Here is a 461,373-nt window from a genome sequence, read left to right as displayed (position 1 = left end):
AATCGTTGGTGGTGCAGAAATAGCATTGAGCTATGCATTGCTTGGCGGATTTGCAGCTTTAATCGCCTATAGCGGCATCACGGAAGTGCTGGTGGGTTTCATCATCAGAATCCTGAAAAAAGAACAATCCAAAAAAGCACGGATTGTCGCCAAAGTATCGATTATTTTTGCCTTATTGGCAATCTCCATAATGAGTCAGAACTTGATTCCGGTACATATTGCCTTTATCCCCATATTAATCCCGCCTTTGCTGAGCCTGATGAATGAACTTGGATTTGACCGTCGTCTCATCGCAGTCGTTTTGACTTTCGGATTGACCTTCCCCTATGTTGTGCTGCCGATCGGATTTGGACAGATATTCCAAAATACCATCGTGACCGGGTTCCAATCAGCAGGGGTTGAAATTGCTTTTAGCGAAGTCGCTCCTGCGCTTATCATACCCGCGGCTGGCTTCGTGGCAGGACTGGCTGTTGCACTGTTCTTCTATAGGAAACGCCGTTATTATAAAACGCTTGAAATTGGTGGCGACACGCCTAAACAAATCAACGGCAAGACCATAGCCATTGCGATAATCGCAATCATTATAACGTTCAGCGTTCAAATAATGACCGATTCCATGATATTTGGGGCGTTGGCTGGAATAATGGTCTTCTTCTTATCTTTCCAGTTCAAATGGCAACAGCTTGATGATGAATTGGTATCCGGCATCAAAATGATGGCATATATCGGCATTGTAATGCTTGCAGCAAACGGATTTGCGTCTGTCATATCAGAAACCGGACATGTCAATTCGTTGGTTGATGGCATCGCAGGTGCACTGGAAGACCAAAAGGTTCTGATAGTCATTTCAATGCTTCTCGTGGGACTGGTCGTCACTATGGGGATAGGATCGTCATTTGCTACAATACCGATCATCTCAAGTATTTTTATTCCGATGGGGATGGAACTTGGACTATCGATCACGGCCATTATTGCAATCATTGGCACGGCTGGTGCTCTCGGAGATGCAGGCTCACCCGCTTCCGATTCGACACTTGGTCCGACAGCAGGTTTAAGTGCAGATGGCCAGCACAATCATATATGGGATACTTGTGTACCTACCTTCGTTTTCCTTAATATCCCAGTCCTCATTGCCGGATTTGTTGCAGGAATGGTGCTATAGGTTGGAGAGTGTCTGCTTTTCTAATAGTGGATTAATGGAGAGTTGAGGAGTGACATTATGTATCATACAGAATCTAAAAGAGAGATGTGGCGGCAATTCATCACGATATTATGGCCGATACTGATGACGCAGGTGCTACTATATTCCATGAACTTGGTCGACACGATGATGTCGGGAAGGGCAGGAGTGGCTGACTTGGCAGGGGTGGCAATTGGTTCCAGCTTCTGGGCCCCTGTTTCCACCGGGATCAATGGCGTTCTTTTAGCCGTTACAGCAATTGTTGCACAACTGTTAGGTGCTGGTTTGAAAGATGAAGTGAATCACACAGTGAACCAAGCGATGTATATAGCCGGTGCTTTGACTGTTTCCGTGGCTGTATTAGGTTTCTTTTTCCTGGATGACTTGTTGGTTCTGATGTCATTGGATGCTTCAGTCCATGATATTGCGTACAAATACCTTGCGGCCCTTTCTACTGGTGTACTACCGTTATTTCTATTCAGTGTACTGCGCAATTTCATTGATGCACAGGGTTTAACGCGCATATCGCTATACGTTATAGCGACATCATTGCCGTTAAACGTATTCTTCAACTATGCATTCATATTCGGTAAATTTGGACTACCGGCACTTGGTGGTGTAGGGGCAGGTGTTGCCACAGCGATTACTTATTGGTTGATACTATTCATCGCAGCTGGCATGGTCTTGAAAGTCGAGAAGCTGAAGGATTTTCAAGTTTTAAAGCGGTTCACTCTGCCTGACTTTAGCGTTATAGGTCATCATCTTGCAGTCGGTATACCGATTGGCATACTTATATTTGTAGAAACGAGCATTTTTTCAATGATGACGTTACTGATTGGCATCATGTTCACGACGGAAATCATTGCTGCAAACCAGATTGTCTTGAATTTTACAACGATGCTCTTCATGCTGCCCCTCAGCATCTCGATGAGCATGACTATTGTTGTTGGTTTCAGTGCAGGTGGAGGACGGTTTGAAGAAGCAAAACTTTATAGGACGATGGGGGTTGCTTCGAGTCTTGGATTGGTAGGTGTGGCTTCCATCGTACTGTACTTGTTCAGGGAGCCCATTTCATACCTGTACACCAGAGATCCGGATGTGGTTATGATAACGATGCCGTTATTCCTCTTTGCCATCGTCTATCAATTCTCTGATGCTCTGCAGGCAGCTTTTCAAGGTATATTGAGGGGTTATAAAGATGTAGTGTGGCCCTCGATCATTGCAATCGTATCCTATTGGTTGATAGGAATGACTACAGGATATGTTCTTGCCGCATATTCAGCGTTTGGGTTCTATGGGCTCTGGATTGGAATCATAGCAGGGCTGACTTGTGCAGCTATTGGATTTTATATACGTCTCAGGCTTATTGAGAAGAAGAAATTACAAGAACATCTACAAGAGGGATTATAGGTATTCAATTGAAATAGAGGATAAGAAAATAAAGGAGGATGCCTAGGCATCCTCCTTTATTTCCATATATACTTAATGAATTTTGAGAACAATTTTGAACTTGGGTACCTGAATGGGAAGTCGAAACAGGTAGTCTGATCAAGCACACTCTTTTTATGTGTAAAAGTGTCGAATGAGTATTTGCCATGATAATTTCCCATACCGCTATTACCGCGTCCTCCAAACGGGAGGTGTGGATTGGCCAGATGGAAGACGGTATCGTTTATTGCACCGGCGCCGAAAGGAACAGCACGTACTACATGCTTGGCTTCAGTTTTTTTATCAGTGAATATATAGAATGCCAACGGATCGGGGAGGTCCCTTACATCCAATACCGCTTTATCCAAGGAGTTGAATTCAAGGACAGGGAGTATTGGGCCGAATATCTCCTCCTGCATCGCCGGGTGATCAAAATCGGCATTATCTATGATGGTAGGCTCGATGGCAAGGGTGTTGCTTAAGGAGCGTCCGCCGTATACGATATCACCCTGCATAAGCTCTTTTATCCTATCGAAATGATTTCTGTTTACAATGCTCATGTAACGTCCTTCATTGAAGTCTTTTTCATAGAACTTCCTTGTGTAATACTTCATGTGGGTGACTAGTCGTTCTTTTACTTTCGAATCGACATAGACAAAATCTGGTGCGACACAAGTTTGGCCAGCATTTAGGAATTTGCCCCAGACAATTCGCTTAGCGGCTAATTTGATGTCTGCATGCCGAGTTACTATAGCAGGAGATTTCCCTCCCAATTCTAAAGTGACGGGTGTCAAATGCTGCGACGCTTTCTCCATTACAATTTTTCCGACATGTGAGCTACCGGTATAGAAGATATAATTGAAAGGAAGATCAAGGAGTTCCTGATTGGTCTCCACTCCGCCTTCAACTGAAGCAACGTGCTTTTCTGGAAAAGCCAATGCCATTATATGACTGATGACCCGGCTGACATGAGGTGTATGTTCTGACGGTTTCAGAATTGCTGTATTACCGGCTCCAAGAGCGCCAATAAGTGGTGATACGGTGAGATTGAATGGATAATTCCACGGGGCAATAATCAGCGTTACGCCGAAAGGTTCTTTGTGTATTCTGGAGGTTGAGCCGATATGAGTCGGTGGTGTCTTAACTCTCTCCGTTTCTGCCCATTCTTTAAGATTTTTAATGGTGAAGTTGATATCGTTGTAGACATAGCCGATTTCAGTCAGATATGCTTCAGGTTCGCCCTTGTTGAAATCAGCTTTCATAGCTTCAAGGAGCATTTCCTCATGGTATTTGATGCTGCGTTTTAATTGTTTGAGCGCTTCTATTCTGAAAGGTATCGGTAGTGTTTTTCCGCTTTGAAAAAATTGTCTTTGCTTTGCGAACAATGATTCAATCATTCGATCACTCCTTCTTTATATTTAAACCCTACCCGTTTGGACCTTCAGTCAGTCATATTCCATTAAGACAACCACTCTGTATATATGGAACACGTACACCCTGTTCGAACTCCACTGCACTTATATGATTTATCACATTAAGGTGTTGTTTTCCGGGAACATGTACACCATATGGAGGCATGTGACTTTATCTTGTGGTTTCCTAATAGATGTACCCCCTTTAAATTACCCTATATAGATGGACTTGTGGTATAATAAATTATAATCATACGAAATTGATTGGGGAAGGTGAATATATGGACATTGGTTTAAACTTCGACCTGATGACCGAAAAATTGACGGCATATCAAATCGGTAGGGCGGTCGACATTTCTGTTGATCAGGCTCAATCAATAATAGATGGTGATGTAAAAGTTGATGAATTGGATGAAGAGACAGTAGCAAAACTAAAAAATTTAAACGATAAATTGATGAACTGAGGTCGGTCGCTGCCAATCTCAGTTTATTTAATACAACCTTCGGCGGGTATAATTTAACTGCCTATGATGCTATCATGATGTATAAATGCAAAATAATGGGCAAAGGAGTCTTTCGAGATGAATTTATTGATTCTTTCAGGGAGTGCTTTCCCTGGTTCTCATACACGTTCAGTTGCAGAAACTATTGAAAGTCTCGTAGGACAACCAGAACATGAAGTGGCACATATAGATTTGCGGGAGCTGAATATGCCGATCTTCGGGCAAGGTAAGACGGATGATACAGAGTATTTGAAGCGGCTTGTAGAAGATGCGGATGCGGTCATTATCGGTACGCCAAACTACCACACTTCATTTTCAGGGATATTGAAGAACGCATTGGACCATTTATCGATTGATGAGTTCGAGATGAAATTGGTGGCACTATATTGCAACAGCGGTGGCATGCGCAATTCCGATCCCCTTACGCAACTCAGAATGGTCATGAGAGGGGTCCATGCGATGGTGATTCCGACTCAAGTCTGTACATGCAACGAAGATTTTGAAAAGACTGAAACAGGGTATACACTTAAGAATGAAGCACTCAGGGAGCGCTTGAGCGTGATGGTTGATGGATTGATTAAACAATCTAATTCAGAGAGAGTGAGCATCTGATCTTCAGATGCTTTTTTAGATGGCTAAACTGGATGTATGGAGAAAAATAAATGAGCAAAAAACAAAGAGAGAATATACCTATTTTGATACTGATGGGTATCATAGCGATATTTTTCTTGTCTTTTGTAGATTCGGAGATGACCCTTATCAAAAAAAATAAAGATTCAAATTCATTCGAAGACGCGTTGGATAAACAACTTTCAAGCGATGCACTACATTTGAAATTGCAGGAGGGAACCACTCGAAAAGCAACGTCGGAAGAAATCGAAGCAGCGATGGGATTGCCTGGAGATGGCACTCATTACCAGTTTTTGGTGCTGACAGAGCCTGTGGAGACATCAGCAGAGGAACTGGATGAAATTTTAGAAGGTAAAGGGATATTGGAAGGACAAGGCGAAGCTTTCATGGAAGCCCAGTCGAAGTATGGCGTGAACGCATTATATCTCATCAGCCATGCACAATTGGAGACAGGAAATGGACGTTCACAGCTTTCCCAAGGCCAGGAACTGGAAGGGGAGCGCTATTATAATTTCTTCGGTATTGGGGCATTTGATTTTGAAGCTGTAGAAGCAGGAACGAGCTATGCAGTACGCGCAGGATGGAATGAACCGGAAAAAGCAATTCTAGGTGGGGCTGATTTCATTAAAAACAACTATTTGGATAAGGGTCAAAATACCCTCTATGCAATGCGGTGGAACCCTGAGTCCCCAGGTGATCATCTCTATGCTTCCGATATTGAGTGGGCGAGTAAGATTGGGGATATCATGAAGGGTCATTATAGACGGTTGGATCTGGAAGGGCACAACTTCATCCAAGATTATTATGCTGAATAAGAAAAGAGTCCAGCCTAGTAGCTGAACTCTTTTTCTATTCGCCAAGGATGGCTGTAAATATTGAAAGAATCTCCTCTGATAAATCCAACTGCAGTAATATTCAAATCTTCAGCCATCTTTATGGCTAGATTCGTAGGAGCGGACTTGCTTAAAACGATACCGACACCGATTTTAGCAGCTTTTGTCAACACTTCCGATGAGATGCGGCCGCTGAATATGAGGACTTTATCTTTTACGGAAATTCGGTTCCTGAGGCAATGACCATATAGTTTATCCAGTGCATTATGTCTACCGATATCCCCCCGATGGAGAAAGGCGCCATCTTTGGTGCCGAGGCTTGCGTTATGGATGCCACCGGTCTTCTTGAAGACCATACTGCTAGATTGCATTTCCTGCATTAAACTGATGCAGGCAGAAGGGGTGAGTGTGGTCCGGGACATTGAGGTTTTAGTCGTTTCAGCATCATTCTGGAAATAGAATTGACGGCTTTTGCCGCAGCATGAGCCGAGCACCCTCTTTGAATATGTGAAGTGATCGGTCACGACTTCACGAAACAGGTGAATATGGCAGAAGCCGCCTCTGTCATCCAGGTTTATTGATTCGATTTCATTGAAATGCCGGATCACACCTTCGGAGGCAAGGAATCCAACCACCAGTTCTTCAAGATACTCGGGAGAGCACACCAATGTGGCAAATTCGACATCATTTATATATATTGTAAGAGGGAATTCTTCAACGAGTGTATCCTCGATGCTTGTCATCCCTGCACTGTCATAGCGGGTAATGGCTCGCCTGGTCGTAATTTTCAAGGCAGCACCCTCCTCATCTTCATGTTAAAAACGAAATCATTGCTGCATCAACAACTTTGCCATTTCATATTTTCCACGTTATTACCTGTTATCGAACACTGCTCTTTTGGTGTGAAAGCTAGTATACCTATAACTAGTTTAAAGCACAAATGGATTTATTAGTAACTGAACTGCGCTTTTATCTTCATGCAAAACATGATCGATCTGTCACCATTGCTTCACTTCTTTTAGAATAGCCATAACTTATTATCATCATAAATGAAATTCAATCATACGCATACATAAAATCATTTGCTAGTGGAGAGAGTCCCCTACTCCTGATAAATTTATAAACCATATTCTAGGGAATGGGTGGATAATGTTCAATATGATGATCAAAAAAAGATGCGGGCAATAGAATATTCATTGGATTCTAACAGTCAATTTATGATGCAGAGTATTCAAACATATGGAATATGTGCTAATATATTAGGAACTGTATGTGTAAAATCATATTAAATATACCTATAAAGTGAGGTTAGTGTATGAATAGTTCCAGATGGGGATCCAAATTAGGCTTTGTGCTCGCTGCAGCAGGTTCAGCAATTGGCTTGGGCGCGCTTTGGCGGTTTCCGTACATGACAGCTGAGCACGGGGGCGGCGCTTTCCTTCTTGTCTTTCTTCTAATGACACTTTTTATCGGCATGCCGCTTCTCCTATCAGAATTCATTATAGGCAGAGCCAGTCAACGTAATCCCATTGAAGGATTCGAATACCTCGGAGGCAAAAAATCTTACCGTATATTCGGTTGGCTTGGTAATATTGGTGTCTTCCTGCTTTTATCTTTCTATAGTGTCATTGGAGGTTGGATTCTGATATATCTGGTCATAGCACTCGGAGAGAGCATCAATTTGATTCAGATTGACAATTATGGAGCAGCTTTCGAAGGCATAATATCCAACCCGCTCTATGCTGTAATCGGGCAAGGTGTTTTTATCTTCCTGACAGCCTTTATAGTAGCAAAGGGTGTACAAGAAGGTCTCGAGCGCGCATCTAAAGTGATGATGCCCTTATTGTTCATTCTGTTTTTGATTGTAATCATCCGTTCTGTAACGTTACCGGGAGCTATGGAAGGAATATCATTTTTTCTGACGCCAGATTTGGGTGGAATTGATTCGACCGCAATATTATATGCATTGGGGCAATCATTCTTTGCTTTGAGTATAGGTGCAACGACTATGATTACCTATTCCTCCTACCTAGGGGAAGAACATAACTTGACCCAGTCTGCGCTTTCCATTGTCCTTATGAATATCACAATTTCAATAATGGCGGGACTGGCAATATTTCCAGCCATTGCATCCCTTGGCATGGAAGCAGCAGAAGGGCCAGGGCTTGTATTTATAGTGCTGCCTCAAGTATTTGGCGAGATTCCTCTTGGATTTCTATTCTATATTCTTTTCCTTGGGGCATTTCTGTTTGCGACTTTGACTTCTTCAATTTCCATGATTGAGATAAATGTGGCAAATGCGATAAAGGGCAACGAGAGGAAGCGCCGCAGTATGGCTTATATATTCGGTTTCTTTGTATTTCTAGCCGGTATACCTTCTGCCCTCTCCTACGGAGTTTTGAGTGATGTATTGATATTCGGCAAGTCGATATTCGACAGCGTGGATTTCCTGGTTTCAAATATCATGTTGCCGATCGGAGCGCTTGTCTCCACTCTATTCGTCGGATTTGTAATTGACCGCCGCGTCATCATGCACCAGCTCAATGTCGATAAAACTAGTAGCATGTATGGTTTCTATAAATTGTGGATGGTTATGCTCAGATTTGTACTGCCTATCATAATATTGATAGTCTTTGCAGTCAGCCTAGTAGGGTAAATAATATAAAGACCGTTGATTGGATGAACTAAAACCCGAATAATGGACAGTTAATAAAAAACGTCCATTATTCGGGTTTTTCTGTGCCCACTCAATGATCTTGTTTATAATGAAACAAAGTATTGGAACGGAGGCATCTTATGGCACGGCATTTTTCAGCATTTGAAATAAAGCAGTTGGAAACGAATCCAAACATTCTCAGAGTCTCAGAGCGTTCGATCACCTATCATCCGGAATTCAAGAAGGTGGCTGTCCAAACCTATCTTTCAGGGGGGACACCGACCCGGATATTCATTGACCATGGATTTGACCTGGCTATTATTGGAAAAGAACAACCGGGCCGGTCCCTCAGACGGTGGCGAAAAACATATGAAAAGTATGGTGAAGTCGGGCTGGAAAATGATTTCCGGGGCAGAGGGGCTACAGGACGGCCATCCGACACGGCGCGCTCAGCAGCAGAAAAATTAAAGCGGGCAGAAGCACGGATTAAATATTTAGAGGCAGAAAATGAATTCCTAAAAAAGCTCGAAACACGCGAAAGGCAGGCGAAGCATCAGAGACGAGACTAAAACCGTCTGAAGTATATGAACTGATTGAACAGCTCCATCGCAAGCATCCACTTAAAAATATGGTGTCCCACCTATGCAAGCTCTCGGGCGTCAGCCGAAGTGGCTATTACGCGTGGTTAAAAGGAGAGGCAGGCAGGCAAATGAGAATGGAAAATGACGATAAGGATGCGGCATTGATTGAAAAGATCTTTGATGCGGAAAAAGGAAAGGTCGGTGCACTACAAATCAAACTGTTTTTGGAGAATGATTACGGCATCATCATGAACCACAAAAAGATCCGGCGATTGATGAAAAAATATCATTTAACCGCAACAATCAGACAGGCCAAACCGTACAGGCATATGTTGAAAGCGACAAAGGCACACAGCACATGCAAGAACTTGTTGGGCCGGGCATTCAATCAAAATGAACCGGGCAAAGTGTATCTGACCGACATCACTTATATTTACTATGGAAACGGCCAAAAAGCATATCTCTCCTGCGTCAAAGACAGTACAACGAAAGAAATCATTACCCATGTCGTCTCACGATCTCTAAAGATGGATATCGTCTATAGAACCCTCAAACAGCTGAATGAAACCGTAGAGTTGTTTCATCCGGAAGCAATGATACATTCCGATCAGGGCGTCCATTATACCCACCTCGAGTTCCAGAACAGAGTCAAACAGCTGGGTCTCCGTCAATCCATGTCCCGCCGGGGAAACTGCTGGGATAATGCACCCATGGAATCCTTCTTTGGTCACTTTAAAGACATGGTGGACCATAAAGCCTGCCCGTCCTTTGAAGCATTGAAGCATGCGGTTGGAAATTATATCAATAAGTATAATAATGAAAGATACCAATGGGGGTTAAAAAGAATGACCCCGGTACAATACCGAGGTCATCTACTCGCAGCATAACGCTTTTTTTAAACTGTCTAAATTATGGGTTACAGTTCAGGAGAACAACCAACGGTCTTTATCTTTTAATGACATCAGTTTTAGATTGAATTTATGTTAGATTTCTGAAAAATCATGTGCTAGTATATTAATATGATTTGGGAATCGGACATTTTTGGCAGAACATCAACTGCTGTAATGACGTATATGCTCAAATTTCAATGCAGATAAAGTCTTAAAATTTATGGGAGAGTGAATAATGAGTAAAAGAAAAAAGCAGGACATCATCGACATGGCGCAAGAAGAAAACGTCAGGTATATCCGTCTACAGTTTACAGATATTCTCGGAACCGTCAAGAACGTTGAAGTGCCGACAAGCCAACTGGGTAAAGCGCTCGATGGAGAGATGATGTTTGATGGCTCTTCAATAGAAGGCTTCGTTCGAATTGAAGAGTCTGACATGTACCTTGTTCCAGATTTGAATACTTGGAGTGTTTTCCCATGGACCGCTGGAAAAGGTAAGGTCGCACGACTCATTTGTGATATTTATACGATAGAAGGCCGACCCTTTGAAGGAGACCCGAGATCTAATTTAAAACGTGTGTTGAAAGAAATGGAAGAGATGGGCTATAGTGCGTTCAACTTGGGACCGGAGCCTGAATTCTTTTTGTTCAAACTAGATGATAAGGGTCAACCGACCACTGAACTGAATGACCAAGGAGGCTATTTTGACTTAGCGCCGACGGACTTGGGAGAGAATTGTAGAAGGGATATCGTGCTTGAATTGGAAGACATGGGCTTTGAAATAGAAGCTTCACACCACGAGGGTGCTCCAGGACAACATGAAATCGACTTTAAGTATGCGGATGCCATTACTGCATGCGACAACATACAGACTTTCAAGCTCATAGTCAAAACTGTTGCGAGGAAGCATAACCTTCATGCAACGTTTATGCCGAAACCGATATTTGGCGTAAATGGTAATGGGATGCATTTTAATGTATCGCTCTTTAAAGGCAAGGAGAATGCTTTCTATGATGAGAGTAAGGCTTCGGGCCTTAGTCAGGATATGTCCTACTTCATGGCAGGGATTTTAGAGCATGCACGCGGATTCACAGCCATCTGCAATCCTATTGTAAACTCCTATAAAAGATTGGTGCCAGGTTATGAAGCACCAAGCTACGTAGCTTGGAGCGGTAAAAACAGATCTCCATTATTGAGGATCCCCTCTTCCCGAGGGCTCTCAACACGTGCAGAAATCAGATCTGTAGATCCAGCAGCCAACCCATATTTGGCATTGGCGGTTATCCTAAAAGCTGGGTTGGAAGGAATCAAAAATAAAGTGGAACTTCCAGAGCCGGTCAATTTAAATCTCTATGAGATGTCGCGTGCTGAGAGGGAAGCTGTAGGAGTCCAAGACTTGCCTTCCACCCTTTATACAGCTTTGAAGGCATTGAATGAAGACGAGACTATGAAAGAGGCACTTGGAAACCATATTCATAAGCATTTTGATAAAAACAAAAGTTTGGAATGGGAAATGTACCGTTCACAAGTAACAACATGGGAATTGAAGCATTATTTAAACCAATACTAGAAATACGGGGCTCCTGCCCCGTATTTTTTCATTTAATAACGTCATCCGTTATAATGGCAGGCATAATAACAGGCATAAATATCTATTGGTTTTCCTAATAATATGGGGTTTTACACGGTAACGTGATGCGATATAGGAAATTTATAATATTACATCGTTATAGACAAATTAATGGAAGAAAAGTGCTTGAATATGTTCTGACAGGGAATGGTTAAGAAAAAAGGGAGATTTATATGAAGCGTCAATACAAAGTGGTGATTTTGGGAGGCGGTACAGGCGGCATAGCTTCAGCCAACCGGCTTCTAAAAAAAGATAAAAGCTTGAAGAATGATATTCTTATAATAGAACGGGAATCCCATCATTATTTTCAACCTAAATGGCCGCTTGTAGGAAGCGGGGAAATGGAACTTAAAGAAACGTGGAAAGCAATGGAGGATGTCATTCCAAAAGGCATGGACTGGATTCAGGAGAATGTAGAGCAAGTAGATCCAATCAAGCGCGAGGTGGGAACAGATGAAAGGACGGTTCAATATGATTTTCTGATAATCGCCTTGGGCCTGGAATTGGATTATAACGCCATCAAAGGCGCACCTGAGTCGCTTGGAAAAAATGGGGTGTGCACCAATTATCTATATGATTACGTAGAATATACTTTCGAATGCCTTCAGAAAGTCGAAGAAGGGAAGATTGTCATTTCAAAACCAGTTTCTGAGATCAAGGGAGGGGTATCTGCGGAAAATTCATTATTTACAATGAATGACTATATCCGACGGCGTAATCGAAATGTCGAACTGGTATTTCGTAGCGGAAGAAAGGAACTGTTTCCTGTAGCTAAATACAATGATAATCTGATTGGTCAATTCAATGAAAAAAATATAGATTATAAGTTGAATAGTGAACTCATTTCAGTGGATGGGGAAGGGAAACAGGCAATTTTCAGAGATCGATTGACTGGAGAGCATCATGAAGTGCCATTTGAAATGCTGATCATCACCCCACCCATGCACGGACCTTCGATCCTTCAAGATACAGAACTGTTGAACCCGGAAGGATGGGTCGATGTTGACCCCTACACTTTAATGCATAATAAATATACAACAGTATTCTCTTTGGGAGATGCTTCCAGCCTGCCGACGGTCAAAATGGGGGCAGCCGTCAAAGAACAGGTGCCGATACTGGTGGATAATCTGCTCCAAAGGATGCAGGATGAGGCCCCGTCGCATTATTATGATGGTAAGACAGCATGCCCAATCGCAACAGGCTACGGAGAGCTTATTATGGCAGAATTCGGTTATGATCTCCTCCCGAAAGAAACAACATTTTTAGATCAGTCGGTGGATTTTATAATGAACTTAGCCACCTTTGATACAAAAAACGTCATGTGAATTTCATGTTATATTGAAAGTTAACCACAACACTCAATAAAGGAATGAAATCACATGACGCAACTTCATGATAACACTGAATCCATCAAAGACAAACACCTCACCAAAGAGGAACGGGCTCAAATTGAGGTTTTAAAGAAAGAGAAATACTCCAATCGTGCGATTGCCCGCCGTTTAAGACGCGCGCCGCAAACGATCAATAACGAAATCCATCGCGGCACTGTCCAGCAGATGCGGCGTCAGAAACAGAATGGAAAAACATATGATTACGCGTATTATGTCTATGATCCAGACCATGCCCAAACACGCTATGAAATGCAACGACTTCACTGTGGCAGACGTCCAAAATGGAGCTTGTCCGATGCATTTGTCGACTGGGCAGATGCACAGATGCTGGATCACCACTGGTCACCGGATGCGGTCGTCCTGCGAAACAGGCGGATATGTTCCCTGCTGAGCTGATGCCGTGTACGACAACACTGTACCACTGGATTGACCGGCATATCATGCGCACGAAGAACATTAACCTATCGGAGAAGATGCGCCGCAATACAAAATCAAAAACGCGCAAGAATCGTGAACATAACCGCGATCTGGGGCCGTCCATCGCAGACCGGCCGGAAGCTGTCGAATCCCGAGAGACATTCGGTCACTGGGAAATCGACACCGTCATCGGTGCAAAACACAAGGATGATGCGGTGCTGTTGACACTCGCGGAACGACAGACCCGATTTGAAGTACTATTAAAAGTAGATGGCAAGGCGGCGCACCCCGTCACTGAGGCGATTGAATCGCTCGTTGACCGTGCCGGCGACTACATGCCGTCGTTATTCAAGACGATCACATCGGATAATGGCTCTGAATTCAGTGCACTTCATGACACCTTGAAACATGTGACAGACGTCTACTTTGCCCGGCCGTTTGCGTCATATGAACGGGGCACCAGCGAGAATCAGCATAAATTCATTCGCCGGTTTATCCCGAAAGGCCAGCCGATCTCTGCCGTCAGTGATCGACAGATCCAGCGCATCCAACGATGGATGAATGATTATCCACGTAAAATCCTGGGTTACCAGACACCGCATGAGCATTTCGCCAAGGCACTCAATCAAACACACATGGCACAAAGTGCCTAGTGTAAATTTCTTCACCTCCCCCTCGGGGGAGGTGAAGCCCAGCCACCAGCGTGGTTTCACAAACTCTGGATTGGGATGATCCCCGGGTGGCTAAGTTAAACTTGAAATTCGCGTTTTTAGATCAGTCTGATAATAAAAGGGTTTTCTATAAATTCAAAAAGGATATGCTGCCATTCATGTATTGGCATGCGCTGCTAAAAGGGAGAATATAAAATAAAAACGCACACCGACTTTTGCTGGTGTGCGTTTATTCTATTCAAAGATTGTAAAATCTTCCGCCAAATCTTCAACGTCATCATTAAGATTTGTTTCAGAAATATTGCGTGCATTATACCCTATACGTTCTAAAGTACTGATCAGGTCTACATATAATAGGCCACCATCAGTTGAACATAGCCCTTTGTTCAGACGCTTGACGTGCTGCTTTCTAAGTTTGTTCTCGATCTTATAGGATTTCTGGCTGAGTCTGATGACTTCCTCGAGATCTTGTGGGCTGTATATATCGAGCGATTGGACAGCCTTGCTGTAAGATTTATAGACATGTTTGAATAGATCTTCCAAGCCCTCTTGTGCCGGCTCGGTCAGAATGATCTTTTCACGGAACTTTTTGTTGTAAAGGTCTGTATAGTCATTGATCTGATCTGTCGCCTTGTAGAAGATGCGGGTTACTTCAAGCAGCGTTGATTGCCGCTCTGCATCTTCAGGGGAAATGTCGTACTTGGATGCATCTATCAGATATTTTCTGAGTGCATCTTGAAGTGTATCAACTACGTTTACTTTTTCTTTGATCTGCTTATACATCTTTGGATCATTATTTTCACTGAATTTTTTCGCGTCATCCAGTATGCTTATTGTGAGGTTTCCAAGGTTCTGAACTTCCTTTTGGGCACCTTGCAAAGCGAGACCTGGAGACCGCTTCAACAATAGTGGGTCAAGATGGTTCGGTTTGTAATCCTCGGAAAAGTCCCGGCCCGGTACGATGCGGGTTACAATCCAGGCAAGGATGGCAATGAATGGCAGCTGGATAAGCGTGTTGGAGACGTTGAAGAAGCCGTGGGCAAATGCAATCGTCATTTCCGGATTCAGTTGGAGCAATGACTGCAAGTAAGATACCAAGCCGATAAAGAGCGGCATGATGATCAGAAATATTGCTGCCCCAATCAAGTTGAATATAACATGCACAGCGGCAGCTCTTTTTGCTGCAATAGAACCGACGAGTGCGGCAAGTACAGCTGTAATAGTTGTCCCTAAGTTATCCCCGAGCAGTACCGGCAATGCTGCACTTAGATCAATCAGATCATTGCTGAATAAACTTTGTAAAATACCGATAGTGGCACTCGAACTCTGTACGATGACCGTCAATACTGTTCCTACTGTTATACCGAGGAGCGAATTGGATGACATGTCGATCATGAGGTCTGTAAACCATGGGTATTCCGCCAATGGTTTCATTCCCTGCCCCATCAGGTCAAGCCCATAGAATAAAGCACCAAATCCGAAAAGTATCCGTCCGATATTATGTGCTTTAGGGTTGTTTTTCAGAAAGAAGATAAGGAAAGCGCCCACTGCAAGAATAGGCAAGGCGTAATCACCGATCTTCAATCCGATGATAAATGCTGTAACTGTCGTCCCTATGTTAGCTCCCATTATGACACCGATGGATTGACGCAATGTCATGAAACCTGCTGATACCAGGCCGATGGTCAAAACTGTGGTCCCCGTACTGGTTTGAATCAAGATTGTAACGATTATACCAGCGAGGATACCTTTTATAGGATTTGAAGTCATGCGGTTGAGTATCTCCCGTAGCCTGTCTCCGGCTGAAGCTTGTAAGCCGTCACCCATCTGTTTGATGCCGTAAAGAAAAATACCAAGTCCGCCTGCGAATAGGAAGATGACTTCCACCGGACTGAGTTCCATAATTATTCCTCCAACCAGGTACATAGTACCTTACAAAGTTTTTTCTTTTAAGAGTGCTGACCCATTTGTGGTTACGCCTTACATTATAAAATGAAAGATATTAAAATGCATTAGGATAAAAAAATTAACCTGAGTTAAAATCTTGCATTTGAAGGGAAGCGCGAATTCATCCTATTAAAAGTCAATATAGCCAATATTCAAACTAGGAAAAATACTCACGTGTATATGGTATCTTAAATTATACTTTTACTAAAGGTAAAGCTATAATGATGGAGACTATTCAGATCATCTGAAGTATCGTCGACAACTACTTGATGATATGAGAAACTTAATCTTATATCATCTGAATAGAGACGGGGAGGATAAATTGTGACTGTTGTATTGTTTGATGTAGATGGGGTGTTTTTAAGTGAGGAAAGGTGCTTTGATGTATCAGCACTTGCGATCCATGAAATGCTTTATAGCCCAAGGTACCTTAACCTTGACCAACAAGAATTCAAGACGGATTATGATGATCATCAGATTAAACAGATACGTAATGAAATATTCATCGACGATGCAGTTTTGAGCCGCTTTAAACAGATGGGATTGAATTCCAACTGGGATATGCTGTTCATCACTTTCTCTATTGTATATATAGATCTGATTGAAAAAGCCGGCATCAATCTATCAAACATAGACCTTTCAGACCTCCAAGGGATGGGTGAGATGCTAGGGTCCGGGCGTCCTGATTATTCCAAGGTACTGGCCTTCCTACAAAAGGAAGGGTTCAAAAAAGATACCACCTTTGATGCTTTGCAGGAATATGCAAAAGAACATCTGGGTGTTGAAGACGTATCAGCATTCGGTATATCCGGGTCCATTTGGAGGACAGGCCAGTATAAATATCAAGAGTGGTATTTGGGGAGCAGGGACGTCAAAACTTCAACTGGAATTGAAGCGGAGGAAATGGATAAAACCGGATTCATTCACGATGAAGAATGGATTGTACCGCCAGAAGAGATCCGGGGCATGCTGAACAGACTTCTAGACGCAGGTGTTGAGATTGGAGTGGCTACAGGAAGACCACGTCAGGAGACGTTAATCCCTTTCAATCAGGAGCGTTTGATGGATATTTTCAGAAGCAACAAAATTTCTACAGCATCTGAAGTGCTGGCTGCAGAAGCAGTTGAAGGTGTAGGGATATCTCTGGCAAAACCGCATCCATACAGTTACTTATGGACACTTTATGGCCATGACGAAAATCATTTTTTCGATGCGGTAAACAAGAAGAATAATGTCGATGATACTGTGATCATTGTGGGAGATTCTGTTGCGGATTATTATTGTGCCGAAGCGATTGGCGCCGGATTCGTTGCGACTTTAACAGGTCTGACGGGACGTGAAGTGATTCCCACTTTTAAGGCCCTTGGGGTAGATGAGTCCCAAATGACCGGGACAGTGCTTGATGTTGAAGAAATCATTTTAAAAAGCCATCACGCTTAAGTGATGGCTTTTCTCTTGCTATGACAAATCTACTTGTTTCAAGTTATGGAACCCTTCGATCTGCCCGAGTTCATCCATAGCCTCTTGATTGACACTCTGGTCAAGTGAGAGGGAGAGGAGTGCAGACCCTCCGGCATCAGTCCGGCCAAGTTGCATTGAGGCGATATTCACGTTGTATCTGCCTAAAGTGATTCCCATTTCACCGATGATCCCCGGACGGTCCAGATGGTTTATGAATAGGAGATGATTAGTGGGTTTTATATCGACTTGGAAATCGTTTATTTTGACGATGCGCTCACCATAACCATTGAGTACGCTGGCCCCAAGGGTGAGCGACTCTTCTCCATTAAGGAGTTCTACTTCAAGGTAATTACTGTATCCATGTGCCTTGCCCCTCTTCTCGACCTTGTAGGTGACGTCTTGCTCTTGAAGGAGGTAGAGTGCATTGATGATGTTGACGGTCTCCCCCAAATGGGGTTTTAACATGTTCGCGACAAATGAGCGCGTTAAGAGGCTGGTATCGTCCAAAGCCAATTCCCCATGGTACTTCAGCTTCACTTCTGATGGAGGGCGGTTCATCAGTTGAATGGCAACACCACCCATATGGGTGGCAATATTGATGTAAGGTTTAAGCTCATCATTGATGGTGTCCCCCATCCTCGGTGCGTTCACGGCATGGATGACTGTATCGTTCTCCAAAATATCAATGATTTCCCGGGAAACGCTTGTTGCGACTTTTTCCTGGGCTTCTACAGTCGAAGCACCCAGATGTGGGGTGACTACGATGCGTGGATGTCCAAGAAGCTTTTTATTAGAGGGGGGTTCCTCTTCGAAGACATCGAGGGCTGCGCCTTCGATTTTACCTTCGTCCAAGGCACTCAGCAATGCAGTTTCATCGATGATGCCTCCACGCGCGACATTTACGATTTTAAGCCCGGGTTTTGCACGGGCAAAAAAGGATTCTCCAACTATACCTGTTGTTTGAGGAGTAAGAGGAGTATGTACAGTCAAAAAATCGGCGTTTGAAGCAATTTCTTCAACTTCCATTTTTTCTATCTCCGCTTCTTGTGCTTTCTCATCAGAAAGGTAAGGGTCGAATGCAATAACCCGCATACCAAAGCTCTGCGCCCTTTTAGCGACGCCAAAGCCAATTTTGCCTACGCCGATTATTCCAAGCACTTTTCCGTACATTTCTGTACCCTTGTACTTCTTACGGTCCCACTTGCCTTCAGAAAGCGCTTTGTGTGCAGCTGGAATCTGGCGTGTCAACGCGAGCATCATGGCCATTGTGTGCTCTGTCGCGGATATTGTATTGCCATCAGGGGCGTTGATGACGATGACCCCATATTTTGTGGCGGCATCGACATCAATGTTATCAACGCCAGCCCCGGCACGGGCAATCACCTTCAGGTTGCGTGCATATTGAATGATTGTTTCAGTAATCTGCGTCTGGCTGCGGACGATAAGGGCTTGGTAACCATGTACGATATTCAAAATTTCTTCTTCAGCAAGACCAATATGGACATCGACTCCATAGTTGGGATGATCGACGAGTTCTTTTAAACCTTCTTCATTTACCGGGTCTAGTACAAGCACTTTAAATTGATTCATGGTAGGCCTCCTGTGCGGCAGTCAATGCTGTGCCGTAGTAGTTCTTATTGCGGTATCGGGTCAATATAGATTCAAGGGCTGCAAGGACGGTGAGCATATCTTTAGGGAACATATAACCCATATGGCCGATCCTAAGGATTTTCCCTTTTAATTGCTTCTGGCCACCAGCTATGGAGATGCCATATTCTTTTTGAAGGGTGTCTTTTATATGGGATAATTCTGCTTCTTCTCCTTTAAATGCTGTAACAGTTGGAGAGGCATATGCTTCTTCGACCAGAAGTTCGAGGTCAAGGGCTGTGAGTCCGGCTCGGATCATGTCCTTCATTTTCATATGGCGGGCAAAGATCTTATCCATCCCCTCTTCTTTATAGATGGACAGCACCTTGTCCAGCCCCTGCATAAGAGATACAGCCGGCGTGAAGGGGGTGGAGTGCTTTTCCAAGGCAGAGAAGTATTGGTTGATATCCAGATAAAATCTTGGCAGTCTGTTTTGTGAGGCCCGTACTCTCGCTGCTTCATTCATGGTGACAAAGGCGATGCCCGGCGGAAGCATCAAAGCTTTCTGACTGCCGGTCACCAGGCAGTCTATGGATTGCGCCTCGAGATTGAAAGGGGTGCCACCTACAGCGCTCACGCCATCCACTATAAAGAGGGTGGATGGATCATAGTTTTTAACTATCCTGCCAATTTTCCCGATTGGATGCAGAACTGCAGTTGAAGTTTCACATGCCTGGCTGAAGACGGCTTTGATATCAGACTTACTGTTTAGGAAAGCTTCAAATTCCTGAATGTCGACCCCCTCCCCCCAGGGCACTTCATATACATGTACGTGGAATGGGTGGGCTTTGGCGATACTTTTGAAGCGATCACCGAATGCACCGCTGGCTATAATAATGATCGATTCATCTTTTCCGACAAGGTTGATCATGGCAGTTTCAAGTGCGCTGGTTCCGCTGGAAGTAAGCACTGCGACTGGATATTTGGAACCGAAGACCTCCCCAATATTGGATTGTACATGCTGCATCAGCTCTGTAAAATCCGAAGAGCGGTGTCCGATCATTCCTTGCGACATGGCTTGTGACACTTCAGGTGGAATAGGTGTAGGTCCAGGTGTAAGAAGCAGTTTAGGCTCCATGCATTATCAGCCTCCATGGCATATAGTAAATCTATAGTATCAAATTTTTCAGTATTTTACATAAATTATGAAGATATTCGTTATTTCAAATGCCCTTCATCACTAAAAAATAATGTCGTTTCAATTATCTTTACCATCCTGTAGTAGCCCGTCGACGAGGGAATGTGCTTTTTGGTATCTATCGCGGTAGGAATCTCCATCCAAAACATGGGTGATTGAAGAGAGCTCGTTTTTGTTGATTTCATCCCACAGCATTGAGTGTATGCGATGCTTAGTCGCATCATGAGGGTCTTCTGGCGGGAGCAGCAAGATCAGCGACCAGTGCTGGAGATGGATATAATAGTCGAACACCGACTTCAGACGATTGAATTCCTCGCCGTCGGCACGTATCTTCATGTTCACTTTAGTGTACATTACATCGGTGTCAGCAAAAAATACTTTTCTTGTCCCTGTCGAATGGATACGCTGTTTGTTGTTTTCAAATTGACCAATGCCGATTGAATGAAAATCTTTAACATCGAGTTCATCCTTATGAAGGCGCTGTTCCATCAGGTAACTTTTAGCATATTCCGTCGAATGACTGGTGGAGTATCTGCGCGCCAGATCTTGGACGAGCGAGGTTTTGCCCGTCCCCGGTGCACCAAGTATCAACACATTCTGAACAAAGAACTTTCTGAAAGGCCGTGTTACATAATCCCAATTCAAAATAGGCTCTTCGCGTATACTGGTACCGCTGATGCCTAATATTTTACGGTCTACCATGGTGATATGGATGGCTGAGTTTGGGCGTTCAGCTTCAAAAAATGACTTCAACGGTTCGAGATACTCCTGTTCACCCGCATAAAAGGTTAAGCTATCGACTTTAAATGGAAGGGTGGCTTCTTCCTGACTGATGATATCGGATAACCGATCCAACCAAGAGCGCCATCCATGGGGGTATCTTGGTATATCTGTTTCATCAAGTTTAAGGATGGTTACATTGTCATCCGGGGTAAGCAGTTGCCGCATTGCCTTAACACGATTGTCGAGCGTCATTTCGTGTTCTTGACCCCGGTCCCCTTCATATCCACTGACGATTACGAATGCATGCCGGTTTTCACGTTTTGCACGTATGACCTGTTCGAAGTGACCAACGTGACAAGGGGCGAAAGTGCCAAAATAGATGCCTAAATCTCTCATTGAACTAGCTCCTAACTGTTTCAGTGTTAAAATAGTTATATCAGTATAAAATTTGTTTATCAAATCATCAGGCGGCCGTAATCCCATTTATGCTACAATCAGTATGTCAAAATGAAAAGTAGAGGGATAATGAAATGATAAGATGGATAAATATATTTAAAGGGTTTCTGATGGGTACATGTGAACTCATACCCGGTGTCAGCAGCGGCACCATGGCCTTGCTCCTCGGCATATATGACCAGTTTTTAGGAGCCATCTCAAGGATAGTATCAAAGGACTATAAAAAAGCAATCTTGTTTCTGGTTCCGCTTGTGGTCGGCATGGGTATAGCCATTGTAACGCTGTCTTCATTGATTGATTATTTGTTGAAGGCGCATACCGTACCTACCCACTGGTTTTTCATCGGTTTAGTATTGGGTGTGGTGCCGATGCTGCTGAGGATTTCAAACTATAAGGTTGAATTCCGTACGGCTCATTACCTCATCTTCCTAGCTGCGGTCGCGGTGTTGTTCATAACGGGTATGGCCAGGGGAGAAGGCGCACCTGTTACGGAAATTGTCATCACTGGTCCCTTGCTGTTGAAGATGTTCGCAAGTGGTCTGCTCGCGTCCACCACCATGTTGTTGCCGGGGATATCGGGATCATTGGTACTATTGATACTCGGCTCTTATTCGGTCGTCATATTCTCAATCAGTGAACTTCTGGATCTGAACTTCAGCATACTGCCGGTCGTCATCGCTGTGGGCATCGGCATCGTATTGGGGCTGCTTGCAGCAAGCAGAATCATACAATATATGCTCAGACATTATACCTACTTGACTTATGCAATGATTTTGGGGCTTGTGACGGGCTCTGTATTCGCAATATATCCAGGGCTGCCTGACACTATTGGCGCATGGATTGTAACGGTCATAACAGCATTTATCGGATTCATCATCAGCCTATACATGGGATCAAGAAATGAAGATGGCGTTTAGGAGGTGAATAGGCATGGAGAAAGAACATCCTTTGCTGGAGTCCTATCATGAATATATCAAAAGCACTTTAGATTATCGTATTGCGATAATTGGCCAGGTTGATGCCGGAAAAAGCGCACTCGTCAATCGTCTGACAGGAATGGATTCAGCCGTCTCGACACAGACTGATGCCACACGTGAGGTAAGTGCCTATCCCTTTGGGGATAAAGGTGAGATATTGGACTTCCCGGGCGTCGGTACTACAGAGTATTCCCCAAAACAGTACAAAAAACTGATTTCAAAAACAGGGATAAAACATGTACTGTATGTCTTTTCCTCCAAGATAAGAGAAGCGGATGAAGCGGTGATCCGGTACTTGGCGAAAAAAGGAGTACGCATCACCTTCGTCTACAATAAAAGCGACACCTTGATTGATGTAAGCGGCGAGCGACTGCAAAAAACACTGATGAACGACAAGGATACTGAGCTGCATGTCACCTTCAAGAAGCATCTCGACCAGCCGCTTCATTACCAATTTGTCAGTGTTAAGGACGATGTCGGCATCCATGAACTGGAACAGACGATATCATCCGTATTCGAGGAGAAGGATGCACTTTTTGATAAGAGGGCTAAAAGTGCAGGGTATCTGGAGAAGTTCCTGACCCGCAAGATGAATACATTGGCGAAGAAGCTCCTTTCGCCAAGCTTCAAAGACATCATATTGAACCGGTCATATAAGTCGATTGAAGAGATGACCGAAGACCATTATCAAGTCAGTAAGGCTGATGCCGATGTCATTGGCCGCGAAATACCAAGAGCAGTCGATCACATCAACCGCGCAAAAGCGGAAGACACTGATAAGAAGAGTCCAGCAGACTACATCACTCACCTTACGTCATTATTCAGCGCGGTATTCAAAATGCGTAAATTAAACGTGGTGACGTTCATTGTATCTTCACTGGGTGAAATGGGAATCAAAAACATCTATCCGGTCCTAAAAGGGACTTTCGGATACGCGGGGGACATGAATGATTTTGCGCGCGAAGTCATAAAATACCACCGCTAAATACACCGGCATTTGCTGGTGTATTTTTTTGCGACAATCGTTTGCATAGAAATTTCTTCGCACCTCCATAAAAACTTTCTATGAGCGTATCAATTTAATGCAATCGTTTGCAAAATGAGCATTGACAATTATTATCAGAAAAATTAATATTGATATAAGAGCGTTTGTTAACGCTTACATATGAAGGGGGAAGCTGAATGAGGAAATTCAAATGGGGCTACATATTTCTGGTGGCTACGGTTCTGGTCTTAGGTGCCTGTGGAAATAGTGGCGATGCCGGTGGGACGGCAAGTAGCGGCAACGAGCAGGACAGTGAGGAAGGCGGCGAAGTCACAATCGACCTCTATCAGTTCAAAGTAGAATTCAAGGAACAATTTGAAGAAATGGTGGCACAGTACGTAGAAGAAAATCCAAATGTCAAGATCAATGTCGAGACCGTCGGTGGTGGAAATGACTACGGCGCAACATTGAAGTCTAAAATCGCCTCTGGGAATGAGCCGGATATATTCAATATAGGCGGTCCTCAGGACTATGAAGACCATAAAGATCGCATTGCACCAATAGAAGATTCAAAAGCGGCCGATACTGCACTCGAAGGCACACTCGATGCTGTGACGGTAGATGATCAAGTATATGGTCTCCCGTATAATCTGGAAGGTTACGGATTGATCTACAACAAAGCAATCCTTGAAGAAGCGGGCATCAATCCAGATGAATTGAAGACTATGGAAGATCTTCAGGGCGCAGTGGAGGAGCTTGATGGCATGAAGGAAGAATTGGGACTGGAAGCAGTCTTTGCGTTCCCTGGTAAAGAAAGATGGGTCTACGGGAACCATTCCAGCAGTTCTTTCCTGGCACCTGAGTTCAATGACAGTGTCACTGAAGCTTTCGAAGCAGATACAGTGGAATTCGAACTATCAGAAGAATTGAAGAATTATATTGATATGCAGGTCAATTATTCAGAACAACCGGTTTTGAGCCTGGATTATTCACAACAAGTAGAAGCACTCTATTCAATGGAAAAAGTGGCGATGATCCAGCAAGGCAACTGGGCCTATCCATCTATCGAGCAGATTGCACCTGAAGTTGCTGAGAATTCTGGAATTATTCCTATTCCTGTAGACGGAGAATCCAAAATGCCAGTAGGCGTTCCCCAGTACTGGGTAGTAAATTCAGGAGCTGAAGATGAAGTCCAAAAAGCCGCTGTTGAATTTCTAGACTGGATGTATACTTCAGAAGCTGGTATGGATATAGTGTTGAATGAGTTTAATTTCATCCCGGCGTATGAAGGCTATGACACAAGTCAGATCTCTGACCCTCTCTCGGAGGAGATCTATCGATACTCTGAAGAGGGCAACACCAGTGGTTGGGTATTCCTCGGATATCCGACAGGATTTTCAGAAGATGTCTACGGTAATAATGTACAGCAGTATATATCAGATGAAATTACTTGGGAAGAAGCCATGGAGAATTCTCAGAAGTATTGGGAAGAGAATAGATAGTATTTAAATGATGGAGCGATCATATTGCTCCATCATTTCTTAAAAGAGGTGTATATATGAAGACTAGAAATATCATGTACTGGGTGTTTATCGCGCCGGTTTTAGCAGCCCTCCTCATTGTTGTCGTCATACCATTCGTCTGGGGCATCTACTACTCCCTCACAGAATGGTCCGGGGATATGGCACAGATACCGATCTTCACAGGATTTGAGAACTATAAAAGTCTACTCTCGGACCCCACATTCTTGAGCGCTCTATGGTTCACCTTTAAATACGCCATCGTTACGGTAATCATTATAAATATCGTTGGCTTCTCATTGGCACTTATAGTAACAAGCTACATAAAGTCCAAAAACTTCCTCAGAACCATCTTTTTCATGCCAAATCTTATTGGAGGATTGATTCTGGGCTTCATATGGCAGTTCATATTTACGAATATATTTAATGCTCTGGGTGACGCGATGGGGGTTGAAATGCTGCAGGGTTGGCTTGCAACCCCTGCTACCGGCTTTTGGGGCCTGGTGATCCTTCATGTATGGCAGATGGCGGGCTACATCATGATTATCTATATCGCATATCTGCAGAGCCTCCCCGATGAACTGCTTGAAGCAGCGGATATGGATGGGGCAAGTTATTTCCAGAAGCTTAAGAATGTCGTAATGCCCCTTGTAGCGCCAGCGTTTACAGTGAGCATGTTTTTGACACTCTCAGGAGCGTTCAAAATATATGATCAGAACTTGTCCCTCACAGGAGGAGGGCCGGGTGGTTCCACGAAAATGATAGCCATGGATATTGTAGACACTGCATTCGCGATGAATACGATGGGCCTCGCCCAGGCAAAAGCAGTCATATTCTTTATAATTGTAGCCATTCTGAGTCTGACACAAGTTTATTACAATAAGAAGAAAGAGGTGGAGATGTAATGAAGAAGAATAAGTCTAAAGGTCGTATCACTCTTGAAATCATAGGCATTCTACTCGCGCTTCTTTGGCTCTCCCCTTTCTATATCATGTTGGTGAATGCGTTCAAAACTAAAAGGGAGATGTTCGGAAATGTATTGGCGCCCCCAAAAGAACCGGTATTCTCAAATTTTGTGGAAGCGTTCCAGGAGCTTGATTTCTTAAGGACTTTCTTCAATTCCTTTCTCATTACGTCACTGAGCATTGTCTGCATTGTTTTCTTCTCTGCGATGGCCGCATATGCATTATCAAGAAATAAAAGTAAAGTGAGCGGCATCATCTTCTTCCTGTTTGTCGCCTCTATGCTCATCCCATTTCAATCCGTGATGATTCCACTTGTTAAGGTCTTCAGTGATCTCCAGAGTTTAAATAAATGGGGATTGATCATCATGTATATCGGCTTTGGTTCAGGGCTCTCGCTATTCCTTTATCACGGAGCGCTCAAAAACATTCCTTTATCATTGGACGAAGCCGCAAAGATTGATGGGGCCACTAAATGGCAAACATTTTGGCATGTCATTTTTCCGTTGCTACGTCCAATTGGCGTGACGGTAGCTATACTGAATGTAATTTGGATCTGGAATGATTTCCTCCTTCCGAGTCTTGTATTAGGAAAAGGTGATGAGACCATACCGCTTAAATTATTTTTATTCTTTGGTCAATATACTAAACAGTGGACGCTAGCATTGGCTGGTCTGACGATTTCAATCATCCCAGTAATCATCGGATACTTTATTGCCCAAAAGCATATCATCAAAGGCGTTTCAGATGGGGCAGTGAAATAGAGCAGGAGGACAGCACTAAATGGCTACAATAAAAGATGTGGCAAAGATCGCCGGAGTATCACCGTCTACGGTATCGAGAGTGATCAAAGACCATAAAGGTATAAGTCGGGAAACGAAGAAAAGGGTTAGAAAGATAATGGAGGAGATTGGCTATACTCCAAATATCGCGGCGCGTAATCTGGTGACCAATCAATCGAATACAATCGGTCTTATACTAAAGAGTGGAGTCTACGAAGTGAATTTGAACCCATTCTATTCGGAAGTGAGCCTAGGTGTGTCTGATACATGCCGAGACAAGGGGTTTTCCACACTTACGACGGTTGAAGACAACGATATGAGACTGCTTGAGGAAGTGAGGGAACTGGTGAACTCCAGGCAGGTAGATGGCTTCATCCTACTGTACTCGAAAGAGCGGGACGCCATCATGGATTATTTGATGACTATCAACTTCCCGTTCGTAGTCATCGGAAAAGATGTAATGAACAGCGGTGATGCCATCCATGTCGATAATGATAATGTACAGGCTGCAAAAGAGATGACGGAGTTGTTGATTGATGAAGGTTATGAAGATATCGTCATGGTGGTCGATAATGAGGTTTTCGCTGTTTCCCAAGATAGGATAGCCGGTTTTGAACAGGCGATGGCAGCTAACGGGCTAAGCAGTAAATGCAAAGTCGTGCAATGCGACAAGGATGAGTCTTCTATTGAAAGGATGCTGGTTGATCTCTTTGACCACACACCACCGCAAGCACTTCTTACACTCGATGGGGTATTGAATGCACGGATCATCTCCCGGCTGTATCAAATGCAGATTCGGATACCAGAGGATGTGGCGACAGCCACTTTCAGTGAATCACCTCTAACCAAGTTTGCAGCACCTCCCCAGACAGTCGTGGACATATATCCCAAGGAATTGGGGAAAGAGGCAAGTAACGAAGTAATCATGCTGATAAAGGATGACAACAGACTAAAACGCAATATTACTGTACCGACACGTATCATAGAACGCCAATCGACGAAAAAGGAGGAGGATAAAGGATGAAGGTAACAGTTTGGAATGAATACCGTCATGAAAGAGAGTCGGAAGTTGTAGAGCGTGTCTACCCGGAAGGCATCCATAATCAGATAGCCAGTTTTCTGGGAGACCACGAAGTGAAGACGGCTACACTGGACGAGCCTGAAAACGGATTGACTGATGAAGTGCTGGACAACACTGATGTCCTTATATGGTGGGGGCACAAAGCCCATGACGAAGTGTCCGATGAAGTGGCTGATAAAGTACGCCAGCGCGTCTGGGACGGCATGGGTCTGGTGGTGCTGCACTCTGCTCATTTCTCAAAACCATTCAAGCTTTTGATGGGGACCTCGTGCGATTTGAAGTGGCGTGAAGCTGGGGAAAAGGAGCGTCTTTGGGTGGTAGATCCAACCCATCCGATTGTGGAAGGTCTGGGAGAGTATTTCGAACTGCCAGCAGAAGAGATGTACGGTGAGCACTTCGATATTCCAACCCCCGAGGAGTTGATAATGCTCAGTTGGTTCGAAGGCGGAGAAGTCTTCAGAAGCGCATGCACGTTCAAAAGAGGGAACGGCAAAATATTCTATTTCCGCCCAGGTCATGAAACACATCCGACGTACTATAACGAAAACGTTCAGACAGTCATCAAAAATGGTGTCGTTTGGGCAGGAAGCGGACATGGCAGGAAACATCATTACGGAAATTCCGAACCACTGGAAGAGATAAAGGAGAATGAACATGATTAATGTTGGCATTATCGGTTGCGGCAGTATCGGTGTAAAGCGGCATATCGCTGAATATGAAGAGAACGATAATGTAAAGCTGACAGCCTTTTGCGACCGTGTAGTCTCGCGTGCGGAGGCACAACAGAAGATATATGGAGGAAAATCCTACGAAAAGTATCAGGACCTTTTAGAAGATGATTCCGTCGATGCTGTAAGTGTCACGGTGCCTAATCACCTACATGCCGAAATTTCCATTGCTGCCCTGAAAGCGGGTAAGCACGTTCTATGCGAAAAACCTATGGGGCTATCTACTGAAGAGATGGACCGTATGATTGCAGCAGAAAAAGAGTCAGGCAGACAATTGATGATCGGCCATAATCAGCGGTTGATAAAAGAGCATCAGGTGGCACGTGATTATGTAGCCACAGGAAAACTCGGAAAGGTCTATGCCTTTCGTACGACGTTCGGTCATCCGGGACCCGAAGAGTGGAGCGTAGATGGAAAGGAAAGTTGGTTCTTCAAGGAGGACGAAGCGGGTATGGGCGCAATGGGGGACCTTGGGGTGCACAAGGCAGATCTGATCCGCTACATTTTAGACGAAGAAATCGTTGAGGTAGGTGGATTGATCTCCAAGGAAGCGAAAAGTTTCTCGGATGTCGATGATAATGCAGTATGTATCCTGCGGACAGCGTCCAATGCCGTCGGCACACTTCAGGCAAGCTGGTCCTTTTATGGATTGGAGGATAACTCCACGACGATATATGGTGAAAAAGGAGTGCTGCATCTCCTTGGCGACGAGAAACATTCTTTTGTATTCACAGGACGAGACGGCACAGTTGTACAGGAAAACTACGGAGGCATCCAGACGAATGATGAGGAAGGGCAAGCAAAGAAATCATTTGTGATGGATGCATTCATCGAAGCACTTGTAATGGATGAGCGGGTGCCAGTGACTGCTGATGATGCAAAGAAATCCGTAGAAATCATTTTGGCGGCTTTTGAATCGGACCGGACCAAAAAGATTATGATGGAGGAATAGGTGCTGAACATGACTAAAATCAGATTGGGTTTCATCGGGGTAGGTGGGATAGCTACAGGGCGCCATATACCAACCTTCAGAACATTTGATGAAGTGGAGATTGCCGCTGTTCATGATGTGGATATAAAACGGGCAGAGAAGGTAGCAGAAGAACTGGGGATCCCCGGTGTCTTCGCCGAAATTGAAGATATGTATCCACACGTTGATGCCATAGTCATTTGCACCCCGAATAAATTCCATGCCGAGCTTAGTATAGACGCGATGGATAACGGAAAACATGTACTGTGCGAAAAACCGATGGCCATGACGACCGAGGAATGCAATGCCATGATTGAAGCGGAAAAACGCAATGGTGTAAGGCTTCACATTGCTTACCATTACCGCTATATGAAAGAAGCCATTGCATCCAAGAAAGTAATTGAACGTGGAATGATCGGGGATCCATTGGTGGTACGTGTGCGCGGATTAAGACGGCGGAAAGTCCCGGGATGGGGTGTGTTCACCAATTATGATCTGCAGGGTGGAGGTGCTCTGATCGACTATGGATGCCATCTGCTTGATATGGCCATGTATCTTATGGGGGATGTCAAGCCAGTGGAAGTGTCGAGTACCACCTATAACCATCTGAGTCGTACAAACACTGTCAATGAATGGGGGCACTTCAATCGGGATACTTTCGAAGTGGAGGACCACGTCAGTGCATTCATCCGCTTCAACAACGGTGCCACTATGCTCTTTGAAACAAGTTGGGCAGCGAATATTCCTGAAGATGAGAATCATATAAGCATCTCTGGCACAAAAGCGGGGCTTGATGTATTCAACATGCAAGTCAACCAGGCTGATGAAGACCTTATGACGACTATGAGGATTGATTATATCAAAGTCGACGAAACATTCAGCCGGCTTCAAGCTGAAGATTTCATTTCGGCTGTCAAATACGGGACCCCCTTGACAGTGGCTTCAGAAGAGGCGAAAGAAGTATCGAAAATCATCGAAGCAATATACTTGAGCTCGAAAGAACAGCGCAGTATCAGACTTTAGGAGGCTAACGGATGAAACTAGGAGTATTCAATCCTCTGTTCCAGAACATGGAGCTTGAGGAAATGTTGGAGTACATCGAAGCATCAGGACTTGAAGCGGTTGAAATAGGAACAGGCGGCTATCCGGGAAATGCACATTGCGATGTTGATGCATTGCTCGAATCTGAAGAGTTGCGAGCCGAGTATATGGAGAAGTTCGCTTCGCGCAATATCATCATCAGCGCATTCAGTTGCCATGGCAATCCAATATCGCCGGATGAAGCATTCCGTAAGCAATCTGATGAGAATCTGAGAAAGAGCATACAACTTGCAGAACTCATGGATGTGCCTGTCGTGAACACTTTCAGCGGAACGCCTGCAGGCAATGAAACAGATACGACAGTCAATTGGCCGGTGACGCCGTGGCCGGAGGAATACTCTGCAATAAAGAAGTGGCAATGGGAAAACAGATTGATTCCTTATTGGCAGGATATCGCGGAGTTGGCAAAGTCAAAGGGTGTCAAAATCGGGCTTGAGCTTCACGGTGGTTTCCTGGTGCACTCCCCCCACACCATGCTTGAACTGAGGCGCGCGACGAATGAATATATCGGAGCGAACCTTGACCCGAGTCATATGTGGTGGCAAGGCATCGACCCAGTAGCCGCCATTAAAATTCTGGGTCGTAGGAGTGCCATTCATCATTTCCATGCGAAAGATACCTATATCGATCAGGACAACCTTAATATGTACGGCTACCTGGACATGAACCCATACAGTAGCATCAAAGATAGGAGTTGGACATTCAGGAGTGTCGGACTCGGCCACAGTATGGATGAATGGGCTGATATGATGAGTGCCCTCAGAATGTATGACTATGACTACGTCGTCTCCATTGAGCACGAAGATGGGTTGATGTCTATAGAAGAAGGGTTCCGTACTGCTGTCAGGAACCTGCAGAATGTCATTATAAAAGAGAAGCCGACTGACATGTGGTGGGCTTAAAGGAGTGGGAATATGGCAGAACTAAAACTCAGCAATATACAAAAGACATATGACAAAGGCCCGACAGTCGTCCATGACTTCAACCTGGATATACACGATGAGGAATTTATCGTTCTGGTCGGCCCTTCAGGATGCGGCAAGTCGACGACGTTGCGCATGATTGCAGGGTTGGAGGAGATTTCAGGAGGAGATTTGTACATCGACGATAAACGAATGAATGATGTCGAGCCAAAGAACAGGGATATTGCGATGGTCTTCCAGAACTATGCCTTATATCCCCACATGAGCGTCTACGACAATATGGCGTTCGGCCTCAAATTGCGCAAGACCCCGAAGGCGGAAATTAAAAAGCGTGTGGAAGAAGCAGCGGCAATTCTGGGATTGACAGATTATCTTGACCGTAAGCCAAAAGCACTGTCGGGTGGCCAACGTCAACGTGTGGCGCTTGGCCGTGCGATTGTCAGGGAAGCCAGTGTGTTTCTGATGGATGAGCCTTTATCCAACCTTGATGCAAAACTGAGGGTGCAGATGCGCGCTGAAATCATCAAGCTACATAAACGACTCAAAACTACGACCGTCTATGTGACGCATGATCAGACCGAAGCGCTTACTATGGCCTCTAGAATCGTCATCCTCAATGAAGGGGACATCATGCAGGTGGGCTCCCCGAAAGAAGTATATGATTACCCTGAGAACGTCTTCGTGGCACAATTCATCGGCTCTCCGGCAATGAATGTATTTGATGCGGAGATGAGGGATGGCGTGCTTATGATCGGAGATACCACAATAGAAATCCCTGAAGCGAAACGCCGCATGCTCATTAACGGTGGATACGACAATCAACCGATTAAATTCGGCATCCGTCCCGAAGATGTAAGGGAAGAGACCGTGTTTGTGGAATCCGGTCTATCGACTGCTTTCGAGGCGGAGGTGAAGGTGAGTGAACTGCTCGGATCAGAAATCATGCTCTACTCAGAGTTAGAAGGCCAGGAATTCATTTCTCGTGTAGATGCGCGGAACAATCTGGCACCGGGTGATGTCGTCAAATTTGCTTTTGATATGAACAAGGGTCATTTCTTTGATTGGGAAACTAAGCAGCGCATCGTCACAAAAGACGATCGGGCGAAAGAAAAAAAGACTTTGGCATCCAAAAATCAGACTTCGAATGTAATAGAGGCATAAGGTCAAAAAACAGTCCACCCATATTCAGTGGACTGTTTTTTTGCTCATTCGATCTGATGCCATGGTATTATGATATAGTTGAAGTGAGGTGAAGAAGATGATTAAATTTGATCATATCATACACTATGTAGATGATTTGGATGCTGTAAAATCCGAAGGAGTACTGCCCATCCATTCAGGTGGGGAGCACCCTGCCTTCGGTACTGAAAATGCACTGTCTTACTTTGATTTGAGATATATAGAGTATTTGACGATAAGCGATGAAAAGCAGTTCAATACCCATCTTGAGGACGGAACAGAGTCCTTTGCCAGGACCATTGTGGACAAAGGCTACAAGGAAGGGTTTATCAGGTATGCGATAAACACCGACAAAATTGAACAGCTTGCAGAACGATACCGTGCCAAAGGATTCAACGTATCAGGTCCGGTTGATATGGAACGGGAGACCGCAGGTGAAACCATCCGTTGGAAATTACTTTATATAAAGGATGATGTTGAAACATTTCCATTCTTTATAGAATGGGAAGAGAGTGACGACATACGGCTATCACGTATAGAGGCGATGGGAAAAGAAATCATCTCCCCGGAAATCGTCATCCATAACAATGTAGTGGATTTGAAGAGATGGGAAGCGTTCTATGATGTGGTTGGCGTGTGGGAGGGCCAGTTGGATTCTCGGACTACAGTCTCCCTCAAGGAGACCGGGGCACCTTCAATTACTCTACAGATAGAAATGGAGGGCACCTCAGCCCACTACAGGGGAGCGGACTATAGATTTATATAAAGAATCATGAGCAGATGGCCCAAGGCTAAAAGCGCCGTGACCACACTCAGGATGACAAGGGACTTCGAACCGCGTACAAGGATATAGGCAATGCTCAGCATAACAGTGACAACGCCAAGTATTATCCTCATGCTCATTAGCGCGATGAGGTCACCATGTCCATATTGATTCAATTGGAACATGCTGATTGCGTTGAGAACGATAAGTAGGATTAAAATGACTTGTCTCATTTATAAAGGACCACCTTTCTTGCAATTATTATATCAGATTTTAATCGAATGGAGATTATTATGCTTAAACTAATCAATCTGACCGAAGAAGAACACAATCAATTTATAGAACACCACCCGAATGGCGATTTACTTCAACTGACTGACTGGGCACAGTCAAAGCGGCTGACAGGATGGTACTCCAGAAGGTTTGCGGTCAGCGATGGTGATCAGACCGTAGGCGCTGCGGTACTGATGTTCAAAAGGCTGCCAAAACTGAAGCAGACGTTGTGCTATGCCTCAAGAGGGTTCGTCTGTGATTATGATGATGAGGGACTCGTGGAATTCATGCTTGAAGAAGCATTGAAAATCGCCAAAGAAGAGAAGGCCTATGTACTGAAAATCGATCCCGATATACCACTTGAGACACATGGAGGGACCATAGAATTCCTCAAGCAGATTGGATTCAGGCATCGTGGGTTAAAGGACGGCATGAGTAAAGATAACATCCAGCCGAGGCAGACAATGGTGACACGAATCGATAAGTCGGATGAAGATCTGCTTGGAAGTTTCGAAAGGAATAACCGGACGAGAGTGCGCAACGCAATAAGAAAAGGGACGAAGGTATATAAAGCTACGAGAGAGGATCTGCCGATTTTTGTGGAACTGATGAAAGTCACAGGGAAAAGAGATGGCTTCTTGACCCGGGATATCACTTATTTCGAGTCCTTATATGATAACTTGCATGAGAACGGCCATATGGAATTGTTCCTTGTTAAACTTGTGCCAAAAGACGTATCCGCGTCGCTTGACTCTGATATCAGCAAGGTAGCCAAAGAACTGGAGAAAGCCCAGAAGAGGAAAGACAGCAACAAAAAGGAAAATCAACTTAAAGACCTTGCCAACAGAGCGGAGAAACTGGAGAAGCAGAAACAGGAAATTGAAGAAATGGCCCATGATCATCCAGAAGGCATTATTTTATCCGGTGCGCTTTTAGCACATTCGGGACATAAAGCGTACTACCTCTACGGGGCCTCCTCTGACTTGTACAGGGAATATCTGCCAAATCATCATATGCAGTATGAGATGATGAAGTACGCGCGTGATGTAGGAGCGCTGACCTATGATTTTGGTGGCGTCAGTGTCGATCCGCCTCAAGACTCAGGGCATTTCGGCTTATGGCAGTTCAAGAAAGTATGGGGTACGGAGGTAAGTGAGAAAGTCGGCGAATTCGACTATGTGATCAATAGACCACTCTATACATTGGCTGAAGTGGGCGTTCCACTGTTTCAAAAAGGAAAGGTTAAATTGAACCAGCAGATTAAAGCATTCAAAGAAAGAAAATAAGCTGCCCTTGAAAGGGCAGCTTTTATATTCTATAGGAAATACGGCCTCGTCGCTGCAATAAGCGCAACGAATATCAGTGACATCAAGGACATTATGAGAAGTGTGAGAGACAACGAAAGATGTATGCTTCTGTTCTCATATAGGTTTGGTTCGGCAACGACAGCGCGCCAGGATGAAATGAATGAGATTATACTAAGCAGTGCCCAGATATAGATGCTGAAGAAGATGACACCGTTGTTGACGATATAATTTATGAAGAACATCGCTTGCATGAGAATGAGAAGAATGAGGATGACACGTCTCATCAAAACACCTCTTTCCTGTTACGCTGTCAGCAACATGAGTATAAGTACTGCAGAAATCATGAGTGTGAACGCGTGAATGAGAAATAACCGGTTACGATCGCCCTTGTATTCCTTGTAGCTAGTTATCTCCACAGAGATGAAGAGGCTGAGCGCAAGCGCAAAAATCAAGTAACCATCTGGGTTGGGTATTGCTAGGGCGAGAGTGGTGATCATTAGGAGGAACGCCACTCCTGCAATGATGCGGAAAACATCGAATAGCATACTTCTTTGATATAGGATGGTCATGGCACCGACTACAAGGTACATGAGGAGCATGAGGACTGCTAGAATCATACAACTTTCCTCCTCTTTCTAAAGTATTGGAATATAAAGTATGTCGATAATACAGTAGTTATGGCGCCGAACCAGAAGGGCAGCCCAGGAGTCATAAGGAATAGTATATTAAAGGCCAGGGGACCAAAAATCCTCCCAAGACTATCTAACGAATATGTGGTCGCTGTAATGCGTCCCATCTCCGCTCGACGTGCCTCCTTGGTGATCTGTGAAGTCAGGAGCGTCTTTACTAAGGCATTTCCTGTCATGAGGAGCACAATGCAGAATCCAGCAAACAGCAGGCTCGACATGAACGGCAGCAAAACGAAAGCGATGATGGTCATAACTTGGCCAAGCAGCATCATCGGATACTCCTGGCCATCTTTCAATCGGCTGATGACACCACCTTGAATGCCTGCATTGAATATTCCACCGATGACAAAAAGAAGTCCCATCTCAGCGGGGGTGATATTTATCCGGTCTATACCCAATAGCTGGAAAGTGCTCTCCATCCCGCTCATGGTGAACATGATGAAGAATGTGGAGATCAGAAGAATGCCGACAGGTTTCAGGAAGTACTCGCTGGCAACAGTAATTTCCTCTCTTGAAGATGCACCCGGCTGATAGGTCTCTTCAATTTTAAACATGCTGAAGAGTAGTGCCCCTATGATTACAGCAGCAGTCATATAATAGGCAAGACTCAGGCTGATTTCCGCCAAGAGGCCACCTACACCTGGACCGAAGATGAATCCGAGCCCGATTGACATTCCTATCAAGCCCATGAAGCGGGTGCGTTCCTCCCTGGTCGTCAAGTCTGCAACCATACTGGTCGTTGCAGTGTAGAGTGCCCCAGAAGCGGCTCCCCCTATTACCCGGCTTATGTATAGAATCCATAATACATCGATGAACATGCCGAAAAGAAGGAAGCTGAAACTGAAGGCCAGAAGGCCATACAGCAAGATGGCACGACGGCCATGCCTATCGCTGAGCCTTCCAAAAAACGGGGCGGATATAAAACTGGCTATTGAATACACAGCAAGCAGTCCGCCCATATGGAGAGTAGAGACTTCAAGCGTGTCCACCAACTCAGGTATGACGGGTATGACCATACTAAAACCAAAGTAGATCAAGAATTGTATGATCATAATGAATAGAATCATTTTTTTCATAGTCTGCACTTCCTATTTATTACTTTGTTCTCTGACCTCTTTTTTCGTCTCAGCAATTTCTGTTTCTATCTGAGCAAGCCTTTCGTCCATTTTGGATGTACTGTTTCCAGTAGATTCGAGTTTTTCCAAATCACCTTGGATACGCACATATTCATTTTTCAATTCTCTCAATTTATACTCTAGATCCATTGTGCTCACCCCCCTTGAAATTATAGTTGTATCTTATCATAACATATTGCATATTAGGGGAAACACTGATGACATCTGAAGGATGATTGAAGTAAAATGGGAGGGAATGGAGGGACATTGATGCATACATTTGAAATATACGAAGAATATTATGATTGGGAACAGCTGAAAGGCGATTCTGATGCAGAAGTGCACTTGCTGAGTTATGGAGGAGAGGACCCGCCCAATATGTATCAGCCCCAAGAGCCGTTGATTGCGAAATCATATTTAAATGATATCAGGAAAACAAGGCGTGAATACAAAAGACTCCTTTGGATGGACATCAATAATGTGAATGGCGTGCCAAAGCCGGTCACCTTATATGAGGAAGCAGGGGCTTATATGTTCTATCTCGCCCTACCGGGCGTAGATGCCCAGGCATTCCTGAAGCATCAGGACGAGAAGACGACAGCTGAGACCCTTAAGCAGATTGGAAGATATTTGAGTTTTTTCCATAAGCAAAAGGTTGAAGAGTGCCCATTTGACCATAGGAATGGACTATTGGATGAGGACCCGGTTTTCAGCCATGGTGATTTTAGATTATCCAATGTGATCGTCAATGAGAACTATATTACCGGAAGCGTTGATATGGTCGGGATTGGTATACGTGACCGTTACTATGACATTGTGTCGATGGCTTTGGATATAGAAGAAAAGTTGGGTGAGGGTTATGTAGAGAGTTTCTACGAGGGGTACCGCATAAAGGATCAGGTTGAAAAGGGAAAGTTCGAGCAGTTTGAAAAACTTATAGTCAACAAATAAAGATGCCCGGTGCAACCCGGGCATCTTTATTTGATTAATCATCGGTTTTCAGGACTTCTCCATTTTCTGCATTGATTTTAACATCATGACTGTTGCTGTCTTTCTTCAGTTCTACCTCGTATTCCAGCTGACCATCATCCTTATCTAGACTCCATCCTTCCAGCTTGCCATCTTTCTCGTCCATTGCGGTCTGGATGGCGTCTTCTGCTGGGATGGCATCTTGGTAATTGAAATGTTCATCCGTATCGAAGTCGCTGTCTTTTTCGTTTTCTTCATTAATTACGGAAAGGTCATCAGCTGAGATGTGCGCTTCGTATTCTTCGCTTTCATTCTCAAATTCTACTTTGTAGACCCACGCATCATTTTCTTTTTCGAACTCTAGACTTTTCAACTCCCCTTCGAAATTATCAGATGCCGTCTGTACCGCTTCATCCGCACTATGTTTTATTTCCTCAGGAGATATGGTATTGCTGGTGGTGCCGGAGGATTCGTCCGTAGTTCCGCTCGCCGAGCTACTTTCAGTAGTAGCCTTATTACTGCTGGAACTTTCATCTGTTCTCTCTTCTGTCGTAGTTTCTTCTGTCGTTTCGTTTGCTGTACTTTCTTCTGTTGTGGTTTCCGCATTCTCACTTTCGGAGTCATCACTGCATGCCCCGACTATAAGTGACGTCGCGAGGAGTAAACTTGCTAACTTGTATCGTCTGTTCATAAGATTGCTTCGCCTCCCATAAAACATTTAGTATCATATTCCCGTACCAGCCAATGTTAAAACTATTAATAGGGTCTGTAAAGCATATTGCAATTTTTTGTGGCCGGGCGTACACTAGTTTAGATAATAATAGGTATGGAGGTGCCCTGTGAAAACCAATATAATGAAACGCTGGATATTTTATATGATGGGTCTTGTCATTTTGGCCTTAGGTGTTACGCTGACAATCAAGGGTCATCTCTTGGGGCTTGGGTCATGGGATGTTTTCCATTATGGATTGTGGCAGACATTCGGCCTCACAATCGGAAGCTGGTCCATTATAGTCGGTGCAGTAATTGTCATATTCACTGCGGTGATGACGCGTGAATGGCCTCGTCTCGGAGTCTACGTCAATATGCTCTCCATCGGCATTTTCATCGACCTCTTCAATTGGCTGCTGCCGAATTTTGAAGGTTGGACGCAACATACAATCGTCTTTTCCATCGGTCTTTTAGTAATGTCATTTGGTGTGGCATTCTACATCACCCCAAATCTCGGTGCCGGGCCGCGTGATTCACTGATGCTTCTAATGGTCGAAAAATTTGGCTTAAAAATTTCCGTTGCCCGAAATATCATGGAATTCAGTGCAGCGGTAGGGGGCTATCTATTGGGTGGCCCGGTATTCATAGGCACCCTTGTGATTGTATTTGGGCTTGGTAAATTAATAGAAGCGTGGCTACCTTTAACGCGTCGTCTACTGGTACTGTTTTTGGGCGCTGAAGATAAGAACATCATTAAAGTGATCTAGTTTTTATAATATGACAAATGAATGGAGTAGATTATGAAAAAGTTTTTTGACTTTGAAGGGCATGGCACGACTTACCGCAGCGAAATCATCGGAGGATTGACCACATTCCTTTCGATGGCATACATACTAGCCGTCAACCCATCTGTATTGTCACTTCAGGGGATAGAGGGGATACCTGATTCCATGGGCATGGATATGAACGCAGTATTTGTGGCCACTGCACTCGCAGCTTTCATCGGCTGTCTCATCATGGGATTATATGCAAGGTATCCGATTGCATTAGCACCTGGCATGGGGCTTAACGCATTCTTCGCATTTACGGTGGTTCTGACGATGGGTATACCATGGCAGACCGCGCTGACAGGTGTCCTCTTCTCAGGTGTGATTTTTGCCTTGCTGACGATTAGTGGGTTGAGGGAATATGTCATTAACTCAATCCCTATGGAGATGAAGATGGCAGTCAGTGCAGGTATAGGCTTCTTCATTACCTTTGTGGGACTTCAAGGCGCCGGTATTATAGTGATGAATGAAGCGACACTTGTGGGATTGGGTACACTGCATGACCCTAAAGTACTTTTGGCGGTAGGCGGTCTCTTCCTTACAGCAGTGCTCATGGCAAAACGCGTCCCGGGTGCGATATTCTTCGGTATGATACTGACGGCCGTGGCAGGACTCGTCCTTGGGCTTGTACCGAGACCTGAAAGTGTCTTTGGACCTGTGCCAAGCATGGCGCCGACTTTTGGTGCAGCATTCGAAGCATTTTCGAATCCGGCGGATATTTTTAATGTACAGTTTCTGATTGTGGTCCTGACATTCCTATTTGTAGACTTTTTTGATACGGCGGGCACATTGGTAGGTGTAGCAAGTCAGGCGAATATGATCAAGGACAACAAACTGCCGCGTGGAGGACGTGCACTGCTTTCCGATTCGATTGCTACAATAGCAGGTGCAATCTTCGGTACTTCTACTACGACTTCATATATCGAGTCGACAGCTGGGGTGGCAGCAGGTGCAAGAACTGGTTTTGCGAGTGTCGTGACTGGTTTTCTTTTCTTATCTGCAATTTTCCTATCGCCTCTTATAGTGACATTCACTTCAGAAGTGACGGCCCCAGCCCTGATCATCGTAGGAGCGCTCATGGTCTCCAATCTGTCTAAGGTGAGGTGGGATCAGTTTGAAGTCGCGGTACCTGCTTTCCTGACTATGTTCATGATGCCATTGACCTATAGTATTGCAACGGGTATTGCGATCGGTTTCGTATTCTACCCGATTACAATGATTATGGCAGGGCGGAGAAAGGAGATCCATCCTATAATGTATGGGTTGTTTGTGGTGTTCATTCTATACTTCATATTCATGACGGAATAACCATTGAAAACCACGGAAAAATGATGTAATATTATACATCTTGATCATGATCAAGTGAAAATAGTGAAAGAATCTCGAGGTAACCCTTGATTTTTTCGCTTTTTTCGTGTAATATATCTAGCGTTGGACTGAAATGGGTGGCAACCACCCATGCTGAAAGACAAACGCCACAACTACAGTGGGCGCGTGTTTTTCGAATCGATGAAGCGAGAGGTTACTGACACGCCAGGCCGCATTGCCATGGCTGCGTGTAAGAGAATTTTCGTGGAGAAGTCTATCACACAATGATGACGACCAAAAGGAGGTTAAATAATGGCAAAGCAAAAAATTCGTATTCGTTTGAAAGCTTACGATCACAGAGTGTTGGATCAGTCGGCAGAGAAGATTGTAGAAACAGCAAAACGTTCTGGTGCGGATGTATCGGGTCCTATCCCACTCCCTACAGAAAAGGCTGTTTACACGGTTATCCGCGCGGTGCACAAGTACAAGGATTCCCGTGAGCAATTCGAGCAGCGCACACACAAGCGCCTTATAGACATCGTCAACCCTACACCGAAAACAGTAGATGCCCTCATGGGACTCAATCTGCCATCAGGTGTAGACATCGAAATTAAATTATAAATTATAGTAGGAGGTGCGACTTTCGATGACCAAAGGAATCTTAGGTAAAAAAGTAGGAATGACTCAAGTTTTCGGAGAAAACGGAGAGTTGATTCCTGTAACAGTAGTTGAAGCAGCAGGAAACATAGTACTGCAGAAGAAAACGGAAGAAACTGATGGGTACAACGCTGTACAAATCGGTTTTGACGACAAGCGTGAATATTTTGAAGGTGCAAGAACCAAAAAATATGCAAACAAAGCAGAAACCGGCCATGCCAAAGCATCCGGCAAAGCTCCTAAGCGCTTCGTACGCGAATTCAAAAATCTCGCAGCAGATGAATTCGAGGTAGGTCAAGAAGTCACTGTAGATACATTTGAAGCAGGAGACGCAGTGGACGTGACGGCAACATCCAAAGGTAAAGGTTTCCAAGGCTCAATCAAACGCCATAACCAAAGCCGCGGACCAATGTCACACGGTTCCCGTTTCCACAGAAGCTCTGGTTCAATGGGACAAGCCTCTGACCCATCCCGCGTATTTAAAGGCAAAGAATTGCCTGGACGCATGGGCGGCGAAACTGTCACCCTACAGAATCTTGAAATCGTAAAAGTGGACGCAGAACGTAATGTTCTATTGATAAAAGGTAATGTACCTGGTCCACGTAAAGGCTATGTAAAAGTCGTAACAGCAATCAAAAAAGGTGTTAAATAAATAGTAATTCAGGAAGGGAGGATTTAACACATGGCAAACATAGATGTATTGACTAAAGAAGGAACGAAAGTTAACTCTATAGAACTCAATCAGGACATCTTCGGCATCGAACCGAACCAGCATGTGCTGTTTGAAGCTGTAAACCTGCAACGTGCATCACTGAGACGCGGCACGCATTCCGTCAAGAATCGCGCAGCAGTACGTGGTGGCGGTAAGAAACCATTCAGGCAAAAAGGTACCGGTAACGCCAGACAAGGTACGATTCGTGCGCCGCACTATCGTGGAGGCGGAGTCGTTTTCGGACCGACTCCAAGAAGTTATTCCTACAAAATGCCTAAGAAGATGCGTCGTCTTGCATTGCGCTCTGCACTTTCCGCAAAAGCGAATGAAGAGGCAGTCACAGTAGTCGATAACTTGACTATTGATGCACCTAAAACAAAAGATTTCCTTGCGATTCTCAACAACCTCAAAGCGGATAGGAAAGCACTTCTTGTTCTTGAAGCAGAAGATGTCAATATCGAACTTTCAACCCGCAATCTGCAAGGTGTCACACTGTTGACGCCAGAAGAGCTCAATGTGCTTGACATTCTTTCTGCAGATCGTGTCATCTTCACAGAAGGTGCTATCAAAAAAGCAGAGGAGGTGCTTCTGTAATGGATGCACGCGATATCATTAAACGCCCAGTCATCACTGAGCGTTCTGCTGACTTGATGTCATTTGACAAATACACTTTTGATGTAGATGTGAAAGCTAACAAGACACAAGTCAAACATGCAGTAGAAAACATTTTTGATGTAAAAGTCAGCAAAGTCAACATAATGAATTATAAGCCGAAGAAAAAACGTATGGGACGTTACAGCGGCTATACTAAGAAAAGAAGAAAAGCGATCGTAACACTAAAAGAAGGCTCTATTGATATATTCTAAGAGCTGTTACCAATAAGGAGGTAAAACGAGATGGCGATTAAAAAATATAAGCCGACCACCAATGCTCGTCGTAATATGACTGGTTCCGACTTCGCAGAAATCACATCAACGACACCGGAACGGTCATTGTTACAGCCGCTTCCGAAAAAAGCGGGACGTAATAACCAAGGTAAGATTACAGTGCGTCATAGAGGTGGCGGACACAAGCGTCAATATAGAACAATCGACTTCAAACGCATCAAAGATGGCGTGCCTGCGCGCATCACTCAAATAGAGTATGACCCGAACCGTTCAGCCAACATAGCACTTGTCATCTATGCTGATGGCGAGAAAAGCTACATCCTGGCTCCTAAGGGTGTGCAGGTTGGCCAAGAAGTGATGAGTGGACCTGAAGCCGACATCAAAGTAGGTAACGCAATGGCGCTTACAGACATCCCTGTCGGTACTACAATCCATAATATTGAACTTAAGCCAGGCAGAGGCGGCCAGTTGGTCAGATCTGCAGGCGCAAGAGCTCAAGTACTTGGTAAAGAAGGTAAGTATGTACTGGTTAAACTGCGTTCTGGTGAAGTGCGTATGATTCTTTCAACATGCCGTGCAACAATCGGTGCTGTCGGCAACGAGCAGCACGAATTGATCAATATCGGTAAAGCAGGTCGTTCCAGATGGAAGAAGAAACGCCCTACAGTTCGTGGTTCTGTTATGAACCCTAACGATCACCCGCACGGTGGTGGTGAAGGACGTGCCCCAATCGGTATGCCGTCACCTATGTCTCCTTGGGGTAAACCTACCCTTGGCAAGAAGACGCGTAGAGGCAAAAACCGTTCTGACAAGCTGATCGTAAGAGGACGCAAGAAGAAATAAATGAAACCATAGTGTGCGGATAAAATATCCGCACGCATTATTGGAAGGAGGCGCCAAAATGGCACGCAGTCTTAAAAAAGGACCTTTTGTTGATGATCACCTCATGAAAAAGGTGGAAGCACTCAACGAAGGCAACAAAAAAAGTGTAATTAAAACTTGGTCACGCCGTTCCACGGTATTCCCTAACTTCATCGGACATACTATTGCTGTATACGACGGCCGTAAGCATGTACCGGTTTATGTCACAGAGGATATGGTCGGTCATAAGCTTGGAGAATTCGCTCCGACAAGAACTTTCAAAGGCCATGGAACTGACGATAAGAAAACAAGAAGATAAAAGTGATAAGACGGAATAAAGGAGGAACGAAAGATGCAAGCGAAAGCAGTTGCTAAAACTATAAGAATTGCTCCTCGTAAAGCGAGAATGGTCCTGGACCTGATTCGCGGCAAGGAAGTTGGAGAAGCCATCGCAATTCTTAAACTCACAAACAAAAGAACATCGCCGGTAGTTGAAAAACTGGTTCATTCAGCTGTAGCCAATGCTGAGCACAACTACGACATGGACGTCGAAAACCTGTTCATCTCAGAAGCTTATGCTGATGAAGGGCCGACATTGAAACGATTCCGCCCGCGTGCACAAGGCCGTGCGACTAAAATCAACAAGCACACGAGCCACATCACTATAGTTGTTTCAGAAGTTGCAGAAGAAGCAGTACAGGAAACGACTGAAGAAGCTGAAACAGAAGAAAACGCATAAAACCACAAGGAGGGAATTAATTTGGGTCAGAAGATAAATCCTATTGGACTTCGTACAGGAGTCATCCGTGATTGGGAAGCGAAGTGGTACGCAGAGAAAGATTTCGCAGACCTTTTGCATGAAGATCTTAAAATTCGTGAATATATCGAAAAAAACCTTAAAGACGCAGCCATTTCCAAAGTGGAAATCGAACGAGCGGCTAATCGTGTGAACATCGCACTTCATACCGGCAAGCCAGGTATGGTCATCGGTAAAGGCGGTAGTGAAATAGATAAGCTCCGCACAGCGTTGACGAACCTCACAGGCAAGAAAATCCACATCAACGTTGTAGAAATCAAGAAAATTGATATGGATGCAAAGCTTGTTGCAGAAAACATCGCACGTCAGCTTGAAAACCGTGTATCTTTCCGTAGGGCACAAAAACAAGTGCTGCAAAGAGCGATAAGAGCTGGAGCTAAAGGCATTAAAACGCAAGTTTCAGGGCGTCTCGGCGGCGCTGACATTGCACGTTCAGAAGGCTACAGCGAAGGAACAGTTCCACTTCACACTCTCCGTGCAGATATAGATTATGCACATGAAGAGGCTGATACAACATACGGTAAACTCGGTGTTAAAGTATGGATCTACCGTGGAGAAGTTCTTCCTGTCAAGAATGACAAAAAGTAAGGGAGGAAAATAACAATGCTATTACCTAAAAAAGTGAAATACCGTCGTCAACATCGTCCGGACACAAAAGGACGTGCTAAAGGCGGAACAGAAGTAAGTTTTGGTGAATATGGCCTACAGGCAACAACAACAGCATGGGTAACTTCCAGACAGATTGAAGCTTCCCGTATCGCCATGACACGCTATATGAAACGTGGCGGTAAAGTATGGATCAATATTTTCCCGCATACACCATATACAAAGAAGCCATTGGAAGTACGTATGGGTTCAGGTAAAGGTGCTGTCGAAGGATGGATGGCAGTCGTTAAACCTGGCCGCGTAATGTTTGAAGTTTCAGGTGTGCCAGAAGAAGTAGCGAGAGAAGCACTTCGCCTTGCAAGCCACAAACTTCCTGTAAAGACTAAAATCGTTAAACGTGAAGAATTAGGTGGTGATACGAATGAAAGCTAATGAAATCCGCGAACTGACAACTTCAGAAATTGAAAATAACGTCAAAGACCTTAAGGAAGAACTCTTCAACCTACGCTTTCAACTAGCTACTGGTCAGCTAGAGAACACTGCTCGTATCAAAGAGGTTAGAAAAGCTATCGCAAGAATGAAAACAACTATCCGCGAGAGAGAGCTCAGCGAAGCTAAAGCGAACCAATAATAATAGAGGGAGGCTCACATAGTGGAAAGTAAAACAGAACGTAAAGTTTACCAGGGCCGCGTCGTATCCGACAAAATGGATAAGACCATCACTGTAGTCGTAGAAACTCAGAAAAGACACCCGATCATTGGTAAACGTGTCAAATATTCCAAAAAATATAAAGCTCATGATGAAAATAACACTGCTAAGACTGGCGATATCGTAAGAATCGAAGAAACTCGCCCATTGTCTGCAACTAAGCGTTTCCGTCTAGTGGAAATCGTGGAAGAAGCAGTTATCGTCTAAACAATCGAAGATAAAGGAGGTCTATTCGCATGATCCAACAGGAATCCCGCTTGAAAGTGGCAGATAACTCAGGCGCACGTGAAGTGCTGACTATCAAAGTCTTAGGTGGAACAGGCCGTAAGACAGCAAACATTGGCGATGTCATCGTTGCAACTGTAAAAAATGCAACACCTGGTGGCGTTGTTAAAAAAGGTGAAGTAGTAAGGGCTGTAATCGTTAGAACCAAATCCGGTGTACGTCGTGAAGATGGTTCCTATATCAAATTTGATGAGAACGCATGCGTAATCATCCGTGATGATAAAGGTCCAAGAGGTACGCGTATCTTCGGTCCCGTTGCTCGTGAACTGCGTGAAGGCAACTTCATGAAGATAATCTCACTGGCACCAGAAGTACTTTAATCTACATTTAAATTAAGGAGGTGCGATTCCCATGCACGTAAGATCTGGAGATAAAGTCGTTGTAATCAGCGGTAAAGATAAAGGTAAAGAAGGCACGGTCCTAAAAGCGATCCCTGCAAAAAACCGTGTAATCGTCGAAGGCGTCAATATGATGAAGAAACATCAGAAGCCTTCCCAGATGAACCCTGAAGGCGGCATCCTTGAAACTGAGGCGGCCATCCATGTTTCCAACGTCATGCACGTTGACCCTGAATCAGGCGAACGCACTCGTGTCCGTCAAGAAGTAAAAGAGGACGGTTCTAAAGTCAGAGTAGCAGTAAAATCAGGTAAAGAAATCCCTAAAGCAGCATACGAAAAAAATAACTAAGCAGTGGAAGGAGGTCCATATTAATGATACGCCTTAAAGAAAGATACAATGATCAAATCAAAAACGAACTAGTGAATAAATTTAACTACACATCTGTTATGCAAGCTCCGAGAATCGAAAAGATCGTAGTCAACATGGGAGTTGGTGATGCTGTTCAAAACGCTAAAGTACTCGATACGGCAGTAGAAGAATTGACGGCGATCACAGGACAGAAGCCAGTAATTACAAAAGCTAAAAAATCCATCGCAACGTTCAGGCTTCGTGAAGGTATGCCTATCGGTGCCAAAGTCACTCTCCGTGGCGATAGGATGTATGATTTCCTGGATAAGCTGATTTCAGTATCTCTACCACGTGTCAGGGACTTCAGAGGTATTTCCAAGAAAGCATTCGATGGCCGCGGCAACTATACACTCGGCATAAAAGAGCAGTTGATCTTCCCTGAAATCGACTATGACAAAGTCTCCAAAGTAAGAGGTATGGATATTGTTGTTGTTACGACAGCGAACACAGACGAAGAAGCCCGTGAGCTGCTCACTCAGTTCGGAATGCCATTTCAAAAGTAAGCTATAAGGAGGCAAAATTGTGGCTAAAAAATCAATGATAGCTAAACAGAAAAAAGAACAAAAGTTTAAAGTACGCGAATATACACGCTGCGAGCGTTGCGGGCGTCCACACTCAGTCTACCGCAAGTTCAAGCTCTGCCGTATATGTTTCCGTGAACTTGCTTACAAAGGTCAGATCCCTGGCGTTAAAAAAGCAAGTTGGTAAGCGCCATAAATTGAAAGGAGGCAACTAGTAATGACACTCTCAGATCCAATTGCAGATATGCTAACTCGCATCAGAAATGCGAACATGGTGAGACACGATTCACTAGAAATCCCTGCATCCAACATCAAAAAGGAAATTGCAGAGATTCTGAAAACAGAAGGTTTTGTTAAAAATGTTGAATACATTGAAGATGACAAACAAGGCGTCATCCGTGTATTCCTCAAGTACGGCAGCAAAAATGAAAAAGTCATCACTGGTTTGAAACGTATTTCCAAACCAGGACTTAGAGTATATGCAAGAAGAGAAGAGCTTCCTAAAGTTCTTAACGGACTTGGAATCGCACTCATCTCTACTTCAGAAGGCGTACTTACTGATAAAGAAGCACGCAAAAGAAATATCGGCGGGGAAGTACTCGCATACGTTTGGTAATGAATTAACAGGAGGTGCAAAGAAATGAGCCGTGTAGGTAAACGTATTATTGAAATTCCTAGCGACGTAACAGTCGAAATCAATGACAATACAGTCAGCGTAAAGGGCCCTAAAGGGGAACTTGTCAATACTTTCAATGAAAAAATGACTTATGAGCTTGAAGATAATACACTTCAGGTCGTCAGGCCAAATGATTCTAAAGAAAACCGTACGAATCATGGTACAACGCGTGCGCTTATCAACAATATGATCGTTGGCGTATCGCAAGGATTTACTAAGGAACTCGAACTTGTAGGTGTTGGTTACCGTGCGCAGATGCAAGGTAACAAACTCGTACTGAGTGTTGGGCTTTCTCACCCGGTTGAATTCGAACCTTCTGAGGACCTTACCATTACAGTGGAAGGCAACACGAATGTTAAAGTTGAAGGCATCAACAAAGAATCTGTTGGAGCACTTGCTTCTAAGATCCGTGCTGTACGTCCACCAGAGCCATATAAGGGCAAAGGTATCCGTTATAAAGGCGAACTGGTTCGTCAAAAAGAAGGAAAAACTGGTAAATAACTAAGTGGGGAGTGAACATTAATGATCGCAAGGATCGATAAAAATAAAGTCCGTCAAAAAAGACACGAACGCGTGCGCAGCAGACTTTCCGGTACTGCAGAAAGACCGCGTCTGAACGTCTATCGCTCGAACAAGCATATCTATGCTCAGTTGATTGACGACAATCAGCAGACTACTCTTGCAAGTGCTTCCACACAAGATCCAGATTTCAAAGGTGAAGTTGGATCCAACAAGGAAGCTGCAGCAGAAGTGGGAGCTTTGATTGCGAACCGTGCTAAAGACAAAGATATTAAAAGCGTAGTATTTGACCGTGGAGGCTATCTGTATCACGGACGTGTGCAAGCACTAGCAGAAGCAGCCCGCGAAAATGGTCTACAATTCTAATCGAAGGAGGGAATCACACTTATGGCTCGTAGAGAAGAAAAAGTACAAGAGTTCGAAGAACGTGTTGTTACAATCAACCGTATCGCTAAAGTCGTAAAAGGTGGACGTCGTTTCCGTTTCTCTGCACTTGTTGTTGTAGGGGACAAAAAGGGACGTGTTGGCTTTGGTACAGGCAAAGCACAAGAGGTGCCTGAAGCTATCAAAAAAGCGATCGAAGCAGCGAAGAAAGACCTCATCGAAGTACCGCTCGTAGACGGTACGCTGCCTCATGAAGTGATCGGCAGGTTCAGCTCAGGTAATGTATTGATGAAGCCAGCTGCGCCAGGTACAGGAGTTATCGCCGGTGGTCCGGTTCGTGCGGTATTGGAACTTGCGGGTGTAACTGATATACTAAGCAAGTCGCTTGGTGCGAATACTCCAATTAACGTTGTCCGCGCGACTATGACTGGACTCTCTGAACTTAAAAGTGCAGAAGAAGTTGCTAAATTGCGTGGTAAATCTGTAGAAGAGTTACAAAATTAAGGAGGGATTTACAGACATGGCAAAAATTAAAATCACCCTCAAAAAAAGCTTGATCGGAAAGACTGAAACACAAAGGCAGACAGTTGCTTCACTAGGACTGAAAAAGCTGCATCATTCCGTCGAGTTGGAAGATACACCTCAACTCAGAGGCCAAGTCGCAAAGGTTAATCACCTGGTCTCAGTTGAAGAGAAATAATTATATTATATAGGAGGTGCGGAGATGAAACTACATGAAATGAAGCCGGTTGAAGGCGCACGTAAAAGTCGTCATCGCGTCGGACGCGGTATGTCTTCAGGTAATGGACAAACAGCTGGACGTGGTCATGATGGTCAGAACTCCCGTTCAGGCGGTGGAGTGAATCCGACGTTTGAAGGTGGACAGCTACCACTTTTCCGTCGTATACCTAAACGTGGATTTACGAACATCAACCGTAAAGAATATGCAGTGCTTAATTTGAGCGATTTGAATCGCTTCGATGATGGTACTGAAGTAACACCTGAAATGCTGAAAGAAAATGGTATTGTTAAGGATGCTAAATCTGGTATCAAAGTGCTTGGCAATGGCACTCTTGAGAAAAAGTTAACAATTAAAGCTCATAAGTTTTCTGGTTCAGCTGCTAAAGCAATAGAGGAACAGGGCGGAAGCTACGAGGTGATCTAATGATCAGCACGATCTCCAATTTCTTTAGGATTAAAGAAATCCGAAGTAAGATCCTCTTTACTTTGGCAATGCTCGTGATCTTCAAAATCGGCACTTATATACCGGTTCCAGGTGTGGACCCGAGTGTATTTGATGCCGGAGCAGGACAACAGGGCGTGCTTGATCTAATGAACACCTTCGGTGGTGGCGCACTGATGAACTTCTCGATCTTGGCAATGGGGATCATGCCTTATATTACGGCATCGATCGTCGTCCAGCTTCTACAGATGGATGTAGTGCCAAAATTTGCCGAGTGGGCCAGTCAAGGTGAAGTAGGAAGGCGTAAACTGAGTCAGTTTACTCGTTATTTCACAATAATACTTGCGTTCATTCAATCATTGGGAATGTCCTTTGCTTTTAATCAGATGTTTGAAGGTATGCTTCTTGATAACAACAACATTGCATCGTATCTTCTGATTGCGCTCGTCCTTACTACAGGAACAGCGTTCCTCATGTGGTTAGGGGAGCAGATTACGACCCATGGGGTCGGCAATGGCATCTCAATCATCATATTTGCAGGTATTCTCGGAATACTGCCAAGTTCAATCATACAGCTGTACCAACAGAAGTTTTTAGGTGCAGATGACACAACAGTGGCTGTACTACAGATGGTCGGTTTGTTCATATTGCTGGTTCTTATTACAGCATTCGCAGTCTTTATACTGCAGGCTGTGCGTAAAATCCCAGTACAATATGCCAAGCGCCAGAGGACTTCGACCCAACTTGGGCCGCAGTCAACGTTCCTGCCGCTTAAAGTCAACCCTGCAGGGGTTATACCAGTTATCTTTGCTATGGCATTCTTCATGATGCCACAGACTTTGACACTGTTCTTCCCTGATGCAGGTTGGGCACAGACTGTGGCGAGACTCGCCGACCCCACCGATTGGATAGGCATGATATTCTATGTCGCACTGATTATCGCGTTCACTTACTTCTATTCATTCGTTCAGGTCAACCCTGAAAAAATGGCTGATAATCTCAAGAAGCAAGGGAGTTATGTCCCAGGTATACGCCCAGGTAGAAACACTCAGGAGTACATCACTTCGGTGCTTTACAGGCTCGTATTCGTAGGTTCTCTCTTCCTTGCAGGAATTTCGATCCTTCCACTGCTCATCACCAAATTCATGGATCTGCCTCAGGCAATCCAGATTGGCGGAACAAGCTTGCTGATCGTGATTGGTGTGGCACTTGAGACTATGAAGCAACTGGAAGCACAGGCGAACCAAAGAGAATATCGTGGCTTCAGAAAGCGCAGGTAGGAGGAAATCGTATGAATATCATTTTGATGGGATTACCTGGTGCCGGAAAAGGCACCCAGGCTTCCAAAATTATTAAAAAATACCCGATCCCTCACATCTCGACTGGGGATATGTTCCGTCTTGCTATCAAAAACGGAACAGAACTCGGTAAAAAAGCAAAGTCATTTATGGATGCGGGTGAACTGGTGCCTGATGAAGTTACAATAGGCATTGTAAAAGAACGTCTAGCCCAAAGCGATGCGAAGGAAGGTTTCCTGCTGGATGGCTTCCCCCGTACCGTGGAGCAGGCTGAAGCGTTGAACATCATCATGGAGGAGCTTGGGACAAAGATCGATAGGACGATTTTTGTGGAAGTGACCGAAGAAGAACTGATGAATCGTTTGACTGGGCGCCGCATCTGCGAAATTTGCGGCACGACTTATCACCTGGTGTTCAACCCACCTAAGCAAGAAGGCGTATGCGACCTTGATGGTGGTAAGTTGTATCAGAGAGAAGACGATAATCCTGAAACAGTTGCGAATCGTCTAGAAGTGAACATCAATCAGACAACACCGATGCTTGATTTCTATGAAAATCAAGGTGTTCTTGTTAAAGTGGATGGATCACAAGATATCGATGAAGTATTTGATGATGTCGATGAGATTCTGCAGAGTATATAGGGATATTCACCTCTACAGACGCTTTGGGTGAATATTACTTGTATGATAACGGAAAATATCCTAGTTCATATTTTGGCGTTAAGTGTAGATCAATCTTCACCTGAAGTGAATTTCTAAAAGAGTTTAGAAGCTGTAAAGGGGGAATTTGCAATGAGTAAACAAGATGTTATCGAACTGGAAGGCACAGTGCTGGATACACTGCCGAACGCCATGTTCAAAGTGGAACTGGAAAATGGGCATGAGATTCTCGCACATGTTTCCGGCAAAATCCGCATGAACTATATACGTATCCTTCCTGGAGATAAAGTAACAGTAGAAATGTCACCGTACGACTTGACACGTGGCAGGATCACTTATCGTTTTAAATAATGGACTCCACATTCTAAGGAGGTAAAACACATGAAAGTAAGACCATCAGTCAAACCTATCTGTGAGAAATGCAAAGTCATTCGCAGAAATGGCAAAGTTATGGTAATCTGTGAGAACCCTAAGCATAAACAGAAGCAAGGCTAATATATAATAACGGAGGTGTAACATATGGCTCGTATTGCAGGAGTAGACGTACCGCGTGAAAAACGCATCGTAATCTCACTCACTTATATTTACGGTATCGGTAAATCAACAGCACAGGAAATCCTTGGTAAAGCAGGTGTGTCTGAAGACACGCGTGTAAGAGATTTGACTGATGACGAACTGAATAAAGTCCGTGAAGTCATCGACACGTACAAAATTGAAGGTGACCTTCGCCGTGAGCAAAGCCTCAACATAAAGCGTTTGATGGAAATTGCCTCATACAGGGGAATCAGGCACCGTCGCGGACTGCCAGTGCGTGGACAGCATACAAAAAACAATGCCCGCACACGTAAAGGTCCAGTTAAAACAGTTGCTAACAAGAAGAAATAATTAGGGAAAAGGAGGAGAAAAAATGGCTCGTAGACAACAAACACGTAAACGTAGAGTGAAAAAGAATATTGAATCAGGCGTAGCGCATATCCGTTCAACATTCAACAATACGATTGTGACGATTACTGATGATTTCGGTAACGCACTGTCATGGTCTTCAGCTGGTGCACTTGGCTTCAAAGGATCCAAGAAATCTACACCATTTGCTGCACAGATGGCTTCTGAAACAGCTTCAAAAGCTGCTATGGAGCATGGCCTCAAAACTGTTGAAGTTACAGTAAAAGGTCCTGGTGCAGGCCGTGAATCTGCAATCCGTGCACTGCAATCAGCAGGGCTTGAAATCACAGCAATCAGAGATGTCACTCCTGTACCACACAATGGCTGCCGTCCACCTAAACGTCGCCGTGTATAATTACTGGTCACAGGAAAAATCCGAGTGTAATGTAATATACGTGGCTGCATAATATTTTCGACGTTTAAAGGGAGGATAAGTAGACAAATGATAGAAATCGAAAAACCTAGAATTGAAACAGTTGAAATGTCGGATGATTCTAAGTTTGGTAAGTTTGTTGTCGAACCTCTAGAAAGAGGCTATGGGACAACACTTGGAAACTCCTTACGTCGCATTCTGTTATCTTCATTACCTGGTGCGGCAGTCAAAACGATAGAAATCGAAAATGTGCTGCATGAATTCTCGACTGTAGATAACGTCGTAGAAGATGTTACAACCATCGTCACAAACATCAAGAAGCTTGCACTTAAAATCTATTCTGATGAAGAAAAAACACTTGAGATTGATTTTAGTGGTGAAGGCATTGTTACAGCAGGTGACATCACCCATGATAGTGACGTTGAGATTTTGAACCGCGACATGAAAATCGCGACAGTCTCAAACGGAGGCCAGTTGAAGATCCGCATGATAGCGAACCGTGGAAGAGGCTATACTCTTGCTGAAGTCAATAACAAGAGCGAAATGTCCATCGGCGTCATCCCTATCGACTCGATCTATACACCTGTCGAACGTGTCAACTACACTGTTGAAAATACACGTGTAGGTCAAATGACGAACTTCGATAAACTGACTCTCGACATCTGGACTGATGGATCAATAACACCTCAGGAGGCTGTGTCCCTTGCAGCTAAAATCATGACGGAACATCTGAATATCTTCGTCGGACTTACTGATGAAGCTCAGAATGCAGAAATCATGATTGAAAAAGAAGAAGATCAGAAAGAAAAAGTTCTGGAGATGTCAATTGAAGAACTGGATCTGTCAGTACGTTCCTACAACTGTCTGAAACGTGCAGGCATCAACTCTGTCCAAGAACTGACCGACAAGAGTGAAGCTGATATGATGAAAGTAAGAAACTTGGGACGAAAGTCTCTTGAAGAAGTCAAATTCAAACTCGAGGACCTCGGTTTGGGGCTCCGCAACGAAGACTGATAGAAGACTGATAAAGGAGGTAAATTTCAATGGGCTACAGAAAACTAGGACGTACGTCCGACCAGAGAAAAGCAATGCTTCGTGACTTGGCGACATCCCTTATCGTCAACGAACGCATCACTACTACTGAGCAGAGAGCCAAAGAACTCCGCAGAATCGTGGACAAACTTGTTACTCTCGGCAAACGTGGAGACTTGGCGGCAAAACGCCGTGCAGGCCAAACGGTACGTAATGTAGAGATTGCAAAAGAAGATGGGACAAGCCAGCATGCGCTTCAAAAACTCTTTGAAGACATTGCACCACGTTTTGAAGACCGTCAAGGCGGATACACAAGCATCAAGAAACTTGGTGAACGTCGTGGCGACGGTGCAGAACTGGTAGTTATCGAGTTCGTACAAGGCGCGGTTGAAGCTGAAGAAGCATAAATTATAAAAGCAGAATGAGTGTTACGATAATGTGATTTGCATCATATTGTCTAGCTCAACGTACCCTGCAGGCAATACACAAGATATGCGCGACTCCTATGCAGGGTACGCGCTTTTTTATTACATAAATATGGCGGTGGAGATATGATCAGGCTGGAAAATGTAGCTTACGGCTACAAGACAAGTGAACATAAGGCATTGGATTATGTCTCCCTATCCTTTCGTCAAGGAGATTGGATATCCGTCATAGGGCACAACGGTTCAGGGAAGAGCACACTCGTTAAAATCCTCATGGGTATTATCAATGAGTATGAGGGGACCATTACAGTTGACGGCACAGTGCTTGACGATACGAATGCATCGGCACTTCGTAAGCGTTTTGCCATAGTCTTTCAAAACCCAGACAACCAATTTGTGGGGGCGACCGTCGAGGACGATGTGGCCTTTGGTCTTGAGAATGATGGGGTGCCGCGTGAGGAAATGATCATCCGGACTGAGGCAGCTTTGAAAGCAGTCAATATGCTCGATTTCAGGAACCATGAACCCAGTCGTCTATCAGGAGGGCAAAAACAGCGGGTCGCCATAGCCAGCGCGCTTGCCATGGCGCCGGATGTCCTCATCTTGGATGAAGCAACCTCGATGATCGACCCTGAAGGGCGCCGGGAAGTGATGAAAATCTTGAGGACTATTCATAAGGAGCGCCAGACGACCCTTATATTCATCACTCATGATCTGGCAGAAATCGAGCACAGTGATCATGCCATAGTTATGGGTGACGGCAAAGTAGTCAGTGAGGGGACCGTAGAGGAAATATATCGAGACATTGATACATTAGTGGCGAGTCGTCTTGAACTCCCTTTTAATATGAAGTTATCCCACGGTCTGTTGGATGGCTCATTCATGTCATATGAAGAGCTGGTGGCGCGCCTATGAAGCTCCATATAGAGAACCTGACAGTTGTCTACCACCAAAGTACTCCGTTTGAACACTTGGCGTTGAACAATATTACGACGACATTTGAAGAGGGCGTATATTATGGGATCGTCGGACACACCGGGAGCGGCAAATCGACGCTTATCCAAACTTTAAACGGTCTATTATTGCCAAGTAGCGGCACGGTATACGCCGGTGACCTTGCGTTAAGGAAAAAGACGAAATACAAATATGTGCACGAAGTCAAAAAACACGTAGGGATGGTCTTCCAGTTTCCCGAGCATCAGTTGTTTGAGGAGACTGTTCTGAAGGATGTGATGTTCGGTCCGAAGAATATGGGTCTAGGCGAAAAGGAGGCTAAATCAAAGGCGGAATATTATTTGGAATTGATGAATGTAGACAATTCCCTATTTAAGGAGTCGCCGTTTGAACTCTCCGGTGGTCAGATGAGGAAGGTGGCGATAGCCGGTATACTGGCAATGGAGCCTGAAGTCCTTATCCTGGATGAGCCGACAGCAGGGCTCGATCCAAAAAGTCATAGTGAGACCATGCGCCTTTTTCAGCAGATTCATAAGGATATGGGGATTACCATCATTCTCGTCACACATGATATGAATGACGTCTTCGAATATACCGACCAAGTTAAATTGTTAAGCGGCGGGAATCTTGTCCGTGAGGGACGCACAGAAGATCTTTTGATGGACTCTGGCATCCTTGAGAATAATGCACTTGAACCACCGGATATTGTCAGGCTCATGAAAGATCTGAAAAAGAAAGGCCGGAGTTTCGAAAGCGTGCCACGCAACATAGAAGATTTTATTGCCCTCTATGAAGAACGGAGGAGTGCGGATGCTGAGTAAAATGTTATTGGGCAGGTACATCCCCGGCTCGAGTGTCATACACAAGATGGACCCCCGAGCAAAAATTTTGGCGGTAGTATTGTTCATGATTATTGTATTCTTCGCCAACCATTGGACAGGTTATGCGCTGCTGGTCACTTTTGTAGCATTCACAACCAAACTCGCTGCGCTCTCCTTCCGTTTCCTCTTCAACGGATTGAAACTTATATTCCTGATACTTCTGTTTACCTTCTCGATGCACCTTTTTCTGACTAAAGGAGGAGTAGTCCTGATCGACGGTGGCTTCTTCACAATAGAGTCAGAAGGTATCATCAGAGGGGTATATATCACCATCCGTCTGGCGCTTCTTGTACTGATCACGACGATACTGACTCTCACCACACGTCCTCTGGAGCTTACAGATGCTATAGAGCGATTGTGCAAACCCTTAAAAAAGCTTAGGGTGCCTGTACATGAAATTGCATTGATGATGTCAATCAGCCTCCGTTTCATTCCGACACTGATGGATGAAACGGAAAAAATAATCAAAGCTCAGAGCGCCCGGGGGTCTACATTTATGACAGGCGGGCTGAAGTCAAGGCTCGAAGCTCTGCTTCCGATCTTCATACCCCTGTTCATCTCTGCCTTCAAACGTGCAGAAGAAATGGCGGTAGCAATGGAAGTAAGGGGGTATCAGGGCGAAGAAGGACGCACCCACTACCGTATCCTCGATTGGCAGTTCAAAGACACAGCAGCACTCATATGCATCGTTCTGTTCGGCATCGTACTATGGCTAGTCAGACAGTAAGGAGTAAAGAATGCGATACTTGGTAAAAATCAGCTATAATGGTTCCCGGTTCAATGGTTTCCAATACCAGTTGGAAGGACGTACGGTACAGGGAGAAGTGGAGAAGGTTCTTGGACGTATGCATAAAAAACCTGTCAGGATTCATGCAGCCGGCCGTACAGACAGCGGTGTACATGCACGAGAACAGTTCTTTCACTTCGACTCAGACCTGAAAATCCCTGAAACAAAGTGGCAACATGCACTGAACAGTGCTATGCCTGATGATATCGCCATCCATCGCGTACAAGCGATCGATTCCGATTACCATGTGAGATACCACTCACACGGCAAAATCTATCGTTACCGCATCTATCAGGGAGCAGTACGCGACCCTTTTGAGAAAGGCTTGAAGACATATTATCCTTATGCACTCTCGGAAAGTAAGATGAGACAGGCGATGTCGTATTTTATCGGTACACATGATTTTACAAGCTTCTCAAGCGCCAAATCACCCATAGAAAACAAAGTCAGGCACATCTACGCTTTTGAATTGATAAAGACCGATAATGGCTATGATTTCCTGATAATCGGCTCCGGTTTCCTCTATAATATGGTTCGTATCCTCGTCGCCTATGTGCTTGAAGTCGGCCAAGGCAGATGGGAAGCTGAGAAAACTCCAAGCATAATTGCGGCAAAAGACCGCACGCTGGTGCCGAAGACCGCCCCCGCGGAAGGGTTGTATTTGGAGAGGGTATTTTTAGATGAAAAAGCACGCAATGACGCATTGGAAAATTTAAAAATCCCCCGGTGACACATTGACAAAATGAGCGATTAGGGTTATCATAGACAACGGTATAATTTTATATCACCCACGATAAGCCCCGGAAACTTATTGTGCATACAGATATAAAGCAAACGAAGCTTTTTAAAAATTTTAAGAGCAATTAACGCGCACTACTGATATATTTAGGAGGACTGGAAATGCGTCAAACATTCATGGCTAATGAAGCTAACATTGAACGTAAATGGTATGTTGTCGATGCAGAAGGACAGACGCTCGGCCGTCTCTCTTCTGAAGTCGCTGCGATACTACGTGGCAAGAACAAAGCCACATACACACCACACGTTGATACAGGTGACAACGTCATCATCATCAATGCAGGAAAAATTGAAATGACGGGTAATAAAGCCCAGGATAAAATGTACTACAGACACACAGGTCACCCAGGTGGAATCAGATCCATCTCTGCAGGCGACCTTAGGGAAAAGAACCCGGTACGTCTTTTGGAAAATTCCATCAAAGGCATGCTGCCTAAGAACAGACTTGGACGTGCACAGGGCAAGAAACTTCATGTATATGCTGGAAGCGAGCACAAGCATGAAGCACAAAAACCAGAAAAATACGAACTTCGCGGTTAAGGATAGGAGGTTAATTCATTGGCTAAAGTAGAATATACAGGAACAGGTCGTCGTAAAAATGCAGTAGCGCGTGTACGTCTCGTACCAGGTGAAGGCAATGTCACAGTTAACGGTCGTGACATGAGGGATTATCTCCCATTCGAAAGTCTTATACTGGACTTGAACCAGCCATTCGCGGTTACTGAAACACAAGGTAACTACGATGTATTGGTAAACGTTAAAGGTGGCGGCTTCACAGGACAAGCACAGGCAATCCGTCACGGTATCGCCAGAGCACTTCTGGAAGCAGACCCGGAAAACCGCGGTCCCCTTAAGAGAGCAGGCCTCCTTACACGTGACCCACGTATGAAAGAGCGTTACAAATACGGCTTCAAGAAAGCCCGTCGCTCACCACAGTTCTCAAAACGTTAATATATTTATATATATTGGAAAGCACTCCCCAAAGATTGGGGAGTGCTTTTTTGTTTTGGGAGTGAGGTTGTATATAGTTCTTAAGGCGTGATAAATTATGTATAATATTTAATAAGCCATTTTAGTAAAATTGAGCTATAGCCATTTAAAATAGGAATAAATTTCCATATTTTTGTTATATGGTAAAATAGATAGAAAGACGACATTTTATAAATAGAGGTACCCAAGAAAGAGGGAATGTTAAAAGTGGAAGAAATAGAGGTAGGGATTAAATGTAAGCTTCGTGTACAGAAGCATGGAGAAGTGTTCACACCGAAGAGGATAGTAAATCAAATGTTGGATACACCAGGAGTAAAAGAAGCATGTGAAAACTTACTGTCTACATTTCTAGAACCTTCTGCTGGGGAAGGTGTTTTCCTAGTTTCTATTCTTAATAGGAAACTCAATATGGTTGCCAAACAATACAATAGTGATTTAAGGCAATTCGAGAACTACTCCCTGTTAGCTTTATCAAGTCTTTATGGTATTGAGTTGCTAGAAGATAATGCACAGACATGCGCTTTAAATATGTTTCAAGAATATTATGAAGTATATCAAAAACAAGCTAACCATCATAATGGAAAGGTAAGAAAAAATGTATTAGATAGTGCAAAAGAAATCATTTCATCTAACATTTGCCAAGGGAACTTTTTAACTAGAGAAGCGGTAGATGGGAAGCCGTTGGTATTCAGTGAATGGGTTCCAATCAACCTGAAGAAAACAACCAAAATAATAAAAGTACAGAGAACAGAATACACCTTGGATGAGGTATATGAAAATATAGAGAAGGAATCAGGGAAGGTTCTTGATAAATTAACAAATAAATCTATACATCAACCTGAGCAAATGGACATGTTTGATTTATTAGAAGAAGATATTGATGATGAAATTTCAAAAGAAATGCGTTATATACCTGTTAATATTGTAGATGTATATAAAGCAGAAATGGAGGAAAATGATGGATAAGACAATAATTAAACCTTTTAGTGAAATTGAATATAAAGTGTATGGTTATACCTTACCTGAAGTTCCAACTCATGAGGGCTACGTAAAAATAGGAGACACGACACGTGAAGCAGTTACAAGGATTTTTGAGCAAGTAGGCACCGCTGGATTAAACCCTGAAGTTTTATTTGAGAAAAAAGCACAGAAATCAGATGGGGAATGGTTTCGTGATAAAGATTTACATAGATTTCTAATTCAAAATGGCATCCCAAAGAAAAACTTTAATGATCGTGCTAGTGAGTGGTTCTATTTTAATGGAAGATTGGAGAAAGCTGAAGAGTTAACGAATAAGTTTATTAACCGTGATTACGATGAGGTACAAATTGATGATAAGCATTCGGATTATATACTAAGAAATGAACAGCAGCAAGCTGTTGAAAAAACATATGAATATTATCAAAGTAAGCAGGGACCCAGAGAGTTTTTATGGAATGCAAAACCACGTTTTGGGAAAACACTAACAACATATGATTTTATTAGAAACCTTAAGGCAACGAATGTCTTAATTGTAACGAATAGACCAGCAATCGCTAACTCGTGGTATGATGATTTCCAAAAATTTATCGCTTGGCAAGAACCACAGATGAAGTTCGTGTCAGAAACAGATGCATTGAATGGAAAAGGGATGACGAGAGATCAGTATCTTGAATATATAAATACAACTAATCATGATAATCCTACACAAATTGCCTTTATTTCATTGCAGGATTTAAAAGGTGCAGAGTTTGCAGGAGGCGTATATAAAAAATTAGAGTGGCTAGCTGGCCTGAACTGGGATCTGCTCGTAATTGATGAGGCTCACGAAGGAATAGATACTAGAAAAACTGACATAGCTTTTAGTCAATTAAAAAGAGACTTTACCCTGCATTTATCAGGTACTCCGTTTAAAGCTTTAGCCAAAGGTGATTTTTCTCAAGAACAAATATTCAATTGGTCCTATGTAGATGAACAAGAGGCTAATGAAAATTGGGATGCAACAATTGGCGGCAACCCTTATGAAAGCTTGCCTACGTTAAATTTGTTTACGTACCAAATGAGTAAAATGGTTGAAGATGAAGTGTCTGCAGGACTAACAATAGAAGAAGAGAAAAATGTCGATTATGCATTTGATTTAAACGAATTTTTTAGAGTGAAAGAAAATGGCCGATTTGAGTATGAAAAAAGCGTGATTCGCTTTTTAGACAATCTGTCTTCTGGCAAATTTCCGTTTTCCGAAAATCAATATCGTAATGAATTAAATCATACATTTTGGCTTTTACCTCGTGTTAATGCAGCCAAAGCACTTGAACAGCTGTTAAATGCTCATCCTACTTTTAAAGATTATAATATCGTCCTTGCAGCAGGAGATGGTGTGAGCCTAAATGATGGAGTAGAAGCAGAGGCGCTTGATTTAAAAGAAAATACAAAAAGCTTTGATAAAGTGAGAAATGCAATTGAACAAAATGATAAGACAATAACACTTTCTGTAGGACAACTGACAACTGGTGTAACGATACCAGAATGGACAGCTGTATTCATGTTAAACAATATTGAATCTCCTAGTTTGTATTTTCAAGCTGCGTTCAGGTCACAGAACCCTTTTGAATACGACAAAGAGGGAGCACGCTTTCGTAAAGAGAATGCTTATATATTTGACTTTTCACCAGATCGAACATTAAGACTCTATGATGATTTTGCTAACAACTTATCTAGTGGAGGTTCTAAGACAAGTGAGGAAAGAAAGAGTAAAATTAAGAAGCTATTAAATTTCTTTCCAGTCATTGCTGAAGATGAAAATGGTTCAATGCATGAAATAAACGCTTCTGAAGTTTTAACGATTCCAACTCGTATCACCTCAAGGGAAGTAGTAAAAAGAGGATTCATGAGCAATTTACTATTTGCTAATATATCAGGCATTTTTTCAGGAGATTCACCATTTAAAGAAATTCTAGATAAAATACCGCCTGAAAAAAATAAAAGATTGGATAAGCCGCGTGATGTCTCCATCACTGATCCTCATTTAAATGAAGAGGGAGAAGTAGAGATACCAAAAGAAGTTGTATTGGGTAAATCAAATGAACTGTTTGGAGATAAAATATATTCATCAATTGAAGTGGTGGATGAAGTGGTATCATCCTTGGAAGAGGTTGAGGAAAAACAAAAAGAATCCATTAAAAAGCTTGCAGAAGATATAACCACATCATTTTCTGATGGTTTCAGTAACTTAAAGAACTCTTTCAAGCTGAACAAAGTACAAGCTGATCGATTACAAAATTCAGTAAATAATTCTATTGAGGACGTTATAACTGAGAAAAGTCTGTCTTTGGGCAACCAGGTTAATGAAATAAAAGCAAAATACGAAAAACGGAAGCAAGAAGCAGAAGAGAGAGAAGATGAAGAAGAGTTAAAAGTAGTAATTGAACAATATGAAGAAGAAAAGCAAAAGATTGAAGAAACTTTCTCTAAGGAAATTAACAAAGAAGTAGAAAATACAATCAATACTGTTGTAGAAGAGCAAATAGAAAAAGTAGAAGAAAAGAAAAAGAAAACAACAGAAGATGATGTACGGGATCATCTACGAGGTTTTGCCCGTACAATACCTGCGTTCTTAATGGCGTATGGTGATGAAAATACGGAATTAGCAAACTTTGAAAAGCATATCGATGAAGCTACCTTTGAAGACCTTACAAGTATCACAATTGAAGAATTCAAGAAGCTCCGTGATGGCTTTGAATACGAGGATGATGAAGGAGAAATAAAAGTCGTTCATGGTTTATTCAACGAAGTAGTTTTCAATGCAAGTATACAAGAGTTCTTAGATACTAAGAAACGTTTGGCAAATTACTTTGATGATAGTTTGGAAGAAGATATTTTTGATTATATTCCACCACAGAAAACGAATCAAATATTCACTCCAAAAAGAGTAGTTAAAAAAATGGTCAATAAATTAGAGGAAGAGAATCCGGGTATATTCTCTATCAAAACAATGAAATTTGCTGATTTATATGCTAAAAGTGGATTGTACATTACAGAGATAGTGAAGAAGCTAAACATTGGATTGAAAGAACAGATCCCTAACCAGCAAGAACGTATTAGATGGATTATGGAAAATCAAATATACGTGTGTGCACCTAACAATATAATTTACAATATAGTTAAGAATTTCATATTTAATGGGGTAGATTATGTATCAAATCAAAACTTGATTTTAGAAAATACAATGGAATTAGCAAGACAAGAAACATTAGCATCAAGTGTTGATAAAATATTTGGAGATGGTGATTTGAAGTTCGATGTTATAATAGGAAATCCTCCTTACCAGAATGAAGGCGTTGGAGAGGTAGCAAGAGATGAACCAATTTATAATAAATTTATGGAAGAATCCTATAAAATAGCAAGCAAAGTCTGTTTTGTAACCCCTGCTAGATTTTTATTTAATGCAGGCCAAACTCCAAAAAAATGGAATGAAAAAATGTTAAATGATAAACATTTGAAAGTTTTGTACTACGAACAGAATTCAGCTAATGTTTTTTCCAATACTGATATAAAAGGTGGAATTGCAGTAACTTACCGTGATACAAATAAGGATTTCGGTGCTATAGGCACTTTTACTCATATAGAAGAATTAAATTCAATATTAGATAAAGTATTAAACGAGAATTTTTATTCATTTAATAACCTTCTTTACGGAAAAAGTAGTTATAAATTCACATCTAAAATTTATGAAGATAACCCTTCTTTAAAAGGTAGAGTGTCAAAAAATGAGGAAAAAGCTATTGGTTCTAATGTTTTTGAAAAGATTCCTGAGATTTTCTTTGATACGAAGCAAAGTAATGGTCAAATTCAAATTTTAGGTCGTAAAAATGGATTGCGCATATTTAATTGGATTAATAAAGATTATATTGAGAGTCATCCTAATTTAGAAAAATATAAAGTTATTCTTCCTGCAACAAATGGTACAGGGGCATTTGGCGAAACCTTATCTACTCCTATTATAGGCGAACCATTTATTGGCTATACACAAACATTTATTTCTTTCGGATCTTTCGATGAAAGGTCGACAGCAGAAAATGTATTAAAGTATATTAAGACAAAATTTGTGCGAGCGTTGCTTGGTTCTATGAAAATAACTCAACACAATCAAACAAAAGAAGTCTGGAAAAACATTCCAATTGAGGACTTTACGTCTACATCGAAAATTGATTGGTCAAAATCTATTTCTGAAATTGATCAACAACTCTATGAAAAGTATTCTTTAATCAAAGAAGAAATAAGATTTATTGAAGACAATGTAAAACCAATGGATTAGCCAATAATATATTTAAGTAATACCAAGAATTTTAAATAACATAGTAATATATTACAAAAATACCAGCATAGTGCAATCATAGTGACTTCCAAAATTTTTTGCTCGCTCTAGTTGATTCTACTATTCTCGATTCTACCCAGGACCCAGCCGGTCCTGGTTTTCTTTAATAAGAACAATAGAATGTATAGAAGTAATAGATAATCCTTAAACTGAATTTTTCTAATTAATAGTATAGTAAGGCTATGTTATACTTATCTTATTGAATTGTAAAAAAATAAGGGGGGTTAATAATGGTTATACCTATATCAACACTAGAATCTTGGTCAAACCAAGGAGCCACGCAAACACCGAAATCTTTAAGAGAAAAAATAGAAAAAAAACTTACTGAATCTGATTCGAGAATTACAAGAAAGAATCAGCTTGATATTTATCTTCAAGGCTCATATAGAAATAATACAAATATATATGGGAATAGTGATGTTGATGTCGTTGTTCAACATAATGCTACTTTTTTTAGCGATATTTCCGATTTAGATGCATATGAGACGACTATTTATAAACGTACATTCAGTAATGCTACTTACACTTGGCAGGATTTTAAAAACGAATTGATAGAGACACTTGAAAATGCTTTTGGTTCGTATAATGTAGAAGTTGGTAACAAATCTATAAAAATAGACAACGGAAGTTATGAAGCTGATGTAGTTCCTTGTTTTGAGTATCGTAAATATACTTCATTTGGTGAAAATGAAGAAGATAGAGAATATATTCCTGGAATAAAATTCTATACCACTAATGAAAATCGTGACGTAGTTAATTATCCAAAAGAACACTATTCAAAAGGTGCTGCTAAAAATCAACGAGTTAATAAGAAGTATAAACCTGTGGTAAGAATATTTAAAAACATTAAAAGAAAGTTGATCGAAAAAGATATGATCAACAAAGAGCAAGCCCCTTCGTATTTTATAGAGAATTTACTTTATAATGTACCAGATAAATGTTTTGATAACATTAACGTTTCCACAAGAGTTTACGATGTTACTAAATGGTTACAAGATAACAATGGTTCATTTTCACAATTTATATGTCAAAATGAACAAATTAAGTTGTTTGGGGAGAGTCAAGAACAATGGAATGAAGAGGACGCATATACATTTCTCACACAAACTATTAATCTTTGGAACGAGTGGTAAGTATGCATGAATACAGTATTGATGTAGAACATAACAAAATTCTTTTTTACTTGTCAGCATTATCAATTTTATTTTCAGGTATAATCGCTACCCTCTTAAATGTATTAATAGAAAAAATTCCTTTCATAGAGTTTACTGTGTCGATTACTGCAATAGGTATTTTTGGTATTTTACATTCTTTATTCAATAAATTTATTTGGAAATGGAAGTTTCTTAAAACAATCGGAATAGTAAAAGTTCCCGATTTGAATGGTAAATGGAAAGGAGAATTTCGATCTTCTTTTCATAATTTTGACGAGAGTTTTCCGGTTATTCTGATTATCGAACAAACATGGTCAAAGATTTGTATTAGAGGAAAATTTAATCATTCTAAGTCATCGAGTAATACAGCATCATTAAAAATTAATGAAGGTGGAGGAATTAAGTTACTTTATTCTTATTATAATGATAAAGACCCTCAATATTATGAAATAGGTACTAGCAACCACCGAGGTTATGCGAGTTTAGAAATAAATGAAGATTCAATGGAAGGGCATTATTTTAATGATCCAACCAATAACAAAAATCATGGAAAACTCACACTATCAAAAAGATCCTGATTATTAAATAGATAAAACTTAATGTAAAAAAACAGGATGGCTTTGCTATATACTATTGTGTCTAGGGGTCTAAAATTATGAATTTTTAATAATTAATATATGATTTATTTAAATCCACAAACTTTTATATAACAGTAGATTATATATTAACAAAATGTATTCAACTAACATCTATCATGTTGGTTCAAATTGGTTCAAGTGATATCATTTTTAATCCATTTTCATACATTTTTATCCATATAACAATTTCCAAAACATTGATATAAATGGATTGCGATGCATTCAACACCCTTAGAATTTATCTGTATATTTCTCAAAACGTTAATATTATTTTACAACCCCTTCAACCATTTAAGGTTGAAGGGGTTTTTCTGTTTACTTTGTTACGAGAATTTAAAATAACTCCCAATTTCTTGTTTATATGTTTAAGGCTGAACGGGAAAGGCTATTGCTATATATGATAACAGTATACATTATATAAACAAAGGTAAGGAAGGGATACAATGAAGGCGGTAACATTCCAAGGTAAGAAATCAATGGTTACAAAAGACGTGGCGACACCGGATATACAAGACAACAAAGATATGATCGTCCGTATCACTGCAAGTGGAATATGCGGATCAGATCTTCATCTATACCATGGTGGAATAGTCCCAGAAGAAGATTATGTCATTGGACATGAACCGATGGGTATCGTGGAAGAAGTGGGTTCTGAAGTCAAGCATCTGAAAAAAGGCGACCGTGTGGTCATTCCATTCAATATCGGTTGCGGAGAGTGCTTCTTCTGCAAGAACCAGATGGAAAGTCAATGTGATGAATCCAATCCTCATGGAGAAGTAGGCGGGTTGTTTGGGTTCGCGGAGCCCAATGGTAATCATCCAGGCGGCCAAGCGGAATACCTACGCGTGCCATACGCCGACTTTACTTCATTCAAAGTGCCTGAATCCAGTGAGTTGAAAGATGAGCAGGTCATGCTGCTCTCTGACGTGCTGCCGACAGCCTATTGGAGCGTGGAACATAGCGGCATGAAGAAAGGCGACACTGTCATTATATTGGGCTCAGGTCCAATTGGACTTATGGCGCAGAAGTTCGCATGGATGAAAGGCGCTGAACGTGTCATAGCTGTAGACCAGGTGGACTACAGGCTCAAGCATGCGAAGAAAACAAACAATGTTGAAACATTCAACTTCAAGGATAATGAACAGATCGGCAAACTTCTTCATGAAGAGACGAAAGGTGGCGCGGATGTAGTCATCGACTGCGTCGGCATGGACGGCACGGTACCGCCGAATACAGAATTCGGCTCAGAGATGGATAACCAGTTCGGTACCATCAGCCCGATAGTAACTGCTTCGCAGTCTGTCAGGAAGTTCGGTACAGTACAGCTTACTGGTGTCTATGCATCAGAAGCCAATGCTTTCCCGCTTGGTGATTTCTTCACACGCAACGTATCGCTCACGATGGGTCAGGCTCCTGTCATCCACCTTATGCCTGAAATTTATGAGAAGATCGAAAACAATGAATTTGACCCGACTGATATCATCACCCACAAGATGGATCTCGATGATGCAGGAAAAGCGTATGATATCTTCGACAGGAAAGACGACGACAGCATCAAGATCATATTCAAGCCATAATCTTATGAATGTGATGAAGGAAAAGGCAGTTTGACAATGTGACCTTAAACAATTTCATATTCTATCATGTAGATTAAAGGCATCTGAAGCAATTGGAGGATTAAATTTTATCTTCAATTACTAGGATGTCTTTTGATTTATAGCCAGAAAATGTCTGAACCTTTACCTATGGGGAAAAGATATAGTAATAATAGAAGGGAGGAAGGCGTATGGCGTTTGATTATGACATGGATTTTGACTCGATCGATTTCAGGGAACAGCCTGAATTATATAGGGTCGGCAGGGGAGAGCAGGGCGTACTGATGGTCGAGCCCTATAAGAGTGAGATATTGCCTCATTGGCGCTTTAAAACGCCTGATATCGCAAAAGATTCTTCTGAAAAAATATATGCCATGTATCTGGATTATAAAAAGTCAGGGGATTTCGTCGGAATGGATATGTCACGAAAATTTCTGCAGATGGGATATACTCGCGCGCGTCGTTATGCAAACTATAAAGGGGGACGCAAGTACGATGAAGAGGGCCATGTAAAAGAGAGGGAGATTGATTCACAAAAGGCAGAAGCGGCTGAAATTTTTGAGAAGAAATGGATAAAGGTCAGGGAAGATGAAGAATATCTTGCACTTAAGAAAGAACATCAAAAGAAGTATGGATGATGATTACGATGAAGAAGACGGCGCAGGAAGACATGTTGGGCATACGCGCTCTGATATAATGGAGCCAAGGAGAGTGACGCCATGAAAGTACTCGTTGATGCGGACGCATGTCCCGTAAAAGACATCGTGATTGATGTGACCGCCCGCAAATCTTTACCGGTCGTACTGGTATCCAGCTTATCCCATTATTCATCAAAAGATCTTCCTGCCCATGTTGAGAGCATCTATGTCGAAGCGGGACCAGATGCAGCGGATTTCCGCATTGTAAAATTGGCTGAGAGTGAAGATATAGTTGTTACCCAGGATTATGGCTTAGCCTCATTATTGCTGCCTAAAGGCTGTACAGTTCTTCATCACAAAGGGTTTACGTACACCAGTGATAATATCGGTTATCTTCTTGAGACCCGTTATATGGGTGCTATGATACGAAAAGGAGGTGGCCGAACGAAAGGTCCTAAACCTTTATCCAAAGAGGACCGTAAGGCATTTTCGGAGCTTTTTCTTCAAAAGATTGAACAGCTGGCCATGGAGTAGATGACTATACTAACTTAAAAGATTTATAGTAATAGCAAAACTGATAGAATAAGGAGGGATGTATATAAATGGATGTTAAATTTCCAATCGGTGAATTGAGTGTACCAGATAAGGTTGGCAAAGCGGATGTTGAAGAGTGGGTTGCCCAAATTGAAACGTACACCAAACGTCTGAGGGAACAAGTGGATGGGCTGACGGAGGAGCAACTTGGAAAGACGTATAGAGAAGGTGCATGGAATGTGCGCCAATTGGTCCACCATATAGCAGATTCCCAGTTGAATATGTACCAGCGTCTGAAACTCGCCTTAACGGATGACGCGCCTAAAGTACCAGAATTTCTTCAAGAGGAATGGATAGCCCTGCCTGATATGGATCTTCCAGTGGAAAGTTCAATCAAAATGCTGGAAGGTATGAATGCGCGTATTGCTTCGATTGGACATAGTCTCACTGAAGCTCAATTGGACCGTTATTTTGTGCATGATACGAATGGTGAAATAACGGTTGCCACAAAGATGGCAAAACTTGCCTGGCATGAAGAACACCATCTTGCCCACATCAAAATCGCACTGTCCAATTGATCAGCCGGAATAGCTGGTGGTAAAGTAAGGGGGTTCGGGATGGATATTGATTTCGAATATATACACACAAATGGTGTTGACCTGCATGTCGCTGTTGCGGGTCCCGAAGAAGGTAGACTGGTAATATTACTCCATGGCTTCCCTGAGTTCTGGTACAGCTGGAGGAGACAGATACGTGTATTGGCCGAGGCAGGGTATCGGGTGGTCGCTCCTGACCAGCGCGGATATAACAAAAGTGATAAGCCTGCAGGCGTGGAATCATACGCCATAGAGATACTCAAAGAAGATGTAATCGGGCTCATCGATTATTTCAATCGAGATAAAGCGGCGATTGTTGGCCATGACTGGGGTGGTGCAGTGGGGTGGCACCTCGCGAGTGTCAATCCCGAAAGAGTAAGGTGTTTTACTGCGATCAATATGCCCCATCCAGGTGTATTTCCAGAAGTCATAATGACTAAGCCCACCCAAATCCTGAAGAGCGCCTATATGCTTTTTTTCCAGGTTCCACGTCTTCCCGAAGCCATCATGAGTTTTAAAGACTACAGTAGCATGGAACAAGCATTGAAGGTCACGAGTAGAAAAGGTACATTTTCCGATAAGGAGCTCGGTGCGTATAATATTGCCTGGTCTAAGGATAATGCGTTGAAAAGTATGTTGAACTGGTATCGGGCGATCTCCCATAGTATAAAAAGCATCGACAAGAAATCCAAAGTGGAGGTGCCTGTAAAAATCATCTGGGGCAGTTCAGATCAATTTCTTTCGCAACGGCTAGCAGAGGAGAGCCTTAAGTATACCCGGACTCAAAGAGTGGTATGGGTGAATGGTGCTACGCATTGGGTCCATCAAGAGTACCCTGATTTCGTCAATGACCAGATACTGAAATTTTTAGATGAACATAAGTAAGGAAAGCAAACCTTTGTAAGGAAAGCAAACCTTTGTCATAACCGTCTGACTTCATGTCAGGAATATATAAAAACGCCAGGCCCATGCTTAAATTTAAGCATGGGCCTGGCGTTACTGATTTTCACTATTCATTCGGAAAGGAAACGAACAGCCTTCAAAATCTCTGTTGTAACTAAAGCTGTTTCTTCAGCTCCAGTTATCGAACTCTTTTTTTGAGCAGAACACATAATGTCCGTTGCCGAAGTCCCTGAGTGTCACTTCTTCATCCTCACTATAATCATGCTGACTGGCATCATAGTCGATCCTCTTACGCTTCTTCTCGGTACGCGGATCGGGTTGTGGGACTGCCGAAAGCAATGATTTTGTATAAGGGTGAATCGGATTGTTATAAAGGTCCGACGCTTTCCCGACTTCAAGGAGCTGGCCCATATACATTACAGCGATACGGTCTGATATATACTTGACCATTGATAGATCATGGGCGATGAACAGATAAGCAAGCCCCCGTTCTTCCTGGATCTCCCTCATCATATTGACGACTTGGGCTTGGATGGACACATCTAGTGCGGAAATTGGTTCATCAGCTATTATCAATTTCGGATCGAAGCTGAGTGCACGTGCAATTCCGATTCTCTGACGTTGACCACCTGAGAACTCGTGTGGATACCTATTGGCATGCTCGCGGTTCAATCCTACAGATTCGAGCAGTTCATATATCTTTATACGACGCTCTTTTTTGTCTTTGTACATGCCGTGTATATCGTACCCTTCAGCAAGAATCTCAAAGACAGTCATTCTCGGATTGAGGGATGCATATGGATCCTGGAATATCATCTGGAGTTCCTGGTTGAATTTCTTTTGTTCTTTAGTGGACAACTGATCTGTATGCTTGCCATTGAATATGACTTCGCCACCGGTCTTCTCATAGAGTTTGATGATTGTTCTGCCTGTAGTTGATTTACCACAGCCAGATTCCCCAACGAGGCCAAGAGTCTCACCCGGCATCACATGGAAAGTGATATCATTTACAGCTTTGAGCGGATTATTTTTTGCGCCAAAGTATTTCTTTAAGTTCTTTACTTCAAGTATAGGTGCCGCCATCAGTTGTCACCCCCTGTATACTGAAGGTATCTGTTTTTAATGATGTCTGGTATCTCTGTTTTTGGTGCATCAGGATGCAGCCGCCACGTTTTAGCGAAATGCTGATCGTTTACTTTGAACATAGGCGGATTTTGTTCATAGTCAATTTTCATGGCGTACGGGTTCCTCGGTGCGAAGGCATCTCCCTTTGGAGGGTCGGTCAAATCTGGCGGTGAACCTTCTATTGTGCGTAATCTTTGATCCCTATCTTCGTTCAAGTCCGGCATGGACCCTAACAGGCCCCATGTATAAGGGTGCTGAGGATTATAGAAGATATCTTCGACCGTACCGACCTCAACGATTTCGCCAGCATACATTACAGCTACCCGGTCAGCAACATTGGCCACAACTCCAAGGTCGTGGGTGATGAAAATGATTGAGGTCTGTGAAGATTTTTGTATTTCTTTCATCACATCGAGTATTTGAGCCTGGATGGTTACGTCAAGGGCAGTTGTAGGCTCATCGGCGATCAATAGCTTTGGGTCGGCTGCAAGTGCAATCGCAATGACGACACGCTGCCTCATCCCACCCGAGAATTCATGTGGATACTGATTGAGGCGTCTCTCCGGCATTGGAATGCCTACCATCTTCATCAATTCAAGTGCACGTTTTTTAGCGTCGTTCTTAGAAATTTTCTGGTGTTTCAGCATCACTTCTGTAATCTGTTTACCTATCTTCATAGTCGGGTTCAAAGAAGTCATGGGATCCTGGAAAATCATGCTTATGTCTTTCCCTCTTACTTTTTCCATCTGTTTCTCAGAAAGGTCCAGCAGATTCTTACCATCAAAAAGTATTTCACCGCTGGAGTAGATGGCCGGGGGTTGTGGGAGCAGCTTCATTATAGCTTGGTTTGTGACACTTTTACCCGATCCGGACTCACCGACAATCGCTAGCGTCTCCCCTTTATATACATCGAAGCTTACGCCTCTTACTGCATTTACAGTACCTGCATAAGTTGAAAAATCTACATGCAGGTCTTTCATTTGGAGAACTGGTTCATTCATCAATATCACTTCCTTAACTTAGGATCCAAAGCGTCTCTCAGTCCGTCACCAATCGAATTAAATGCAAAGATTGTCAAACTGATGAATAACGCTGGGAAAAATAGTCTCCAAGGTGCGTTAGCCAATGCCGGATAGCCATCGTTGGCCATGGTACCCCAACTGGCAAGCGGTGCAGGTACACCAAGCCCCAAATAACTGAGGAATGCTTCAGTGAAAATCGCATTCGGTATTGTAAGTGTCATTGTGACGAGTATGGCGCCAAGTGCGTTAGGGAGCAGGTGCTTTCTGATAAGATGAAGATTTTTTGCCCCAAGTGTCCTGGCTGCAAGCACATACTCCTGATTCTTGAGTTTAAGTATTTCCGAGCGTGTAATACGAGCCATATTCACCCAACCTGTCAGTGATAAGGCAATGATCATAGGAAATAGTCCGGGTTGCATGACCACAAGGAGTATGATGACCACGAGAAGATACGGAATTGCTGTCAATATATCAGCAATACGCATCATTATTTCATCAGTCCGTCCGCCTTTTAATCCGGCGATTGCGCCCCAGGCCACACCGATTATAAGGTCGATGATAGCGGCTGCGAAACCGATGAATATTGAGATTCGTGCCCCTATCCACACCCGGGTGAATATATCTCGACCAAGATCGTCAGTTCCAAACCAATATGTCCCATTTGGAGAGACGTTGTAATCTCCATTCTGTTGTCTATAGGAGAACTCTGAAATCATGGGTGCAAATATGGCACCAAGAATGATGAGGAAAAGTGTGACAAATCCTACTAGCGCCAGTTTATTTCTGAGGAATCTTCTGGATACTTCCCCCCAGAAGGAAATGGACTTCTTGGCAAGTATTTCTGTTTCGTCGGAACGCGTACCGACGACTTCAAAATCTGAATCGTTGAGTTTCGGAATATCTTTATTTGCCACCTGATTTTCCTCCTCTCAGTTTGATGCGCGGGTCGATAAAGCTGTAAAGGATATCGACTAGTAATACAGCAAGAAGTAGGATGATGGAGTAGAAGACTGTGGTACCCATTATTACTGTATAATCACGGTTTGTGATACTTGTGACAAAATATTTACCCATACCAGGGATTGCGAAAATTTCTTCAATGACGAAACTGCCGGTAATGATTCCTGCTGTGAGAGGAGCCAAATATGTAACGACAGGCAATAATGCATTTCTTAGGGCGTGTTTGAAAACGACCACCCATTTTGATATGCCTTTTGCTTTGGCCATTTTGACATATTCACTATTCGTTTCTTCCAGCATACTGGAACGCGTCAGTTTGGCTATAAATGCCATAGGCGTGGAAGCTAAAGCCACGGCCGGCAATATACTGTAGATGAACCCTTCCCAACCTGCGATTGGGAACCATCCGGCTTTTAGGGCAAGGTAATACTGAAGTATCGAGGCCATAACAAAGGATGGTACCGATATACCGATGACGGCGATGACACTCATCAAATAGTCGGGCCACTTATTGTGGAATAATGCAGCAATCGTACCAATCAGTACTCCCATGCCTACTGCAATGAACATGGCTTCAAGACCAAGTGTCATTGAAATTGGGAATCCTTCTGCTATCATATCGTTCGTTTCGCGATATCGATATTTCATTGAGGTACCAAAATCGCCTTGAACTGTATTCACTAAATATTCTCCGTACTGAACATACCATGGATCATCGAGCCCATATTTTTCATTTAGACTTTCCTGGATGGCTGGGGGCACTGTCCTTTCTGAAGCAAAGGGGTTTCCTGGAGCCAAGCGCATCAAGAAGAATGTTGCTGTGATAATGATAAATAAAGCAATGATGATGTATATAAGGCGCTGACCAATATATTTGACCATCTTTAGCGCTCCTTCCTCAAAAATGACAGGTGAGTATAAATATACTCACCTGACAGTGTAATTCTTATCTTATGAAGTCTATTCTTCGATGTCTACGTATTTCAATTGTACGTTACCAAGTGGATCTGGTGTCATGTTCTTAACTTTGTCCTCATGCACTGAGAGGTTCGTGTAGAAATATATTGGTGCAATCGGGAAGTCTTCCATGAAGACACTTTCGGCTTCCTGTAGCATTTCTGTACGGGCTGCTTCGTCCGTTTCTTGTGATGCCTGGTCTAGGAGGCTGATGTATTCTTCATCGGTCCAGCCTGTATTGTTATTGCCTTCTTCTGTTTTGAAGATTTCAAGGAAGTTGACAGGGTCGTTGAAGTCAGCGAGCCAGCCGTAACGGCCAACTTGGTGTTCGCCGGCGTCAAGTGCTTCAAGGTAGACTTGCCATTCTGAGTTATCGAGTGTAACGTCGATGCCCAAATTCTCCTTCCAACCTTGTTGGACGAACTGTGCAATCGCAGCGTGTGCTTCACTTGTGTTGTATGAGAGTGCAATGCTGAGTTCGGAAGGATCTTCCATACCGAGTTCTTCGAGTCCAGCATCAAGGGCTGCTTTCGCATCGTCCATGTTGCCTGGTTCGAAGTATTCTTCAGGTTCTTCAAAGCCTTCCATCGTCAGAGGTACGAGACCTGTTGCTGGTTCCTGCTCACCTTTAGTGACGTTGTTGATGAGTCCTTCGCGATCGATTGCGATTGTGAGCGCCTCACGGATATTTTTGTTCTGCATGATTTCGTCTTGTGTATTGAATACATACATATAAGTACCGGCTTGGTCGCTGACGTTCAACGTACCATTGTCCTTGAACTTATCTAGAGCGTTCAAATCAATCGAGTTGAATGGTGAACCAAGATAGTCAAGGTCTCCGCCTTCATACATTTTAAGGGCAGTGGATTCGCTTTCCACCATGTCGATATTGACTGTCTGCAGTGCTACATTTTCAGAATCCCAGTAATCTTCGTTCTTTTGAAGGACGATTTCATCTGAACTTGTGAAGCTCTCCAAGTTGAATGGTCCGTTTCCAATATAGTTCTCACCATTTGGATCTGTGTGCCAATCTGGATTTTCTTCTGCTACTTTAGAGTTGATAGGGTAGTAGGTGTAGAAAGCCGTCAATTCGTCAAAGTAAGGTGTTGGATTGACAAGTTTCACTTCAAGCGTCTTTTCATCAACTGCTTTAACTGCTACATCATCTGCTGAGCCTTCGCCTGAGTTATACGCTTCAGCACCTTCTATGTAGTACAGTTGGTATGCATAGTCTGAAGCATTTTCAGGGTCAAGCGCCCATTTCCAGGCATATTCAAAGTCCTCTGCCGTGACAGGGTCGCCATTGGACCATTGGGCATCCCTTAAAGTATAAGTGTACGTTTTTTCGTCTTCACTGACATCGATGTTCTCAGCCATTGCGGGCTCAGGGTTACCTTCAGGATCAAGGCGTGTCAAGCCTTCGAAAACACTTGCCATGATGGCACCGGAAGTCGTGTCAGTCGCGAGTGCTGGGTGGAAAGAAGGTGGGTCAGAAGCGATTGAAAGATTGATGGTTTTACCATCTGATCCTTCACTGCTGGAACTGCCATCTTCGCCGCCGCCATTTCCGCTGTCGTCTCCACCAAAGTTACATGCGGCAAGGACGAGTGTCAAAGTCAGGAAAAGCAATAAAGCCTTAAAACTTTTCATACAATTCACTCCTTTTTTATTATTCTAATTATAAAGCTAATTAACGAAGTATTTCAACACTTCAATTGTGTAATATGACAAACTTCTCAAATGCACCCACCATTTGAAAACGCTTGCCTTTAATATTATCTATAAATTCTATAAAATTGTCAAATTTAGAATAGACAAACTTTTGAATATTGTCATATAACCTACGTACTTTTTAAAAGACTATATTCCGAAAAAAAGGGTATGGGTAAAAATACAGAAAATAATTGCGGAAGAGGTGTTTTAATGAAGATATTATTGACCGGTGCTTCAGGATATATAGGGGGCAACCTTTTAGAAAGTCTTAAAGAGGATAACGAAATAGTCGCAGTGTCGAGAAACATATCGAATAAACAGAATGAAGAAAACGTAACCTGGAAGGAAGCAGATCTTTATTCACAGATTGATATTGAAAAAGTGATGGAAGATATAGACATTGCGATATACCTCGTCCATTCCATGCAACCTTCCTCCAAATTGTCTCAAGGGAAGTTTAAGGACATGGATGCAATTCTAGCTGATAATTTTGCATGGGCTGCCAAACAGAAGAGCGTCAAGAGAATCATTTATCTGAGCGGGATCATTCCAGATGATGCTCATTTATCTGATCACCTCTCTAGCCGTTTAGAGTGTGAAGAGATTCTGGGAGCTTATGGAATACCTGTAACAACGTTAAGAGCAGGACTTATCGTAGGCCCAAAAGGATCATCATTCCCAATTCTGCATAATCTTGTGAAACGACTGCCAGGGTTGGTGTTGCCTTCTTGGGCCTACAATCGTACGCACCCTGTTGCATTGCAGGATGTCATTAAAGGGTTGGGTAAAATCGTTAAGCGGGAACCGGAAAATAATGAATCCATCGATATAGGCGGACCTGAAGAGAAGACCTATAAACAGCTATTTGAAGAAACGGCTGAAGTCATGGGGAAAAAACTGCCGATGGTTGATGTGCCGATCGTTCCCATAACATTGTCAAAACTCTGGGTGAGGCTGATTGCCCAGAAACCTAAAGAAATGGTCTATCCTCTACTGGAGAGTCTAACGCACAGCATGGTGATGCACGATGCCAATCGCGTAGAAGGCATCTCAGATGCACCAACGACATTTAAGGAAAGTGTACGTATTGCGCTTGATAGCGAAATGGACACAGCGGGGATGTCAAAACCTGAGGTGATAAAAAAGCAGGATCTGGAAAAAAATGATGTGAAATCCGTACAGCGTATTCGAATTCCTGCCAAATGGTCGGTTGATGATGCCGCTGACTATTACATCAATTGGTTGTCAAGAATCGGTGGTAAATTCATCACGACCCGTGTGAGAGATGCTGAAACATCGATTACCTTGCCGTTATTCAAATCACCAATTCTTATTCTTGAACGTTCCAAAGAACGTTCCTATGAAGACCGTATCCTTTATTATATTAAAGGCGGCAAGTTTTCACAGGAGCGCCAGGATGGTCGAGCCCGTCTTGAATTCAGGCGAATCCTGGATTCCAATGAAGTGCTTATCGCCATCCACGAATACGAACCCACACTACCGTGGTATGTCTATACACTGACGCAGGCTAAAATCCACCTCCTGGTCATGAAGGCATTCGGGCTAGAGACGAGAGTGCTTGCGAACATGCTGGATTCCAGATATGCCAAGTATGCTTCAAGTCCAACATCGAGTTAATATCAAATGGGAAGCACGTAATCAGAAGCATAGATTACGTGCTTTATATTGCAGATCAACCGTAGCGCGGAACACTGAGCAATCAATCTTAACAACGGATGTGAATATGCTATTCTAGATGAGAAAGGATGATAGTATGCCACAACAAGTAATTTTGAATGAGACACAAATACCGATAGAAGAGTACATCTTGAAAAATGAAGGCGGCCCGCGACAGTTGACCATCGTCTTCAATGTCCACAGTGAAGAATATCATGATATTGCAGTGCTGTTATACGAGCGGACTTTCGATATCAAATTGCCTTCTGAATCTTTGGGTTTCAAGGGGACGATCGTAAATTATTCGACTTCGCTAGATAACTTATATGAGCCAGGACAAACGGCAGAATATCGTGTCACGCTGCAAGAGGTTGTATAGGGGGAGAAGAGCATGAAATTGAGTATTTTGGATCAGGCCCCAATTTCCGAAGGCCAATCTGCAAAAGAGGCCTTGGAAGCATCGTGCCAACTGGCCCAAGTCGGAGATGAATATGGGTTCAATCGATTTTGGGTGGCTGAACACCACGCTCTACCCAGCTTAGCCTCCAGTACGCCGGAAGTGTTTTTGGGATATGTAGGGGCGCAGACGAAACGAATAAGAATTGGATCGGGAGCCACACTGCTTCCATATTATAAACCATACAAAGTAGCAGAAAATTTCAATATGCTGGCCACGCTATTTGAAGGACGAGTAGATCTCGGTATCGGGCGGGCACCGGGTGGGCCGTCCGAAGCATCCGAAGCTTTGACGGATGCCTTTTTACCTCAAGTGTTCAAGATGCCGGAGTTGGTGGATGAATTGATTCAATACAATGAGAACATCACCGGTTTACCACCTGCCAATCCGCTCCCGGGTACCCCACCAGCTCTATGGATGCTTGGCACCAGTCCCAAAAGTGCAGGTTTTGCAGCAGAAAACGGGCTGTCCTATTGTTTTGGCCAATTCATGAGTGATGAAGACGGAGCAGAAGTGGTGAAACAGTATAGGAAGAAGTTCCAACCGCGCGGTGGACAGGATCGGCCTCACGCAATGCTGGGCATATCCGTCGTGTGTGCGGATACTTCGGAAGAAGCACATGATATCGCCGACAGTTGGGCTGTATGGCAATTGATGCAGTCGGAGGGTACAACAGCAAAAGTGCCGTCTTCTGAAACGGCCCACATCTATATGGAAACGGCGGAGGTCCCAAAGAAGGTTGAAGCGGCTAAGCAGAAGATGATTATCGGCGACCCGGCTGACGTTGTGGATGAGCTAGAAAGGCTTCAGAACACCACCGGGGTTGATGAATTCATGATTATCACGATTACGCATTCGCCTGAAGATAAATGGAAATCCTATCAACTTATTTCAGAGCAAGCCGCAAACAGATAGTTGTCTGCGGCTGTACATTTGCTTTGAGTTCAAATGTTATCCAGCTGCTTGAGCAACGCAGCACCGGCATTTCCGCCAGAAATGACGAAGCATACATCATCATCAGCATCCACTGCGAGTTGTTTCGACAGTATTGCGGCAATCCCGACGCAGCCTGAAGGTTCTGCAAAGATCTTACCTTCCATAAGCATTAATTTGGTAGCCGATAGAAACATGTCTTCCTGGACAGTGAGTATACCATCGGCATGTTTCTGGATGACCGGAAAATTTTCCATGCCTGGCTGATTGGTGACGAGTGCATCTGCGATAGTATACCGATCTTCAACCTTTTTTCTCTCCCCTGCCTCCAGACTTGCGGTGTAGCGTGGTATGGAAGCGGGCTCCGTTCCATACACCTTGATTCCTTCCTTGACAGGCTTTACCGCTGAGAGAATGCCTCCGAGGAGGCCGCCTCCGCTCGTCGGCACTATTATCTTGTCGATATTCGGCGATTCATCTATGATTTCAGATCCGACAGTCCCCTGACCTGCGATAATATCGGCGTCATCATAAGGGTGGAGCAGTGTGTAACCATGTTTTTCAGCTAATTTTTCACTGAGGGAGAAGCGTTCTGAGACATTGCATTTTATGATGGCCGCACCATATTGTTCGATGGAGTGAATCTTGAATGGGGATGCGGTATCCGGAACTACAACTGTCGCTTTTATCCCTAGTGATTTCGCAGCATATGCAACCGCCTTCCCATGATTGCCCGATGAAGCGGTAATGATGCCCATTTCCTTATCACGTGGAGACAACTTCAATATTTTGTTCATGGCTCCGCGGAATTTGAAGGATCCTGTAACCTGCATGTTTTCTAGCTTCAAATGGACGCGGCACCCTAAAAATTCGTCAAGTGCCAGAGCGCGGATGAGAGGCGTTTCAGTTATATATCCATGTATCCTTTCTGCTGCATCATCAATCATTTGGGGTGTGACCATGATTTCAACTCCTCTTTTTAACTCCATTATACGCGGGAGGTCAGGTCAAGGAAATTGAAATGTGAAACTGCATGGGTTTCTACATTGCATGCAGCATTGGGCAAGGCGGGATATGTAAATCTTTTCATATAAGTCATGCGCCGTATATCAAGCTTTTATAGTCCTTGATGGAAAGGACGACGAAACTGGGGAACGTCACCCGGTCTAATTAGTGTTCAAATATTTCTAACCAGAAAGGATGAGTGGATGTATAAGGAAGTGTTATTGGCGATAGATGGTTCCGAGAATAGTCGCAGAGCAGCAGAAGAGACGCTTCATCTTGCAGATGGTGAAACCCAGATCACCCTCCTCCATGTGATGGATCCCGATGACAACCAGGGGGACGTAGTAAGGTCGACGAATGAGCGTGCTTGGAATAAGCAAAAGAAGGATGAAGTGTCTTCCATCATTGCATTCTTCGACAGGGAGAATGTAGGCCATAAATATTTGACGCGCCGTGGTCTGCCCGCCAAGGAAATCATTAAAGAAGCTGAACTGGAAGATTATGAGCTTGTAGTCATAGGCAGCAGGGGACTGAGCAGGTTTCAGGAGATGGTGCTTGGCAGTGTCAGCCACAAAGTAGCTAAACGTGCAGAAATCCCAGTGATGATCGTCAAATGAGTGCTTGCGATTTGAAGTGCCATATGGATGATACCTTGATGTAGCATCTTCAATAAGAGCCTTTCTTTGACATGAAAGGCTTTTCATAAGGTATGATGGTTATGCTTTTGAATGTAAATAATAGATGAGGTGCAAGGGAATGAAGGATAAAAGCATTGTTTTCTTTGATATTGACGGGACCTTGTTGGATCATGACAAAAATCTGCCGTCTTCAGCCAGGCAGGCAATTGCAGAATTGAAGGAAGCGGGTCATATCGTCGCAATCGCAACAGGGCGTGCACCGTTCATGTTCAAGGAATTGAGGAAGTCGCTCGGCATTGATACATATGTCAGCTTTAACGGTCAATACGTCGTATTGGAGGGACGCGCGATATATAAAAATCCTCTTGACTCAAAAGCTTTAGAAGTTCTGACGGAAGATGCACTCAGCAATAAGCATCCGGTCGTCTATCTGGATGAAGAAGATATGATGTCGAACGTGCCTGAACATGAATATATCACAGAAGGGATATCGACCCTGAAGCTCGGCATGATGCCTGGTCACGATCCCACATATCATGAGACACGGGCACTTTATCAAACGCTGCTCTTCTGCCCGGAGGGTGAGGGCGCCCAGTATGAAGAAAAGCATGGCGCATTTGACTTCATCAGATGGCATCCAGTCAGCATTGATGTCTTACCGAAGGGCGGGTCAAAAGCGCTCGGCATCGAAAAGATAACTACTCAATTGGGTATTCCCGAAGAGAATCAGTATGCATTCGGAGATGGCCCGAATGATCTGGAAATGTTGAGCGCCGTCCATCACAGTGTAGCGATGGGCAATGCGGCCGACGAAGTTAAATCGTATGCCAAGTATGTCACTGAAGATGTGGATGAGGACGGCCTCCTCCATGGGCTGAAAATGGTTTGCCTTATAGAATAGAAGAACTGCAAGCAGAAGCTTGCAGTTCTTTTTTTGTCTCGAATATTGACGGTCATCAATTTTTAATCATCCGGCAGAGTCTATAATAAGAATTAAACAAGGCACCGGCATTCAAAATTAAAACAGACGAGGTGGCAATTATGATGAGATGGCTAAATAAGCATTTGAATCACATGATGTATGCTTCTGGGGCATTGATTATAGTGGGGATAATATTCAGAGTGGCGGGGTATGCCGAAATAATGAACATGACATTCATTGCTGCAACGATTGCAGCAATCGGTCCAATCGTCAACAAAGCATGGATGGCCCTCAGGATGAAAAGTTTCAGCATAGAACTCCTCATCACCATTGCAGTAATTGGGGCGATGTTGATACAGGAATACACTGAAGCGGCAATTGTAACATTCTTATTCTTGTTTGGCGCATATTTGGAAAAAAGGACTCTGAACAAAACAAGGGATTCAATTCAGGCACTTGTAGATATGGCGCCTGCAACGGCAACTGTGTCAAGGGACGGACAGGAGCACGAAGTTGATGTCGATGAGGTGGAGGAGGGGGAGAGAGTAATCGTCAGACCCGGGGGTAAAATACCAGTTGACGGCATCATATCAAGTGGCCAGGCACACATCAATGAGTCTGCCATAACCGGAGAATCGAATCTGAGGTTCAAAAATGAAGCGGCTGAAGTGTTTAGTGGGAGTGTGCTAGACGAAGGTTATATTGAACTGACGGCAACTAAAGTCGGAGAAGATACAACATTCTCTAAAATCATTGAGCTGGTAGAGGAAGCGCAGGAAAGCAAGAGTGGCACGGAAAGGTTCCTGAATAAGTTTGCCCAGTACTATACGCCAACAATCGTAGTGCTCGCGGTGTTGGTTTTCATGCTTACAGGAAACCTGCATCTCGCCATCACCTTTTTGGTCATCGCCTGTCCAGGTGCATTGATTATCGGAGCCCCTGTAGCCTACGTTGCAGGTATAGGCAATGGTGCTAAAAATGGTGCACTCATCAAGGGTGGCGAAATTATAGATAATTTTGCAAGAATCGACACAGTAATCTTTGATAAGACAGGCACTTTGACGGAAGGACGGCCTTCGGTATCAGATATCATGGTATTTGATGATACAAATCGAGACAAACTGCTTGAACAGGTTGCGAACATTGAAATGGTCAGTGAGCATCATCTGGGGCAGACAATCGTTAAAGAAGCTAAAAAGCGATCTTTGAGAGTGGATATGGAAGGTGTGACTGATGCAGAAGCATGGAAGGGTAGAGGAGTCACCGGAAAATATCAGGGAAATGATTTTGTCATCGGCAACCTCAAACTGATGGAGGATTATGAGGTGAATGTAGGGGTGAGAGCTAAAGAAGATTACATCAAACAACAAAAGTTGGGTAATACAGCGATATTTGCAGCAAGGAATGGCGAAGTCGTCGGTATCATATCCATCATGGACCAAATCAGGAGAGATGCTTTTGAAGCAATCACAACTTTGCGTGATAAAGGGATTGGGAAGTTGGTCATGTTGACGGGTGACAACGCATATTCTGCTGAAAAGGTAAGCGGTATACTCGGTTTGGATGAATATCATGCAGAATTGATGCCCGATGATAAAATGAGGTATATAGAGAATGAAAAAGAAGCGGGTAGGCGGGTGATGATGGTTGGTGATGGCATCAATGATGCCCCAGCGTTGGCATTTGCAGATGTTGGAATCGCCATGGGCCACGGCGGTACGGATATCGCAATGGAGACAGCAGATGTAGTGTTGATGGGGTCAAGGATGGAACAGCTGGCTCATGGATTTACGATTTCGAAAGCAACTTATAGAGTCATGCTTCAAAACACAGCGATTGCGTTGTTGACGGTGGCATTGCTGCTTGGCGGAGTGCTTTATGGATATATCCATCTCGCTTCTGGTATGCTCATACATGAAGTCAGCATACTGCTTGTCATACTGAATGCGATGCGTCTGAGAAAATTGAGGGAGCGTAGCCTGAAGGTCGTACAAATGAAAGAGAGCATGGTTTAGGAGGCATTATGTAATGGAACAACACGCCAATCATAAGATGTGTGTCAGGAAAGTCCCGATTTTTAACCATCTTAACGATAAGGAAATGGATGAAGTATTCAACCAAGTTAATTCAAAAACCTACAAAAGGCAAGAGCATCTTTATATGGCAGGAGACCCTGAAAACGCTCTGTTTGTCCTTCATCGCGGAAAGATTCGTATATATCGTCTGAACGAAGAAGGCAAAGAACAGTTGATCCGCGTCCTTCTGCCGGGAGACTTTACCGGTGAGTTGGCTCTTTTTGGAGGGGAGGCAATGCATGACTCCTATGCTGAAGCAGCAGAAGAGTCTAAAGTATGTGAGATTCAAAAGAAAGAATTGTACACGCTTCTTAAGGAGTATCCAGAGATCGGAATCAAAATAATAGAACGATTTTCTGAACGTTTGAGTGAAGTCGAACAGCAGACCACCAATATTTCATTGCTTAGCAGTGAAGAGCGGTTGATTGAATTTATACGCACGGATGTGGATGAGAACGATCGTTTGAAGCTGTCGATGACGAAAAAGGATCTGGCGTCCTACTTGAGTATGCAGCCTGAGACACTGACCCGGCTATTCAAAAAATTGGAACAAGACGAGATATTAGAAAGGGTCGACCATAAAACCTACATTCTGTTGGACTACAGCATACTGTAAGAAGTTTATAGACGGGGGACTAGGGTATATTTAATAATGATATCAATCAGGAAAGGTGATTATTAATGGCTAATTCAGATTGTAAACAAGAAGTAAGAGAGGCACTTAACCTACAAGTCGCCAATTTTACAGTATTATGGACAAAACTTCATAACTACCACTGGTATGTTAAGGGAAACAACTTCTTCTCATTACACGACAAATTTGAAGAGCTGTATGACACTGCAGCAGAATATGTGGATGAGCTTGCAGAACGTCTGCTTGCCATTGGAGGAGAGCCTATAGGCAAACAGTCTGAAGCAATTGAGAGGGCAACTGTAAAGGAAGCGGAATATGATATAGAGGCCAATGCGATGGTCAGACAGCTTGTCCAGGATTATGATAATATCATCCAGGAGCTTGATGAAGGCAGAAAGGTAGCTGAGGAAGCGGGAGATGACCGTACAGCGGATACATTCATCAGTATGACTACGGATATAGAAAAAAATAATTGGATGCTTAAATCATTCTTGGGCAAAGAGGTTAAGCAATAGCCATAAATTGGATAATCAACATGAAGAAGCACCCTATTGGTATTGTGCAAACAATCCATAGGGTGCTTCTGTCTTACTAAATGGCGAAATAGAGGGCGCGGAATCATTAAATTACAGCATGGCCGGCGCTACTGGTATGAATCAGTTGAGGCATTCTTCTGTTTCTTCGCAGCTTCTTTTGTATTGTATTTCCAAGCCTCGTCCTTGTCGATCATCTTTATTACAGCGTAGACCGTCAGGAACTGCAGGAAAATGATCGGTAATCCCATCAAACCGGAAACAATCTCAAGTGGGCCGAGGCCTCCGATCTGCATGAGCACAAGGGCCAACCCTGTGATGACGAGAGCAACAAATATCCTCAAGAATTTCGACGGATCCTGTTTACTCATGTCATTCTTGCTTGTATAGGCAGCAATTGTAAATGTTGTAGAATCGAGTGTCGTAGTAAGGAAAATCATCGCTATGATGATATAGACGACCATCACTATGCTTGAGAGCGGCAATGTCTGAAGAATATTTGGTATTATCTGCACCGCTTCCTGTTCACTTGCCAATGCCAACACATCGAGTTCTCCATTCAGTTGGCTGTAGACTCCGATGCCTCCCAACACACCTGTAGCAATCCAAGACAGCAATGTCGGTGCAAGAAGATAAGTCAGAATCATTTCCTTTATCGTTCTTCCTTTGGATATTTTGGCGGCAAAGATACTGTGGAGCATCGCCCAAGTAGAACTGTATGCAATCCAGAATATCATGTGGTCACGCATATGTGCAGATTGTTCTACAGCCAATGAATCCGTAAATAGGGAATAGGCGAAATAGTTGTTCAGCAGGTGACCGACCGTGTCGGTAAAATAATCAAAAATGAAGACACCCGGTCCGACGATCAATATGAAAATTGCAAGCAAGCCTGCAAGATACATGTTCGCCAGGCTCAACCGTTTGATGCCTTTCTCGATGCCGAGGTATGCACTGAGCGAGAACAAAGAGACCCAGATGAGAGTGACAATCATGGTCATGGTGAATGTCACTTCCGTATCAAGAAGGGCAGCCAGGTTGGAGGTGATGATCGGTGTGCCTAACCCCAACGTGACGGCAGCACCTGAAAGGATGCTGACAAGGAAGAGTATATCAATAAGTATACCGCCGATGCCATCAGTGAATTTATCTCCAAAAATGACGCGTGTCGCTTCTGAGATGCGCATCATCGGACGTTTCTTTACGTGGATGACATAAGCGACTGCAGGAGCAGTCATGACAAATATGGAGAAGATCTGGAAGCTCCACATGTACATCGCATAGGCGTTACCCCATAACAGGGCTTCGTTGGAGCCAGCTTCTATACCGAAAGGGGGATTGTTTGCAACTTCGGCCCACTGTATCATACCAGTTCTCATTATGGTGGAACCGAGTCCCATTGCAATCAATATCGAAGCGTAGGATAATAATGAAAACCGTGGTTTCTCATCAGGATCCCCCAGCACGACCTGCCCGTATTTTGAAAAAGAGAGGTAAAGGCCAAGTCCGAGTAGAATGGTGGCATACCAGATGTACCCCCATCCGAACGAAGCTATGATCTGATCGAAAATCCCATTAAGTATTTTTAGAGACTGTGACTCATAGAATGAGAAGGGTATACTTATTGCAATGATCAGTAAAACGGAAGGTAGAAATATTTTCCAATCAATCGCCCTCCATCCAGTGAGTTTTGGTTTGTTCGACATTTTATTTTCCTCCTTGTCATCAAATTGTTACACTATATGCATGCGTAATGCATATAGTGTAACATATTTTCACTCCCTAAAATGTTTTGTAGTACAATACACGTTATGAAGATAATATAAACTCGAATGGAGAAATGAACCATGGACGAATCCAATGACCAAGCACTATCTTTGAAATTATATGTTATACTTCACCACGCTTTCCATGCCTTGCAGACTGAAGCTTTCAGGGATATGCGGAAGCATGGTTTGAAACCGACGGCTTTTGCGGTGCTTGAATTGTTGTATAGTAAAGGTCCCCAACAAATTCAGCATATTGGGGAAAAGGTATTGATTTCTTCAAGTTCAATTACGTATGTCGTGAACAATCTTGTACGAGAAGGATACGTCAGGAAAGAGCAATACAGTGGCGATCGGCGCATCACTTATGCCAGCCTGACGGAAAATGGTCAGGAATTGATGAAACACACTTTTCCGGAGCATGCGGAGCGTCTTGAGCAGGTGTCCGGAGGACTGGATGCAGAAGAGAAGGCTCAGTTGATTGATTTACTGAAGAAGTTGGGTAAGAATGCCAGCGGCTGATATGAACTCCATGGTAAGGGGGCGACATGAATGTGTCGTCCTTTTTTGTGCTCAATCCACCGAGGTTCAGGATGCATCATACTGTTTCACACGAAACATCCCCTTTAGTAATTCAGTATTCCTGTAAGTTCATCCAACCGGCTAACTATATAATCAGGAGCATAAGAATGAGGATTCGTATGGTTGTCAGGATTGAACCAGCATGTGTCTATTCCACTATTGATGCCTCCTTTGATATCTGATGTCAACGAATCACCGACGATGAGTGCTTCATCATGCCTAAATCCTGGAATATTCATAGCCACATGATCAAAAAAAGCCTTCATAGGTTTCTGATACCCCGTATCCTCACTGATGAAAACATTTAAAAAATAAGGGCGCAAACCTGATTTCAAAAGCCGGGCTTCTTGAGTCTCCTTAACGCCATTGGTGATGATATACAGATTATGGTGATCTGACAAACTATGAAGGAGATCCAGGACTCCGTCGAACAGCCGAGTACCATACTCAGTGATATTGCGGCGATACAGATTATCGACTTCATGACCATCGACTTCAAAGCCAATTGTGGAAAAGAAACGTTCATGACGCAATTTCAAGACATCTTCCTTTGAGATGAGATCTTGTTCAAGCAACTCCCAATGTTTTCTGTTTATTTTCTTGTACATGTTGAAGTGCTGTGGGATACTCTTGATTCCGTAATATTCAAGCACCTTCTTCAGAGCAGTATGTTCAGCATGACCAAAGTCCAATAGTGTATCGTCCAAATCGAATAGTAGTGTCTTATAGTCCTTCAAGTTTTAGCCTCCCTACAATGTGTGGTAACATCAACAATTATAAAGTTATTTTAGTGTAAATGCATATGGTATATTTAAGTGGAATTGCAAACGTTTGCACACAAAAGGAGGATGCATATGGAAGAGCGGTCCAGTGGAATATTGCTTCATATATCTTCATTACCCGGGAAATACGGAATTGGGGATTTTGGTGAAAATGCATACCATTTTGTAGATTTTCTCAGCGCTTCGAGAACCCGATACTGGCAGATATTGCCGCTTGGCATTACGAGTTACGGGGACTCGCCCTATCAAAGTTTTTCCGCCTTTGCCGGCAATCCTTATTTTATCGATCTGGACAGGGTCATTGAATCCGGTTGGCTGAGGAAGTCTGAAATCACGAGGACGGATCTGGGTGAAGATGATGATACAGTCGATTATGCAAAATTATATGAGGGTAAAATGGCGTTGCTGGATACAGCATTTCAACGTGCGTATCCGGATGTGAAAAATGAATTGGAATCTATGATGGAGCGTCATTCAGATTGGCTGCCTGATTTCGCCCTGTTTATGGCGATTAAACGGGCCCATGATAATGCGGCCTGGACGGAATGGCCTGAACGCTACCGCTTACGGGATGCTAAGACGCTGCAACGCTTCTATGAGAAGCATGAAGCGGAGATTATGTTTTGGGTATTCACCCAATACCTCTTTTTTGAACATTGGCACGATCTTAAGGAGTATGCCAATGGCAAAGGTATAAAGATCATTGGCGACATACCTATTTATGTGGCTGCAGACAGTGTCGATGTATGGTCGCGACCAGATCTCTATAAACTGGATGAAAACCTGCATCCGAGTGTGGTGGCAGGAGTCCCACCCGATATGATGAGCGATACCGGACAGCTATGGGGGAACCCCATCTATGATTGGGAGAAGATGAAGGAAGAGGATTACCATTGGTGGATCAGACGTGTCGAAGAAAGCTTCGAATTATATGATGCTGTGCGGATTGACCATTTCAGAGGATTTGAAGCATATTGGGAAGTGCCAGCCCAAGACGAAACGGCTGAAGATGGCAGATGGGTGAAAGGCCCTGGACTGCCTCTCTTTGAAGCCATACGTGAAAAACTAGGGGAGAAGGATATACTGGCTGAGGATCTTGGATTCCTTACCGAGGAAGTGTATGAACTTATTGCATCGACCGGCTATCCAGGAATGAAAGTGCTGCAATTTGGTTTCGGGGGCAAAGAATCGGAATATCTTCCTCATAACTATACAAGACATACAATTGCCTATACAGGCAACCACGATACACAGACCACAAAGGGATGGCTTGACAGTGCAGATGGTGATACTTTCAACAAAGTCCAAGCATATTTGAACTTGACTGAGGCAGAGGGGCACGTCAACGGCTGCATCAGAGGCGTTTTCGCATCCAGTTCGAAACTTGCAATAATACCTGTGCAGGATCTTCTGGGCCTGGACGATGCTGCGCGGTTTAACGTTCCATCCACAATTGGCGGCAATTGGGAATGGCGTCTGACACCGGGGTCGCTCACCAAGGCGCATAAAGATTATCTGAAAAATATGAACGAACGATACGGGAGGTCGCTATGACATCATTAAAACTTAAAGAAAGAATCGAAGGCCAGGCGTATGAGAGCCATGGGCAATCCTTCTATGAATTGAATGAAAAAGAACAGTTCATCGTGGTTGGCAATGCAGTCATGGAACAGCTTGTGCCAAAATGGATAGAATCAAAGAATAAATTCAAAAAGAAGAAACAGGCCTATTACCTGTCTGCAGAGTTCCTGATGGGGCGCGCACTCAGCAATAACCTTGTCAATATGGGTATGGAAGATGAAGTCAAACGCACACTTGAAGAGATGGGGGTCGACTATAATGCCCTCGAGGAAGCCGAGGATGATGCTGGCCTCGGAAATGGAGGATTGGGCCGTCTGGCTGCTTGTTTCCTCGACTCAGGGGCAACCCTTGATTATCCTTTGTCGGGCTATGGCATCCTTTACCAATACGGCATATTCAAGCAAAATTTTGTTAATGGTTTTCAGGTGGAGGAAGCGGATCCGTGGCTTGAGCATGACAATCCGTGGCTTATAAAGAACAGCAATGATACGAGGGTTGTTGAATTCAGCGAAGCGGACAAAGTAGAAGCGGTCCCTTACGATATGCCGATTGTAGGGTATGGAGGGGAGACAATCAATACGCTGCGTCTATGGAAAGCGGAAGCCATCAATAAATTCGATTTCAATGCATTCGATGAAGGAAAGTACATCGAGTCTGTCCGCGCCCAGAACGAAGCAGAAACGATTTCGCGCATCCTCTACCCCAATGACTCGACATATGAAGGCAAACGCCTCAGATTGAGGCAGCAGTATTTTTTCACATCGGCCTCTTTGCAGGATCTTATGGAAAAGTATAAGGCGGAAGGTCATAAGAATTATGATGACTTCTCCAAGATGCATTCCATACAGTTGAACGACACCCATCCGGCCATGGCGATACCTGAATTAATCCGACTGCTTGAAAATGAAGGTGTGGAGTTCGAAAAAGCTTTCGATATCACCCGAAAATCGATGGCGTATACGAACCACACACTACTGGCAGAGGCACTGGAAGTTTGGGAAAAGGATTTGTTCATCTCGGCAGTGCCGAATCTCTACCCTTACATTGAACAAATCAATGCACGTCTGATCGGCGAACTGAAAGAGTGGAAGATAGATGAGTCAGATTGGCATAAATACCTGATCATCCAAAACAACTCGATTCATATGGCTTTTATGTCCATCTATGCAACTAGGGCTGTCAACGGTGTAGCTGCCATCCACACCGAACTGCTGAGAACGGATGTCATCAAAGCGTGGCATGATATTTTTCCTGACCGCATACTCAACAAGACTAACGGCATTACTCAAAGGAGATGGCTATTGCAATCGAATCCTCAACTAAGTGAAATGATCACCGATTTGATTGGTTCAAAAGATTGGATCACTGATTTGATGAAGTTGAAAGGTATTGAGGAAAGATTTGAAGAAGAGGAGGTGCTGGAGCGTTTCATAGATGTCAAAAAAGAAAAAAAAGTGGAGCTTGCCGATTATATACGCTTCCACGAGGAGGTCGACATCGACCCCGACTCCATCTTCGACATCCAGATAAAACGACTGCACGAATATAAGCGTCAGCTTATGATGGCATTCTATATAGCAGACTTATATAACCGCATCAAAGCAGAACCTGATGCCGATTGGACCAAGCGGAGCTTCATCTTCGGAGCAAAAGCGGCTCCCGGCTATTATGCTGCAAAATCCATCATCAAATTCATCAATGAGCTTGCAAATAGGGTGAATAAAGATCCCGAGGTCAACACTATCATCAAGGTCGTGTTCGTGGAAAACTACGGTGTCTCCTATGCAGAGAAGCTGTTCCCGGCAGCCGACGTCTCAGAACAGATTTCCCTGGCAGGGAAGGAAGCTTCTGGGACAGGTAATATGAAATTCATGCTGAATGGAGCCGTGACAGTCGGCACGATGGATGGTGCGAACGTGGAAATCGTAGAAGAAGCGGGTCGGGAGAACAATTACATCTTTGGAATGGAAGTTGAAGAAGTTGTAGAAAAACGTGGTAAATATGACCCCAAAAAGGCTCTTAAGAAGACAGAAGGGTTGAAGGACGTAGTCGAGTCGCTTGTTGACGGGACTTTCAACGACAATAACACCGGTATGTTCCAAGACTTATATGACAGCCTCATCCATGACGACCAGTACTTCGTGCTGGAAGATTTTGCAAGCTACCGTGAGGCGCAGGATCAGATAGCAAGTGATTTTAAAGATCCGAAGATGTTTTACAGGAAAGGATTCATCAATATGGCGAACGCCGGTAAATTTTCATCCGACCGGACGCTTGAAGAGTATGCAAAAGAAATATGGCTTGTCAATAAAGGATGAATGCATAAAAAGTGCCCAGCCGGGTTACGGCTGGGCACTTTTTATTATTATTCGGACAACAGGAAAGCTTCTTCATCGCGGGAATGGATTTCATCTACAATGACGATTGAAACAGAGTAATCCACAAGCTTTTGGAAATCGACTTCATCTTTGGCAAGCTCTTCCTTCATCTTATCGATCATGATTCGCATCAGATCGTGGTCTCGGGTCAGATGTTGAATCTTGTCATGCATATCGGGATTGTTGCGTACAGTTTCTTCATACAGTCCTGACTCTTCCTCTTCACTGTCGGCATGCGTCAATATACGCTGTTCAACATACTCTATGAACGATTGCATTTCTTCAGCAAGTTCCTTATGTTCCATTTTATTCAGCATGATTTTCATATCGGCTACGTGATCCTCTGCACCTCCTAGACTTGCATCGTGGATGGCTCTATGTGCATGCAATTGTTTCAGGGCAGGTCCTGCCATGTCACCACTCCTTAACGTTTATTATTTGTGGATGGGATTGGTTGCCCACATTTGACTTGTTTTGATGAAAGTGCGCGGATTCAGCTTGAGTTGACTGACAATGATGTCCGCAATATCTTCCGGATGGGTCATTGATTCTTCTTTCAGGCTGGATTCTCCAATGAGGTCAGTCAGCACGGCTGACGGTGTCAAATAGGAAACGCGGATATTATGTTTGCGCATTTCCTGCATCACGCCTTCTGTCATGCCTATGACAGCATATTTAGTGGCAGAATAGAGTGCGCTGTGTGAAGAAGCCTTCAAGCCGGACATGGAAGAGATGTTGATGACATCACCAAGACCTTGCTCCTGCATCATCGGGAGGACACCATGCATCATATTGTAGATGCCGAACAGGTTGACATTCATCATCTCACTTAAGTCATCTTCGGAACTTTCAAGGAAAGGCATATGTTTCATGATGCCGGCATTATTGATGAGTATATCGATGCGAGGAAATGCATCCTTCACTTCGTTCAACATGCGTGTTACATCCTCATTACGCGAAACATCTCCGTTTAAAGCGACAATCTGTACATCATGTTTTCTGAGTGAATCGGCAGCATCGGCCAAAGTGTCGGCATTTCTTCCAATTATTGCTACGTTTACATCTTCTTCGGCCAAAGCATGGGCCGTCGCCAATCCAATGCCTCGTGTGCCGCCGGTAATGACTGCATATTTACCTGTGATATCCTGCATATACAATTCTCCTTCTTGTTCATTACTATAACGTCATTATAACAAAGAGAGAAGGAACAGACATGGAAGAGACTTTAATTGTGGGGATTTCACTGTATAATGGAGAAAAGGCTTACATATATAAAGAGGAGGCATATTATGGAAGAATGGTTGAAGACAGCACGCGACAAAGATTCAAATGATTCATTGGCGAAATTCAGATCACAGTTCTACATCGGTTCAGGCAATTATTATATGGACGGCAATTCCCTAGGACTGATGAGCAAGGCAGCTGAGGAAAGCCTCCTGTCGGTCATGGAAGATTGGAAACGCCATGCCATCGATGGATGGACCGAAGGGGAACGGCCGTGGTTCTATATGAGCGAACGCATTGGGGAAATGATGGCTGATCTCATTGGAGCCGGGCACCACGAAGTGCTCGCGACGAATTCAACTACAATGAATATCCATCAGACGGTAAGGACGCTCTATAAACCGACAGAGAAGCGGTATAAGATCTTGGTTGATGAATTGAACTTCCCCTCTGATATCTATGCTGTGCAAGCAACCCTCGATGATTTCGGCTACTCGGACGGTATGGTCAAAGTGCCATCCCCGAACGGGCATACGTTGTCTACGGAGACCATTATAAATATGATGGATGACAGTATCGCATTGGTTCTTTTGCCTTCCGTCCTATACAGGAGCGGGCAGATTTTGGACATGGAACAGATAACGGAGCATGCAAAAAAGCATGACATCATTATCGGTTTCGACCTGTGTCATTCAATCGGTGCCATCCCTCATGATTTAAAGGAGTGGGGGGTCGATTTTGCAATCTGGTGTACTTACAAACATCTAAACGGTGGTCCGGGTTCTGTTGCCGGATTGTATGTGAATGAAAAACACCATTCTCGGGAAGTTTCTCTGAGGGGATGGTTCGGCAACAATAAAGAAACCCAGTTTGATATGTCGCATACGTTTGATCCTGCTTCCGACATCAGCCAGTACCAAGTCGGGACCCCACATATCTTTTCGATGGCACCGCTTCTTGGTTCACTCGAGATATTTGAGGAGGCAGGCATTGCAGCCATCCGCGAAAAATCCCTCGAATTGACGGATTTCATGATTACAATGATTGAAGATATGTTCGAAGAGGGTGAAATTGAAATCGTCACCCCGAAAGATCATGAGGCAAGAGGGGGGCATATCCTCATTGGCCATTCCAATGCGGCAGGTATCAATGCAGCATTGAAATCCAAGGGCGTCATTCCCGATTTCAGAGCGCCAAGCTACGTCCGGATTGCACCCGTTGCCCTATACAACTCATTTGAAGATGTTTATCATACGATAATGATATTAAAAGAAATTATGGATGGACGGCTGTACGAAAAGTTTGAGAATAAGCGGGGAGTGATTGCCTGATGTGGATGGATATTACCCAGATGCTTGAAGAGGATATCGCACATTGGCCCGAAGACACGCCTTTTAGCTATGAACGTACTGTCACCAAGGCAGAGAGTGGTTCTGTGAATATCGGCAAAATCACAACAAGCACCCATATCGGTACCCATATTGATGCGCCTTTTCATTTTGAGGAAGACGGTGACACCGTCGATCAGCTGGATATCAACCGGTATATTGGAGAGGCGACGGTAATAGCAATAGAAAACTCGGAAGAACTGGGATTTGAGGCAATCAAGCAGTTTGATATCAGAGGGAATATACTGCTTATAAAAACTAAAAGAAAATCCGACACTACAGTTTTTCCGGAAAGTATACCCGTGCTTGAAAAAAGGGCAGTGGAATATATGGCTGCCCAAGGAATCAAATTGTTCGGGACAGATGTCACTTCAGTAGATCCGATTGACTCCAAAACCCTTGATATTCATCATCTACTCCATGAGAGGGACATCATGATTCTTGAAAATGCAGTGCTGGACGATGTCGCTCCAGGCTACTATGAATTCGTTGCATTGCCATTGAAGATTAAAGGGGCAGATGGTTCGCCGGTGCGTGCTGCGCTGCAGTATAAGGCGGATTTAAATGACTGATTATCAGGATCATACACTGGACGGAGAAGAAGTGAAGACTGATTTTTCTAAAGATATGACTTACAGCGAATATCTCAATCTGGAGCAGATACTGTTTGCTCAGGATACTATGAGTGAAGAGCACGATGAGACACTGTTCATCATCATCCACCAAGTGACCGAATTGTGGATGAAACTCATCATCCATGAAATAAATTCAGCCATTAAAGATATAAGGGAGGATAATTTCAGGGAATCGTTCAAAAAACTTGCGCGGGTCACCAATATACAAAGGCAGATCATTGCTGCATGGGATGTACTTTCAACAATGACTCCAAGCGACTATCTAAAATTCAGGGATGCACTAGGCAATGCCTCCGGATTTCAATCCTATCAAAACCGTATGATGGAATTCAGTCTCGGCTACAAGACGACACATGCATTAAAAATTTATGGAAAAGATCCTATCATCCATGCGAAGTTGAAAAAGCAGATCATGACACCGAGCATCTATGATGAAGTTATACGCGCAGTGGATAGGGCGGGATTCAATATAGACAAGGAAGTCCTCGAGCGTGATGTAATGGAGAGATATGTACCTGACCCATCCGTCAAAGAGGCCTTCAAGCAGATATACCTCAATACTGAAGATTATTTTGAACTGTACGAGATGCTCGAAAAACTGGTTGATGTGGAAGACCTGTACAGTCAATGGCGATTTAGGCATATGAAGACTGTCGAGAGGATCATCGGTTTCAAGAAAGGCACCGGGGGGAGCTCTGGTGTGAACTATCTGAAACGCGTCATAGATGATTATTTCTTCGAAGAACTTTGGGAATTGCGTACTGAATTGTAGGAAGGGTGTCTTTTGATGCGGGACTTTGGGCAGACCAATATATTTGATGATGTGATAAGAGAAGATGAGACGTTTGTGATTGTTGTGCAGGAAGTGGCCGGGTCGGGTGCACGATTGCAGAAGCGTGTCCTACGGGAGTACCCGGGCCTTAAAATGGAAGGAATGAAGAATTTATACGAACACTTAAAAGACGTCTATCTGGAAGAGGCGTTCTCGGAAGATGGAAAATACTTTGATATTACGGTCTATACCAATGAAGATTATGCAGGTGAAAATGTCTATGCACATACCAAACGGCATAAAAACAGCAAAGTATGGACGACGACTCCGAAATAAAAGGCTCCTGAGGGGTCTTTTTTTTATGCAAATAAAATAGAATATTCTAAAATATCAAGCCAATGTAAGCGCTATTATGTTACAATATATAGTAAGTAAGATAAAAAATACAAAGGGGACTGGGATTATGAAGAAATTTTCATGGTTGCTTGTATTGATGATGTCTCTATCTTTTGCTTTAGCTGCCTGTGGCGGTGAAGGAGAGGAGGCGTCCAGTTCAGGTGAAGGGGACTCTTCTGGAGAAGGATGGGTTGAAAATGTCACTGTGTTGACCGGGGGCGAAGCAGGGGTATACTTCCCGATTGGTGTTGCGATGGCGGATATCATTGATTCCCAATTGGAAAATGTGTCGGCTACTGGTGTTTCATCAGGTGCCTCCGTTTCCAACACGGAGCAGTTGAATAATGGTGAAGCGCAGCTCGCTCTTGTCCAGAATGATATTGCGTACTACGGAGTAGAGGGGACGAACATGTTTGAAGAACCCCTTGAAAATTACAGCGGTGTACTCACACTCTATCCTGAGACTATCCAGCTGGTCACACTTGCAGACTCTGGAATTGAATCCGTAGCGGATTTGGAAGGCAAGCGTGTAGCGATTGGAGATGTTGGTTCGGGTACAGAAGCAAACGCCAAACAGATTCTCGAAGCCCATGACTTGAGCGAATCCGACTTGGATGCACAGTATCTTGATTTCGCGGATGCTTCGACGAACCTCCAAGATGGTAACGTCGACGCGGCATTCGTTACAGCCGGCACACCAACCGGTGCGATTCAGGAATTGAGCGCCAGTGCAGATGTGAAGTTGGTCAGCTTCGATCAGGATGCAATTGATTCATTGACAGAAGAATATTCCTATTATACGCAACAGGATATTCCTGAAGATGCTTATGAAAACTTTGACAGTACAGCGACTACGGTAGCTGTACAAGCTATGGTGATTGCCTCCAATGATATTCCTGAAGATCAGATGTATGAAATGACGAAGGCGCTGTTTGAAAATCTTGATGATTTGAGCAATGCTCATGTCCGTGGTGAAGAAGTGACGCTCGACACTGCACAGGATGGTATGCCGATTGATCTTCATCCGGGTGCCAAAAAATATTATGATGAGCAGTAATTGAATGGATACTAGTAATAAGAAAAAGACATTGCGTCGCCGCAATGTCTTTTTCTCCCTTATTGGAATTTCAGTGGTAGCGTTACTCGTCATTCTTTATATAACAGCGCCTTTGGGTATTTCGATCTCTGACATGGAAACAGGTGAGGTTTTATACAGGACCCGGATTGATGACGGGGGACGTTTCTCTGTTGAATACATACATTCAGTCGAACGCTCGCCTGTGAAGGAAATTTTTGAAGTGCGTGGTACAGATATATATACGATGGAGAGCCATACGGAATCATTTGGGGCGGGCATGCCTTATGAAGGGGAAGTGATGGAACTCGAGGATGGCAAGTTCATCATCAGTGAAATCAACAGACCTGTCCGTGGAGGGGCCTTGAGGATACGCCCATCCTCTGTATTTCCTCATCATATCATGATAGGAGACGATGACATACTTATTTCCGAACCGCCGTTCAAAGGCAGAAATCTGGAGGTCAATGTCACCCGGACCTTATTTGAGAGAGGTGAAATCAATGGAAGATAAAGAACAAAAAAAATTGCTCCAGGAACTGGAAGGAAGTGACAGGGAACTCGGGAAGAAGATGGGCCGATTGGTCAGTATTGTGGCTCTATCTCTGGCATTCTTCCACCTCTATGTGGCTGGGTTTGGCCTGCCTGGCATCGGATCCAGGACTTTCCTGGTCATCCACCTTATATTGGGGGTCGTCCTTGCATTCCTGATTTTTCCGATAAAAAAAGGTTTGAATCAGAAGACCATACCTTGGTATGATTTGTGCCTTGCGGTTTTGACTTTGGGTATAGGGATATATCTCATCAACAGGCAGACGGCTGAAGCTATAATGTCGGCCCGCCCTACCGAAGTGGATTTGTTGGTAGGCGCGCTTTTTGTACTCATAGTCATTGAAGCCACGCGACGTGTGGTCGGCCTGCCTCTAGTTATAATAGCAGCCATTTTTATGGGTTATTTCTTTTTGGGTCAATTCATGCCGGGGGATTTCTACCATAATCGAGGGGACTTTTCCCGATTTGTCTATGAAATTGTCTATCGTAGCAATGGCATATTCGGCACGCCGATCTACGCCTCAGCGCAATTTGTTTTCATCTTTATCTTGTTCGGCGCCATACTTGAATCGACTGGGGCAGGTAAGATGTTCATCGATCTCGCCATCAGAGGGTTCGGTAAATACAAGGGAGGTCCCGCCAAAGCCAGCGTAGTGGCAAGCGGGATGATGGGGAGTATCTCCGGGAGTTCTACAGCAAACGCAGTTACTACAGGTACATTCACAATACCTTTGATGAAGAAGGTAGGATTCCCCTCTCATGTGGCAGGTGGCGTCGAAGTAGCAGCTTCTTCAAGCGGGCAATTCCTGCCGCCTGTCATGGGGGCTGCCGCCTTCATCATGGTGGAATTCACAGGAATCCCTTATTATGAAATCATTAAGAGTGCATTCATTCCTGCGATATTGGCTTACGTCGGCATTTTGTTCATGGTTCATTTTGAAGCGGGTAAACATAATATCTCCGGGATGGAACGTTCTGAAATGTCCTCGGCACGGAAATTGCTTATAAGGCAGGGGTATATGCTGGTGCCGATATTGATTCTGCTGTACTATCTCGTTATTGAACGCGCATCAGTCAATGCTTCGGCATTCTACACAATCATAGCGATGATCGTCATAGCACTCTTCACCTACCGCTTCAAGGAACGTCTGGGACGAACAATACTTTATGCGGCGATATTGCTTGCACTCACGTTTGCGATGCAGTATCTGGTTGGATACCTCAACCAGGGGCTGGTTGCGTTGAATGATGTTTTTGGAATAAGAGTCTTCAACAACCAGACGATACGATGGAGGGACTCGATATTCACCATGGTATTGGGTGGAATCCTTGTGGCATTTCTATTTGGCATTTTCCAAAGGATGATGAAACATGACAAGGTGAAGTCGGAATACGGAACCAAAGAGTTGTTGGAAGGCTTCGACACCGCTTCGAGGAATGCGCTGAGCATCATAGTAGCGTGTGCGACTGCGGGGATTCTGATCGGGGTCATCACGACAAGCGGTTTGTCTACGAAATTCACACGTATCGTCATAGAGTTTTCAGACACCATTGAATCTTCATTGCCAGCCTTCATGATTACCGATAACACCCAAATTTATATTGCGTTGGTATTAACTGTGTTTGCATGTCTGCTGTTAGGACTTGGTTTGCCGACTACAGCGACTTATGTGGTACTTGCTGCAGTGATTGCGCCAGTGCTCACCAATTTAGGCTTGCCAATCATTGTGGCCCACCTCTTTGTCCTGTATTATGGCGTGCTTGCAGATGACACACCACCGATAAACCTGCCCGCCTATGCAACGGCCGGTATTGCGAATGCCGGTCCGATCCGTACAGGCGTGCAGGGCTTCAAATACGATTCTGCGGCGCTTCTTCTGCCGTTTATGTTTGCGATAAATCCTACTATATTGCTGATTACAGATGCCACGGTACTTGAAATGGCATGGGCCGTCCTCACTGCCGCGATAGGAATGGCGACATTTGCGTCATTCATCCAAAATTATATGCTCACCCGCTACAATATCGTAGAGAGGGGGGTAGCGGTCGCTGCTGCATTGTTGTTCATACAGAGCAGTCTGATGACGGACATAGTGGCAATCGGGCTGTTCATCCTACTCGTGGCCTTCCAATATTATAAGAAGAAAAAGCAGCAACGAGCACCTGAAGCGGTTTGACCAGGAACTGGATCCATCAGGATCTGGTTTCTTTTTAGCATTTCATCAAATAGTCATTAAAAGTTTGTCCGAAGCCATAAACATCTTTATAATGGTATTGTATACTAGTGGTATACTGTGAGTATTGTAAATAACACTTGAAGCGAGGGATTTTTAAATGAGAATTATTGTAGCAGGAGGAGACGGTTTCTGCGGATGGCCTACTGCATTGTACCTTTCTGAGAAGGGCCATGATGTGACGATTGTAGACAATCTGGTGAGACGCAAAATCGATAATGAACTGCATTCCAACTCTGTAACACCAATTGCTTCGCTCCAGGAGCGCGTGGATAAATGGAAAGAACTCACCGGCAAAGAGATCAAAGTGTACGAAGGGGACCTTAACCATTATGATTTCTTGACTCTGGTCTTCAAAAATGAACGTCCGGAAGCCTTTGTCCATTTTGCCGAGCAACGGTCAGCGCCGTATTCCATGATTGATCGTGAGCATGCGGTCTATACTCAGCAAAACAACGTTTTGGGAAATCTTAACGTGCTTTATGCAATAAAAGAATTTGAACCTGATTGCCATCTCATAAAGCTCGGAACGATGGGTGAATATGGACAGCCGAACATAGACATCGAGGAAGGGTACATAGAAATCGAACACAAAGGCAGAAAAGATACTCTACCGTTCCCTAAACAACCGGGTTCTTTCTATCACCTGACAAAAGTGCATGATACTCATAACATCATGTTCGCCTGTAAGATTTGGGGTATTCGTGCAACTGATCTCAACCAGGGTATTGTCTATGGTTTGAACACTGAAGAGACAAAGAAAGATCCAGTGTTGGCTAACCGTCTTGACTACGATGCTGTTTTCGGTACTGCTCTCAACCGGTTCCTGGTACAGGCTGCGATCGGGCATGATATCACTGTTTATGGCTCAGGTGGCCAAACTCGGGCCTTCCTGAATATCCAGGACACTGTCCGCTGTGTTGAAATTGCTGCGGAAAATCCGGCTGAACAAGGTGAGTTCCGTGTCTTCAACCAATTCACAGAGTCATTCTCCGTTCAAGAACTTGCTGAGAAGACTAAAAAGGCAGCAGAAGAACTGAATGTTGAAGCGACAGTTAAATCAATAGAAAATCCGCGTGTTGAAAATGAAGACCACTACTACAATGCAGTGAATACAAACCTGATCGACCTTGGTCTTGAACCACACCTGTTGACGCAGGATGTCCTTAAAGAAATCCTCCAGGAAGCAATGGAACATAAGGATCGTATCATTGTAGATAATGTTCTTCCTCAAGTGACTTGGAAATAGAAAGAGGTAAGACCGTATGAAGATAGCAATTGTCACAGAAACATTTCTACCATCGACTGATGGGATAGTGACGAGATTGACGAAAGCCATAGATTACTTTATACGGGAAGGACACGAAGTTCTGGTCATTGCTCCAGACCTTGGTGTATACGATTATAAAGGTGCAAAAGTGATCGGTATCAAACCGATCACTTTCCCTTTTTATAGATACCGTAAATGGGGGGTTCCTTCTCGTAAAGTGTACCATGAATTGAAGAAATTCCAGCCTGACGTAGTACACGCAGTCAATCCGATCCTGCTTGCAACGAGTGCAGTGAAGGCTGCACAGAAACTTGATATTCCGCTTGTTTCCTCTTACCACACTCATCTGCCAAAGTACTTGGATTTCTATAAAGCGTATAAGCCGGCGAAACCGCTGCTATGGTGGTATATCAAACGCAACCATAAAAATGCGGATTTGAACCTTGTCACTTCACAAGCCATCCGTGAGGAACTTGATGCCCAGGGCATCGAGCGTCTGGATGTCATTCCGCGCGGGGTGGATGTAGACCATCGGCATCCACGGTTTCGTGATGATAAGATGAGGGAATGGCTGACCGGAGGGAAGCCGTCCAATAAGTTGCTGGTGTTCATCGGCAGGATAGCAATAGAAAAGGAACTGCATAAATTGGTGCCACTACTTGAAAAGCGCCCCGATATAAGCTTAGCCATGGTCGGCGACGGTCCAGCACGGGCGGAGATCGAAAAGCGTTTTAAGGGCACTAATACGGTATTTACCGGCTTCATCCATGGAGAAGAATTGTCCAAGGCATTTGCTTCTGGAGATGCATTCATCTTCCCATCAGTTTCTGAAACCCTTGGGCTTGTCATTTTGGAATCGATGGCTTCAGGCCTACCTGTCATTGCCGCGAAAAGTGGACCGACTAATGAACAAGTTGAACATGGCGTCAATGGAATGCTGTTTGAAAATGAAAATATTGAAAGTATGCTCGAGGCGGTATCTGTCCTTGAAGATCCAGAACATCTTGACTTGCTGCGCAGAAATGCCAGAAAAGAAGCGCTGGACTTTGCATGGGATAAGACATCCCAAAGATTGATAGATTTTTATATGGAGGCGCGTAACCGACACTCTGTTGGAAGTAAAACTATATAGTGTGGAAGGAAGATATGTATGAGAATGGTCGATATAATCGCTAAAAAGCGTGATAATGGAGAACTTACTAAAGAGGAAATCCAGTATTTTATAGACGGCTATACAAAAGGGGACATCCCTGACTATCAGGCTTCAGCCCTATTGATGGCCGTATTCTTCAATGACATGACTCAAGCAGAACGGGCAGATCTTACAATGGCAATGGTCAAATCCGGAGATGAAATCGATCTTTCAGCAATCAATGGCGTTAAAGTGGATAAGCACTCGACAGGTGGAGTAGGCGATACCACGACACTCGTCCTGGCACCGTTAGTGGCGGCCCTGGATGTGCCTGTAGCCAAAATGAGCGGGCGGGGGCTCGGTCATACAGGTGGAACAATCGACAAACTTGAAGCGGTAGAAGGGTTCCATGTCGAGATTACAGATAAGGAATTCACAGACATCGTCAATCGTGACAAAGTGGCGGTCATAGGCCAATCCGGCAACTTGACCCCGGCAGATAAAAAGATCTATGCGTTGCGTGATGTCACCGCGACAGTCAATTCGATTCCCCTGATTGCAAGTTCAATCATGAGTAAGAAAATTGCTTCAGGCGCTGACGCAATCGTCCTTGACGTTAAAACAGGGGATGGCGCCTTCATGAAGCATGAAGAAGACGCCGTGGCACTTGCGGAAGCAATGGTATCAATCGGCAACAATGTAGGACGCAATACAATGGCGATCATATCCAGCATGTCAGAGCCGCTCGGCTATGCCATCGGTAACGCCCTGGAAGTCAAAGAAGCCATTGAAACCCTTAAAGGCGAAGGGCCTGAAGATTTGACCAGACTATGCTTGGAACTCGGGGCACAGATGGCGGTTCTTGGGGGTGCTGCAGAAAGCTTGGATGAAGCGAAAGAAAAGCTCCAGGCGGTCATTGATGATGGACAGGCTCTTGAGAAATTCAAAACTTTCCTGAAGAATCAAGGCGGAGATCCGACTGTAGTCGACGATGTATCGCGCCTGCCTCAAGCAGATTATCAATATGAGGTTAAATCGAAAGAGAGTGGGTTCGTCGAAGAAATCAAAGCTGAAGAAATCGGTATTGCCTCAGCAATGCTTGGAGCCGGGCGTCAGACCAAGGAAGACGTCATTGATCTGGCTGTAGGCCTAGTGCTGAAGAAAAAGGTTGGAGATCCCGTGGAAGTTGGCGAAACACTTGCTGTCATCCACAGCAATACAGAAGATGTGGCAGAGGTTGAAGCCAAGATTCTCAAGGATTATAAAATTGGCGACAACAAGGTGAATATTGAACTTGTAAGACAAGTCATCACCGGATAAAACTCCCTATCAGGGAGTTTTTTTGTTTGCTCTCATTAAACAGACCAATGATGTCTATCAGTCAAAGAAGGTCGCAGCAAACTTGATTACGTCCCCTCGCTTTAGCCTTATAGAGATGCTCATCAACTTGTGGGTACAACTGCTCCTATACTTCATTTGCCCAGAGCATACCCTCATCATTATCTTTTATATTTTTACAGTTCCATAGATATACATTATAATTAAGAAAATGATTTGTGGAGGATAATGATGATGAAGGCAATGATACCCCAATACGACAAACTGGAAAGAAATGAACAGGAAGAAGTGGAACATCAATTCCAATCACTTGATACGGATGAAATCAAGGAAGTGTTTAAGGAGGTCTACCAAAATCCGACACCAGTGGATATGGGAAACATCACTGAAATCCCTTATACCACACCGGAAGAACTGGATGAACATATGTTGCATGAGATGACGCTTGATGCAATGGCCGATGGCCAGGTAGGGGTCCTGCTGATGGCAGGCGGTCAAGGGACCCGTCTTGAGCACACAGGACCGAAAGGCACTTTCTCGTTTGATGGCCATTCCTTATTCGAATTGCAGGCAAAACAACTCAAAGCATTCCAGGAAGAAGTGAATGTGTCTGTACCATGGTTCATCATGACGAGCGACATCAACCACGAGGAAACCAAGCAGTTCTTCTCCACGCATAATCATTTCGATTTGGAGGCAGACAATATCCATTTCTTTAAACAGGAACATTTCCCGGCGTTATCAAAAGATGGGGAACTGCTGCTTGATGCTGACAGGAATATACTGGTGACCCCAAATGGCAATGGAGGAATATTCAGTGCGCTGAAGCATTCAGGTATGCTGGAGCATATGAAAGAGTTGGGTATCAGGCATGTATTTATGAACAACGTCGATAATGTGGTGGTCAAGGTGGCGGACCCGCTGCTTGTCGGACTTCATATTCAAAATGACAATGAAGTGACATCCAAGTCAATAGAACCGAGGCCAGGGGAAAGTGTCGGACGTCTGTGCCTAGTGGAAGATCAGAAGAGCGTAGTTGAATATACTGAATTGCCTGAAGGTCAAGAGGAAAAATTCAAGAATGGGAACATCGGTATACATGTTTTCAATATCGAGTTTCTTGAAAAGGTAGCTGACGTAAAAATGCCTTATCATCTTGCATTGAAAAAATTGGAGCATCTCGATGATGACTTGAAGATCATTAAGGCGGAGGCCCTTAAATTCGAAAAATTTTATTTTGATGCGTTCCAGATTGCAAACACTCATATGACACTACAAGTCGACCGGACGGGGGAATTTTCGCCGCTTAAAAACAAGATAGGGAAAGACAGTGTCGAAACAGCTAGACGGGACTTGATGGATGAAGGCTTGATATAATGTTTTTGAAGCATACAGGTACACGCGGCCCTTTATACAGAAAACAGCACGATATGGGGGATAGAGTCGTGGATTCATTGAAACATATGATTCCGCTGTCTTTCGGGGAGGAAGTCGGCAATAGCGTCAGCCATGGCGTAGCAGCCATCATATTTATATTGCTGTTGCCCTTTACGGCAGTCTATATGTATGAGAGTGGTGGCGTGATGCATGCTGTGGGCGGCTCCATCTATGTCATCAGCATATTTTCCATGTTCCTGACTTCTACTCTTTATCATGCCATGGCTCATAACACAAAACATAAATATATCCTGCGCCTCCTTGATCATAGCTTTATATTTGTTGCGATTGCAGGCACCTATACACCTATTGCCTTGTCAGTGATCGGCGGCACTTGGGGCATAGCCACCTTGATTATCCAATGGACGGTGGCAGTGCTGGGTATTTTATATAAAGTGCTGAGTCCAAAAGTGAGCAATAGGGTGAGTCTGACAGTCTATCTCATCATGGGATGGATGGCCGTCATCTTCTTCCCGAGAATATTAGCGAATACAGATTGGATGTTTTTACTTATGATTACATTGGGAGGCGTGAGCTACACGGTGGGAGCTTGGTTTTACGCACAGAAGACACGCCGGTATTTCCATATGATATGGCATTTCTTCATCATAATAGCGAGTTTCCTCCACTATATTGGCATTGTTTTCTATATCCAACCTTGATTAGAGCGCCATTTTAAATATTCTTTTCAGTTTGTTATGATTGTTACTGTCCGTAAAATCAAAAATGGAGCTGATCTTATGAAAATCGTATTTTATGGCGCAGGTAATATGGCGAGTGCCATCTTTATAGGGATGATTGAAAATAAAGTGGTAAAACCAGAAGAGATATATTTGACGAGCAAAAGCCAGAAAGAGAAAATAAAATTCTTTCAGGATAAATTGGGAGTCAATATCTCTTATGATGATTCAGAACTGTTGAAGGATGCAGATTATGTCATTTTAGCGAGCAAACCGCAAAGTTTTCCTGATGTGGCCAAGAGGTTGCGGCCTTACCTTGAGGAAGCGACGAAGATTATTTCCGTTATGGCAGGCACGCAGATTAAAACAATCAGAAGAGAACTTAAAAGTGACAATCCAATAGCTCGGTTGATGCCGAACACTAATGCGATGGTCCAACATTCGGTCAGCGGTATCAGCTACTCTGAAAACTTTCCAGATAAGGACGAGCTTGTGGAATTGATGGAGAGTTTTGGCACGACCGTGGTAGTGGAAGAAGATGCAATGCATAATATTACTGCTGCAACAGGTTCAGGATCGGCCTTCCTATACTATATTTATGAGAAGTATGCGGAGAGTCTCATGGAGCTAGGATTCGATGAAAACGAAGCCATGTTCCTGACGACAAACCTTGTTATCGGCGCTGGTAAAATGGTGGAGGATTCCGATCTGTCGTTCAGTCAACTAAGGAAGAATATCACTTCAAAGCGGGGAACGACTGAAGCAGGATTGGACGCTTTAGATGGCGAAGGGATTAAGAGCATCTTGATGACAACATTAAATGCGGCAGCTAACCGCAGTGAAGAACTGAGCCAGGATGACTGATTCAACCATTTTGTAAGATAATGATGAATGCTTCATATATAATGTATATATGAAGCATTTTTTCTGGAGGTAATGAATGAAGATATTATATTATAACGGGAATATATATACGATGAAGCGTCCGGAAGATAAGGTACAGGCGGTTCTTGTAGAGAATGGAATTATTCTTGGCGCGGGTATTTTCTCGGATTTTAGGCATGAAGCGGATAAACTGGTAGATCTGGAAGGTGCTACAATGTTGCCGGGATTGACTGATACACACATGCATCTGGTTATGTTGGGGAAGAAATTAAAATCACTCGCACTCAATGACGTCAACGATATCAATATGATGAAAGAAGTGATCTCAGAATTTGATTCGAAGGATAAATGGAATGTCATCTTGGGTTATGATGAGAATAATTTTCCTGGTCAGTATAAAATGAAGCGCGAAGAGGTGGATATGCTGACCCATAAGCCGACACTGATCACTCGTGTATGCCATCACGCCGGATTGATCAACACGGCAGCGATGTCGCTTCTCGGTCTTGATCGTACGACAGAGGATCCGGAAGGTGGATATTTCGAAAGGGATGCGGACGGGGAATTGACAGGCTGGGTCTATGATAAGGCTTTTGAAATGGTTAGGGGGAAAACTGTGGAAGATGATATCGATTCAATAAGCGATGACATATCAACAGCAGTAGATCACCTCCATTCGTATGGCATCACCAATGTTCATACAGAGGATATGTCTTATCATGGTCCTTATCAAGTGCCCCTCGGGGCATATCTCAAAACGGTGGGGCCTGAGGGTAAAAAGATCCGGGTCAATCTGCTTCGGCACGAACAAGTTTACGATGAGATGGTTGCAGATGCGCCGGATTACCGAAAAGACTGGATTGAACCTGATGCCATGAAACTTTTCATGGATGGCGCTTTCGGTGGGAAGACCGCTCTGGTTAAAGACCCTTATGAAGGCACGGCTGGGCATGGACTGCAGATCCACTCCCGGGAAGATCTGGAATCGCTCATTGTGAAGGCCCGTTGCAATAAGGATGCAGTAGCAGTACATGTCATAGGAGATAGGGCGTGTGAGATTGTGGTGGACACCATTGAAAAACATCCAGCTCCTGAAGGTAAACACGACAGATTGATCCACACAAGTTTGTTGAACCAACCACTGCTTGAGAGAATGGCTAAAATGAGTATCATATGCGATGTACAGCCAACATTCCTTACATCTGATATGCCCTGGGTAGAGGAATATCTCGGAGAAACACGTACAGCATACCTTTATCCATTCAAGACAATGCTTGATTATGGCTTGATGCTTGGCGGATCGTCGGATGCCCCTATCGAAACAGCCAATCCGATGCAGGGAATCTATACACTTGTCACGCGTCGTGGGGAGAGCGGGATTTATAATGAAAGTGAATGCATCAGCCGGTATGAAGCATTTAAAATGTATACACATGATGCTGCCGCTATTATCTATAAAGGTGACAGGGCGGGGTTGATTGACGTAGGTTATTACGCTGACTTCGCGATATTTGAGCGTGACGTCATGCAGATATCGTCTGAGGAATTATTAACCGCAAAAGTAATAAAAACAATCGTCGACGGCGAAGTCGTCTATGATGGACAACTATAGAAGGAGGGGTTTGATGGGTTTAAAAATAGGAATTTTTGGTGCCGGCAATGGTGGGATCACCGCGGCTGCTGATATGACTGAGAAGGGGCACCAGGTGACACTTTTTCAGTCGCCGCAATCGAAGAAGGATTTGAGCCAAATTGAGGAGAGTGGGACAATTTCATTCAATGGAAAACCAATCTCACTCCATAAATTTACACGCGAAGCGGAAGAGGCCGTCAAGGGGCAGGATGTAATAATGCTTACAATACCTTCTGTTGCAATTGAACCGGTTGGCGAAACGATTGCACCTTATATTGAGGATGGACAGTATATACTGATCAACGGAGCGAGTGCAATGTCCAGCCTTCGTTTTAGGCGTGTACTGCATAATATGAAGGCTGACGTCGATGTAAAAGTAGGCGAGACGATGTCACTGACCTACGCCTCACGCTATTCATCTGAAAATAATGAGGCACAGCTCATCGCCTATAATAAATATAATCTTTTTGCCGCATATCCGGCGAGACATACCGAGGAGATGCTCGAGGTATTCCATCGCATGTACGACTACCTCGAACCCGCCGAAAATATACTGGAAACAACCTTAAACAATGGTAATCCTGAGAGTCATCCAGGCCCTTCCATACTAAATGCGGGGAGAATCGATTACGCTGGGGATGATTTCTATCTCTACAAAGAAGGAATCACCAAGCACACTGTGAACGTGGTGCACAAAATTGATGAAGAACGTCAGGAGATCTGCAGAGCGCTTGGTTTTGATGCACTTTCGAAATCAGAAAGAAGCCTCAGGAGTGGGTATTTTGAAGATGGGCTTACCTTAGATGAGCAGTACAACAATTCGAAGGTTTTGAAGGATATAAAGGGACCGATAGAACTTGACAATCGTTATGTCACAGAAGATGTATCCAACGGGCTAGTATTGTGGGCAAGCATTGGAAAGATGGTTGGGGTCCAAACACCGGTAATGGACTCGGTCATTACATTAGCGGGAGTCCTTTTGGAACGTGACTATTTCCAGGAAGGTGTGACTTTGGCTAAGCTAGGTATAGAGGATAGCAGTCCGGCACAACTGAATGAAGACATGAAATACAACCATACTAGAGATTAATTCGTGACTCATCAGATGCACGTGATATTTTGAAGATTAAAAATAGGCAACCCCACTTAGCAATAGTTTAATATCGCTAAGTGGGGTTTTTACAATATTTACAGAAACGAAATCTCTTTAATCACGCATGTTCATCTTTTATATCTTTCTGGTAATACTTCGGATCACTGAAAAATTCCTTCTTCAATTCGATGACCTTTGGAGAAAGCAATATTATGGCGATGATATTCGGTAACACTACAAAGAATAAGGTGAGATCAAGGAAGGCCCATAAGGCAGTCGCTCCTCCTATCGACCCGACAACGATCGAAATGACGTAGATACTCTTCATGACTGTGCCGGCCCATAGGCCGAAGAGGTACTCTGCTTGCCGTGCGCCATAAAAAACGACTACCGTTATGGTCGAGAAGACAAATATAACCAAGGCTATCGATACTACATAACTTCCGATCGGTCCAAAAGATTCTTCGAAGGCCCGGGCCGTCAAAGCTTCCCTGACACTTTCCTTATGTGCATCACTCTGTTGCCATACACCCGTCGTTAGGACGACCAACGCTGTAACTGTACAAATAATCAGGGTATCAACCAGAATTTGGATCACGGCCCAAAAAGCTTGACGAATCGGATGATCTGTCTGGGCAGCGGCATGTGCAATTGGAGAAGTACCTAACCCCGCTTCATTGCTGTAGATGCCGCGTGCGAAGCCCCACCGTATTGTTTCAGCGAGTACCGCACCAGCTCCGCCGCCAAGAGCCGCTGTCGGATTGAAGGCTTCGGTGAAAATCAATCTAAAGGCTGCAGGAACGGCCGAGGCATTCAAAATAAGAATGATGACCCCTGCCAGAATATAAAACAAGGCCATGAAAGGGACGAGGTAAGAAGACACTTTGCCGATGCGTTTCACACCACCAAAGACAACGACGCCGACGGCAATGGCTATAATGACGCCGGTTGCCAGTGGGTTGAATGAGAAGGACTCAGCTATCGTACTGGCGACGGAATTACTCTGCACCATGATGCTTGGTATCAACTCAATTAATAGGAAGGTGGCATACCATGCTGCCAGAAACTTACCGATCATGGGCCATTTTATGCCATTTTTCATATAATAAGTGGGGCCCCCAACATATTCGCCTGCTTTATTTTTCTCCCTATAGTGTACACCGAGTGCAGTTTCTCCAAATTTTAATGCCATGCCGAACACGGCGATGACCCACATCCAGAAAACGGCACCCGGGCCGCCAAGCATTATTGCCACCGGCACACCTACGATATTCGCAGCGCCGATTGTTGAAGATAGGGCTGTGGTAAGTGTCTGGAAAGGTGTGACAGTCCCTCTTCCCCGCGGTTTTTTGCCGATGCTTCCAAAAGTCTGCCTGAAAATATAGAAAGGGTAGACAAACTGAAAGAACTTCAACCTGAAAGTTAAGTAGACGCTAGTGAAAAACAACATTATGATAATCGGGTATCCCCAAAGGAACGATGAAATGGCTGTCACTGATTCTATTAATTTCTCCATGGCTTACCCCCTTTGATTAATTATATATTATGCGTCTGGAAGAGCGTATACACTGACGCTCTGACTATCGACGAAGAATTCCCCATTGCCTTCTTCATCGATGGTGACGACATCCTCCCTGTTTTCTGTAACGTCAACCCATTCCTCACCGCTATGCTCGTCGCCCACATACATTTTTTTGACCCCTTCTTCCACACCATTTGAAATGAGGACGGCGCATCCGGAATTTTCGACTTCATCTTCTCCAAAACGCACCCAGCCTATTGTATTGGGGTGGTCGAAGTAATCTTGTTGTTCTCCAAGCGCCTTGTTATGTCTGGCGTATAGAAGAGGATCGATCAATTCTCCCACCCCCTCTTCACCATCCATTCCATAGTAATCTCCGTAGAATACGCAAGGAAATCCATCCTCCCTCAGAAGAATGAGTGCATAGGCGGACTGTTTAAACCAGTCATCAATAAATGACTCAAGAGATTCTCCAGGCTGCGTATCATGATTGTCTACGAAGGTGACGGTGTTCCAAGGATCTTCTTGCACAAGTGTGCCGTCGAATATCTGGGTGAGATCATAGCCTTCATATTCATTTGCAGCTTCAAAAAGATTATAGTGCAATTTGACATCGAAAAGATCTATATCGAATTCCACATCCTTCAAAAATCCTTCTTTTGCTTCTACATCTGGATTCCAGAACTCTCCGAAGAAATATAAGTCGCGATCAGCATGTGCTTCCAGCGCTTCTATAAACTCTGCGATAAATGTACTGTCGATATGCTTGACGGCATCCAACCTGAATCCATCGACGTTCAAAGTATCAGTGAGCCATCTGCCCCAACCGATCATCTCTTCTTTGACATCAGGATGATCGTAATCGATGTCTGAGAACATGAGGTAGTCGAAATTACCATATTCGTCATCAACATTACTGTTCCAATCCTTGTAGTCACCCAAGATACGGAAAATCCCTGTCCGGTCTTCTCGTGCATCATAGTCGACTCCACTGAAATGGTTGAAATTCCAAACGAAGTCACTGTATTTTCCATCTCTTCCGGGAAAGAAGAACCGTGTATACCCTTCTATATCAAAAGGCTCAGAAATATCCTTTTCCCGATCTTCCTGATCCACTTCGATGACTTTGAATGTTTCAGCTTCATCTCCGGCAGCCTTATGGTTCATCACAAGATCGATATAGACCAGTAGATCGGCCTCCTTACATGCTGCTATCGCCGCTTCGAGTTGTTCACGCGTACCATATTTGGTGCGGACGTCTCCTTTCTGATCAAATTCACCAAGGTCGTACACATCATAGACTGCATACCCTGGATCTGTCGTACTATCCGCTTTAGTGGGTGGTGGCAGCCATACGGCATCAAAGCCTTTACCCTTTATTCTTTGGGCGTCATCCTTGAGACGGTTCCAATGTTCGCCGTCATCGGGGAGATGCCATTCGAAATACTGCATGATTGTTAAGTTCATTTATCATCCCGTTCCTCTCTATTGTAATACTCTCTTTATAGCCAATATGAGGATAGTTAACCCCAAATATAATATTTTAGTTTTGAAATGAAATGGAAAAATGTGTTTGGGTGCCATAAAACGAGATAGTAGCTAACCATAATACATTTTAAGGAGGTAATTTTTTGGGTAACGTAGGAGATCAGCTAATGTCGGTATTAGACAAGATCATCGCTTTTATACCTAATTTAATCAGTGCACTTTTACTTTTACTTTTAGCGTGGATTATCGCAGTAGTACTGAAAAATATTATTGTAAAAGGTTTGAAGGCAGTCGGCTTTGATAAATGGCTGCAGAAAAAAGAGTTGAGCAGTCCGGACGAAGCTAAAAAGGAATCCGAAGGGATCATTACTACACTTGGAAAGCTGGCATACTTTCTAGTATTTATCTTGTTCCTGCCGCCAGTTTTCGACGCGTTGAATATGCAGTCGGTATCAGTTCCGATTAAGGAAATGATGACTGCAGTGCTTAATTTCATCCCGAAACTGCTTGTTGCTGCGGTCCTGATAGTATTGGGACTGTACCTGGCTAAGATTCTAGGTAGATTGGTTACAAATCTACTCCAGGGCTTAAATATGAGCAGATTCAATTCATACGTAAACTTTGGCGATAAGACAAAAGAAGGGATCGACATTCCACAAGCTTCCGGTGTAGTCATATCGGTACTAGTAGGTCTGTTCTTCGTCGTACAGGCGTTGACAGTATTGAACCTGGAAGTCTTCAATACGATTGGAACAGCGATTATCGCCTATATCCCGCTTGTTATATCAGCCCTCATTATATTGACTCTAGGATTTGTCGGAGGCAATTTGCTTTCTACTGTAATAACTAAGAGTACAGGAAATGCCTTTATCGGTGAGATTGCGAAGTATCTGATTATAATCGTTGCGGTATTTATGACGCTCGATCAATTGAATTTCGCCCAGAGCATCGTAAATCTAGCATTCCTGATCATCCTAGGCGCTGTAGCTGTTGCTTTCGCAATAAGCTTTGGCATGGGTGGTAAACCGTTCGCTCAAAAACAGCTAGAGAAATTCGAAAATAAAGTAAATGAGAAAGAGTAATATCCATTGACCTACAACTTAATATGAGTAAAGTAACCAAACACTTCAGCCATAAAGTGTTTGGTTTTTTTCATTATAAATAGAATATGTTGTGTTATCATGGATGTATTAACCATAAGGCGTAAAGGAGAATTTTTAAATGCTTACTAGAGAGCAAGTGGAAGAAATCGTCGGTAACATAAATGATCCAATTCTGAATGTACCTATATCTGAAACAGAGGGCATCCAGGAAATAAGCATCAAAGAGGAAAAGAACCATGTAAGTGTAAAAGTGGCAATTGGCCGGCTCGGCGGACAGGAGCAGCTTGATCTGCAGATGAAAATCGTAAATGCAGTCAAAGAAGCAGGCGCAGATACAGTCGGTCTCAGGTTCGATGAACTCGACGAAGAGACAATCGAACGCCATAGAGGTAGAGGCACTTCAGGCAGTGAAGTGGAGAATCGCTTCAAAGATAATGATACAGCGTTCATTTCTATCGCTTCCGGCAAAGGTGGGGTCGGCAAATCGACTGTAGCAGTCAATTTAGCGGTCTCATTGGCGGAGAAAGGCAAAAAAGTCGGACTCATAGATGCGGATATATATGGGTTCAGTGTGCCCGACATGATGGGTATCACCGAAAAACCTGGAATTAAGGATAAAACAATCATTCCTGTTGAAAGATACGGGGTAAAAGTTATTTCCATGGCATTTTTTGTCGAAGAGAACACACCGGTGATCTGGAGAGGCCCTATGCTCGGCAAGATGATCAGCAGCTTCTTTAATGAAGTCGATTGGGGCGACCTTGACTATCTTCTTTTGGACCTTCCTCCTGGTACCGGAGATGTGGCACTTGATGTCCATCAGCTGTTGCCGCACAGTAAGGAAATAATAGTAACCACACCACACCCGACAGCCGCATTCGTGGCTGCCCGGGCAGGTGCCATGGCACAGCATACTGATCACGACATCATTGGTGTCATAGAAAACATGAGTTATTTTGAGAGTGAACTTACAGAAGAGAAGGAGTATGTCTTTGGACAGGGTGGCGGACAGAAGCTTGCTGATGAACTAAGTGTGCCGCTACTTGGCCAGTTGCCTCTCGGCCAGCCTAAGTGGGACAAAGAGGATTTTGCGCCTTCAGTCTACGGGGCGGACCATCGGATAGGAAAGATCTATCGTGAGATTGCAGACAATGTAATCGATGAAAGTAAATAGCCGGGGGATTATAGTATGACATCTAAGTATCTTGTGAGGTTCTATTTCAGGACACTGCTTCTCGGCATGATCATCACAGCTCTGGTGAGTATGGTTACAGAGTATGAGAATGTAACGCGATACCTTTTTGCAGGCCAGTTTGGTGAATTTCTTGCTGGCCTAATCTGGTTTCTTGGATATGGATTGTTGATTGCCACAGTAAGTCAAGTGGCATTCTTCATCTATCTGTTCATCCATCCATTAGGGATGGGGCTTTTCAGGAAGCTATGGCCTTATATACAATTGTTGTTGGTAATCTATGCTGTATTCGACCTTTTCTATGTCAGATTTTACCGCTTTGGCAAAGAAGCGGGTGAGGTAATTGATTATATATGGATTCCAATCATTGTAGTCATTGCCGGCTTTATAGTCGCATGGTGGAAAGACCGCGAAGCGCGCGGTACCCAAGTCTTCATCCCATCACTCTTCTATATGGTATTCATGACTTCGATCGCCCTGATTCCTTTCCTAAACGTAGAGGATACATCTTGGATCTATCGTTCAATCTTTACATTGGTGGCAGTGAATGCTTTCCAACTTATAATGTTACCAAAGTATATTGAAGCGTCAGAGCAGGAAAAACGAGAACGCGGTAGGGTGACAAAGGCAGAACGCAACGAAGAAAAGAGAAAAGCAATGGCACAGAGAGATGAACGCCAAAAACAAAAAGAAGCTGGTCAGGTTAAAGTGAACAACAAGATGAAGTATAAGAATAAGACGAGACAGAATACATCTAATAAGAAATGACAAAGGCGGTGCATAGCACTGCCTTTTCAATTGGTGTAACAATGCACGATAAAAAAGCTGCATACCGTTGACACCCTAAAGGGGACTTGCTATGATATAAAAGTCGCTGAAAACAGATGGCAACTTACCAACAGCAAGCAACTTAAAATAAAAATAAAAAAAGGTTGCAAGCGAAATTGTAAGATGGTATAGTAGAGAAGTCGCTGAAAACAGCAGGCGAACATTTAAAAACTACAAAAGTAATCTTGAAAAAGAGATATTAACGATTGCAAATATGTAGGGCGAATGCTATAATAGTAAAGCAGTCAACGAGAGAACATTGAAAACTGAATGACAATATGTCAACGTTAATTCCAATAAACCGGATGGTTAATCCATCCAACTTGGGCGACAAGTAAAACCGCAACGAGTCAGAGCACTCCAATTATGGAGAGTTTGATCCTGGCTCAGGATGAACGCTGGCGGCGTGCCTAATACATGCAAGTCGAACGCGCAGCCCCGGAGCTTGCTCTGGGGTCTGCGAGTGGCGGACGGGTGAGTAACACGTAGGCAACCTACCCATCAGACTGGGATAACCGCGGGAAACCGTGGCTAATACCGGATGACCCTGATCCCCGCAGGGGGATGAGTTGAAAGGCGGTCTTTGACTGCCACTGATGGATGGGCCTGCGGCGCATTAGCTAGTTGGTGGGGTAAGGGCCCACCAAGGCGACGATGCGTAGCCGACCTGAGAGGGTGATCGGCCACACTGGGACTGAGACACGGCCCAGACTCCTACGGGAGGCAGCAGTAGGGAATCTTCCGCAATGGACGCAAGTCTGACGGAGCAACGCCGCGTGAGTGAAGAAGGGTTTCGGCTCGTAAAACTCTGTTGTCAGGGAAGAACGCCGGTGGGAGTAACTGTCCATCGGGTGACGGTACCTGACCAGAAAGCCACGGCTAACTACGTGCCAGCAGCCGCGGTAATACGTAGGTGGCAAGCGTTATCCGGAATTATTGGGCGTAAAGCGCGCGTAGGCGGTTCGTTAAGTCTGATGTGAAAGCCCCCGGCTCAACCGGGGAGGGTCATTGGAAACTGGCGAACTTGAGTGCAGAAGAGGAGAGTGGAATTCCATGTGTAGCGGTGAAATGCGCAGAGATATGGAGGAACACCAGTGGCGAAGGCGGCTCTCTGGTCTGCAACTGACGCTGATGTGCGAAAGCGTGGGGATCAAACAGGATTAGATACCCTGGTAGTCCACGCCGTAAACGATGAGTGCTAAGTGTTAGGGGGTTTCCGCCCCTTAGTGCTGCAGCAAACGCATTAAGCACTCCGCCTGGGGAGTACGGCCGCAAGGCTGAAACTCAAAGGAATTGACGGGGACCCGCACAAGCGGTGGAGCATGTGGTTTAATTCGAAGCAACGCGAAGAACCTTACCAAATCTTGACATCCTCTGACCGCCATGGAGACATGGCTTCCCTTTTGGGCAGAGTGACAGGTGGTGCATGGTTGTCGTCAGCTCGTGTCGTGAGATGTTGGGTTAAGTCCCGCAACGAGCGCAACCCTTATCATTAGTTGCCAGCATTCAGTTGGGCACTCTAATGAGACTGCCGGTGACAAACCGGAGGAAGGTGGGGATGACGTCAAATCATCATGCCCCTTATGATTTGGGCTACACACGTGCTACAATGGACAGGTTACAAAGGGCAGCTACGCCGCGAGGCCAAGCGAATCCCATAAAACTGTTCTCAGTTCGGATTGGAGTCTGCAACTCGACTCCATGAAGCTGGAATCGCTAGTAATCGTGGATCAGAATGCCACGGTGAATACGTTCCCGGGTCTTGTACACACCGCCCGTCACACCACGGAAGTCGGTAACACCTGAAGCCGGTGGGCCAACCTTTATGGAGGCAGCCGTCGAAGGTGGGACCGATGACTGGGGTGAAGTCGTAACAAGGTAGCCGTATCGGAAGGTGCGGCTGGATCACCTCCTTTCTAAGGAATATAACGGAACGCCCCGTTTTGGGGCGGCGGAATTGACGATTGACATATTGTATTCAGTTTTGAATGGTCTTCATTGACGATTCAACCCCTTGCACATTGAAAACCGTATAGAAGCAATGCGAAAAATGATTTTAACCGAAATCAAGCGTAGAAACCGAGAACTGAAGAGTTCATAAAAACACGCGTTGTGTCGCAAGAAAGCGAAAGTGGACATCCACTGCAGCTGGACTGGGACACACTCACAAATTCATTGCGATTAAGTAATGAAGGGCGCACGGTGGATGCCTTGGCACCAAGAGCCGATGAAGGACGGAACCAACACCGATATGCTTTGGGGAGCTGTAAGTAAGCGTTGAACCAAAGATTTCCGAATGGGGGAACCCCGCACATTAGTGCGACTCTCAGGTGAATACATAGCCTGAGAGAGGTAGACCCGGGGAACTGAAACATCTTAGTACCCGGAGGAAGAGAAAGAAAGATCGATTCCCTGAGTAGCGGCGAGCGAAACGGGAAGAGCCCAAACCAGTCATTGACTGGGGTTGTAGGACACCGAAAAAGCGGCTTCGAGCGAGCAGAAGCGACTGGAAAGTCGCACCATAGGGGGTAACAGTCCCGTATGCGAAGCGAGGAGGCGTGGCGGTGTATCCTGAGTACGGCGGAACACGAGAAATTCCGTCGGAATCCGGGAGGACCATCTCCCAAGGCTAAATACTTCTTGGTGACCGATAGTGAACCAGTACCGTGAGGGAAAGGTGAAAAGCACCCCGGAAGGGGAGTGAAATAGAACCTGAAACCGTGTGCTTACAAGTAGTCAGAGCCCGTTAATGGGTGATGGCGTGCCTTTTGTAGAATGAACCGGCGAGTTGCGATTGCATGCGAGGTTAAGCAGCGAATGTGGAGCCGTAGCGAAAGCGAGTCTGAATAGGGCGTCTAGTATGGGGTTGCAGACCCGAAACCAGGTGATCTACCCATGTCCAGGCTGAAGTCCAGGTAACACTGGATGGAGGGCCGAACCGACTTACGTTGAAAAGTGACCGGATGAGGTGTGGGTAGCGGAGAAATTCCAATCGAACCTGGAGATAGCTGGTTCTCTCCGAAATATATTTAGGTATAGCCTCGTGTTAGCATCGTGGAGGTAGAGCACTGTTTGGACGAGGGGCCCATCCCGGGTTACCGAATTCAGACAAACTCCGAATGCCACCTATGTGATGCACGGGAGTCAGACAGCGGGTGATAAGGTCCGTTGTCGAGAGGGAAACAGCCCAGACCACCAGTTAAGGTCCCAAAATATATGTTGAGTGGAAAAGGATGTGGCGTTGCACAGACAACTAGCATGTTGGCTTAGAAGCAGCCATCATTTAAAGAGTGCGTAATAGCTCACTAGTCAAGTGACGCTGCGCCGAAAATGTACCGGGGCTAAACATATTACCGAAACTGTGGATCAATGATATTGATGGTAGGAGAGCGTTCCGATGGCAGTGAAGCATGATCGTGAGGACATGTGGAGCGATCGGAAGTGAGAATGCCGGTGTGAGTAGCGAAAGACGGGTGAGAATCCCGTCCACCGAACGACTAAGGTTTCCAGAGGAAGGCTCGTCCGCTCTGGGTTAGTCGGGACCTAAGCCGAGGCGAAACTGCGTAGGCGATGGATAACAGGTAGAAATTCCTGTACCGGTGATGTGTGTTTGAGCGATGTGGTGACGCAGGAGGAGAAGCAGAGCGTGCGGAAGGAAGAGCACGTCCAAGCATCGAGTCGTCAGGGTAGGCAAATCCGCCCTGTGTAACGACGAGGTGTGATGGGGAGCCGAAAATAGTAGGCGAAGCTGTGGGTTCACACTGCCAAGAAAACCCGCTAGTGAATACATTACCGCCCGTACCGCAAACCGACACAGGTAGTTGGGAAGAGAATTCTAAGGTGAGCGAGCGAACTCTCGTTAAGGAACTCGGCAAAATGACCCCGTAACTTCGGGAGAAGGGGTGCTCATGAAAATGAGCCGCAGTGAATAGGCCCAAGCGACTGTTTATCAAAAACACAGGTCTCTGCCAAACCGAAAGGTGACGTATAGGGGCTGACGCCTGCCCGGTGCTGGAAGGTTAAGAGGAGCGCTCAGCGTAAGCGAAGGTGCGAATCGAAGCCCCAGTAAACGGCGGCCGTAACTATAACGGTCCTAAGGTAGCGAAATTCCTTGTCAGGTAAGTTCTGACCCGCACGAAAGGCGTAACGATTTGGGCACTGTCTCAACGAGAGGCTCGGTGAAATCATAGTACCTGTGAAGATGCAGGTTACCCGCGACAGGACGGAAAGACCCCGTGGAGCTTTACTGTAGCCTGATATTGAACCTCGACCTCACTTGTACAGGATAGGTGGGAGCTGAAGATACGTGGACGCCAGTCTACGTGGAGGCACTGGTGGGATACCACCCTGGTGATGTTGAGATTCTAACCCGCACCCGTAATCCGGGTGGGAGACAGTGTCAGGTGGACAGTTTGACTGGGGCGGTCGCCTCCTAAAGAGTAACGGAGGCGCTCAAAGGTTCCCTCAGAATGGTTGGAAATCATTCATAGAGTGTAAAGGTATAAGGGAGCTTGACTGCGAGACAGACACGTCGAGCAGGGTCGAAAGACGGACTTAGTGATCCGGTGGTTCCGCATGGAAGGGCCATCGCTCAACGGATAAAAGCTACCCCGGGGATAACAGGCTTATCTCCCCCAAGAGTTCACATCGACGGGGAGGTTTGGCACCTCGATGTCGGCTCATCGCATCCTGGGGCTGTAGTCGGTCCCAAGGGTTGGGCTGTTCGCCCATTAAAGCGGTACGCGAGCTGGGTTCAGAACGTCGTGAGACAGTTCGGTCCCTATCCGTCGTGGGCGTCGGAAATTTGAGAGGCGCTGTCCTTAGTACGAGAGGACCGGGATGGACATACCACTGGTGTACCAGTTGTCGTGCCAACGGCATCGCTGGGTAGCTATGTATGGTCGGGATAAGTGCTGAAAGCATCTAAGCATGAAGCCCCCCTCAAGATGAGATTTCCCCATTAGATCCCTCAGAGATGATGAGGTGGATAGGTTCGGCGTGTAAGTGTGGCGACACATTGAGCGGACGAATACTAATCGATCGATGACTTATTCAAATGAAGAAAACCGTGTATGGTCTTCTACGCAACGCATTGCTTCTATCCGGTTTTGAATGTCCAAGGGGCATTCAAGCATGCCATATTGTCCGGTGGCAATCGCGGAGAGGTTCCACCTGTTCCCATGCCGAACACAGCAGTTAAGCTCTCCAGCGCCGATGGTAGTTGGACTGACGTCCCGTGAGAGTAGGACGCCGCCGGGCAATTTATAGATTGATCCACAGTAGCTCAGTGGTAGAGCTATCGGCTGTTAACCGATCGGTCGTAGGTTCGAATCCTACCTGTGGAGCCATTTTTTTGTTTTAAATAAAAAATTATCCTGGCCCGTTGGTCAAGCGGTTAAGACACCGCCCTTTCACGGCGGTAACACGGGTTCGAGTCCCGTACGGGTCATTTATCTTTAGGAGAATTAGCTCAGCTGGGAGAGCATCTGCCTTACAAGCAGAGGGTCGGCGGTTCGAACCCGTCATTCTCCATTACGGAGGAGTAGCGAAGTGGCTAAACGCGGCGGACTGTAAATCCGCTCCTTCGGGTTCGGCAGTTCGAATCTGCCCTCCTCCATTCTATTATTGGGCTGTCGCCAAGCGGTAAGGCAACGGTTTTTGGTACCGTCATGCACAGGTTCGAATCCTGTCAGCCCAGCCATGAGCCATTAGCTCAGTTGGTAGAGCATCTGACTTTTAATCAGAGGGTCAGAGGTTCGAATCCTCTATGGCTCATCATCAAGACACTTTCTAACGGGAAGTGTCTTTTTTTTATACTTTATGCGAAATATTATTTATATTTGCATAAAAATCCAATGTTGTATATTATATATGTTGTGAGAATTGACTGAAAAGGGGATTGTTATGAGTCAGAATATACATATTATCGGTGCTGCGACAACATTTGGACAACCCAGGTTAGGAGTAGATCTTGGACCAGACGCAATACGATATGCAGGTCTTGATAAAGCGCTTTCTTCGTTAGGTTATACAGTTACTGACGCGGGGGATATACGAAGTAAGTACCGGGTTAATGCTTCCAATCATTCCATTAAGAATGAAACGAATCTATTAAATTATAGGGAAGTGATGGATTTCAGCCTCGAGCTTGCGGCTGAAGTGGACAACACAGTCTCTTCAGGACAGTTCCCTTTGATACTTGGAGGAGATCATTCTTTATCGATTGGTTCTTTAGCGGGCATAAGCAAGCACTATGAAGATTTGGGAGTCATTTGGTACGATGCGCACGGTGACCTCAATGATAGCCGCACATCGCCTTCAGGCAACATCCATGGGATGCCGTTAGGCATATCATGCGGAGTGGGCGACGAGGATTTGGTCAATCTCTACAATCCAGGCATAAAGGTAAAACCTCAAAATGTTGTGCTTATAGGTATGAGGGATCTGGATGAAGGGGAAAAGTTATATATTAAAGAGAATGGTATATTGACATTTACAATGGGCGACATCAGAACAAAAGGTATAGAAAGTGTCATGAAAGAAGCTTTAACCCATTTGGAGGGACGTACAGATGGCATTCACCTATCAGTGGATGTAGATGCCTTGGATCCACTGGAAACACCGGGCACAGGCACTCCAGTAGATGGAGGATTATCGCTCTCTGAGTCACAGCTCGCTATGGAGATACTGAACGATAGTGGGAGGATCACTTCGATGGATCTGGTGGAAGTGAACCCTCTACTTGATGAGAAGAATAAAACAGCTGAAAAAGCCGTGAAGATTGCAGAAAGCCTATTCGGAAAAAAGCAGCTTTAATAAAAAGAAACCTGTAGCCGTTCGAGATGACCTCAAAACGTTCAATTTTTGGGTCACGTCGTTTTCCGGCACAGGTTTTTTTATCTGCCTTCAGTCTTCTCCTATAGGCATGATCTGGACCTTATAATCTTTTGAGTTTTTCGTACTTTTCTTTACTGAATTATCTTTAACGAACTTTTTCAGCTCTTTTTTAAAGGGTTTGAGATCATCTTCCTTGATTCTTAAGTTATAGGACATGCTATCCTTCTTCTTTTCATCTGAACTATATTTTAGAAGATCTATATTAGGAACTACTTTTTTGGCGATGGGCTCATAGAACTTCTGTACAATACTATTCTTCTCTTCTGTCTTCACTACATGGATAATTCCGTTTTTGAGCAGTTCATTCAGATGATAATGGATTTTGGCACGAGGAATTTCAAGTTCGTCAGCAAGCATCTGTCCTGTCTTTGGTTTTTCTCCAAGCATGGTGAGGAGTTGGATGCGAAATGGATCGCTGACACTTTTTAATTGAGCGAGATTATCTATTACAAGCAGTTTTTTCACATTTAACACCCCTTATAATGTATGTTTATAGTATGATTAAGTGAAATTGTTATGTCAACGGAATAAACATTCATTTATTTGACTGATAACACTTGTAACATTTGTTGCATAAAGGGCAATTTGATATGATGGAATTGTTAAGTAAGTGGAGGGGGCACCTTTATGATAGGACAGCGTATCAAGGAAATCCGCAACAATAATAATTTGACTCAAGAAGAATTGGCCGAGGGAATCATCTCCAGAACCTATTTAAGTCTTATTGAAAAAGGCAGTGTCCATCCTTCCACAAACGTTTTGATCAAACTGAGTGAACGGTTGAATTGTTCAGTCAATGATTTCATGCAGGAAGTTTCTCATTTCAGGTATAATGATGTGGAGATACTGCGCGAAATCTCTTATTATGAACAGAAGGTGGATCAGGGCGATTTTTCCTCATTTGAGTACTTCATCGATAAAGAATATCATAGGGTGGATGAGGTCCCAGCACCGGATAATGGCAGGATCCATTTATTATATGCTAAGTATTATAGGCATATCGGGGACAGAAAGAATCTTAATGTACATATCGGTCAGGCTGTAACACTCCTTTCAGCTGTCTCCTTCAATCAAACCTATATTGATGCGATTCTTCTCAAGGTGGAATTAATGGTCGAAGAAAGAAGGGTGGAGGCTGCCCTGGATTTGTTGGAAGATACTTTATTCACAATCCTCCGGTTTTCCGATCAGAATTTCGGAGTGATCCGTATCATGTTTGCCGTGGCGGACTGTTATCAGAGATGCGGAGAGTATCTTACATCATTAAGGATGCTTAAAAGGGTGGAAAAGCAGTCCAGAATGCTTCAGATCCAATACAAACCAAGTGAGTTGGCTCTGATCGAAGGAAAAAATTTTGCGATGATTGGCAATTATGAGCTGCTTCAAAAAAGAGTGGAAAACATGAACATTCCAGAGGCAAAATTATTGATGAGTTATGCCTTTTTTAAAAAAGGGGACATTGAAAGTGCCGCAGCACTTTTTGGTGATATCAAATCTGATATCCGGCCTGTGGGAAATGATGAAGTGCTGGCTTTAATTCATCGGGAATTGGAAAAAGAATTCGACAGTATATGAATGATTAAGTGAGGGACATATTATGCAGATGGACAGTGTTTTAGGAAATTTCACAACAGCTACTATAATTACAAGTATTGTCGATCTGCTGATCGTATGGTATGTCATTTACCTTTTGATGACAGTCATGAAAGGTACAAAAGCAATTCAGCTGATTAAAGGTATATTCTTCATTCTCATCGGCCGGTCGATAAGTAACTATTTTGATCTTACCACGACCACTCAGATGTTCGATACAGTTTTAGAATGGGGTTTCCTGGCAATAATCGTGATCTTCCAGCCTGAATTAAGGCGTGCCCTCGAGCAGCTTGGACGGGGCAGCCTGTTCCGTACAAATGGTAATGGAAGTTCTACATCGGAACACGATAAACTTAGGGAAGCAATGGTGAAATCAGTGCGTTATATGGCCAAACGGCGCATCGGGGCACTGATTGTTTTTGAAAGGGAGACTGGATTGAAGGATTATATAGAAACAGGCATACCCATAAACGGAAACATAAGTTCAGAACTGCTGATCAATATATTCATACCAAACACCCCGCTACACGACGGGGCGATGATCATCCAAGGGAACCAGATAGCTACGGCAGCGAGTTATCTTCCATTATCCGACAGCAACAAAATAGCTAAAAATCTTGGAACGAGACACCGCGCTGCAGTTGGTATCTCGGAAGTGACCGATGCCTTCACGGTAGTTGTGTCAGAAGAGACAGGGAACATATCTGTTTCATACGACAGCAACCTGACTAAAGAAATTACACTCGAAGAGCTAGATGACCTGTTGAAGACACATTGGCATATACTTCCACCTGTGAAGGAAGGAGGCGGTTTATTTGCTAGAAAGTAAATGGGGGCTCAGATTTGTCGCCTTGGCATTGGCACTGTTCATGTTCTTATCGGTCAATAATGTATTTGATGAATTATTGAATGCGGACAGTGATACAGCAGATATGGAAATAATTGAGGATGTCCCAGTAGAAATCCTCTATGAAGAAGAAGATTATTACGTGTCAGGTGCGCCTGAACAAGTCAATGTACAATTATTTGGTAATGCTTCGAACATCAAAAGGCTCCAGACTACGAGGGATCTCGCTGTCTATCTGGATTTGAGGAATCGCGATATCGGAGAATATGAAGAACATTTTACAATAGAAGGTCTGCCAGAAAATGTGACGGCAGAAATAGTCCCAGAAGCGGCGAATGTAGATATACAGGAGCTTGTAACGAAAACGTTTGAAGTACAGGCAGAAATCAGTGACAGTCGCATAGGATCAGATCATGAACTTAAATCAATTACGGTGGAACCTGAAACAATCACTGTCGTGGGTGGAGAAAGTCAGATGAATCGTATACAATATGTACGTGCCACCTTAAGTGACAATTCAAAAATTACTGAAGATCGCGTTGAAGAAGCTGAAGTCAGTGTATTCGATGCCCAATTCAATAAACTGGACGTCAAGTTAGATCCAGGGCGTGTCCGGGTTGAAATCAAGGTTGATGAACGAAGCAAGGAAGTACCGGTAAGCTTTGAGGTGAATGGCCAAGTCAAAAAAGGATATTCATTGAAGAGTGTAGACCTCAATTATGAAACGGTAGAAGTATTCGGTTCAGAAGATGTATTATCAGGAATCGATGAAATGAATGTAGATGTAGATATAGACGGTTTAAGCCAATCTACTTCACAAGATGTGAAAATCGATCTACCGGAAAATGTGGACCGCACAGAACCAGCGGTTCTGCAGGCAAAAATACAGGTTGAGGAAAACAGTTAAATCTTGGGTTAAAAAGGAGAAAGAGATGGGTAAATATTTTGGAACTGATGGAGTCAGAGGTGTTGCAAACACTGAACTCACTCCCGAATTGGCGTTTAAGCTTGGCAGATTTGGCGGCTATATATTAGCGGGAAATGAAAACACCAACCCCACCGTGCTGGTAGGGCGGGACACACGCATTTCAGGGGAAATGCTCGAATCCGCTCTCGTGGCCGGACTTTTATCAATTGGAGCAGAAGTGATGCGACTTGGTGTCATCTCGACTCCAGGCGTCGCTTATCTGACCAAAGAGATGGATGCCGATGCAGGCATCATGATCTCAGCTTCACATAACCCTGTAGGGGATAACGGCATCAAATTCTTCGGGTCCGATGGATTTAAGCTGAGCGACGACCAGGAAGCTGAAATAGAAAAACTTCTGGATACAGATAAGGATACATTACCAAGACCGACAGGTGCTGAACTTGGCAGCAAATCGGATTATTACGAAGGTGGGCAAAAATATATAAGTTATCTGAAGTCCACAGTGGATATCGATCTCGAAGGAATGAAGATTGGCCTGGATGGTGCACATGGTTCGACGTATTCTCTGGCACCTTATCTTTTTGGTGATTTGGAAGCAGATACAGTGACTATCGGCTGTAACCCTGATGGCAAGAATATAAATGCGGGCGTAGGCTCAACCCATCCTGAAAAACTTGCAGAGCTTGTTGTAGAAGAAGGTTGTGATTTCGGGTTCGCTTTCGATGGGGACGGCGATAGGATAATAGCAGTGGATGAAAAGGGCAATATTGTAGATGGTGATAAGATCATGTTCATCCTGGCTCAGCATATGAAATCGGAAGGCATGCTGAAAGATGATATGGTTGTATCGACAGTCATGAGTAATCTAGGTTTCTACAAAGCATTGGAAGCCCATAAGCTCAGAAGTGACAAGACTAAAGTCGGGGATAGATATGTTGTTGAAGAGATGAGAGCAGGAGGATATAGCCTTGGCGGCGAACAATCCGGCCATATCATCATGATGGACTACAATACAACGGGCGACGGACTTTTGACAGGTGCCCACCTCGCAGCGATCATCAAATCCTCCGGCAAGACGCTAGGACAACTTGCAAAACAAGTTGAGACGTACCCTCAGGAATTGGTGAACATCCGGGTTTCCGACAAATATAATGTCGTCAAAAATGAAAAAGTGTCTAAAAAGATTGAAGAAGTTGAGAAGGAAATGAATGGCAATGGTCGTGTCCTTGTCAGGGCTTCAGGTACAGAACCACTTGTACGGGTAATGACTGAAGCGGAAACAGAAGAGCTTTCAAGCGGTTATGCCAATGCTATAGCTGAGGTGGTTCAACAGGAAATGGGACTGGAATAAATCTTAGGCTTCCGGATGAATAATCCGGAAGCTTGTTTTTTCGAGGAGACAATATCTGTTATCCATATTTATATTGCGGCAGTAAAGCATTTCCATTAGAATGAAAGCATTGACAGTAAAGGAGAATAAAGAGAGTTCAAGAAATCGGAATAGCGCCTGGACAGGGTTTCCTGTTGACGAGGAGGACAGTTATCGAAAATCGGCGGATGCTGTCCCGGATACTAAAGTATTCGTGAAGCCAATTGATAAAACTGCCGGGTGACTGGTGGGACAGAACGTTGGCATAAATCTACTAAATTGGAAAGGGTGTTTTTTATGTGTGGAATTGTTGGTTATATAGGAAGCAAAGATGTGAAAAACATATTGCTCAACGGCCTTGAAAAGATGGAGTATCGCGGCTATGACTCTGCAGGTATCGGTGTCAGAAATGAACAGGAAGTAAAGGTCTTCAAAGAAAAGGGTAGGATCAAGGATTTGACAGAAAAGGTCGATATGGATTTTGCTTCGACAGCGGGTATCGGTCACACAAGATGGGCCACCCACGGGGTACCGAATGTCAAAAATGCCCACCCTCATCAAAGTACGGATAAACGCTTTACATTGGTCCATAACGGTGTCATAGAAAATTATGAACAAATTAAAGGAACGTACATTCCGGAGGTTGAATTGGTCTCGAGCACTGATTCTGAAATCATCGTCGAGATCATCGCCAAGTTCGCGGCGGAAGGAATGACTACTGAAGAAGCTTTCACGAAAACTTTGGATCTTCTTCATGGATCATATGCCATCGGTCTGCTGGATGAAGAGGAGCCTGAAGTCATCTATTCGGCAAAAAATAAATCCCCACTTCTACTGGGCAAAGGCAAAGGTTTTAATGTCATCACTTCTGATGCAATCGCAATGCTTAAAGAGACAAATGAATTTGTTGAATTGATGGACCGGGAGATCGTACTTCTGAAAAAAGATGAAATCATCATTAAAGATGCTTTGGGTAAAGAAATTAAAAGGGAATCCTTTATAGCCGAAATTAATGAGAGTGAAGTTGAAAAAGGGACTTACGACCATTTCATGCTCAAGGAAATCAATGACCAGCCAGCAACCATGCGCAAAATTATACAGGAGTATCAGGATAAGGACGAAAACCTTAAAATCGACGGTGCAGTGATAGATCAACTCAAAAGTTCGGACCGCATATACATTATAGCCGCCGGAACAAGTTATCATGCCGGTCTGATCGGCAAAGAATACTTTGAAAAATGGGCGGGGGTGCCGACTGAAGTGCACGTGGCTTCGGAATTCGTCTATAATACACCGCTCCTATCAGAAAAACCGCTATTCATCTTCATTTCCCAATCGGGTGAGACGGCAGATAGCCGGGCAGTACTGGTTGATGTCAAAAAGCAGGGGCACAAATCCCTGACTGTGACTAATGTACCTGGATCCACCCTTGCCCGGGAAGCGGATGAAACACTTATATTGCATGCGGGGCCTGAAATCGCCGTTGCTTCAACAAAAGCCTACACGGCTCAAATTGCAGTACTCTCGATTCTGGCTCAAGTCACTGCAAGGGAGCTCGGCAAAGATACTGAAATCAATCTGATGCGTGAACTCGCTAAAGTTACAACAGCCATTACAGCTGTTATCGATGATGCGCCTGAAATCGAACAGATCGTCAACGAATACCTTGAAACAACAAGAAATGCTTTCTTTATCGGCCGCACTATGGATTATTATGTTGGTGTCGAAGGCGCTTTGAAATTGAAGGAAATATCCTATATTCAAGCAGAAGGCTTTGCCGGTGGTGAGCTTAAGCATGGCACCATCGCATTGATTGAAGAGAATACACCAGTATTTGCCTTAGCGACACAGGAACGGGTCAATTTGAATATCCGAGGCAACGCCCAGGAAGTCGAGGCGAGAGGGGCTAAAGTCTGCATGGTATCCATGGAAGGAATGGATCAGGAGGGGGACACCTATGTCATTCCACAAGTGCATGAGATGCTGACACCTCTCGTTTCGGTAGTGGTCTACCAGCTTATTGCCTATTATGCTGCGCTACATCGTGGCAACGATGTGGACAAACCGAGAAATCTCGCAAAATCAGTGACAGTGGAATAGAAAGCAGAACATTTAATGATGCCCTTATGGATAAAAAACTTCTGTAAAGGGCATTATTTTATATTTTCGGTGAGCTAAAAAGTCATATGTACTTCATGTAATGTTCACATTTCAAAAAAATTAAGCGATGTGGCCCCCTTAAAAAATGGAAATAAGTCCATGGTGTGTTAAAATGACGGACAGTAAGTATTGGAAGGAGTTCTAAAATAATCATGAAGAAAATATTAATGGCTCTGACTCTAGGCACATTGGTTCTTGCCTTAGCAGCATGCGGAGGGGAAGAGTCAGCTGAAGATAAGAATAATGATGCGAAGAAACAAGAAGAAACAGCAAGTAAGGGTGAAGGAGAACAGCCAGAAATGCCTGAACCTGAGCTTGATGATGTGCCAGACGTCGTGGCAGAAGTGAATGGCGAAGAAGTGAAGAAAGATGAGTTTGAAAAAACTTATACAGCACAGTTTCAACAGCTTGCGATTCAGCAGCAGATGGCCGGTGAAGAAGTAGATCAGGATGAATTGAAGAAGCAGATAGCAGATGGAATAGTCGGTCAGAAGCTGCTTGTTCAAGAAGCTGAAGAACGGGATTATAAAGCTTCCGATAAAGAAGTTGATGATATGCTTAGTGACCTGGTTGAGCGTAATGGCATGGAATCCAAAGAAGATTTCTATGCTGCAGTAGAAGAACAAGGCATGTCTAAAGAGGAAATCACCTCCCAGATTAAAACTCAGGTGAAAGTAGATAAGCTGATTGCTGAAGAAACGGGCGAAATTAAACCGACAGAGAAGGAATTGCAGTCACTTTATGATGATGCGAAAGAGCAGCGTGAACAAATGGAAGGTGCCGAGGAACTCCCATCTTTTGAAGAACTTAAGCCTGAACTGGAATCCCAGATCAAGTCGCAGAAAGAGAGTGAAGCCGTCCAGAAACTCGCCGAAAAACTTCGTGAGGATGGAGATATCACTATACACCTGTAAAATGCCAGTAAATGAAAAACGACATTACAATCCCCTGTATCCGGGTTTCAATACCGGTGCAGGGGTTTTAAGTTTAGAGGTTCAACGACGATAGAGGCTTATTATTATATCACGATTTTAAGGTTAAACACTTGAAAGTCAAACAAGGTCAATGTATAATAATAATATAGTCAAAGTTAGTCAAACAAATAAGGGTTCAAATAAAATTTCAAGCAAACTCTTTGAAATGATGTCTGAGGAGCTTTATAATATGTATATAGTCAAAGTTAGTCAAAGTCAATTATATAGGAGGTATGACTCATGAAATGCCAAAATTGTGGGATAAATGATGCAAACGTTAATGTTGCAATGAAACTCAACAATAAAAAAGTACAGATGCACTTATGCAACCAATGTTTCCGGGATATCAGACAACAAATGATGAACTCTGATGGATTCCAATCCGGATTCCCTTTCAATGGTGAAGGGCATAATGATGGATATTATGAAGGAAATGGATCTGGCCATACCGGCACCACCGTCAAGCAAGGCCAAGAGGGTAATGACAGCCTGATAGAGCAACTTGGCAAAAACGTTTCAGAAGCGGCCAGAGCTGGAGAAATCGACCCTGTCATCGGTCGCGATCAAGAAGTGAAGCGTGTAATCGAAACATTAAACAGGCGCAACAAAAACAACCCGGTATTAATTGGTGAACCAGGGGTAGGTAAGACGGCCATCGCAGAAGGACTGGCATTGAAAATCACTGAAAGTGCAGTGCCGACAAAATTGATAGGCAAAGAAATATATATACTGGATGTCGCTTCGCTTGTAGCCAATACAGGCATCCGCGGGCAATTTGAAGAACGCATGAAGCAATTGATCGAAGAAATACAGCAAAGGGATGACATCATCGTATTCATTGATGAAATTCATCTGCTGGTTGGAGCAGGTACAGCGGAGAGTTCACAGATGGACGCGGGAAATATTTTGAAACCTGCGCTCGCCCGTGGGGAAATGCAACTCATTGGGGCGACCACGTTAAAAGAATATCGTCAGATTGAAAAAGATGCGGCCCTGGAGCGTCGTTTGCAACCGATTATAGTGAAAGAACCAACGCTGGAAGAAGCGGAACAAATTCTTCAAGGGATTAAGGATCGCTATGAGAACTTCCATGAAGTACGTTATTCCGACGAAGCGATTCACGCTTTTGTATCTCTTTCTGACCGCTATATCCAAGACAGGTTCTTGCCGGATAAGGCGATTGATCTGATGGATGAGGTCGGTTCACGGCTGAACTTGGCAAATGCAGAAAACGATGCGCATGCCATACAACAGCATTTGGATGAAATCGAGAAAGAAAAAACCGAGGCGGCAGAACGAGAAGATTATGAAAAAGCAGCAAACTTGAAGTATGTGGAAATCCAGCTCGAGAAACAGCTCGAGAAAGTTAAGGATGAAGAGAAGACCATCGACGTTGATGTCTCTGATATCCAATTGATAATCGAGGAGAAAACTGGCATTCCTGTAACGAAGTTGCAGGCAGATGAGCAAGAGAAGATGCGTGATCTGGAAGAGAGAATGACCAGCAAAGTCATCGGTCAGGAAGAAGCTGTCGCAAAAGTTGCGAAAGCAGTACGCCGTAGTAGGGCAGGTCTGAAATCGAAATACCGTCCGATAGGTTCCTTCCTCTTCGTCGGACCGACTGGGGTCGGCAAGACAGAACTGACTAAGGCGTTGGCGGAAGAATTGTTCGGTTCCCGAGAGTCCATGATACGCCTTGATATGAGTGAGTATATGGAGAAGCATGCAGTGTCTAAGATCATTGGTTCCCCTCCGGGTTATGTTGGCCACGAGGAAGCTGGACAACTGACTGAAAAAGTGCGGCACAACCCGTACAGCATCATCCTGTTGGACGAGATAGAAAAAGCACACCCTGATGTACAGAACACTTTCCTTCAGATTATGGAAGATGGCCATTTGACAGATTCGCATGGCCGTATGGTCAGTTTCAAGGATACAGTCATCATCATGACAAGTAACGCAGGTACAGGAGCCAATACAGCGAGTGTAGGATTCAACGCAGATGCACATGAGTCTGTATCGACACTGGAGAATCTGAGCGACTACTTTAAACCTGAGTTCCTGAACCGTTTCGATTCAATCATCAACTTCAATGAACTCTCTGAAGATGATCTATTCCTGATAGTTGATCTCATGTTGGCAGAACTTCGGGAAACTGTCGAAGACAACGACATCGGAATCACGATTACGGATGAAGCGAAATATGAACTGGCAAGGCTCGGATATGACAAACGATTTGGAGCAAGACCATTAAGAAGAGTCATCCAGGATAAGGTTGAGGACCAACTTACAGATCTTATACTGGAAGAGGAATCAGTAGGCAATGTTGAAGTAAGACTAGAAGAAGGAGAAGTGAAAGTTGCAGTGGTCTAAAAATTGAGACGGACACATGTGATATGTGAACTTCTTGAAATGAAAGCATGAAAACAGATGATGAGTATCGGCTGAAGAGACTTCCGGGGAATCCCGGGAGTCTTTTTCATATATGGAACTTTTATCAATCGAATCAAGACATGCGGCGCTTAGACACAACCCGGTCTCGCTGTTAGAATGGTTTTAGAAGTTTGTCTGCAGCCATTGAAATGGAGAAGGATGGGTGAAGACAGATGGAGTCCAGATGAGGAGGTAGTTTCATGAAAGCAATCAAACTATTGGTGGCCGCCGGTATGACACTCATGCTGTTGACCGCATGTGGTACAGGCGATGACGAGGAAGAGTTCAATAAACAGCAGACCATCAATGACTATTGACGATAAGCTTACCAATTCTTATAAAGTTTAAGGCCTCCTGGTTAAGGGAAGATGAAAGATAAATATTTCTAGGAGGCGTCGTTGTGCAGGAACATAAATTGTACATTAACGGACAATACGTCGAATCATCCGGTAATGAATGGCTCGACATCATCAACCCGGCAACAGAAGAAAAGATTTCCAAAACACCAAAAGGTACTGAAAAAGATGTAGACAAAGCTGTAGAAGCGGCATTCAATGCCCAAAAACAGTGGGAAATGACCCCAAACATTGAACGCGGTAAAATTGTACGCAGGCTAGGCGATGAGATTGAAAAAAACAGGGAAAGATTTATCGATATTCTTCAAGAAGAGCAAGGTAAAGATTATGAGTTGGCAAGCGGAGAAGTAGATCTTGCCATAGACTATTTCCGCTATATGTCTGAATGGGCGAGAAGGATTGAAGGGGAGATAGTTCCAAGCGATCGCCCTAATGAGAACATCTTCATCTATAAAAAGCCGATCGGTGTTGTAGCGGGAATCATACCATGGAACTTTCCAATTTTCATCCTGGCAAGGAAAGTTGCCACCGCGCTTGTAACCGGTTGTACAATTGTAGTGAAGCCGAGTCAGCACACGCCCAATACAACAATGGAATTTACAAAACTTGTGCATGAAATGAAAGATATACCAGATGGTGTATATAATGTTGTGACAGGTGTCGGTTCCGCAATAGGCAATGCGTTGGCTACTCACAAGAAAGTTCACATGGTGACCATGACAGGAAGTATCCCAGGTGGCTCGAAAGTGATGGAAGCCGCTGCACAGAACATCACGAAAGTCAATTTGGAATTAGGCGGGAAGGCGCCAGCGATTGTGACGAAAAACGCAGATTTAGATCTTGCAGCACAAAATATAGCAGCATCACGGCTTGCGAATAATGGTCAGGCATGTACAAACGCAGAGAGGGCTTATGTACATGAAAGTGTAGCTGACGAGTTGACTGAAAAACTAAGAGCAATATTCGAATCTAAGAAAATGGGTGATCCACGCACAGACAAGGAAATCTCAGTCGGACCGTTGGTTAATAAGGAGCGGCTCGAAACTGTAGATGGAATGGTGCAGCAAGCAATCCAAGGTGGTGCTGAAGTGGTCACTGGAGGCGCACCTGCCGAGATGGACGAGGGGTTCTTCTATAAACCGACCATATTGACTAATGTCACCCATCAGTCGAATATAATGAGCGATGAAATATTCGGTCCAGTAATTCCCATTTCTACGTTCACCACATTGGATGAAGCGATTGAAAAAGCGAATGATACAGTATATGGCCTTTCATCTTCAGTCTATACAGATGATTTGAATGAGGCCATGCGCGTAGTCAATGAAATGAAATTCGGCGAAACGTTTGTTAACCGTGAGAACTTTGAAGCGGTGCAGGGCTATCATGCAGGAATGCGTCAGTCCGGACTTGGAGGTGCGGACGGCAAGCACGGAATGGAGGATTTCCTGGTGACTCAGGCAGTCTATATGCAATATAAAACTGATGACCAGCAGTAATTGGGGAGCCGTGGATTAGACATCCATAGGCTCTTTTTAAAGGAGGTGTATTGATGGCGCATGATCATACGCATAATGCCAATAAAAAAGTGCTCCAGATTAGTTTTTTTATCATTGCAGGCTTTATGATTGTGGAAGCAATTGGTGGTTTTTTGACAAATAGTCTTGCGCTGTTATCTGACGCTGGACACATGCTGAGTGACGCCATCTCCCTAGGAGTGGCAGTGTTGGCGTTCAGGTTTGGCAGTAAATCTGCAGATTACAGTAAAACCTATGGCTATAAGCGTTTTGAAATACTCGCAGCCATATTCAACGGTGTAACGCTTATCCTTGTTTCGTTATATATATTCTATGAAGCTTACCAGCGTTTTATAGATCCGCCTGAAGTGGCTTCAACGGGTATGCTTATAGTTGCCATCATAGGCTTATTGGTCAATCTAGCTGTGGCCTGGCTGATGATGCGCGGCGGTGATACCGAGGGCAATCTTAATATCAGGGCCGCGTTTCTACATGTGATGGGGGATCTCCTCGGTTCAATTGGAGCAATCATAGCTGCACTCCTGATTCTGTTCTTCGGTTGGGGGATTGCAGACCCTTTGGCAAGTGTAATTGTAGCAGGTTTGATCCTTTTCAGTGGTTGGAAAGTAACGAGGTCATCGGTACATGTACTGATGGAGGGTACACCAGCTGATATAGATGTCGATGACATCATTAAAATCCTAAAAGAGGATGACCGGGTTGTAGATCTCCATGATCTTCATGTGTGGAGCATTACAAGTGATCAGCATGCTCTGTCTTGTCATGTGACAGTAGATGGGGACAAAACGATAACGGAGAGCCAGCTGTTGCTTGATGAACTGGAGGAAAAACTGATGGATGAAGGAATAGGACATGTTACGGTACAAGTGGAAAGTATGGACAATCCGCATGATGAGAGCATATTATGCGGAGCATCAGATGAAGAAAATCATGAATAGATCTAAATGGGATGGGGCATACATAAGAAGTTATGCCCCATTTTTTTATATATCCTCGTATAAGCATTCGCTAAATGAAGAAAGTTATAAAATAATGACAAATGTCATATATTTTTACTGACACTTGATTCTATTTATATGATTGCCCCCGTTATAAAATGAAGGTAATTGGAATAATGGGAAAGAGGGTACACGTATGACTAAAGAAAAACAGGCTCAACTCAGAAAAGCGGTCATGCCTTATGCAAAATCACAGACGAAGACCAGCATCATCCAGATCCTCAATACAATCGTGCCATTTTTTGTATTGTGGTTCCTAGCCTACCAATCATTAAGTGTTTCTTTCTGGTTAAGCCTCCTGTTTAGTCTCGCTACAGCAGGCTTCATGATTAGAACTTTCATCATCTTTCATGATTGTGCACACCAATCTTTCTTTAAAAGTAAGAAATGGAATAGTATATTGGGCACGTTCACCGGTATAATCACGCATTTCGCTTATGAAAAATGGAAACGTGAACATTCCATCCACCATGCAACCAGTGGGAATCTCGATAAGCGTGGCATTGGTGACATCTGGGTCATGACCGTTGAAGAATATAAGGAAGCAAGCAGGAGTGAGCGGCTCAAGTATCGCCTCTACCGTAATCCACTTGTCATGTTCGGGCTTGGCCCCTTATCGCTGTTCCTGTACGCCAACCGCTTCAATCGTAAGGGAGCGAAGAAGAAAGAACGTATGAATACGTACATCATCAATCTCTCCCTCCTAGCCATTTATGCCTTGATTGGTTTCTCTTTAGGCCGGCATGTTCTTCTGCTTGTGCAACTTCCGATCATCTATTTTGCAGGTGCACTGGGTATTTGGCTCTTCTATGTCCAACACCAATTTGAAGATTCCTACTTTGAGAATGAATCCGAATGGGATTACGTTAAAGCGGCAGTCGATGGCAGCTCGTATTATAAACTGCCACGATGGTTGGAGTGGATGACGGGCAGCATTGGCTATCACCATGTTCATCACCTCGCTCCAAGAGTACCAAACTATCATCTCGAGCAAGCACACGAAAGTACACCGCCGCTGCATCAGGCGACAACCATCACACTGAAGTCCAGCTTGGAATCGATCCGATTCCGCTTATATGACGAAAAAAATAAGACCTTCGTCGGTTTCAATGAAATTGAAGAGAGGTTGAAACAGAAGCGTGCGAGCCTCCAGTAGAAACGAATTCCCCCTTATGGGGGAATTTTTTAATATAATGCCAATAAAACTGTTACACTTGAATAAAATGAGGGGGATCAGCATGCGCGACTGGTATCATATATTTCCAAAAAACACGGGGCTCAGCCTATATATATGGATTATTTTGTGCATACTCCCATTTTATTTTATATTCCGTTCGAACTTATTGACGGAAATAGTGTTCGGTAGTGTCATGACATTGCTTTTCTTCACAGTATATTGGCTGACATTCAACACAAAAGGTCCGCTCGTATATATTGGGCTAAGTATAGAAATACTCATCAATATAATCATGACGATTCTTTATGGCTATGTATACTTTGCACTTTTTATCGCGTTTTTTGTAGGTAATATAAAAAGTAAAGCGGGCTTCGTCTCCATGTATGTCATTCATCTGGTGATGACAGCAGGAGCCATAGTAACAGGTTTTTTCTATAACTATAGTCTCCTTTTCAGTCATCTGCCATTCCTGATTATGACAGTGCTTGCAGTCACGCTCCTTCCCATCAATCAATATAATAGACTTAAGCAGGAAGAGTTGGAGTCTCAGTTGGAAGATGCAAATCTCAAGATAGCTGAACTCGCAATCGTCGAAGAGCGTCATAGAATTGCCCGGGACCTCCATGATACGCTTGGACAGAGATTATCCATGATCAGGTTGAAGAGTGAACTCGCCCAAAAGTTGATGACAAGGGATAAGGAAGCGGCTAAAGAGGAGTTGAATGATATTCGAATTGCATCCAGGCAGGCATTGAAGGAAGTGCGTGAGATGATCAGCAATATGGAGAATGTCACACTGCTGGAAGAAATCGCCCATGTCAAGGAACTTATGGATGCCGCCCAGATCAGTTACGATATCAATATTGATGGTGATCTTGGAGATATTCCCACACTAGCGGAAAATGTGTTGAGCATGTGTCTGAAAGAAGCCGTCACAAATGTCGTTAAGCATAGCCGCGCACATTTTTGCGCAATAGAAGTCATTGAAACCAACAAAGATATCTTCCTTAAAGTTATGGATAACGGAGACGGTAGAGGAGGAACTTTTGAAACAGGTCATGGAATCAGTGGTATGCGTGAGCGTTTGGAATTTATAAATGGCGACCTCCAGATAATCAATAGCATGGACGGATTTGAAATCAATATTACAGTGCCGAAGGTACTGAAACAGATCGGGGAGGGTCAAGCGTGATCCGGATTGTAATTGCTGAAGACCAGAATCTATTGAGAGGTGCGCTTAGCGCATTACTGGAGCTGGAAGAAGATGTAGAAGTAGTGGGCCAAGCAGAAAATGGCAAGGAAATACTGGATATAGTCGAACGTGAACGGCCGGATATCTGTCTGATGGATATTGAAATGCCTGTCATGACCGGACTCGATGCTGCAGAACAACTCCAGAAAGCAGATTGTAAAGTGATCATACTTACCACGTTTGCCCGGCCGGGCTACTTTGAAAGGGCGAAGCGTTCAGGGGTCAGCGGTTACTTATTGAAAGATAGTTCCAGTGAGACTCTGGCACACTCAATCAGGCAGATTATGAAGGGGAAGAAGGTCTATTCCCCTGAACTTATTGATATAGCGTTTGAGGCTTCCAACCCATTGACTGACAGAGAAAAGGAGATTATCCAACGCCTCAGGGAAGGGAAAAGTACGAAAGTGATCGCTAAGGAACTGTATCTCTCGAATGGGACGGTCAGAAACTATATATCAATCATATTGGATAAGATGGGCACAAAAAATCGTATTGAAGCAATATCGAAAGCACATGATAAGGGATGGCTCAAGTAGAATTAAGCAACCTATAGATAAAACCATGCTATATATTTAAATATGTAGTACCAGCATACGAGGGTGAGTATACTGAGGAAAAACTTCTCGATCCGCCCACCTGTCTTTACAGTGATGGGAAAGCGTATTACGATCGGCAACGGAAAGAATAAACGAATGCCATTATGGGTAGCCATATCAAGCAGATAATGGCTGATCATCCCAGCAAGAAGACCGTACTTTATAAGATCATCCGAGAAAATCTGATCGGTGATGAGTGATATCAGGACAAGGAATAGTAGGCTATGTGTGACGGTACGATGCCCAAACAGCAGGTTGATGAGTTTCGATAGAAATGGGAACTGACGCCCAATCCTGCTACCGCTATGACATATATCCGGCAATAACGCGCCCACTATACCTGCGGTTGTTATGATGAAAGGGCTCTCGCCGATGCCATAGGACACTGCAAGGCTTGCTGCGATCCCCCCGATTAAATGTGTTTTTCCAGTCATGGCTGTTACCTCCTAAATGCAGTCAGATAAATATTATAATACAATCTAAGGTTATTTTCCCGGCAAACGCAGAAAAATCTAAGGTGATTTATGTCCATTGACGTATAATAAGCTTATCCTATCGATTTGAAGGGAATGTAAAGTACGAATATCCTGGAAATCGATTTGATCATCAAGCAGGCGTGAGGAAGTATGGAAGTGCAGGAACAGTGAGGCCCCCTTGGAGAAATATAAATTTGAGGGGAGACTGGCAAAACAATAGAGGAGGAGCATTATAATATGAAAGGAACAAATAGAGCGGACATCAATATAGGCAGCACAGTTAAAGTGGTTCAGAAACATCACCAGAAGTCTGGACAGCTGACTGAAGGGAAAGTAGCAAGAATTTTGACCAATTCTCCAAACCACCACCATGGCATTAAAGTAAAGCTTGAAGATGGGACTGTGGGTAGGGTCAAAGAAATCGAATCGTAAAAATAAGCGCCCCTAAAGGCGCTTATTTTTATAGAGTCATATATGATCAAAGTCATCAGGGGATCCGCGGTAGACGCGGAATGCAAGGAATATGGCAACGAGTGAGAAGAGGAAGGCGATGAAATAGACGAGTTCCACTCCGGCAACCATGGCCTGGGCAATAGTTACAGGATCATCAGGTCGTTCTGCAACATTGAGGTAGGCAGCTTGTCTCGCATTCAATATACTGATGAATACAGATACTCCAATGGCACCAGCCAGCGGCTGTAATGTTGAGATGACGGCTGTACCATGAGGGTATAGATCCTTAGGCAATTGATTGAGACCGTTTGTCTCGACTGGCATCATAATCGCAGAAACCGAAACCATCAATAGAATGAAACTGATGAGGATGGTCCAAATTGAACTATCCACATCCAGTCGACTCATCGTGAACATGGTTACAGCCAGTACGATGGAGGCAGGTATCATCAACGGCCGGGGCCCGAACTTATCGAAAAGACTGCCCATGAATGGGGATAAGGCACCGTTCAGAAGACTACCTGGCAGCAGCAACACTCCTGCAGTCGCCGCACTTAGCGCAAGTGGCCCCTGCATATATACTGGGAGTATGATTTCTGACGCAAACATAGTCATGATGATGATCAGAAACATGAAGGCGGCTTGACGGAACATAGGATATTTGAAGACCCTCAAGTCCATAATCGGATCATCCAATTTAAATTGCCGCCACGCGAATAGGGCGATTCCAATGAAGCCGATCAATATGGTTTCGACTACTTCCGGGGTCAAAAAACCAGCTTCACTCTGTCCAGCGGAACTGAAACCATAAATTGTCGCTCCAAACCCGACTGTAGAAAAAAGTATGGAAAGCAAATCAATTTTGGGCTTTGTAATTTCTGAAACATTAAGCAAGAAGAAATAAGCAAATATTATTGAAAATAAAGTAAACGGAATAACAGAGATGAATAAGAATCTCCAACCAAGATATTCTACAATGATACCTGATAGCGTTGGGCCGAGTGCTGGCGCAAACATGATCACCAGACCAATTATACCCATGATTTTCCCTCTGCGGTGGGGTGGATAGAGGAGTAGGAATACATTGAAGAGTATGGGAATCAGCATGCCAGTTCCAATGGCCTGAATAAAACGCCCAAGAAGTAGTATGCTAAATACAGGCGCAGAAGCTGCTATCAACGTTCCTAAAGTGAATATGGCCATCGTCCCTAAGAACAGCTGGCGGGTGGGGAACCACTGTATCACCAGTGCAGAGATGGGGATGACTACGCCCATGACGAGCATGAAGCCTGTAGCCATCCATTGGACAGTGGGTAGCGTGATGTTGAATTCTTCCATCAGGGTCGTAAACGCGATGTTAAGAAGTGTTTCATTTAGTATGGCAAAAAAAGCACCTATGATGAGCGACAGCATTATCGGGAGCGTTTTAACATCAGGATTTTCGGAAAGATATTCGTAATTAGTGTCGTTCGTCATGGTCAACCTCCTGATTATGTATTGGAACAAATTACTTCAGTCTATGGGTACATTCCAATATAATATTATGTATATATGATATGTACAAGCAGATAGACTTACGTGGAGGAGATAAATATGCGCTGCGGAACGAAATGTTTTATCGTCACTATAGAGATGGACCAGCAGACATTTGTCGAAGAAATCGGGGCAAGGAGTCAGGCAGAAGCAAGAAAAATGACAAGACATCACTATGGAAATGAAGCTAAAGTGAAAAGGATCATAAAAAAGACGGACTGATGAAATAAATATACATGACATCGCAGCAAACGGGTATAGATGTATTGAAACCTAAAAAACGCATTATCCAATAAGGAGGAATACATATGGAAAGATTCAAGGCACTTGTTGCAGATAAACAAAACGATAAAATGGAAATGAACATAAAAGAATTAGGCATAAAAGATTTATCAGAAGGAGAAGTAGTCATCCGAGTAGCCTACTCAAGCGTCAATTATAAAGATGGCATGGTGGGTGTGACTGGTGCTATAGCTGAAACCTTCCCGATCATACCCGGTATAGATCTCGCAGGCACCGTTATCTCTTCAGAAGATGATCGGTTCAAAAAAGGGGACGAAGTGATTGCGACAAGCTATTACATCGGCACACGCCATAGTGGTGGATTCAGTGAAGTGGCACGCATACCTGCTGAGTGGGTGGTGCCGCTTCCTGAAGGATTGACTAAAAAAGAAGCAATGGAAATCGGGACTGCCGGTTTTACTGCAGCATTATCGATCCAGAGGCTTGAAGATAACGGGCTTGCTCCAGGAGATGGTGAAGTACTGGTCGATGGTGCCAGTGGGGGCGTCGGTAGTATCGCCATCAACATGCTTGCAGGCAAAGGATATGAGGTGGTTGCAAGTACAGGGCGTACAGAAGAAGCAGAATATTTGAAGTCTCTTGGAGCGCGGAAGGTCATCCACAGGGATGAAGTGACTGATACAGACGGAAAATCTACACGCAAAAGAAGATGGAAGGCGGCAATCGACCCAGTGGGGGGCAAAACGCTCCAGTATATATTAAGCAGTCTGGACTATGGTGGTTCTGTTGCGACATGTGGGCTTGCTGGAGGTATCGAGGTCGAGACTACAGTGCTCCCATTCATTTCCCGGGGAATAAACTGGTTGGGTATCGATTCGGTGAAGTACCCGATGGAAAAACGTTTGGAAGTGTGGGAAAGGTTGGCCAGTGACATGAAGCCAGCCGCTCTTGGCACACATATCGCACATGAGGTGACGCTTGAAGAATTGCCTGATACGTTGCGGGATATTTTAAATGGAAAAGTGAGAGGGCGCGTCATAGTAAGGTTATAAAAGGGTGCCCTTCATCCTGGTGTAGGATGAAGGGCATTTTTCATTTATCTATTGAGCATAGGCCTCTTCTTCAAGTTTTTTGATTTGTGCTTCGACATACTCGGGTGAGAGGTCATTTTCTATGATATATCTATTCCTTGAGTGCTTGCTGCATTCCAATGAACAACCACCAAGATGTTTCGCCTCATTTTCTTCTGAGGCAAGAATCTGATCGTTGCAATCCGGATTGGCACAGTTGATATAGCGCTCACAAGGCGTGCCGTCGAAATGGTCGCGCCCTACGATGTTATGCTCCACCTGGTTGACTGGAACTGTCAATCTTTCATCGAAGACATACATCATACCGTCCCAGTTTTGACCTTTTGCGACAGGATCTTTTCCGTAGGTAACGATGCCTCCGTGGAGTTGCCCGACATCTTCAAAACCCTCACGTTTCAACCATCCAGAAAATTTCTCGCAACGTATGCCCCCCGTGCAATATGTCAGTATGCGTTTGCCTTCAAGCATATCACGGTTTTCTCTTACCCAGTCAGGTAGGTCGCGAAATGTTTCCACTTCGGGGCGGATGGCACCACGGAAATGACCAACGTCATATTCATAGGTATTCCTGGCATCGAGCACAATTGTATCCTCGTCTTGCATCTGCTCAAGAAAGTCTGCAGGCGCCACATATTCACCTGTCAACTCACGTGGATTGATATCATCTTCCAGACTCAAGTTGACGAGCTCAGGTCTCGGACGCACATGCATCTTCTTGAAAGCATGACCCTCTTCCTCATCAATTTTGAAGGTGATTCCTTCAAAGAGTGGGTGCTCCTTCATATATGCCATATACTTCTCAGTATCCTCCACTGTGCCGGACACAGTACCGTTGATACCTTCTTCGGCTACAAGTATGCGGCCTTTAAGATCCATGCTTCTACATAGTTCAAGATGTTCTGAAGCGAATGCTTCCGGGTCCTCGATATCAACATAATAGTAGTACAGTAATACTTGATATTTCATTGTCTTTTCCACCTATCAATTATATTTGCAGGATATACCTGATAGTTGCATGAACACTTCATGCAATACTTCATTATACCAATAACCCGTCTGATTTTAAAGCCTCCCTTGTAAAAGTGGATATTCATGAAAGCGGCAGTATGATGAAGGGATAGAATTAACATCTTGGACATGATCCGATAGCTTGGATAGTGGAAATTTCCTATAAAAATTGATAAAATCATATAATTGGATATTTAGTGATGAGAGGTAGATGGCTATGAATAGGAAAAAGGCACTTGTTGTTTTCTCGGGAGGCCAGGACAGTACGACCTGCATGTTCTATGCAATTGCCCATTACGATGAAGTAGAGTTAGTCACTTTCAATTATGGGCAACGTCACAGCAATGAAATTGAAGTGGCAAAAAGTATAGCGGAGGAGCAGGGGCTTAAACATCATATATTGGATATGTCATTGCTTGGCCAATTGAGTCCTAATGCCTTGACGGCACATGACATGGAAATTACGAAAGAAGCAGATGAAGAGATGCCGAATACGTTCGTTCCAGCCAGAAATATGCTGTTCTTATCCTTTGCGACGGCGCTGGGTTATCAGATAGGCGCAGGTACAGTCATCACGGGCGTCTGTGAGACAGATTACAGCGGCTATCCTGATTGCCGGGATATTTTTGTCAAATCGATGAATGTAACGGCAAATCTTGCCATGGATCGCAACTTCGTCATAGAAACACCGCTCATGTGGCTCGATAAGAAGGAAACGTGGGCGATGGCAGACGATTATGGCAAATTGGAATATGTACGGGAAAAGACATTGACTTGCTACGAAGGGTTCATCGGCGATGGATGCGGAGAATGCCCGGCCTGCAGGCTTAGAAATGAAGGATTGAATGCCTACTTGAACGAAAGGGATTGAGATAATGAATTATAATACTCCGATGCATGACTATACATTTGAACTAAATAAAGACTTCAATTTTTCTGCTGCACACTATATTCCTGATGAGCGGGCAGGGAAATGCAGTAATGTGCATGGCCATACGTACCATGTGAATATTACGATTGCAGGAAACGAACTGGATGAATTGGGTTTCCTGGTCAATTTCGGGGAGCTCAAATCACTGATAAGTAGTGCGTTTGATCATACGCTCCTTAATGACCATAAACGTTTTAGGGATGTGCCCCCAACTTCAGAAACGATGGCTAAAACGATATATGAAATGGTGACGGAATATATATCCGAATTGGATAACAATCCGGTATGTCTTCAAGTTATTCTGAGGGAGACACCAACAAGTTATGTCGTATACCGTCCTAAAAAGGAGATGCGATGATGAGAGTCCCAGTACTGGAAATTTTTGGCCCCACATTCCAAGGGGAAGGTGCTGTAATCGGACAGAAGACCATGTTCGTCAGAACAGCAGGGTGTGATTATAGCTGCAGCTGGTGCGATTCGGCATTTACCTGGGATGGGTCTCAAAAGGATCGTATTAGAATGATGACGGGAGAAGAAATTTTAGCAGAACTAGATGGCCTTGCGCCAAACAACTATAGCCACGTTACCATTTCCGGGGGGAATCCTGCTCTGTTGAAAAACATGTCTGGCTTTGTGGAACTTGCCAAAGAAAGAAATATTCAGATGGCTGTAGAAACACAAGGTACCGTTTTCCAAGAGTGGATGAAAGACATTGACGATGTCACCATCAGCCCAAAACCGCCAAGCTCCGGCATGGTGACAGATTATGGAAAACTGGAGAAGGTAATGGCAGGGCTGGATGCTGGTGGGGCTTGCTATAATTTTAAAGTAGTGGTCTTTGATGAACAGGATTTTGAATATGCGGCACATATCCATCAGAAATATCCGGATGTTGCATTCTACCTGCAAGTAGGCAATCCATTCCTTGGAGATAATGTTGCAGACCATACCAACAAATTACTTGAGCGTTATAACAATCTAGTGGACATGACTATGAAAGACCAAAGAATGAATGATGCCAGAGTACTTCCGCAGCTTCACACATTACTCTGGAGCAACAAACAAGGCGTATAATGAGATGGAGAGGTTCTTAGCACCACCCTCTATAAAAAACTGAGGCATACAGCGGATGGCTGTATGCAAAAAGGAGTATTACAATGCATAATGAAAACACTAAAGATCTGAGTCTCCTGGGGAATCAGGAAGTGAAATACGACTTCGATTATAACCCTAAACTTTTGGAGACGTTCGATAACAAGTATCCTGACCGGGACTACTTTGTAAAATTCAATTGTCCTGAATTCACTACGCTTTGTCCCATCACGAATCAGCCTGACTTTGCGACTGTCTATATCAGCTATATACCAGACGTGAAAATGGTTGAAAGCAAATCATTGAAGTTGTACCTATTCAGTTACAGAAACCATGGTGGCTTTCACGAGAGCAGTATGAATCTGATCATGGATGATCTGATTGAATTGATGGATCCGAAATATATAGAAGTGTGGGGCAAATTCACCCCGCGGGGAGGGATCTCGATCGACCCATACTGCAATTATGGCCGTGCAGGAACCAAGTATGAAGAGATGGCGCACTACCGCATGATGCATCACGACATGTACCCTGAAAAGGTAGATAATCGATAAGAATAAATAAAGCGCCCATCCAGGGCGCTTTACTTATTCAGATACAGTCTTGTTGGACTTATTGAATGTAATGATTTTATACAAATGATATATCGCTCCGTAAAGTACTAGTAAGGGTGTGATGATGAGCAATAGGAAAAATAGAGTGCCTCCAAATTCACGCAAACCGAAATTCGAGAAAAACTCCTGCGTAGCAACATCCTCCAGCGGCGGATAGAATACAAAAATGTAGATTAAAGTAATGACTGCAAGTGTGAGTATGTAGAAAATCATATTGGTGATATGGTAGGGCATGGTGTACTTATCGAACTTAAACATATTAAAAAAACCCCTCTATATTCATTCTACAGACATTATACACTATAATAGGGCTATGTGAATATAAAAAAAGTGAAAATGATGAATTATGGAAATATTAGGAGGTATAATATGATCAGACAAGCAAGAAAAAAAGATTTGAGCCGGGTTATGGAAATAAAAGAAGCAGTCGTCCCCCTGATGGTTGCTGCAGGGAATACCCAGTGGAGTCCGGAGTACCCCAATGCCCAGCGCTTCACCAAAGATATAGAGGCGGGAACTTTGTATGTCTATGAATCGGATGAAGAGATAGTCGGGTTTGTGGTGGTGGATGATGAGCACCCCAAACCTTATGAAGAAATATCCTGGGAAGTGGAAGCTTCACAGGCGAAAGCAATGCATCGTATGGCAGTCGATCCTGGGGCACAGGGACAGGGAGTCGCCAGAAAAATGATGGAATCGATAGCGGAGATACTAGAGCAGCAAGGTATCAAAGGCATTCATACAGACACATCACTAGAAAATGAACGGATGCAGAAACAATTTGAACGTAATGGCTATCATTACAGAGGGAAGCTCCATCTCGATGATAATATAGAGGACTGGTATATCGCCTATGAAATAACATTTTAGCACTAGTGAATGCATTCTAATGTTTTTTTAACGCGCTTAGATGGTGTAGTATATAAGAGGGAACAACAATTGAATAGGAGGAGTTATTGTGAAATTGTTATTGAAGCTGATAACCGGCATCGTGGTCGGTATTGGCGTGGGTGCCCTATACTATGGGGTGGGTGGAGCAGGTGGTCTTGGAGCTTTCCTTGAATTCCTGGTCAGGTTGTTCATTACGATAAAGTCTATTATTGGAAGCTTCATATTCTTCATGATTCCATTGATTATACTCTTTTTTATCGCAAATGGAATTTCAAAGATAGGTATAGGATCCGGGAAAGTTGTCGGGGTCACCTTGGGTACAGCATACATATCGACACTTGGTGCAGGACTTCTTGCGTATATGGTGGCAATGATGGTGATGCCGCGCATCACTAATGGAGGCAGTGTCCCAGAAGAGGCAGCCGGCCTCGAACCCTTCTTTACATTTGAAATAGCACCATTGATGGATATACTTACAGCGCTTGTATTGGCTTTCGCCTTCGGTATAGTCATTACTCTCACGCGCTCAGAAGTGATGGAGAAATGGTTTGAGGAAGGAAAGAATATCGTTGAGTTTCTGATCCAGAAAGTTGTCATTCCAATTCTGCCGTTTTATATAGCTGGCGTGTTTGCAGAAATGGCTTCACAGGGGACGGTATTCAACACATTATCTGTATTTGGACTTGTACTGCTTGTGGCAGTCGCCCTTCACTGGATCTGGATCACTATCCAATATACGATTGCCGGTGCATTACTTGGCAAAAATCCTTTCAAGATGATTAAAACGATGATGCCTGCCTATTTTACTGCGCTCGGTACGATGAGCAGTGCAGCGACGATACCGGTCACCTTGCAGCAGACGAAAGATAATGGCATACGGGGGCGGATAGCAGACTTTGTCATCCCGCTTTGTGCAAATATTCATCTCTCGGGCAGTACGATAACGATAGTCAGCTGTTCAATTGCAGTCATGTCGGTATTGCCCGAATATCAGCTGCCAGGTTTTCTCGCAATGCTCGGTACGATAATGCTCCTTGGAGTAATCATGATTGCGGCGCCTGGAGTGCCTGGTGGTGCAATCATGGCAGCAAGTGGTGTCCTAGTCACCAACCTCGGCTTTACAGAAGCGGCTGTTGCCTTCATGATTGCACTGTATATGGCACAAGACAGCTTTGGTACAGCAGCGAATATTACAGGTGACGGAGCGGTTAGTGCCATTGTCGATGCCTACGAAAGAAAATTGAATAAATAGCGGGAAAAATTGCATATGAATGATTGCCCTTCAAATGTTCTACTTGAGAAAGTCGAGAGTTTGGAGGGCTTTTCTGTAGGCAATAAGAGAGGGAAATGAAAAGATTTCGGGTTTATATCACTTGTACGGCCAGAATTGGATGATCTGTAACATTTACGAGTCATAGAATCCCCAAGCGACTGGAAATATGTTTATAATAGTAGTTATGATTATATGGATAAAGGATGCACTCTATGAATAAGTTTTTGTATTTCATCATCGTCATTTGCTTTTTGGATCTGTTCATTCAGCTGCCAATCATCACCCCATTCGCATTATCACTTGGTGCTGATGAATATGCGGCAGGTATCATTGTAGCGATATATTCTTTGTTTAATATAGTGGGCAATATATTTGGCGGATTTTTCTCTGATAAACTCGGGAGAAAGAACATGCTGCTTCTCGGAATGGGCTTACAGATCTTCATTCTGTTGTTGTATACCGTAGTGCCGACTGTAGGACTTCTCATTGTCATACGGGTTATACATGGCTTTTCTAGTGGTTTACTGACACCCGCTGCATTCAGCCTTGTAGCTGATATATCCCGTAGGTCAGCAATTGGTAAATCAATGGCGTTGACTGGAGTATCCATAGGGGTTGCTGCAGTACTTGGGCCCGCACTCGGCGGCATCATATCCAGCCAGGCTAGCTACCAGATGGTATATCTTGTCATGTCGGGCATATTCGTATTTGGTATTCTGCTGATTCTCCTGACTGTCAATGAGAGTACAACAGTGAAGAGTCGTGAAGAGCACTATACTACGAACTTTGGTGAAATCATCATAAGGCCCTCCCTGATAGTGGCTTATATCTCTGCGTTCACTCTAATGGTTTCAAATGGTTCACTAGCATTCGGCCTGCCGCTTAAAGTTGCTGAGGTTGGATTATCGGACCAATCAACAGGCGCGATGCTTAGTGTATTTGGCATCACGGCCATCGTTATTTTTGCGAGTCCGCTCAATAGGATATACACAGACTATAGTCCGGTGTCACTTGTATCCTTTGGGGTTCTGATTGTAGGCTTTTCCATGATGGCTCTCCACATCGTCCCTACAGCTTTGCTGATCTATCTTGTGATGATCCTCTATGGTATTGGCTTTAGCCTGATTTTCCCTTCTATGAATAAGATAATTGGGCAAAATACGGAAATATATGAGCGGGGGAAAGCCAATGGGATATTCTATTCATTCTTTTCCCTGGGATCTGTAGCAGGTGCCTATTTATCGGGAATCTTTGCTACGTATTTTACAACTCCTTTCCTTTTCATTGGAATGATACTCATCATATTGCTGAGCGGCATCCAGTATGCACATAAGAAAAGTGGCGTTTAATATCTCCAGTCAAAGAAGCATAAGGACTAAGGGTGTGGTTATGTGAAAAATGTTTTGCTTATGGGTACCAACGGTAGAATAGGGGGAAATCTTTATGAAGAATTGAAAGGTGACTTCAATCTTTTTGCGTTTTCAAGTCCGAATCAAATAAACAACGAGATGGATATCACGTTTTTGAAAAAAGATCTGTTTATTTTACCTGAAGTGGAAGAAGCACTGAAGGGAATCGATACGGTGCTCTTTTTCGAAGACCCAATAATGCGGTTGAACAGGCAGACGCAAGGACGCTTTGAGGACTTTTATATTTTGATAGCGGACAATATCGCCAGAGCTGCGCAACTACATGAAGTCGAACAGATAATATTCATCGCAGATGAGGTCAGTGATCCTTATATTGTTGAAGTGCTGGCTGCGTTTGGTGCAAAGGTGCGGGTCACACAGACTCCAATTAAAAGATACGGCAAGACCCTATCCTACAAAACAACCGATTATAACAGTGTGCGGAGTGTACAGCGCGCTCGCCTGCCCCGTGGCTGGAACATCGAAGATGTTGGGAAATATTATTTTGACTGGCTCGATAATATACTTTACGGGCTCATCAATATCAGATATGAAAAACAAACAATCAACATGTACCTCCCCAAAAAGGCGCGCCCTATCCTCGTCATCGAATATGATGCAAAAAGCAGCTATAACGGTCTTGAAATCTATAGGATAAAGGGCGGCAGCCTATCGAAAAAATTAATGAATAAAACACCCAGGTTTGAATTCAGAGCACTGCCGGGCGGGGAAGATTTCCTTATGGCACTGCATGATTTTGAACCCAAGCTTTCCTGGGGCATCTACCAAATCGTACAGGCCCCTTTATACACATTGATCAACCGCATATATCAAGTGGAGATGATCATAAATAACCAGGCACCGGGCTCACATAATCGTCCTAATCTGGAACGATGAAAAAACGGGACAATCGATTAACCGATTGTCCCGTTTCATATTAGTGGATGAATGTATGGTTGGATACTTGTGATGAACTGATGGTCCTGAAGCTTTTAACACCTTTACCGCTACCGAAGTTCATTTCGGAAATGAGGATGGAACCGTTGGAATTGATGCGTTCCACTACGGCTACATGTCCAAAGCTCCATGCATAGTTCGTCCATGCTTCCGTCTGCATGATGGCGCCGACTGAAGGTGAATTGTTGACCCTATACCCTTCGCTTCTTGCTCCATTGTCCCAGTCGTAGGCGTTACCCCAATTGTTTCCGACAGGTTTTCCGAGCTGTTTGCGGCGTTCGAAGACGTACCATGTGCAATCGCCCCAGTAGTAGTAGTTCGTGCCGTATGATGTGCCTGAAGGAGCAGGCGCCGATATTTTATCAGAGATTGATGTATCGTTATTGGAATCCGGCTTGCTTACAGAGCTTGAACTTCCACTGACGCTCAACTTTTGTCCAACATAGATGACAGTTGAAGATAGGTTGTTCAAGTTCATGATTTTTCTGTATGTAGTACCGTATTTATTGGCAATTTTACTTAGCGTATCTCCGGATTTTACGGTATATGTACCATTAGAGCTTGCACTGGAGTCTGAGCTTGACGTTGAACTGGAGTCGGAGGTATTGGAACTGCTGGAACTACTAGAAGGTTTAGAACTTCCATCGACACTCAGTTTCTGACCCGGATAAATGATATGTGAAGAAATATTATTATTTTTCATTAATGTACGGTAATTCATGCCATGTGCAGATGCAATCTTGCTAAGTGTATCACCAGGTTTCACAGTGTATGTGCCGCTGGATGAATTGGACGTACTTGCTGATGAATTTGATGATGAGCTTGAACTCGAAGAGCTAGAGCTGCTTGAACCGCCTTCTACAGTAAGTTTTTGGTTAATGTAGATCATGTCTGAAGATAGGCTGTTCCAAGATTTGAGTTGGGCCACGGATACATTATTCTGGTTGGCAATCTTCCAAAGTGTGTCTCCACCTTGTACTGTGTATGATGATGCTTCAACCTGATCTGCGAGACCATATGTAGAGAGTGCAGCTGTAGCTGTAAGAGCTGTGATGGCTTTTTTCATGAATATATTGACCTCCTAAGATGTATAATTGAATATGTGGTATATGATTTGAATGTTCTGATACTTCCTTGTCTGTGATTACAAAACATATAGTACCAAATTAAGAGGACAAATAGTGGAATGTAATAAAACTGTAATATAAACTCAATAACATTAATATATTCAGAATATTCTTGTAACGATAGGGGGATAAACTCCCTACAAGAGGGTATATGAATCGTGTTGATTTGGAGGGGGACGATAGAATGGCAAGAAAATACGATGAGCGGATGGCTTGGCTCTATTTCCTTTATTACTGGGTGATTTTTGGGATTGGTGCGTACTTTGGACAGTATCTGCCAGAGGAGTGGCGACCGACAGCGTCTGCAATGGTTTTTGGAATATTGATGATCTCAATATTCGTCCGGGGTTTTAACCGTAGTGGGCCAGTCATAAGCCACTTGTACGCGGTTCTTATAGGGCTTGTGTCATATGGAGTGTTTGAAAATTTCATCAACGATTTTGGGGCTGGTACTTTCTACCGGATCATCCTGATGGGAATAATTGTATTCATCTTTTTCGGTGTTATTGGTTATTTTTTTCTCAGGGATGTTAGGCATTGGGGAAAGTATTTATTTATCGCGTTGTTGGTTTTAATTGTGGCAACGCTGCTTAACTTCTTTATTGACTTACCCTATTTGACATTGTCTCTTACAATTGTAGGTCTGATATTATATCTGCTCTACACAATCTATGACTTCAACAGGATGAAGAATGGTAAGTTCAGCCCAAGGGAAATGGGGTTCAACCTGTTCATCAATCTGCTCGTCATCATAAAAAGGCTCCTCAGGCTATATCGGTATGTTAACAATAGGAGATAGATGGTATAGAATGATATATAATAGCATATAAACTTTTAATGAAGGAAGATGAAGTATGGGGCGTAAATGGAATAACATTAAAGAGAAAAAAGCTCAGAAGGATAAGGATACCAGCCGCATCAATGCCAAATTCGGGCGGGAAATATATGTGGCCGCCAAAAAAGGCGAGCCTGACCCTGAGAGCAACCAGGCGTTGAAAGCTGTCCTGGATCGTGCCAAAACATACTCCGTACCAAAGCACATCGTAGATAAGGCGATTGATAAGGCAAAAGGCAGTAATGAAGAGGCATTTGATGAACTCCGCTATGAAGGCTTTGGACCGGAAGGCACGATGATTATAGTCGATGCACTTACAAACAATGTGAACCGCACAGCTTCCGATGTCCGTGCAGCCTTCGGGAAAAATGGTGGGAACATGGGGGTAAGTGGTGCAGTCAGTTATATGTTCGATGCGAAATCTGTGTTCGTCTTTGAAGGATTCGACCCGGAAAGTATAATGATGGAACTGATGGAGAAGGATCTCGATGTGGAGGACGTGAGAGAAGAGAACGACTTCACAGTTGTATACGGACCGCCTCAAGCTTTCCATGATTTGAAGAAATCACTAGATGGCATGGGGGTTGAAGACTATGAAGTGGCAGAACAGACGATGATTGCGCAAAACGAAGTATCATTGGACGAAACTTCAAAGGATCAATTTGAGACATTAATCGAAGCACTGGATGAACTGGAAGATGTGTCTAACATCTATCACAATGTTGATTTAAGCAAATAAATGGAGGAGGAAGCATAATGAACTTTGGCTATGAAGGTAAGGTTGCTGTAATTACAGGAAGCAGTCAGGGGATAGGACGAAAAACTGCCGAACAGATGGCTCGACTTGGGGCAAAAGTCATGCTTGTCGCTCGAGGTGAGAATCAACTTCAAGAAGCTAAAAAAGAAATAGCACAATTTGGGGAAGTGGATTACATTGTTGCCGATGTGAAAGAAAACGACTCAGCAGAACGGATCATCGAAGAAACAATCAAACGTTATGGCCGTTTGGATGTATTGGTCAATAATGCAGGAGGGTCATTTGCGAAACCATTTGAAGAAGTGGCAATTTCAGACTGGGAAGATGATCTGGACTTGAAACTGCTGGCAGCAGTCAGAATGTCCAAAGCTGCCCTCCCCCATATGAAGGAAGACGGTGGGGCAATCCTCAATCTGACGGCTGTCCTCGGTAAAACACCGCCGTCATCTTCATTGCCGACGACTGTTTCGCGTGCCGCAGGCATGGCAATGACAAAGGCAATGAGTAAAGACCTTGGAAAATATGGCATTCGGGTCAATACAGTGTGCATTGGCCTCATAAGGAGTGCGCAAATAGAAAAGAAATGGCAAAATGAAGCACCTGAGCTGACTTGGGAGGAATATTCGAAACTCGATCGCCATAATATTCCACTCGGCAGGATAGGAGAGACCGAGGAAGCAGCGAATGTCATAACATTCCTTTGCTCTGATCTTGCGTCCTACATTAGTGGGGACGCCGTCAATATAGATGGTGGCTCAGGCCATGCCTTATAGAGTATTAACGCCTACGGGCGTTTTTTTATTGCTTTAAAATTACACCAGCTATATTATTTAGAATAATACAATAGAATGTAAGCAAGAAGATGATTGGACTGGATATCGATTAAAAATGGGGGTGAGGTATATGAACCTTGAAGTGGTACAACTTGATAAATCGTTTACCGGAAAAAAGTGGTAGACTCAATCACTTTGTCTGTTGAATCTGGAACAATCCATGGGCTTTTGGGATTCAATGGGGCAGGTAAGACCACTTTCATGAAACTACTCAGTGTCATCTATAGACCAGATGATGGATGCAGAAGAAATTACAATTTCAATGAATCAGGAATTCAATATTCTGGGAATCGAATGATCAGCTGTGTCTGTAGAATTTAATCCTTCACATTCTTCCTCTGATTTTTGTATAATTGAGGGAAGGAGATGACCGTGATGAAAACCAAATATCTCGATAAAAGAGGATGGAGACGTCTTCTCCGCTCTGATTATAGAGAAAAGATCATCCATTATGAAGACGAAAAGATATTGGTGGGTCTGCTGGACATCCATAAGGTCCGCTCACCCCTGACCGTATCGATATTGGATGAGAAGGTGAAGGTGTGCGACAATCGATACAGTTGGTTGCAGATTCTTCCTGAAAAAAGGAAGTATAGCATAACTGTGATGTATGATGCCCGTGGCAAAGTACTGCAATACTATTTCGATATCAATATCAAGCACATCCTCGAACTCGGCAATGCCAGACGCAAGGATATTTATCTTGATGTCTTGGCTCTTCCAGATGGTCGTTATGAACTGGTCGATGAGAAGGATATAGCACGTGCCGTAAGAAGGGGCCATATATCAAAAAAACAATATGATTTTGCATATAAGGCTGCAAATGAATTAATGGGAGAAATTGATGGGAACTTTGAACGGTTCATCAGTTTGGCTGAATACTGTAAAAAAATGATGAAATGAAAAAGGCAGCAGGGAAGTGATCATTTCCCTGCTGCCTTTCTGTTAAGTTGTCGTGAAGCCCCCACCATTGACATGAAGGACCTGTCCCGTCATGTAACTTGAGTCTTCAGAGGCCAAAAGCACATAGCATGGAGCAAGTTCACTCGGCTGCCCACGCCTGCCCATCGGTGTTTCATGACCATGCTTTTCGACTTTCTCGGCATCGAAAGTGGCAGGGATGAGTGGGGTGTATATAGGGCCTGGGGCCACACCGTTTACACGAATCCCCTTATCCGCAAGATTGGCGGATAATGAACGTGTGAGTGATGTGATGGCGCCATTTGTTGCAGAGTACTCGATTAGCTCGGGAGAACCTCTATATGCGGTTACACTCGTTGTGTTGACTATGGCATCTCCTTTCTCAAGATGTGGAAGAGCGGCTTGAGCCATGAATATGAAACCATATACATTTGTTTCAAAGGTGGTCTTCAGCTGTTCTTCTGTAATTTCAAGGAGATCTTCAGTCGGATATTGCACACCGGCATGGTTGACCAGTATATTCAATTTACCGAAATTATCCACTGTAAATTCTACGAGTTCTTTACATTCGGATTTTTTTGTGACGTCAAATGACTTGATTTCACACTTCACACCATATGACTGCACAACTTTTTTAGTTTCCTCAGCATCCTTGTCCTCATCGAGGTAACCAATGACCAGATCTGCACCTTCTTTAGCATAAGCCACTGCCACGGCACGTCCTATACCGGAATCTCCACCGGTGATGATGGCGACTTTGCCTTTTAGCTTACCGCTGCCTTTATAATACTCTGCGTCGTATATGGGAGCTGGATCCATAGTATGTTCAGTGCCAGGTTGCTCTTCCTGGGTGTATCCTTTTATCTCTTCGTCAATGCGTTCATACTTGTTCTTGCTACTCATGTTAAATCTCCTTCCCTAATATTTAATGTAATGTGCATCTACCCGTTATTTTCATCATCTACACCCCAAAAGCTGATGATTGTAAAATAAAGTTTTTATGATAAGATTTTCTTATCAGTGAAAGGGGAATGAATAGATGAAGGTCGATGATTATAAACTTCTGGTCACATTGGATGAAACACGCACCTTGAGGAAGGCTGCTGAAAAACTATTCATATCTCAACCAGCTGTCAGTCAAAGGCTGAAATCGATAGAAGATGAGTGGGGCGTCAAAATTTTCATCCGGACCAAAAAGGAACTTTATGTAACAGGGGAAGGCGAAAAAATCATCGAGCATGCACGCGATGTTACTGAAAAAGAGGCATTGGTGAAAGAATATATTCGAAGTAATGAAAATTCCATCCAGGGCAACTTATCGATAGGAGTATCATCGCTCATAGGACACACCATCTTGCCTGAAATATTGTCCCAATACTTGAAACTATACCCTAATGTAAATATAAAGATAAAGGTGGGCTCATCCCAGCAGATCATCGATGAGCAGAATGACTTCCATATATCGATCGTCAGAGGAAGCCGCATTCTCAACAAGCAGAATGAATTGTTGTTCGTCGATAGGCATTACTTGGTCACCCCCATTGGAAAAGAAGAGGAAAAGCGGTTACCTATAATAGAATTTCAGGCAGACCCGATATATATTAGTGAAATTGAACGTTTTTTTGAAGAACGCTTCAAAAGAAAATATGAATCACAGATCAAGGTCGACCAGATTGCAACTTGTCGGGCTCTTCTCCTTGAGGGCATAGGCATGACGGTTTTACCCGAGATAGTCTTGAAGGATTTCGATAAAAGTCAATTCAACATCGACGAAGTATTACATGAAGAACGTGCGATAACCCGCGACACCTATATTGCTTTTGATAAGAGTGTCATGGCACTTCCACAAGTCGAAGCATTTTTGAAATTAGTGCGGACGTTTGTGAATGCAGATTCAGTAGAATTCAGGTGACAACAATAAGTAGATGGGTTTAATGTAAAAGGAAGAAACTTATATTTTGTGATACTGCTATGTTATCCAGTCCCTCAGGGTAATTGCCATGTCTCATACGGGGCAATGGGAGTATCTTCCACCCTATGTTTGTTAAAATGAAATTAAAAAGGAGAGATTCGATGGAAATCGTCTGGTGGCTCATCGTCATTGCATCATTCATATTGGGTTTTCTTGGCCTTGTTTTCCCGGTTATACCTTCTATCCTGATGTTTTGGGCGGGTTTTCTAGTATTCCAATTTGCAATAGATGGAGAAGCGTTATCATGGATGTTCTGGCTTATCATATTCGTACTGACACTCTTGGTGTTGTTCAGTGATTTTATTGCAAACAGTTATTTTGTTAAAAGATATGGGGGGACGAAACGGGGGGAGTATGCCTCTATAGCCGGGGTCATCATCGGTATGTTCCTCTACCCCCCATTTGGCATCATATTTGTCCCGTTTGTTTTTGTGCTCGTTGTGGAACTTCTCAACTCAAAAGACATCAATCAAGCTTTGAAAGCTTCTGTAGGTTCATTGCTCGCTTTTGTATCGAGTGCTGTTTTCAACCTTGTCGTCTATGTGCTTATGGTTGTCTGGTTCCTGCTTGATGCACTTCTATTTTAAAAATATCCTTCCCTTTGCATACACCAGTGACATTAAAAAATGATATGATTATAGACGAATGGAAAGAGTGATCTGATGAAACGTATGATGGCAATCATAATGCTGTTCTCCATTGCGGGGTGTTCTGGAGAAGATAGCCAGGCTGAAAAAGATCTGGAGGAAGTAAACCAGGAGAATCGGTCGATAGAAAACAAAGTGCAAAATCTAAAGAATGAAAATGCCCAGTTGAAAGAAAATATTGAGGCGAAGCAAGAAGAGCTTAATGCGCTTCAGGATTCTAACGCAGAATCTCAGGATAAAAGCAAAACAGAGGCAGATGATACTGATTAAAGGTAATTGATTTGGGAATATATACAGTAAATAATTGAGAGTGAGGAGATTTAATATGCATGAGGAGAAGTTCAATATCATTGAAGGCAAGCAGATGACCCTTGAATCCCTGGGACATGAATTGGAACAGATAACAGGTTTATCGGTTCGGGACTTCAAAGGTGATGCATCACGCTCTGTTGCCACTAAACCAAATCAAGATCAGGATTTTGAGACATTCAACGTCCGGTATGACTTCAAAGAATCAAACGACTTTGTAGACGTAGTGTTTACAGTCAAGAAGGAAAGGTCTTTGGAGGACTACAATCTTGATGAAGCTGAAGTGACGGTACAACTCATCACCTATAAAAGGGAAGGTGCGCCACAAGAGAATGAGAGTGATAAAATCAGCGAGTAGGCCCAGTGCTTGCTCTTTTTTGGTGATATTACTTCAGCCGTATAAAGGAAATCAAACGCTTATAATATAGATGGAAAGTGGTTGTGAGAGCGGATGAAATATATAAAAACCAAAAGGCTTATCCTACGAGATTGGCAGGATAGTGACATCCATCCTTTTATAAAAATGAACCAGGATCCAGATGTCAGAAGATATTTCCCCAGTAGATTATCTGAAGAGGATTCGAGAAATTTTATAAGAGAAGCGCAAAAGGATATAGAGGACAGAGGGTTTGGTCTTTTTGCGATTGAGCGACGCGATAATGGGGCGTTTATCGGCTTTGCTGGTATGCAGGTTCTCGAAGAAGATGGGCCGTTCAGATTAGAGTTTCTACCGTGCATTGAGATTGGCTGGAGACTTTCAAAAAGAAATTGGAATCAGGGTTTTGCAACGGAAGCTGCACTTGGAGTCCTTAAATTTGCTGAACGGCATACAGACATTAAAGAAATATATGCATTGGCGGCTCAGAGAAACCAGCCTTCCATAAACGTAATGGAAAAAATCGGTATGGATAGAGTTGGTGAAATTTCGCATCCGTTGGTAGAAGATGGCCATTCATTGAAACCACATATCGTTTATAAGATGACAATATAGAACCAAAAAGACATCGATGTTATCATCGATGTCTTTTTGAGTCATATGATCTGATTTCAACAGGTTCGAAATCATCAAACCCTTTCAATATTTCATCTATATCTTCTGAAATGAACAGGTGGGTTAAATATTCTTCCTGTAGGAACCCTTCGGCAATCAAATTTTCAAACAGGTTGACGAGCGGGTCGAAGAATTGGTTGATATCAAGGATGCCAATCGGTTTTCTATGCAATCCTATCTGGCCCCATGTGAACATTTCGAAAAACTCTTCTAAAGTCCCCGCCCCGCCGGGCAGGGTAATGATTGCGTCTCCCAATTCTTCCATCAACGCTTTTCTCTCATGCATCGACTCCACAACACTCATATGTTGAACATCAGGGTGGGCCATTTCCCTATTGACGAGGAATTCAGGGATCACACCCTTTACGGTCCCCCCTTTTGACAAAGAACCGTCAGCAAGAGCCCCCATGAGTCCGACGGCGCCTCCTCCATACACGATGGTGATGCCGCGTTCAGCCAACGCGGCTCCCAGTCCGAATGCTTTTTCTTTGTAGAGATTGCCTTTGCCTTGGCTTGCGCCGCAAAAAACCGTCACGCTATTTACCTTCAAACTGCGCCACCTGCCTTTTCGTGTTTCTTGTATGAATGGTATGGATAATTACTTATATTGTTTTCTACGCTGTTTCTCTATCTTCTTCTCGAGTTTCATCTGTTTCTTTGATTTTGTCATTGAACTGGGTTCACCAGTTCTGCGTCCTATCTCTGAGACTCTTTCTTCCTGCATGGTACGGTGGCGATTAAAGAGGGAGTCCTGGTCGTCCGCTGAGGATGAAGATTTTGAGGTTGCGTGTTTTGGGTCCAGTATATTTTTATGCTTTGTAAAGAGTGGGCCATTTTCGTAAGTTTCCTCTTCATGTCCTTTAACATTCTTCTCGATGTAGTGGTTCATATTTTGGTTCATGTTGTCTAATCTCTCCTGTTCTTCATTATTGGGTGGTACTTCCCGAAGGTTGTCATCCTCTCTCGATGACGAGCGGTCAGATGTACCACCATCTTCTGTAGAGTATACATCATCCTGGTCATCTTCATCAGCAATCAATCGACTTGATGCATGATTATCTTCATATGCCAATGCAAACCCATAATTATCAGGATTGGATTTCATATCGGTTTTTATTTCAGGGGCTACAGGATCTGCTTCTTGGGAATCGTATGATACCCCATCATTGTTTTCATCTTGGGACTGCATTATTTTAGGGACTTCGGACTTTGGGATTTCTTTCAAACGGGATTTGCGGTGTTTTTCTTTATCTTTTTGGAAACGGGATTCCAAGGCCTCTGCTTCTTTCAGACTATCTTCATATTGCTTCATTTCTTTGGTGTGTAAGCGTTCGCTACGTTTCTCCTCTATGGCCCCGGACACTTTGGACAACGCCGTTCTGCCAGTCGTATACGTCGTGGCCCCGGCATTTTTTACCGTACTTAATGCATTGGTGCTCTTGTCTTTTGCAGCATGATAAGCATGAGAAGATTTCTCTTCGAGCTTTTGTACGTCAGGGTGCTGTTTAATCCGCTTTCTTTCATTTAGGAGAGGAACGAGGATAACCGGCAGGAGCGTTACTGCCTTTTTCACATTTTCATTCATTAGATTCAACCTCCGTGGTCTTCATATATGATGATTATAATATACCCTAGCCGATGTTTCATTAAACTGGTGGAGAAATCGTTTAGATGATGCGCTATAAAGGTATGGTTACAATAAAACAGGGAGGAATGCAGGTTGAAAAATATAACAGCACAGATGACATTAGGCGAGATTGTGACAGAAGTCCCAAAAGCCGGCGATATGATGCGGAAACTGAGAGTCGATTTTGCCAATGAGGGTGGACGGACATTGCAGAGTATAGGAGAAGCGCAGCAATTGCCACTTGAAAACCTCTTGTATGAAATAAATCAATACGATACTGAAAATATGGATGGCATTGATGTCAAGTATATGGACGAAGAGAGTCTCATCAAATATATTCAACGGAAGTATCATGAAGACTTGAAAGACGAATTGCCGGTATTGGAAGAATATGTTGAAAAAATGACCAAAGAAAATCGTGCCCTTGAGGAAGTGGAAACTGTTTTCCTTAACTTGAAGACTGCGCTCCTCGACCATACGAGGGATGAAGACGACAATGTATTTCCAATGCTTAAAGAATTCATGGCGACACCATCAGCCGAGTTGAAAGAGGCTTTAAAACCTCATTTGACAGAACTCGAAGATGAACATCGGAACGCGGTAGAGGCTTTTTGGCGAATGCGCGATCTGACGAATGATTTCACACCGGAAGAAGGAGACTCCGGAATCATACGCTTTGTATATCAAAGGATGGAAAAGTTGGAAAAAGATACGTTGGACCATGTCCATCTAGAAAACAATATCTTATTCAAGAATGTTAGAGAGGAACACTATGAGTGATTCACTAGAGTCCCCTGGCCTTTTAGGTCAGGGTTTTTATATTATGTAAACGATACATATATGCTTGAGGGTTATGACCATCATCAATTTCATATTAATACATCCCAAAAGTAGGAAATTCCCTAATATCTTTATAGGCGCTTTAGCCAGATAATATAGATATATGTTAATCAAATAGCAGAAATTTTGATGGGAGTGGCACAGATGGATGGTTTGTTTGGACTTAAGTTTTTCAAGCCTACTGAGAAGTTCAATGGTAACTGGTCGATTCTGGAAGAAAAGAGTCGCGAATGGGAAAAAATGTACCGTCAACGATGGAGTCACGACAAAGTAGTCAGAACGACACATGGAGTAAACTGCACGGGATCCTGTTCTTGGAAGGTCTTCGTCAAGAATGGGAATATAACTTGGGAAAATCAACAGACGGACTACCCTTCATGTGGTCCCGACATGCCGGAGTATGAACCGAGAGGATGCCCTCGTGGTGCTTCATTCTCATGGTATGAGTATAGTCCGATGCGCATAAAGTTCCCTTACATGAGAGGGGAGCTATGGCGCCTATGGCGAACAGCATTGGAAGAACAGCAGGACCCGGTGAAAGCATGGGCGAGCATCGTCGAAGACGAAGAGAAGGCGAAATCCTATAAGCAGGCAAGGGGGATGGGCGGTCATGTGAGAGTCAACTGGAAAGACGCCACACAACTCATAGCAGCTCAGCTCATATACACAATCAAGACATACGGACCGGATCGCATTGCAGGATTCACTCCAATTCCTGCCATGAGCATGCTCAGCTATGCAGCGGGTTCAAGATTCATTTCCCTAATTGGGGGCGAGATGCTCAGTTTCTATGACTGGTACGCCGATCTTCCGAATGCGTCTCCGCAGATTTGGGGGGACCAGACTGATGTACCCGAATCTGCAGATTGGTATAACTCCAATTATTTGATGATGTGGGGCTCAAATGTTCCGCTGACACGTACGCCGGACGCACACTTTATGACTGAAGTCCGATATAAAGGGACTAAAATCGTATCCGTTGCTCCAGACTATGCAGAAAATGTCAAATTCGCCGATAATTGGCTGGCACCAAATCCAGGAACAGACGCGGCACTGGCACAGGGGATGACGCATGTCATCCTGGATGAGTTCTATCATGAAAGAAAAGAACCGATGTTCATCGATTATGCCAAACGCTTTACAGACATGCCGTTCCTCATCCTGTTGGATGAATTTGAGGATACTTTGAAGGCCGGCCGGTTTTTACGGGAGAGCGATATTGGCCTTGAGTCAGAGCACGCAGAATGGAAGCCGGTCATACTGGACGGCAATACCGGCGAAATGATCGCTCCAAACGGTACGATGGGCCAAAGGTGGGAAGAAGGCAAGAAATGGAACTTGAAACTCGAAAAGGATGACGGAACTCCGATTGACCCGCGGATGATGGTTGAAAGTCCAGAATCGCAAGTAGTTGAGATTGTCTATCCATATTTTGATAATGCTGGAAATGGCACTTTCACCCGTCCCATCGCAGCACGCAAAGTGACCTTGGCAGACGGTACAGAGCGTTACGCAGCAACCATATATGACCTGATGTTGAGCCAGTACGGCATCAACCGCTTCGGTACTGAACACAAAGCAAAAGGATATGATGATGCATCTTCCATCTACTCCCCAGCATGGCAGGAGAAAGTAACGGGAATCAAACGATCACTTGTGGTACAGATCGCCCGTGAGTTTGCACAGAACGCTGTAGACACAGATGGACGCTCGATGATCATCATGGGAGCAGGCATCAATCACTGGTTCAACTCGGATACAATATATAGGGCCATCCTGAACCTGGTCATCCTGTGCGGATGCCAAGGTAAAAATGGGGGTGGCTGGGCCCATTATGTCGGCCAGGAAAAAGTAAGGCCGCTTGAAGGATGGGGCCAGGTAGCATTTGCAAAAGACTGGGGCGGACCATTGATCTGACCCCCTCCAGGTTTTACAGATGAAATAAAACATCTGTAAAACCTGGAGGGGGTTCTTTTATGACTGACAAATATTATTCATTTGAAGAAAAGCTGAAAATGATTCAGGAATTGAGGGTAGGCATCAGTCCAAGCCATATATCCACAAAGCATCAGGTGTCTGTGGAGACACTTAGAAAGTGGCGGATAAAGTATGAGAAGCATGGTGCTGAGGGATTAAAGAAACGGGACAGGCATAGAACATATACCCGCGGCTTTAAAGAAATGGTCGCAAAAGAATATATGAATGGAATGATCTCCACTCACGAACTCGCACACAAATATGACATACCGTCGAAAACAACTGTTCGGAATTGGATTATACGTTACAATAATGGTGAAGAAATAAGAACGACGCGGGAGGGAGCTTCACCATTGACCAAGGGACGGAAAACAACGTACGCAGAACGGGTTGAGATTGCGCAGTATCATGCACAGGGGGATATCAGTTATCGTGAACTTGCCGAAAGATTCGAGGTGAGTTACCAGCAGGCCCGGAACATTGTTGTGAAGTATCAGGAATATGGTGAAGCCGGTCTTGAGGACAGACGCGGAAAAGGAAAATCAGAAGACCAGCTCACTGAGACGGACCGCTTGAACAGAGAAATTTCCATGCTCAAAGCAGATAAACGAAAGCTTGAGGTGGAGAACGCCCTGCTAAAAAAGTTGGCGGCACTCGAGAGGGATTAAAATACAGCCGGGTTCCCAGTCACACGCTCCACACTGCCATCACTACGTTGCATAATGAAGGCTATGCCATCTCTGAATTATGCCATACGGCAGGCATCTCAAGACAAGCGTATTATCAATATCAGAAACGCCCCGTGCCACACGCTGAAGCAGAGAATGACACAGTGGCCAGTGCGATTGCCGAAATCTATGTTGAAACGGACGGCATCTATGGCGATCGTCAGATGTGCCATGCGGTCAACAAATCCTTGAGGACGGGGTATAACAGGAAACGCATCTATCGGCTGATGACACGGATGGGCTTGAAATCGGTGACCCGGATCAAAAGGAAACAATACGTCCCCCACACACCGCAACAGGTCGCTGAGAACGTATTGAACAGAGAGTTCCACGCAGCCCATGTGAATGAGAAATGGCTCACCGATGTGACTGAATTCAAAGCGCTGAACGGAGAGAAAGCCTACTTGAGCGCGATCATCGATCTGTACGACAACAGTATTGTGGCCTACAAATTCGGCCGTGCAAACAATAATCAGCTTGTTTTTGATACATTCACTTCTGCGATTCAAAAGCACCCGCAGGCAACGCCGCTTGTGCACAGTGACCGTGGCTTCCAGTACACCTCCTACGGCTTTAAAAAGATTCTGGATGTCCAGCAGATTCAACAAAGCATGTCCCGCGTCGGAAGATGCATCGATAATGGCCCGATTGAAGCATTCTGGGGAAAAATCAAATCGGAACGGTTCCACATCAGACGCAAGCAGAAGTACTATGCGGATTATCAAACAATTATAGAAGACATTACACACTATATTGAGTTTTACAACCACCACAGACCGCAACACAAATTCAAGGGATTGAGTCCGCTGGAATTCAGGGCATTGGCGGCATAGAAAAGCGCCTGAGAATCTCCATTCTCAGGCGGGAAACATTTATATTATTTCATCTGTCAACTTGATAGGGTTCAGATCATTTTGCAGCCAGCCGTATTACAGAAGCTTTTCCAGAAATCAAAGTATTGATATTGACCATGTATGATGATGAGGAATATATCACCCATACTTTCAAAAGCGGCGCACACGGCTATATATTGAAGAATTCACCAGACGACGAATTGATTTCAGCAATCAGGACTATCTACAACGGTAAACGGTACATTGATCCAGTGCTGATGGATGGAGATATGGAGCGGCTGCTGAACAATGATCAGTATCCGGAACATTCGAATGAACCATTCAATATCCTGACAAAGAGGGAGTTGGAAATCCTGCCACTTATCGCCAAAGGGTATGGAAACAAAGATATTGCAGGCATGCTTTTTGTTTCCGTTAAAACGATTGAGGCCCATAAATCAAGAATCATGGAGAAACTGGAATTGACATCACGTCCGGAACTTGTTGAATATGCAATGAAGAAAAAACTGATGGATTTTTAACTGGAGGGGAATGGAGTGGCACAGGACACGTTTCAGTTTAAAGTGAAAGCATTGAGGGTGCTGGAAAACGAACATCGCTACCTGAAGTATCTGATGGATGATTGGTTTAGATTGGTATTGAAGTTTGAGCATGATGACGTGAAAAGCAGATTGGAAGGGCTGATGGTCATCAAAGATCTCAGACAGAAATTGAATGCGTTCGAAAAACCTTTGAAGCGGCATCAGGAGAAGGAGGAAAGGTTCTTCTTTCCGATGCTCGGTGCATACTTCGGGTTGGAGCAGGGACCGATCATGTCGATTGAGGAGGAGCATGCAGAGATAGACTCATATATCGCCCATTTTTTTCATCACTCCATGCATGATATGAACGAGATGTCCCTTGAGAGCATGAATGAAATGGTGAAAGACGTCATGGAGGCTTATGAAGTGTTGATGGTACATATGGTGAAAGAGGAGTCAGTCCTTTTTGAAATGGCAGATAAGATGCTGAAGACAGTCGACGAAGAAGTGTTATTTGAACAAGTGAATACACTCATCACTGAACTGGCATGAGTGCCCAACGCTAAATATAGGGTTTTCCCTTCTTAACTATATTGCGGATTTTGAATTATACTATGTATGTATAATAAATCACAATATAAGATAAAAGAGGTTGATTCCTATGAATGAGAAAATGGGTAAAAAGCAACTGCTTCTCCACACATTCAGTCTACTTGCCGGCTTCATGGTGTGGACATTGCTTGCACCACTCTTCCCTGAAATCGTCGAAGATATCCCGGAAGCGGCCACGCAACAATCTTTGATTGTTGCCCTCCCGGTGATTTTGGGTTCTGTCCTGCGCATACCATTCGGCATACTGGCCAATAAGATCGGAGCGCGCCTAGTGTTCCTGTTCAGCTTCATTTTCCTTTTGGTTCCAGTTTTCTATCTGGTTATCGCTACTACACCGATGGACCTTATGATAGCAGCGGTATTCCTCGGCGTCGGCGGAGCGATTTTCAGTGTAGGTGTTACGAGTCTTCCAAAGTATTGCCCGAAAGAAAAACACGGGTTTGTAAATGGTGTATATGCCATGGGTAATATCGGGACTGCCGTGACAAGTTTCGGAGCGCCATTGCTGGTTCTCGCACTTGGTGGGTGGCAGGCAGCTGTCCAGACATATCTTATGGTATTGGCGTTATTTGCCATTCTGCAGTTCATAATGGGCGATAGAAATGAAAAGAAAGTAAGTCTGCCTCTTGGCAAGCAATTCAAGGAAGTCATGCGCGACTATAAGTTCTACTTCTTCAACTTATGATACTTCATTACATTTGGTGCCTTCGTTGCTTTCGGCCTCTTCTTACCGGCATTCCTGACGGATGAAGCTTTGTTTGGACTGACGACCTTGGATGCTGGTGTCAGAACTGCGGTTTTCATTATAATCGCGACGGTGCTCAGGCCGATAGGCGGGCTGATTGGTGATAGGTTCAATGCGCTGCACTCTTTGATCATTGTATTTATCGGGCTGGCCGTTTCAGGACTACTGCTTGCCTTCACATATAATTTCATCTTCTTGTTTACCCTGGGAAGTTTGCTTGCAGCGGTATGCGCGGGGATCGGAAATGGACTTGTCTTCAAGTTCGTGCCGACATACTTCTCGAAACAGGCGGGTATCAGTAATGGAATCGTTGCAATGATGGGTGGCCTGGGTGGCTTTTTCCCGCCGATTGTAATCGATCAGGCGCACAATTTGACGGGTAGCTATGCAATTGGGTTCATCCTACTGTCAGTTTTCTGCATCATCAGTCTGTTTACAATGTTCTACATGAATAGTAACCTTAAGAAAAATGAACTTGCATAAGAGGGATGATATGGAACGATATTCGAGGCAGATGCTTTTTAATAAAATAGGGGCAGAAGGCCAGCGCCTGATCGGCTCACGCACAGTCCTCATCATTGGGGCCGGGGCGCTCGGTTCCCTTTCCAGTGAACTGCTTGCACGGGCAGGTATCGGCAAGCTGATCATGATTGACCGTGACTATGTCGAACACTCCAATCTTCAGCGCCAAACCCTTTTTACCGAACAGGATGCAGATGATAAGAAACCGAAAGTAATTGCTGCGAAAGAACGTCTACAATCAATCCGTCCGGACCTCGAGATAGATGCACATATTGCGCATTGCGATGGCCCGCTATTGACGGAGCTCGCCATGGATGCAGATATTCTGTTGGATGGAACAGATAATTTCGATACGCGCCTGCTGATCAATGACGTTGCATATAAAGCATCAAAACCCTGGGTCTACGCAGCTTGTGTAGAGGCCTCTTACAGCAGTTGCGGTTTTGTGCCTGACGCTACACCATGCTACCGCTGTCTGGTGCCAGTGTTGCCGAGCACCACATTAACGTGCGACACTGCCGGCATCATCGCTCCTGCAGTACAGATGGCAGTGGCCGAGCAGGTCACGACTGCAATTAAAATACTTACAGACCAATATGAGGCACCCTATTACTTACGGATCGGCAACGTCTGGGATATGGAACATATGAAGTATAAGGTCGATGCAATGAAAGATTCAAATTGTATGACATGTGGATGTGCCCCTGTCTATCCGGCATTTGAAGAAGAGAATACGGACAATGCCATGCGGTTATGCGGCCGCGACACCGTCCAGGTGATCGATGGTCGGCTGACTGCGGAAGTTGTAAACCATACATTGACTCGGTTGGATATGAAAGTGAACCGCACGCCGTACTTCCAGGAGTTCCACTATAGTGGCCAAAGGTTCGTCTGCTTCAATAATGGACGCATTCTGATCCATGGCCTGCATGATATGAATCGTGCGAAGACCCTTATCAACCAATTGTTCGGATAGGAGGATCATCATGAGTCTAGTGGGAGAAATAGATCGCGAAATTCGTATGGGCGTTATAACGGTCAGTGATACACGCACTAAGGAAAGCGATAAAGGCGGACGCCTTGTCATGGATTACGTGTCAGGAATGAATGTGGAAATCAAGCCGGAGTGGTACAGCATCGTCAAAGATGACCAGCAAGAGATTGTAGATGCGGTACATGAGCTTTTGGATAATGGCGCAGATGCCATCATAACGACGGGGGGGACGGGCATAGCACCTAGAGATGTCACCATCGAAGCAGTGCGGCCTCTTTTTGATAAGGAGATAGAAGGATTCGGAGAAATTTTCCGTATGCTCAGCTTTACAGAGGATATCGGGTCACGAAGTATACTCTCAAGGGCTATAGCCGGAAGCATCGGCAACGCAGTGGTGCTTTCATTACCGGGATCGACAGGAGCGGTCAAGTTGGCGATGGAACGGTTGATTGTCCCTGAATTAAACCATATCGTCCACGAATTGAATAAATAAAAGCGTGCCGTATGGCACGCTTTACTTGTCTATATGGTAATCACCGGATTTCCCGCCAGTCTTCGAGACCAGGGCGGTTTCGCGGATGATCATCCCCTTATCGATCGCCTTGCACATATCGTAGACGGTCAGGGCAGCTGCACTTGCTGCTGTCAATGCTTCCATTTCGACACCAGTGCGACCGGAAGTCTTAACTGTTGCTTCAATATGAAGTGCGTAGCCATCAGATAAATCCCAAGTGAAGGAAATATCTATGCCGGACAGAGGAAGCGGATGGCACATTGGTATGATCTGATGCGTGTTCTTTGCAGCCATGATGCCTGAAACCTGAGCCACAGAAAGCACATCACCTTTTTCTACAGTCTTGCCTGTAATGGCTTCGTGTATTTCTTTAGAAACAATGAGCGTACTTTTGGCGAGCGCTGTACGGGTGGTTATCTCTTTATCGGAAACATCGACCATCCGGGCTCTGCCTTCTTGGTTGAAGTGAGTGAATTTCGACAATTTAAACTTCCTTTCTAGTATAATGAGTATAACAGAGTTCATGATAGGAAAGTAGGGATGATATGAATTTGAACCGTAAGCCGATCCCTGTACCGGAGGCAGTGGATCGTGCCGTTGCTGAAGTAACGCCTCTTAAGAGTGAAGCGGTTTCCTATAGGGAAACATATGGGCGTATTTTAGCGGAAGATCTGAAGGCCACCATGCCAGTGCCTCATTTTGACAAATCAGCTATGGATGGATTTGCGATACGTTCAAAGGACTCAATAGGGGCTTCAGGTGATGATAGAATCGAGTTTACGGTGGCAGAAGAAGTGCCAGCAGGCTCGACAAGTGATTATATACTTAAAGAAAATGAGGCTTTCCGTATAATGACCGGAGCGCCTGTACCAGCAAGCGCTGACGCAGTTGTCATGTTTGAACAGGCGAAGATGAATGATGAGGCTTTTACGATAAGGAAAGCGTTCGATCCAGGCGAAAATATTGCGATAGAAGGCGAGGAGTGTCAACAGGGTGAAGTGATCGTACCTCGGGGCACGTTCATCAATCCTGGTACTGTGGCAACTTTGGCGACATTCGGCTATAAAAACGTAGAGGTCTACAGACAACCCGTCGTCGGCATTTTGGCTACAGGGAGTGAATTGATAGAGATTGACCAGCCACTCAGTCCAGGTAAGATACGAAATTCCAATGGCCCGATGATCATGAGTCAACTGAAGCGGATGAACATCACCGGGAAAATGTATGCATTGGAAGCCGATGATTTTGACACACTCCTCGAACGCGTTGAAGATATGTTGGATGAAGTGGATGCCATAATCACAACTGGCGGCGTTTCCGTAGGCGATTACGATTTCTTGCCCAAGCTGTATGAGTCCCTTGGCGCTGAGGAACTCTTCAATAAAGTGGGTATGCGTCCAGGGAGTGTCACAACAGTGAGCATGCTCGGAGGAGTCCCTCTCTTCGGTTTGAGCGGCAACCCTTCAGCATGCTACACAGGATTTGAATTGTTTGCAAGGCCGTCACTGCTTAAGATGATGGGGCACGATAAAATCTATGCACCTGTAGTGGATGGTGTACTTGACGGTGACTTTAAAAAAGCCAATCCGTTCACACGCTTCGTCAGGGCAGAGATTGACTATCGTGCCGGAGGCATATACGCAAAACCGGCTGGTTTCAATAAGTCGAATGCGGTCACGTCCATTGCGAGAAGCAATGGCATCATCGTTTTGCCGGGCGGTTCAAGGGGGTACCAAAAAGGAGATCCAATCAAGGTGATGATGACTGATATGACTACCGGGGCCAGGCAGTTCAATCTATGAAGATTCTGCAGATAACCGGTTTCAAGAACACTGGCAAGACCACCCTGATATTGAAGCTTGTAAAGCGACTGAAACAGCAACAACAGAAAGTTGCAGTGATAAAGCACCATCATCTGGAAGAAGAAGCCGGAAGCACCGATACGGAGAGGTTTTTGCTTGAAGGTGCCGATACGACGATATTGAATACCCCGTCCATAACCATTGAGACAAGGAAACACCCCAATCTGGCCGAACAGCTGGCAGAATTTGAAGGTGCAATGGATGTCGTATTGATAGAAGGGTACAAACATGAAGCGTACCCTAAAATAGTACTGACCTACTCCTTTTCCGATGGACACACTAATGTCAGTGAAATAGGGATGCGGAATGTTTTAATGGAAGCGGATATGAGGTATGATGAGGCTAAGGTTTTCCAATGGTTTGACGAATGGAGTTCTGGAATATGAAGCAATATGAAATAGTGGATACACCAATAGATATCAACAAGTACCATAGTTATACGGTCAACGAAGTGCAAGGGGCTGTATGCATGTTTACAGGTCATGTGCGCGAGTGGACAAAAGGGACTAGAACTGTCCACTTGGAGTATGAAGCCTATAAACCTATGGCGGAAAGTAAAATGGCCCAAATTGGGGATGAGATTGCACAACGTTGGCCTGGGGTCATTACAACAATCGCCCATCGGGTGGGCAAGCTTGAAATATCAGATATTGCTGTCGTCATAGTAACAAGTGCCCCACATCGGAAAGATAGTTATCAAGCCAATGAATATGCGATAGAACGGATTAAGGAAGTTGTTCCAATCTGGAAAAAAGAAGTATGGGAAGACGGTGAAGAATGGATGGGGCATCAGCGTCAGTACCATTCAAGTGTGGAGGAGGAATAATGATGGATATCATGGTGTTCGCAGGGCTGAAGGAGAAGATTGGGGGTACCCACATCACATTGGACATCAAAAATGAACCTACGGTCAAAGAGTTGAAAGAAACGGTATATAGGCAATATCCCGCCCTCGAAGGGGATGTTTTCCAAGTGGCCTGCAACGAATCATTCGTTAAGGATACGCACATACTTTCAAAAACGGATGAGGTTGCTCTGATTCCACCAGTGAGTGGAGGATGACAGGCACTATAGGCATAGTCATGGCAGGAGGGAACTCGACCCGTTTTGGTGAAGATAAGGCTTTCTTTGAAATAGACGGTAAGCCGATGTATCGGCATATAGTAGATGCGTTGGAACAATCGGGCGTGTGCGATGATATCATGGTCAGCACTAATTCGAGATTAAGTGGTCGATTTGATGATATGCCGGTAAAAGTGGATGTGAAAAGGTTCAGGGATAGGGGGCCGCTTGCCGGCATATATACATTTGCCGATGCCTATCCGGATAAGCGATTGCTCATCATATCATGTGACACGCCCTACATTAGCCCAGAGTGGATCAGGACTCTGCATGAAGTGGCTCTTGATGACCAGTCAATCGTTGTGACACGGTCTGGAGACAGGTTACACCCACTTGTTGGCATCTATCAGGGGGGCGGGCTCGCTTCAGACATTGAAAGATTATTGACGACAGACCGAAGAAGCATGAAAGCACTATTCGCAGAAAGAAAGACAATCGAAGTGGACAGTAAACTTTATGATATTGATGTAACCAGTTTCCTGAACATCAATAGAAAAGCAGACCTTCACTGAGGAGGGGTACGATGGCGGGAAGTATAACGGATAAATTTGGCAGACCGATTCGGGATCTGAGGATATCAGTGACTGACCGTTGCAATTTCCGATGCAGATACTGCATGCCGAAAGAGATTTTCGGGGATGATTTCGAGTTTATGAAGAAGGACGAGCTCTTATCTTTTGAGGAAATTGAACGCATTGCAAAAATATACGCGTCCCTGGGCATCAAAAAATTGAGGATCACTGGCGGGGAACCGCTTCTTAGACGGGACCTCGATGTATTGATAAAAAGGCTTAATGATATAGAGGGTATTGAAGATATAGGTATGACCACAAATGGTCTATTGTTGAAGAAACATGGCAAGAAACTTTATGAAGCAGGGCTCAGGAGACTCAATATCAGCCTTGACGCGATGGATGACGAATTGTTTGGACAGATCAATGATCGCGGTATCGGCACTTCAAGGATAATCGAGCAGATTGAGTATGCCATTTCACTCGGATTTAAGATTAAAATCAATATGGTTGTGCAAAAAGGCTTGAATGACCATGAAATACTGCCAATGGCCCGCTTCTTCAAAAAGATGCCTGTAACATTGAGATTCATAGAATTTATGGATGTCGGAAACGATAATGGGTGGAATTTTGATAAAGTAGTCACCAAAAAAGAAATACTGGAAATTCTTGAGAATGAATTTGATATTGAACCTTTGGAACCGGCATACTACGGGGAAGTGGCAAAAGTCTATCGTCATAATGACGCAGATTCGCACCTTGGTTTCATCACCAGCGTGTCTGAAAGCTTCTGTTCGACATGCACCCGTGCCAGACTCTCCTCAGATGGAAAGTTCTATGGTTGCCTTTTCGCTGTGGAAGGTTTTGATGTCAGGAAGCACCTTAGAGAAGGTGTATCCGACCAGGAATTGGAAGAGATACTGACTGGGGTATGGAACAGGCGGGACGACCGTTACTCAGATCTCAGGACGGAAATTACTGCAGAAAACCGCCGGAAGCGCAATAAGATCAATATGAGCTATATAGGTGGCTGACAAAGAACGTGAAGTGTGACTTCACGTTCTTTGTCGATGGAAAGGATAATTATGAAGCTGAACATACCAAAGAAATATATCCTGTTGTATACACTGATGTCCATGATGGGCGTGGCGGCTTTCGTCTTGTTTGGACATAACCTTTCGCTAGTGCTTGAAGAAATTGTAATAGAAAAGAAAACTCCAGCTGTTAAAGGGATGACGTTGGCCGGCCTTTTCTTCATCATCTATGCAATGCTGTTGATGATCTATAGGGTGACTTCGGCTAAAATTGCAAACAGCCGTATAGAGGCATTGACCACCGAGTTGATTGAGAAGATCGGGGATGGCACCAAAAAGCAATCAGAAGCGATGCTCAATGCAGTATTTGTCCATATGGAGAAATACCGCCCTTTCGAAAAGGTCTTCATCCCCACTGTCATACAGACTGCTGTCAAACTAGCAGTAATTATCATAGCATCATTCTTCGTCCATAAAAATGCTGCTTTCATCATGTTATTCACAGCACCATTCGTACCTTTGTATTACATCCTTGTGGGATTGCGTACGAAGGATGAATCGGAAGCTCAGGCCACGCAGTTCGACGAGCTTGGTACGCTTTTCCTCAACCTGATAAGGGGGAAGGATACGGTACGCTACACACAATCTCAGCAAACTGTCATCGATAGGCTCAGATCATTTAATTCGGGCTATGTAAAAGAAACGATGAATATTTTAAAATATGCCTTCCAATCCACTTTAATGCTTGAGTTCATTACGATTCTCGGGATTGGACTCATTGCTCTTGAAGTTGGGTTGCAGATCATAATTTTTGATGGCATTACATTCTATGCGGCATTTTTCACGTTGCTGCTGGCGCCTGAGTTCTATAATGCATTAAAAGTACTCGGCATCGAATTTCATAATGGTAAGCTTGCCCAAGGGCATTTGGACCGTATTGAAGTGCTAATCGACCAGGAAGAACCAACCGAAGAGTACCGCATTTTCAATGCTCAAACGAGTGCAGTGAGACTTGAAGGTGTTTCAATGGGCTACGGGGAGCTATCGCTTCTGGAAAATGTTAATCTATCCTTGCCGAAAACAGGGCTCACTGCCATAACAGGTCCTTCCGGCATCGGTAAGAGTACCTTCATGCGTATGTTGCTTGGACTCCACCGCCCTACTGAAGGTGCCTTATATCTTCATACGGATGATATCGGATATATATCCGATGAAGTCTACTTCTCGGACACTTCCATCTATGACTATGTTTCTGATGGGCGTTACAGCGAGGAAGACGTCGTCAGTATATTGAATCGCCTTGACTTGATGGGAAGCTTGAACAATCTGGAGCAGGGCATCCATACTGAAATCGTAAACCACAACATCCCCCTCTCAGGCGGGGAAGTGGTGAGGCTCAAGATGGCGCGTGCACTGATAAGAAAGCCTGAAATCATCATTATGGACGAACCTACAGAGTTCCTCGATGCAACGACGGAAGAGATGGTTCTCTCATACTTGGATGAAATCAAGCATGAAAGTGCCATCATAGCAGTGGTACACCGTAGGAAACTGCTCAACATTGCTGATATACACTACACGTTCGCCGACCGTAACATTGTAAGGGGAGGGGCTTTGTAATGGAATATTTGAAGAGTGAAAGGAAAAATATCCTCTACAGCATCCTTCTCGGCCTTGCAGGTGGTCTGGTGGGGGTCTCTCTATTCGGGCTCAGTGGCTATATGATCAGCCTCAGTTTCTTCGACCCGCCATTTTTCATAATCGTCCTCATCATTGCAGTAATCAAGTTTTTCGGGATGATGAAAGGCGCCTTCAAATATATTGAGCGTCTACTCTCGCATGATGCGACATTCAGGCTCATCGGGCGCCTTAGATTGAATTACTTCAAAGCCGCCATACAACATCATGCGGACACCCATAGCGTTAAATTCATACAGCGGCTGAACCAGTATTTTGAAGAGGTCGAAAATTATTATATCCGCATTGTCTATCCGTATATAGTAGCGTTGCTGTTATCAATGCTGCTGATCATTCTATCCATCTATTTCGGGTCAGTATTTGTAATCATGTCGACAGTTGTGGCGCTGGTGCTTCTTTATGCCATACCGAAAATGTTTGAAAAGCGGGTAACAAATGATCTGCGTGCCAGAAATGGTGTTGAAGACGCGCTCTATGGCCGTCTCTACCACTATATCCACGACTTTACGGACTTATTTGTGACAGGAAGGATGCAAGATAAGAAAAAAGAGATTTCCCAGGAAATCTCCAGGGTAAAAGCAACAGAAGATAAGATTGCCTTCTCGGACGCTGCAATGCAGTTTATCGCCCAACTGCTTCAGATTGCGGCACTCCTGTTCATCATATTTTGGCTGTATGAAGACATGCCACTCCTTGTGCCGATGATCATGTTGCTGGTGCTCAGCTATTTCGATCTCGTCATGCCGGTCATGCAACCTGCAAGCCGGTACAGATCAGTCAAGGAAGCGGTAGGGGTACTCAACGCTGAGACGTCACCCAAACCGACAATAACGAACGATGTCTCCCTCGACCAAATAGATGTGACGCTGCTTGATTATCGTTACGCCACTGCCTCAGTCGATGTCCTAAAAGGCATCACGGCCAACTTCAGGCGTGGTGAAAAGCACGCAATCATCGGCAGCAGTGGATCCGGCAAGACAACCTTGCTTGAACGCATCATTGAGGGTGGTCCTTCAATCCGTCTAGGTCACGATTCTGAGGAAGTCAGCCAGGAGGCGTTACTTCAAAATGCATCCATCATGCCCCAACATCTCGACTTCTACAATGCTTCAGTCACTGACAACGTCACTCTTTTCGGTCATCTCAACAGAACTAGAGAAGAAGTTGTCGAAGATCTCGAATTGATGGAAATGTCTTACTATACACCAGAAGAAATGATCGAGTTCACCGGCCGGCTATCGGGAGGGGAACAAAAGCGTCTGCACTTCATAAGAATGTTGGCCGAAGATAAGTCATGGTGGATTATGGATGAACCGACAGCGCGGCTAGATGACAGGCTCAAGCAAAAAATGTGGGATCAAATATTGTCACAGCCGACAGTAATTGTAAGTACACATGACTTAAGTCGCCTTGAGGAATTTGACTACATTCATTATATGGAACAGGGCAGTATAATAGAATCAGGCAGCTATTCTCGTCTGATGGCTGAAAAAGGGCATGTTTTTCAGGCTGTTCAGCGCTTCAATGATTATTTATAGTCATAAAATCATATGCATGATAGAATCATGGCAGTTATTTTATAGAGAAAGTGGGAAAATGACGATGAAGAAAACAGCAATCGTGACGGATTCTTCCTCAGGTGTAGAAAAAGAGTATGCAGAAGAACATGATGTCTTCGTATTGCCGATGTCTGTCATCATCGACGGAGTCGCCTATAGGGACGGCGTTGATGCAACAACTGAAGAGATTTACGATATGCTGAAGCAGAGTGGGGAGGGCGCTAAAACGTCGCAGCCGACAATCGGTGAGTTCATGGAGATCTATGAGAAGATAGAAATGGATGACTCATTTGATTCGATCATTGCAATCCATGCATCCAGCGAACTTACCGGGACTTACCAAAGTTCGCTGAGTGCTTCTGAAAACATCGACAAGCCGGTCCATGTCATTGACTCCCGTATTGGAAGCTACCCTATGAAGCAGATGGTGGAGCATGCTGTCGACTCGAAAGGATCTGACAAAGGAATTGAAGAAGTGGTAAAGGAAATCCAAGGAATGACCGACCACACTCAATTATATCTGTTGCCTAAAAGCTTCAACCAGATGAGGAAGAGTGGCAGAGTATCGGCATCACAATCGATGCTCGCTTCTGTATTGAATATCCATTTGAAGCTTGAATTCGATGATGGAAGAGTAGTCATTGGAGAAAAGATCCGTACAAAAAAGAAAATCATCAATAATGTAATGGAAAAATTGGAAGAATATGTCAAGGAAAAATCGGTAAGTACCATTGCGATTGTCTATGCAGGTGGCATCGATTTGACCGAAGAATGGAAAGAACGACTGGAAACACATCTGCCGGATGTCAAATTGGTTATAGAACCACTCGTCACTGTGGCAGGTGTCCATGCCGGTCATGGCACCATCGGATTTGGCTTTACCAAGGGAAGATGAGTAAGTCGGAACAAACAAGAAAATGCAGCCCGGAATCATTTCCGGGCTGCATTTTTTTCAGCAAGTCTCACATTGAGATGCTGTATATATTCAAGAAAGAGGGACTCCTCTTCAGTTGTCAGGCTGATTACATCATCAAAAGCTTCAAAAGCTTCTTCCAACTGTTTTCCCATTTTTCTACCATGTTCTGTAGGCTCCAAGATTACAAGGCGTTGATCAGTGGGGTTTCTAAAACGATGTACAAGTCCAAGCCGTTCCATCCGCTTTATCAGGGGAGAAATGGTTCCGGTGTCGAGCCGCAATGTTTCAGCCAACATTTTGATGTTGACCTGTTCCTTATCCAGTAAAATATTCAAAACCAAAAACTGTGGATAAGTAATCTCCATTTCTGTCAGCACGGACTTATTGTAGAAGCGGCTGATCTGGTGGTGCAGACTATATACATTAAAGCAGAGGCGCTTGTCCAAAGAGGGTTTAGTCATTAAAGACAACCTCCATTCTGTTTATCATGTGTCCCTTCAGTTATTATACAAGCAATTATATGCGAATTCAATATAAATATTAAGGGCCCTTATACCTTGATCAAAAGGATAAGGAATGAAGTACGGTAGCAATCATAAAATGATGTATGGTAAAATAATCATAATTATAACTTTTGGGAGGTGACTGCAATTGGGAAGACGAATCTGAACATTAATATGTCCATTGAAAAGCCGGCCCACTGCAGAAATATAGTTTCAAAAAGCATACCGCGCAGAATTGCAGTCACATATTACCGGAGGTGAATCCCTTTTAAAAAAGGGAACTGATTGGATATAACCACATTATGGAACTTGATTTTTTTTATAATACTTATATTGCTCACAATGTTTTTTGTAGGCTCTGAATTTGCACTTGTCAAAGCCCGGATGTCGCGTATTGAACAACTAGCTGAAGAAGGGGATAAAAAAGCACAGCGTTTGCGCAAGATGACAGGGAAACTTGATTATTACCTGTCCGCGTGTCAATTGGGTATTACTGTTACTGCACTTGCACTTGGGTGGATCGGTGAATCCACTTTTGCTGGTGTGTTGGCGCCGCTCTTCGAAATGTTGGGGGTGCCCGATCAATTGACGACGCCATTGATTATTGGTGTGGCCTTTGTAATAGTCACATTCCTGAACGTCGTCATAGGACAACTTGCGCCTAAGACGATTGCAGTCCAGTGTGCTGAAAAGTTGGCGCTTGCCCTCTCCGGCCCGCTTGCTTTTTTTGGCGCCATCATGAAACCATTCATCTGGTTGATGAACGGCACTGCGAGATTCCTCGTCAGGACCTTTGGCCTTAAAGATGTGCCCGTTGAGCAAGCTCACTCAGAAGATGAACTGAAGATCATAATGACACAGAGTTATCAGAGTGGGGAAATAAACCAGACTGAACTCGCCTATATGCAAAATATATTTTCATTTGATGAGAGGTTGGCGAAAGACGTCATGGTGCCAAGGACTCAGATGATCACAATGGCAGACCCTGTTAATATAGATGACGTCATCGCGACAATCAAGGAGCACAACTTTACGCGTTACCCCATAACGGAAGAAAGCGGAGATAAAGATCAGATTATCGGCTTCATAAATGTTAGGGAATTTTTGACGAACCATGTTTCCGATGAAGAAGTGACCCCGGCAGACCATATACATGAAATCCCGATGATTACAGAGGTGTCACGCATCAGTGATGCACTGGTCAGAATGCAACGCGAGCGTGTGCATATCGCGTTGATCATCGATGAATACGGTGGCACGGCCGGGATGATTACAATGGAAGACATCCTAGAAGAGATAGTCGGGGAAATCCGGGATGAGTTTGATGAGGACGAACAGCCGGATATTGTAAAGGTTGAGGAAAACATCTATCATATCACTGGGCGGGTGTTGATTGATGATTTGGAAGAACAATTCGATCTGAACTTCAATGATAGTGATGATATCGATACCATAGGTGGTTGGCTGCAGAGCATCAATACCGACCTTGAGATCGACGATACGATAGATACGGCTGACGATAGATGGATTGTCCTTGATATGGATAACCATCTGATTAAAAAAGTGGCACTCCTAAAAGATCACAACCGAACCATTGAAGACGATGAAGAAACATAATACAACAGCGTCCCCCATATATGGGGGACGCTGTTCTAGTTCACGACATTCGCATCGAGGTATCTATAGATATTATATTCCACGGGAGATTCCATTACCATATGCATTGTCACGACTGGTTTGCCGGATGCTCCAGGCATCACAGTTTCCTGCAGAGTCCGATAATCAATCCGGCTTTTTCCAAGATAATAGAAGGCAGTGCCTTCATCATCATCTTTTTTGACGAATATATGAATCGGCATCCCATTTTTGTGGCCATCGAGTATGGATTTGATTTCTTTCGAAGCCAATGTCCTGTTGCTTCTTGTGAACCATTTGAGCGTATGGCGGTCAAGGAATTCATCGTCGTATTTAATGGTGTCTTCCACCGCTTCATTTTTATGATAGGTGATGAACACCGGACATGTCCCGTGTTTTTGTTTATAGCCGTACATTGTGGAAGCTTCATCCTTTTGCCAATTCAGCATACGGCAGACGTCTTTTCTGGAATACTTCTGGTTAAGGGTCAATGGCCGGGATTGATCATATTGATTGCTGTTCAATAAGGAAAGTTCCATGATTTGTCTGCAATGCTTCATGAAGACCTTTGAATGGAGAGCGGACTCGAGTGTCGCCGAAGGATGTATATAATCGTTGTCCAGACGAATGAGGGGATAACCGTATTTCAAGATATCCTGTTGCCTGAAAAATTCGAGTGTAAATACCCTTATGACAGAATCCATTACTGCATCAGACATGTAATATCCTTGTTTGTGCATCTCCATCTGAAATTCATCCTTATCTACAGGACCTTCCATGAGGGCTGTTAGCAGATGCATTTCGACGATGCGTTTTCCACCGGTCAGTTCTTTCGAAAGGAAAGTCAGCATCTTATCCATCCGGTCCTCTAGAGTGCTATCTTCTTCTTTAATCTTCTGGAGGAATTCCGGGTAATGCCTGTATTTATTGAGGATGATCATCGGATCGACCACATCCTTATCGTAGTAGAAGTCTACTAGTGTAGGTTTCCTCCCGATTTTATTCTTGAGGTATACATACATCTCCTTCAAGTGCCTCAAGTTGTCCAAAGAAGACGCATTAATGGCTTGATAGATTTTCTCTTTTGCGATGGCTTCGAAATTGATGGTCGAAACCCCTTGAAGGGGGGTACGGTCAATCAGTGAACGCCTCAAATTATCCTTACTATAGGAGTTATCTCCTGTTAGGGCAATCGGAATCATATAATTGTTTCTATAGTTGCCGATGAAGTCTATAACGGTAAGATATTCTTTATCATCGTGCTTCCTGAGTCCTCTCCCGAGTTGTTGGATGAAGATGATGCTTGATTGTGTCTGCCTCAGCATGACGACTTGATTGACCGGAGGGATGTCGATTCCTTCATTGAATATATCCACTGTAACGATGTAATCGAGGTGACCATCCTCAAGACTCCTTACAGCATTCCTCCGTGTATCCTGTGAATCACTTCCAGTCAATGCAAGAGTACGATAACCGAGCAAATTGAGTGCGTGGCTGATCTCCTCGGCTTCTCGTTTATTGGAAACGAACATCAGCCCACAAAGCGTTTCGCCCGAATATCCATAGTATTGGATCTTCTCATGGAGATGCCTGATCCGCTCAGTATCGGTGAGGTCCGACAACGCGCTTGTATCATCGATTTTGAGACTTTCCGTCTCATAATCAGTCACCCCGAAATAATGGAAGGGTGCGAGTATTTCTTCCTCTAAAGCTTTTTGGAGCCGTATTTCATAAGCGATATTATAGTCGAATAGACCGAAGATCTCATTATCATCAGTCCTCTCAGGAGTTGCTGTCATGCCAAGCAGGAAAGATGGTTTGAAATGATTGATGATTCTTCTGTATGTACGCGCGCTTGAACGATGTGCTTCATCTACTATTATATAGTCGAACTCCGCTGGATTGAATTGACTCAGAGTATCTTCATTCGACATCGTCTGGACCGTTGCAAACAGATATTTACTGTGGGTTGATTTTTGATTGCCACTGAATACGCCAAATGAGGAAGGCGAGTCTTCCAGGAGAGTCATGAAATCCTGTCTGGCTTTTTCAAGGATCTGCTCACGGTGGGCCAAGAAAAGCATACGTTTTGGTCGGAATTGCTTTACGTCAAAGGCGGATAGATACGTCTTGCCGGTTCCTGTAGCGGATACCACAAGGCCCTTATCATGGCCTTTCACCCTAAGCTGTTTGAGGGAGTGCAGTGCTTCCTGCTGCATGAAATTCGGCGCTATTCCTCCGGCCCCTGACGTCCTGTATTGATATTTGGAACGGTCTTCGATGATTTCGAGCACTTTCTTTTTGTCTGGCTGTTCTTTATAGATGCGCTCATATTCCATGATCCAAGTGGCATCAACAGGAGTGGCTTCATTCCATAAGGAATAGAATTGATCCCTGAAATGGTTCAGGACCGCCCCATTATCAAGGCTTGTCAATTTAAGATTATATTCATAATTCTTTTTCAGTGCGGAGTCCGTCAAATTTGAACTCCCTATGAAGAGGGAGGAATAGGCTGCATTGCTGAAGACATATCCTTTTGCGTGAAATCCCTGTTTATCAGCTATTCTGACATCTATGTTCGGAATATTGAGTAGTGCTTTGAAAACTTTCGGTTTATTGAAATTCAAATAGGTAGAGGTGATGATTTTTCCTCTTACATTCCTTTTCGCGAGCTCGTGCAACGTTGTTTTTAATGTAGCAAGGCCGCCCTCAGTGATGAAAGCGACGGAAATGAAGAATGCGTCACACCCTTCCATCTCATCGAGTATGGAAGACAGGACATTTTCTTCTTTTGAATTGATGATCATCTGTGGAGGATGATGGGCGACCTTTTCTGCATCTTGATCGATAAATCCTCGTTCATAGGCGTTCAATAGATTCATTTCATTCAGTTCCATGGACATCCACCTCTTTCATCCCATTATATTGAAAGGGGTAACAGATTCCAAGATCGACTGCTAAATCGATAAAATTCCCGTCAGTATATGATAAGATGGTTTTAAATGAAGGTGGTGGCCCTATGGGTATATTAGAATTTATAGTAGCAACATTACCCGTCGTCTTAGTGTTTTCGATTCCACTTTATGCGATCAACGTCGGTCACAGACAGAAGAAAGAGAAGATGGCGATAAGGAAACTTCAGGAGGAGAAGGAAGTAGAGCGTTTGAAGCAAGAAAATTTCCTTCTTGAGAATAAACAGATGCAGATGGAGCTTGACCGTATAAAAGAGGAACGTGAACAGAAGCGGCTAGTGGAATCAAAAGAGTCAAGATGGCTTATTGAAGACGAGGAAAAAGATCCCCTGTAACGTCCGTTACAGGGGATCTTCCATAAGTGTTATTATGCTTTGTTGCCTCCGAGCGCTTTCATGATGAATGATACAATCAAAATCAGGATGATTGCACCGATCAGTCCACCAAGGATGCTGACGCCACCCAATTGTGGGCCGAAGCTTAGTCCCAGCGCATTTGCAATCGAAGCGCCCACAAGACCTGCAATGATGTTACCGATAATGCCGAATGGCACATCTTTACCTAATATAAGGCCAGCAAGCCAACCAATGATACCACCGACAATTAATGTAATAATCCAACCCATGGATATTTCCTCCTTATAATGCTCAAATTTAATTTAACAGATTAAATAATGCATCGTTCTAGTTGGAATATACCCCGCGTTGGCGAAAGCAAACATTAATCTGCAGCCATCCTATCTTTTTTCCTGTAATGTCTCATGATGAACAGGAAAAGTATCAATGACAATGTGACGCTGAATGCACTGGTGAAATAGATGGTGCTGTAGCCGAACGCTTCAGCGATGAATCCATAACTGATTGCACCAAGTCCAACCCCCATATCAAAAGCTGAAAAGAAGGTCGCATTGGCCATGCCACGGCGATTGTTGTCAGCACGGTTCACAGCCCAAGCCTGTAGGGCAGGCTGCACACAGCCGAAGCCGAACCCGTATAATGCTGCAGCAATGAACAGATAATACGGGGTGGCCATAATGCCAAGTAGTATCATGGCAGTAATGATTGCGAGCGCACCCGGTACGAACACGATTGTAATTCCTTTTTTGTCATACAATTTTCCCGCGACTATGCGGGAGAGCATAAGAAAGGCTGCATAGATGACAAAGTAGAATTGGATGAAAGTAGGATCGAAGCCCCGCTCATAAGTGTAGACGGGGAGGAATGCAGCGATACCGCCAAATGTTACAGTTATGAAGAATAGGAGCGAAGCTGCGGGTAATGCCTGACGCTCGACAATATCGAATCGTGGCACATAGGTGCTCTTTTCCTTTATGGAATTATCGGGAGCTTCGGGCTTTTGATAGCGGATATTTATTGCAAGGATAAGCGCAGTAAGTCCGAGAACGCCACATATTGAAAAGAGCAGAGTGAATGATATCTGGTCGACGAGAAAGAGTCCAAGAGCCGGCCCGAAAGCGAGTGCGATGTTACCACTGAGGCCATAGTAACCGAGCCCTTCCCCGCGTCTTTTCTTAGGGACAAGGTCTGTGGCGATGGTGCCGGCTGACGTGCTTGACAGTCCCCAACCTATACCTTGCATGATGCGGACTGCGAGCAATAGTGCGATAGTAAAACTTGCAGCTAGTGAGAACATTGAGAGGACAAATAGCAGCAGCCCTGTCAGAAAGACCGGGGCGCGCCCCTTTGTATCAAGCATTTTGCCCGCGCTTGGACGGATGAGCAAAGCAGAAAATGTGAATATGCCCACAACAAGTCCGACCCATCTATCGCTTGCGCCAATCTCTTTGACGAAAAGCGGTAATGTTGGCAGGGTCATCTGGAAGGCAGTAAAGATGAAGAAATTTACGATGACGATAAGTACAAAATCTCTGGTCCATATTTTATTTTTATCATGTGCCATAAAATTACAACCTTCTCGCTTTTAGATTTGGTGAAGTCCATATTACTTCGTATTTCGAAAGGAATACTATTATATATTCTACAACATATGACACTTTTTTTCAGCTTGGAGGGACCATCTTTGGATTTCTGTGAGAAAAGATAGTGTGTTAAAATAATGTAAAATAAATGCAAAGGAATTTTCTCCCGATGAAACTGCTGATGATTGATAACTACGATTCGTTTACATACAATATAATCCACTATTTGGAAAAGGCGAGGCAGGATATCGAAGTTGTGACCATCACACCAGCCATGCTAGACTTCATCGATATGAAAGACATTGCCGGTATGATCATCTCCCCTGGGCCTTCCCACCCGGGAGCCCGCCCCGAGGTCATTGATTTCGTCGGACGGTATTGGGGCACTATGCCCATTCTCGGCGTATGCCTTGGGCATCAGATGCTTTGGCACATGTGCGGTGGCAGGGTGGCGCATGGTTCGCGTCCCATCCATGGCCATACATTTGAAATTTCGCATGATGGCGGGACCCTCTTCAAAGGCTTGCCTGAACGTTTTTCTGTAACGCGCTACCATTCGCTTACATGCCTGGGAGAAGTGCCGGAGGGGCTCATGGTGTCGGCGTGGACCGATGAAGGCGACATCATGGCGATCAGGCACAAGAGTTTGCCGATCTATGGGATGCAGTACCATCCGGAATCGATACTTTCAGAATGGGGTCTTGATCAGCTCAGACTCTTCATTGAAGAAATGGAGAAAGGTGAAGAAAATGCAAGTCCATATAAAATTTAAAAGAAAGGCGGATAGTCGGCCGCTTTATTTTGCCCATCCAAAAGCAGTGTTTACAGAGAAAGATATGTCGTTGCAGGAAGCACTCCAAAGCATCGAAAGATATATCGATCAAGGGTGTTACATCATCCCGTCACTCAGCTATGAAGCCAAAGAAGGGGGGCCGTTCATCATCGGAGTGTTCGAGTCGCCTGTGGAACGGAGTGTCTTCCAGTCCGCCTATGGTGAATATGGAGGCTACTTAATGGGAAGACCGGAATTCATCGATTCCCCTTCTAAAATCAAGAGGGACATCGAAGAAATACGGAATTACATCAAGGATGGACATACATATCAAGTCAACTATACCACCCGGCTGAGAGGGGGCTTCAGCGGGAACGCACATGCTTTGTTTGAACAATTGACTTCCCGCAACAATGGAGATTATGCTGCTTTTATCCACCATGGTGAAGACACGATCGTCAGCTGCTCACCGGAATTGTTCTTTGAGAAGGATGCACATGGCAAAATCAGCGCCCGGCCGATGAAAGGGACTTCAAGAAGGTATAGAGATCCCGAGGAAGATCAGAGGAGCTATGATTTTCTCAGGTATTCGAAGAAGGACCAGGCCGAGAATGTGATGATTGTCGACCTGCTTCGCAATGATCTGTCAAAGTTGGCGGAAAGAGGGAGTGTCAGGGTGCCTGAACTATTTAAAATAGAACAGTATGAAACGGTCTATCAGATGACTTCGAAGATCGAAGCCCAGCTCACGGATGGACGCCGTACTGCTGATATCATCGATGCCCTGTTCCCATGCGGTTCGATCACAGGAGCCCCCAAGCGTTCGACGATTGATATCATCAGCCGTCTCGAGAGCACGCCTCGAGGGTACTATTGTGGCGCAATAGGGATCATCCATCCAGATCGGAGCCAAGTGTTCAACGTCCCGATACGCACACTGCATATCAGGGAAGGGCAATTTGAATACGGGGCAGGTGGAGGCATTACATATGATTCACTGCCTACCGCTGAATATGATGAGATTGTTGCGAAAACCGCCTTTTTGGAAGCGGGCAGATACAAATTGATTGAAACGATGCGTTTTGAGTCAGGTGAAATAGCGCGACTAGATCTTCACGAGGCGCGTGTAGATCACTCCAGTAGGAGCCTTGGCTTCCGGCAGCCTGATTTCAAAAGAGCCCTCGCCGCCTATTTGCGACATCACGCATTAACAGAAGGCATTGTCTTTAAAGTACGGGCGCTGATAGATGACAGTGGAGAAATATCGTTCACCCATGAAGAGAGGGGGGCCACGGAGCGCATGCAGGCAAAGATCCACGATGAAGCAATCGACAGCCCGGCTGAATTCCTATCAAACAAGACAAGCATACGCCATCACTATGGGGGGGCGAGCAATGAATTTCCTCTCGTTTTGTATTATAATAAAAAGCGTCAAATCACAGAGTTCAATCTCGGGAACCTGGTTGTGATGGAAAAGGATGGTTATTTCACTCCTTCAGCCGATACAGGACTGCTTGAGGGGGTCATGCGCACATCTCTCATCAACGATGGTGTCATATCGGAAAGGGATTATGATTTAGATGAGTTCACCCGTCGATATGAGCAAGGTGAAATTGAAATATATATGATCAATAGCCTAAGGGAATGGGTCGAGGTCAAACTTGAAGTTCAGAGGTGAAGGCATGATGGTCCTTTTATGGATGATATTGATAATTGCGATTGTAATTGGCACACATTTTATTGTGACGTATCTGATTGAAAATAATGTTAAAATAATCGGCGTACTTTTTGCATTTATCGGAGTAGCTATAGCGATTCTTTTGGTTCAACTTATCATCAGCGGCATGACGGACTTCGTCGCAGATGAATTAGGAATGTTCTACAAGGATAAATAAAACTTTAGGAGGTGCAACCATGATTTTTTGCAATGGAGATTGCCACATCACCTATCAGAGCGAAGAAGCGCTGGATGAGGCCGTGCGGATACAAGCAGTCCGGTTGTTCGAAGATCGGGGGCATGCATATTTGACGAAAGTGTCGACGACTGAAAATACGATTACCTTTCAATATTCACCCGTAGTCATCATGGAAGCGGAGAATACGATAGAACCTGGCCATAAAGCCATGATTGAAGCAGAGAAATTTCTCGAAAGGATGGAGATCTCCATATGAGTCTGATCATAAAGGATAGTGGAATGTTGACGTTGCTCCAGACTTTGGATCCAGGACCTTCAGACCAAAATAATCACTATAACGGTGCATGTGACCGTCTGGCACATAGGCTTGCAAACCAGCTTGTGGGGAATCGTGTCGATCAGCCGACGATAGAGATGACGTTACGCCCAGGCACGATAAAGTTCACCGAACCGACCATAATTGCATTCTCCGGAGCGGAATTTATGGCAAAATCAGGCGACCGTAGCATTTACGTAAACCGGATATACCTATTCGATAAAGGGGACGAACTTGTATTCCAAGAAGCAACGCGAGGAAACAGGGTGTATCTTGCAGTAGCCGGTGGAATTAAAGTTGAGGGTTCGAACATCCTGGAATCTGGGGATGAGGTTCTCATGTGCCGTGAGTATACACAGCAACATGACGAACTGTTCAATAAGTTGAACCGGCATAACGAAGTGAATTGGGGAGTCGACACCTACGCCCTGGTTGAAGTGTATATATCGGATACATACCATCTTGTAAAGCGTCCGGATATTCCTGATTCAGTCTATGAAGCATTGGAGGAGGGAGAGTATACGGTACAATATGAAGAGTATCGCATCGCACTGCATCTTGAAGGGCGACGAATCAATCTGTCCCCTCAAAATATGGAACATGCCGGTATCCGGGGCGGTGTCTATATTTCAGAGGAACAGCCACTTCTTGCATTGAACGATTTCGATGCGTCCATTAAAGCATCGCACATAGGGACGATTCCTTCTTATCATCTGCACAAACTTGTGCAGAAACGTCCGGGATCTAAAATTCAATTCAAATGCATATCTGCAGAAGATGCCCATGCCAATCTATATGCGCATCATCTTTGGGTGAAAAGCCTGTTTAAGGCGATTGACTATAAATTATCAAAAGAACTGATAAAAGAGAAAATGTAGAATTCTGCCCAGGCTGCAGCCTGGGATTTTTTTCTGCCCTCGGGTAAGATAGCAGACTTGTTCTACAACAAATGGGATGCAAAATAAGGTATAATGATATATCAGAAATAAGGGTTGCCGACCAAGGCAAAAAATGGGAATGGTATTATTATGGAAATGGAAAAGACTCTAAAGCAATATTTTGGATTTGAAAACTTCAGGCCTAAGCAAAGGGAAATCATAGAATCTGTAATGCATGGAAACAATACCCTTGGAGTGCTTCCGACCGGCTCAGGAAAATCGATTACTTTCCAGGTGCCGGGATTGAAGCTCGAAGGTTTGACGTTGGTCATCTCCCCGTTGATATCTCTTATGCAGGATCAGGTGGAAGCGTTGAATAGGCAAGGTATTCCAGCCGCCTATCTGAATTCCACCTTGAAAAGACAGGAAGTGGAGCATATAAATGCGGGCCTTGAAGCAGGCGCCTATCAATTTCTATATGTGGCTCCTGAGCGTTTTAATAATGAAGCGTTCAAGCAGATGATTACACGCATGAATGTGTCCCTTGTCGCTTTCGATGAAGCGCACTGCATATCCAAATGGGGCCATGACTTCAGACCGAGCTACCAAAACATCATACCCGTATTGAAATCATTGATACCAGATGCTGTAACGATGGGGTTGACCGCCACTGCAACAGAAGAAGTACAAACTAATATAATGGAATTGTTGGACATTGCTCCGCAGAATGTCTATACGACAAGTGTGGCCCGCAATAATCTGCAACTCAGTGTCAATCCGACCTACCAGCGGGAGCAATTCATCCGTACCTATGTCGAGGCGCATAGTGGTGAGTCGGGTATCATCTATGCAGCAACACGTGCAGAGGTGGAGAAGTTGTCTGGCCATCTCAAAGAATATGGCATCGATAACATCATCTATCACGGTGGACTTGCAAAAGATGAAAGAAACCGCAATCAGCAGCGGTTCATAGATGGGGAAGTGGATTTGGCGGTGGCGACGAACGCCTTCGGCATGGGAATCGATAAACCCGACATACGGTTCATCATCCATCATAATCTGCCTGGCGATCTTGAGAGCTATTACCAGGAGATTGGACGTGCGGGAAGGGACGGGGCAGCGAGTGAGTGTATACTGCTGTCAAGCCCGCGGGATATCGGTCTGCACCAATTCTTCATAGACCGTTCCAACTCGACGGATCAGTATAAAGATCACATGAGGGCTAAGCTTGACCGCATGATTCAATATAATCGCACAAGCAAATGTCTGAGCAGCTTCATCATCAAATATTTTAATGAAGATGAATATGTGGTCGAGTGTGGCCAATGTTCAAACTGCAGGGAGAAGGGGCGCACATATGACATGACAGCTGAAGCCAAGCTTGTCATGCAGGCTGTGTCACAAAATGCTGTGAGGATGACTAAAGAACAGACCATACAAGTGTTGAGAGGGGAAATGGCAGAAAACGTGATTGCCTTCCAGCTAGATGAATCAGCTGCTTTCGGTACCATGGCGCACTATTTGACGAGTGAGCTCAATCATATATTGGAAGAGCTCATCTACAGGGGCTATCTCCATATGGAGGCAGGTGGACTCGAACTCGCTGAGAGGAGCAAGGTAGTCCTGGAAGGCGAACGCACCCTCTACACCATGCCTTTCAGGAAACACTTCAATGAAAAAGTCGATATCAGTACCACATCTTCGCCGAATGAAATTCTTTTTGCCAAGCTTGCAGAAACGAGGTATCATCTTGCTGAAAAGCATGGCGTCCGGGAAGAAGACATATTTACGGATAATATACTGCGGGAGTTTGCCAAAAAAACGCCACAGTCCAAGCAGGACATGGTAAATATACATCGTGTGGGCAATTACAAGCTCAAGCACTACTGCCCCGATTTTCTTGAAACAATCAACAGCTATAAACGCCAGATGCAAGAGGCGAAATAAATAAGCCGGCCCATTGGCCGGCTGTTTCTTGTCATATTTTAGAATGTTTCGGCGGTCTGTTCTTCATGAACATGTAGTAGCTTGCCCCGAAGATGATGATGTAGCCGACTATGGAGAGCATATCCGGCACCTCTTTGAAGAAGATGATGCTGAAGATTGCAGTATACAGGATAGTGGAATAGAAGAAAATCGAAATTTCACGTGCCGGGGCATAACTATAGGCGATGGTAAGACCAAATTGGCCAAGCGCAGCGAATATACCTGCCGATACGAGCAGCCAAAACTGCACAGTGGTCATTGGTTCAAAATTCCATATGAAGAACGGGAGCAGGGCGACCGAAGAAAAGAATGAAAAATAAAATACTACAGTGTAGAATTTTTCCCGGCTGCCAAGGACACGAAGAACAGTATAGGCTCCTGCAGCAGATAGAGCACCGAGCACAGCAATCAGAGCATATACCGTCTCGCTTGAGAGGGAAGGCTTGATTATAAAAACAGCTCCAGCAAAAGCGATGATGATGGAGGTCATCTGATATCTGCGTATATATTCCTTCAGGAAGATCGCACAGAGAATGATGGTGAAGAACGGACTCAGCTTGTTGAGTATATCCGCATCACTAAGCACCATCTTATCGATGGCAAAGAAGTTCAGCAGAACTCCAAGCAGTCCAAACGACGATCTGAGGAGCAGAAGCCCCTGGTTCCTCCCATGACCAAAAAGTCTTTCTTTGTAGTACAATGCAAAGGGCAAGGCGACGAGCATCGCCACAAAGTTTCTGAAAAATGCTTTTTGGGCAGTAGGCAAGTCACCGCTATATTTTACAAAAAGAGCCATCAGACTGAATCCAAGTGAAGAAATAAGCAAGGCAATGATGCCTTTTACGGTATTGTTCATTATTATGCCAACTCCATCTTTATATTTTATTTCAAGGTTTTACATTCTGGAATTTTACACAAAAAAATTTAGAAGAATTTCCGATATAGTATAACATACTTATGGTGCACCTTTGGAGTTGTCAAGGTGATATTATGCGCAATGAAATTCCTTTTAATGCCATTGTAAATTAAATGCCAATATGGCATCATAGGATATGTCATACGTATATATTGTGTACCGAATAATACTAAGACACAATATATAGTGTTTAACTTAAACACTAAACGTGTAAAATTATAATGATGCAGGATGGATGAAGACGAACTCCAGTTCGTCCGCTCCGTTTTTACGATAGCATGGAAAAGGAGGGGTGGCATGATCATTGCATTCTATTCGATGACTGGAAACGTCAGACGCTTCATCAACGGTTCTGGAATTGCTGAAGACTATGATACTTATGAGATACGTGCTTCAAACAAAGATGAACGCATACATGAGCCATTTATATTGGTAACCAGCACCTATGGTTTCGGGGGAGTGCCGAACGAGGTGAAAGCCTTCCTTGAAGTCAACAACGACCTTATGATGGCAGTCGCATCCAGCGGCAACCGCAACTGGGGCGAGAATTTTGCGCGTGCAGGTGAAGATATAAGTGAAAATTACAATGTTCCATTGCTGATGAAGTTTGAACTGCACGGAACCCAAAAAGATAGGGAAGAATTCTTTGGAAAGGCAGGAGCTATATATGAAAGTTATGGACGATCAGAAATTCAATCATATTGAGTTGAACAACGAAGTGACGAAGCGCGATGAAACGGGCTTTTACCAATTGTATAAGGACCAGGAAGCACTTGAAGTGTTCATGGAGGAAGTGAAGGCTAACACCATTCATTTCGATTCTGAATTGGAACGGATGCATTATTTGGTGGACAATGACTTCTACTACGATCTGTTCCAGGAGTACACAGATGAAGATGTACTTGAAATCGTAGCATACGCAGACAGTGTTCCATTCAAGTTTAAAAGCTATATGGCTGCCAGCAAGTTTTTCAAAGACTATACAATGAAGACAAATGATAAAAAATATTATCTTGAAGATTATAAACAGCATGTGGTAATCGTCAGCCTCTACTTGGCTAAAGGAGATAAGGAGCGTGCGAAACGTTTCATCCTCTCGATGATCGAACAGCGCTATCAACCGGCAACGCCGACCTTCCTGAACGCAGGCCGGGCCAGACGCGGAGAAATGGTTTCTTGTTTCCTGCTTGAAGTCGACGATAGCCTGAACTCAATCAACTATATCGATTCAACGGCAAAACAGTTATCTAAAATAGGGGGCGGGGTTGCGATCAACCTTTCCAAACTTCGGGCACGCGGCGAAGCGATCAAAGGCATCGAAGGCGTCGCTAAAGGGGTGCTCCCTGTAGCTAAATCACTGGAGAATGGGTTTGGCTATGCAGATCAGCTGGGACAAAGACCTGGGGCCGGTGCCGTCTATCTCAATATCTTCCATTATGATCTTCCTGAATTCCTGGACACGAAAAAAGTGAACGCTGATGAAGATCTGCGTTTGGCTACGATTTCAACAGGCCTTGTAATCCCATCCAAGTTCTTTGATCTTGCTAAGGATAACCAGCCGTTCTATCTGTTCGCGCCTCATACGGTAGAACGTGAATACGGTCAATCACTGGACGACATGAACCTTGATGAGATGTATGAGGATCTGGTGGCTAATGACAACGTCAAAAAACGCAAACTGGATGCCCGCGACATGCTCAATACAATCGCACAGACACAACTCCAGTCGGGTTATCCATATATCATGTTTAAAGATAACGCCAACAAAGTGCACCCGCTTAAGGATATCGGACAGATAAAAATCAGTAACCTATGCACTGAGATTTTCCAGCTGCAGGAAACGTCTACAATCAATGATTATGGTACAGATGATGAGATCCGCAGAGATATTTCATGTAACTTAGGTTCCTTGAACATCGCGAATGTGATGGAGTCCGGAAAAGTACGGGAATCAGTCCATGATGGCATTGAAGCACTGACTGTAGTGAGTGACTCTACGGCCATCGCCAATGCGCCAGGTGTCAAAAAGGCGAATGACGAATTGCATTCCGTTGGTCTTGGAGCAATGAACCTACATGGCTACCTCGCTAAAAACAAGATCAATTATGAGTCTGCGGAAGCAAGGGATTTTGCGAATGTCTTCTTCATGCTGCTTAACTTCTATTCCCTCGAAAAATCAATGATGATTGCGAAGGAACGCAAAAAGACATTCAAAGGTTTCGAAAAATCCGAGTATGCGAACGGTGCCTATTTCGAACGCTACATCAACGATGTTGTGGAACCTGAATTTGATAAAGTGGCAGAACTTTTCACTGATATCCATATCCCGACGCAACAGGATTGGGCGGCGCTCCGCGATGAGGTTGTAGAACATGGTCTGTTCCATGCCTATCGTCTTGCGATTGCCCCGACCCAGAGCATTTCATATGTCCAGAATGCAACGAGCTCAGTCATGCCGATTGTAGATTCAATCGAGCGCCGTACTTACGGTAATTCTGAAACATTCTACCCAATGCCATTCCTGTCTCCGGAAACCATGTGGTACTACAAGAGTGCATTCAATACCGACCAGATGAAGCTGATTGACATGATTGCTACAATCCAGCAGCATATCGACCAGGGCATCAGTACGATCCTATATGTAAACTCAGACATCTCGACTAGAGAATTGGCCAGACTTTATATATATGCACACCACAAAGGATTGAAATCCCTGTACTACACAAGGAATAAACTGCTCAGTGTCGAAGAGTGCACCAGCTGTTCAATATAAGAGAGCAAGGATAAAGGAGTCATTAAAATGATTGCAGTTAACTGGAACAAAGAAGATGACATGACCAATGTGTTTTGGCGGCAAAATATATCCCAGATGTGGGTGGAGTCGGAGTTTAAAGTCTCAAAAGATTTGGCTTCATGGGCAGGAATGTCGGAAGATGAAAAGGATACCTTCAAAAAAGTATTGGCGGGACTGACCGGCCTCGATACCCATCAGGCCGATGATGGCATGCCGCTCATCATGCTCCATACTGATGACCTCCGCAAAAAAGCGGTGTACTCTTTCATGGGCATGATGGAGCAGATTCATGCGAAATCCTATTCCCATATATTTTCGACGCTGCTCCCTTCCAAAGAGACCAATGTGCTCCTCGATGAATGGGTGCTTGAGAATGAACATCTTAAATTCAAGGCAGCTAAAATAGTGGGATACTACCATAAATTATTCAACAGCGAAGCATCTGTATACGATCAGTATATGGCGCGCGTCGCGAGCGTATTCCTGGAATCGTTCCTATTCTATTCCGGCTTCTATTATCCATTGTATCTCGCCGGACAGGGACGTATGACGACAAGTGGGGAAATCATCAGGAAGATCCTGCTGGATGAATCCATCCACGGCGTCTTCACTGGCCTGGATGCCCAATCCATGAAAGGGGATATGTCTGCAGAAGAGCAGGAGCGTGCCGATAAAGAGATGTACGAAATGCTCAAAGAACTTTATGCAAACGAAGAAGCCTATACAAAAGCCCTGTACGATAAGATCGGCCTGACTGAAGATGTGCTGAATTATATCCAATATAATGCCAATAAGGCACTCGCCAATCTAGGGTTCGAACCCTACTTCGAAGAGAAGGCTTTCAACCCGATTATAGAGAACGCACTGGATACCACGACCAAAAACCATGACTTCTTCAGTGTCAAGGGTGATGGTTATGTGATTGCGCTTAATGTTGAGCCAATCCAGGATGAAGACTTCATATTTGATGATGTGAAATAGAAGTATCCTAAATAAGGTTGAAATGATCCATAAGAAAGCGGCCCGGAGATTCCAATAGATCTCCGGGCCGCCTTTTTGTTTAATCGAGGAAGTCGTGAAGCCGGAATATCTAGTCTTCCGGCTTCTCCTTGACCTCCTCACCGTTTTTCCCTTCATATCTCAAGCCCCATCCTGTTATTGCCGCGAAAAGCATAATGAGGAAAAGGAACCATCCTTGGAATACAAATGGGAACACTGCTGTCGGCTCAACAATAGGCAACCAATCATATGACTGGTTCTTTATCGTCTGTATCGTTGACCACCCCAATAGGACGGGTGCGCCCCACGGGAAGATATACCCTAAAGCTGAAGTCACAGCATCCAGCATATTCGCCCTGCGGTAACGGTGGATCTTATACTTCTCACCAATCTCCCTTACGAATGGGGCAGCAGCAATTTCTGCAGCAGTATTGATCGTTATTGAACTGTTCAGTATGGAAACGATCGCCCAGATGGAAAGTTCTGCTTTACGGACGGAATTCTTGATCCATTTGACCAGACCGTCAGTTATGGCTTCCATTGTTCCACCGAGTCTCATCAAATGCGCTGCACCGACTATAAGCAGGATGAGGATGGCCATGTTAAAATATCCGGTCAACCCGGAAACCAGTGCCCCTTCAACGACTGTGTCCGCCTCTGGGTTGAACCTTAAAATATCTCCAGGTGTTCCAGGTGCTACTGCGAATATCAGTAAGATGGCTGATAAAATGCCCCATGTGAGAGACGTCAGAAGATGTTGGCCGGATAAGGCGAGTATAAGTACGAGAGCGAAAGGTACCAGCATGATCAGGCCGTCCGGTGTGACGGATTCCAATATGGAGGCAGTTGAGACTTGTTCAGATGTAGAAGAACCTCCGCCTCCAAATATGGCAAATAATATGACGGCAGGAATCGCTGCAGCAATCGAATACTTGAAGCGGCTGCGCACGACCCCTGGTACATCTGCATGCTGCGTAGTTGCAGAAACAATCGTCGTATCGGATACCGGTGCGAGGTTGTCACCGAATACCGCTCCGGCCAGAATGGCCGCGAACATGAAAGTAGGATCGGCCCCGACAGCGACCCCAGCCGGATACATCAGCGTACAGAAGGCAACAGTTGTACCGTATCCGGTACCGACGGCAGTCGAGAAAGTTGCTGCCAATAGAAAAGTGAGTGCGACAAAAAGGCCACCTTCAACACCTGTCACGGACCGATCCACACCAAACCTTCAACAAGGCCCCCGACCTGCAGCACCTGTGCAAACATGCCGGCATAGAACCAGGCCACCATCGCAATCAGGCCTACTGGTTGTGCCAGACCGTCAAACAATCCTTGGGCATAGTCTTCCCATTTGCTTTTGCACAGGAGCAACCCCAATGTCACTCCAATCACGGCTCCCAACACAAGCGCCACTTCTGATGATAATTGCATTACACTGATCGTTATTGCCCATATCACAAAAAACAGTAAAGGGACTGCTGCACCGAATGGTCCCAAACGGAAATCCAGTTTCTTTACAGTCCTTTCTCCAGTTGCACGATCCAATTCTTCGTTATCGGTCAAATTTCTCCCCTCCCCATAATTGAATCGACACCATTACTTAATGTCGATTATCACTATTATTCTAAAATATAATCAGAAAACATATAATATTCAAATAATAATTGGGGTAAAAACGATCCTGTCCTGTAACGTAGCCCCGTAAGATCCTTGCCTTTAATTAAAACAGATAATTCGACTTGACAAAAATTATGTGTATCTTATGATGGTAGTAGAGTTTTTCAACTTAATACAAGCATTCTTTCGGGGTGGGGTGAAATTCCCAACCGGCGGTGAGAGCCCGCGACCTGCATCTATAATTGATGTGGCTGATTCAGTGGAAACCTGAAGCCGACAGTGAAAGTCTGGATGGGAGAAAGAAATGTGGAACATACTGATTAAAGTATGCTTATTTGGCATACCTTAAAATGAGGCATCGATTACGCGTGTCAGCAAACGTGCGCATATCCGGATGTCTGTTTCTGCATACAATCCTTTAAGCGCCGATGAATCTATTCATCGGCGCTTTTATATTGAGGAGGTAGAAATTGAATCATTATATGAAAATGGCACTACAACTTGCCCAAATGACCTCAGGCCAGACTGGAACCAATCCGGCTGTCGGTGCAGTGATAGTGAAGGATGGAAAAATAATCGGCATGGGAGCCCATTTGGGATATGGCGAACCTCATGCTGAACGTCAGGCGCTGGCAACATGCAATACAGACCCTGCAGGTTCAGACATGTATGTAACGCTTGAACCGTGTTCACATCATGGTAAAACTCCGCCTTGTACAGAGGCGATAATTGCGGCAGGCATAAAAAAAGTGTACTATGCCGCGAAGGATGAGAATGTGAAGGTAAGAGGGCATGAAGTATTGAGCGCGGCCGGTGTCCAAGTCGCACATCAACAGGAAGCTGAGATAGACCGCTTCTACCATCCTTTCTTTACACATTTGAAAAGGAAGTCTCCCATAATCACATTGAAATGCGCCATGAGTCTGGACGGTAAGCTTGCCCTCTGTGATGGCACAAGCAAATGGATAACGGGAGAGTCTGCGAGGTATAATGTCCATGAAGAAAGGCATGTCCACGACGGCATACTGGTCGGCGGCACGACCCTGCTCCGGGATAACCCACGCCTCACTGCCCGGGTGTACGGGGGCGGGAACAGTCCTGTACCGATCATTCTGCTTGGGGATGGGGTGCTGCATGACCATCTGCATATATTCGATCATGATAGCCGGCCGATTATTTTTACGACGAACGAAATGAATATGAAATACAGCGACCGATGTGACCTCAGAGTGGGCGAGAGACCACTCGAAGAAGTGTTGGAAGTGTTGTATGAAGCAGGCATATCAACCCTTTTTGTAGAAGGTGGTGGGAGCATCCTCACTTCTTTTATAGAACAGGAATTATACGACAGGATCATCTTATATATCGCCCCGAAATTGTTTGGTGAATCCGGTCATGGGTTGTATCAATCCCAGATTTCAAAAATGGAAGCTGCTGTGCAGCTAGACCTGGAGAAAGTTGAAAGCCTCGAATCTGATCTTAAATTGACTTATAGAAAGGCTTGAGGATATGTTTACAGGAATAATTGAACAAGTGTGCGAAGTGGAAGAAGTCGAAGATACAGGACAGCATACCCGAATGAGGGTAAAAAAAGGCATGTTTGATGATCTGAAAATCGGCGACTCCATAAGCATTGACGGTGTCTGTCTGACTGTAACCCATCTGGATGATGAATGTTTCACAGTCGAAATGATCAACAAGACCAAAAATATTACAAATCTCGGCCCGATACACCCAGGGAGCATGGTGAATCTGGAGCGGGCATTGACCATGAACACGAGACTTGGCGGACACTTCGTTTCAGGCCATGTTGATGGTGTCGGCAAGGTGATGCATAAAGAAGCCGATGGCAGCGCGGTTAATATGTATATCCAATGTCCTGGGGAGTTGATAAAATATATGACGGACCGGGGTTCTATCGCAATAGACGGCATCAGCCTGACATTATTTGGAGTGCAGCCCGAGCGTTCCGAAATCATCATCAGCCTGATACCTGAAACACAATCCAGTACGACACTTGGAGGCAAGGCGCCTGGTGATGCCGTTAATATAGAGGCAGATATGCTGATGAAGCATGTAGAGCATCTATTATCCTGGGAAACTTTAGAGGCTAGAGGGACGAGGAAAGAGGAGGCACCCCATGTTTGATTCGATTGAAGCGGCTCTACAGGATCTTAAGGACGGAAAACTGATTATCGCAGTAGACGATGAAAACCGGGAGAACGAAGGAGATCTCATCGGTATTGCAGAATTCATCAGCGAAGCTGAAGTGAATTTCATGGCCACTCACGGCCGCGGACTGATATGTGCGCCGATTTCAGCCGACATTGCTGAGGAGGCAGGACTCTCCCTGATGATTGAGGATAGCAGCGATCCTTATAAAACTGCATTTACGGCATCCATCGACCACAAATCATCTACAACTGGCATCAGTGCACATGAACGTTTCAAGACAATCCAGGCCCTGACCGGCAAAACTGTCAATCCAACTGAGTTCAATCAGCCGGGCCATGTCTTTCCGCTCATAGCAAAGGGAGGAGGTGTCCGGGAACGCATGGGACACACCGAGGCCTCCGTGGAACTTGCACGCCTTACAGGCGCCTCCCAAGTCGGGGTCATATGTGAAATCATGAATGAGGATGGCACGATGGCACGCGTTGACGACCTAGTTGAATATAAAGGGAAACATGGCCTCAAGATGATTACAATCGAGGCATTGAGAAAATATGTTGAAAGGAAAAGAGCGGTCACTCTGGAAACAAGCATAAATATGCCAACCGAATACGGTACGTTTAAAGTTTACGGTTTTATCGATAAAGGGACCGGACAGGAACATCTTGCGCTGGTACATGGAGAGGTGGGCAATAAGACCAACGTCAGAATCCATTCGGAATGTCTGACTGGTGATGTTTTCCGCAGCCTTCGCTGTGATTGCGGTGCGCAGCTCGAAAAAGCCATGAATATCATGAGCCGTGAAGATGGTGTCATATTATATATGAGGCAAGAAGGCCGGGGCATTGGTCTGATCAATAAGATGAGGGCCTATGAATTGATAGAAGATGGTTATGATACAGTCAGTGCGAATGAGCATCTTGGCTTCGATGCAGATCTGCGCACATATGATGCAGCTGCAGAAATGCTCCGGCAATTGGGCATCGACCATGTTACCCTGTTCAGCAACAATCCAAGCAAGATCAAGGGGCTTGAGGCTGAAGGGATAAAAGTACAGCACAAAAGCCATATCGTTGAATCGAATCTAATCAATCAGGATTACTTGAAGACCAAAAAAACGAAGCTTGGACATATGCTTTAGGAGGAAATGATAATGAATAAAATAGAAGCCAATATGATAGGGACTGATCTGAAAATCGCGATTGTCGCGGGACGGTTCAATGATTTCATCACTTCCAACCTCGTTACCGGTGCCGAAGGTGCTTTGCTCAGCCATGGCATCAAATCTGAAGACATCGAACTGTTTCATGTGCCGGGGGCTTTCGAAATCCCGCTCATCGCCAAGACCCTGGCCGACTCGGGGAAATATGATGCGATTGTAGCATTGGGATGTATAATCCGAGGGAGCACCACCCATTATGACTATGTGTGCAATGAAGCGGCCAAAGGCATTTCAAACGCTTCTATATCCTCAGGTATACCAGTCATGTTCGGGCTGCTTACTACCGAAACGATTGAGCAGGCAGTGGAGAGGGCCGGCACAAAAGCAGGCAATAAAGGGGCCGACGCAGCACTCGGCGCAATTGAGATGGCTAACTTGATGAAGAAGATAATATAATCATTCCACAGACTTCCTGAATGGACCGATATATTTCAGATAACGTTCATATTTATGGACGCTAAAGCGCTTCTTTCCATGGTACGCTGTAAAATATATACTAAATAAGGAGATGTAGCGAATGAATTTGAAAGTAGGTTTTTTCACGGCCTTAACCTCAGGAGTCCTGTTGCTTTCCGCCTGTGGCGGCGGTGCAGACGACGATCATGGAATGAGCCACGAAAACTCAAGTGGTGATGAAATTAAATCACTGGAAGCCAGTTTGGAAGTGCCTGAAACGGTGGAAGCTGGTGAAACGGCTGAATTTATCGCGCATGTCACGTCCAATGATGAAGATGTGACAGATGCCGACAAGGTTGTGTTTGAAGTCAAAAAAGATGAGGAAAGCATAGAGAAGATTGAAGCTGAACATTCAGAAGCAGGTGCATATATGATTGACTATACCTTCGATGAACCGGGTGACTATGTAGTCATATCACACGTCGACGCCTTCAGTCTCCATACGATGCCGCAAGAGGAAGTGACGGTGGAATAGACCGTCTGAGGTGCCATCCTTCAGTTTGTAAAGCAGCTGTTTAAGGTTTACAATAGAGGTAGCATTTATCTAGATATGGCGCTTTAATCAGGAGGATAAGATGAATTTGAAAGAGAAGACTTATGTAGTGTCGGATGCTGCTACTCCCCTAGGCAGGGAACTGTCGATGCATCTTGCGCAGGAGGGGGCCAACGTCATTTTGGCGGGGGTGGATTACGCTGAGTTGGAAAATCTTTTTGAAGGTCTAAATCAAAGTTCTGAGGGCACGCACAAAGTGGTGTTTTTGGAACAGGCGAAAGAGATAGATTGGGTAGCGACGGTTGAGGAGATCCAACAGGATTACAATACATTGAATGGCATCGTATTGGTTCATAGGATCTTTACGGAGAACCGTTCCGTCTATGATGTATCATTCGACGAATTCAACCAGGTAATGTATGAACATGTATGGGGGACTTATCTCGGCATACGTACATTACGGCCGATGCTGAAGGATGAGAGTGATGCGAAGATCATCAATGTGATTGAACCGTCATTTGAAGATGTCTTCGAAAGGAACCTCTACTACACAGTTACAGGCGCAATCGAGGCATTGACACATTCTACCGCTGCCGAACTGCGGAGGGAAGATGTGGATGTGTACGCCTTAAGCTACAGGCCTTCCATCCGCTATGAAGAATCAGGGGGGCGCTCTTATCACGAAGCGCTCAGCACAATAATGGCCATCCTATACGGGGAAGAGAACATGCCGAATGGAGAAACCATTATAATCAATTAAACAACTGGATACCATCTGATGCCAATCGGGTGGTTTTTTTATTATATTGGATTTTGAATGCTTGAAATTGGAGCATTGACGTGTATAATTGAACATGTGGTTATCGCTGATAATCATTATCAATTAAGGTGGATTAAAATGATATATAAACTGTTCAGGCTAGACATCATGATCATATTATTGATAGTACTTTCGATTGTCTCGATGTTTGTCGGGGTGGTTGAACTTTCTCCGGGAGATCTATTTAATTTGACGGAGAACCAGAAGAATATCATTATGGAAAGCCGCTTGCCGAGAACAGTTGCGATTATCATTTCCGGTGCATCACTCAGTGTTTCCGGCCTGATTATGCAGCAATTGACACGCAATAAGTTCGTCTCTCCAACGACGGCTGGTACTATGGACTGGGCACGTCTCGGTATATTATTGGCCCTCATGTTCTTTCCGACTGCCAGTCTGCTCGTCAAACTGATTTTCGCGTCGGCACTCAGTCTTTTGGGGACGATGCTTTTTATGCAGATTATTCAACGGGTCCAATTTAAAGATGTGGTATTCGTTCCATTAATTGGTCTGATGTTGGGTAACGTTGTTGCCAGTGTAGCGACATTCCTGAGCCTGAGGACGAATTCGATTCAGTCATTATCTAGTTGGCTGCAAGGTGATTTTTCCATAATCATTTCTGGACGATACGAAGTATTATACATAAGCATTCCTTTTCTCATCATTGCATTGTATTATGCGAATCAATTTACAATTGCGGGGATGGGTCGCGACTTTTCAAAAAACCTGGGACTCAATTATCAACGCGTGATGAATATTGGGTTGCTTATCACTGCTGTAATTACAGCATTAGTGGTGGTCACAGTGGGCATGTTACCATTTCTTGGTCTGATTATCCCGAACATCATTTCACTATTCCGGGGTGATCACCTGAAGAACACAATTTTTCTGACTGCTGTGCTTGGTGCCGTTTTTGTCATGATCTGTGACATCCTTGGACGCATCATCATCTTCCCGTATGAAATTTCCATCGGCTTGATGATTGGTGTCATAGGAAGCTTCATCTTCCTGATTATGGTCTTCAGGAGGGTGAGATCCAATGCATGATAAGAAGAACAACAGGCGACTCATCATTTTTGCAGCTGCAGCACTCATCATTGCAGGGCTCTACACATTCTATCAGTTGAACTTCGATATACTCTATTATCAGTTGCCGTCACGTCTAAACCGTGTGGCTACTATGATCATTGTGGGCGTAGCGATTGCCCTGTCAACCGTGATCTTTCAGACCATAACCAAAAACCGTATTTTGACTCCATCAATAATGGGGCTCGATTCCGTCTATCTATTTATACAGACGGTAATAGTATTTGTTGCAGGCGCACGCTCTCCTCTGATTACGAACGACAATGTGAATTATCTGGTCAGCATGATCGGGTTGGTAATCTTTACTGTATTCGTCTTCAGGTACCTGTTCAAGATGACAGGGAACCATGTATTCCTGCTGCTGCTGATCGGCATCATTCTGGGTACATTCTTCAGCAGCCTGTCGACATTCATGCAGATGCTCATCAATCCGGATGACTTCCTCGTACTGCAGAGCTCAATGTTTGCCTCATTCAATGCAATCAATGAACAGCTGCTCTGGATTACCGGTGGCATCGTGCTGATTATGCTTCTTATAGTACTGAAGGACTTCCATTCACTTGATGTCATCACATTAGGCCGGGATCATGCAATAAACCTGGGTGTCAACTATGATAGGAAGGTGTCCCAGCTGCTTCTCATCATTGCGGTGTTGGTCTCGGTATCTACCGCGCTGGTTGGTCCTATAATGTTCCTCGGTTTGCTTGTCGTAAACTTGGCCCACGAGGTGTTCAAGACATATAAACACCGTTACCTGCTTATCGGCAGTTCACTCATTGCAGTGATTACACTGCTGGTCGGACAGATTTTGACACAGTATGTATTCAACCAGGCAGTCGAAATCAGCGTAATCATAAATCTTGTAGGTGGCGTATACTTCATCATATTAATGCTTAAGGAGAGTCGAAGATGATCGATCTTAAAGGTATTTCCAAATTCTATGGCCAGAAAAAAGTAGTCAACGACGTATCCGTTTCAATTGCCAAGGGTAAGGTGACCTCTTTCATTGGCCCGAACGGTGCAGGTAAGAGTACAGTATTGTCCATGGTCACACGTCTTTTGAACCATGATAGTGGAGAAGTTCTCCTGGAAGGTAAAAACATACTCAATGCTCCAAGCGATGCCCTAGCCAAGAAGATTGCGATCCTAAAGCAGTCCAATAATATGGATCTGAAGATTACTGTCAGGGAACTGATCTCTTTCGGTCGTTTCCCTTATTCAAAAGGTCGTCTTACGCAAAAAGATAATGAAATCATAGATGAAGCCATCAGCTATATGGAATTGGAAGAGTTTGAAGACCGTTATATCGACGAACTGTCAGGTGGGCAGAGGCAACGTGTCTATATAGCCATGACAATCGCCCAGGATACAGAATATATTTTCCTGGACGAGCCCCTTAACAACCTTGATATGAAGCATTCTGTGCAGATAATGCAGATTTTAAGGCGTCTCGTGCGTGAACGCAACAAAACAATTATTATAGTGATACATGATATAAATTTTGCTTCATGCTATTCAGATAACATTGTTGCAATGAAAGATGGCAAAATCGCAGTCAGTGGCAAAAAAGATGATGTCATCAGAAAAGAGGTTCTAGAAGACATCTATGAGATGGATATCAATATAGAATGCATCTATGGACAGCAGATATGCGTCTATTTCGATGAGCATGAGAATGCAACTGTAGATGATTTCATCGAGGACCAGGCACGTGCCTAATACGAACATAGACATTAAGGGAGGTGATGGGTTCTTACCGGATATATGGATGTTTTTAGTGGGGGCTAAAGACACATAGGAAAGAGGAATGGAAATGAAGAAATTTTATTTATTGCTAGCGATCATGATGATCATGATCCTTGCCGCTTGCGGCAATACTGAAGGAACATCGGAAGAAGAAGCAGCCGAAGGTTCAAGTTCAGATAAGGAAACAGTTGAGGTCAAGAATAATTATATGATTTCTGACGAGTCTTCCGATGACGAAGAAGCGAGTGAGGAAGTTTCCGAAACGGTTGAAGTGACGAAAAACCCAGAAAGTGTAGCTGTATTCGATTATGGTGCACTCTCTACAATCGATGAGCTCGGAGAAGCCGATAGTGTAGTCGGCCTACCTAAAGGTGAAGGAACAAGTACCATACCAGATCAACTCGATAAATTTTCTGATGATAAATACGAGAATCTGGGTACTCTGAAAGATCCGAACTTTGAAAAGATCGCAGAACTTCAACCTGAAGTAATTCTTATTTCAGGTCGTCAGGCGACTTCTCAGATGGTAAGCGAATTTGAAAAAGCGGCACCGGATGCTAAAATTCTATATGTTTCTCCATCCAGTGAGAACTACTTCGATGATATCCGTCATTATACAGAAATGCTCGGCAAGATCTATGATAAATCTTCTGAAGCAGAAGCACTTATAGAAGACTTTGATGCAAAAATTGAAGAAGTCAAAGAAAAAGCTGAAAATGCTGATGAATCGATGATGTTCGTTATGGCTAATGAAGGAGAACTTTCAGTATTTGGTCCTGGAGGACGCTATGGTTTCCTATACGACAATCTTGGCATCAAACCATCAGATGATGAGACTGCCGATAAAGGACATGGACAAGCAATAAGCTATGAATATATTAATGATAAGAACCCAGACATCATTTTGGCGTTGGATAGAGGAAGTGCCATAGGTGGAGAATCTTCATCTGGCGACGTATTGGATAATTCAGTCATGCAGAACGTGGATGCGATTGAAAATGACAAGGTCGTAGAGCTTGATGCGAAACTTTGGTATCTTGCTTCAGGTGGCGTAATGACGACCATCGGCCAGCTAGAAGAAGTAGAACAAGCTTTGGAATAATAAAAAAAGACCCTTAGGGTCTTTTTTTATTGTTCATAGCGTTTGGATTGTCTGTAGACAGGTTCGCCGATAATCCGGACTTCCCGGTTCAACCAGACACCGAATTCACTGAAGACTTTGTCTTGTACATGTTGTATCAGTTCTTCATAGTCACTGGCAGAGCCGCTGTCGACGTTGACCATGAAGCCAGCATGTTTCTTTGAAACTTCCACGCCACCGATGCGATAGCCCTGAAGACCGGCATCTTGGATAAGTTTACCAGCAAAATTCCCCGGTGGTCTTTGAAAGACACTACCGCAGGAGGGATACTCCAAGGGTTGCCTCCGTTCCCGCCGTTCCGTAAGATCATCCATGACAGCTTGTATATCATCCTTGTTTCCCGAGCTCAAGGCAAACTTAGCCTCCACCACTACATAACCATTTTCCTGCACCACACTTTTCCTATAACCGAGTCCAAGTTCGCCATTTTTAAGGACGATCTTTTTACCAGACTCATCAAGGACAGTAACTTCCAACAGACAATCTTTCACTTCTCCGCCATATGCTCCGGCATTCATATAGACAGCACCACCGACACTACCTGGAATACCGCATGCAAACTCGAGGCCTGACAGCGAATAGTCCCTGGCAAAGTTTGAAGCATCGATGATGGCGCGACCGCTGCCGATCGTCAAAACATCCGCATCGACTTCTATATGGTCCAACTTAAGCATATTGAGAACAATGCCTCTGATGCCGCCATCACGGATGATGATATTTGAACCATTGCCTAAATAGGTAACCGGGATACCATTATTGTAGCTGTATTCAAGAACGCGGGAAGCTTCCTCAAAATCATATACTGTGACATAGAAATCTGCTACTCCGCCAGTCTCGGTATATGTATATTTTTTTAGGGGCACATCAGTTTTAAACGTACCTTTGACAAGTAAAGCACTTAAATTTTCTGCAATTTTTTTGTAATCCACCTTAATATGTCCTTTCAAGAGAAAATACCTACATAATATTATAATGTAATGGCTCACACATTGCCAATGGAATTGGCGGGCGCTTCCATTATGTGCTATATTTTATTTGTTGTGCGAGCTTAAGAATCCATAATTATAGGAAAGTGTGGCCTCCATGCATATGAAAAAAGGTATCATAGGCATAATCTTCATGGCTTTATTCCTGTTGGCGAGCGGTTGCGACAGAGGATTTCAAGCAAATTATGACGAGTATATGGGTGATATGAGTACCATCCATGAATTAGACGAAGAATTTAACGAAAAAATAAATCAGATTGACCTTGAAGCCTTGGTTGAAGAAACATCAGCAAGGGACCCGGAGGTTGATTTGGACAAACTCTCTTCCCTCAATGACATGCTCAGTGAAGAAGTGGAACCGCTCATTGAAGAGATGAACACGGAAATGGAGCAAGTCGAAGTGGTAGAAGAGGATTTACGGGAGATTCATGAAACCTACAAAGAGAGTTTGGAATTGAAAGGGAAATTTGTTGATGAGTTAAATGGATATGTCGAAACATACTATAAATCTGCGCTGTCAAATGAGACATTGATAGAGTTGAGCCAGACGTTCATGGAGAATCAGGAAGAGCGGGATCAGGTGATTGAAGACCTCCGAAAGGGTGAGGAGGGGGGCGAAACTGATGAATTAATCAAACAGATAAATTCAAACAGTGAAGAACTGGATGGAAAATCAGAGCAGCTTAAACAAAATGAACCGCGTGATGATAGGACCACCTACATCAACGAAGTGATATTGCCGCTTGTAGATAGGCACATCCGCTCCCTCAACCAAGTGAACCTCGAAACTGAAATTGCTATGCAGGTGAGGAGTTTGACTCTGGAGATGTATTACGGTTTCGAAAAATATTATCAGGAACGCACGAAGGCCATGGAGTATAACGAGCAACTCCAACAACTTCAGCTCCAGAATATCCTACCTTATAAGAGCACCTACAGTCAGTTGGACGACCAGTACTGGAAAGGTCTGAAGGAAATAGAAGACGGGCTCTAAAAGCCCGTCTTCTATTTCTTATTCTCTTCAGACTGGTTATCATGCATAGGATGGTTCGGATCCTTTTCAATCTTTGAAATGAAGATGTTCCGTAGGATTACCGTAACAATCCAGAAAGCGAATACAGCAAGAAGAATGATTGTAACAGTCGCATTATTTTCAAAATCAAGCATGAACAAAAGGACGATGATCAAAAGAGATGCATTTATAGTATCCAGAAATGTACATCTTTTCAGTGGTTTGTTATTCATATGAATCCTCCAATCGAAGTCATTATAACATAATCCATAATCGGATTTGCCAAATAGTAGCATAAATGATAAGTTATTAAGAGCTTAATGAGAAGTTAATGAGAAGGTGATGAAATGATAACCAAGACAACATCGATTGAGTCATTTCAAAAGTTGTTGCAGGAAAAAAAGAATTTTTTCTTCATGAAGCATAGCAGTACTTGTCCAATTTCAGCAGCTGCCTTCGAAGAGTTCCAAAAATTCCATTATGAAAGGGATATGGACGGCTATTATCTTATCGTACAAAATAACCGTGATCTCTCCGATTATATTGCAGAGAACTTCAACGTAAAACACGAATCGCCGCAGGCGTTCTATTTTGAGGATGAAGAAGTGAGATGGCAAGATTCGCATAATAACATTACACTTAAAAACCTTTCTGCCGTTGAAGATTAAAACCAGGACAATGTCCTGGTTTTTTTATAATGGATTGAACATCACTCTATTCTCTCCCTGTTTCTTCGCGGCGTGAAGCATATCATCTGCCTCCTTGAACAACCTGCCTTTCGTTTCCGGGATCACGGGTTGATAGGCGATGCCTATGGACACCGTCAGCCGGACATTCTCGGTTTCGCTGACATGGAAACGCGCCCGCTCTACGCTATTGCGAATCGCTTCAGCCAGGCGCACCGTACGGTCGAATGAGAGGTCTTTCATCACCATCGAAAACTCTTCTCCGCTACTCCTGTATAAAGTGCCGCCACTCGGTACATGATTATCCAGTAGATGGGCCATCTGTTTAATCAGGGCATCGCCAGAAGTATGGGTATATTTATCGTTGATCAGACTGAAATTGTCTATATCAATAAGCAGAAGGCTGAGTGTATCGGATTCGTCCATGAGTTCGGTGACCGCATTATCAAGGGATTTAACATTGCCGAGTTGGGTCAGGAAATCTTTGTACTCTTCTTCTTCATACCGTTTCAAAAGGGCAAGGATGGCATTTACGTCTTCATACATCATCACGGCAGTAAACATCACCACCGTACTTGCCCCGATGAACAGAAACATCTGCCATAAGGTAAGGGGCTGAACGAACATATGAATGCTGATTACGTAAAACAGCGTAAAGATGACGGTGGTTGCTGTCAGTGATTGTAGTTTCCGGATACGGACGAAAGGCAGAATCATCATGATGAAAAAATAAAGGATGAAGAATATCAGATAGATCTGCCACTCGAAATCAAAGATAATATGATGAAAGAGGTAGACGACCCCGACAGCGCCGATGATGAGGTGTGTGGCGCTGTACTTGATCAGGATCAACAAAGGTATGAAATATAGGCTGAACGTCATCCCCGCCAAGTGCAGCGGCACCATCAACAGCAGAACAGCTATGGTGGTCATCAGCAGCGCCTGGAAAACATCGGAATCCATGAATTTGCGATCTTCGATATACTGCAGGCGATGGAACAGGTAGATACCACTGATCGTGATGGATATATTGAGTACGAAATCGATGAGCATGCCTGTCCCTCCTAAATCTTAACTATTCCAGATCTAGATTTTCACGTAATTCATTTCTAGTCGAATTAAATGAAGAATCGTCAGGAATAAAATACCATAGACCATCGTCCAGCCTCTGATCCGTCCCTTCAAGAGTCAGACGTTCTATATTTTGCGCAGCCTTCTGATAGTTGGAACGAAGAGCATTCATTTCCTTGAACGGGATATTAGTACGGACATTCTCACCCATGACATCCAGGATTGAACCGAAGTTTGCTACTGTTTTAAGGCTAAGCATTTCCTGGCCGATGCTTTCAACTACCTGCTGTTGTCTCTTCTGTCTCCCCGAGTCGCCGCCCGCACCTTCGGATTTACGGCTTCTGGAAAAGGCGAGAGCCATATCCCCGTCCATCTCATAGGTTTCGCCAGCTGTAAACTGGTAGCCGGATTGTTCGAAGGTGTCTTCGCTTGTAACCGTGATGCCACCAAGTTCATCGACTATGGTGGTGAACCCATCCATATTTATCGAGAGGAAATGGTCTATCGGCATATCGAGGAAGTTTTCCACTGTACGGGAAGCCATCTCAGGGCCACCGTAGGCATAGGCGTGGTTGATCTTCTCCACTGTGTCGCGGCCTACAATCTCTGTACGTGTGTCCCTCGGTATGCTGAGCATGCGGCCTTCATCAGTGTTCGGGTTGAGCGTCACCACCATGATGGTGTCGGAACGTTGGCCCATGCCACTTGCATTCCGCGACTCATCATCATCGGTTCCGAAGAGGACGACGGAGATGGGGTCGCCGTCTTTGAAGCTTACATCCGTCTCCCTGAGGTCTGAGGTTTCTGATGTGAACTCATCATCATACATGTCATTTGCAGCACCTTTCAACTGCAGATATACATAAGCGAAAATACCGATCAATACGATGACTGAGATTATGAGCAGAGTAAGTAATATTTTGAGGACGGGATGCATCCCGCCTGTTCTTCTATTCATATTAGATCTCCTTTTTCTTGATTAAGATAATTATACAATGAATTTGAGTGTAATTAAAATTATATATGTAGTAAGATTGATGACCGATACATAATTGAAGGTTAGTATGATATAGTGGGTTGGAGATAACTAGTGATGGTGATGGAATGTATACTCTATTTTTATTGACGGTTTCGTTTCTTATTTCATTGATTCTGACACCGCTCTTCATATGGGTTAGTCGTAAATTTGGTTTTGTCGACTATCCAAACAACAGAAAAGTCCACCGGACCCCAATTCCATACCTTGGGGGTGTGGTGATTTTGATATCGTTCATTATTGGTGTCATCATCTCACGTCCGATAGAAGCTGAATACAAGGCAATCATATTCGGCGGAATCGTCATCGTGATTGTAGGCATCATTGATGATAAATATGATCTTAAACCTGGCCTTAAGCTAGTAGGGCAGATTGCAGCAAGTCTGGTCCCGGTATTTTATGATGTGGTGATCGACAGTGTGACTCCATTTGGCATCGAAATCGAATTCGGTATATTCTCCATTCCGATAACCATCATCTGGATAGTCGGCATCCTGAATGCGATCAATCTGATAGATGGGTTGGATGGGCTTGCTACAGGAGTCTCCGTAATCGCCCTTTCAAGTATCGCGTTCATCACGATTCTCCAGGGCAATATTTTTGTTATGATGATCTGCGCAATCCTTATCGGAGCGTGTATCGGGTTTCTGGTCTACAATTTCCATCCAGCAAAGATATTTCTTGGTGATAACGGGGCGATGCTGCTTGGTTTCATAATCAGCGTGGTATCGTTGATGGGCTTTAAGAACATCACCCTCATTTCACTGTTCTTCCCGATCATCATTCTCGCAGTTCCTTTCATCGACATGTTCTTCGCTGCGTTAAGAAGGTATCGCAGTAATGTCTCCCTGGTCAAAGCAGACCGTAGCCACATCCACCACCGGCTGCAGAATCTTGGGTATTCGCATGCTGAAAGTGTAGTGTTGATCTATTTCATCGCGCTCCTCTATTCCGGTGCAAGCATCATCCTCTATTTTTCTACGATACCTGGTGCCATCATCATGTCGCTGCTTTTGATCCTCACAACCGAGATAATCGTTGAGGCGATCAATCTGGTGGACAGTGACTGGAAGCCGGTCCTTAACTTTGCCAGAAAGATTTTCCACCGCATACTGCCATAATCAGCTGACGGCACTTTCAGTTTGGATGATATCCATCTCTTCCAGGTTGGAAGTGTCTTTTGTGATTTCTTTGAGACGGGTGCGGAAAAACTCCATATCATCAATTTTCACGTGGAGTAGGTATGCAACCTTATCGGTATATGAAATGTCCTTGATTTCAATATCCGTATCAGCAATTGTGTGCTCGAACCTACTGGTATAGGTATAATCCATGGTCACTCTGCATGGCACTACATCGATTTCGATCACTTTGCCTGCTGCCTCAACTGCTTTGGCTGCAGCTCCGGAGTACGCACGTATCAGTCCGCCAGCCCCTAACTTTATCCCGCCGAAGTAGCGGGTGACTACCACCGTGACATTATAAAGAGCTTCTCTTTTCAACACTTCCAGTATGGGGACGCCTGCTGTGCCTGAAGGTTCACCATCATCATCCGCCTTTTGGACCATTGCACTCTTTGTAATGATGTATGCGCTGCAGTTATGGGTCGCATCCCTATGCTCTGCCTTGATTGAAGCGATGAATGCCTTTGCTGCTTCTTCTGTATCGGTGCGTGCAATGTATGTGATGAAGCGTGATTTATTGATGACGGTTTCAACAGATTCATCGGTTCTGTTCATATATTCTTGTTCCATCCATTTCACCTCTTAAAAATATATTAACACATGGACGAAAGCGATTGGAATGTAGTAAACTGTTATCAAGTGTGAATCGGTAATTGGAGGGGCGAGTATGAAAATAGCGGTGGTTGTGGACTCTACGTCCTATCTGCCCGAAGGGCTAAAAAAGAAGTATGATATCCGTACCATCCCTCTTAATGTAGTCATTGGAGATACAGCCTATAGGGAAGATGAAGATATAGATGCAGACGCATTCTTTGAAAAGATGAACGAGATGGCCGACCTGCCTGGCACCAGTCAGCCGTCGATAGGCGACTACATCCTGCTCCTTGAAGCTTTGAGGAGCGAGGGATATACAGACGTCATCAGTGTGCATCTGTCGAGTGAGATAAGCGGAACCTATCAGAACGCCATGGCAGCCGGAGAGAGTGTCGATGGAATCAAAGTCCATGCCGTCGACACAGAGATTGCCTGCTATGTGCAGGGCTTCATGGCTCTTTATGCGGCTCAGCATAAGGACGACATGCCCTTGGATGGTTTGATGGATCGGCTGGAGGACATGAAGCGGAAAAAGCATACGAATGCTTATTTCGTAGTAGACACATTGACGAACCTTCAGAAGGGAGGGCGCCTATCGAACGCCCAAGCAATGTTAGGCAGCCTGCTGCAGGTCAAGCCGATACTGGAATTCCAAGATGCGAAGATCGTACCCTTCGAAAAGATACGAACTAAAAAGAAGGCTTTAAAACGCGTAGAAGAACTCTTTGCGAAGGAAATGGAAAAGCATAAAGGTAAACCGGTGACTGCTGTGGTCATCCACAGCAACGCAGAAGAAGAGGGTAGGCGTTGGATGGAGAAGCTCCAGTCGGAGTATCCGGATGTTACGTTTAGATTGAGTTATTTTGGCCCTGTCATTGCGACGCACCTTGGTGAGGGTGCGTTGGGCTTGGGTTATACCACTTTTGAGGTGGATACAGAATATTAGTGAGAAGGCGCAGTTTGTTTACTGCGTCTTTTTTTAATGGGAAAGGGAGTGGATAAATGATATTGGAGCGGACAGGTACAATACTCTTTAAAAATGAAGGTGTCGACATCACCATTCCAAAGTGTCATCGCTGTGGCAATGGGCGACGTGAGCATTTTTACACATATCGATCGCCTCTGCACGAAAAAGAGGTATCCTACTGCTTGAAATGCGTGAATCTAGGGCGTGCAGACACAATGACACCATTATACTGCAGCACATCCGTAGACCGTTGCGACAGTGCCGGGTACATTTTGGATTTTGAACTGACGGAACAGCAGGTATATGCTTCAGCCAGGATCATCGGGGCCTTGGAGGGGCGTCACCATCTGCTTTTATATGCAGTGACTGGTGCGGGCAAGACTGAGATGACGTTTGCGGCTGTTTCACGGGCAAGGCAGAATGGGATGAATGTTGCCTTTGTCTCCCCGAGAATCGATGTGGTAAAAGAAGTATACATCCGGTTGGAGCGGGCCTTTTCGGGCAGTGCCATCAGCCTCATGTATGATGGCGTCAAACAGGTGCGCGGTCATCATTTCGTCGTATGTACCATCCATCAGCTCTATAACTATATCGATCATTTTGATTTTGTCATCGTCGACGAGACTGACGCTTTCCCCTTGCCGGAAGATCCGCTGCTCATGCAATCGATCAGCCGGGCGTGCAGGGAGGGGGCATCGATCATTTATATGTCTGCGACCCCGTCACGAAAACTGATCAGGCGGGTCGGTAAAGAAAACGTGGTGATTCTACCGGAACGCTATCATGGCTATAAGCTCGCCATACCGAATATTCGGTATATCGACGTTGGAAAGGGTGTCTACAGGAACAGGGTGCCCGCCGTCTGCATAAAAGAACTGGAAGGTGTCTTGAATGCCGGGAGGAAAGTGATGGTGTTCTTCCCGGACATTGCATTGATGAAGAAGATGCATCAGCTGATGCAGCGCGAATTCCCAACAATCGAGACAGTGTATAGTGCTGATCCTGACCGCGACGGTAAAGTGGCCCGTATGCGGGCGGGGGAGACTGATATTCTCTTTACGACCACCATATTGGAACGTGGCGTGACGTTCGATCGGCTGGATATAATCATCATCCATGCAGAAAGATTCAGTAAAGAGAGCCTTGTGCAGATGTGCGGCAGGGTTGGAAGGAAACGGACCGATCCAATCGGTAATATTTGCTTCATGGCTGCCTATAGGACCTCTTCCATCACGGCTGCACAGAAGATGCTCAAATCCTTCAATGCAGGAAGCATCAAGATATGATCTGCCTATACTGTCATTCAAACATCCAGGAGGAGCCTGATATAATCACCCTTTTCAAGAAACCCAGCCCTCTATGCCTCGTTTGCCGGGAACTGCTGACAGAATGGCGTACCGGTCTGCGCTGTGACTTCTGCCACCGCCTGATGGAAGAAGATTGGCATAAATGCATGGATTGTGACTTTCTGAAGCGGCGTTTCACGCCACCCGCCAAGATTACTTGCCTCTTGGAATACAATCAAACGGTTAAAATGCTGTTCCATAGATATAAATTCATGGGCGATTACGCACTGTCAGAAGTTCTCGCGGAGCTGCTGGATATAGATCTGCAGGGGTACGATGCCGTCATCCCCATCCCGTTGTCTGAAAATCGGTTTGGAGAACGCGGATACAATCAGACGGCAGCAGTGCTTGAGCAGAAGCGGATAGTCTATAAAGAAGCGCTTGCCACCACCGATAGAGCGAGACAATCGGAACTGAGTAAGGTGTTGAGGGTCAATGGGGAGAACCCTTTCAGTGTCTTGAACGGGAGTGAATTCCGCGACCGACGCCTTCTGCTGGTCGATGATGTATATACGACCGGCATGACAGTGCATCATGCACTCGAGAAACTCTACACCATTTCCCCATCCTCAGTTGATGTGCTAACGTTTTCCAAAGCATGAACATTCTGATATAATGAAAGTAGTAAGAATAACGTACTCAAGGAGGGGTTTCATCATGATAAGATGTGAAATTCGAGGAGAGAACATTGAAGTAACCGACGCCATCAGAAGCCACATAGAGGAAAAAGTGGGCAAACTGGAACGTTACTTCACCAATGCTCCCAATACACACGCTCATGTCAACATCAAGACCTATAATAACAAGAAGGCTAAAGTTGAAATCACAATTCCTATGAAAGACCTGACTCTGCGGGCGGAAGAGAGCCATGATGACCTGTATGCAGCCGTCGACCTGATCATCGACAAGCTGGAAAGGCAAATCAGGAAACATAAGACCAAAATCAACCGTAAGTTCAGGGAGAAGAATCCGGAGCAGGATTTCCTGGCAACACTTGAAGCGGCAGATAACGGTGATGAAGAGGCGGAAGAGACATCTGAAATAGTACGTTCAAAGCAATTCCAGCTTAAACCGATGGATTCTGAAGAGGCAGTGTTGCAGATGAATATGCTCGGCCATGATTTCTTCATCTTCAACGATAGGGAAACTGATGGTACAAGCATTGTCTATAAACGCAGAGACGGTAAATATGGTCTTATCGAAACCAATTAAAGAGTGGTTCCATGTTTTTTTGAGACCTGTTGAAAAGGATCCCCCGGCTATAGTCGGCCAGGGATCCTTTTTGATTCCTTCATTTTATTTTTAGCCCATTTAGTGCTATTATTATTGAATGAATATAGAGTGAAATTAGTGAGGAGAGAAATCCATGGGTATTTTGGACAAAGTCTTTGACGGCAATAAACGGGAGTTGCGTTCTCTCCAGAAGATCGCAGAGAAAGTCGAGGCGTATAAAGAAGAATTCGCCAGATTGTCGGATAGCCAACTGCAGGCGAAGACGGATGAATTCAAAGCAAGGCTTTCCGAAGTTGAAGATGATAAAGAAGACAAGATGCTTGATGAAATTCTTCCTGAAGCATTTGCAACAGTCAGGGAAGCTTCAAAGCGGACGCTTGGCCTTGAGCCGTATCCAGTACAGATTATGGGGGGCGTGACGCTTCATAAAGGCGATATCGCTGAAATGAAGACCGGGGAAGGTAAAACACTCACAGCAACGATGCCCGTATATCTGAATGCACTGACCGGAAAAGGGGTTCATGTAATCACTGTCAACGAATATCTTTCCGCCACCCAGATGGAAGAAATGTCCGTCCTCTACAATTTCCTCGGGCTGAGTGTAGGATTGAACATGAATGCCAAAAACAGTGAAGAAAAAAGGGAAGCTTTCAATGCCGATATAACATATACGACAAACAATGAACTTGGCTTCGACTATTTAAGGGATAATATGGTGACATATAAGAAAGACCGTGTCCTACGCACACTGAATTATGCGATCATCGATGAAGTCGACTCCATTTTAATCGATGAAGCGCGTACACCACTGATCATCTCCGGTAAAGCTGACCAGTCGAATACACAATATATCAGGGCCAATGCTTTCGTTAAGATGTTGAAGGAAGATGAAGATTTCACATATGATGTGAAATCGAAAAACATCCAATTGAATGATGAAGGTATGGAAAAAGCCGAGAAATGGTTTAAAGTCGACAACCTGTACGATGTCAAACATGTTAACCTTCTGCACCATATCAATCAGGCATTGAAGGCCCACTTCTCAATGCAAAACGATATCGATTATGTGGTCGAAGACGAAAAGATCGTCATAGTCGATCAGTTTACAGGAAGAAAGATGAAGGGACGCAGATTTTCCGATGGGCTGCACCAAGCCATCGAAGCCAAGGAAGGTGTCGATATCCAAAATGAATCAAAAACGATGGCATCGATCACTTTCCAGAACTTTTTCAGACAGTTCAACAAGCTCTCAGGCATGACCGGTACAGCCAAAACGGAAGAAGAGGAATTCCTCAATATATACAACATGAAAGTAACGGTCATCCCGACCAACAAACCACTTGCCAGGATTGACCGCACCGATAAGATATATTCGACCAAGGAATTCAAATTCAAGAATGTGATAGAAGAAGTGGTTGAACGCTACCGATTAGGGCAGCCGGTCCTGATAGGTACGGTCGCTGTCGAGACAAGTGAGTACCTCTCGGAGATGCTCCGCAAAAAAGGAGTCAGGCACAACGTACTTAATGCGAAGAACCACGGGCGGGAAGCTGAAATAATCGCCAATGCAGGTAAAAAAGGCGCTGTAACAATCGCCACGAACATGGCCGGACGTGGTACGGACATCAAACTCGGTGAAGGTGTGACTGAACTGGGTGGACTCGCCGTTATAGGGACAGAGCGGCATGAATCCCGTCGCATCGACGACCAGTTGCGTGGCCGTGCAGGCCGTCAGGGGGACGTTGGAGTCAGCACATTCTACTTATCCCTAGAAGACGATTTGATGAAGCGGTTCGGGTCTGAACGGATGCAGAATACCATGCAGCGACTGGGTATGGCCGAAGAGGAATTGACTTCCAAAATGATTTCCAGGGCAGTCGAATCGGCGCAGAAACGTGTAGAAGGCAACAACTTCGATGCACGTAAGAAGTTGCTTGAGTATGACGATGTACTGCGCCGTCAGAGGGAAATCATCTATGAAGAACGTAATGAAGTGATAGATGAAGAAGATGTGCGCGCCCAGTTGATGGGGATGATTGAATCATCCGTCGAACGTACCGTAGACTATTATATTCTGGAAGACGAAGAGCTTATAGATTATCAGCAGTTTGTCCAGACTGTCGCCGATATGTATCTGTGGGAAGAAGAGATTACTGTTGATGAAATACGTGGGCGTGAAAATGAAGAAATCACAGCCCTTATCCTGGAAAAAGTACAGGCGGATCTCGCAGCGAAGGAAGCGAAGCTCGGCTCAGAAAAGATGCGGCTATTCGAGCGTATGATGATGTTGCGTACAATCGACCAGAAATGGGTTGAGCATATAGATAGTATGGACCAGTTGAGGACGGGCATCCATCTGCGCTCATATGGGCAGATCAATCCTCTTAGGGAATATCAGAATGAAGGCTTGCAGATGTTTGAAGACATGCTTGTCGCGATAGAGGACGATACAGCACGATATGTCATGAAGACGGAAGTCAAATCTGATGAGGAGATCAAGCGTGAACAAGTCATTGCAAAAAATGAAATGCATGCAGGGGACAGTAAGGAAAAAGCGAAAAAAGGCCCAGTAAAGAAAGAGATGAGGGTGGGTCGGAATGACCCTTGTCCTTGTGGATCAGGAAAAAAATATAAGAATTGTCACGGCAAATAAGAGAAAGAAGGGTAATTATGGAAATACATGAAATCAGGAACTTCATTACGGAGATGCACGGTAAATTAGATGACTTTAGGGGGTCTCTTTGACTTAGAGGAAAAAGAAACGCAGATAAAAGAGTATGAAGAGCAGATGACCGACCCGGGTTTTTGGGATAATCAGGAAAAGGCTCAGGAAGTCATAGATAATAACAACAATTTGAAGAAAGTTGTAGATGAGTTCCATGCCATCGAGGAAGCCGTTGAGGATATGGAAGTATCCCACGAGCTGCTCAAAGAAGAAGATGATGAGGAAATGTATCAGGTGCTTGAAGAAAATGTTGATCAAGTACGCGCCAAAATCGATAAATTTGAGTTTAACATGCTTCTGAACAATGAACATGATGAACTGGATGCGATTCTCGAGCTGCATCCCGGCGCAGGAGGCACCGAGTCCCAGGATTGGGCCGAGATGTTGCTTAGGATGTATCAGCGGTATGCCGACCAACAGGGCTTCAAAGTCAAGACGCTCGATTATCAGTCAGGGGACGAAGCTGGCGTGAAAAGTGTGGCACTACTCATCAGAGGGTTGAACAGCTATGGGCTGCTAAAAGCTGAAAAAGGGGTTCATAGGCTAGTGCGGATATCCCCATTTGATTCATCCGGAAGGAGGCACACCTCTTTTGTTTCCTGTGAAGTCACACCACAATTCGACAATAAGGATATTGAGATTGAAGTTAAACCAGATGACATCAATGTGGATACGTACCGTTCCAGCGGGGCCGGGGGACAGCATGTCAATACATCCGATTCAGCTGTCAGAATCACGCACCACCCAACCGGAATCGTCGTGACCTGTCAAAATGAACGGTCCCAGATCAAAAACCGGGAACAGGCGATGAATATGCTCAAGTCCAAACTTTACCAAAAAGAACTTGAGGAGCGCCGCGCGGAGATGGATGCCATCAAAGGAGAACAGAAGGAAATAGGCTGGGGTAGTCAGATCCGCTCCTATGTATTCCACCCATATTCCATGGTAAAGGATCACCGCACAAACATGGAGGTGGGCAATACCGAAAAGGTGATGGATGGGGATATCGGTCCCTTCATCAATGCCTACCTGCGCATGACGATGGATGAAAATTAAGTTCCGGCGTCCATACCCTACAGTATGGGCGTTTTTAAATATTCAATTAATGTTTATCTCACTCTTGTAGAGGGTAAGAGACCTATATAGTCTATATCATATGTAAAGGAGACAGTGTAATGAAAAAGATCTGGTTACTTATGAGTTTTGCATTGGTTCTCGTTCTCGGCGCCTGTGGAGGGTCTGGAGATGAGGAATCCACAGAAGAATCGACTGGTGAAGCAAGTACTGAGGAAGAAAGTAGTGCAGAGGAAAGCAGTGCAGATTCCGGAGATACAGAACTTGCCAAGCAAGCATATGAGCAAAATAACTGTATGAGCTGTCACGGTGAAAATCTTGAAGGCGCATCCGGTCCAGCACTTACAGATGTCGGCAGTAAGCTGTCGGAAGACGAGATACGTACACAGATTGAAGAAGGTGGCGACGGCATGCCTGCTGGCCTCATTTCAGATGAAGAGGAAATGGATGCCATTGTAAAATGGTTGTCCAGCCAAACAGGTGAGTAGGCTGTTCGATCATCGCATAGAAGGTGACGTGCAGTGATATTGCCTTAAAAACCCAAAACATAGAACTATGAGTAAAAGCGCCTGACTGGCATATGCCAGTCAGGCGCTTTTACTGCTTAACATTATATTATGTTGTATTTCAGTGATTTCTTTTACATTACAAGTGTATTACAAAGGCACAAATGGCTGATATTCTGTGCTATAGTGTGCAACGTAGTCACCAAGAAACTTTTCAAGATTAAGCCACAATCTAAATCTACCCTGAGTGGGATAGATATAAACATAAACACGTACATATAGATTTAAAAAATAGGAGGATTTATTTACTTATGAAAAAGACGCTATTATCAGTCGCAACAGTCACTGCACTCACAGGTGTCGCATCCAGCAATATATCTGCAGCAGATTACACGGTAGAGAGTGGAGATACGCTTTGGGGCCTTGCAACTGAACACGGAACAACAGTTTCTGCGCTTAAAGAAGTAAATGGACTCTCTAGCGACCTTATTATTGAAGGCGAGCAGCTGAGCCTTGATGAGAAAGAAGAAGTTAAAAAAGATGAGACGGCTGGTGATGGCACATACGTCATCCAACCAGGCGATACCCTCTTTAAAATAGGACAGAAATTCAATGTCGACTACCAACAGATTATGGAATGGAATAACCTATCTTCCGATCTTATCTTTGCAGGTAAAACATTGATCGTCTCCGGTAATGCTGCACCTGCTGTACAAGAACAAACTGAAGTCGTTGAAGCTGCACCTGCTGTAGAAGAACAGACTGAAGTTGTCGAGACAGCACCTGCTGTAGAAGAAACCGTTGAAAATCAAACATCTTCTGCAGTTGAGCAGACTGAGGCGAATCAGGCAGCAGCGGAACAGCGTGCGGCAGAGCAGGCTGGAGCAGAACAGGCAGCAGCGGCAGAGCAGGCTGAAGCAGAACAAACGACATTAGAGCAGCCTTCTGCACCAGCGGCACAACAGAACAATGATCGTGCAGCGGAACAAGCTGAGGCAGAACGTCAGCAAAGAATTGAGCAAAGGGAAGCTGAACAAGCAAAAGCACAAAAGCAGGAAGCTGAACAAGCTCAAAGCCAGCAAGTATCAAATGTGGGTGGCAATGCAGCCTCTGTTGCACACTCGGTAGCAGCAGGCAAGAGCTATGTATACGGTGCAAATACTTCTACAGCAGTAGATTGTTCAGCCCTTTCCCAACAGTTCATGAAAGCATTTAAGGGCGTTAACCTTCCAAGAACTGCCGCAGGTCAAATGGCAGCAGGTACACAAGTGTCCAACCCTCAACCGGGAGATCTTGTATTCTTCAATGGTGGTTCACACGTCGGTATCTACATCGGCAATGGCCAAATGGTCGACGCATTGAATCCATCTGAAGGTGTAGGACAGCGTGCTGTGAGTTATGTGCACGGTTCAATCGATGGATACTTCAGATATTAATCAATATAATGTTAGGTCAGGACTCGGTCCTGGCCTTTTTTCATGCACTTCAGCATGCTCTATTAAATGTAAGTCTCTATAAGTTATGTTAAACTAATCTAAATAAATAATAAGGTTTGTTGAAATATGAAACTTAAAAACATCGTCATCATAATCATATTGGGCTTATTCTTTTTGACAGTCGGGGCAGGCGTCACTGCTGTCATCAACATGTCGGAAGAGGGCTTGAAAGAACAATCTTTAAAAACACTCCAGGAGTCGGAAGGTAAGGACAACCATCATGCAGTTGGCATGAACATCATCGATGAGAAAATGGAGGGTGTACGGAATGATGGGAAAAAAATGAAGGCGATCATAAAAGATAATGAAGTGACTGTCATCAACTTTTTTGCCTCATGGTGTGACCCATGCCGTCGCGAGACACCTGAATTGAATGAATTCCATCAGGCGCATAAGGACCAAGCCGTTGGCATCATCGGAATAAATGTAGACGATAAGGCATCCAATAGAAATAAGTTCCTGGAAGAATTCAAAGTCTCCTACCCAGTCTATGAGTTTTCGGATGAAGATTCTGCCCTCCAGACCTTCAATATCCATCTGATGCCTACGACATTTTTTGTGGATTCTGAAGGAGAAATAATCAGAGCATATGTCGGGGAGGTCGAGCGTAAACTGCTTCAAGATTACATCAACTACGTCAAGGAGGAATAATTATGGGAGTCCACCAATATTTTAAAAGTCTAAATGATCTGGAAAAACTCGTGAGGTGTCCCGGGAAATTTAAATACCAGGACCATAATGTGGCAGCCCATTCTTTTAAAGTGACTAAAATCGCCCAGTACCTAGGCACTGTAGAAGAACATAATGGAACGAGTATTGACTGGAAAAGCCTTTATGAGAAGGCGTTGAACCATGATTATCCGGAAATATTCACAGGTGATATCAAAACACCTGTCAAATATGCCTCTGATGAACTCAATGTGCTGTTCAAAGAAGTTGAAGAGAGCATGACTAAGCGGTTTGTGATGGAAGAATTTCCAGTCGAGTATCAGGAAACCTATTTAAGGCGTTTCAAAGAGGGCAAGGATGGTACTGTGGAAGGTGAGATATTGGCCGTAGCGGATAAGATCGACTTGTTATATGAATCCTTCGGTGAAATACAAAAACGTAATCCCGAGCCTCTATTTTTTGAAATCTACGAAATGTCCCTACTGACCATCAGAAAATATTCCCATCTGGAATGTGTAACCGACTTCCTTGAGAACATACTTCCGGATATGTTGCGGGAGAGGTTCATACCGAAAACGGAACTAATGGATATTACTGAAGCCATAATGGAAAAGGAGCTCTGATGAATGTCCCTTTACTGGTACATGATGGGAATGGTGGTCCCGGCTCTTACAGTGGTGATTTTTTCAAGATTGACACGCAACAAGTTCGTCGCAGTATTCCTGACCTTCATAATCTTCGGAGTCTCCATCTATCGTGGTTTCTATCATTCTGAATGGGTGATATTCATTGACTCGCTGTCGATAGTCTTAGGGTACATGCTAGTGGAAGTTTACCAAGTCGATAAAGAAGAAGACGATTAGCCAGAACCGAACAAATGTTTGCCATTTCTATTTTTATTTTGTAAAATAGTCTACGAACATATTAATGGGGGAAGAATGAATGGCCAAATTCGAAGTGGTCTCCAAATTTGAGCCTGCCGGCGATCAGCCAAAGGCGATAGAAGAGATTACAGACCAGATCAAGTCCGGAAATAGACATCAGACACTACTTGGTGCGACAGGCACCGGGAAAACATATACCATGAGTAAAGTGATTGAAAAAGTGGGGAAACCAACTTTAATAATTGCACACAATAAAACTTTGGCAGGACAACTATACAGCGAATTCAAGGAATTCTTCCCGAATAACAGGGTAGAGTACTTTGTGAGTTACTATGATTATTATCAACCTGAAGCTTATGTCCCTCAAACGGATACCTTCATAGAGAAGGATGCACAGATTAATGATGAAATAGATAAATTGCGGCACTCTGCAACGAGTGCGTTGTTTGAGCGCGACGATGTGATCATCATTTCATCTGTCAGCTGCATCTACGGTCTTGGTAACCCGGAAGAATACCGTGATATGGTGGTGAGCGCACGGGTTGGAATGCAGATGGACCGTAATGAGTTTCTGCGTAAGCTCGTGGATGTCCAGTATTCACGAAATGATATCGATTTCAGAAGGGGTACTTTCAGGGTGCGGGGAGACATTGTCGAAGTATTCCCAGCTTCACGCGATGAGCAATGCGTGCGCGTTGAATTCTTTGGCGATGAAATAGATCGCATCAGGGAAGTGGACTATCTGACTGGTGAAGTGTTGGCAGAGCGCGAGCATATCGCAATCTTTCCCGCCTCTCACTTCGTCACGCGCGAGGAAAAGATGAAAGTGGCCATCGGCCGCATAGAAAAAGAGCTTGAAGAGCAACTTAAGATTTTGCGCGATGATAACAAACTGCTTGAGGCACAACGTCTCGAACAGCGGACGAACTATGACTTGGAGATGATGCGGGAGATGGGCTTCTGCTCAGGGATAGAAAACTATTCTGTCCACCTGACGCTGCGCCCTATGGGTTCGACACCATACACACTGCTCGATTATTTCGATGATTTTCTAGTCATGATAGATGAGTCCCATGTCAGCGTACCGCAGATAAGAGGCATGTATAACGGAGACCAGGCAAGAAAGAAAGTTTTGGTGGACCATGGATTCAGATTACCGAGTGCACTCGATAACAGGCCTTTGAAATTCGAAGAATTTGAGGCGAAGACACAGCAGTTGCTTTATGTCTCAGCAACGCCTGGACCTTACGAGATGGAGCATACTGAGAAGATGGTCGAACAAATCATAAGGCCGACCGGATTGCTGGATCCCACTATCGATGTCCGACCGACGGAACATCAGATTGATGACCTGCTTGAAGAGATTGTGACCCGGAGCGAGAAGAATGAGCGTGTCCTGATCACAACACTGACCAAGAAAATGTCAGAAGATTTGACTGCCTACCTAAAAGAGTCCGGAATAAAGGTTCAATATCTGCACTCCGAAGTCAAGACGCTTGAGCGTATTGAAATAATCAGGGAACTCAGGATGGGTGTCCACGATGTACTGGTTGGAATCAACCTACTCCGGGAAGGTCTGGATATCCCTGAAGTTTCACTGGTCGCAATATTGGATGCCGACAAGGAAGGGTTCCTGCGCTCAAGTCGGTCACTTGTCCAGACAATCGGTCGCGCAGCCCGTAACAGTGAAGGACATGTGATTTTATATGGGGATAAAATGACCGATTCGATGAACTACGCCATTGAAGAGACCGCAAGACGACGCGAAATTCAAATTGAATATAACAAAAAACACGGCATCACGCCTCAGACTATACAGAAAGAAGTACGAGATTCGATCAGTGCGGAAGTGGAAGTTAAGACAGAAAGCAGAAGTGACGGATCGGATAAGCGTACCAAGACCAAGATGACGAAAAAGGACAAAGAGAAATTGATGGTCCAGCTTGAAGAAGATATGAAACAGGCTGCCAAGGATCTCGATTTCGAAACCGCTTCAGAACTCAGGGACGCACTATTCGAATTGAAAGCAGAAGGGTGATATTTTGAAGAACAAGTATATCAGTGTAAGGGGTGCAAGACAGCATAACTTAAAAGGCGTCGATGTCGACATCCCAAGGGACAGCCTGGTGGTTATGACCGGACTGTCCGGTTCCGGGAAGTCTTCCTTGGCGTTTGATACCATATATGCTGAGGGTCAACGACGCTATGTGGAGTCTTTGAGTTCTTATGCCAGGCAATTCCTGGGACAGATGGAGAAGCCAGATGTAGATTCGATAGAAGGGTTGTCACCTGCGATCTCCATCGATCAGAAAACAACAAGCAACAACCCAAGATCGACCGTATCTACGATTACTGAGATATATGATTATCTCAGACTGCTTTATGCAAGGGCGGGCACTCCGTTCTGTCCAATCCATGGTGTCGAAATCACGTCCCAGACAGTTCAAGAGATGGTCGACCGGGTCATGGAGCTCCCAGAAAGGACTAAAGTACAGCTTTTTGCCCCTATCATAAAGGGTCGTAAAGGGTTGCATGAAAAGGTGTTTGAAGATTTGGCTAGGGAAGGGTATGCCCGGGTCATCGTAGATGGCGAAATGTATGACATCGAATCCGTACCGGAACTCTCCAAAAATAAAAAGCATGATGTGGACGTCGTCGTCGACCGGCTTGCCATTCGCGAAGGCATTGAAGCGCGCTTGAGCGATTCGATGCAGACCGCACTTGAAAAAGGGGAGGGGAACATCACCGTCAATGTCATCGATGGGGAAGACATGCATTTCTCCGAACATTTCTCCTGTCCAATATGCGGTTTCACCATATCCGAAATGGAACCTAGACTGTTCTCCTTCAACGCCCCGTATGGAGCGTGTCCGGACTGTGATGGCCTAGGGATGAAAATGGCAGTGGACGAACGCCTCGTCATCCCTGATGCAGAACTATCATTAAAGGAGGGGGCGCTTCTCCCTTGGCAACCAATCAGCTCCGACTATTACCCAACCCTGCTCAGACAGACTTGCGAGCATTTTGGTATAGATATGGACACCCCCTTTAAAGACCTGAAGAAGAAAGAAAAAGACCTGATACTGCATGGATCTAAAGGCGAGATGGTCAGCTACAGATTCACCCAAAGCAACGGTATAGTCCGCAATCGCAAGATGCCTTATGAAGGAATCATAAATAATATCGAACGGCGCTACAAGGAGAGCCCATCTGATTACACAAGGGATGTAATGAGCAGATACATGAGGGAAATCACATGTAAGACATGTGAGGGGTACCGGTTGAATGCAGAAGCCCTTGCTGTAAGGATAGAGGGGCGGCATATAGGCCAGGCAGTGGATCAGCCGGTCAAAGAGGCGATAGATTTCTTTGATGGACTCTCCCTCTCTGAACAAAACAGAAAAATCGCTGCACCGATCCTTAAAGAAGTGTACGAGCGCCTGTCCTTCCTTCATAATGTCGGCTTGGACTATCTGACGCTAAATAGACGAAGCGGCACACTCTCTGGGGGTGAAGCCCAGCGCATACGTCTTGCGACACAGATTGGCTCAAGGCTCAGTGGAGTGCTGTATATACTTGATGAGCCTTCGATTGGACTCCACCAAAGGGATAACGATCGCCTGATCAATACACTAAAGGATATGCGCGACCTCGGTAATACTCTGATTGTGGTGGAGCATGATGAAGACACCATGCTTGCAAGTGACCACCTCATTGATATCGGCCCTGGGGCAGGGGAGCATGGTGGACGTATAATGGCTCAAGGTACACCGGAAGAAGTGATGGCGAATGAAGATTCGATCACCGGTCAATATTTGAGCGGCAAGAAGGAAATTCCACTGCCGATTGAGTACCGCAAACCTGACATGAAAAAGGTGTTGGAAGTACGCGGAGGCAAAGAGAACAACTTGAAGAATCTCAATGTTAAAGTTCCGCTGTCAGTTTTGAATGTGGTCACCGGGGTCTCGGGGTCAGGTAAAAGTACCCTGATCAACGAAATCCTCTATAAAGGACTTCATACCAAACTGTATAAATCAAAGCAGATACCCGGGGACCATAAAGAGATAAGAGGCGCAGAAAACATCGAGAAGATAATCGATATCGACCAGTCGCCGATTGGCCGTACACCACGCAGCAACCCTGCAACCTATACAGGCGTATTCGATACAATCAGGGATGTCTTCGCCCAGACGAATGAAGCAAAAGTGCGAGGGTATCAAAAGGGACGGTTCAGCTTCAACGTCAAAGGGGGAAGGTGTGAAGCCTGTAAAGGCGATGGCATCATCAAAATAGAGATGCATTTTCTGCCCGATGTATTCGTACCATGTGAAGTATGTGATGGAAAGCGTTATAATAGAGAGACTCTGGAAGTTAAATATAAAGATAAGAGCATTGCAGATGTCCTGCAGATGACAGTGGAAGAGGCGTATTATTTCTTCGAAAATATTCCGAAGATCAAACGCAGGATGAAAACATTGCTTGATGTGGGGCTTGGCTATGTACGATTGGGTCAGCCTGCTACGACATTGTCAGGCGGGGAAGCACAAAGAGTCAAACTCGCTTCCGAACTGCACAGACGATCTGAGGGGAAAACGTTGTATATATTGGATGAACCCACTACTGGCCTTCATTCGGAGGATATAGGCAAATTGATTACTGTGATCCAGCGTCTTGTCAATAACGGGGATACCGTCATTGTCATCGAACATAACCTCGATGTCATAAAAGTGGCCGACCATGTCATCGACCTTGGCCCGGAAGGCGGCGATGGGGGAGGGACCATCGTAGTCAGCGGCTCAACCCAGGACGTAATGGCAGAACCGGAAAGCTATACGGGACAGCACCTAAAAAAATGGTTGGACAGAAACCATCAGGGGGATTGAAATGGATAACAAAGACCGCATTCTGAAAATGTTGGAAGAAGGAAAAATTACGTCAGAAGAAGCAATCCGTTTAATGGAAGCGATAGAATCCAAAGAGAAACAGGATGATCCAGTACAGGACACAAAAGAAGACAGAAGCAATCGGAACCGCTCGACTAAAAATGGATCGAAGGATATCCTCAACCAATTCATGGATGAATTTCAGAAGTATGTAAACCCTGAAAAGGCAAATGAAGCATTGAATCAAGTCAAAAACAAAATGGAAGGGCAGAAGCAGACTGCACAAGTCTACCGCACTTTCGAGAAGGCATTCGACAGTGTCAAAAACAGTTCCATTGATGCAATGTTTACACAAGGTTCAAAAAATCGTCTCATCGAAACGGTCGAGGACGACTATTCGAATGTATCAATCGATATTGCGAACGGCAATATCAAGGTTGTGCCAACAGATGGCTCCACTACAGCGAGATTTGAAGTCACTCCTTTCTACAGAAAACTTGATAAGCAACGTAATTATTTCCAGGACATCATCTGTGAAGTCAAGAATGAAGAACTTCTCATCGTCTCAGACATCCGTACAGCCCGGGTGAATATTGAACTCCAGGTGAATCGGGAAACGCTCAGACGACTCATCATCTCAGGGTCTAACGGCAATGTTCAGATTGAATCCCAATCCTTCAATGATCTTACCATCGATCTTTTGAATGGCAATATCTCCATCGAAGATGCAGTGAGCAGCAATGCATTCATCAGAACATCAAGGGGCGATATAACCGTTAAAGCAGGTTCCCATGGATCGATAGAGATGATTTCCATGCTTGGGACAATCAACACCGATAAGTTGAATGCAAAAGATATTACAATATCTTCAAATGGTTCAGTGAATGTTTCCTTGGAGCCAGGGACCGAGTCAGCCACAGTCAATGCCAACATGGGCAGCATCAATATAAACATCCCGCACGCACGCGCTGTGGAAGGACGCTTGAGCACCGTCATCGGGCAGATCAATTATCCTCCGGACCTGAATGTCAGATTCATGAAATCGCAGGATATCGGGTTCAAGGAATTGATGCTCCTCAATGATACGGAAGAAGAAGCACTGCTTCTTGAAGTGGGAACCAAATTTGGCAGTGTTACACTGCACCGCAGTTAAAGAACACACTATAGTCCAGCAATTGCCGGGCTATAGTGTGTTTTTGTATATAGTTGAAAAATTGCCCCATGTAATCAAGTTCCGTTTCATTGAAAAGGGCAGCTCGATTCTTTATAGTTGAATTATTAAATGTCTGAGGTGACCCAATGCTCACAGTTAAAAAGATCATAGACGAATTTCAACTGAAATTGATTTCCGGGAATGATGGCATCAACAAGGAAATCACCAATATCGATGTCTCGCGTCCGGGCCTTGAGATGGCAGGTTATTTTTCCCACTATTCATCCGATCGCATACAAATACTTGGGATGACGGAAATTTCATTCTTTGAGAGAATGCTTACGGAAGAAGAAAGGGAAGATCGGCCGAAAAAGTTGTGCCGTAAAGAAACGCCCTGCATCATCATCACACGTAATCTGAATCCGCCGCTTGAATTTATAGAAGCGTGCAACCAAAGCCGAATTCCTCTTCTGGTCACTGAGGACAACACGACTAATTTTACGAGTAGAATCTCCAATCATCTGGAAAAAGCTTTAGCGCCAGAAACCAACATGCATGGTGTACTGGTGGATATATATGGGATTGGTGTCCTGATCACCGGAGAAAGTGGCGTAGGAAAGAGCGAAACGGCGCTGGAACTTGTCAAGAATGGTCATAGGCTCGTAGCTGATGATAATGTTGAGATAAAAGAAGTGTCGAAGAATGTACTTATTGGTGCTTCGCCGCCGATCATACGCAATCTGCTTGAGATACGCGGCCTTGGCATCATTAATGTTATGACGCTTTTTGGAGCGGGGAGCATCCTGGAGGAGAAGCGCGTCATGCTCAATGTGAATCTTGAGGCCTGGGAGAAGGGAAAAACTTATGAACGTCTCGGCCTGGATCAGAATAAGCTGAAGATCTTGAATACTGAGATCGACCAGAAGACCATCCCCATCCGTCCGGGGCGTAGCCTGGCGGGCATCATTGAAGTGGCTGCCATGAATTATCGCATGCAGTATATGGGATATGATGCAGCCCAGGAATTCAATGATCGTCTGAACCGTCAAATCCAAATCAACGGAGGGATGATTGATGATCTATAGCGCACCGTTCAGCCCGATCGCAATTGAACTCGGCCCGATAGGAATCCACTGGTATGGCATCATCATAGCAGCCGGCATGCTGCTTGGATACTACATAGCAGACCGTGAAGCAAACCGAAAAGGTCTTCCTGAAGGACTTTTCATGGATTTGATGTTCTACATCATCATTGCTTCAATTATAGGTGCAAGATTATATTATGTTATTTTCCAATGGGAATACTATAGCCAGAATCCATTTTCCATACTCCTGATCAATGAAGGGGGTATGGCGATTCATGGAGGATTGATCGGTGGCTTCATCGCTGGTATCGTCTACTGCCGGGTTAAAGGCTTCAGTTTCTTTCAGTTGGCGGACATTGCGGCCCCGAGCCTTATTTTGGGACAGGCTATAGGCCGTTGGGGAAACTTTATGAACCAGGAGGCGCATGGGGGAGAGGTCTCCAGAAACTTCCTGGAATCCTTGATGCTCCCAGACTGGATCATCAACCAAATGTTTATAGACGGTGCGTATTACCACCCTACATTCCTGTACGAATCCGTATGGAATATAGTAGGCTTCATCCTTCTCCTCATGCTCCGTAAAAAACTGAAAGTGGGCCAGACCATCCTTCTATACTTGATGTATTATTCCCTCGGCCGTTTCTTCATAGAGGGAATGCGCACAGATAGTTTGATGATAGGAGAACAGCTGCGTACCGCACAGCTGATTTCAATCATCCTGATTGTTGTGGCAGCGGGTGTCTGGATCTATAGGGAAATGAAATATAAGTTGCCGAAATACCGGGAGGTACAAGGCATCTATAAAGGAAGACGAAAATGAGGAAACTTGAAAAATTCAAGGCGGGTGCGATAAATCCGCTGTGGCATCTATATAGGACAGTCTCACGCATTAAAGTTGCCAAGAACTTCATCATAATAGAACTTGGCCGGTTTTGTCCCTCGACCAGATGGAAGCACGTACTATACAGGAAAGGGCTCGGTATGAAGCTTGGGGAGAACGTTTCTCTTGCCTACAAAGCCATGCCGGACCTGATGCATCCAGAGCGCATCCACATTGGCAAAAACAGTATAATCGGGTATAATACAGTGATATTGACTCATGAATACCTCGTGGATGAGTATCGTCTCGGGAATGTGTACATCGGGCATGATACTATGGTGGGTGCAAACGTCACTATTTTGCCGGGGGTGAGTATCGGCAATCATGCTGTAATAGGGGCGGGAAGCGTCGTTTCAAAAGATGTCCCCGACCACTCGGCAGCTTACGGTAATCCGCTTATAATAAGGAGTATGGATAATGACTAGGAAAGTGATTCCGTTCGATCAGAATGGAGAATTCCATTTTAATCAAGGTCTGAAGAAAACAGAACAGAATAAAAAACCGGAGGCGCTCAGGAGCTTTCAGAAAGCCTATGAACTTGACCGGAATAATCTGGCATATCTGTCCCAGTATGCATACTTGCTTGCTGAAAATGGCCGCGGTGCAGAAGCTGAACATATATTGATCAACGCATTCATTCAGCATCAGTATGATGCTGAATTTTATTTTATATTAAGTCAGCTTTACATCATCAGCAATGATGCGAATAAGGCGTTTCTGTTCGGTGTACAGTATGTCAAATATGAGCCGGACTCCGGCTATGATGAGGAACTGGAAGAGATGTTCGAAGTGAGTATTCATGATGAAGAAGAGGTGGAGCGGGAAGCGGCGAGATTTACAGCGCAGCATCTGTTCCAGCATCTCTTTATGAACGCCAGGATAGAAGAGGCTCTGGAATTTCTATTCACAGTACCTGAAGACATCCGGAAGGAACGCGAATTCAGAAATCAGAAGGCCATGGCGCTCCTATTCCTGAACCGTTATGATGAAGCGCACGAACTATTGGAGCAGCTATTTCTGGAAGATCGCACGGATATGCATGCATTGAGCCATATGACACTCTTGTACTATCATACGGGGGAAGAGGATAAATTCAATGAATTCCTTAAAAAGTTGGAAGTGGTGCAACCATTGGATGATGATGCCCGGTTCAAAGTGGGACTCGTGCTCAATTTCCTTCAGAAGTACGAAAGGTCATACGAGCTTCTTTATCCTTTATTCAAAAAACAGTCGTTCATCAGTTTCCAGCTGCTCCATGCATTGAGCCATGCAAGCTATCATACTGGTCGTGCGGAAGAATCCAAGATGTTCTGGAATCGTATGCAGACGTTTCATCAGGTAAAGGAAATATATAGCCCTTGGAACCGTCATCGGGCATCTGAGAAAGTAACAGAGATAGAAACTGCCTACTTGAAGGATGACGATCCGTACAGACGTCTTCTAGGCCTCTATAAGATCTACAATGTCGTTCCGAGGGACGTCATATTGGGTCATGATGTGTGGGACACGATTGAAAATCTGGAAGATTACGAGAAATTGTATATCTCATTCCTTTTCCAGGGGCTTAAGCTGGTCAGGCTGGGACGGATGCATAAAGGACTTGAGGCACTGTCGCAAGCCGGTTTTACGGATGAAGAGGACCAGATGTCCTGGATAGAACTATTTCACGAACTGTATGAGCAGAAAGTGGAGCTGGAAGATATTGATGCCTTTGCAGCTGCGGCAATGTATTTCCATAAGCGCGAAAGGAAATTCACCAAAAAATATCTCGTCGAGACATTCGGCACTACACTCTACCGTTTGAATAAGGCATTGGGGCATATCGAGCAGAAATGATGAAATAATGTAAATATCCCTTTATAATATTTAACAGCTGATAATACGGAAAAGGAGTTTTGACCATGACTGAAGAAAAAAATATTTATGACGTCGTCATCATCGGTGCAGGGCCGGCAGGAATGACAGCTGCCGTCTATGCTTCCCGGGCAAACCTTAAGACAGTGATGCTTGAACGCGGTATGCCGGGTGGACAAATGGCAAATACGGAAGAAGTTGAGAACTTTCCTGGATTTGACTTCATAACAGGTCCTGAATTATCCACCAAAATGTTTGAGCACTCCCAAAAGTTTGGTGCCGAATATAAATATGGCGACATTAAATCCATTGAAGATCAGGGAGATGTCAAAGTGCTTAAAACGGGCAATGAGGATATCTACACGCGCACTGTCATCATAACGACAGGTGCCGAATATAAGAAGGTCGGAGTCGAGGGTGAAGAAGAACTCGGCGGCCGCGGCGTGAGCTATTGCGCAGTATGTGACGGCGCTTTCTTCAAGGAGAAGGAACTCGTCGTAATCGGCGGCGGGGATTCTGCAGTAGAAGAAGGGGTCTTCCTGACGAAATTCGCAAGCAAAGTAACTGTAGTGCATAGGCGTGATCAGTTGCGGGCTCAAAAAATCCTCCAAGACCGTGCGTTCAAAAACGACAAGATGGATTTCATCTGGGATACTGAGATCCAGTCCATCAACGGTGAGGGTAGAGTGAAGAGCGTAACGCTGCTTGATAAGAATACAGGCTCAACGTACGATTATGAAGCAGATGGCGTCTTCGTCTATGTGGGCATGAAGCCACTGACTGCACCATTTGAAGGTTTGGGCATCTTGAATGAAATGGGATATGTGGTCACCAATGATGAAATGGAGACATCAGTCCCGGGCATCTTTGCAGCTGGAGACGTACGTAACAAGACCCTGCGTCAGATCGTCACAGCAACCGGGGACGGCAGTATAGCTGCCCAGAACGCCCAGCACTATATCGAGAAGCTTGGAGATATGCAGGAAAGCAAATAGGAATGTTACCCCAGGGTTTTGGGCCAATGGCAGTAGGATGTCTTATCCAACTGCCATTGGCCACGTCACCCTGGGTTTTTTTAATAGAGTCCTAGAGGCAGGAAACTTACTGAGTGTTGCGGGAGAAGATGCGAGATGGTTTAATTGAAAGAGGCAATTAACGCTTAAGAGGATGTGGATCTATGAAAAAACTGAGTATAGTGACGGGCATGAGCGGGGCCGGAAAGTCTGTAGCGATTGAAGCGCTTGAAGATATGGGGTATTTCTGCATTGATAATCTTCCCCCGATTCTGCTCAAAAAAGTCCTGGAATTGATGGAAACGACAGAAGGACAGATGGACCAGGTCGGCTTGGGCATAGACCTCAGGGGCAAAGAGTTCTTTGACCAGCTACTTGTTGAAATAGAACAGCTGAGGGATCATCCGGATATTGCCCTGGAAATAATATTCCTGGATGCAGATGACAACCGCCTCGTCTCACGCTATAAGGAAAGCCGACGGGCACACCCGCTCGATGGAGAGATGGTCTTGTTGGACGCAATCATGAAGGAACGTGAACTTCTGAGTGTTCTGCGCGGCCATGCCTCCCATATCATCGACACGACCGAAACGACTCCAAAAGAATTAAGGAACCTGATGTTCGAAAAATGCTCTGGAGAAAACAGTCCAGCCTTTAATATAAATGTGCTGAGCTTTGGCTTTAAGCATGGCCTGCCAATCGATGCGGATTTGGTGTTCGATGTGCGTTTTCTGCCGAATCCCCATTATATTGATGCCCTGAGGCCTTTGACAGGACTCGATGAACCGGTCTCGGACTACGTCATGAAATGGAAGGAGACCAAAAAGTTCTATAAAAAACTGTATGATCTCCTTAAATATATGATCCCCCAATATATAAAAGAGGGGAAAGCGCAACTGGTCATCGCCATCGGATGCACAGGTGGCAAGCATCGGTCTGTAACGCTTGCAGAGAAGCTCACAGAAGACCTGAGTGAAGACTTTAATTTTACCATCCGGGCGGTCCACAGAGATGCACCGGTAGAAGGTGCAGAACATGAAGAAGATTAAGATTACAGTAGTCGGGGGCGGCACCGGGCTGAGTGTTTTAGCCAGAGGCCTGAAAAGATACCCGGTGGATATAACCGCCATTGTTTCTGTAGCAGATGACGGCGGCTCGACCGGGCTTATCCGCGATAAGATTGATATGCCGGCACCAGGGGACATCAGAAATGTAATGAGTGCACTTAGTGAAGTGGAGACGAAATTGGATAATCTCTTTTCTTACCGCTTCAATAAAGATGCACTCGATGGTCATGCACTCGGCAATCTCATGCTGGCTGCGATGTATGATATGACCGGTGATTTTGCCGTGGCAGTCAAGGAATTAAGCAAGATACTGAACGTCAAGGGTACCGTCATTCCGTCGACCAATATCAGTCCGGAGCTGGCTGCACGTATGGCTGACAACTCGATTATCGTCGGAGAGAGCTATATTCCGGAAGTTGGACAGAAGATAGAGGAAATGTATTTGATTCCGGACGATACCGTAGCAACCCCCGAGGCCATAGAAGCCATCGAGTCTTCTGACGTCATCGTCTTTGGACCGGGGAGCCTGTATACGAGCATCATCCCCAACCTGATACCTGAGGGCATGAAGGAAGCGATAATTAAAGCGCGCGGCATTAAGGTCTATATTTCAAACATCATGACTCAGGCTGGCGAAACGATAGATTACAGCGCTGCAGATCATCTTGAAGCCATCCATCACCACGTCGGCCAGAATATTGCAGACTTCATTATTTTGAATGAGGAAGATATCAAAGGCCGCATATCTAATTATTACCATGAAAATGATATGGAGATCGTCGAGAGTGACAGAGAGAGGCTCAGACAGATGGAAGTTGAAGTAATGACAGACCACCGCCTTGTCCAGATCGATGAAGATGGGGCAGTACGGCACAACAACAAAATACTGGCGCAGATGATCTATGACATTGCGCTTAGGGAAATCAGTACGTTGCAGTATAGGAAAAAATAGAATGGGGCGTGATCGCATGTCATTTGCTTCTGAGATGAAGAATGAATTGACCAGAATCGAAGTGGATACGTGCTGTATGAAAAGTGAGCTTTCAGCGCTCATCAAAATGAACGGGGCACTCAGCCATTCCAATGGACAATGGATTATTAATATACAGACTGAGAATGCGGCGATTGCGCGCCGGATTTTCTCATTGATTCGGACTACGTATGGAGTTGAGATAGAACTTCTGGTCCGTAAGAAAATGAAACTGAAAAAAAACAACGTCTATATTTCAAGGATAAAGAAAGAAAGTAAGAAAGTACTGGAAGACTTGGAAATCATGAAGGATGGTCTGCTTGAACATGCCATAAGTGAAGATATCAAAGAGAAGGAGTGCTGCATCAGAAGCTATCTGAGGGGTGCGTTCCTTGCAGGCGGATCGGTGAATAATCCGGAAACCTCAGCTTATCATCTGGAGATATTCTCCTTGTACGAGGAGCATGCCAGGAATCTGACTGAGTTAATGAATGGTTATGAGTTGAATGCGAAATTCATTGAAAGAAAGCGCGGCTACATCACCTATCTCAAAGAAGCCGAGAAGATTGCAGAATTCCTTAGCCTGATCGGTGGGTACCAGGCACTTTTGAAATTTGAAGATATACGGATTGTCAGGGATATGCGCAATTCTGTAAACCGTCTGGTGAACTGTGAAACAGCAAACCTGAATAAAACAATCAGCGCTGCAATGCGTCAAGTTGAGAACATCAATTTCATCGCTTCAGAAATAGGGCTTGAAGAGCTGCCCGAACGCCTTAGGGAAATCGCGAAATTAAGGGTTGAGCACCAGGAAGTCTCCCTGAAGGAGCTAGGGGAGATGATGTCGACAGGTCCGATATCGAAGTCCGGGGTGAATCATCGCCTAAGGAAACTGGATAAGATAGCGGAGCAGGTGAGAAGCGGTGAAGAAATCACTTTTTAACGAAGAAAGCGTGCACCAAAGTGCACGCTTTCTTCGTTCTATTGGCCATATAGATCTTCAAGTGCAATTTCCAGTGTAGGAAAGAGGAATTTAAAATCATTTTCCATCAGTACTTCCGGGAGCACGTATTGCCCTTTCAATATGAGCATGGACTGTTCACCCAAAAGCTTTTCGATCAGAAAAGAAGGTGTATGGAAAAAGTCGGGTTTTCCGAGTGCAGTGCTCAAATATTTGGAGAAATGTTTTTGTCTGAGTGGCATTGGGGCGGTAAGGTTGACCGGGCCTGAAATTTCCGAATGCACGCCTACGAACAGCAGAGCATTCAACAGATCCTCTATATGGATCCAACTGTACCATTGGTTTCCGCTTCCAATGGGGCCGCCCACTCCCATTTTATATGGCAGGGCCATTTGGGGGAGGGCGCCTTCGTCCTTATCGAGAATCAGGCCAAATCGCGTGAAGACGGTACGGGTTCCGAGATCTTCAAACTTCTTGGCTTCAGCCTCCCACGCCACAACCACTTCAGATAGGAAATCATGTTCGGCAAAGGCATCGCCTTCGTCATATTGAACCTTCTCGCTGACTGGATAATAGCCGATTGCACTGGCGTTTACAAGAACCTGAGGAGTAATTTCAGCCTGCTCAGCCCACATCCTCAACATGCGGGTCACTTTCATCCTTGATTCATAAATGGCCGTCTTGTGGGAATCCGTCCATTTCTCCTGGAGTGAGGCTCCCGCCAGGTTATAGATGATATCAACTTTTAATGGCAACTCCTGCATCCACCTGTCGTCTGACGGGTCGTCAGGATTGTATTTGATGAAGTGTACAAAAGGATGTTCCGACTTTCTGTCGCTTCGTGTCAATATATACACATGATCATTCTCCTCCCGGAGAATTTTTGTCAGTCTTGAACCTACAAAACCAGATCCACCTGTAATTAATACATTCATGTCATCACGCTCCTTAATACCACTATAGCCTGTCTGTAGTGATGATAATCCGGAAATTTAAAATTTGCCTGAGGGTTACGCAATGGGAAAATAGAAAAAGGGATGGAATCGATATTCCATCCCTTTTCCAATAATTTTAGCCCTGTAATTTTTCAGGCTCCATTACGTCATCAACCAAACCATATTCTTTGGCTTCTTCCGCTGTCATGAAGAAGTCGCGATCGGTATCCGTTTCAATCTTATCGAGCGTTTGGCCCGTGCGCTCTGCAAGGATCTTGTTGAGTTTTTCGCGTGTTCTCAATATATGCTTGGCCGCTATTTCAATTTCTGTAGCCTGACCTTGCGCACCACCAAGTGGCTGGTGAATCATCACTTCAGCGTTCGGCAGGGCGAAGCGTTTGCCTTTTGCCCCTGCTGCAAGCAGGAATGACCCCATTGAAGCGGCCATGCCAAGGCAGATGGTCTGTACATCAGGTTTGATGTGCTGGATTGTATCATAGATTGCCATGCCTGCAGTCACGCTGCCACCAGGAGAGTTGATATAGAGGAAAATATCTTTATCTGGATCTTGGGCCTGCAGGAAAAGCAGTTGGCTGACGACGGAGTTCGCCACGTTGTCATCGATGCCCGTACCAATCATGATGATCCTGTCTTTGAGCAACCTGGAATAGATGTCGTAGGCGCGTTCTCCGCGGTTCGTCTGTTCAATAACTGTAGGAATTAAATTCATTGTGTTACCTCCTGATATTATAGTACTCTTAATTGGCTAATTCATTTATACCACATTAGTCAAATAAGGTCAAAAGAAAACGTTTATGGTATAAAGATTAATTTAGGCCTTTAATTTATTCAAGTTTATTGCTATACTGAATAAGGCTTTATGAAGAATGATATTAATTTTATCATACCCCCGTGGTGTAATGGATAACACGTAAGATTCCGGTTCTTGAGATGGGAGTTCGATCCTCTCCGGGGGTGTAAATAGAGGTGGCCGTGTGAGTGGCGAACTTGAGATCATAGAAGCTCCAGAAAAAGTCCTTAGCGAAAATTTTGTGCGCGATGTTTTTTATATCGTCATTAATTGTGGCAAGATGCTGTTGGAAAGTGGAGCGGAAACTTACCGTATAGAGGATACGATGTTGCGCATCGCATCCAGTTATGGTATAGAGAATGCTCAAGTGTTCGCGACCCCCACGGTCATTATTTTTTCCTTGAATGATTATGCATTGACCCAGACGCTGCGTATTGAAGAAAGGGCAAACAACTTGGAGAAGGTTGTGGCAGTGAATGAACTTTCGAGGCGCATTTCCGTCGGTATGCCCCTCGATCAGGCTTTGCGGCGTATGGAGGCCATTCACGACAGCAGGTTCTTCCCGTTCTGGCTGACCATATTATCGGGCGGCATCATAGGGATGATGTTCTTGCTGCTGTTCGACGGTGTGGCGGCTGATCTGCCTGCCGCCTTCGTCGGGGGCGCAGGGGGAGTCTTTGTAATGGAAGGTATCCTCCGCTACACTAAAGTTAAATTCTTTACAGAATTTTTTGCCGCCTTATATATCGCGCTGACGGCTATATTTTTTGTCGATACGGGTTTTGGCACTATGCTTGATACCATCATTATCGCCAGTGTAATGCCGCTTGTTCCCGGTGTCCTCATTACAAATGCAATACGTGAGATGATCCGGGGGCATTTGATGGCCGGCATCATGAAAGGCACTGAAGCAGCACTGACTGCCATTGCGATCGGTGCTGGTGTGGGACTTGTATTTTTGATGATCTAGGAGGCTGCTGATGATTTATGTCTATCAATTCATCCTTAGCTTTTTCGCTTCTGCAGGATTCTGCGTACTTTTCAATGCGCCACGGGCGGCCATCATCAGATGTGGGCTGACCGGCGCAGTCGGTTGGATGGTGTTCTATATATTGAGGGAAGGGGGCGCCGACCTTGTTCTTGCCTCTTATATCGGCGCTCTCGTTCTATCGGCAGCGGCACTCTTGAATTCGAGAAGTCAGAAGATGCCTGTCATTCTGTACATTACATGTGGAATCATCCCACTTGTCCCAGGAGGCATGGCGTACGATTCAATGCGGCAGATTGTGCTGCAGGAGTATATGACGGCCCTCGAATATGGATTTGAAGCTGCGCTTATTTCCTTGGCGATCGCAACCGGCATCATCAGTACAGAAATGGCGGATCAGGTTCTGCAGACCATAAGGAAGAAATTGAAGAAAGAGGTATGAGTATGCTCGAATTGGTATATTATACGAGGAATAGATGTCCGCTTTGTGATGAAGGGATGGAGCAGATCAAGCTTGCCTTGTCTGAATTGAGATATAGCGATGTCAAGATGACGGCGATAGATATCGATGAAGACGATGCCCTGCAGGAGGCGTATATGATGCGCGTCCCGGTCTTGTGCCATAAAAGTCAGGTGATTCAAGAAGGCATCATTGATTTTGTCTATGTCTATGATTACCTTAAGGAGTATCTGGGTACAATAAAATAGCTGAAGCCGAATAATTGCATTCTTGAATATTTATGATATATTTAGAATGTAATTATTTTTGTCCCATGTGGGACGCAATACGTCTCATGATGGTGAGGTATCGAAACTCATGTGGCAAAAACTTTTAGACATCCAAAAGCGTATCGCACCGGAAGTAGTGTCGGAATTGCAGAAGCGTTCAACCATCCTGAAACAAATCAGGACCTACCAACCGATAGGTCGACGGCCACTTGCCAGGCAACTTAATATGACCGAGAGGGTTTTACGTAAGGAAGTCGATGCATTACATGATTTGGATCTGATCGATATCGATAAAAAAGGAATATCGATTTCCCAAACGGGTATTGAAGTATTGGATGAACTTTCACCGTTCATGACAACACTTGATCGGCGTTCCGGACTGGCCCTTAAGCTTCAGCGGCAATATAATCTGCAAGGTTGCCATATCATCCGGGGGGATGCTGATGAAGATCCCGAGCTCCAGCAGGAGCTATCCCAGCTCATGGCCGAAGAATTCCAGAAAATGATCTTCGACAATGCCATTATTTCCGTGGCAGGTGGTTCGACGATGGCCAATGTGAGCCAATATCTGAAACCAGCGGAGGAGAATCTCCTGTTCGTTTCGGCCCGGGGTGGGCTCGGTGAAGAAGTGGGCAACCAGGCGAACTCGATTGCGAGTCGTCTTGCAAAAGCGACGGGCGGTGAGCACCGGGTCCTCTATGCACCTGATAGTGTAGGAGATTCGGTATATGAATCTTTGAAGGATGAGCCATCCATTAAAGAAATTACTGAACTCAACCGCCGTTCTGACTATGTCATGCACGGCATCGGCGAAGCATTCATGATGGCGCGTCGCAGAAATGTGGAAGCTGCCGCCCTCTCCCAACTGGAAGCCGATTGCGCAGTTGGCGAAACCTTCGGCTACTATTTCAATGCTGAAGGGGATATCGTGCGTAAGGTCAAAACCATCGGTATCCAGTTGGAAGATCTCGCATCAAAAAAAGCAATATTTGCAGTGGCAGGTGGAAGCAGCAAGAAGGAAGCAGTCCGTGCGTATATGAAGATGGCTCCGAAGAATACTATTCTGTTCATCGATGAAGCCATCGGGGAATTTTTGTTGAAGAATGATTGATTAATTCAATATATATAAACTCAAGGAGGCCATAAATTATGGTTAAAGTAGCAATCAACGGTTTTGGACGTATAGGTAGACTCGCAGCCAGGGAAATCCTCAATTATGAAGATATCGAATTGGTGGCAGTCAATGATCTTACAGATGACGAGTTTCTTGCACACCTCATAAAATACGATACGAGCCAAGGACGTTTCGAAGGTGATGTTGAAGCGATCGACGGTGGATTGAAGATTAACGGCAACGAAGTGAAATCCTTCAACACCAAAGATCCTGCGGAACTCCCATGGGGAGACTTGGATATCGATATCGTTCTCGAATGTACGGGTCTCTTCACAAATGAAGAAGACGCAAGGAAGCATATCGAAGCAGGTGCCAAAAAAGTATTGATTTCAGCTCCAGGTAAAGGCGATATGAAAACAATCGTCTACGGTGTCAACGAAGATGTGCTTGATGGGTCAGAGGAAGTAGTATCAGCTGCATCCTGCACGACGAACTGTCTTGCGCCTGTCGTTAAAGTACTCAATGATGAGTTTGGACTTGAACGCGGCCTCATGACGACGATACATGCCTATACAGCTGATCAGAACACACTGGACGGTCCACATGCTAAAGGTGACTTCCGCCGCGGACGTGCAGCAGCTGAAAACGTGGTACCGAATTCTACAGGTGCAGCTAAAGCCATTGGTCTCGTATTGCCTGAACTCGATGGTAAACTTGATGGCGGTGCCCAGCGTGTACCGGTTAAGGCAGGTTCCCTTACAGAAGTTACAGCAGTACTCGGCAAAAATGTTTCAGTTGAAGAAGTGAACCAGGCGATGAAGGATGCGGTGAGCCCATCATTCGGCTATATTGAAGATGAAATCGTTTCTTCCGATATCATCGGCATCAAAGAAGGTTCCCTGTTCGATGCAACGCAGACACGTGTTGTAGATGTGGATGGAAAACAGCTTGTACGTGCCGTTTCATGGTATGACAATGAAATGTCCTATACTGCCCAACTGGTCAGAACACTTCATCACATGGCAACCAATAAGAAGTAAATCATAGATGAACGGGCGGACTTTCCGCCCGTTTTTATTTTATTCGTACAGTGGTATGGGTATAATGGGAATGAGCAGAAAAGTATAGGAGGCGCAGCCATGAAGAAAACTGTAGAAGATGTACAATTGAAAGGGCGCAAGGTATTGTTGCGCGCTGATCTGAACGTTCCGATGTCAGAGGGCGAAATCACCAATGACAATCGTATCGTCCAGGCGTTGCCTACAATTAGGCATATCATTGAAGCTGGAGGGAAAGTGATACTTTTCTCCCACCTGGGAAAAGTGAAGACAGAAGCGGATAAGGCAGATAAGACGCTTAAACCAGTCGCTGATAAGTTATCGGAACTGCTTGGGCAGGATGTCAATTTCATCCCCCACACAAGAGGTGAAATGCTTGAAGGTGCCATCGATGATTTGAAAGAGGGCGAAGTCCTGATGTTTGAAAACACACGTTTCGAAGATGTCGACGGCAAAAAGGAGAGCGGCAACGATGAATCCTTGGGTAAATACTGGGCTTCTCTTGGTGATATCTTCGTAAACGATGCCTTCGGTACAGCCCATAGAAGCCATGCTTCAAACGTGGGCATCGGATCCAATATCGAAACAGTTTCAGGATTCCTCATGCAGAAGGAAATTGAATTCATCGGAGGTGCCATCGATTCGCCGGAGCGTCCATTCGTGGCCATTTTAGGCGGCGCCAAAGTGTCGGATAAAATCGGCGTAATCAAAAATGTGCTCGAAAAAGCTGACAAAGTAATCATAGGCGGCGGCATGGCGTATACCTTCCTAAAAGCGCAAGGCAAAGAAATAGGCAACTCGCTCCTTGAAGAAGATAAAGTGCAGCTGGCAAAGGAACTTCTTGAGAAATCAGAAGATAAAATTGTTCTGCCAAAGGATGTAGTCGTCGCAGAAGAGTTTGCCGCAGATGCCAAACATAAAACCGTAGGTGTCGATGAAATACCATCCGACATGGAGGGCCTTGATATCGGTGAGGATACAATCGCTGCCTTTAAAGAAGTGCTGCAAGGCGCGAAGACAGTCGTATGGAATGGACCGATGGGTGTGTTTGAAATGGAGAACTTTGCACACGGCACGATTGGTGTATGCAAGGCGATTGCTGAACTTGAAGATGCGAAGACAATCATCGGTGGAGGCGATTCCGCAGCTGCAGCAATGGATCTTGGCTATGCTGAGGATTTTTCCCACATCTCAACAGGTGGCGGCGCCTCACTCGAGTATCTGGAGGGCAAGGAATTGCCAGGCTTGTCTGTAATTGACGAGAAGTAATGTTTAGAGCCTTATACAAAAACAAGGAGGAATATTATGAGAACCCCATTTATTGCAGGAAACTGGAAAATGAATAAAACCATTTCAGAAGGTGAGGCATTTATAGATGCACTCGGCGAACTGCCAAACAAAACTGAAGTGGAGAGTGCAATCTGCGCTCCATTCATCCATCTGCCGTCGCTCGTGGAAAAGGCAAAAGGTATGGCGCTCGGCATAGGTGCTGAAAATAGCCATTATGAAGATGAGGGTGCCTTCACCGGAGAAGTTTCCCCATTGATGCTCCAAGACCTTGGAGTCGATTATGTGATCATCGGACACTCGGAGCGCCGTGAACACTTCAATGAAACTGATGAAGCAATCAACAAAAAAGCGCATGCGCTCCATTCAAAAGACATCGTGCCGATCATCTGCTGTGGTGAGACGGATGACGAACGCGAGGCTGGCAAGGCAGAAGATAAAGTGAAACAACAAGTTTCCAAAGCGTTTGAGGGTCTAAGCAAGGAACAGGCTAAAACCTCTGTTATCGCCTACGAACCTATCTGGGCGATCGGCACAGGGAAATCCGCGACAAGCGATGATGCAAATGAGATGTGCGGTGTCATCCGCCAGACGATGGCATCACTTTATGATGAAGAAACTGCAGAAGCAATCCGTATCCAGTACGGTGGCTCAGTCAAACCAGAAAATATAAAAGAGTACATGGCGCAGGAGCATATTGACGGCGCTCTTGTAGGCGGCGCGTCACTCAAACCTGAATCTTTTGTGCAGCTATTGGAAGGTGCCAAAAATGACTAGACCAGTTGCTCTCATCATACTTGATGGCTTTGCCAACAGGGACGAAACGAAAGGTAATGCTGTTAAAGCAGCCCATAAGCCGAACTATGACCGCTTTTTCAAGAAATACCCAAATAATGCACTCAGCGCCTGCGGTCTCGACGTTGGTCTGCCTGAAGGGCAGATGGGCAACTCTGAAGTCGGTCATCTGAACATTGGCGCGGGGCGCGTAGTCTATCAAAGCCTTACAAGAATCAATAAATCCATTGAAGATGGGGATTTTTATGAGAATGAGGTACTGCTGGATACGATGGACCACGTAAACACCAACGACAGTACCCTTCATGTCATGGGTCTGCTCAGTGATGGCGGCGTACACTCCCATTATGAACACCTCTTCGCAATACTGGAGATCGCTAAGAAACAAGGCCTTAAACAAGTTTATGTACATGCATTTCTGGATGGACGGGATGTTGTGCAAGATTCAGCACTCGAATATGTACGGGAATCGGAGAAGCGTTTCAAAGAGATCGGCATCGGGGAATTTGCGACTGTCAGCGGCAGGTATTATGCCATGGATCGGGATAAGCGATGGGATCGTGAAGAAATGGCGTACAATGCCATCACATACGGAAAAGCCCCCCGCTTTGCTTCAGCTGAAGAAGGGATCCAGGCAAGCTATGATAGGGGCGAATATGATGAATTCGTCAAACCATTCATCATATCCGATACAGAAGAAAGCTATGATAAAGGAGTGGTCGACGGAGATGCGATCGTCTTCTATAACTTCCGTCCGGATCGTGCAGCCCAGTTGTCTGAAATATATACAGATGAGGAATTCATGGGCTTTGATATTGAAAAGCGAATCAAAGATTTGAAATTCGTCACTTTCACCAAATACAGTGACCAAGTGGATGCAGATGTAGTCTTTGAAAAAGAAGACATAATCAACACAATAGGCGAAGTGGTTTCCAAAGCAGGCAAGAAGCAGCTGAGGATTGCAGAAACAGAAAAATATCCGCATGTAACGTACTTCATGAGCGGTGGGCAGCATGATGAGTTTGAGGGAGAACGTAGAGCCCTTTTAGATTCTCCTAAAGTGGCAACTTATGACCTACAGCCTGAAATGAGCGCGTATGAAGTGAAGGAACGTTGTCTTGAAGAACTCGAAAAAGAAGACCTTGATCTCATCCTCATGAACTTTGCAAACCCTGACATGGTAGGTCATAGCGGTAAAATGGAGCCGACGGTCAAAGCAATAGAAGCAGTGGATGAATGTCTTGGGCCTATTGTAGATGAAATCATCGCGCAGGGCGGTACAGCCATCATAACCGCCGATCACGGCAACTCGGACGAAGTCATCACTTTGGACGGTGAACCGATGACTGCCCATACTACAAACCCGGTTCCTGTCATCGTAACGAAAGAAGATGTTACGGTTGGAAGTGGACGACTGGCTGACTTGGCGCCGACCCTACTTGAATTGATGGGATTGGAACAGCCGGAAGAAATGACGGGCAAAAGCCTTTTGGAGTAGATTGTGCTGATAAGATTGAAAATGATAAAAATAGAAATCAATTAAAAAGGAGATATCGTTATGCCATTAATTATAGATGTGTACGCACGTGAAATGCTTGATTCAAGAGGAAATCCGACAGTTGAGGTCGAAGTATTGACAGACAGCGGTGCCTTCGGCCGTGCGCTTGTACCTTCCGGTGCTTCAACGGGAGAGCATGAAGCAGTTGAGTTGAGGGATGCGGATGATGCGCGCTTCCTTGGCAAAGGTGTCGAAAAAGCAGTTGAAAATGTTAATGAAATTATTGGGCCTGAGCTTGTAGAGGGTGATTTCAGTGTCCTTGAACAAGTGTCGATCGACAGAATGATGATTGCCCTTGATGGCACTACCAATAAAGGTAAATTGGGTGCAAACGCTATTCTGGGCGTTTCTATGGCCGTAGCAAAAGCAGCTGCCGACTTCATGGGGCAGCCACTCTACAAATATCTAGGCGGATTCAGCGCAGTCCAACTCCCAGTGCCGATGATGAATATCATCAACGGAGGCGAGCACGCAGATAATAACGTGGATATCCAGGAATTCATGATTATGCCTGTGGGTGCTGAAACATTCAAGGAAGGACTGCGCATGGGCACGGAAATATTCCATAACCTGAAAAAAGTACTCAGTGAAAAAGGCTATAATACTGGTGTAGGAGACGAAGGGGGCTTTGCACCGAACCTCGGTTCCAATGAAGAGGCTTTGTCGACAATCATTGAAGCGGTTGAAAAAGCAGGTTATAAGCCAGGTGAAGAAATCCGTTTGGCGATGGACGCAGCTTCGAGTGAATTCTATGACGCCTCAACAGGCAAGTATGAACTAAAAGGAGAAGGCAAATCCTATACTTCTGAAGACATGGTCAATTGGTATGCTGAAATGATTGAAAAATATCCAATAATATCCATCGAAGATGGGCTGGATGAGAATGATTGGGAAGGTACCAGACTCCTTACTGAAAAGCTTGGTTCTAAAGTACAATTGGTCGGAGATGATCTTTTCGTCACCAATACTGAGAAGCTGGCACGCGCAATTGAAGAAGGCGTCGGAAACTCCATCCTCATCAAAGTCAACCAGATCGGTACTTTGACTGAAACATTCGAAGCAATCGAAATGGCGAAGCGTGCAGGCTACACTGCAGTCATCTCCCACCGTTCCGGAGAAACGGAAGATACGACGATTGCAGATATTGCGGTAGCTGTTAATGCAGGACAGATTAAAACCGGCGCGCCATCACGTACAGACCGTGTCGCCAAATACAATCAGCTGCTCAGAATTGAAGATGAGCTGTTTGAAACGGCAAAATATGAAGGGCTTGCATCCTTCTATAATCTGGATCTAAAATAATCCACGAGCCTCCCTTGACCTAAGGGAGGCTTTTTAGTCGGGACAGCATTTGCAATCCCCCCTTTAATCTGATAAAATGCTTGTGTTACTAATATTCGGAGGGATTACCACATGCAAACACTGCTCGTCATATTGTTGATTGTCGTTTGTATATCTTTAATTGCAGTGGTATTGCTACAGTCAGGGAAAAGCGCCGGCCTCTCAGGTGCAATCGGTGGCGGTGCTGAGCAATTATTCGGTAAACAAAAAGCGCGGGGCATGGATCTTGTACTGCATAGGACAACAGTCATACTTTCGTTACTGTTCTTCCTGATCATGCTACTGCTGACATATCTAAATTAGAAATAATGGCCTCCTATTGTTGATAGGAGGTTTCTTTTTATTTTTCTATGTTCTTAAATTGTCGTACAATGAAATTAATGTGCAGAAAGTAGGGTATAAATAATGAAGATACAATTACCAGAACCATTCTTTTTTGAGGAAGGCGAGAAGGCAGTCCTGTTGCTGCATGGGTTCACAGGCAACTCATCAGATGTCAGGCAACTTGGACGCTATCTCCAAAAACACGGCATAACTTCCTATGCGCCGCATTACGAAGGGCATGCAGAGCCTCCTGAAAATCTTTTGGAATCAAGTCCACATATCTGGTGGAAGCAAGTGACTGAAGCCTACGATTTCCTGGTCTCTAAAGGCTACGATAAGATTTTTGTGGCAGGCCTATCTCTTGGTGGCGTCTATGCCCTGAAATTGGCCACTGTTCGGGATGTAGTAGGGGTCGCCACCATATGCAGTCCGATGTACCTCAAAGATCGTGAGACAATGTATGAGGGCGTTTTGGAATATGCACGGGGATTCAAGAAAATGGAAGGCAAGACACATGAAGAAATAGAAAATGAAATGGAGGCGTTCCGCCCGACCGGCATGCTGGACGAGGTGCGGGATGTGATTCAAGCGGTCCGTGACCATCTCCCGGATGTATATGCACCGTTGTTTGTGGCTCAGTCGGAACAGGATGAGATGATCAATCCAGACTCGGCAAACATCATCTTTAATGAAACTTCGACTGAAAGTGATGAAAAGAAACTGGAATGGTATCCAGAATCAGGGCATGTATTGACGATCGATAAAGAAAAGCAGCAATTGTTTGAGGATATGCATGCCTTCATGGATCAGCTGGATTGGAATGAGTAATAGGGGGATAAGTAATGGGTAACTATCGAGAACGCATTTTAAATGTTATTGAAGCTGACGATTATCGTCCGATGACGATGGAGGAGTTCAAACAGGAACTTTCAGCTCATGATTCAGACGACTTCAAGGAAATGGTGAAAGCCGTTGTGGCCCTTGAAGAAGAAGGTGAGATTCACAGGACGAAAAAAGACAAATATATCAAGATGAGTGAAACAGACATGCTCAAGGGCAAGCTCTCCATGCACAAACGCGGGTTTGGTTTCCTGCGTCCCGAAGAAGGCGATATGGAGGATATTTTCATTCCACCCACTTCAATCAATGGTGCCCTTGATGGAGATACAGTGCTGGTGGAAGTGCAGAAACATTCAAAAGGGGATAACCAGGAAGGTCAGGTCACCACTATCCTGACCCGGGGTACAACACGAGTCGTCGGCGAGTATCATGCAAGCAAGAACTTCGGTTTCGTCGAACCGGATTCACAAAAGATGATAGACGACGTCTTCATCCCGAAAAATCATAACCTGGGTGCCATAGACGGCCATAAGGTTCTTGTTGAGCTGACTAAATACCGGGAGGGCGATGACAAGCCAGAGGGGCATGTCATCCAGATATTGGGACATAAGAATGATCCAGGGGTCGATATACTCTCCATTATCTATCAGCATGGCATCGAGATCGAGTTTCCTGAAGAAGTGATGAAGGAGGCAGAAGCGACACCGGATACCATCAGTCAGGATGAACTGGACGGCCGGCGTGACTTGCGTGATGAATTTACGATCACCATAGACGGGGCAGACGCGAAGGACCTGGATGATGCAATCGCCGTCAAAAAACTGGATAACGGTAACCACGAACTGACAGTCAGCATTGCTGACGTCAGCTATTATGTCGATGAGGCATCCCAGATGGGCAAAGAGGCCTATGAACGCGGCACAAGTGTCTATCTGGTAGACCGGGTCATACCGATGATTCCACATCGTCTGTCTAATGGCATCTGTTCCCTGAATCCTGGTGCAGACCGCCTGACAATGAGCTGCAGGATGGAAATCGATGGCAACGGTAAAGTGGTTGACCATGACATCTTCCAAAGCGTCATCCATTCCGATAGGCGCATGACGTACGATGCAGTTAACCGGATGCTTGATGATGAAGACCAGGCGGTCATCTCAGAATTTCCGGATGTCTATCCTATGCTCAAGAAAGCTCGCGAGCTCGCCATGATATTGCGCAAGCGACGTGAAAAACGCGGCGCCATCGATTTTGATTTCAATGAAGCAAAGGTGCTCGTCGCAGAAGATGGCACGCCATCCGACGTCGTCCTCCGCACACGTTCAGTGGGCGAGCGCATGATTGAAGAATTCATGCTTGTCGCCAATGAAACTGTAGCTGAACATTTCCATTGGATGGAAGTGCCTTTCCTCTATAGGGTACACGAAGACCCGAAAGAGGAGAAGTTGCGTCAGTTCTTCGAATTCATCACGAATTTCGGTATTGTAGTCAAAGGGAAAGGCAATGAAATCCATCCGCGTGCCATGCAGGAGATAGTTGAGGAAGTCGCAGGGCGTCCTGAAGAGATGGTGATCAGTACACTGATGCTCCGCTCGATGCAGCAGGCTCGCTATGCAGAAGATAACTTGGGCCACTTCGGTCTGGCGGCTGATTTCTACACCCACTTCACATCACCGATCAGACGCTATCCCGACCTTGTTGTGCACCGGCTGATCCGTAAATATCTGATTGAAGGCAAGACGGATCAGAAGACACAAAGGCAGATGGAGGCAGAACTCCCTGATATCGCTGAACATACTTCGAACAGGGAAAGACGGGCACAGGAAGCAGAGCGGGATACGGACGACCTTAAAAAGGCAGAGTATATGGTACAGCATGTCGGGGAAACTTTCGAAGGTGTCATTTCGGGCGTCATGAATTTTGGCATGTTCGTTGAACTGCCGAATACAATCGAAGGGCTTGTCCATGTCTCCCATATGACGGATGACCACTATCAATTCCATGAACGCCATATGGCGCTTATCGGTGACCGTGCCGGCACAGTATACCGCATCGGGGATCCCGTTGAGGTGGAAGTGCTGGATGTCAACCTTCATGAGCGTCTCATTGATTTCAAGATAGTTGGAATGCCAGCTCGCCAACCGCGCGAGAGAAGAGGCAGACCGGTTGAGATCAAGGCGAAATCCGAATCCGGCAACCGTCAACGAAACGGGAAAAAAGGTAAGGATGGCAAGAAGCACTTTGATAAGGGCAGGACCAATAAAAAACCATTCTATAAAGGCGCAAAAAACAGTAAGAGGAAGAAGAAATAGCCATGAATAAAACATATGATAAACCATTAGCCCAAAATAGGAAGGCCAGCCATGACTATCATATCGAAGATACGATAGAAGCGGGTATAGAGCTCAAGGGTACAGAGATCAAATCCATCCGACGCGGTTCAGCGAACTTGAAGGATGCCTATGCGCGTGTATACAAGGGGGAGATGTATGTCTATAATATGCACATCGCCCCCTACGAAGAAGGGAACCGCCATAATCATGACCCGCTCCGCTCGCGCAAGCTGCTGCTCAAACGAAAGGAGATAGATAAGCTTGCCGGGCAAATACAGGAAACAGGCTACTCTTTGATTCCACTGAAATTATATATCAAGAATGGTTTCTGTAAAGTCCTGCTTGGAGTGGGACGAGGCAAGAAGAAGTACGATAAGAGGGAAGACCTTAAACGTAAACAGATGAAGCGGGATGTAGATCGTGCCTTGAAGGACCGTATGAAGTGATATCCTTGAAAAAACGTATGGATTCTGATATTATATAGTATACGTCTGATGAAGGCGAACTGTTAAAATCCGGGGACGTTCCGGATTCGACAGGGGCTGTTTGAGCAACTTAAGCGTGTCGGAGGTTTCGGCTCCGTCATCAACGATACACAGTTTATAATAACTGGCAAACAAGACAACTTCGCAGTAGCTGCCTAAGAGCACACTGCATCATCCCATGACGTTTCCTGTGCGTCTTGATTGGATGATTCAACCTTAACAGGATACGCATCTGGTTCTTCCGCCTGGAGAACCCGGTGAAGAGATCAATCAGGCTAGCATGGATCTGTGGTCCGTCCATTACCAACAGCCATGCGAAATTAAGAAATGGACTACACACGTAGAAAGAGTTGTGCCAAGGTCCCTGGACGCGGGTTCGACTCCCGCCGTCTCCATATCTGGAAATACACTGAAGCAATGCTTCTGCCTATAACGAGGTAGAAGCATTTTTTAATCAATCAAATATATTTCTTCTTAAATGATGGATATCATAGTCGGAAACTGCTGTTTTACGCCTGCAAAAAATTACATTGCGCAAATAGTGGGGAATGTTTGGAATAATCTGATGAAAACTGGTAAATTATAATAAAGAAGTCATTCTTGATATACCAGAAAGGTGGATGAACATGTATAAAAAAATTCTGCTCCCGTATGATTTTGGAAACTCTTTCAATAACGTACCTGACCAGTTGACGAAACTTACGGGCAACAGTGAAGACGCTAACATTACAATATTCAATGTGATCCCCGATAGTGAAATGGCAGATAATGTGAAATATCATGGTAAGCATTTCGACGAAATCACCGAAGATAAAATCAAGGCATTGAAGCCTTTCCTGGAAGAGCTGGATGAGCGTGGCTTGAACTATACCACGACATTCAGGGCAGGGCGGATCATCCATGAACTGCTCGAAGAAATAAAAGAAAATGATTATGAAGTAGTGGTCATGAGCAACAAGCGCTCTAAACGGGATATAAAGCATGTCCTCGGCCACGTTACCCATAAGATAGCCAAACGCGTGAACACGCCAGTGCTGATCATCAAATGATCCATACTGTAAAATGAAGGCTTAAAAAAGCCGGGAAAACCATTTAAAAGCCTGTCAACTATATGTGGCAGGCTTTTATTTTTCCAAAATCTATGGAGGGTGATGCGTTATGAAGGAAAGGAGAGAAACCGAGCGGCTGTGGGCCCGTGAAAAATATCGGGTCATGTATCATAGCCAACAGCATTATGATCGTTTAAGGGAAGCATTAAAGAGAGATGCCGGAATTGCGGAAGTGAAGGGATTGATAGAAGACGCAATAGCCATCCCCCCGACCAAAGGGTCGATGATGAATGCATTCGACCACATTTGGGGATATTTCACAAAGGGGTGCACAAATGCAGAACGCGACCGCTATGCAAATATGAAACAGGAATTTAAGGCAGGCAATCTTCCTAAAGAAGAAATGCTGGACCATCTGAAGTCGTTGGCGGTTCTTCATCAACAGAAATATCTGCTTGATTCCACATTGCTGTTTCCAGCCCCCAATTGAGCAAATTCCGTTTATTGCCAATACGAAGTGGGGTATTGTTGTAAAATGAGTAAATAGGAAAGACAAAGGGGTCTTAGATGAAGATAAATGAAATAGTCGATGCTTTAGGGGGTCAATTGTTAAAAAGTATAAATATGGAGGATAGGGTGGAGAAGTCGGTTTCGGGGATTACATCAATGTACCAGGACATTGAACCGGGTCATGTATTCATGCTCAAAAACTCTGCAACTTCAGAGCATTATTTTGATGCTGCTTCAGCCAATGCTCCTGCCTTCATCATTACGGATTTTGAGGTCGGCCGTTTTGATGACAGAAACGTGCCTGTAGTATATGTCGAAGACTTCATGAAGGCCGCGAATAAGATGGCAGAATTTTTTTATGGTAAGTCTATAAAAAAACTTAAATATATAGCAGTCACTGGTACGAACGGAAAGACGACAGTCAGCCACTTCATCGGCAGGCTACTGTCCAACCTCGGTTGCAGAACGGCAACTGTGGGTACTCTTGGAATATTTGACGATGCCTATCAGAAAGTGCCGTTTCGACATACTACTCCAACCACACCAATGCATCTGGAGTTCGCTGAAATCATCAAACATTTCGCCGATCGTGACTATGACTACATCGTCTATGAAGCGACGTCAATCGCCCTGGAGCAGCGGCGTACTGATTTTATCTGGAATGATATGGCCATATTCAATAATTTCAGTCCGGAACACCTCGAATATCATGGAACTGTAGAGGAATATTTGGCAGCGAAGTTGAAATTGGCTCAACGGAGTACATGTATCATGGCGAATGCCGATGTACCGGAGTATGCTTCATTGACGCGCCAAGGGAGGCATTTTTCCAAGCTTGGAGGCGCCTATTATCATTATCGGACAGAGCCTGACCACATCAATCTAAACATCGGCGGATTGAGCTACACGGTTTCACCAGGATTCATTGGAGAACATAATTACATCAATCTGGCTACTGCTATCTTCGGACTTGTGGAGGCAGGTTTTTCAGCTGATGCTGTCATAGGCGCTTCAAGAGGCATCCAGGCACCGGTGCATCGGTTCGAAATGTTTTCAGAAGGGCGTTATGACTTCATCCTGGATTTTGCCCATACACCCGTCGCCATCAATGAGTCCATATCGAATGCGATGAAGTATGCAGAAGCAAAGGGCAAAAATCTGATGGTCATGGTGACGGGCATCGGATTAAGGGGGCAGGATAAAATCAAGAAGACTATGGAAATGGTGCCGCAAAATGTCCCTTGCCTTATCCTGGCAGCAGAGCAAGTCGGCTACGAAGATGAGGAAACGATTGTCCAGATGATGGAGAGGCACTTGCCGGAAAGCTACAAGGATATGGAAATAATCACCGCGTTCTCAAGGCAGGAAGGTATTGTGCAGGCGATTGAACATGCAGGAGAGGATACCCTGATTCTATTGACAGGGATCAACGAGCCCCAGAATTACCGGGGCGCCATGGTGGCGCATGATGATCGGGAGTTCATTTCAAAATATATCAGCGGGAAGTAGAATAAAAAAAGATAGACCCTCCATTGAAGGGCCTATCGCATATTTTCTACGTATTCCTTGATGACTTCAGCCTGATTGTACTGTGTGTCCTTTGCGCTGTACAGCAGGGTGACATTATGACCATCACTTTCTTCCCGGAGTGTTTCGAGAAGCTCTTTGTGTTCTTTGAGTTCTTTGAAGTAATCTTGCTTGAATGTCTCCCATTTTTCCGGGTCGTGGTTGAACCACTTCCGAAGGTCATTTGAAGGAGCGAGTGATCTGTACCATTCATCATGGTCGAGATCTTCTTTTTTGATGCCCCTTGGCCACACTCCATCGACCAGAATGCGTTTTCCATCCTGGGAGGAAGAATCGTCATACACCCTTTTTGTTTTCAACATGATATCACCTCATTATGATCGTGCCCTTTATTGTATGGGGGCAAACAAATAAAAAATGAAATGGATATATAATTGAAATTTTTATGCATTTTATTTAATGTATAGGTAAATGAAGATAACGTGGGGGATTACTATGAATATTAAAGGTGTAGATATCGGAGCGGGCATGCCGAAGGTGGTTGTATCCTTCTCGGGTAATTCAAAGGAAATGATTGATGAAGAAATGGAAGCGGCAAGGATGAATACCAGTGCATTCGATATCCTTGAAATCAGGAGCGATGCATTTGATGCGTTGAGCCGTGAAGACCATATAGAAATGGTCGAATATATTACGAGCCATATGGCCGGGTATCCGATCATCTATACGTACCGGACATTGAAAGAAGGGGGGAAAGGCCAAAAGACGGCAGCTGAATATGAATCATTGCTTGCTGATGTGATGGAACGTTGCAGCATCGACATGGTGGATATTGAATTTTTCATGTATGAAGACATCATCGATAACCTCGTCGCGCGCGCAAAATCCAAGGAGATAGGCGTCATCCTCAGTCAGCACGATTTTCAGGACACTCCCCACTTTGACGAAATGATGGCAACATATCGAGATATGCTCGAAAGTGGCGGAGACATTTTAAAGCTGGCCTACCAACCGGCCGGGGGGCGTGACGTCCTCAGCATATTGAGTGCCGTCCATGATGCCCGTCAACAGTTTGATTGCCGGGTGGTCGGCATCGCAATGGGGGAGCTTGGAAAGATTACCAGGGTAGCCGGCGGAGTATTCGGTTCATGCCTGACCTACGGTTATATACTTCACAAAGCTGCACCTGGACAAATCCTTGCAGAGGATTTGAAGGAAAACCTTGGGTTGTTTGAGGAAGGTAAATAGAAAAAGTGCCGCAGAAGGGCACTTTACTTGATCATATGTTTGATTTCAGGAATTCCTGGACGGATTCAGGTGACTTGGCATCTGCAGAATGCAGGTGGGCGAGCTTCTTGCCGTTCTGGAAAACGAGCAGGCTCGGAATCCCCATGACATCATTCTCATCCGCAGCTTCGGGCACATCGTCACGATTCAGTTCATACCACTCAACATGGTTGTATTCTTCCAGGATGGGATCGATGAACATGTTCATGCGCGTACAGTCCGGGCACCAGTCTGCGAAAAACTTGATGATGATCTTATCATCACCTTGAATCTTTTGGCTGTAGTCATCATATGCAGTAATCGGCTTCATAATCTTACTCCTTTATATATCGATATGTTTCAGTCTACCATCTTTTTTTATAATATGAAAATATGCCAGACCCCAACATCCATGGAAAACTTGAAGAATCACCTTATAATTAAACTGGAGGAAATTGATGACTATATTATATGGGTATCCAAAATGTACGACTTGCCGTAAGGCCAAAAACTTCCTGAAAGAGAATGACATTCCTTTTGAGGACATCGATATCGTGAAAACCCCTCCATCCGGAGAAGAAATATCAGAGATGGCCAAGAAATCCGGAAGAAGTTTGGATGAATTCTTTAATTCACGTGGAAAAAAGTTCAAGGAACTGGAACTTAAGACACGTCTTGATACTTTATCCGACAATGAGAAGCTTGGCTTGCTGGAAGCTGACGGGCTGCTTATAAAACGACCGTTGCTCTATCGCGAAGAAACCGTACTGCTCGGTTTTAAAGAGGCAGAGTATAGGAGAACCTTTGATACGAATGATTAACCTTGCTTAAATGGCAAAGTATGTGAGAATATATATGTGTATAAGAAAAAGGAGGTTTTTATTGTGGCATCACCAAAAGAATTCAAGTATTCAGAAGATCACGAATGGGTCAAGGTGGAAGATGGCAAGGTAACACTCGGCATCACTGAGTTTGCACAATCAGAACTCGGGGACATCGTATTCGTCGAGCTCCCTGCTGAAGGTGACGATATTACAGTTGGGGAATCATTCGGTAGCGTAGAATCAGTTAAGACCGTATCTGAATTATATGCGCCGGTAAGTGGTACAGTAGTAAAAATAAATGAAGAGCTGGAAGATAGCCCTGAACTCGTCAATGAATCTCCTTATGAAGAGGCCTGGATGCTTGTTGTCGAACTTTCCGACGATTCACAGGTCGATAAGCTGATGGATGCGGATGCTTATGATGAAATGGTGGACGCATAGAATACTTGAACTCTGGACATTGTCCAGAGTTTTTTTAAAATCTATCATGGACCAGAGGTGATGGCTATGCATGTTTCTGATAAGATACTCATTGTAGAGGGAAAAACAGATAAGCACCGCATCGAAGAAGTACTGGTGGAGCCTGTACATATAATATGTACGCATGGTACCATGGGAATCTCCAAATTGGATGAAATCCTGGAAGAATCAAATGGTTCTGAGGTCTATATCCTGACCGATTCAGACAGGGAAGGCAGAAAGATCAGACAGTGGTTCAAAAGGCACATTAGTGAGGGCACGCACGTTTATATAGATTCTAACTATGGTGAAGTGAGCCGGTGTCCCCTCGATTATCTTGCGATGCTGCTCGCCCATCATGGATTTTACGTCGATGAAAGACTGCTCATGAAAGGTAAGTTCGAAAATGAAGAAATCCTCCGAAAAAATCGATATAATCAGCCATATTCAAGCTGAAGACACCTTTATCCTGTACTGCTATGCGCCAATCTGCGCCAATTGCAGGATTGCTGAGAAGATGCTGGATGTAGTAGCGGAGATGAAAAGTTTTTCCTATACAGCAGTGGACCTGAATTATGAAAAGGAATTGATTGAAAAATATCAGATCCGTTCTGCACCCGCACTCCTCCTTTTTAAAAATGGGAAGTTGAAGGAAGAAATCTATGCATTTCAATCCGTCCCCCATTTAACTGAAAAATTAGAAGAATTTTTTGTTGACGCCTAGACCGACTGGTGCTATCATGGTTAACAATCGAATAACAAGACTCTTATCAAGAGTGGTGGAGGGAAGTGCCCTATGAAGCCACGGCAACCGTCATTATGACAAGGTGCTAATTCACTAGATCCTAGGATCGAAGATGAGAGGCTGCGGATGATACCAGAAGCCTACTCATTTTTTGAGTAGGCTTTCTTATTTTTATAGGCAGGAGTGGAGCATGATGATAGATATAAAAAAAGCGACCAAGACATTTAAGACTAAAGCCGCAGATATAAAAGCAGTGGATGAGGTAGATCTGCATGTCCGTCAGGGCGAGATATTTGGGGTGATAGGCTACTCCGGGGCTGGGAAGTCCACACTGATCCGGCTGCTCAACGGTCTGGAACGGCCAACTTCAGGTGACGTGGTGATCAGCGGAGATACCCTTACTTCGATGACACGCCCTGCACTTCGGAAAAAACGCCAGAAAGTTTCTATGATTTTTCAGCATTTCAATCTTCTCTGGTCTAGGACGGTCGCTGAAAACATCAGTTTTCCGCTTGAAATTGCCGGTGTGCCTAAAAAGGAGCGTGAGAAGAGAGTCGCTGAACTGATTGCTCTGGTCGGATTGACGGGACGAGAAGACAATCATCCGAGCCAATTGTCTGGAGGCCAGAAGCAACGGGTGGGGATCGCCCGCGCATTATCCAATCGGCCCGAAGTGTTGCTGTGCGATGAGGCGACAAGCGCGCTCGATCCGGAAACGACCGATGAGGTGTTGGATCTGCTGATCAGGATTCGGGATGAAATGGACTTGACTATTGTTCTGATTACCCATGAAATGCATGTGATCCGTAAAATCTGTGATAGAGGCGCTGTCATGGAGAACGGCAAGGTAGTCGAAACAGGACCGATCATAAAATTGTTCCAGAATCCTGAACATAGCGTGACGAAACGATTTGTCAAAGACGATATCAATGATGAAGAATCAGCACTGTCTTTTGAAGAGGTGAAAGAAATGTTCCCAGCTTCAAAGGTTCTGAAGCTTGGATTTGTCGGGTCCCAGTCCAGGGCGCCGATCGTTTCCCAAGTCATCAAAAAATACAACTTGGACTTGAACATATTGTCTGGCAACATCAAGCGGACCAACAACGAGTCCTACGGGCACCTCTACGTTGCCATAGAAGCGGACGAAGAGAAGTTGGGACTTCTTGGTGAGGAGCTTGCCGAGCACGATGTAACAGTGGAGGTGGAGCAGCAATGATGAATTTTGTGGCAGCATTCCAGGAAATGCTCTCTTTTGAGAATGTCAGGTGGGGGAATGTGTGGACAGCTACACAGGAAACCCTCTATATGACGGTAGTTTCAACCGCGTTCACCTTCATCTTCGGCCTGATGCTAGGCATCATACTCTTCTTGTCATCCAAGAAAGAGCATGCAGCAAGTGCGCCGATCTATGGCGTAACGGCTTTCCTCGTCAATTTGTTCAGGGCCATACCGTTCATCATATTAATCATATTGCTGATACCATTCACTAAAGTGTTGATGGGCACCATCATGGGCTCCCAAGGTGCCTTGCCGGCATTGATCATTGGGGCGTCCCCCTTCTATGCAAGACTTGTGGAAATAGCACTGAAAGAGATTGACAAAGGTGTCATCGAAGCAGCGGAGTCCATGGGGGCAGGCACTTGGACAATCATCAGGAAAGTGCTCCTGCCGGAGTCTCTGCCGGCATTGATATCAGGAATCACAGTCACGGCGATCATGCTGGTCGGGTCCACTGCGATTGCAGGAGTCATCGGAGCCGGCGGGCTGGGCAACCTTGCCTACATGGTCGGTTTCACCAGAAGCCAGAGCGATGTCACTCTGGTCGCAACGATAATAATATTGGCGATCGTTTTTATCATCCAGTTCATTGGAGACTTCACCGCCAAAACTGTGGATAAAAGATAGCCCTCATTATAAATACAATTGGAAAGTAGGAATTGATCATGAAAAAATATCTATTGTTTTTTACCCTGTTGGCATTTGCAGTTCTCCTGACAGCATGCGGTGGTTCCAAAGATGCCGTTTCAGATGACAGCGAGGAAAGTGCAGAGAATGCTGAAACAAGTGAAAACGAAGAAACTGAAGAGGCTGGCGGAAAACTCTCGATAGCCGCTTCTCCCGCCCCACATGCCGAAATTCTTGAAAAGGCAGCCAGCCTGCTTGAATCAGAAGGAATCGAACTTGATATTTCAATCGTCAATGACTACACTACCCCAAACCGTCTTTTAGCGGATGAGGAAGTCGATGCAAACTACTTTCAGCACACACCGTACCTTAAAACGGAAAAAGAATCCCACGATTATGATCTAGAAAGTGCAGGGAATGTCCATATAGAACCTATGGCCGTCTATTCGAAAGACTATGATGCCCTAGAAGACTTACCAGATGGCGCAACCATCCTTGTTTCCAACAACCCGGCTGAAGAGGGACGTTTCCTGTCATTCTTTGTAGATGCAGGATTGATCGAAATCGAAGAAGGCATCGATATCGAAGATGCAACATTTGATGACATCACCAAAAATGAAAAGAATTTCGAATTCAACAACCAGACAGCACCAGAACTGTTGGTTGAAATGTACAATAATAATGAAGCACCCGCAGTAATCATCAATTCGAATTTTGCGCTTGACGGAGGCTTGAATCCAGTGGATGATTCAATCGCCATTGAAGAGGGTGACTCTCCATATGCAAACCTGGTGGCAGTACGTTCAGGGGATGCAGAACGCGATGATATAAAGAAATTGATTAAAGTGCTGCAAGGAGAAGAAATCAAACAATATATTGAAGACAACTATGAAGGAGCAGTGATTCCGGCAGAATAAACACAGACGCGGCAGCATAGACTGTCGTTTTTTTAATTGAGAAAATACCCTGCTCATTTTCAATGGAAAGCTTTTTATGAAGCAGAAACATGTATAAAGCATATGATGTTACATATATTAAGAATAAGGGTAAAAGTATACTGAATAAAATACGCTCTACAGGGAGGGGTAAAAATGAACGGTGAAGAAAAGGGAGTATTCGACAAATCCATCGTCATGGTTTCATTTCTAGTCGCGGCTTTTACAGCAGTAATCGGCCCGATCATCCTATGGGTCCTGAAGAAGGATGAGGATGAAGCGACGGGAGAGGCATTGAGGGTAGTTGCCAACTTCGGTCTTTCATACACGATCTATATGTTTGTAGCCTGGTTGACATCATTCATCCTGATTGGTCTGATCCTAGGCCCTATTTTGACCATCGCATTCTATGTATTCATCGTAATCGGGGCCATTAAAGCAAATGAAGGGGAAATCTACAAGCCGCCATTCACCTTGGACATCATAAAATAGAAGTCGTTCTGCTTATTCCCCACGATCCGCATCGGTCGTGGGGGATATTTTTGCCCATATGCATGTTTGGGAGGGTGCAAAGGTTTAAAGTCGGGTAAGTTTACGTTATAATATAGGAGTATTGGAAAACCCTTGCTAGTCTTTGACTATTAATTGGAATTATTATAAACTAGTAAGGAGAAATAAATTATAAAATAATCTGTTGGAGGGTAATATAAATGGCATCTGTTCTAGAAATCAAGGACCTGCATGTTGAAATCGAAGGTAAGGAAATTCTCAAAGGTGTGGATCTTGTATTGAAGCAAGGTGAAATCCACGCTGTAATGGGGCCAAACGGTACAGGTAAATCCACGCTTGCCCAGGCGATCATGGGCCACCCAAGGTATGAAGTGACTCAAGGCGAGGTACTCCTTGATGGTGAAAACGTACTTGAGATGGAAGTGGACGAACGTGCCCAGGCAGGCCTTTTCCTCGGCATGCAGTATCCATCCGAGATTTCCGGTGTGACCAACTCCGATTTCCTGCGTTCTGCAATCAATGCCCAACGTGAAGAGGGCGATGAAATCAATTTGATGCAGTTCATCAAAAAATTGGACAAAAACATGAACCATCTAGAGATGGACCTGGACATGTCCACACGCTACCTTAACGAAGGTTTCTCCGGCGGTGAGAAAAAACGCAACGAAATCCTTCAGCTCATGATGCTGCAACCGAAATTCGGCATCCTGGATGAAATAGACTCCGGTCTTGATATCGATGCATTGAAGATTGTATCTAAAGGCATCAACGAAATGCGTGGAGAAAACTTCGGTGCTTTGATCATCACACACTATCAGCGCCTATTGAACTACATCGAACCAGATAATGTTCATGTAATGATGCAAGGCCGTATCGTCAAGTCAGGCGGCGCGGAGCTGTCGAAACGTCTTGAGGAAGAGGGTTACGACTGGATCAAGGAAGAACTCGGCATCGAAGATGAAACAATTGCTGCAGACGCAGAATAAGACAGGAGGATGACCATGGCTACTGATTTGAATGAATATGTTATCAATGCTGATGAAGTTCTTTCACGTGCAAAGGAACGCGGTGAGTCTGAACTGCTGATCAGCAAGAAGAAAGAAGCACTCGATAAGATTGAAACGCTTGAAATGCCAAAACCGGACAAGACCAAAATCAACAGGTGGGACTTCTTCACGAACTCGAAGCCGGTAGTGGACAGTGATGTCTATGGTTCACTTGAAGAGCTGCCTGAATCAGTCAAAAACCTTCTGGACAAGGAACACACTAAAAACATCTATGTCCAGCACAATAATACCCCTGCCTACCTCCAGGTTTCTGACGAACTGCTCGATCAGGGCGTCATTGTAGAAAATATAATTGAAGCGAGCGAGAACCATAGGGAACTCGTAGAAAAGTACTTTATGACCGAAGGGGTCAAAATAGATGAACACAAACTCGCGGCTTACCATGCAGCAATGTTGAATGGCGGTCTGTTTGTGTACATTCCAAAGAATGTTCAGGTGAAAGACCCTGTGCAGATGGTAGTCCTCCATGATGATGAATCAGCCTCCCTCTTCAACCACGTACTGATTGTGGCGGATGAAGGCTCGGAACTGACCTATGTTGAAAACTACCTGTCTACAGTCGAACATTCCAATGAACAGTTCAACATCATTTCTGAAGTCATCGCTAAAGATAATGCCAAAATCACGTACGGTGCAGTCGATTTCCTGCCTGAAGGGTTTACAGGCTACAACAACCGTCGTGGTGTAGCTGGAAGAGATGCATATATAGATTGGGCATTGGGCCAGATGAATGACTCCAACGTCATTATAGATAACACGACCTACTTGATGGGAGACAACTCAAAATCAGATCTGAAGACTGTTGTCGTTGGCCGCGGAGAACAGATACTGAACTTCACTTCGCAGATCATCCATTACGGCAAAGACTCAGAGGGCCATATATTGAAGCATGGCGTAATGAAAGATAGTGCAACAAGCATATTCAACGGCATAGGGTACATCAAGCATGGCGCATCACGCAGTGATGCACAGCAGGAATCAAGGGTGCTTATGCTGAGTGAACGTGCAAGGGGTGACGCGAACCCGATCCTCCTGATAGATGAAGACGATGTTACTGCAGGCCACGCGGCATCTGTCGGCCGTGTAGATCCGCTTCAGATGTTCTACCTCATGAGCCGTGGCATTTCCAGAAGGGAAGCTGAAAGGCTCGTCATCCACGGTTTCCTGGATCCAGTCGTACGCGCCTTGCCGATAGAATCCGTCAAGAACCAGCTCAGGGATGTTATTGAATTGAAAGTACTTTCAAAATAAGCTTTAAAGGGGTTTTCCCGAATGAACGTGAATGATATCAGAAAGGATTTCCCAATCCTTGATCAGCAGGTCAACGGCAAAGACCTCATCTACCTGGATACATCAGCGACAAGTCAGACACCATTGGTTGTCATCGATGCGATGACCGAATATTACCAGTCATATAACTCGAATGTTCATCGGGGTGTCCATACACTTGGGACTCATGCAACTGAAGGTTATGAACAGGCCAGGATGAAAGTGAAATCCTTCATCAATGCCAAACGGTTCGAAGAGATTGTTTTCACTAGAGGCACGACTGCAGCAATCAATCTTGTAGCACGGAGCTTCGGTGATATGATCATTGAACCGGGTGATGAAATTGTAGTGACTGAAATGGAACACCACGCTAATATTGTCCCATGGCAGGAGCTCGCAAAGCGGACAGGGGCTGAACTGAACTTCATCCCGATGGAAGCGGACGGCACATTGACTAAAGACAGCATCGAAGCTACTATCGGCGATAAGACGAAGATTGTCGCAGTCACCCATGTGTCCAATGTGTTGGGGACGATCAACGACATCAAAAGCATCGCTGAAACGGCTCATAATAACGGTGCCTATATTGTAGTTGATGGTGCGCAGGCAGTGCCCCATATGACAGTTGATGTACAGGATCTGGATGTTGACTTCTATGCGTTCAGCGGGCATAAGATGCTTGGTCCAACCGGCATCGGCGTCCTTTACGGCAAAAGTGAACTCCTTGACGAAATGCCGCCTATAGAATATGGTGGCGATATGATCGATTTCGTCGATCTCAGAACATCCACTTGGACAGATTTACCTGTAAAATTCGAAGCCGGTACGCCAATGATTGCTGAAGCGATTGGTTTGGCGGCTGCTATCGACTATATAAGGGAAATCGGTCCGGAAACGATTCTGGCTCATGAAAAAGAACTTGCAGACTACGCCCTTTCGCAGATGAAGTCATTGGAGGGCATAGAAATCTATGGTCCGGATTCCCGTGCCGGGTTGATTACATTCAACTTGACCGATGTGCATCCACATGATCTTGCGACCGCCCTTGATTCAGAGGGGATTGCAGTCAGAGCGGGACACCATTGTGCACAGCCACTCATGAAATGGCTGGGCGTATCGTCTACAGCACGCGCGAGTTTCTATATATACAACACGAAAGAAGAGATTGACAGCTTGATCGAAAGCCTTAAGCGTACGAAGGAGTTTTTCTCTTATGAATTTTAATAACCTGAATCAACTATACCGGTCAGTCATAATGGACCACTATAAGAACCCACGCAACAAAGGGGTCATTGAAAACGGTACAATGACGGTAGACATGAACAACCCGACATGCGGAGACCGCATTCGCCTGACGTTGAACGTCGTCGATGAAATAGTCGAGGATGTCAAGTTTGACGGCGAGGGCTGTTCCATTTCAATGGCCAGTGCGTCTATGATGACTGAATCGATCACCGGTAAAAATATTAATGAAGCACTTGCCATGGGGGATGAATTCAGCAAGATGATGTTGGGTGAAGACTATGATATCACTGAAGATATGGGGGATATCGAAGCGCTGTCCGGAGTCACCCAATTCCCGGCACGCATCAAATGTGCCACACTATCTTGGAAGGCCCTTGAAAAAGGTGTCAAATCCTCTGACAGCAAACTATGAGAAGGAGTGAGTTGAATGGCTAAACAAGAGCTAGAAATGGAAGATTATAAATATGGTTTCCATGATGAAGATGTCTCCATTTTCCGTTCGGACCGCGGTTTGACAGAAGAAATAGTAAGAGAGATTTCGAACATGAAAGAAGAACCGCAATGGATGCTGGACTTCCGTCTCAAATCATTGGAACATTTCTATAGGATGCCAATGCCGACATGGGGCGGAGACCTTTCAGAATTGAACTTTGATGAAATCACGTACTACGTGAAACCATCTGAACAGTCAGAGCGTTCATGGGACGAAGTTCCAGAAGAAATCAAGCGTACTTTCGATAAACTTGGTATCCCAGAAGCAGAACAGAAATACCTTGCGGGTGTTTCTGCACAGTATGAATCAGAAGTGGTCTACCACAATATGGAGCAGGACCTGGAAGATAAAGGTGTAATCTTTAAAGATACAGATTCTGCCCTCCGTGAAAACGAAGAACTCTTCAAGGAATATTGGGCGACAGTTGTCCCTCCAACAGACAACAAATTTTCGGCACTCAACTCTGCAGTATGGTCAGGTGGTTCATTCATCTATTGTCCACCAGGCGTCAAACTCGATACGCCACTCCAGGCTTATTTCAGAATCAACTCTGAAAATATGGGACAGTTTGAACGCACCCTGATCATCTGTGACGAAGGGTCGAGCGTCCACTATGTAGAAGGGTGTACAGCGCCTGTCTATACGACGAACTCCCTGCACTCAGCTGTTGTTGAGATCATCGTCAAAAAAGATGCCTACTGCCGTTATACTACAATCCAGAACTGGGCTAACAACGTGTATAACCTTGTTACAAAACGTACATTCGTCGATGCCAATGGCACGATGGAATGGGTAGATGGCAACATTGGATCCAAGATCACGATGAAGTATCCATCAATCTTCCTAAAAGGCGAAGGCTCACGTGGAATGACGCTCTCCATCGCGCTTGCAGGTAAAGGTCAACTGCAGGACGCCGGAGCTAAGATGATTCACCTGGCACCTAACACATCATCTACAATCGTTTCCAAATCGATTGCAAAACAGGGTGGTAAAGTGTCTTACCGTGGCCAAGTCCACTTTGGAAGGAAAGCCACTGGTGCACGTTCCAACATCGAGTGTGACACACTCATCATGGATAACGAGTCCACCTCAGATACAATTCCTTACAACGAGATCCTGAACGATAACATCTCCCTCGAGCATGAGGCTAAAGTTTCCAAAGTTTCCGAAGAGCAGCTCTTCTACTTGATGAGCCGCGGAATTGGAGAAGAGGAAGCGACAGAGATGATCGTCATGGGCTTCATCGAACCATTCACGAAAGAACTGCCTATGGAATATGCAGTTGAGATGAACCGTCTGATTTCATTCGAAATGGAAGGTTCCATCGGTTAATACCAATAACAATTCAAAAAAGCCTTATCACATCGGTGATAAGGCTTTTTGTTATGCAAATTTCTTAGACGAAAGGCTGCACCAACGGAGAAGTGAGGATAATCATCATGAGCAATATCAGGACAAGATAGAGGATGGAGTAGCGGAGGTTCATCTTAGCCCAGATCTTCTTATCTTCTGATACATTCCCCCGAGAAGCGATGAAAATCCAATAGAAGGTCAGTATTGCTGTCGATATGGAGAAAAGCCATCCCATCGAATCGAGAAGGATAACGGGGAAGGGCAGGAGCAGAATGACATATACCACAATCTGTCTGATGGTGGCATCCACCCCCCGCACTACCGGCAGCATCGGTACGCCAGCGCGTGAGTAATCAGCTAATCTTCTTATGGCGATGGCATAAGTATGTGGAATCTGCCAGATGAGCAAGAGATAGAACAATGCCAACGGTACAATATGGTAGGCGGGGGCGATTACAGCCCAGCCTATCATTGGGGTGAAGGCACCTGAAATGCTGCCGACGATCGTGTTCATCGTGTATCTGCGTTTCGACCAGAATGTATAAAGCACAACATAGAAGAACCAGCCGGCAAACGAATAGATGAAGGCTTCAGCCGTTGTAGCAGACATGATGGCCAAACCAAGTAGAGTGGAAATGATACCCGACCATAGGACTGCTTTTAATGTAAAAGCACCTGTCACAGTTGGTCTGTTTTGTGTCCTGGCCATTACGCGATCCAAATCTGCTTCATACCAATTGTTGAGCATCAACGCGCCCGAAATGACAAGCGTACTGCCAATCATCATCAGAAAAAATATGCCCAGATGATCTATGAAATGTTCTCCATTGAAGTATAGCGCGAGCCAATATGCAGTAAAAACAGGGAGCACATTAGCCAGAAGCACTTTACCTTTAAGCAGATATTTCAGATCAGAAAAAAAGGAGAGGAGCTGGTATGTATAGCTCCGATCTTTTATTAATGTTTTATCTTCCAAACAAGTTCCCTCGCAAATAATATATTGATGACCTTCCATACCATTATAACAGCAACCACCATTGGAAGGATGGACATACGCTCTCCATATTACCAAATACAGTACAAAAAAAGAAAGCATGGTTACATGCTTTCTTCAATATCATTAGAATAGATAATGGTTGCCATTGATCAGATTATGGATGGAATATCCAAAGTCCATCTGGAGATGCGGGTAATCCTTGAAAGATTCCCAGTCCCCGCCCCAGGTGAACCCGAGGTTTTTAGCAATCTGTGCGACCTCGAACCAATCCGGGTAGCCGTTGCCATTGCCGTCATATTCTAAATCCCAGATGACATCATGACCGACTTCCAGCGCGAAATCGACCGCCAAACCATAATTGTGGTAGGATTCCCCGGCCTGGGCATTAGTCACTATGTAGCCTGCTGTAGTACGTCCCTGCGCGTAGAGTCTGTCCTGCTCTTCAAATGACCGGAAACCGTCTGTAAAGCGTATGTTGATGCCGCGTGCAGCAGCGTGCTGCCTCAATAGCTCTGCGTGCTCTGCAACTACTGGATGCAAGCCTTGAGGTTGTCTTGTTTCCTGCCACTGTTCAGCAGATGCTGTTGATGGGGCGCTAAGTAAAAATGCAGTGATGGTAAAAAGTGACGCAATCGCAAATGACAAAGATCTGATGCCTTTTCTCATAAAAGTGTAATTCTCCTTTGTTTAGTTGTTTATCCTTTCTTACGTTAACATAGTGATTGGAGATTTCAATGTATTCTGATAAATTATATAGAATTGTAATGAAAATGTAATGGTAGCTGAAATACTGCTATTGGAAAACTTAAATGAGTTCAGATTATATGTAAATTTTTATTTTCCCTTTAGGAGTGTATAATGGCATATAAGATGGAGGAGGGATCTGATGAAGATAGTAGGCAGAAGGGAAATGCAGGAAATCGAGCGCCACGTCATTGAAAATATAGGGTTGCCGGGTAAGGTGCTGATGGAGCTTGCCGGCAATCATGTCGCTGAAGAAATAGAGTCAGCCTATCCCGACCAGAACACTTCCGTCATGATACTGCTTGGTTCAGGGAACAATGCCGGCGATGGGTTCGTCATTGCCAGGCGCCTGTTTGATGCAGGATATGAGCCGATGGTATGGCTTCTCGAGAAACCCGAAAAGCTTAAGGGGGATGCCCATCTACAATATAAGGTCTATTCAGCGAGAGAATTGTCCCTACACCACTTGGAAGACGGAGAGGAGCGTATGGGGGCGGACCTGAGGAAAGCTGAAGTCGTCATCGATGCGATGCTCGGTACAGGTGGAGAAGGCCCGGTGCGCGAGCCGATCAAACATGTCATTGAAGCGGTGAATGATAAAGTGGATGGAGAAGTTATTGCAGTGGATATTCCATCGGGCCTGTCATGCGACACGGGCGAGGTAACGGATGTTGCCATACAGGCAAATATTACATATACGTTCGGTTTTCCAAAACGCGGCTTCTTTCTGCAACAGGGACCGTCCATTATAGGCAGATGGCAGGTGAAAGATATTTCCATCCCCTGCTCCATTGCAGAAACCGTCAAATCCAATCTGCCTGAAGTCGTCACCCCCGAACGCGCGCAAAAGGCACTGCCGGCACGTTATCAGTTTGGACATAAGGGGACGTTTGGCCATGTGCTTGTTGTAGGCGGCTCAAAGCCCTATATCGGAGCCCCCTTGCACAGTGCCGAGAGTGCTTTCATGACAGGTGCCGGGCTTGTAACGTTGCTTGTGCCTGAGGATATATATACGGCCGTAGCCAGTCAGAACAAGAATGCATTGCTCCGCACACTACCTAGTGAAGCCGGCCATTTCAGCAGTACCGTTACGGAAGGTATCCCCTTCGAAGATCTGGACGTCCTGGCGGTCGGTCCTGGCCTTGGCCGCTTTACTGGTGGACAAGAATTTCTACAGCGTCTAATGGAAGGGTGCACAGGACAGCCTATCGTCATCGATGCCGATGGTCTCTACCATATAAAGGATCAGCTCGGTAGAATCTCCGAATACGCAGGCGAGGTCGTCCTGACCCCGCATCCGGGGGAGATGGCCATGCTCCTTGGCAAGGAAGTTTCAGAAGTAGAAGCTGATAGGTTGGGCATCGCTCATGAATTTGCCCAAAAATATGGTGTCAATCTGGTCCTCAAGGGCCATCGTACCGTCATTGCGACACCTGATGCCCTGCTGATCAATCAAAATGGTAATGACAGCCTCGCTAAAGGGGGGAGTGGTGATGTGCTGACTGGTATGATCGCTTCTTTCCTTGGACAGGGGGCCAGCCTATTGGATGCCATGACAGCAGCTGTCCACCTTCATGCAACAGCCGGTGAATCAGCAGCCATCCGCCTATCCCATTATAGCGTGACCCCAGAAGATGTGATGGCCGAAATCAGATATATCATGAAGGAATGGGAGGTAGGGAAATGAAGGAGAAGGCATTAAAGAGTGGTAACGGCAACCTTTTTAAAAATGATGTGCCGACCACCGGCAAGCTGCACCTGACGTCTGAAGCCATTTATCATATTCCTCAGGCAATGAATCTGGACCGTAAAGAGACCAAGATAATGCTGGATGAAATAGAGCAAGTGGAAGTCATCAACTTTAGGGTGTTGAAGCTGATACCGATCACTAATGGCCTGCAGATCACACTGAGAGACGGGAGAGATCTGAAATTCGTAGTAAACGGGAGGAAGAGATGGAAAAAGCATATAGAGGAGGCGCTCACCCACCGCAGGTTCAGTGATTCGATAAAATAAAGGGGGAACTCAGATGACGCAAAGGGGCTTCAGTCTCAAAGGACTTAAAATGGTGGTCAGAGCAATAGCAGTGGTGACCTCAAGCATAGCAGCAATCATCTCTACAGCATTGCCGCTTCTGCTGGGCTATGATGTCACGGTACTCGGCCTATTTGGTCTATCCCTGCTGCTTGTCACAGGTGCACTCCTCGTACACGGTGTGCTGGCCCATGTATTGAATGATCTGATGGACTTCGAATCAGGTACCGATCAGGCCAGTCCTGCCTTGTTGTCCGGTGGCAGCCGCGTCATCCAGGATGGTGTAATGTCTCTTGGGAGTCTGAGGCGGATGGCGGTTTTAGCAACCATCATACTTCTATCTGCCGGGCTCCTTTTTATGGTGCTGGGCCAATTCAAGCTTGTCATCTTGACGCTCATCGGCATCTGGGGTGCTGTAACCTATTCAACCAGACCGTTCATCTTTGCCTATCGGCCGTTCCTTGGAGAATGGGTCAGCCTATTCCCGTCCATGCTGCTGCTTGGTTTTGCAGCGCCATGGATCATGCTGGATTCCGTTCCATTATGGGCTTGGCAGAATGCCACGATAAACGCGCTTTGGTGCATGGCATGGGTGATGGTCCACCACATCCCTGATTTGAATGCTGACAGGAATGCTGTTCCAAAGAAGCGGACGTCGGTCGTCTGGTCGGTCGAACGCTATGGCCTTTATCGGGCGGGACTTCCTGCCCTGATTTATCTCATATTGGTTTTCATCATCGTCACGACAATGATATCAGGTCGGCCGATTGGGGCAGTTGGTGCATTATTGATGCTCGGGTATGCCATCTATCTGATTTTAAGCATGGATGTAAAAGATATCGAACAAGTTACGCAACGTGAAAAGGTATTGCTTCTGCTCGCCATGAGCACTGCGGTATGGTTGGGAATATTCTATTGATATATGGAAGATAACGAATCATCGGCAGCTGCTCTGCCTTATGGGTATGGACATAAAAAAATCGGACCTTGATGGTCCGATTTTCTTCAAGCTGTAATGGGCGTTCATGCTGCCTCTTTTCTCCCTGTGGAAATGTAGATGGCGACCCCTAGTATGATGATGATGCCAGCCACCTGGTACCAGCCCATGCTTATGTTGAGCCAGAGGACCGAGCTCACCACAGCTGAAGCAGGTTCCACTATGCCAAGGACTCCCGCTTCCTTCGAAGAAAGGTGCTTCAGGCTGCTGATATAGAGCAAGAAGGCAAGGGTAGTGCCTAAAAGGACGGAGAGCAGGAGGATGATCATGAGAGTAGGTGTCCAATCAAAGCTGAAGTCGAAATCCCATACAGGATGGATGAAATTCATCGCTATGCCGCCGATGAGCATTGATCCCCCGACCAGTTGCAGGGGGTGCAGCCTATAGAGCAGCACTTGGGCATGCAATGTGTAGTAGGCGAGCGCGATGCTGGAGACGATGCCCCAAAATAGTGCCGGCCGCGGTACGATGAGTGTAGTCAAATCACCGTTTGTGGCAATCAGTACTACACCTGTAATCATGCCAATAATGATGAAGGCATCTGCCGTTGTCCACTTGGCATACTTTCTGATGATCAGCCACATTATGATGTAGATGGGGCCGGTGTATTGAAGGACGGTCGCTATAGCGGCGTTACCGTAACCGATTGCCGCCATGAATGAATACTGCACCATAGTCATCCCGAATAGACTGAAAATGATCAGCATCAACAATGTTCTCCAATCAAGCCTTACGGGTTGATGCTTCCTCGAAAATAACCAATAGGCACTAAGCAGGATGATGCCGCTTACAGTCAATCTGAATGATACATACCATTCCACCGTAACCGGAGTGTTCCTGAATATGTAGTCTGCGGCCGTGCCACCGAGCCCCCATAAAGCGGCCCCGATCAGAACAAATATTAAACCTCTTATATGTTTTACTTCTGAATCCATTTACACTTGCCTCCTTTTGCATTATGCAAAGCATAGTCCAACATTTTTCCAAATTCAATAGGAAAAGCATTTTAAATGATATACTGCAGATATATCATTTAAAATGGAGGGGTAAACATGGCACTTGATCAGTGGTTCAGCCAGGCAATTGCAGCTGAAACCTATATTGAAGAGATGCAGAAGCATAGAGAGAACCTGCAGGAGGTATATGATGCCTTCGACATACCTGATGACGCGTCATTTTTCCTGGAATTGGAGAAACAGAATCTACGGGTGATCGCCATCACCGAAGACTGGTGTGGGGACGCGATGATGAACATACCGATATTGATGCATTTAGCCGAGAAGAGTCATATGCCGGTCAAGATGATACTGAGGGACTCGAACCTTGAATTGATGGATCAATATTTGACGAATGGAAAGTCGCGTTCGATTCCGATATTCATCTTCATCGACGAGAATGGTCAGGAAGTGACACATTGGGGGCCGCGGGCAGAAGCGGTGGAACAGGAAGTGTCAGAGATGAAAAGCCAACTTCCGGATAAAGATGACCCAGAACATGAGAAAGCCTTCCATGGCCTCATCACCAAGCTTACAGAACGCTTTACTTCTGATGCTGAATTTTGGCACGCCACATATGACAGCATCAAGGCAGAGTTGCAGAAGAGCTTATGATGACAAAAGGGCACACCCACTAGGTGTGCCCTTTTACGTTTATTTCGAGTTGTATGTGAGACCTATGAACTGCATCTTCTGGTTGAACAGCTTCGGATAGGACATATAGCCTACCATGACGGAAGACAGTGAAGCTGTAGTCAATATCAGGAACAGGACCAGCAACTGGTACATGACCGCTTCTATCGGATCGGCGCCGCCGATTATGAGTCCACTCATCATGCCCGGCAATTGGACGAGTCCCATGGTCTTTTGGGCTTCGATGGTGGGGATCATGCTTGTCTGGATGGCGGATTTCAGACTTTTGTCTATAGCCGTCTTAGGTTTCCCGCCCATTGAAAGGATGAGTTCGATTGTTTCATCGCTGCGTTCGACTTCATCTTTAAATTTATTTAAAAATAGGAGAGACAGTACCATACAGTTGCCGATGACCATTCCGCTGATTGGAATGACTTCTTCAGGAGTAAAGGGGATGATGCCGAAGCCGAGCATGATTCCCATCGTGACCAGTTCGACCAGGACGAGCGTGATGACGATCATCAAGGTGATGCCTGGTATCCCTTCCCCTTTTTTGATGACGTTCTGCGTTGCGGCCGCAATCATCAGCATGATCATCAGAATGATGAATATGACACTGCCACTTTCAAAAACGAAGGTCAATATATAGCCGATGATCAGCAGTTGGATGATCGAACGGATGGTGGCGATTATGATATCCTTCTCTAATCCAAGTTTAAGGAAAAGCGTAAGAACTAGAGGGATTGCGATAAAGACCAGGGACAGAGAAAGCTGGGCGAATGTCATAATTCCTCCCCTTCCACAAATTTTTGTACCAGCGGATTGCTGGATTCGTCGATGAATGAAGCATCGCCAAATTCGATGAGTTCCCCTTTACGGAGGAACCACATATCGTCACTGACACGCCTTGCCTGGTCCAGGTCATGGGTGATCCATATGACGGTCACATCATGTTTCCGCTGGAGTTTGATGATCATGCGCTCGACCTCTTTCACCATTCGGTAGTCGAGGCTTGAGGTGATTTCATCGAGAAGCAGAACTTCCGGCTGGTTGACCAATGTACGGGCAATCGAAATGCGGCTTTTCTCCCCACCTGATAAGGAGCGGATGTCCTGATCCAGCGGAATATCGCCGAGATCGACACCATCAAGGAGTTCAGTGGCGTACGCTTTGTCCAGGGATTCATTGAATATCGCTTTAGGGAGGTTGATGTTATCGTACACTGTGCCACCGATCATCGGTGCGCTCTGGAAAGCCATCCCTATCTTCTTCCTGAGTTCTATCATATCCATGTTACGGATGTTTTCGCCTCTGAAGAATATCTCTCCTGAGTCAGGGGACAACAATCCGTTTATATGTTTCAGGCACGTCGTTTTGCCGGCGCCGCTCGGGCCGACGAAAGTGGTGATGCGCCCTTCTTTGAAGTGGCCGGTGATGTCATGCAGAATGTCCTTATAGCTGACGTTGCTGAATTCTATTATGCTCATTGGATTGTGCTCCTTGTATTATAGAATTATGAACCGTAATCATTATCATGAAGAAAAGACTGGACCGCGCGTCGGGCAGATATGGCGGTATCTTGTTATTATCGTCGGGTGACAGAACAGTTTCCCAGTTTACTTTATGGTACTGGATTTCGCCAACTTAGTGAAGCACCGTTGTTATTTATAATCATTATAAAATAAATGATAACATGATTTGCTGTGATTATAAATGTCGGTATTGAATTTTTTCACCTTACGCCTAATATAATTATGCGTGGGGGATATGGTATAATGAGGTAAGGTGATTTTATGATCTATATCGGTTTGACAGGGTGGGGCGACCATCATAGCCTATATGCCGACCTGACAAATAAAAAAGATAAATTAACGGCTTATGCCTCTCATTTTCCCATTGTTGAACTTGATGCTACATACTATGCCATTCAACGCCATACGACAATTGAGAAGTGGTGCAATGAAACCCCGGAACGCTTCAAATTCATCGTCAAAGCACACCAGTACATGACAGGACACAGTGACTACCGCGATCATTACGATTCCATAAAAGATGTATTTGCAGCCTTTCGTGACATGTTGAGGCCGATGGGGCAGGCTGGTAAGCTCAGCTTTGTCCTGCTGCAGTTCCCGCCATGGTTTGACTGCACCAGCAGAAACATTAAATACGTCAAGTATGCCAAAGAACAATTGGCCCCTTATAAAACTGCTGTCGAATTCAGGCACCAATCCTGGTTTACGGAACAATTCAAGGAGGATACGTTGGCATTCTTGCATGCCAATAAAGCCATCCATACAATCTGTGATGAACCGCAGGCAGGTATCGGCAGCATACCCTTCGTCAACCGGGTGACGGATGAGACAGCGTTCATCCGTCTGCACGGCCGTAATGTACACGGGTGGACCCAGAAGGACCGCTCGAGTGAGGAATGGCGCAATGTACGCTACCTCTATAATTATAACGGTGTAGAACTTGAGTGGCTGAAAAGGCAGGTAGAGATACTGCGCCACAAGACGAGGGAGATCCATATCATTTTCAACAATAACTCCGGCGGACATGCTGCCGGAAACGCCCAACAGTTCATGGAACTGATGGGAATACGCTACGAGGGACTCTCCCCCAGGCAGCTGAAACTGTTCTAGTTGATTTGGAGCAAGCATGTCATGATAATGCCCAAGGTTGCCCTTCGGGCCCTTGAAGGAGTGATGCTTATGGAATATATCATCCTTATAATGATTGGTCTGATGGCCTCTGCCCTTGGTGCACTTGTAGGCATCGGTGGTGGTGTCATCATAGTGCCGCTGCTCATTTTCTTCGGCATCAATATGGGTATCCTTGACCGGATAACACCACAGAGTGCCGTTGGTACTTCGAGCATAATATTGATCGTCATCGGCTTGTCGGCGATGATTTCCTATGGACGGAGTAATCAGGTGGATAAGAAAAACGGCGGCTTGTTCCTGATCGGCATCATGCCGGGAGCCTTCATCGGCTCCTATGCGAGTCGTTTCTTCACAGTGGATAGCTTCAACCTATATTTTGGCATCTTTCTCATCTTCTTAAGCACCTTACTTATCGTCAGGGACCGCATCAAGCCAATTTCAATTTTTCAGGATGAACGTTACATGGAACCACATGTGGATAATATGGGGGATGTGCACCATTATGGTTTTCCGGCTTATATCGCAATCATTTCAACTTTCATAGTAGGATTCTTCACCGGCCTTTTCGGTATCGGTGGAGGTGCACTCATGACGCCATTGATGCTTCTTGTTTTCCGTATGCCGGCAACAATCGCAATCGGGACCAGCATGATGATGGTGTTCTTCTCTGGAAGTGCGGCCGCATTCGGCCATATACTGCAGGGCAACGTCGATGTCTGGTATGCTGCCTTCATCGTACCTGCTGCCTTCCTCGGTGCCAAGATCGGGGTGATGGCGAATCGGCACTTCAACTCCGACTCGCTGGTTGTCGTCCTACGTACAGTGCTGCTGCTGCTTGGTGTCTACATGATTCTAAAGACCATCCTATAGAGGTGATTCAATGGAATTGAAACTTTTCCATACTAATGATATACACAGCAACTTATATAACTATAAAAAGATCAGTGACTTTCTGATCAACAAAAAACAACAATATAAAGATCACATGGTCTACGTCGATCTTGGGGACCATACCGATCGGGCCCATCCATATACCGAAGCGACACTCGGCAAAGGAAATGTCGAGCTGCTGAATGAAGCGGGTTGCGAGGTGGCGACGATCGGCAACAACGAAGGCATCACCTTGCAGAAAGAGGAACTTAAGACGCTATATGATGATGCTACCTTCGACGTCATCTGTGCCAATTTGCGGGAAGTGGGCAGTGCCCACCCTTACTTCAAACCTTACGTCATCAAGGAAATTAAAGGGATAAAATTCGGTTTCATCGCGGCTACAGTTGAATTCACGCCCTTCTATAAGGCACTCGGGTGGGAAGTGTCCGAAGCCTTCGACTGGATCCTCCATGCAATCCGGGAAATGAACACTGAAGTCGACTGCATCATCATGATGAGTCACCTTGGCCGTTACGATGATGAATCCCTTGCTATGATGTTCCCTGAAATCGATGTGATATTAAGTTCCCACACCCATCACCACCTTGAGGAAGGGGAGTGGGTCGGCGATACGCTGCTTGCGGCTGCCGGACGGTTCGGTGATTACGTCGGAGAAGTTACGCTCGATTTTGAAGCAGGCAAATTGGTGGATAAGCAGGCTCGTCTGTATAGCACTGACCTTCTGACGGGAACGGAAGATAAGTATTATGACAGGGGGCGCCAACTGTTGTCGACAGTCGTCAGGCATGATGTGGCGCCTATAGAAAGGCGGCTCTATTCGACAGGAAGATTCATCTCCAGACTTGCCGAAATGCTGCGGATATTCACAGATAGTGATGTCGGTCTTCTGCATACGGGGTTGATTGCGAAATCGTTTGCCGGCGGTGATCTGACCGAATACGATCTGCATAAAGTATTGCCCCATGCCATTAATGCTGTACAGATCGAATTGACTGGGCGTGAGCTGAAGGAAGTGTTCAACCAGGCCGCCCAAAATGAATTCAAGGATGAAATAGTACGTGGCCTTGGCTTCAGGGGGGATATATTCGGCTGTTTCGTCATGGATAACATCGGATACGTACAATCTGAACGGGAATACTACATCAACGGTGAAGTAATACAGGACCGTAAGACCTACAAGCTTGGAACATTGGATATGTATACGTTCGGCAGGATATTCCCCCAGTTCCGCTATTCCAATAAAGTCTATAAGATGCCTGAATTCCTGAGGGACATCGTAAAGATGTATGCCGATAAACTGTAGTTGTAATATGATGTGTATGTGCTATAATGTCATGTATTAACTTAATAACCGAAAGTAGAGGTTGCAACGACCAATAGTACCGGAAAGGAGCAGACATGCTTTGATGTTCCGGGAAAGGGGAAGTTGCCGAAGAAACCGCCTGGTAGGGGGGTATTCTGGGATCCGGTTCAATAGACCAGGTACTATCATTACGATGATGCGCTACGTAATTGTGAGGGACGTCACAGTGGCTGATTCTGTAATGCTGCTGTGGCGTCTTTTTCTTTATCATCGTAAAATCACATTCACATTTTTAATTGGAGGTTAAAAATATGCAGAGCATATTGAATTGGGAGTACATATCACTGATTCCCCCGTTACTTACATTACTGCTGGTCTTGTTGACGCGTAAGGTGGGCATCAGTCTGGGGATAGGCATAATAACATCGGCACTTGTCGTGGCAGGTGCTGACGTGACCGGCACTTTAGGTGTCATATGGGACGCTTTTCTGCTTATCTTCATAGACGGAGGCAGCATTAATACGTGGAACGCTTTCATCCTTATATTCTTAAGCCTCCTTGGCATCATGACTGCCTTCATGAACATGTCCGGTGGTGCGAAAGCCTTCACGGCCTGGGCATTGACGAAAGTGAAATCCAGAAGAGGGGCGACATTTGCTACAGCGCTACTTGGGATCATCGTCTTCATCGATGATTATTTCAGTGCATTGATCGTGGGTCAGGTAGCCAAGCCGCTCACTGATAGATATCAGGTTTCACGCGCGAAATTGGCCTATTTCATCGACACGACAGCCTCTCCCGTTTCTGTTGTGTCACCGATCTCCAGTTGGGGGGCAGGCATAATGGGACTTGTGGCGCCCCTGATAGCTGCAGCCGGGATGGTCAGTGTCACGCCATTTGAAGCGTTCATCTATATGATCCCGATGAATTTCTATGTCATCACGGCAATTGCGATGATGTTCATCGTCATCTTTGTCAAGTTCGACATCGGTGCGATGAGGAAGCATGAAACCCGTGCGATCCAGGATGGAGAGCTGTTCGGTAGTACACGTGAGGTTCCGGGTGAGACGGATGAAGACTTGCCGGTCTATGAGAAAGGGTCGGCCAAGGCGCTCATCGTACCGATATTGGGTCTTGCTGCGACAGTCATCGTATTCATGTTCATAACAGGGGTGATCGCAGGTGGATCATTTGACGTCTTCAGCATATTCGAGAACACTATGGTGACACACTCCCTCGTCCTCGGGGGAATCGTCGGGCTTGTGCTCAGCCTGTTCTATTATTTCAGGTACACAAGAAAAGACGAACATTTCGGCAAAACTGAAATTTGGCTGGGCATCAAAACGGGTTTCATGGCGATGTTTCCAGCCATTCTGGTCCTCACACTCGCTTGGATGATAGGGGATCTGATCGGTCAAATCGGTACAGGGGAATTGCTTGGTGGCATGGTTGAGAGTTCCAATATGCCGACCAGTGTACTTTTGGCGGTTGTCTTCATTGTGGCATGCCTGATGGCATTGGCCACCGGTACGAGCTGGGGTTCTTTTGGAATACTGATTCCGATTACCGGTGAGATCATGATCTCCCTGAATGAAACAGAGCTGTTGCTGCCGAGCATCGCGGCTGTACTGGCAGGTGCCGTGTTCGGGGACCACTGTTCACCGATATCCGATTCGACCATACTGTCCTCGACCGGTGCCGGATGCAACCATATCGTCCATGTGCTCACCCAGCTGCCATATGCAATCGGTTCTGCATTGATTGCGACAGTGGGTTACCTGGTGCTCGGATTCACATCGAGTCTACTGCTATCACTCGGAGTCATTGCAGTACTGTTGATACTGGTCGTGGCCGTATCGAAGTTGACCAATTCACCAATAGAAGAAAGGGGCTCTGAAGTCTAGCACATAAAAATCCCCGTCTTCAGCCTGAAGAAGAGGATTCCATCAATCTGGTAAAATATCCTGAAGCATCACATGAAGTCCCGCTTAATATGATAATATGAATTTAATGCTTGAATTATAAGGAGGATGCACGGCTCTCTGAAAAGCGTGCAAGTATTGTCAGGCAGGACAAGCGGTGTGCTCTGTTCATCATATGGATGGCCAGGTGATGCCGAGGCAAGCCGAAAGTGATGAAGTATTGAAGGGTGATTCAAATGATTACAATCGATCATATGCATTTTGAACTTATAGAAGATTACCGTGAAGCATTCGATGAGGCTCAATTCGAAGGGAAATACAGCGAGGTCCTGAACAAATACGACTATATAGTAGGGGATATCGGCTATGAGAAGTTGAGATTGACCGGCTTTTATCGGGACAGTAAAAAGAAGGTTGAGCCTGACAAGAAATTCAGTGCCATTGAAGACTACATCAGTGAATACTGCAACTTCGGCTGCGCCTACTTCGTGCTCCGCAAAGTGCCGAAGTCCGAACTGAAGGAGCAGGTGGAGGAAGGGCAACAGGGAAATGATGTTGGGCCCGCAGACCCTGAAGAAAATGAGACGGATAAAAAGACATTGGCAGGCCACCTGACGCCTGAGGAATGAGACAGACAACAAGAAAGCCTGCTTCCCTTAGGGGATAAGCAGGCTTTTTTAGGCAATGCAGGCATTTAGACGATGACTTCCGACAGGAAAGACTCGACCTCAGCCGCCTGATCGTCATCATAGTCGAGGATATGGGCGATATATCCCGGTTCCTCGAGGTCATCACTGCCGATTATTCCAAACCGGCTACTTTGGGTATTCAGCACAAGACTTTTGCCGAAATAGCGGCCTGTCTGTATAATGGCCAGGTCATAACGGCCATGCTCACCGACGAAACTGACATATCGCGTCTGGGTATCTTCTACATCATCATAAAGAAAGAAGTCGATCAAAGGGGTATCCTCCAGTTAAAGTTATTGGGATTATGCTATCATATTAATAAGGACGTTACAAAATTATCGTGATTGGAAGTGGCTTGGAACATGTATTTTGTAGATAAGGATATACTGAACGAACGCCTCATGTACGTAGAGGAATTGACTGGAACATTCGAGAAAGTAGATGGGCTGGCATTGGAACGCACGTGCCATATGCTGATCGAAGCGTCGGTCGATGTCGGTAATATGATCATTGACGCTTTTATATTGAGGGACCCCGGCAGTTACCAGGATGTCATGGATATAATGGAAAACGAAGGCGTGATCCCCAAAGAAGATAACGAACGTTTCCGTGCTACGTTCGAATGGCGGAGCGAGCTGACACGTAACTATACGCGGCTCAACCATGACCAGATGAAACGGGATTTCGCCAGTAATCTATCCGCATACAGTGATTTTAAGCAGAATGTCCTGAACTTCTTTGAAAACGAAGGACAGGCTATTACAGCGTTCAAGGGGGATGACCATGACGTATGAAGGCTACCTCATTGACCTGGATGGCACCATGTATAATGGTGGAACGGTCATAGAAGGTGCAATCGATTTTGTAGACAGGCTCAACAAAGCCTCGATCCCTTATGTATTTTTGACCAATAATGCGACGAAGACACAGGAAGAGGCTGCCCAGAAGCTGATTGACATGGGGTTTGATATTCATCCCCGAACGCTATACACTTCAACCATGGCGACTGTCGATTATCTGAGTGCGGCCCACCCGGGGGCTGCGGTTTATGTTGTTGGCTCAGATAGCCTTAAATATTCACTGGAATCAGCCGGATTCAAGATTATCCAATCGGCAGATGAGCATGCCGATTACGTCGTCATGGGCCTGGATATAGACATCAACTACGGAAAGTTATCGGAAGCCGCCTTGTTGATTGCTGCAGGCGCAACATTCATATCCACAAATCCCGACCGCAAATTTCCAACGGAAAGAGGTCTTGTGCCCGGGAATGGCGCTTTGGCTGCTGTACTCACCAGTGCGACGGACGTAGAACCAGTCACTGTGGGCAAACCATCAGGAATTATACTGGAAGCGGCGATAAAGGCACTGGGGCTTCAAAAGGAGCGTGTACTACTCGTTGGAGACAATTACGATACAGACATCAAGACAGGACTGGAAGGTGGTGTGGACACGCTCCACGTGGACACAGGGGTGACCTCGAGCGAACAGGTCAGGCAACAGCCCATACAACCGACCTTCATGATTGAAAATCTCAAGGGATGGAGTGTTGAATAGATGAAGAAGATCGTCATTACAAGAAGGATCAATCCGGCTATGGTCGACAAGCTGAAAAAGGACTTTGAAGTGGTGGTGTGGGACGAGGACAACACACCGATGCCGCGGCAGAGATTTTTGGAGGAGACGAAGGACGCTCACGGTGTCATGACCATGCTGAGCGATAAAGTCGATGAAGAAATGCTTAACGGCGCCCAGAATTTGAAAGTCGTCGCAAACTTGGCGGTCGGCTATGATAACATCGATCTCGAAGCTGCGAAGTCCCATGGTGTAATCATCACCAATACCCCTGACGTCTTGACGGAGACGACGGCAGAGCTTGCCTTCACGTTGATATTGACTTCGGCACGGCGCGTGCTGGAGGCGAACCGCGAGCTGATGGCCGGGGAGTGGTCGGGATGGAGTCCTTATCATATGGCAGGCACAGATGTCTTCGGCAAAACGGTTGGCATATTCGGGATGGGCTCGATCGGTGCTGCTTTTGCACGTCGCCTGAGTGGCTTCCGTACCAAGATCATCTACCATAACCGCAGCCGTTCAGAAGCAGCCGACGAATTGGGGGCTGAGCTGGTCTCTTTTGAAGAACTTATGGCAGAATCCGATTTCGTCCTATGTGCAGCACCGCTCACCGAAGAAACAAGGCATCGTTTCGATAAAGCGGCCTTCGATAAGATGAAGCGCAGCGCCTTCTTCATCAATATCGGCCGGGGCGCGCATGTAGTGGAGGAAGACTTGGCTCAGGCTGTCCGAAATGGTGATATCAAAGGCGCAGCATTGGATGTATTCGAGAATGAGCCGATCAGTGACGCCCATCCATTTACAGACATTCCGAACATGACACTCCTGCCCCACATCGGCAGCGCTTCAGTAGACACGAGGAACAACATGATGAACCTATGCGTCAACAACATCATGGAAGTGTTAAATGGCGGTAAACCGATCACCCCAGTAAGATAAAAAGCCTGTGGGCTTTTTATTTTAGACATATCGTCAACCAATTTTAATTAAAGGGTAACAATTGTTCGGCGGAAGTGGTATCATACTCATAAAGAAGAGGAGGGAATCATGTCTACAAAACATCTTGTCTATGTCGCAGTCTTCGCGTCACTCATCGCAATCGGTGCCCAAATCCGCATCCCATTGGGGCCGGTGCCCCTGACTTTCCAAGTTCCAATGGTTCTGCTCGGGGGGCTGCTGCTCGGCCCGAAATTAGGAGCTTTGAGCGCCTTCGTCTATATGCTCATGGGTCTCTTTGGCCTTCCGGTCTTCGCCGGGGGTGGAGGCATCGGCAGCATATTTTCGCCCACATTCGGCTTCATAGTGGGATACATACCCGCCGCTTGGTGTGCAGGGTTTGGCCGTGTCCATCAAGTAACCACCCTCAGAAGCCTCAGCTTTACATTTGCAGCCATCCTGATAATCTTTTTGAGTGGGTTATTGTATTTCATGTTCGCGATGAACATCTTTTTGGAGACTCCGGTGAATGCAGCCGAAGCCTTCAAGTTGGCGGTGTTGCCTTTCATCCTGAAAGATTTGGCAGTTGGGGCGGCGACGTTCCTATTTGCGAAGGCATTAGTAAGTCGTGGATTGAATATTGCAATATAAGAAAACAGGGTGCCGCTCCGGCACCCTGTTCTAGCATCATTTCTGTTCGATTGCCCGTTGGATCGGCTTCAATTGGACATGGCCATCCTGGATGATGTCATCGTTGATTGTGACGAGTGGATAGAACAGCTCATCATCGTTTATCCGTTCGATGATGTCAGCATCATAATCCGAAAGGTTTTCATCATGGTCCATATCTATATAATTGAAGTGGAGGTCATGATCTGGGTATTTGCGGTTCAGCACCGCCTGGAGCCATTCGTAGGTATCCCTCGACCCCGGCGCGTTCACACAGCTGGCACAGATGACATCGCGGCCATAGACGTTGATAGCATATTTCATTGAATAACATCCGCCTTTCTGATGATGGATTTTTCTTTCCAAATCCATTATAATACATATATAAGTTAATTGCGTAAGAAGAATAGGAGTGAATGGAATGACTACAGGACAAGATACAATGTACGAACGAGTAGATGAAGTACTGGATAAATTGCGTCCGTTTCTGCTGAGGGATGGTGGGGACTGCGAACTTGTGGATGTTGAGGATGGCATCGTCAAATTGCGCCTTCTGGGTGCATGCGGCACATGCCCAAGTTCCACAATCACACTCAAGGCAGGCATCGAGCGTGCTCTCCTTGAAGAAGTTCCAGGATTTGTAGAAGTGGAACAGGTCTTTTAAAATAACAACAGCCCCTGCACTCGCGGGGGCTGTTGTTTCATTTAGCTGTCCATGAGTCTAGACCCCGAGCTTGTACATCCATAGCACACCGCTTTTCAGCATGCGGGCGATACGTCCGGTGACGGTCCTTTCCCTAAGGTAGGCAAAGCCTTCTTTTGAACCGAGCGAGCCGAGGATTCCCTGCATTTTGATGTCGGGCATTTCCTTTGGCAACGGCTTATCCTTGACGACTGCCTCGATGATTTCGGCAATCTGCTCTGCCTGGCCTTCGGCCACTTGAGCCGAAGGTGCGTGCTTGAGTGCCGCCGAGTCTCCCACGACATACGCATCTTCAAAACCTGGTATCTGGTGATATTGGTTCAATACCACACGCCCCCCAGACCCGAACTCTACAGGAAGGTTGCGCACGACTTCAACAGGCTGGACCCCTGCAGTCCATATCGACATGTCGAGGGCATGGGAGGCGTCATTGTTGTAGACTGTATCGGCTGCCACTTCAACAATGTTGGAATTCGGGATGACTTCAACGTCATTATCGTCAAACCATCTTTTGACGTACGCGCTGAGACGTTCAGGGTACATCGGCAAGATCCGGTCTCCCCGGTCGAAAAGCCGGATTTTGAGGTCTTCACGTGCTTCACGAAGTTCGCTTGCTATCTCGATGCCGCTTAGGCCGGCACCGATGATGCCCACTTTCGAGCCGGGTTCCAAGTCGCCGATCTTCTCGTAGGTGGCACGGGACTGCCTGAGGCTTTGGATGCTGTACGTATGTTCAGCAGCCCCCGGCACCCCGTGGTATTTATCTTCACAGCCAAGGCCGATGACGAGCATGTCATAATGGATCGTCTCCCTTTCAAGGGTCACAGCCTTCTTTTCGAGATCGATGCCGGTTATTGTATCAAAGAGCACTTTGACGTTCTTGTCGTCAGGAAAGTCCATCCGGACTTTGGTCTCGCTTTTGGTGCCCGCCGCGAGCGCATAGTATTCGGTCTTCATCCCGTGGAAGGGATTCACATCCACCAATGTGATGGTATATCCGGAAGGGAGCTTAGGAGCTATACGCTGGATGAAGCGCATATTTCCGTAACCGCCCCCAAGACAAACGATATTCTTCATAGTCAGTACCGCCTTGTTTTTAAATTCTAGTATATCCATTATAATAGTTAAGTATATAAACTACAATGAATGGAACTAATATATAGTGGAAAGAAGGATAATAATGTTCACTCTCGTCGAATTCTGCTCATCCAATATGCTGAAGGGCACCGAAGACATCTACCAAAAACTCGATGAAGATCCAGGCATAGACGTGCTCGACTACGGCTGCCTCAACAATTGCGGTTTGTGCAGTAAGGCGTTCTTCGTCTTGGTTGATGGCGAGATAGTCAGTGCAATGACGGCAGATAAGCTGCTTGAGAAGATATATAAACGCATAGAGAAGAACAATGAAAAGCTGGAAAAGGAATTTGATGATTTGAGTTGATCGCCCCAGTGCTTTATAATCAACAGTATAATATAATAGAAACTAAAGAGGTGACGGTATGTCTCATATAACATTGACTGAAAGCGCAGCCTACGAAGTGAAGGATATGCTCGAGCAGAACGATATGGAAGACGGATACCTCAGATTCAAAGTGCAAGGTGGCGGCTGTACAGGCTTGACCTATGGCATGGGTGCCGAAACCGAGCAGACTGATAAAGATGAAGTATACGAATTCTATGGCGTGAAAGTGCTTGTGGACAAATATGATATCCCAGTAATCGACGGGACGGTAATAGACTTCAAACAGTCGTTGATGGGTGGCGGCTTCACGATTGAAAATCCAAATGCCACGCTGTCTTGCGGATGCGGTTCCTCCTTCCGCACCAAAGAAGTTGCCGGGGAACCGGGAGATTGTTAGAATCTGCACTGAATCACTTGAAATATGTGAAAGAAATCGCTAATATTATATAAGAATAATATTAGCGATTTTAGTTGTGGCAATGTTTATCGGAATAAATAACGAGAGAAAAGGTGACGTTACAATGAGTTTTGAAAGAAAGAAGATTCTTGTGTTGGGTGCAGGCTATGCAGGATTGCAGATGGTTTCGGACTTGCAGAAGAAGCTATCCTTCCAAGATGCCGACATTACGCTGATCAACAAGAATGAGTATCATTATGAATCTACTTGGCTACACGAGACGGCTGCTGGCACCATGGAGTGGCAGGACGGCGTCTATCCTATAAATAAGGTGATTGATGCCCAGAAAGTGGTTTTCGTACCTGCTGAAGTGACTGCCATCAATAAAGATGAACAGACCGTCGAAACGACACATGGCAATTTCGATTATGATATTCTCGTGGTCGCACTTGGGTTCGAAAGCGAAACATTCGGCATCGATGGCATGGCAGACCATGCGCATTCCATCGTCAATCCTCAGACTGCGGTCAAGGCCTACCGCGAGATAGAAGAAAACATCGCCAACTATAAGCGTTCCAATGACCAGAAGGATCTCTCCATACTGGTTGGGGGTGCTGGATTCACAGGCATCGAATACTTGGGCGAGCTTGTTGAAAGTGTACCGGAACTGTGTGAGAAATACGGCGTCGACTACAACAAAGTCAATATCACCTGCGTTGAAGCGGCACCGAAAATGCTGCCGATGTTCCCGGAAAATCTCGTACAGTATGCAATGAAATTCCTTGAAGACCGTGGCGTCAAATTTATGGTCAATACACCTATCGTCGCTGCCAACGAAGATGGCTTTGTAGTTGAAGTGAATGACGAAAAACAGCAGCTTGAAGCGAATAGTGTCATCTGGACTGCAGGTGTACGCGGCAGTAAGCTCATGGATGAAACCTTCGAAGGCGTAAAGCGCGGTCGTCTTGTAGTGGAACCTGACCTGACGGCAAAAGGATACGACAACATCTATGTCATAGGTGACGTTGCAGCTGTCATGAACGGTGAAGGTGAAAATGCGCGTCCTTACCCAACTACTGCGCAGATCGCGATGCAGCTTGGGGAACACACTGCAAAAAACATCGAATTGACATTGAAGGGCGAGAAGAAGGAACCATTCGTGTTTTCCGATAAAGGCACGGTATGTTCACTCGGTTCGAACGATGGCATAGGCCTTGTTTTGGGACGCGAGATAAAAGGCAAGAAAGCAGCCTTCATGAAACGCGTAGTCGATACAAGGGCAGTCTTCAAAATCGGCGGTCCGCTCCTCGCGTATTCGAAAGGTAAAATGTTCTGATAAATCGATAGTACAGGCATGGGTATTTTATGCCCATGCCTTTTTCAGTTGGAGGTCAAATAAATGTCAATAATACAGCTAGCCATATCCATGCTGTTATTTTTTGTGCTGTTCTACGGCATAAGCTTCATCCTCAATATGATCCTGAAAATGACATGGTTGATGGTGGGGATCTACCCAATCATTGTATTGCTCATCGTCGATGGCATATCGACGACCGAGTATCTGACGAATACTGCGGGGGCGTTCAGTACGCTTGGGGAACACCTCGTGAATTTGCAGCTTGCAGATATACTGATGCTTGGCAGCGGCCTTGTCGGGACCATACTTGCAGGAATGACGATACGTTATCTGCGCAACGCCGGGTATCAGATGTTCTAGGGGGGATAAAATGAAATTTCAATATCGTGATAAATATATCGCTACGGATGAGCCGATCATCATCGGCCTGCCGAAGGACCCGGCAACACTGTTGAATTTTGAAGAAGTGGATACCTTACTTAATGGCCAGCTTGAAGAGATGGTCGAGAAGGGCATCCTGTCTGCAGAATTCAAGAAAATCACCGCGACAGGCGTCCATATTCAGCAGGACTACAGAAAGGTAGTCGCAATCGGCCTAGGCGATCAGGAGGCCTCTGAAGGTACAGGGATGCTGGAAGTGTTCGGGACGCTGTTCCAATATCTGAAGCAGTGTGACATCGCCGAAGGACAGATTCTAATGGACACGTTCGAGGTTAAGGGACAGAATTCGGCAGAGGCGCTTGCAATAATGTCAGAAGCGAGCATATATGAGTTCTATTCCTATAAGACAAATGCAGGCCCGGGTTTTGCTGAGACAGCCCATTTCTCATTGACCGGCACACGCGACATCAAAAATGATGTCGCGTACTACAGCACTGTTGGGGAAAGTATAGCATTGGCACGCAATTTCAGTGAAACACCGCCAAACATCATGACGCCTGAACACATGGCGGGGAAGATTGCGGATATCTTCAGTACCCATGAACATGTCACCGGAGAAATTAAAGATGAGCAGGTGCTGGAAGAGGAAGGGTATGGTCTGATCATGGCCGTAGGTAAGGCTTCCGAGGCGAAGCCAAGGCTGGTCACGATCGAATATGCGCACCCTGAGGCGAAAAACCATAAGCCGGTTGCATTGGTCGGCAAGGGTATCACGTTCGATACTGGAGGCTACTCTATCAAATCCAAGACGGGGATGCCTGAAATGAAGTACGATATGAGCGGCGCTGCGAATGTCATCGGCATGATTCATGCGATTTCTAAAATGAAGCTTCCGGTCCACGTCATAGCCGTCGTGGCCCTGGCTGAAAATATGGTTGATGGCAATGCGATGCGCCCTGATGATGTCTACACTTCCTATAGCGGCCAGACGGTTGAAGTGAAGAATACGGATGCGGAAGGCCGACTCGTGCTGGGCGATGCAGTATTCCATGCTTCACAGTATTCCCCATCAATCATTATGGATTTCGCCACATTGACGGGTGCGGTGGTGGCAGCGCTCGGTACTGAACGGACGGGGATATTTACAAATAAATCGAATGAATTCCTAAAACCGCTGATGGAGGTGTCGGAACAGACCGGTGAAGCAGTATGGCAATTGCCGATTTCTGACGTGGAAGAGCGCAATGTCCGCGCATCAGCTGTAGCTGACTTGACCAACCATGTTGAGAAGCCGGGGCGGGCTTCATTCGCAGCATGCTTCATCAAACAGTTCGCCAACGGCACACCTTGGATCCATTTCGACATAGCAGGGACGGGCACTGTAGATTCACCGACCGCGTTCGGTCCGAAAGGGGCCACTGGGGTCATGATACGTACCATCGTTAAACTTTTTGAAACGGGGGAAATACATGAATAGCGGATTGATAGCGCTCTTGTCGATAGAAACGGTGCATGAGGAACCTGGTTTGATGATCATGGAGATGCCGGTTACCGAAAAGGTCTTCCAACCTTTCGGCTACCTGCATGGTGGCGCCAGTGTCGTCCTTGCCGAAACCGCAGCGAGTATGGGGGCCACCTCCCTTGTCGGAGACGATGAAATAACGTTTGGTATGGAGATCAACGCCAATCATATGAAGACCAAACAATCCGGCACGCTCACGGCAAAAGCCAAATGCCGGCATCAAGGCCGGACGACCCAAATATGGGAAATTGAAATCACCGATGAAGTAGATGAAATTGTCTGCCTATCAAGGTGTACGATGGCAGTCAAAAAGAAAAGATAAAAAAAAACGATGGATAATTTATCCATCGTTTTTTTATTGTGCGGATTATTCCTCCCGCATTTCATCTCGCTTCAATTCATTCAATACAGTCGATTCGGCAGGTTCCACATCCGCATGGAATGCGCTTCTGGAGAGCATATGCGCCGAAACCGGGCCGGTGATGAAGACGAACAATACTGCCAGGAACAGCTTGCTGTCCACGTGACCCTCTATATACCAGAAGTACAGGAAAGTACCGGTCATCATCATCATCACTCCAAGAGTGGAGCTCTTCGAAGCTGCGTGCAGCCTCGAGTACACATCAGGCAGGCGGATGACCCCAATGGCACTGACCGCTGCAAAGAAGGCGCCACCCAGGATGAAGAAGGCGATGATGCTAGTCATTATCATGTCTATCATTTTCGAAGATCACGCCTTTCTCGAGATATTTCGCAAACGCGATTGTTGCAATGTAGGCGAGAATGCCGATCAATAGTATGACAACGAGCAGATAGGTGGTGCGCAGCGTCATAGCCATTAGTGCAATCATGGCCATCAGCAAAATGCCAAGCGCATCGAGCGCCACCACTTTATCATGCAGCGAAGGTCCTTTAACCATACGGTAGATCATACCGAGCATGGCGAAAGCTAGGATGATGATGCTGATAATTATGATGATGTCCAAAAAAGTTGTCATGCTTTCCTCACCTCTTCTATCGAATGCTCGAAGCTCTCTTTGATGGATTTGATCTCGGACTCTGCATCCTCAATGTCCAAGGCATGGATATAGAGGATGGAACGGTCATCTGAAATTGCAACGACTAGTGTGCCGGGCGTCAAAGTGATGAGAGCCGATAGCAGACTGACTGCCCATTCATCCTTTAAATCGCATGGGTAGGCAAAAAATGCAGGCTTCACATCGATTTTTGGACGCAGTACGATTTTAACGACTTCAATGTTCGACTTGATCAACTCGATGATGAAGATGAAGGTGAGGCGGATTATCGCATATACCCGCTTCAGATAGAACGAACCCGGAAGGAATCCCCTCAGTATATAGACTGACAATAGACCAAGCAGATAGCCGGTCGTAAAGGCGGGAACGGTAAAATTCGAACCGATGAACATCCATAGGAAAGCAAGTGCCAGGTTTATGAGTATCTGTAGAGCCATCTATTCCACCTCCGTCAAGTAGTTGGAGTAAGAAGCCGGATCATAGAAAGATTGCGCAGCCATATCAAAGAGCGGATAGAGGGCATCAGCAGCAAGTCCGAATACAACCGACAGTATGACCATTGCGAAGGATGCAAATAATATCTTATCGCTTTTAATCGGGCGCAGCTTCGAGAAGTCCATGTCGCTGCCCCAGAATACCCCGATGAAAATCTTGATTACGGAGTACAGTACGGCAAGACTCGATAGGAGTACAATGATTCCAGAAATGTAATGGTCATTTTCAAAGGTCGACTGGACGATGAAAAGCTTGCCATAGAATCCGGATAACGGTGGGACTCCGGTAAGCCCCATCGCAGCGATGAAGAACATCCATCCAGTCCACGGATGCAGCCTGATCAGACCACCAAGTTTCTGGATGCCGGTCTCACCCGTGCGGTAGATCAGATAACCCACGAGCATAAAAAGTGCCGCTTTTATGAGCATATCGTGGATGAGGTAGTAGAAGGCCCCGACAAGGCCGGTCTGATCCATCATTGCCACGCCCACAAGAATGACGCCGACGGCAATAAGTATGTTATAGATGATGATGCGTTTCATATCAGTGTAGCTGAGGGCACCGATCGACCCCATTACAACCGTCGCTAAAGCAATTAGCAACAGTATCTGGTTTGTGAAATCTACATTGTCGATGAAGAATAGGCTGTATGTCCGTGCAATGGCATATACACCAACCTTGGTCAAAAGTGCCCCGAAAAGGACGAGGATTGGCATAGGTGGCGCGTAATAGGAGCCAGGCAACCAGAAGTAGAGCGGAAATACACCGGCTTTTGTCGCAAATACGAAGATGAACAGGACGGCGACGAGCGTCATGATACTGTAGTTCCCTTCAAAAGCTGATAATTTATTATAGATATCCGCCATATTCAATGAGCCGGTCACAGAATAGAGATACGCCAATCCAAGGACGAAGAAGTTCGAAGAAATCAGGTTGACCAGTATATATTTGAAGCCTTCCTGAAGTTGAATCTTTGTGCCGCCGAGAGTGATGAGTACATAAGATGCAAGAAGGAACACTTCAAAGAAGACGAACATGTTGAAGATGTCCCCGGTGGAAAATGCACCGTTCACTCCCGTGATCATGAACATTACCATGACATAATAATAGTACTTCTCCCGTTCGATGCCGATCGACTGGAATGAGTAGATGACAGTGAACATGGTGATGATAGCCGTCGTTAACAGCAGCAGGGCAGCAGCCATATCGATGACGACGCTGATGCCGAACGGGGCGACCCAGCTGCCGATGTAGGTGACGATCGTGCCGCTCTGGTAAACATGGATTGTAAGCCAGATGGTGGCGATGAGGGCAAGCAGGCTGCCTACTGCCGCCATTACTCTGTGTGCCAAAGGACGTCTGCCTGTAAACAGCATCACTATCCCGGTGAAGAAGGGAATGATGATGGGCAGCAATGGCAATATGTTAGTCGTCATGTGGAACTCCTTTCATTTCTTCAACATCATCTGTCCCCAACTCTCCGTAGGCTCTCAGGGCAAGGACCAGAATGAATGCAGTCAGCGCGAAGGCGATGACTATCGCGGTCAATATAAGCGCCTGCGGCAGGGGATCGGTATAGTTTTCGACTGCCTCATCAAGCACAGGCACGTTGCCGCGCTTGAGTTTACCCATCGTCAACAGCATGAGGTGCACCCCATGGCTCAACAAAGCTGTGCCGATGATGATGCGGATGACACTCCTTGATAGCATGAGGTAGACGGCAGAACCGATCAGAATGCCACTCAGTAGAATTGTTATCAGTTCCATCAGTTTTCCGCCTCCCCGACAAGTACTATGATCAAGAGCGCAGTCGCAGCCACTGTCAGGAACACCCCAAGGTCGAACAGGACGGCGGAGTGGAGGGCCACATCACCGAATACGGGTATTTCTATATGAGTGTGCTGGTGCGTGAAAAACGGCGTGCCGAAGAAGAATGATAGCGTAGGCAAGCCGACTGCAAACGTCAATCCGGATGTGATGATCAGCCTGAAGTCGATCGGAACCATCCTTTGCAGTGTCTTTTTATCATATGCGATCAACAGCAATATCAATGCTGCAGCAGCAAGCAATCCTCCCACAAAACCGCCGCCTGGTGTATAGTGGCCGGCAAAGAAAAGGTTGAATGAGAACATGATGACGATGAGGAATACCAGTTTCGCAGTGAACTGCAAAAAGACGTCGTTCATCTGTCTATCCGCTTTATCATGCCCGGTTTTCTTCAGGGTCTGCTTCATCTGTCTCATCCTTTCTGTTTAGTCTTAATTTCATCAGAGCATAGATGCCGATTCCGGCGATGCCGAATACCAATGTTTCAAATAAGGTATCGAAGCCACGGAAATCGACGAGTATGACGTTTACCATGTTGCCGCCGGCGCCGAGTTCTTTAACATTATCGATATGGAACTGGCTGATGCGGTCGAACAGTTGATTGGAGTATGCAATCAGGCCGATCATGATGACGATGATGCCGACCCCAAGGGACACAAGGAAATTGGTGAACTTGAAGCGCATGCGTTCCGGATGCTTGCTTCTTGCCGGAAGATGGTAGAAGCATACGAGGAACAACGCCGTCGTTACCGTTTCGATGGCCAGCTGTGTCAAAGCAAGGTCAGGTGCCCTGAAGAACACGAAGAACAGGGCCATCACGAAACCGATCGCGCTGAGCATGATGATTGAAACGATACGGGATTTGGTGGCGAGTATGACCGTAATCGATATCAGGACAATCATCACAAGAATCATTTCCTGGATGCCGACAGGTGCCATATCCGAAAAGTTGAGCTCTATACCCGTGTTCCATAGGGAGATGGCGCCCAACACGACGAAAAACATGAAGATATAGGCCAGATAGGAACGGATGAAGCCTGTCATGTAGCTGTCGGTCACTTTCCTTGAAGCGAACCTGCTGTGCATGAGCCCTTGGTCATAGACATAGTTCAAGGTAAAGCGCTCTTTATGGTAATCATATATGAACATCCATTTGTCCCGGAAATAGAACAACAATGAACCGGTAATGACGATGGCAATCGTCGCCCACAGAGCAGGATTCGCAAACCCATGCCACATGGAGATATGGGTGCCGAGCGGCGCATCAGTCGCCATTATGCTCATGGCGGCCGGATCGATTATTGAACCTGACAATACGTTCGGGAACAGTCCGAATGTAATGACGAGTACAGCAAGTATCGCCGGGGATATCCACATCAGGGCAGGCGCTTCGTGGGGTTCCTTCGGTGTATCATGGGTACGTTTACCGAAGAAGACGCCATAGATGATCTGTATGGAATAGATGAAAGTGAATATACTTCCGACTATTGCAAGCAGAGGGAATACGAAAGCGATATTCGCTAGTGAAGCGAAATCAGCCTCCGTCACATGGATCATCGCCTCAAGGAAAAGTTCCTTTGACAGGAACCCGTTGAATGGCGGCAGTCCTGCCATCGATAACGCTGTAATGAAAGTCAACGTAAATGAGATCGGCATAAGGGTCAAAAGGCCGCCAAGGCGCTTCAGACTTCTTGTGCCCGTCTCATGGTCGAGTATTCCAGTGACCATGAAGAGTGCACCTTTGAAGGTCGCATGGTTGATGAGGTGGAATACCGCCGCCACAACGGCAATCGAGAAGTATGTCTCACCGGCACCGGTGCCCACACTCAATGCACCAAGACCAAGCAGCGACATGATCATGCCGAGCTGGGAGACGGTGGAAAAGGCCAGTACTGCTTTCAGATCGTCTTTACGCACTGCATTGAAGGATGCCCAGGCAAGTGTAATCAACCCGCCGAGCAGGATTATCCATACCCATAATTCGGAGAATGCAAATAATGGCGTCAGGCGTGCAACGAGATATATGCCGGCTTTGACCATCGTGGCTGAGTGCAGATAGGCACTGACGGGCGTCGGTGCTTCCATAGCGTCAGGCAGCCAGATGTAGAACGGGAATTGTGCCGACTTGGTGAAAGCACCGAGCAGGATGAGTACAATGGCGGTCGGTGCCACCGGACTTTCCTGGATGAGCGTAACCTGTGCCAGCATCTCGCGGATGCTGTAGGTGCCCGTAATCGTATGAAGAGTAAGGAATCCACCAAGCAGCATGAACCCTCCGAACATGGTGATCAGCATGGACTTCTGTGCGCCATATAGTGAACGTTCCTTCATGAACCAGAAAGCGATCAGAAGAAAACTTGATATGGAAGTCAATTCCCAAAATAGATAAAGCATCAAAACATTATCATTCAGGACGACACCGAGCATCGCACTCATGAACATGAGCAGGTAGATGTAGAAATTGCCCAGGTCTTCCCGGTGGGACAGATAGCCGATCGAATAGAGTACAACCAGCGCACCTATCCCGGATATGAGTAGAGCAAACAGGAGGCCGAGGCCGTCTATGTAGACATCGAAATTCATCCCTATGCGGGGCATCACCTGCATAGTTTCAAGTATCGGACCGCTGCTTACCTTCGGGATGAATGTTGCCAGGTAGATGGCAATTATTACGGGGACCGGCAATACGAACCAGCCCAGATGAATGCGTTTATAATATTTATAGATGATGCCGATCGCCACAGCAGCGACCAGGGGCAGTAATATCGCCATATGTATCAGCGTCAAAGTATATCCTCCTTCATTTTTACAATATATATTGCAATTATACAGCAATGCGGCACCTAAATAAATGTATAGGGTTTGAAAAAATATAGAATGTCTGTATAGTGTTAAATAGGAAAAAAGGGAATATTTTTCATAGAAAATTCATTTTATATTTTCATAATTTCAATGTTAAAATTGCAATAAATGAAATCAGGAGGCATATTATTCATGGCATTTACACAATTGACGACAGAGGTAGGCAATAACGAAACATCCGCAATCATCCGCACCAATCATGGGGACGTTAAAGTCAAGTTGTTCGGCGACATCGCCCCGAAGACAGTCGAAAATTTTACGACACATGCAAAGAACGGCTATTATGATGGTCAAATCTTCCACCGTGTGATCAAGGACTTCATGGTGCAGGGCGGAGATCCGACCGGCACAGGCATGGGTGGGGAGAGCATATTCGGCGGAACGTTCGAAGACGAGTTTTCAACAGAGGCATTCAACCTCTACGGCGCCCTATCCATGGCGAACGCAGGACCTGGTACGAACGGCAGCCAGTTCTTCATTGTGCAGGCATCTGAAGTGCCGGCGCAGATGATCAACCAGCTTGAAGGTGCAGGGTATCCGGCTGAGATCATCGAAGCATATAAGGAAAAAGGCGGTACACCTTGGCTCGATCAGCGCCACACGGTTTTCGGCCATGTCATTGAAGGCATGGATGTAGTGGAGAAGATTGCAGATGTCGAGACAGGTGCACAAGATCGGCCGAAAGAAGACGTCAAGATAGAAACAATCGAAGTGGCAGAGTAGGCTTAGGTTCCCATGAAGACGTTTATTATAAACGCTCACAAAATAGTCACTAAAAGGGTCTCGATTCATAATAGACCTTTGTTATACTGTATGGAGCAAAGGTGAGTGAATATTTATGATGCCATTTTTATATTTCCCTGAAGATAAAAGTGAATATATACCCGCCTTCATCACTTTGGCGATCTGCATGCTTCTGGCCTATCTGGCATATCGCCTGATCAAGCGGTATTCCGAGAAACAGGAACAGAAGATGAAGGAGTTCGAAGAACAGGTGATGAAGCGGATGGAGCAGGAGAGCGATGAGCCCGGAAGCAGGTATTGAACTCTACAGACTTATTTCAGACTGGAACCCGCTTCAACTGCAAGCGGGTTTTGATTATGACCCGGAAATATATGACGCCATATCCGCCATATATGAAAGTGATGATGTACACGTTGTGAGCCGGGCGATCCAGGAGATCTTCAACCAGTCGTTTGAAACCGTGATACCCTTGGCGGAAATCGATCCGATGACTGAACAGGCCCTGGTGCTCAAACGACTCTATAATGATGCATGACCGCAGGTTCTATCCTGTGGTTTTTTATTTTGGCAGTGTTTGATTCGATAAACACGGTTGCTTGTGATAAAATGGTTCATGCGTATGATAACTGAAAAGTTAGTGGGGTAATCCAATTGGCAAAGAAATATCGGAAAGGCCAGTTCATCAAAGTCAAAGTAACTGGTATCCAGCCATATGGTGCTTTTGTCAAAACCCCTGATAATCAAGAAGGACTCATCCATATTTCAGAAGTGATGAATGATTATGTACACGATGTGAACCAATTTTTATCCAAGGGCCAGATCGTCAGGGCCAAAGTGCTCAGCGTGGACAAGAATGGGAAGCTGAACCTTACATTGAAGGAAAATGAATACTTCAAAAACGAGGAGCGGAAACGGGATAGACGTTCTGTCCTGGATCAGATCAAGGACACGGAAGAATATGGCTTCGAGTCCATTAGACAAAAGATGCCGGAATGGATAGATACGGCGAAAAGACATTTGAAGGACAAATGAAGGGCCTAGAAGAAGCATGTCCGGGCCACTGCAACTTCTGCTGCAGTGGCCCGGACATTTTTTTGTGGAAACCTACATTTTAACCTGTATAACCTTTACATCCATATTTTGGTTGGGCCAACAGCACCAAGCTGTAATGGACCTTATCCGAGTATTTTTATACGTGGTGGTGAATACGTTTGCAGGCTATGTGTAAGCGCTTTTAAAATAGGCTCTAAAAGGGTTGAAAAAGTCCTGCTTTAAGTCCATTATTATGATAGGCATTTAATATTAAAGGAGGCATCTTTAGATGATACCGTACAAGCATGAACCTTTTATGGATTACTCGAAAGAAGAAAACCGTAAAAAACTGGAAGAAGGTCTGGCTACAGTCAAAGACTATCTCGGTCAGGATTATCCGTTGATCATCGGCGGGGAACGCATCACTACCGAAGACAAGAAAGAATCCTACAACCCTGCTGATAAAGCGGAGACAATCGGCTATATGTACCAGGCCAATCAAGAGCATGCACAAAAAGCGATGGACACCGCACTGGAGACGTTCGAATCATGGAGGAAATATTCGTTCGAGTTCCGTTCCGACGTCCTGTTCAAAGCAGCGGCGATCGTCCGCAGGCGCAAGTATGAATTTACAGCCCTGCTTATAAAAGAAGCAGGAAAACCTTGGAAGGAAGCGGATGCGGATGTAGCGGAAGCCATCGACTTCCTGGAATACTACGGACGCAATCATCTTAAGATAAAAGATGGCGAACATGTGGAATCACGCCCTGGCGAGTACAACCAATTCCATTATATTCCGCTTGGTGTCGGCCTTGTCATCTCTCCTTGGAACTTCGCCTTCGCAATCATGGCGGGCACGACAGCTGCTGCGCTGGTGACAGGCAACACAGTGCTCCTCAAGCCATCTTCAAGAACGCCGATAGTGGCATACAAGTTCATTGAAGTGCTGGAAGAAGCAGGTATGCCTGAAGGCGTCGTGAACTTCATCCCAGGATCATCGAAGGATATCGGGGACTACCTTGTCGAACATAAGGATACGCGTTTCATTTCCTTCACGGGTTCCCGTGAGGTAGGCACGAAAATCTACGAAAAGGCAGGCGTCGTCCAAAAGGGCCAGACGCACTTGAAGCGCGTCATTGCAGAAATGGGCGGTAAAGATACGATAGTCGTCGATTCCGCCGTGGACCTTGAAGAGGCAGCAGAGGCAATCGTCTACTCTGCATTCGGTTTCAGCGGGCAGAAATGTTCCGCCTGCTCCCGTGTAGTTGCTCTTGAAGATATACATGATGAACTCCTTGAGAAGGTTGTAGCCAAAACGAAGGATCTGAAAGTGGGTAATCCGGAAACAGATGTCAATGTTGGACCAGTCATCGATGATGCCTCCCTTGAAAAGATTTCGAAATACATCGAGATTGGTAAGCAAGAAGGGCAGTTGGAGATCGGCGGCAAAACTGAGAATGAAACAGGACATTTCGTCCATCCAACGGTCTTCTCAAACCTTAAGCATGATGCGGTCATCATGCAGGAAGAAATATTCGGTCCAGTGGTCGGATTCACAAAAGCCAAGGATTTCGAGCAGGCCATCGAATATGCCAATGCAACAGACTACGGCCTGACAGGAGCGGTATTCACAACGGACCGCCACCACATCGAACAGGCGCGTGAAGATTTCCACGTAGGGAACCTGTACTTCAATCGCGGATGTACTGCAGCCATCGTCGGCTACCAGCCTTTTGGTGGGTTCAAAATGTCCGGTACGGATTCCAAAGCGGGTGGTCCGGACTACCTGACGCTCCATATGCAAGGCAAAACGACTTCTGAAATGTTATAATGTAATTTGACAGCATGATCATAAAGATTACAAAAAGCGAGCGGGACGCTTACCCGCCTTTTTAAGAAAGGGAGATAGAATGACTAGATCACAGGAAATCATCAAGCAGACACAACAATACGGGGCACCAAACTACAACCCCCTGCCAATCGTACTCTCAGAAGCTGAAGGCGTATGGGTGAAGGACCCTGAGGGCAATGAATATCTGGACATGCTGAGTGCATACTCCGCAGTCAACCAGGGGCATAGGCACCCTAAGATAATCAAGGCCCTAAAAGATCAGGCGGATAAGTTGACGCTCACTTCCCGCGCGTTCCACTCAGATCGCCTCGGACCTTGGTATGAAAAAGTATGTAAGCTCGCTGACAAGGAAATGGCTTTGCCGATGAACACGGGTGCCGAAGCTGTGGAAACAGCAATCAAAGCAGTACGCCGGTGGGCATATGATGTAAAAGGTGTGGAAGATGATAAAGCGGAAATCATCGCCATGAACCAGAACTTCCATGGCCGTACATTGGCAGCAGTATCGCTTTCTTCTGAACCGGAGTACCGTCGCGGTTACGGTCCGCTGCTTGACGGCATCAAACTCGTTGACTTCGGCGATATCGACCAGATCAAGGAAGCGATCACCAAAAACACGGCAGCAATCCTGCTGGAGCCGATTCAAGGTGAAGCGGGTATCAACATACCACCTGAAGGTTTCCTGAAGGCGGTACGCGAAGTCTGCGATGAAAACAATATACTTTTTGTGGCAGATGAAATCCAGGCAGGCCTTGGCCGTTCCGGTAAGCTTTTTGCAACACATTGGGACAACGTGGATGCGGATGTATATATCCTCGGTAAAGCACTCGGTGGCGGCGTCTTCCCGATTTCCTGCGTATTGGCTGACGAAGAAGTGCTTGGTGTGTTCAACCCAGGTTCCCATGGCTCCACATTCGGAGGAAACCCGCTTGCTTGTGCAGTATCGGAAGCGGCGCTTGATGTCATGAATGATGAAAACCTCGTTGAAAGATCACGTGAACTCGGTGAATATTTCAAAGCAGAACTAGAAAAGATCGATAACCCTGTAATCAAGGAAGTGCGCGGTCGCGGACTCTTCATCGGTGTCGAGCTGACTGAAGCAGCAAGACCATATTGCGAAGAACTGAAAGAACTCGGACTGCTCTGCAAAGAAACTCACGAAACAGTCATCCGCTTTGCGCCTCCACTGATCATCTCCCAGGAAGATCTCGACTGGGCCATCGTTCAAATCAAAAAAGTGCTTGCAAAATAGTACTTGGAAATAACGCTTTTAAAAAGTAACGAATGTGATACAATGATTATGAAAACAGTTCCAAAAAAAGAGGCGGATAAAAATGTCAGAGAAATCAAATCTTATCACTTCCACACAGGCGATCATCCATGAGGCTTTGGATAGACTCGGTTTTGATGAGGGTATGTATGAACTGATCAAAGAGCCGATGCGTCTTTTGACAGTGCGCATCCCGGTGCGCATGGATGATGGTTCAGTTAAAGTATTCACCGGCTACCGTGCCCAGCACAACGATGCTGTTGGACCGACTAAGGGCGGAATACGCTTCCACCCGGATGTTAATGAAGAGGAAGTCGTGGCACTTTCAATGTGGATGACCTTGAAATCAGGCATCGTCGATCTACCTTATGGTGGCGGTAAAGGCGGAATTGTGTGTGATCCGCGTGAGATGAGCATCCAGGAAGTAGAGCGTTTAAGCCGTGGCTACGTCCGTGCAATCTCTCAGATTGTCGGGCCGACAAAAGATATTCCGGCACCTGATGTATTCACGAACTCGCAGATCATGGCGTGGATGATGGATGAATACAGCATGATTGACGAATTCAACTCACCTGGCTTCATCACCGGTAAGCCAATCGTCCTCGGTGGTTCGCAAGGTCGTGACCGTGCGACTGCGATGGGGGTCATCATCTGTCTTGAGCAGGCTTTGGAAAAACGCGACATGAAGATGAAAGATCTTCGCGTAGTCATCCAAGGCTTCGGTAATGCTGGAAGTTTCCTTTCAAAAATCCTGTTTGACAGGGGCGCTAAAATCGTCGGCATGTCGGATGCCAATGGTGCGTTGCACGATCCGGAGGGCCTTGACATCGATTATCTGCTCGACAGACGCGACAGCTTTGGCCTAGTGACGAATCTGTTCGATGACGCATTGCCTGGTAAAGATCTCTTCAAAATCGATTGTGATGTCATCATACCTGCTGCGATCGCAAACCAGATCACAGAAGACAACGCAGACGATATTAAAGCGGAGATCATCTGTGAGGCGGCCAATGGCCCGACCACTAAAGAAGCGACGAAAATCTTGACTGATAACGGTAAGCTCATCGTGCCTGATGTATTGGCGTCGGCCGGTGGTGTTACGGTTTCCTACTTTGAGTGGGTCCAAAACAACCAGGGCTACTATTGGGATGAAGATGAAGTCAATGAAAAGCTTGAAATCAAGCTTAAAAAAGCATTCAATGATATCTATGACCTGCATGAAAACCGCCATATCGATATGCGACTTGCAGCTTATATCATAGGTCTGAAACGAACAGCCGAGGCTGCGCGCTACAGAGGTTGGGCATAGAATAGGCGCGAACAAAGGAAGAGGCCGGACAGATTATCTGTCCGGCCTCTTTTGTATGGATATTCATAAACATGTTGATTTACTTAATTTTTTGTATTATTATGAATATTCGAATATTCACTTGAAATATGTGTGGCTAGGGGCTAGCTCAGTTTGCCATAAAATAGGGTGAAAGAGAAAAAGGAGAACTGATCATGACAGAAACCTCGAACTTGATTACATCAACACAATCAGTCATCCATAAGGCATTGGATAATCTTGGATACGATGAAGGAATGTACGAATTGATTAAAGCACCGCTCAGGATGCTCAAAGTGTGTATACCCATAAAAATGGATGACGGTTCTGTAAAAGTGTTCACCGGATACCGTGCCCAACATAATGACGCCGCGGGTCCAACTAAAGGGGGCGTCCGTTTCCATCCTGATGTCACGGAAGAAGAAGTCATTGCCCTTGCGATGTGGATGACACTAAAGGCAGGAATTGTCGATATACCATACGGTGGTGGTAAAGGCGGGGTAGTCTGCGATCCGAGGAGTATGAGCAGTAGGGAAAAAGAAGAAATCTCGCGTGGATATGTCAGGGCAATCTCTCAGATTGCAGGGCCGACAAAGGACATTCCGGCTCCTGATGTCTATACCGATGCGCAGACGATGGCGTGGATGATGGATGAGTACAGTGTGAAGCACTCTGATGATCCATTCGAATTCATCACAGGCAAACCACTTGCAGTCGGAGGGTCGAAAGGACGCGAAACGGCGACCGCAATGGGAGCGGTGATGTGTGTCGAGCAGGCCATGGAGAAAGTGGGTATATCCATGAAGGGTGCACGCATCGTCATACAGGGATTTGGTAATGCGGGAGGTTACGTATCAAAGATGTTGCATGATAAGGGGGCAAAGATCATCGGTATATCAAGATCTTCGGGCGCCCTCTATAACCCTGAAGGGATAGACATCGATTATGTACTGAGAAACCGGGGGAAAGTTAATCTGGCGGAAAAACTACCTGCAGAATCCATTACAAATGAAGCACTGCTCGAAGTGGACTGCGATGTCCTCATTCCAGCAGCAATCGCAAATCAAATTACTGAAAGCAATGCCTGGGATATTAAGGCGGAAATCATATGTGAGGCGGCCAATGGCCCCACTACGGAGGGAGCAACGCGAATATTGACTGAAAAAGGTGTGCTGATCATTCCGGATGTCCTAGCTTCAGCCGGCGGTGTGACCGTGTCATATTTTGAGTGGGTTCAGAATAAGCAAGGTTTCTATTGGGAAGAAGAAGAAATAAAAGAGCTGCTGGAAGGTAAGATGACAGCCGCTTTCGAAGCCATATACAAGCTGCACCAATCACGTCAGATGGATATGAGGCTCGCGGCCTACACGTTAGGCATAAAGCGTGTATCAGAGGCAGTAAGGTTCAGGGGGTGGGCCTGAACATCATCAATAAAAAAACGATTGCCCTAAACAGGCAATCGTTTTTTCGTATGCTTATTTCCGTCTGTCATTTTTCATCCTGTTGATGAGCGACTCCATCTCTTTGATATAGTCCCTATCGTTTCCGGAAGTATCCTGCGGTGGGGTATCTTCCTGGACGTTCGGCGCTTCATCGCCGTATTCTGGAACATCGTCATCAGAAGTATAGCCATATTCATCTTCTGGTGAAGCAGCTTCTTCTTTACGTTTTTGCGCGTCAATCTCTCTTTGGGTGATGATTTCACCATCCGGTGTCATGTACTTCTTATTCATCTTGCGTGTTTCAGAATCAAAGTAGCTGTAGATGATTGGAATGATGAACAGCGTCAGGAACGTACTGCTGATCAGACCACCTATCACTACAATGCCCATCGGTGCAATGAGTTCTGCACCTTCACCAATGGCAAGTGCAAGCGGCAACATGCCGAGTGCGGTCGTCAGCGCGGTGATGACTATCGGGCGGAAGCGGTCCTGGACACTCTTTTCGATCGCTTCGAGCGTAGTCATGCCTTTGGCTTTCTGCTGATTGATGTAGTCGACCAGCAGTATGGCGTTGTTGACCACTATGCCAAGCAGCAGGATGACGCCGACTACAGCGATGACGCTCAGTGGATTATTTGTGATGATCAATGAGAACATCACCCCAATGATGCTGAGCGGCAATGAGAATATGACTACGAATGGGTGTTTGAAGGATTCGAACTGGGCAACCATCACGAGATAGATGAATATGATGCCGAGTGTTATCGCAAGCAACAGCTGAGGAATTGCGTCACTGAGCATTTCCAGGTCACCGCCGATCGACGTTTCCGTTTCATCTGCGAAATCTGTATCTTCAATGATGCTTTCAACGTGACTGCCCGCCTCATTGAGGCTCATTTCAGGTTTGTACGAAATAGTAAGTTCCGTCGTTTCTTTCTGGTCATCGCGGTTGATGAGCGAAAGCATCTCAGCTTCTTCCAGCTCAGCGACATCTTCCACTGTGACGTAGTCGCCTTGGCCATTGGCGATCTGGATATTCTTGAAGGCCTCGACGCTGCTTGTGACCTCATCCGGATATTTGACATTGATCGTCAGGAACTCGGAGCCTTCGTCGACAGTGGAGGCCGGGACTCCGTTAGTCGCCTCGTAGATTGCTGAGCCTATCTCTGCAGGCTGTAGGTCATTTTCCCTGGCAGCTGCGCGGTCTACACGCACCTGGAGCTCCTGGGTCATGTCCTCGCGGCTTGAGGTGACGTTGTCTATATCTGCATCATCTTCCAAAGCCTTTATAATGATTTCTTCGGATTCGACGAGCCTCTCAGGGTCTTCATCTGCAATATTCAGCGCGAGTGTGTTCGGGTCGGAACCTGTGCCTGCCTGCGACATCGGGTTGACGCTGATTTCAGCAGAGGGTTCCACACCTTCAATTTCATTTTCGATATCTTCAATGAATTCATTGGTCGTGACGCTACGTTCACCCGGGCCAACCAATGTAGCCATGATGTTGCCTACATTGCTCTCGTCGACCGGGCTCATCGTGGAGGTGGAGCCGATGGTGCTCATGTAGGTATCGATTTCCGGATAATCTTCAAATTTCTCTTCTATTCGGGCAATGGTCGCTTCTGTTTCGGAAAGGATCGCATCCTGCGGCATTTCCACTTCAACAGTCAGCGTCCCTTCATCGCTCTCAGGCAGGAGATCCAAGCCTTGAATATAGATGCCTACGCCACCGGCTATAAGAATCAGGGCGGTCAATATAAGGACAGTCAGGCGATGTGTGAGTGTCCAGTGCGACAGTTTCCTGAGCCCCTTCATATAACGACGGTCCCGTCGCTTCTCTTCTTCGTTGTCATCTGGTGCTTCCAGAATGCGGCTGGCAAGCATAGGCACCACGGTCAGGGCGACAAAAAGTGAAGCCAACAAGCTGAATACTACGGCTACAGCAAATGGCGTGAACAGTTGGCCGACCAGGCCGCTCACGAAGACAACAGGCAGGAAGACTGCTGCTGTAGTCATTGAAGAAGCGGTGATGGCACCCGCCACTTCCTTCGTCCCCACACTTGCCGCCTGTTTCGGTGTTTTGCCCATCGACAGATGGCGGTATATATTTTCGATGACGACGACGGCGTTATCGACGAGCATACCGATGCCGAGTGCCAGGCCACCAAGCGTCATCAAGTTTATGCTGATGTCCGTAAAGAACAAGAGGGCAAATGTAGTGATGACGGAAAACGGTATGGCGATACCGATTATGAGTGGTGATTTCAAGTTGCGCAGGAATGCGAAAAGGACGATCATCGCAAGTATCGCACCGCTTATCAATGATAGGTAGACACTGTTGATGGCGAGGTCTATATATTCCCCTTCATCGTATAGCGTTTCAACAGTGAGATCCTCAAATTCTTCCTTGTCTAGCTGCTCGTCAAGGACAGATTGGAATTCTCCATTGACGGTCGATGCGTTTGCATCGGACGCGAGGCTCATTTCAATCTGCATGGCTTCTTCGTGGTTCAGACGGCTGATGACAGCGTCATCCTGTTCCGTTATGGCGACATCTGCCACATCATCGAGAGTGAGCGTGCCAGCACCCTCGGGCAGATCCGCCAAGACCAGTTCCTCGAGTGATTCCACTCCGTCGATCTCACTTACCGTCCGGGTTGTGATGGATTCTTTTTCTTCTTCATCGACGATTGTGGCGTTTGGTATGGAGATGTTATTGGCTTCAATGATGTTGGCCACATCGCTTTGGCTCAGCTGATACTCTTCGAGTGCCTCAGTATCGAGTGCCACGGAAATTTCTTCTGTGATGCTGCCAGTCTCACTGATCGAGGCCACACCATTGATGTTTTCGAGTTCATTGATGAGATCTTCGACCTGATCCTGGAATTCACTGACTGATTTGTTTTCGGAAGATACGGCAAGCGTCAGACTCGGGAGCATCGTGATGTCGAACTCGAGGAAGGATGGGTCCCCTGCCTCCTCGGGCAGACTTGTGTTTTCTATCGTGCGGACGATTTCATTTTCGACTTCATCAATCGTCATGTCATATCCGAATTCAAGAAGGATCACCGAGGAACTTTCTTGGGATTGGGAGGATATATTGGTTAAACCGCTGACTGTGGAGAGTTCTGCTTCGAGCGGCTTCGTCACATCCTTCATCACTTCTTCAGGTCCAGCCCCCTGGTAGCTGGTCGCCACCGCAGCGATCGGCGGCTGGACATTCGGCAGCAGTTGCAGCGGCAGCCTGGTCAGGGAAACGGCTCCGAGGAGGATGAGTATGATCATGATGACGATGGTGAATTTTGGTCTTTTTATTGAAAAATCGGCTAGCTTCAAGTGGCTTCACTCCTGTATAATATGAGATGTATATTGTAACCCGACAACGTGTTGTACTATGACAATATTAGTTAAATTATATATATGATTCAACCTACAATCCAATGTGGAGTGTTGGAAAGGAGGGAATATTATGTCCAAAATAAGTCGTAAAGAAGAAACCCGCCATAATTTCGTTGAAGCATTCTGGACCCTGTACGTCTCGAAGCCTCTTGATAAGATTACCGTCAAGGAAATCACGGACCTCGCCGGATACAACCGTGGCACATTCTACACTTATTTTGCAGACGTCTACGAAGTGCTGGAGACGGAGAAGAAATTGCTCCTCCCAAGTGAGGAAACCATCATCGAGCGTCTGAAGATGCTCAGTGATGATCAGGCTCCGCTTGAGGGGTCGTTCGAGGATGTTTCCCATTGCATCAGGGAAAACAGGGCGCGCATCGCCATATTGCTGGGGCCGGAGGGGGACCCCGGCTTCCAGTATGAACTGAAGGCGCGCTTCAGGCGGGTGATATTGGATTTTGCAGACGATATCGGCATCCAGGAGCTATCAGACTATGAATACATCATTGAATACCAGGTATCTGGGATGATCGGCATTTGTCAGCGTTGGGTCGAAAATGAAGAGGACATCACTGAAGAGAGGCTCGGCATGATATATGAACGTGTCTTCAATGAAGGTGTGATGAGAATTACAACCGAGATGTTCAGAGCAGCGAAAAAAAGCGGTTAGGTGCTTTCATTCAGTATAGAAGGATACAGCAACAGAGAGTTGTAATCTAAGTAGAGGTAACTATTATTTCCCATTATACCAAATGAACAGACAAATCTGTAGAATAGATGGTTACTTCGTTGAAAAGTAACTGAGCATGCTGAGTGATGCGGAAAATCAGTTGATCAAGGCAGTCGACGAGTCAGTTTGATTTCAACCTGCCCTTCAGGTGACAAGCCTGTGGGGTTTCAGTTCAATTGTTTCAAACTGATCTTTTGAAGCGTTATAATTACAAGATGAGTGATAAAAGAATTACTAGAATTACAACAAGGAGCGATTTTGATGAAATATAATTTTGATACACCTGTAAACAGAAGGGAAACATATGCCATTAAATGGGACGGTGGCGAACTGCTCAAGGAAATGGGGCTCACGGACCACTATGATGAAAATACCATCCCGCTATTTACAGCTGATATGGATTTTCAGGTGGCAGAGCCGATCATCGAGGCGTTGCACAGGACCGTCGACCATAAAATATTCGGCTATACACTGGCGCCGGATGCCTATTATGAAGCGATACAGAAATGGTTTTCAGATAGGTATGACTGGACTATAGACAAAGAAGAAATCATCTATGCCCCGGGTACGGTCCATGCGTTGAATGTCGCCGTCAAAGCCTATTCTGAACCAGGGGACGGAATCATCATACAACGGCCTGTCTATCCACCATTCACTGCTGCTGTTGAAGGCAATGGACGTGTCGTGGAGAACAATGCGCTTATCAGGGATGAAGCGGGACATTACCATATCGACTTCGATGGTTTCGAAGCCTTGGCCAAAAAGAGTGAGGTCAGCATGTTCATCCTATGCAGTCCGCATAACCCGACGGGCAACATATTCAGTCCAGAAGATCTTAAGCGGCTCTCTGAAATCTGCCGGGAGAATGACATCATCATCATCGCCGACGAGATCCATGGAGATCTGATACGCATCGGGGAAACATTCACGCCGATTGCGAAAGTGTCCGATCATACAGATCACATCATCTCCATGACTGCGATAAACAAGACATTCAATCTGGCCGGCCTGCACTGCACCAATGTCGTCATCACCGATGAGGCGAAGAGGCAGCAGTTCAAGGAGGCGCAGGGGACGAGCATGCCGAGTCCATTCACTGTATCTGCTTTGATTGCAGCATATAATGAGGGAGATGAATGGCTGGAACAGGTGAGGGAATATATCGATGGCAATATAGATTTTGTCATCAATTTCCTGAAAGAGGAAATGCCAACCGTTAAAGTGGAACACCCTGCCGGCACGTATGTGCTGTGGATGGATTTCAGCGGCTATGGCCTATCGGATGAAGAAGTGCATGACCGCATCTACAATAAGGCTAATGTCCTGCTGCAGGACGGCAGTAATTTCGGCAAGGAGGGGGAAGGGTTCCAGAGGATATGCGTCCCTTCTCCGAGATCTGTCCTGGAGGAAGCGATGAACCGCATAAAAGATGAGTTCAAAGATGTGGAGAAATAATTGGACCCATAAAATAATTCAGAAATAGGGTTGCAATCATAATTTGATTGTAGTAACATGAATTTCAATTAAATGAATCACTTTGATTGATGAAGACAAGTAGCAATTGCCGAATTGCAAAAGAGAGCCGGTGGGTGGTGTGAACCGGTGCAATGGCAGTGTGAATGGACTTCTGTGCAACCGGTGGACGATTAAATCCCCGGCGTATTTCCAACGTTACATGGACGATGCGGCATTATGCTGCATCTTGAGCGGATCGGCTTAGCCGATCAATAAAGGTGGCACCACGGCTCCCCGTCCTTTTTACAGTGACAGGGGAGCTTTTTGTATTTAAAAATTGAAGAAGATGTATATCAGAACAAGTAGTGGCGTATTGCATGGTACAGAGAACCGGGGGAGCTGGAAACCGGTCCGTGCAACGTCGATGAATGGGCCTGATCAGCATGCATCCGTCCGCCGCACGTTACGCGGCAAGAGCAGGGGCGGCGAGTCCGTCCAATGCGAGGTGGCACCGCGGTGAATCGTCCTCCATAGACAATAGGTCTATGGAGTTTTTTTATTTCAAGGAGGGAAAAATATGACGGCAGAAGTACTGGCAAGAACAGATTACGGCAGTATGAAACCACACTTGGCAAAATTATCGGAACGCGCTGATCTGACCGGCAGGGAAATGACGGAGGCAGTCTCCATACTGCTGACGGACGAAGTGAGCGACAGCGAAATAGCCGCCTTTCTGATGGGCTTGAAGGCCAAAGGGGAGACCGTGGCCGAGATCACAGCGCTTGTAGAGGTGTTGAGGAGGCATGCGATGCCCATACTGCGCGATGTTCCAGGTGTCATGGATAACTGCGGGACAGGCGGGGATGGTTCCAATAGCTTCAACATTTCGACGACCTCCGCTTTCGTCCTTGCAGGGGCAGGCATAAAAGTTGCAAAGCACGGCAACAGAAGCGTTACAAGCAGGACCGGGAGCTCTGACGTGTTGGCGGAACTTGGTGTATCACTGTCTTTTCAGCCGAGTGATATCGATCATCTGTTGGATGACAATGGCATCACTTTTCTCTTTGCCCCCCATGTCCATCCAAAAATAAAGCGCATCATGAAAGTGCGCAACGACCTTAAAGTACCGACGATATTCAATCTGATAGGGCCGCTCATCAACCCGGTGGCACTCGATTACCAGTTTCTCGGTGTCTATCGGCAGGATAAGTTGAGAACGATGGCAGAAGTGCTGAAAAGGCTCGGAAGGAGCCGGGCGGTGGTCATCAATGGAGCGGGCGGAATGGACGAAGCCTCGCTGCTCGGTGAAAATCATATGACCATACTCGATGAGGGAACAATTGAAGATGCGACCTTCACTCCGGAGTCGGTCGGCCTGCCCTCCTATACACGGGAAGAAATCAACGGTGGCAGCAGCGCAGAGAACGCGCAGATTTTGAAGAATGTATTGACTGGCGAAGCGACACCAGCCCAGCGCGACACCATATTGTTGAATGCCGGCATCGGGCTATACTGCGCCAAACAGGCCCACTCCGTGCAGGCAGGCATTGAAATGGCGCAGGAAAGCATTTCATCCGGACAAGCCCTGGCCAAACTCGACCGGCTCGTCGCATATTCAAAAAGAGGGGGATTTTGAATGACTACGATATTAGATGACATCATTGCATATAAACAGCAGGAAGTGACACGGCTCACAGCAGAGGAAGAAGGGCCGGACAGAACGCCCATTTCCTTGAAGGATAGGCTTGACGTTGCCGGAACGATAAGCATCATCGGGGAGGTGAAGCGGGCTTCTCCGTCGAAGGGGGACATCAACATCGGAATGGAGCCTGATGAGCAGGCAGAGAAATATGCAGCAGGCGGTGCTGACGCCATTTCAGTATTGACCGATGACAAATATTTCAAAGGGTCAATGGCGGATCTCGAAGCGGTCCGGAAAGTAGTCGCGCTGCCTGTACTGAACAAGGATTTCATCATAGACGAGCGGCAGATCGACCGGGCATACCGGCATGGAGCAGATGTCATCCTCCTGATTGTGGCAGCATTGGACGACGAAGCGCTGGAGCGACTGTTCGCATATGCCTCCAGCTATGGCCTTGAATGCATAGTGGAGGTACATACTGCAGATGAAATGGAGCGTGCTTTGAAGCTTCACCCTGCACTTATCGGCATCAACAGCCGCAACCTGAAGACATTTGAAGTGGATTTGGGTGATACAGAAAAACTGCTTGAAACATATGGCCATCACCCGGTGCACTTCATTGCCGAGAGCGGCATACGTACAACAGCAGACGGCAGGCGGATGCGGGTGGCCGGTGCCGCAGCACTGCTCGTTGGGGAGACGTTGATGGCTGCAGAAGACCCGGCCGCAACGATCCGCGCCCTAAAAGGGGTGCTGTAGATGAAGATTAAGATATGCGGCATCCAGACGGTCGAAGCAGCCGGATGGGCTGCAGAAGCAGGGGCCGATATGATCGGGTTCGTATTTGCACCCAGTACTCGGAAGGTCGACGTTAACACGGCCAAAAGAATGGCAGAAGCAGTTAGAGGAAAAGTCGAATGTGTGGGTGTTTTCGTCAATGCACCGGCTGAAGATGTCGAATATGTCCATAAGGCGGTCGGCCTCGATTATGTACAGTTGCACGGGGATGAGTCGCGCGCATATACGGCAGGCTTGAAAATGCCGGTGATCAAAGCGTTTTCCATCGGCAGCATGCCCATTGCGGAAATGTTCCGGTATGATGCCCGCCACATACTCATCGACAGTCCACCGGCAGAATACCGCGGTGGCAGCGGACGGCGGTTTGACTGGTCGGCACTCGAGGGTAGGGCACTCGACCATTCCCGTCTGGTGCTGGCCGGTGGCATCAATGCAGGCAACATCAGGGAAGCAAAACATCTGGTTGCACCTGCAGCCGTCGATGTGTCGAGTGGCGTCGAAACACATGGCGTGAAGGACAAAGATAAGATATTTGAATTGATCAGAACAATGAAAGGTGGAGAGGAAAGTGGAAAAAATCTATACTCAGCCCGATGCTGACGGCCACTACGGAGAATACGGGGGCCGCTATGTGCCGGAGACCCTTATGCACGCGCTCAAAGAATTGACGGAAGCCTATGAGGATGCGCAGCATGATGAAGCATTCCGTGAAGAACTGAACCATTACCTGGAAAACTATGTGGGACGGGAATCGCCGCTCTATCATGCCGCAAGGCTATCGGAATATGCAGGCGGGGCGAAGATCTATCTTAAACGCGAAGACCTCAACCACACCGGGGCACACAAGATCAACAACACGATCGGTCAGGCATTGCTTGCCAGAAGGATGGGCAAAAGGAAGGTGGTTGCAGAAACGGGCGCTGGCCAGCACGGTGTCGCCACAGCGACTGTCTGTGCACTACTTGATCTGGACTGTGTCATTTTCATGGGCAAAGAAGACATACGGCGCCAGGAACCGAACGTCTTCCGCATGGAACTGCTCGGTGCCCGGGTCGTCAGTGTCGATCAGGGCAGGGGGACACTTAAAGATGCGGTCAACGAAGCGCTCAGATACTGGGTCGCCAATGTAGAAGATACCCATTACGTCTTAGGTTCAGCGATGGGGCCGCACCCATTCCCGATGATCGTGCGTGACCTGCAGTCCGTAATCGGCAAGGAGACGAAGCGCCAGATGCTGAATAAGGAAGCGCGCCTGCCTGATGCCATAGTGGCGTGCATCGGTGGGGGGAGTAACGCAATCGGCATGTTCCATCCATTCATAGACGATGAAGATGTCCGCCTTGTTGGTGTGGAAGCATCCGGTGATGGCATAGAGACGGACCGCCATGCGGCTTCCTTAAACGAAGGCAGTGTCGGCATCCTGCACGGTGCCAAGATGCACCTGCTCCAGAATGAGGCGGGCCAGGTGCAGGAGGCCTATTCCATTTCAGCAGGCCTCGACTATCCCGGAATCGGGCCCGAGCATAGCCATCTAAAGGAGATCGGCCGTGCAGAATATGCACATATCACGGACGGGGAAGCACTGGAGGCGTTTAGGATACTATCCCATAAAGAAGGCATCATACCGGCACTTGAGAGTGCCCATGCGGTAGCACATGCAATCAAGATGGCCGGTCAGATGACCGGTGATGAAATTCTCGTCATCTGCCTATCCGGGCGTGGCGACAAGGATGTAGCGGAAATCAAAGCACGTCAGGAAGGTGAAGCCTAATGGGCAGAAAAAGCATCGCACAACAATTCGAAAATCTGGAATCAGCCGGAGGTAAGGCCTTCATCGCGTATATCATGGCTGGAGACGGCGGGCTGGCGAATCTTAAAGATCAGATACTGCAGCTCGAATCGACTGGTGTATCCATCGTTGAACTCGGCATCCCCTTCTCCGACCCGGTGGCGGACGGTCCGGCGATACAGGAAGCCGGAAAGCGGGCATTGGCCGAAGGCGTCACGCTGAAGGAAGTGCTTACGGCAGTTGCAGGCTTCAAGGATGAGATAAACATTCCGATCGTCATCATGACCTATGCGAATCCGGTATTGCGGCTTGGTGTCGGGAATTTCGCCGCGCTGTGTGAAGAAGCGGGCATATCAGGAGTGATCATTCCGGATGTGCCCTATGAGGAATCGGCAGAATTCGAAGTTCCATTGAAGGATGTGGACATTGCACTGATTCGCTTCGTCACGCTGACCAGTTCAAAAGCACGCATGGAAGAAGTGCTCAAGACGGCGGAAGGCTTCGTCTATGCCGTTACGGTCAATGGTACAACCGGTATCAGGGACGGCTTTGATGACTCATTGGGTGCGCATCTGGAAGCTGTGCGCCAAGTGAGCCCGGTCCCTGTGTGTGCCGGCTTCGGCATCAAGACGCGGGAGCAGGCTAGAGAGATCGGTGCGCATTGCGATGGTGTCATAGTCGGCAGCCGGATCGTCGAACTCCTGCATGCCGGGCAGGCCGAGGAGATAGCCGACCTGATCCCTGAAAATGCCGGAATCGAAAAGGTGCGACAAATTGATTGAAAAGCGCGCTGTGTTTTATCTACAATAGTAGCGAAGGATAAAATATTCTGGAGGCTACTATGACACATATCAAATTTGACTATTCCAATGCTGCAGGGTTCATGAACCAGGAAGAAATTGAGAACCTTGCCCCTTTCGTCTCAAAAGCGCATGAGATGATTCATGACAAGATGGGGACGGGCAGTGACTTCCTCGGCTGGGTCGGGCTGCCGAAAGACTACGACAAGGAAGAATTTTCACGCATCAAAGCGTCTGCCGAGAAGATCCGGAAGGATTCCGACGTCCTGCTCGTAATCGGCATCGGCGGCTCATACTTGGGTTCCAAAGCTGCAATTGAAATGTTGAAGCCGACATTTTCACATGAAGGGACGGAAATTATATTTGCCGGCCACCACTTGTCCAGCCACTATATGAATGAATTGAAGACCTATCTCGAAGACAAGGATTTCTCGATCAACGTCATCAGCAAATCAGGCACGACGACGGAACCGGCAATCGCCTTCCGCATCTTCAAGCAGCTCCTTGAGGAAAAACATGAGGATGCAAAGGGCCGCATCTATGTCACTACGGACAAGGAGAAGGGTGCCTTGAATACACTCGCCCGTGAAGAAGGCTATGAAATGTTCGTGGTCCCGGATGATGTCGGTGGCAGATACTCGGTATTGTCTGCAGTCGGTCTGTTGCCGATCGCCGCTTCAGGCATAGACATCGATGCCATGATGCAGGGCGCTGCCGATGCCATGGAGGAACTGGCTGAACCGGCGCTTGAAAAGAACCCTGCATACCAATATGCTGTGGTCAGGAACGCCCTCTACGACAAAGGCTACACTGTGGAGATGCTGATCAACTATGATGAACGGCTCAAGTATTTTGCGGAATGGTGGAAGCAGCTGTTCGGTGAAAGTGAAGGGAAGGACAACAAAGGCATATTGCCGCACAGTGCCCACTTCACCACTGATCTGCACTCATTGGGACAATATATCCAGGAAGGCCGGCGCACGCTCATGGAGACCGTCATAAGCATCGGGACTCCCCTCAGCGAACTGACCATCGAAGAAGAATCCCAGGACCTTGATGGCCTGAACTATCTCGCAGGCATGACCGTCGATGAAGTCAATCGTCAGGCGATGCGCGGGACCATCCTGGCCCACGTCGACGGCGGCGTGCCGAACATGATGGTGGAAGTGCCCCGCCTTGATGCCTATACGTTCGGCAGCATGGTGTACTTCTTCGAGGTGGCATGTGCGATGAGCGGCTACCTTCTTGGGGTCAACCCGTTCAACCAGCCAGGTGTTGAAGCATACAAGCAGAACATGTTCGCGCTGCTCGGCAAATCAGGTTATGATTCATTGAGAGAACAATTGAATGACAGACTCCGATAAAAACTATATAATCAAGGGAAGATCAGGCTATATTACAAGGTAATATAGCCTTTATTAAATGTGCGAGGTTATGCGTATTGGAACTCGAAACCCTACTCAAGAATTTGACCACCCAGGAAGGTCTGGAATCCCTGTTTGCTGAAGTGGAAGCACTCGGGCCGCTAGTCGGGTTCGTTCTGACACTGATCGAATCGTTCCTGCCGTTCCTTCCGCTTTTTGCGATTGTCATCATAAACATCAATTCCTACGGTTTCATAATCGGCTTCCTCCTCAGCTACTCGGGGACGGTCGGTGGCAGTTACCTTGTCTTTCTGACGATCCGTTACTTCCTCCGTGCGCCTGCCCAGAGATATATCCACAGGCATAAGCGGTTGGAGGGGATGCTTGAATTCATCGATCTGAAGGGGTTCTCCTTTCTGCTGATCCTCCTGTCCCTGCCTTTTACGCCAAGTTCAGTCATCAATCTTATAGCTGCTTTATCGAACATAAGAAAAGTCGTATACTTATATATATTGCTGGTGTCCAAGGCGATTATGATACTGCTTATGTCCATCGTCGGATATGATATTACATCATTCTTCACTTCGCCGCTGCAGTTGACGCTATCAATCATTTTCCTTGTGGTGCTGTATTTCTTTTCAAAATGGTACCAGAGGTATATCAATAGTAAATTGGAGAAATAGGAGGGAAGCGGATGAAGAAGGAAGTTGGAGAATGGCTGATGGCCATCCTCGTATCAGTCATCCTGATTGTTCTGATCCGATCCTTTCTTTTCGTATCCTACTCGGTCGATGGCCTGAGTATGGATCCGACATTCGAAGACGGAGATAGGGTCGTAGCCAATAAAATCGTGGAATACTTCGGTGGATATGAAACTGGGGATGTGGTCGTCTTCAATTCTGAGGTGGGGCCAGCCTATGTCAAAAGGGTCATCGGAACACCGGGGGATACGGTGAAGATGGAAGACAAGCAGGTATATGTAAATGGGGAGCCCCTTGAAGAGGACTATGTGGTGAATACCGGGGATTCCTATATGGATAATTTTACACTTTCCGATCTCGGCGTGGAAGGTGGGGAGATTCCGCAAGATCAATTCCTCGTACTTGGGGATAATCGTCCCATCAGCCGTGACAGCCGGGACTTCGGGATGGTCGATAGGGAACAGATTATAGGTGAAGTACAGTTGCGTTTTTGGCCACTGAACAGGTTTGGCACTAATTTCGATTGATGGGCACCCTTATTCGGGTGTCTTTTGTCTACTTGAAGGAGTGAGTATATGGGAATCAATATCTGGACTGGAGTGAGCGGTACGGGAAAGACCAGGCAGATGTTCGATGAAATCGGGCAGATTACGGAGAAGGCGCCTCTTGGCTCCAGTATATATATAGTGACACCTACCCAGAATACATTGCGGTATGAGAACATCATCACCAATCCGACAGCGGAGCATCCAGGCGTCGGCAGCCTGCGTACAGCTGTCTTCAGCTTCAACCGGCTCATGTGGCATGTGTTTAATGAAACGGGGCATTCGACGCGTGATGCCCTATCGTCAGGCGGGCACATCATGCTCCTGCACAAGATGATGAATGAAATGAAGCAGGCGCTCCGCTTCTATAAAAACAGCGCACAGTACATAAAGTTTTCGGATAAGGTTCTGGATATGCTGAGTGAATTGCGGGCCTACCGCGTGGCGCCTGATGATTTCGAGCGGATAGATGCACCGGCCGGCCGTGTCGCCGATAAGATGCACGACTTGGAGATGATCTACCGCAGATGGGAAGGCCGCATCAACGAACTCCAGATAGAGGATATCAACATAGCCGATCAATTCATCGAACTGTTGTATTCAGATGTGCCGATCCGTTCACTTGAAGATGCCGTCATCTATATAGATGGCTTCCATAACTTTACAGAAAGTGAATTTGCGCTGATCCAGGCACTTGAGACAAGGGTGCGGACGATCAATCTGCTGCTTACACACGAAGGCACGAATAAACAGCTTTTTCGTAAAACTGATGCGGTGATCGAGCGCCTACGCTACTACATGGGGGATGCCAAGCTTGATTTTACGCACTTCGGTGAAGATTTCAGACGCTCGGATAAGGCTGGACTGATCCAGATGGAGCGCTACTTCGATCAGGGTCAGAAGCTGTTCGACTATGACGGTGTCATCTTTACCGAGGCGCCGACGGTGACCGAGGAAGTCAACGATGTGGCGCGTGAAATAGAGGATCTCGTCTTTGAGGGGAAAGCGGCCTATAGCGATATAGGTGTGCTCCACCGGGATCCCAACTACGAACCAGTCATCCAGTCTGTGTTCAGGCGCTACGATATCGCCTATCATATGGACCGCAAGATACCAATGTATAAGCACCCATTCATCCAGTTTGTGATGGGGCTTCTCGAGTGCTACATGAAGCACTACGAAGCTTCCGCCTTCATGAACGTGCTGAAGGCAGGATACCTGCATGAAGACGTTGAGCGCGGTTATGTCGACCTGCTTGAGAACTTTATATTGGAACGCGGCATCGAAGGGCTCCAGCTGTTTGATGACGACCATTTCCGCTATCAGACTGAAGTTACCGACTTTGGGGTGCGGCGCGTCGATAGAGGGGAAGAACATGCTGGCATGATCGACTTCAAGAATCGTATGCTGACACGGCTTGAAACGCTTTATCAGGCACTCAGGGAGGCGGATACAGTACGCGGTTATATCGGCATCATCTATGATTTCGTCGTTGATGAAGGAATCGCAGACAGGCTGGTCGGCGAGATGGAGCAGCTTGACGCAGCAGGTGAAGTCGGAAGGCGGGACGAGACGGAACAGGCCTACAATATGTTCATCCGCCTACTCGATGACGCCTACGTCGTCTTTGATGACGAAGAAGTCTCCTTCACCATCTTCTATGAAACTTTCATCGATGGCCTGAAGAATGCCGAGTTCAGTCTATTGCCTTCCACCATCGACCAGGTGATGGTGGGGTCACTCGACCTCTCCAAGGTGGAGAACAAGAAGTACATCTTCATGATCGGGTTGAACCGTGACGTCATGCCACGTGAGACGACAAGCACGGACATCATTACAGATGAGGAGAAAGTGGTGTTTGAGCATGCTGATATCGAACTGTCACCGAGCTCCCGGACTTTGGCGCAAGATGAGCGTTTCGTCTTCTACCTGGGCGTGACACGGGCGACTGAAGGGCTGTATTTGAGCTGGTCGAGCACCTTGCCGTCAGGGGACGGCACCAAGATAAGCCCCTTCATGGCGGAACTGCTGCCGGGGGAAACAGGTGTCAGGCACTATGAATACCGGAAGACCAATGAATATGACCGCTTCGCACCAAGCCGCCTGATCACTTCGATCGACAGCATGGAGCCCTTACTGCATCTTAAGATGCGTGAAATGATGACGGCTCCGGTCGACGGGCCAAAAGCATTCCTTTCGCTGCCGGAGTACAGGGGGTGGATCGAGGCTTATCAGATAGTGGCCAAGGAACGTTGGCATGATGTCTACCCCCGCCTCAGGCGCAACCTCACCCATGACAACCGGGCAGAGCCGCTTTCACGGGAAACGGCGGAAGCGCTCTACTCCAATGAGATGAAGGCCAGTGTGTCGAGGTTCGAATCGTATTTCAGATGTCCATTCCAACATTTCAGCCGCTATGGACTGAAGCTTAGGATACGCAAGCCATATGAGGTGGCACCACTTGAGCTCGGCAACTTGTACCACGAGGTGCTGTATGACGTCGTGAAGCAGCTGGACTATACGCTGCTGCATGAAGAAGAGACTATAGAACGCGCCGTGGCCCAAGGGATAGAACGGTTTTCCAAAGCAATCCAATACGGCATCTTCGAGCGCACGGGCTACTACCAGTCCTTAAAAAAGCGCGCCGGCGATGCCATCATGCGCCTATTGCGCTTCATGAAGGACATGGAAGCGAGTGGAGAATATGACATAAAGGATGCAGAGCTGTCGTTCGGCTTCAGGGACAGTAAAATGGAAGCGGTGACGCTGACGTCTGATGACGGCTACAGCATCCTTCTGCGCGGCAAGATCGACCGGGTCGACATGTATGACATCGGGGATTCTGCATACGTTAATCTGATCGACTACAAGTCGAGTACGAGGAGCATATCCCGTGCAGGCATTTTGAACGGACTGGAGCTTCAGATGATCACCTATATGTACGTGCTGATGAAGCACGGTCCCGATTATTTCGGTAAAGAAAAGATAATGCCGAACAGCATGTTGTTCTTCCCGGTGCGGGATCCGCTCATTGCGCTTGATGATGAGGCATCGCTCGAGACGGTCGAAGCGGAACGCCGAAGGCGCATGCGCCCGGACGGCGTATTCATCAACGAGCACCCGGAATATGACGGCATCATCGACGAGCATTCCATCGGCATCCAGGGCATGCTGTCCGAGTTTGAGGATTTCAAGGAGTACGGCCGCTATCTCCCTGTATCAGTCACGAAAAACGGGAAGATCAATGGGCGGACCCGGCACCGGTATATGAGCCCCCATCTGTTCACCCATTATGCGACGCACGTATTGGAGATGTACCGGGAGGCCACCGACAGAATCTACAGCGGTGACGTCCGCGTCTCCCCGATGGAGATGGACGGTGGGCGGCTGCCTTGTGAGATGTGCGACTTCAAGTCGGCATGCCATATCGATGCCCTGATGAACCGTGAAGATATAAGAGTCAGCGCCTATGATGAAGAGTCGATAGGTGAATTTGAAAGCGAGGTGGCCATAGATGGTCCAGTGGACGGATAGACAGCTCGAGGCAATTGAATATGAGGGGTCTGATGTATTGGTGGCGGCGGCAGCCGGAAGCGGTAAGACGACCGTCCTCGTCGAACGCATCATCCGTAAGGTGCTCAGCGGAAAATACAGCATCGATGAAGTGTTCGTGGCGACATTCACCAATATGAGCGCCCGTGACATGAAGGATAAAATCGAGGCGGCACTCCAGGCCGCCTACCATGATAAGCGCGATCCGGCCATATATGCAGAAATCCTGAAGCTCAAGGAAGCCCATATCAAGACGCTCCACAGCTTTTGCCTGCATCTTATACAGATGCATTATAATGCAATCGGACTGCCGCCTGATATGCGCACATTGGGTGACGTCGAAATGAAGATCAGGCTTGAGCAGGCCATTTCGAATGTTTTGGAAACCTATTATAAAAAAGCGGATCCGGATTTCAACCAGCTGGCCATGATGCTGTCATCCGACAAGAGCAATGATGGGCTCCAGAACACGATACGGGATCTGTACCATACCGCTGTGGCGAGTCCAGATCCGAGAGGGTATCTGGAGGAGAACCTCGATCGGTACCAGGATGAAGGTTATCTCGGGGGCATATTAGCCTCCCACAACCACGATGTCAGGCTGAAGCTCGCGGCACTGTACCCGGATATCGAACGGCTTTTTGAGCATTACAGGACAGCAGTACACACATCCATAAAAGAAACGCAGGTACGGGATGCCTTTGACGGCCTGGAAACACTTGAGAAAAGCGTGCGCCAAGCGATGGAGACCAACCGCAACGGTGATCCGGTCGAGCTGCCGCCCTATATGCTCAAAGACGGTCGCTCGGCGTTCATCCGCAATATCGAAGATGAAGATGAGAAAAAACGACTGCTCGACGTCCAGAACCGGATCAAGAAACGGTATCAGGAAATACGTGAACTACCTGCCTATACCTTCTCCCTCGTCAAGGAGGAGTTATCGCCCCTCAATGGCATGAGGAACACATTGATTGAAATCGCACTGGAAGTGCTCGAACGGTTCCAGAGCGAAAAGCGTGCGCGTAATGAAATGGACTTTTCGGACTATGAACATTATGCCCTGGCCATATTGGGGGCTGAAGATGGTGACATCAGACGCCGCTACCGTGCACAGTTCAAGGAAGTCATGATCGATGAATATCAGGATGTCAACCGTGTGCAGGAAGCGATTATACAATCGCTGAAGTCGGGGGACGAACAGGACGGCAACCTATTTATGGTAGGGGATGTGAAACAGTCCATCTATAAATTCAGGCAGGCAGACCCTTCACTATTCATCGAGAAGGCGGAACGCTTCAAAAATCCTGGAAGCGGCAGATTGATCAGTCTGAACCATAACTTCCGTTCACGGAGGGAAGTCATTGATGTGACGAATGATGTGTTCGGACGCATTATGGACAAGGAGGTCGGGGAAGTGGATTACGACGAAACCCATCGGCTTGTTCAAGGGAATTATCTGGATGCCCCACCGCTTGCGTCGGAATGCCACATTATAGAAAATGCGGAAGGGGCGGGGAGTGATGCAGAAATCCTCCATATTGCAGAAATCGTCCGCAAGCTCAGGAAGAAAGGCGTCGACTATCAGGATATCGTGATTCTGACCCGCAATACGCGGGATAATGAAGCGTACCGCAAACTGCTGTCTGCAGCTGAGCTGCCTGTTTTTGTCAACAACCGTTCCGGTTATCTGGATACCCTTGAAATCCGCACGATGATCAGCCTGCTGTCGATCATCGACAACCCGCTGCAGGATGACCATCTCGTCGGTGTAATGAGGCTGCCCATGTTCGACTTTTCGGAAGATGACATCGCTGAAATCCGGGCACGTTCGGACGAGGATTACTTGTATGAGGCGGTGTTGACATACGAAGGGTCTGCAGTCGTCATGAAGAAGATAGGGATTCTGAGTGAGGCACTTGAAATGTTCCGTTCCCACGCACGGTATATGAGCGTGCCGGAACTCATCGATGAAATCTATGCCGAACTTAATATACTGGAATACTTCGCAGGGATGCGTGGCGGCCTGACCCGGCGGGCGAACTTGAACGGCTTCATCGAAAAAGCCATGGAATTTGAAAAGATGTCGCATCTGTCACTTTACGACTTTATTGCATACATTCATCGCATGATCCAGGATGGGCAGGATTTCGGTGAGGAGAATACAGTCTCAGACGGAGATGACACATTACGCGTCATGACCATCCATGCATCGAAAGGTCTGGAGTTCGGCTATGTCATCTATGCAGGTCTCCATCGTCAGCTTAATATGATGGACCTGTCAAGGAAAGCAGCAGTGCATCCTGACGCGGGGATAGCATTCAAACGCTATATGCCAAAACATCAGGCAGTGCTTCCAAGCATCCACTCGGAAGTCCTCAGGCGAATGGTCCGCCGTGAGCGGATCAGTGAAGAGATGCGCCTCGTCTATGTGGCGTTGACCCGGGCAGTCCACCAGCTCATCATCCCGCTTGTCTATAAAGACGAACGGAAGGATAAGTTCAGCTATGAAGGCGGCATGGTCCATGCAGATGACCGTCTGGCCATCCAGAACATCAGGGACCTGCTGGCCCCGGTACTGGATCAGATCCCAAGCCAGACACTTGAAATGGCGGAGATTGGAGAAATCAAGGAAGTCAGGCAATCGAGGGAGCATATTACGCTTGATGACATCGAACAGTTGAAGACAAACGAAAACCAATTGCTTAAGGAACGCATCCTTTACCGTTATCCAGATCGGGCAGCGACGCATACTGTATATAAGGAATCGGTAACGGAAATAAAAAGGCGGAATGAAACGCCTCCAGACGATAGTGCGGTCATCCGGCATGACCGTACGCCGAATTTGAGAGCCCCCAATTTCAGGAGCAGCTCGATGGAAGCGCCTGTTTTTGGTACCATGATGCACGAACTGATGATGCATCTTCTGAACCGGTATGATGAAATAAGCGGGCTGGATAAAGCCGAAGAGGGCCCGCTTGAAGATTTCATGCTCGATATGATCAGGGTGCATACTGAAGAAGATCCCCTGATTACGGATACCCACCGCGACAAGATGATGATCAACATGAAGCGCTTCATGTCTGATGATGATATGCGCCAGCTCTTGGATGACAGCCTGGAGATATATACGGAGACGCCTTTCATCATGAACCAGGCAGCAATCGGATATTCGGACTTCAGCAGCCAGATGGTCCAGGGGATCGTCGATGTACTGCTTGAGATGGAGGAGGGCTATGTCATCATCGACTACAAGACGGACCGGCTGCGTCCGGGTGATGAAGTGGACGATCTGATCGACCGTTACCGTACACAGATGGATATATACAGGCGATCCATCATGCAGGCCCTAAGCAAAAATGTTACTGTATACCTATATTTCTTTGAGTATGGAGCGGTTAAAATTGATGACTGATAATATGAGGGCCAGGAGTATACTTGGTTTTGCCTTGCTCCTTGCCCTCCTGATGAACGGATTATATTTCATGATGCCCTATGATGCAGTGAACCCATACGAATACTTGCACGGAATCAACCTCAGCACTTTCCTGGCGCTCGATATCTTCATCGGAGGGGCAGTCGTCCCTCTGATTGCGCTTGTAGGCGGTTACCTCATCCACTCCTATAGCGGGATCGGGGTGGGGAACCTGGCCAAGGTGCTCGGATTTCTGTTGGCCCTGGGGATAGTGCATACGTTTTTCGTCCACGCATTCGATTTCCTTCCCGGACTGGCGCTGATGGGCCTGGTGACGGTGTTATTCGTGAGGGCGCACTGGAGCGCACCGCTGTTTAGCGGCTTAGCCTTGTTTGCTGTACATCTGACAACGAATGTACTTGTCGGTTTCTTTACAAATATAGGGTCTCCGACAGATATCATCTATACGGCGATGCAGGATGTGACCGAGTATACCTCCGTCTTCCGTGACACGGATTATTTTGCGATTGTCGCGATGAATATTGAAATATTTTCACAGAATGCATTGAGCAGTTTGTATGGCCTTATATTCACCGTCCTGCCATGGCTGCTCATCGGGCTGTCCTTCGGAAAGCTTGATGTTGTCCGGATGATTGCTGATGGCCCCGTGATGGCCATCGTACTTTTCGTCGTGTTGGCAGGCGGTGGCATCGCAATGAAGATGGCCCAAGTACTGACGCTTGGCAGTTACAGCGGACGGCTGCTTGCCGAAAACTTCGGGGGCCCTGTCCTTGCCCTGGGTTATTTCTTCCTGCTGGCATATGCCACTATAGTCCTGCCTGGGAGGATCATCGGCGTGTTCAGCCGTGCCGGTAGATACATCGTCACGCTTTATGTGTTATCGAATATCTTGTTCATGCTTGTCTTCTATGGTATTGGCATGCGCATGTATGGGGAAATGGAGATATCTTCCATGATATGGCTTGCTTCAGCAGCCTACATCTTTCTCCTCGTGCTCTCTGCTGTCATGGAAAAGTATAATGTGAAAGGAATCGAGCATTTGTTTGCGAATAATTCTGAAAATGACATGAAAAACAAGAGAGACATGTTATAATATAATAAATACACATAATAAGAGGAGCGTATTCCATGAAATTTCTAACATTCTATTACCAGGACCATACGTATTACGGCGTCAAAGTAAAGCGTGAAGAGAGTGCGTGGATCCTGCCAAGATTGTTTGAGGCATTCGGCTCGGAGGAGGCATATCCAAAAACACTTCTGGAAGGCATCTCAAAGTATCACACACTCGACTTCCAGGAATTAGTCCGTAAACTCGTGGGAAAAGCGGAAGCTTCCGAAAATCCGGACCAATATAAAGCGCCTTTCGATGAAATTACATTCAAAGCGCCTGTAACCCCTCCGAATAATGTGATTGCTTTCGGGCGAAACTACCAGTCCCATGCTGACGAAATGAACAATGAGGTACAAAGCCTCTATGTCTTCACCAAAGCGGCGACGAGTCTGGTGGGAGATGGGGAAACGATACCGAACCATCAGGACATCACGAGTCAACTCGACTATGAGGGGGAACTCGGTGTAGTCATCGGTAAACGTGCCGAGAAGGTTCCAAGTTCAATGGCGCTTGACTATATATATGGCTATACAATCATCAATGATATCACTGCACGCGACCTTCAGAAGCAGCATAAGCAGGCCTTCTTGTCGAAGAGTCTGAAGGGCGGCTGTCCGATGGGGCCCTTCGTTGTAACTAAAGATGAACTTCCGAATCCGGAAGAGACATCCATCGTGACTAAAGTGAACGATGAAATCCGCCAGGACGGCAGCACGAAGGAAATGGTCCTCAAATTGGACGAACTCATTGCGGAAATCTCCAAATTTGTCGTGCTTGAGCCGGGTGATGTCATCGCAACGGGCACCCCGGGAGGCGTCGGTGCCGGCATGGATCCCCAGAAATTCCTCAAGCCGGGTGACGAGGTGCGCATCGCAATCAATGGCATCGGCACCCTCACGACACATATTGGGAAGTAATTTCCTCTTAAATATGATAGAATATTGATGATTCATATTTGAAAGGAAGATTTATGTGATACATCTGCACTTGACGGCACTGGTCCTTGCGATCATCCTGTTTTTCATCACTTATAATTCAATCGACTATCCGGATGGCGAATCGAAATACTCGAAGCCGCTGCACATGGTGTTGAGGCTGGTCTACCTGATCATCCTATTCAGTGGCCTCATGCTGTTCCTCGATTTCGGCAGCGGCAACCAGATGCTCTACGGCATCAAATTCCTTCTTGGATTGGTGACGATCGGCCTGATGGAAATGGCCATCATCAAGCAGCGTAAAAAAGGCACAGGCCGCAATCTTATGATCGGACTCATCGTATTCCTGATCATCACGATTGCACTCGGCATCTACTTGCCGATGGGTCCTTTGAGCGCAATGTTCCAGTAATGGCAGAGGCACTCCTTTAGGGGTGCCTTTTTTCATGGAAATTTGTGAACGTTTATTGAAATGAACCTTTTTTAAAACGTTATCTAGTATACTGAACCTATAAAAGCAGAAGGTAGGATCGCAATGAAGAAAACTATGATATATATGGCGATGCTGTTGATGGCATTCGGTTTGACCTATGACACGGCATCTGCAGAAACGACCAACACCAGAATCTATACCATCGTTGTCGACCGGTTCATGAGTGGGGATGACGGAAATGACATAAATGTAACTGATGAGAAAGAAACACCGTTGCCATTCGGCGGTGATTTCCAAGGTATCGAAAGCAATCTGGACTACATAAAGGATATGGGGTTCAACGCCTTGATGCTGTCTCCTGTATTCGACCGGGCCGAAGATGATTATCTGGGTTATGCCGTTAGGGAATATGGTGAGATTGAAGAAGCCTTCGGGGGACCGGAAGCGTTTCAAAGCCTGATAGATGCCGCGCATGAGCGGGGGATGGATGTCATCGTCGATATGCCGGCCACTTTGGCTGAAGGCTATACAGCTTTGGATAGGCCCATATTGAATAATATCCAACAGGACTATTACGGCATGATCGATGCAGAATTCATAGACCTGAGCAATGCTGACAACCAGAAACGATACAAGGAAATGGCGCGTGAATTCACTGGGGAATATAATATCGATGGACTCAGCATGACAGTAATCCAAGATGGCATAGACGCCAAGGAATTTCTGCCTGAAGATGTCACGACCTATGGAATAAGTGGAGACGATGATATTTCATTGGAAGGCTTCGACCATGCTGCTCCAAACGATCTGCAGGAGGCTTTATCATATGGCTTCAGTAAGCCTGACCGTGAAACCCCTGCCTATCCGACAGATGGCACCCTGCTTCTTGCAGACCATTGGTTCAGTGAGCGGTTCACCCATAATGTAGTGGAGGCAAATATGTTCCCCGGTACGCGCATCAATCAATTGACCACTTACTTGTATGCCTATCAGGGGCCTATCGCGTTTCAATATGGTACTGAAATCGCATTGAACGGCGATGAAATCCCGATTGTCCACAGGCAGATGGATCTATGGACGGACCAGGAGCTGGTGGATGAAATTGCAGCGATCAATGAAGTGACGCAAAAACATCCCCAGATCTATCAGGGGGAGACCGAAGTGATCAAAAATGAGGACGGTCACTTCGTGCAGCGCTATTATACATCAGATGTGGATTTTGTATTGAACATAAACAGCACCTCTGTGACTGAAAATGTAGAAGTGCCGTTTGAGGGTGAAGATGAAAGCAAGATGCTCAGCGGTATGCTCATCGGCGACCTGATCCGTGGCAGTGACATGGAAAATGATGCGTTTCTTGCGGTATTGGATCGGGAAGAGAGTGAACTCTATGCCATCATTGAGGAAACCGGGATGAACAACGGCTATATATACGTAGGCCTGCTTATCTTCGGAGGCTTCGGCATCTTCGTCTGGTTGGTTGCAAGAAAGCGCCGGCCAAATGAAAGAAAGTAATCAGCATGGGAAATAAATGGAAAATAAATCAGGAAAAGGCCAGCCGGCTCCCTAAAATGGAGTCGGCTGGCCTTTGTTTTCAGCGGTATTCATTCATTTTTTCGATGGCTTTATATCCCAACATGTTCAAGACGCTTTTAGGGCTCGAGTATGGCGGCGAATAGGCGACTTCGATGTTGGTCAAATCAGTGACGGACCCACCAAGTCTGATGTGGGCGGCAAGGATGTCGATGCGTTTATCGACACCTTCAGTGCCGACGACTGAGGCACGTAATATACGGCCATCCTCTTTATGGGCATATATCCTGACCCGTATCGGGCTACTGTCTGCCATGTAGCCGGCTTTGTTTTTCTGGGTGTGATCGACAACAAAATAAGGGAAGTCTTCCAGTTCTTCTTCAGATAAGCCAAGACTTGCAATATCATAATCGAAGAAGCGCATGATGTTGGTGCCAAGCAACCCCTCAAAGCGCACTGATCCATTGCCACTGACCTGGTTGCTGATGACGAAGGCCAAGCGATGCGCCCCCCATGCCAGGGCGACGTTTACGCGCCGGTCTTTCACATGCTGATAGAATGTTTCGATTGAGTCTCCGAGCGCATAGACACAATCTTTATTCGTCCGGCCGCGGTCATCGGTGCATATATGGCCGGAATCATTCAATGTGATGCCCGAATCTTCCAGAAACCCAGTCGATGGAGTGATGCCGGTGCCTGCAATGATCATTGGAGCGAAGATTTCCTCGCCGGTCGTTAGCGTAGCGGTATCACCCTCGACCTTTTCAATTTCCGCCTCGAGTTTCACTTCTACGCCGTGCCTGTCAAGTTCTTCTTGGAAGAAGTCGTTCATGTCGGATTCGAGGTGTTTGTATATATTCCTGCTGCGGTGCACGAGCGTGATATGGATGCCGCGTTGGACGAGGTTTTCAACCATTTCCAGACTGATATAACCGGCGCCTACGACGACCACGTGCTCAATATCATTTTCTTCGATATACGATTTGATGGCGTCCAAGTGGTGAAGGGCATGGAGGACGAATGCCTGAGGGACATTCTCAAGGGCAGGGATGATCCTTGGAGTCGCTCCGGGAGAAAGCACCAGATGGTCATACGATGCTTCAAAGGTATTGCCGTCTTCCAGGTTTTTGACGCTTACTGTCTTGCCGTCAGGATCGACACCCACTACCTCATGCCGTGTCTTGACGATGACATCGCGCTCCTTGAAGGATTCAGGGGTAGCGGCGACGAGCTGATCGCGCTTTTCCACCTCCCCTCCTATATGATAGGGCATCCCGCAGTTCCCATAACTGATGTGCGGCCCCTTTTCATAGATGGTAATATCGATTTCGGGATCGAGCCTACGGAGTTGGGCGGCAGTTGTGGCGCCGCCGGCGACTCCTCCGACGATGATGACTTGTGTCATTTTTACACTCCTTCGTTGAAATAGAACATTGCCACAGTACCGTTTCCGGTATGGCTGCTTATGGTAGGGCCGATGGTTGAGATTTTCACATCGGAAACATTCGTGTCTTCAAGTATCTTCTGCTTCAGCTGTTCTGCCTGGGCTTCCGCGTTCGAATGGGTCAGGTGCACTTCATGGGTGACATTGTCGGCAAGAAGATGCTTGGTCATGCTTGAGAACACTTTTTTTATGCCGCGGTGCTTTTCAAGGGGCACAAGTTTCCCATCTTCGACATGGAGGAGTGGTTTGATGTTGAGCAGTCCTCCGAGGAATGCCTGACCTTTCGACAGGCGGCCGCCCTTAGCAAGATAGTCAAGATCGTTTACTGTGAAGAAATGGCGGATATTCTTCACATCCTGTTCTATCTGTGCCATCATGGCGTCTTTTTCCATACCGTCCTTCAAGTATCCATGCGCGTTCTCCACGATCATGCCGAGGCCATAGCTCGCCGACTTGGTGTCGATGATCGTGATATCCGCTTCCGGAAACTCATCGATGATCGTGTCGCGGGCTATCAGGGCGCTCTGATAAGTGCCTGACAGTTCACTTGAGAATGCGATGTAGAGGATGGATTCCCCTTTTTTTGCATATTTGCGGAAGACATTGGTGAAATCTTCCGGATTTGCCTGGCTTGTCAACGGACGCTTGCCTTCCGTGATGGCTTCCAGCACTTCCGAGCTTGAGATTTCATACTGGTCATGGTAATCGGTATCGTCGATGGTGATGCGCAGCGGAATCATTTCGATCTCCATCTCCTTGAGCTGCTGCACAGGGATGTCCGAACAGCTGTCCACTAATAATTTCATATTAACCGCTCCTTCCTTTTATAGATGCAATTTGAAAAAATCGTTCAGGAATTGTCCGATGCCGTCATTGTTGTTTGTGTCTGTCGTATAATCTGCTGCATCCTGTATTTCTTTTATCGCGTTGCCCATAGCCACGCCATGTTCGGCATATTTGATCATTTCGGTATCATTGTCCTCATCGCCGAATGCAATGATATTCTTCTGATCGATGCCCATGTAGCCACGGACGTAATTGACGCCGACTGCTTTGTTGATGCCTTTTTTGACGATTTCTATTACAGGGTAGGGTGCACCCCAGCGCCGATGTTCGATGGCGTCCGCAAAAAGGTCATCCAGCGCTTGTCTGATGTTCGGCACTTCAGGCTCTTCTGCCTGAATCAGTATTGTGGTCGGGCCTGATTCGATTGTCTGAGTCAGATCACCGATCCTTATCTCGGGGTTGCCCATGCTGAAAGCTTCAAAGAGGACCTCATCATGATAGTGGAGATAGACGTTGTCCTTGACTTCAGCAATGATATTTTGGATGTTGAGGTCAGGCACCCGGCGCACGATCTCCTGGGCGACTCCCAGATCAAGTTCCTCGTGGACGGTCCGGAAGTAGAGGTCGCTTGGATGATGGACGAACGCCCCGTTGAAATTGACTATCGGAGTATCCATGTCCAGTTCCCTGTAATAAGGTTCGCTCGCCCTGTAGGGACGGCCGGTCGATATCATCAGTTCATGCCCCTTCTCCTTGAGTTTGAGCAGGACCTTTTTAGTGAACGGGCTGATCTCCTTTTCGTCTGTCAGCAACGTCCCATCAAGGTCGAGACATATAAGATGTTTTTCCATTATGCAAAATCTCCTTGTTAATATTCATAGAACTATCATATCATTTATGTTTATCTAGTGCGGTTTTTTTGATATATTAATAGTATATACTCTGGAAGGAGTGAGATAAATGGATAAAATGATGGAAGAAAGCATGATGGGCGCACTCGAGAACGTGATCGACCCGGAACTTGGCATCGATATAGTCAATCTTGGCCTGGTCTACGGCGTACATCTCGATGAAGATGGCAATGCCGGTGTCGAGATGACACTGACTTCAATGGGCTGTCCGATGGGGCCTCAGATTGTCGATTCAGTCAAACAGGCGCTTTCTGAATTGCCGGAAGTGGAAGAGACTGAAGTCAACATCGTCTGGAACCCACCATGGGATAAAGATAAAATGAGCCGCTACGCGAAGATTGCGCTTGGCGTCAGCTAAAGGCATGAAAAAAAGCACTCGTCAGAGTGCTTTTTTTATGCAACAAGATGGTAGATGATGGCAAACGCACCGATTGCGAAACAATAGTAGCTGAAAAGTGCAAGATTGCCTTTCTCCATGATGTTCTGAAGCCATTTCAAGGCAATATAAGTGGCTATCAGACTGGCGATGAAAGCCAGCAGGTAAGGCACCCATAATGCGGACAGATTCGGATCGTTGACGAGGTCATCGACCGATATCAGCGCTGTACCGAGGGAGACGGGGATATAGAGCAGGAAGACAAAACGCAGAGCATTCTTCTGGTTCATACCGACCGCCATGGCACCGACAAGTGTTGCGCCGCTGCGGCTGATGCCGGGCATGAGTGCCACACACTGCGCCGCCCCGACGATGATGGCATCCCGGAAACGGATATCCCCATCCTTCTTCTGTCCACGCTTATTTTTGATGAACCAGAGGGCAAGACCTGTGACAAACAGCATGAAGCCCACTGTCAGCATGGAGGCGTTGTCCCCTATGATATCCTTCAAGAGAATGCCCAGAATGCCAACCGGAATGGTGGCGATGATAAGATATATGACATAGCGGAAATCTTCTGCCGCCTCTTCATCACGTGCCCCTTTAAAAATGAAGCGTGACAAATTGACGATGATTTCAGTGATGTCCGCCCTGTATATGTAAAGGACTGCGATGAGGGAGGCCGTATTAAGTAATATTTCAAAAGAAAGTCCCTTGGCTTCGACGCCGAGCAATTCACGTGCAATGACAAGATGGCCACTCGATGAAACGGGTATCGGCTCGGTGAAACCCTGAAGTAGACCCAGAAAGATATAGCGTATAAGTTCAATGATATCCAAAACTGTCCCTCCTAAAATTCCTATACTATAATATAGAATAAATTTGCTTTAAAAGCCATCAATTGCTTGAAAAAGGACTACATAGGTGTATAATATAGTTAAGGTCAAAAAAGGTCAAACACATTTATGGTACAGCATCACTGCAAATTATTATTAGAGAGGTGAACAATATGGATATCAACAGAATGACGTATACCGTGCAGTCGGTTATAGAGCGGGCACAATCCATTTCGGTCGATCTGAAGCTGCAGTCGATTGAAACGGAAGCACTGATGAAGGCCATGCTCACAGTGGACGAAAGCATGGCCAAGGATGTATTGGAGCGGGCGTCCATAAATACCGGCGAAATCATTGCACAGTATGATGAAAAATTGAAGAAGTACAATGTCGTCAGAGGCGATAATGTGCAGTACGGACAATATATGTCGAACGGCTTTACCCAAGTGATGGACCGCGCCGAAAAAATCATGACGGAAATGAAGGATGAGTACGTCTCCATCGAACACGTCCTGCTCGCAGGCATGGAAAAGGAACAGATACTGAAAGAAGCGGTCGGCAATAAGGTGGAAGTGATCAAGGAAATCATCAATAAAGCAAGAGGGGGAAACCACGTGACCACACAAAACCCGGAAGTGCAGTACGAAGCGCTTGAAAAATACGGTCGTGACCTCGTCGAAGAAGTCAGGAGCGGGAATGTAGACCCCGTAATCGGGCGGGATGAGGAAATCCGCAACTCCATACGCATATTGAGCCGTAAGCGCAAAAACAACCCGGTGCTCATCGGAGAACCGGGAGTCGGTAAGACAGCCATCGTTGAAGGCCTCGCCCAGCGCATCGTGCGCAAGGATGTGCCGGACAGCCTGCTTGACAAGACGATCTTCGAACTCGATTTATCAGCATTGGTGGCAGGCGCAAAATACCGCGGTGAATTTGAAGAACGCCTTAAAGCGGTCCTGAAGGAAGTGAAGGAATCAGAAGGGCGCATCATCCTCTTCATAGATGAAATCCATATGCTCGTCGGCGCAGGCAAGACCGAAGGGGCGATGGACGCCGGCAATATGCTCAAGCCTATGCTTGCACGCGGCGAACTGCACTGCATCGGTGCGACCACGCTGAATGAATACCGTGAGTACATCGAGAAGGATTCGGCCCTGGAACGCCGGTTCCAGAAAGTACAGGTGCCGGAACCTGATGTGGAGGATACCATCTCCATACTGAGGGGCCTTAAGGAACGCTACGAAGTGCATCATGGCGTCAGAATCACAGACCGTGCCCTGGTAGCTGCAGCAGAACTGTCAGATCGCTATATTACAGATCGTTTCCTGCCAGACAAAGCGATTGACCTGATGGATCAGGCAAGTGCCACAATCAGGACTGAAATGGGTTCTAACCCGACGGAACTCGATCAGATCAACCGTCGTGTAATGCAGCTTGAAATTGAGGAACAGGCACTTAAATCCGAAGATGATGCGGTTTCCAAAAACCGCCTGACAGAGCTCCAGAAGGAACTGTCGGAAGTGCGCGAGGAGCAGCAGACATTGGCCCAACGCGTCCAACGTGAAAAAGATCAGATCCAAAAAGTGAACGACAAGCGTGAAGAAGTCGACAGGGTCCGCCAGGAACTTGAAGAAGCAGAAAATAATTACGAGCTTGAGAAAGCGGCAGAACTCCGCCACGGCAGACTGCCGCAACTCGAGAAGGAGCTCGATAGGTTGGCAGAAGCGCTGCAGGAAGAAAGTGCCGGCGAAAACCGTATCATCCGCGAGGTCGTCACCGAAGACGAGATAGGATATATCGTCAGCCAATGGACCGGTATTCCAGTCTCGAAGCTTGTTGAAACCGAGAAGGACAAGCTGCTGAAACTTGCAGATATACTGCATGAGCGGGTCGTCGGCCAAGACGAAGCGGTCGACCTCGTATCGGACGCAGTCATCCGTGCCCGGGCAGGCATCAAAGACCCGGACCGACCGATCGGCAGCTTCCTTTTCCTCGGACCGACAGGTGTGGGTAAGACCGAGCTTGCAAAAACCCTTGCCGCAACGATGTTCGATTCAGAAAAGCATATGATACGGATCGATATGAGCGAGTATATGGAAAAACACGCCGTCTCCAGATTGATTGGTGCCCCGCCTGGCTATATCGGACACGAAGAGGGCGGCCAACTGACTGAAGCAATAAGGCGTCAACCCTATTCTGTAATATTGCTCGATGAAGTCGAGAAGGCGCACAGCGATGTGTTCAACATTCTGCTCCAATTGCTTGATGAAGGCCGACTCACAGATTCCAAAGGCCGTTCCGTCGATTTCAGGAATACAATCATCATCATGACCTCGAACATCGGCTCGAACCATCTGCTCGATACCGTCGTTGAAGAAGGCGAAATTTCAGAGGATACGAAGCAGATCGTCATGCGCGAGGTGCATCAATACTTCAAGCCTGAGATAATCAACCGCATGGATGATATCGTCATCTTTACACCATTATCCCGGGAAGATATGAAGCGGATTACACAGAAACTGCTTGACGATCTGAACCGGCGCCTTGATGATCAGCATATGACGATCGAAGTCACAGAAGCCGTCAAAGACTGGATTTCCGAGGAGGCCTATGAACCACAATTCGGTGCAAGGCCGCTCAAACGCTTCATCCAGAGGCATATCGAGACACCGCTCGCAAGAAAACTCATTGCAGCCGACTTGAGCGAAGGACTTCATGTCAAGATCGATTACGGCGATGACGGACTTAAATTTGATATGTAATAGGGCGCACCCGGATGGGTGCGTTTTTTTTATGGAATAATTTCAATGACAAATTTCCACCTTGAAAAACTAATAGTGATAGTTGCTGCAGGAGGCAATCGATACTTAAGGAGCACTTATTGAATTTGACAGGAAACTCAGTTCTGTATACTAAAAATGTACAACTTATATAGTAGAATAATCCAAATAATTATTAGGAGGAAATTCATTGAAAAAGATTCCACTATTACTCGTACTTGGATTTATACTTATATTGGGTGCATGCGGCAATGGCGGTTCGGAAGAATCCGATTCCGGTTCAAGTAAACTGGATGAACTGAAAGAAAGCGGTACTGTAAATATCGGGTTTGCAAATGAACCTCCATATGCCTACGAAAATTCAGAGAGCGGAGAACTTGAAGGCGCAGCAATAGAAATCGCCAAGGCTGTATTCTCTGAAATGGGCATCGACAATGTCGAAGGCCATCTCACAGACTGGGGTGAATTGATACCGGGCGTGCAGGCTGGACAATACGATGTCATCACTGCTGGTATGGCGATCTTGCCGGACAGATGTGAAAACGCCTTATTTGCAGAACCTGAAATGCAATATGGGGAGGGTCTGGTCGTGACAGCGGGCAACCCGAAAAATATTAAAAGCTATGCTGACATAGCAGATAATCCAGATGTGAAGGTCGCTTTGATGGAGGGGACGACACAGTTTGATTTCCTCGATCAGGAAGGAGTAGACCCGAGCCAGATCATGTCGGTAGGTGATATCCCAGGTCAACTTTCTGCTGTACAATCAGGCAACGCCGATGTCACGGCAGCGACTGAAGCGACTCTAAGAGCTGCCTATGAATCGTTGGACAGTGATGATGTAGAGATCGTCGATGATTTCGAACAGCCGGATATCGAAGGTATTCCAAGCTTCGGTGCTGCGGCGTTCAACCTCGATGATGCTGAGTTGCGCGATGCTTACAATGAAGCACTGGAAACACTTAAAGAAGACGGTACGATCGATCAGATCCTTGATGATGCCGAAGGTTTTGAAGCAGAAAGCAACAGAGTTGAAGTCGATGGAATGACGACTGAAGAACTCTGTGAAGCTGAATAATCTTTTCAGGCCCAGTGGGGATAACCCTCTGGGCCTTTAATATAATAGAGGAGTGGGGAAATATGTTTGAAAACTGGGTGAATATACTGACCTATCTGTCCCAGGGTGCATGGACGACAATCAGCATATTTCTTATGGCGGCTTTATTTTCTTTTGTGATGGCCTTCATCGCCGGGCTCTCACGTCTATCAACGAACCCGCTGCTTAGAGGGTTTACAGCCCTCTATGTGGAAATATTCAGAGGTACGTCGCTGATTGTGCAGCTATTCTGGTTATACTACGCAGTCCCGATGCTCTTCAACATCGATCTCGGCAGCAATTGGTGGGTCGGTGTCATTGCAATCGGATTGAATTACGGTGCGTATATGTCTGAAGTGGTGCGCAGCTCGGTCTTATCCATCGATAAAGGTCAGGCTGAAGCATCAATTACCTTGAACTTTTCGAGATTCCAAAGAATGATCAAGTCATCCTGCCTCAAGCTTTAAGGCTGATGCTTCCTGAGTTTGGAAACTACTCGATTCAAATACTCAAAGGGACAGCGCTTGTTTCACTGATTGGTTTGAGCGACATTCTCTACTATGGGGATATCTATCGATCTTCTAATCTTTCCGAAGGGCCAATCGCCTATTTCATGGTGCTCATCATGTACTTCATCATTGCACTGCCGTTGATCTGGCTATCTAAAAAAGGTGAGAAAATCGCCAGGAAAGGAGTGGCGAGCTGATGAGTTCACAATATTGGAGTTGGGGAACATTTCTGGAAGCATTTCCGATTATCTTGGAAGGGCTTAAAATAACGCTTGGCCTGACTGTTGTAAGCTATCTGTTGGCAATGCTGGTCGGCTTCATCTGGCTTGTGCTGGAATCGACGCCGTGGCGGCCATTTAACCTCATCATTTACTGGATCAGGGAATTCATAAGATCCACACCTCCCATAGTGCAGATATTCTTTCTGTATTTTGCGTGGCCGATGGTGCCTTATGTAGGGATGTCATTCACACCATTTGTAGCCGCCATGCTGGCTTTGGGAATCCATTTTTCCACTTATATCAGTGAAGTATACCGCTCAGGTATCGACAGTGTGGAAAAAGGTCAGCGGGAAGCATCTACAGCACTTAACCTTTCAACGAAAGACAGGTGGTTGAATGTCATCCTGCCCCAGGCATTGCCACCAACGATCCCGATGCTTGGCAATTATTTGATAATACTGTTCAAGGAAGTGCCACTTGCCGCAACGATAGGAGTAGTCGGTATACTCAGTATCGCAAGAAGCTATGGCGCACAGACTTGGTCCTACATTGAACCACTGACCATCGTGGCACTTCTGTTCCTGCTGCTCAGCTATCCATCAGCATTGCTGATAAACAGACTTGAGAGCAAAATGAATCGACGATTTGAGAAGAAGCAGAAGAAAATGAGAGTGAGTGAGTAATGGAACCAATTGTAAAATACGATGATCTCCATAAATCATTCGGGGACACGCACGTTCTAAAAGGTATCAATCTGGATATTTACCCTTCTGAAAAAATTGCGATAATCGGACCCAGTGGTTCCGGGAAAACGACAATCATAAGATTGCTTATGACTTTGGAGGAGCCGACGGACGGGGATATCATCGTGGCAGGTGAAAATCTTTGGAAGATGGAAGTGGGCGGAAAAAAGAAACGGGCTAATGAAAAACATCTGCGCTCAGTCAGGAAAAACATCGGCATGGTGTTTCAGCATTTTAATCTATTCCCCCATAAGACGATTTTGGACAATTGTGCAATGCCTCTTGTGAAAGTTAAAAAATATAGGAAGAAGGAAGCAGAGGACGAGGCCAAGAAGATGCTTGACCGCGTGGGGCTTGGAGATAAGTATGAGGCTTATCCCGCAAACTTGTCAGGGGGACAGAAGCAACGTGTGGCGATGGCGCGTGCATTGGTCATGAAGCCGAAAATCATGTTGTTTGATGAAGTGACGTCAGCCTTGGATCCGGAGCTCGTCGGGGAAGTGCTTGGAGTGATCAGGGATCTGGCTGAGCATGACGAGATGGCGATGGTGCTCGTCACACATGAAATGGACTTTGCGCTCGAGATTGCAGATCGTGTGCTCTTTTTGGATGACGGGGTCATTGCAGAATCAGGTACCGCGGAAGAAGTCATCAACCAATCTGAAAATCCAAGACTTCAGGACTTCCTAAAACGCTTCAGGACATCCTAAGGTCAGATGAAATTGTGCATGAGACGTAAATGGGGCCCGCCTTCAAAAAGGCGGGCCCCATTTATGCTATGCCATTTCTACAGCGGTCTCGCCTCTTACTTCGCGGCAAGCCTGTTCTAGATCTTCAGCATATTCTTTCTTTCTGTCTTCATCATAATCCAGTATATCAGCCATCAGTTCGATGACACCCTCTTTATATTTATCGACGTGTGCAATCTCGAAGTACAAGTCGCCTGTACGTCTGACAAAATAGTCGAGAGGGGTGTTTGCCATCTCATGCTGTATACTGTAGATGACTTGGGCGTGCACATCTTTTGGCAGTTTGTAATGCTCGGATGATTCACCAAGACCACCGGCAATTTCAAAGAGGTGCTCTGTATTGCTGCCGTAATGGCGGGCGAGGCGCTGTCCATTCGTTATGGAGAGGCCATAGGATGGCGCACGTTCTGCAATTCGGGCGACGTAATCATCAAAACCTTCACTGCCGCCGACGTCTCCCCCTGACATTGGCTGGTTTTTGGTAGCGGCCTTGTTGAACTTCAGCCCATATTCCTTCGATAGGCGCTTAGCGACAAGGTCGACTATTTCCTCAGCCATATGCCTGTATCCAGTGAGTTTTCCGCCTGCAATTGTAATCAGGTCGCTCTCTGATTCCCATATTTCATCTTTACGAGAAATTTCTGAAGGGTCTTTCCCTTCTTCGAGGATGAGCGGGCGGACGCCGGCCCAAGTGGATTCGATGTTCGACTCATCGAGGTCAAGTCCCGGGAACATATAGTTTGCAGCATCGAGAACATATTTCCGGTCCTCGTCATCTGCGACCGGGTTCTGCTTATCCCCTTTATAATGGGTGTCGGTCGTGCCGACGTAGGTCTTACCGTCGCGTGGAATCGCGAATATCATACGACCATCGGATTTCGCATCGAAATAGACTGCCTGGCGGAGCGGGAAATCTTCCTGATCGAAAACTAGGTGGACACCTTTAGAAAGATAGAGCTGCTTTTTGCCCTTTTCGGAAACCGTGTCCATTGATCTGACTTCGTCAACCCAAGGCCCACCGGCATTGATTACACGACGGCCGAGAATCTGATAGGTGCCGCCGCCGATGTTGTCTTCAGCATGGATGCCGACTACTTTGCCCTTATCGTAGACAAAACCTGTCGCTTTGACATGATTGATTGGATCGGCACCGAATTCTGCCGCCTTCTTCATGACCTCAAGTGTCATGCGTGCATCATCTGTCTTATATTCGACGTAATAGCCACCACCGAGCAGACCTTCCTGCTTGACAAGGGGTTCCTTTTCCAGAACTTCCTCGACGCTGAGCATTTGACGCTGTTCGCTTTTTTTAACTTCTGCAAGCATATCGTAGACTCGGAGGCCTATGCTTGTAGTCGTCTTGCCGAAAGTACCACCTTTATGGAAAGGGAGTAGCATCCATTCCGGTGTGGTGACATGCGGACCATTCTCATAGACGATGGCACGCTCAAGGCCCGTTTCACGCACGATGCCGACCTGGAACTGCTTCAAGTAGCGCAATCCGCCATGTACAAGTTTCGTGCTGCGGCTGCTTGTCCCTTCTGCAAAGTCCTGCATCTCGACAAGTGCGACCTTCATGCCCCGTTTGGCAGCATCCAGGGCGATGCCTGCCCCTGTGATGCCACCGCCGATTACGACGATGTCATAATCGACTTTTTCCATATGCTGAAGCTGATTTTTACGCGTTAAAGTATTTAACATTGATTTACCTCCTATATTGATTGAAGTAAAGGCTGGTGACTGTTCTACTCTGTGTCGTCCTCTGCTGTACCTTGTTTAGGTTTGAATACCTGAGTGGCAGCAACAGCATGTTGCCAGCCATCATATAATGATTCACGTTCATCCTGGTCCATATCAGGTTCGAATACGCTGTCAGTATCAGAAACCGATTTGATCTCATCGGTGGAATCCCAGAATCCTACTGCGAGGCCGGCAAGATATGCGGAACCGAGCGCAGTGGTCTCGAGCACTTCCGGACGTTCTACCGGGGTGCCGAGAATATCAGATTGGAACTGCATGAGGAAATCATTTGCTGCTGCGCCACCATCGACGCGCAATGTTTCGAGATTGATGCCCGAGTCCTTCTGCATTGCGTCCAGCACATCCTTCGTCTGGTAAGCGAGGGATTCGAGTGTGGCGCGTACAAGATGTTCTTTTTCTGTACCACGGCTGAGTCCGAATACAGCACCCCGTGCTTCCGAGTCCCAATAAGGAGCGCCAAGGCCTGTGAAGGCCGGAACGAGATAGACACCGCCGTTGGAGTCCACTGCATTTGCATAGGATTCGGACTGTTTGGAGTCACTGAACATGCGTAGGCCGTCCCTCAACCATTGGATGGCTGAGCCTGCAACGAATATGGAACCTTCCAATGCGTAATTGACTTCGCCGTCATATCCGTATGCAATGGTGGTCAATAACCCATTGTCACTCTGTATTGCTTCAGTACCGGTGTTCATAAGCAGGAAACATCCTGTACCGTAGGTGTTTTTGGCATCTCCCTTATTGAAGCATGTCTGACCGAACAAGGCTGCCTGCTGGTCACCTGCGACCCCGGCAATCGGCACGTTCTGACCGAAGAAGTGATTTTTGCTAGTCTTGCCGTATACCTCACTGGAAGATTTAACTTCCGGCAGCATGCTTTCCGGCACTTCAAGTATATCAAGCAGCTCCTTGTCCCATTCGAGCTCATGTATGTTGTAGAGCAGTGTACGGCTCGCGTTTGTATAATCAGTTACATGCGTCTCGCCTTCTGTAAAACGCCAGATGAGCCATGTATCGATCGTGCCAAAGAGCAGATCGCCATTTTCAGCCTTTTCATGGGCGCCATCGACATTATCTAATATCCATTTTATTTTGGTTCCTGAGAAGTAGGGGTCGAGCAGCAATCCGGTTTTCCGGTTGAACAGCTCTTCATGGCCCTCGGCCTTCAACTCATCACATATATCAGCGGTCTGGCGCGATTGCCAGACAATTGCATTATAGATGGGGCGACCCGTATTCTTATCCCATACGACTGTAGTTTCACGCTGGTTGGTGATGCCTATCGCTTCAACCTGTTCTGCTTTGATGTCGTTTTCTGACAGGACGCCTGCTACAACCGAAAGTACGGAACTCCATATTTCGTTTGCATTGTGCTCCACCCAGCCGGACTGCGGGAAATATTGCTTGAATTCCTTCTGGCTTGTAGCGGCAACTTCACCTTCCTTATTAAAAAGGATGGCTCGTGAGCTTGTCGTCCCCTGATCAAGTGACATAATATACTTTTCCATTATAAAACCCCTTTATATGAGTATATATTGCGTACTACTACATCATCTTCGCTGCATCATCCTTAAGGATGCTCTTATTAAGAAATACCCCTGAAACGAGAACCAAAACAACGGCAATAATGGCTAAGAAAAGAAAAATATCGGATTTTCCTAAGAAAACACTATTATAGACCGCGGCTCCGAGTGCGCCACCGGCCAGCGGACCAACAACCGGTACGGCTGCATAGCGGAAATTGGAGTCCCGCTTCCCAGGTATCGGCAGCAGCAGGTGGGCAAGCCGGGGACCGAGGTCACGCGCCGGATTGATTGCATAGCCCGTCGTACCGCCCAAACTCAGCCCGATTGCGGTGATCAGGAAACCTACGATCAGCGGGTTGAGCCCTTCTGTAAAATCATTGGCTCCAATGAAGAGCAGTCCCATAACCAGTATGAAAGTGCCGATTATTTCACTGGCAAAGTTTGCGACATAGTTTGGTAGGGCCGGGGATGTAGAGAATACATCCAATTTCGTCATGGCGTCTTCTTCTGCTTTGAAGTGCGGCATGAAATGCAGCCAGACGATGATGCCCCCGAGCAGTCCGCCGAGTACTTGGGCGATCATGTAAGGGATGACCTGGTCCCATGGGAATGCGCCGGCGACGGCGAAGCCCAGGGTTACTGCCGGATTGATGTGGCCTCCTGAAAACTGTCCGATGGCATAGACGGCGAATGTGACGGCAAATCCCCATCCGAATGCTATGACTGCCCAATCGGCGCCATTTGATTTCGTCCCCTTCAAAGTGACGTTGGCGACGACACCTCCCCCGAAGATGATCAATATGGCTGTCCCTACAAATTCCGCAACGAGTTCATTCATTGCTTCCCCTCCTTTGTCTGTCATTTCATTAATAGAACATAAAAAACCCCACACTGGTAGCTATGTGGAAAGCTACAAGTGCGGGCTCTTTTTCTCCGTGTCATATTAACTTACTTCTAAAATTACCCTAATGAACAGGAACTGTCAACTTATTTGTTGGTACCGTATTCATATATTATCGAACCACAGCGAAGTTTTACTTGTCGTGACGTAACTGGCACCTGCCATAATGGCATCATCCACTTCGGATTGCGTTTCAATCAGCCCGCCCGCGATGACATCAGCTGCCACCTCCTGCTTGAAGAGGTGGATGACTTTTGGCACGACGCCGGGCAGCACCTCTATGAGATGAGGATGACATTGATCGATGAGTTCGATGCTCTTTTCTATGGCCGAGGAATCGATGGCAAATACACGCAAAATGGTCTTCATGCCGAGTTGCCGTGCTTTTTTGACGATCCTGCCTCGCGTGGTGACGATGCCGGTCGGTTTATATTTCTGATGGATGTATTCAAGGGAAGCGGTGTCGACTGCCAATCCCTTTATGAGGTCCAGATGAAGATAGACCTCGAAGCCATGGCTTTTGATGGTGCGGATATGACTGTCGAGATGACCGATGTGGATATCCAATACTACGCATGATCTATAGGGACTTCCAATCAGTTTTTCAAAATCTTTTAAGGAGCGGATTGCTGGAAGAATCTTCATATTTTCCCCCTTCAATAAAAATTGGTATTGCATTAATGATAAAGTATTGGCCCACTATTGTATAGTAGATAGGAAAACGGGGTATAGACATTCAAAGTATGACTGAAAGATATTTCAGGCAACTGCCAGGAGGGCTGATAAATGATCGACACACGTGATAATGCGATGCTTAAGGAGATGCTTGGCATCAAACATGCGATAATCCAGGCTCCGATGGCCGGAGGCATCACAACAGCGGAGCTGGTGGCCGGGGTGTCTGATGCAGGCGGGCTTGGCGTGATTGGCGGCGGTAGCCTGGAAGCACCGGCGCTCAGCAAGCTGATCCGGCAAGTCAAAAAGAAGACTTCCCATTCGTTTGGAGTGAACCTTTTCGTTCCATGGCATTTCGAAGTGACGACCGCAGACATGGCGCGCGCCTTTGACACGCTGAAACCGGTCTACGATAAATTGGGGATTGAACAGCAGCCAATCGCCCCGGTGGCACCGGAAACAGTGGAAGAAAGGTTCGAACAGCAGATTGATGCTGTGATTGAAGAGCGGGTTCCGGTCTGCTCATTTATATTCGGGATTCCTGATAACCATCACATCGAACGGTTGAAGGAAGCTGGGATCGTCCTGCTCGGTACTGCCACAACCGTCAGGGAAGCGGAAGCCATCGAACGGGCGGGGTTTGATGCGGTTGTCATGCAGGGAGCAGAAGCGGGTGGACATCGTGGCTCTTTCCTTCAGGAAGTTGAAGAGAGCCTGAATGGCCTCATCAGCCTGATACCGGAGACTCGGGATCACATAAACATTCCGCTCATCGCGGCAGGTGGCATAATGGATGGCCGGGGGATAGCGGCTGCACGTATTCTTGGCGCTTCAGGTGTCCAGCTCGGCACGGCGTTCCTCTCTACAGAAGAGAGTGGGGCGCATAAAGTGCACAAGGAGGCACTTTCAAAAGACCGCGACACACCGTCAGTTCTGACGCGCCTGTTTACAGGACGTGCGGCGCGCGCAGTCAGGAATCGGTTCATCCAGGAAATGACTGGACGTGATGAGCATGTGGTCGAGTATCCAGTGCACAGAAAACTGACTCAGCCGATTCAAGATGCCTCAAAGAAAGAAGGATCAACAGAGTATGCCATGCTCCTTGCCGGCCAGGGTAAAAATATGGCACGCTATTTGCCGGTAAAGTCCCTGATCGCAAAATTGGTCGGGGAGACGGAAACATTCAATATTGAAATTTGAATTGAGGAATTAAAAATGACTGGCCGCATGCGGCCAGTCATTTTTAATGTCTAATGGTTATGCTGTACTTCCTCTGTATCTTCAGGCTTGAGCATGGCATCCAGAACGAAAATCGTCAGTGTGACGATCACCGCGAGCAGTACACCGCTCCAGACATTCAGAGGGCCACCGCCGCCAAGACTGTTGATTACGAAGTTAACCATCTGGGTCAGCATCAATGCCCAGATGAAACTGATAAGATACTTCATGGTCCTGCCTCCACTACAAATTTATATAGTTTAATGATACCTTAAATAGATTTACATGTATAGTGGCAAATGATCGAAAATACACTCCATGAATTTTCTTTTCAAAAAAGTAAATTTTGTGCTGAAAACATACATAAATGAAAACGATTTCAAAAAAGCTTTTTTCCACTTGAATACAGTTGAAAAGCATTATTTACTAGTGTATATTTAATTCTTGTAAATACTTAAAAATTGCTACAATTCAAAAAATGATTATTGCGTTTTGAAATATCGCCATTTACAATGGTGATAGTAGTAAGTAAAGAGCCATTTCCTGTTACAGCATGTGCATCGTTTTTTCGGAATAAAATGACATGTGAGCGACAGATTTGATGAAAACTACTGTAGTTTTATCTCAAATGGTCTAAGAATTAAAGTCGCAAAAGCAGTAAAACGATAGGGAGTACATTATGAAACAGAGAAAGAATGGGTGAAATAGAATGTCTGAAAATTTACTAGAGGTCAAGAATCTTACAACCTCCTTTAAAATAGGAGGAGAGTACTTTCCGGCAGTTGACGATGTTTCATTGAATATCAAACCTAATGAAGTGCTCGCGCTAGTGGGCGAGTCCGGCTCAGGGAAGAGCGCGACTGCGTTTTCGCTTATGGGGCTCCATACCAAGGCGCGTATAGAAGGCGAAGTGAATTTCCTCGATCGCAATATGCTGAAGCTAAGCGACGGCAAGATGAATAAAATACGCGGTGGAGATATGGCGATGATCTTTCAGGATCCGATGACGGCATTGAATCCACTCATGAAGGTCAAACAGCAGATTATCGAAACGTTGAAGATACATAACACCAAGCAAAAGGACCAACGCGAGTCCTATGCGGTAGAATTACTTGATCGTGTGGGTATACCACGGCCAAAGAGGGTCGCGGAAGCCTATCCCCATGAATTATCTGGTGGCATGCGCCAACGCGTGGTCATCGCCATTGCGATAGCAAACCGACCGAAATTGTTGATAGCGGATGAGCCGACTACGGCGCTTGATGTCACGATCCAAGCGCAGATATTGGATCTCATCAGGGAACTCCAGGAGGAGTTGAATTCGGGTGTCCTACTTATTACGCATGACCTCGGTGTCGTCGCAGAAATGGCGGACCGTGTTGCGGTCATGTACGCCGGTCAAATCGTTGAAGTTGCACCTGTCAGGGAATTGTTCAAGAATCCACAGCATCCCTATACGAAGTCACTGCTGAACTCCTTGCCGACTGAAGATATGCTCGGTAAGAAGCTGCATGTCATCCAGGGCGTCGTCCCTGCACTCGACAAGATGGACCGCACAGGCTGCCGGTTTGCGCCGCGCATTCCTTGGGTGCCCGCTTCAGAGCACGAATACAATCCACAGCTGCGTGAGATCGCACCAGGCCATCATGTACGCTGCACATGCTATAAGCACTTCAGCCTGGAAGATGCAGAAACGACCTATATCGATGCCGATACCCATGAGTATGAAATGGCCACCCGGGGAGGAAATGCGTAATGAATCTACTGGAGATAAAAGATCTGAAAGTCCACTACCCGATAAAGGGTGGATTCTTCAATACGGTCAAAGACTATGTCAAAGCAGTCGATGGTGTCAGCATCAGCATACCGGAAGGTACGACATACGGTCTGGTCGGAGAATCCGGCTCAGGCAAGACCACGACCGGCAAAGCGGTCATGGGGCTCAACCATGTCACTGCCGGAGAAATTCATTTTAATGGCCAGAAACTTAACGAAAAAGGCCGTAAAGTGAACGTACGTGATGATATCCAGATGATATTCCAAGATCCATACTCTTCACTGAATCCGCGCAAACGCGTTTTCGATATAGTGGCAGAGCCCATCAGGAACTATCATAAAAGATCTAAGGAAGAACTGATCAACGAAGTCCTCGGCCTGTTGAACCGGGTCGGCCTGCCACCAGGCTCGCTTTATAAGTATCCGCATGAATTCTCGGGTGGTCAGCGCCAGAGAATTGGTGTGGCCCGGGCGATTGCATTAAACCCTAAGCTCATCATTGCAGATGAGCCTGTATCGGCACTGGATGTATCCGTGCAGGCACAAGTGCTCAACTTCATGCAGGACATCCAAAAGGATATGGACTTGACGATGATGTTCATCGCCCATGATCTGGGCGTGGTCCGTCATATGTGCCGCCATATCGGCATCATGTACCATGGCCGTCTCGTAGAGGAGGGTACGACTGAAGAGATATTCAGCAACCCCCAGCACATCTATACGAAGCGGCTGATTGCCGCAATTCCGGATACGGACGTGGATGAAGTGGAAAGGAATTTGGCTTTGCGTCAGAAAATCAAAGAAGAGTACGATCAGAATTTCGATGAAAACCTCGACGAAGAAGGTCGGGCATTCCCATTGCAATCGATTTCAAAGACGCACAGAGTTGCGCTACCGGTGAAAGGTTGATGAATAAATGCTGAAATTTACAATTAGACGGTTGCTGATCACTTTCCCACAGCTGGTCATTTTGAGTATCCTAGTATTCTTTCTTGGTTCGCTCATGCCGGGGGATGCACTCTCAGGTCTGCTTGACCCGAACATTCCTGCAGAAGCGATCCAGGCCAAAAGGGAGGAGCTCGGACTTGATAACCCTTGGTACATCCAATACAGGGACTGGATATTCGCCATGTTCCAGGGGGATTTTGGAACTTCGATATTCCACCAGAGACCTGTCATGGACGTCATAGGGGACCGATTGATGAACACAGTATGGTTGTCACTGTTCTCCACCATCCTGATCTACTTGATCGGCTTGCCGCTCGGTCTTCTTTCAGGACGCTACAATGACTCTCTCCTTGACAATACAATCACCGGGTATACATACCTTGGTTTTGCTACACCGCAGTTCATTTTCGGTCTGGTCATCTTGTGGCTGTTCGGCTACAGCCTTGGCTGGTTCCCGACAGGCGGTTCAGTCGGTCCAGGGCTTGAACCAGGCTCGATAGATTATATACTGAGCAAGATAAACCACCTCGTACTGCCGAGTTTCGCAATAGCACTGATCGGCCTTGTCGGCACGGTGCAGTACTTGAGGAGTGGCATCATAGAAACGAAGCAGAAGGACTTCATCATACTCGCGCGTGCGAAAGGCGTGAAAGAATCGTCCGTCTACAACAGGCACATCTTCAGAAACTCAATCTTGCCGATCGCTGCATTCTTCGGCTATGAGATAGTGGCTCTTCTCGGCGGTTCAATCTTCATTGAAATGATCTACAGCTACCCTGGCATGGGCCGGCTGTTCCTGGACTCCATCTCGACACGCGACTTCAGTGTAGCGAATGTTCTGATCCTGTTCTACGGCATCCTGGCAATCTTAGGTGCGCTGCTGTCCGATATCATTTTGAGCATCGTTGATCCTAGGATCCGAATAAAATAGGAAGGAGCGTAAAAATTGGATAATAAAGATAACTACAATAAAAATATAGATCATGAAAATGAAGAGTCCCGCTTGAATAATGAACAAAGAGAAGAACGGCCGATCCATGGCGATCCATTCGAAGCGCATGATGAAGGCCCACATGAGGACCAAAAGGGCGATATGGACATGACGGTCAAAGCCGACATCCCACATGGCGCATCCGGACATGGTGCGCTGGATTCCAAAAACCTGCCGAAGAGTCCACCAGGGTGGAAAGTGATCATGAAGGAAGTGATTGCAGATAAACTCGCACTCTTCTCATTGATCTTGTTCGTCATCATCACGTCCTATGTGTTTGGCCTGACGATGTTTTTAGACCGTCAGGAAATCGTCACGGTCGACCTTTTCGCCATCAATGAACCACCAAACGATACATTCAGGCTGGGGACAGATTATGGTGGACGGGATATTTTCGGCCAATTGATCATAGGCACACGAAATTCATTGGCGATCGGTATGCTGGTCACCTTAATGAGTGTCGGATTCGGTATCATCTATGGAGTAGTATCCGGATATTTTGCAGGACAGATTGATAATGCCATGATGCGTATCGTTGACTTTTTCATGGTATTGCCATTCCTGATGATCATCATCGTATTTGTAACAATCTCACCATCCTACGATATCTTTTCATTCTCCCTTATAATGGCGGCATTCTTATGGACGGGTACAGCAAGGCTGGTGCGTTCATTGGCCATGCAGGAGAAGGAGCTTGACTACATCAACGCATCGAAGACACTTGGCAGTTCCCATATGAAAGTCGTCTTCACCCAGCTGATTCCGAATCTTGTCGGTATCATCATCGTCAATGGTACGTTGTCTCTGGCGGCAAACATCGGAATAGAATCAGGGCTGTCTTTCATTGGATTCGGCTTTCCGGAAGATTACCCTTCACTTGGGACACTGATGGCCTATGCAACCAACTCCCAGACACTCCAGCACAGGCCTTGGATATGGGTGCCGGCAGCCATCATGATTTTGGTCCTCATGCTTTGTGTGCGTAATATAGGAGAAGCAATGAGACGCGCTGGAGACGCAAGACAGCGTAAAGCATAAGTTAAGTTGAATCCCCATTGGTTTGGGGGTTTATCCCCAGCATCTATGTAAGCGGTTTCAAATAGTTAACGGAAAATTTTAAAAAAAGATGAAAAAATAATGCAATAATACACTTATGATGGAAAACTTTAACTGGTAGCCATTGATATTTCAGATAATTGTGATAATATTGTGGATGTTACATTACATATCCACGAATGCGCGACGTTTTTTGATACTAAGTTTCAGCCGAGAGCTGAACTGAGTATATAGTGTTTTAATTTCATCAATAGGGAGGAAATAAGATGGGGAAATATTCATGGTCCAAATTGATGTTCTTCATGATGCTGGTACTTGTATTGGCACTTGCCGCATGCGGCGGGGGATCATCGGAAGAAGAAACGTCAGAAGACTCCGGCGACTCCGGTTCTGAAGGCTCATCAGAAGAATCGAAAGATGAAGGTGGGGAAGAAGGAGAGTCTGGAGAAGTATATAATTATGAAGATTTCAACCAAGTTGTCTCCAACGATGGAGAAGCAACTGGGGAAGGCACACTGAAAGTCGGCCTGACTTCAGATACGCCTTTTGAAGGCACACTGAACTGGAACCTGTATCAGGGTAATCCAGATGCCGAAGTATTAAGTCTGTTCGATGAGCCATTGCTCACGATGGATGAAGATTTCCAGTTTACAAATGATGGGGCACTGAACTTTGAAGTCAATGAAGATGACAAAACAGTGACATTCACAATGGAAGAAGGCGTCAAATGGCACGATGGGGAACCAGTTACAATAGATGACTATGTATACTCATATGAAGTCATCGGCCATCCTGACTATCCGGGTATCCGTGGTGCCACCGATGGATTCACGCTGATTGAAGGGTATAATGAGTACAAAGCGGGAGAAGCAGACTCCATTTCAGGTATCGAAGTGATCGATGACCAGACTGCTGTCTTCACATATAAAGAAATTGCACCATCACTTACAGCGGGCGGTTTCTGGTACTATGCAATGCCTGAGCACCACTATGAAGGTGTTGAGATCGCCGATATGGCTGAAGCGCCTCAAACACGTGAAAATCCGCTGGGCATAGGGCCGTATAAAGTGGATTCCGTTACACCTGGAGAATCAGTCGTAATGACCAAGTTTGAAGATTATTGGAGAGGCGAACCGAATCTTGACGGCATCGAGTTGAGCGTCGTATCACCATCATCAATCGCGAATGCTCTGGAAACAGGAGAAGTGGATTATGCAATCAACTTCCCGACCGACCAATATCCGGACGTAGCTGAGATGGAAGGCGTCGAATGGCTTGCCAATATCGATGGTGCCTATACCTACATCGGCTTCAAACTAGGTGAATGGAACGCAGAAGAAGGCAGAGTGGACTACAAACCTGAAGAATCCAAAGTCGGCGATAAAGAACTGCGCCGCGCGATGTGGCATGCGATGGACAACGAAGCTGTAGGTAAACGTTTCTACAACGGTCTTCGTTGGGAAGCAACTACACTGATCACGCCTTATCACGCCGAGTGGCATGATGACAGCATCGAAACACCAGAATATGATCCGGAAAAAGCGAAACAGATTCTGGATGACGCAGGCTATGAAGATACAGACGGCGACGGTTTCCGTGAAACGCCAGAAGGCGAACCACTCGAATTGAACTTCGCTTCAATGTCCGGTGGGGATACTGCGGAACCACTTGCAAACTACTACATCCAATCCTGGAAGGATGTCGGCCTGAACGTCAAACTGACGAACGATCGTCTGATAGAATTCAATACATTCTACGATATGCTTGAAAACGACGATCCTGAAGTCGACATCTACCAAGGCGCATGGAGCGTAGGCTCCGATGTAGACCCATATGGTCTATATGGCCCGGATGTGGCATTCAACTATCCACGTTACGCCACTGAAGAAAGCACTAAATTGATGGAAAAGGGTAACTCTCCTGAGGCTCTAGATGTAGAGAAGAGGAAAGAGATCTACAATGAATGGCAGGCGCTCATGGTCGAGGAAATGCCAGTCGTACCGACTCTTTACAGAGCATATGTCGTACCTGTCAACGAAAGGGTGACAAACTTCGGCATTGAACTTGGATACGATGAAGAGACGCTTCCTTACAAATGGGGCGTAACTGAATAAGAGTACACTCAAGTTGCACCCATGCATAGCATGGGTGCATTTTTGTTGTACAGGATAATCGATTGTGATAAATTAGTACCTAGTTATAATATGAGAGTATAAGGTGTGGTCTAATGAAAAATGTTGGCGTATTGGGGCTCGGAACCTACGTACCGGAAAAAGTGTTCACCAATCATGATTTCGAAAAGATTTTGGATACATCAGATGAATGGATTACAGAAATGACAGGTATAAAAGAACGACGATTCGCCGAAGGCATGGAAACAAGTGATATGGCGTACGAAGCTGCGGAAGAAGCGATAGCAAACTCCGGAGTCGCCAAAGAAGATATCGGTCTGGTCATTGTTGCGACATCGACCGGGAATCATAAATTCCCGACGGTAGCGACGACAATCCAAAACAAGCTCGGTCTCGAGGCAGTGCCGTCAATGGACCAGCTCGCTGCCTGCACCGGCTTCATCTATGCCATGGTGACAGCCAGCCAATTCATCCAAACCGGCACATACAAAAATGTGTTGGTAGTCGGAGCGGACAAGCTGTCCAACATCACCGATTTCGATGATCGCTCCACTGCAGTGCTCTTCGGCGATGGAGCTGGGGCTGTAGTTATGGGAGAAGTATCTGAAGGATATGGCATACGTTCCTTTGAACTCGGCAGCAACGGCAAAGGGGGGCCTTATCTGTATGACGATGAGGACACCGGCGACATTCGTATGAACGGCCGGGAAGTGTTTAAATTTGCGGTCAGGCAGATGGGCGAATCGAGTGTCAATGTTACAGAAAAAGCAGGTCTTACAAAGGAAGATATTGGTATGCTGGTGCCTCATCAAGCCAATATACGCATCATGAATGCCGCGCGCGAGCGCATGGGGCTGCCTGAAGACCGTATGAGTGTGACAGTTGATAGGTACGGCAACACTTCAGCTGCCTCAATACCGTTAAGTATCCATCATGAAGTTAAAAATGGTAAGATAAAGGACGGAGACACCCTTGTCCTGGTCGGCTTCGGAGGCGGACTGACCTGGGGTGCAATCTGTCTGACCTGGGGAGACAATAAGGAGGAGACTCATGGATAAGAGAAGAGTAGTTGTAACAGGGATTGGAGCGCTGACGCCAATCGGAAACACAGCGCCTGAAACCTGGGAGAACGCCCTGAAGGGAGTAAATGGTATAGATAAGATCACACGGATAGACAACAGCGAGTATAATGTCCATGTGGCAGGGGAACTGAAGGATTTCAACGTCGAGGACTATATTGACAGAAAGGAAGCGCGCCGCATGGACCGCTTCACCCAATATGCCATGGTGGCTGCTGATGAAGCAGTCGCAGACAGCGGCCTCGACATTACAGATGACAACCGTGAACGCATCGGTGTCTGGATCGGTTCCGGCATCGGCGGCATCCAGGCCCTTGAAGATGGCTTCAAAGTCCTGTATGAGCGGGGACCACGCCGCGTGAGTCCGTTCTTCGTACCGATGATGATCCCGGACATGGCAAGTGGCCAGGTGTCCATCAAGCATGGCTTGAAGGGACCGAACGGTGCAACGGTCACAGCATGCGCCACAGGTACGAACTCGATCGGTGAAGCGTTCAAGTTCATCGCACGCGGTCAGGCTGATGCGATGGTCACAGGCGGTACTGAAGCACCGATTACACGTATGGGCATCGCCGGATTCCAGGCCAATAAAGCATTGACTACGGCAGAAGACCCTGACAAAGCATCCAGACCCTATTCCAAGGACCGTGATGGCTTCGTCATCGGCGAAGGGGCAGGTGTCGTCATGCTTGAGGAACTGGAACATGCCAAAGCGCGTGGTGCCACAATATATGGAGAGATAGTCGGCTACGGGACGACCGGCGACGCCCACCATATCACAGCACCGGCTGAAGGCGGCGAAGGCGGAGCGCGTGCCATGCAGGAAGCGATGAAGGATGCAGGTCTGAAACCGGAGCAGATCGACTACATCAATGGCCACGGGACAAGCACACCATACAATGACCTGTTCGAAACGATGGCAATCCGTACGGTGTTTGCAGATCACGCAGACAAACTGCTCGTAAACTCCACAAAATCCATGACGGGCCACCTGCTCGGCGCAACAGGCGGTATGGAAGCGATCATTACGGTACTCAGCCTGAAAGAAGGCAAAGTCCATCCGACCATCAATCTGGACACTCCAGACCCTGAATGTGACTTGAACTATGTCTCTCGGGGCATGGTGGAAGCAGATTTGGAATATGCAATTTCCAACAGCTTCGGTTTCGGCGGGCATAACGCAAGCCTTGTGTTCAAAAAATATGTAGATTGATGTTCAAATGTAAAAGCGCCTCCCTTCGATGAAGGGAGGCGCTTTTTTATGATGGTGAAGCATTGTTATATGGGGAGGATGAGAGCTATTTCCGCTTTCTGCCGAGCCCCATGGCCCGCTCCATCTTAGCGACCATCTTATCCGCCTTGCGGGATGCCTTGACGGCGCCCTCATCAAGGATATCGTCAAGTGCGCCACTTTCAAGGTAGTGGTTGACCTTCTCCTGGAAATCGATGAGGAACTGCTCCACCACTTCCCCAAGATCCGATTTGAATGTACCATAATTGCTGTCTGCATATTCCCGCTCCAATTGCTGGATGCTTTTGTCGGTCAGGGAAGCATAGATTGTCAGCAGGTTTGCGATGCCCGGTTTATTTTCCTTATCATATTTTATATCACTGCCCGAATCAGTAACGGCGCTGCGTATCTTTTTGGCAGCTGCTTTAGGGTCATCGAGAAGTGATATGAACCCCTTTTGGTTATCGTCACTTTTCGACATTTTTTTGGTGGGATCATTCAGGCTCATGATGCGGCCTCCGTATTCCGGGTGCTTGACTTCAGGGACGGTCAGGACATCATTGTATTTGGTGTTGAAACGTTCCGCGAGTGTGCGGGTGAGTTCAAGGTGCTGGCCCTGATCTTCGCCGACGGGTACGATATCGGTTCCATAGATCAGAATATCAGCCGCCATCAGTGAAGGATATGTAAGGAGACCCACACTGATGCCGTCGCGTTGGTTTTGTTTACGTGCCTTATCCTTATATTGCGTCATACGCTCAAGTTCCCCGACATATCCGACGCACTGCATCATCCACGCCGCTTTCGCATGGGCCGGCACTTCGCTCTGTATGAACAGTGTGATCTTCTCCGGATCGAGTCCCGAAGCCAGATAGATTGCTGCGAGTTTTTTTGTATTATCCCGCAGTTTGAGACGGTCTTGGGGCACGGTTATGGCGTGCTGGTCGACGATGCAGAAGTAGGCATCGTATTCATCCTGCAGCTCGACGAATTGCTTGTAGGCGCCGATGTAGTTGCCGATTGTAGGAATCCCGCTCGGCTGGACTCCGGAAAATAATGTTTTCATGTGTCATCACCTTTAAGTTAGTCATTACTCCTATAATAATAGACTTTCCGAAAGCTTGCAATAAAGCAGATAGCCTTGTATAAATATAAAAATATCATAAATTAATTGAAAATTTGCGGGATTATTAAGGAATTCTCATTTTATTTTAATGTTCGTGCAGTATAATACAAAGTGTAGATGAAGTTGAAGTCGGTTTTCCATTAAATTTAACCAATCGGGATTAAAAATTGATGGAACCGGGTAAAGACTAACATTACAAATCTTTTGAAATTGGAGTGTGAGCCCCATGGTAACATTATTTACTTCTCCAAGCTGCACATCATGCCGTAAAGCGAAAGCATGGTTACAAGAACATGAAATTCCATACACTGAAAGAAATATATTTTCTGAACCCCTCACATTGGAGGAGGTCAAGGCAATTCTTCGCATGACTGAAGATGGCACGGATGAAATCATTTCCACCAGATCTAAAACGTTCCAAAAGCTTAATGTGGATATCGACACCATGCCGATGCAGGAGTTGTACACATTGATCATGGATAACCCTGGACTGTTGAGAAGGCCGATCATCATGGACGAAAAGCGTCTCCAAGTCGGCTATAACGAAGATGAAATACGTCGTTTCCTTCCACGCAAGGTAAGGACATTCCACCTCAAGGAAGCAAAACGTCTCGCCGAACTCTAAAAAAGAGCACCCGAGATCAGCCATATACTTAAAGTGTTATGCCCGCAGATTGCTTGAAAACTGTGGGTATTTTGGCGTATAATGATATGACAATTCCAAAAGTGGTTTTACCCTGGCACATTAAGGTATAGTATAAGTAAGCCCATACTTTATGGAGAGGAGTGAGGAGCATGAGGATTGAAAGGATCGATGAGTCTACAATCAAATTTTTCATCACCTACCAGGATATTGAAAAACGCGGCTACGATAAAGAAGATCTGTGGTTGAACCGTAAACGTGGAGAAGAATTCTTCTGGTCGATCATGGATGAAGTGAACCACGAGCACGAAGAAGAATTTTCAATGGACGGGCCGCTATGGATTCAAGTGCATGCCTATGACAAAGGAATCGAAGTGGTCGTGTCCAAATCTCAGGATGACAAACCATTCTCAATGGAGCAGAACCCTATGGATATAAATAATAAAGATGTTGAATCATTCCTTGAAAATATTTCAGGCGAGAAAGACCAGACGACGCCTGTTACGAAAGAGCCAGTAATGGTCAGGTTCGCAGACTTGGAAGACCTCATCAAGTATTCCTATGAAGTCGAAGTCGATGAAACACAGTATGAAGATCTGCTGATTGTCCATGAAGGCAGATATTACTATCAGATATTCTTCGATTACCGTATGGATTATATGGATACAGAACGGATTGAAGCAAAACTTCTCGAGTACAGCGCGCCTGCTGAAACATCCAGCCTCATTGTCGAAGAATACGGCAATATCATCATGAGTATGAACGTGAGGGGCAAAGTAAGAAAAGTTTTTCAAGAAAATTAAATTATCTGCATTTAAAATAAATCATTTTTAACCTTTTCATCCATATATAGATGAGGAGGTTTTTTTATGTTTATAGCCCACGATGAAACTGGTGGCAACGTCACTGCAAGTGAAGCGGTCAAGAACAGGAAATATTTCTGTCCGGTCTGCCTGGAGCGGGTCGTATTGAAATCAGGCAATGTAAAGACACCCCATTTCTCCCACCATCGCATAGTAGACTGCATCAGGCATCTCTACAAAAAGGAATCATTGGCTCACTTGTCGGCGAAGCATGAACTGTACTTGAGCCTCAACAAAAATCACACTGCTGCAATGGAATATTATCTGCCCGAAATAGAACAGATTCCAGATCTGCTTGTAGGGAAGCGCGCCATCGAAATCCAATATTCTCCGATTTCTCCAATGCTCATCATCGAACGCTCGAAAGGGTACCGTACACTTGGTATGGATGTCATATGGGTGCTTGATGAAACGGCGCTCCGCATCAATGGACCTCATGTGATTCCAACCCATTTCCAGTTGTCGACACAGTTCCATCATGCCTTGTTTACATATCAGGACAGGAACAGGCAATTGAAGAAATGGACGTTGCATCATCATATCGGTACAGGCCGCTGGCTGTTCCATGTAGAGGGTATGGATGCAGAAGCACTGATGCTAGACCATGAAGTGATGACTAGACAGATGCACCAGATGAACAGACAGGATATCAAACGGCTCATCCAGCATGAACGTCGGCAGAAAAGTCGGTTGAATCCCACACTTACATATATTTATCAGCTTGGACTCAATCCGGCTGATCTGCCGAAACACTTGTTGTACATTACAGAATCCGAGCGCTGGATCATGAACAGTCCCCTTGAATGGAAACTGTATTTGATGTTTGCCCTGGAGCGGGGGAGCTTGACGATTGAAGGTTTCAGACACTTCATACGCCTCCGGGAAATACAAGGGGCGCCTCAAAGCGAGCAGGTGATCCACAGGCTGCTTGGCGACTATAAGACGTTATACAATTCACAATAAGTTTCGAGACTTGAAATTTATACGCAATATTGAGAAAATTAGACTATCTGAAAATTGGAGGGTATATAATGACAAAAGTAATAACACGTGAAGAACAACAGGAGAAGTATACATGGAATCTCAAAAATATTTTCGAGTCGGACGAAGCGTTCGAAGAGAAGTATAAGGAATTGGAAGGCAGGCTGGGCGAAGCGGAACAATTCGAAGGGAACATCGACTCCCTGGAAAGACTATCGGAAGCGCTTCATACCCAGCGCGAGTTGACGGAAGAGATAGGCAAGTTATTCGTCTACTCACACCTTAAGCACGACCAGGATACATCGAATGACACCTATAGCGGTATGGAAGCCAAGGCGCGCACACTGGTTGTCAAATTCAATACGGCATGGAGTTTCCTGGTGCCTGAAATCCTGCAGATTGATGAAGATGCGCTCGAAGAATGGCGCCAGGATGAGCGTCTTTCCGAGTTCTCCTTCGATCTTGAAAAATTGAACAGGAAGCGGGAACATATACTCAGCGACAAGGAAGAGAAGCTTATGGCACAGGCAGGAGAAGTGCTGTCCAACCCGACATCGACGTTCGGCATGTTCAATAACGCGGACTTGGAATTCCCGGATGCGATCGACGCTGAAGGAAATGCGCATACACTCACACAAGGCACTTACATTGATCTACTCAAATCGAGCGACCGTGAACTGCGTAGATCAGCCTATGAAAATCTATACAAAACTTACGGTTCATTCAAGAATACATTGAGCCAGACACTGCAGGGTGTAGTATCCACACACGTCTTCGAAGCACAGGCACGCGGCTATGAATCGGCGCGGCACCAGGCGCTTTCAAACAACTTCATTCCGGAGGAAGTGTATGATAATCTGGTTGCAACCGTCAACAAGCACCTGCACCTGCTGCACCGGTATACTGAACTGCGCAAGCAGCTGCTCGGACTCGATACACTGAAGATGTATGATGTCTATACACCGATGGTGAAAGATGTCGATTTCAAGATGGAGTACGAGGAAGCGAAGGAATGGATGCTGAATTCATTAGAACCGATGGGTGAAGAGTACGTAGGCATCGTCAAGGAAGGCCTGGAGAACCGCTGGGTCGACGTCTATGAGAATAAAGGCAAGAGAAGCGGTGCCTATTCCTCCGGTACCTACGGCACAAATCCTTTCATCCTCATGAATTGGCAGGATAATGTCAACAACCTGTTCACCTTGACGCATGAATTCGGACACAGTGTCCACAGCTACTACAGCAGGCAGAACCAGCCGTCGAACATGTCCGGCTACTCCATATTCATCGCCGAAGTGGCGAGTAATTTCAACGAGGCGTTGCTTGCAGACTATATGTTCAGGAATCTTGAGGATAAAAAGAAGAAACTATATCTGTTGAATGAGCAGCTGGAAGGATTCAAGGGATCGGTATTCAGGCAGACGATGTTTGCTGAATTCGAACACAAGATCCATACGATGAAGGAAGAGGGTGAGCCGCTGACTGCCGGAAGCCTGAACGAAGTGTACGGGGCGCTCAACCGCAAATACTTTGGGGATGTGATGGAGTACGATGAATATATTGAAGTGGAGTGGGCGCGCATCCCGCACTTCTATATGAACTATTATGTCTATCAGTATTCTACAGGTTACGCAGCTGCAGCCAGCCTCTCAAAGCAGGTGCTTGAGGAAGGGTCTGAGACAGCTGAGCGTTATATCAACGAATTCCTGAAGAAGGGGTCTTCGGATTACCCGATTAACGTCCTCAAGAATGCAGGCGTCGATATGACAACTGCTGAACCAGTTGAGAACGCGATGAAAGTATTCGAATCACAGCTCGATCAGTTCGAGGCACTGCTCAAGGAGATATGATGATGGAATCCGGACCTTTGAGGTTCGGATTTCTTTAATTATGTAGACATGTAGATTAAAGTTATACAAGTATGATATGAATGCGTTTTCATTTTGTCTATATTGTGAAAAGACATGCAAAGTGTTGTTTGAAGCCTTTAACCGTGGTATATTACGTATATGGAATTTTTCTCACTGAAACATACCCCTTTGTTGTAACAGTGAAAAATTTCTCCCATCCCCTTTGTTTGAGCAGCACACTAAAGAAGGTGTGCTGCTTTTTTTAAAAAAAAGATGATAATATATATGAAGCACGGAATCCTTTTGGATTCCGTGTTTTTTTATTGGCGGAGAGATAGGAAGAATGAATTGGGTGTCTAACTCTCGTTCGTCCGGGCAACGAAGGCGAATTAGCGGTTTAACTCTCGTTCGTCTGGGCAACGAAGGCGAATTAGCAGTCTAACTCTCGTTCGTCTGGGCAACGAAGGCGAATTAGCGGTTTAACTCTCGTTCGTCCCGTCTAGTAAAAGCAAAACACCCCCTGCGAACCGGATCTTTATCCAGTTGACAGGGGGTATACTGATGAAACTATTCTCTCAATGCCGACGATCCGCCGCGGATCTGATAGTAGAAGCCGGCTTCCGTCTCGACTTCTTCAATCAGCCGCTGCAGTCTGAGTTTTTTCAATTCATTTAGCAAAAGACCGGTACGCCATTCGAAAACTGTCTTGAGTTCGTGGAAGCTGACGACTTCATATGTCTCAATGTAGTCGTGGATACTTGGCAACGGGTTTTTTTCTATTTCATGGTCGATGAGTTCATTGATGATATACGTGTAGATATGGTACGGGTATACACCCTCCACTTTGATGCCTTCCGCTTCGACATCTCCTGAAAAGAAGACGAGTGATGGAAGGGATTCGACATCCATTTCACGGTAGACCATCAGATCGCGTCTGAGGAGGCTCCGTACCGAACCTGATTGGGCATCTGCCGTGAACGACTTGACATCGAGCCCCGCAAGGCGCGCGCTCTCTTCCATATGTTCAATCGTGCAGATGTTGCGGTTCGGCATTATGCGGTTCAGCACATAGCGCATGAATGCGCGGGCTTTGTTGCGGCCTTGGATTTCGGCAGCTTTGTAGGCCAGTGCGATATTGTCGATATCTGTTGTGGATTGGGCCTGACATTTGGTCAGGACCTGAAGGGAAGGTGCAAGTATCTTTTTGACTGTCACATGCCCGCGGTATTCGATCTGGAGCCGGTTGATGACGGGCTCCAGGGCGCGACAGTCTTCTGAGAACGGATCGAAAAAGTAGAATATCTCAATCTGATGGGATACGGGTTCTAATACAAGTGCCTGTTCTCCAGTTCTATTCATGTCCTCACCCTGCTTATTCTTCTATCGTATTCACCATATGATTGGCCGTCATTTCGTAACGCTTCATGATGAATGTGCGTAAATCACCATCAAGTCCGACATCATCCATCGCTTTATCCATATTTTCAAGCCACGCATCCTTTGCTTTTGGAGTGATGCGGAATGGATTATGGCGTGCCTTCAGCATTGGATGTCCATATTCTTCCATGTAAAGGTTCGGACCACCAAGGAATTGTGTTTGGAATAATTTCTGCTTGTAGGCCGTTTCTGTCAAATCTTCCGGAAACAAGTGGTTGATGCGCTCATCGTTGCCCACGTAACCATAGAATATATCGATCATTTCATACAGCTTTTCACGGCCGATATCGTTATAGGGTATTGGCATAATTGTCACCTGTCCTGATTTCCGTCAGTTTATTGTAGAAACGTTCCACTTTGGTTATCTCTTCGCGCTGTTCGATATCATACTCCTTGAGCAGGTCCTGGAAGATGGTCTCACCCTTGTCCCGATTCGACACCTCATATTCCAACTCCAGATCTTCTGTATCAAGGTAATTGTTCTTATCCAGCACAAGCAGCCCATCCTTATACGGCACTTCCCGTCTCTTGGTCGATAAAGCGCCATATATCCTGAGCTGCGTCGTATCGATATTGAAGCGCTCCAGTTCGTTGCAGATGATTGCGGGAAGTTCATCCCGTCGGATGTTCTGGTCGAAGCTGAGGTCGTTATCAACTTCTCCATGGTATTCCATGACGCCTTTATCGGTCGGTTCTTTAAGGGTCATGACCTGGTTGCCGCCGACTGCACGTATCCTGAGCAACAGGCGGTTGTGTTTAAGATCCAGATCCGGGGTATCTATATAGAAATTGGTCTGTATGACCGGTTCGGCATTTTGGAAGAATGCCTGATCCAGCCGGCCATATTCATCGCCTGTCAATAGATTCTTGAATTCAATCTCGAGTTCTTTCATTAAATCCACTCCTTAGTGTATATTATCTATAAATTGAAAAGGACTGTAAAGTAAACAGTTTATGTCGTTATCAAATACCATTTACTATGGTAGAATAAAGTGCGCAAGGAGTGAGGAAATGGACATTTATGTTAATGGAATCAAATTCGAAGATGAAGCGCTCAAATGCTTGTCCGAGGAACGGACGGAAGGCCTCCAGGCGACGGCACGCATGACTGTCGACCCGGATGAGAAGAGCTTCATCTATCTTCTGGACGACGGCGAAGGAGCCGGTAGAGTGCATTTTGGGGAAAAGACATGGCGCATGCTGCGCGATCACCACGGCAGCGAAATCATTTTGAATACCGATGTCATATTGACTGACTTCTGGGATCAGCTGGATCACCTGGTTGATACCATCGAAGGCAACAGCTACGGGGAAGCATTCGAAAGGGCAGTCAAGGAAACATTCAAACAATAGAAGCGTTTTAAGACTGGAGTGTAGAGGATGGAACAATGGGAGAAGTTCCTCGCACCGTACAGGCAGGCAGTGGAGGAACTTAAGATAAAGCTCAAAGGCATGAGGCGGGATTACCAGCTCAACCGCCAAGCCTCCCCTGTAGAATTTGTGACGGCGCGGGTTAAACCAGTACAGAGCATAATCGAAAAGGCGAGTGCCCGCAACATACCTTACGACAAGCTGCAAGAGGGGATGTATGACATTGCAGGTGTCAGGATCATGTGCCAGTTCGTCGACGACATCGAATTGATATGCAGTCAAGTCCGCAACCGGACCGACATGAAAGTCGTCGAAGAAAGGGACTATGTGACGAATACCAAGGAAAGTGGCTACCGCTCCTACCACCTCATCGTGGAATATCCGGTCGAACGGATCGGTGGACCGGTGATCATACTGGCGGAGATTCAGATCCGCACTTTGGCGATGAACTTCTGGGCGACGATTGAGCATACATTGAACTATAAGTATAGCGGGGAATATCCACCGGAAATCAAGAAGCGTCTGCAGAATGCAGCAGAAGCGGCGTATCTGCTCGACCAGGAGATGTCTGAAATCCGTGAAGAGATACAGGATGCACAAAAATACTACACAAAGAAACGCAGCATGCGCTAGCGCTCTATGGAAAGGCGGGGTGAGACATGAAGTTCTTCATAGTGTCCAAGGGGGACACCAAATCGAACGCACTTAAAGATAAGATGATGAACTATATGATTGACATGAACATGGAACTGGATGACAAGAAGCCGGATATCGTCATTTCCGTCGGTGGGGATGGCACGCTGCTGCAGGCTTTCCACAGCTATCAGCACCTGCTCGACCATACGGCTTTCGTCGGTGTACATACCGGGCATCTCGGTTTCTATGCAGACTGGCTGCCCCACGAAGTGGAACGGCTCATCATCGCCATCCAAAATGATGAATTCCAGGTCATCGAATATCCACTTCTTGAAACGATTATACGGTATGAGTCGGAAGGAACCGAAACGCGGTACCTCGCACTCAACGAAGCGACCTTGAGGACGGATGACGGCACCACCTTGGTGATGGATGTCGACCTCAGGAATCAGCATTTCGAACGCTTCCGTGGAGACGGATTGTGCATCTCGACCCCGTCCGGCTCGACAGCCTACAACAAGGCACTCGGCGGCGCACTGATCCATCCTTCGCTGGAAGCAATCCAGATCACTGAAATCGCGTCGATCAACAACCGGGTCTTCCGGACCGTAGGCTCACCGCTGGTATTGCCTAAACACCATACCTGTCAGGTGCTGCCGGTCAACAGCGAAGTCTACAAGATGACGATCGACCACATCAATCTTGTGCATAAAGGCGTCAAATCGATACAATTCAGGGTTGCTGATGAAAAAGTGAGATTCGCCCGCTTCCGTCCGTTCCCATTCTGGAAACGGGTGCACGATTCTTTCATATCGTAGGAAAAGCACTCGCAGGGTGCTTTTTTCTTTTGTTTTGATGTAGAATGAAATTCAATATGAACAGGTGGTGGCAAAATTGGTTGAGACAATCGAGAAGACTGAGATGGAGATGGAGTACGATGTGCTCCTGGATCACCTCAGGAATGAACGTATAGATGACTTCCGGGAAGCTTTCCTGGACCTGCATAATTATGATCAGAGTGAATTTTATCTTCTGCTTGAAGAAGAAGATCGGCAGCGGCTCTACCATTTCCTCAGCCCGGAGGAGGTAGGGGAGTTCTTCGACAGCCTAGAACTTGATGAGGACGAGTATGATGAAATATTCGAAACGATGGACGCCCGCTACGCTGCAGATATGCTTGCAGAGATGCAGTACGACAACGCAGTGGATATATTGAGCGGCGTTTCAAAGGAAAAGCTGACCTCATTTCTGACGCTGATGCCGAGGAAGGACGCGCAGGAAATACGCAAGCTGATGAATTATGAAGAAGATACCGCCGGTGGTATCATGACAACGGAGTTCGTCAGCCTCACTTCACTGATGACCGTCAGGGAGGCCATGCGCCACCTCAAGCTGAAGGCGCCGGACTCGGAGACGATCTACTACCTGTTCGTCGTCGATGAAGGACGCAAGCTGGCGGGGATCCTTTCTTTGCGTGAACTGATCATAGCAGATGATGATGCCTATATCGGCGATATCATGATCGAACGTGTCGTCTCCGCCCGCGTTTCGGACGACCAGGAGGAAGTGGCGCAGATTATGCGTGACTATGACTTCCTGGCGATGCCGGTCGTCGACTATCAGGGTCATCTGGTCGGTATCATCACGGCCGATGACATCATGGACGTCATCGATGAAGAGGCAAGTGAGGACTACTCCAGGCTTGCCGGTATGAGTGAAATCGAGCCGACTTCGGATTCTTCCTTCTCCACAGCCAAAAAGCGCCTGCCGTGGCTGATCGGTCTGACTTTCATGGGGATGATCACCGCTACAATGCTCACGCGCTTCGAAGATACGCTGGCGCAGGTTGCCATATTGGGTGCATTCATCCCAATCATCGGCGGGATGGCGGGAAACAGCGGGACACAATCTCTGGCGGTTGCGGTGCGGGGGATTGCGACCGGTGAAATAAAGGAATCGAGCAAGGTTAAACTTGCCTTCCGGGAGATGGGTTCCGGCTTGATAACAGGGTCGGTCTGCGGGATTCTTTTGTTCACCATCATCACCTTATTGTATGATTCGTCAATTCTTGGTATGATCGTGGGCGTCAGTCTGCTGATTGCGATGACGTTGGCGACACTGCTCGGCACACTCATCCCACTGGTGATGGATCGCTTGAATATTGATCCGGCGGTGGCGAGCGGGCCGTTCATCACCACGTCAAACGATATCATCAGTCTGCTCATCTATTTCACACTTGCTAACGCACTAATGTCTTACCTCATATAAGGAGTAGCTTATGGAACACGGACCATCCGTAGTGTCGTTGGCCATCGTTGTGCTGGCGGCATTACTGACCCCTATACTCATCAGCAGATTGAAAGTCAGCTTCCTGCCGGTCGTTGTGGCGGAGATTATCGTAGGCGTCATCATCGGCGACTCCTTTTTCGATATCGTCGACGGCAACGACCCTTGGCTGAAGGTATTGTCTACACTTGGATTCATCTTTCTGATGTTCCTCAGTGGACTTGAAATCGATTTTGACGCGTTTACGCAGAAAGCGAGTCGCCAGAAGAAATCAAAGATCCTGAAAAGGCCGTTGCCGAACATACTGATGCTGACGACGGGCATATTTGCAGCGATGCTCGGCCTAAGCCTCTTGTTTGCGCTGCTTATGCGGGGCCTTGGGATATTTGACGATGTCTTTCTGCTCGTCATCATCATCTCAACCATTTCGCTTGGTGTCGTAGTGCCGACTTTGAAGGAGGCGAATCTGATCAGCACCCGGATGGGGCAGATCATCCTGCTGATTGCAGTCATTGCGGATTTGACGACGATGATAATGCTCGCCCTCTATTCCCAGCTCTACGCGGATGCAAGCAAGCCGCTGTGGCTGATGGGGATACTTGTGGCCTTTGCCATCCTATTCTATTTCCTCGGCCGTGTCATGAACGGCTCGGAGTTCATCAAATCTCTGAATAACGGTACGATGCAGATCGGGATGCGCGGCGTCTTCGCCCTCATCATCATGCTTGTCGCTTTGGCTGAAGGTGTCGGGGCTGAGAATATACTCGGTGCCTTCATCGCCGGCTGTATCGTCAGCCTGCTGAAGCCGGACCAGGATATTGTCCATAAGTTGGACTCGTTCGGCTATGGATTCTTCATCCCGATATTTTTCATCATGGTCGGAGTTGAGTTGAATCTGCCTGCGCTGTTTTCGGACAGCCGGGTGTTCGTACTGATTCCGGTACTGCTGTTTGCGTTTCTGTTCAGCAAACTGATACCGGTGGCGTTCCTGCTGCGGTATTTTGACTTGAAGCGCGTCACGGCAGCCGGTTTCCTGTTGACCTCGACACTGTCGCTCATCATCGCAGCGGCAGTCATCGCCGAACAGATCGGCATGATAACGAATTCCGAGAGCGGCATGTTCATATTGAGTGCTGTCATCGCCTGCATCATCACCCCGGTCGTCTTCAAGCAGCTCTACCCGGAAGGTGAGAATGAAGACCGTGTCATCAATGTGACGATCTTCGGCAACAACCAGCTGACAGTGCCGGTGGCGCACAGCGTCGCCGGGGGTCTGTATAATGTCAGGCTCATCTTCCACAAGAATTTTTCCGACTCTAGGGAAAGGAATACAGAGAACCTCTCATTCCAGGAGATACCGGAGTATTCCGAAGAAGCCCTGGACGCAGCCGATGCATTCGACAGCGATATCGTGGTCGTCGGAGCCAATGCGGCGGACATCAATTGGCGTGTCGCGGAAATGGCTAAAAATCGGGGAGTGGAACGGATCATCTACAGAATCGAAGACCCGACAAGGGAACAGGCCATCAAAGGACTTGGATACGAGCCATTCTCTGCACTGTTGAGCTCGAAGACACTATTGCGCGGATTGATCGAATCTCCGCACATGATGGATCTCCTGACGGATGAAGAGACGGCCATCTATGAGATACAGATGAACAACTACCGCTACGATGAAATGATCCTGCGTGACTTCCCGTTCACTGCAGATATCATCTTCCTTCGGATCATGCGTGGACAGGAGTCGATTGTGCCCCACGGGGATACCAGACTCCAGGTGGATGACCGTATATTCATGACGGGATCTAGGGAGTATGTGGAAGAATTGAAGCGGGAACTGGAACTATATTAACGAATGCACCCTCCGGGGTGCATTTTTTCTTATAAGATGGTGCTTTCTTTTTTGTTGCAATCAGAGATGAAAAACTGTAGATTAGTAGTAGGTACTAACATTAAATCATAAGCACGTGGATATGGATCCATGTGTAATGAAAAAGGGAGTTTATGACTTATGAATCTCGAAGGTAAAACTTTTGTTATCATGGGCGTTGCCAATAAGCGCAGCATCGCCTGGGGTGCCGCGCGGGCCCTCGATAAAATGGGTGCAAAACTGGTATTTACAATATTGAATGAACGCTTCAGGCGCGAACTGGAGAAAATCTTGGGTGACCTAGAAGGCAACCACGACATCATCGTGGAATGTGACGTCACGGACGACAAGCAGGTAGAAGCAGCGTTCAAGGAAATCGGCGAGAAGACAGGCGGCATCGATGGTCTGATGCACGCAATCGCATATGCTGGAAAAGATGAACTCCAAGGCGGCTACAGCGATACTACCCGTGAAGGCTTCAAAAACGCTCTCGACATCAGTGCGTATTCCCTGGCAGTGGTATCAAAACATGCTAAAACAATCATGAATGAAGGCGGCAGCATCGCAACGATGACTTACCTCGGCGGAGAGCGCGCAATGCCTAACTACAATGTCATGGGTGTTGCCAAAGCAGCCCTCGAATCCAGCGTACGCTACCTTGCACTCGACCTCGGCGAGTCCGGCATCCGCGTCAACGCCGTTTCAGCCGGCCCGATCCGTACCTTGAGCTCTTCAGCGGTCGGAGATTTCAAATCCATCCTGAAGGAAATTGAAGAACGTGCACCACTTAAACGCAACGTTGATCAGCTTGAAGTCGGCAACACTGTCGCATTCCTGCTCAGTGATTTGGCGAGCGGCATCACAGGAGAAGTCCTCCATGTCGATTCCGGTTACCACATCATGGCTTAATATAGCTGAAAAAGCAGCACCCGAAGGTGCTGCTTTTTTATTTCGGGCTGTATCCGTTGTTGAGTAGAGTGGTGCTAATTCCCGTTCGTCGCGTGGACGAGGGCGAGTTGGGGTGCTAATTCTCGTTCGTCGAGCGGACGAGGGCGAGTTGGGGTGCTAATTCCCGTTCGTCGCAACAAACGAACGAGAGTTACATCAAAACTGACCACCATCCAGCTTAAGCGGGCAATAAAAAAAAGCGTTCCAAATATATTGGAACGCTCCTTGACACTCAGCCTTCGCCGAGTTTATATGTTTCATATACCTGCCAGACGCCATTGTCGAGCTGGTAAAGAAGACTCATTTTATCAAGTGTTTCTTGGTGATCGATGCCCACCATGCTGAGTTGGCCGAAGATGTCTTCGTACTCCTGGGTAGTCTGTCCTTGGGCAATCGTCAAGTGTGGCACGAAAGGATGGCTGTTTTCGCCATAGAATTCGCCATCATTCAAATCGTCATGCAGAGCGACAAGTTCGTCATTCTTTTCTACTTTGAAATAGATGACTAGAGAGTTCGGTGAGAAACTTGAAACTTTCTTGATTTCGATGTCAGTTGGTTTGTGCTTTTTAGCAATTTCTTTTAGATGTTGTGAAATTTTTTCTTTTTCGGATTCATCCGCTTCAAACTTTTCCTTTAGAGTGATATGCGGGGGGATCAGTGCATAATGCGCATCATATCTTTTTCTATATTGGTTGACTTTATCCTGCAGCTGTTTAGATGGAAACATTGCTATTCCGAAATTCATCGTAATTCCTCCCTGCTTTGTTATACCTTAAGTATATCAAAGTTTTCTCAAAATGCCATAATATTCTAACTTAAGAAGTGTTTCATCGCCGGTTCCAAGATTGGTTTCCACGTTTTCCAGATGTGGCCACCGTCTAACTCTTCATATTTATATTCAAGCAGCCGGGTGGAAAGATGCTCATGCAGTTTGCGGTTCGGCATCAGGAAATCGGCACGATCTTTCGAGATGCTTTCAAAATCATCCTCTTCCAACCCTATAGTATGATACATGTCAAGATGCATGAGTGAACTTTGGGATTCGAAGCGGGCGATGAAATCATCGTCAACATAAGGACTGAGCGCCAATACATTGGAAAATGTGGCCGGATAGGTGATGGCGACCGACAATGCGAAGCTTGCAGCGAGCGATTCCCCCATCAATGTGCGGGAAGTGCCGACCTTTAGTGTCGGGAAGTGTTCATCAACCCAACTCATCAACTCATGGGCAGTGAAAGAAACGAATTTTTCATGGTGCTTGCCGTTCGGGCTGAAGTGGTCATAACGCCAGTCGACGTCAGGGTAGGGCACCCCGATGATGATGGCCCGGTCTATCTCTTCTGCCTCACGCAATTTCTCATACGTCCGTTCAAGCTGTCCGAAGCGGAAGAAGTCCTGGCCGTCGAATGTAATGATGACCCTGTGTTTATAAAGGTCTGAAAAGTTTTTTGGTATATAGTACTGGATTTCATAAGTGTCATTTAAAATTTCCGATTTGAAATCAATACTGTGTATTTTCCCTGGTGTCATTTCCATAAAAATTACCCCCTCTTGGTTATTCTACCAACAAGGGGGCAAGTGTGAAACATCAATGATGGTATTTAACGCTCATCATCGCCGTAATTCATATTATATTCCTGTTCATCCTTAAGGCGTTTCGGATAGTCCACATGCCAGAAATCTGCCGATTTGACTGTAGCTGGGTCTGGAGAGTAGATTGCGTACTTTCCTGAGCCCTTTTCCTTCTTCTGCTTCTCGAAGTCCTTCAGTGCAGCGATGGCCGGCTTCTGCAGGATGAGTATGCCGATGACGTTCAGCCAGGCCATGAGGCCTACACCGAGGTCACCCATATCCCAAGCCAATCCAGCCGAGTTGATCGTGCCGTAGAATACCGAACCGATCAGCAGCACGCCGAGCAGAGTCTTTACGATCGGCCAGCGGCCTTTCGTCAGATAGACGAGGTTCGTCTCTGCGATGTAGTAGTATGCAAGTATTGTAGTATAACAGAAGAATAGAAGTGCAAATGAGATGAAATAAGAACCGAATCCGACGAAACCAGCCTGGAAAGTATCCTGGCCACTGAATGCCTTATCGAGGCCGGCCTGTGTATAGGCCACTGTGCCTTCTACGTTCTGCTCGCCACCCGGCGTTTCCTGATAGACACCACTGTCTACGAGGAGGCCACCTTCACCATCTGAAACATTGTACATGCCTGTCATAAGAATCATGAGAGCCGTCGCCGTACATACGAAAAGTGTATCGACATATACGGAGAATGCCTGTACAAGTCCTTGTTTGGCAGGATGTGAAACTTCAGCTGCACCTGCTGCGTGAGGTCCGGTACCCTGACCGGCTTCATTGGAGTAGATGCCGCGTTGGACGCCGATTGCGATCATCGCGCCGATGATGCCGCCGAACTGCTGCTCCATGCCAAAGGCACTTTTGAAGATGAGAGCGAACATGGCAGGTACTTCCTGGATGTTCATGATGACCACGATGATGGCCACCAATACATATACGAGAGCCATGAACGGCACCACTGCCGTTGCAACATTGGCGATTGATTTGATCCCGCCGAAGATGACCAGGCCGACAAGTACTACAAGAATCGCGCCGATCACCCAGTGTGGCATGGTGAACGAGTTCGTCATGGAACCTGCTATAGAGTTGGACTGGATGCCCGGAAGCAGGAAGCCAGTGGCAAGAATCGTTACAAGTGCGAAAACTGCGGCGTAGATTTTACCGAACTTCCCACCTATCCCCTTTTCTATGTAGTACGCTGGACCACCGCGGTACTGATTGTCTTCATTCTGCTTATAGATCTGCGCCAGAGTGGATTCCACAAATGCGCTGCCTGCCCCTAGGAAGGCAATGAGCCACATCCAGAATATCGCACCTGGCCCCCCGATGTAGATGGCTGTAGCGACCCCGACTATGTTCCCCGTACCGACACGGCCGGATAAAGATACAGCCAAGGCTTGGAAACTGGAAATTCCGACTGGTGATCTTTCACCTTGGAACATAAGCCGGATCATTTCCTTGAAGTGCCTGATCTGGAAGAAGCGCATCCTCAAACTGAAGTACAGTCCTACGGCCAGCAGACCGTATACAAGAGGCGAGCTCCAAACGAGGCCATTAAGAAAATCAACGATTGTCTGCATACTATTTCCCCTTCCCCTTTGTCTTGAAGATTCTGACAACTTTAATTTTACTTGTATACAATTCATTTGTCCATATAAATATTATTAGGTATTCTAATTTATGATACAATGGGTTCTACTTTAACAACCCGTAAGGAGATTATGCCAATGACTAATAAAGTATGGTTCCAAACTGGTATTGCAATCATCATTACACTGCTGATCATCATGCTGGTCATCAGGGTCCAGGTCATTTTTGAACCGATATTCACGGTAGTCGCGACGATTTTCTTCCCGCTTCTGCTGGGTGGCCTCCTGTATTATATCACTGAGCCGATACAGCGCTTTCTGGAAAAACGGCGTGCCGGGCGCCTGACGAGCATTCTGGCGGTTTTCGTCATCATTCTGCTTTTGCTTGCCCTCCTCACCATCCTGATCGTACCAATGGTGACGCAGCAAGTTCAGAATCTGATTTCCCGTGCCCCAGTAATTCAGAATGAGATAGAACAGCTGTTCAATTATGCACTTTCCCAGCGGGATAAATTGCCGTTCGATCCGCAGAAATATATCCAGGATGCCCTGGACCGCGGTTCGGAGATGCTGTCGAACGTAGCGAGCAATGTCATGGCGATCCTATCAGGTACGGTCAGCGTGCTGATCACGTTCATTCTAATTCCGTTCTTCTTCTTCTTCCTGCTGAAGGATCATGAGAAATTCGTACCGGCGATGGTGTCTCCATTCAAAGGGACATTCAAGCAGTTCCTGACCGAACTGCTGCATGACATAGACAATACTTTACGTGCATTCATCCAAGGTCAGATGCTTGTCAGCTTCATCCTTGGCATCATCCTCTACATCGGCTATGTTTCCATCGGCCTTGAATATGCACTGCTGCTTGCGATATTCGCATTGTTCATGAACCTGATTCCGTTCATCGGGCCCTGGATGGCTTTCATCCCGGCTGCGCTGCTTGCATTGATCCAGGAACCCATCATGCTGGTGTGGGTGTCCCTGATCACTTTAGTCGCCCAACAGATTGAAAGTAATCTGATTACACCGAATGTAATGGGCCAGACACTGAACCTTCATCCACTTACTGTCATAACAGTCGTTCTTGCGGCAGGCAATATCGCCGGGTTCATCGGCATGCTGATTGCGATACCGACTTATGCAGTAATCAAGACCGTCATCAGAAATATATGGAACTACCGTGCAAACATCAGAAATACGATGCTGTCGGAACCGCGCAATACCTAGACCGGACGGGGACTTTCCCCGTCTTTTTTGATGATGAAATGGCTCATTGCCGCTTGCCCGAGATGAAAAGCGGGTATAAGTAATGGAATAATCCTGATGGGGGATGATGCCATGAAAGTGACAATAGTAGGGATGTGGAACAGTTTTCCGAAGTATTCGGAACCGACATCCGGCTGCCTGATGCAAAAGAATGGAGTGAATCTGCTGATCGATGCAGGCAGTGGCGTAGCCGGCCAAGTACAGAAGTATGTTGATATCCACACCATCGACCACATATTCCTGACACACTACCACCATGACCACGCAGGGGACATCCAAGCTTTTGTACTGGCGCGGAAACTGGCACGGGAACATAAAAAAACCGACCGCAATCTGAAGGTGTACGGGCCGGAAGGCGGTCTGCCCGTACGCGAGATCCGCCGTGCACGATATAGCACATTCCAGCCCATCCGGGCTCAAAAGACTTATACAGTCGGTCCCTTCAAACTGGAGTTCCACCGCAACGAACACAGTACGGAAACTTATGCAATACGGGTGACGGATGATACCGGTGCCGTCCTCGTCTATACGTCGGATACATGCTACCGGGGCAGCCTGGTGCGCTTTGCATTCGGGGCCGACCTGCTCATTACCGACTGTAGACTGTATGAAGGCTATGACGGCAAAGTGGAAGGCCATATGAATGCAGAAGAGGCTGGACGCCTGGCGTCGAAGGCAGACGCTACCGAGACGATACTTACAAATTTGCCTCACCACGGCGCGTTGGAAGTACTGCTTGACAGTGCCAAGCAGCACAGGGTAAAAAAAATTAGGCTGGCCGAGGCCGGCATGCAAGTTGAAATATAGGAGACGTAGAGTGTAGATTCCTGACAAAAAAAGGATGGCACCCATTTGGGGTCCATCCTTTTTATGCGGCATCTGAAGTGCGCCGCTCCTCTGAATCAATCTGATACAATACCCGGTTGATCTCCACCTGGTTGATCGCTTCCACAACGAAGTACGCAATGATGGAATAGATGATGATAACCGCAATCAGCAGCACATTCGATTGGATGACGCTTAAAACAAGCGCCGGCATGAAGACGAGGGCCATGAAGATGAGGAGCATACCCAAACGGTTGCCGCTTATCGCCCGTTGGGCTGTGGCGACCTCCTCGCTATATTCACGGTTGATGCGCTCGAGATCTATCGCAGACGGGTCCCGGTAAAGTTTCGTTATCCGGATATCTCCACCATATGGATTTTCAACATAACGCAGATCCATATGACTGTTGTTCCATGTCAGATACTTAAAAAAATTCACAATATTCCTCCTAACTATTCAAAAGATTGTGCGTTTATTATATACTGTATACATATTTAATTCAAAGGGGTGTTTTAGATGGCGCAGAAAGGATCGGATGACAAGCAGTTTTCGAGACGCGATTTCCTTAAGACGACCGGTGTGGCCACGGGAGGCATTATCGGAGGTTCCCTGATCGGCGGCTTTGTCGGCTATAATTTGAACGATGGCGACACCGCCTCAGACACCAGTGGCGAGAACAAGGGTGAGGGCGCGGCAGACGGCGGGTCAGAGAACCCCGGCCGGATCTTCTTCCATAATGATGCACAGTTCGAAACGATTTCACAGGCCATGGAGCGCATTTATCCGGAAGATGATATGGGGCCCGGCGCAATCAAGCTCGGTGCACCGTATTTCCTTGATATGCAGCTGGCAGGCGCATACGGCAACAACTCCAAAGAATACATGAAAGGGCCATTCTATGAAGGGGAACCAACCCAAGGCTATCAGTCGCGCCTGACGCGGGCGGAACTGTTCACTTTAGGCATAGAGCGCCTGGATGCGGAAGCCAACGAGGCATTCGACGATGATTTTTCAAAGCTTGACGGAGAAGATATGGATGAAGTGCTGACGAAATTCCAAAAGGGTGAAGCGGATATGGGCGTGCCTTCTGCGACAGCAAAACCGGAGGACTTCTTCAACCTGCTGCGTTCCGCGACAATCGAAGGGGTCTACTGCGATCCGATGTACCGCGGCAACCGTGGTATGGAAGGATGGAAGATGAAGCAGTTCCCGGGACACCAGCACCAGTATATCGATAAGATCGACAGCGGAGAATTTGAGGATATCAAACCGCAATCTCTATATGGAGGTAAAAGCTGATGGCAAAAGAACTTGATAAAGTGGATGTATTGACGGTCGGCGTTGGATGGACAGGCGGCATCATAGCAGCTGAAGCAGCCAAAGAAGGCTTAAAAGTAGTGGGCCTTGAGCGCGGTAAGGAACGGGGTACGGAAGATTACCAGAATATCCATGACGAATACAAATACGCGATACGCTATGAACTGATGCAGGATGTCTCCAAAGAGACGCTGACGTTCAGAAATTCACCTGACCAGCGGGCCTTGCCGATGCGCCAGCTCGGCTCGTTCCTCCTTGGTGAAAACCTCGGTGGAGCGGGGACGCACTGGAATGGGCAGACATGGCGGTTCCTGCCGTACGACTTCGAAATCCGCAGCATGACGGAAGAGAAGTACGGTGAGGATAAACTGATGGAAGATGACGGTTACAGACTCCAGGACTGGGGCATTACATACGATGAGCTGGAACCTTATTTTGACCGGTTTGAGAAGACGTGCGGCCTTTCCGGTGAAGAGAACCCACTCGGCGGCAAGCGTTCGGATGCCTATCCGACACCCCCTATGATCAAGACACCGATTCTTAAGAAATTCGAAAAAGCATCATCCGGGCTTGGCTACAGCCCAATCATGATGCCTTCGGCAAACTTGAGCGAAGCATTCGAAAATCCGGACGGCCAAAAGATCCAGGCCTGCCAATACTGTGCGTTCTGTGAACGTTTCGGCTGTGAATACGGCGCGAAATCCTCTCCTGAAATCACGGTGATACCAGCTGCCCGGGAGACCGGCAACTTTGAAGTGCGCACACACTCCAATGTCGTTGAAATCCTGACGGACGAAGACGACGACAGCCGGGTGACCGGCGTCAAATATGTCGATACACGCACCCGGGAGGAATTCATCCAGCCAGCGGACGTGGTTGTGCTGAACAGCTATGTATTCAACAACTACAAGCTCCTCAGGGTATCAGACATCGGCAAGCAATATGATCCTGAGACGGAGGAAGGGACGCTTGGACGCAGCTACTGCTACCAGATATTTGGTGGTGCCACAGGCTTCTTCGATGAGCAATTCAATACATTCATGGGAGCCGGTGCATTAGGAATGGCATTTGATGACCACAATGGGGATAACTTCGACCATTCGGATCTCGATTTCCTGCATGGCGGCAACATCTCGGTCACACAAACAGGCAACCGTCCGATTGCGACAAACCCGCTCCGCCCGGACACACCGTCATGGGGCAGCGAGTTCAAGAAGGAATCCATCGAAAACTATACGCGTACATTAAGTGTTTCAGGCCAGGGCGCAACGCTGCCGCATAAGGATAATTACATCGATCTTGACGAAACGTATAAGGACGATTACGGTGTGCCGCTCGTCAAATTGACATACAACTTCAAAGACCAGGATCGTGCCCGCCATCAGCATCTCGCCGAACGTTCGGCTGAAGTGCTTGAGGAGATGGGGGCTAAAGAAGTATCGAAAGCTGCAGAACTCGGCGACTACAGCATCGTACCTTACCAGTCCACGCACAACACAGGCGGTACGATCATGGGGGATGATCCCGAGAAGAGTGTCGTCAACACCTGGTTGCAGCACTGGGATCGTGATAATCTTTTTGTGGTCGGCGCGGGAAATTTCGTGCATAATAGTGGATATAACCCAACCGGTACTGTGGGTGCACTTGCATACCGCTGTGCTGAAGGGGTGATCCGATTCGCCAAGGAAGGCGGACGTCTTGAAGATAAGTAGGTGATATAAATGGATCCATATCAGAATATGAACATCAGCCCCACCGATAAGCGCAAAGCGGAAAAGAATAAAAGCGCTGATGCGGGGGGCAATGGTGGAAATGGGAATGGGTCTGGCAATAATACGCCGACACCACCGGAAGAACCGTCGCGGAAGCGGAAACGGGTGACGCATGAAGAGCCTTTTGCGCCTCTCATGGATCATATCGAAGATCTGAGGTCTATGCTCCTCAAGTCGGCGATCGTGTTCGTCGTCTGGTTCTTCACCATATTCTCCACCGTCGGCTGGTGGTTCCCGATCGTGTCGAAGGGCGCAGATATCGTGGTGCTTGGACCGTTTGAAGTAATCCGCTTCTACATCCAGACCTCAGCAGCCATCAGCCTTGGGCTGAGCATTCCGTTCATATGCTGGTTCCTATGGCAGTTTGTACGGCCGGGCCTGGTCGAGAAGGAGACCCAATTCCTGAAGGGGTCCCTGCCGATCATGCTCGTGCTATTCGTTATCGGAGTGTCGTTCGGCTATTTCGTCGTGCACCCGATCAGCTATTTCTTCCTGATCCAGATGGGGCAGGTCAATTTCGATGTGCTCGTGACGGCGGATGAATATATGTCCTTCCTGCTTATTACCACGATTCCCTTCGGTCTGATTTTCCAGCTGCCGATAGTGGTCCTGTTCCTGAGTCATATTGAACTGCTTGACTCAGAGTTCATGCGGAAATCAAGGAAGTATGCATATTTCGCCTTGATGGTCGTCACAGCCATCATCGCACCACCCGACTTCTTCACGCATATCATCACTCTGTTGCCGATGATCGGCCTCTATGAAGTGAGTATTGTACTGGTCAGGCGCAAAGAACGGCGCACCGCCAAAAAAGAAGCGGAAAAGGCAGAAGCAGCTTAAAAGGAGGCTCTAGGAGCCTTCTTTTTTGTGCCTAGTTATTTTATCCAGAATGTACCTGCAAGGTGAATATCTGGTATAGTACAATATAGGAAAAGGAGGGGCTTCATAAATGAAAAAAGTAAGAAAAGCGGTCATCCCAGCGGCTGGACTCGGTACCCGGTTCCTGCCGGCGACCAAGGCCATGCCAAAGGAAATGCTGCCGATCCTCGATAAGCCGACGATCCAGTATATAGTGGAGGAAGCGGTCGAAGCGGGTATTGAAGATATCATCATCGTCACCGGCAAGCACAAGCGTGCCATTGAAGATCATTTCGATCATCAGCTGGAACTTGAAATGAACTTGAAAGAGAAGGGGAAGTACGAGTTGCTTGAGAAGGTTGAGCATGCGACCGGACTTGCAAATATCTTCTATGTCAGACAAAAATCCCCTAAAGGGCTCGGACATGCCATACATACTGCCAAGCAGTTCATCGGGGACGAACCGTTCGCCGTGCTGCTCGGGGATGATATCGCCGATAATGAAGGCGGAAAGCCCGCCATCGGCCAGCTGATCGCCCATTACGAAGAATGCCAAAGTTCGGTCATCGGTGTGAAGCAGGTGCCGGCAGAGGAGACTTCCCGCTACGGGATAGTCGAATACGATGGCCAAAAGGATAACCTTTACCATCTGACCGATATGCATGAGAAACCGGGCCCGGGCGTAACGGATTCCACACTCGCCATCATGGGACGCTACGTTCTTGCGCCTGAGATTTTTGATCATCTTGAAAAAGGGGAAGTTGGAGCAGGCGGTGAAATCCAGCTGACCGATTCCATCCGGGCGATCATCGAGTCGGGCGGCGATGTCCATGCCGTTGATTTCGAAGGCACACGTTACGACGTCGGCGACAAGGCCGGATTCGTCAAAACGACGATGGAATATGCGCTTAAATCCGATATGCGCGATGAACTGCTTGAATTTATGGAAGACTCCCTGAAGCGTTACGACAGGATAAGAGAATAGAAAAACTGCGGCAGTCCATGCCCCAAAATTCCGGGGAATCGCATGGGGTGCCGCTTTTTATCTTCAAAGTGTAAAATTAGTCAAAATAAAAAGAGCAAATCAGGCATTTTCCTCCATATATTATGTAGGAGGTGCATGTCATGTTTATAACAGATAGAAGAAAATCAAAGGAGCTCCTGTTTTACGAAGCGTTGGAAGTGCGCTGTAGCTTGACGGGACAGGAAGTGAAAAGGCTTAGGGCATTGCGTCGGGGCTTCGAAGGTGAGAGGGCCTATGACGCGCTGTGGGAAGCGGCCGGCCATGATCACCTGTTGATTTTCCGGGACATCTGGCTACAGGTCGGAAATGCAGTGCTCCAGGCAGATGTGCTTATTATTGATGACGGCCAAGTGACTGTGAATGAGATAAAAAATTATTCAGGGTTATATCGGCTGGAAAATGCTGTATGGTCAGTCAACGGCTACCGTATTTCTGAAGACCCGGTCGCCCAGGTGAGGCGGACTGTCGGCAAGCTGACACATATAAGGTCGAAAGGCGGGCATTCATTTCAGATTGACGGGAAAGTCATTTTCATCAATCCCGACTTTAACCTCACCTCTGATTCAGAAACAGATGACCGGCATATCATCAACCGGACAATGCTGAAACCCTATATGGCGGATATTGCAGCAGGGTATGCCAGTAGAGAAGCATCGGACGTCGCCGAGACCATCAAGTCATGTATCATCGATGACCCGATGCGCGTCCCAGAACTCGATCCCAGCCGTATAAAGCCAGGGATTCGCTGTGCCCGCTGTAGCGCCGTTGATTTATCGATTAAAAGGTATGCAGTCGAATGCCGGCAGTGCGGCCACCACGAAACCACCGAGCGGCTGGTCGTGCGCGCTATAGTCGATCATTCCAATCTATTTCCCGATGCTTCCATGGATAAAAAGCAGATCCGGTGGATGCTTGCCGATCAGGTTGGGCTCAGATGTATAGAACACGCCCTGACGAAATATTGCATAGCCATAAAAAGAGGCAAACATGCAGCATACACTGTCGAAACACACTATCTTGAAGAATTATTGGCAATCAAGCAGTATAAATCAAGATATGAGAAGAAACCCTCTCAAATTTGAGTTGAGTCTCCAATTCCCGTTCGTCGCCGGAACGAAGGCGAGTTAACGTTCCAATTCTCGTTCGTCGCCGGAACGAAGGCGAGTTAACGTTCCAATTCTCGTTCGTCGCCGGAACGAAGGCGAGTTAACGTTCCAATTCTCGTTCGTCGCCCAAACGAAGGCGAGTTACCTAATCAATCACCCCGCAACAAAATAAAACCACTCCCACAAGCGGCGCATTCCGCATGATGGAAGTGGTTCAATATGTCTATTCCAAATATTCGACGACTTCGACTTCGTCGGTATAGTATTTCATATGGTCGCTGACATCCTGATAGACGCCGTCGGCGTCATTGAGGCCGTACTCGGTGGCGTCGGTCAGCGGAACGAGTTCAAAGTCATCGAACTCATTGCTGTGCATATAGGTAGGCATGAATTTCACCGCATCGACGGAGATGTCTTCATCGCCTCCACTGTAGGTGATGTCAAAGCCGATTATGCCGCCGAGCTTCGTCTCCAGACTCTGCTGGGCGCTGAAGAAATTGCCGAGCGAGTAGGCGATCACAGTCTCCTCACCGTCCTCGCGCTCATAGATGTCGACGGGCTGAAGCACGTGTGGGTGGTGGCCCAGTATGATGTCGGCCCCGGCATCGGCGATCTGCTCAAATTGCTGGACATGTTCATCCCTCGGGAACTCCTCGTACTCATTCCCCTGGTGCATGCTGACAACCAGCATATCGACTTCATCCCGCAAGTCTTCCATATCGGATAAAATCGTCAGCATATCAATCAGATTGACGAGGTGGTCCTCCCCTTCAGGAACCGGGATGCCGTTCGTGCCGTAGGTGTAGGCGAGGAAGCCGACCGACACCCCTTCAACATCGATGATGCGCTGGCGCTTCCGGTCTTCTGGACTGACATTCGCCCCGACATATTCTATCCCTTTCTCCTTCAAAATATCAGTTGTACGTTCGACTCCTTCAGTGCTGCGGTCGAGCGTATGGTTGTTGGCGAGTGAGACGATGTCTGCATTCAGATGTTCAAGCAGATCGGCAGCCTCAAGCGGCGCGTTGAACATCGGATAGCCACTCAATCGCAACTCCTCGCCGCCGATCGGGGTCTCCTGGTTCATGAATACGAGATCTTTATCCTGCAGATAAGGCGCAACCTCATCGACCCGTGAGGTGAAGTCGTAGCCTGATTCGGTCTCGACATCTTCATAGAGGTGGTCATGTATCAGCACATCACCCGTTGCGGCGAAGTTGAAGGATGTCTCAAGGTCGAAATGGGTCTCGACCACGTTATGTATCGCGTCTCCGGATATCTGTTCGAGCGTTTTATCATATACAGCATGCGCCTCGTAGTCAGCATCACCAAAAGGGAGGCTGAGCATCAGAAGCATCATCATCTTCAACATATATAAATCCCCCTTGTCTTTTATATTGATTCTACAATGAAGGCACATATATAACCAGTGATTGCATAAAAAAACTTCCCGATCCTAAAATGGATGGGAAGTCACAAATGCCGGTAGCGAGAATCGAACTCGCAGCTCTGCCTTACCATGGCGGTATTTTACCATTAAACTATACCGGCTGGATGGGTTGGTCGGATTAGGTCCGCCAAACACCATTCATATTATCATGCGTCTTGGAAGTTGGCAAGGGTCATTTTGACACTATTGTCGGGCTGTGCGCCAATTTGTGAAGAAAAGGACGCCGTAGTATAGGAAGAGGATGATGAAGATCAATCCGCTGGCCGTAAGTGTGGCGGTCACCGTCCCGAATATATCTGCCGTCAGGCCGCCAAGGACCGGACCGATCATTGCACCGATTCCCTGGATGGAACTGATGACACCCCAGGACTCTTCCTTACTGCTTGCACCGATGCTGCCGGCGAGATACTTGTTCCATGCAGGCAGCATGATGCCGTAGGAAAGCCCGATGAAGCTTGCGATGATGAAGATCAGCCACACCGTTTCGAGTGTGCTGAACCAGATGACGCCAGCTGCGTATATGAAGAAGCCGCCGACGATGACGGTGCGGGTGAACCGCTCTGTATGGGCATCGAGTGCCCGGCTCAACACGGTCATTGAAAATCCGACGAGGCCGAACACGATCAGGATAAAGAACGTGTATTCAAAATAGTTCAATTCAAGCAGCGAGGTGATGTACGTCGGCAGGACCGGCAGCAGCATGCCGACGCCGAGCCCCTGAAGCATGATGCCGGGCATGTTGCGCATATGATGGCGCAGGATCTCCCACGTCTCGCCAAGCGGCAGCCGGCGCTTGCGGCGGCTCGCGGTGGCCTCCCCATGCGTCTCTACTTTGTAGTCGCCTGGCAGGATCAGGAAGATGATGAAGTTCAGGGCGAAGACGATCACCATCGCAACGACCGCCGCAGCATCGAATATGCCGATCAGGAAGTTCATGATGACCATGCCGGCACCGAGGCCGGAGAGCCAGGAAAAGAAGATGAGGCCCATTTCCCGCCCGCGGTTTTCATCCTGCACATTGGATAATGCGATGATCCAGATCGGACAGACGCTGATGCCGAGCAGGCATGCTGCGATCAAAAGCGAGTAGAAGCTCTGATCGAACATGACGAGCGCCATGGCACCGACGCCGACGAGGTAACTCAGGAACATCGTCCACCAGGCACCGATCTTACGCATGATGAAACCAAGCCAGATGTTGGTCACGGCATCGAATACATAATGCATCGTGATGACGATGGACGATAGGCTCAGTGAAATGATGCCGATCGTCGGCAGGGCCGGTAGGTAGCTGAGTATGAACATGCCCCGGACGACTTCCGTCAGGCACAGTATGAAAGCGAGTTTCCAGAATCGTTTCTTTTTTGTATTGGTTGTCATTATGTCACCTTTTATAACGCCGTCAGCTCCTGTACGGGCATGAAGACGCTGCATTTTATGGTTGTCATCATTGTTCAGATGATACGGAACGGTTTGCCCTTCTGTCAATTCCCACTATTAAAGAACATTCTTCTATTGTATAATATAAAAGTTGAAAGGTGGCAGGAAAAATGAATTCGAAGACATTGATTTCCCTACTGAAAATTAAAAAGACATACGGGGAATTTCCAGAAACGGTAGCGCACATCTCCATGGATTCCCGTGAAGTGGATGGAAATGCCATATTCGTAGCGGTGCGGGGCCATCAGGTCGATGGCTTCGATTTCATTCCGCAGGCTATGGAATCAGGGTGCCGCTTCATCGTAACAGACCGTTATGCCGATTTGCCAGAAAATGTCGGGCTCCTCGTCGTCAGAGACCCCGTCAAGGTGGCTTCCCTATTCTCGGAATACATCTACAGCTTCCCCCATGAAACCCAGACGATGATCGGGGTGACGGGCACGAACGGCAAAACCACCGTCGCTACGATGATCCACAATCTAAGCCGTGCGCTCGGCAAGAACAGCGCCTACCTCGGAACCAACGGTTTCGTGGTGAATGACGACCGCTATGCCAGCACCAATACGACGCCTGAAACGACCCGGCTCCATAAAAGGATCAAGGAAGCGAGCGAACGGGATTCCGAAGTCTTCACGATGGAAGTATCGTCGCATGCCCTCGGTCTCGGCCGGACGTTCGGCATCGACTACGACATCGCAATCTTCACCAACCTGACCCAGGATCATCTCGACTTCCATAATACAATGGATGAATACGGCTACACGAAAGGATTGCTGTTCTCCCAGATGGGCCAGAATGTCAAAGATCCGAAATATGCGATCCTCAATGAGGACGATCCCTGGTCGGCGCGCTATCGCGCGATGACGCCGCATGAGGTCATCACCTACGGCATGACCGACGCAGCCGACTTCTACCCATCGGATATCCAAGGCACACTTGAAGCCTTTACATTCACATTGAATACCCCAGAAGGGCAGTATCATGTCGAATCACCCTTCATCGGCCACTTCAATATTCAGAACCTGATGTGCGCCATCATCAGCGAATGGCTGCAGGGCTATAAGCTGCCGCGCATCATCCGCGCAGTCAGCGACATGGCACCCGTGGAAGGACGGCTCGAGGTGCTCGACCGCACGCTGCCGATCGACATCATCATCGATTTCGCCCACACACCGGACGCCCTCAGTAAAATCATCGACACAATCGAGCCGTTCGTCACCGGCAGATTGATTTTCCTGGTCGGCATGACCGGCGAACGTGATCTGTCGAAAGCGAAGGAAATGGGCCACATATCGACGCGGGCCGACGTGGCGATATTCACACCCGACAACCCCGCCAACGATGACCCTGCCATGCTGGTCGAAGCGCTCGCCGAAGGGGCGGCGCACGACAATTACCGAACCTTCCTGGACCGGGCTGAAGGCATCGAATATGCAATCGCCCTGGCGGAGCCCGGGGATACGGTGGTGCTCGCCTGCAAAGGCCGCGAGCCATACCAGATCATGGAAGACTATGTAAAGGTGCCCCACCGCGATGACCTGATTGCACTGGACTGCGCCTACCGCAAGTACAGGAGGGATGAGTATGTTTCAGACGACATCATCGATTGAGGGGCAAAACATGCCTGTCTTCATCCATGAGTCCGAGTCGCGCGGAACATTCATCATCAGCCTCCCGGATATCCACTTCAGCATCGAATACCCGCAGTCGTTGACCAGTGAAGAGCAGATCGAAACACTTGTCCTGCATCTGTTCAGCATGATGGACGAAAATCAGGCTGAAGCAGTCGCCCGGGACATTGTACACGCAATTTTGCGAAAGTAAGGAGACCATTATGGATTTTACTCAAGAAATAGAAAAACGGAAGACATTCGCCATCATCTCCCACCCGGATGCCGGTAAGACGACGCTCACCGAGAAGCTGCTTCTGTTCGGTGGCGCCATCCGCAGTGCGGGTACCGTCAAAGGCAAGAAGAGCGGCAAGTTCGCCACGTCCGACTGGATGAAGGTCGAGCAGGAGCGGGGCATCAGTGTCACCAGCTCCGTCATGCAGTTCGACTTCGACGGCTATAAGATCAACATCCTGGATACCCCGGGACACGAAGATTTCTCGGAGGATACGTATCGTACGCTGATGGCGGTCGACTCGGCCGTCATGGTCATCGATGCGGCGAAAGGCATCGAACCCCAGACCCTGAAACTGTTCAAAGTCTGTAAGATGCGCGGCATTCCGATCTTTACGTTCATCAACAAACTCGACCGTGTCGGCAAGGAACCGTTCGAACTGCTTGAAGAGATCGAATCGACGCTTGATATCGAAACATATCCGATGACGTGGCCGGTCGGCATGGGGCCATCCTTCTTCGGCATCATCAACCGTAAAGACCACTCGATCAACCCTTACCGGGAAGATGATACGATTCAGCTTGATGAAGACTACGCACCGGTCGGCGGACACGCCATCGAAGAAGATGAAGCGTTCCAGACGGCGATCGAGGAGTTTATGCTCGTTGAAGAAGCGGGCGATGACTTTGATGATGAAAAAATCGCCCGTGGTGATCTGACGCCGGTCTTCTTCGGTTCCGCGCTGTCTACATTCGGCATCGAGGAATTCCTCGATACGTACGTCGACTATGCACCAATGCCGACGCCACGTAAGACCAAAGAAGAGTCGCTTGTATCGCCGAAGAGTGAAGACTTCAGCGGTTTCATCTTCAAAATCCAAGCCAATATGGACCCCCGCCACCGCGACCGCCTTGCATTCATGCGGGTCGTCTCAGGGAAATTCACGCGCGGCATGGAAGCCAGGCTGGCACGCACCGGCCGCAAAGTCAAAGTCGCACGCGCCACGATGTTCATGGCAGATGACACTGAAACGGTCAATGAAGCCTATCCCGGCGATATCATAGGCCTCTATGATACAGGAACCTTCCAGATCGGAGATACGCTGTACGCCGGCCAGAAGGTCGATTTCGAAGACCTGCCGCAGTTTACGCCTGAGCTCTTCATGAAGGTGTCGGCAAAGAACGTCATGAAGCAGAAGCATTTCTACAAAGGAATCGAGCAGCTTGTGCAGGAAGGCGCCATCCAGTACTACAAGACGATGCATACGAACCAGCCGATACTCGGCGCGGTCGGACAGCTTCAGTTTGAAGTGTTTGAGCACCGCATGAAGAACGAGTACAATACAGACGTCATTATGGAACCGATCGGCAAGAAGATTGCCAGATGGGTTGAAAATGAAGAAGACATCACCGATGCCATGCACTCATCCCGTTCGAATCTTGTGCTCGACCGCTATGATAACCAGGTGTTCCTGTTCGAAAACGAATTCGCCATGCGCTGGTTCAGCGATAAATTCCCGGACATCAGGCTCTATTCGCTGATGTAGGTTTTCGCTTTACATCAGGAACGGAATCGGCTATATTCAATAAGTAACTAAAAGAACATACCTTTCCAATCGGAAAAGGGGAGTAACGAATGGGGCGACCCATCGATGCATCGTCATGACGGAGAAATTCCCGGTGCATCGAGCAATACTTTGTATTGTATCGTGAGACCTTGGCCGCATCTCTACGGAGATATGCGACCAAGGTCTTTTTTCGTTCACTCGGAAAAGGAGAGAAGTCAATGGATTTTGCAGTAATTTTAGAGTATTCATGGGTGTTGATCGTCCTCATTGTGCTCGAGGGGCTGCTCGCAGCAGATAACGCGGTGGTGCTCGCCGTCATGGTCAAGCACCTCGGGTTCAAGGAACGGAAGAAGGCATTGTTCTATGGATTGTTTGGGGCCTTCATCTTTAGGATGGTCGCCATACTGCTGCTCGTCTGGCTCGTCCAGTGGTGGTGGATGCAGGCGCTCGGTGCCATCTACCTGTTCTATGTGTCCATCTCACACCTCTATGCCATCTGGCGCGGGGGAGAGGACGAAGCAGCACATGAAGCGGCGGCCGAAGGCAAAAAGCCGAAGAAGAAAGCGGGTTTCTGGCTGACGGTCTTCAAGGTGGAAATCGCTGACGTCGCCTTCGCCATAGACTCCATTTTGGCGGCAGCGGCAATTGCCCTGGCGCTCCCGGAAGTCGGCGGCGACTTCTTTGGCGTCAACGCCGGACAGTATACCGTAATGCTTGTCGGTGGCCTGATCGGTGTCATCATCATGCGGTTCTTCGCCAACTGGTTCGTCGAACTGCTCAACAAGAAGCCAGGCCTTGAAATCGCCGCCTTCGTCATCGTCGGTTGGGTCGGCGTCAAACTATCGGTTCTGACGCTCGCCCACGACGCACTAGGCGTCATACCGGAAGCCTTTCCGCATTCAGTCACCTGGAAATTGATCTTCTGGAGCGTCATGGCGGTTGTCATCGCTGCAGGCTGGTTCCTCAGCAGCGATAGGGCCAATCAAGATGGTGAATCAGTGGAAACAAACAGATAAACGTTCTATAATTGAAGCAATACTGATGAGGAGGGGTCGCCTTTGGACAAGTCTAGGAAGCATATCATTCCGAAAGACCGGTACCGCCGTAAGCGAAGAACATTCAACGCCGGCGATGGACGTGATGAAGAGAAGCAGACAGGACAAGTAGAGGGTCAGATAGATGACCATAAAAGCACAGTCGAGTACAAAGGACCTAATCCGCACGATTATGGTAATGACGGCAACACAGAAGATATGCAGGCTCGCCGGGAGAATATGGGGGACACCATGCATATGGCGCCTTCAGGTGGCTATGTCAGGTCCGGAAGTGCACGGCGGAGCAAGGGCAAAGACGACGGCGCTAAAGAGGCAGACACGGGGCCTGATACACGCGATCATGCGGCAGACGGCATAAGTGCCGATGCCAAGAACGGTCCGGAGAACGTGGGAGACACCATGCATATGGCGCCTGAGCCGGGCCCGACTGGGACCACTGCCCCGGGGGAGCGCCGTGGAGGCCGCGGAGGCGGCCGTAAAGGTGGAAAGGGTGGTTGTTTGAGCACCATCCTCCTGCCGCTTATCGCCGGATTGATCGGTGCCCTGATTGCACTTGCCCTATTCAGTGCATTCACTGACGACACGAACCAGGATGAATCTGCTGGAGGCGTCTCAGGGAATGACCAGAGTGAGCAAGAAGAGGGAGGCGATCAACAGGAAGGCGACAATAGCGGTGACGCAGAAGTTTCGGATACGACGGCCGCCATCCAGAAGGCGCGCAAGTCTGTGGTCTCGATCGTCAACCTCCAGAAGATCGGCGACATCCTCCCTGGACTTGAGCAGCAGACTGACAGTGAACCGGAAGAAGCGGGGACCGGCTCTGGTGTCATCTACAAGCTGACGGAAGAAGATGCATACGTCGTCACGAACAACCATGTGGTTGACGGGGCCCAGGAGCTCGAAGTGACACTTGAGAACGGCACCCAGAAATCGGCTGAAATTGTTGGTACCGACCTATGGACGGACCTTGCTGTATTGCGTATGGACCGCGGTGAAATCGAAAATGCCATCGAGTTCGGCGACAGTTCGGATCTCCAGGTGGGTGAAACGGCAATCGCAATCGGTTCGCCCCTTGGCCAGGCATTTTCAGGCTCGGTGTCACAGGGGATCATCTCAGGTCTCGACCGCAGTGTGCCCGTCGATATAGACAACGACGGCAACTACGACTGGGAGGCGAACGTTTTGCAGACCGATGCGGCCATCAATCCAGGTAACTCGGGCGGCGCGCTGGTCGACCAGTCAGGTGACTTGATCGGCATCAACTCGATGAAGATCAGCATGCCGACAGTGGAAGGGATCGGATTTGCAATCCCTGTCAACGAAGTGCAGGAGATTGCCACCCAGCTTGAAGAGCAGGGAGAAATCTCCCGGCCGTTCCTCGGCGTCCTGCTGCAGGACCTCTATACGGTACCGGCTGAAGTGCTGGTCAATGAGATGAACCTGCCTGATGATGTGGAGTCGGGTGTGATCATCAGCAACGTTGAGGATGGCAGTCCGGCAGACGCGGGCGGCCTCAAGCAGTTCGATGTCATCGTATCGTTCGACGGCAATGAAATTGCGAACATGATAGAACTCAGGAAGTATCTGTATTACGAAAAGGAACAGGGAGAGGAGATGACGGTCGGCTATTACCGCAACGGTAATCTGCAGGAAACGACCGTCACCCTGGAATAGTGTGGCGCACCGGGTGACCGGTGCTTTTTTATATGAGTAGGAATGTAGTGGATAGGGTACTGTCAAACAGTATGAAAGTCACCTTGACACAGCTTGATCGGGTGCGTGATAATAAGATGTATTTATGAGAACCGCACGGTTTTGAAAGAAGGGATTGCAATGTTCAAATCGTTGGAGCGTTTCCTCGACTCGCTCACCCCCCAACGCGGGATTTTTCTGTACTATCTGATTGCGCTTTTTGTGGCAAGTTCTGTCCTGAGCCTGCCTTTCCTCTACCGTGGGGAGAAGGATACGGCGCTGATCGACACGATTTTCGTCGCAGCCTCCGCCTTGTCGGTGACGGGCCTGACCCCGATTACGATCGCCGAAACGTTCAATACGAGCGGCTACGTGGTCATCATGGTCATCCTGAACCTTGGTGGGGTCGGCATTATGGCCATGGGTACCATGCTGTGGGTGCTGTTCGGCCGTCATATCGGCCTGAAGGAGCGCATGCAGATTGCCGTCGACAACCACCAGTATAAATTCTCGGGAGCGGTCAAGCTGGTCATCGAGATACTGAAGACGTTGCTGATCATCGAAACGATCGGCGCGGTGATGTATTTCATCTATTTTATGGCAGAGTCCAATGATTTCTACTATTCCCTGATGAACGGCCTGTTCCTGTCGGTTTCGGCCACAACGAACGGCGGTATGGACCTGTTCGGCAACTCATTGATCAGCTATGAGGAAGGTTACATACTGCAGGTGCCGGTGATGATCCAGATCATGCTCGGTGCTATCGGTTACCCAGTATTGATAGAAGTCCGCCGCTTCCTCCGGTCGCGCAAACGGAGTTTCCGGTTTACGCTGTTCGCCAAGATTACGACACTCACTTACCTGGTCTTGTTCCTGGTGGGGACGTTCTTTATCTTCGTCATGGAATCAGCGAATTACTTCTCGGAGGATTCATGGTTCAAAACGTTGATGAACAGCATGTTCGCCTCATTGACTACCCGGAGCGCCGGGTTGACGACCGTCGACCCGAGCCTGTTCAGTGATGCAACACAGCTCGTCATGAGTGCCCTGATGTTTATCGGCGCCTCTCCAAGTTCCGCCGGGGGTGGCATCAGAACGACCACATTCGCACTGCTTATCCTGTTCCTCATCTCGTTCAGCCGGGGACGCAAAGATATCCGCATCTTCAACCGTGAAGTCGACGGTGAGGATCTGCGCCGTGCATTCGCCGTCATCATACTGGCAGTCTTCCTGGTATTCAGTGGCATCATTTCAGTGGTCCTGTTTGAGGGCGGCCGCTTCGACCTGATCGATATCATATTCGAGGTCACCAGTGCATTCGGTACGACGGGCTTATCGACCGGCATTACAGGGGATCTGACCAACTGGAGTAAAGTGGTTGTCATGATCTTCATGTTCATCGGACGGATCGGTTTCATCTCCTTCCTGTTCTCGATGGGCGGCAAGCAGAAGGAATTGTCTTTCCATTATCCGAAAGAACGCATCTTGATCGGCTGATAAACTTCAAATGAGAGGAGTATCCAGACATGCAGGAATTTTTCAGTGTCAGCCTCATACTGACCCAGCATCTTGGACGCAACCTCGGCAGTGCGCCGGGCGTGACGCTGTCGAAGGTGGCCAAATATAGGCGGGGGCTGCTCTTTGAGCAGAACCACCATGTCATCCTCGCCGACCTCGGGGGCACCATCGGCATCGATCTGGACTACATCACCCCGCGCAACCCTGCCATCACGGCGATGAACTATATGGATTACGGCTTCGGCGTGTTGAACCATAAGGATATGGCCAACATTTCACGGCTCAGGCGTTCCTTGAGCTTTTCGAAGTTCCCTTGGATGAGCTGCAACATCACCCATCCGGCGACAAAGGAACCGTTTTTCGGGGAGCCGTACGAAATCTACAGGACCAACGGCATGAAGCTCGCCATCCTCGGCGGCTATGCCGGCACCTATGATCCATCAGAGGCAAGCGGTGAGCGGGATCTCCATATATCGAACCTCAGCAGCTCCATCAAACGTTGGCTCAGATACATCTATGATACCGAAAATCCCGACTACGTCATCGTCTGCCTCGCCGATGCCGACGATACGATCAGCCGCGTCATCCATGATATGGAAGGCGTCGGCCTCCTCATCACCGGCAGCTGTGACGCGGCATCATATGAGGAGAACCACCACGCGTCTTATTCTGCAGAAGACGACCGGCATATCCCGAGATATCATCACCATCACACCGGCAAGGTGATGCATGTCGAACTCAATTTCAAGACCCGCACCAGCACATATGAATATTTGAGCCATTCCGTCTCACGCATCGACCGCGAAGTGTCCCAGCTCCAAGAAGACCACCGTCTCCTTGATCTGGTCCACTATCACCTGTAGAAAGACGGTACAGACGATAAAAGAGCAGCGCCCCGCAGGTTGTGTGGGATGCTGCTCTTTGTTTTATAGGGGGGAGAGGAGTGTTGGATGTCTAACTCTCGTTGGTCCGCACAACGAAGGCGAATTGGCTCTCTAACTCTCGTTGGTCCGCACAACGAAGGCGAATTGGCTCTCTAACTCTCGTTGGTCCGCACAACGAAGGCGAATTGGGTGTCTAACTCTCGTTGGTCCGCACAACGAAGGCGAATTGGGCGTCTAACTCTCGTTGGTCTGGGGCAACGAAGGCGAATTGGGTGTCTAACTCTCGTTCGTCCGCACAACGAAGGCGAATTGGGTGTCTAACTCTCGTTCGTCCGCGCAACGAAGGCGAATTAACCGTCTAACTCTCGTTCGTCCGCGCAACGAAGGCGAATTGGCCGCACCACACACATCCCACCCCAGATCACAAAAAACCCGCTACACTGCGTCTCGCAGTATAACGGGTCGGGGATTATTCTTCGACGATCTTGTATCTTTTATGGTTGACTACAGTCTTTTCGAACATTTCATGCTCGTCGAAATTTTTATCGATTGTAATATCAACAATGACAGAGTTGTCGTTGACTTTCTCAACTCTTCCTTTCATGCCTTGGAATTCTATTATATTCCCTACTTGTGCTGCTACCACTTCTGTTTCTTCATCCATGCGTCAAACCTCCACTACCAATGATGTAAGACATTATACTAGATGTTCGGCAATATTGAAAGCGTTCGGCTATCCATCACCTGTCAGGCATCCGATGTACCCTGCGCCTTATCGTCCGACGCCACGACCGCTTCAGGTTCCTGTTTAGAAACGGTGGCGTTTGACGCTTCTTCCGAGTCGTCAGGCCGCCGCTTTTTCAGCTTGTTCTCCGGCTGTCTGCTCTTGGCTATGATCTTACGCGTCTTCTTCACCTTCTTCTTATCCTGCTTGACCTGTTTCTTGAGGTCATACGGGTGATAGGCGCCGATTTCGACCATATAGTCCGCAATACGTGAATGCTGATTGATTGCCTGTGTAAGCTGCCGCCTCAGCACATCGCGCACTTCCGGGGAAATCGTCTCCGTCAACGCGACCGAGTAGGCCCGAACGGCCGATTTGGACGAGACGAGCATTTCATGGACGATCAGTTCATCCTTCTTGTTGCCGGTGTGTTCCAAAATATCATCAAATTCCATTACTGCAGCCTCCCTAAAAGATAAAGGACATGTGCCTTCTATGGTAACAGTGCTTCTATTTCTTCTATGGCTTTCTCGGATATCTGCTTTTCCTTTCTGAGCAGGGATCTGAGCTTGGGATCATCCGCCAGGGATTCCAATACGTGCGCTTTCATCAGAGATGCTTTTCTGAGCGTCACGATTTCATGCAGTTCCAGCGTTTCATGCACGCCGAGTGACACTTCGTTCTTGTCGCTTTTAGCCATGGTCAGCCTCCTGTTGGTATTTATGGCATAAGGATAACATGCTTCTTGTCATTATACGAGAATCTTATCAGAAATCATAAAATTCAATCTTCAATGCCGTAAATCTCCCTTAACTTCACCCGTGCCGAAGCCCGCCAGTTCTTGACGCTCGATGCACTGAAACCAGCAACAGAGGCGATTTCACGCACCGTAAAGCCTTTCAATGTATAGGTCAGCCACAACATCTCCCGGTCATCAAGGACCCGGCGGGCGCTCTCATAGTAGAGTGTCGGCATGTCATCATCGGTCCCGGTATCCATCCCGGCATCGCCGTCAGCACTTACATGTGAAGTATAGCGCGAAACTTTACGGATTTCATCGATCATCCGCTGCTGGATGCGCGTATAGACGAATTGGGATTCGGTCGCCCCTTTGCCTTTGACGGCATCGAAGGCAGTCAGGGCAGAGTAGACGGCCAGCCGGCCGACCTGCATATAATCATCTTTATCGTATTGGATGTTCAGTTTATTCATGATGCTGTGGATCATCGGTTCATACCGTTCTATTTGTTCATTCATATGGAGTGTCCCATAACGCATCGATGCATCAGTTATTTCCGGATAAGCCAATCATATGATGAAACTGAGCAATCTGCCCGGGGGACAACACCTAATAAGTCGACTTAACTTATCGTTATATTAACATAATATAAAATATTGTTAATTATATGTTAAATAATTAGCTTTTAATGTATAATTTAAAGATCAACACATTGAAGAGGTGACACATGATACCATCACTACTCAACCCGGGGATCTGCTGCATTGAACCAGTAGACCACCCCGAGTTTCTCTGCGAAGCGGTCTACCATGACCGTGTACTGCCCTCGGTCAAACCGAGCGAGGACCTGATCGATGAACTGCTCGTCTATTGCCATGGTACAAACTTAAAAGCCAGACGGGCCCATCTGAAGGCCGCGCATGACATCCACCGGCTCGGTCCGATCGTCATCGATGAACGCATCGGTTTTACATTGTTCCCCGTAACGGTCTCACGGCGCCGCAATCCCTGCTGGGTGAACTTGCATCAGCTGCTTGAATTCAGACCCGGGGTGGGAGGTACGGAAATACGCTTCAACCATGGTATGATGAAATGGATAGAAGCCGATTACAGATTGTGCGAAAAACAATATGCCAAAGCATTGAAAGTACTCGACCGCTCCACTAAAATACGGGAGCAGAGTGCGCTCTACATCACACGATAAGAAGGGGCGCGGCTCCTGCTGGAGGATGCAGGCGATCGGCGGAAAGGGGGAGGCTATGGAGATTCTCGCAGCGGGTGGCATCTACACGAAAGAGGACTCGACCTTTACAGGCGGTCATGTCATCAGCATCTGCCTCGGCAGCCATTCGGCCCACCATGTCCGGCTGCACACCAACCTCAGCAGTGATTCCACAAAGACGCCTCCACTGTTGAAACACCTCCGCCAAAACGGAGTGGATCCGAGGCTGGCTGCACGGGTTTCGGCACCATACGGTACCATCACCGGTGATGGCGTCACGCCATCAAGCAATGTCTTTGAAACAGTGCGCCGGGAGCGGATGCAAAAGCAGATGAACCATGACTGTGTCATCCTGTCCACCGACATTTCAGAGCGTGACTTCAGGTGGCTGACGGCAGAAGCGAACAACCGTAATATTCCGGTCCTCGTCTTTACATGCGGGGAGTACCCGGTCCGTACTGGAGGGGGCATTGAAATCATTCATCTCGATGATTCCGGCATCCCGGACTACGCGCACCACTTGGAGGAAATAAAAGCCGTCCTCATCAATCGCGGATGGATATATGATCACCCTGTGACCAGAAGCCGCAGAGAGCAGGTGCCGCATCCGTCCACTGCCATCCTCCGTACCATCGGCCAGCTTCTGCTGTTCGGTATGCTGACCGGCGCGGTGCTGCTTGGCATATTATATCTGCTTGGACTGCCCGGCGAAGATGGCGGCCATCAGGCGGAGATAGCGCCAAAACAGCCTGTCGATCATCCAGACTGCAGTACAGTGGCGGCATGCACGACGCTTGGCGATCAATATCTCGATGCGCTCGATGACTACATCGATATAGAAGATACGAAACATCTATTCATCGAAAACCGGAGCCAGATCGGTTACCTGACGTATCCGGTTGAAGATGTGACGCTCGGGGCGCCGGAAGTGCACAAGCCGCTCCCGTTTGGGGATGAAGCAGCGTTCAGGGAGATATGGACACGCTTCACGCATTTCTTTCCTGCCCGTGAGATCGCCGACGTCGATGCCTTCCGGCTGTTTTCGGATGGTGAAGGCAATACGCTTGCCTATGTAGACGTCAAGCCTTCCGGCACCACGCTGGCGATGGATATACGTGACAATCAGACGAAGCCGGACGAATACCGGACGCTGCTCCATGAATTCGCCCACGTCTGGTCATTGCCGCCCGAAGACTTCAAGGATGACAGTACTGACGTGGCATCGTTGAAAGAAGATACTTTCATGAACGCCTATACCGAACGATTCTGGTCCCAGTATGGTGAGGAATGGGTTGAAAACAAGTATAAATCAGATCCTGAACGGGAAGCGTTCTACAACAGTCATATCACCCATTTCCATGAGCCGTATCAGGCGACGAATCCGAAAGAGGATTTCGCGGTGACCTTCGTCAAATTCGTCACCGAACCGATGCCGGAAGGACAGCAGCTGAAAGATGTTAAGATACGGACGCTGTATGAATATCCGGAATTGGTCGCACTGCGGACGACGATACTTGAAAATATGGTGGATCATGAAAAAATAAATGAATGAATATGCATATATTCGGGTAATGAAAAATGTCAGAAAAAGTATTTGGGATAAACCGCGTGTACACCATTTTATAACTGAATCATCACCATTTGCCGTTTTTTCTGTAGTGCCAATAGGGTTGAAACACAAAGTACACGTTTCTCAGGCACAATCACTGAGAAAGACAGTGAATTTTTCACCTGATTATATTGTGCACAATATAGTTTTGTGTATAATGGTAAGTGTCTGAGTAAATGTTAGGAATGGCGGGCAGATAATATGAGCGAAACAACAAATGATGTAAACATACGGAATGTGTGCAGATATATCTTTATGCTGAATGCGAAAATTGATCATTTGGCCGAGTTCAGAACCGAACTGGGCACTTTATCCAGAGAACAGCTCTATATCGTTGAAATGGTTTCAGAAGAGCCGGGACTTACACAAAAAACAATCATAGGTCGATTGAAGAAGGAGCAGACTTCAGTCTCAAGAGCCGTCCAGACTTTGGTTGACCAGGGTTATATAGCCAAACGACGCAACGAGAACGATATGCGCGCTTCCCATCTGGAAATGACCGATGCAGGGAAGGAAGCGTTGGCAGGGTTGGAACCTTCAATCTGCGAACTCAGTGAACATGTTGTGGAAGAGTTGGATGATGATGAAAAACGCACATTGATGGACGCCTTACGTAAAATGCAAGCTCAATGACCCGTTCCACAGAGGTGGAACGGGTTTTTCAATGCGAAACCCCCAAGGGATATCCCTTGGGGGTCAGTCTACAGTGTGCGTTCCATATATATATGCGGGATGCCCGCATCCTCGAATTCCTCTGAAGCCACTTCATAGCCGAGCTTCCTGTAGAAATTGGCGGCATGGACCTGCGCGCCGAGTTTCGCTCTGACATACCCGGCTTCACGGGCGTGCTTATGCACAAAAGCCATCAGCTCCCGGCCGTATTTCAATCCACGCGCTTTTGGCAGTACTGCCATACGCTCGATTTTGATCATTCCGTCGCCTACCGGGCGGTATCTGACGGTGCCGACGGGTGTATCTGTTGTCAGCAGGATATGTGTCGAAGTGTCTTCATATGCGTCTATTTCCCGGGTCATCGGCACATTCTGTTCTTCGACGAAGACGCGTTTACGGATTTCGAGACATTGATCGTACATCTTTTGGCTGTCCGCCACTTTTATTTCCATCAACATTCTCCTTACATCGCATTTTTTCTTCTGATGGCAGTGAACTGCCAAAATACCCGCATCTGCTCGAGATTCCAGTATTCCAGTCCAAGGGAGAGTGCAGGTGGAGTATTGAACTTGAACCCGCTCGCCTCGGCGGCGGCCAATGCCAAGTACTGGATATGGGGCCGCAGATTTTTGAAGGGCTCGGACAACCTGCCGTCTTCCCCGCGAATCCAATCCATCGGGAAGGTGAGTTCGAATATGTTGATCTGCTTGTATATTTCAGGCAACGCAATGAGATAGCACGCCGCATCCACTTCAGCATTGGATTCGGACTCCGCAAAATAGCCCTTTATCGACAGGTACATCTCTTTATGGTCATGGTTCTGATAAAAATACCTATCCTCCGGTTGTGCTTCGCCGCTGCGCTTGATCTGATCTTCCAGATAGTCGAACATCTCATTGATGTTCGTCTCCTTATCGTAAGTCCTGCGCATCATCATCCCTCCTAGACCCCATCATATGAAGGGGTTTCCTGTGTGTTCTCCTCATAGTATGGTGCTTGATAAGGCTCTTGTGTTTCTTCTTCATAGTATGGTGCTTGATAAGGCTCTTGTGTTTCTTCTTCATAGTATGGGACTGTATCTTGCTGGTACTGCTCCTGCGTCTCCTCTTCGTAGTACGGTTCCTGTGTACTTTCTTCATATTGAGGCGGTGTGCCGTTTTCTACGGGCGGCTGTTCTGTAGTCGGCTCCTCATCGGTGAATTCCGGATTCATATCCCTGTCGGGCTCTTCGACTGATTTTTCGTCCTGATCCTCTTTAATATTAAAGCCGTTGCCGAGCCTACTCTCATAACCTTCCCGCATGAAGTAGGGTGGTTCTGCCGGCTGGTAGTCTTCAAGCTCCGTGCCTTCTATAAACTGGTAGGGCACGATCATGTCTGACAGCCGGATGTTGATCAGGTCATATGGATCAGGCGCTTCAAGGCCGAGTACTTCCCTAAGCGTTTCTGAAATGCGGTACAGATGCTCTTCGTTCGCCCAGTAGAAGTAGGCGCCGTTCTGCTGGAACCAGAAGTCGCTGCCTTTGATCTGGGTCGTGTTGAAGTTGATGTCGTTGAAGGAATAGTAGGCAGCAAGGCTGCGGATCGTCTTCGACTCCATATTGTGCTTTGTATTATCCGCGACGACTTCTATCAGTTCGTCGAGTTTCGAGAGGGCACCCGTCGACTTGGCTTTCGATAGGATGGCCTGGACCAGCTCCAATTGACGTTGGCCACGACCTAAGTCACTGTCGACCTTACGGTTCCTGACTACTGCTAATGCTTCTTCCCCGTTTAAAGTTTGTTTACCCGCTTTCAGTTCGATTTTTCCCTTATCTTTTGAATTCTGTTCACTGATTTCAAATGGCACATCGAATTCCACTCCACCGAGTGCATCTACCATGTCCACGACAGCATCCATATTGGCCCGGACATAGAAATCGACAGGCACATTGAGCAATGACTCAACGGCACGCATAGAGCCATCTGGACCCCCTTGACGGTGGGCGTGTGTAATCTTGTCGAAATAATTCTCTTCCGGGAGGTAGGTGAGTGTATCGCGCGGTATGCTGACTAGTTTTACTTCCTCTTGATCTTTATCGAAAGTGGCCAGGATCATCGTATCTGTACGATAATCCCCGTTTCCTATATCTTCTCGCTTATTGCGTGACTCACTTTCGTCAATGCCGAGGATTAAGATTGTGAAGCTATCCATTTCCGGATTGATATCGTCGAGTCTCAATTCTGACCGATCACGTTCGGTGGCCTCAAATGATTCTGAAACCCCCTTTTCGAATGAATTGAAAAGATTGTAGATGTAGACGACTATTACTACGAGCGCTATAACAAGCGCGATAAGAATACCGTAAAAAATTTTGCTTTTCATAATAGATTTGACTCATTTCTTTTTAATTTTATTCTTTGATTCATGTTACTATCCAATAAGTATAATATGAAAGTGGGGTGAAATGGAAATAGAATGTAACATTCCACTTTATTCATTCAAATATCCTATAACTTTTTTGAAAAAATGGTAGAATAGCTATTCATTAATCAGGAGGCATCAATGACGTGGTAACTAAGAAAAGGCAGGCTCCCATTTTAACTTACGAGAATGTTATGTTCGCGAGCGTCTTCAGTTTGCTATTTATGCTAGCCAATTACATCATGATTGATAATGGTGATGGGCACGCGATGATCGACTCCCAAAACCCATTTATGATTTTAACCTTTATAGCTATATGGATTTATCTCCATAAAAATTCCTATATTCATATAAGCAACATCAGATTGTTATTTTTATCGCTTTGGTGTGTTTATCTATCGGTAATTTTTTACAGCATGTTAATCCAAGATCATTTTGTTTGGGTGGAGGCCATCATCTTTATACTAATTACCATCATTTTGTTGTATAGGATACCGGAACGTATGATCACTATACTCATAATAGCTGCATGGATCAGTCTGCCTTCATTGTTATTAGCTGATATTACGCTAAATGAATCGGGAGCAACTCTAGTACTTATTTTCACTGTAGGATTTTTGATTATACCTAAAACAAATCGGGCGATGATCTATTACATGTTGCCCACGTTCTTGCTACTCAATATCATTACGATGAGCCGTACAGCTATAGGCGTGTATCTACTTATAGCAGTGATTCAATTGGCCTGGATTAATTTCTATAACACACCTATCAAACAAAAGAAGCATTTTGCGATCATTGCGGGCGGCGGCATACTTCTGATACTGGTTGGATTTGCCCAGCCTCTCTATCAATTTTTTATAGGGGGGCGCACTCAGTCAAAATGGCATACAGTGGAATGCTTTGACATCAGGACGCTATGAAGTATGGAAAGTAATATGGGATAACCGTCAATTCTTTGGAGAAGGGCATGCTTATATTGAATTTACCGAGCTTCTCCATGCGCACAATATATTTTTAGATACTGTTGGCCGTTATGGTTTAGGAGCGGCTATCCTGCTTGCATTGATATTGTGCATTACATTTCTTTTAGCTTTTATAAAAGGTATGTTTAATACTGCAATCTATCTTGCGGTATTCACAATGGTTGGCATGTTCGAATATAATTATCTCTTCATGTTTACTTACTTCTCACCAATCATCCTGTTGTTTCTGTTGTTTAGTAGAATCATTACTGTGTATGAAGAGTCAGGAGCTAAATTGCATGACGAAAGCGCTGATATTAAATAATATCAGCGCTTTTTTCTATTTTCATTAAACTTTAGTTTTTGTATTATCGGGCCAACAATTGGCACGTGCAAAAGCATAAACTCCATTACTTTTAGGATTCTAAAAAAGCGTTTTGGTTCTTGAATAAGGCGATACAGCCATTCTAGTTGAAGTGTAATCCAAATCTTAGGTGCCCGCTTTACATTACCAGACATCACATCCAGAGTTCCACCGACCCCTATGAAGATTCCCTTATCGAAGCGATTAATATTATCAAAAATCCATTTCTCCTGACGCTGCATACCGAGTGCCACAAGGATGATATCCGGTCTAGTGGCAACCATTGAGTCTATAAAAGATTCGCTTGTGATATCTGCATAGCCATGTTCATGACCTGCAACAATGAGCCCTGGAAATGTTTTCTTGGCATTTTTTACAGCTTTTTGATTGGAATCTTTTTTAGCGCCGAGGAAGAACACGCTATAATCATTTTTAGCAGCGTACTCCAGCATAGCCTGAGTAAGGTCCACACCGCTGATACGTTCCCTTAGAGGCATCCCCTTAATTTTGGCAGCATTGATAATGCCGATGCCATCTGGTAAAACATAGTCTGCTGAATCCACATGATGTTTGAACTCTGAAGATTCCCGTGTCCCCATGACAAGTTCGGGATTCGCCGTAACGATGAAACATTTCTCTTTACTCTCAAGAAGCGGATAGATTGTTTCGTTTAAAAAGGAGTGCATTGTGGTGTTGATGAAATTGAGACCCATTATTAGTACTGTTCCGTAATGTTTATTCATCAATCATAAACCTCTATTTCTAATAATAATAACTTATAAAAAATCAGTTTTCGATTTTATCCGATAAGGAAGCTTCATGAAGCCATACCGTAGAGTTTTGATCATCTATAATACCTTTATACCAGATATTTTTACCTACTAGAATGGTTTCATTAATATGAAATTTCGAATTTTTAAGATTTTCCAGAGAAGATGATATAGTTTGCTTTTTTCCACCCCATGGTTCTGTTCGAGCGAGGCCATTGCCAAGTAAGAATAGTGTCTTATTGTCATTATCGACGAAAGTATGGGTGTGAGAAGCGAGCTCTGTTGCTTTCATCCATCCAATAACCCCCTCAATGCCACTTGGCTTAGTACTGAGTAGATAATAGTGTTCAAATTGGTATATAGTTTTTCGTTTTATATAGAACACTCTATCTTTATACTCGTCTGCGTTTTTACGATTTTCATCGGTATTAGGGGATTGATATATATAAGTACTGTGTTCTCGTAAGTGCGCAAGCCTACTTGTTAAATGCACCTTGTAATCATTGGAAGCATTTAATTCTTTATCAGAATTCATGACTAGTAGGTTACCCTGCTGACTGTAAACAGTATCATTACCGCCCTGTTCAGTCATAAGGGCACGATATGCATCACGTTCTTTTTTTGACATTTTCTGCCATTTATTGAGGAATGCTTCATATAGAGGAATGACATCATTTACCTCACCAAAGGCTTTGACGCGCCCAAATTCAAGCCATAATATCTTATTGCAAAAATTCTTGACTTGGTTGATGGAATGACTGACGAAAATCATTGTTTTGCCCTGTTCTTTAAATTCGTTCATTTTTCTTAAGCTTTTCTCTGAAAAAGCACGATCACCGACCGACAATGCTTCATCTATGATCAGAATATCCGGGTCGACATTGACACTGATGGCAAAGCCAAGTCGCGATTTCATTCCGCTTGAATATGATTTGACTGGTTGGTCTATAAAACTTTCGAGTTCAGCAAAAGCAATGATGTCAGGTTCCATTTCACGAATTTCATCGCGTGAAAAACCGAGCATCAGACACTTCAACTCGATATTATCGCGTCCGGTCAAATCATTGTTTAGGCCAGCAGCGACTGCTATCAATGAAGTCTGCCCGTTTACTATAACCTCACCCCTGGATTCGGGCACTATACCTGCAATAATATTTGACAAGGTAGACTTGCCAGAACCATTGATTCCGATGAATCCTACGACATCTCCATCTTCCGCTTCGAAGTCAATGCCACGCAAGGCATGGAAGACTTCTCCGTGAGAGCGGGGTGAAACTAGATCCAATATGCGTTCTTTTTGATTCTCGTATAGCTTATAATGTTTCTCTAGATTTTTTGTTATGATGGTTTTTGTCATGTATATCCCTCTTATAGATAATCTATGAAATTACGTCTGAAGTTTACATGTAACATTGATCCAATCGCTAAGATAACGAAAATGAGACTCCAAAAATACAGCGTCAACTCCCAATGCGTAATCATATACCACTCAGTGCCGAAGAATACTGAGCGATATCCTTCAATAAGGTAAACGAGAGGGTTCAATCTCATCAACTGCATCAAAAGTGGGAACTCCGAAAGAAGTGATAGAGGCCATAAAACGCCTGATAAATATAAACCCATGCGTAGTAGAGAGCTAAGCAGCATGTGTACATCTCGGACCAATGTCGATAGCGTAGAAGTGATTAATGAAAATGAAAATACGAGCATATATGTACCGAGTATGAAATAAGGCAGTTGCAAATAATAAATGTTGATATAATACCCTGCTATTTGAAAAACAACAAATACAATGCCTAACATGATGATATGTGTATAGAACTTTGAGAATATCGCGATGCTAGGTATTAAACTAAGCGGGAAATTCATTTTTGATAACAATTTTAAACGAGTATAGATGGATTTAGAAGCTTGTATCGTAGCTTGAAAGAAGAAAGTCCATACTATGAATCCTACAAATAACCAGAAGAAGAATGGGACTTCTTCCCCCCCCATTTCTATCGGCTCTCTCTCTCTCAATGTGGAAAAAACAAACCAGTATATTAATACACTGATCAAAGGAGTCAGAATTTCCCACACAGTACCTAAATAGTTATTCTGATTTTTACTTTTGACATCATATACAGACAGCCGTCTTACAAGATAAAAATGATTCAGCTGTTCCCTCAATACTATTAATATTGATTTCATCTTTTTTTCACAACCATTTCCTTCATCGTTGTTGAATTATACAACTTAAGATTCTAAATAACAAATAATCCTATCGCTGACACGTTTTGCAGCATTTCCATCTTCAAGAGCACAGAAACGTTGCCGGAAGAGGGTGGTCTCGTATTCTTCGTTGAAGTCCGAAATTTCAGTTCCCTGTATAGCATCAATCAGCGCATCAGTCGTCTCAACAAGTGGGCCGGGTGCCATTGTTTCGAAATCGAAATAGAAGCCCCGGATATTCTCCCGGTAGTGTTCGATATCATATGTGTAGAAGATCATGGGGCGCTTGAGATTGGCATAGTCAAAGAACACGGAAGAGTAATCTGTGACAAGTATGTCCGACACCAGATACAAATCCCTTACATCTTCGTAAGTGGAACAGTCATACAGGAAGCCTTCATATCCGGAGAGGTCCAGATTCTCAGCAACCAGATAATGGAGCCGCAACAGGATGATGTAGTCATCTCCCAATTCTGCCTGCATCTTCGCTATGTCGAACTGCAGATCGAATTTATATTTTCCGCGTTCATGATAGGAATCGTCACGCCACGTGGGAGCATAGAGAATGACTTTCTTATTCATGGGCAGTCCGAGCTTAGTACGGATATAATCCTGGAAGGTAGGATTATCGTTATTGAACAGATGATCATTTCTTGGGTAGCCAGTCTCAAGCATTACACCATAGAATTTGAAGGCGCGCTTGAAGATTTCAGTCGAATAGGGATTTGGTGAAATGAGATAATCCCATTTGCTTGATTCGGCTGTAAAGTTTTTCTTATATTTTTCCGTATCAGTCCCTGGCATAAGGACGCTGTCGATATCCGTGCCGAGTTTCTTCAGTGGGGTACCATGCCACGTTTGTAGGTATAACGTGTCGGCAGGCTTTGGAATCCATAACGGCAGCCGACTGTTCGTCACCCATAAGGCTGCTTTGTTCATATAGATCATCCAACTTGGAGTAAAGCGTGTCACATAAGGGATGCCGAGCGCCTTGAACATTTTTCTGTAGCGGCGATCGACACTCCATAGCAAGCGGTAATCCGGATAATGTGCCCTCATGTATTCATAAATCGCGCGCGGATTATCACTGTACTGTTTACCAAGGAAACTTTCGAACATGATCAGCCTATAATCTTTATGGAAAGATTTGCCGAGCAGCCAGAACAGCATTTTGTAGACTTTCAACAGAGCTACTTTTAATATTTTCATAGTCACCACACCGTTAATAATAGTATTATGTATATGATATAATCTTTTATGATGTAATTATTTATATTACCATCATATCCAGTATACAAAAACATTATACCATCATAGTGGTATAGTAGGGAGGCACACTATGAAGAAAGTCATCACTTACGGTACATTCGATCTGCTCCATACCGGGCACATCAATATTTTGAGGCGCGCAAAGGCGCTCGGCGACTATCTCATCGTGGCCATCTCCACCGATGAATTCAATATGCTCAAGCATAAGCAAGCCTATTACCCATTTGAACAGCGGAAACAGATTCTTGAAGCGGTGCGTTATGTCGATGAAGTCATTCCAGAACATAACTGGGACCAGAAGGTTGAAGATGTCAAAACGCATGACGTTGACATCTTCGTCATGGGCCATGACTGGGAAGGCGAATTTGACTTCCTGAAAGACTATTGCGAGGTCATCTATCTGCCAAGGACTGAAGGTGTATCCACAACGAAAATAAAACAGGACCTATCAAATCGGAAATGATCAGGGAGGCGGCGCTCACCCTCTATCTGACAGTCGCCCGCATCATCTTCCACCTATTCCGGATCGCGCCCCTTCAGCATAAGACGGTCATGTTGGCATCATTTGGCGACAATATCCAGGCAGTGGCCAGTGAAGTATCGGCGCAGACGGATTCACGCATCCTCATTTTGAAGGAACCCGGCTGCCGACATCAGTTCGATGATATTTCAGATCAGAACATTATCCGCTTTTCACCAGCCCAGCCCGGAAACTGGCTGCGTGGCCTGTACCATCTCGCTACAGCCGAGATTGTCTTCGTCGACAACTATCATCTGCTTCTTGCCTCATGCGATTTCCGCCAAGAAGCACTGTGCATCCAACTGTGGCATGCCAATGGGGCAGTCAAGATGTTTGGACTATACGATAAGACAGCAAGGGACAGACCACGATCGGCCGTCCGGCGCTTCAAGCAAGTCTACAGCCGGTTCCATAAAGTCGTCGTAAGTTCAGACGAAATGGCGGATATTTTCAAGCGTGCTTTTAATCTCAGTGATGCCAACATGCTGAAGACGGGCGTGCCAAGGACGGACTTTTATCGTTTTGAACAATGCGTGACTCGGGCACAGGGAAATATGAAAGAGGCATTGCCGCAGATCCATGGTAAAAAGGTACTCCTCTATGCACCGACGTTCCGGGATGATGGATTTACACTCGACAAGTTGCCACTTGATGTTAAAAGAATGGAAGCGGCACTGGGTTCGGAGTATCATCTGCTGATTCAATTGCACCGTACCGTTGAGCTCAAAGATGTGCAGGACACGAACTTTGTCACCCATGCCTCAGGTGAATATGATATTGCGTCACTGCTCAGTATCACCGACATCCTCATCACGGACTATTCATCGATTCCGTTTGAGTTTTCGATGCTCAAACGACCGATGATCTTCTTCGCCTATGATCTCGAACAGTATGAAAGGACGCGCGGCATCTGGTTTGACTACAAGAAAACGATGCCGGGTCCGGTCGTCGAGACGACCGACGCGCTAATAGAAACCATCCAGCAAAATCGATTCGATGAGGCGGAAGTTACAGTGTTCGACGCCACCTGGAACAAATATGCAGATGGCCAGGCAACATCTCGACTCGTCAAAGCAATATATAAAGCAGATTGAGCATATGCCCAATCTGCTTTTTTTATGTAGCACATAAATGATTGCATAAAAAAGCCCGCATCCTTTTCAGGATTCGGACTTCATGTCTTGTATATTCTTTCGATTGACCCCGCATCGTGGCGCAATCGTATCCGCCAACCATTTGGCATTCAACAGCTCGATGTAGGCCAAATACGCTGCATCCCCTTCGATGCGGACATCCCCATAGACATAGTAGGGGGGCAATGGGCCATCGTGCCACAACCCGTCTCCTGCATGGTGTTCGATAAGGCGCTTTAAGCCGTCCAAATCTTCACGGAACGCCGGGCTGCGCTTGCCCCCACGGCGCTGGTGTTCCCTGTCGCATGCATCCAGCAGACGGTAAGTGTCCGTAATGTACGGACGTCCTTCGTTATAGATGTGCTTGACGATGGGGTGGTGCCGGTACCGCGTATTGGTATCGAGCACCCCGATCAGGCTGAGGGTAACGCGCAGTATCTGATACAGTTCGAGCACCTGTTTCGACAGCCGGCGGTTATCCAAATACCGGGCACTGATGTCATGATCCGGGCTTACTCTGAACACCTGCATTATTCGTAGATGTAGGCGAGCACATCCAACGCCTGTTCGACAGTTTCCACCGTGACATTGGCTTTGTTGGAAAGCTCTTTAAGTGGATGGATCAATTCTTCCGGGCGCACGATGATGAGTGGTTTGCCAAGCGTGACGGCAGCACTCGCATCCATTGCCGTATTCCACTGCTTGTACTTCTCGCCGAACAAGGCGATGACCACATCTGACTTCTGCATCAGCACCTCGGTCCTAAGGTTGTTGATCGCAGAAGCGGCATCGTCCTTATAGTAGCCGCTTGGCTGTTCGCCTAAAATCGCTTCGCCGATATCATCCGAACGGTCATGGACCGTCTGGGGACCGACGAAATTGAGTGGCAGGTCCTTCTCTTTCGCCAGACGTTTTACATCTTCGCGCCAATCATCATGAATCTGTCCTGCAAGATAAACTGTCAATTCCATTGTGTCATCCTCCTAAGTGGTAGTATCTCAATCATAGCCAATCCCTCGTCAAGTTTCCAAGGATTATCACTCGAGTGTGTTGCCTTGTGCCGGAATCGGGTTTTCTTTGAACATGCGTGCCAGGTGGATGGTGTTGTAGGCGAGCATTTCAACATGTTTTTTAGTGAAGTCGTTATCTTGGCCCGCTTCAATATAGGACGGGCCGGGACCTGCTTCGCCAACCCAATAGGCATCGACGTTCGGTGGAATGGTGAAACCGATGTGGGAGAGCCCGTAGAGGATCGACTGTGCCGCATGCTTCGCACCGTCCTCATTTCCTGTCACGACGACTCCGCCGACCTTGTTGTAGAAGATCGACTGGCCCTTGTCGTTCGTGAGTGATGAGCTCCCGTACAGACGCTCTATGGCCAGTGTCGCGATGCTGCTCTTCTCGCCGAGCCACAGAGGCGTGCCGATCAGCACGATATCAGCTGCTTTAATCTTTTCAAAAACTTGCGGCCATTCATCGCCTTCACCGGCATCGTCCGTGATGCCGTATTTTATGTTGTAGTCGTTCAGGCGCACGATTTCAGACTCGACGCCCTCCCTTTCATAAATATCCGTAACCCCACGTGCCAAAGCTTCGGTATTCGATTGTTCCTTACCGTATTTTAGGGTGGCATTCAATATCACTGCTTTTAGAGCCATACACTCTCCTCCATTTTCTTCATTGCTTAGTTGTACCACTAAAATAAGACGCTAAAACTTGAGCTCAGACGAGCTGCTTCTTCGAAAATTTATTGGCTACCCAACGGATGGTCAAGCCGGCTCCAAATTTATTCCTAATTTTAATTACTTTTTTGTATATTGTGGTAATATGTAAGTATAAACGATATTTTTTGGTTCTCCCCAGTGAAGTGTGTTGATTTCTTCCTCTAACGTAGGATCTCTTTTTATTTCTAAGCTGGGGGACGACACTCCATACGGATCCGGAGATCGAAATGATACATATTCGGGCATCCGTAACTGCGTCGTTTCAGCGTTTTGATCAGGTTATTGGTACCTTCCAGTCGTGCGTTTGTCAGTCCGTAGGTGAAGTGGTTCAGAATCTCCTGTTTCCACTTCAAGACGGTTTTGACTATAGACTTTGTGGCGTTCGCTCCTTCAAAAAGGTAGTGGCTGCACCAGTCTTCAAGGGTTTTTTGCGCTTTCTTGTAGCTTTTGGCACAATATATGTCCCGGAACTTCTGAAGCGCAACCCACTGCTTTTTCAACTCAGGATTTTCTCCGAGCCAAGTGCGTAACGTCTCTTTTTCTTCTAACTTCAGGTGTTTGGGACGGGCCATCAAAAGCCTGCGCTGATGCCTGATGTTCTTGTGGCTGGTCCCGTTGTTTCCTTCCAGCTTCCTCGCACGATCCAGAGCCTGCGTGAACAACTGGATGACGTGGAACTTGTCGACAACGATGGCTGTCTCCGGCCATATCTCGTGGACGGTCTGCGCCATGCCGGGAGCCAGGTCCGTAACGATGACTTCAGGTGCCTGCAACGGATACCGGCGCAGCCCTTCCTGGATACGCTCCCGGCTCTTTCCCGGGTGCGTCTGCCACACGTGGCCCGTGTGTGCATCCTGAAGAGCGACACTGTAGGTGTGGCCCCGTTTATGGGCGAATTCATCCATGCAGAGCGCTGGCGGTGCTTCGTAATCAGCCGGCCGTGCCAATGTTTCTTCGGCATAGGTGTAAAACCAGGAAGCCACGGTCGATGGTGGCACGGCCATCTCTCTGGCTACCGCCTCGAAGGACTGACCGATGCATTTTCTCGCAATCATCTGTTTGAAATGCGTCGTCACGTTCCCACGCACGGGAACCTCCGGCCATTCGACCGTCCAGGTGATGCCACAGTCTTCACAACGCTGGCGGTGGACCGGGACACGAATATAGATGGTTTCCCGGGTAGAAACCCAGGCGTGACGCAGGAAGCGATTCTTGTTTCTGGCATGATTGATACTTTCCTGGAAGCATAACGGACAGAGATGGTTCTGTGGCTTCGGCTCGACGCCGAGAACCCAGCCATCTTTCACACGTTCTCCTTCATTATTCAATATAAAGGTTGGTAGGTGCAGGATATCTGTAGTAAACTGTTTATACAAGCAGAACTTCCTCTCTATCAATGTTTTGGGTTGGTACTTTAAACATTAGAGGAAGATTCTGCTTTTTTCAATGTCAAGCACACATGATTAGGGAGAGCCAAAAATAAATATATTTAAGGAGTGGGAAAATGTGAAGAAACTTATTTTTATTTATGTTGCATTACTATTAATTTTAAGTTCAATCCTTACATCACCTTTATCTATGGTAGCTGCTGAGGTAACTAATGATGAGGAAAGTGTGGAGATTGAATCTGTAGATCCAAATGATGAGGGGGAAACAGACGTAACAGAAACAGAAGAATCTACTGAGAAGTCCAAAGAACCTGCTCCTGGTGCAGTCGATTCATCTGAAGCGGAACAAGAAGGAGCAGAAAAGGACAACACTAGTAAGAAAAGTTCAGAAGCCCAAAAAGAAGAGGTCGTTGAAGAAAAGCGTGGACTTTCAGTGGGTACTAAAAAAGCATTAAATTTGGAAGGAACATCCATTAGTAGTAAAAATCCAATTAAAGCAGAAGAAACATTCATATTAGAATTAGAAGCTCATCTATCCGAAAACCATAATTATGGAGTAGAAGACAAGGTTACATATAACTTGCCCGCTTCTCTTAATGTTGTTGAGACTGTCAATGATTTTGTAGCGTCTGATACTAATAACGTTGCGAGTTACACCGTCAACAGCAATGGAGTATTGGAAATTGAATTTTTAGAAGCGGTTGCAGTGTCAAGAAATGAAAACATGACGTTTACTGTTCAAGTGGCATTTGATTCAAATCATATTGCAGAAGGTGCACGAGAAGCGATTATTGATCCAATAAATAATGAGGATGCAATTATCGTTCCACTTGCGGTAGAAGAAACAGAAGAGGCAACAGAAGAATCAACAGAAGAGGCAACTGAAGAATCAACAGAAGAGACAACTGAAGAATCAACAGAAGAACCAAAAAAGGAAGCGAAAAAAGAGGGGTCAGCGAATAAAAAAGAAGCGAGAAAGAAGGAAGTTGCGCCTTTGGCCGAATTGACTCCAAACATTTTTGAGTTTAGGAGTTTAACCCATAACGGTGTTGAAATTGTAGATGGCTCTAACATTGATCTTAGTGATGGCACTGAAGTGGAGCTTATCTATGATTGGAATACTGAAGGGATGAATGCACAAAGTGGAGATACTGCAACGATTCAAATACCAGATGTTTTTGAACAGGTCTCTACGCCCCAAATTGAGCTTGTTACGAATGGTGTAAAGGTTGGAACATATCAGATTCAAAATGGACAACTGCAAATAATCTTCAATGACAACATTGAAGAAGGGTATGTTTCCAACGGTGAGTTGGGATTGAACTTAAAGTTTGACCTGCAAAAGTTTGAAGAAAATATCGAACAAATCATTAAGTTTAATGACACAAAAGGTACAGAATTAAAGGTGCTTGCCAAGCCGAATAATTTAGCAAGTGGTATTACAAAAGAAGGCCACCCTGACCGAAACCATAATGCAAAAGAAATTACTTGGACAATTGATGTGATAAATAACAGCGGCGAGGCAGTGACTACGGCGACACTGTCAGATATCTTGCCGGAAGGGCTTGGTACACCAGAAAACTTTGTTATAAATGAATTGTCTACAAATTTAAGTGGAGATAAAGTATTAGGCGTCGCCGTTGATACTATTACGCCTAACATCAGTGAAACAGGTTTTGAGATTGCTTTTGATAACCTCGGAGCTTACCAAGGTTACCGTGTACAATATACGACACCTATCACTGATAGGACTCAAACAGCCTTTACAAACGACGCCACGTTCTATGATGGGGAGTCAAATTTGCCTGCAGAGGCTACTGTTACAGGACTCACGGCAAGTAACCCAATCGAAAAAGCAGGCTCATATAACAAAAATACCGGTCAAATTGATTGGACTGTAGTCGTCAACGAAAACGGTTCTGCTATAGAAAACGCAGTTATAGATGATGTTTTACCAGAAGGACTGTCTGTAGACGAAGGGAAGTTTACAGTCAAAAAGTTTGTTGATGGTTCAAGTGCTGGAGAAATATCAGTGGATCCGAAAAGCTTCCCAATTGATCTCGGTGCTGTAGCTGCTAACGAGCACTTTGAAATCAGATTCAGTACAGATATAGATTACAGTAAAGTCAATGGCGGTGCCTATCAGTCTAATAACAGCTTCGAAAATATCGCAACATTGAGTGATGGCGATGAAGAAATCGGACGGGATGAGGCTGTAGTCGAATATAATAGGCAGCCGCTCTTGAAGAAAAAAGCATCTTCCAGTGGGATTGATTACGAAAATAAAAAATTGAGCTGGACTGTTGATTTAAACAAAGCACAGCACGAACTGAAGGATGTAGTTGTTACAGATACGCTGCCAGCTGGGTTGACACTTACAAAAGACGATATCGTCATCAAAAATAGTGAAGGCGAAAATGTAGATGTAGCCATGACAATAGCTCAGGGAGTTAAAGATAGTGAGGGTGGCGAAGTCACTTTTAATTTTGGGGATATCGGTACTCAGCATATAATTATTCAATATAATACTGAAATCACGGATTTCAGTAAAAACAAATTCTCAAATACCATTGGGATTGCAGGTGACGGAATTGGTGATGAAGAGCACAGTAATACCGTTCCCGTGAACCCTCCTGCAAACAGCTTCAATAAAAAATTCACAGGCATTGATTACAATTTAAAAACAATGAGTTGGAATTTAAAAGTCAACCCGATCAGAGAAGGTATAAAGTCACTTGTAATAGAAGATGATTTCCCGAATAAAGGGATGATTCTAATTCCTGAAACAGTGAAAGTTAGTCATTCTGCAGATGGGGAGTTGACACTTGGCGAAGATTATACTTTAGAGCCGAGAACTGAAGAGGGCGACACTGGATATCAAAAAGGATTCATCATTAAAATGATCGGCAATTACTCTACTTTGGACGGCGGATCTTTAGATGTTTCCTATAAAACTTCTTACGACCCTCAATTTGAAGTGGAAGGCAATACGTTGGATCCACATCTGAATGGAGAAGGGCAAGCGAAGTTATATTTAAATAAGGCGAATTTCTCAGGTGAAACAACAAGTGGCCATAACATTGATATAAATAGAAATGCTAACACTACTGTAAGAACTGATTCCTGGAACAGCGGTAAAAAGGAAGGTCAACTTGTTCATATAGACAATGAAAATAACGTCGTAAATGGTTGGAAGAATGGTACGGATCGTAAAGTTGCATGGCAACTGTACACCAACTATCAGCAACAAAATCTAGGCGAAAATGTAGTGGTTACAGATACTCTGCAGTATGAAGGGACTATTGATGCAGATAGTATTAAAGTATCCACATATAATGTTTCTTCAGACGGTAAAACTACCATTACGAATGAGGTTTTAGATCCGAGCACCTATAGCCTTGACGTAACAGGTAAAACATTTACGCTGACTTTTAATGAGGAAGTATCAGAGAGATATGTTATAGAATTTTTAACGACAGTGCCAAATGTATCTAAGGAAAACTACACCAACAAAGCGACGGTTTCAGTAGATGGTGAGGATTACCCTTACAGCGGTACTGTAAGTTACAAAAAATATAATGATTTCTTGGATAAATCGTCAATTGGACATGAAGGCTCGAATATCTATATCGGTGAAAACATTGATTGGCAAGTTCAAGTCAATGACAGTTTATCAATTATAGAAGATGCAGAAATTACAGATATCATAAGCGCCGGCCTGGAATATATACAGGGTAGTTTAAAGGTTTCGACAGTAGACGGGAATGTATTAAGTGAAGGCGAAGATTATGTTTTTTCCACCACAAAGACTGAGGACGGTAAAACAAGGCTTAATATTGAGCTGAGTGAAACTTTAAACCAAACACTAGTGCTTAACTATACCACGGCAGTGACCGCTGAAGACGGAGACACTGTAAATAATAAAGTAGACTTAAATGGTAATAGTATTGAAAGAAGAACGGTGTCCACTGAAGAATTGACTGCAGAGCAATTCAGTTGGGCTTCAGGAGAATTCAATCCAAAACGTGGTGCACTGGAAATCGTAAAACTGGATACTGAAACAGGAGAACCAATCGCAAACAATCCAGCTATGTTTGAGTTGTACTATGAGTTGAACGGGGAGAGGGTACTCTTCGCTGATGAAATTCAAACGGACGAGAATGGTAAAGTCCAAATTGGGAACTTGCCACTTAGAACATATTATCTTGTTGAAACACAAGCACCGACGGGCTATATCATCGATGAAACGGAAAAAGTCATTGAGATCACTCAGCCATATGGTAAAGAAAAAGTAACATATGATGCTAAGTTTAAAAATACGAAAAAGAAGACAGATGTTTCTGTAACTAAAAAATGGGACGATGCGAAAGATCAGGATGGGTTGCGCCCAGACACTATTGCGGTTCAGCTTCTTGCGAATGGAGAACCAGTGGAACAAGCTGTAACTTTATCAGCAAATAACGAATGGGCAAACACTTGGACAAATCTAGACGCCTACCAGTCCAGTGGAAAAGTAATTGACTATAGTGTTAAAGAAGTTAGCGTGCCGAAAGGTTATAAATCAACAGTGAGTAAGGATGATGACAACAATATCGTTGTTACAAATACACATAAACCTGAGACCACTGAAGTATCGGTCACCAAAGAGTGGGACGATGCGGATAACCAGGATGGTGTTCGCCCAGACACAGTCACGGTCAACTTGTTAAACGACAGTGAAATTGAAACGTCCGCAGTATTGAGCAAAGAAAATGACTGGACACATACGTTCAGCGATTTGCCAAAATTCGCTGATGGCGAAAAGCTTCAATACAGTGTGACTGAGAACACGGCTGAACAGTATTCGACTGAAATCAAAACCACAGAAACAGATAAAGGGTTCAACAGTGTCATAACCAACACATACACACCGAAAGAAACATCTGCGACTGTCACCAAAGTATGGCAAGATGGCAATAACCAGGATGGCAACCGACCAGACTCTATCATGGTCCAGCTTTCAGCAAATGGCGAAGCGTACGGCGATCCTGTGGCAGTCACAAAAGAGAACAACTGGACGCATACATGGTCCGGCCTCGATTTGAAATCTAAGGGCCAGAACATCAACTACACAGTTGAAGAACTAGATACACCAGAAGAGTATGAAGTGAGTGTAAACAACGAAGACCATGGTAACTTGATGATCACAAATGCTTACACACCTGAAGTGACTGAAGTATCGGTCACTAAAGAGTGGGATGACGCGGACAACCAGGACGGTGTCAGACCGGACGAAGTGACAATCAATCTGTTAAATGGCAGTGAAATTGAAACGTCCGCAGTATTGAGCAAAGAAAATGACTGGACACATACGTTCAGTGACTTGCCGAAGTACGCCAATGGAACAGAAATCCAATACAGTGTGACTGAGAACACGGCTGAACAGTATTCGACTGAAATCAAAACCACAGAAACAGATAAAGGGTTCAACAGTGTCATAACCAACACATACACACCGAAAGAAACATCTGCGACCGTCACCAAAGTATGGCAAGATGGCAATAACCAGGATGGCAACCGACCAGACTCTGTCATGGTCCAGCTTTCAGCGAATGGCGAAGCGTACGGCGATCCTGTGGCAGTCACAAAAGAGAACAACTGGACGCATACATGGTCCGGCCTCGATTTGAAATCTAAGGGCCAGAACATCAACTACACAGTTGAAGAACTAGATACACCAGAAGAGTATGAAGTGAGTGTAAACAACGAAGACCATGGTAACTTGATGATCACAAATGCTTACACACCTGAAGTGACTGAAGTATCGGTCACCAAAGAGTGGGATGACGCGGATAATCAAGATGGTGTTCGACCAGATAATGTAGAGATCAATCTTTTGGCAGATGGCGAAGTGGTTAAGACATCCGTGCTTGGCCCAGCTAGTGAGTGGGCGGAAGAATGGGCTTATACATTTACCGACTTGCCTGTATACAAAGAGGGTGAGGAGATTAATTATACAGTCACTGAAAACGCAGTGCCAGACTACACTGGAGAGATTCGTAAAGTTTCAGAGATTGGTTACGAATTTGTAGTGACAAACTCCCACACCCCAGACAAAACGGGTGTTACGGTTACTAAATCTTGGGAGGATTCAAATAACCAGGACGGTAATCGACCAGATTCAATCGAAGTGCAGCTCACAGCAAATGGTGAAAACCATCAAGAGCCAGTCGTTCTGACTGCAGAAGATGATTGGACATACACTTGGACTGATTTGGATATGAATTCAGATGGTGAGGCCATCAAGTATTCAGTGACAGAGTTGAATGTTCCAGAAGAGTATGAAGTGTCTGTAGACGATGAGGATCATGGAAACCTAATCATCAAAAACAGCTACGCTCCTGAACTGATTGAGATGTCTGTCCAAAAAGTTTGGGATGATAAAGATGATCAGGATAGAGTGCGTCCTGATAAAGTCGAGGTCAATTTACTGGCCAATGGCGAAAAAGTAAAAGAAGCTCATATCACTAAAGAAACTGACTGGCAGCATGTATTTACTGACTTGCCAAAGTACGAAAACGGTCAGGAAATTGTTTACACATTGACTGAAAATAGTGTTGACAACTATTCGTTGACTAGTAATGAATTTAACGAAGAAACTGAAGTGCATGAGCTTACGAACTCATATACACCAGAAGAAACGAGTGTCACGGCTACAAAGAACTGGCAAGATGCTGACAATCAAGAAAATGATCGTCCCGATACAATCAAACTACAACTGATTAAAGTGGTGGATGGTGAACGTGAGGCAGTTGAAAGTCCTGTGGAAGTCTCAGTTGAAACTGACTGGACATATACATGGACGGGCTTAGACAAGAATGCTGATGGAGAACCAATTCATTACACAGTAGAAGAAATGATTGAAGAGAAGCACGGTTCATATGAAGTGACAGTTAATGATGAAGAGAAAGGTAATATCATCATTACAAACTCCAGGACATATGAAACGGACCATAAGGTAGTTAAAAATTGGGATGATCAAGATAATAAGCATGATAAACGTCCAGATTCAATCGATGTACAATTATTCCAAAATGGTGAAGCCACAGGTGAGCCAGTAACATTATCAGAAGACAATAACTGGACTCATAAGTGGGAGAGCCTAGAGAAGTACGATCAGAACAATGAAGCATACGCATATACAGCGAAAGAAGTTGAAGTACCTAAAGGGTATACAGCTGATTCTAAGTCAAATGAAGAGTCTCCAAATACAACATTCATTACCAATACGTTAGATCCAATCGAGTCAGCAGATGACGGCAAAGACGAAGGCTCTGGCTCAGACAATGGTGAAGAAAGTGCTGGAGATCAGGAAAGTAATGGGGATAAAGAGGATACTCCAGACAAAGATGGCACTCAAGATGAAGGCAGTACCGAAGCAGAAGAAGATGCTGGAGATCAAGGAAGTAATGGAAATAAAGCAGATACTCCAGACAAAGATAGCACTGGAGACCAGGAAGGTCTCCCGGATACAGGTATTGCTTCTAGCGGTAATATTGCAATTATAGCTGCAATCCTGCTAATAGCTGGTGCTTCAATTCTATACTTTACAAGACGTAGAAGTTAAACATTATACGTGAGCATCCGACTTATTGTGATATGTTTTTAAGTAGCCCGTTTATAAAATGGCTATTTTAAAGAGAGCATACTAATTTGTCGGATGCTCTTTTTTATTCTTGAACATCAAAATAAACTGGATAGTCATAGACTATCCAGTTTATTTTTTCTTGTCAGTATTGATGGTCACTTGGATCTAATGCTGTGACTCCTTTATATTTTAAGTTATTCAACAATTTGTGCTTTAACAATCATTCTCTCTTCAAATAATAATGTCTCCGGATTATATTCATCACAAGTAATGAGTGTCAGTTCCTGAGGCGCATCTTCGGTCTGATCCATAACCTCAACTTGCGAAGGATTCACATCGAATATCTCTGTAATTTCATACTCCCTCACCTCGTCGCGTGTAATCAATTCTATAGCATCACCAATTTCAGCACGATCTAGGTAGTTAAAACGGATGCCTGCCCCTTCCACCCGGTGTCCAGCAATTGGAAGATTCTGCATGTCCAAATGGTCTTTCTCATGGACAAGTGAAATGCCGTTGCGCAATTTTTGGTCGGTAACTTCTCCATAATATAAGGGTTCACTGATATCTGCACTTTCTATATTTAATATGCCGGCCATATCATCAGTGAGACTGACATCTTGTGGAGACTGATCATTATCATCTGCACTATTGGATGTGTAGGGTTCAATCCCTGTAATGAAGGTTTCAAATGAATTGATTTCTACATCATCCCCATCATTCTTAAAGGCTTCAATTATCTTTTCATTTACTTTATCTGTAAAGTGTTCACGTATATCATTCCAGAAAAGTAGGATAATTGCTGTAGCGATAAATAATATCCCGATTATTCTTAATATTAATTTCATTACATGCCTCCTTATATTAAAGGATTTAAACTGTATGAGACCGTCAATAATTATGTGTAAATAGATAAAATCTTTTCTCGTATGTAATCACCGTGCGACTATTCTTTGAACATCGCCGTCAGTTCTGCCCGTGCCTGGTCGAATCCCAAATGACAACGGGTGGAGAAGCTCTGATTATAGATTTCGAACTGTGAGACCAGGAAACGGTCCAATGAATCTTCGTTCGGGAACTGCTCCTTGCGCTTACTGTATTTCTTCACCTTCTTATTGAATGATTCGATGAGGTTCGTTGAATAGATGCTTCTCCAAATGGATTTTGGGAAGTCATAGAAGGTGAAGATATAGGGATTGGATGCCAGTGATTGTGTCACTTTCGGGTAAGTCTTTTTCCATTTGTCGACAAAAGCTTGTAGCGCTTTCTCGCCCGATGCCCGGCTCTCTGCCCGGTATACTGACTTGAAGTCGTCACAGATTTCAGCCCGGTCAGCGACACGCACTTTATGGGAGATGCCACGGGACAGGTGTACACAGCACGCTTGGTACCGGGCGTCTGGAAAGACCGCAAAGATCCGGTCGGTGATGCCTTTCAAACCGTCAGAGATGAATAGAAGGACATCTTCGACCCCACGCGCTTTGACATCCTGGAGGACCTCCTCCCAGACAAATGCAGATTCTGTCGGGGCAACGGTATAGGCCAGCACTTCTTTCGATCCATCCTCCCGGATGCCCACGGCGATATAGACGGCTTCTTTGGAGACCGTGTCGCGTTTGAGGGCGATGTAGGTCGCATCCAGATAGATACAGGCATAGCGTGCAGCCAGCGGACGGTGCTTGAACGCATCCACCTGTTCACTCATCGCTTTCGTCATATTGGAAACGGTCTGAGGCGTGTAGTGATGCCCATACATCTTCTCAATCAGATCCGAAATCTCCGACATCGTGACGCCTTTTTGAAACATATGGATGACAAAGGATTCCAGCGTATCGTTCGCACGCTTATACGGAGCGACCGTCTGCTGATTGAATTCGCCATTCCGATCCCGGGGCATCGACAGCTCCAGGTTCCCATATTCCGTATGGAGGGTCCGGGTGTAGGTGCCGTTCCGTGAGTTCCCGGAGTTGAAACCGATACGGTCATATTTTTCGTAATCCAGGAAAGCAGAGAGTTCTGTCTGAAGGAGCGTATTGACCGCCGTCTCCAGATGCGTACGGAAAACTTCGGAGATGTCTTCTTTTTTTACTAGAGCCTGCATGATATCTGTTGTAAACTGAGTCATAGGGGAGGCCTCTTTTCTATGAATTGGTTGTGGTGACTTAATTCTACAAGAAAAGGGCTTCCTTTTTCTATTTATTCATTTACACAAACTATTTTACGCTCTCAACTGTATTTCTTAAATTTAAAGCGTTTTACGATATTCAGTATGTATGTCTAACTTACATAATAGAAAATTTTTAAGTGCCTGTTTTTTTACTGTACGCCGATTGTAAAATTAAGCTAGACACATAAAACGGTCACACATGATACACTCAAAATGGTTTTCCGACAAAAGAAATCATAGGAGTGATCATGCATGACCGACACCCATATTACCACGGATGAATTAGTATTCATAGAAGCCTATTTCCGACACGGAACTACCGTGGCTCAGATTGCGAAACGGCTCGGACGTGCCCGGCAGACTATCCACAATGTCATCACGCATTTCAAGGCCGGGCACACCGCCATCGACTACTATCAGCGCTATAAAGAAAATAAGAAGCGATGTGGTAGAAAACAAAGTGTCTTGCCGACCAGTCAACGGAAGTACATCGAAGAGAAGGTCGCTCAGGGCTGGACACCGGATGTGATCGTCGGCCGGCAGGAAATGTCAATTGACTGCTCGGGTCGCACGCTGTATCGCATGTTCAAACGGGAAACCTTTGATGCGGCCAAGCTGCCAATGCAGGGCAAGCGAAAACCGAATGGCCGTCAGGAACGCCGGGGCAGACAAGCCTTCAGGCGTAATATCTCTGAAAGAATGGATGACTATCCCACTTTCAATGAAGCGTTCGGCCATCTCGAAGGCGACACCATTGTCGGTGTCCGTCACAAGAGTGCGGTCATCACGCTGGTTGAGCGTCTGTCAAAAGCCATCATCACATTAAAACCCAAAGGCAGAACCGCACTGGATATTGAGGGCTCTTACGCTAAGTTGGGGAATGCTTATATATAGATTGTGATGAACATAGCCAAAATTTTAAATTTATAGTGGACGATAAAGCATACGCTGTCTCAATAGCCTGAAACCGGCCCGGCCATACATGATCCGTTTGATGGTCTTCAGCCGATTGACGTTCCCCTCGACGAAACCATTGCTTTCATTATACATCAGGGCATGCACCGTGGGCTTGAAATCAGTGAGCAGCCGCCGGATGAAGTGTTTCGTCAGAGGGTCACGGCGTTGTTGTTCAAATAGGATGAGTTCAGTAAATCCGACATGATCCTTCTCGGCAATGCATTCGCGAAAACCAGCCACAAACGCATAGACGGGCTGGCGTTTTGGGTACTGTTGGAGGATACGGTTGATGATGTCGCGCTCGGCGTCCACTTCAAGGTGGTTCTGCCACAGTATGCGCCGAATGTCACGACGGCTGTGATACTCAATGTCCAATGGGGCCGCCACCCGTTTCCGTTTTCGAAGATCGGCGACAAAATTTTTCACTGAACCGTAGGCCCCTTTATATCCAATCTTCAGTAGTTTTTCATAGATTGCCCGAACGGAATCGCCGTCCGCCTCCCAGTGAATGACCGATTTGTGAAAGGCATCCAGCAGGCTCCATTTCGGGCGCCGGCCACAGCGTTTGCGGTTTTCCATATAGGCGGCATGTGCGGAGTCGGGATTGTAAACGGTATGGTAATAATCATACGTTTTACCGTTCTGTTTCTGACGGCGCATCTGCTTCACAGTGCCTCTGGTGATTTCATTATTGATGGTCTGAGGCGCACGGCCCAATCGTTCTGCGATTTGACGATTGGAGTAGTTCTCTCTCTTCAATATTGCGATTTGTGCCCGTTCATCTTGCGTCAGGTGTTTTCCTTTGATGGATCCAGTGGTATCATGAAGTTGCGTCATGTGATTTCATTCCTTTATTAAGAGTTGTGGTTAACTTCAATATAACATGAAATTCACATGGCGTTTTTTGCATCAAAGGTGGCTAAGTTGATTATAAAATCCACCATTATTAAAATTATTGCTGAAATAAGTAATGATGAAAGTGAGAAGATTATATGACTTAGGAACTAGCAAAAATACATTGAAAACTGTTTAAAGGCTACAGATTGAATATCATCTGATGGTGGATGAGTCTGATTGGCTACTCCATAATAACTCTCTAAATGAAAATATAACATTGAGATACTGATGAGAAAACAATAGACTGGTGTTTTATCGCTTACTATCAGGAAGAGGGTGGCGTTTTAAGAAAATCACTTAATTGCTGTACCTCGTGGTCAGTCATTCTAAAGTATGTTGAAAAGAAATGATATCTAACTTATTTTATTAACCCAGATTAGATATAAGAAGTGAATTTTGATAGTTAAAGTACCAATTAATTTCAAGGGAGAATTAGTAATGAAAAGATATTTAATTAGATCGGGGATAGCCCCTACAGATTTACAAGGACCAGCAGAAATGATTTTTAAAAATTCAATTGGAGGTAATGTTGGTAATTTAATTTATGCGTACAGTATCTATAGAAATTTGATGACTGAGGATGTAGAGATAGTTCCAGATCGATACCGCATCAATGAAAATGATGCAGATATGATAAATAAGTACTATGATGCTTACATTATCCCGTTAGCTGACGCATTTAGAGATTCATTTGTCGATAGTTTAAAAAAATATACTAAGCTTTTTGAGAAACTAACAATTCCAGTTATTGTCATAGGGGTAGGGGTAAAGGCTCCAATTAATAAAAGAATCAAAGATGGATTCTCTTTTGATAAAGAAGTTAAAGATTTTGTAACTGCAGTCTTAAAACGTTCTAATATGATAGGTGTAAGAGGTCAAATAACTGCGGATTATTTGAATTATCTGGGCTTTGTTGAGGGAGTAGATCATACTGTTATAGGTTGCCCTTCAATGTATGCATTTGGAGGAGAGTTGAAAATTAGAGACTTAAATTTAAATGAAAAATCAACCATTGCTTTAAACTCCTCAAAACTCTCACCTGAACATGTCTTAAAATTTATCACATCAGTTTCCAACAACTATTCAAACTATTATTTTATTCCTCAATGGTTGAAAGAATTTCGTATGACTTATCTTGGCAATCAAGCTCTTGGTGAAACTACTGAGTTTTATCCTAACACTATTAAGGAGGCTTATTATGAAGAAAATCGCGTTAGATATCCTCTTAATGCAAAATCATGGATAAATTTCATGCAAGAAATGGACTTTGCGGTCGGAGCTCGTCTACATGGAAATATAACTGCTACAATTGCAGGAACTCCTAGTTTATTGCTAACTAAAGATGCTAGAATGAAAGAATTGGCAGACTATCATAAGTTAACCCATATATCCGAACATGACATAACTGAAGATTTAACATTAGAAGAAGTTATAAATACACTTGATTTTCATTCGCCAGAAAAAGTGCAAGAACAGAATTTTAATCACTTCATAAAATTCTTGGAAAAGAATAGCCTAGATCATATTTATAATTATGACTATCATGAGTATCCACCTTTGGATAAGCAAATGGATGATATTGAGCTACCAAATATGTTGACACCCATTAATGCATTAGCACCTCTCGAGATCTCCGAAAGGATCACAGAATATACAAGGTTAGAGGAAGAGAGAATAAAGAAATTAAAAAAAATGAATAGTAATTTATCAGAAACTGTAAAAAAACAAAAACAAGAAATGAAAAAGAAGAAAGATAAGATTAATTACTTGAACACACAACTACAAAGAAAATCGGTAAAAATCGGTTTGAAATTTGGAGAAGTTTTAGTAGCAGCTAAGAAAAAATTTAGAAGTTAGAAAAGTGTAAGTAGGCATTATATAAAAGAGACAGTCAATTAATATATGAACTCTAATCTATAAAATAGACATTTCAATAAAATCAGTACGCTATGAGTAGATGGCCCTGGCATTTTGAGCCGACCCCCGAAAGCTAGACCTAAAATTTAACTTTCGGGGGTCACTTTTATGTGCAAATACAATTTAGAGTTGAACATGAAAGTATTGAATGAGTAACCGATAGGCAGGTACAGTCTACGAGCTATAAGCAGAAAATATAATATTCCGGTTATAAAACAGTCTTGAAATGGGTCAATGCCTATAATCATCTGGGAGTGGTTGGATTATACGAATCCCGCAAGCGCACGCATTATTCTTTTCAATTTAAAATGGATGCGATAGAGTTGTACCTGAATACAGGGATGTCCTAAGCCGATGTTGCCGCATAATGAGAGACGATCCATCCAACATTGATTGCCGGATGGATTAGACAATAAAGGGATGCGAGTGTATCGGGACTCTCCATAGTGAGGGGATGGTGACTGCAAATGCCTGATGAATGGAAGCAGCCACAGGAGGCACAATCGGAAGATGATCGAATCTGTACACTCAAGGATAATTTGAAACGATTGAAGAATGAAAACGATTTTTAAATGAACTACCGAGGCTACGGAATTGAAAAGACGACGATAAAAGAAGAAATCTCACGACTTTTCCGCGACCTCCAGGGAAAATACAGACTGTCCCTGCTGACGGACCTTTTACTCAGACCAGGGATGGACCTACCAGATGCAAGCATATCGAGGGTCACTTGAAACCCATGACATATTTCAGAGCATGTCTTGGAAGTAAAACTGCCTGGATAACACACCGATGGAAAACTTCTTCAGTATCATCAAGTAGAAATCTATCAGGGCAACATCTACCATATCTTTGAGTCATTCATTCAAACAAACAATCATCCAGTTTATCACATGTAAACGACAGTTATAAAATGGCTCTTACGCTAAGTTGGGGAATGCTTATATATAGATTGTGATGAACATAGCCAAAATTTTAAATTTATAGTGGACGATAAAGCATACGCTGTCTCAACAGCCTGAAACCGGCCCGGCCATACATAATCCGTTTGATGGTCTTCAGCCGATTGACGTTCCCCTCGACGAAACCATTGCTTTCATTATACATCAGGGCATGCACCGTGGGCTTGAAATCAGTGAGCAGCCGCCGGATGAAGTGTTTCGTCAGAGGGTCACGGCGTTGTTGTTCAAATAGGATGAGTTCAGTAAATCCGACATGATCCTTCTCGGCAATGCATTCGCGAAAACCAGCCACAAACGCATAGACGGGCTGGCGTTTTGGGTACTGTTGGAGGATACGGTTGATGATGTCGCGCTCGGCGTCCACTTCAAGGTGGTTCTGCCACAGTATGCGCCGAATGTCACGACGGCTGTGATACTCAATGTCCAATGGGGCCGCCACCCGTTTCCGTTTTCGAAGATCGGCGACAAAATTTTTCACTGAACCGTAGGCCCCTTTATATCCAATCTTCAGTAGTTTTTCATAGATTGCCCGAACGGAATCGCCGTCCGCCTCCCAGTGGATGACCGATTTGTGAAAGGCATCCAGCAGTTTGGGCCGTTTCTGGCGGGTCGTGTCCGGCACCCCTGTCATCCCAAGGTATCGCTCGACCGTCTTCCAGTGTAGATTGAACTGCCGGGAAAGCCGGGAGATTGAATACCCTTGTGCATGGTACTTCTGGAGTGCCCGGGCCTGTGCCCATTTCCTTTGGGCATTTTCCAAGCGGTGATGCTCAGCTTTGGTCTGAGGCGGAGGAACTGGCGGCGGTGATCGCGTGCCGAGGTCAATGCGTACCGGCAACACTTTCCTTATAATCCGATCATGTAGGGTCCAGAGGTTCTGAATCAGATGGAACCGGTCATGGATCTGAATGACGGCCGGGGCATGGGTCGTGATGATGTCCTGAAAACGCACATATCTATCTCGGGTGATGTGGGTCAGCTCCGGATGCCCCTGAATCCATTGGGCCAATGTGGCCGTTTCCCGGTCGGGCAGGAGATCAATCGGATGATGTGTGACGGCATCGCAGATCAGAATGCCATACCGATACCCTTTTCGCCAGGCGAAATCATCGATGCCCACAAAAGGGGCTTTGCGGAACAGGCATCTCTGTTTTATGAATCAGGCGCAGCAGTGTGTCATGGCTGACCGGCATCCCAAGCTGCCGGGTGACAGTTTCTCCTTGGACACAGCTGCTGGAGAAAGCAATGGTCCGCAGTGCTTCATCCAGACGAATCGTCCGCTGGCCATAAGGGACCAGCCAGTCAAAGCGTTCCGTAAATACCTTTGTGGCGCATAATGCATTCGAACAGAACCATTTCCGGGCTTTCAGATACAGTTGAACGCGTCGCCCCTGGATGGGCAGGTCATCTATGACCCGCATGTAGGCACTGTGTCGCTGAGAGGTAATGGAATGGCAGTGGGGACAACGGCCTGTGTGCGTATCCAATGTAATGACATATGATACAATATCCTCTGTTTTCACATAGGAGAGTACAGTCAAGCGAGGGTCTAAATCAGTGAAATGATCATACATGGTCACCATTCCTTTTTACTGATACATACCCGTTTCTCCCCAACTTAGCGTAAGAGCCATTTTTATTTTGCCCTTAACCTACAATTTTAAGTTGCCCTTGACATCACATACTACAATAGAGAACGGATGAAAGAGAAAATGGGCTGGCTGAGTCCGGTACAGTACAGGGAACAACAAGCGCGCCAGTTGATAGGTGTATAAAAATTAGAGCAGATTTCTCTGCTCTAAAAATTTAACTTTCTGGGATCATCTTATTTAGTATCGTTGATAGCATTCATTATGATACCTATTAATATATTCATTCACTTTATGCTTGAGTTCATCTAGGAATTCCCAAGATTTATAGTAGTCGGTCTTTCAAGGATTCAAAATGTCAGACCATAGAAACATTATCCTGATAGTTTCTCAAGCGCGACATGGACTATGCAAACCTTATTAAAATAGTAGAATATATAGGTCGTTTACAGAGTTAAACTAAAAGTTCAGTAACAGTTTATATCAATAGTTATATGGGTACATATAAATTAATAATCTCGTACCCTAATCATCAGAGAGTTTTATATTTAAAATATAAACACTAAGTAGTTCTTGTTATTGTCAAATGATATTATAAAGCTTTATTTGTTCTATCTATCAAAATAATAAACTGTTGCAAAGAACGTGTAGTCGGAGAAATTTTTGAATAGAATAACTATAAAAGAGAGAATGATAACAAGAAGTACAATAGTGGACTTTAGTAAAAATATTACAAGAGTTTTCAGTGGATATCATGACATTGTTGTTATCTTGAAAACTTTAAAGACTATTTTACAATATTTTTCGAGTGATTCTGACTTAATCAAAGTAAAGAATATTAGTCGGCATTTATACTAAAAATTTAAATTGTTATACTGTTTTTATTATCTTTTCATACCTCTGACTTAATAACAAATCAATGTATTACTGCGAAAGCATATATTGCTTAAACCATGGGCTCTATTCAAATTAATCTATCTTTATATCTTCATTAATGTTAAGAAACTATGTAGTTAGAAAGCTTTTGTGTTACTGAGTACAAAAAACCAATAGGGGGCTAATTATGAATAATGTATTTATGATCGTTCACGAATTAAACGTGAACAAAGGTGGTATGACCACAGCTATGTTAACCAGAAGCAAAATGTTTCATGCTAATAATGTTAATGCTAATATCGTCACATTTGATTATAAAGTCAATTATGATAATATTATTCATTCGCTAATGAAACAAGATAAAATGAGCAAAAATACTAAAATGTTCAATCTTTTTCAGTATTATGAAAAGAAATCTTCATCAAAAAAGATTAAACATAATAAAAAATTATATAATTTGTTTAATAATTTTTTTAAAGACACAATAGAAATTAAAGAAGATAAAAAAACTTCAAAATTCTTAGATAAGACGACAGGACAATATAAAGCTAGGAAAAAATTATTGGATTCAGAACAAACAATTGTTGATTTATATAACAATAATAAAAGATATAGAAGAGTTCATTTAAAAAACGAAAAAATTCATCGCATAAATATATTTAATTACGACAATAAAGTTTTATTTGAAACATTCTATGATAGGAAAGGATTTCCATATATTTCAAGGAATATTAACCCTAAAAATGGAAATGTAGGAGTGACATATCTACTCGTTGATAAAATACAATTCAGTAGTAACTTGAATGTGTGTTCTCATTTCTTGAGAGAGATAGTTAAAGATAATTCAGAGAACATAATGATTTGTGATGGGCCAGGAAGTTTTCCAAGAATGTTAAATACTAGCCATAAAAATGCGAAAAAATTTGCAGTCATACATGTTAATCATTATAAAAATTTTAATACTGATGGGTCTAAAAAGATAAAGGAAGATTATATTATTAATAATGCTGACAATATTGATGGCGTGATTGTGCTAACTGATGCTCAGAGAAAAGATATAAAGGAAGAATACTCAGTTAATAATATATATGCAATCAGTAACTTTATAAATAATTTTGAAAAAGAAAGTGATTTTGCAAATAATAAAATAGTTGGGCATATCTCTAGGATAGTTGCGACAAAAGGTGTTCATCATTTAATTGATGTAGCAGAATTAGTTGTCAAAGAAGATGAAGAAGTTGAATTTCATATTTATGGCGAAGGCCCAGAAAAAGATAGAGTTAGGAAACTTATCAACAAAAAAAATTTAAATGATAATGTGAAACTCTTAGGTTATACTTCTAAACCACAGCAAGTAATCAATCAGTTTCAATGCGTTTTGTCTACCTCTCAGTATGAAGGGCAAGGACTTAGCATGATAGAGGCTATGTTACTTCAAAGACCTGTTATTGCCTTTGACATTAACTATGGTCCAAATGAATTTATCAAAAATGATATCAATGGTTATTTAATACCTAATTTAGATATTCAAGAAATGGCAGATAAGATATTAGAACTAGTAAATGATGATGATTTAACAAAAAAGTTAGGTAAAGAAGCGAGAAATACCATTATTGAAAAATATTCTAGCGAAAAAATCATGGATAAATGGCAAGTCCTTTTTGATAAATAATAAATATTATAGCAATGAAATTACATTAATAAACCTAAAATAATCCCCTAAAGTAATTTTCAAATAACTGCTTTAGGGGTAAATAAATAATTATATATTTTCGGTGAATTTGGCCTTATTCGAATCATCATTAAACTAATAGTTTAAAAATTACATTAATAGTTAAAAATATTGCGTATAACTCTTTCACTTGATTTTCCGTCTTGATACTTAAAGTGTTTATTCAAGAAAGGAACCACTTTTTCTTCTTCATAATCTTCATTATCCAAGGCAGTAATCAATTCATCAAATGTTTCAACAATTTTCCCAGGAACAAATGATTCGTATGGTTCGTAGAAATCACGTGACGTTACATAGTCTTCTAGATCAAATGCATAGAAAAGCATTGGACGTTTAAATAATGCAAATTCATAAACAAGGGATGAGTAATCGCTAATTAGGATATCAGTGACAAACAGTAAATCATTCACTTCTCTGTAATCTGAGACATCAACAAAATACTGTTCATACTCTGTGGGTATATTTAATTTATTCTTTACAAATGGATGCATTTTGAATAATACAACTGTATTAGTTTCGCGACAATAGCGAGCAAGTCTTACAAAATCAATTTTAAAAAATGGATAGTGTGCTGTATTGTGACCATTTCCCCTGAAAGTAGGGGCAAACAAAATTACATTTTTATCTTTTATTATAGGGAGATCATTCTCCATATGAGCTACTATATTCTTTTTGTAGTTTTCATCAAAGAAAATATCGGTTCTTGGTACACCAGTTGGAATTATATTTTCTTCTTTTACTCCAAATGCTTCTCCGTAAAAAGGGACATCATTTTCAGAAGATACGGTTACTTTTGTATAGTTCCTGTGATTTACTGAGTTAAAGAAGGGTCCGCCTTTTTTACCTGTACGGCTGAAACCAACAGTTTTGAATGCACCTACAGCATGCCAAACTTGTATGATTTCTTGATTGTTTCTGAATTTCATATTGTAAAGTAATGGATGATAATCATCTAAAAATATATAATCTGATTTCCCCAATAAATAGGGGAACCTGAATTTGTCTATAAATCTCCTTCTTGCTGAAATACTTGATTTAAATATAGAATGGATTTTATATTTTTTATCTAGATTTTGTCTAAGCATTTCATTATAAATAAATTCAAAGTTTCCAGACATTCTTGGTCTAGAGTCCGAAGTGAATAGCACTGTATTACCTTTTTTCATATTAAAGAATTTAGTAACATTGAATATAAGTTTGAATAAAAAATCTCGAATTTTGAAAGAATTTTTATTATATTTTTTTTTGATATTCTTGATTTTTGATGAGAGCATACTCTCTTTAGGTCTTGGTTTATTAAACTTAATATCTAGCACAAATTCATTAACTTCTTTAGAAATTTTTGGTGTCACACTGTAACTTATCGTCTTGGAATTACCACCTTTTTTAAATTGATGCTTAAAGTTATTTAAAAGGTAGTTTTTCTTGTCGTTGACGGTTACAAATGAAACATAACGCTCTAATTGGTTTTCATCCAATTCATAGTTTAAAGGGTCAAGTAATTCTTGGTTTACATGAGCAATATGATCAAGATCCCCTTTAAAAATCATTAAATATTGCCCTGTAGGTAAATAATTACCATCATCCAAGATTGCTATATTAAAACGTGCTTTATAATTGTTACCGTCAATCATCACATCATTTGCTTCCACTTCTTTTGTTTCAGTTAAATTTCTTAATATTACTTTTTTATCTCTTATATCAATGTCATTGGTATGACCTTCGATGAAAAGCTGAATTCTCTCCCAATACATATTATCTATCTGTACATTGTAATGATTCAACCTACTATTTCACTCCTTCTCTATGTTTTACATGGTCCACTTAATTACTGTTTTACCCCAAGATGTCGATAAATCTTCCTCAAATGCCATTACAACATCATTAATAGTTTTAACTTCGAATTCATTACCCTTTAGAAGTGATAATTTATCAATAACATCAGGGTGATCTTTATAAAATTTGGCGACATCCCTAAAATCTTGGGCACTGCTACGACTACTGCCAAACATCGTTAAGCCTTTTTCGAGTACAAGGCGTGTATTTATTTCTATTGGATATTCACTTACACCTAAAAGACTTATTGTTCCCTCCGGTGAGATTAATTCAATCATCTGATCTACGGCAGATTGGCTGCCTTTACCTCCTACACATTCAAAACCATGATCAAATGTGACGTCTTCAGGTATCTCGTGAATGTTATAAACTTCTTCAATAAATGAGAAATGGCTTAATTTATAGGCCGTTTTACCAAATGCATAAATTTTAGCATCCGGATAAAGTTTGTTTAATAGAATAGCTGTAATATATCCCAGGTTGCCATCTCCCCAAATACCAAAACTGTTCTTATTAGCATTGGACCTGCTGTCAAAACGTTGAATCGCATGCCAACTTACACTGACCAATTCAGAATAAGCGACAGTACTTAGATCTTTGATGCTTTCATCCAATCTAACAACTCTGTCATGCTCCATAAAGACATAGTCTTGCATAAATCCATCAAAACCGCTTGACCTGAATTTACTGCTAGGTAAGTAGTTCTCAGCTATAACAGGGTCGTTTTCAATAGGGGTGTTGGGAACCATAATGACTTTTGTCCCAACCTCATATTTACCTTTATTATCATAAACTATTTCCCCAACACCTTCATGGATGAGGGACATTGGAAGTTTCTTTTTCAAAACTTTTTTATCTCTGGTGCCTGTATAATATCTCTGATCAGCTGCACAAATAGATAAGTATAATGGCCTTACAACAACTTTATCACCTTTAACATCTTCATTATTATAAGTGACTTCGAACTGTCTTGGAGACACTAGTTGGTACAGCTGGTTAATCACTAGACATCCCTCCTTTTATGATTGAGTTCGCGACTTTAAGATCATAAGGTGTCGTTATTTTAATATTAAATAACTCGCCTGCAACCAATTTTACTTTTTTATCGGCTACAACTAGAATTTTGCATGCATCAGTCATTATTTTTTTATCTTCATCTGATAATCTGTTATAAGAATCTCTCAATAGATTAATATTGAAAGATTGAGGTGTTTGTCCCTGATACATTTCATTCCTTACGGGGATTGATTTTATAGAATCCCCGTCTGTTGAAGTAACGATTGTATCTATTGCAGTGATTACAGTATCTACTGCACCATGCTCCAATACGTTTGCAATATTTTCTTTAATAATACGATGGGTCAGAAATGGTCTAACAGCGTCATGGGTAACAATTACATCTTCAGGAGTAATGCCATCCTGGTCTTCTATTACATTGATAATATTCATAATTGTTTCATTTCGATCAGAGCCACCTTCAACTACATTAATTCTCTCATCGTTAATATTGTGTTTCCTTAATGTATCTCTTGTATGGGCAATCCACTTTTGAGGTGTGGCGATTAAAATTTTATCAAATTCACTTGTCAGTAAAAATTTTTCAACTGTATGAACAAGTATAGGCTTTCCATCTAAATCTAAAAATTGTTTAGGAAGTGGGACATTCCCCATCCTCGAACCTATTCCCCCAGCCAATATACCAGCATAAATCATATAGTCATCTTCTCCTTTGTAAAAAATATTTTACCATCGAACATTTTATAAGTTTTTAAATAAATACATAACAATTATACTATAACAAAAATCCACTTATTAAACCATTACGGGACCGTCAATAATTATGTGTAAATGAAGGCATGCCTTTTCTTGTAGTGTGCATTACCCGCTGAACATTTCAGCTAATTCTGCACGGGCCTGGTCAAAACCAATATGGCACCGTGTCGCGAACTGTTGGTTATATGCTTCAAATTGAGTGACCAGGAAACGGTCAAGGGCGTCCTCGTTCGGGAACTGCTCTTTGCGCTTACTGTACCGTTTGATCTGCTTATTGAATGACTCAATCAGATTTGTGGAGTAGATGCTTCTCCTGATTGCTTCAGGGAAATCATAAAAAGTGAACAGATCCGGATTGGCTTTCAACGATTGCGTGACTTTGGCGTAAGATTTCTTCCACTTCTCGATAAACGCGTCCAAAGCCTGCTCAGCTTCGGCCTTATCCGTGGCGCGATACAGGGACTTCAGGTCCTCACAGATTGCCTTCCGGTCCGACACACGGACCTTGTGGGAAATGTTGCGTGCAACGTGAATGAAACATGTCTGGTATTTCGCTTTTGGAAACACCGAATGAATACTGTCTTTGATACCTGGAAGCCCGTCAGAAATGAAGCGCAGGACTTCCGTCACGCCCCGTGCATGGATATCTCCAATCAATTCTTTCCATACATACGCAGATTCCGTCGGCGCGACAGTATAGGCCAGCACTTCCTTGGAGCCATCCTCCCGGATGCCCACAGCGATATAGACAGCCTCTTTGGTCACTGTCTCCCGTTTGACGGGCAGGAATGTCGCATCCAGGTACACGCACACATACCGCTCGGATAACGAACGCTGGCGAAATGCCGCCACTTCTTCTGTGACCGCCCGGGTCATATTTGAAATGGTCTGGGGCGTATAGTGATGCCCATACATCCGTTCAATCAGATGGGAGATTTCAGACATCGTCACCCCTTTTTGAAACATAGGGATGACAAAAGATTCCAATGTGTCATTGGACCGCTTGTAAGGCGCAACGGTCTGCTGCTTGAAGTCCCCATTCCGGTCCCGGGGAATGTCAATCTGAAGGTCGCCATATTCGGTATGTAACGTGCGGGAATAGACGCCGTTTCTGGAGTTCCCGGAATTGAAGCCCACACGGTCATACTTTTCGTAGTCCAGGAATGCAGTCAATTCGGTTTTCAGTAATGTGTTCACCGCCGTTTCCAGGTGGCTGCGGAAGATTTCTGTGACATCGTCTTTTTTTACTAGAGCTTGAATAATATCTGATGTAAAATGATCCATAGGGGTCGTCCTCTTTTCTTGGATTTGGTGTGGTAACTTAATCTTACAAGAAAAGGACGCCCTTTTTCTATTTATTCATTTACACAAACTATTTTACGCTCTCTCATGTAAAAATCCCCACTAATATGATATGGTAATAAACTGTAAACATATATATCATTTCTACATATAAATATGGAGGCCAACATGGAAGAAACATTGAATTTGGAAGACATTCTTGAAGTGATCAAGAAGAACCTGGCGCTGATCATCGCCCTTGTACTGCTCTTTGGTGCAGCCGCTGCATTCGCCACCGCATTTCTCATGACCCCGCAATATGAAGCCAACACACAGATCCTCGTCAGCCAATCTCAGGAATCAGAAGCCGTCAACAATCAGGATATACAGGCCAGCCTTCAGCTGATCAATACATATAGGGACATCATCAAGAGTCCGACAGTGCTTGATGATGTCGTAAGCAACCTTGATCTGGAACAGGATACAGCGGCACTCGCCAACCAGATTACGGTAAACAACCAGGACCAGTCGCAGGTCGTGACCGTCACGGTCACCAATGAAAACTCGCAGGATGCGGAAACCATCGCGAACGAAATCGGCACAGTCTTCCAAGAGCGTGTGCAGGAAGTGATGAACGTCGACAACGTCTCCATCCTCGCACCGGCAGATGTCGGTGATGAGCCATCACCTGTATCGCCGCAGCCGCTCATCAACATCGCCATCGGGATGATCCTCGGTGGACTTCTTGGGCTCGGTATCGCATTCCTCAGGGCATTTCTTGACAAGCGGATTACGACAGATGAAGAAATACAGAAGCAACTGGAACTGCCGGTACTCGGTACGATCGCTAAATTCGATAGTCAGAAAGGAAACTAGACATGTTTGGTAAAAACAAATCCCGCAACTATGTATCCGGGCCAACACAACTTATCGTGGAGAAGCAGCCGAAATCCCCGGTCAGTGAACAGTTCCGTACTGTCCGGACGAACATTATGTACTCGAACATCGATACTGAAATCAAGACGGTCCTCGTCACCTCGGCAACCCCGGCCGCCGGCAAGTCCACAACCGCAGCAAACCTTGCGGTCGCCTATGCACAGTCCGGCAAGCGTACCGTACTGATTGATGCAGACCTGCGCCGCCCAACGATGCACTATACATTCGAGATGACGAACCAGCGCGGCATGTCCACCGCAATCGTCAATGATGTACCGGTGGAGAACATCGTCAGGGAAACCGAAATTGAAAACCTCGACCTCATCACTTCCGGGCCGATTCCTCCAAATCCATCAGAATTGCTCTCTTCAAAGAAGATGGTCCATCTGCTGAAGACATTCTCCATGCATTACGACATGGTCATCATCGACTCGCCACCGCTGCTTGCGGTGACCGATGCCCAAGTACTGAGCAAGATTACAGATGGCACAGTGCTTGTCACCAACGTTGCAGCAAACAACCGGGACAGACTGCTGGAAGCAAAGGATCTGTTGAAGAAGGCCGATGCGAATATTCTCGGCGTCGTCATGAACAATAAGAAGATGAACACGAAGAAGGACGACTATTATTACTACTACGGGAGCGAATAATTATGATAGATATCCATAACCATGTACTCATCGGCGTGGATGATGGTCCACAGACAGAAGAGGAGGCAGTGTTGCTCCTCAAACAGGCAATCGACAATGGCATAACGGATATCATTGCGACCCCGCACCATTACAGCGGGGATTTCGTTAACCCTGGAAGTAAGATTTTAGAAAAAATGGACGAACTCAACCAGATCATTCTACAACATCAATTGGACATCAACGTACATCCCGGTCAGGAAACGAGAATCAATGGGAACTTCGGCGAAGAGTTGAAGTCCGAGACAAGCATCCCACTCAACCAATCGCAGTATGTGCTGGTTGAGTTTTCTTTTAATGAAATACCGAGTTACGTGTGTCCGATGTTCTACGACATGCAGATGAGTGGGTATACTCCGCTTATTGCGCATCCGGAACGGTGCAAGCCGATCATCAAGGACCCGGATAAGCTGTACGAATATGTGGAGAAGGGTGCAGTGGCGCAGGTCACTGCAGGATCCGTAGCTGGAGAGCTTGGAGAGAACCTTAAAGAGACGAGCCTCAAGATGATTGAAGCCCACCTCGTCCATATCATTGCGAGTGATGCCCACCATGCCGAACTACGACCTTTCATGTTGAAGGAAGCATACGATGTGGTGGAACAGGAACTTGGATCCATTTATGTGGAAGACTTGAAGCAGAATGCAGAAGCCGTGCTTCTTGGAAAAGAAGTGAAGGTGAAGCGGCCATCTAAGATAGAGACCCATTATAAAAGCAGTAAGAAAAGAAGAAAGAAGAAATTCTTAGGACTATTTTAATTGAGAAAGAAGCGTGTTGATTTATGGGAGCAAAAGAACGGTACATACTCCTCCTTATCATTGACTCACTGATTGTGACATTTTCAGTATTTATAGGTTATTACATACTGGCACCTTTCTTCCTTCAGTATACGATGCCGGTTCTTATTACTACTTCAATCATCCTCTTGATCAGTCATCATGTATTTGCCTATGTATTCAACTTGTATCATAGAGCCTGGGAGTATGCGAGCGTCAGGGAATTGATGTCCATAGCCCAAGCGGTTACCGCATCGATTATTACCACATACATATTGAACATCTTGTTGTTCCAGACCACATTTACAAGGTTGATGATCATTACTTGGATGATGCACCTCATTCTTATAGGAGGCTCACGCCTTTCGTGGCGCGTTGCACGTCATCACTTAGTTGGAAAACAATCATCAGACCAGGAAAAACTCCGCACTTTAGTAGTAGGAGCTGGAAAGGGTGGTTCAATACTGATTAAGCAGATGTTGGATACCCCTGCGATGAACATGCTGCCAGTGGTAGCAGTAGATGATGATTCTACTAAGCAAAGAATGGAACTTGCTGGGGGAGTAAAAGTCGAAGGCAAGCGCGATGACATTGAAAAGCTTATAAAAAAATATGATATTCGAAAAGTTGTAATCGCCATTCCGTCATTAAGCAAATCAGAGCTCAATATCATTCACGACATTGCCAACAGTGAAAGTGTCGAGGTGCTGACAATGCCTAATATTGATGATGTAATGGCAGGTCGAATTGAAGTGAATGAGCTGAAAAAAGTTGAAGTAGAAGATTTACTCGGACGGGAACCAGTAGAATTAGACTTCAAAGGGATTGAAGAACAAGTTAGAAATCGGGTAGTACTAGTTACCGGTGCAGGGGGGAGTATCGGTTCTGAGATTGTCAGACAGATTACGAAATTTCTCCCCAAGAAGATAGTTTTAATAGGGCATGGAGAGAATAGCATCTATAATATTCTAGAAGAAATGTTGTCCCTAAATAATGGTATTGAATATATTCCTATAATTGCCGATGTGCAAGATCGGAAAAGGATGTTTGAGCTATTTAAAGAGTATACACCAGATATCGTATATCATGCTGCAGCACATAAACATGTCCCCTTAATGGAAGCTAATCCCAAAGAAGCAATCAAGAATAATATTATAGGAACCAAGAATGCTGCTGAAGCAGCATGTCATTATAAGTGTAAAAAATTTGTAATGATTTCTACTGATAAAGCGGTTAATCCGCCGAACGTGATGGGAGCTACAAAAAGAATTGCTGAAATGATAGTACAAGCATTAAATAAGGAAACAATGGACACTACCTTAGTCGCGGTTCGATTTGGTAATGTTTTAGGAAGTCGGGGGTCAGTTATTCCTAAATTCAAGAAACAGATTGAATCAGGTGGACCAGTTACAGTCACAGATGAACGTATGACTAGATATTTTATGACAATTCCCGAAGCGTCAAGGTTGGTTATTCAAGCAGGTGCAATAGCTGAAGGTGGTGAAGTTTTCGTTCTCGATATGGGAGATCCAGTAAAAATAGTAGATTTAGCTAGAAATATGATTAAACTGAGTGGTTATAAAGAAGATGAAATTGGAATAAAATTTAGTGGAATCAGACCTGGCGAGAAATTATATGAAGAGCTCTTAGATGAGCATGAGATCCAGACAGAACAGGTATATACGAAAATTCACAGAGGCAAAACAACCGCATATTCTATTTCAGTAATTGAAGAAACCATAGCAAGATTTGAAAACGAAGTTAGCATAAAAGAATTATTACTAAAATTTGCAAATAAAAAATTATAAATTCTACATTACTTGGGCTTCTATGTAAAAAACTTCTTGCATTTCATCTTCCGTAAAGAATCCTTTTTAACGCTATACTAAACTTTTATAAAAACAGCTTTCTAATCTATAGAAACCCTACACTGTCAATTCTCACAGATTACTAAAACTCACGGAGGGGCAAATGAAAAAAATAGTGATTCTTTCCAATCATCATGCTTATACGTATAATTTCCGAAGAGAAATTATACAAAAATTAATCGACAAAAACTTTCAAGTATATGTTGTGCAACCTTATGGAGAAAAAGTAGAACTACTTAGAAATATGGGGTGTCATTGTATAAATCTTCCTCTAGATCGTAGAGGGACTAATCCCATTAAAGATTTGAAGTTGCTTATTGAATATTTCAAAATCATAAAAAATATTGGGCCAGATGTTGTAATTACATATACTGTAAAACCAAATATATATGGAGGCCTTGCCTGTAGAATGCTAAATACGCCTCATCTTCCCAATATTACAGGTTTAGGAAGCGCTGTGGAGAAAAAAAGTTTTATGCAAAAAATAATGTTACTCTTACATAGAGTTTCATTAAAGAAAAGTAATTGTATAATGTTCCAAAATAAAGAAAATAAAAATTTATTTGAAAAGAAAAATATAGGGAGCAGAAGACGTAGGCTTATTCCGGGATCGGGAGTTAATACAGATTATTTTTCATACATTGAGTATCCTGAAGAAAAGAAAATTGAATTTGTATTTATTTCACGAATTATGAGAGAAAAAGGAATCGATGAGTATTTAGAGGTCGCTGAAGAGATAACTGCTAAATATCCAATGACAAAGTTTCATGTCTGTGGATTTTGTGAAGAGAATTATGAGAATAAACTTACAGAATTGGAAAAAAGAGGGATCATCACTTATCATGGGATGGTAAGTGATGTAAGAGCAATACTAACTACTACCCATTGTACAATTCACCCTACTTATTATCCAGAGGGTATGTCAAATGTACTACTTGAAAGTGCAGCAAGTGGACGTCCAATCATTACAACAGATAGAAGTGGGTGCCGAGAAATTGTTGAAGATGGGGTTAATGGGTATATAGTTAAGACAAATAACAGTAAAGATTTAGCAGAGAAAATAGAAAGGTTCTTAGAACATAGTCATAATCAAAAGAAGCAGATGGGCCTTATGGCACGTGAAAAAGTCAAGAAAGAGTTTGACAGGGACATCGTTATCGAGGCTTATTATGAAGAAATCATGAATATATGAGGTGTAATAATGAATTATAAAAGTCTGATCCCCAATCAAGAACTTAGGTTAAGTTTACTGAAAGTTACAGAATTCATCCCTGATAAGCAGATGATAAAGTTGCAATATAAAATTGCTACTGGAAGGAAGCTAGATCTGATTAATCCACGAAGATTCACTGAGAAATTACAATGGTATAAACTCTATTATAGAGATTCGAGAATGACTAAAAGTGCTGATAAATATCAGGTTAGAGAATACATAGTGTCAAAAGGATATAAAGAAATCCTTGTTCCACTTTATGGTGTTTACGAAAAAGTTGAAGAAATAGATTTTGATACTTTTCCTAATAGCTTTGTTCTTAAAACCACAAACGGTAGCCAAACGAACATAATTTGTGAAGATAAATCAAAGCTCGACCTGGATAGTGTAAAGAAAACTCTCAACAGTTGGTTATTCAAAAGAACTAGTAAGGCTGGAAGAGAGTGGCCTTACTATAATATTATGCCACGCATTATTTGCGAAGAATATCTTCCTAAAGATGATAATGGGAATATGGTTGACTATAAATTTGTTTGTTTTGAGGGGAAAGTGGCCTATGTTTTTGTCAATACAGACAGATCTTTTGATGGGGGATTAAGATTCGGAATTTATAATGAAAAATTTGAGAAACTGCCTTACGGTCGTAAAGGACTAAAAAAAACAACCGATAGTATCATCAAGCCAATTAATTATGAAAAAATGATTGAAATTGCAGAAGCTCTGTCAAAAGACTTCCCACATGTGAGGATTGATTTATACAATATAGAAGGAAAAATATATTTCGGGGAGATGACTTTTTTTCATGGGAGTGGCTATGTTGAATTTGAGCCGGATGAGTTTGATTACATTTTAGGTGAGAAATTTAAGGTACCGCTATTAAAGTCTTAAATGAAAAGTGTAAAGAATTTTATGAATCAATATTAGAGGAGTTTTAAGATGCAACCATTTAGAATTTTGCATGTTTTTGGAGGGTTAGATTCTGGAGGCGCCGAAAGTAGGATAATGGATATATACCGAGAAATTGATAGAACTAAAATTCAATTTGATTTTCTAGTTCATACTAACAAGAAGGGTTTTTTTGAAGATGAGATAAATGATATGGGTGGTAGAATTTATAGAGTGCCAAGGTTTGATATCACAACAATATATTCTTATTTCAAAGCAATAAATAATTTTTTCAAAAAGCATTCGAGCTATAAGGTCGTTCATGGACATATACTCAGTACGGCATTTATATATCAGAGATATGCAAAAAAGTATGATATACCAGTTAGAATTGCTCATTCAAGATGTGGCAGTAGAACAGAGTTTAACTTCAAAAATGCTACAAAGGAGTTATTCAAAAGGTTCTCTCGTTTTTATGTGACCCATAAATTTGCAGTCTCAAAAATAGCAGGAGATAGTGCATTTGGAAGTAATAAGGTGCGTAGTGGCGCGGTTGAAATCTTACCAAATGCTATCAAAACTGAAAAGTATAAATATGATCAAGAAATAAGAGAAAATAAGCGTCAAGAATTGAAGGCCAATGGAAATTTTCTTATAGGACACATTGGACGATTTACGAAGCAAAAGAATCATGATTTAGTTATAGATGTTTTTCATGAGTTAAATAAACAGGAACCTAATACAATGCTGGTTTTGGTAGGGGACGGCGAATTAAAAAGTGATATTTTAACTAAAGTTAATAGTTTAGGCTTAAGTAAACAAGTTATATTCACAGGGGTGCGAGACGACGTCCACGAACTTCTTCAAGCTATAGACTTACTTTTGTTCCCATCTTTTTATGAGGGTCTTCCTGGCGTAGTCTTAGAAGCACAAGCAGCAGGTTTACCTTGTATTGTTTCAAATAAAATAACTAAGGAAGTGAAAATAACAGACTTAGTTACCTATGTATCCCTTGAAAAGAACGCTATATTTTGGTCAGAGAAGATAAGAGAGACCTTAAGAAGTTATAAAAGGGAAAGTAAACATAGTGAAATTATTGAGGCGGGGTATGATATAAAGTCAGTAGCTAAATGGTATCAAAATTTTTATTTAAGTTATAGAGATTAAAACAAAGATAGCAAGATTATGATGAAATAAAGTAATGTGAGGGGTTCAAGTGAAAGTACTAAAAAGCATTATTAAAAAGAGTGATTTTGTAATTTATGTGTACTTCAGAATGAAAATGCTTATAAATAGATTTCATTTTCGATTCAATAAACGTAGGCCATTAGTAAAAAAGTTTATCAAGAATGTAGGATATATTCCAAACTTGAAAAATCCCAAATCTTTTAATGAAAAAATTGTATGGTTAAAATTACATTGGAGAGATGAGAATGCTACTCAGTGCGCTGACAAATATGCAGTTAGAGATTACGTAGAAAAAAAAGGAGAAGGAGCTATTTTAAATACAATTTATGGTGTATATGATAAAACTTCAGAGATTGATTTTAATCAACTGCCTGAAAAATTTGTTCTTAAAGCTTCTCATGGCTCAGGGATGAATATAATATGTACCAATAAAGATGATTTCAATTGGAAGAGCGCTAAAAAAAAATTAGATAGATGGATGAAAGTTAACTATTACTTTTTAAACGGTGAGTGGGTTTATAGAAATGCGAAACCTAGAATTGTCTGTGAAAAGTTTATAGAAACAGAAGATAATAAACCCCCTAAAGATTTTAAAATTTTTTGTTTTAATGGAATACCGCGTTTCTTATTTGTTGCGACGGATAGGGGCGAAGAAACAAAGTTTAATTTCTACACTTGTGAATGGGATGAAATACCAGTAAAGCAACATTACCCTATTAGTGATGAGATTATAGAGAAACCAGAAAATTTGGAAGAAATGTTAAGGATAGCAAGGAGCTTGGCTGTAGGATTTCCTCAAGTAAGAATTGATTTCTACTCAGAAAGAGGTCAAGTTATTTTTGGAGAAATGACATTCTTCCACTTTAGTGGTACACAACCTTTCGAACCGGTCAAGTACGACTATATATTTGGAGAATATCTTGAATTGCCCGATAATAATTACGAGAGGTCGATATTATGAAGTTAGTTTCTATTGTGATTCCGACATACGGCGGGGGAGATTATCTAATAAGAGCAGTTGATAGTGTATTGAACCAAGATTACGAAAATATCGAAGTTGTAGTAGTAGATGATAATGGACAATGCACAGACAATCAAATTAAGACACAAAACTATATGCAAATATTTAAAGAAAATAATAGAGTGAAATATATAAAACACACAGAGAATTTCAATGGAGCTGTCGCCCGGAATTCAGGTGTGAAACATTCAAAAGGCGAGTATATCGGTTTCTTAGATGATGATGACACTTATTTAAAAAATAATATAACAAAGCAAACAGAAGTCTTAGAGAGATTAGATCACTCATGGGGAATGTCATATTGTTCACACAAAGTTTTCTTGAATGGCAAGCATATTGAAACAGTTAGAAAAAAGAAAAGTGGTTCTTTATTATACGATATACTTCTACATAAAGTTACAATAGGTAGTTCTTCATTATTAATTAGAAGAGAAGCGTATGAAAGAGTAAATGGATTTGATGAATCATTTAAAAGGCATCAAGACTGGGAGTTTACTGCTAGGGTAGCCTCCGAATATAAAATTCATGTCGTAGAAAATATAGGTTTTATCAGAAATCTTATGTTTAGAAATAGCCCTGAAAATCTACAAAGAGCGAAAGATTATAGGAACCATTATTTAATAAAAATGAAACCCCTTATTACTAAATATAGTCCAAAAAAACAACGAGAGATTGTAATTACAAATAAACTACAATTGATATTTAAATATCTTCGAAAAGGCCAACTAAAAACCTTTATTGAAGAATATAGAAATGCAAATGCGGGAGTATTTGGTATATGGATATTAGTTAAATCTACTTTTTCATATATTTTTTCCAAGTTTAAAAATAAGTTGATAATAAACTAATTCAATAGTTCTATAAGATGAAATTATTGAAGTGTAATAGGATGAAACAGTTATGAAAAATATAAGCCATGGTAAACAAAAAAAAGACAGTGTACCAAATAATATAAAACTTAACAGTTTTTTGCTAGCTTTAGTTTTAACTATTCCATACTTAAATTTAATATTTTCAAGTTTTGCTTCAATACAATCACCTGGTCTGTTATTTGGTGTATTAACTATATTAATTTATGCAATTTCCTTGATTAGAAGCAGGAAATATGAAGTGCCAATAATGTTAGTGCTGTGTAGTATGGTTATATTTATTTTCTTTTTAGTGTCCTATATTTCAGCCAGTTACGATGGGGTAGTTAAAGCTACAGTACTAAGTTTTTTGTACTATGGATTTTTTTCAATATTAGTTTCATTAAAGTCTCTATCTATTAAACATACTTTAATATATATTATTATTTTATCTATTATTGGCATCATTGATCTTAATACGCTCATTAACAGTGCTAGAACTACGAGTGGTACTATATCAATGAGTTATTCTTATGCCTTTCTACCAAGTATATGTGCGACTATTATTTTCCTTATTTATTATTTGAAAGAATCTAACCTTATTATCCTTATAGGATGTGCATTTAATATATATCTGCTTTGGCTCGTGGTTACTGATGGATCTAGAGGTGCTTTACTTGCGATTGCGTTTCTAATTGTATTACTAATAACAAATCGTTATAAAAAAGGTCATCACAAAGTAAACAAATGGATAATTTATATATTGTTAATTGGGATACTATATTTAATAGTTGATTTCAATAATTTCATTCGCTCCCTCTATCACTTTACACATAATTATGGATTTTCATTAAATATCATCGATAAAACTTATTCAAAAAGTTTAGAAGGTGATGCCTTGAATAATAGAGAATATATTTATGGCCTTGCAGTGGAGGGGATAAAACAATCACCAATTATAGGCCATGGGATTGGAAGTTTTGAGATAAAATATGGGGGTTACCCACATAACTTGTTACTACAACTGCTGTACGAAGGCGGGATTATTTTGACAACGGTGGTCTTGGGTCCAATCTTATATGGTTTTATATGGCTATATAAAAAGAAAACTAATAATTTTAATATAAGTATGTTAATTATCTTATTGAGTTCTATTGGTATTCCTAGGTTATTATTTTCTGCAAACGTGTGGTCACGAGAATCTTTTTGGTTATTATTTGGTCTTGTTATAGCACATGTTATAGCAAAACGAAGGAATTGATTGAAGGAATTAGTTATAAGCGGTTAAGACAAAGAAGCCAAAGGGTGAAATGTATGCATATAAATATTATATATCGAAAATTTTTAAGTGACGATGGAGAAGAAATTACAATTGGGGGTATTCAGACATACATTAGTATGTTATCAAAATTATGTTTAGAACAAGATAGAGCTGTTCGTGTATACCAATATGCTAAAAAGGATTTCAAAAAAATAATAAATGGCATTGAAGTTATCGGAGTTAATGTAAATGGAATAAAAAAAGAAAGTAATAAGAAAAAGAAACTTTTTAATAGTTGTATTGAATATTTTGATCAAAAGAATGACATATTAATTTTTGCTTGTGAATCCATGGTGGTCGCTAATAATATTCAAAGATCTATTGCTATCCAACACGGTATTCATTGGGATGTTAAAAGTCATGAAAATTATTCTTCCACACTTAATAGAATCTATTTATTTAAAAAAGCTATTAAAGCAAATAGACTCATAAAAAGAATCCAAAAAGTAAGTAAAATAGTTTGTGTAGATCATAACTTTATTAATTGGTACAGGTCACAGGTTGCCTATGAAGATGTAGATTTTCATGTAATTCCTAACTGTACAGATATCCCTGTTTGTAAAGTTAAAGAAGAAAAAGTATTAAAAATAATTTTTGCCCGTAGACTTGTTGAAAGGCGTGGAACTAGTCTCATAGCAAAGACGATTCCTCATCTTCTCAATAATTACGATAATATTAAGGTAACAATTGCTGGAGAAGGTCCTGAATTGGACTTTTTAAAAAATAGCTTTAAAAATCAACCTCGTGTAGAATTTATGAAATACAATCAGAGTCAAAGTCTGGAAATACATCAAGACCATGATATAGCTTTAGTACCTACTATTGGTTCAGAAGGCACTTCTCTATCCTTACTAGAAGCAATGGCATCGAATTGTGCAGTTATAGCCACAAATGTTGGCGGAATGACAAATATTATTTTAGATAATTATAATGGACTTTTGATAAAACCCAATGAAACAGATCTCTATGAATCTATAGTAAAATTAGTGGAGGATAAAAAATTACGAAATAGATTATCTACTAATGCATATAGTACAGTTTCACATGCTTTTAATAAAACACTATGGGAAGAGAAATGGCATAAGATATTCCAGGGCTTTGTATAAAGAAAGTCTAAAACTGAAATGCTATATATGAAAGAATTAATAATTATTTATGGATATACTCTATCTCGATTTAAATTATAGGTGAAGTAAAGTGGACATCTTTAAAAAGGTATTTAAAAGTAATTTTGCAAAAAATATCATGATAATAGCTAGTGGGACTGCTTCTGCACAACTATTAACGGCAGCTCTATCACCAGTGATTACAAGAATTTATTCGCCAGAAGACTATGGTGTATTAACAGTATATATTGCAATATTAAGCTTGTTTTCAATAGGAGCATTAATGTATGAAAAAGCAATTCCTATATCAGAAAACGAACATATTGCTACAAATGTATTAGCCTTATCGATTTTAGCATTAATCAGTTATTCTACTCTAGCGATGTTTGTTATATTTTTTTTGCGGATGACATCCTTATTTGGTGAGTTTTTATATAATTATGGTTTTTTAATTCCAGTTGGAATTTTTATGGTTGGTTTGTTTAGCATTTTTAAACAATGGGCTTTTAGGTATAAAAATTTTAAATTAATTTCTGCAACTACGATTACTCAAAGCGTGTGGGGGAATACTTTTAAAATTGTCTTTGGTTTACTAAACTTGGGCCCTTTAGGATTACTATTAGGAAGTATTATTAACCAAAGCTCTGGTGTTCTCAGATTGTCAAAACAATTAGTGCCTAGAAGAAAGATCCTCTTTAATAATATAGAAATTAAAGAAATAATAAAAGCCATGAAAAGATATAAAGGTTTTCCTATGTATAATGTTCCTGTCTATTTTATACGTATGTTAAGCGATAGATTACCGATTATCTTTATAACATTATTTTTTGGATTAACAGTTTCCGGTTTGTATGGTTTAGCTTTTACTATTGTCAAGATGCCTTTAAACTTACTAGGTAATTCAGTCGGGAATGTTTTTTACGCTGAAGCAGCCAGTATAGCTAAAACCAATCCTAAAAGACTTAGAAATTTATCAAATAAGTTAATAGGCAAATTGCTTGTTTTAGGTCTTATTCCCTTTCTTATTTTAGTGATTTTCGGACCATTTCTTTTTGGCCTGATTTTTGGGAGGGCGTGGGAAGAAGCAGGTGTGTATGCCAGGATAATTGCTATAATGCTTTTATTTAGTTTAGTTTTTTCACCAATAAGTAGAGTTTATGAAATTTATGAAAAGCAAAGGCTTAGCCTAGTTTTGAATGTTATCCAAATTATTCTCATATTAATAGTATTTACTATTTCATTAATATTCAACTTCAATTCTTATTTAGCAATATTTCTATATGCAATTGTTAAATCTGTAATGTCATTTGTTATTTATATAATTGCGCAAAAATTAATTAACAAAGAAATAGAAACTAAAAATATCGCCGATTGTAAAATTAAGCTAGACACCTAAAAAGGGTCACGCGTGATACACTCAAAATGAGTTTTCCGACCAAAGAAAATCATAGGAGTGATCACGCATGACCGAAACCAATATTACCACGGACGAGCTAGTAATCATAGAAGTCTATTTCCATCAAGAGCCCCCGACTTCACAGATTGCGAAACGGATTGGGCGTGCCCGGCAGACGGCTCATAATGTCATCGCATATCTCAAGGGCGGGCACACTGCGCTGGAGTATTATCGGCGCTATAAGGAAAACAAAAGCCGGTGTGGTAGAAAACGGATTGTCCTACCGACCAATCAGCAGAAACATGTTGAAAAGCAGGTGGCGCAAGGCTGGACACCGGATGTGATTGTCGGTCGGCAGGAAATATCGATTGACTGTTCCGACCGCACACTGTATCGCATGTTCCAACGGGACACCTTTGAGGCGGGCAAATTACCGATGCAGGGTAAGCGAAAACCGAATGGCCACCAGGAACGCCGGGGCCGTCAGGCGTTCAGACCCAATATTTCCGAAAGAACAACTGGCTACCCGGGGTTTAATAAAGAATTCGGCCATCTGAAGGGCGACACCATTATCGGTGTGCGACATAAAAGCGCCGTCATCACGCTGGTCGAACGGCTATCGAAAGTCATCATCACATGGAAGCCTGAAGGGCGGACGGCCAAGGATATCGAAACCGCCATCAACACGTGGTGTCATCAGGTGCCCAGAAACCTATTCAAGTCGATCACCTTCGACTGTGGTAAGGAATTTTCCAACTGGCGGTCAATGAGCAACCGGAATGATCTATCCATCTACTTTGCCAACCCGGGGACACCGTCCCAACGGGTATTGAATGAACATTCCAACGGTCTGCTCAGGAGGGGTGGACTGCCTAAAGATATGGATTTTAATACGGTCGATCAGGCGTACGCCGTTGGAAGTGTTTTTGAGTTGCATGGGGGATGGAGAACTGTCTAGCTTATTTTGACAAGCGATATGTATATAATTGCTTAGGACGTTGAGAAATAATTATTTTATCTATATAGGTTAAAAATCTATTAGGAAAAGTCGGTGAACATTATTATAAAATATATTTATGCAAAAAGAAAAAGAATTAATGTTTTAAAGAAAAATCTTTTTTCATTCCAAAAATATTTAGTTGCAGGTAAATATACATTAACAGTTGAAGGGAAAAATATTTGTTATTTAGACTCTATAGATGCAAGGGGATTCTTAGGGTTAAATAATTCACATTTATCCGATGGATTAGAAGGAAAATACCAGGTAAAATATATCCTAAAAAAAATTATAAACTTTATTTTTATACCGAATAAGATTAAAGTGAGCAAACTTGAAAGTTGTAATGAACATTTTTGTGGGTCCTTGATTATGTTAACTAGACAAGGTGATAAAAAGATATTCAATTTTAAAGATAAAATTATTTTAAATATTATTAGTGAAAAAGAAAAGTACGAACGGATTAAAGTCGCGCATAACTCTTTCAGTAATTATATAAATTCAACTATATTTGATTTTGATGATAGTACTAAAACATACAAAGAAAAATTAATAGATTTTGAAAGTTTTAATAGTGTAAGTGAAGTAGAAAAAAATTATATCATTAAAGAGTTTTTTACTAATTACAATAATTATTTTATATCACTAGATAAAAGTAATCTTAAGAAAATTAAAGTTGAAAATTTATTGACATCGTTTTATGAAGAAAATAATAATATACTACTATATGATAAATTGGTTAGTCACTTTAAAAAAAGTAATATGTTCGATATTACATTTCCACAAACATTACTATTAGGGGACATGTGCTTTTTTAATATACTTAAAACTTCTGATAAAACCTATTATATAGATTTTGAATATTCTGATGAATATATATTTTTTTATGACTTTATGAATATATTGTTTGTAGAGTTTAATAGAAAAAACCCTATCTATTTAATGAAATATTTAAATGGTGAGTATGATAAAAATTTGGAGAAGACTTTTCAGATATTTGATTTAGATTTCTGTATAGACAAAAGGGAGCAATATTTTATTATGTTCTTGTTGGAAAGAATAGCATTAGACAAAAAAATGAATGGTGGTCAACAGCTTAATGAAAAATATTACATGAAAATATTCAAAGTTTTAAGTTACTTAGAGAGTAAGGAAAATATTTATTAATCTTAATAATAAATAGATATTAACAATATTAGATAAAATCAAGGAATTTTTTTATTTTAGTACTGATTTGAGTTAGTATTTATAGCTTATAAGTAAAATAGCAGGATAACTTTGGAAGTGGATATAATAGGAATCTATCAGAAAAGCGAGGATTATTTTAATGGGTTTATTAAATATTGCTAGAAATATTATTAATAATCAAAATATTTGTATTATGGGAATAGATGGGGCGGGAAAAACTAGCACTATAATGGCAATAAGTAATATTTTGGGTCCAACTACAACTGTACAATATATGGGTAATAAAAATTGGGAAACTAAATTAGGCAAAGAAATGAAATACTTTCATTCAAAATATAAAATACCAACAGTAATCATTAAAGCAGTAGAATTCTACTACAGAGTTTTAAAGCATTATACTAGTGCAAATATAGTTATATATGATCGATATGTGTGGGAGAATGTATTAAATATAGAGAGTAAGTATAGTAAGAACATAAAATTCAATCTAAAAAAACTTCTTTATAAGCTAATATTTATAAAATTATTCCCTAAGCCCAAATATTGTTTTTATTTGACTTGTGATTTAAAAACATCAATTGAAAGAAAAGATGATATAGATTCTAAAGAAACAATAAAAGAATTAGAAAGGTTAAAACGTATAAATGACGAAGGGTTTAAAAACAATAAACATATCAAAATTATTGACACAGATATTTTAAGTAGTGAAGAAACAGTTTATTATATTTTAAAGAATCTACCTGAGAAATTTCTAGAAAATAGCGTTAATTAACAAGTTAAGTCGGATATAAACATTATTAAAATAAGGATGGAACCTAATGGTAAAATATCTAAATGATTTTGAAGAATACTTAAATAGAAATTCTTTAACAAAAAAAGATGTATGCATAGTAGGTAGTGCTGCCTTAGCTGTAAAAGGAGGAAGAGATAATAAGGATATTGATTTTATTATAAGGCCCTCAAAACTTAAAAAATTTAAAAAATTTAATAAGATACCACTAAATTATTCAGGTCATCACGAGGTAGAGAATAATATAGACATTTATAAAAATAGATATGTAATAGTTAATATAGATGATTCTATGATTTTTAAACGAAAATTATATAAACATTATAACGGATATAATTTTGTAAAGGCAGAGATAGAAATTGCATATAAAAATGTGAGAATGAGATCTAAAGATATTGAAGATATGAAAGAAATTAATTCAATAAGTAATTCATGGAGAAGTTTAGACTGGAATTACGTTGATGAAGTTTCAAAAAGGTATTATAGCTTAACTAATTACAGGAAAATGAGGTATAAAATTGATGAGCTTGTAAGAAATCCTAGTATAATTAAATTTAAAATTAAGAAAATTCTTAATTTAGAAAACCCAAAATTGTGATATGAATGGATGTATACATTCATATAATAGTACAAATTATTAACTTAAAAAAGTTTAATTAAGCACTACAAAAAAGAAATGTCTGTTTTGAATAATAATGAAGGAGAGGAATTTATGAAATTAGCTGTAGCGGGCACAGGGTATGTTGGTTTAGTAGCAGGAGTTACATTCGCGGAAAAGGGTCACAATGTTACGTGTGTAGACATTGATGAAGATAAGGTAGAGTTGATGAGGTCCGGAGTGTCTCCTATATATGAAGATGGTCTTGAAGCATTAATGAGGAAAAATTACAAGGCGAAGAAAGTAGAATATACAACTGACTATAAATCTGCTTATAAGGATGCTGATGCTATTTTTATAGGTGTAGGTACTCCGGAGCAACCAGATGGATCAGCCAATCTTTCATACATAGCAACTGTAGCTCGACAAATTGCGGAGTCTATTGAGAAGGATTGTTTAGTAGTAGTCAAATCAACTGTTCCTGTAGGGACCAATGACAAGGTGGAACAATTTATTCAAGATTTCTTAATCAATGATGTGAGAGTAGAAGTGGCTTCAAATCCTGAGTTTTTGGCACAAGGGTCAGCGGTTCACGATACCTTACAAGCGGAAAGGTTTATTATTGGTACTGAAAGTGAGTGGGCTGAAAATATTCTTAAAGAAATCTATGAGCCATTTAATATACCCATCGTCTCGGTTAATAGGAGAACGGCTGAAATGATTAAATACGCCTCTAATGATTTCTTAGCATTGAAAATATCTTATATGAATGACATTGCGAACCTCTGCGAACTTGTCGGGGCTGATATACAGGATGTTGCTAAAGGAATGAGTTATGATAAGAGGATTGGAAGCAAGTTCTTAAATGCTGGTATAGGCTATGGGGGGTCATGCTTCCCGAAGGATACCCAAGCCCTCAATCACTTGGCCCAACATAATGGTTACGAGTTGAAAACTATTCAATCAGCAATTGATGTTAACGAAAAGCAGAAAACTTTACTTTATAGAAAAGCGAATGACCGCTTGATTACGTTTAATGGTTTAAAAGTTGCTGTGTTAGGATTAACGTTTAAGCCAGGAACAGATGACTTACGCGAAGCACCTTCTCTAGAAAATGTACCATTACTACTTGATCAAGGAGCTGACGTAGTAGCTTACGATCCCGTAGGAGCAGAAAACTTTTCCAAGCACTATCCTGAAGGCAAGTTGAGTAATGGATCTATTCGATATGTATCAAGTGTTGAAGAGGCTTTAGAAGATGCAAACGTATGTTTCGTTTTCACGGAATGGCCCGAAATAAAGGAAACTTCTGCAGAGTTGTATAAAGGTCTTATGAGAACACCTCTGGTTTTTGATGGACGCAATATTTATAGTATAGATGTTATGGAAACAGCTGGTGTCGAATATCACTCTGTTGGCCGCCGTATTTCTAATCAAGTTACGAAACAGAAGGTGATGTCTAATGGATTATAACCAATTAAGTGATATTAAAGTTCTCGTAACAGGTAGTGCTGGCTTCATAGGCTTCTATCTATCGAAAAGGCTGTTGGAAGATGGTCATAAGGTAATAGGCATCGATAACCTCAATGATTATTACGATATTAATTTGAAAAAAGACCGTTTGAAAACTTTAGAACAATATAGCGATTTCGAGTTTGTTAAATGTGATATATCAGATAAAGATGAACTAATGAAAGTGTTTAAAAAAGCAAGTCCTGAATTTGTTATTAATTTAGCAGCACAAGCTGGAGTAAGGTATTCTTTAAAAAATCCTGATGCGTACATCCAAAGTAATATTGTTGGCTTTCATAATATAGTTGAAGCGTGCAAGGAGGTTAATGTGAAGCATCTTATTTATGCTTCTTCTAGTTCAGTATATGGTGCTAATAAGAAAGTTCCATTTGAAGAAACTGATTTTGTTGACCATCCAGTATCATTATATGCAGCGACTAAAAAATCCAATGAGCTTATCGCTAATACTTATAGTCACCTCTATGATATCCCATCAAGCGGTCTGCGTTTCTTTACTGTTTACGGTCCTATGGGACGACCTGATATGGCATACTTTGGTTTTACAAATAAGCTCTTCAACAAAGAACCAATAAAAATCTTTAATAATGGAGACTTTGATAACGATCTCTATAGAGACTTCACCTATATAGACGATATTATCGAAGGTATAGTAAGACTCATACCAAAACCACCTACAGGAAATGTTAAGCATGAAGTCTATAATATTGGAAACAATAAACCAGTAAAACTAATGAAGTTCATTAATTCTTTAGAAGAAGCATTATCAAATAAACTTGGTGAAGAAATAAGATTTGAAAAACATTTTGAACCTATACAACCGGGTGATGTACCGGCCACCTATGCTTCTACGGATAAGCTTTATAAGGCAGTCGGTTTTAAACCAACAACATCTATAGAGAATGGCTTACAGAAATTCATCGATTGGTATGTTGATTATTATAAAAATAACAATGGAATCTAGAGGAGGATATGCATGTCAAAGATAAGAAAAGCAATAATTCCTGCTGCAGGATTAGGGACGAGGTTTTTGCCAGCCACTAAAGCAATGCCAAAAGAAATGCTGCCAATACTTGATAAACCGACAATTCAATATATTGTTGAAGAGGCTGTAGCAGCGGGAATTGAAGATATCATTATAGTAACTGGAAAGCACAAGAGAGCAATAGAAGATCATTTTGATAATCAAGTGGAATTGGAACTGAATTTGCAGGAGAAAAATAAAACTGCTCTTCTTGAAAAAGTTGAGCATGCGACGGATTTGGCCAACATATTCTATGTCAGACAGAAGAACCCTAAAGGTTTAGGACATGCGATACATACTGCCAAACAATTTATTGGAGATGAACCATTCGCCGTATTGCTTGGTGATGATATAGTGGAAAGTGAAACGCCTGGAATCAAACAACTTATGGAAGTATATGATGAGAATGAAGGACCAGTAATTGGGGTGAAGACAGTACCTGAAAGTGATGTATCCAGGTATGGCATAGTCGAATATTCGTCACATAATGATAGTGTCTATGAGTTGAATAACCTCTACGAAAAGCCAGACCCTAGTACCACTGACTCCCGCCTGGCAATAATGGGGAGGTATGTATTAACTCCAGATATATTTGATGAACTTGAGAAAGGACATATAGGAGCTGGAGGAGAAATACAGCTGACTGATGCACTTCAAGCATTAAATGATAAAAGGGCAGTATACGCATTTGATTTTGATGGCCAAAGGTATGATGTAGGAGATAAGACGGGCTATGTTACAACAACTATAGAATACGCACTCAAGTCTGAAATGAAAGAAGATTTATTGGAGTATATGAAACAAGCTGTAGAAAGGCATTCAACAAATATTAAATAAGTGGGAGATTTTAATGGAGTTCATTCTAATTAGCACCACTTCTAAACATGATAGTGATATATTAAGGCTTCCTTCCAGAAATGTTTTGGATCAGACGAGTGAAAATTTTCTTATCAGTTCTAAAAAAAAACTTATGGAGTTCATAAGTCAATCAAGCGAACATAGTGTTTTTTTGGCAGATTGTGAGAAGAAGCAAGGTTTATCTATATACGATGAATTGGTTCAAGAGAATTTAAAAGTGCTTGACTATAAACCTAATGATCTGACCATGGAGGCCGCTGATCTGACTATATTGAATTACGTAGATCAGGAGATAAGTGGGAAATCGGTGGGTGTCTACGGCACTGGGAATATTGCATTTAAATTGGCTTTAAGGCTGTCGGAAAGAAATGCTAACATCTATCTTTATGGGAGAAACGAGAAGAAGATTAAAGTATGTGTAGATGCTTTAAAGCAGATTTCTTTTGACGAAACCCTTATCCATTATGGCACTCCCAATTCTAAATTAGATGTACTCGTTTCACTTGTGAGTTCTGATGAAGTGATTACAGAAGATTTTATTCAAACTCTGAATCCCAAATCACTGTGCTTGGATGGTGGAATAGGAAACTTCTCCAAATCATTTATTGAATCAGCGCTTAAGCAGGGGCACGATGTTCGCAGGTTAGATGTACGACAGTCCCAAGAGATAATGGATGGTTATATCAACTCCCGCATCAATTCACAATTTGATTCCATTATAGGACGTGCAGAAATAGAAAGTGTATCAGTGGTGGCTGGAGGTATTATGGGAAGAGAAGGAGAATTGATTGTAGATTCTATCTCTTCACCTTCAAAAGTAATAGGTGTAGCTAATGGTATTGGAGGTGTAAAAGGTGAATCACATCTTAACGATGAAGAAAAGAGGAAAATCAAAAAAATCCAGTCGTATATTGAACAAGATTGCCAAAAGAACACTTGATATAGGAGTAAGTACAGCAGGCCTAATAGCAATAAGTCCAATTATCGTCTATACCTCTTATAGAATTAAAAAAGAAGATGGTGGCCCCATATTCTTTAAACAAAAAAGAAGTGGGTTGAACAATCAGACCTTTGAAATGTACAAGTTTCGTTCAATGAGAGTGGATAATAAAGTAATAGGCACGCATTCAAAGAATAGCAGCGATCCTTACGAAAATTGGAACGGAAGAGTACCAGATGATTTCGTGTTTAAAAGTGCTTCTGGACACAACCCTAATATCACTAAAAGTGGAGCATTCATAAGAAAATATTCAATCGATGAATTACCTCAATTTTTCAATGTTTTGAAGGGTGAAATGAGTATTGTAGGCCCGCGTCCTGAAATTATCAAAATCACTTCCCATTATGATGCTGAACAAAGAAAGCGCCTAGAAGCAAAGCCTGGGATTACAGGATGGGCTCAAGTTAATGGCCGAAGTGATATGAATCATGGGAAAAAGATTGAATATGATTTATGGTATATTGAAAATGAAAGCTTTTTCCTAGACCTTAAAATATTATGGCTGACTTTTGTGCAAGTGCTTAAAGGTAAAGGGTCAGTTTAATACATAGTTTATAGAGAATGCCCTTTTGAAAGAGAGCATTCTTTTTTATTTATTTGCTATTTTAAGATTCTTAGTAGAATATCTAGAAGTTTTAAAAGATATTTTGCCATACACAGCAGTAGCACAAAAGTTGACTGCGATACATAATTTCCCAAATATTTGACTGGTTAATATTACCCTCGATAATTTCATTTTCCAATGCGACAGATCATCAGTGTCGTGCATATAGTCATTTTGATACATATGGAGTAATGTTGGAACTTGGTGTGACTGCTAAACTAAACTGGGCTCTTACGCTAAGTTGGGGAGAAACGGGTATGTATCAGTAAAAAGGAATGGTGACCATGTATGATCAGTTCACTGATTTAGACCCTCGCTTGACTGTACTCTCCTATGTGAAAACAGAGGATATTGTATCATATGTCATTACATTGGATACGCACACAGGCCGTTGTCCCCACTGCCATTCCACCACCTCTCAGCGACACAGTGCCTACATGCGGGTCATAGATGACCTGCCCATCCAGGGGCGACGCGTTCAACTGTATCTGAAAGCCCGGAAATGGTTCTGTTCGAATGCATTATGCGCCACAAAGGTATTTACGGAACGCTTTGACTGGCTGGTCCCTTATGGCCAGCGGACGATTCGTCTGGATGAAGCACTGCGGACCATTGCTTTCTCCAGCAGCTGTGTCCAAGGAGAAACTGTCACCCGGCAGCTTGGGATGCCGGTCAGCCATGACACACTGCTGCGCCTGATTCATAAAACAGAGATGCCTGTTCCGCAAAGCCCCTTTTGTGGGCATCGATGATTTCGCCTGGCGAAAAGGGTATCGGTATGGCATTCTGATCTGCGATGCCGTCACGCATCATCCGATTGATCTCCTGCCCGACCGGGAAACGGCCACATTGGCCCAATGGATTCAGGGGCATCCGGAGCTGACCCACATCACCCGGGATAGATATGTGCGTTTTCAGGACATCATCACGACCCATGCCCCGGCCGTCATTCAGATCCATGACCGGTTCCATCTGATTCAGAACCTCTGGACCCTACATGATCGGATTATAAGGAAAGTGTTGCCGGTACGCATTGACCTCGGCACGCGATCACCGCCGCCAGTTCCTCCGCCTCAGACCAAAGCTGAGCATCACCGCTTGGAAAATGCCCAAAGGAAATGGGCACAGGCCCGGGCACTCCAGAAGTACCACGCACAAGGGTATTCAATCTCCCGGCTTTCCCGGCAGTTCAATCTACACTGGAAGACGGTCGAGCGATACCTTGGGATGACAGGGGTGCCGGACACGACCCGCCAGAAACGGCCCAAACTGCTGGATGCCTTTCACAAATCGGTCATTCACTGGGAGGCGGACGGCGATTCCGTTCGGGCAATCTATGAAAAACTACTGAAGATTGGATATAAAGGGGCCTACGGTTCAGTGAAAAATTTTGTCGCCGATCTTCGAAAACGGAAACGGGTGGCGGCCCCATTGGACATTGAGTATCACAGCCGTCGGGACATTCGGCGCATACTGTGGCAGAACCACCTTGAAGTGGACGCCGAGCGCGACATCATTGACCGTATCCTCCAACAGTACCCGAAACTCCAGCCCGTCTATGCGTTTGTGGCTGGTTTTCGAGAATGCATTGCCGAGAAGGATCATGTCGGATTTACTGAACTCATCCTATTTGAACAACAACGCCGTGACCCTCTGACGAAACACTTCATCCGGCGGCTGCTCACTGATTTCAAGCCCACGGTGCATGCCCTGATGTATAATGAAAGCAATGGTTTCGTCGAGGGGAACGTCAATCGGCTGAAGACCATCAAACGGATTATGTATGGCCGGGCCGGTTTCAGGCTGTTGAGACAGCGTATGCTTTATCGTCCACTATAAATTTAAAATTTTGGCTATGTTCATCACAATCTATATATAAGCATTCCCCAACTTAGCGTAAGAGCCATTTTAATACTGCCACTTACATAAGTGATAAGCATTCATTAATTCTTCATTGCATCCCATCCATTCTATGTTAAGATATGTGTAAACGTTTACACAGGTGATGCAGAAATGGTTACAATCAAAGACTTGGCTAAAGAGGTGGGGGTATCGGTGGCGACGGTGTCACGTGCGTTGACTGGATCGGGGTATGCGAGTCCGGATGTACGGCGGCGGGTGCTTGAGGCGGCGGAGCGTCTGGACTACAAACCAAATGAGGTGGCGCGTGCTTTGAACACGAGCCGCTCGAACGTTGTGGGCGTTTTAGTACCTGATATTACGAATCCTTATTTCCCAAAAGTGATCCGGGGGATTGAAGATGAGGCGATCAGAAATGATTATCGCGTCATCATCGGCAATACGGATAATGATCAGAAAAAAGAATCGAAGTATCTGGAGATCTTCCGCCAAAACAACTGTGCAGGCATCATTTCTGCGACATGGTCGATTGAACATAAAGCATATTCAGGAGAGCGGCCGTTGATTCTTTTGGACCGGGTGGCTGAAAACCTGCCTTCCATCGAAGCGGATAATTTGAAAGGCGGGCGGCTTCAGGCGATGCATCTGATTGAGCGGGGGGCGGATAAAGTCCTTGTCATAAAGGGGCACGAAGGGTATAGTTCGTTCGATGATCGCGCTGTTGGGGCACTCGAGACACTAGAGACACAAGGCATTGAATATGAAACGTTGGCGTATCGGCAGTTGGATAGCTTGCTTTCTAACGATAAGTTGGACGATTTCACCAGATTCAACGGCATCATCTGCCCAAATGATGTGACGGCCTACAAAGTGTTGAATGGCTTGCGGGCACTTGATATAGCGGTGCCTGATGCTGTCAAGGTCATCGGCTACGACAACTTGGATTTTTCGGAATACGTCCATCCAAGCCTGACGACCATCGGACAGCCGATCTACGAGCTTGGCAGGAACGCCTTCAGGATGCTGATGGATCTTGCGGCAGGCAAACCGGCGCCGAGTCAGGTGTTGAATGTGGCATTGGTCAGAAGGCAAAGTACATAAAGGAGTGGAAAGAATGGATATCGTAGTGGTCGGCAGCTTGTCGACGGATTTCATCGTTGAGGCTGAGCGGATGCCCTATAAAGGGGAGACGATTTTAGGCACGAATTTCAGTACTGCATTCGGCGGTAAGGGCGCCAACCAGGCGGTGGCGGCAGCGCGGCTTGAAGCTGAAACGGCGTTTGTCGGTGCCATCGGTGATGATGGCTTCGGGGAGAAACTGAAGACGAATCTGGAACAGAACGGTATTTTTTGCGGCAATGTGGAAACGTTTACAGGTGAAGCGAGCGGTACGGCACATATCAACATCTACGACAACGACAACTCGATCATTGTCGTACCGGGCACGAATCGCCTGCTGACGCCAGAAGTGGTGGCATCGGCGCATCCGCTTCTGGAAGAAGCTGACTATGTCATGCTGCAGAATGAAATACCGGTCGAGACCATCAAGCATGTCATCGACTTCTGCCATGAAAAGGGAATAAAGCTCATCTACAACCCGGCACCTTTCATCCCAATTGAGATTGAATACCTTGAGAAATGTACACTCATCACCCCGAACGAACTGGAATGCAATGCCCTTTTCGGGGATGATGTCTCCAGTGCGGTCATGAAGCACCCGAATCAGCTGATTGTCACAAGAGGCGAGCAGGGGTGTCTCTATCACGACGGAGAGACGGAAGTGCATGTGCCTTCCTTTAAAACCACACCTGTGGATACGACCGGTGCCGGGGATACATTCAACGGCGCATTGGCTGCATTCCTGGTCAAGGGCCTGGATCTTGGTGAGGCCATACGCAGTGCGAACATGGCGGCATCATTATCGATCCGTGCAATGGGCGCCCAAGGTGGCATCCCGACGTTGAAAGAATGGCAGGAGGCGATGGACCATGTATAAGTCGGTGGTTTTGAACAGTGAAATTTCGAAAGTGCTCAGTACACTTGGACATGGGGACGCCATCGTCATCGCAGACTGTGGATTGCCGATTCCTGACGGGGTGAAACGGATCGATATCGCCCTTAAAGCGGGTACACCATCGTTCGAAGAAACATATAACCTGTTGACCGACAGCATGTATGTGGAGCGACAAGTGTTTGCAGATGAGGTTTCGGATGCGGGAGTGAAGCAGGTACTCAGTAACGGCATTCCATCGGAACAGGTGTCGCATGAAACGCTGAAAGCCATGTGTGCAGACGCCAAGGCAGTGATCCGCACGGGTGAAACGACGCCGTTCGCCAATGTCATACTCTACAGCAATGTTTTCTTCTAGGAGGTTTGATGATGATCGAGATGAAAGATGTACACAAGGCCTTTGGGGCCAACAAAGTGCTCCTCGGGGTGGACTTTGAGCTGAAGGATGCGACGGTCCATGCCCTTATGGGGGAGAATGGCGCCGGCAAATCGACGTTGATGAAGATCTTATCAGGCGTGCATACGTATGACCAGGGCAGCATCATCCGTGACGGTACGGAAGTGAAGTACAGCAACCTAAAGGATGCGGAGAAGGCGGGCATCGTCTTCATCCATCAGGAACTGAACATCTGGCCTGAACTGACGGTATTGGAGAATCTGTTCATCGGCAATGAACATACGAAGTTCGGCTTGCTTGATAATAAGTTGATGCGGCGCAAGGCGGAAGCGGTCTTCGAACGGCTGAAGTTCAATATCAACCTCAATAGACGCGCGGGTGATTGCTCCGTCGGTCAGCAGCAGATGATCGAAATCGCCAAAGCCCTGATGATGGACACGAAAGTGCTGATCATGGATGAGCCGACGGCGGCGTTGACGGACAGGGAGATTGACGTGCTCTTTGACATCATCAGGAGCCTTAAGGAAAGTGGGGTCTCCATCGTCTACATCTCCCACAGGATGGAGGAGATATCGAAGATTTCCGATGAAATCACCGTGCTGCGTGATGGCCGGAGTGTGCTGTACAGCCGGACGGAAGAGACGAACTACAACGAAATCGTCCGGGCGATGGTCGGCAGGGACTTGAATGACCAGTTTCCGGAGCGTTCGCATGATCTGTCGGATGACGTAGTACTCACCGTCAGGCAGCTCGAAAACAAGGCACACCCGGTCCGGGACATTAATTTCGATCTGCATAGAGGAGAGATACTCGGGTTCGCCGGTCTGATGGGGGCGGGGCGCACTGAAGTCATGCGCACGCTGTTCGGCGCGGACCCGGGGACGAAGGAAATTGAAGTCGAAGGCAAGCGGGTGAAGATCGACAAGCCGTCCGACGCGATTGGACACGGCTTCGGTTTCATTACGGAAAACCGCAAGAGTGAGGGGCTGATACTGGACTTCAGCCTGGTCGACAACATGACGATGCCCTCCATGCAGAGTTTTTCAAAGGGTGGCTTCATGAAGCAGAAGGACGAGGATGATTTTTCAGACCTGATGATCAGGCGGATGAACATCAAGTCCGAAAAGCAATCGATCGTCGGGGACCTCTCCGGCGGCAACCAGCAGAAGGTCGTCATCGGCAAGTGGATCGGCAGCCAGCCGAAAATTCTGATACTCGATGAACCCACGCGGGGCATCGATGTCGGGGCGAAGCGCGAGATTTATCACCTGATCAACGAATTGACGGAGCGCGGCGTGTCGATCCTCCTCATTTCGTCGGAGATGCCTGAAGTCATCGGCCTGTCCGACCGGGTGGCGGTGATGCAGGAAGGCCGGCTCCGCGGCATTTTGGATAAAAGTAGAATCAACCAGGAAAATATCATGACACTGGCTACAGGGGGACAATTGGATGAATAGCAAACTCACATTGAACACTATGATAGATCGGTTTCTGCCGATCGTCGGCCTGACGCTGCTTGTCGTCGTCATCACCATCATGAACCAGCAGTTCCTGTCACCGGATAACCTACTGAATCTGTTGCGTCAAGTATCGATCAATGGCCTGATCGCCTTCGGCATGACGTTCGTCATCCTGACGGGCGGCATCGACTTGAGTGTCGGCTCGATACTGGCATTCTCAAGCGCGATGACGGCACTGATCATCACTTCTGGCGTCGATCCGATATTTGCGATGCTGCTCGGCAGTGTGGTCGGTCTCGTTGCCGGCGCTGTCAACGGCCTGCTGGTTACCGCGGGCGGCATGGCACCCTTCATTGCGACATTGGCGACGATGACGATATATCGGGGCGCGACTCTGGTCGTGACGGACGGCAACCCGATTACGGGCCTTGGCGACAGCCTGCTGTTCCAGCTGTTCGGTAAAGGCTACTTCTTCGGCATTCCGGTGCCGGCGGTGACGATGCTCATCACCTTCGTCATCTTGTATATCATTCTGAACAAGACGGTCTTCGGCAGGGAGACATACGCCATCGGGGGTAACGAGACTGCCGCTGCACTCTCCGGCATCAAGGTCAACCGCAGGAAGATCATGATCTATGCGCTATCCGGATTGATGTCGGCGATCGCAGGCATCATCCTCGCTTCAAGGCTTGATTCCGCCCAACCGACCGCCGGTGAGACGTATGAACTCGATGCCATCGCCGCCGTTGTGCTTGGCGGCACGTCATTGATGGGCGGTAAGGGGCGCATCGTCGGCACATTGA

Annotated in this window: 455 protein-coding genes, 8 tRNA genes, 3 rRNA genes, 1 other RNA gene, 7 pseudogenes, 3 riboswitches and 1 other annotated feature (2 of these 478 running past the window's edge); of the genes and pseudogenes, 363 read left to right on the top strand and 111 right to left on the bottom strand. The window is 45.1% G+C overall.

The features are described 5' to 3' along the window. Nucleotides 1–1,162 carry the 3' portion of a Na+/H+ antiporter family protein gene (locus ACZ5LF_RS10970; protein ID WP_380570126.1) on the top strand. 152 nt of this gene lie to the left of the window's left edge, so 1,162 of the gene's 1,314 nt are visible here — the last part of the coding sequence; its start codon lies off the left edge, out of view; it ends in the stop codon at nt 1,160–1,162. Between the two features lie 57 nt (nt 1,163–1,219). Next, a complete protein-coding gene (locus ACZ5LF_RS10965) occupies nt 1,220–2,590 on the top strand; it encodes an MATE family efflux transporter (RefSeq protein ID WP_380570107.1) in 1,371 nt (456 codons plus the stop codon). Nucleotides 2,591–2,646: 56 nt separating this feature from the next. Here the strand turns inward: ACZ5LF_RS10965 and ACZ5LF_RS10960 are convergent, their stop codons facing one another. Next, nucleotides 2,647–4,005: an aldehyde dehydrogenase gene (locus ACZ5LF_RS10960; protein ID WP_380570108.1), complete on the bottom strand. Its 1,359-nt coding sequence runs from the start codon at nt 4,003–4,005 to the stop codon at nt 2,647–2,649. Between the two features lie 296 nt (nt 4,006–4,301). Here ACZ5LF_RS10960 and ACZ5LF_RS10955 point away from each other — a divergent pair, with 296 nt between their 5' ends. The 3 genes from ACZ5LF_RS10955 to ACZ5LF_RS10945 all read left to right on the top strand — a co-directional run bounded on the left by ACZ5LF_RS10955 (nt 4,302) and on the right by ACZ5LF_RS10945 (nt 5,968). Then, a complete protein-coding gene (locus tag ACZ5LF_RS10955; RefSeq protein ID WP_380570109.1) occupies nt 4,302–4,484 on the top strand; it encodes a hypothetical protein in 183 nt (60 codons plus the stop codon). A gap of 117 nt (nt 4,485–4,601) precedes the next feature. Next, nucleotides 4,602–5,135 (top strand): NADPH-dependent FMN reductase, encoded by a 534-nt coding sequence (locus ACZ5LF_RS10950; RefSeq protein ID WP_380570110.1) that lies wholly within the window; start codon nt 4,602–4,604, stop codon nt 5,133–5,135. A gap of 50 nt (nt 5,136–5,185) precedes the next feature. Beyond that, nucleotides 5,186–5,968, top strand: coding sequence for an N-acetylglucosaminidase (locus tag ACZ5LF_RS10945; RefSeq protein WP_380570111.1), 783 nt, complete (start codon nt 5,186–5,188; stop codon nt 5,966–5,968). 14 nt (nt 5,969–5,982) lie between these two features. On the opposite strand, the gene fdhD is transcribed toward ACZ5LF_RS10945, so the two are convergent. Further along, nucleotides 5,983–6,777: a formate dehydrogenase accessory sulfurtransferase FdhD gene (gene fdhD, locus ACZ5LF_RS10940; protein WP_380570112.1), complete on the bottom strand. Its 795-nt coding sequence runs from the start codon at nt 6,775–6,777 to the stop codon at nt 5,983–5,985. Nucleotides 6,778–7,301: 524 nt separating this feature from the next. On the opposite strand from fdhD, the gene ACZ5LF_RS10935 reads away from it, so the two are divergent. The 5 genes and pseudogenes from ACZ5LF_RS10935 to ACZ5LF_RS10915 all read left to right on the top strand — a co-directional run bounded on the left by ACZ5LF_RS10935 (nt 7,302) and on the right by ACZ5LF_RS10915 (nt 14,204). Further along, nucleotides 7,302–8,642: a sodium-dependent transporter gene (locus ACZ5LF_RS10935; protein ID WP_380570113.1), complete on the top strand. Its 1,341-nt coding sequence runs from the start codon at nt 7,302–7,304 to the stop codon at nt 8,640–8,642. A 140-nt stretch (nt 8,643–8,782) separates the two neighbouring features. Continuing rightward, a protein-coding gene (locus tag ACZ5LF_RS10930; RefSeq protein ID WP_380570114.1) for an IS3 family transposase occupies nt 8,783–10,110 on the top strand; the annotation gives its coding sequence in 2 pieces (ribosomal slippage) (nt 8,783–9,152 and nt 9,152–10,110; 1,329 coding nt in all). A 238-nt stretch (nt 10,111–10,348) separates the two neighbouring features. Beyond that, nucleotides 10,349–11,683 carry a type I glutamate--ammonia ligase gene (gene glnA, locus ACZ5LF_RS10925; RefSeq protein WP_380709777.1) on the top strand — a complete coding sequence of 445 codons (1,335 nt, stop codon included), beginning with the start codon at nt 10,349–10,351 and terminating at the stop codon, nt 11,681–11,683. Between the two features lie 233 nt (nt 11,684–11,916). Further along, nucleotides 11,917–13,068 (top strand): NAD(P)/FAD-dependent oxidoreductase, encoded by a 1,152-nt coding sequence (locus ACZ5LF_RS10920; RefSeq protein ID WP_380570116.1) that lies wholly within the window; start codon nt 11,917–11,919, stop codon nt 13,066–13,068. Between the two features lie 54 nt (nt 13,069–13,122). Then, nucleotides 13,123–14,204, top strand: a pseudogene (locus ACZ5LF_RS10915) (IS30 family transposase). Nucleotides 14,205–14,456: 252 nt separating this feature from the next. Here the strand turns inward: ACZ5LF_RS10915 and ACZ5LF_RS10910 are convergent. Beyond that, nucleotides 14,457–16,124 carry a Na/Pi cotransporter family protein gene (locus tag ACZ5LF_RS10910; RefSeq protein ID WP_380570127.1) on the bottom strand — a complete coding sequence of 556 codons (1,668 nt, stop codon included), beginning with the start codon at nt 16,122–16,124 and terminating at the stop codon, nt 14,457–14,459. Between the two features lie 369 nt (nt 16,125–16,493). Between ACZ5LF_RS10910 and ACZ5LF_RS10905 the strand changes: the two genes are divergently transcribed. Then, nucleotides 16,494–17,609, top strand: coding sequence for an HAD family hydrolase (locus ACZ5LF_RS10905; protein WP_380570128.1), 1,116 nt, complete (start codon nt 16,494–16,496; stop codon nt 17,607–17,609). 18 nt (nt 17,610–17,627) lie between these two features. On the opposite strand, the gene serA is transcribed toward ACZ5LF_RS10905, so the two are convergent. The 3 genes from serA to ACZ5LF_RS10890 form a co-directional block, all read right to left on the bottom strand. Next, on the bottom strand, nt 17,628–19,220 hold the full coding sequence (serA, locus tag ACZ5LF_RS10900; RefSeq protein WP_380570129.1) for a phosphoglycerate dehydrogenase: 1,593 nt from the start codon (nt 19,218–19,220) through the stop codon (nt 17,628–17,630). After that, nucleotides 19,207–20,355: a pyridoxal-phosphate-dependent aminotransferase family protein gene (locus tag ACZ5LF_RS10895; protein ID WP_380570130.1), complete on the bottom strand. Its 1,149-nt coding sequence runs from the start codon at nt 20,353–20,355 to the stop codon at nt 19,207–19,209. The genes serA and ACZ5LF_RS10895 overlap by 14 nt, the downstream gene beginning before the upstream one ends. 120 nt (nt 20,356–20,475) lie before the next feature. After that, nucleotides 20,476–21,534, bottom strand: coding sequence for an AAA family ATPase (locus tag ACZ5LF_RS10890; protein WP_380570131.1), 1,059 nt, complete (start codon nt 21,532–21,534; stop codon nt 20,476–20,478). Between the two features lie 134 nt (nt 21,535–21,668). Between ACZ5LF_RS10890 and ACZ5LF_RS10885 the strand changes: the two genes are divergently transcribed. The 12 genes from ACZ5LF_RS10885 (at nt 21,669) to ACZ5LF_RS10830 (ending at nt 33,568) form a co-directional block, all read left to right on the top strand. Beyond that, complete coding sequence (locus tag ACZ5LF_RS10885) at nt 21,669–22,511, top strand: DUF368 domain-containing protein (protein ID WP_380570132.1); 843 nt, start codon at nt 21,669–21,671, stop codon at nt 22,509–22,511. Between the two features lie 13 nt (nt 22,512–22,524). Beyond that, nucleotides 22,525–23,556, top strand: a complete 1,032-nt coding sequence (locus ACZ5LF_RS10880) for a GTPase domain-containing protein (protein ID WP_380570133.1) — start codon at nt 22,525–22,527, stop codon at nt 23,554–23,556. A gap of 197 nt (nt 23,557–23,753) precedes the next feature. Further along, nucleotides 23,754–25,058, top strand: coding sequence for an ABC transporter substrate-binding protein (locus ACZ5LF_RS10875; protein WP_380570134.1), 1,305 nt, complete (start codon nt 23,754–23,756; stop codon nt 25,056–25,058). Nucleotides 25,059–25,114: 56 nt separating this feature from the next. Continuing rightward, nucleotides 25,115–25,981 carry a carbohydrate ABC transporter permease gene (locus ACZ5LF_RS10870; RefSeq protein ID WP_380570135.1) on the top strand — a complete coding sequence of 289 codons (867 nt, stop codon included), beginning with the start codon at nt 25,115–25,117 and terminating at the stop codon, nt 25,979–25,981. Beyond that, complete coding sequence (locus tag ACZ5LF_RS10865; protein ID WP_380570136.1) at nt 25,981–26,802, top strand: carbohydrate ABC transporter permease; 822 nt, start codon at nt 25,981–25,983, stop codon at nt 26,800–26,802. The genes ACZ5LF_RS10870 and ACZ5LF_RS10865 overlap by 1 nt, the downstream gene beginning before the upstream one ends. 19 nt (nt 26,803–26,821) lie before the next feature. Further along, nucleotides 26,822–27,844: a LacI family DNA-binding transcriptional regulator gene (locus tag ACZ5LF_RS10860; RefSeq protein ID WP_380570137.1), complete on the top strand. Its 1,023-nt coding sequence runs from the start codon at nt 26,822–26,824 to the stop codon at nt 27,842–27,844. Then, the gene (locus tag ACZ5LF_RS10855) at nt 27,841–28,563 is read left to right on the top strand and encodes a ThuA domain-containing protein (protein WP_380570138.1); all 723 of its coding nucleotides are present in this window, start codon (nt 27,841–27,843) and stop codon (nt 28,561–28,563) included. Before ACZ5LF_RS10860 ends, ACZ5LF_RS10855 begins: the two co-directional genes overlap by 4 nt. After that, nucleotides 28,556–29,581 carry a Gfo/Idh/MocA family protein gene (locus ACZ5LF_RS10850; protein ID WP_380570139.1) on the top strand — a complete coding sequence of 342 codons (1,026 nt, stop codon included), beginning with the start codon at nt 28,556–28,558 and terminating at the stop codon, nt 29,579–29,581. The genes ACZ5LF_RS10855 and ACZ5LF_RS10850 overlap by 8 nt, the downstream gene beginning before the upstream one ends. Before the next feature lie 9 nt (nt 29,582–29,590). Beyond that, a complete protein-coding gene (locus tag ACZ5LF_RS10845) occupies nt 29,591–30,622 on the top strand; it encodes a Gfo/Idh/MocA family protein (RefSeq protein WP_380570140.1) in 1,032 nt (343 codons plus the stop codon). 11 nt (nt 30,623–30,633) lie between these two features. Beyond that, nucleotides 30,634–31,602 carry a sugar phosphate isomerase/epimerase family protein gene (locus tag ACZ5LF_RS10840; RefSeq protein ID WP_380570141.1) on the top strand — a complete coding sequence of 323 codons (969 nt, stop codon included), beginning with the start codon at nt 30,634–30,636 and terminating at the stop codon, nt 31,600–31,602. A gap of 12 nt (nt 31,603–31,614) precedes the next feature. Next, nucleotides 31,615–32,784: an ABC transporter ATP-binding protein gene (locus tag ACZ5LF_RS10835; RefSeq protein WP_380570142.1), complete on the top strand. Its 1,170-nt coding sequence runs from the start codon at nt 31,615–31,617 to the stop codon at nt 32,782–32,784. 97 nt (nt 32,785–32,881) lie between these two features. After that, nucleotides 32,882–33,568 (top strand): VOC family protein, encoded by a 687-nt coding sequence (locus ACZ5LF_RS10830; RefSeq protein ID WP_380570143.1) that lies wholly within the window; start codon nt 32,882–32,884, stop codon nt 33,566–33,568. On the opposite strand, the gene ACZ5LF_RS10825 is transcribed toward ACZ5LF_RS10830, so the two are convergent. Beyond that, complete coding sequence (locus ACZ5LF_RS10825; protein WP_344701616.1) at nt 33,553–33,798, bottom strand: hypothetical protein; 246 nt, start codon at nt 33,796–33,798, stop codon at nt 33,553–33,555. The genes ACZ5LF_RS10830 and ACZ5LF_RS10825 overlap by 16 nt on opposite strands. A 60-nt stretch (nt 33,799–33,858) precedes the next feature. Between ACZ5LF_RS10825 and ACZ5LF_RS10820 the strand changes: the two genes are divergently transcribed. Then, a complete protein-coding gene (locus ACZ5LF_RS10820) occupies nt 33,859–35,124 on the top strand; it encodes a peptidoglycan bridge formation glycyltransferase FemA/FemB family protein (RefSeq protein WP_380570144.1) in 1,266 nt (421 codons plus the stop codon). Nucleotides 35,125–35,153: 29 nt separating this feature from the next. Here ACZ5LF_RS10820 and ACZ5LF_RS10815 read toward each other — a convergent pair whose 3' ends face one another. Genes ACZ5LF_RS10815 through ACZ5LF_RS10800 form a run of 4 tightly spaced genes read right to left on the bottom strand, consistent with a single transcriptional unit; the run spans nt 35,154 to nt 37,099 of the window. Beyond that, nucleotides 35,154–35,429: a hypothetical protein gene (locus ACZ5LF_RS10815; RefSeq protein ID WP_344701612.1), complete on the bottom strand. Its 276-nt coding sequence runs from the start codon at nt 35,427–35,429 to the stop codon at nt 35,154–35,156. A gap of 18 nt (nt 35,430–35,447) precedes the next feature. Next, nucleotides 35,448–35,762 (bottom strand): membrane stabilizing protein MspA, encoded by a 315-nt coding sequence (gene mspA, locus ACZ5LF_RS10810; protein WP_380570145.1) that lies wholly within the window; start codon nt 35,760–35,762, stop codon nt 35,448–35,450. Next, the gene (locus ACZ5LF_RS10805) at nt 35,759–36,910 is read right to left on the bottom strand and encodes an MFS transporter (RefSeq protein ID WP_380570146.1); all 1,152 of its coding nucleotides are present in this window, start codon (nt 36,908–36,910) and stop codon (nt 35,759–35,761) included. Before ACZ5LF_RS10805 ends, mspA begins: the two co-directional genes overlap by 4 nt. Nucleotides 36,911–36,922: 12 nt before the next feature. Then, nucleotides 36,923–37,099, bottom strand: a complete 177-nt coding sequence (locus ACZ5LF_RS10800) for an SE1832 family protein (protein WP_380570147.1) — start codon at nt 37,097–37,099, stop codon at nt 36,923–36,925. A 120-nt stretch (nt 37,100–37,219) separates the two neighbouring features. Here ACZ5LF_RS10800 and ACZ5LF_RS10795 point away from each other — a divergent pair, with 120 nt between their 5' ends. Next, a complete protein-coding gene (locus tag ACZ5LF_RS10795) occupies nt 37,220–37,900 on the top strand; it encodes a phosphotransferase (RefSeq protein ID WP_380570148.1) in 681 nt (226 codons plus the stop codon). Between the two features lie 34 nt (nt 37,901–37,934). Here the strand turns inward: ACZ5LF_RS10795 and ACZ5LF_RS10790 are convergent, their stop codons facing one another. Next, nucleotides 37,935–38,609: a PepSY domain-containing protein gene (locus ACZ5LF_RS10790; protein ID WP_380570149.1), complete on the bottom strand. Its 675-nt coding sequence runs from the start codon at nt 38,607–38,609 to the stop codon at nt 37,935–37,937. 148 nt (nt 38,610–38,757) lie between these two features. Here ACZ5LF_RS10790 and ACZ5LF_RS10785 point away from each other — a divergent pair, with 148 nt between their 5' ends. The 46 genes from ACZ5LF_RS10785 (at nt 38,758) to ACZ5LF_RS10560 (ending at nt 70,860) form a co-directional block, all read left to right on the top strand. Next, entirely contained in the window at nt 38,758–39,396 is a 639-nt protein-coding gene (locus ACZ5LF_RS10785) for a YczE/YyaS/YitT family protein (RefSeq protein WP_380570150.1), read from the top strand. Nucleotides 39,397–39,429: 33 nt separating this feature from the next. Next, the gene (locus ACZ5LF_RS10780; protein WP_380570151.1) at nt 39,430–40,764 is read left to right on the top strand and encodes an NCS2 family permease; all 1,335 of its coding nucleotides are present in this window, start codon (nt 39,430–39,432) and stop codon (nt 40,762–40,764) included. 312 nt (nt 40,765–41,076) lie between these two features. Beyond that, nucleotides 41,077–41,385 carry a 30S ribosomal protein S10 gene (rpsJ, locus tag ACZ5LF_RS10775; RefSeq protein WP_344701597.1) on the top strand — a complete coding sequence of 103 codons (309 nt, stop codon included), beginning with the start codon at nt 41,077–41,079 and terminating at the stop codon, nt 41,383–41,385. A gap of 25 nt (nt 41,386–41,410) precedes the next feature. Then, entirely contained in the window at nt 41,411–42,073 is a 663-nt protein-coding gene (gene rplC / locus ACZ5LF_RS10770) for a 50S ribosomal protein L3 (RefSeq protein WP_380570152.1), read from the top strand. Nucleotides 42,074–42,103: 30 nt separating this feature from the next. Next, entirely contained in the window at nt 42,104–42,727 is a 624-nt protein-coding gene (gene rplD, locus ACZ5LF_RS10765; RefSeq protein WP_380570153.1) for a 50S ribosomal protein L4, read from the top strand. Next, a complete protein-coding gene (gene rplW / locus ACZ5LF_RS10760) occupies nt 42,727–42,999 on the top strand; it encodes a 50S ribosomal protein L23 (RefSeq protein WP_344701591.1) in 273 nt (90 codons plus the stop codon). The genes rplD and rplW overlap by 1 nt, the downstream gene beginning before the upstream one ends. Nucleotides 43,000–43,029: 30 nt before the next feature. Next, nucleotides 43,030–43,863, top strand: coding sequence for a 50S ribosomal protein L2 (gene rplB, locus ACZ5LF_RS10755; protein WP_380570154.1), 834 nt, complete (start codon nt 43,030–43,032; stop codon nt 43,861–43,863). A 58-nt stretch (nt 43,864–43,921) separates the two neighbouring features. Next, nucleotides 43,922–44,200, top strand: coding sequence for a 30S ribosomal protein S19 (gene rpsS, locus ACZ5LF_RS10750; protein ID WP_380570155.1), 279 nt, complete (start codon nt 43,922–43,924; stop codon nt 44,198–44,200). 33 nt (nt 44,201–44,233) lie between these two features. Further along, nucleotides 44,234–44,620, top strand: coding sequence for a 50S ribosomal protein L22 (gene rplV / locus ACZ5LF_RS10745; RefSeq protein WP_344701585.1), 387 nt, complete (start codon nt 44,234–44,236; stop codon nt 44,618–44,620). A 21-nt stretch (nt 44,621–44,641) separates the two neighbouring features. Continuing rightward, nucleotides 44,642–45,286 carry a 30S ribosomal protein S3 gene (gene rpsC / locus ACZ5LF_RS10740; RefSeq protein WP_344701583.1) on the top strand — a complete coding sequence of 215 codons (645 nt, stop codon included), beginning with the start codon at nt 44,642–44,644 and terminating at the stop codon, nt 45,284–45,286. 15 nt (nt 45,287–45,301) lie between these two features. Then, entirely contained in the window at nt 45,302–45,736 is a 435-nt protein-coding gene (gene rplP, locus ACZ5LF_RS10735) for a 50S ribosomal protein L16 (protein WP_344701581.1), read from the top strand. Next, nucleotides 45,726–45,935, top strand: coding sequence for a 50S ribosomal protein L29 (gene rpmC, locus ACZ5LF_RS10730; RefSeq protein WP_344701579.1), 210 nt, complete (start codon nt 45,726–45,728; stop codon nt 45,933–45,935). Before rplP ends, rpmC begins: the two co-directional genes overlap by 11 nt. Nucleotides 45,936–46,010: 75 nt before the next feature. Further along, nucleotides 46,011–46,220 (top strand): 30S ribosomal protein S17, encoded by a 210-nt coding sequence (rpsQ, locus tag ACZ5LF_RS10725; RefSeq protein WP_464759847.1) that lies wholly within the window; start codon nt 46,011–46,013, stop codon nt 46,218–46,220. 29 nt (nt 46,221–46,249) lie between these two features. Further along, nucleotides 46,250–46,618 carry a 50S ribosomal protein L14 gene (gene rplN, locus ACZ5LF_RS10720; RefSeq protein WP_344701575.1) on the top strand — a complete coding sequence of 123 codons (369 nt, stop codon included), beginning with the start codon at nt 46,250–46,252 and terminating at the stop codon, nt 46,616–46,618. 31 nt (nt 46,619–46,649) lie between these two features. Continuing rightward, complete coding sequence (gene rplX / locus ACZ5LF_RS10715) at nt 46,650–46,985, top strand: 50S ribosomal protein L24 (RefSeq protein WP_380570157.1); 336 nt, start codon at nt 46,650–46,652, stop codon at nt 46,983–46,985. A gap of 23 nt (nt 46,986–47,008) precedes the next feature. After that, nucleotides 47,009–47,548 carry a 50S ribosomal protein L5 gene (rplE, locus tag ACZ5LF_RS10710; protein WP_380570158.1) on the top strand — a complete coding sequence of 180 codons (540 nt, stop codon included), beginning with the start codon at nt 47,009–47,011 and terminating at the stop codon, nt 47,546–47,548. 19 nt (nt 47,549–47,567) lie between these two features. Continuing rightward, entirely contained in the window at nt 47,568–47,753 is a 186-nt protein-coding gene (locus ACZ5LF_RS10705) for a type Z 30S ribosomal protein S14 (protein ID WP_344701569.1), read from the top strand. 30 nt (nt 47,754–47,783) lie between these two features. After that, a complete protein-coding gene (gene rpsH / locus ACZ5LF_RS10700; RefSeq protein WP_344701567.1) occupies nt 47,784–48,182 on the top strand; it encodes a 30S ribosomal protein S8 in 399 nt (132 codons plus the stop codon). Between the two features lie 24 nt (nt 48,183–48,206). Then, nucleotides 48,207–48,743 (top strand): 50S ribosomal protein L6, encoded by a 537-nt coding sequence (gene rplF, locus ACZ5LF_RS10695; protein WP_380570159.1) that lies wholly within the window; start codon nt 48,207–48,209, stop codon nt 48,741–48,743. A gap of 21 nt (nt 48,744–48,764) precedes the next feature. Next, the gene (rplR, locus tag ACZ5LF_RS10690; RefSeq protein WP_380570160.1) at nt 48,765–49,127 is read left to right on the top strand and encodes a 50S ribosomal protein L18; all 363 of its coding nucleotides are present in this window, start codon (nt 48,765–48,767) and stop codon (nt 49,125–49,127) included. A 21-nt stretch (nt 49,128–49,148) separates the two neighbouring features. Further along, on the top strand, nt 49,149–49,649 hold the full coding sequence (gene rpsE / locus ACZ5LF_RS10685) for a 30S ribosomal protein S5 (RefSeq protein ID WP_344701562.1): 501 nt from the start codon (nt 49,149–49,151) through the stop codon (nt 49,647–49,649). A 16-nt stretch (nt 49,650–49,665) separates the two neighbouring features. Further along, a complete protein-coding gene (gene rpmD / locus ACZ5LF_RS10680; RefSeq protein ID WP_344701560.1) occupies nt 49,666–49,845 on the top strand; it encodes a 50S ribosomal protein L30 in 180 nt (59 codons plus the stop codon). 24 nt (nt 49,846–49,869) lie between these two features. Then, complete coding sequence (gene rplO / locus ACZ5LF_RS10675; protein ID WP_344701558.1) at nt 49,870–50,310, top strand: 50S ribosomal protein L15; 441 nt, start codon at nt 49,870–49,872, stop codon at nt 50,308–50,310. Then, nucleotides 50,310–51,608 carry a preprotein translocase subunit SecY gene (gene secY / locus ACZ5LF_RS10670; protein WP_380570161.1) on the top strand — a complete coding sequence of 433 codons (1,299 nt, stop codon included), beginning with the start codon at nt 50,310–50,312 and terminating at the stop codon, nt 51,606–51,608. Before rplO ends, secY begins: the two co-directional genes overlap by 1 nt. A gap of 11 nt (nt 51,609–51,619) precedes the next feature. Then, a complete protein-coding gene (locus ACZ5LF_RS10665; protein WP_380570162.1) occupies nt 51,620–52,267 on the top strand; it encodes an adenylate kinase in 648 nt (215 codons plus the stop codon). Nucleotides 52,268–52,417: 150 nt separating this feature from the next. Further along, nucleotides 52,418–52,636, top strand: coding sequence for a translation initiation factor IF-1 (gene infA / locus ACZ5LF_RS10660; RefSeq protein ID WP_017547668.1), 219 nt, complete (start codon nt 52,418–52,420; stop codon nt 52,634–52,636). A gap of 30 nt (nt 52,637–52,666) precedes the next feature. Further along, the gene (gene rpmJ, locus ACZ5LF_RS10655; protein WP_017473641.1) at nt 52,667–52,780 is read left to right on the top strand and encodes a 50S ribosomal protein L36; all 114 of its coding nucleotides are present in this window, start codon (nt 52,667–52,669) and stop codon (nt 52,778–52,780) included. A gap of 24 nt (nt 52,781–52,804) precedes the next feature. Further along, nucleotides 52,805–53,170: a 30S ribosomal protein S13 gene (gene rpsM, locus ACZ5LF_RS10650; RefSeq protein ID WP_344701551.1), complete on the top strand. Its 366-nt coding sequence runs from the start codon at nt 52,805–52,807 to the stop codon at nt 53,168–53,170. A gap of 22 nt (nt 53,171–53,192) precedes the next feature. Continuing rightward, on the top strand, nt 53,193–53,582 hold the full coding sequence (rpsK, locus tag ACZ5LF_RS10645) for a 30S ribosomal protein S11 (RefSeq protein ID WP_344701549.1): 390 nt from the start codon (nt 53,193–53,195) through the stop codon (nt 53,580–53,582). Nucleotides 53,583–53,669: 87 nt separating this feature from the next. Next, on the top strand, nt 53,670–54,614 hold the full coding sequence (locus tag ACZ5LF_RS10640) for a DNA-directed RNA polymerase subunit alpha (RefSeq protein WP_380570163.1): 945 nt from the start codon (nt 53,670–53,672) through the stop codon (nt 54,612–54,614). A gap of 29 nt (nt 54,615–54,643) precedes the next feature. Continuing rightward, nucleotides 54,644–55,039 carry a 50S ribosomal protein L17 gene (gene rplQ, locus ACZ5LF_RS10635; RefSeq protein ID WP_344701545.1) on the top strand — a complete coding sequence of 132 codons (396 nt, stop codon included), beginning with the start codon at nt 54,644–54,646 and terminating at the stop codon, nt 55,037–55,039. A gap of 144 nt (nt 55,040–55,183) precedes the next feature. After that, entirely contained in the window at nt 55,184–55,972 is a 789-nt protein-coding gene (locus ACZ5LF_RS10630; protein ID WP_380570164.1) for an energy-coupling factor transporter ATPase, read from the top strand. Beyond that, on the top strand, nt 55,969–56,832 hold the full coding sequence (locus tag ACZ5LF_RS10625) for an energy-coupling factor transporter ATPase (protein WP_380570165.1): 864 nt from the start codon (nt 55,969–55,971) through the stop codon (nt 56,830–56,832). Before ACZ5LF_RS10630 ends, ACZ5LF_RS10625 begins: the two co-directional genes overlap by 4 nt. After that, a complete protein-coding gene (locus ACZ5LF_RS10620; RefSeq protein ID WP_380570166.1) occupies nt 56,822–57,619 on the top strand; it encodes an energy-coupling factor transporter transmembrane component T family protein in 798 nt (265 codons plus the stop codon). The genes ACZ5LF_RS10625 and ACZ5LF_RS10620 overlap by 11 nt, the downstream gene beginning before the upstream one ends. Before the next feature lie 10 nt (nt 57,620–57,629). Then, the gene (gene truA / locus ACZ5LF_RS10615; RefSeq protein WP_380570167.1) at nt 57,630–58,409 is read left to right on the top strand and encodes a tRNA pseudouridine(38-40) synthase TruA; all 780 of its coding nucleotides are present in this window, start codon (nt 57,630–57,632) and stop codon (nt 58,407–58,409) included. Between the two features lie 170 nt (nt 58,410–58,579). Then, the gene (gene rplM, locus ACZ5LF_RS10610) at nt 58,580–59,017 is read left to right on the top strand and encodes a 50S ribosomal protein L13 (protein WP_380570168.1); all 438 of its coding nucleotides are present in this window, start codon (nt 58,580–58,582) and stop codon (nt 59,015–59,017) included. 18 nt (nt 59,018–59,035) lie between these two features. Beyond that, complete coding sequence (gene rpsI, locus ACZ5LF_RS10605; protein ID WP_344701532.1) at nt 59,036–59,428, top strand: 30S ribosomal protein S9; 393 nt, start codon at nt 59,036–59,038, stop codon at nt 59,426–59,428. 246 nt (nt 59,429–59,674) lie between these two features. Then, nucleotides 59,675–60,433 carry a methylase gene (locus ACZ5LF_RS10600; RefSeq protein ID WP_464759260.1) on the top strand — a complete coding sequence of 253 codons (759 nt, stop codon included), beginning with the start codon at nt 59,675–59,677 and terminating at the stop codon, nt 60,431–60,433. Then, the gene (locus ACZ5LF_RS10595; RefSeq protein ID WP_380570170.1) at nt 60,426–64,760 is read left to right on the top strand and encodes an Eco57I restriction-modification methylase domain-containing protein; all 4,335 of its coding nucleotides are present in this window, start codon (nt 60,426–60,428) and stop codon (nt 64,758–64,760) included. Before ACZ5LF_RS10600 ends, ACZ5LF_RS10595 begins: the two co-directional genes overlap by 8 nt. A gap of 290 nt (nt 64,761–65,050) precedes the next feature. After that, the gene (locus ACZ5LF_RS10590) at nt 65,051–65,953 is read left to right on the top strand and encodes a nucleotidyltransferase domain-containing protein (RefSeq protein WP_380570171.1); all 903 of its coding nucleotides are present in this window, start codon (nt 65,051–65,053) and stop codon (nt 65,951–65,953) included. Nucleotides 65,954–65,955: 2 nt separating this feature from the next. Next, nucleotides 65,956–66,552, top strand: a complete 597-nt coding sequence (locus ACZ5LF_RS10585) for a Cap15 family cyclic dinucleotide receptor domain-containing protein (RefSeq protein ID WP_380570172.1) — start codon at nt 65,956–65,958, stop codon at nt 66,550–66,552. Nucleotides 66,553–67,055: 503 nt separating this feature from the next. Then, nucleotides 67,056–68,189 carry an alcohol dehydrogenase catalytic domain-containing protein gene (locus tag ACZ5LF_RS10580; protein ID WP_380570173.1) on the top strand — a complete coding sequence of 378 codons (1,134 nt, stop codon included), beginning with the start codon at nt 67,056–67,058 and terminating at the stop codon, nt 68,187–68,189. Nucleotides 68,190–68,398: 209 nt separating this feature from the next. Continuing rightward, entirely contained in the window at nt 68,399–68,845 is a 447-nt protein-coding gene (locus ACZ5LF_RS10575) for a DUF4385 domain-containing protein (RefSeq protein ID WP_380570174.1), read from the top strand. 81 nt (nt 68,846–68,926) lie between these two features. Further along, a complete protein-coding gene (locus ACZ5LF_RS10570; RefSeq protein WP_380570175.1) occupies nt 68,927–69,379 on the top strand; it encodes a YaiI/YqxD family protein in 453 nt (150 codons plus the stop codon). 68 nt (nt 69,380–69,447) lie between these two features. Next, nucleotides 69,448–69,957 carry a YfiT family bacillithiol transferase gene (locus ACZ5LF_RS10565; protein WP_380570176.1) on the top strand — a complete coding sequence of 170 codons (510 nt, stop codon included), beginning with the start codon at nt 69,448–69,450 and terminating at the stop codon, nt 69,955–69,957. 39 nt (nt 69,958–69,996) lie between these two features. After that, nucleotides 69,997–70,860: an alpha/beta fold hydrolase gene (locus ACZ5LF_RS10560; RefSeq protein WP_380570177.1), complete on the top strand. Its 864-nt coding sequence runs from the start codon at nt 69,997–69,999 to the stop codon at nt 70,858–70,860. A 186-nt stretch (nt 70,861–71,046) separates the two neighbouring features. Here the strand turns inward: ACZ5LF_RS10560 and ACZ5LF_RS10555 are convergent, their stop codons facing one another. The 5 genes from ACZ5LF_RS10555 to ACZ5LF_RS10535 form a co-directional block, all read right to left on the bottom strand. After that, entirely contained in the window at nt 71,047–71,961 is a 915-nt protein-coding gene (locus ACZ5LF_RS10555; protein ID WP_380570178.1) for an ABC transporter ATP-binding protein, read from the bottom strand. Then, nucleotides 71,961–73,004 carry an ABC transporter ATP-binding protein gene (locus ACZ5LF_RS10550; RefSeq protein ID WP_380570179.1) on the bottom strand — a complete coding sequence of 348 codons (1,044 nt, stop codon included), beginning with the start codon at nt 73,002–73,004 and terminating at the stop codon, nt 71,961–71,963. Before ACZ5LF_RS10550 ends, ACZ5LF_RS10555 begins: the two co-directional genes overlap by 1 nt. 5 nt (nt 73,005–73,009) lie before the next feature. After that, a complete protein-coding gene (locus ACZ5LF_RS10545; protein ID WP_380570219.1) occupies nt 73,010–73,924 on the bottom strand; it encodes an ABC transporter permease in 915 nt (304 codons plus the stop codon). 4 nt (nt 73,925–73,928) lie between these two features. Continuing rightward, nucleotides 73,929–74,867: an ABC transporter permease gene (locus ACZ5LF_RS10540; RefSeq protein ID WP_380570180.1), complete on the bottom strand. Its 939-nt coding sequence runs from the start codon at nt 74,865–74,867 to the stop codon at nt 73,929–73,931. Nucleotides 74,868–74,945: 78 nt separating this feature from the next. Beyond that, nucleotides 74,946–76,592 carry a peptide ABC transporter substrate-binding protein gene (locus ACZ5LF_RS10535; RefSeq protein WP_380570181.1) on the bottom strand — a complete coding sequence of 549 codons (1,647 nt, stop codon included), beginning with the start codon at nt 76,590–76,592 and terminating at the stop codon, nt 74,946–74,948. A 273-nt stretch (nt 76,593–76,865) separates the two neighbouring features. Between ACZ5LF_RS10535 and ACZ5LF_RS10530 the strand changes: the two genes are divergently transcribed. From ACZ5LF_RS10530 to ACZ5LF_RS10520, 3 genes are all read left to right on the top strand, one after another. After that, nucleotides 76,866–78,293 (top strand): NAD-dependent epimerase/dehydratase family protein, encoded by a 1,428-nt coding sequence (locus tag ACZ5LF_RS10530; protein ID WP_380570182.1) that lies wholly within the window; start codon nt 76,866–76,868, stop codon nt 78,291–78,293. A 136-nt stretch (nt 78,294–78,429) separates the two neighbouring features. After that, nucleotides 78,430–78,711: a DUF3219 family protein gene (locus ACZ5LF_RS10525; protein WP_380570183.1), complete on the top strand. Its 282-nt coding sequence runs from the start codon at nt 78,430–78,432 to the stop codon at nt 78,709–78,711. Between the two features lie 12 nt (nt 78,712–78,723). After that, the gene (locus tag ACZ5LF_RS10520; RefSeq protein ID WP_380570184.1) at nt 78,724–79,704 is read left to right on the top strand and encodes an LLM class flavin-dependent oxidoreductase; all 981 of its coding nucleotides are present in this window, start codon (nt 78,724–78,726) and stop codon (nt 79,702–79,704) included. A gap of 29 nt (nt 79,705–79,733) precedes the next feature. Here ACZ5LF_RS10520 and ACZ5LF_RS10515 read toward each other — a convergent pair whose 3' ends face one another. Next, the gene (locus tag ACZ5LF_RS10515) at nt 79,734–80,684 is read right to left on the bottom strand and encodes a threonine ammonia-lyase (protein WP_380570185.1); all 951 of its coding nucleotides are present in this window, start codon (nt 80,682–80,684) and stop codon (nt 79,734–79,736) included. Nucleotides 80,685–80,930: 246 nt separating this feature from the next. On the opposite strand from ACZ5LF_RS10515, the gene ACZ5LF_RS10510 reads away from it, so the two are divergent. From ACZ5LF_RS10510 to ACZ5LF_RS10490, 5 genes are all read left to right on the top strand, one after another. Beyond that, the gene (locus tag ACZ5LF_RS10510) at nt 80,931–81,344 is read left to right on the top strand and encodes a universal stress protein (RefSeq protein WP_380570186.1); all 414 of its coding nucleotides are present in this window, start codon (nt 80,931–80,933) and stop codon (nt 81,342–81,344) included. A 139-nt stretch (nt 81,345–81,483) separates the two neighbouring features. Beyond that, complete coding sequence (locus tag ACZ5LF_RS10505; protein ID WP_380570187.1) at nt 81,484–82,266, top strand: Cof-type HAD-IIB family hydrolase; 783 nt, start codon at nt 81,484–81,486, stop codon at nt 82,264–82,266. A gap of 140 nt (nt 82,267–82,406) precedes the next feature. Continuing rightward, nucleotides 82,407–84,302 carry a heavy metal translocating P-type ATPase gene (locus ACZ5LF_RS10500; protein ID WP_380570188.1) on the top strand — a complete coding sequence of 632 codons (1,896 nt, stop codon included), beginning with the start codon at nt 82,407–82,409 and terminating at the stop codon, nt 84,300–84,302. 13 nt (nt 84,303–84,315) lie between these two features. Then, nucleotides 84,316–84,978, top strand: a complete 663-nt coding sequence (locus ACZ5LF_RS10495; RefSeq protein ID WP_380570189.1) for a Crp/Fnr family transcriptional regulator — start codon at nt 84,316–84,318, stop codon at nt 84,976–84,978. Between the two features lie 65 nt (nt 84,979–85,043). Then, the gene (locus ACZ5LF_RS10490; RefSeq protein ID WP_380570190.1) at nt 85,044–85,511 is read left to right on the top strand and encodes a Dps family protein; all 468 of its coding nucleotides are present in this window, start codon (nt 85,044–85,046) and stop codon (nt 85,509–85,511) included. A gap of 128 nt (nt 85,512–85,639) precedes the next feature. On the opposite strand, the gene ACZ5LF_RS10485 is transcribed toward ACZ5LF_RS10490, so the two are convergent. Continuing rightward, the gene (locus tag ACZ5LF_RS10485; RefSeq protein WP_380570191.1) at nt 85,640–87,235 is read right to left on the bottom strand and encodes a BCCT family transporter; all 1,596 of its coding nucleotides are present in this window, start codon (nt 87,233–87,235) and stop codon (nt 85,640–85,642) included. Nucleotides 87,236–87,376: 141 nt separating this feature from the next. Between ACZ5LF_RS10485 and ACZ5LF_RS10480 the strand changes: the two genes are divergently transcribed. Further along, entirely contained in the window at nt 87,377–87,817 is a 441-nt protein-coding gene (locus tag ACZ5LF_RS10480) for a MarR family winged helix-turn-helix transcriptional regulator (protein WP_380570192.1), read from the top strand. A gap of 104 nt (nt 87,818–87,921) precedes the next feature. Here the strand turns inward: ACZ5LF_RS10480 and ACZ5LF_RS10475 are convergent, their stop codons facing one another. Beyond that, entirely contained in the window at nt 87,922–88,614 is a 693-nt protein-coding gene (locus ACZ5LF_RS10475) for a YjjG family noncanonical pyrimidine nucleotidase (protein ID WP_380570193.1), read from the bottom strand. A gap of 117 nt (nt 88,615–88,731) precedes the next feature. Here ACZ5LF_RS10475 and malQ point away from each other — a divergent pair, with 117 nt between their 5' ends. Then, the gene (gene malQ, locus ACZ5LF_RS10470; protein ID WP_380570194.1) at nt 88,732–90,213 is read left to right on the top strand and encodes a 4-alpha-glucanotransferase; all 1,482 of its coding nucleotides are present in this window, start codon (nt 88,732–88,734) and stop codon (nt 90,211–90,213) included. Continuing rightward, nucleotides 90,210–92,558 (top strand): glycogen/starch/alpha-glucan phosphorylase, encoded by a 2,349-nt coding sequence (locus tag ACZ5LF_RS10465; RefSeq protein ID WP_380570195.1) that lies wholly within the window; start codon nt 90,210–90,212, stop codon nt 92,556–92,558. The genes malQ and ACZ5LF_RS10465 overlap by 4 nt, the downstream gene beginning before the upstream one ends. 47 nt (nt 92,559–92,605) lie before the next feature. Here the strand turns inward: ACZ5LF_RS10465 and ACZ5LF_RS10460 are convergent, their stop codons facing one another. Together ACZ5LF_RS10460 and ACZ5LF_RS10455 are read right to left on the bottom strand one after the other, a co-directional pair. Beyond that, nucleotides 92,606–93,031, bottom strand: coding sequence for a hypothetical protein (locus ACZ5LF_RS10460; protein WP_380570197.1), 426 nt, complete (start codon nt 93,029–93,031; stop codon nt 92,606–92,608). 21 nt (nt 93,032–93,052) lie between these two features. Then, nucleotides 93,053–93,769 (bottom strand): SDR family NAD(P)-dependent oxidoreductase, encoded by a 717-nt coding sequence (locus ACZ5LF_RS10455; RefSeq protein WP_380570198.1) that lies wholly within the window; start codon nt 93,767–93,769, stop codon nt 93,053–93,055. A 138-nt stretch (nt 93,770–93,907) separates the two neighbouring features. Here ACZ5LF_RS10455 and kynU point away from each other — a divergent pair, with 138 nt between their 5' ends. The 15 genes from kynU to ACZ5LF_RS10380 all read left to right on the top strand — a co-directional run bounded on the left by kynU (nt 93,908) and on the right by ACZ5LF_RS10380 (nt 110,359). Next, nucleotides 93,908–95,173, top strand: coding sequence for a kynureninase (gene kynU, locus ACZ5LF_RS10450; RefSeq protein ID WP_380570199.1), 1,266 nt, complete (start codon nt 93,908–93,910; stop codon nt 95,171–95,173). Then, entirely contained in the window at nt 95,173–95,802 is a 630-nt protein-coding gene (gene kynB / locus ACZ5LF_RS10445; protein ID WP_380570200.1) for an arylformamidase, read from the top strand. Before kynU ends, kynB begins: the two co-directional genes overlap by 1 nt. Further along, a complete protein-coding gene (locus ACZ5LF_RS10440; protein ID WP_380570201.1) occupies nt 95,795–96,637 on the top strand; it encodes a tryptophan 2,3-dioxygenase in 843 nt (280 codons plus the stop codon). The genes kynB and ACZ5LF_RS10440 overlap by 8 nt, the downstream gene beginning before the upstream one ends. A gap of 15 nt (nt 96,638–96,652) precedes the next feature. Further along, nucleotides 96,653–96,973 carry a hypothetical protein gene (locus tag ACZ5LF_RS10435; RefSeq protein WP_380570220.1) on the top strand — a complete coding sequence of 107 codons (321 nt, stop codon included), beginning with the start codon at nt 96,653–96,655 and terminating at the stop codon, nt 96,971–96,973. Nucleotides 96,974–97,100: 127 nt separating this feature from the next. After that, nucleotides 97,101–98,090, top strand: coding sequence for a TAXI family TRAP transporter solute-binding subunit (locus tag ACZ5LF_RS10430; protein WP_380570202.1), 990 nt, complete (start codon nt 97,101–97,103; stop codon nt 98,088–98,090). A gap of 4 nt (nt 98,091–98,094) precedes the next feature. Further along, the gene (locus tag ACZ5LF_RS10425) at nt 98,095–98,622 is read left to right on the top strand and encodes a DUF1850 domain-containing protein (protein ID WP_380570203.1); all 528 of its coding nucleotides are present in this window, start codon (nt 98,095–98,097) and stop codon (nt 98,620–98,622) included. Then, nucleotides 98,612–100,837 carry a TRAP transporter permease gene (locus ACZ5LF_RS10420; protein ID WP_380570204.1) on the top strand — a complete coding sequence of 742 codons (2,226 nt, stop codon included), beginning with the start codon at nt 98,612–98,614 and terminating at the stop codon, nt 100,835–100,837. Before ACZ5LF_RS10425 ends, ACZ5LF_RS10420 begins: the two co-directional genes overlap by 11 nt. Before the next feature lie 157 nt (nt 100,838–100,994). Next, on the top strand, nt 100,995–102,143 hold the full coding sequence (locus ACZ5LF_RS10415) for an NAD-dependent epimerase/dehydratase family protein (RefSeq protein ID WP_380570205.1): 1,149 nt from the start codon (nt 100,995–100,997) through the stop codon (nt 102,141–102,143). A 16-nt stretch (nt 102,144–102,159) separates the two neighbouring features. Further along, nucleotides 102,160–103,296 carry a glycosyltransferase family 4 protein gene (locus ACZ5LF_RS10410; RefSeq protein ID WP_380570207.1) on the top strand — a complete coding sequence of 379 codons (1,137 nt, stop codon included), beginning with the start codon at nt 102,160–102,162 and terminating at the stop codon, nt 103,294–103,296. A gap of 18 nt (nt 103,297–103,314) precedes the next feature. Beyond that, entirely contained in the window at nt 103,315–104,616 is a 1,302-nt protein-coding gene (locus tag ACZ5LF_RS10405; protein ID WP_380570208.1) for a pyrimidine-nucleoside phosphorylase, read from the top strand. 252 nt (nt 104,617–104,868) lie between these two features. Then, the gene (locus tag ACZ5LF_RS10400) at nt 104,869–106,011 is read left to right on the top strand and encodes a UTP--glucose-1-phosphate uridylyltransferase (protein ID WP_464759252.1); all 1,143 of its coding nucleotides are present in this window, start codon (nt 104,869–104,871) and stop codon (nt 106,009–106,011) included. Nucleotides 106,012–106,064: 53 nt separating this feature from the next. Then, the gene (gene trhA / locus ACZ5LF_RS10395) at nt 106,065–106,733 is read left to right on the top strand and encodes a PAQR family membrane homeostasis protein TrhA (protein ID WP_380570221.1); all 669 of its coding nucleotides are present in this window, start codon (nt 106,065–106,067) and stop codon (nt 106,731–106,733) included. A gap of 78 nt (nt 106,734–106,811) precedes the next feature. Continuing rightward, nucleotides 106,812–107,615, top strand: a complete 804-nt coding sequence (proC, locus tag ACZ5LF_RS10390; RefSeq protein ID WP_380570210.1) for a pyrroline-5-carboxylate reductase — start codon at nt 106,812–106,814, stop codon at nt 107,613–107,615. Between the two features lie 76 nt (nt 107,616–107,691). Further along, nucleotides 107,692–109,248 carry an amidohydrolase gene (locus ACZ5LF_RS10385; RefSeq protein ID WP_380570212.1) on the top strand — a complete coding sequence of 519 codons (1,557 nt, stop codon included), beginning with the start codon at nt 107,692–107,694 and terminating at the stop codon, nt 109,246–109,248. Nucleotides 109,249–109,261: 13 nt separating this feature from the next. After that, nucleotides 109,262–110,359 (top strand): NAD/NADP octopine/nopaline dehydrogenase family protein, encoded by a 1,098-nt coding sequence (locus ACZ5LF_RS10380; RefSeq protein WP_380570213.1) that lies wholly within the window; start codon nt 109,262–109,264, stop codon nt 110,357–110,359. Nucleotides 110,360–110,480: 121 nt separating this feature from the next. Here the strand turns inward: ACZ5LF_RS10380 and ACZ5LF_RS10375 are convergent, their stop codons facing one another. After that, nucleotides 110,481–111,878, bottom strand: coding sequence for an alanine/glycine:cation symporter family protein (locus ACZ5LF_RS10375; RefSeq protein WP_380570214.1), 1,398 nt, complete (start codon nt 111,876–111,878; stop codon nt 110,481–110,483). Nucleotides 111,879–111,905: 27 nt separating this feature from the next. Beyond that, nucleotides 111,906–113,351: an alpha-amylase gene (locus ACZ5LF_RS10370; RefSeq protein WP_380570215.1), complete on the bottom strand. Its 1,446-nt coding sequence runs from the start codon at nt 113,349–113,351 to the stop codon at nt 111,906–111,908. Between the two features lie 188 nt (nt 113,352–113,539). Here ACZ5LF_RS10370 and ACZ5LF_RS10365 point away from each other — a divergent pair, with 188 nt between their 5' ends. From ACZ5LF_RS10365 to rocF, 13 genes are all read left to right on the top strand, one after another. Beyond that, nucleotides 113,540–114,454, top strand: a complete 915-nt coding sequence (locus ACZ5LF_RS10365) for a mechanosensitive ion channel (protein ID WP_464759249.1) — start codon at nt 113,540–113,542, stop codon at nt 114,452–114,454. Between the two features lie 139 nt (nt 114,455–114,593). Continuing rightward, nucleotides 114,594–115,649 carry an Mrp/NBP35 family ATP-binding protein gene (locus ACZ5LF_RS10360; RefSeq protein ID WP_380570217.1) on the top strand — a complete coding sequence of 352 codons (1,056 nt, stop codon included), beginning with the start codon at nt 114,594–114,596 and terminating at the stop codon, nt 115,647–115,649. Nucleotides 115,650–115,664: 15 nt separating this feature from the next. After that, nucleotides 115,665–116,435: a KinB-signaling pathway activation protein gene (locus ACZ5LF_RS10355; protein ID WP_380570218.1), complete on the top strand. Its 771-nt coding sequence runs from the start codon at nt 115,665–115,667 to the stop codon at nt 116,433–116,435. A gap of 423 nt (nt 116,436–116,858) precedes the next feature. Beyond that, nucleotides 116,859–118,411, top strand: a 16S ribosomal RNA gene (locus ACZ5LF_RS10350). 263 nt (nt 118,412–118,674) lie between these two features. Continuing rightward, nucleotides 118,675–121,551, top strand: a 23S ribosomal RNA gene (locus ACZ5LF_RS10345). An 88-nt stretch (nt 121,552–121,639) separates the two neighbouring features. Continuing rightward, nucleotides 121,640–121,754 (top strand): 5S ribosomal RNA (gene rrf / locus ACZ5LF_RS10340). The 16S, 23S and 5S rRNA genes sit together here with 6 tRNA genes alongside, the layout of an rRNA operon. 14 nt (nt 121,755–121,768) lie before the next feature. Further along, nucleotides 121,769–121,843: transfer RNA gene (locus ACZ5LF_RS10335), tRNA-Asn, on the top strand. A gap of 29 nt (nt 121,844–121,872) precedes the next feature. Next, a tRNA-Glu gene (locus ACZ5LF_RS10330) sits at nt 121,873–121,944 on the top strand. Between the two features lie 10 nt (nt 121,945–121,954). Next, nucleotides 121,955–122,027: transfer RNA gene (locus tag ACZ5LF_RS10325), tRNA-Val, on the top strand. A 4-nt stretch (nt 122,028–122,031) separates the two neighbouring features. Next, nucleotides 122,032–122,112 (top strand) — tRNA-Tyr (locus ACZ5LF_RS10320). 9 nt (nt 122,113–122,121) lie between these two features. After that, nucleotides 122,122–122,196: transfer RNA gene (locus ACZ5LF_RS10315), tRNA-Gln, on the top strand. A gap of 1 nt (nt 122,197) precedes the next feature. Then, nucleotides 122,198–122,270: transfer RNA gene (locus tag ACZ5LF_RS10310), tRNA-Lys, on the top strand. A 129-nt stretch (nt 122,271–122,399) separates the two neighbouring features. Beyond that, nucleotides 122,400–123,311: an arginase gene (gene rocF / locus ACZ5LF_RS10305; RefSeq protein ID WP_380569045.1), complete on the top strand. Its 912-nt coding sequence runs from the start codon at nt 122,400–122,402 to the stop codon at nt 123,309–123,311. A 90-nt stretch (nt 123,312–123,401) separates the two neighbouring features. Here the strand turns inward: rocF and ACZ5LF_RS10300 are convergent, their stop codons facing one another. Continuing rightward, nucleotides 123,402–123,857, bottom strand: a complete 456-nt coding sequence (locus tag ACZ5LF_RS10300; protein WP_380569047.1) for an ArsR/SmtB family transcription factor — start codon at nt 123,855–123,857, stop codon at nt 123,402–123,404. 162 nt (nt 123,858–124,019) lie between these two features. On the opposite strand from ACZ5LF_RS10300, the gene ACZ5LF_RS10295 reads away from it, so the two are divergent. The 12 genes from ACZ5LF_RS10295 (at nt 124,020) to ACZ5LF_RS10240 (ending at nt 139,556) form a co-directional block, all read left to right on the top strand. After that, nucleotides 124,020–124,967: a helix-turn-helix domain-containing protein gene (locus ACZ5LF_RS10295; protein WP_380569050.1), complete on the top strand. Its 948-nt coding sequence runs from the start codon at nt 124,020–124,022 to the stop codon at nt 124,965–124,967. Between the two features lie 22 nt (nt 124,968–124,989). Then, the gene (cdaA, locus tag ACZ5LF_RS10290; protein WP_380569052.1) at nt 124,990–125,814 is read left to right on the top strand and encodes a diadenylate cyclase CdaA; all 825 of its coding nucleotides are present in this window, start codon (nt 124,990–124,992) and stop codon (nt 125,812–125,814) included. Then, nucleotides 125,801–126,739: a CdaR family protein gene (locus ACZ5LF_RS10285; RefSeq protein ID WP_380569054.1), complete on the top strand. Its 939-nt coding sequence runs from the start codon at nt 125,801–125,803 to the stop codon at nt 126,737–126,739. The genes cdaA and ACZ5LF_RS10285 overlap by 14 nt, the downstream gene beginning before the upstream one ends. Before the next feature lie 25 nt (nt 126,740–126,764). Further along, nucleotides 126,765–128,114 (top strand): phosphoglucosamine mutase, encoded by a 1,350-nt coding sequence (gene glmM / locus ACZ5LF_RS10280; protein ID WP_380569056.1) that lies wholly within the window; start codon nt 126,765–126,767, stop codon nt 128,112–128,114. Between the two features lie 315 nt (nt 128,115–128,429). Beyond that, entirely contained in the window at nt 128,430–130,232 is a 1,803-nt protein-coding gene (gene glmS / locus ACZ5LF_RS10275; RefSeq protein WP_380569059.1) for a glutamine--fructose-6-phosphate transaminase (isomerizing), read from the top strand. A 212-nt stretch (nt 130,233–130,444) separates the two neighbouring features. Beyond that, nucleotides 130,445–131,206: a SurA N-terminal domain-containing protein gene (locus tag ACZ5LF_RS10270; protein WP_380569061.1), complete on the top strand. Its 762-nt coding sequence runs from the start codon at nt 130,445–130,447 to the stop codon at nt 131,204–131,206. Between the two features lie 300 nt (nt 131,207–131,506). Continuing rightward, complete coding sequence (locus tag ACZ5LF_RS10265) at nt 131,507–133,639, top strand: ATP-dependent Clp protease ATP-binding subunit (RefSeq protein ID WP_380569064.1); 2,133 nt, start codon at nt 131,507–131,509, stop codon at nt 133,637–133,639. A 460-nt stretch (nt 133,640–134,099) separates the two neighbouring features. Beyond that, nucleotides 134,100–135,554, top strand: coding sequence for an aldehyde dehydrogenase (gene aldA / locus ACZ5LF_RS10260; protein WP_380569066.1), 1,455 nt, complete (start codon nt 134,100–134,102; stop codon nt 135,552–135,554). Nucleotides 135,555–135,607: 53 nt separating this feature from the next. Beyond that, entirely contained in the window at nt 135,608–136,531 is a 924-nt protein-coding gene (locus tag ACZ5LF_RS10255; RefSeq protein WP_380569069.1) for a cation diffusion facilitator family transporter, read from the top strand. Nucleotides 136,532–136,727: 196 nt separating this feature from the next. Further along, nucleotides 136,728–137,747 (top strand): Delta(5) desaturase DesA, encoded by a 1,020-nt coding sequence (gene desA / locus ACZ5LF_RS10250; protein ID WP_380569071.1) that lies wholly within the window; start codon nt 136,728–136,730, stop codon nt 137,745–137,747. A gap of 82 nt (nt 137,748–137,829) precedes the next feature. Beyond that, nucleotides 137,830–138,960 carry a sensor histidine kinase gene (locus tag ACZ5LF_RS10245; RefSeq protein ID WP_380569073.1) on the top strand — a complete coding sequence of 377 codons (1,131 nt, stop codon included), beginning with the start codon at nt 137,830–137,832 and terminating at the stop codon, nt 138,958–138,960. Continuing rightward, entirely contained in the window at nt 138,957–139,556 is a 600-nt protein-coding gene (locus ACZ5LF_RS10240; RefSeq protein ID WP_380569075.1) for a response regulator, read from the top strand. The genes ACZ5LF_RS10245 and ACZ5LF_RS10240 overlap by 4 nt, the downstream gene beginning before the upstream one ends. An 11-nt stretch (nt 139,557–139,567) precedes the next feature. On the opposite strand, the gene ACZ5LF_RS10235 is transcribed toward ACZ5LF_RS10240, so the two are convergent. Then, nucleotides 139,568–140,050: a metal-dependent hydrolase gene (locus ACZ5LF_RS10235; RefSeq protein WP_380569077.1), complete on the bottom strand. Its 483-nt coding sequence runs from the start codon at nt 140,048–140,050 to the stop codon at nt 139,568–139,570. A 279-nt stretch (nt 140,051–140,329) separates the two neighbouring features. On the opposite strand from ACZ5LF_RS10235, the gene ACZ5LF_RS10230 reads away from it, so the two are divergent. Next, the gene (locus tag ACZ5LF_RS10230; protein WP_380569079.1) at nt 140,330–140,524 is read left to right on the top strand and encodes a YwbE family protein; all 195 of its coding nucleotides are present in this window, start codon (nt 140,330–140,332) and stop codon (nt 140,522–140,524) included. A 36-nt stretch (nt 140,525–140,560) separates the two neighbouring features. Here the strand turns inward: ACZ5LF_RS10230 and ACZ5LF_RS10225 are convergent, their stop codons facing one another. Then, the gene (locus tag ACZ5LF_RS10225; protein ID WP_380569081.1) at nt 140,561–142,021 is read right to left on the bottom strand and encodes an MDR family MFS transporter; all 1,461 of its coding nucleotides are present in this window, start codon (nt 142,019–142,021) and stop codon (nt 140,561–140,563) included. Nucleotides 142,022–142,138: 117 nt separating this feature from the next. On the opposite strand from ACZ5LF_RS10225, the gene ACZ5LF_RS10220 reads away from it, so the two are divergent. Together ACZ5LF_RS10220 and ACZ5LF_RS10215 are read left to right on the top strand one after the other, a co-directional pair. Further along, a complete protein-coding gene (locus ACZ5LF_RS10220; protein ID WP_380569083.1) occupies nt 142,139–142,300 on the top strand; it encodes a hypothetical protein in 162 nt (53 codons plus the stop codon). Nucleotides 142,301–142,386: 86 nt separating this feature from the next. Then, nucleotides 142,387–143,373: an acrylyl-CoA reductase family protein gene (locus tag ACZ5LF_RS10215; RefSeq protein ID WP_380569085.1), complete on the top strand. Its 987-nt coding sequence runs from the start codon at nt 142,387–142,389 to the stop codon at nt 143,371–143,373. Between the two features lie 48 nt (nt 143,374–143,421). Here ACZ5LF_RS10215 and trhO read toward each other — a convergent pair whose 3' ends face one another. Next, nucleotides 143,422–144,378 carry an oxygen-dependent tRNA uridine(34) hydroxylase TrhO gene (gene trhO / locus ACZ5LF_RS10210; RefSeq protein ID WP_380569087.1) on the bottom strand — a complete coding sequence of 319 codons (957 nt, stop codon included), beginning with the start codon at nt 144,376–144,378 and terminating at the stop codon, nt 143,422–143,424. A 259-nt stretch (nt 144,379–144,637) separates the two neighbouring features. Between trhO and queC the strand changes: the two genes are divergently transcribed. The 4 genes from queC (at nt 144,638) to queF (ending at nt 146,997) form a co-directional block, all read left to right on the top strand. Continuing rightward, complete coding sequence (queC, locus tag ACZ5LF_RS10205; protein ID WP_380569090.1) at nt 144,638–145,291, top strand: 7-cyano-7-deazaguanine synthase QueC; 654 nt, start codon at nt 144,638–144,640, stop codon at nt 145,289–145,291. A gap of 4 nt (nt 145,292–145,295) precedes the next feature. After that, the gene (gene queD, locus ACZ5LF_RS10200) at nt 145,296–145,709 is read left to right on the top strand and encodes a 6-carboxytetrahydropterin synthase QueD (RefSeq protein WP_380569092.1); all 414 of its coding nucleotides are present in this window, start codon (nt 145,296–145,298) and stop codon (nt 145,707–145,709) included. After that, on the top strand, nt 145,706–146,425 hold the full coding sequence (gene queE, locus ACZ5LF_RS10195; protein ID WP_380569095.1) for a 7-carboxy-7-deazaguanine synthase QueE: 720 nt from the start codon (nt 145,706–145,708) through the stop codon (nt 146,423–146,425). The genes queD and queE overlap by 4 nt, the downstream gene beginning before the upstream one ends. Nucleotides 146,426–146,508: 83 nt before the next feature. Then, entirely contained in the window at nt 146,509–146,997 is a 489-nt protein-coding gene (gene queF, locus ACZ5LF_RS10190; RefSeq protein WP_380569097.1) for a preQ(1) synthase, read from the top strand. A 33-nt stretch (nt 146,998–147,030) separates the two neighbouring features. Here queF and ACZ5LF_RS10185 read toward each other — a convergent pair whose 3' ends face one another. Further along, nucleotides 147,031–147,315, bottom strand: coding sequence for a hypothetical protein (locus tag ACZ5LF_RS10185; RefSeq protein ID WP_380569099.1), 285 nt, complete (start codon nt 147,313–147,315; stop codon nt 147,031–147,033). A 111-nt stretch (nt 147,316–147,426) separates the two neighbouring features. On the opposite strand from ACZ5LF_RS10185, the gene ACZ5LF_RS10180 reads away from it, so the two are divergent. The 4 genes from ACZ5LF_RS10180 to ACZ5LF_RS10165 all read left to right on the top strand — a co-directional run bounded on the left by ACZ5LF_RS10180 (nt 147,427) and on the right by ACZ5LF_RS10165 (nt 151,527). Beyond that, nucleotides 147,427–147,927 (top strand): GNAT family N-acetyltransferase, encoded by a 501-nt coding sequence (locus tag ACZ5LF_RS10180; RefSeq protein ID WP_380569102.1) that lies wholly within the window; start codon nt 147,427–147,429, stop codon nt 147,925–147,927. A gap of 88 nt (nt 147,928–148,015) precedes the next feature. Then, nucleotides 148,016–149,200 carry a dicarboxylate/amino acid:cation symporter gene (locus ACZ5LF_RS10175; protein WP_380569103.1) on the top strand — a complete coding sequence of 395 codons (1,185 nt, stop codon included), beginning with the start codon at nt 148,016–148,018 and terminating at the stop codon, nt 149,198–149,200. A gap of 233 nt (nt 149,201–149,433) precedes the next feature. After that, complete coding sequence (locus ACZ5LF_RS10170) at nt 149,434–150,570, top strand: MFS transporter (protein WP_380569105.1); 1,137 nt, start codon at nt 149,434–149,436, stop codon at nt 150,568–150,570. A gap of 42 nt (nt 150,571–150,612) precedes the next feature. Next, nucleotides 150,613–151,527: a Rossmann-fold NAD(P)-binding domain-containing protein gene (locus ACZ5LF_RS10165; protein WP_380569107.1), complete on the top strand. Its 915-nt coding sequence runs from the start codon at nt 150,613–150,615 to the stop codon at nt 151,525–151,527. A 40-nt stretch (nt 151,528–151,567) separates the two neighbouring features. Here ACZ5LF_RS10165 and ACZ5LF_RS10160 read toward each other — a convergent pair whose 3' ends face one another. After that, nucleotides 151,568–152,653, bottom strand: coding sequence for a LysM peptidoglycan-binding domain-containing protein (locus ACZ5LF_RS10160; protein ID WP_380569109.1), 1,086 nt, complete (start codon nt 152,651–152,653; stop codon nt 151,568–151,570). A 245-nt stretch (nt 152,654–152,898) separates the two neighbouring features. Between ACZ5LF_RS10160 and ACZ5LF_RS10155 the strand changes: the two genes are divergently transcribed. The 5 genes from ACZ5LF_RS10155 (at nt 152,899) to ACZ5LF_RS10135 (ending at nt 156,042) form a co-directional block, all read left to right on the top strand. Beyond that, nucleotides 152,899–153,513: a Bax inhibitor-1/YccA family protein gene (locus ACZ5LF_RS10155; RefSeq protein ID WP_380569111.1), complete on the top strand. Its 615-nt coding sequence runs from the start codon at nt 152,899–152,901 to the stop codon at nt 153,511–153,513. Between the two features lie 55 nt (nt 153,514–153,568). Further along, nucleotides 153,569–154,288 (top strand): YebC/PmpR family DNA-binding transcriptional regulator, encoded by a 720-nt coding sequence (locus tag ACZ5LF_RS10150; protein ID WP_380569113.1) that lies wholly within the window; start codon nt 153,569–153,571, stop codon nt 154,286–154,288. A gap of 17 nt (nt 154,289–154,305) precedes the next feature. Continuing rightward, nucleotides 154,306–155,079: an SDR family NAD(P)-dependent oxidoreductase gene (locus tag ACZ5LF_RS10145; RefSeq protein ID WP_380569115.1), complete on the top strand. Its 774-nt coding sequence runs from the start codon at nt 154,306–154,308 to the stop codon at nt 155,077–155,079. A 177-nt stretch (nt 155,080–155,256) separates the two neighbouring features. Then, the gene (locus ACZ5LF_RS10140) at nt 155,257–155,460 is read left to right on the top strand and encodes an ATP-binding cassette domain-containing protein (RefSeq protein WP_380569117.1); all 204 of its coding nucleotides are present in this window, start codon (nt 155,257–155,259) and stop codon (nt 155,458–155,460) included. A 54-nt stretch (nt 155,461–155,514) separates the two neighbouring features. Next, nucleotides 155,515–156,042, top strand: a complete 528-nt coding sequence (locus tag ACZ5LF_RS10135) for a ribonuclease FAU-1 family protein (protein ID WP_380569119.1) — start codon at nt 155,515–155,517, stop codon at nt 156,040–156,042. Nucleotides 156,043–156,084: 42 nt separating this feature from the next. Here the strand turns inward: ACZ5LF_RS10135 and ACZ5LF_RS10130 are convergent, their stop codons facing one another. Further along, nucleotides 156,085–156,963, bottom strand: a complete 879-nt coding sequence (locus ACZ5LF_RS10130; protein ID WP_380569121.1) for an SDR family oxidoreductase — start codon at nt 156,961–156,963, stop codon at nt 156,085–156,087. 136 nt (nt 156,964–157,099) lie between these two features. Here ACZ5LF_RS10130 and ACZ5LF_RS10125 point away from each other — a divergent pair, with 136 nt between their 5' ends. The 5 genes from ACZ5LF_RS10125 (at nt 157,100) to ACZ5LF_RS10105 (ending at nt 159,979) form a co-directional block, all read left to right on the top strand. Next, nucleotides 157,100–157,972 carry a LysR family transcriptional regulator gene (locus ACZ5LF_RS10125; protein ID WP_380569122.1) on the top strand — a complete coding sequence of 291 codons (873 nt, stop codon included), beginning with the start codon at nt 157,100–157,102 and terminating at the stop codon, nt 157,970–157,972. A 161-nt stretch (nt 157,973–158,133) separates the two neighbouring features. Next, nucleotides 158,134–158,619, top strand: coding sequence for a DUF456 domain-containing protein (locus ACZ5LF_RS10120; RefSeq protein WP_380569125.1), 486 nt, complete (start codon nt 158,134–158,136; stop codon nt 158,617–158,619). A gap of 75 nt (nt 158,620–158,694) precedes the next feature. Further along, the gene (locus ACZ5LF_RS10115) at nt 158,695–158,949 is read left to right on the top strand and encodes a hypothetical protein (RefSeq protein ID WP_380569127.1); all 255 of its coding nucleotides are present in this window, start codon (nt 158,695–158,697) and stop codon (nt 158,947–158,949) included. A 55-nt stretch (nt 158,950–159,004) separates the two neighbouring features. Continuing rightward, entirely contained in the window at nt 159,005–159,346 is a 342-nt protein-coding gene (locus ACZ5LF_RS10110) for a hypothetical protein (RefSeq protein ID WP_380569129.1), read from the top strand. A 93-nt stretch (nt 159,347–159,439) separates the two neighbouring features. After that, nucleotides 159,440–159,979, top strand: coding sequence for a GNAT family N-acetyltransferase (locus ACZ5LF_RS10105; protein ID WP_380569130.1), 540 nt, complete (start codon nt 159,440–159,442; stop codon nt 159,977–159,979). Nucleotides 159,980–160,001: 22 nt separating this feature from the next. On the opposite strand, the gene ACZ5LF_RS10100 is transcribed toward ACZ5LF_RS10105, so the two are convergent. Both ACZ5LF_RS10100 and ACZ5LF_RS10095 read right to left on the bottom strand, forming a co-directional pair. After that, nucleotides 160,002–160,589, bottom strand: coding sequence for an LOG family protein (locus tag ACZ5LF_RS10100; protein WP_380569134.1), 588 nt, complete (start codon nt 160,587–160,589; stop codon nt 160,002–160,004). A gap of 48 nt (nt 160,590–160,637) precedes the next feature. Next, a complete protein-coding gene (locus ACZ5LF_RS10095; protein WP_380569136.1) occupies nt 160,638–161,624 on the bottom strand; it encodes a hypothetical protein in 987 nt (328 codons plus the stop codon). Between the two features lie 135 nt (nt 161,625–161,759). Here ACZ5LF_RS10095 and ACZ5LF_RS10090 point away from each other — a divergent pair, with 135 nt between their 5' ends. The 9 genes and pseudogenes from ACZ5LF_RS10090 to ACZ5LF_RS10050 all read left to right on the top strand — a co-directional run bounded on the left by ACZ5LF_RS10090 (nt 161,760) and on the right by ACZ5LF_RS10050 (nt 169,952). Then, entirely contained in the window at nt 161,760–162,446 is a 687-nt protein-coding gene (locus ACZ5LF_RS10090; RefSeq protein WP_380569139.1) for a hemerythrin domain-containing protein, read from the top strand. Nucleotides 162,447–162,650: 204 nt separating this feature from the next. Next, a pseudogene (locus ACZ5LF_RS10085) lies at nt 162,651–164,414 on the top strand (molybdopterin-dependent oxidoreductase); the annotation flags it as partial. Nucleotides 164,415–164,482: 68 nt separating this feature from the next. Next, the gene (locus ACZ5LF_RS10080; protein WP_380569141.1) at nt 164,483–165,151 is read left to right on the top strand and encodes a transposase; all 669 of its coding nucleotides are present in this window, start codon (nt 164,483–164,485) and stop codon (nt 165,149–165,151) included. 47 nt (nt 165,152–165,198) lie between these two features. After that, complete coding sequence (locus tag ACZ5LF_RS10075; RefSeq protein ID WP_464759239.1) at nt 165,199–166,044, top strand: IS3 family transposase; 846 nt, start codon at nt 165,199–165,201, stop codon at nt 166,042–166,044. 83 nt (nt 166,045–166,127) lie between these two features. Beyond that, nucleotides 166,128–166,586, top strand: a pseudogene (locus ACZ5LF_RS10070) (LuxR C-terminal-related transcriptional regulator); the annotation flags it as partial. Nucleotides 166,587–166,601: 15 nt separating this feature from the next. Next, a complete protein-coding gene (locus ACZ5LF_RS10065; protein WP_380569143.1) occupies nt 166,602–167,138 on the top strand; it encodes a hemerythrin domain-containing protein in 537 nt (178 codons plus the stop codon). A 109-nt stretch (nt 167,139–167,247) separates the two neighbouring features. Then, a pseudogene (locus tag ACZ5LF_RS10060) lies at nt 167,248–168,426 on the top strand (nitrate/nitrite transporter). 10 nt (nt 168,427–168,436) lie between these two features. Then, nucleotides 168,437–169,441 (top strand): ThiF family adenylyltransferase, encoded by a 1,005-nt coding sequence (locus ACZ5LF_RS10055; protein WP_380569145.1) that lies wholly within the window; start codon nt 168,437–168,439, stop codon nt 169,439–169,441. Nucleotides 169,442–169,451: 10 nt separating this feature from the next. Next, nucleotides 169,452–169,952 (top strand): MogA/MoaB family molybdenum cofactor biosynthesis protein, encoded by a 501-nt coding sequence (locus ACZ5LF_RS10050; protein WP_380569147.1) that lies wholly within the window; start codon nt 169,452–169,454, stop codon nt 169,950–169,952. Between the two features lie 21 nt (nt 169,953–169,973). Here ACZ5LF_RS10050 and moaC read toward each other — a convergent pair whose 3' ends face one another. Then, complete coding sequence (moaC, locus tag ACZ5LF_RS10045) at nt 169,974–170,456, bottom strand: cyclic pyranopterin monophosphate synthase MoaC (RefSeq protein WP_380569149.1); 483 nt, start codon at nt 170,454–170,456, stop codon at nt 169,974–169,976. A 62-nt stretch (nt 170,457–170,518) separates the two neighbouring features. Here moaC and ACZ5LF_RS10040 point away from each other — a divergent pair, with 62 nt between their 5' ends. The 9 genes from ACZ5LF_RS10040 (at nt 170,519) to ACZ5LF_RS10000 (ending at nt 178,655) form a co-directional block, all read left to right on the top strand. Continuing rightward, complete coding sequence (locus tag ACZ5LF_RS10040; protein ID WP_380569151.1) at nt 170,519–171,775, top strand: molybdopterin molybdotransferase MoeA; 1,257 nt, start codon at nt 170,519–170,521, stop codon at nt 171,773–171,775. After that, on the top strand, nt 171,772–172,221 hold the full coding sequence (mobB, locus tag ACZ5LF_RS10035) for a molybdopterin-guanine dinucleotide biosynthesis protein B (protein WP_380569153.1): 450 nt from the start codon (nt 171,772–171,774) through the stop codon (nt 172,219–172,221). The genes ACZ5LF_RS10040 and mobB overlap by 4 nt, the downstream gene beginning before the upstream one ends. Beyond that, the gene (locus tag ACZ5LF_RS10030; protein WP_344704600.1) at nt 172,218–172,661 is read left to right on the top strand and encodes a molybdenum cofactor biosynthesis protein MoaE; all 444 of its coding nucleotides are present in this window, start codon (nt 172,218–172,220) and stop codon (nt 172,659–172,661) included. Before mobB ends, ACZ5LF_RS10030 begins: the two co-directional genes overlap by 4 nt. After that, the gene (moaD, locus tag ACZ5LF_RS10025) at nt 172,661–172,897 is read left to right on the top strand and encodes a molybdopterin converting factor subunit 1 (RefSeq protein ID WP_380569156.1); all 237 of its coding nucleotides are present in this window, start codon (nt 172,661–172,663) and stop codon (nt 172,895–172,897) included. The genes ACZ5LF_RS10030 and moaD overlap by 1 nt, the downstream gene beginning before the upstream one ends. After that, on the top strand, nt 172,894–173,469 hold the full coding sequence (mobA, locus tag ACZ5LF_RS10020; RefSeq protein ID WP_380569158.1) for a molybdenum cofactor guanylyltransferase: 576 nt from the start codon (nt 172,894–172,896) through the stop codon (nt 173,467–173,469). The genes moaD and mobA overlap by 4 nt, the downstream gene beginning before the upstream one ends. Before the next feature lie 11 nt (nt 173,470–173,480). Continuing rightward, on the top strand, nt 173,481–174,503 hold the full coding sequence (moaA, locus tag ACZ5LF_RS10015; RefSeq protein WP_380569160.1) for a GTP 3',8-cyclase MoaA: 1,023 nt from the start codon (nt 173,481–173,483) through the stop codon (nt 174,501–174,503). A gap of 51 nt (nt 174,504–174,554) precedes the next feature. Continuing rightward, nucleotides 174,555–176,123: an ATP-binding cassette domain-containing protein gene (locus ACZ5LF_RS10010; RefSeq protein ID WP_380569162.1), complete on the top strand. Its 1,569-nt coding sequence runs from the start codon at nt 174,555–174,557 to the stop codon at nt 176,121–176,123. After that, entirely contained in the window at nt 176,123–177,739 is a 1,617-nt protein-coding gene (locus ACZ5LF_RS10005) for an ATP-binding cassette domain-containing protein (protein ID WP_380569164.1), read from the top strand. Before ACZ5LF_RS10010 ends, ACZ5LF_RS10005 begins: the two co-directional genes overlap by 1 nt. 64 nt (nt 177,740–177,803) lie before the next feature. Beyond that, complete coding sequence (locus tag ACZ5LF_RS10000) at nt 177,804–178,655, top strand: DegV family protein (RefSeq protein ID WP_380569166.1); 852 nt, start codon at nt 177,804–177,806, stop codon at nt 178,653–178,655. 35 nt (nt 178,656–178,690) lie between these two features. Here ACZ5LF_RS10000 and ACZ5LF_RS09995 read toward each other — a convergent pair whose 3' ends face one another. Further along, nucleotides 178,691–179,137, bottom strand: coding sequence for a MarR family winged helix-turn-helix transcriptional regulator (locus tag ACZ5LF_RS09995; protein ID WP_380569168.1), 447 nt, complete (start codon nt 179,135–179,137; stop codon nt 178,691–178,693). Nucleotides 179,138–179,464: 327 nt separating this feature from the next. Between ACZ5LF_RS09995 and ACZ5LF_RS09990 the strand changes: the two genes are divergently transcribed. After that, the gene (locus ACZ5LF_RS09990; RefSeq protein WP_380569170.1) at nt 179,465–180,796 is read left to right on the top strand and encodes a hemolysin family protein; all 1,332 of its coding nucleotides are present in this window, start codon (nt 179,465–179,467) and stop codon (nt 180,794–180,796) included. 35 nt (nt 180,797–180,831) lie between these two features. Here ACZ5LF_RS09990 and ACZ5LF_RS09985 read toward each other — a convergent pair whose 3' ends face one another. Beyond that, nucleotides 180,832–183,711 (bottom strand): DEAD/DEAH box helicase, encoded by a 2,880-nt coding sequence (locus ACZ5LF_RS09985; protein ID WP_380569172.1) that lies wholly within the window; start codon nt 183,709–183,711, stop codon nt 180,832–180,834. Nucleotides 183,712–183,833: 122 nt separating this feature from the next. Here ACZ5LF_RS09985 and ACZ5LF_RS09980 point away from each other — a divergent pair, with 122 nt between their 5' ends. Beyond that, on the top strand, nt 183,834–184,121 hold the full coding sequence (locus tag ACZ5LF_RS09980; protein WP_380569175.1) for a hypothetical protein: 288 nt from the start codon (nt 183,834–183,836) through the stop codon (nt 184,119–184,121). Between the two features lie 32 nt (nt 184,122–184,153). On the opposite strand, the gene ACZ5LF_RS09975 is transcribed toward ACZ5LF_RS09980, so the two are convergent. Next, on the bottom strand, nt 184,154–184,411 hold the full coding sequence (locus tag ACZ5LF_RS09975; RefSeq protein ID WP_344704576.1) for a GlsB/YeaQ/YmgE family stress response membrane protein: 258 nt from the start codon (nt 184,409–184,411) through the stop codon (nt 184,154–184,156). Nucleotides 184,412–184,506: 95 nt separating this feature from the next. Next, complete coding sequence (locus ACZ5LF_RS09970; protein WP_380569177.1) at nt 184,507–185,706, bottom strand: MFS transporter; 1,200 nt, start codon at nt 185,704–185,706, stop codon at nt 184,507–184,509. Nucleotides 185,707–185,894: 188 nt separating this feature from the next. Here ACZ5LF_RS09970 and ACZ5LF_RS09965 point away from each other — a divergent pair, with 188 nt between their 5' ends. From ACZ5LF_RS09965 to recQ, 6 genes are all read left to right on the top strand, one after another. Next, nucleotides 185,895–186,497, top strand: a complete 603-nt coding sequence (locus tag ACZ5LF_RS09965; RefSeq protein ID WP_380569180.1) for an anthranilate synthase component II — start codon at nt 185,895–185,897, stop codon at nt 186,495–186,497. After that, complete coding sequence (locus tag ACZ5LF_RS09960; protein ID WP_380569228.1) at nt 186,475–188,175, top strand: chorismate-binding protein; 1,701 nt, start codon at nt 186,475–186,477, stop codon at nt 188,173–188,175. The genes ACZ5LF_RS09965 and ACZ5LF_RS09960 overlap by 23 nt, the downstream gene beginning before the upstream one ends. Next, the gene (locus tag ACZ5LF_RS09955; protein WP_380569182.1) at nt 188,159–188,392 is read left to right on the top strand and encodes a hypothetical protein; all 234 of its coding nucleotides are present in this window, start codon (nt 188,159–188,161) and stop codon (nt 188,390–188,392) included. The genes ACZ5LF_RS09960 and ACZ5LF_RS09955 overlap by 17 nt, the downstream gene beginning before the upstream one ends. Nucleotides 188,393–188,411: 19 nt before the next feature. Then, nucleotides 188,412–188,669: a hypothetical protein gene (locus ACZ5LF_RS09950; protein WP_380569185.1), complete on the top strand. Its 258-nt coding sequence runs from the start codon at nt 188,412–188,414 to the stop codon at nt 188,667–188,669. Further along, nucleotides 188,666–189,607, top strand: coding sequence for a 5-oxoprolinase subunit C family protein (locus ACZ5LF_RS09945; RefSeq protein ID WP_380569187.1), 942 nt, complete (start codon nt 188,666–188,668; stop codon nt 189,605–189,607). Before ACZ5LF_RS09950 ends, ACZ5LF_RS09945 begins: the two co-directional genes overlap by 4 nt. A gap of 156 nt (nt 189,608–189,763) precedes the next feature. Next, a complete protein-coding gene (recQ, locus tag ACZ5LF_RS09940) occupies nt 189,764–191,554 on the top strand; it encodes a DNA helicase RecQ (RefSeq protein WP_380569230.1) in 1,791 nt (596 codons plus the stop codon). A 31-nt stretch (nt 191,555–191,585) separates the two neighbouring features. Here the strand turns inward: recQ and ACZ5LF_RS09935 are convergent, their stop codons facing one another. Then, nucleotides 191,586–192,449 (bottom strand): DMT family transporter, encoded by an 864-nt coding sequence (locus ACZ5LF_RS09935; protein ID WP_380569190.1) that lies wholly within the window; start codon nt 192,447–192,449, stop codon nt 191,586–191,588. Between the two features lie 357 nt (nt 192,450–192,806). Here ACZ5LF_RS09935 and nrdI point away from each other — a divergent pair, with 357 nt between their 5' ends. From nrdI to nrdF, 3 genes are read left to right on the top strand one after another with little or no spacing between them, the layout of a single operon-like run. Continuing rightward, nucleotides 192,807–193,214, top strand: a complete 408-nt coding sequence (nrdI, locus tag ACZ5LF_RS09930; RefSeq protein ID WP_380569192.1) for a class Ib ribonucleoside-diphosphate reductase assembly flavoprotein NrdI — start codon at nt 192,807–192,809, stop codon at nt 193,212–193,214. Continuing rightward, nucleotides 193,177–195,282, top strand: coding sequence for a class 1b ribonucleoside-diphosphate reductase subunit alpha (gene nrdE / locus ACZ5LF_RS09925; RefSeq protein WP_380569195.1), 2,106 nt, complete (start codon nt 193,177–193,179; stop codon nt 195,280–195,282). Before nrdI ends, nrdE begins: the two co-directional genes overlap by 38 nt. A gap of 27 nt (nt 195,283–195,309) precedes the next feature. Further along, nucleotides 195,310–196,284 carry a class 1b ribonucleoside-diphosphate reductase subunit beta gene (gene nrdF / locus ACZ5LF_RS09920; protein WP_380569197.1) on the top strand — a complete coding sequence of 325 codons (975 nt, stop codon included), beginning with the start codon at nt 195,310–195,312 and terminating at the stop codon, nt 196,282–196,284. Nucleotides 196,285–196,393: 109 nt separating this feature from the next. On the opposite strand, the gene ACZ5LF_RS09915 is transcribed toward nrdF, so the two are convergent. Together ACZ5LF_RS09915 and ACZ5LF_RS09910 are read right to left on the bottom strand one after the other, a co-directional pair. Further along, nucleotides 196,394–197,524, bottom strand: coding sequence for a Na+/H+ antiporter NhaC family protein (locus ACZ5LF_RS09915; protein WP_380569200.1), 1,131 nt, complete (start codon nt 197,522–197,524; stop codon nt 196,394–196,396). Next, nucleotides 197,509–197,868 (bottom strand): hypothetical protein, encoded by a 360-nt coding sequence (locus tag ACZ5LF_RS09910; protein WP_380569203.1) that lies wholly within the window; start codon nt 197,866–197,868, stop codon nt 197,509–197,511. Before ACZ5LF_RS09910 ends, ACZ5LF_RS09915 begins: the two co-directional genes overlap by 16 nt. A gap of 232 nt (nt 197,869–198,100) precedes the next feature. After that, a riboswitch (FMN riboswitch) is annotated at nt 198,101–198,229 on the top strand. Nucleotides 198,230–198,392: 163 nt separating this feature from the next. On the opposite strand from ACZ5LF_RS09910, the gene ribD reads away from it, so the two are divergent. The 10 genes from ribD (at nt 198,393) to ACZ5LF_RS09860 (ending at nt 207,019) form a co-directional block, all read left to right on the top strand. Continuing rightward, nucleotides 198,393–199,427: a bifunctional diaminohydroxyphosphoribosylaminopyrimidine deaminase/5-amino-6-(5-phosphoribosylamino)uracil reductase RibD gene (ribD, locus tag ACZ5LF_RS09905; protein ID WP_380569205.1), complete on the top strand. Its 1,035-nt coding sequence runs from the start codon at nt 198,393–198,395 to the stop codon at nt 199,425–199,427. 4 nt (nt 199,428–199,431) lie between these two features. Then, nucleotides 199,432–200,070, top strand: a complete 639-nt coding sequence (locus ACZ5LF_RS09900) for a riboflavin synthase (RefSeq protein WP_380569208.1) — start codon at nt 199,432–199,434, stop codon at nt 200,068–200,070. Then, nucleotides 200,063–201,235, top strand: coding sequence for a 3,4-dihydroxy-2-butanone-4-phosphate synthase (ribB, locus tag ACZ5LF_RS09895; protein WP_380569209.1), 1,173 nt, complete (start codon nt 200,063–200,065; stop codon nt 201,233–201,235). Before ACZ5LF_RS09900 ends, ribB begins: the two co-directional genes overlap by 8 nt. Before the next feature lie 12 nt (nt 201,236–201,247). Then, nucleotides 201,248–201,712: a 6,7-dimethyl-8-ribityllumazine synthase gene (ribH, locus tag ACZ5LF_RS09890; RefSeq protein WP_380569211.1), complete on the top strand. Its 465-nt coding sequence runs from the start codon at nt 201,248–201,250 to the stop codon at nt 201,710–201,712. 121 nt (nt 201,713–201,833) lie between these two features. Beyond that, entirely contained in the window at nt 201,834–202,247 is a 414-nt protein-coding gene (locus ACZ5LF_RS09885; RefSeq protein WP_380569213.1) for a FixH family protein, read from the top strand. Nucleotides 202,248–202,347: 100 nt separating this feature from the next. Continuing rightward, nucleotides 202,348–203,025, top strand: a complete 678-nt coding sequence (locus ACZ5LF_RS09880) for an SDR family oxidoreductase (RefSeq protein WP_380569214.1) — start codon at nt 202,348–202,350, stop codon at nt 203,023–203,025. A gap of 138 nt (nt 203,026–203,163) precedes the next feature. Next, the gene (locus ACZ5LF_RS09875) at nt 203,164–204,132 is read left to right on the top strand and encodes an ABC transporter permease (protein WP_380569216.1); all 969 of its coding nucleotides are present in this window, start codon (nt 203,164–203,166) and stop codon (nt 204,130–204,132) included. Beyond that, the gene (locus tag ACZ5LF_RS09870; RefSeq protein ID WP_380569218.1) at nt 204,125–205,084 is read left to right on the top strand and encodes an iron chelate uptake ABC transporter family permease subunit; all 960 of its coding nucleotides are present in this window, start codon (nt 204,125–204,127) and stop codon (nt 205,082–205,084) included. The genes ACZ5LF_RS09875 and ACZ5LF_RS09870 overlap by 8 nt, the downstream gene beginning before the upstream one ends. Further along, the gene (locus ACZ5LF_RS09865) at nt 205,081–205,890 is read left to right on the top strand and encodes an iron ABC transporter ATP-binding protein (protein WP_380569220.1); all 810 of its coding nucleotides are present in this window, start codon (nt 205,081–205,083) and stop codon (nt 205,888–205,890) included. Before ACZ5LF_RS09870 ends, ACZ5LF_RS09865 begins: the two co-directional genes overlap by 4 nt. Nucleotides 205,891–205,984: 94 nt before the next feature. Beyond that, on the top strand, nt 205,985–207,019 hold the full coding sequence (locus ACZ5LF_RS09860) for a siderophore ABC transporter substrate-binding protein (protein WP_380569222.1): 1,035 nt from the start codon (nt 205,985–205,987) through the stop codon (nt 207,017–207,019). A 26-nt stretch (nt 207,020–207,045) separates the two neighbouring features. Here the strand turns inward: ACZ5LF_RS09860 and murB are convergent, their stop codons facing one another. After that, nucleotides 207,046–207,987 carry a UDP-N-acetylmuramate dehydrogenase gene (gene murB / locus ACZ5LF_RS09855; RefSeq protein ID WP_380569224.1) on the bottom strand — a complete coding sequence of 314 codons (942 nt, stop codon included), beginning with the start codon at nt 207,985–207,987 and terminating at the stop codon, nt 207,046–207,048. Between the two features lie 154 nt (nt 207,988–208,141). Between murB and ACZ5LF_RS09850 the strand changes: the two genes are divergently transcribed. Beyond that, nucleotides 208,142–209,038 (top strand): EMYY motif lipoprotein, encoded by an 897-nt coding sequence (locus tag ACZ5LF_RS09850; protein WP_380569225.1) that lies wholly within the window; start codon nt 208,142–208,144, stop codon nt 209,036–209,038. A gap of 11 nt (nt 209,039–209,049) precedes the next feature. Here ACZ5LF_RS09850 and ACZ5LF_RS09845 read toward each other — a convergent pair whose 3' ends face one another. Beyond that, complete coding sequence (locus ACZ5LF_RS09845; RefSeq protein ID WP_380570014.1) at nt 209,050–209,289, bottom strand: hypothetical protein; 240 nt, start codon at nt 209,287–209,289, stop codon at nt 209,050–209,052. 114 nt (nt 209,290–209,403) lie between these two features. Between ACZ5LF_RS09845 and ytxJ the strand changes: the two genes are divergently transcribed. Next, nucleotides 209,404–209,724, top strand: coding sequence for a bacillithiol system redox-active protein YtxJ (ytxJ, locus tag ACZ5LF_RS09840; RefSeq protein ID WP_380570013.1), 321 nt, complete (start codon nt 209,404–209,406; stop codon nt 209,722–209,724). 24 nt (nt 209,725–209,748) lie between these two features. Here ytxJ and gdpS read toward each other — a convergent pair whose 3' ends face one another. Together gdpS and ACZ5LF_RS09830 are read right to left on the bottom strand one after the other, a co-directional pair. Beyond that, nucleotides 209,749–210,795, bottom strand: coding sequence for a GGDEF domain-containing protein GdpS (gene gdpS / locus ACZ5LF_RS09835; RefSeq protein WP_380570012.1), 1,047 nt, complete (start codon nt 210,793–210,795; stop codon nt 209,749–209,751). A 22-nt stretch (nt 210,796–210,817) separates the two neighbouring features. Further along, nucleotides 210,818–211,771 carry an LCP family glycopolymer transferase gene (locus ACZ5LF_RS09830; RefSeq protein ID WP_380570011.1) on the bottom strand — a complete coding sequence of 318 codons (954 nt, stop codon included), beginning with the start codon at nt 211,769–211,771 and terminating at the stop codon, nt 210,818–210,820. A 146-nt stretch (nt 211,772–211,917) separates the two neighbouring features. Here ACZ5LF_RS09830 and ACZ5LF_RS09825 point away from each other — a divergent pair, with 146 nt between their 5' ends. Beyond that, the gene (locus tag ACZ5LF_RS09825; RefSeq protein ID WP_380570010.1) at nt 211,918–212,970 is read left to right on the top strand and encodes a glycosyltransferase family 4 protein; all 1,053 of its coding nucleotides are present in this window, start codon (nt 211,918–211,920) and stop codon (nt 212,968–212,970) included. On the opposite strand, the gene ACZ5LF_RS09820 is transcribed toward ACZ5LF_RS09825, so the two are convergent. Continuing rightward, nucleotides 212,971–213,603, bottom strand: coding sequence for a YigZ family protein (locus ACZ5LF_RS09820; protein ID WP_380570009.1), 633 nt, complete (start codon nt 213,601–213,603; stop codon nt 212,971–212,973). Between the two features lie 97 nt (nt 213,604–213,700). On the opposite strand from ACZ5LF_RS09820, the gene ACZ5LF_RS09815 reads away from it, so the two are divergent. Then, entirely contained in the window at nt 213,701–214,573 is an 873-nt protein-coding gene (locus tag ACZ5LF_RS09815; protein ID WP_380570008.1) for a DegV family protein, read from the top strand. A gap of 236 nt (nt 214,574–214,809) precedes the next feature. Next, on the top strand, nt 214,810–215,880 hold the full coding sequence (locus tag ACZ5LF_RS09810) for a DEAD/DEAH box helicase family protein (protein WP_380570007.1): 1,071 nt from the start codon (nt 214,810–214,812) through the stop codon (nt 215,878–215,880). Between the two features lie 71 nt (nt 215,881–215,951). Here ACZ5LF_RS09810 and ACZ5LF_RS09805 read toward each other — a convergent pair whose 3' ends face one another. Continuing rightward, a complete protein-coding gene (locus ACZ5LF_RS09805; protein WP_380570006.1) occupies nt 215,952–216,140 on the bottom strand; it encodes a hypothetical protein in 189 nt (62 codons plus the stop codon). Nucleotides 216,141–216,152: 12 nt separating this feature from the next. On the opposite strand from ACZ5LF_RS09805, the gene ACZ5LF_RS09800 reads away from it, so the two are divergent. From ACZ5LF_RS09800 to whiA, 20 genes are all read left to right on the top strand, one after another. Then, nucleotides 216,153–216,542: a ComF family protein gene (locus ACZ5LF_RS09800; RefSeq protein WP_380570005.1), complete on the top strand. Its 390-nt coding sequence runs from the start codon at nt 216,153–216,155 to the stop codon at nt 216,540–216,542. A 55-nt stretch (nt 216,543–216,597) separates the two neighbouring features. Continuing rightward, complete coding sequence (hpf, locus tag ACZ5LF_RS09795) at nt 216,598–217,152, top strand: ribosome hibernation-promoting factor, HPF/YfiA family (protein WP_380570004.1); 555 nt, start codon at nt 216,598–216,600, stop codon at nt 217,150–217,152. Nucleotides 217,153–217,306: 154 nt separating this feature from the next. After that, nucleotides 217,307–219,826: a preprotein translocase subunit SecA gene (gene secA, locus ACZ5LF_RS09790; protein WP_380570003.1), complete on the top strand. Its 2,520-nt coding sequence runs from the start codon at nt 217,307–217,309 to the stop codon at nt 219,824–219,826. A 17-nt stretch (nt 219,827–219,843) separates the two neighbouring features. Continuing rightward, nucleotides 219,844–220,954 (top strand): peptide chain release factor 2 gene (gene prfB / locus ACZ5LF_RS09785; protein WP_380570002.1). Its coding sequence is split into 2 segments (ribosomal slippage): nt 219,844–219,915 and nt 219,917–220,954, totalling 1,110 coding nucleotides; the frame shifts between segments, so codons are not numbered across the junction. A gap of 119 nt (nt 220,955–221,073) precedes the next feature. Beyond that, the gene (locus ACZ5LF_RS09780; RefSeq protein ID WP_380570001.1) at nt 221,074–221,460 is read left to right on the top strand and encodes a c-type cytochrome; all 387 of its coding nucleotides are present in this window, start codon (nt 221,074–221,076) and stop codon (nt 221,458–221,460) included. A 329-nt stretch (nt 221,461–221,789) separates the two neighbouring features. Next, on the top strand, nt 221,790–222,914 hold the full coding sequence (locus tag ACZ5LF_RS09775) for a LysM peptidoglycan-binding domain-containing protein (protein WP_380570000.1): 1,125 nt from the start codon (nt 221,790–221,792) through the stop codon (nt 222,912–222,914). Between the two features lie 126 nt (nt 222,915–223,040). Further along, complete coding sequence (locus ACZ5LF_RS09770) at nt 223,041–223,625, top strand: TlpA disulfide reductase family protein (protein ID WP_380569999.1); 585 nt, start codon at nt 223,041–223,043, stop codon at nt 223,623–223,625. A gap of 2 nt (nt 223,626–223,627) precedes the next feature. Further along, entirely contained in the window at nt 223,628–224,266 is a 639-nt protein-coding gene (locus ACZ5LF_RS09765) for a YfbR-like 5'-deoxynucleotidase (protein ID WP_380569998.1), read from the top strand. Between the two features lie 3 nt (nt 224,267–224,269). Next, a complete protein-coding gene (locus ACZ5LF_RS09760; RefSeq protein WP_380569997.1) occupies nt 224,270–224,506 on the top strand; it encodes a DUF2198 family protein in 237 nt (78 codons plus the stop codon). A gap of 79 nt (nt 224,507–224,585) precedes the next feature. Next, nucleotides 224,586–226,565: an excinuclease ABC subunit UvrB gene (gene uvrB, locus ACZ5LF_RS09755; protein ID WP_380569996.1), complete on the top strand. Its 1,980-nt coding sequence runs from the start codon at nt 224,586–224,588 to the stop codon at nt 226,563–226,565. Nucleotides 226,566–226,569: 4 nt separating this feature from the next. Then, a complete protein-coding gene (uvrA, locus tag ACZ5LF_RS09750) occupies nt 226,570–229,410 on the top strand; it encodes an excinuclease ABC subunit UvrA (protein WP_380569995.1) in 2,841 nt (946 codons plus the stop codon). A 1-nt stretch (nt 229,411) separates the two neighbouring features. After that, nucleotides 229,412–230,563 (top strand): DUF4097 family beta strand repeat-containing protein, encoded by a 1,152-nt coding sequence (locus tag ACZ5LF_RS09745; RefSeq protein WP_380569994.1) that lies wholly within the window; start codon nt 229,412–229,414, stop codon nt 230,561–230,563. A gap of 146 nt (nt 230,564–230,709) precedes the next feature. Next, nucleotides 230,710–231,648 (top strand): HPr(Ser) kinase/phosphatase, encoded by a 939-nt coding sequence (gene hprK / locus ACZ5LF_RS09740; protein WP_380569993.1) that lies wholly within the window; start codon nt 230,710–230,712, stop codon nt 231,646–231,648. After that, nucleotides 231,638–232,468 carry a prolipoprotein diacylglyceryl transferase gene (gene lgt, locus ACZ5LF_RS09735; RefSeq protein WP_380569992.1) on the top strand — a complete coding sequence of 277 codons (831 nt, stop codon included), beginning with the start codon at nt 231,638–231,640 and terminating at the stop codon, nt 232,466–232,468. Before hprK ends, lgt begins: the two co-directional genes overlap by 11 nt. After that, on the top strand, nt 232,465–232,953 hold the full coding sequence (locus ACZ5LF_RS09730) for an acyltransferase (protein WP_380569991.1): 489 nt from the start codon (nt 232,465–232,467) through the stop codon (nt 232,951–232,953). The genes lgt and ACZ5LF_RS09730 overlap by 4 nt, the downstream gene beginning before the upstream one ends. After that, nucleotides 232,946–234,364 carry a tetratricopeptide repeat protein gene (locus ACZ5LF_RS09725; protein ID WP_380569990.1) on the top strand — a complete coding sequence of 473 codons (1,419 nt, stop codon included), beginning with the start codon at nt 232,946–232,948 and terminating at the stop codon, nt 234,362–234,364. The genes ACZ5LF_RS09730 and ACZ5LF_RS09725 overlap by 8 nt, the downstream gene beginning before the upstream one ends. Nucleotides 234,365–234,429: 65 nt before the next feature. Next, nucleotides 234,430–235,377, top strand: coding sequence for a thioredoxin-disulfide reductase (gene trxB, locus ACZ5LF_RS09720; protein WP_380569989.1), 948 nt, complete (start codon nt 234,430–234,432; stop codon nt 235,375–235,377). Between the two features lie 182 nt (nt 235,378–235,559). Continuing rightward, on the top strand, nt 235,560–236,444 hold the full coding sequence (rapZ, locus tag ACZ5LF_RS09715; RefSeq protein ID WP_380569988.1) for an RNase adapter RapZ: 885 nt from the start codon (nt 235,560–235,562) through the stop codon (nt 236,442–236,444). After that, complete coding sequence (locus tag ACZ5LF_RS09710; RefSeq protein ID WP_380569987.1) at nt 236,431–237,414, top strand: gluconeogenesis factor YvcK family protein; 984 nt, start codon at nt 236,431–236,433, stop codon at nt 237,412–237,414. The genes rapZ and ACZ5LF_RS09710 overlap by 14 nt, the downstream gene beginning before the upstream one ends. A 16-nt stretch (nt 237,415–237,430) precedes the next feature. Next, nucleotides 237,431–238,375, top strand: a complete 945-nt coding sequence (gene whiA / locus ACZ5LF_RS09705) for a DNA-binding protein WhiA (RefSeq protein ID WP_380570023.1) — start codon at nt 237,431–237,433, stop codon at nt 238,373–238,375. Between the two features lie 38 nt (nt 238,376–238,413). Here whiA and ACZ5LF_RS09700 read toward each other — a convergent pair whose 3' ends face one another. Beyond that, nucleotides 238,414–239,328: a TIGR01777 family oxidoreductase gene (locus ACZ5LF_RS09700; RefSeq protein ID WP_380569986.1), complete on the bottom strand. Its 915-nt coding sequence runs from the start codon at nt 239,326–239,328 to the stop codon at nt 238,414–238,416. Nucleotides 239,329–239,464: 136 nt separating this feature from the next. Continuing rightward, complete coding sequence (gene clpP / locus ACZ5LF_RS09695) at nt 239,465–240,058, bottom strand: ATP-dependent Clp endopeptidase proteolytic subunit ClpP (RefSeq protein WP_380569985.1); 594 nt, start codon at nt 240,056–240,058, stop codon at nt 239,465–239,467. Between the two features lie 176 nt (nt 240,059–240,234). On the opposite strand from clpP, the gene ACZ5LF_RS09690 reads away from it, so the two are divergent. From ACZ5LF_RS09690 to ACZ5LF_RS09605, 18 genes are all read left to right on the top strand, one after another. Continuing rightward, nucleotides 240,235–240,306 (top strand) — tRNA-Arg (locus ACZ5LF_RS09690). A gap of 17 nt (nt 240,307–240,323) precedes the next feature. After that, entirely contained in the window at nt 240,324–241,109 is a 786-nt protein-coding gene (locus tag ACZ5LF_RS09685; protein ID WP_380569984.1) for a threonine/serine exporter family protein, read from the top strand. 10 nt (nt 241,110–241,119) lie between these two features. Continuing rightward, nucleotides 241,120–241,569, top strand: a complete 450-nt coding sequence (locus ACZ5LF_RS09680) for a threonine/serine exporter family protein (RefSeq protein ID WP_380569983.1) — start codon at nt 241,120–241,122, stop codon at nt 241,567–241,569. 2 nt (nt 241,570–241,571) lie between these two features. Beyond that, nucleotides 241,572–241,835 carry a glutaredoxin family protein gene (locus tag ACZ5LF_RS09675; RefSeq protein ID WP_380569982.1) on the top strand — a complete coding sequence of 88 codons (264 nt, stop codon included), beginning with the start codon at nt 241,572–241,574 and terminating at the stop codon, nt 241,833–241,835. Nucleotides 241,836–241,944: 109 nt separating this feature from the next. Continuing rightward, complete coding sequence (locus ACZ5LF_RS09670; RefSeq protein ID WP_380569981.1) at nt 241,945–242,967, top strand: sugar-binding transcriptional regulator; 1,023 nt, start codon at nt 241,945–241,947, stop codon at nt 242,965–242,967. A gap of 35 nt (nt 242,968–243,002) precedes the next feature. Further along, nucleotides 243,003–244,010, top strand: coding sequence for a type I glyceraldehyde-3-phosphate dehydrogenase (gene gap, locus ACZ5LF_RS09665; RefSeq protein ID WP_380570022.1), 1,008 nt, complete (start codon nt 243,003–243,005; stop codon nt 244,008–244,010). Nucleotides 244,011–244,109: 99 nt separating this feature from the next. Next, the gene (locus tag ACZ5LF_RS09660; protein ID WP_380569980.1) at nt 244,110–245,297 is read left to right on the top strand and encodes a phosphoglycerate kinase; all 1,188 of its coding nucleotides are present in this window, start codon (nt 244,110–244,112) and stop codon (nt 245,295–245,297) included. A gap of 36 nt (nt 245,298–245,333) precedes the next feature. Further along, nucleotides 245,334–246,092: a triose-phosphate isomerase gene (tpiA, locus tag ACZ5LF_RS09655; protein WP_380569979.1), complete on the top strand. Its 759-nt coding sequence runs from the start codon at nt 245,334–245,336 to the stop codon at nt 246,090–246,092. After that, the gene (gene gpmI / locus ACZ5LF_RS09650; protein ID WP_380569978.1) at nt 246,085–247,608 is read left to right on the top strand and encodes a 2,3-bisphosphoglycerate-independent phosphoglycerate mutase; all 1,524 of its coding nucleotides are present in this window, start codon (nt 246,085–246,087) and stop codon (nt 247,606–247,608) included. The genes tpiA and gpmI overlap by 8 nt, the downstream gene beginning before the upstream one ends. Before the next feature lie 60 nt (nt 247,609–247,668). Next, the gene (eno, locus tag ACZ5LF_RS09645) at nt 247,669–248,970 is read left to right on the top strand and encodes a phosphopyruvate hydratase (protein WP_380569977.1); all 1,302 of its coding nucleotides are present in this window, start codon (nt 247,669–247,671) and stop codon (nt 248,968–248,970) included. 111 nt (nt 248,971–249,081) lie between these two features. Then, nucleotides 249,082–249,312: a preprotein translocase subunit SecG gene (gene secG / locus ACZ5LF_RS09640; RefSeq protein ID WP_344704457.1), complete on the top strand. Its 231-nt coding sequence runs from the start codon at nt 249,082–249,084 to the stop codon at nt 249,310–249,312. A 102-nt stretch (nt 249,313–249,414) separates the two neighbouring features. Beyond that, complete coding sequence (locus ACZ5LF_RS09635; protein WP_380569976.1) at nt 249,415–250,161, top strand: alpha/beta hydrolase; 747 nt, start codon at nt 249,415–249,417, stop codon at nt 250,159–250,161. Nucleotides 250,162–250,175: 14 nt separating this feature from the next. Continuing rightward, entirely contained in the window at nt 250,176–252,482 is a 2,307-nt protein-coding gene (gene rnr, locus ACZ5LF_RS09630) for a ribonuclease R (protein ID WP_380569975.1), read from the top strand. A 2-nt stretch (nt 252,483–252,484) separates the two neighbouring features. After that, on the top strand, nt 252,485–252,949 hold the full coding sequence (gene smpB / locus ACZ5LF_RS09625; protein WP_380569974.1) for an SsrA-binding protein SmpB: 465 nt from the start codon (nt 252,485–252,487) through the stop codon (nt 252,947–252,949). Nucleotides 252,950–253,020: 71 nt separating this feature from the next. Further along, nucleotides 253,021–253,386: a transfer-messenger RNA gene (ssrA, locus tag ACZ5LF_RS09620) on the top strand. Nucleotides 253,387–253,614: 228 nt separating this feature from the next. Then, entirely contained in the window at nt 253,615–254,037 is a 423-nt protein-coding gene (locus ACZ5LF_RS09615) for a universal stress protein (RefSeq protein ID WP_380569973.1), read from the top strand. 109 nt (nt 254,038–254,146) lie between these two features. Further along, nucleotides 254,147–254,527, top strand: coding sequence for a YbgA family protein (locus tag ACZ5LF_RS09610; RefSeq protein ID WP_380569972.1), 381 nt, complete (start codon nt 254,147–254,149; stop codon nt 254,525–254,527). Between the two features lie 77 nt (nt 254,528–254,604). Continuing rightward, nucleotides 254,605–256,056: a Mur ligase family protein gene (locus tag ACZ5LF_RS09605; protein ID WP_380569971.1), complete on the top strand. Its 1,452-nt coding sequence runs from the start codon at nt 254,605–254,607 to the stop codon at nt 256,054–256,056. Between the two features lie 32 nt (nt 256,057–256,088). On the opposite strand, the gene ACZ5LF_RS09600 is transcribed toward ACZ5LF_RS09605, so the two are convergent. Continuing rightward, nucleotides 256,089–256,436 carry a DUF488 domain-containing protein gene (locus ACZ5LF_RS09600; protein WP_380569970.1) on the bottom strand — a complete coding sequence of 116 codons (348 nt, stop codon included), beginning with the start codon at nt 256,434–256,436 and terminating at the stop codon, nt 256,089–256,091. Between the two features lie 133 nt (nt 256,437–256,569). Between ACZ5LF_RS09600 and aroD the strand changes: the two genes are divergently transcribed. Next, nucleotides 256,570–257,322, top strand: coding sequence for a type I 3-dehydroquinate dehydratase (gene aroD, locus ACZ5LF_RS09595; RefSeq protein WP_380569969.1), 753 nt, complete (start codon nt 256,570–256,572; stop codon nt 257,320–257,322). 31 nt (nt 257,323–257,353) lie between these two features. Here the strand turns inward: aroD and ACZ5LF_RS09590 are convergent, their stop codons facing one another. After that, nucleotides 257,354–257,671: a thioredoxin family protein gene (locus ACZ5LF_RS09590; RefSeq protein ID WP_380569968.1), complete on the bottom strand. Its 318-nt coding sequence runs from the start codon at nt 257,669–257,671 to the stop codon at nt 257,354–257,356. Nucleotides 257,672–257,798: 127 nt separating this feature from the next. Here ACZ5LF_RS09590 and ACZ5LF_RS09585 point away from each other — a divergent pair, with 127 nt between their 5' ends. The 13 genes from ACZ5LF_RS09585 (at nt 257,799) to sufB (ending at nt 268,124) form a co-directional block, all read left to right on the top strand. Continuing rightward, entirely contained in the window at nt 257,799–258,161 is a 363-nt protein-coding gene (locus tag ACZ5LF_RS09585; RefSeq protein ID WP_380569967.1) for a Spx/MgsR family RNA polymerase-binding regulatory protein, read from the top strand. A 63-nt stretch (nt 258,162–258,224) separates the two neighbouring features. Then, nucleotides 258,225–258,605 (top strand): glycine cleavage system protein GcvH, encoded by a 381-nt coding sequence (gene gcvH / locus ACZ5LF_RS09580; RefSeq protein ID WP_380569966.1) that lies wholly within the window; start codon nt 258,225–258,227, stop codon nt 258,603–258,605. A gap of 66 nt (nt 258,606–258,671) precedes the next feature. Then, nucleotides 258,672–259,079, top strand: coding sequence for a toprim domain-containing protein (locus tag ACZ5LF_RS09575; protein ID WP_380569965.1), 408 nt, complete (start codon nt 258,672–258,674; stop codon nt 259,077–259,079). Continuing rightward, nucleotides 259,030–259,347, top strand: coding sequence for a thioredoxin family protein (locus ACZ5LF_RS09570; RefSeq protein ID WP_380569964.1), 318 nt, complete (start codon nt 259,030–259,032; stop codon nt 259,345–259,347). The genes ACZ5LF_RS09575 and ACZ5LF_RS09570 overlap by 50 nt, the downstream gene beginning before the upstream one ends. Nucleotides 259,348–259,387: 40 nt before the next feature. After that, nucleotides 259,388–259,487: riboswitch (SAM riboswitch) on the top strand. Between the two features lie 74 nt (nt 259,488–259,561). Beyond that, complete coding sequence (locus tag ACZ5LF_RS09565) at nt 259,562–260,584, top strand: methionine ABC transporter ATP-binding protein (protein WP_380570021.1); 1,023 nt, start codon at nt 259,562–259,564, stop codon at nt 260,582–260,584. Beyond that, entirely contained in the window at nt 260,581–261,273 is a 693-nt protein-coding gene (locus ACZ5LF_RS09560) for a methionine ABC transporter permease (RefSeq protein ID WP_380569963.1), read from the top strand. Before ACZ5LF_RS09565 ends, ACZ5LF_RS09560 begins: the two co-directional genes overlap by 4 nt. 38 nt (nt 261,274–261,311) lie before the next feature. Beyond that, nucleotides 261,312–262,190 carry a MetQ/NlpA family ABC transporter substrate-binding protein gene (locus tag ACZ5LF_RS09555; protein WP_380569962.1) on the top strand — a complete coding sequence of 293 codons (879 nt, stop codon included), beginning with the start codon at nt 261,312–261,314 and terminating at the stop codon, nt 262,188–262,190. A 174-nt stretch (nt 262,191–262,364) separates the two neighbouring features. Further along, nucleotides 262,365–262,700 carry a DUF4870 domain-containing protein gene (locus ACZ5LF_RS09550; protein ID WP_380569961.1) on the top strand — a complete coding sequence of 112 codons (336 nt, stop codon included), beginning with the start codon at nt 262,365–262,367 and terminating at the stop codon, nt 262,698–262,700. A 218-nt stretch (nt 262,701–262,918) separates the two neighbouring features. Further along, on the top strand, nt 262,919–263,704 hold the full coding sequence (gene sufC, locus ACZ5LF_RS09545; RefSeq protein ID WP_380569960.1) for a Fe-S cluster assembly ATPase SufC: 786 nt from the start codon (nt 262,919–262,921) through the stop codon (nt 263,702–263,704). A gap of 15 nt (nt 263,705–263,719) precedes the next feature. After that, nucleotides 263,720–265,036 (top strand): Fe-S cluster assembly protein SufD, encoded by a 1,317-nt coding sequence (gene sufD, locus ACZ5LF_RS09540; protein WP_380569959.1) that lies wholly within the window; start codon nt 263,720–263,722, stop codon nt 265,034–265,036. Between the two features lie 21 nt (nt 265,037–265,057). Beyond that, complete coding sequence (locus ACZ5LF_RS09535) at nt 265,058–266,278, top strand: cysteine desulfurase (protein WP_380569958.1); 1,221 nt, start codon at nt 265,058–265,060, stop codon at nt 266,276–266,278. Beyond that, the gene (sufU, locus tag ACZ5LF_RS09530; RefSeq protein WP_380569957.1) at nt 266,268–266,711 is read left to right on the top strand and encodes a Fe-S cluster assembly sulfur transfer protein SufU; all 444 of its coding nucleotides are present in this window, start codon (nt 266,268–266,270) and stop codon (nt 266,709–266,711) included. The genes ACZ5LF_RS09535 and sufU overlap by 11 nt, the downstream gene beginning before the upstream one ends. Before the next feature lie 15 nt (nt 266,712–266,726). Beyond that, on the top strand, nt 266,727–268,124 hold the full coding sequence (gene sufB, locus ACZ5LF_RS09525; protein ID WP_380569956.1) for a Fe-S cluster assembly protein SufB: 1,398 nt from the start codon (nt 266,727–266,729) through the stop codon (nt 268,122–268,124). A gap of 64 nt (nt 268,125–268,188) precedes the next feature. On the opposite strand, the gene cyoE is transcribed toward sufB, so the two are convergent. Both cyoE and ACZ5LF_RS09515 read right to left on the bottom strand, forming a co-directional pair. Next, a complete protein-coding gene (gene cyoE / locus ACZ5LF_RS09520; RefSeq protein ID WP_380569955.1) occupies nt 268,189–269,121 on the bottom strand; it encodes a heme o synthase in 933 nt (310 codons plus the stop codon). A gap of 144 nt (nt 269,122–269,265) precedes the next feature. Then, on the bottom strand, nt 269,266–269,808 hold the full coding sequence (locus ACZ5LF_RS09515; RefSeq protein WP_380569954.1) for a M15 family metallopeptidase: 543 nt from the start codon (nt 269,806–269,808) through the stop codon (nt 269,266–269,268). 220 nt (nt 269,809–270,028) lie between these two features. Here ACZ5LF_RS09515 and ACZ5LF_RS09510 point away from each other — a divergent pair, with 220 nt between their 5' ends. Genes ACZ5LF_RS09510 through ACZ5LF_RS09500 form a run of 3 tightly spaced genes read left to right on the top strand, consistent with a single transcriptional unit; the run spans nt 270,029 to nt 272,839 of the window. Next, a complete protein-coding gene (locus tag ACZ5LF_RS09510) occupies nt 270,029–271,573 on the top strand; it encodes an NAD(P)H-hydrate dehydratase (protein ID WP_380569953.1) in 1,545 nt (514 codons plus the stop codon). Next, nucleotides 271,570–271,902, top strand: coding sequence for a hypothetical protein (locus tag ACZ5LF_RS09505; protein ID WP_380569952.1), 333 nt, complete (start codon nt 271,570–271,572; stop codon nt 271,900–271,902). The genes ACZ5LF_RS09510 and ACZ5LF_RS09505 overlap by 4 nt, the downstream gene beginning before the upstream one ends. Nucleotides 271,903–271,915: 13 nt before the next feature. Further along, the gene (locus ACZ5LF_RS09500) at nt 271,916–272,839 is read left to right on the top strand and encodes a prenyltransferase (protein WP_380569951.1); all 924 of its coding nucleotides are present in this window, start codon (nt 271,916–271,918) and stop codon (nt 272,837–272,839) included. 104 nt (nt 272,840–272,943) lie between these two features. Here ACZ5LF_RS09500 and ACZ5LF_RS09495 read toward each other — a convergent pair whose 3' ends face one another. Beyond that, nucleotides 272,944–273,852, bottom strand: a complete 909-nt coding sequence (locus tag ACZ5LF_RS09495; RefSeq protein ID WP_380569950.1) for an EamA family transporter — start codon at nt 273,850–273,852, stop codon at nt 272,944–272,946. Nucleotides 273,853–273,969: 117 nt separating this feature from the next. Between ACZ5LF_RS09495 and ACZ5LF_RS09490 the strand changes: the two genes are divergently transcribed. Continuing rightward, the gene (locus tag ACZ5LF_RS09490) at nt 273,970–274,527 is read left to right on the top strand and encodes a thioredoxin family protein (RefSeq protein ID WP_380569949.1); all 558 of its coding nucleotides are present in this window, start codon (nt 273,970–273,972) and stop codon (nt 274,525–274,527) included. Nucleotides 274,528–274,566: 39 nt separating this feature from the next. On the opposite strand, the gene ACZ5LF_RS09485 is transcribed toward ACZ5LF_RS09490, so the two are convergent. Both ACZ5LF_RS09485 and ACZ5LF_RS09480 read right to left on the bottom strand, forming a co-directional pair. After that, complete coding sequence (locus ACZ5LF_RS09485; protein WP_380569948.1) at nt 274,567–275,331, bottom strand: ABC transporter permease; 765 nt, start codon at nt 275,329–275,331, stop codon at nt 274,567–274,569. Beyond that, complete coding sequence (locus ACZ5LF_RS09480) at nt 275,328–276,032, bottom strand: ABC transporter ATP-binding protein (protein WP_380569947.1); 705 nt, start codon at nt 276,030–276,032, stop codon at nt 275,328–275,330. Before ACZ5LF_RS09480 ends, ACZ5LF_RS09485 begins: the two co-directional genes overlap by 4 nt. 306 nt (nt 276,033–276,338) lie before the next feature. Between ACZ5LF_RS09480 and ACZ5LF_RS09475 the strand changes: the two genes are divergently transcribed. The 5 genes from ACZ5LF_RS09475 to ACZ5LF_RS09455 all read left to right on the top strand — a co-directional run bounded on the left by ACZ5LF_RS09475 (nt 276,339) and on the right by ACZ5LF_RS09455 (nt 281,956). Beyond that, on the top strand, nt 276,339–277,187 hold the full coding sequence (locus tag ACZ5LF_RS09475) for a DUF72 domain-containing protein (protein WP_380569946.1): 849 nt from the start codon (nt 276,339–276,341) through the stop codon (nt 277,185–277,187). Nucleotides 277,188–277,256: 69 nt separating this feature from the next. Further along, nucleotides 277,257–278,078: a sulfite exporter TauE/SafE family protein gene (locus tag ACZ5LF_RS09470; protein WP_380569945.1), complete on the top strand. Its 822-nt coding sequence runs from the start codon at nt 277,257–277,259 to the stop codon at nt 278,076–278,078. Nucleotides 278,079–278,088: 10 nt separating this feature from the next. Further along, on the top strand, nt 278,089–279,405 hold the full coding sequence (locus ACZ5LF_RS09465) for a bifunctional metallophosphatase/5'-nucleotidase (protein ID WP_380569944.1): 1,317 nt from the start codon (nt 278,089–278,091) through the stop codon (nt 279,403–279,405). Between the two features lie 47 nt (nt 279,406–279,452). Then, nucleotides 279,453–279,617, top strand: a riboswitch (Lysine riboswitch). 99 nt (nt 279,618–279,716) lie between these two features. Continuing rightward, entirely contained in the window at nt 279,717–281,309 is a 1,593-nt protein-coding gene (locus ACZ5LF_RS09460) for a Na+/H+ antiporter NhaC family protein (RefSeq protein ID WP_380569943.1), read from the top strand. A gap of 254 nt (nt 281,310–281,563) precedes the next feature. Further along, nucleotides 281,564–281,956: a YutD family protein gene (locus tag ACZ5LF_RS09455; RefSeq protein ID WP_380569942.1), complete on the top strand. Its 393-nt coding sequence runs from the start codon at nt 281,564–281,566 to the stop codon at nt 281,954–281,956. A 65-nt stretch (nt 281,957–282,021) separates the two neighbouring features. Here the strand turns inward: ACZ5LF_RS09455 and ACZ5LF_RS09450 are convergent, their stop codons facing one another. Beyond that, on the bottom strand, nt 282,022–282,288 hold the full coding sequence (locus ACZ5LF_RS09450; protein WP_380569941.1) for a DUF3055 domain-containing protein: 267 nt from the start codon (nt 282,286–282,288) through the stop codon (nt 282,022–282,024). Between the two features lie 90 nt (nt 282,289–282,378). Here ACZ5LF_RS09450 and ACZ5LF_RS09445 point away from each other — a divergent pair, with 90 nt between their 5' ends. The 5 genes from ACZ5LF_RS09445 (at nt 282,379) to ACZ5LF_RS09425 (ending at nt 285,178) form a co-directional block, all read left to right on the top strand. Then, complete coding sequence (locus ACZ5LF_RS09445; protein ID WP_380569940.1) at nt 282,379–282,810, top strand: DUF86 domain-containing protein; 432 nt, start codon at nt 282,379–282,381, stop codon at nt 282,808–282,810. After that, nucleotides 282,800–283,573: a TIGR01457 family HAD-type hydrolase gene (locus ACZ5LF_RS09440; RefSeq protein ID WP_380569939.1), complete on the top strand. Its 774-nt coding sequence runs from the start codon at nt 282,800–282,802 to the stop codon at nt 283,571–283,573. Before ACZ5LF_RS09445 ends, ACZ5LF_RS09440 begins: the two co-directional genes overlap by 11 nt. Next, entirely contained in the window at nt 283,574–284,530 is a 957-nt protein-coding gene (locus ACZ5LF_RS09435) for a 2-hydroxyacid dehydrogenase (RefSeq protein ID WP_380569938.1), read from the top strand. A 61-nt stretch (nt 284,531–284,591) separates the two neighbouring features. Further along, nucleotides 284,592–284,732 carry a hypothetical protein gene (locus tag ACZ5LF_RS09430; RefSeq protein WP_380569937.1) on the top strand — a complete coding sequence of 47 codons (141 nt, stop codon included), beginning with the start codon at nt 284,592–284,594 and terminating at the stop codon, nt 284,730–284,732. Then, nucleotides 284,684–285,178, top strand: coding sequence for a biotin transporter BioY (locus ACZ5LF_RS09425; protein WP_380570020.1), 495 nt, complete (start codon nt 284,684–284,686; stop codon nt 285,176–285,178). The genes ACZ5LF_RS09430 and ACZ5LF_RS09425 overlap by 49 nt, the downstream gene beginning before the upstream one ends. 36 nt (nt 285,179–285,214) lie before the next feature. Here the strand turns inward: ACZ5LF_RS09425 and ACZ5LF_RS09420 are convergent, their stop codons facing one another. Continuing rightward, entirely contained in the window at nt 285,215–285,520 is a 306-nt protein-coding gene (locus tag ACZ5LF_RS09420) for a YuzD family protein (RefSeq protein ID WP_380569936.1), read from the bottom strand. Nucleotides 285,521–285,617: 97 nt separating this feature from the next. Between ACZ5LF_RS09420 and ACZ5LF_RS09415 the strand changes: the two genes are divergently transcribed. Further along, nucleotides 285,618–285,860, top strand: coding sequence for a NifU family protein (locus ACZ5LF_RS09415; RefSeq protein WP_344703381.1), 243 nt, complete (start codon nt 285,618–285,620; stop codon nt 285,858–285,860). Between the two features lie 57 nt (nt 285,861–285,917). Here the strand turns inward: ACZ5LF_RS09415 and ACZ5LF_RS09410 are convergent, their stop codons facing one another. Beyond that, complete coding sequence (locus ACZ5LF_RS09410) at nt 285,918–286,976, bottom strand: NAD(P)/FAD-dependent oxidoreductase (protein WP_380569935.1); 1,059 nt, start codon at nt 286,974–286,976, stop codon at nt 285,918–285,920. Nucleotides 286,977–287,079: 103 nt separating this feature from the next. Between ACZ5LF_RS09410 and ACZ5LF_RS09405 the strand changes: the two genes are divergently transcribed. From ACZ5LF_RS09405 to ACZ5LF_RS09380, 6 genes are all read left to right on the top strand, one after another. Further along, nucleotides 287,080–287,343 (top strand): DUF1450 domain-containing protein, encoded by a 264-nt coding sequence (locus ACZ5LF_RS09405; RefSeq protein WP_344703377.1) that lies wholly within the window; start codon nt 287,080–287,082, stop codon nt 287,341–287,343. 58 nt (nt 287,344–287,401) lie between these two features. Then, entirely contained in the window at nt 287,402–287,761 is a 360-nt protein-coding gene (locus ACZ5LF_RS09400; protein ID WP_380569934.1) for a HesB/IscA family protein, read from the top strand. Between the two features lie 124 nt (nt 287,762–287,885). After that, a complete protein-coding gene (locus ACZ5LF_RS09395; RefSeq protein WP_380569933.1) occupies nt 287,886–289,097 on the top strand; it encodes an NAD(P)/FAD-dependent oxidoreductase in 1,212 nt (403 codons plus the stop codon). Nucleotides 289,098–289,160: 63 nt separating this feature from the next. After that, nucleotides 289,161–289,478: a YuiB family protein gene (locus tag ACZ5LF_RS09390; RefSeq protein ID WP_380569932.1), complete on the top strand. Its 318-nt coding sequence runs from the start codon at nt 289,161–289,163 to the stop codon at nt 289,476–289,478. Nucleotides 289,479–289,488: 10 nt separating this feature from the next. Further along, complete coding sequence (locus ACZ5LF_RS09385) at nt 289,489–290,976, top strand: leucyl aminopeptidase (RefSeq protein WP_380569931.1); 1,488 nt, start codon at nt 289,489–289,491, stop codon at nt 290,974–290,976. Next, on the top strand, nt 290,969–291,343 hold the full coding sequence (locus ACZ5LF_RS09380) for a hotdog fold thioesterase (RefSeq protein ID WP_380569930.1): 375 nt from the start codon (nt 290,969–290,971) through the stop codon (nt 291,341–291,343). The genes ACZ5LF_RS09385 and ACZ5LF_RS09380 overlap by 8 nt, the downstream gene beginning before the upstream one ends. 45 nt (nt 291,344–291,388) lie before the next feature. Here ACZ5LF_RS09380 and mnhG read toward each other — a convergent pair whose 3' ends face one another. The 7 genes from mnhG to ACZ5LF_RS09345 are packed head-to-tail and all read right to left on the bottom strand — an operon-like array spanning nt 291,389 to nt 297,167. After that, the gene (gene mnhG / locus ACZ5LF_RS09375) at nt 291,389–291,742 is read right to left on the bottom strand and encodes a monovalent cation/H(+) antiporter subunit G (RefSeq protein ID WP_380569929.1); all 354 of its coding nucleotides are present in this window, start codon (nt 291,740–291,742) and stop codon (nt 291,389–291,391) included. Then, complete coding sequence (locus ACZ5LF_RS09370) at nt 291,720–292,019, bottom strand: Na(+)/H(+) antiporter subunit F1 (RefSeq protein ID WP_380569928.1); 300 nt, start codon at nt 292,017–292,019, stop codon at nt 291,720–291,722. The genes mnhG and ACZ5LF_RS09370 overlap by 23 nt, the downstream gene beginning before the upstream one ends. After that, nucleotides 292,016–292,495, bottom strand: a complete 480-nt coding sequence (locus ACZ5LF_RS09365; RefSeq protein ID WP_380569927.1) for a Na+/H+ antiporter subunit E — start codon at nt 292,493–292,495, stop codon at nt 292,016–292,018. The genes ACZ5LF_RS09370 and ACZ5LF_RS09365 overlap by 4 nt, the downstream gene beginning before the upstream one ends. Then, nucleotides 292,496–293,989, bottom strand: coding sequence for a Na+/H+ antiporter subunit D (locus tag ACZ5LF_RS09360; RefSeq protein WP_380569926.1), 1,494 nt, complete (start codon nt 293,987–293,989; stop codon nt 292,496–292,498). Continuing rightward, on the bottom strand, nt 293,979–294,320 hold the full coding sequence (locus ACZ5LF_RS09355) for a Na(+)/H(+) antiporter subunit C (protein ID WP_380569925.1): 342 nt from the start codon (nt 294,318–294,320) through the stop codon (nt 293,979–293,981). The genes ACZ5LF_RS09360 and ACZ5LF_RS09355 overlap by 11 nt, the downstream gene beginning before the upstream one ends. Further along, entirely contained in the window at nt 294,320–294,787 is a 468-nt protein-coding gene (locus ACZ5LF_RS09350) for a Na(+)/H(+) antiporter subunit B (protein ID WP_380569924.1), read from the bottom strand. Before ACZ5LF_RS09350 ends, ACZ5LF_RS09355 begins: the two co-directional genes overlap by 1 nt. Next, complete coding sequence (locus ACZ5LF_RS09345) at nt 294,756–297,167, bottom strand: Na+/H+ antiporter subunit A (protein ID WP_380569923.1); 2,412 nt, start codon at nt 297,165–297,167, stop codon at nt 294,756–294,758. The genes ACZ5LF_RS09350 and ACZ5LF_RS09345 overlap by 32 nt, the downstream gene beginning before the upstream one ends. 207 nt (nt 297,168–297,374) lie before the next feature. Between ACZ5LF_RS09345 and ACZ5LF_RS09340 the strand changes: the two genes are divergently transcribed. The 8 genes from ACZ5LF_RS09340 (at nt 297,375) to ACZ5LF_RS09305 (ending at nt 304,889) form a co-directional block, all read left to right on the top strand. Further along, a complete protein-coding gene (locus ACZ5LF_RS09340; RefSeq protein WP_380569922.1) occupies nt 297,375–297,965 on the top strand; it encodes a peptidylprolyl isomerase in 591 nt (196 codons plus the stop codon). A gap of 115 nt (nt 297,966–298,080) precedes the next feature. Then, nucleotides 298,081–298,287 (top strand): hypothetical protein, encoded by a 207-nt coding sequence (locus tag ACZ5LF_RS09335; RefSeq protein ID WP_380569921.1) that lies wholly within the window; start codon nt 298,081–298,083, stop codon nt 298,285–298,287. Beyond that, entirely contained in the window at nt 298,265–298,522 is a 258-nt protein-coding gene (locus ACZ5LF_RS09330; protein WP_380569920.1) for a DUF1871 family protein, read from the top strand. Before ACZ5LF_RS09335 ends, ACZ5LF_RS09330 begins: the two co-directional genes overlap by 23 nt. A 116-nt stretch (nt 298,523–298,638) precedes the next feature. Next, a complete protein-coding gene (gene ygs / locus ACZ5LF_RS09325; RefSeq protein WP_344703191.1) occupies nt 298,639–299,019 on the top strand; it encodes a S1 domain-containing post-transcriptional regulator Ygs in 381 nt (126 codons plus the stop codon). 289 nt (nt 299,020–299,308) lie between these two features. Beyond that, a complete protein-coding gene (gene pruA, locus ACZ5LF_RS09320) occupies nt 299,309–300,850 on the top strand; it encodes an L-glutamate gamma-semialdehyde dehydrogenase (RefSeq protein WP_380569919.1) in 1,542 nt (513 codons plus the stop codon). Nucleotides 300,851–300,929: 79 nt separating this feature from the next. Continuing rightward, nucleotides 300,930–302,123, top strand: coding sequence for an ornithine--oxo-acid transaminase (locus ACZ5LF_RS09315; RefSeq protein ID WP_380569918.1), 1,194 nt, complete (start codon nt 300,930–300,932; stop codon nt 302,121–302,123). An 82-nt stretch (nt 302,124–302,205) separates the two neighbouring features. Continuing rightward, nucleotides 302,206–303,450, top strand: a complete 1,245-nt coding sequence (locus tag ACZ5LF_RS09310; protein WP_380569917.1) for a Glu/Leu/Phe/Val family dehydrogenase — start codon at nt 302,206–302,208, stop codon at nt 303,448–303,450. A gap of 194 nt (nt 303,451–303,644) precedes the next feature. Further along, a complete protein-coding gene (locus ACZ5LF_RS09305) occupies nt 303,645–304,889 on the top strand; it encodes a Glu/Leu/Phe/Val family dehydrogenase (RefSeq protein ID WP_380569916.1) in 1,245 nt (414 codons plus the stop codon). A gap of 54 nt (nt 304,890–304,943) precedes the next feature. Here ACZ5LF_RS09305 and ACZ5LF_RS09300 read toward each other — a convergent pair whose 3' ends face one another. Then, a complete protein-coding gene (locus tag ACZ5LF_RS09300; protein WP_380569915.1) occupies nt 304,944–308,246 on the bottom strand; it encodes an efflux RND transporter permease subunit in 3,303 nt (1,100 codons plus the stop codon). A gap of 133 nt (nt 308,247–308,379) precedes the next feature. On the opposite strand from ACZ5LF_RS09300, the gene ACZ5LF_RS09295 reads away from it, so the two are divergent. The 17 genes from ACZ5LF_RS09295 (at nt 308,380) to ACZ5LF_RS09215 (ending at nt 329,115) form a co-directional block, all read left to right on the top strand. Continuing rightward, complete coding sequence (locus ACZ5LF_RS09295) at nt 308,380–308,979, top strand: TetR/AcrR family transcriptional regulator (RefSeq protein WP_380569914.1); 600 nt, start codon at nt 308,380–308,382, stop codon at nt 308,977–308,979. A 321-nt stretch (nt 308,980–309,300) separates the two neighbouring features. Then, entirely contained in the window at nt 309,301–310,494 is a 1,194-nt protein-coding gene (locus ACZ5LF_RS09290; RefSeq protein WP_380569913.1) for a MalY/PatB family protein, read from the top strand. A 77-nt stretch (nt 310,495–310,571) separates the two neighbouring features. After that, nucleotides 310,572–310,799 (top strand) — a binding site (T-box leader). Between the two features lie 41 nt (nt 310,800–310,840). Beyond that, complete coding sequence (locus ACZ5LF_RS09285; protein WP_380569912.1) at nt 310,841–311,014, top strand: hypothetical protein; 174 nt, start codon at nt 310,841–310,843, stop codon at nt 311,012–311,014. Between the two features lie 96 nt (nt 311,015–311,110). Next, nucleotides 311,111–312,130, top strand: coding sequence for an anthranilate phosphoribosyltransferase (trpD, locus tag ACZ5LF_RS09280; RefSeq protein ID WP_380570019.1), 1,020 nt, complete (start codon nt 311,111–311,113; stop codon nt 312,128–312,130). Then, a complete protein-coding gene (gene trpC, locus ACZ5LF_RS09275) occupies nt 312,131–312,895 on the top strand; it encodes an indole-3-glycerol phosphate synthase TrpC (protein WP_380569911.1) in 765 nt (254 codons plus the stop codon). After that, on the top strand, nt 312,896–313,534 hold the full coding sequence (locus ACZ5LF_RS09270) for a phosphoribosylanthranilate isomerase (protein WP_380569910.1): 639 nt from the start codon (nt 312,896–312,898) through the stop codon (nt 313,532–313,534). After that, the gene (gene trpB / locus ACZ5LF_RS09265; protein WP_380569909.1) at nt 313,503–314,705 is read left to right on the top strand and encodes a tryptophan synthase subunit beta; all 1,203 of its coding nucleotides are present in this window, start codon (nt 313,503–313,505) and stop codon (nt 314,703–314,705) included. The genes ACZ5LF_RS09270 and trpB overlap by 32 nt, the downstream gene beginning before the upstream one ends. Continuing rightward, nucleotides 314,705–315,505 (top strand): tryptophan synthase subunit alpha, encoded by an 801-nt coding sequence (gene trpA, locus ACZ5LF_RS09260; RefSeq protein WP_380569908.1) that lies wholly within the window; start codon nt 314,705–314,707, stop codon nt 315,503–315,505. The genes trpB and trpA overlap by 1 nt, the downstream gene beginning before the upstream one ends. A gap of 59 nt (nt 315,506–315,564) precedes the next feature. Then, a complete protein-coding gene (locus tag ACZ5LF_RS09255) occupies nt 315,565–316,887 on the top strand; it encodes a glucose-6-phosphate isomerase (protein ID WP_380569907.1) in 1,323 nt (440 codons plus the stop codon). A 77-nt stretch (nt 316,888–316,964) separates the two neighbouring features. Further along, on the top strand, nt 316,965–317,570 hold the full coding sequence (locus tag ACZ5LF_RS09250) for a TVP38/TMEM64 family protein (protein WP_380569906.1): 606 nt from the start codon (nt 316,965–316,967) through the stop codon (nt 317,568–317,570). Nucleotides 317,571–317,581: 11 nt separating this feature from the next. Beyond that, entirely contained in the window at nt 317,582–318,115 is a 534-nt protein-coding gene (gene lepB, locus ACZ5LF_RS09245) for a signal peptidase I (protein ID WP_380569905.1), read from the top strand. Between the two features lie 48 nt (nt 318,116–318,163). Further along, the gene (locus ACZ5LF_RS09240; protein WP_380569904.1) at nt 318,164–321,667 is read left to right on the top strand and encodes a PD-(D/E)XK nuclease family protein; all 3,504 of its coding nucleotides are present in this window, start codon (nt 318,164–318,166) and stop codon (nt 321,665–321,667) included. Continuing rightward, nucleotides 321,648–325,097, top strand: coding sequence for a helicase-exonuclease AddAB subunit AddA (gene addA / locus ACZ5LF_RS09235; RefSeq protein WP_380569903.1), 3,450 nt, complete (start codon nt 321,648–321,650; stop codon nt 325,095–325,097). Before ACZ5LF_RS09240 ends, addA begins: the two co-directional genes overlap by 20 nt. Next, nucleotides 325,090–326,211 (top strand): DUF418 domain-containing protein, encoded by a 1,122-nt coding sequence (locus ACZ5LF_RS09230; protein WP_380569902.1) that lies wholly within the window; start codon nt 325,090–325,092, stop codon nt 326,209–326,211. The genes addA and ACZ5LF_RS09230 overlap by 8 nt, the downstream gene beginning before the upstream one ends. Before the next feature lie 35 nt (nt 326,212–326,246). Continuing rightward, nucleotides 326,247–327,149, top strand: coding sequence for a fumarylacetoacetate hydrolase family protein (locus tag ACZ5LF_RS09225; protein WP_380569901.1), 903 nt, complete (start codon nt 326,247–326,249; stop codon nt 327,147–327,149). Nucleotides 327,150–327,204: 55 nt separating this feature from the next. Beyond that, complete coding sequence (locus ACZ5LF_RS09220; protein ID WP_380569900.1) at nt 327,205–327,579, top strand: YisL family protein; 375 nt, start codon at nt 327,205–327,207, stop codon at nt 327,577–327,579. Nucleotides 327,580–327,702: 123 nt separating this feature from the next. Continuing rightward, complete coding sequence (locus ACZ5LF_RS09215; RefSeq protein WP_380569899.1) at nt 327,703–329,115, top strand: alpha-amylase family glycosyl hydrolase; 1,413 nt, start codon at nt 327,703–327,705, stop codon at nt 329,113–329,115. 79 nt (nt 329,116–329,194) lie between these two features. Here ACZ5LF_RS09215 and ACZ5LF_RS09210 read toward each other — a convergent pair whose 3' ends face one another. From ACZ5LF_RS09210 to ACZ5LF_RS09200, 3 genes are read right to left on the bottom strand one after another with little or no spacing between them, the layout of a single operon-like run. After that, nucleotides 329,195–330,538: a CoA-disulfide reductase gene (locus ACZ5LF_RS09210; RefSeq protein WP_380569898.1), complete on the bottom strand. Its 1,344-nt coding sequence runs from the start codon at nt 330,536–330,538 to the stop codon at nt 329,195–329,197. A 2-nt stretch (nt 330,539–330,540) separates the two neighbouring features. Further along, the gene (locus ACZ5LF_RS09205; RefSeq protein ID WP_380569897.1) at nt 330,541–331,383 is read right to left on the bottom strand and encodes a DegV family protein; all 843 of its coding nucleotides are present in this window, start codon (nt 331,381–331,383) and stop codon (nt 330,541–330,543) included. Between the two features lie 18 nt (nt 331,384–331,401). Continuing rightward, nucleotides 331,402–332,214 carry a Cof-type HAD-IIB family hydrolase gene (locus ACZ5LF_RS09200; protein WP_380569896.1) on the bottom strand — a complete coding sequence of 271 codons (813 nt, stop codon included), beginning with the start codon at nt 332,212–332,214 and terminating at the stop codon, nt 331,402–331,404. Between the two features lie 109 nt (nt 332,215–332,323). Between ACZ5LF_RS09200 and ACZ5LF_RS09195 the strand changes: the two genes are divergently transcribed. Continuing rightward, on the top strand, nt 332,324–332,632 hold the full coding sequence (locus ACZ5LF_RS09195) for a metal-sulfur cluster assembly factor (protein ID WP_344704190.1): 309 nt from the start codon (nt 332,324–332,326) through the stop codon (nt 332,630–332,632). 35 nt (nt 332,633–332,667) lie between these two features. Here the strand turns inward: ACZ5LF_RS09195 and ACZ5LF_RS09190 are convergent, their stop codons facing one another. After that, on the bottom strand, nt 332,668–333,489 hold the full coding sequence (locus ACZ5LF_RS09190) for an undecaprenyl-diphosphate phosphatase (RefSeq protein ID WP_380569895.1): 822 nt from the start codon (nt 333,487–333,489) through the stop codon (nt 332,668–332,670). Nucleotides 333,490–333,659: 170 nt separating this feature from the next. Between ACZ5LF_RS09190 and clpB the strand changes: the two genes are divergently transcribed. The 5 genes and pseudogenes from clpB (at nt 333,660) to ACZ5LF_RS09165 (ending at nt 339,545) form a co-directional block, all read left to right on the top strand. Next, nucleotides 333,660–336,248 carry an ATP-dependent chaperone ClpB gene (clpB, locus tag ACZ5LF_RS09185; protein WP_380569894.1) on the top strand — a complete coding sequence of 863 codons (2,589 nt, stop codon included), beginning with the start codon at nt 333,660–333,662 and terminating at the stop codon, nt 336,246–336,248. A gap of 208 nt (nt 336,249–336,456) precedes the next feature. Next, the gene (ehuB, locus tag ACZ5LF_RS09180; RefSeq protein ID WP_380569893.1) at nt 336,457–337,344 is read left to right on the top strand and encodes an ectoine/hydroxyectoine ABC transporter substrate-binding protein EhuB; all 888 of its coding nucleotides are present in this window, start codon (nt 336,457–336,459) and stop codon (nt 337,342–337,344) included. Between the two features lie 134 nt (nt 337,345–337,478). Next, nucleotides 337,479–338,068 (top strand): annotated as a pseudogene (locus ACZ5LF_RS09175) (amino acid ABC transporter permease). After that, nucleotides 338,068–338,775, top strand: a complete 708-nt coding sequence (locus tag ACZ5LF_RS09170; protein WP_380569892.1) for an amino acid ABC transporter permease — start codon at nt 338,068–338,070, stop codon at nt 338,773–338,775. The pseudogene ACZ5LF_RS09175 and the gene ACZ5LF_RS09170 overlap by 1 nt, the downstream one beginning before the upstream one ends. Continuing rightward, on the top strand, nt 338,775–339,545 hold the full coding sequence (locus tag ACZ5LF_RS09165; RefSeq protein ID WP_380569891.1) for an amino acid ABC transporter ATP-binding protein: 771 nt from the start codon (nt 338,775–338,777) through the stop codon (nt 339,543–339,545). Before ACZ5LF_RS09170 ends, ACZ5LF_RS09165 begins: the two co-directional genes overlap by 1 nt. A 66-nt stretch (nt 339,546–339,611) precedes the next feature. On the opposite strand, the gene ACZ5LF_RS09160 is transcribed toward ACZ5LF_RS09165, so the two are convergent. The 4 genes from ACZ5LF_RS09160 to ACZ5LF_RS09145 all read right to left on the bottom strand — a co-directional run bounded on the left by ACZ5LF_RS09160 (nt 339,612) and on the right by ACZ5LF_RS09145 (nt 344,417). Then, nucleotides 339,612–341,285: a glycerol-3-phosphate dehydrogenase/oxidase gene (locus ACZ5LF_RS09160; protein WP_380569890.1), complete on the bottom strand. Its 1,674-nt coding sequence runs from the start codon at nt 341,283–341,285 to the stop codon at nt 339,612–339,614. Nucleotides 341,286–341,329: 44 nt separating this feature from the next. Beyond that, on the bottom strand, nt 341,330–342,853 hold the full coding sequence (gene glpK / locus ACZ5LF_RS09155) for a glycerol kinase GlpK (RefSeq protein WP_380569889.1): 1,524 nt from the start codon (nt 342,851–342,853) through the stop codon (nt 341,330–341,332). A gap of 37 nt (nt 342,854–342,890) precedes the next feature. Then, nucleotides 342,891–343,709, bottom strand: a complete 819-nt coding sequence (locus ACZ5LF_RS09150) for an MIP/aquaporin family protein (RefSeq protein WP_380569888.1) — start codon at nt 343,707–343,709, stop codon at nt 342,891–342,893. A gap of 168 nt (nt 343,710–343,877) precedes the next feature. After that, on the bottom strand, nt 343,878–344,417 hold the full coding sequence (locus tag ACZ5LF_RS09145) for a glycerol-3-phosphate responsive antiterminator (protein ID WP_344704171.1): 540 nt from the start codon (nt 344,415–344,417) through the stop codon (nt 343,878–343,880). A gap of 141 nt (nt 344,418–344,558) precedes the next feature. On the opposite strand from ACZ5LF_RS09145, the gene ACZ5LF_RS09140 reads away from it, so the two are divergent. After that, complete coding sequence (locus ACZ5LF_RS09140) at nt 344,559–345,647, top strand: NAD(P)H-dependent flavin oxidoreductase (protein ID WP_380569887.1); 1,089 nt, start codon at nt 344,559–344,561, stop codon at nt 345,645–345,647. Between the two features lie 50 nt (nt 345,648–345,697). On the opposite strand, the gene ACZ5LF_RS09135 is transcribed toward ACZ5LF_RS09140, so the two are convergent. After that, the gene (locus tag ACZ5LF_RS09135) at nt 345,698–345,895 is read right to left on the bottom strand and encodes a YjzD family protein (RefSeq protein ID WP_380569886.1); all 198 of its coding nucleotides are present in this window, start codon (nt 345,893–345,895) and stop codon (nt 345,698–345,700) included. 479 nt (nt 345,896–346,374) lie between these two features. Between ACZ5LF_RS09135 and ACZ5LF_RS09130 the strand changes: the two genes are divergently transcribed. The 7 genes from ACZ5LF_RS09130 to fabF all read left to right on the top strand — a co-directional run bounded on the left by ACZ5LF_RS09130 (nt 346,375) and on the right by fabF (nt 354,860). Continuing rightward, nucleotides 346,375–347,421, top strand: a complete 1,047-nt coding sequence (locus ACZ5LF_RS09130; protein WP_380569885.1) for an ABC transporter ATP-binding protein — start codon at nt 346,375–346,377, stop codon at nt 347,419–347,421. Then, nucleotides 347,421–348,350, top strand: a complete 930-nt coding sequence (locus ACZ5LF_RS09125; RefSeq protein WP_380569884.1) for an ATP-binding cassette domain-containing protein — start codon at nt 347,421–347,423, stop codon at nt 348,348–348,350. The genes ACZ5LF_RS09130 and ACZ5LF_RS09125 overlap by 1 nt, the downstream gene beginning before the upstream one ends. A gap of 7 nt (nt 348,351–348,357) precedes the next feature. Beyond that, nucleotides 348,358–349,320 carry an oligopeptide ABC transporter permease gene (opp4B, locus tag ACZ5LF_RS09120; RefSeq protein WP_380569883.1) on the top strand — a complete coding sequence of 321 codons (963 nt, stop codon included), beginning with the start codon at nt 348,358–348,360 and terminating at the stop codon, nt 349,318–349,320. A gap of 15 nt (nt 349,321–349,335) precedes the next feature. Beyond that, entirely contained in the window at nt 349,336–350,418 is a 1,083-nt protein-coding gene (locus ACZ5LF_RS09115; RefSeq protein ID WP_380569882.1) for an ABC transporter permease, read from the top strand. 284 nt (nt 350,419–350,702) lie between these two features. Beyond that, nucleotides 350,703–352,550 (top strand): oligopeptide ABC transporter substrate-binding protein, encoded by a 1,848-nt coding sequence (locus ACZ5LF_RS09110; RefSeq protein WP_380569881.1) that lies wholly within the window; start codon nt 350,703–350,705, stop codon nt 352,548–352,550. A gap of 113 nt (nt 352,551–352,663) precedes the next feature. Further along, nucleotides 352,664–353,626 (top strand): beta-ketoacyl-ACP synthase III, encoded by a 963-nt coding sequence (locus tag ACZ5LF_RS09105; protein WP_380569880.1) that lies wholly within the window; start codon nt 352,664–352,666, stop codon nt 353,624–353,626. Beyond that, nucleotides 353,619–354,860 carry a beta-ketoacyl-ACP synthase II gene (gene fabF / locus ACZ5LF_RS09100; protein ID WP_380569879.1) on the top strand — a complete coding sequence of 414 codons (1,242 nt, stop codon included), beginning with the start codon at nt 353,619–353,621 and terminating at the stop codon, nt 354,858–354,860. Before ACZ5LF_RS09105 ends, fabF begins: the two co-directional genes overlap by 8 nt. Nucleotides 354,861–354,945: 85 nt before the next feature. On the opposite strand, the gene trpS is transcribed toward fabF, so the two are convergent. Continuing rightward, entirely contained in the window at nt 354,946–355,944 is a 999-nt protein-coding gene (gene trpS / locus ACZ5LF_RS09095) for a tryptophan--tRNA ligase (protein ID WP_380569878.1), read from the bottom strand. A gap of 286 nt (nt 355,945–356,230) precedes the next feature. Between trpS and spxA the strand changes: the two genes are divergently transcribed. The 4 genes from spxA to pepF all read left to right on the top strand — a co-directional run bounded on the left by spxA (nt 356,231) and on the right by pepF (nt 360,341). Then, on the top strand, nt 356,231–356,629 hold the full coding sequence (gene spxA / locus ACZ5LF_RS09090) for a transcriptional regulator SpxA (RefSeq protein WP_344704150.1): 399 nt from the start codon (nt 356,231–356,233) through the stop codon (nt 356,627–356,629). A 170-nt stretch (nt 356,630–356,799) separates the two neighbouring features. Beyond that, nucleotides 356,800–357,450 carry an adaptor protein MecA gene (locus ACZ5LF_RS09085; RefSeq protein WP_380569877.1) on the top strand — a complete coding sequence of 217 codons (651 nt, stop codon included), beginning with the start codon at nt 356,800–356,802 and terminating at the stop codon, nt 357,448–357,450. A 66-nt stretch (nt 357,451–357,516) separates the two neighbouring features. Further along, nucleotides 357,517–358,473: a competence protein CoiA gene (locus ACZ5LF_RS09080; RefSeq protein WP_380569876.1), complete on the top strand. Its 957-nt coding sequence runs from the start codon at nt 357,517–357,519 to the stop codon at nt 358,471–358,473. 68 nt (nt 358,474–358,541) lie between these two features. After that, nucleotides 358,542–360,341 carry an oligoendopeptidase F gene (gene pepF, locus ACZ5LF_RS09075; protein ID WP_380569875.1) on the top strand — a complete coding sequence of 600 codons (1,800 nt, stop codon included), beginning with the start codon at nt 358,542–358,544 and terminating at the stop codon, nt 360,339–360,341. Between the two features lie 567 nt (nt 360,342–360,908). On the opposite strand, the gene ACZ5LF_RS09070 is transcribed toward pepF, so the two are convergent. From ACZ5LF_RS09070 to ACZ5LF_RS09060, 3 genes are read right to left on the bottom strand one after another with little or no spacing between them, the layout of a single operon-like run. Next, nucleotides 360,909–361,700 (bottom strand): DsbA family protein, encoded by a 792-nt coding sequence (locus ACZ5LF_RS09070; protein ID WP_380569874.1) that lies wholly within the window; start codon nt 361,698–361,700, stop codon nt 360,909–360,911. Between the two features lie 13 nt (nt 361,701–361,713). Beyond that, nucleotides 361,714–362,085 carry a globin domain-containing protein gene (locus ACZ5LF_RS09065; RefSeq protein WP_344704128.1) on the bottom strand — a complete coding sequence of 124 codons (372 nt, stop codon included), beginning with the start codon at nt 362,083–362,085 and terminating at the stop codon, nt 361,714–361,716. Continuing rightward, nucleotides 362,069–362,671, bottom strand: a complete 603-nt coding sequence (locus ACZ5LF_RS09060; RefSeq protein ID WP_380569873.1) for a CYTH domain-containing protein — start codon at nt 362,669–362,671, stop codon at nt 362,069–362,071. Before ACZ5LF_RS09060 ends, ACZ5LF_RS09065 begins: the two co-directional genes overlap by 17 nt. A gap of 118 nt (nt 362,672–362,789) precedes the next feature. Here ACZ5LF_RS09060 and ACZ5LF_RS09055 point away from each other — a divergent pair, with 118 nt between their 5' ends. The 6 genes from ACZ5LF_RS09055 to fabI all read left to right on the top strand — a co-directional run bounded on the left by ACZ5LF_RS09055 (nt 362,790) and on the right by fabI (nt 368,850). Further along, complete coding sequence (locus tag ACZ5LF_RS09055; RefSeq protein ID WP_380569872.1) at nt 362,790–363,131, top strand: UPF0738 family protein; 342 nt, start codon at nt 362,790–362,792, stop codon at nt 363,129–363,131. A 27-nt stretch (nt 363,132–363,158) separates the two neighbouring features. After that, nucleotides 363,159–363,782, top strand: coding sequence for a GTP diphosphokinase (yjbM, locus tag ACZ5LF_RS09050; protein ID WP_380569871.1), 624 nt, complete (start codon nt 363,159–363,161; stop codon nt 363,780–363,782). A gap of 26 nt (nt 363,783–363,808) precedes the next feature. After that, nucleotides 363,809–364,603: an NAD kinase gene (locus tag ACZ5LF_RS09045; RefSeq protein ID WP_380569870.1), complete on the top strand. Its 795-nt coding sequence runs from the start codon at nt 363,809–363,811 to the stop codon at nt 364,601–364,603. A 103-nt stretch (nt 364,604–364,706) separates the two neighbouring features. Beyond that, nucleotides 364,707–366,053, top strand: a complete 1,347-nt coding sequence (mgtE, locus tag ACZ5LF_RS09040; RefSeq protein ID WP_380570018.1) for a magnesium transporter — start codon at nt 364,707–364,709, stop codon at nt 366,051–366,053. 10 nt (nt 366,054–366,063) lie between these two features. Then, nucleotides 366,064–367,923: a cation:proton antiporter domain-containing protein gene (locus tag ACZ5LF_RS09035; RefSeq protein WP_380569869.1), complete on the top strand. Its 1,860-nt coding sequence runs from the start codon at nt 366,064–366,066 to the stop codon at nt 367,921–367,923. A gap of 159 nt (nt 367,924–368,082) precedes the next feature. After that, nucleotides 368,083–368,850, top strand: a complete 768-nt coding sequence (gene fabI / locus ACZ5LF_RS09030) for an enoyl-ACP reductase FabI (RefSeq protein ID WP_380569868.1) — start codon at nt 368,083–368,085, stop codon at nt 368,848–368,850. A 271-nt stretch (nt 368,851–369,121) separates the two neighbouring features. On the opposite strand, the gene ACZ5LF_RS09025 is transcribed toward fabI, so the two are convergent. The 3 genes from ACZ5LF_RS09025 to ACZ5LF_RS09015 form a co-directional block, all read right to left on the bottom strand. Continuing rightward, nucleotides 369,122–369,634: a YjcG family protein gene (locus ACZ5LF_RS09025; protein ID WP_380569867.1), complete on the bottom strand. Its 513-nt coding sequence runs from the start codon at nt 369,632–369,634 to the stop codon at nt 369,122–369,124. A 65-nt stretch (nt 369,635–369,699) separates the two neighbouring features. Beyond that, the gene (locus ACZ5LF_RS09020; protein WP_380569866.1) at nt 369,700–370,425 is read right to left on the bottom strand and encodes an alpha/beta hydrolase-fold protein; all 726 of its coding nucleotides are present in this window, start codon (nt 370,423–370,425) and stop codon (nt 369,700–369,702) included. Nucleotides 370,426–370,490: 65 nt separating this feature from the next. Next, nucleotides 370,491–372,050, bottom strand: a complete 1,560-nt coding sequence (locus ACZ5LF_RS09015) for an alanine/glycine:cation symporter family protein (RefSeq protein WP_380569865.1) — start codon at nt 372,048–372,050, stop codon at nt 370,491–370,493. Nucleotides 372,051–372,197: 147 nt separating this feature from the next. Between ACZ5LF_RS09015 and ACZ5LF_RS09010 the strand changes: the two genes are divergently transcribed. Both ACZ5LF_RS09010 and ACZ5LF_RS09005 read left to right on the top strand, forming a co-directional pair. Continuing rightward, complete coding sequence (locus ACZ5LF_RS09010; protein WP_380569864.1) at nt 372,198–373,286, top strand: AI-2E family transporter; 1,089 nt, start codon at nt 372,198–372,200, stop codon at nt 373,284–373,286. Nucleotides 373,287–373,397: 111 nt separating this feature from the next. After that, a complete protein-coding gene (locus ACZ5LF_RS09005; protein ID WP_380569863.1) occupies nt 373,398–374,132 on the top strand; it encodes an MBL fold metallo-hydrolase in 735 nt (244 codons plus the stop codon). 61 nt (nt 374,133–374,193) lie between these two features. On the opposite strand, the gene ACZ5LF_RS09000 is transcribed toward ACZ5LF_RS09005, so the two are convergent. Continuing rightward, on the bottom strand, nt 374,194–374,589 hold the full coding sequence (locus ACZ5LF_RS09000) for a hypothetical protein (protein WP_380569862.1): 396 nt from the start codon (nt 374,587–374,589) through the stop codon (nt 374,194–374,196). A 78-nt stretch (nt 374,590–374,667) separates the two neighbouring features. Here ACZ5LF_RS09000 and ACZ5LF_RS08995 point away from each other — a divergent pair, with 78 nt between their 5' ends. The 5 genes from ACZ5LF_RS08995 to ACZ5LF_RS08975 all read left to right on the top strand — a co-directional run bounded on the left by ACZ5LF_RS08995 (nt 374,668) and on the right by ACZ5LF_RS08975 (nt 380,204). Continuing rightward, complete coding sequence (locus ACZ5LF_RS08995; protein WP_380569861.1) at nt 374,668–375,450, top strand: gluconate 2-dehydrogenase subunit 3 family protein; 783 nt, start codon at nt 374,668–374,670, stop codon at nt 375,448–375,450. Continuing rightward, nucleotides 375,450–377,180 carry a GMC family oxidoreductase gene (locus ACZ5LF_RS08990; RefSeq protein WP_380569860.1) on the top strand — a complete coding sequence of 577 codons (1,731 nt, stop codon included), beginning with the start codon at nt 375,450–375,452 and terminating at the stop codon, nt 377,178–377,180. The genes ACZ5LF_RS08995 and ACZ5LF_RS08990 overlap by 1 nt, the downstream gene beginning before the upstream one ends. 9 nt (nt 377,181–377,189) lie before the next feature. After that, nucleotides 377,190–378,080, top strand: coding sequence for a twin-arginine translocase subunit TatC (tatC, locus tag ACZ5LF_RS08985; RefSeq protein ID WP_380569859.1), 891 nt, complete (start codon nt 377,190–377,192; stop codon nt 378,078–378,080). A 109-nt stretch (nt 378,081–378,189) separates the two neighbouring features. Next, nucleotides 378,190–379,083, top strand: coding sequence for a UTP--glucose-1-phosphate uridylyltransferase GalU (gene galU, locus ACZ5LF_RS08980; RefSeq protein ID WP_380569858.1), 894 nt, complete (start codon nt 378,190–378,192; stop codon nt 379,081–379,083). Nucleotides 379,084–379,223: 140 nt separating this feature from the next. Continuing rightward, a complete protein-coding gene (locus ACZ5LF_RS08975) occupies nt 379,224–380,204 on the top strand; it encodes a nuclease-related domain-containing protein (RefSeq protein WP_380569857.1) in 981 nt (326 codons plus the stop codon). A 247-nt stretch (nt 380,205–380,451) separates the two neighbouring features. Here ACZ5LF_RS08975 and ACZ5LF_RS08970 read toward each other — a convergent pair whose 3' ends face one another. The 3 genes from ACZ5LF_RS08970 to ACZ5LF_RS08960 form a co-directional block, all read right to left on the bottom strand. Further along, the gene (locus tag ACZ5LF_RS08970; protein ID WP_380569856.1) at nt 380,452–381,600 is read right to left on the bottom strand and encodes a CapA family protein; all 1,149 of its coding nucleotides are present in this window, start codon (nt 381,598–381,600) and stop codon (nt 380,452–380,454) included. Between the two features lie 108 nt (nt 381,601–381,708). Next, nucleotides 381,709–381,779, bottom strand: a tRNA-Thr gene (locus ACZ5LF_RS08965). Nucleotides 381,780–381,861: 82 nt separating this feature from the next. Continuing rightward, nucleotides 381,862–383,166 carry an MFS transporter gene (locus tag ACZ5LF_RS08960; protein ID WP_380569855.1) on the bottom strand — a complete coding sequence of 435 codons (1,305 nt, stop codon included), beginning with the start codon at nt 383,164–383,166 and terminating at the stop codon, nt 381,862–381,864. 62 nt (nt 383,167–383,228) lie between these two features. Here ACZ5LF_RS08960 and ACZ5LF_RS08955 point away from each other — a divergent pair, with 62 nt between their 5' ends. From ACZ5LF_RS08955 to ACZ5LF_RS08925, 7 genes are all read left to right on the top strand, one after another. Next, a complete protein-coding gene (locus tag ACZ5LF_RS08955; RefSeq protein WP_380569854.1) occupies nt 383,229–384,728 on the top strand; it encodes a UDP-N-acetylmuramoyl-L-alanyl-D-glutamate--2,6-diaminopimelate ligase in 1,500 nt (499 codons plus the stop codon). Then, nucleotides 384,703–384,942, top strand: a complete 240-nt coding sequence (locus tag ACZ5LF_RS08950; RefSeq protein ID WP_380569853.1) for a YueH family protein — start codon at nt 384,703–384,705, stop codon at nt 384,940–384,942. The genes ACZ5LF_RS08955 and ACZ5LF_RS08950 overlap by 26 nt, the downstream gene beginning before the upstream one ends. Nucleotides 384,943–384,952: 10 nt before the next feature. Beyond that, nucleotides 384,953–386,509, top strand: a complete 1,557-nt coding sequence (locus tag ACZ5LF_RS08945; protein WP_380569852.1) for a peptide chain release factor 3 — start codon at nt 384,953–384,955, stop codon at nt 386,507–386,509. 239 nt (nt 386,510–386,748) lie between these two features. Continuing rightward, nucleotides 386,749–387,546 (top strand): TerC family protein, encoded by a 798-nt coding sequence (locus ACZ5LF_RS08940; protein ID WP_380569851.1) that lies wholly within the window; start codon nt 386,749–386,751, stop codon nt 387,544–387,546. A gap of 42 nt (nt 387,547–387,588) precedes the next feature. Further along, a complete protein-coding gene (locus tag ACZ5LF_RS08935) occupies nt 387,589–389,259 on the top strand; it encodes a S1C family serine protease (RefSeq protein ID WP_380569850.1) in 1,671 nt (556 codons plus the stop codon). A 159-nt stretch (nt 389,260–389,418) separates the two neighbouring features. Next, nucleotides 389,419–390,774, top strand: coding sequence for a TrkH family potassium uptake protein (locus tag ACZ5LF_RS08930; RefSeq protein ID WP_380569849.1), 1,356 nt, complete (start codon nt 389,419–389,421; stop codon nt 390,772–390,774). 29 nt (nt 390,775–390,803) lie between these two features. Next, nucleotides 390,804–391,658: a bifunctional UDP-sugar hydrolase/5'-nucleotidase gene (locus ACZ5LF_RS08925; protein WP_380569848.1), complete on the top strand. Its 855-nt coding sequence runs from the start codon at nt 390,804–390,806 to the stop codon at nt 391,656–391,658. Between the two features lie 490 nt (nt 391,659–392,148). Here the strand turns inward: ACZ5LF_RS08925 and ACZ5LF_RS08920 are convergent, their stop codons facing one another. From ACZ5LF_RS08920 to ACZ5LF_RS08905, 4 genes are all read right to left on the bottom strand, one after another. Further along, nucleotides 392,149–392,325, bottom strand: coding sequence for a YkvS family protein (locus ACZ5LF_RS08920; protein WP_380570017.1), 177 nt, complete (start codon nt 392,323–392,325; stop codon nt 392,149–392,151). A gap of 101 nt (nt 392,326–392,426) precedes the next feature. After that, nucleotides 392,427–392,858 carry a spore coat protein gene (locus tag ACZ5LF_RS08915; protein ID WP_380569847.1) on the bottom strand — a complete coding sequence of 144 codons (432 nt, stop codon included), beginning with the start codon at nt 392,856–392,858 and terminating at the stop codon, nt 392,427–392,429. A 38-nt stretch (nt 392,859–392,896) separates the two neighbouring features. Then, nucleotides 392,897–393,103 (bottom strand): spore coat protein, encoded by a 207-nt coding sequence (locus ACZ5LF_RS08910; RefSeq protein WP_380569846.1) that lies wholly within the window; start codon nt 393,101–393,103, stop codon nt 392,897–392,899. 83 nt (nt 393,104–393,186) lie between these two features. Continuing rightward, entirely contained in the window at nt 393,187–393,660 is a 474-nt protein-coding gene (locus ACZ5LF_RS08905; protein WP_380569845.1) for a sigma-70 family RNA polymerase sigma factor, read from the bottom strand. 209 nt (nt 393,661–393,869) lie between these two features. On the opposite strand from ACZ5LF_RS08905, the gene ACZ5LF_RS08900 reads away from it, so the two are divergent. From ACZ5LF_RS08900 to ACZ5LF_RS08890, 3 genes are all read left to right on the top strand, one after another. Then, nucleotides 393,870–394,346, top strand: a complete 477-nt coding sequence (locus tag ACZ5LF_RS08900; RefSeq protein WP_380569844.1) for a competence protein ComK — start codon at nt 393,870–393,872, stop codon at nt 394,344–394,346. A 55-nt stretch (nt 394,347–394,401) separates the two neighbouring features. Continuing rightward, the gene (locus tag ACZ5LF_RS08895; RefSeq protein ID WP_464759186.1) at nt 394,402–395,916 is read left to right on the top strand and encodes a hypothetical protein; all 1,515 of its coding nucleotides are present in this window, start codon (nt 394,402–394,404) and stop codon (nt 395,914–395,916) included. Between the two features lie 258 nt (nt 395,917–396,174). Next, the gene (locus ACZ5LF_RS08890; RefSeq protein ID WP_380569842.1) at nt 396,175–396,606 is read left to right on the top strand and encodes a MarR family winged helix-turn-helix transcriptional regulator; all 432 of its coding nucleotides are present in this window, start codon (nt 396,175–396,177) and stop codon (nt 396,604–396,606) included. Nucleotides 396,607–396,674: 68 nt separating this feature from the next. Here the strand turns inward: ACZ5LF_RS08890 and ACZ5LF_RS08885 are convergent, their stop codons facing one another. Genes ACZ5LF_RS08885 through ACZ5LF_RS08875 form a run of 3 tightly spaced genes read right to left on the bottom strand, consistent with a single transcriptional unit; the run spans nt 396,675 to nt 399,009 of the window. Continuing rightward, complete coding sequence (locus ACZ5LF_RS08885) at nt 396,675–397,097, bottom strand: GNAT family N-acetyltransferase (RefSeq protein WP_380569841.1); 423 nt, start codon at nt 397,095–397,097, stop codon at nt 396,675–396,677. A gap of 11 nt (nt 397,098–397,108) precedes the next feature. Next, nucleotides 397,109–397,576 (bottom strand): DUF2538 family protein, encoded by a 468-nt coding sequence (locus ACZ5LF_RS08880; RefSeq protein WP_380569840.1) that lies wholly within the window; start codon nt 397,574–397,576, stop codon nt 397,109–397,111. A gap of 11 nt (nt 397,577–397,587) precedes the next feature. After that, nucleotides 397,588–399,009 carry an LCP family protein gene (locus ACZ5LF_RS08875; protein ID WP_380569839.1) on the bottom strand — a complete coding sequence of 474 codons (1,422 nt, stop codon included), beginning with the start codon at nt 399,007–399,009 and terminating at the stop codon, nt 397,588–397,590. 185 nt (nt 399,010–399,194) lie between these two features. Between ACZ5LF_RS08875 and ACZ5LF_RS08870 the strand changes: the two genes are divergently transcribed. Further along, nucleotides 399,195–399,971: a hypothetical protein gene (locus ACZ5LF_RS08870; RefSeq protein WP_380569838.1), complete on the top strand. Its 777-nt coding sequence runs from the start codon at nt 399,195–399,197 to the stop codon at nt 399,969–399,971. Continuing rightward, nucleotides 399,952–400,338 (top strand): hypothetical protein, encoded by a 387-nt coding sequence (locus ACZ5LF_RS08865; RefSeq protein WP_380569837.1) that lies wholly within the window; start codon nt 399,952–399,954, stop codon nt 400,336–400,338. The genes ACZ5LF_RS08870 and ACZ5LF_RS08865 overlap by 20 nt, the downstream gene beginning before the upstream one ends. 2 nt (nt 400,339–400,340) lie before the next feature. Here ACZ5LF_RS08865 and ACZ5LF_RS08860 read toward each other — a convergent pair whose 3' ends face one another. Genes ACZ5LF_RS08860 through ACZ5LF_RS08845 form a run of 4 tightly spaced genes read right to left on the bottom strand, consistent with a single transcriptional unit; the run spans nt 400,341 to nt 404,567 of the window. Continuing rightward, the gene (locus ACZ5LF_RS08860) at nt 400,341–401,120 is read right to left on the bottom strand and encodes a WecB/TagA/CpsF family glycosyltransferase (RefSeq protein ID WP_380570016.1); all 780 of its coding nucleotides are present in this window, start codon (nt 401,118–401,120) and stop codon (nt 400,341–400,343) included. Nucleotides 401,121–401,163: 43 nt separating this feature from the next. After that, nucleotides 401,164–402,504 (bottom strand): teichoic acids export ABC transporter ATP-binding subunit TagH, encoded by a 1,341-nt coding sequence (tagH, locus tag ACZ5LF_RS08855; RefSeq protein ID WP_380569836.1) that lies wholly within the window; start codon nt 402,502–402,504, stop codon nt 401,164–401,166. Between the two features lie 11 nt (nt 402,505–402,515). Further along, a complete protein-coding gene (locus ACZ5LF_RS08850) occupies nt 402,516–403,337 on the bottom strand; it encodes an ABC transporter permease (RefSeq protein WP_380569835.1) in 822 nt (273 codons plus the stop codon). A 45-nt stretch (nt 403,338–403,382) separates the two neighbouring features. Next, nucleotides 403,383–404,567 carry a CDP-glycerol glycerophosphotransferase family protein gene (locus tag ACZ5LF_RS08845; protein ID WP_380569834.1) on the bottom strand — a complete coding sequence of 395 codons (1,185 nt, stop codon included), beginning with the start codon at nt 404,565–404,567 and terminating at the stop codon, nt 403,383–403,385. Nucleotides 404,568–404,697: 130 nt separating this feature from the next. On the opposite strand from ACZ5LF_RS08845, the gene tagD reads away from it, so the two are divergent. Then, complete coding sequence (gene tagD / locus ACZ5LF_RS08840; protein ID WP_380569833.1) at nt 404,698–405,090, top strand: glycerol-3-phosphate cytidylyltransferase; 393 nt, start codon at nt 404,698–404,700, stop codon at nt 405,088–405,090. Beyond that, a complete protein-coding gene (locus tag ACZ5LF_RS08835; RefSeq protein WP_380569832.1) occupies nt 405,087–406,241 on the top strand; it encodes a CDP-glycerol glycerophosphotransferase family protein in 1,155 nt (384 codons plus the stop codon). Before tagD ends, ACZ5LF_RS08835 begins: the two co-directional genes overlap by 4 nt. Before the next feature lie 66 nt (nt 406,242–406,307). Here the strand turns inward: ACZ5LF_RS08835 and ACZ5LF_RS08830 are convergent, their stop codons facing one another. From ACZ5LF_RS08830 to ACZ5LF_RS08815, 4 genes are all read right to left on the bottom strand, one after another. Then, nucleotides 406,308–406,811: a pyrimidine dimer DNA glycosylase/endonuclease V gene (locus tag ACZ5LF_RS08830; protein ID WP_380569831.1), complete on the bottom strand. Its 504-nt coding sequence runs from the start codon at nt 406,809–406,811 to the stop codon at nt 406,308–406,310. Further along, nucleotides 406,811–407,251, bottom strand: coding sequence for a YtoQ family protein (locus tag ACZ5LF_RS08825; RefSeq protein WP_380569830.1), 441 nt, complete (start codon nt 407,249–407,251; stop codon nt 406,811–406,813). The genes ACZ5LF_RS08830 and ACZ5LF_RS08825 overlap by 1 nt, the downstream gene beginning before the upstream one ends. A gap of 66 nt (nt 407,252–407,317) precedes the next feature. After that, nucleotides 407,318–407,938, bottom strand: a complete 621-nt coding sequence (locus ACZ5LF_RS08820; protein ID WP_380569829.1) for a flavodoxin family protein — start codon at nt 407,936–407,938, stop codon at nt 407,318–407,320. Nucleotides 407,939–408,189: 251 nt separating this feature from the next. Beyond that, nucleotides 408,190–409,380, bottom strand: a complete 1,191-nt coding sequence (locus ACZ5LF_RS08815; RefSeq protein ID WP_380709698.1) for an ISL3 family transposase — start codon at nt 409,378–409,380, stop codon at nt 408,190–408,192. A gap of 130 nt (nt 409,381–409,510) precedes the next feature. On the opposite strand from ACZ5LF_RS08815, the gene ACZ5LF_RS08810 reads away from it, so the two are divergent. Beyond that, nucleotides 409,511–416,998: a Cna B-type domain-containing protein gene (locus tag ACZ5LF_RS08810; protein ID WP_380570845.1), complete on the top strand. Its 7,488-nt coding sequence runs from the start codon at nt 409,511–409,513 to the stop codon at nt 416,996–416,998. A gap of 215 nt (nt 416,999–417,213) precedes the next feature. Here the strand turns inward: ACZ5LF_RS08810 and ACZ5LF_RS08805 are convergent, their stop codons facing one another. After that, entirely contained in the window at nt 417,214–417,867 is a 654-nt protein-coding gene (locus ACZ5LF_RS08805) for a class A sortase (RefSeq protein ID WP_380570846.1), read from the bottom strand. 98 nt (nt 417,868–417,965) lie between these two features. Then, complete coding sequence (locus tag ACZ5LF_RS08800; RefSeq protein WP_372909181.1) at nt 417,966–419,144, bottom strand: IS256 family transposase; 1,179 nt, start codon at nt 419,142–419,144, stop codon at nt 417,966–417,968. Between the two features lie 294 nt (nt 419,145–419,438). Between ACZ5LF_RS08800 and ACZ5LF_RS08795 the strand changes: the two are divergent. Continuing rightward, nucleotides 419,439–420,044: pseudogene (locus ACZ5LF_RS08795) on the top strand (IS30 family transposase); the annotation flags it as partial. 147 nt (nt 420,045–420,191) lie between these two features. On the opposite strand, the pseudogene ACZ5LF_RS08790 reads toward ACZ5LF_RS08795, so the two are convergent. Next, nucleotides 420,192–420,980: pseudogene (locus ACZ5LF_RS08790) on the bottom strand (helix-turn-helix domain-containing protein); the annotation flags it as partial. A gap of 498 nt (nt 420,981–421,478) precedes the next feature. Here ACZ5LF_RS08790 and ACZ5LF_RS08785 point away from each other — a divergent pair. Next, entirely contained in the window at nt 421,479–422,897 is a 1,419-nt protein-coding gene (locus ACZ5LF_RS08785; protein ID WP_380569634.1) for a polysaccharide pyruvyl transferase family protein, read from the top strand. Between the two features lie 1,041 nt (nt 422,898–423,938). Here ACZ5LF_RS08785 and ACZ5LF_RS08780 read toward each other — a convergent pair. Beyond that, a complete protein-coding gene (locus ACZ5LF_RS08780; protein WP_380709691.1) occupies nt 423,939–425,039 on the bottom strand; it encodes a transposase in 1,101 nt (366 codons plus the stop codon). Further along, entirely contained in the window at nt 425,026–425,493 is a 468-nt protein-coding gene (locus tag ACZ5LF_RS08775; RefSeq protein WP_464759176.1) for a transposase family protein, read from the bottom strand. The genes ACZ5LF_RS08780 and ACZ5LF_RS08775 overlap by 14 nt, the downstream gene beginning before the upstream one ends. 126 nt (nt 425,494–425,619) lie before the next feature. Between ACZ5LF_RS08775 and ACZ5LF_RS08770 the strand changes: the two genes are divergently transcribed. Continuing rightward, nucleotides 425,620–425,694 carry a hypothetical protein gene (locus ACZ5LF_RS08770; RefSeq protein WP_464759843.1) on the top strand — a complete coding sequence of 25 codons (75 nt, stop codon included), beginning with the start codon at nt 425,620–425,622 and terminating at the stop codon, nt 425,692–425,694. 877 nt (nt 425,695–426,571) lie between these two features. Continuing rightward, the gene (locus tag ACZ5LF_RS08765; RefSeq protein WP_380570600.1) at nt 426,572–428,056 is read left to right on the top strand and encodes a glycosyltransferase; all 1,485 of its coding nucleotides are present in this window, start codon (nt 426,572–426,574) and stop codon (nt 428,054–428,056) included. 155 nt (nt 428,057–428,211) lie between these two features. On the opposite strand, the gene tarL is transcribed toward ACZ5LF_RS08765, so the two are convergent. The 4 genes from tarL to ACZ5LF_RS08745 all read right to left on the bottom strand — a co-directional run bounded on the left by tarL (nt 428,212) and on the right by ACZ5LF_RS08745 (nt 433,009). Beyond that, nucleotides 428,212–429,870 carry a teichoic acid ribitol-phosphate polymerase TarL gene (gene tarL / locus ACZ5LF_RS08760; protein ID WP_464759841.1) on the bottom strand — a complete coding sequence of 553 codons (1,659 nt, stop codon included), beginning with the start codon at nt 429,868–429,870 and terminating at the stop codon, nt 428,212–428,214. Nucleotides 429,871–429,927: 57 nt separating this feature from the next. Further along, nucleotides 429,928–430,956 (bottom strand): zinc-binding dehydrogenase, encoded by a 1,029-nt coding sequence (locus ACZ5LF_RS08755; protein WP_380570597.1) that lies wholly within the window; start codon nt 430,954–430,956, stop codon nt 429,928–429,930. After that, the gene (locus ACZ5LF_RS08750) at nt 430,949–431,665 is read right to left on the bottom strand and encodes a D-ribitol-5-phosphate cytidylyltransferase (RefSeq protein WP_380570596.1); all 717 of its coding nucleotides are present in this window, start codon (nt 431,663–431,665) and stop codon (nt 430,949–430,951) included. The genes ACZ5LF_RS08755 and ACZ5LF_RS08750 overlap by 8 nt, the downstream gene beginning before the upstream one ends. A gap of 165 nt (nt 431,666–431,830) precedes the next feature. Next, complete coding sequence (locus ACZ5LF_RS08745) at nt 431,831–433,009, bottom strand: IS256 family transposase (RefSeq protein WP_380570595.1); 1,179 nt, start codon at nt 433,007–433,009, stop codon at nt 431,831–431,833. 186 nt (nt 433,010–433,195) lie between these two features. Here ACZ5LF_RS08745 and ACZ5LF_RS08740 point away from each other — a divergent pair, with 186 nt between their 5' ends. The 28 genes from ACZ5LF_RS08740 to ACZ5LF_RS08605 form a co-directional block, all read left to right on the top strand. Further along, a complete protein-coding gene (locus tag ACZ5LF_RS08740; protein WP_380570594.1) occupies nt 433,196–433,882 on the top strand; it encodes a YveK family protein in 687 nt (228 codons plus the stop codon). Nucleotides 433,883–433,884: 2 nt separating this feature from the next. After that, nucleotides 433,885–434,592, top strand: coding sequence for a CpsD/CapB family tyrosine-protein kinase (locus tag ACZ5LF_RS08735; protein WP_380570593.1), 708 nt, complete (start codon nt 433,885–433,887; stop codon nt 434,590–434,592). A 2-nt stretch (nt 434,593–434,594) separates the two neighbouring features. Continuing rightward, nucleotides 434,595–435,389, top strand: a complete 795-nt coding sequence (locus ACZ5LF_RS08730; RefSeq protein ID WP_380570592.1) for a tyrosine-protein phosphatase — start codon at nt 434,595–434,597, stop codon at nt 435,387–435,389. Between the two features lie 23 nt (nt 435,390–435,412). Next, nucleotides 435,413–437,215, top strand: a complete 1,803-nt coding sequence (locus ACZ5LF_RS08725) for a polysaccharide biosynthesis protein (RefSeq protein WP_380570591.1) — start codon at nt 435,413–435,415, stop codon at nt 437,213–437,215. Nucleotides 437,216–437,378: 163 nt separating this feature from the next. After that, entirely contained in the window at nt 437,379–438,467 is a 1,089-nt protein-coding gene (locus ACZ5LF_RS08720; RefSeq protein WP_380570590.1) for a glycosyltransferase family 4 protein, read from the top strand. Between the two features lie 9 nt (nt 438,468–438,476). Next, complete coding sequence (locus tag ACZ5LF_RS08715) at nt 438,477–439,376, top strand: ATP-grasp fold amidoligase family protein (RefSeq protein WP_380570589.1); 900 nt, start codon at nt 438,477–438,479, stop codon at nt 439,374–439,376. Between the two features lie 48 nt (nt 439,377–439,424). Beyond that, nucleotides 439,425–440,540, top strand: coding sequence for a glycosyltransferase family 1 protein (locus tag ACZ5LF_RS08710; RefSeq protein WP_380570588.1), 1,116 nt, complete (start codon nt 439,425–439,427; stop codon nt 440,538–440,540). Between the two features lie 49 nt (nt 440,541–440,589). After that, nucleotides 440,590–441,522 (top strand): ATP-grasp fold amidoligase family protein, encoded by a 933-nt coding sequence (locus tag ACZ5LF_RS08705; protein WP_380570587.1) that lies wholly within the window; start codon nt 440,590–440,592, stop codon nt 441,520–441,522. Beyond that, nucleotides 441,519–442,430 (top strand): glycosyltransferase family 2 protein, encoded by a 912-nt coding sequence (locus ACZ5LF_RS08700; RefSeq protein WP_380570586.1) that lies wholly within the window; start codon nt 441,519–441,521, stop codon nt 442,428–442,430. The genes ACZ5LF_RS08705 and ACZ5LF_RS08700 overlap by 4 nt, the downstream gene beginning before the upstream one ends. A gap of 52 nt (nt 442,431–442,482) precedes the next feature. Further along, nucleotides 442,483–443,691: an O-antigen ligase family protein gene (locus ACZ5LF_RS08695; RefSeq protein ID WP_380570585.1), complete on the top strand. Its 1,209-nt coding sequence runs from the start codon at nt 442,483–442,485 to the stop codon at nt 443,689–443,691. Nucleotides 443,692–443,744: 53 nt separating this feature from the next. Beyond that, nucleotides 443,745–444,857: a glycosyltransferase family 4 protein gene (locus ACZ5LF_RS08690; protein ID WP_380570584.1), complete on the top strand. Its 1,113-nt coding sequence runs from the start codon at nt 443,745–443,747 to the stop codon at nt 444,855–444,857. A 91-nt stretch (nt 444,858–444,948) separates the two neighbouring features. Then, nucleotides 444,949–446,253: a lipopolysaccharide biosynthesis protein gene (locus tag ACZ5LF_RS08685; RefSeq protein ID WP_380570583.1), complete on the top strand. Its 1,305-nt coding sequence runs from the start codon at nt 444,949–444,951 to the stop codon at nt 446,251–446,253. A 67-nt stretch (nt 446,254–446,320) separates the two neighbouring features. After that, entirely contained in the window at nt 446,321–447,211 is an 891-nt protein-coding gene (locus ACZ5LF_RS08680; RefSeq protein ID WP_446692557.1) for an IS30 family transposase, read from the top strand. A 93-nt stretch (nt 447,212–447,304) separates the two neighbouring features. Beyond that, nucleotides 447,305–448,417, top strand: coding sequence for a hypothetical protein (locus ACZ5LF_RS08675; RefSeq protein ID WP_380570582.1), 1,113 nt, complete (start codon nt 447,305–447,307; stop codon nt 448,415–448,417). 160 nt (nt 448,418–448,577) lie between these two features. Continuing rightward, nucleotides 448,578–449,210: a nucleoside/nucleotide kinase family protein gene (locus ACZ5LF_RS08670; protein WP_380570581.1), complete on the top strand. Its 633-nt coding sequence runs from the start codon at nt 448,578–448,580 to the stop codon at nt 449,208–449,210. A gap of 46 nt (nt 449,211–449,256) precedes the next feature. Continuing rightward, the gene (locus tag ACZ5LF_RS08665) at nt 449,257–449,826 is read left to right on the top strand and encodes a hypothetical protein (RefSeq protein ID WP_380570580.1); all 570 of its coding nucleotides are present in this window, start codon (nt 449,257–449,259) and stop codon (nt 449,824–449,826) included. Between the two features lie 114 nt (nt 449,827–449,940). Then, nucleotides 449,941–451,299, top strand: coding sequence for a UDP-glucose dehydrogenase family protein (locus ACZ5LF_RS08660; protein ID WP_380570579.1), 1,359 nt, complete (start codon nt 449,941–449,943; stop codon nt 451,297–451,299). Further along, on the top strand, nt 451,289–452,320 hold the full coding sequence (locus tag ACZ5LF_RS08655; protein ID WP_380570578.1) for an SDR family NAD(P)-dependent oxidoreductase: 1,032 nt from the start codon (nt 451,289–451,291) through the stop codon (nt 452,318–452,320). The genes ACZ5LF_RS08660 and ACZ5LF_RS08655 overlap by 11 nt, the downstream gene beginning before the upstream one ends. Nucleotides 452,321–452,332: 12 nt before the next feature. Next, nucleotides 452,333–453,217 carry a UTP--glucose-1-phosphate uridylyltransferase GalU gene (galU, locus tag ACZ5LF_RS08650; RefSeq protein WP_380570577.1) on the top strand — a complete coding sequence of 295 codons (885 nt, stop codon included), beginning with the start codon at nt 452,333–452,335 and terminating at the stop codon, nt 453,215–453,217. Nucleotides 453,218–453,230: 13 nt separating this feature from the next. Beyond that, a complete protein-coding gene (locus ACZ5LF_RS08645) occupies nt 453,231–454,178 on the top strand; it encodes a Rossmann-fold NAD(P)-binding domain-containing protein (protein WP_380570576.1) in 948 nt (315 codons plus the stop codon). Beyond that, nucleotides 454,093–454,782: a sugar transferase gene (locus ACZ5LF_RS08640; protein WP_464759164.1), complete on the top strand. Its 690-nt coding sequence runs from the start codon at nt 454,093–454,095 to the stop codon at nt 454,780–454,782. The genes ACZ5LF_RS08645 and ACZ5LF_RS08640 overlap by 86 nt, the downstream gene beginning before the upstream one ends. Nucleotides 454,783–455,126: 344 nt before the next feature. Next, nucleotides 455,127–455,594, top strand: a complete 468-nt coding sequence (locus ACZ5LF_RS08635; protein WP_464759162.1) for a transposase family protein — start codon at nt 455,127–455,129, stop codon at nt 455,592–455,594. After that, complete coding sequence (locus ACZ5LF_RS08630) at nt 455,581–456,681, top strand: transposase (RefSeq protein ID WP_380709684.1); 1,101 nt, start codon at nt 455,581–455,583, stop codon at nt 456,679–456,681. Before ACZ5LF_RS08635 ends, ACZ5LF_RS08630 begins: the two co-directional genes overlap by 14 nt. A gap of 174 nt (nt 456,682–456,855) precedes the next feature. After that, the gene (locus ACZ5LF_RS08625; RefSeq protein ID WP_380572105.1) at nt 456,856–457,803 is read left to right on the top strand and encodes a LacI family DNA-binding transcriptional regulator; all 948 of its coding nucleotides are present in this window, start codon (nt 456,856–456,858) and stop codon (nt 457,801–457,803) included. Nucleotides 457,804–457,816: 13 nt separating this feature from the next. Next, on the top strand, nt 457,817–458,698 hold the full coding sequence (gene rbsK, locus ACZ5LF_RS08620) for a ribokinase (protein WP_380572103.1): 882 nt from the start codon (nt 457,817–457,819) through the stop codon (nt 458,696–458,698). Further along, nucleotides 458,691–459,071 carry a D-ribose pyranase gene (gene rbsD / locus ACZ5LF_RS08615; protein ID WP_380572101.1) on the top strand — a complete coding sequence of 127 codons (381 nt, stop codon included), beginning with the start codon at nt 458,691–458,693 and terminating at the stop codon, nt 459,069–459,071. The genes rbsK and rbsD overlap by 8 nt, the downstream gene beginning before the upstream one ends. Nucleotides 459,072–459,079: 8 nt before the next feature. Beyond that, nucleotides 459,080–460,567 (top strand): sugar ABC transporter ATP-binding protein, encoded by a 1,488-nt coding sequence (locus tag ACZ5LF_RS08610; protein ID WP_380572099.1) that lies wholly within the window; start codon nt 459,080–459,082, stop codon nt 460,565–460,567. Next, nucleotides 460,560–461,373, top strand: partial view of an ABC transporter permease gene (locus ACZ5LF_RS08605; protein WP_380572097.1) — the 5' portion only. 128 nt of this gene lie beyond the right edge of the window; 814 of the gene's 942 nt are visible here — the first part of the coding sequence; the start codon lies at nt 460,560–460,562; the stop codon falls past the right edge of the window. The genes ACZ5LF_RS08610 and ACZ5LF_RS08605 overlap by 8 nt, the downstream gene beginning before the upstream one ends.

The organism is Salinicoccus siamensis (assembly GCF_055391965.1).
This window is presented reverse-complemented; position numbering and strand designations above follow the sequence as displayed.

Bases quoted from the DNA above. Each gene is read 5' to 3' on its own strand.
- serA (WP_380570129.1), bottom strand. From the start codon at position 19,220: ATGAATCAATTTAAAGTGCTTGTACTAGACCCGGTAAATGAAGAAGGT.
- ACZ5LF_RS10215 (WP_380569085.1), top strand. From the start codon at position 142,387: ATGGAAAGATTCAAGGCACTTGTTGCAGATAAACAAAACGATAAAATG.
- ACZ5LF_RS08970 (WP_380569856.1), bottom strand. From the start codon at position 381,600: ATGTTGAAGATGATGATGCTTCTGATGCTCAGCCTCCCTTTTGGTGAT.
- ACZ5LF_RS09070 (WP_380569874.1), bottom strand. From the start codon at position 361,700: ATGAATAGAACTGGAGAACAGGCACTTGTATTAGAACCCGTATCCCAT.
- lepB (WP_380569905.1), top strand. From the start codon at position 317,582: ATGAAGAAGGAAGTTGGAGAATGGCTGATGGCCATCCTCGTATCAGTC.
- ACZ5LF_RS08835 (WP_380569832.1), top strand. From the start codon at position 405,087: ATGATCAGGGAGGCGGCGCTCACCCTCTATCTGACAGTCGCCCGCATC.
- ACZ5LF_RS09150 (WP_380569888.1), bottom strand. From the start codon at position 343,709: ATGAATGAACTCGTTGCGGAATTTGTAGGGACAGCCATATTGATCATC.
- ACZ5LF_RS10570 (WP_380570175.1), top strand. From the start codon at position 68,927: ATGAAAGTACTCGTTGATGCGGACGCATGTCCCGTAAAAGACATCGTG.
- ACZ5LF_RS09760 (WP_380569997.1), top strand. From the start codon at position 224,270: ATGTCCCTTTACTGGTACATGATGGGAATGGTGGTCCCGGCTCTTACA.
- ACZ5LF_RS10640 (WP_380570163.1), top strand. From the start codon at position 53,670: ATGATAGAAATCGAAAAACCTAGAATTGAAACAGTTGAAATGTCGGAT.
- yjbM (WP_380569871.1), top strand. From the start codon at position 363,159: ATGGAACAATGGGAGAAGTTCCTCGCACCGTACAGGCAGGCAGTGGAG.
- ACZ5LF_RS09670 (WP_380569981.1), top strand. From the start codon at position 241,945: ATGTGGCAAAAACTTTTAGACATCCAAAAGCGTATCGCACCGGAAGTA.
- ACZ5LF_RS09170 (WP_380569892.1), top strand. From the start codon at position 338,068: ATGAGTTCACAATATTGGAGTTGGGGAACATTTCTGGAAGCATTTCCG.
- ACZ5LF_RS10920 (WP_380570116.1), top strand. From the start codon at position 11,917: ATGAAGCGTCAATACAAAGTGGTGATTTTGGGAGGCGGTACAGGCGGC.
- ACZ5LF_RS08910 (WP_380569846.1), bottom strand. From the start codon at position 393,103: ATGGCTAAAAGCGACAAGAACGAAGTGTCACTCGGCGTGCATGAAACG.
- ACZ5LF_RS09270 (WP_380569910.1), top strand. From the start codon at position 312,896: ATGAAGATTAAGATATGCGGCATCCAGACGGTCGAAGCAGCCGGATGG.
- ACZ5LF_RS09060 (WP_380569873.1), bottom strand. From the start codon at position 362,671: ATGAAAGAACTCGAGATTGAATTCAAGAATCTATTGACAGGCGATGAA.
- cdaA (WP_380569052.1), top strand. From the start codon at position 124,990: ATGCAGATGGACAGTGTTTTAGGAAATTTCACAACAGCTACTATAATT.
- ACZ5LF_RS09570 (WP_380569964.1), top strand. From the start codon at position 259,030: ATGAAGAAATCCTCCGAAAAAATCGATATAATCAGCCATATTCAAGCT.
- ACZ5LF_RS09730 (WP_380569991.1), top strand. From the start codon at position 232,465: ATGAGGAAACTTGAAAAATTCAAGGCGGGTGCGATAAATCCGCTGTGG.
- fabF (WP_380569879.1), top strand. From the start codon at position 353,619: ATGGATAAGAGAAGAGTAGTTGTAACAGGGATTGGAGCGCTGACGCCA.
- ACZ5LF_RS10805 (WP_380570146.1), bottom strand. From the start codon at position 36,910: ATGAAAAAAATGATTCTATTCATTATGATCATACAATTCTTGATCTAC.
- ACZ5LF_RS10130 (WP_380569121.1), bottom strand. From the start codon at position 156,963: ATGAGTAGCAAGAACAAGTATGAACGCATTGACGAAGAGATAAAAGGA.
- ACZ5LF_RS09950 (WP_380569185.1), top strand. From the start codon at position 188,412: ATGATTTTTTGCAATGGAGATTGCCACATCACCTATCAGAGCGAAGAA.
- glpK (WP_380569889.1), bottom strand. From the start codon at position 342,853: ATGGAAAAGTATATTATGTCACTTGATCAGGGGACGACAAGCTCACGA.
- ACZ5LF_RS10890 (WP_380570131.1), bottom strand. From the start codon at position 21,534: ATGAGAGATTTAGGCATCTATTTTGGCACTTTCGCCCCTTGTCACGTT.
- ACZ5LF_RS10465 (WP_380570195.1), top strand. From the start codon at position 90,210: ATGACATCATTAAAACTTAAAGAAAGAATCGAAGGCCAGGCGTATGAG.
- rpsJ (WP_344701597.1), top strand. From the start codon at position 41,077: ATGGCAAAGCAAAAAATTCGTATTCGTTTGAAAGCTTACGATCACAGA.
- whiA (WP_380570023.1), top strand. From the start codon at position 237,431: ATGTCATTTGCTTCTGAGATGAAGAATGAATTGACCAGAATCGAAGTG.
- ACZ5LF_RS10860 (WP_380570137.1), top strand. From the start codon at position 26,822: ATGGCTACAATAAAAGATGTGGCAAAGATCGCCGGAGTATCACCGTCT.
- secA (WP_380570003.1), top strand. From the start codon at position 217,307: ATGGGTATTTTGGACAAAGTCTTTGACGGCAATAAACGGGAGTTGCGT.
- ACZ5LF_RS09945 (WP_380569187.1), top strand. From the start codon at position 188,666: ATGAGTCTGATCATAAAGGATAGTGGAATGTTGACGTTGCTCCAGACT.
- ACZ5LF_RS10435 (WP_380570220.1), top strand. From the start codon at position 96,653: ATGCGGGACTTTGGGCAGACCAATATATTTGATGATGTGATAAGAGAA.
- ACZ5LF_RS09590 (WP_380569968.1), bottom strand. From the start codon at position 257,671: ATGAAGCCGATTACTGCATATGATGACTACAGCCAAAAGATTCAAGGT.
- ACZ5LF_RS08635 (WP_464759162.1), top strand. From the start codon at position 455,127: ATGTATGATCAGTTCACTGATTTAGACCCTCGCTTGACTGTACTCTCC.
- ACZ5LF_RS09565 (WP_380570021.1), top strand. From the start codon at position 259,562: ATGATAGATATAAAAAAAGCGACCAAGACATTTAAGACTAAAGCCGCA.
- trhO (WP_380569087.1), bottom strand. From the start codon at position 144,378: ATGAAATATCAAGTATTACTGTACTACTATTATGTTGATATCGAGGAC.
- ACZ5LF_RS10955 (WP_380570109.1), top strand. From the start codon at position 4,302: ATGGACATTGGTTTAAACTTCGACCTGATGACCGAAAAATTGACGGCA.
- rbsD (WP_380572101.1), top strand. From the start codon at position 458,691: ATGTATAAGTCGGTGGTTTTGAACAGTGAAATTTCGAAAGTGCTCAGT.
- sufB (WP_380569956.1), top strand. From the start codon at position 266,727: ATGGCTAAACAAGAGCTAGAAATGGAAGATTATAAATATGGTTTCCAT.
- ACZ5LF_RS09860 (WP_380569222.1), top strand. From the start codon at position 205,985: ATGAAGAAATTTTATTTATTGCTAGCGATCATGATGATCATGATCCTT.
- ACZ5LF_RS09505 (WP_380569952.1), top strand. From the start codon at position 271,570: ATGAAGGAGAAGGCATTAAAGAGTGGTAACGGCAACCTTTTTAAAAAT.
- ACZ5LF_RS09135 (WP_380569886.1), bottom strand. From the start codon at position 345,895: ATGAAGTATCTTATCAGTTTCATCTGGGCATTGATGCTGACCCAGATG.
- pepF (WP_380569875.1), top strand. From the start codon at position 358,542: ATGACAAAAGTAATAACACGTGAAGAACAACAGGAGAAGTATACATGG.
- ACZ5LF_RS10560 (WP_380570177.1), top strand. From the start codon at position 69,997: ATGGATATTGATTTCGAATATATACACACAAATGGTGTTGACCTGCAT.
- ACZ5LF_RS10125 (WP_380569122.1), top strand. From the start codon at position 157,100: ATGAAGGTCGATGATTATAAACTTCTGGTCACATTGGATGAAACACGC.
- ACZ5LF_RS10505 (WP_380570187.1), top strand. From the start codon at position 81,484: ATGAAGGATAAAAGCATTGTTTTCTTTGATATTGACGGGACCTTGTTG.
- ACZ5LF_RS10590 (WP_380570171.1), top strand. From the start codon at position 65,051: ATGGTTATACCTATATCAACACTAGAATCTTGGTCAAACCAAGGAGCC.
- ACZ5LF_RS09110 (WP_380569881.1), top strand. From the start codon at position 350,703: ATGGGGAAATATTCATGGTCCAAATTGATGTTCTTCATGATGCTGGTA.
- desA (WP_380569071.1), top strand. From the start codon at position 136,728: ATGACTAAAGAAAAACAGGCTCAACTCAGAAAAGCGGTCATGCCTTAT.
- tarL (WP_464759841.1), bottom strand. From the start codon at position 429,870: ATGTATTGGGAGAGAATTCAGCTTTTCATCGAAGGTCATACCAATGAC.
- ribB (WP_380569209.1), top strand. From the start codon at position 200,063: ATGTTTGATTCGATTGAAGCGGCTCTACAGGATCTTAAGGACGGAAAA.
- ACZ5LF_RS09230 (WP_380569902.1), top strand. From the start codon at position 325,090: ATGACTGATAATATGAGGGCCAGGAGTATACTTGGTTTTGCCTTGCTC.
- clpP (WP_380569985.1), bottom strand. From the start codon at position 240,058: ATGAATTTAATTCCTACAGTTATTGAACAGACGAACCGCGGAGAACGC.
- ACZ5LF_RS09805 (WP_380570006.1), bottom strand. From the start codon at position 216,140: ATGGAACAGCATTTTAACCGTTTGATTGTATTCCAAGAGGCAAGTAAT.
- rplR (WP_380570160.1), top strand. From the start codon at position 48,765: ATGATCGCAAGGATCGATAAAAATAAAGTCCGTCAAAAAAGACACGAA.
- ACZ5LF_RS08805 (WP_380570846.1), bottom strand. From the start codon at position 417,867: ATGAAATTAATATTAAGAATAATCGGGATATTATTTATCGCTACAGCA.
- ACZ5LF_RS09660 (WP_380569980.1), top strand. From the start codon at position 244,110: ATGAAGAAAACTGTAGAAGATGTACAATTGAAAGGGCGCAAGGTATTG.
- ACZ5LF_RS09960 (WP_380569228.1), top strand. From the start codon at position 186,475: ATGCAAGTCCATATAAAATTTAAAAGAAAGGCGGATAGTCGGCCGCTT.
- ACZ5LF_RS08720 (WP_380570590.1), top strand. From the start codon at position 437,379: ATGAAAAAAATAGTGATTCTTTCCAATCATCATGCTTATACGTATAAT.
- ACZ5LF_RS09145 (WP_344704171.1), bottom strand. From the start codon at position 344,417: ATGAAGATTCTTCCAGCAATCCGCTCCTTAAAAGATTTTGAAAAACTG.
- ACZ5LF_RS08875 (WP_380569839.1), bottom strand. From the start codon at position 399,009: ATGAAAAGCAAAATTTTTTACGGTATTCTTATCGCGCTTGTTATAGCG.
- ACZ5LF_RS09615 (WP_380569973.1), top strand. From the start codon at position 253,615: ATGTATAAAAAAATTCTGCTCCCGTATGATTTTGGAAACTCTTTCAAT.
- tpiA (WP_380569979.1), top strand. From the start codon at position 245,334: ATGAGAACCCCATTTATTGCAGGAAACTGGAAAATGAATAAAACCATT.
- ACZ5LF_RS10870 (WP_380570135.1), top strand. From the start codon at position 25,115: ATGAAGACTAGAAATATCATGTACTGGGTGTTTATCGCGCCGGTTTTA.
- proC (WP_380570210.1), top strand. From the start codon at position 106,812: ATGAAAATCGTATTTTATGGCGCAGGTAATATGGCGAGTGCCATCTTT.
- ACZ5LF_RS09800 (WP_380570005.1), top strand. From the start codon at position 216,153: ATGGGCGATTACGCACTGTCAGAAGTTCTCGCGGAGCTGCTGGATATA.
- ACZ5LF_RS08625 (WP_380572105.1), top strand. From the start codon at position 456,856: ATGGTTACAATCAAAGACTTGGCTAAAGAGGTGGGGGTATCGGTGGCG.
- ACZ5LF_RS10245 (WP_380569073.1), top strand. From the start codon at position 137,830: ATGCGCGACTGGTATCATATATTTCCAAAAAACACGGGGCTCAGCCTA.
- ACZ5LF_RS10460 (WP_380570197.1), bottom strand. From the start codon at position 93,031: ATGGCAGGACCTGCCCTGAAACAATTGCATGCACATAGAGCCATCCAC.
- ACZ5LF_RS08660 (WP_380570579.1), top strand. From the start codon at position 449,941: ATGAAATTAGCTGTAGCGGGCACAGGGTATGTTGGTTTAGTAGCAGGA.
- ACZ5LF_RS09380 (WP_380569930.1), top strand. From the start codon at position 290,969: ATGAATAGCGGATTGATAGCGCTCTTGTCGATAGAAACGGTGCATGAG.
- ACZ5LF_RS08900 (WP_380569844.1), top strand. From the start codon at position 393,870: ATGATACCATCACTACTCAACCCGGGGATCTGCTGCATTGAACCAGTA.
- ACZ5LF_RS10120 (WP_380569125.1), top strand. From the start codon at position 158,134: ATGGAAATCGTCTGGTGGCTCATCGTCATTGCATCATTCATATTGGGT.
- ACZ5LF_RS09485 (WP_380569948.1), bottom strand. From the start codon at position 275,331: ATGACATTCGCCCAGCTTTCTCTGTCCCTGGTCTTTATCGCAATCCCT.
- ACZ5LF_RS10490 (WP_380570190.1), top strand. From the start codon at position 85,044: ATGGCTAATTCAGATTGTAAACAAGAAGTAAGAGAGGCACTTAACCTA.
- ACZ5LF_RS10040 (WP_380569151.1), top strand. From the start codon at position 170,519: ATGAATTTGAACCGTAAGCCGATCCCTGTACCGGAGGCAGTGGATCGT.
- ACZ5LF_RS09680 (WP_380569983.1), top strand. From the start codon at position 241,120: ATGATTTATGTCTATCAATTCATCCTTAGCTTTTTCGCTTCTGCAGGA.
- glmS (WP_380569059.1), top strand. From the start codon at position 128,430: ATGTGTGGAATTGTTGGTTATATAGGAAGCAAAGATGTGAAAAACATA.
- gpmI (WP_380569978.1), top strand. From the start codon at position 246,085: ATGACTAGACCAGTTGCTCTCATCATACTTGATGGCTTTGCCAACAGG.
- ACZ5LF_RS09305 (WP_380569916.1), top strand. From the start codon at position 303,645: ATGACAGAAACCTCGAACTTGATTACATCAACACAATCAGTCATCCAT.
- ACZ5LF_RS10375 (WP_380570214.1), bottom strand. From the start codon at position 111,878: ATGGAGAAATTAATAGAATCAGTGACAGCCATTTCATCGTTCCTTTGG.
- moaD (WP_380569156.1), top strand. From the start codon at position 172,661: ATGATGGATATCATGGTGTTCGCAGGGCTGAAGGAGAAGATTGGGGGT.
- ACZ5LF_RS09390 (WP_380569932.1), top strand. From the start codon at position 289,161: ATGTCAATAATACAGCTAGCCATATCCATGCTGTTATTTTTTGTGCTG.
- ACZ5LF_RS10155 (WP_380569111.1), top strand. From the start codon at position 152,899: ATGGCAAGAAAATACGATGAGCGGATGGCTTGGCTCTATTTCCTTTAT.
- ACZ5LF_RS08830 (WP_380569831.1), bottom strand. From the start codon at position 406,811: ATGCAGGTGTTCAGAGTAAGCCCGGATCATGACATCAGTGCCCGGTAT.
- smpB (WP_380569974.1), top strand. From the start codon at position 252,485: ATGAATAAAACATATGATAAACCATTAGCCCAAAATAGGAAGGCCAGC.
- ACZ5LF_RS09850 (WP_380569225.1), top strand. From the start codon at position 208,142: ATGCATATGAAAAAAGGTATCATAGGCATAATCTTCATGGCTTTATTC.
- ACZ5LF_RS08655 (WP_380570578.1), top strand. From the start codon at position 451,289: ATGGATTATAACCAATTAAGTGATATTAAAGTTCTCGTAACAGGTAGT.
- ACZ5LF_RS10115 (WP_380569127.1), top strand. From the start codon at position 158,695: ATGAAACGTATGATGGCAATCATAATGCTGTTCTCCATTGCGGGGTGT.
- ACZ5LF_RS10910 (WP_380570127.1), bottom strand. From the start codon at position 16,124: ATGGAACTCAGTCCGGTGGAAGTCATCTTCCTATTCGCAGGCGGACTT.
- trpS (WP_380569878.1), bottom strand. From the start codon at position 355,944: ATGAAAACATTATTTTCCGGAGTCCAGCCGAGCGGGATTCCTACAATC.
- rpsE (WP_344701562.1), top strand. From the start codon at position 49,149: ATGGCTCGTAGAGAAGAAAAAGTACAAGAGTTCGAAGAACGTGTTGTT.
- ACZ5LF_RS09605 (WP_380569971.1), top strand. From the start codon at position 254,605: ATGAAGATAAATGAAATAGTCGATGCTTTAGGGGGTCAATTGTTAAAA.
- secG (WP_344704457.1), top strand. From the start codon at position 249,082: ATGCAAACACTGCTCGTCATATTGTTGATTGTCGTTTGTATATCTTTA.
- ACZ5LF_RS09470 (WP_380569945.1), top strand. From the start codon at position 277,257: ATGGAATATATCATCCTTATAATGATTGGTCTGATGGCCTCTGCCCTT.
- ACZ5LF_RS09085 (WP_380569877.1), top strand. From the start codon at position 356,800: ATGAGGATTGAAAGGATCGATGAGTCTACAATCAAATTTTTCATCACC.
- ACZ5LF_RS10355 (WP_380570218.1), top strand. From the start codon at position 115,665: ATGACATCTAAGTATCTTGTGAGGTTCTATTTCAGGACACTGCTTCTC.
- rplX (WP_380570157.1), top strand. From the start codon at position 46,650: ATGCACGTAAGATCTGGAGATAAAGTCGTTGTAATCAGCGGTAAAGAT.
- ACZ5LF_RS09440 (WP_380569939.1), top strand. From the start codon at position 282,800: ATGACGTATGAAGGCTACCTCATTGACCTGGATGGCACCATGTATAAT.
- ACZ5LF_RS10225 (WP_380569081.1), bottom strand. From the start codon at position 142,021: ATGACGAACGACACTAATTACGAATATCTTTCCGAAAATCCTGATGTT.
- ACZ5LF_RS10180 (WP_380569102.1), top strand. From the start codon at position 147,427: ATGATCAGACAAGCAAGAAAAAAAGATTTGAGCCGGGTTATGGAAATA.
- ACZ5LF_RS08745 (WP_380570595.1), bottom strand. From the start codon at position 433,009: ATGGATCATTTTACATCAGATATTATTCAAGCTCTAGTAAAAAAAGAC.
- ACZ5LF_RS09985 (WP_380569172.1), bottom strand. From the start codon at position 183,711: ATGGAACTGAATGAAATGAATCTATTGAACGCCTATGAACGAGGATTT.
- ACZ5LF_RS10565 (WP_380570176.1), top strand. From the start codon at position 69,448: ATGGATGTTAAATTTCCAATCGGTGAATTGAGTGTACCAGATAAGGTT.
- ribH (WP_380569211.1), top strand. From the start codon at position 201,248: ATGAATAAAATAGAAGCCAATATGATAGGGACTGATCTGAAAATCGCG.
- malQ (WP_380570194.1), top strand. From the start codon at position 88,732: ATGGAAGAGCGGTCCAGTGGAATATTGCTTCATATATCTTCATTACCC.
- ACZ5LF_RS09610 (WP_380569972.1), top strand. From the start codon at position 254,147: ATGAAGGAAAGGAGAGAAACCGAGCGGCTGTGGGCCCGTGAAAAATAT.
- gdpS (WP_380570012.1), bottom strand. From the start codon at position 210,795: ATGCTCATCGATTTCGTACTCAATATATCCATCACGATCAGTGGTATC.
- ACZ5LF_RS08825 (WP_380569830.1), bottom strand. From the start codon at position 407,251: ATGGAATTGACAGTTTATCTTGCAGGACAGATTCATGATGATTGGCGC.
- ACZ5LF_RS10620 (WP_380570166.1), top strand. From the start codon at position 56,822: ATGCTGAGTAAAATGTTATTGGGCAGGTACATCCCCGGCTCGAGTGTC.
- ACZ5LF_RS09810 (WP_380570007.1), top strand. From the start codon at position 214,810: ATGACACCATTATACTGCAGCACATCCGTAGACCGTTGCGACAGTGCC.
- ACZ5LF_RS10005 (WP_380569164.1), top strand. From the start codon at position 176,123: ATGGAATATTTGAAGAGTGAAAGGAAAAATATCCTCTACAGCATCCTT.
- ACZ5LF_RS09420 (WP_380569936.1), bottom strand. From the start codon at position 285,520: ATGAAATATGCTATCAACGTCTATGGCCGCGATGTCATCTGTGCCAGC.
- ACZ5LF_RS10780 (WP_380570151.1), top strand. From the start codon at position 39,430: ATGAAAAAGTTTTTTGACTTTGAAGGGCATGGCACGACTTACCGCAGC.
- ACZ5LF_RS09495 (WP_380569950.1), bottom strand. From the start codon at position 273,852: ATGGATTCAGAAGTAAAACATATAAGAGGTTTAATATTTGTTCTGATC.
- ACZ5LF_RS08670 (WP_380570581.1), top strand. From the start codon at position 448,578: ATGGGTTTATTAAATATTGCTAGAAATATTATTAATAATCAAAATATT.
- ACZ5LF_RS09335 (WP_380569921.1), top strand. From the start codon at position 298,081: ATGATGCCATTTTTATATTTCCCTGAAGATAAAAGTGAATATATACCC.
- ACZ5LF_RS10080 (WP_380569141.1), top strand. From the start codon at position 164,483: ATGACTGACAAATATTATTCATTTGAAGAAAAGCTGAAAATGATTCAG.
- aroD (WP_380569969.1), top strand. From the start codon at position 256,570: ATGAATATTAAAGGTGTAGATATCGGAGCGGGCATGCCGAAGGTGGTT.
- ACZ5LF_RS09460 (WP_380569943.1), top strand. From the start codon at position 279,717: ATGCAGAGCATATTGAATTGGGAGTACATATCACTGATTCCCCCGTTA.
- ACZ5LF_RS08880 (WP_380569840.1), bottom strand. From the start codon at position 397,576: ATGCGCAGGACTTACGATAAGGAGACGAACATCAATGAGATGTTCGAC.
- rplM (WP_380570168.1), top strand. From the start codon at position 58,580: ATGCGTCAAACATTCATGGCTAATGAAGCTAACATTGAACGTAAATGG.
- ACZ5LF_RS09765 (WP_380569998.1), top strand. From the start codon at position 223,628: ATGGGAGTCCACCAATATTTTAAAAGTCTAAATGATCTGGAAAAACTC.
- ACZ5LF_RS10170 (WP_380569105.1), top strand. From the start codon at position 149,434: ATGAATAAGTTTTTGTATTTCATCATCGTCATTTGCTTTTTGGATCTG.
- ACZ5LF_RS08975 (WP_380569857.1), top strand. From the start codon at position 379,224: ATGTTTATAACAGATAGAAGAAAATCAAAGGAGCTCCTGTTTTACGAA.
- ACZ5LF_RS09285 (WP_380569912.1), top strand. From the start codon at position 310,841: ATGTATATCAGAACAAGTAGTGGCGTATTGCATGGTACAGAGAACCGG.
- ACZ5LF_RS09635 (WP_380569976.1), top strand. From the start codon at position 249,415: ATGAAGATACAATTACCAGAACCATTCTTTTTTGAGGAAGGCGAGAAG.
- ACZ5LF_RS08845 (WP_380569834.1), bottom strand. From the start codon at position 404,567: ATGAAAATATTAAAAGTAGCTCTGTTGAAAGTCTACAAAATGCTGTTC.
- trpA (WP_380569908.1), top strand. From the start codon at position 314,705: ATGGGCAGAAAAAGCATCGCACAACAATTCGAAAATCTGGAATCAGCC.
- ACZ5LF_RS10235 (WP_380569077.1), bottom strand. From the start codon at position 140,050: ATGACTGGAAAAACACATTTAATCGGGGGGATCGCAGCAAGCCTTGCA.
- mspA (WP_380570145.1), bottom strand. From the start codon at position 35,762: ATGATTCTAGCAGTCCTCATGCTCCTCATGTACCTTGTAGTCGGTGCC.
- ACZ5LF_RS10880 (WP_380570133.1), top strand. From the start codon at position 22,525: ATGGAGAAAGAACATCCTTTGCTGGAGTCCTATCATGAATATATCAAA.
- nrdF (WP_380569197.1), top strand. From the start codon at position 195,310: ATGATTGCAGTTAACTGGAACAAAGAAGATGACATGACCAATGTGTTT.
- tagH (WP_380569836.1), bottom strand. From the start codon at position 402,504: ATGACAAAAACCATCATAACAAAAAATCTAGAGAAACATTATAAGCTA.
- clpB (WP_380569894.1), top strand. From the start codon at position 333,660: ATGGATATCAACAGAATGACGTATACCGTGCAGTCGGTTATAGAGCGG.
- pruA (WP_380569919.1), top strand. From the start codon at position 299,309: ATGATACCGTACAAGCATGAACCTTTTATGGATTACTCGAAAGAAGAA.
- ACZ5LF_RS09510 (WP_380569953.1), top strand. From the start codon at position 270,029: ATGAAGATAGTAGGCAGAAGGGAAATGCAGGAAATCGAGCGCCACGTC.
- ACZ5LF_RS09435 (WP_380569938.1), top strand. From the start codon at position 283,574: ATGAAGAAGATCGTCATTACAAGAAGGATCAATCCGGCTATGGTCGAC.
- ACZ5LF_RS10145 (WP_380569115.1), top strand. From the start codon at position 154,306: ATGAACTTTGGCTATGAAGGTAAGGTTGCTGTAATTACAGGAAGCAGT.
- ACZ5LF_RS09055 (WP_380569872.1), top strand. From the start codon at position 362,790: ATGGACATTTATGTTAATGGAATCAAATTCGAAGATGAAGCGCTCAAA.
- ACZ5LF_RS08775 (WP_464759176.1), bottom strand. From the start codon at position 425,493: ATGTATGATCATTTCACTGATTTAGACCCTCGCTTGACTGTACTCTCC.
- ACZ5LF_RS09575 (WP_380569965.1), top strand. From the start codon at position 258,672: ATGCATGTTTCTGATAAGATACTCATTGTAGAGGGAAAAACAGATAAG.
- ACZ5LF_RS10865 (WP_380570136.1), top strand. From the start codon at position 25,981: ATGAAGAAGAATAAGTCTAAAGGTCGTATCACTCTTGAAATCATAGGC.
- trpD (WP_380570019.1), top strand. From the start codon at position 311,111: ATGAAACCACACTTGGCAAAATTATCGGAACGCGCTGATCTGACCGGC.
- ACZ5LF_RS10430 (WP_380570202.1), top strand. From the start codon at position 97,101: ATGAAGAAATTTTCATGGTTGCTTGTATTGATGATGTCTCTATCTTTT.
- rplC (WP_380570152.1), top strand. From the start codon at position 41,411: ATGACCAAAGGAATCTTAGGTAAAAAAGTAGGAATGACTCAAGTTTTC.
- ACZ5LF_RS09710 (WP_380569987.1), top strand. From the start codon at position 236,431: ATGAAGAAGATTAAGATTACAGTAGTCGGGGGCGGCACCGGGCTGAGT.
- uvrB (WP_380569996.1), top strand. From the start codon at position 224,586: ATGGCCAAATTCGAAGTGGTCTCCAAATTTGAGCCTGCCGGCGATCAG.
- sufC (WP_380569960.1), top strand. From the start codon at position 262,919: ATGGCATCTGTTCTAGAAATCAAGGACCTGCATGTTGAAATCGAAGGT.
- ACZ5LF_RS09405 (WP_344703377.1), top strand. From the start codon at position 287,080: ATGTTCACTCTCGTCGAATTCTGCTCATCCAATATGCTGAAGGGCACC.
- trpC (WP_380569911.1), top strand. From the start codon at position 312,131: ATGACTACGATATTAGATGACATCATTGCATATAAACAGCAGGAAGTG.
- ACZ5LF_RS08645 (WP_380570576.1), top strand. From the start codon at position 453,231: ATGGAGTTCATTCTAATTAGCACCACTTCTAAACATGATAGTGATATA.
- ACZ5LF_RS08750 (WP_380570596.1), bottom strand. From the start codon at position 431,665: ATGATTTATGCTGGTATATTGGCTGGGGGAATAGGTTCGAGGATGGGG.
- ACZ5LF_RS10820 (WP_380570144.1), top strand. From the start codon at position 33,859: ATGCTTAAACTAATCAATCTGACCGAAGAAGAACACAATCAATTTATA.
- rpsH (WP_344701567.1), top strand. From the start codon at position 47,784: ATGACACTCTCAGATCCAATTGCAGATATGCTAACTCGCATCAGAAAT.
- ACZ5LF_RS10420 (WP_380570204.1), top strand. From the start codon at position 98,612: ATGGAAGATAAAGAACAAAAAAAATTGCTCCAGGAACTGGAAGGAAGT.
- spxA (WP_344704150.1), top strand. From the start codon at position 356,231: ATGGTAACATTATTTACTTCTCCAAGCTGCACATCATGCCGTAAAGCG.
- recQ (WP_380569230.1), top strand. From the start codon at position 189,764: ATGGAAAAGACTCTAAAGCAATATTTTGGATTTGAAAACTTCAGGCCT.
- ACZ5LF_RS09130 (WP_380569885.1), top strand. From the start codon at position 346,375: ATGTCTGAAAATTTACTAGAGGTCAAGAATCTTACAACCTCCTTTAAA.
- ACZ5LF_RS10630 (WP_380570164.1), top strand. From the start codon at position 55,184: ATGATCAGGCTGGAAAATGTAGCTTACGGCTACAAGACAAGTGAACAT.
- ACZ5LF_RS08765 (WP_380570600.1), top strand. From the start codon at position 426,572: ATGAATAATGTATTTATGATCGTTCACGAATTAAACGTGAACAAAGGT.
- rpsM (WP_344701551.1), top strand. From the start codon at position 52,805: ATGGCTCGTATTGCAGGAGTAGACGTACCGCGTGAAAAACGCATCGTA.
- ACZ5LF_RS09775 (WP_380570000.1), top strand. From the start codon at position 221,790: ATGAAAAAGACGCTATTATCAGTCGCAACAGTCACTGCACTCACAGGT.
- ACZ5LF_RS10265 (WP_380569064.1), top strand. From the start codon at position 131,507: ATGAAATGCCAAAATTGTGGGATAAATGATGCAAACGTTAATGTTGCA.
- ACZ5LF_RS09240 (WP_380569904.1), top strand. From the start codon at position 318,164: ATGGGAATCAATATCTGGACTGGAGTGAGCGGTACGGGAAAGACCAGG.
- ACZ5LF_RS10495 (WP_380570189.1), top strand. From the start codon at position 84,316: ATGGAACAACACGCCAATCATAAGATGTGTGTCAGGAAAGTCCCGATT.
- ACZ5LF_RS09975 (WP_344704576.1), bottom strand. From the start codon at position 184,411: ATGGGTTGGATTATTACATTAATTGTCGGTGGTATCATTGGTTGGCTT.
- fabI (WP_380569868.1), top strand. From the start codon at position 368,083: ATGAATCTCGAAGGTAAAACTTTTGTTATCATGGGCGTTGCCAATAAG.
- kynU (WP_380570199.1), top strand. From the start codon at position 93,908: ATGGAAGAATGGTTGAAGACAGCACGCGACAAAGATTCAAATGATTCA.
- ACZ5LF_RS09820 (WP_380570009.1), bottom strand. From the start codon at position 213,603: ATGGAACAAGAATATATGAACAGAACCGATGAATCTGTTGAAACCGTC.
- ACZ5LF_RS08955 (WP_380569854.1), top strand. From the start codon at position 383,229: ATGAATTCGAAGACATTGATTTCCCTACTGAAAATTAAAAAGACATAC.
- ACZ5LF_RS08820 (WP_380569829.1), bottom strand. From the start codon at position 407,938: ATGGCTCTAAAAGCAGTGATATTGAATGCCACCCTAAAATACGGTAAG.
- ACZ5LF_RS10530 (WP_380570182.1), top strand. From the start codon at position 76,866: ATGAAGATATTATTGACCGGTGCTTCAGGATATATAGGGGGCAACCTT.
- ACZ5LF_RS10555 (WP_380570178.1), bottom strand. From the start codon at position 71,961: ATGGCGGCACCTATACTTGAAGTAAAGAACTTAAAGAAATACTTTGGC.
- ACZ5LF_RS09600 (WP_380569970.1), bottom strand. From the start codon at position 256,436: ATGTTGAAAACAAAAAGGGTGTATGACGATTCTTCCTCCCAGGATGGA.
- sufU (WP_380569957.1), top strand. From the start codon at position 266,268: ATGAATTTTAATAACCTGAATCAACTATACCGGTCAGTCATAATGGAC.
- ACZ5LF_RS10580 (WP_380570173.1), top strand. From the start codon at position 67,056: ATGAAGGCGGTAACATTCCAAGGTAAGAAATCAATGGTTACAAAAGAC.
- ACZ5LF_RS10595 (WP_380570170.1), top strand. From the start codon at position 60,426: ATGGATAAGACAATAATTAAACCTTTTAGTGAAATTGAATATAAAGTG.
- ACZ5LF_RS09010 (WP_380569864.1), top strand. From the start codon at position 372,198: ATGACTAATAAAGTATGGTTCCAAACTGGTATTGCAATCATCATTACA.
- rplE (WP_380570158.1), top strand. From the start codon at position 47,009: ATGATACGCCTTAAAGAAAGATACAATGATCAAATCAAAAACGAACTA.
- queD (WP_380569092.1), top strand. From the start codon at position 145,296: ATGAATTATAATACTCCGATGCATGACTATACATTTGAACTAAATAAA.
- rplD (WP_380570153.1), top strand. From the start codon at position 42,104: ATGGCAAACATAGATGTATTGACTAAAGAAGGAACGAAAGTTAACTCT.
- rplW (WP_344701591.1), top strand. From the start codon at position 42,727: ATGGATGCACGCGATATCATTAAACGCCCAGTCATCACTGAGCGTTCT.
- ACZ5LF_RS09555 (WP_380569962.1), top strand. From the start codon at position 261,312: ATGAAAAAATATCTATTGTTTTTTACCCTGTTGGCATTTGCAGTTCTC.
- ACZ5LF_RS08735 (WP_380570593.1), top strand. From the start codon at position 433,885: ATGTTTGGTAAAAACAAATCCCGCAACTATGTATCCGGGCCAACACAA.
- ACZ5LF_RS10135 (WP_380569119.1), top strand. From the start codon at position 155,515: ATGAAAACCAAATATCTCGATAAAAGAGGATGGAGACGTCTTCTCCGC.
- ACZ5LF_RS10895 (WP_380570130.1), bottom strand. From the start codon at position 20,355: ATGGAGCCTAAACTGCTTCTTACACCTGGACCTACACCTATTCCACCT.
- ACZ5LF_RS10935 (WP_380570113.1), top strand. From the start codon at position 7,302: ATGAATAGTTCCAGATGGGGATCCAAATTAGGCTTTGTGCTCGCTGCA.
- ACZ5LF_RS09445 (WP_380569940.1), top strand. From the start codon at position 282,379: ATGTATTTTGTAGATAAGGATATACTGAACGAACGCCTCATGTACGTA.
- ACZ5LF_RS10415 (WP_380570205.1), top strand. From the start codon at position 100,995: ATGAGAATTATTGTAGCAGGAGGAGACGGTTTCTGCGGATGGCCTACT.
- ACZ5LF_RS09770 (WP_380569999.1), top strand. From the start codon at position 223,041: ATGAAACTTAAAAACATCGTCATCATAATCATATTGGGCTTATTCTTT.
- ACZ5LF_RS08930 (WP_380569849.1), top strand. From the start codon at position 389,419: ATGTTCAAATCGTTGGAGCGTTTCCTCGACTCGCTCACCCCCCAACGC.
- ACZ5LF_RS10150 (WP_380569113.1), top strand. From the start codon at position 153,569: ATGGGGCGTAAATGGAATAACATTAAAGAGAAAAAAGCTCAGAAGGAT.
- ACZ5LF_RS09970 (WP_380569177.1), bottom strand. From the start codon at position 185,706: ATGGCACATGATAAAAATAAAATATGGACCAGAGATTTTGTACTTATC.
- ACZ5LF_RS08895 (WP_464759186.1), top strand. From the start codon at position 394,402: ATGGAGATTCTCGCAGCGGGTGGCATCTACACGAAAGAGGACTCGACC.
- rbsK (WP_380572103.1), top strand. From the start codon at position 457,817: ATGGATATCGTAGTGGTCGGCAGCTTGTCGACGGATTTCATCGTTGAG.
- ACZ5LF_RS10385 (WP_380570212.1), top strand. From the start codon at position 107,692: ATGAAGATATTATATTATAACGGGAATATATATACGATGAAGCGTCCG.
- ACZ5LF_RS09165 (WP_380569891.1), top strand. From the start codon at position 338,775: ATGGAACCAATTGTAAAATACGATGATCTCCATAAATCATTCGGGGAC.
- ACZ5LF_RS09105 (WP_380569880.1), top strand. From the start codon at position 352,664: ATGAAAAATGTTGGCGTATTGGGGCTCGGAACCTACGTACCGGAAAAA.
- ACZ5LF_RS10360 (WP_380570217.1), top strand. From the start codon at position 114,594: ATGCTTACTAGAGAGCAAGTGGAAGAAATCGTCGGTAACATAAATGAT.
- trxB (WP_380569989.1), top strand. From the start codon at position 234,430: ATGACTGAAGAAAAAAATATTTATGACGTCGTCATCATCGGTGCAGGG.
- ACZ5LF_RS09080 (WP_380569876.1), top strand. From the start codon at position 357,517: ATGTTTATAGCCCACGATGAAACTGGTGGCAACGTCACTGCAAGTGAA.
- mobB (WP_380569153.1), top strand. From the start codon at position 171,772: ATGAAGATTCTGCAGATAACCGGTTTCAAGAACACTGGCAAGACCACC.
- ACZ5LF_RS09675 (WP_380569982.1), top strand. From the start codon at position 241,572: ATGCTCGAATTGGTATATTATACGAGGAATAGATGTCCGCTTTGTGAT.
- ACZ5LF_RS08690 (WP_380570584.1), top strand. From the start codon at position 443,745: ATGCATATAAATATTATATATCGAAAATTTTTAAGTGACGATGGAGAA.
- ACZ5LF_RS09480 (WP_380569947.1), bottom strand. From the start codon at position 276,032: ATGAGCATAATAGAATTCAGCAACGTCAGCTATAAGGACATTCTGCAT.
- ACZ5LF_RS10160 (WP_380569109.1), bottom strand. From the start codon at position 152,653: ATGAAAAAAGCCATCACAGCTCTTACAGCTACAGCTGCACTCTCTACA.
- ACZ5LF_RS08725 (WP_380570591.1), top strand. From the start codon at position 435,413: ATGGGAGCAAAAGAACGGTACATACTCCTCCTTATCATTGACTCACTG.
- ACZ5LF_RS09865 (WP_380569220.1), top strand. From the start codon at position 205,081: ATGATCGATCTTAAAGGTATTTCCAAATTCTATGGCCAGAAAAAAGTA.
- glmM (WP_380569056.1), top strand. From the start codon at position 126,765: ATGGGTAAATATTTTGGAACTGATGGAGTCAGAGGTGTTGCAAACACT.
- ACZ5LF_RS08940 (WP_380569851.1), top strand. From the start codon at position 386,749: ATGGATTTTGCAGTAATTTTAGAGTATTCATGGGTGTTGATCGTCCTC.
- ACZ5LF_RS10850 (WP_380570139.1), top strand. From the start codon at position 28,556: ATGATTAATGTTGGCATTATCGGTTGCGGCAGTATCGGTGTAAAGCGG.
- addA (WP_380569903.1), top strand. From the start codon at position 321,648: ATGGTCCAGTGGACGGATAGACAGCTCGAGGCAATTGAATATGAGGGG.
- ACZ5LF_RS10800 (WP_380570147.1), bottom strand. From the start codon at position 37,099: ATGGATCTAGAGTATAAATTGAGAGAATTGAAAAATGAATATGTGCGT.
- rpsK (WP_344701549.1), top strand. From the start codon at position 53,193: ATGGCTCGTAGACAACAAACACGTAAACGTAGAGTGAAAAAGAATATT.
- ACZ5LF_RS08850 (WP_380569835.1), bottom strand. From the start codon at position 403,337: ATGAAATCAATATTAATAGTATTGAGGGAACAGCTGAATCATTTTTAT.
- ACZ5LF_RS10795 (WP_380570148.1), top strand. From the start codon at position 37,220: ATGCATACATTTGAAATATACGAAGAATATTATGATTGGGAACAGCTG.
- rapZ (WP_380569988.1), top strand. From the start codon at position 235,560: ATGAAAAAACTGAGTATAGTGACGGGCATGAGCGGGGCCGGAAAGTCT.
- rocF (WP_380569045.1), top strand. From the start codon at position 122,400: ATGAGTCAGAATATACATATTATCGGTGCTGCGACAACATTTGGACAA.
- ACZ5LF_RS08610 (WP_380572099.1), top strand. From the start codon at position 459,080: ATGATGATCGAGATGAAAGATGTACACAAGGCCTTTGGGGCCAACAAA.
- rpsS (WP_380570155.1), top strand. From the start codon at position 43,922: ATGGCACGCAGTCTTAAAAAAGGACCTTTTGTTGATGATCACCTCATG.
- trhA (WP_380570221.1), top strand. From the start codon at position 106,065: ATGGGGGATAGAGTCGTGGATTCATTGAAACATATGATTCCGCTGTCT.
- ACZ5LF_RS10830 (WP_380570143.1), top strand. From the start codon at position 32,882: ATGATTAAATTTGATCATATCATACACTATGTAGATGATTTGGATGCT.
- rplP (WP_344701581.1), top strand. From the start codon at position 45,302: ATGCTATTACCTAAAAAAGTGAAATACCGTCGTCAACATCGTCCGGAC.
- ACZ5LF_RS09310 (WP_380569917.1), top strand. From the start codon at position 302,206: ATGTCAGAGAAATCAAATCTTATCACTTCCACACAGGCGATCATCCAT.
- ACZ5LF_RS09065 (WP_344704128.1), bottom strand. From the start codon at position 362,085: ATGCCAATACCCTATAACGATATCGGCCGTGAAAAGCTGTATGAAATG.
- ACZ5LF_RS10440 (WP_380570201.1), top strand. From the start codon at position 95,795: ATGACTGATTATCAGGATCATACACTGGACGGAGAAGAAGTGAAGACT.
- ACZ5LF_RS10270 (WP_380569061.1), top strand. From the start codon at position 130,445: ATGAAGAAAATATTAATGGCTCTGACTCTAGGCACATTGGTTCTTGCC.
- rplF (WP_380570159.1), top strand. From the start codon at position 48,207: ATGAGCCGTGTAGGTAAACGTATTATTGAAATTCCTAGCGACGTAACA.
- opp4B (WP_380569883.1), top strand. From the start codon at position 348,358: ATGCTGAAATTTACAATTAGACGGTTGCTGATCACTTTCCCACAGCTG.
- eno (WP_380569977.1), top strand. From the start codon at position 247,669: ATGCCATTAATTATAGATGTGTACGCACGTGAAATGCTTGATTCAAGA.
- nrdI (WP_380569192.1), top strand. From the start codon at position 192,807: ATGATCATTGCATTCTATTCGATGACTGGAAACGTCAGACGCTTCATC.
- ACZ5LF_RS10365 (WP_464759249.1), top strand. From the start codon at position 113,540: ATGTCGGTATTAGACAAGATCATCGCTTTTATACCTAATTTAATCAGT.
- ACZ5LF_RS09455 (WP_380569942.1), top strand. From the start codon at position 281,564: ATGATTACAATCGATCATATGCATTTTGAACTTATAGAAGATTACCGT.
- ACZ5LF_RS09315 (WP_380569918.1), top strand. From the start codon at position 300,930: ATGACTAGATCACAGGAAATCATCAAGCAGACACAACAATACGGGGCA.
- ACZ5LF_RS08950 (WP_380569853.1), top strand. From the start codon at position 384,703: ATGTTTCAGACGACATCATCGATTGAGGGGCAAAACATGCCTGTCTTC.
- ACZ5LF_RS10960 (WP_380570108.1), bottom strand. From the start codon at position 4,005: ATGATTGAATCATTGTTCGCAAAGCAAAGACAATTTTTTCAAAGCGGA.
- ACZ5LF_RS09830 (WP_380570011.1), bottom strand. From the start codon at position 211,771: ATGAATAGAAGAACAGGCGGGATGCATCCCGTCCTCAAAATATTACTT.
- tatC (WP_380569859.1), top strand. From the start codon at position 377,190: ATGGATCCATATCAGAATATGAACATCAGCCCCACCGATAAGCGCAAA.
- ACZ5LF_RS10110 (WP_380569129.1), top strand. From the start codon at position 159,005: ATGCATGAGGAGAAGTTCAATATCATTGAAGGCAAGCAGATGACCCTT.
- rplQ (WP_344701545.1), top strand. From the start codon at position 54,644: ATGGGCTACAGAAAACTAGGACGTACGTCCGACCAGAGAAAAGCAATG.
- ACZ5LF_RS09395 (WP_380569933.1), top strand. From the start codon at position 287,886: ATGAGTTTTGAAAGAAAGAAGATTCTTGTGTTGGGTGCAGGCTATGCA.
- ACZ5LF_RS09385 (WP_380569931.1), top strand. From the start codon at position 289,489: ATGAAATTTCAATATCGTGATAAATATATCGCTACGGATGAGCCGATC.
- ACZ5LF_RS10105 (WP_380569130.1), top strand. From the start codon at position 159,440: ATGAAATATATAAAAACCAAAAGGCTTATCCTACGAGATTGGCAGGAT.
- mnhG (WP_380569929.1), bottom strand. From the start codon at position 291,742: ATGATAGACATGATAATGACTAGCATCATCGCCTTCTTCATCCTGGGT.
- ACZ5LF_RS09935 (WP_380569190.1), bottom strand. From the start codon at position 192,449: ATGAACAATACCGTAAAAGGCATCATTGCCTTGCTTATTTCTTCACTT.
- mobA (WP_380569158.1), top strand. From the start codon at position 172,894: ATGACAGGCACTATAGGCATAGTCATGGCAGGAGGGAACTCGACCCGT.
- hpf (WP_380570004.1), top strand. From the start codon at position 216,598: ATGATAAGATGTGAAATTCGAGGAGAGAACATTGAAGTAACCGACGCC.
- ACZ5LF_RS09535 (WP_380569958.1), top strand. From the start codon at position 265,058: ATGAACGTGAATGATATCAGAAAGGATTTCCCAATCCTTGATCAGCAG.
- rpmC (WP_344701579.1), top strand. From the start codon at position 45,726: ATGAAAGCTAATGAAATCCGCGAACTGACAACTTCAGAAATTGAAAAT.
- ACZ5LF_RS09745 (WP_380569994.1), top strand. From the start codon at position 229,412: ATGGATAACAAAGACCGCATTCTGAAAATGTTGGAAGAAGGAAAAATT.
- rpmD (WP_344701560.1), top strand. From the start codon at position 49,666: ATGGCAAAAATTAAAATCACCCTCAAAAAAAGCTTGATCGGAAAGACT.
- ACZ5LF_RS08700 (WP_380570586.1), top strand. From the start codon at position 441,519: ATGAAGTTAGTTTCTATTGTGATTCCGACATACGGCGGGGGAGATTAT.
- hprK (WP_380569993.1), top strand. From the start codon at position 230,710: ATGCTCACAGTTAAAAAGATCATAGACGAATTTCAACTGAAATTGATT.
- ACZ5LF_RS10485 (WP_380570191.1), bottom strand. From the start codon at position 87,235: ATGTCGAACAAACCAAAACTCACTGGATGGAGGGCGATTGATTGGAAA.
- moaA (WP_380569160.1), top strand. From the start codon at position 173,481: ATGGCGGGAAGTATAACGGATAAATTTGGCAGACCGATTCGGGATCTG.
- ACZ5LF_RS09725 (WP_380569990.1), top strand. From the start codon at position 232,946: ATGACTAGGAAAGTGATTCCGTTCGATCAGAATGGAGAATTCCATTTT.
- ACZ5LF_RS09465 (WP_380569944.1), top strand. From the start codon at position 278,089: ATGGAATTGAAACTTTTCCATACTAATGATATACACAGCAACTTATAT.
- ACZ5LF_RS09005 (WP_380569863.1), top strand. From the start codon at position 373,398: ATGAAAGTGACAATAGTAGGGATGTGGAACAGTTTTCCGAAGTATTCG.
- ACZ5LF_RS09160 (WP_380569890.1), bottom strand. From the start codon at position 341,285: ATGTTAAATACTTTAACGCGTAAAAATCAGCTTCAGCATATGGAAAAA.
- ACZ5LF_RS10815 (WP_344701612.1), bottom strand. From the start codon at position 35,429: ATGAGACGTGTCATCCTCATTCTTCTCATTCTCATGCAAGCGATGTTC.
- ACZ5LF_RS10050 (WP_380569147.1), top strand. From the start codon at position 169,452: ATGAGTCTAGTGGGAGAAATAGATCGCGAAATTCGTATGGGCGTTATA.
- ACZ5LF_RS09870 (WP_380569218.1), top strand. From the start codon at position 204,125: ATGCATGATAAGAAGAACAACAGGCGACTCATCATTTTTGCAGCTGCA.
- ACZ5LF_RS09475 (WP_380569946.1), top strand. From the start codon at position 276,339: ATGATCTATATCGGTTTGACAGGGTGGGGCGACCATCATAGCCTATAT.
- ACZ5LF_RS08785 (WP_380569634.1), top strand. From the start codon at position 421,479: ATGAAAAGATATTTAATTAGATCGGGGATAGCCCCTACAGATTTACAA.
- ACZ5LF_RS08945 (WP_380569852.1), top strand. From the start codon at position 384,953: ATGGATTTTACTCAAGAAATAGAAAAACGGAAGACATTCGCCATCATC.
- ACZ5LF_RS09020 (WP_380569866.1), bottom strand. From the start codon at position 370,425: ATGGAAATGACACCAGGGAAAATACACAGTATTGATTTCAAATCGGAA.
- ACZ5LF_RS10400 (WP_464759252.1), top strand. From the start codon at position 104,869: ATGAAGGCAATGATACCCCAATACGACAAACTGGAAAGAAATGAACAG.
- ACZ5LF_RS09995 (WP_380569168.1), bottom strand. From the start codon at position 179,137: ATGACTAAACCCTCTTTGGACAAGCGCCTCTGCTTTAATGTATATAGT.
- ACZ5LF_RS10575 (WP_380570174.1), top strand. From the start codon at position 68,399: ATGGCGTTTGATTATGACATGGATTTTGACTCGATCGATTTCAGGGAA.
- ACZ5LF_RS09225 (WP_380569901.1), top strand. From the start codon at position 326,247: ATGAAATTTCTAACATTCTATTACCAGGACCATACGTATTACGGCGTC.
- sufD (WP_380569959.1), top strand. From the start codon at position 263,720: ATGGCTACTGATTTGAATGAATATGTTATCAATGCTGATGAAGTTCTT.
- ACZ5LF_RS08665 (WP_380570580.1), top strand. From the start codon at position 449,257: ATGGTAAAATATCTAAATGATTTTGAAGAATACTTAAATAGAAATTCT.
- ACZ5LF_RS09585 (WP_380569967.1), top strand. From the start codon at position 257,799: ATGACTATATTATATGGGTATCCAAAATGTACGACTTGCCGTAAGGCC.
- ACZ5LF_RS09880 (WP_380569214.1), top strand. From the start codon at position 202,348: ATGAATTTGAAAGAGAAGACTTATGTAGTGTCGGATGCTGCTACTCCC.
- ACZ5LF_RS10625 (WP_380570165.1), top strand. From the start codon at position 55,969: ATGAAGCTCCATATAGAGAACCTGACAGTTGTCTACCACCAAAGTACT.
- ACZ5LF_RS09295 (WP_380569914.1), top strand. From the start codon at position 308,380: ATGTCCAAAATAAGTCGTAAAGAAGAAACCCGCCATAATTTCGTTGAA.
- ACZ5LF_RS08995 (WP_380569861.1), top strand. From the start codon at position 374,668: ATGGCGCAGAAAGGATCGGATGACAAGCAGTTTTCGAGACGCGATTTC.
- ACZ5LF_RS09330 (WP_380569920.1), top strand. From the start codon at position 298,265: ATGAGCCCGGAAGCAGGTATTGAACTCTACAGACTTATTTCAGACTGG.
- galU (WP_380569858.1), top strand. From the start codon at position 378,190: ATGAAAAAAGTAAGAAAAGCGGTCATCCCAGCGGCTGGACTCGGTACC.
- rplN (WP_344701575.1), top strand. From the start codon at position 46,250: ATGATCCAACAGGAATCCCGCTTGAAAGTGGCAGATAACTCAGGCGCA.
- rpsQ (WP_464759847.1), top strand. From the start codon at position 46,011: ATGGATAAGACCATCACTGTAGTCGTAGAAACTCAGAAAAGACACCCG.
- ACZ5LF_RS09415 (WP_344703381.1), top strand. From the start codon at position 285,618: ATGACTACAGGACAAGATACAATGTACGAACGAGTAGATGAAGTACTG.
- ACZ5LF_RS10380 (WP_380570213.1), top strand. From the start codon at position 109,262: ATGGGTTTAAAAATAGGAATTTTTGGTGCCGGCAATGGTGGGATCACC.
- ACZ5LF_RS10515 (WP_380570185.1), bottom strand. From the start codon at position 80,684: ATGGTCACACCCCAAATGATTGATGATGCAGCAGAAAGGATACATGGA.
- rplO (WP_344701558.1), top strand. From the start codon at position 49,870: ATGAAACTACATGAAATGAAGCCGGTTGAAGGCGCACGTAAAAGTCGT.
- ACZ5LF_RS10230 (WP_380569079.1), top strand. From the start codon at position 140,330: ATGAAAGGAACAAATAGAGCGGACATCAATATAGGCAGCACAGTTAAA.
- ACZ5LF_RS09780 (WP_380570001.1), top strand. From the start codon at position 221,074: ATGAAAAAGATCTGGTTACTTATGAGTTTTGCATTGGTTCTCGTTCTC.
- ACZ5LF_RS09370 (WP_380569928.1), bottom strand. From the start codon at position 292,019: ATGACAACTTTTTTGGACATCATCATAATTATCAGCATCATCATCCTA.
- ACZ5LF_RS09195 (WP_344704190.1), top strand. From the start codon at position 332,324: ATGGATAAAATGATGGAAGAAAGCATGATGGGCGCACTCGAGAACGTG.
- rplB (WP_380570154.1), top strand. From the start codon at position 43,030: ATGGCGATTAAAAAATATAAGCCGACCACCAATGCTCGTCGTAATATG.
- ACZ5LF_RS08710 (WP_380570588.1), top strand. From the start codon at position 439,425: ATGCAACCATTTAGAATTTTGCATGTTTTTGGAGGGTTAGATTCTGGA.
- ACZ5LF_RS09965 (WP_380569180.1), top strand. From the start codon at position 185,895: ATGAAACTGCTGATGATTGATAACTACGATTCGTTTACATACAATATA.
- ACZ5LF_RS08730 (WP_380570592.1), top strand. From the start codon at position 434,595: ATGATAGATATCCATAACCATGTACTCATCGGCGTGGATGATGGTCCA.
- ACZ5LF_RS09015 (WP_380569865.1), bottom strand. From the start codon at position 372,050: ATGCAGACAATCGTTGATTTTCTTAATGGCCTCGTTTGGAGCTCGCCT.
- ACZ5LF_RS09355 (WP_380569925.1), bottom strand. From the start codon at position 294,320: ATGGAACTGATAACAATTCTACTGAGTGGCATTCTGATCGGTTCTGCC.
- ACZ5LF_RS08800 (WP_372909181.1), bottom strand. From the start codon at position 419,144: ATGACTCAGTTTACAACAGATATCATGCAGGCTCTAGTAAAAAAAGAA.
- ACZ5LF_RS09255 (WP_380569907.1), top strand. From the start codon at position 315,565: ATGACACATATCAAATTTGACTATTCCAATGCTGCAGGGTTCATGAAC.
- ACZ5LF_RS09980 (WP_380569175.1), top strand. From the start codon at position 183,834: ATGGGTATATTAGAATTTATAGTAGCAACATTACCCGTCGTCTTAGTG.
- infA (WP_017547668.1), top strand. From the start codon at position 52,418: ATGAGTAAACAAGATGTTATCGAACTGGAAGGCACAGTGCTGGATACA.
- ACZ5LF_RS10500 (WP_380570188.1), top strand. From the start codon at position 82,407: ATGATGAGATGGCTAAATAAGCATTTGAATCACATGATGTATGCTTCT.
- rnr (WP_380569975.1), top strand. From the start codon at position 250,176: ATGGGTAACTATCGAGAACGCATTTTAAATGTTATTGAAGCTGACGAT.
- ACZ5LF_RS09825 (WP_380570010.1), top strand. From the start codon at position 211,918: ATGTATACTCTATTTTTATTGACGGTTTCGTTTCTTATTTCATTGATT.
- ACZ5LF_RS10840 (WP_380570141.1), top strand. From the start codon at position 30,634: ATGAAACTAGGAGTATTCAATCCTCTGTTCCAGAACATGGAGCTTGAG.
- ACZ5LF_RS09340 (WP_380569922.1), top strand. From the start codon at position 297,375: ATGGCATTTACACAATTGACGACAGAGGTAGGCAATAACGAAACATCC.
- queC (WP_380569090.1), top strand. From the start codon at position 144,638: ATGAATAGGAAAAAGGCACTTGTTGTTTTCTCGGGAGGCCAGGACAGT.
- ACZ5LF_RS09875 (WP_380569216.1), top strand. From the start codon at position 203,164: ATGATATATAAACTGTTCAGGCTAGACATCATGATCATATTATTGATA.
- ACZ5LF_RS10665 (WP_380570162.1), top strand. From the start codon at position 51,620: ATGAATATCATTTTGATGGGATTACCTGGTGCCGGAAAAGGCACCCAG.
- ACZ5LF_RS10835 (WP_380570142.1), top strand. From the start codon at position 31,615: ATGGCAGAACTAAAACTCAGCAATATACAAAAGACATATGACAAAGGC.
- secY (WP_380570161.1), top strand. From the start codon at position 50,310: ATGATCAGCACGATCTCCAATTTCTTTAGGATTAAAGAAATCCGAAGT.
- ACZ5LF_RS10885 (WP_380570132.1), top strand. From the start codon at position 21,669: ATGATAAGATGGATAAATATATTTAAAGGGTTTCTGATGGGTACATGT.
- ACZ5LF_RS10295 (WP_380569050.1), top strand. From the start codon at position 124,020: ATGATAGGACAGCGTATCAAGGAAATCCGCAACAATAATAATTTGACT.
- ACZ5LF_RS08695 (WP_380570585.1), top strand. From the start codon at position 442,483: ATGAAAAATATAAGCCATGGTAAACAAAAAAAAGACAGTGTACCAAAT.
- ACZ5LF_RS09035 (WP_380569869.1), top strand. From the start codon at position 366,064: ATGGAACACGGACCATCCGTAGTGTCGTTGGCCATCGTTGTGCTGGCG.
- nrdE (WP_380569195.1), top strand. From the start codon at position 193,177: ATGAAAGTTATGGACGATCAGAAATTCAATCATATTGAGTTGAACAAC.
- ACZ5LF_RS10520 (WP_380570184.1), top strand. From the start codon at position 78,724: ATGAAATTGAGTATTTTGGATCAGGCCCCAATTTCCGAAGGCCAATCT.
- ACZ5LF_RS08925 (WP_380569848.1), top strand. From the start codon at position 390,804: ATGCAGGAATTTTTCAGTGTCAGCCTCATACTGACCCAGCATCTTGGA.
- ACZ5LF_RS10370 (WP_380570215.1), bottom strand. From the start codon at position 113,351: ATGAACTTAACAATCATGCAGTATTTCGAATGGCATCTCCCCGATGAC.
- ACZ5LF_RS09490 (WP_380569949.1), top strand. From the start codon at position 273,970: ATGGCACTTGATCAGTGGTTCAGCCAGGCAATTGCAGCTGAAACCTAT.
- ACZ5LF_RS08990 (WP_380569860.1), top strand. From the start codon at position 375,450: ATGGCAAAAGAACTTGATAAAGTGGATGTATTGACGGTCGGCGTTGGA.
- ACZ5LF_RS09500 (WP_380569951.1), top strand. From the start codon at position 271,916: ATGACGCAAAGGGGCTTCAGTCTCAAAGGACTTAAAATGGTGGTCAGA.
- ACZ5LF_RS10455 (WP_380570198.1), bottom strand. From the start codon at position 93,769: ATGCAGGATATCACAGGTAAATATGCAGTCATTACCGGCGGCACACGA.
- rplV (WP_344701585.1), top strand. From the start codon at position 44,234: ATGCAAGCGAAAGCAGTTGCTAAAACTATAAGAATTGCTCCTCGTAAA.
- ACZ5LF_RS10790 (WP_380570149.1), bottom strand. From the start codon at position 38,609: ATGAACAGACGATACAAGTTAGCAAGTTTACTCCTCGCGACGTCACTT.
- ACZ5LF_RS10965 (WP_380570107.1), top strand. From the start codon at position 1,220: ATGTATCATACAGAATCTAAAAGAGAGATGTGGCGGCAATTCATCACG.
- ACZ5LF_RS09200 (WP_380569896.1), bottom strand. From the start codon at position 332,214: ATGGAAAAACATCTTATATGTCTCGACCTTGATGGGACGTTGCTGACA.
- ACZ5LF_RS09845 (WP_380570014.1), bottom strand. From the start codon at position 209,289: ATGAATAACAAACCACTGAAAAGATGTACATTTCTGGATACTATAAAT.
- ACZ5LF_RS08915 (WP_380569847.1), bottom strand. From the start codon at position 392,858: ATGGAATTTGATGATATTTTGGAACACACCGGCAACAAGAAGGATGAA.
- ACZ5LF_RS08680 (WP_446692557.1), top strand. From the start codon at position 446,321: ATGACCGAAACCAATATTACCACGGACGAGCTAGTAATCATAGAAGTC.
- ACZ5LF_RS08740 (WP_380570594.1), top strand. From the start codon at position 433,196: ATGGAAGAAACATTGAATTTGGAAGACATTCTTGAAGTGATCAAGAAG.
- ACZ5LF_RS09885 (WP_380569213.1), top strand. From the start codon at position 201,834: ATGAATTTGAAAGTAGGTTTTTTCACGGCCTTAACCTCAGGAGTCCTG.
- kynB (WP_380570200.1), top strand. From the start codon at position 95,173: ATGTGGATGGATATTACCCAGATGCTTGAAGAGGATATCGCACATTGG.
- ACZ5LF_RS10945 (WP_380570111.1), top strand. From the start codon at position 5,186: ATGAGCAAAAAACAAAGAGAGAATATACCTATTTTGATACTGATGGGT.
- ACZ5LF_RS10425 (WP_380570203.1), top strand. From the start codon at position 98,095: ATGGATACTAGTAATAAGAAAAAGACATTGCGTCGCCGCAATGTCTTT.
- truA (WP_380570167.1), top strand. From the start codon at position 57,630: ATGCGATACTTGGTAAAAATCAGCTATAATGGTTCCCGGTTCAATGGT.
- ACZ5LF_RS09400 (WP_380569934.1), top strand. From the start codon at position 287,402: ATGTCTCATATAACATTGACTGAAAGCGCAGCCTACGAAGTGAAGGAT.
- ACZ5LF_RS10550 (WP_380570179.1), bottom strand. From the start codon at position 73,004: ATGAATGAACCAGTTCTCCAAATGAAAGACCTGCATGTAGATTTTTCA.
- ACZ5LF_RS10480 (WP_380570192.1), top strand. From the start codon at position 87,377: ATGGACGAATCCAATGACCAAGCACTATCTTTGAAATTATATGTTATA.
- ACZ5LF_RS09350 (WP_380569924.1), bottom strand. From the start codon at position 294,787: ATGAAGCAGACCCTGAAGAAAACCGGGCATGATAAAGCGGATAGACAG.
- ACZ5LF_RS10855 (WP_380570138.1), top strand. From the start codon at position 27,841: ATGAAGGTAACAGTTTGGAATGAATACCGTCATGAAAGAGAGTCGGAA.
- ACZ5LF_RS08890 (WP_380569842.1), top strand. From the start codon at position 396,175: ATGAGCGAAACAACAAATGATGTAAACATACGGAATGTGTGCAGATAT.
- ACZ5LF_RS08860 (WP_380570016.1), bottom strand. From the start codon at position 401,120: ATGAATAAACATTACGGAACAGTACTAATAATGGGTCTCAATTTCATC.
- ACZ5LF_RS10055 (WP_380569145.1), top strand. From the start codon at position 168,437: ATGGAACGATATTCGAGGCAGATGCTTTTTAATAAAATAGGGGCAGAA.
- ACZ5LF_RS09700 (WP_380569986.1), bottom strand. From the start codon at position 239,328: ATGAATGTATTAATTACAGGTGGATCTGGTTTTGTAGGTTCAAGACTG.
- ACZ5LF_RS09125 (WP_380569884.1), top strand. From the start codon at position 347,421: ATGAATCTACTGGAGATAAAAGATCTGAAAGTCCACTACCCGATAAAG.
- rpmJ (WP_017473641.1), top strand. From the start codon at position 52,667: ATGAAAGTAAGACCATCAGTCAAACCTATCTGTGAGAAATGCAAAGTC.
- galU (WP_380570577.1), top strand. From the start codon at position 452,333: ATGTCAAAGATAAGAAAAGCAATAATTCCTGCTGCAGGATTAGGGACG.
- ACZ5LF_RS09045 (WP_380569870.1), top strand. From the start codon at position 363,809: ATGAAGTTCTTCATAGTGTCCAAGGGGGACACCAAATCGAACGCACTT.
- ACZ5LF_RS09815 (WP_380570008.1), top strand. From the start codon at position 213,701: ATGAAAATAGCGGTGGTTGTGGACTCTACGTCCTATCTGCCCGAAGGG.
- ACZ5LF_RS10010 (WP_380569162.1), top strand. From the start codon at position 174,555: ATGAAGCTGAACATACCAAAGAAATATATCCTGTTGTATACACTGATG.
- mgtE (WP_380570018.1), top strand. From the start codon at position 364,707: ATGGAGATGGAGTACGATGTGCTCCTGGATCACCTCAGGAATGAACGT.
- ACZ5LF_RS08905 (WP_380569845.1), bottom strand. From the start codon at position 393,660: ATGAATGAACAAATAGAACGGTATGAACCGATGATCCACAGCATCATG.
- ACZ5LF_RS09365 (WP_380569927.1), bottom strand. From the start codon at position 292,495: ATGGCTCTACAGATACTCATAAACCTGGCACTTGCTTTCCTATGGATG.
- ACZ5LF_RS10095 (WP_380569136.1), bottom strand. From the start codon at position 161,624: ATGAATGAAAATGTGAAAAAGGCAGTAACGCTCCTGCCGGTTATCCTC.
- ACZ5LF_RS09900 (WP_380569208.1), top strand. From the start codon at position 199,432: ATGTTTACAGGAATAATTGAACAAGTGTGCGAAGTGGAAGAAGTCGAA.
- ACZ5LF_RS09410 (WP_380569935.1), bottom strand. From the start codon at position 286,976: ATGAAGAATATCGTTTGTCTTGGGGGCGGTTACGGAAATATGCGCTTC.
- ACZ5LF_RS10405 (WP_380570208.1), top strand. From the start codon at position 103,315: ATGAGAATGGTCGATATAATCGCTAAAAAGCGTGATAATGGAGAACTT.
- ACZ5LF_RS10030 (WP_344704600.1), top strand. From the start codon at position 172,218: ATGAAGCAATATGAAATAGTGGATACACCAATAGATATCAACAAGTAC.
- ACZ5LF_RS09560 (WP_380569963.1), top strand. From the start codon at position 260,581: ATGATGAATTTTGTGGCAGCATTCCAGGAAATGCTCTCTTTTGAGAAT.
- ACZ5LF_RS09025 (WP_380569867.1), bottom strand. From the start codon at position 369,634: ATGAATTTCGGAATAGCAATGTTTCCATCTAAACAGCTGCAGGATAAA.
- ACZ5LF_RS10950 (WP_380570110.1), top strand. From the start codon at position 4,602: ATGAATTTATTGATTCTTTCAGGGAGTGCTTTCCCTGGTTCTCATACA.
- ACZ5LF_RS10510 (WP_380570186.1), top strand. From the start codon at position 80,931: ATGTATAAGGAAGTGTTATTGGCGATAGATGGTTCCGAGAATAGTCGC.
- queE (WP_380569095.1), top strand. From the start codon at position 145,706: ATGATGAGAGTCCCAGTACTGGAAATTTTTGGCCCCACATTCCAAGGG.
- ACZ5LF_RS10535 (WP_380570181.1), bottom strand. From the start codon at position 76,592: ATGAAAAGTTTTAAGGCTTTATTGCTTTTCCTGACTTTGACACTCGTC.
- ACZ5LF_RS09290 (WP_380569913.1), top strand. From the start codon at position 309,301: ATGAAATATAATTTTGATACACCTGTAAACAGAAGGGAAACATATGCC.
- ACZ5LF_RS08715 (WP_380570589.1), top strand. From the start codon at position 438,477: ATGAATTATAAAAGTCTGATCCCCAATCAAGAACTTAGGTTAAGTTTA.
- lgt (WP_380569992.1), top strand. From the start codon at position 231,638: ATGATCTATAGCGCACCGTTCAGCCCGATCGCAATTGAACTCGGCCCG.
- ytxJ (WP_380570013.1), top strand. From the start codon at position 209,404: ATGATAACCAAGACAACATCGATTGAGTCATTTCAAAAGTTGTTGCAG.
- ACZ5LF_RS09140 (WP_380569887.1), top strand. From the start codon at position 344,559: ATGATCGACACACGTGATAATGCGATGCTTAAGGAGATGCTTGGCATC.
- ACZ5LF_RS09550 (WP_380569961.1), top strand. From the start codon at position 262,365: ATGAACGGTGAAGAAAAGGGAGTATTCGACAAATCCATCGTCATGGTT.
- ACZ5LF_RS09210 (WP_380569898.1), bottom strand. From the start codon at position 330,538: ATGACACAAGTCATCATCGTCGGAGGAGTCGCCGGCGGCGCCACAACT.
- ACZ5LF_RS10000 (WP_380569166.1), top strand. From the start codon at position 177,804: ATGAAGAAAACAGCAATCGTGACGGATTCTTCCTCAGGTGTAGAAAAA.
- ACZ5LF_RS10410 (WP_380570207.1), top strand. From the start codon at position 102,160: ATGAAGATAGCAATTGTCACAGAAACATTTCTACCATCGACTGATGGG.
- ACZ5LF_RS08885 (WP_380569841.1), bottom strand. From the start codon at position 397,097: ATGGAAATAAAAGTGGCGGACAGCCAAAAGATGTACGATCAATGTCTC.
- ACZ5LF_RS10185 (WP_380569099.1), bottom strand. From the start codon at position 147,315: ATGTTTAAGTTCGATAAGTACACCATGCCCTACCATATCACCAATATG.
- ACZ5LF_RS10540 (WP_380570180.1), bottom strand. From the start codon at position 74,867: ATGGTCAAATATATTGGTCAGCGCCTTATATACATCATCATTGCTTTA.
- queF (WP_380569097.1), top strand. From the start codon at position 146,509: ATGCATAATGAAAACACTAAAGATCTGAGTCTCCTGGGGAATCAGGAA.
- ACZ5LF_RS10825 (WP_344701616.1), bottom strand. From the start codon at position 33,798: ATGAGACAAGTCATTTTAATCCTACTTATCGTTCTCAACGCAATCAGC.
- ACZ5LF_RS10585 (WP_380570172.1), top strand. From the start codon at position 65,956: ATGCATGAATACAGTATTGATGTAGAACATAACAAAATTCTTTTTTAC.
- ACZ5LF_RS10875 (WP_380570134.1), top strand. From the start codon at position 23,754: ATGAGGAAATTCAAATGGGGCTACATATTTCTGGTGGCTACGGTTCTG.
- ACZ5LF_RS10525 (WP_380570183.1), top strand. From the start codon at position 78,430: ATGCCACAACAAGTAATTTTGAATGAGACACAAATACCGATAGAAGAG.
- ACZ5LF_RS10845 (WP_380570140.1), top strand. From the start codon at position 29,591: ATGACTAAAATCAGATTGGGTTTCATCGGGGTAGGTGGGATAGCTACA.
- ACZ5LF_RS09515 (WP_380569954.1), bottom strand. From the start codon at position 269,808: ATGAGAAAAGGCATCAGATCTTTGTCATTTGCGATTGCGTCACTTTTT.
- ACZ5LF_RS09360 (WP_380569926.1), bottom strand. From the start codon at position 293,989: ATGACGACTAACATATTGCCATTGCTGCCCATCATCATTCCCTTCTTC.
- ACZ5LF_RS10255 (WP_380569069.1), top strand. From the start codon at position 135,608: ATGGCGCATGATCATACGCATAATGCCAATAAAAAAGTGCTCCAGATT.
- tagD (WP_380569833.1), top strand. From the start codon at position 404,698: ATGAAGAAAGTCATCACTTACGGTACATTCGATCTGCTCCATACCGGG.
- ACZ5LF_RS09205 (WP_380569897.1), bottom strand. From the start codon at position 331,383: ATGAAATTATTAGTGGACAGCTGTTCGGACATCCCTGTGCAGCAGCTC.
- ACZ5LF_RS10220 (WP_380569083.1), top strand. From the start codon at position 142,139: ATGCGCTGCGGAACGAAATGTTTTATCGTCACTATAGAGATGGACCAG.
- glnA (WP_380709777.1), top strand. From the start codon at position 10,349: ATGAGTAAAAGAAAAAAGCAGGACATCATCGACATGGCGCAAGAAGAA.
- ACZ5LF_RS09215 (WP_380569899.1), top strand. From the start codon at position 327,703: ATGAAGAAAACTATGATATATATGGCGATGCTGTTGATGGCATTCGGT.